At 73.6% G+C, this 461,373-nt stretch carries 352 protein-coding genes, 4 tRNA genes, 15 pseudogenes and 6 riboswitches (2 of these 377 running past the window's edge); of the genes and pseudogenes, 141 read left to right on the top strand and 230 right to left on the bottom strand.

Translation table 11 applies throughout. The features are described 5' to 3' along the window. Positions 1-273, bottom strand: partial view of a polysaccharide deacetylase family protein gene (locus tag R4Z62_RS30455; protein ID WP_064536550.1) — the 5' portion only. 570 nt of this gene lie to the left of the window's left edge; the window shows 273 of its 843 coding nt (coding positions 1-273); it begins with the start codon at positions 271-273; its stop codon lies off the left edge, out of view. 107 nt (positions 274-380) lie between these two features. Between R4Z62_RS30455 and R4Z62_RS30450 the strand changes: the two genes are divergently transcribed. Together R4Z62_RS30450 and R4Z62_RS30445 are read left to right on the top strand one after the other, a co-directional pair. Then, a complete protein-coding gene (locus tag R4Z62_RS30450) occupies positions 381-860 on the top strand; it encodes a universal stress protein (RefSeq protein WP_064536549.1) in 480 nt (159 codons plus the stop codon). Between the two features lie 118 nt (positions 861-978). Then, positions 979-2,406: an amino acid permease gene (locus R4Z62_RS30445; RefSeq protein WP_064536548.1), complete on the top strand. Its 1,428-nt coding sequence runs from the start codon at positions 979-981 to the stop codon at positions 2,404-2,406. Positions 2,407-2,474: 68 nt separating this feature from the next. Here R4Z62_RS30445 and R4Z62_RS30440 read toward each other — a convergent pair whose 3' ends face one another. Then, entirely contained in the window at positions 2,475-3,638 is a 1,164-nt protein-coding gene (locus tag R4Z62_RS30440; RefSeq protein ID WP_355478413.1) for a CapA family protein, read from the bottom strand. Positions 3,639-3,897: 259 nt separating this feature from the next. Here R4Z62_RS30440 and R4Z62_RS30435 point away from each other — a divergent pair, with 259 nt between their 5' ends. Next, on the top strand, positions 3,898-4,539 hold the full coding sequence (locus R4Z62_RS30435; RefSeq protein WP_491521949.1) for a sigma-70 family RNA polymerase sigma factor: 642 nt from the start codon (positions 3,898-3,900) through the stop codon (positions 4,537-4,539). Positions 4,540-4,686: 147 nt separating this feature from the next. Continuing rightward, complete coding sequence (locus R4Z62_RS30430; protein ID WP_491521478.1) at positions 4,687-5,202, top strand: hypothetical protein; 516 nt, start codon at positions 4,687-4,689, stop codon at positions 5,200-5,202. A 157-nt stretch (positions 5,203-5,359) separates the two neighbouring features. On the opposite strand, the gene R4Z62_RS30425 is transcribed toward R4Z62_RS30430, so the two are convergent. Together R4Z62_RS30425 and R4Z62_RS30420 are read right to left on the bottom strand one after the other, a co-directional pair. After that, a complete protein-coding gene (locus R4Z62_RS30425) occupies positions 5,360-6,223 on the bottom strand; it encodes an Fpg/Nei family DNA glycosylase (protein ID WP_491521477.1) in 864 nt (287 codons plus the stop codon). A gap of 73 nt (positions 6,224-6,296) precedes the next feature. Continuing rightward, complete coding sequence (locus R4Z62_RS30420; protein WP_491521476.1) at positions 6,297-8,384, bottom strand: SpoIIE family protein phosphatase; 2,088 nt, start codon at positions 8,382-8,384, stop codon at positions 6,297-6,299. Between the two features lie 146 nt (positions 8,385-8,530). On the opposite strand from R4Z62_RS30420, the gene R4Z62_RS30415 reads away from it, so the two are divergent. The 3 genes and pseudogenes from R4Z62_RS30415 to R4Z62_RS30405 all read left to right on the top strand — a co-directional run. After that, entirely contained in the window at positions 8,531-9,955 is a 1,425-nt protein-coding gene (locus tag R4Z62_RS30415; protein WP_491521475.1) for a lipase maturation factor family protein, read from the top strand. 104 nt (positions 9,956-10,059) lie between these two features. Next, positions 10,060-10,467, top strand: coding sequence for a DUF3224 domain-containing protein (locus R4Z62_RS30410; protein WP_355478402.1), 408 nt, complete (start codon positions 10,060-10,062; stop codon positions 10,465-10,467). A gap of 43 nt (positions 10,468-10,510) precedes the next feature. After that, positions 10,511-10,852 (top strand): annotated as a pseudogene (locus R4Z62_RS30405) (SDR family NAD(P)-dependent oxidoreductase); the annotation flags it as partial. Between the two features lie 140 nt (positions 10,853-10,992). Here the strand turns inward: R4Z62_RS30405 and R4Z62_RS30400 are convergent. The 6 genes from R4Z62_RS30400 to R4Z62_RS30375 form a co-directional block, all read right to left on the bottom strand. After that, complete coding sequence (locus tag R4Z62_RS30400) at positions 10,993-14,013, bottom strand: alpha-mannosidase (RefSeq protein ID WP_355478400.1); 3,021 nt, start codon at positions 14,011-14,013, stop codon at positions 10,993-10,995. 46 nt (positions 14,014-14,059) lie between these two features. After that, entirely contained in the window at positions 14,060-16,096 is a 2,037-nt protein-coding gene (locus tag R4Z62_RS30395) for an endo-beta-N-acetylglucosaminidase (RefSeq protein ID WP_491521474.1), read from the bottom strand. After that, positions 16,093-17,349, bottom strand: coding sequence for a glycoside hydrolase 5 family protein (locus R4Z62_RS30390; RefSeq protein ID WP_491521473.1), 1,257 nt, complete (start codon positions 17,347-17,349; stop codon positions 16,093-16,095). Before R4Z62_RS30390 ends, R4Z62_RS30395 begins: the two co-directional genes overlap by 4 nt. A 96-nt stretch (positions 17,350-17,445) precedes the next feature. Then, positions 17,446-18,363, bottom strand: coding sequence for a carbohydrate ABC transporter permease (locus tag R4Z62_RS30385; protein ID WP_491521472.1), 918 nt, complete (start codon positions 18,361-18,363; stop codon positions 17,446-17,448). After that, positions 18,360-19,316, bottom strand: coding sequence for a carbohydrate ABC transporter permease (locus R4Z62_RS30380; RefSeq protein WP_491521471.1), 957 nt, complete (start codon positions 19,314-19,316; stop codon positions 18,360-18,362). The genes R4Z62_RS30385 and R4Z62_RS30380 overlap by 4 nt, the downstream gene beginning before the upstream one ends. Positions 19,317-19,322: 6 nt before the next feature. After that, entirely contained in the window at positions 19,323-20,615 is a 1,293-nt protein-coding gene (locus R4Z62_RS30375; RefSeq protein WP_382848525.1) for an ABC transporter substrate-binding protein, read from the bottom strand. A 220-nt stretch (positions 20,616-20,835) separates the two neighbouring features. Here R4Z62_RS30375 and R4Z62_RS30370 point away from each other — a divergent pair, with 220 nt between their 5' ends. Continuing rightward, positions 20,836-21,924, top strand: a complete 1,089-nt coding sequence (locus tag R4Z62_RS30370; RefSeq protein WP_491521470.1) for a LacI family DNA-binding transcriptional regulator — start codon at positions 20,836-20,838, stop codon at positions 21,922-21,924. A gap of 428 nt (positions 21,925-22,352) precedes the next feature. On the opposite strand, the gene R4Z62_RS30365 is transcribed toward R4Z62_RS30370, so the two are convergent. From R4Z62_RS30365 to R4Z62_RS30355, 3 genes are all read right to left on the bottom strand, one after another. Continuing rightward, a complete protein-coding gene (locus R4Z62_RS30365; protein ID WP_491521469.1) occupies positions 22,353-23,591 on the bottom strand; it encodes an SPFH domain-containing protein in 1,239 nt (412 codons plus the stop codon). A gap of 12 nt (positions 23,592-23,603) precedes the next feature. Next, positions 23,604-23,855, bottom strand: a complete 252-nt coding sequence (locus tag R4Z62_RS30360; protein ID WP_064536527.1) for an NfeD C-terminal domain-containing protein — start codon at positions 23,853-23,855, stop codon at positions 23,604-23,606. A 241-nt stretch (positions 23,856-24,096) separates the two neighbouring features. Further along, positions 24,097-24,762, bottom strand: coding sequence for a nitroreductase (locus R4Z62_RS30355; protein ID WP_355478388.1), 666 nt, complete (start codon positions 24,760-24,762; stop codon positions 24,097-24,099). Positions 24,763-24,986: 224 nt separating this feature from the next. Between R4Z62_RS30355 and R4Z62_RS30350 the strand changes: the two genes are divergently transcribed. Next, positions 24,987-26,330: an amidase gene (locus R4Z62_RS30350; RefSeq protein WP_491521468.1), complete on the top strand. Its 1,344-nt coding sequence runs from the start codon at positions 24,987-24,989 to the stop codon at positions 26,328-26,330. Positions 26,331-26,441: 111 nt separating this feature from the next. On the opposite strand, the gene R4Z62_RS30345 is transcribed toward R4Z62_RS30350, so the two are convergent. Both R4Z62_RS30345 and R4Z62_RS30340 read right to left on the bottom strand, forming a co-directional pair. Further along, positions 26,442-26,924, bottom strand: a complete 483-nt coding sequence (locus tag R4Z62_RS30345) for a GNAT family N-acetyltransferase (protein WP_382848517.1) — start codon at positions 26,922-26,924, stop codon at positions 26,442-26,444. A gap of 50 nt (positions 26,925-26,974) precedes the next feature. Beyond that, entirely contained in the window at positions 26,975-27,148 is a 174-nt protein-coding gene (locus R4Z62_RS30340) for a hypothetical protein (protein WP_106967188.1), read from the bottom strand. 436 nt (positions 27,149-27,584) lie between these two features. Between R4Z62_RS30340 and R4Z62_RS30335 the strand changes: the two genes are divergently transcribed. Beyond that, on the top strand, positions 27,585-28,100 hold the full coding sequence (locus R4Z62_RS30335) for a hypothetical protein (protein ID WP_491521467.1): 516 nt from the start codon (positions 27,585-27,587) through the stop codon (positions 28,098-28,100). Between the two features lie 33 nt (positions 28,101-28,133). Here R4Z62_RS30335 and R4Z62_RS30330 read toward each other — a convergent pair whose 3' ends face one another. From R4Z62_RS30330 to R4Z62_RS30305, 6 genes are all read right to left on the bottom strand, one after another. Next, on the bottom strand, positions 28,134-29,633 hold the full coding sequence (locus R4Z62_RS30330; RefSeq protein ID WP_491521466.1) for an SDR family NAD(P)-dependent oxidoreductase: 1,500 nt from the start codon (positions 29,631-29,633) through the stop codon (positions 28,134-28,136). 144 nt (positions 29,634-29,777) lie between these two features. Further along, entirely contained in the window at positions 29,778-31,163 is a 1,386-nt protein-coding gene (locus R4Z62_RS30325) for a wax ester/triacylglycerol synthase family O-acyltransferase (RefSeq protein WP_064536521.1), read from the bottom strand. Positions 31,164-31,318: 155 nt separating this feature from the next. After that, entirely contained in the window at positions 31,319-33,640 is a 2,322-nt protein-coding gene (locus tag R4Z62_RS30320) for a GH92 family glycosyl hydrolase (protein ID WP_491521465.1), read from the bottom strand. 189 nt (positions 33,641-33,829) lie between these two features. Beyond that, the gene (glgC, locus tag R4Z62_RS30315) at positions 33,830-35,050 is read right to left on the bottom strand and encodes a glucose-1-phosphate adenylyltransferase (protein ID WP_037890029.1); all 1,221 of its coding nucleotides are present in this window, start codon (positions 35,048-35,050) and stop codon (positions 33,830-33,832) included. A gap of 51 nt (positions 35,051-35,101) precedes the next feature. Further along, on the bottom strand, positions 35,102-36,286 hold the full coding sequence (glgA, locus tag R4Z62_RS30310; protein ID WP_491521948.1) for a glycogen synthase: 1,185 nt from the start codon (positions 36,284-36,286) through the stop codon (positions 35,102-35,104). Between the two features lie 40 nt (positions 36,287-36,326). Beyond that, complete coding sequence (locus R4Z62_RS30305; protein ID WP_491521464.1) at positions 36,327-37,106, bottom strand: (2Fe-2S)-binding protein; 780 nt, start codon at positions 37,104-37,106, stop codon at positions 36,327-36,329. A 255-nt stretch (positions 37,107-37,361) separates the two neighbouring features. On the opposite strand from R4Z62_RS30305, the gene R4Z62_RS30300 reads away from it, so the two are divergent. Next, positions 37,362-38,552 carry a DMT family transporter gene (locus R4Z62_RS30300; RefSeq protein WP_491521463.1) on the top strand — a complete coding sequence of 397 codons (1,191 nt, stop codon included), beginning with the start codon at positions 37,362-37,364 and terminating at the stop codon, positions 38,550-38,552. Positions 38,553-38,589: 37 nt separating this feature from the next. Here R4Z62_RS30300 and R4Z62_RS30295 read toward each other — a convergent pair whose 3' ends face one another. Continuing rightward, positions 38,590-39,954 (bottom strand): transglycosylase family protein, encoded by a 1,365-nt coding sequence (locus R4Z62_RS30295; protein WP_491521462.1) that lies wholly within the window; start codon positions 39,952-39,954, stop codon positions 38,590-38,592. 365 nt (positions 39,955-40,319) lie between these two features. Between R4Z62_RS30295 and gnd (R4Z62_RS30290) the strand changes: the two genes are divergently transcribed. Beyond that, positions 40,320-41,759, top strand: coding sequence for an NADP-dependent phosphogluconate dehydrogenase (gene gnd / locus R4Z62_RS30290; protein ID WP_491521461.1), 1,440 nt, complete (start codon positions 40,320-40,322; stop codon positions 41,757-41,759). A 513-nt stretch (positions 41,760-42,272) separates the two neighbouring features. On the opposite strand, the gene R4Z62_RS30285 is transcribed toward gnd (R4Z62_RS30290), so the two are convergent. From R4Z62_RS30285 to R4Z62_RS30255, 7 genes are all read right to left on the bottom strand, one after another. Beyond that, the gene (locus R4Z62_RS30285; protein ID WP_491521947.1) at positions 42,273-43,001 is read right to left on the bottom strand and encodes an arylsulfatase; all 729 of its coding nucleotides are present in this window, start codon (positions 42,999-43,001) and stop codon (positions 42,273-42,275) included. A gap of 38 nt (positions 43,002-43,039) precedes the next feature. After that, the gene (locus R4Z62_RS30280; RefSeq protein WP_491521460.1) at positions 43,040-43,384 is read right to left on the bottom strand and encodes a GNAT family N-acetyltransferase; all 345 of its coding nucleotides are present in this window, start codon (positions 43,382-43,384) and stop codon (positions 43,040-43,042) included. A 76-nt stretch (positions 43,385-43,460) separates the two neighbouring features. After that, positions 43,461-43,880 (bottom strand): aspartate 1-decarboxylase, encoded by a 420-nt coding sequence (gene panD, locus R4Z62_RS30275; RefSeq protein WP_026252586.1) that lies wholly within the window; start codon positions 43,878-43,880, stop codon positions 43,461-43,463. Between the two features lie 86 nt (positions 43,881-43,966). Next, positions 43,967-45,046: an arylcarboxylate reductase gene (locus R4Z62_RS30270; protein ID WP_491521459.1), complete on the bottom strand. Its 1,080-nt coding sequence runs from the start codon at positions 45,044-45,046 to the stop codon at positions 43,967-43,969. Then, entirely contained in the window at positions 45,043-46,005 is a 963-nt protein-coding gene (locus R4Z62_RS30265) for an ACP S-malonyltransferase (RefSeq protein ID WP_491521458.1), read from the bottom strand. Before R4Z62_RS30265 ends, R4Z62_RS30270 begins: the two co-directional genes overlap by 4 nt. A 292-nt stretch (positions 46,006-46,297) precedes the next feature. Next, entirely contained in the window at positions 46,298-46,522 is a 225-nt protein-coding gene (locus tag R4Z62_RS30260; protein ID WP_237305477.1) for a LuxR family transcriptional regulator, read from the bottom strand. A 161-nt stretch (positions 46,523-46,683) separates the two neighbouring features. Then, on the bottom strand, positions 46,684-47,445 hold the full coding sequence (locus tag R4Z62_RS30255; RefSeq protein WP_491521457.1) for a thioesterase II family protein: 762 nt from the start codon (positions 47,443-47,445) through the stop codon (positions 46,684-46,686). A gap of 570 nt (positions 47,446-48,015) precedes the next feature. Here R4Z62_RS30255 and R4Z62_RS30250 point away from each other — a divergent pair. The 3 genes from R4Z62_RS30250 (at position 48,016) to R4Z62_RS30240 (ending at position 51,521) form a co-directional block, all read left to right on the top strand. Beyond that, a complete protein-coding gene (locus R4Z62_RS30250) occupies positions 48,016-48,744 on the top strand; it encodes a 4'-phosphopantetheinyl transferase family protein (RefSeq protein WP_355478358.1) in 729 nt (242 codons plus the stop codon). Positions 48,745-48,916: 172 nt separating this feature from the next. Continuing rightward, on the top strand, positions 48,917-50,749 hold the full coding sequence (locus R4Z62_RS30245) for an AfsR/SARP family transcriptional regulator (RefSeq protein ID WP_382844425.1): 1,833 nt from the start codon (positions 48,917-48,919) through the stop codon (positions 50,747-50,749). Between the two features lie 109 nt (positions 50,750-50,858). Beyond that, on the top strand, positions 50,859-51,521 hold the full coding sequence (locus R4Z62_RS30240; RefSeq protein ID WP_064536504.1) for a class I SAM-dependent methyltransferase: 663 nt from the start codon (positions 50,859-50,861) through the stop codon (positions 51,519-51,521). Positions 51,522-51,563: 42 nt separating this feature from the next. On the opposite strand, the gene R4Z62_RS30235 is transcribed toward R4Z62_RS30240, so the two are convergent. The 11 genes and pseudogenes from R4Z62_RS30235 to hemA all read right to left on the bottom strand — a co-directional run bounded on the left by R4Z62_RS30235 (position 51,564) and on the right by hemA (position 115,142). Further along, on the bottom strand, positions 51,564-52,664 hold the full coding sequence (locus tag R4Z62_RS30235) for an HAD-IIIC family phosphatase (RefSeq protein WP_491521456.1): 1,101 nt from the start codon (positions 52,662-52,664) through the stop codon (positions 51,564-51,566). A gap of 35 nt (positions 52,665-52,699) precedes the next feature. Continuing rightward, positions 52,700-53,818 (bottom strand): acyl-CoA dehydrogenase family protein, encoded by a 1,119-nt coding sequence (locus R4Z62_RS30230; RefSeq protein ID WP_064536502.1) that lies wholly within the window; start codon positions 53,816-53,818, stop codon positions 52,700-52,702. Then, positions 53,811-54,092, bottom strand: a complete 282-nt coding sequence (locus R4Z62_RS30225; RefSeq protein ID WP_355478353.1) for an acyl carrier protein — start codon at positions 54,090-54,092, stop codon at positions 53,811-53,813. The genes R4Z62_RS30230 and R4Z62_RS30225 overlap by 8 nt, the downstream gene beginning before the upstream one ends. A gap of 20 nt (positions 54,093-54,112) precedes the next feature. Then, a complete protein-coding gene (locus R4Z62_RS30220; protein WP_064536500.1) occupies positions 54,113-54,982 on the bottom strand; it encodes a 3-hydroxyacyl-CoA dehydrogenase family protein in 870 nt (289 codons plus the stop codon). A 17-nt stretch (positions 54,983-54,999) separates the two neighbouring features. Then, positions 55,000-61,332, bottom strand: a complete 6,333-nt coding sequence (locus R4Z62_RS30215; RefSeq protein ID WP_491521455.1) for a type I polyketide synthase — start codon at positions 61,330-61,332, stop codon at positions 55,000-55,002. A gap of 31 nt (positions 61,333-61,363) precedes the next feature. Then, positions 61,364-71,809, bottom strand: coding sequence for a type I polyketide synthase (locus R4Z62_RS30210; RefSeq protein WP_491521454.1), 10,446 nt, complete (start codon positions 71,807-71,809; stop codon positions 61,364-61,366). Positions 71,810-71,885: 76 nt separating this feature from the next. Then, a pseudogene (locus R4Z62_RS30205) lies at positions 71,886-83,831 on the bottom strand (SDR family NAD(P)-dependent oxidoreductase). A gap of 40 nt (positions 83,832-83,871) precedes the next feature. Continuing rightward, positions 83,872-99,072 (bottom strand): annotated as a pseudogene (locus R4Z62_RS30200) (type I polyketide synthase). Positions 99,073-99,085: 13 nt separating this feature from the next. Continuing rightward, positions 99,086-109,909 (bottom strand): SDR family NAD(P)-dependent oxidoreductase, encoded by a 10,824-nt coding sequence (locus R4Z62_RS30195; RefSeq protein ID WP_491521453.1) that lies wholly within the window; start codon positions 109,907-109,909, stop codon positions 99,086-99,088. Next, positions 109,797-113,645 carry an acyltransferase domain-containing protein gene (locus R4Z62_RS30190; RefSeq protein WP_491521452.1) on the bottom strand — a complete coding sequence of 1,283 codons (3,849 nt, stop codon included), beginning with the start codon at positions 113,643-113,645 and terminating at the stop codon, positions 109,797-109,799. The genes R4Z62_RS30195 and R4Z62_RS30190 overlap by 113 nt, the downstream gene beginning before the upstream one ends. A 252-nt stretch (positions 113,646-113,897) precedes the next feature. Further along, the gene (hemA, locus tag R4Z62_RS30185; protein ID WP_064536496.1) at positions 113,898-115,142 is read right to left on the bottom strand and encodes a 5-aminolevulinate synthase; all 1,245 of its coding nucleotides are present in this window, start codon (positions 115,140-115,142) and stop codon (positions 113,898-113,900) included. Between the two features lie 210 nt (positions 115,143-115,352). On the opposite strand from hemA, the gene R4Z62_RS30180 reads away from it, so the two are divergent. Together R4Z62_RS30180 and R4Z62_RS30175 are read left to right on the top strand one after the other, a co-directional pair. Continuing rightward, a complete protein-coding gene (locus tag R4Z62_RS30180) occupies positions 115,353-116,897 on the top strand; it encodes a class I adenylate-forming enzyme family protein (protein ID WP_355480936.1) in 1,545 nt (514 codons plus the stop codon). Beyond that, positions 116,894-117,187 (top strand): annotated as a pseudogene (locus R4Z62_RS30175) (hypothetical protein); the annotation flags it as partial. The gene R4Z62_RS30180 and the pseudogene R4Z62_RS30175, both read left to right, overlap by 4 nt. 132 nt (positions 117,188-117,319) lie before the next feature. On the opposite strand, the gene R4Z62_RS30170 reads toward R4Z62_RS30175, so the two are convergent. Beyond that, on the bottom strand, positions 117,320-117,562 hold the full coding sequence (locus tag R4Z62_RS30170; RefSeq protein ID WP_064536494.1) for a DUF5302 domain-containing protein: 243 nt from the start codon (positions 117,560-117,562) through the stop codon (positions 117,320-117,322). A gap of 83 nt (positions 117,563-117,645) precedes the next feature. After that, positions 117,646-119,091, bottom strand: a complete 1,446-nt coding sequence (locus R4Z62_RS30165) for a DEAD/DEAH box helicase (RefSeq protein ID WP_491521451.1) — start codon at positions 119,089-119,091, stop codon at positions 117,646-117,648. A 315-nt stretch (positions 119,092-119,406) separates the two neighbouring features. Here R4Z62_RS30165 and R4Z62_RS30160 point away from each other — a divergent pair, with 315 nt between their 5' ends. After that, positions 119,407-120,006 carry a TetR/AcrR family transcriptional regulator gene (locus R4Z62_RS30160; RefSeq protein WP_491521450.1) on the top strand — a complete coding sequence of 200 codons (600 nt, stop codon included), beginning with the start codon at positions 119,407-119,409 and terminating at the stop codon, positions 120,004-120,006. A 33-nt stretch (positions 120,007-120,039) separates the two neighbouring features. Here the strand turns inward: R4Z62_RS30160 and R4Z62_RS30155 are convergent, their stop codons facing one another. After that, positions 120,040-120,669: a chorismate mutase gene (locus tag R4Z62_RS30155; RefSeq protein WP_491521449.1), complete on the bottom strand. Its 630-nt coding sequence runs from the start codon at positions 120,667-120,669 to the stop codon at positions 120,040-120,042. 52 nt (positions 120,670-120,721) lie between these two features. Then, positions 120,722-121,282, bottom strand: coding sequence for a hypothetical protein (locus R4Z62_RS30150; protein WP_491521448.1), 561 nt, complete (start codon positions 121,280-121,282; stop codon positions 120,722-120,724). A gap of 255 nt (positions 121,283-121,537) precedes the next feature. Between R4Z62_RS30150 and R4Z62_RS30145 the strand changes: the two genes are divergently transcribed. After that, entirely contained in the window at positions 121,538-123,376 is a 1,839-nt protein-coding gene (locus tag R4Z62_RS30145) for an FUSC family protein (RefSeq protein WP_491521447.1), read from the top strand. Between the two features lie 22 nt (positions 123,377-123,398). Here R4Z62_RS30145 and R4Z62_RS30140 read toward each other — a convergent pair whose 3' ends face one another. Then, the gene (locus R4Z62_RS30140) at positions 123,399-125,735 is read right to left on the bottom strand and encodes an FdhF/YdeP family oxidoreductase (protein ID WP_491521446.1); all 2,337 of its coding nucleotides are present in this window, start codon (positions 125,733-125,735) and stop codon (positions 123,399-123,401) included. 134 nt (positions 125,736-125,869) lie between these two features. On the opposite strand from R4Z62_RS30140, the gene R4Z62_RS30135 reads away from it, so the two are divergent. The 3 genes from R4Z62_RS30135 to R4Z62_RS30125 all read left to right on the top strand — a co-directional run bounded on the left by R4Z62_RS30135 (position 125,870) and on the right by R4Z62_RS30125 (position 128,220). Continuing rightward, on the top strand, positions 125,870-126,235 hold the full coding sequence (locus tag R4Z62_RS30135; RefSeq protein WP_064536488.1) for a DUF488 domain-containing protein: 366 nt from the start codon (positions 125,870-125,872) through the stop codon (positions 126,233-126,235). 182 nt (positions 126,236-126,417) lie between these two features. Then, on the top strand, positions 126,418-127,401 hold the full coding sequence (locus tag R4Z62_RS30130) for a Dyp-type peroxidase (protein WP_064536487.1): 984 nt from the start codon (positions 126,418-126,420) through the stop codon (positions 127,399-127,401). Positions 127,402-127,404: 3 nt separating this feature from the next. Beyond that, on the top strand, positions 127,405-128,220 hold the full coding sequence (locus tag R4Z62_RS30125) for a family 1 encapsulin nanocompartment shell protein (protein WP_491521445.1): 816 nt from the start codon (positions 127,405-127,407) through the stop codon (positions 128,218-128,220). A 12-nt stretch (positions 128,221-128,232) separates the two neighbouring features. Here the strand turns inward: R4Z62_RS30125 and R4Z62_RS30120 are convergent, their stop codons facing one another. The 3 genes from R4Z62_RS30120 to R4Z62_RS30110 are packed head-to-tail and all read right to left on the bottom strand — an operon-like array spanning position 128,233 to position 130,856. After that, on the bottom strand, positions 128,233-129,273 hold the full coding sequence (locus tag R4Z62_RS30120) for an NAD(P)-dependent alcohol dehydrogenase (protein WP_491521444.1): 1,041 nt from the start codon (positions 129,271-129,273) through the stop codon (positions 128,233-128,235). A 40-nt stretch (positions 129,274-129,313) separates the two neighbouring features. Continuing rightward, the gene (locus R4Z62_RS30115; protein ID WP_064536485.1) at positions 129,314-130,102 is read right to left on the bottom strand and encodes an SDR family NAD(P)-dependent oxidoreductase; all 789 of its coding nucleotides are present in this window, start codon (positions 130,100-130,102) and stop codon (positions 129,314-129,316) included. 7 nt (positions 130,103-130,109) lie between these two features. After that, positions 130,110-130,856, bottom strand: a complete 747-nt coding sequence (locus R4Z62_RS30110; RefSeq protein ID WP_491521443.1) for a TetR/AcrR family transcriptional regulator — start codon at positions 130,854-130,856, stop codon at positions 130,110-130,112. Between the two features lie 170 nt (positions 130,857-131,026). On the opposite strand from R4Z62_RS30110, the gene R4Z62_RS30105 reads away from it, so the two are divergent. After that, the gene (locus R4Z62_RS30105; protein ID WP_064537763.1) at positions 131,027-131,650 is read left to right on the top strand and encodes an acetate uptake transporter; all 624 of its coding nucleotides are present in this window, start codon (positions 131,027-131,029) and stop codon (positions 131,648-131,650) included. A gap of 58 nt (positions 131,651-131,708) precedes the next feature. Here R4Z62_RS30105 and R4Z62_RS30100 read toward each other — a convergent pair whose 3' ends face one another. After that, positions 131,709-133,640, bottom strand: coding sequence for an ABC transporter ATP-binding protein (locus tag R4Z62_RS30100; protein ID WP_491521442.1), 1,932 nt, complete (start codon positions 133,638-133,640; stop codon positions 131,709-131,711). A gap of 305 nt (positions 133,641-133,945) precedes the next feature. Between R4Z62_RS30100 and R4Z62_RS30095 the strand changes: the two genes are divergently transcribed. Continuing rightward, entirely contained in the window at positions 133,946-135,025 is a 1,080-nt protein-coding gene (locus R4Z62_RS30095; RefSeq protein ID WP_355480914.1) for a mechanosensitive ion channel family protein, read from the top strand. Between the two features lie 91 nt (positions 135,026-135,116). Continuing rightward, a complete protein-coding gene (locus tag R4Z62_RS30090; protein ID WP_491521441.1) occupies positions 135,117-137,336 on the top strand; it encodes an NADP-dependent isocitrate dehydrogenase in 2,220 nt (739 codons plus the stop codon). Between the two features lie 84 nt (positions 137,337-137,420). Here the strand turns inward: R4Z62_RS30090 and R4Z62_RS30085 are convergent, their stop codons facing one another. Next, the gene (locus R4Z62_RS30085) at positions 137,421-137,762 is read right to left on the bottom strand and encodes a DUF5713 family protein (RefSeq protein ID WP_064536481.1); all 342 of its coding nucleotides are present in this window, start codon (positions 137,760-137,762) and stop codon (positions 137,421-137,423) included. Positions 137,763-137,993: 231 nt separating this feature from the next. Here R4Z62_RS30085 and R4Z62_RS30080 point away from each other — a divergent pair, with 231 nt between their 5' ends. Beyond that, the gene (locus R4Z62_RS30080) at positions 137,994-139,286 is read left to right on the top strand and encodes a cytochrome P450 (protein ID WP_237305471.1); all 1,293 of its coding nucleotides are present in this window, start codon (positions 137,994-137,996) and stop codon (positions 139,284-139,286) included. 18 nt (positions 139,287-139,304) lie between these two features. Here R4Z62_RS30080 and R4Z62_RS30075 read toward each other — a convergent pair whose 3' ends face one another. Genes R4Z62_RS30075 through R4Z62_RS30065 form a run of 3 tightly spaced genes read right to left on the bottom strand, consistent with a single transcriptional unit; the run spans position 139,305 to position 141,876 of the window. Further along, complete coding sequence (locus R4Z62_RS30075) at positions 139,305-139,811, bottom strand: hypothetical protein (RefSeq protein ID WP_064536480.1); 507 nt, start codon at positions 139,809-139,811, stop codon at positions 139,305-139,307. Further along, complete coding sequence (locus tag R4Z62_RS30070) at positions 139,808-140,446, bottom strand: RNA polymerase sigma factor (protein ID WP_382851569.1); 639 nt, start codon at positions 140,444-140,446, stop codon at positions 139,808-139,810. The genes R4Z62_RS30075 and R4Z62_RS30070 overlap by 4 nt, the downstream gene beginning before the upstream one ends. Further along, positions 140,443-141,876, bottom strand: coding sequence for a S8/S53 family peptidase (locus R4Z62_RS30065; protein WP_491521440.1), 1,434 nt, complete (start codon positions 141,874-141,876; stop codon positions 140,443-140,445). Before R4Z62_RS30065 ends, R4Z62_RS30070 begins: the two co-directional genes overlap by 4 nt. Before the next feature lie 133 nt (positions 141,877-142,009). Between R4Z62_RS30065 and R4Z62_RS30060 the strand changes: the two genes are divergently transcribed. Further along, positions 142,010-144,613 carry a CHAT domain-containing protein gene (locus R4Z62_RS30060; RefSeq protein ID WP_064536477.1) on the top strand — a complete coding sequence of 868 codons (2,604 nt, stop codon included), beginning with the start codon at positions 142,010-142,012 and terminating at the stop codon, positions 144,611-144,613. 42 nt (positions 144,614-144,655) lie between these two features. Here R4Z62_RS30060 and R4Z62_RS30055 read toward each other — a convergent pair whose 3' ends face one another. The 9 genes from R4Z62_RS30055 to R4Z62_RS30015 form a co-directional block, all read right to left on the bottom strand. After that, on the bottom strand, positions 144,656-145,792 hold the full coding sequence (locus R4Z62_RS30055; RefSeq protein ID WP_491521439.1) for an LLM class flavin-dependent oxidoreductase: 1,137 nt from the start codon (positions 145,790-145,792) through the stop codon (positions 144,656-144,658). A gap of 11 nt (positions 145,793-145,803) precedes the next feature. Further along, positions 145,804-146,895, bottom strand: a complete 1,092-nt coding sequence (locus tag R4Z62_RS30050; RefSeq protein WP_064536475.1) for an LLM class flavin-dependent oxidoreductase — start codon at positions 146,893-146,895, stop codon at positions 145,804-145,806. Continuing rightward, entirely contained in the window at positions 146,892-148,265 is a 1,374-nt protein-coding gene (locus R4Z62_RS30045) for an NtaA/DmoA family FMN-dependent monooxygenase (RefSeq protein ID WP_491521438.1), read from the bottom strand. Before R4Z62_RS30045 ends, R4Z62_RS30050 begins: the two co-directional genes overlap by 4 nt. A gap of 19 nt (positions 148,266-148,284) precedes the next feature. After that, positions 148,285-149,517, bottom strand: coding sequence for an LLM class flavin-dependent oxidoreductase (locus tag R4Z62_RS30040; protein WP_491521437.1), 1,233 nt, complete (start codon positions 149,515-149,517; stop codon positions 148,285-148,287). Positions 149,518-149,587: 70 nt separating this feature from the next. Further along, positions 149,588-150,616, bottom strand: a complete 1,029-nt coding sequence (locus tag R4Z62_RS30035) for an ABC transporter substrate-binding protein (protein ID WP_491521436.1) — start codon at positions 150,614-150,616, stop codon at positions 149,588-149,590. A 116-nt stretch (positions 150,617-150,732) separates the two neighbouring features. Then, positions 150,733-151,716 carry an amino acid ABC transporter permease gene (locus R4Z62_RS30030; protein ID WP_491521435.1) on the bottom strand — a complete coding sequence of 328 codons (984 nt, stop codon included), beginning with the start codon at positions 151,714-151,716 and terminating at the stop codon, positions 150,733-150,735. A gap of 702 nt (positions 151,717-152,418) precedes the next feature. After that, positions 152,419-153,315 (bottom strand): glutathione S-transferase C-terminal domain-containing protein, encoded by an 897-nt coding sequence (locus R4Z62_RS30025; RefSeq protein ID WP_491521434.1) that lies wholly within the window; start codon positions 153,313-153,315, stop codon positions 152,419-152,421. A gap of 260 nt (positions 153,316-153,575) precedes the next feature. Next, the gene (locus R4Z62_RS30020) at positions 153,576-153,728 is read right to left on the bottom strand and encodes a putative leader peptide (RefSeq protein WP_382848364.1); all 153 of its coding nucleotides are present in this window, start codon (positions 153,726-153,728) and stop codon (positions 153,576-153,578) included. A 189-nt stretch (positions 153,729-153,917) separates the two neighbouring features. Next, positions 153,918-154,433: an NADPH-dependent F420 reductase gene (locus R4Z62_RS30015; protein WP_491521946.1), complete on the bottom strand. Its 516-nt coding sequence runs from the start codon at positions 154,431-154,433 to the stop codon at positions 153,918-153,920. 20 nt (positions 154,434-154,453) lie between these two features. Here R4Z62_RS30015 and R4Z62_RS30010 point away from each other — a divergent pair. After that, positions 154,454-154,763, top strand: a pseudogene (locus R4Z62_RS30010) (winged helix-turn-helix transcriptional regulator); the annotation flags it as partial. Here R4Z62_RS30010 and R4Z62_RS30005 read toward each other — a convergent pair. Next, the gene (locus R4Z62_RS30005; protein ID WP_491521433.1) at positions 154,754-155,686 is read right to left on the bottom strand and encodes a LysR family transcriptional regulator; all 933 of its coding nucleotides are present in this window, start codon (positions 155,684-155,686) and stop codon (positions 154,754-154,756) included. The pseudogene R4Z62_RS30010 and the gene R4Z62_RS30005 sit on opposite strands and share 10 nt — an antisense overlap. A gap of 162 nt (positions 155,687-155,848) precedes the next feature. Between R4Z62_RS30005 and R4Z62_RS30000 the strand changes: the two genes are divergently transcribed. Together R4Z62_RS30000 and R4Z62_RS29995 are read left to right on the top strand one after the other, a co-directional pair. After that, complete coding sequence (locus R4Z62_RS30000; RefSeq protein WP_491521432.1) at positions 155,849-156,694, top strand: alpha/beta hydrolase; 846 nt, start codon at positions 155,849-155,851, stop codon at positions 156,692-156,694. Positions 156,695-156,708: 14 nt separating this feature from the next. Next, the gene (locus R4Z62_RS29995) at positions 156,709-158,160 is read left to right on the top strand and encodes an MFS transporter (RefSeq protein ID WP_491521431.1); all 1,452 of its coding nucleotides are present in this window, start codon (positions 156,709-156,711) and stop codon (positions 158,158-158,160) included. 206 nt (positions 158,161-158,366) lie between these two features. Here the strand turns inward: R4Z62_RS29995 and R4Z62_RS29990 are convergent, their stop codons facing one another. From R4Z62_RS29990 to R4Z62_RS29975, 4 genes are all read right to left on the bottom strand, one after another. Further along, positions 158,367-158,783 (bottom strand): ATP-binding protein, encoded by a 417-nt coding sequence (locus R4Z62_RS29990; RefSeq protein WP_491521430.1) that lies wholly within the window; start codon positions 158,781-158,783, stop codon positions 158,367-158,369. 125 nt (positions 158,784-158,908) lie between these two features. Beyond that, positions 158,909-160,123, bottom strand: coding sequence for a helix-turn-helix domain-containing protein (locus tag R4Z62_RS29985; RefSeq protein WP_491521429.1), 1,215 nt, complete (start codon positions 160,121-160,123; stop codon positions 158,909-158,911). Between the two features lie 108 nt (positions 160,124-160,231). After that, on the bottom strand, positions 160,232-161,095 hold the full coding sequence (locus R4Z62_RS29980) for a hypothetical protein (RefSeq protein WP_491521428.1): 864 nt from the start codon (positions 161,093-161,095) through the stop codon (positions 160,232-160,234). 5 nt (positions 161,096-161,100) lie between these two features. Continuing rightward, entirely contained in the window at positions 161,101-161,709 is a 609-nt protein-coding gene (locus tag R4Z62_RS29975; protein ID WP_491521427.1) for a papain-like cysteine protease family protein, read from the bottom strand. 753 nt (positions 161,710-162,462) lie between these two features. On the opposite strand from R4Z62_RS29975, the gene R4Z62_RS29970 reads away from it, so the two are divergent. Beyond that, on the top strand, positions 162,463-165,204 hold the full coding sequence (locus tag R4Z62_RS29970; protein WP_491521426.1) for a helix-turn-helix transcriptional regulator: 2,742 nt from the start codon (positions 162,463-162,465) through the stop codon (positions 165,202-165,204). Positions 165,205-165,219: 15 nt separating this feature from the next. On the opposite strand, the gene R4Z62_RS29965 is transcribed toward R4Z62_RS29970, so the two are convergent. Together R4Z62_RS29965 and R4Z62_RS29960 are read right to left on the bottom strand one after the other, a co-directional pair. Beyond that, entirely contained in the window at positions 165,220-165,498 is a 279-nt protein-coding gene (locus R4Z62_RS29965) for a hypothetical protein (RefSeq protein WP_064536459.1), read from the bottom strand. A gap of 412 nt (positions 165,499-165,910) precedes the next feature. Beyond that, entirely contained in the window at positions 165,911-166,498 is a 588-nt protein-coding gene (locus tag R4Z62_RS29960; RefSeq protein ID WP_491521425.1) for a DUF6000 family protein, read from the bottom strand. A gap of 263 nt (positions 166,499-166,761) precedes the next feature. Here R4Z62_RS29960 and R4Z62_RS29955 point away from each other — a divergent pair, with 263 nt between their 5' ends. The 5 genes and pseudogenes from R4Z62_RS29955 (at position 166,762) to R4Z62_RS29935 (ending at position 170,767) form a co-directional block, all read left to right on the top strand. Beyond that, the gene (locus tag R4Z62_RS29955; protein WP_079159163.1) at positions 166,762-167,469 is read left to right on the top strand and encodes an FtsK/SpoIIIE domain-containing protein; all 708 of its coding nucleotides are present in this window, start codon (positions 166,762-166,764) and stop codon (positions 167,467-167,469) included. Beyond that, positions 167,414-167,842 carry a hypothetical protein gene (locus R4Z62_RS29950; RefSeq protein ID WP_491521424.1) on the top strand — a complete coding sequence of 143 codons (429 nt, stop codon included), beginning with the start codon at positions 167,414-167,416 and terminating at the stop codon, positions 167,840-167,842. The genes R4Z62_RS29955 and R4Z62_RS29950 overlap by 56 nt, the downstream gene beginning before the upstream one ends. Before the next feature lie 133 nt (positions 167,843-167,975). Further along, positions 167,976-169,324 (top strand): annotated as a pseudogene (locus R4Z62_RS29945) (replication initiator). Further along, positions 169,317-169,496 (top strand): annotated as a pseudogene (locus R4Z62_RS29940) (helix-turn-helix domain-containing protein); the annotation flags it as partial. The pseudogenes R4Z62_RS29945 and R4Z62_RS29940, both read left to right, overlap by 8 nt. A gap of 2 nt (positions 169,497-169,498) precedes the next feature. Beyond that, a complete protein-coding gene (locus R4Z62_RS29935) occupies positions 169,499-170,767 on the top strand; it encodes a tyrosine-type recombinase/integrase (RefSeq protein WP_491521423.1) in 1,269 nt (422 codons plus the stop codon). A gap of 531 nt (positions 170,768-171,298) precedes the next feature. Here the strand turns inward: R4Z62_RS29935 and R4Z62_RS29930 are convergent. Next, complete coding sequence (locus R4Z62_RS29930; protein WP_491521945.1) at positions 171,299-179,008, bottom strand: ricin-type beta-trefoil lectin domain protein; 7,710 nt, start codon at positions 179,006-179,008, stop codon at positions 171,299-171,301. A gap of 540 nt (positions 179,009-179,548) precedes the next feature. Here R4Z62_RS29930 and R4Z62_RS29925 point away from each other — a divergent pair. Together R4Z62_RS29925 and R4Z62_RS29920 are read left to right on the top strand one after the other, a co-directional pair. Continuing rightward, positions 179,549-182,749 (top strand): FG-GAP-like repeat-containing protein, encoded by a 3,201-nt coding sequence (locus tag R4Z62_RS29925; RefSeq protein ID WP_491521422.1) that lies wholly within the window; start codon positions 179,549-179,551, stop codon positions 182,747-182,749. A 155-nt stretch (positions 182,750-182,904) separates the two neighbouring features. Continuing rightward, positions 182,905-184,485: an endonuclease/exonuclease/phosphatase family protein gene (locus R4Z62_RS29920; protein ID WP_491521421.1), complete on the top strand. Its 1,581-nt coding sequence runs from the start codon at positions 182,905-182,907 to the stop codon at positions 184,483-184,485. A 416-nt stretch (positions 184,486-184,901) separates the two neighbouring features. Here the strand turns inward: R4Z62_RS29920 and R4Z62_RS29915 are convergent. Together R4Z62_RS29915 and R4Z62_RS29910 are read right to left on the bottom strand one after the other, a co-directional pair. Further along, positions 184,902-184,975, bottom strand: a tRNA-Pro gene (locus tag R4Z62_RS29915). A 66-nt stretch (positions 184,976-185,041) separates the two neighbouring features. Next, positions 185,042-185,563, bottom strand: a complete 522-nt coding sequence (locus R4Z62_RS29910) for a MarR family winged helix-turn-helix transcriptional regulator (protein ID WP_064536452.1) — start codon at positions 185,561-185,563, stop codon at positions 185,042-185,044. Positions 185,564-185,823: 260 nt separating this feature from the next. Here R4Z62_RS29910 and R4Z62_RS29905 point away from each other — a divergent pair, with 260 nt between their 5' ends. The 3 genes and pseudogenes from R4Z62_RS29905 to R4Z62_RS29895 all read left to right on the top strand — a co-directional run bounded on the left by R4Z62_RS29905 (position 185,824) and on the right by R4Z62_RS29895 (position 187,395). Then, positions 185,824-186,258 (top strand): SH3 domain-containing protein, encoded by a 435-nt coding sequence (locus R4Z62_RS29905; protein ID WP_491521420.1) that lies wholly within the window; start codon positions 185,824-185,826, stop codon positions 186,256-186,258. A gap of 156 nt (positions 186,259-186,414) precedes the next feature. Beyond that, positions 186,415-186,663: pseudogene (locus R4Z62_RS29900) on the top strand (helix-turn-helix domain-containing protein); the annotation flags it as partial. Between the two features lie 267 nt (positions 186,664-186,930). Next, on the top strand, positions 186,931-187,395 hold the full coding sequence (locus tag R4Z62_RS29895) for a DUF2690 domain-containing protein (RefSeq protein WP_064536450.1): 465 nt from the start codon (positions 186,931-186,933) through the stop codon (positions 187,393-187,395). Between the two features lie 57 nt (positions 187,396-187,452). Here R4Z62_RS29895 and R4Z62_RS29890 read toward each other — a convergent pair whose 3' ends face one another. Beyond that, a complete protein-coding gene (locus R4Z62_RS29890) occupies positions 187,453-187,968 on the bottom strand; it encodes a hypothetical protein (RefSeq protein WP_064536449.1) in 516 nt (171 codons plus the stop codon). Positions 187,969-188,134: 166 nt separating this feature from the next. Here R4Z62_RS29890 and R4Z62_RS29885 point away from each other — a divergent pair, with 166 nt between their 5' ends. Next, positions 188,135-188,488, top strand: a complete 354-nt coding sequence (locus R4Z62_RS29885; RefSeq protein ID WP_064536448.1) for a cupin domain-containing protein — start codon at positions 188,135-188,137, stop codon at positions 188,486-188,488. A gap of 62 nt (positions 188,489-188,550) precedes the next feature. Here R4Z62_RS29885 and R4Z62_RS29880 read toward each other — a convergent pair whose 3' ends face one another. After that, positions 188,551-189,273, bottom strand: coding sequence for a GPP34 family phosphoprotein (locus R4Z62_RS29880; RefSeq protein WP_491521419.1), 723 nt, complete (start codon positions 189,271-189,273; stop codon positions 188,551-188,553). A 260-nt stretch (positions 189,274-189,533) separates the two neighbouring features. Beyond that, positions 189,534-190,442, bottom strand: a complete 909-nt coding sequence (locus R4Z62_RS29875; RefSeq protein ID WP_064536446.1) for a sugar phosphate isomerase/epimerase family protein — start codon at positions 190,440-190,442, stop codon at positions 189,534-189,536. Positions 190,443-190,642: 200 nt separating this feature from the next. Here R4Z62_RS29875 and iolB point away from each other — a divergent pair, with 200 nt between their 5' ends. Together iolB and iolD are read left to right on the top strand one after the other, a co-directional pair. Continuing rightward, entirely contained in the window at positions 190,643-191,593 is a 951-nt protein-coding gene (gene iolB / locus R4Z62_RS29870) for a 5-deoxy-glucuronate isomerase (protein ID WP_355480860.1), read from the top strand. Beyond that, positions 191,590-193,518 carry a 3D-(3,5/4)-trihydroxycyclohexane-1,2-dione acylhydrolase (decyclizing) gene (gene iolD, locus R4Z62_RS29865; protein WP_491521418.1) on the top strand — a complete coding sequence of 643 codons (1,929 nt, stop codon included), beginning with the start codon at positions 191,590-191,592 and terminating at the stop codon, positions 193,516-193,518. Before iolB ends, iolD begins: the two co-directional genes overlap by 4 nt. Positions 193,519-193,542: 24 nt before the next feature. On the opposite strand, the gene R4Z62_RS29860 is transcribed toward iolD, so the two are convergent. The 5 genes from R4Z62_RS29860 to R4Z62_RS29840 form a co-directional block, all read right to left on the bottom strand. Continuing rightward, positions 193,543-194,931, bottom strand: a complete 1,389-nt coding sequence (locus R4Z62_RS29860) for a PP2C family protein-serine/threonine phosphatase (protein WP_064537758.1) — start codon at positions 194,929-194,931, stop codon at positions 193,543-193,545. 343 nt (positions 194,932-195,274) lie between these two features. Further along, positions 195,275-197,026, bottom strand: a complete 1,752-nt coding sequence (cimA, locus tag R4Z62_RS29855; protein ID WP_491521417.1) for a citramalate synthase — start codon at positions 197,024-197,026, stop codon at positions 195,275-195,277. 43 nt (positions 197,027-197,069) lie between these two features. Further along, positions 197,070-198,047, bottom strand: coding sequence for an NAD(P)-dependent oxidoreductase (locus R4Z62_RS29850; RefSeq protein WP_491521416.1), 978 nt, complete (start codon positions 198,045-198,047; stop codon positions 197,070-197,072). Between the two features lie 273 nt (positions 198,048-198,320). Further along, a riboswitch (adenosylcobalamin (AdoCbl) riboswitch) is annotated at positions 198,321-198,465 on the bottom strand. Positions 198,466-198,566: 101 nt separating this feature from the next. Next, positions 198,567-199,187 carry a TOPRIM nucleotidyl transferase/hydrolase domain-containing protein gene (locus R4Z62_RS29845; RefSeq protein WP_491521415.1) on the bottom strand — a complete coding sequence of 207 codons (621 nt, stop codon included), beginning with the start codon at positions 199,185-199,187 and terminating at the stop codon, positions 198,567-198,569. A 130-nt stretch (positions 199,188-199,317) separates the two neighbouring features. Further along, complete coding sequence (locus R4Z62_RS29840) at positions 199,318-200,730, bottom strand: short-chain fatty acyl-CoA regulator family protein (RefSeq protein WP_398335780.1); 1,413 nt, start codon at positions 200,728-200,730, stop codon at positions 199,318-199,320. Positions 200,731-201,184: 454 nt separating this feature from the next. Here R4Z62_RS29840 and aceA point away from each other — a divergent pair, with 454 nt between their 5' ends. The 11 genes from aceA (at position 201,185) to R4Z62_RS29785 (ending at position 218,606) form a co-directional block, all read left to right on the top strand. Beyond that, the gene (gene aceA, locus R4Z62_RS29835; RefSeq protein WP_491521414.1) at positions 201,185-202,468 is read left to right on the top strand and encodes an isocitrate lyase; all 1,284 of its coding nucleotides are present in this window, start codon (positions 201,185-201,187) and stop codon (positions 202,466-202,468) included. A 67-nt stretch (positions 202,469-202,535) separates the two neighbouring features. Further along, the gene (locus R4Z62_RS29830) at positions 202,536-204,146 is read left to right on the top strand and encodes a malate synthase (protein ID WP_491521413.1); all 1,611 of its coding nucleotides are present in this window, start codon (positions 202,536-202,538) and stop codon (positions 204,144-204,146) included. A gap of 254 nt (positions 204,147-204,400) precedes the next feature. Then, positions 204,401-204,623: riboswitch (cobalamin riboswitch) on the top strand. A 172-nt stretch (positions 204,624-204,795) separates the two neighbouring features. Then, complete coding sequence (gene nrdI / locus R4Z62_RS29825; RefSeq protein ID WP_491521412.1) at positions 204,796-205,215, top strand: class Ib ribonucleoside-diphosphate reductase assembly flavoprotein NrdI; 420 nt, start codon at positions 204,796-204,798, stop codon at positions 205,213-205,215. Next, on the top strand, positions 205,185-207,353 hold the full coding sequence (gene nrdE / locus R4Z62_RS29820; protein ID WP_491521411.1) for a class 1b ribonucleoside-diphosphate reductase subunit alpha: 2,169 nt from the start codon (positions 205,185-205,187) through the stop codon (positions 207,351-207,353). The genes nrdI and nrdE overlap by 31 nt, the downstream gene beginning before the upstream one ends. 34 nt (positions 207,354-207,387) lie before the next feature. Further along, on the top strand, positions 207,388-208,410 hold the full coding sequence (nrdF, locus tag R4Z62_RS29815) for a class 1b ribonucleoside-diphosphate reductase subunit beta (protein WP_491521410.1): 1,023 nt from the start codon (positions 207,388-207,390) through the stop codon (positions 208,408-208,410). Between the two features lie 18 nt (positions 208,411-208,428). Further along, positions 208,429-209,715 (top strand): tRNA uracil 4-sulfurtransferase ThiI, encoded by a 1,287-nt coding sequence (gene thiI, locus R4Z62_RS29810; RefSeq protein WP_491521409.1) that lies wholly within the window; start codon positions 208,429-208,431, stop codon positions 209,713-209,715. A gap of 384 nt (positions 209,716-210,099) precedes the next feature. Further along, entirely contained in the window at positions 210,100-211,908 is a 1,809-nt protein-coding gene (locus R4Z62_RS29805; RefSeq protein ID WP_491521408.1) for a methylmalonyl-CoA mutase family protein, read from the top strand. Further along, the gene (gene scpA, locus R4Z62_RS29800) at positions 211,908-214,085 is read left to right on the top strand and encodes a methylmalonyl-CoA mutase (RefSeq protein WP_064536442.1); all 2,178 of its coding nucleotides are present in this window, start codon (positions 211,908-211,910) and stop codon (positions 214,083-214,085) included. Before R4Z62_RS29805 ends, scpA begins: the two co-directional genes overlap by 1 nt. A gap of 12 nt (positions 214,086-214,097) precedes the next feature. Beyond that, positions 214,098-215,126, top strand: coding sequence for a methylmalonyl Co-A mutase-associated GTPase MeaB (meaB, locus tag R4Z62_RS29795; RefSeq protein WP_389597109.1), 1,029 nt, complete (start codon positions 214,098-214,100; stop codon positions 215,124-215,126). A 63-nt stretch (positions 215,127-215,189) separates the two neighbouring features. Further along, entirely contained in the window at positions 215,190-215,897 is a 708-nt protein-coding gene (locus R4Z62_RS29790) for a GntR family transcriptional regulator (RefSeq protein WP_355484522.1), read from the top strand. Positions 215,898-216,227: 330 nt separating this feature from the next. Next, positions 216,228-218,606: a M9 family metallopeptidase gene (locus R4Z62_RS29785; RefSeq protein WP_491521407.1), complete on the top strand. Its 2,379-nt coding sequence runs from the start codon at positions 216,228-216,230 to the stop codon at positions 218,604-218,606. A 71-nt stretch (positions 218,607-218,677) separates the two neighbouring features. On the opposite strand, the gene R4Z62_RS29780 is transcribed toward R4Z62_RS29785, so the two are convergent. The 5 genes from R4Z62_RS29780 to R4Z62_RS29760 all read right to left on the bottom strand — a co-directional run bounded on the left by R4Z62_RS29780 (position 218,678) and on the right by R4Z62_RS29760 (position 222,532). Next, entirely contained in the window at positions 218,678-219,028 is a 351-nt protein-coding gene (locus R4Z62_RS29780; RefSeq protein WP_018566712.1) for an ArsR/SmtB family transcription factor, read from the bottom strand. A gap of 134 nt (positions 219,029-219,162) precedes the next feature. Further along, a complete protein-coding gene (locus R4Z62_RS29775; protein ID WP_173860917.1) occupies positions 219,163-219,594 on the bottom strand; it encodes an ATP-binding protein in 432 nt (143 codons plus the stop codon). 6 nt (positions 219,595-219,600) lie between these two features. Then, a complete protein-coding gene (locus R4Z62_RS29770) occupies positions 219,601-220,008 on the bottom strand; it encodes a pyridoxamine 5'-phosphate oxidase family protein (RefSeq protein WP_491521406.1) in 408 nt (135 codons plus the stop codon). After that, on the bottom strand, positions 220,005-221,768 hold the full coding sequence (locus R4Z62_RS29765; protein WP_491521405.1) for a SulP family inorganic anion transporter: 1,764 nt from the start codon (positions 221,766-221,768) through the stop codon (positions 220,005-220,007). Before R4Z62_RS29765 ends, R4Z62_RS29770 begins: the two co-directional genes overlap by 4 nt. Before the next feature lie 233 nt (positions 221,769-222,001). After that, positions 222,002-222,532, bottom strand: a complete 531-nt coding sequence (locus R4Z62_RS29760; RefSeq protein WP_491521404.1) for a CGNR zinc finger domain-containing protein — start codon at positions 222,530-222,532, stop codon at positions 222,002-222,004. Positions 222,533-222,557: 25 nt separating this feature from the next. Here R4Z62_RS29760 and R4Z62_RS29755 point away from each other — a divergent pair, with 25 nt between their 5' ends. After that, positions 222,558-224,093: an MFS transporter gene (locus R4Z62_RS29755; RefSeq protein ID WP_491521403.1), complete on the top strand. Its 1,536-nt coding sequence runs from the start codon at positions 222,558-222,560 to the stop codon at positions 224,091-224,093. Between the two features lie 101 nt (positions 224,094-224,194). On the opposite strand, the gene R4Z62_RS29750 is transcribed toward R4Z62_RS29755, so the two are convergent. Then, positions 224,195-224,268: transfer RNA gene (locus R4Z62_RS29750), tRNA-Pro, on the bottom strand. A gap of 127 nt (positions 224,269-224,395) precedes the next feature. Between R4Z62_RS29750 and R4Z62_RS29745 the strand changes: the two genes are divergently transcribed. Next, positions 224,396-224,920, top strand: a complete 525-nt coding sequence (locus tag R4Z62_RS29745; RefSeq protein ID WP_064536434.1) for a DUF309 domain-containing protein — start codon at positions 224,396-224,398, stop codon at positions 224,918-224,920. A 108-nt stretch (positions 224,921-225,028) separates the two neighbouring features. Next, positions 225,029-225,799, top strand: coding sequence for a precorrin-6A synthase (deacetylating) (gene cobF / locus R4Z62_RS29740; protein WP_491521402.1), 771 nt, complete (start codon positions 225,029-225,031; stop codon positions 225,797-225,799). Here the strand turns inward: cobF and R4Z62_RS29735 are convergent. Together R4Z62_RS29735 and R4Z62_RS29730 are read right to left on the bottom strand one after the other, a co-directional pair. Next, positions 225,759-226,568: a polysaccharide deacetylase family protein gene (locus R4Z62_RS29735; RefSeq protein ID WP_491521944.1), complete on the bottom strand. Its 810-nt coding sequence runs from the start codon at positions 226,566-226,568 to the stop codon at positions 225,759-225,761. The genes cobF and R4Z62_RS29735 overlap by 41 nt on opposite strands. A gap of 270 nt (positions 226,569-226,838) precedes the next feature. After that, a complete protein-coding gene (locus R4Z62_RS29730; protein ID WP_491521401.1) occupies positions 226,839-227,687 on the bottom strand; it encodes an SDR family NAD(P)-dependent oxidoreductase in 849 nt (282 codons plus the stop codon). Between the two features lie 326 nt (positions 227,688-228,013). Here R4Z62_RS29730 and R4Z62_RS29725 point away from each other — a divergent pair, with 326 nt between their 5' ends. Further along, positions 228,014-229,162, top strand: a complete 1,149-nt coding sequence (locus R4Z62_RS29725; protein ID WP_491521943.1) for an MGDG synthase family glycosyltransferase — start codon at positions 228,014-228,016, stop codon at positions 229,160-229,162. Positions 229,163-229,190: 28 nt separating this feature from the next. Here the strand turns inward: R4Z62_RS29725 and R4Z62_RS29720 are convergent, their stop codons facing one another. Further along, positions 229,191-229,649 carry an RpiB/LacA/LacB family sugar-phosphate isomerase gene (locus R4Z62_RS29720; protein ID WP_064536430.1) on the bottom strand — a complete coding sequence of 153 codons (459 nt, stop codon included), beginning with the start codon at positions 229,647-229,649 and terminating at the stop codon, positions 229,191-229,193. A 10-nt stretch (positions 229,650-229,659) separates the two neighbouring features. Next, positions 229,660-230,751: a serine/threonine-protein kinase gene (locus R4Z62_RS29715; RefSeq protein WP_237305467.1), complete on the bottom strand. Its 1,092-nt coding sequence runs from the start codon at positions 230,749-230,751 to the stop codon at positions 229,660-229,662. A 321-nt stretch (positions 230,752-231,072) separates the two neighbouring features. Between R4Z62_RS29715 and R4Z62_RS29710 the strand changes: the two genes are divergently transcribed. Beyond that, entirely contained in the window at positions 231,073-231,258 is a 186-nt protein-coding gene (locus R4Z62_RS29710; RefSeq protein ID WP_018566730.1) for a hypothetical protein, read from the top strand. Between the two features lie 27 nt (positions 231,259-231,285). Here the strand turns inward: R4Z62_RS29710 and R4Z62_RS29705 are convergent, their stop codons facing one another. The 3 genes from R4Z62_RS29705 to R4Z62_RS29695 form a co-directional block, all read right to left on the bottom strand. Beyond that, entirely contained in the window at positions 231,286-232,059 is a 774-nt protein-coding gene (locus R4Z62_RS29705; RefSeq protein WP_064536428.1) for a sulfite exporter TauE/SafE family protein, read from the bottom strand. 126 nt (positions 232,060-232,185) lie between these two features. Continuing rightward, a complete protein-coding gene (locus R4Z62_RS29700) occupies positions 232,186-233,691 on the bottom strand; it encodes a long-chain-fatty-acid--CoA ligase (RefSeq protein WP_491521400.1) in 1,506 nt (501 codons plus the stop codon). A 134-nt stretch (positions 233,692-233,825) separates the two neighbouring features. Then, the gene (locus tag R4Z62_RS29695; protein WP_491521399.1) at positions 233,826-235,013 is read right to left on the bottom strand and encodes a thiolase family protein; all 1,188 of its coding nucleotides are present in this window, start codon (positions 235,011-235,013) and stop codon (positions 233,826-233,828) included. A 203-nt stretch (positions 235,014-235,216) separates the two neighbouring features. On the opposite strand from R4Z62_RS29695, the gene R4Z62_RS29690 reads away from it, so the two are divergent. From R4Z62_RS29690 to R4Z62_RS29680, 3 genes are all read left to right on the top strand, one after another. After that, entirely contained in the window at positions 235,217-236,038 is an 822-nt protein-coding gene (locus tag R4Z62_RS29690) for an alpha/beta hydrolase (protein WP_491521398.1), read from the top strand. 110 nt (positions 236,039-236,148) lie between these two features. Then, complete coding sequence (locus tag R4Z62_RS29685) at positions 236,149-236,631, top strand: Dps family protein (protein WP_355484501.1); 483 nt, start codon at positions 236,149-236,151, stop codon at positions 236,629-236,631. Positions 236,632-236,746: 115 nt separating this feature from the next. Beyond that, positions 236,747-237,409, top strand: coding sequence for an HhH-GDP family DNA glycosylase (locus R4Z62_RS29680; protein ID WP_064536423.1), 663 nt, complete (start codon positions 236,747-236,749; stop codon positions 237,407-237,409). 26 nt (positions 237,410-237,435) lie between these two features. Here the strand turns inward: R4Z62_RS29680 and R4Z62_RS29675 are convergent, their stop codons facing one another. Further along, a complete protein-coding gene (locus tag R4Z62_RS29675) occupies positions 237,436-238,380 on the bottom strand; it encodes a Cof-type HAD-IIB family hydrolase (protein WP_491521397.1) in 945 nt (314 codons plus the stop codon). Positions 238,381-238,697: 317 nt separating this feature from the next. Between R4Z62_RS29675 and R4Z62_RS29670 the strand changes: the two genes are divergently transcribed. Both R4Z62_RS29670 and R4Z62_RS29665 read left to right on the top strand, forming a co-directional pair. Further along, a complete protein-coding gene (locus tag R4Z62_RS29670; protein WP_491521396.1) occupies positions 238,698-239,510 on the top strand; it encodes an SAM-dependent methyltransferase in 813 nt (270 codons plus the stop codon). Positions 239,511-239,578: 68 nt separating this feature from the next. Continuing rightward, positions 239,579-240,106 (top strand): NUDIX hydrolase family protein, encoded by a 528-nt coding sequence (locus tag R4Z62_RS29665; RefSeq protein WP_064536420.1) that lies wholly within the window; start codon positions 239,579-239,581, stop codon positions 240,104-240,106. A 30-nt stretch (positions 240,107-240,136) separates the two neighbouring features. Here the strand turns inward: R4Z62_RS29665 and R4Z62_RS29660 are convergent, their stop codons facing one another. The 7 genes from R4Z62_RS29660 to R4Z62_RS29630 form a co-directional block, all read right to left on the bottom strand. After that, entirely contained in the window at positions 240,137-241,609 is a 1,473-nt protein-coding gene (locus R4Z62_RS29660; protein ID WP_355482252.1) for an MFS transporter, read from the bottom strand. A 61-nt stretch (positions 241,610-241,670) separates the two neighbouring features. Next, positions 241,671-242,357, bottom strand: coding sequence for an N-acetylmannosamine-6-phosphate 2-epimerase (locus tag R4Z62_RS29655; RefSeq protein ID WP_491521395.1), 687 nt, complete (start codon positions 242,355-242,357; stop codon positions 241,671-241,673). Continuing rightward, entirely contained in the window at positions 242,354-243,397 is a 1,044-nt protein-coding gene (locus tag R4Z62_RS29650) for an ROK family protein (RefSeq protein WP_355482254.1), read from the bottom strand. The genes R4Z62_RS29655 and R4Z62_RS29650 overlap by 4 nt, the downstream gene beginning before the upstream one ends. Further along, positions 243,394-244,353 (bottom strand): dihydrodipicolinate synthase family protein, encoded by a 960-nt coding sequence (locus R4Z62_RS29645; protein WP_355482256.1) that lies wholly within the window; start codon positions 244,351-244,353, stop codon positions 243,394-243,396. The genes R4Z62_RS29650 and R4Z62_RS29645 overlap by 4 nt, the downstream gene beginning before the upstream one ends. A 311-nt stretch (positions 244,354-244,664) precedes the next feature. Beyond that, a complete protein-coding gene (locus R4Z62_RS29640; protein ID WP_355482258.1) occupies positions 244,665-245,432 on the bottom strand; it encodes a FadR/GntR family transcriptional regulator in 768 nt (255 codons plus the stop codon). A gap of 185 nt (positions 245,433-245,617) precedes the next feature. Beyond that, positions 245,618-247,252 (bottom strand): amidohydrolase, encoded by a 1,635-nt coding sequence (locus R4Z62_RS29635; protein ID WP_491521394.1) that lies wholly within the window; start codon positions 247,250-247,252, stop codon positions 245,618-245,620. 60 nt (positions 247,253-247,312) lie between these two features. Beyond that, the gene (locus R4Z62_RS29630; RefSeq protein ID WP_491521393.1) at positions 247,313-248,206 is read right to left on the bottom strand and encodes a TetR/AcrR family transcriptional regulator; all 894 of its coding nucleotides are present in this window, start codon (positions 248,204-248,206) and stop codon (positions 247,313-247,315) included. Between the two features lie 77 nt (positions 248,207-248,283). Between R4Z62_RS29630 and R4Z62_RS29625 the strand changes: the two genes are divergently transcribed. Further along, complete coding sequence (locus R4Z62_RS29625) at positions 248,284-249,753, top strand: purine-cytosine permease family protein (RefSeq protein WP_491521392.1); 1,470 nt, start codon at positions 248,284-248,286, stop codon at positions 249,751-249,753. Between the two features lie 38 nt (positions 249,754-249,791). Here R4Z62_RS29625 and R4Z62_RS29620 read toward each other — a convergent pair whose 3' ends face one another. Both R4Z62_RS29620 and R4Z62_RS29615 read right to left on the bottom strand, forming a co-directional pair. Next, positions 249,792-250,412 (bottom strand): response regulator, encoded by a 621-nt coding sequence (locus tag R4Z62_RS29620; protein WP_491521942.1) that lies wholly within the window; start codon positions 250,410-250,412, stop codon positions 249,792-249,794. Between the two features lie 137 nt (positions 250,413-250,549). Then, complete coding sequence (locus R4Z62_RS29615) at positions 250,550-251,896, bottom strand: sensor histidine kinase (RefSeq protein ID WP_491521391.1); 1,347 nt, start codon at positions 251,894-251,896, stop codon at positions 250,550-250,552. A 268-nt stretch (positions 251,897-252,164) separates the two neighbouring features. Here R4Z62_RS29615 and R4Z62_RS29610 point away from each other — a divergent pair, with 268 nt between their 5' ends. The 3 genes from R4Z62_RS29610 to R4Z62_RS29600 all read left to right on the top strand — a co-directional run bounded on the left by R4Z62_RS29610 (position 252,165) and on the right by R4Z62_RS29600 (position 254,661). Next, positions 252,165-252,737 (top strand): GlcG/HbpS family heme-binding protein, encoded by a 573-nt coding sequence (locus tag R4Z62_RS29610; protein ID WP_491521390.1) that lies wholly within the window; start codon positions 252,165-252,167, stop codon positions 252,735-252,737. Positions 252,738-252,808: 71 nt separating this feature from the next. Then, on the top strand, positions 252,809-253,456 hold the full coding sequence (locus R4Z62_RS29605) for an ankyrin repeat domain-containing protein (RefSeq protein WP_491521389.1): 648 nt from the start codon (positions 252,809-252,811) through the stop codon (positions 253,454-253,456). Then, a complete protein-coding gene (locus tag R4Z62_RS29600; RefSeq protein WP_491521388.1) occupies positions 253,453-254,661 on the top strand; it encodes a YncE family protein in 1,209 nt (402 codons plus the stop codon). The genes R4Z62_RS29605 and R4Z62_RS29600 overlap by 4 nt, the downstream gene beginning before the upstream one ends. Positions 254,662-254,682: 21 nt before the next feature. Here R4Z62_RS29600 and R4Z62_RS29595 read toward each other — a convergent pair whose 3' ends face one another. The 4 genes from R4Z62_RS29595 to R4Z62_RS29580 all read right to left on the bottom strand — a co-directional run bounded on the left by R4Z62_RS29595 (position 254,683) and on the right by R4Z62_RS29580 (position 257,138). Continuing rightward, on the bottom strand, positions 254,683-255,159 hold the full coding sequence (locus R4Z62_RS29595) for a nucleoside deaminase (protein WP_491521941.1): 477 nt from the start codon (positions 255,157-255,159) through the stop codon (positions 254,683-254,685). 129 nt (positions 255,160-255,288) lie between these two features. Continuing rightward, entirely contained in the window at positions 255,289-255,789 is a 501-nt protein-coding gene (locus tag R4Z62_RS29590) for a nucleoside deaminase (protein WP_355482272.1), read from the bottom strand. Between the two features lie 127 nt (positions 255,790-255,916). Beyond that, a complete protein-coding gene (gene cynS, locus R4Z62_RS29585) occupies positions 255,917-256,387 on the bottom strand; it encodes a cyanase (protein ID WP_064536408.1) in 471 nt (156 codons plus the stop codon). A gap of 127 nt (positions 256,388-256,514) precedes the next feature. After that, entirely contained in the window at positions 256,515-257,138 is a 624-nt protein-coding gene (locus R4Z62_RS29580; RefSeq protein WP_491521387.1) for a carbonic anhydrase, read from the bottom strand. 168 nt (positions 257,139-257,306) lie between these two features. Here R4Z62_RS29580 and cynR point away from each other — a divergent pair, with 168 nt between their 5' ends. Next, complete coding sequence (gene cynR / locus R4Z62_RS29575) at positions 257,307-258,245, top strand: transcriptional regulator CynR (protein ID WP_491521386.1); 939 nt, start codon at positions 257,307-257,309, stop codon at positions 258,243-258,245. 120 nt (positions 258,246-258,365) lie between these two features. Next, the gene (locus R4Z62_RS29570) at positions 258,366-258,923 is read left to right on the top strand and encodes a hypothetical protein (protein ID WP_491521385.1); all 558 of its coding nucleotides are present in this window, start codon (positions 258,366-258,368) and stop codon (positions 258,921-258,923) included. Positions 258,924-258,984: 61 nt separating this feature from the next. Here R4Z62_RS29570 and rpsR read toward each other — a convergent pair whose 3' ends face one another. From rpsR to rpmG, 4 genes and pseudogenes are all read right to left on the bottom strand, one after another. Beyond that, positions 258,985-259,230: a 30S ribosomal protein S18 gene (gene rpsR, locus R4Z62_RS29565; protein WP_064536399.1), complete on the bottom strand. Its 246-nt coding sequence runs from the start codon at positions 259,228-259,230 to the stop codon at positions 258,985-258,987. Between the two features lie 88 nt (positions 259,231-259,318). Beyond that, positions 259,319-260,494 carry a CobW family GTP-binding protein gene (locus R4Z62_RS29560; protein ID WP_491521384.1) on the bottom strand — a complete coding sequence of 392 codons (1,176 nt, stop codon included), beginning with the start codon at positions 260,492-260,494 and terminating at the stop codon, positions 259,319-259,321. A gap of 62 nt (positions 260,495-260,556) precedes the next feature. Beyond that, a pseudogene (locus R4Z62_RS29555) lies at positions 260,557-260,808 on the bottom strand (type B 50S ribosomal protein L31); the annotation flags it as partial. 5 nt (positions 260,809-260,813) lie between these two features. Further along, complete coding sequence (gene rpmG, locus R4Z62_RS29550; RefSeq protein WP_026252351.1) at positions 260,814-260,978, bottom strand: 50S ribosomal protein L33; 165 nt, start codon at positions 260,976-260,978, stop codon at positions 260,814-260,816. Positions 260,979-261,059: 81 nt separating this feature from the next. Between rpmG and rpmB the strand changes: the two genes are divergently transcribed. Beyond that, complete coding sequence (gene rpmB, locus R4Z62_RS29545; RefSeq protein ID WP_018566764.1) at positions 261,060-261,296, top strand: 50S ribosomal protein L28; 237 nt, start codon at positions 261,060-261,062, stop codon at positions 261,294-261,296. Further along, on the top strand, positions 261,296-261,601 hold the full coding sequence (rpsN, locus tag R4Z62_RS29540) for a 30S ribosomal protein S14 (protein ID WP_491521383.1): 306 nt from the start codon (positions 261,296-261,298) through the stop codon (positions 261,599-261,601). Before rpmB ends, rpsN begins: the two co-directional genes overlap by 1 nt. Before the next feature lie 139 nt (positions 261,602-261,740). Here rpsN and R4Z62_RS29535 read toward each other — a convergent pair whose 3' ends face one another. Further along, positions 261,741-262,235 carry a pyridoxamine 5'-phosphate oxidase family protein gene (locus R4Z62_RS29535; protein ID WP_064536394.1) on the bottom strand — a complete coding sequence of 165 codons (495 nt, stop codon included), beginning with the start codon at positions 262,233-262,235 and terminating at the stop codon, positions 261,741-261,743. 236 nt (positions 262,236-262,471) lie between these two features. Here R4Z62_RS29535 and R4Z62_RS29530 point away from each other — a divergent pair, with 236 nt between their 5' ends. Together R4Z62_RS29530 and R4Z62_RS29525 are read left to right on the top strand one after the other, a co-directional pair. Then, entirely contained in the window at positions 262,472-262,981 is a 510-nt protein-coding gene (locus R4Z62_RS29530; RefSeq protein ID WP_491521382.1) for a MauE/DoxX family redox-associated membrane protein, read from the top strand. Positions 262,982-263,033: 52 nt separating this feature from the next. Beyond that, on the top strand, positions 263,034-263,828 hold the full coding sequence (locus tag R4Z62_RS29525) for a DsbA family protein (protein ID WP_491521381.1): 795 nt from the start codon (positions 263,034-263,036) through the stop codon (positions 263,826-263,828). Between the two features lie 518 nt (positions 263,829-264,346). On the opposite strand, the gene R4Z62_RS29520 is transcribed toward R4Z62_RS29525, so the two are convergent. Beyond that, positions 264,347-264,682, bottom strand: a complete 336-nt coding sequence (locus R4Z62_RS29520) for an ArsR/SmtB family transcription factor (RefSeq protein WP_382848819.1) — start codon at positions 264,680-264,682, stop codon at positions 264,347-264,349. A gap of 170 nt (positions 264,683-264,852) precedes the next feature. On the opposite strand from R4Z62_RS29520, the gene R4Z62_RS29515 reads away from it, so the two are divergent. The 3 genes from R4Z62_RS29515 to R4Z62_RS29505 all read left to right on the top strand — a co-directional run bounded on the left by R4Z62_RS29515 (position 264,853) and on the right by R4Z62_RS29505 (position 267,101). Beyond that, the gene (locus R4Z62_RS29515; RefSeq protein WP_382848817.1) at positions 264,853-265,995 is read left to right on the top strand and encodes an FAD-dependent monooxygenase; all 1,143 of its coding nucleotides are present in this window, start codon (positions 264,853-264,855) and stop codon (positions 265,993-265,995) included. 72 nt (positions 265,996-266,067) lie between these two features. Then, positions 266,068-266,409: a hypothetical protein gene (locus tag R4Z62_RS29510; protein ID WP_491521380.1), complete on the top strand. Its 342-nt coding sequence runs from the start codon at positions 266,068-266,070 to the stop codon at positions 266,407-266,409. A 77-nt stretch (positions 266,410-266,486) separates the two neighbouring features. Continuing rightward, a complete protein-coding gene (locus tag R4Z62_RS29505; RefSeq protein ID WP_491521379.1) occupies positions 266,487-267,101 on the top strand; it encodes a GNAT family N-acetyltransferase in 615 nt (204 codons plus the stop codon). 56 nt (positions 267,102-267,157) lie between these two features. On the opposite strand, the gene R4Z62_RS29500 is transcribed toward R4Z62_RS29505, so the two are convergent. Then, positions 267,158-267,231: transfer RNA gene (locus R4Z62_RS29500), tRNA-Pro, on the bottom strand. Positions 267,232-267,383: 152 nt separating this feature from the next. On the opposite strand from R4Z62_RS29500, the gene R4Z62_RS29495 reads away from it, so the two are divergent. Next, on the top strand, positions 267,384-268,091 hold the full coding sequence (locus tag R4Z62_RS29495; protein WP_491521378.1) for a thiamine pyrophosphate-binding protein: 708 nt from the start codon (positions 267,384-267,386) through the stop codon (positions 268,089-268,091). Positions 268,092-268,211: 120 nt separating this feature from the next. Further along, complete coding sequence (locus R4Z62_RS29490; RefSeq protein ID WP_491521377.1) at positions 268,212-269,126, top strand: transketolase family protein; 915 nt, start codon at positions 268,212-268,214, stop codon at positions 269,124-269,126. A gap of 13 nt (positions 269,127-269,139) precedes the next feature. Here the strand turns inward: R4Z62_RS29490 and R4Z62_RS29485 are convergent, their stop codons facing one another. The 11 genes from R4Z62_RS29485 to R4Z62_RS29435 all read right to left on the bottom strand — a co-directional run bounded on the left by R4Z62_RS29485 (position 269,140) and on the right by R4Z62_RS29435 (position 280,031). After that, on the bottom strand, positions 269,140-270,588 hold the full coding sequence (locus R4Z62_RS29485; RefSeq protein ID WP_491521376.1) for an MFS transporter: 1,449 nt from the start codon (positions 270,586-270,588) through the stop codon (positions 269,140-269,142). Positions 270,589-270,854: 266 nt separating this feature from the next. After that, the gene (locus tag R4Z62_RS29480; protein WP_064536385.1) at positions 270,855-271,214 is read right to left on the bottom strand and encodes an MmcQ/YjbR family DNA-binding protein; all 360 of its coding nucleotides are present in this window, start codon (positions 271,212-271,214) and stop codon (positions 270,855-270,857) included. Between the two features lie 179 nt (positions 271,215-271,393). Continuing rightward, positions 271,394-272,296 carry a LysR family transcriptional regulator gene (locus R4Z62_RS29475; protein WP_355483263.1) on the bottom strand — a complete coding sequence of 301 codons (903 nt, stop codon included), beginning with the start codon at positions 272,294-272,296 and terminating at the stop codon, positions 271,394-271,396. A gap of 45 nt (positions 272,297-272,341) precedes the next feature. Then, positions 272,342-273,535, bottom strand: coding sequence for a glycine C-acetyltransferase (locus tag R4Z62_RS29470; protein WP_064536383.1), 1,194 nt, complete (start codon positions 273,533-273,535; stop codon positions 272,342-272,344). Positions 273,536-273,644: 109 nt separating this feature from the next. Beyond that, the gene (tdh, locus tag R4Z62_RS29465; protein WP_064536382.1) at positions 273,645-274,673 is read right to left on the bottom strand and encodes an L-threonine 3-dehydrogenase; all 1,029 of its coding nucleotides are present in this window, start codon (positions 274,671-274,673) and stop codon (positions 273,645-273,647) included. Positions 274,674-274,882: 209 nt separating this feature from the next. Then, on the bottom strand, positions 274,883-275,566 hold the full coding sequence (locus R4Z62_RS29460; protein WP_491521375.1) for a GAF domain-containing protein: 684 nt from the start codon (positions 275,564-275,566) through the stop codon (positions 274,883-274,885). A gap of 104 nt (positions 275,567-275,670) precedes the next feature. Next, on the bottom strand, positions 275,671-276,369 hold the full coding sequence (locus R4Z62_RS29455; protein ID WP_237305462.1) for a GTP-binding protein: 699 nt from the start codon (positions 276,367-276,369) through the stop codon (positions 275,671-275,673). Next, positions 276,347-276,724 (bottom strand): DUF742 domain-containing protein, encoded by a 378-nt coding sequence (locus R4Z62_RS29450; protein WP_064536380.1) that lies wholly within the window; start codon positions 276,722-276,724, stop codon positions 276,347-276,349. The genes R4Z62_RS29455 and R4Z62_RS29450 overlap by 23 nt, the downstream gene beginning before the upstream one ends. Continuing rightward, positions 276,721-277,155 (bottom strand): roadblock/LC7 domain-containing protein, encoded by a 435-nt coding sequence (locus R4Z62_RS29445; RefSeq protein ID WP_018566784.1) that lies wholly within the window; start codon positions 277,153-277,155, stop codon positions 276,721-276,723. Before R4Z62_RS29445 ends, R4Z62_RS29450 begins: the two co-directional genes overlap by 4 nt. Before the next feature lie 119 nt (positions 277,156-277,274). Then, the gene (locus tag R4Z62_RS29440) at positions 277,275-279,209 is read right to left on the bottom strand and encodes a sensor histidine kinase (RefSeq protein ID WP_491521374.1); all 1,935 of its coding nucleotides are present in this window, start codon (positions 279,207-279,209) and stop codon (positions 277,275-277,277) included. 288 nt (positions 279,210-279,497) lie between these two features. After that, positions 279,498-280,031 carry a MarR family winged helix-turn-helix transcriptional regulator gene (locus R4Z62_RS29435; RefSeq protein WP_382848797.1) on the bottom strand — a complete coding sequence of 178 codons (534 nt, stop codon included), beginning with the start codon at positions 280,029-280,031 and terminating at the stop codon, positions 279,498-279,500. A 47-nt stretch (positions 280,032-280,078) separates the two neighbouring features. Here R4Z62_RS29435 and R4Z62_RS29430 point away from each other — a divergent pair, with 47 nt between their 5' ends. The 4 genes from R4Z62_RS29430 (at position 280,079) to R4Z62_RS29415 (ending at position 285,750) form a co-directional block, all read left to right on the top strand. Next, positions 280,079-281,350: an ABC transporter substrate-binding protein gene (locus R4Z62_RS29430; protein ID WP_491521373.1), complete on the top strand. Its 1,272-nt coding sequence runs from the start codon at positions 280,079-280,081 to the stop codon at positions 281,348-281,350. A gap of 119 nt (positions 281,351-281,469) precedes the next feature. Continuing rightward, positions 281,470-282,897: an APC family permease gene (locus tag R4Z62_RS29425; protein WP_491521372.1), complete on the top strand. Its 1,428-nt coding sequence runs from the start codon at positions 281,470-281,472 to the stop codon at positions 282,895-282,897. A gap of 96 nt (positions 282,898-282,993) precedes the next feature. After that, a complete protein-coding gene (locus R4Z62_RS29420) occupies positions 282,994-284,016 on the top strand; it encodes an acetamidase/formamidase family protein (protein WP_385489424.1) in 1,023 nt (340 codons plus the stop codon). A gap of 210 nt (positions 284,017-284,226) precedes the next feature. After that, positions 284,227-285,750 (top strand): chitinase, encoded by a 1,524-nt coding sequence (locus tag R4Z62_RS29415; RefSeq protein ID WP_064536374.1) that lies wholly within the window; start codon positions 284,227-284,229, stop codon positions 285,748-285,750. 84 nt (positions 285,751-285,834) lie between these two features. On the opposite strand, the gene R4Z62_RS29410 is transcribed toward R4Z62_RS29415, so the two are convergent. The 6 genes from R4Z62_RS29410 to R4Z62_RS29385 form a co-directional block, all read right to left on the bottom strand. Next, the gene (locus R4Z62_RS29410; RefSeq protein WP_064536373.1) at positions 285,835-286,470 is read right to left on the bottom strand and encodes an FxLYD domain-containing protein; all 636 of its coding nucleotides are present in this window, start codon (positions 286,468-286,470) and stop codon (positions 285,835-285,837) included. A 113-nt stretch (positions 286,471-286,583) separates the two neighbouring features. Further along, a complete protein-coding gene (locus tag R4Z62_RS29405) occupies positions 286,584-287,630 on the bottom strand; it encodes a TRM11 family SAM-dependent methyltransferase (protein WP_064536372.1) in 1,047 nt (348 codons plus the stop codon). Positions 287,631-287,792: 162 nt separating this feature from the next. Beyond that, the gene (locus R4Z62_RS29400) at positions 287,793-289,421 is read right to left on the bottom strand and encodes an adenosine deaminase family protein (protein ID WP_385489688.1); all 1,629 of its coding nucleotides are present in this window, start codon (positions 289,419-289,421) and stop codon (positions 287,793-287,795) included. A gap of 172 nt (positions 289,422-289,593) precedes the next feature. Beyond that, the gene (gene eno / locus R4Z62_RS29395; protein ID WP_491521371.1) at positions 289,594-290,862 is read right to left on the bottom strand and encodes a phosphopyruvate hydratase; all 1,269 of its coding nucleotides are present in this window, start codon (positions 290,860-290,862) and stop codon (positions 289,594-289,596) included. A gap of 53 nt (positions 290,863-290,915) precedes the next feature. Next, positions 290,916-291,638 (bottom strand): 2,3-bisphosphoglycerate-dependent phosphoglycerate mutase, encoded by a 723-nt coding sequence (locus R4Z62_RS29390; protein WP_491521940.1) that lies wholly within the window; start codon positions 291,636-291,638, stop codon positions 290,916-290,918. 34 nt (positions 291,639-291,672) lie between these two features. Then, positions 291,673-292,173 (bottom strand): inorganic diphosphatase, encoded by a 501-nt coding sequence (locus R4Z62_RS29385; protein ID WP_491521370.1) that lies wholly within the window; start codon positions 292,171-292,173, stop codon positions 291,673-291,675. Between the two features lie 46 nt (positions 292,174-292,219). Further along, a riboswitch (Fluoride riboswitch) is annotated at positions 292,220-292,285 on the bottom strand. A 125-nt stretch (positions 292,286-292,410) separates the two neighbouring features. On the opposite strand from R4Z62_RS29385, the gene R4Z62_RS29380 reads away from it, so the two are divergent. Continuing rightward, the gene (locus R4Z62_RS29380; protein ID WP_381739239.1) at positions 292,411-292,740 is read left to right on the top strand and encodes a hypothetical protein; all 330 of its coding nucleotides are present in this window, start codon (positions 292,411-292,413) and stop codon (positions 292,738-292,740) included. Positions 292,741-292,762: 22 nt separating this feature from the next. Here the strand turns inward: R4Z62_RS29380 and R4Z62_RS29375 are convergent, their stop codons facing one another. The 3 genes from R4Z62_RS29375 to ettA are packed head-to-tail and all read right to left on the bottom strand — an operon-like array spanning position 292,763 to position 296,075. Then, on the bottom strand, positions 292,763-293,938 hold the full coding sequence (locus tag R4Z62_RS29375; protein WP_491521369.1) for an MFS transporter: 1,176 nt from the start codon (positions 293,936-293,938) through the stop codon (positions 292,763-292,765). Next, the gene (locus R4Z62_RS29370) at positions 293,935-294,384 is read right to left on the bottom strand and encodes a hypothetical protein (RefSeq protein ID WP_355483284.1); all 450 of its coding nucleotides are present in this window, start codon (positions 294,382-294,384) and stop codon (positions 293,935-293,937) included. Before R4Z62_RS29370 ends, R4Z62_RS29375 begins: the two co-directional genes overlap by 4 nt. Before the next feature lie 23 nt (positions 294,385-294,407). After that, positions 294,408-296,075, bottom strand: coding sequence for an energy-dependent translational throttle protein EttA (gene ettA / locus R4Z62_RS29365; RefSeq protein WP_491521368.1), 1,668 nt, complete (start codon positions 296,073-296,075; stop codon positions 294,408-294,410). A 41-nt stretch (positions 296,076-296,116) separates the two neighbouring features. Next, positions 296,117-296,181, bottom strand: a riboswitch (Fluoride riboswitch). A gap of 113 nt (positions 296,182-296,294) precedes the next feature. After that, positions 296,295-296,361, top strand: a riboswitch (Fluoride riboswitch). 25 nt (positions 296,362-296,386) lie between these two features. On the opposite strand from ettA, the gene R4Z62_RS29360 reads away from it, so the two are divergent. Next, positions 296,387-296,878 (top strand): inorganic diphosphatase, encoded by a 492-nt coding sequence (locus R4Z62_RS29360; protein ID WP_491521367.1) that lies wholly within the window; start codon positions 296,387-296,389, stop codon positions 296,876-296,878. A 68-nt stretch (positions 296,879-296,946) separates the two neighbouring features. After that, positions 296,947-297,027, top strand: a riboswitch (Fluoride riboswitch). A gap of 149 nt (positions 297,028-297,176) precedes the next feature. Then, entirely contained in the window at positions 297,177-297,383 is a 207-nt protein-coding gene (locus R4Z62_RS29355; protein WP_064536366.1) for a DUF2180 family protein, read from the top strand. A 154-nt stretch (positions 297,384-297,537) separates the two neighbouring features. Here the strand turns inward: R4Z62_RS29355 and R4Z62_RS29350 are convergent, their stop codons facing one another. Beyond that, entirely contained in the window at positions 297,538-298,317 is a 780-nt protein-coding gene (locus R4Z62_RS29350) for a TioE family transcriptional regulator (protein ID WP_491521366.1), read from the bottom strand. An 80-nt stretch (positions 298,318-298,397) separates the two neighbouring features. Between R4Z62_RS29350 and R4Z62_RS29345 the strand changes: the two genes are divergently transcribed. Then, a complete protein-coding gene (locus R4Z62_RS29345; protein WP_491521365.1) occupies positions 298,398-299,627 on the top strand; it encodes an erythromycin esterase family protein in 1,230 nt (409 codons plus the stop codon). A 51-nt stretch (positions 299,628-299,678) separates the two neighbouring features. On the opposite strand, the gene R4Z62_RS29340 is transcribed toward R4Z62_RS29345, so the two are convergent. After that, complete coding sequence (locus tag R4Z62_RS29340; RefSeq protein ID WP_382848120.1) at positions 299,679-300,905, bottom strand: MBL fold metallo-hydrolase; 1,227 nt, start codon at positions 300,903-300,905, stop codon at positions 299,679-299,681. 137 nt (positions 300,906-301,042) lie between these two features. Between R4Z62_RS29340 and R4Z62_RS29335 the strand changes: the two genes are divergently transcribed. Continuing rightward, positions 301,043-301,663 carry a TetR/AcrR family transcriptional regulator gene (locus tag R4Z62_RS29335; RefSeq protein ID WP_385489451.1) on the top strand — a complete coding sequence of 207 codons (621 nt, stop codon included), beginning with the start codon at positions 301,043-301,045 and terminating at the stop codon, positions 301,661-301,663. A gap of 85 nt (positions 301,664-301,748) precedes the next feature. On the opposite strand, the gene R4Z62_RS29330 is transcribed toward R4Z62_RS29335, so the two are convergent. Then, entirely contained in the window at positions 301,749-302,534 is a 786-nt protein-coding gene (locus R4Z62_RS29330) for an SGNH/GDSL hydrolase family protein (RefSeq protein WP_491521939.1), read from the bottom strand. A 249-nt stretch (positions 302,535-302,783) separates the two neighbouring features. Between R4Z62_RS29330 and R4Z62_RS29325 the strand changes: the two genes are divergently transcribed. After that, complete coding sequence (locus R4Z62_RS29325; RefSeq protein WP_491521364.1) at positions 302,784-303,581, top strand: tyrosine-protein phosphatase; 798 nt, start codon at positions 302,784-302,786, stop codon at positions 303,579-303,581. A gap of 30 nt (positions 303,582-303,611) precedes the next feature. Here the strand turns inward: R4Z62_RS29325 and R4Z62_RS29320 are convergent, their stop codons facing one another. The 19 genes from R4Z62_RS29320 to R4Z62_RS29230 all read right to left on the bottom strand — a co-directional run bounded on the left by R4Z62_RS29320 (position 303,612) and on the right by R4Z62_RS29230 (position 324,168). Continuing rightward, positions 303,612-303,731: a DUF6126 family protein gene (locus tag R4Z62_RS29320; RefSeq protein ID WP_018566809.1), complete on the bottom strand. Its 120-nt coding sequence runs from the start codon at positions 303,729-303,731 to the stop codon at positions 303,612-303,614. Next, a complete protein-coding gene (locus R4Z62_RS29315) occupies positions 303,728-304,351 on the bottom strand; it encodes a helix-turn-helix domain-containing protein (protein ID WP_398335594.1) in 624 nt (207 codons plus the stop codon). Before R4Z62_RS29315 ends, R4Z62_RS29320 begins: the two co-directional genes overlap by 4 nt. An 86-nt stretch (positions 304,352-304,437) precedes the next feature. Then, a complete protein-coding gene (locus R4Z62_RS29310; protein ID WP_491521363.1) occupies positions 304,438-305,820 on the bottom strand; it encodes an aspartate aminotransferase family protein in 1,383 nt (460 codons plus the stop codon). Further along, positions 305,817-307,796: a 1-deoxy-D-xylulose-5-phosphate synthase gene (gene dxs / locus R4Z62_RS29305; protein ID WP_064536357.1), complete on the bottom strand. Its 1,980-nt coding sequence runs from the start codon at positions 307,794-307,796 to the stop codon at positions 305,817-305,819. Before dxs ends, R4Z62_RS29310 begins: the two co-directional genes overlap by 4 nt. Positions 307,797-307,826: 30 nt before the next feature. Then, positions 307,827-309,002 (bottom strand): flavodoxin-dependent (E)-4-hydroxy-3-methylbut-2-enyl-diphosphate synthase, encoded by a 1,176-nt coding sequence (gene ispG, locus R4Z62_RS29300; RefSeq protein ID WP_491521362.1) that lies wholly within the window; start codon positions 309,000-309,002, stop codon positions 307,827-307,829. A gap of 4 nt (positions 309,003-309,006) precedes the next feature. Then, positions 309,007-310,029 (bottom strand): adenosyl-hopene transferase HpnH, encoded by a 1,023-nt coding sequence (hpnH, locus tag R4Z62_RS29295; protein ID WP_491521361.1) that lies wholly within the window; start codon positions 310,027-310,029, stop codon positions 309,007-309,009. A 5-nt stretch (positions 310,030-310,034) separates the two neighbouring features. Continuing rightward, positions 310,035-310,724, bottom strand: a complete 690-nt coding sequence (locus tag R4Z62_RS29290; protein ID WP_064536356.1) for a 5'-methylthioadenosine/S-adenosylhomocysteine nucleosidase family protein — start codon at positions 310,722-310,724, stop codon at positions 310,035-310,037. Beyond that, positions 310,724-312,748: a squalene--hopene cyclase gene (gene shc, locus R4Z62_RS29285; RefSeq protein ID WP_064536355.1), complete on the bottom strand. Its 2,025-nt coding sequence runs from the start codon at positions 312,746-312,748 to the stop codon at positions 310,724-310,726. The genes R4Z62_RS29290 and shc overlap by 1 nt, the downstream gene beginning before the upstream one ends. 113 nt (positions 312,749-312,861) lie before the next feature. Continuing rightward, positions 312,862-313,935 (bottom strand): polyprenyl synthetase family protein, encoded by a 1,074-nt coding sequence (locus R4Z62_RS29280; RefSeq protein WP_237305459.1) that lies wholly within the window; start codon positions 313,933-313,935, stop codon positions 312,862-312,864. Between the two features lie 74 nt (positions 313,936-314,009). After that, positions 314,010-315,515, bottom strand: a complete 1,506-nt coding sequence (gene hpnE / locus R4Z62_RS29275; RefSeq protein WP_382848110.1) for a hydroxysqualene dehydroxylase HpnE — start codon at positions 315,513-315,515, stop codon at positions 314,010-314,012. Beyond that, positions 315,512-315,652, bottom strand: a complete 141-nt coding sequence (locus tag R4Z62_RS29270; protein WP_389597245.1) for a DUF6380 family protein — start codon at positions 315,650-315,652, stop codon at positions 315,512-315,514. The genes hpnE and R4Z62_RS29270 overlap by 4 nt, the downstream gene beginning before the upstream one ends. Further along, positions 315,652-316,602, bottom strand: coding sequence for a presqualene diphosphate synthase HpnD (gene hpnD / locus R4Z62_RS29265; protein WP_064536353.1), 951 nt, complete (start codon positions 316,600-316,602; stop codon positions 315,652-315,654). Before hpnD ends, R4Z62_RS29270 begins: the two co-directional genes overlap by 1 nt. Continuing rightward, entirely contained in the window at positions 316,599-317,495 is an 897-nt protein-coding gene (gene hpnC, locus R4Z62_RS29260) for a squalene synthase HpnC (RefSeq protein WP_491521360.1), read from the bottom strand. Before hpnC ends, hpnD begins: the two co-directional genes overlap by 4 nt. A 373-nt stretch (positions 317,496-317,868) precedes the next feature. Further along, positions 317,869-318,798 carry an ABC transporter permease gene (locus R4Z62_RS29255; RefSeq protein WP_491521359.1) on the bottom strand — a complete coding sequence of 310 codons (930 nt, stop codon included), beginning with the start codon at positions 318,796-318,798 and terminating at the stop codon, positions 317,869-317,871. 98 nt (positions 318,799-318,896) lie between these two features. Beyond that, the gene (locus R4Z62_RS29250; protein WP_064537744.1) at positions 318,897-319,742 is read right to left on the bottom strand and encodes a glycosyltransferase family 2 protein; all 846 of its coding nucleotides are present in this window, start codon (positions 319,740-319,742) and stop codon (positions 318,897-318,899) included. A gap of 44 nt (positions 319,743-319,786) precedes the next feature. Then, the gene (locus tag R4Z62_RS29245) at positions 319,787-320,566 is read right to left on the bottom strand and encodes a CDP-alcohol phosphatidyltransferase family protein (protein WP_173860914.1); all 780 of its coding nucleotides are present in this window, start codon (positions 320,564-320,566) and stop codon (positions 319,787-319,789) included. Then, positions 320,544-321,605 carry an iron-containing alcohol dehydrogenase family protein gene (locus tag R4Z62_RS29240; protein WP_064536349.1) on the bottom strand — a complete coding sequence of 354 codons (1,062 nt, stop codon included), beginning with the start codon at positions 321,603-321,605 and terminating at the stop codon, positions 320,544-320,546. The genes R4Z62_RS29245 and R4Z62_RS29240 overlap by 23 nt, the downstream gene beginning before the upstream one ends. Next, positions 321,593-322,354 carry a phosphocholine cytidylyltransferase family protein gene (locus R4Z62_RS29235; protein WP_355480637.1) on the bottom strand — a complete coding sequence of 254 codons (762 nt, stop codon included), beginning with the start codon at positions 322,352-322,354 and terminating at the stop codon, positions 321,593-321,595. Before R4Z62_RS29235 ends, R4Z62_RS29240 begins: the two co-directional genes overlap by 13 nt. Continuing rightward, a complete protein-coding gene (locus R4Z62_RS29230) occupies positions 322,351-324,168 on the bottom strand; it encodes a DUF5941 domain-containing protein (protein ID WP_491521358.1) in 1,818 nt (605 codons plus the stop codon). The genes R4Z62_RS29235 and R4Z62_RS29230 overlap by 4 nt, the downstream gene beginning before the upstream one ends. Positions 324,169-324,609: 441 nt before the next feature. Here R4Z62_RS29230 and R4Z62_RS29225 point away from each other — a divergent pair, with 441 nt between their 5' ends. Both R4Z62_RS29225 and idi read left to right on the top strand, forming a co-directional pair. Further along, positions 324,610-325,542, top strand: a complete 933-nt coding sequence (locus R4Z62_RS29225) for a cation diffusion facilitator family transporter (RefSeq protein WP_064536346.1) — start codon at positions 324,610-324,612, stop codon at positions 325,540-325,542. Between the two features lie 212 nt (positions 325,543-325,754). Further along, a complete protein-coding gene (gene idi, locus R4Z62_RS29220; protein WP_018568719.1) occupies positions 325,755-326,345 on the top strand; it encodes an isopentenyl-diphosphate Delta-isomerase in 591 nt (196 codons plus the stop codon). Positions 326,346-326,415: 70 nt separating this feature from the next. Here the strand turns inward: idi and R4Z62_RS29215 are convergent, their stop codons facing one another. After that, positions 326,416-326,919 carry an ATP-binding protein gene (locus R4Z62_RS29215; protein ID WP_355480656.1) on the bottom strand — a complete coding sequence of 168 codons (504 nt, stop codon included), beginning with the start codon at positions 326,917-326,919 and terminating at the stop codon, positions 326,416-326,418. 271 nt (positions 326,920-327,190) lie between these two features. On the opposite strand from R4Z62_RS29215, the gene R4Z62_RS29210 reads away from it, so the two are divergent. Beyond that, positions 327,191-327,937 (top strand): enoyl-CoA hydratase/isomerase family protein, encoded by a 747-nt coding sequence (locus R4Z62_RS29210; RefSeq protein WP_382848107.1) that lies wholly within the window; start codon positions 327,191-327,193, stop codon positions 327,935-327,937. A 9-nt stretch (positions 327,938-327,946) separates the two neighbouring features. Here the strand turns inward: R4Z62_RS29210 and R4Z62_RS29205 are convergent, their stop codons facing one another. Next, complete coding sequence (locus tag R4Z62_RS29205) at positions 327,947-328,576, bottom strand: DJ-1/PfpI family protein (RefSeq protein WP_064536340.1); 630 nt, start codon at positions 328,574-328,576, stop codon at positions 327,947-327,949. A gap of 109 nt (positions 328,577-328,685) precedes the next feature. Further along, entirely contained in the window at positions 328,686-329,645 is a 960-nt protein-coding gene (locus R4Z62_RS29200) for a GlxA family transcriptional regulator (RefSeq protein WP_064536338.1), read from the bottom strand. Between the two features lie 216 nt (positions 329,646-329,861). Here R4Z62_RS29200 and R4Z62_RS29195 point away from each other — a divergent pair, with 216 nt between their 5' ends. Then, complete coding sequence (locus R4Z62_RS29195) at positions 329,862-332,252, top strand: Tex family protein (RefSeq protein ID WP_355480631.1); 2,391 nt, start codon at positions 329,862-329,864, stop codon at positions 332,250-332,252. Positions 332,253-332,435: 183 nt separating this feature from the next. Here R4Z62_RS29195 and R4Z62_RS29190 read toward each other — a convergent pair whose 3' ends face one another. Both R4Z62_RS29190 and R4Z62_RS29185 read right to left on the bottom strand, forming a co-directional pair. Continuing rightward, positions 332,436-332,648, bottom strand: a complete 213-nt coding sequence (locus tag R4Z62_RS29190; protein ID WP_064536334.1) for a hypothetical protein — start codon at positions 332,646-332,648, stop codon at positions 332,436-332,438. Positions 332,649-332,770: 122 nt separating this feature from the next. Then, positions 332,771-334,423, bottom strand: coding sequence for an ABC-F family ATP-binding cassette domain-containing protein (locus R4Z62_RS29185; protein WP_491521357.1), 1,653 nt, complete (start codon positions 334,421-334,423; stop codon positions 332,771-332,773). A 107-nt stretch (positions 334,424-334,530) separates the two neighbouring features. Here R4Z62_RS29185 and R4Z62_RS29180 point away from each other — a divergent pair, with 107 nt between their 5' ends. Beyond that, the gene (locus R4Z62_RS29180) at positions 334,531-335,496 is read left to right on the top strand and encodes an FAD-dependent oxidoreductase (protein WP_107440717.1); all 966 of its coding nucleotides are present in this window, start codon (positions 334,531-334,533) and stop codon (positions 335,494-335,496) included. A gap of 688 nt (positions 335,497-336,184) precedes the next feature. On the opposite strand, the gene R4Z62_RS29175 is transcribed toward R4Z62_RS29180, so the two are convergent. After that, positions 336,185-338,152, bottom strand: coding sequence for a Xaa-Pro dipeptidyl-peptidase (locus R4Z62_RS29175; RefSeq protein ID WP_491521356.1), 1,968 nt, complete (start codon positions 338,150-338,152; stop codon positions 336,185-336,187). A 216-nt stretch (positions 338,153-338,368) separates the two neighbouring features. Here R4Z62_RS29175 and R4Z62_RS29170 point away from each other — a divergent pair. Continuing rightward, positions 338,369-339,867 (top strand): annotated as a pseudogene (locus tag R4Z62_RS29170) (M1 family metallopeptidase). 42 nt (positions 339,868-339,909) lie between these two features. Here the strand turns inward: R4Z62_RS29170 and R4Z62_RS29165 are convergent. Both R4Z62_RS29165 and R4Z62_RS29160 read right to left on the bottom strand, forming a co-directional pair. Further along, a complete protein-coding gene (locus R4Z62_RS29165; protein ID WP_491521355.1) occupies positions 339,910-340,401 on the bottom strand; it encodes a hypothetical protein in 492 nt (163 codons plus the stop codon). Positions 340,402-340,411: 10 nt separating this feature from the next. After that, positions 340,412-341,866 carry an NsdA family TPR-like regulatory protein gene (locus R4Z62_RS29160; protein ID WP_491521354.1) on the bottom strand — a complete coding sequence of 485 codons (1,455 nt, stop codon included), beginning with the start codon at positions 341,864-341,866 and terminating at the stop codon, positions 340,412-340,414. A 203-nt stretch (positions 341,867-342,069) separates the two neighbouring features. On the opposite strand from R4Z62_RS29160, the gene R4Z62_RS29155 reads away from it, so the two are divergent. Next, positions 342,070-342,276, top strand: a complete 207-nt coding sequence (locus tag R4Z62_RS29155) for a hypothetical protein (RefSeq protein ID WP_398340059.1) — start codon at positions 342,070-342,072, stop codon at positions 342,274-342,276. 64 nt (positions 342,277-342,340) lie between these two features. After that, the gene (locus R4Z62_RS29150) at positions 342,341-342,670 is read left to right on the top strand and encodes a DUF6415 family natural product biosynthesis protein (protein WP_491521353.1); all 330 of its coding nucleotides are present in this window, start codon (positions 342,341-342,343) and stop codon (positions 342,668-342,670) included. Between the two features lie 104 nt (positions 342,671-342,774). Here R4Z62_RS29150 and R4Z62_RS29145 read toward each other — a convergent pair whose 3' ends face one another. Then, positions 342,775-344,232, bottom strand: a complete 1,458-nt coding sequence (locus tag R4Z62_RS29145) for an amino acid permease (protein ID WP_491521352.1) — start codon at positions 344,230-344,232, stop codon at positions 342,775-342,777. A 221-nt stretch (positions 344,233-344,453) separates the two neighbouring features. On the opposite strand from R4Z62_RS29145, the gene R4Z62_RS29140 reads away from it, so the two are divergent. Continuing rightward, a complete protein-coding gene (locus tag R4Z62_RS29140; RefSeq protein ID WP_381739294.1) occupies positions 344,454-345,218 on the top strand; it encodes a MerR family transcriptional regulator in 765 nt (254 codons plus the stop codon). Between the two features lie 8 nt (positions 345,219-345,226). Here the strand turns inward: R4Z62_RS29140 and R4Z62_RS29135 are convergent, their stop codons facing one another. The 3 genes from R4Z62_RS29135 to R4Z62_RS29125 form a co-directional block, all read right to left on the bottom strand. Continuing rightward, positions 345,227-347,404, bottom strand: a complete 2,178-nt coding sequence (locus R4Z62_RS29135; RefSeq protein WP_491521351.1) for a 3-hydroxyacyl-CoA dehydrogenase NAD-binding domain-containing protein — start codon at positions 347,402-347,404, stop codon at positions 345,227-345,229. Between the two features lie 62 nt (positions 347,405-347,466). Continuing rightward, positions 347,467-348,681, bottom strand: coding sequence for an acetyl-CoA C-acetyltransferase (locus R4Z62_RS29130; RefSeq protein WP_389464312.1), 1,215 nt, complete (start codon positions 348,679-348,681; stop codon positions 347,467-347,469). 11 nt (positions 348,682-348,692) lie between these two features. After that, positions 348,693-349,865: a CaiB/BaiF CoA transferase family protein gene (locus tag R4Z62_RS29125; RefSeq protein ID WP_491521350.1), complete on the bottom strand. Its 1,173-nt coding sequence runs from the start codon at positions 349,863-349,865 to the stop codon at positions 348,693-348,695. A 317-nt stretch (positions 349,866-350,182) separates the two neighbouring features. Between R4Z62_RS29125 and R4Z62_RS29120 the strand changes: the two genes are divergently transcribed. Then, positions 350,183-351,367 carry a saccharopine dehydrogenase family protein gene (locus R4Z62_RS29120; RefSeq protein WP_491521349.1) on the top strand — a complete coding sequence of 395 codons (1,185 nt, stop codon included), beginning with the start codon at positions 350,183-350,185 and terminating at the stop codon, positions 351,365-351,367. A 15-nt stretch (positions 351,368-351,382) separates the two neighbouring features. On the opposite strand, the gene R4Z62_RS29115 is transcribed toward R4Z62_RS29120, so the two are convergent. The 3 genes from R4Z62_RS29115 to R4Z62_RS29105 all read right to left on the bottom strand — a co-directional run bounded on the left by R4Z62_RS29115 (position 351,383) and on the right by R4Z62_RS29105 (position 353,824). Then, entirely contained in the window at positions 351,383-352,090 is a 708-nt protein-coding gene (locus tag R4Z62_RS29115) for an endonuclease V (RefSeq protein ID WP_491521348.1), read from the bottom strand. Positions 352,091-352,245: 155 nt separating this feature from the next. Continuing rightward, complete coding sequence (locus R4Z62_RS29110; protein ID WP_018568697.1) at positions 352,246-352,572, bottom strand: hypothetical protein; 327 nt, start codon at positions 352,570-352,572, stop codon at positions 352,246-352,248. A gap of 70 nt (positions 352,573-352,642) precedes the next feature. Next, a complete protein-coding gene (locus R4Z62_RS29105; RefSeq protein WP_491521347.1) occupies positions 352,643-353,824 on the bottom strand; it encodes a WD40/YVTN/BNR-like repeat-containing protein in 1,182 nt (393 codons plus the stop codon). A 277-nt stretch (positions 353,825-354,101) separates the two neighbouring features. Here R4Z62_RS29105 and ssgD point away from each other — a divergent pair, with 277 nt between their 5' ends. Then, on the top strand, positions 354,102-354,518 hold the full coding sequence (gene ssgD, locus R4Z62_RS29100; RefSeq protein ID WP_018568695.1) for a spore wall synthesis regulator SsgD: 417 nt from the start codon (positions 354,102-354,104) through the stop codon (positions 354,516-354,518). 37 nt (positions 354,519-354,555) lie between these two features. Here ssgD and R4Z62_RS29095 read toward each other — a convergent pair whose 3' ends face one another. Further along, entirely contained in the window at positions 354,556-355,428 is an 873-nt protein-coding gene (locus R4Z62_RS29095; protein WP_491521346.1) for an isocitrate lyase/PEP mutase family protein, read from the bottom strand. 517 nt (positions 355,429-355,945) lie between these two features. Beyond that, positions 355,946-356,638 (bottom strand): GOLPH3/VPS74 family protein, encoded by a 693-nt coding sequence (locus tag R4Z62_RS29090; protein WP_491521345.1) that lies wholly within the window; start codon positions 356,636-356,638, stop codon positions 355,946-355,948. Between the two features lie 320 nt (positions 356,639-356,958). Between R4Z62_RS29090 and R4Z62_RS29085 the strand changes: the two genes are divergently transcribed. Both R4Z62_RS29085 and R4Z62_RS29080 read left to right on the top strand, forming a co-directional pair. Further along, positions 356,959-358,584, top strand: coding sequence for an ABC-F family ATP-binding cassette domain-containing protein (locus R4Z62_RS29085; RefSeq protein WP_491521344.1), 1,626 nt, complete (start codon positions 356,959-356,961; stop codon positions 358,582-358,584). Between the two features lie 343 nt (positions 358,585-358,927). After that, positions 358,928-359,902, top strand: coding sequence for an acyl-ACP desaturase (locus tag R4Z62_RS29080; RefSeq protein ID WP_491521343.1), 975 nt, complete (start codon positions 358,928-358,930; stop codon positions 359,900-359,902). A 2-nt stretch (positions 359,903-359,904) separates the two neighbouring features. Here the strand turns inward: R4Z62_RS29080 and R4Z62_RS29075 are convergent, their stop codons facing one another. Further along, positions 359,905-360,150 carry a WhiB family transcriptional regulator gene (locus R4Z62_RS29075; RefSeq protein ID WP_018568690.1) on the bottom strand — a complete coding sequence of 82 codons (246 nt, stop codon included), beginning with the start codon at positions 360,148-360,150 and terminating at the stop codon, positions 359,905-359,907. A gap of 219 nt (positions 360,151-360,369) precedes the next feature. Between R4Z62_RS29075 and R4Z62_RS29070 the strand changes: the two genes are divergently transcribed. After that, positions 360,370-361,167, top strand: coding sequence for a VOC family protein (locus R4Z62_RS29070; RefSeq protein ID WP_064536300.1), 798 nt, complete (start codon positions 360,370-360,372; stop codon positions 361,165-361,167). 64 nt (positions 361,168-361,231) lie between these two features. Here the strand turns inward: R4Z62_RS29070 and R4Z62_RS29065 are convergent. From R4Z62_RS29065 to ligD, 4 genes and pseudogenes are all read right to left on the bottom strand, one after another. Continuing rightward, positions 361,232-361,396, bottom strand: a pseudogene (locus tag R4Z62_RS29065) (Lsr2 family DNA-binding protein); the annotation flags it as partial. A gap of 649 nt (positions 361,397-362,045) precedes the next feature. Continuing rightward, on the bottom strand, positions 362,046-363,134 hold the full coding sequence (locus R4Z62_RS29060) for a LacI family DNA-binding transcriptional regulator (RefSeq protein ID WP_389600636.1): 1,089 nt from the start codon (positions 363,132-363,134) through the stop codon (positions 362,046-362,048). Positions 363,135-363,233: 99 nt separating this feature from the next. Continuing rightward, on the bottom strand, positions 363,234-364,175 hold the full coding sequence (locus tag R4Z62_RS29055; RefSeq protein ID WP_491521342.1) for an ornithine cyclodeaminase family protein: 942 nt from the start codon (positions 364,173-364,175) through the stop codon (positions 363,234-363,236). A gap of 187 nt (positions 364,176-364,362) precedes the next feature. Further along, a complete protein-coding gene (gene ligD / locus R4Z62_RS29050; protein WP_355480597.1) occupies positions 364,363-365,394 on the bottom strand; it encodes a non-homologous end-joining DNA ligase in 1,032 nt (343 codons plus the stop codon). A 75-nt stretch (positions 365,395-365,469) separates the two neighbouring features. On the opposite strand from ligD, the gene R4Z62_RS29045 reads away from it, so the two are divergent. Further along, positions 365,470-366,534, top strand: coding sequence for an ATP-dependent DNA ligase (locus R4Z62_RS29045; RefSeq protein WP_491521341.1), 1,065 nt, complete (start codon positions 365,470-365,472; stop codon positions 366,532-366,534). 48 nt (positions 366,535-366,582) lie between these two features. Here the strand turns inward: R4Z62_RS29045 and R4Z62_RS29040 are convergent, their stop codons facing one another. Beyond that, on the bottom strand, positions 366,583-367,773 hold the full coding sequence (locus tag R4Z62_RS29040) for a zinc-dependent alcohol dehydrogenase (RefSeq protein ID WP_064536289.1): 1,191 nt from the start codon (positions 367,771-367,773) through the stop codon (positions 366,583-366,585). 134 nt (positions 367,774-367,907) lie between these two features. Then, positions 367,908-368,369 (bottom strand): MarR family winged helix-turn-helix transcriptional regulator, encoded by a 462-nt coding sequence (locus tag R4Z62_RS29035; RefSeq protein ID WP_355480593.1) that lies wholly within the window; start codon positions 368,367-368,369, stop codon positions 367,908-367,910. A gap of 287 nt (positions 368,370-368,656) precedes the next feature. Between R4Z62_RS29035 and R4Z62_RS29030 the strand changes: the two genes are divergently transcribed. From R4Z62_RS29030 to pcaDC, 7 genes are read left to right on the top strand one after another with little or no spacing between them, the layout of a single operon-like run. Then, entirely contained in the window at positions 368,657-369,412 is a 756-nt protein-coding gene (locus tag R4Z62_RS29030) for a CoA transferase subunit A (protein WP_355480591.1), read from the top strand. Further along, on the top strand, positions 369,412-370,056 hold the full coding sequence (locus R4Z62_RS29025; RefSeq protein WP_491521340.1) for a CoA transferase subunit B: 645 nt from the start codon (positions 369,412-369,414) through the stop codon (positions 370,054-370,056). Before R4Z62_RS29030 ends, R4Z62_RS29025 begins: the two co-directional genes overlap by 1 nt. Then, the gene (locus tag R4Z62_RS29020) at positions 370,053-371,258 is read left to right on the top strand and encodes an acetyl-CoA C-acyltransferase (protein ID WP_491521339.1); all 1,206 of its coding nucleotides are present in this window, start codon (positions 370,053-370,055) and stop codon (positions 371,256-371,258) included. Before R4Z62_RS29025 ends, R4Z62_RS29020 begins: the two co-directional genes overlap by 4 nt. 11 nt (positions 371,259-371,269) lie before the next feature. Continuing rightward, positions 371,270-372,043 carry a protocatechuate 3,4-dioxygenase subunit beta gene (pcaH, locus tag R4Z62_RS29015; protein WP_064536278.1) on the top strand — a complete coding sequence of 258 codons (774 nt, stop codon included), beginning with the start codon at positions 371,270-371,272 and terminating at the stop codon, positions 372,041-372,043. Positions 372,044-372,049: 6 nt separating this feature from the next. Beyond that, entirely contained in the window at positions 372,050-372,655 is a 606-nt protein-coding gene (gene pcaG / locus R4Z62_RS29010; RefSeq protein WP_355480585.1) for a protocatechuate 3,4-dioxygenase subunit alpha, read from the top strand. Next, on the top strand, positions 372,652-374,016 hold the full coding sequence (gene pcaB / locus R4Z62_RS29005; RefSeq protein ID WP_491521338.1) for a 3-carboxy-cis,cis-muconate cycloisomerase: 1,365 nt from the start codon (positions 372,652-372,654) through the stop codon (positions 374,014-374,016). The genes pcaG and pcaB overlap by 4 nt, the downstream gene beginning before the upstream one ends. After that, on the top strand, positions 374,013-375,197 hold the full coding sequence (gene pcaDC, locus R4Z62_RS29000) for a bifunctional 3-oxoadipate enol-lactonase/4-carboxymuconolactone decarboxylase PcaDC (protein ID WP_491521337.1): 1,185 nt from the start codon (positions 374,013-374,015) through the stop codon (positions 375,195-375,197). Before pcaB ends, pcaDC begins: the two co-directional genes overlap by 4 nt. An 89-nt stretch (positions 375,198-375,286) precedes the next feature. Here the strand turns inward: pcaDC and R4Z62_RS28995 are convergent, their stop codons facing one another. Then, positions 375,287-377,977 (bottom strand): ATP-binding protein, encoded by a 2,691-nt coding sequence (locus tag R4Z62_RS28995; RefSeq protein ID WP_355480579.1) that lies wholly within the window; start codon positions 377,975-377,977, stop codon positions 375,287-375,289. Positions 377,978-378,175: 198 nt separating this feature from the next. Here R4Z62_RS28995 and R4Z62_RS28990 point away from each other — a divergent pair, with 198 nt between their 5' ends. Next, positions 378,176-379,420 (top strand): DUF2510 domain-containing protein, encoded by a 1,245-nt coding sequence (locus tag R4Z62_RS28990; protein ID WP_491521336.1) that lies wholly within the window; start codon positions 378,176-378,178, stop codon positions 379,418-379,420. A gap of 141 nt (positions 379,421-379,561) precedes the next feature. Here R4Z62_RS28990 and R4Z62_RS28985 read toward each other — a convergent pair whose 3' ends face one another. Beyond that, complete coding sequence (locus R4Z62_RS28985) at positions 379,562-380,179, bottom strand: TetR/AcrR family transcriptional regulator (RefSeq protein ID WP_355480575.1); 618 nt, start codon at positions 380,177-380,179, stop codon at positions 379,562-379,564. Between the two features lie 242 nt (positions 380,180-380,421). Here R4Z62_RS28985 and R4Z62_RS28980 point away from each other — a divergent pair, with 242 nt between their 5' ends. Then, positions 380,422-381,210 (top strand): phosphatase PAP2 family protein, encoded by a 789-nt coding sequence (locus R4Z62_RS28980; protein WP_491521335.1) that lies wholly within the window; start codon positions 380,422-380,424, stop codon positions 381,208-381,210. Beyond that, complete coding sequence (locus tag R4Z62_RS28975) at positions 381,207-382,385, top strand: DMT family protein (RefSeq protein WP_491521334.1); 1,179 nt, start codon at positions 381,207-381,209, stop codon at positions 382,383-382,385. Before R4Z62_RS28980 ends, R4Z62_RS28975 begins: the two co-directional genes overlap by 4 nt. A 38-nt stretch (positions 382,386-382,423) precedes the next feature. On the opposite strand, the gene R4Z62_RS28970 is transcribed toward R4Z62_RS28975, so the two are convergent. The 8 genes from R4Z62_RS28970 to R4Z62_RS28935 all read right to left on the bottom strand — a co-directional run bounded on the left by R4Z62_RS28970 (position 382,424) and on the right by R4Z62_RS28935 (position 391,855). Continuing rightward, positions 382,424-383,269: an LURP-one-related family protein gene (locus R4Z62_RS28970; RefSeq protein ID WP_064536262.1), complete on the bottom strand. Its 846-nt coding sequence runs from the start codon at positions 383,267-383,269 to the stop codon at positions 382,424-382,426. Between the two features lie 52 nt (positions 383,270-383,321). Next, entirely contained in the window at positions 383,322-385,388 is a 2,067-nt protein-coding gene (locus R4Z62_RS28965) for a phosphocholine-specific phospholipase C (RefSeq protein WP_491521333.1), read from the bottom strand. A gap of 130 nt (positions 385,389-385,518) precedes the next feature. After that, entirely contained in the window at positions 385,519-386,376 is an 858-nt protein-coding gene (locus R4Z62_RS28960; RefSeq protein WP_064536258.1) for an STM4011 family radical SAM protein, read from the bottom strand. A gap of 8 nt (positions 386,377-386,384) precedes the next feature. Beyond that, positions 386,385-387,755, bottom strand: a complete 1,371-nt coding sequence (locus tag R4Z62_RS28955) for an STM4012 family radical SAM protein (RefSeq protein ID WP_355480567.1) — start codon at positions 387,753-387,755, stop codon at positions 386,385-386,387. Further along, positions 387,752-388,618, bottom strand: coding sequence for an STM4013/SEN3800 family hydrolase (locus R4Z62_RS28950; RefSeq protein ID WP_491521938.1), 867 nt, complete (start codon positions 388,616-388,618; stop codon positions 387,752-387,754). The genes R4Z62_RS28955 and R4Z62_RS28950 overlap by 4 nt, the downstream gene beginning before the upstream one ends. 82 nt (positions 388,619-388,700) lie before the next feature. After that, complete coding sequence (locus R4Z62_RS28945; RefSeq protein WP_491521332.1) at positions 388,701-389,954, bottom strand: STM4014 family protein; 1,254 nt, start codon at positions 389,952-389,954, stop codon at positions 388,701-388,703. Further along, the gene (locus R4Z62_RS28940) at positions 389,935-390,891 is read right to left on the bottom strand and encodes an STM4015 family protein (RefSeq protein WP_064536250.1); all 957 of its coding nucleotides are present in this window, start codon (positions 390,889-390,891) and stop codon (positions 389,935-389,937) included. Before R4Z62_RS28940 ends, R4Z62_RS28945 begins: the two co-directional genes overlap by 20 nt. 7 nt (positions 390,892-390,898) lie before the next feature. Then, positions 390,899-391,855: an STM4015 family protein gene (locus R4Z62_RS28935; RefSeq protein WP_491521331.1), complete on the bottom strand. Its 957-nt coding sequence runs from the start codon at positions 391,853-391,855 to the stop codon at positions 390,899-390,901. A gap of 223 nt (positions 391,856-392,078) precedes the next feature. Between R4Z62_RS28935 and R4Z62_RS28930 the strand changes: the two genes are divergently transcribed. Together R4Z62_RS28930 and R4Z62_RS28925 are read left to right on the top strand one after the other, a co-directional pair. Further along, complete coding sequence (locus R4Z62_RS28930; RefSeq protein ID WP_064537740.1) at positions 392,079-392,405, top strand: DUF8820 family protein; 327 nt, start codon at positions 392,079-392,081, stop codon at positions 392,403-392,405. Positions 392,406-392,499: 94 nt separating this feature from the next. Beyond that, positions 392,500-393,690 carry a DUF6745 domain-containing protein gene (locus R4Z62_RS28925; RefSeq protein WP_491521937.1) on the top strand — a complete coding sequence of 397 codons (1,191 nt, stop codon included), beginning with the start codon at positions 392,500-392,502 and terminating at the stop codon, positions 393,688-393,690. 43 nt (positions 393,691-393,733) lie between these two features. Here R4Z62_RS28925 and R4Z62_RS28920 read toward each other — a convergent pair whose 3' ends face one another. From R4Z62_RS28920 to R4Z62_RS28870, 11 genes are all read right to left on the bottom strand, one after another. After that, positions 393,734-395,917, bottom strand: coding sequence for a discoidin domain-containing protein (locus R4Z62_RS28920; protein ID WP_491521330.1), 2,184 nt, complete (start codon positions 395,915-395,917; stop codon positions 393,734-393,736). 116 nt (positions 395,918-396,033) lie between these two features. Then, positions 396,034-397,638, bottom strand: coding sequence for a glycoside hydrolase family 13 protein (locus tag R4Z62_RS28915; RefSeq protein ID WP_491521329.1), 1,605 nt, complete (start codon positions 397,636-397,638; stop codon positions 396,034-396,036). A 51-nt stretch (positions 397,639-397,689) separates the two neighbouring features. Further along, positions 397,690-398,568 (bottom strand): carbohydrate ABC transporter permease, encoded by an 879-nt coding sequence (locus tag R4Z62_RS28910; protein ID WP_064536242.1) that lies wholly within the window; start codon positions 398,566-398,568, stop codon positions 397,690-397,692. Next, the gene (locus tag R4Z62_RS28905; RefSeq protein ID WP_385489600.1) at positions 398,565-399,530 is read right to left on the bottom strand and encodes a carbohydrate ABC transporter permease; all 966 of its coding nucleotides are present in this window, start codon (positions 399,528-399,530) and stop codon (positions 398,565-398,567) included. Before R4Z62_RS28905 ends, R4Z62_RS28910 begins: the two co-directional genes overlap by 4 nt. Positions 399,531-399,536: 6 nt before the next feature. Beyond that, positions 399,537-400,886, bottom strand: a complete 1,350-nt coding sequence (locus tag R4Z62_RS28900; RefSeq protein WP_064536237.1) for an ABC transporter substrate-binding protein — start codon at positions 400,884-400,886, stop codon at positions 399,537-399,539. A gap of 150 nt (positions 400,887-401,036) precedes the next feature. Next, positions 401,037-402,035 carry a LacI family DNA-binding transcriptional regulator gene (locus R4Z62_RS28895; RefSeq protein WP_173860912.1) on the bottom strand — a complete coding sequence of 333 codons (999 nt, stop codon included), beginning with the start codon at positions 402,033-402,035 and terminating at the stop codon, positions 401,037-401,039. A 57-nt stretch (positions 402,036-402,092) separates the two neighbouring features. Beyond that, the gene (locus tag R4Z62_RS28890) at positions 402,093-402,908 is read right to left on the bottom strand and encodes an ABC transporter permease (protein WP_064537738.1); all 816 of its coding nucleotides are present in this window, start codon (positions 402,906-402,908) and stop codon (positions 402,093-402,095) included. Positions 402,909-402,946: 38 nt separating this feature from the next. Beyond that, on the bottom strand, positions 402,947-403,843 hold the full coding sequence (locus R4Z62_RS28885) for an ABC transporter permease (RefSeq protein ID WP_491521328.1): 897 nt from the start codon (positions 403,841-403,843) through the stop codon (positions 402,947-402,949). 3 nt (positions 403,844-403,846) lie between these two features. Then, a complete protein-coding gene (locus R4Z62_RS28880) occupies positions 403,847-405,040 on the bottom strand; it encodes an ABC transporter substrate-binding protein (RefSeq protein ID WP_355480550.1) in 1,194 nt (397 codons plus the stop codon). 42 nt (positions 405,041-405,082) lie between these two features. Beyond that, the gene (locus R4Z62_RS28875) at positions 405,083-406,120 is read right to left on the bottom strand and encodes an ABC transporter ATP-binding protein (protein ID WP_491521327.1); all 1,038 of its coding nucleotides are present in this window, start codon (positions 406,118-406,120) and stop codon (positions 405,083-405,085) included. A 175-nt stretch (positions 406,121-406,295) separates the two neighbouring features. After that, the gene (locus tag R4Z62_RS28870) at positions 406,296-406,967 is read right to left on the bottom strand and encodes an MmyB family transcriptional regulator (protein WP_064536229.1); all 672 of its coding nucleotides are present in this window, start codon (positions 406,965-406,967) and stop codon (positions 406,296-406,298) included. Positions 406,968-407,193: 226 nt separating this feature from the next. On the opposite strand from R4Z62_RS28870, the gene R4Z62_RS28865 reads away from it, so the two are divergent. After that, on the top strand, positions 407,194-407,850 hold the full coding sequence (locus tag R4Z62_RS28865; protein WP_064536227.1) for a helix-turn-helix domain-containing protein: 657 nt from the start codon (positions 407,194-407,196) through the stop codon (positions 407,848-407,850). A gap of 231 nt (positions 407,851-408,081) precedes the next feature. Continuing rightward, positions 408,082-408,312: a hypothetical protein gene (locus R4Z62_RS28860; RefSeq protein WP_491521326.1), complete on the top strand. Its 231-nt coding sequence runs from the start codon at positions 408,082-408,084 to the stop codon at positions 408,310-408,312. A gap of 61 nt (positions 408,313-408,373) precedes the next feature. Here R4Z62_RS28860 and R4Z62_RS28855 read toward each other — a convergent pair whose 3' ends face one another. The 3 genes from R4Z62_RS28855 to R4Z62_RS28845 all read right to left on the bottom strand — a co-directional run bounded on the left by R4Z62_RS28855 (position 408,374) and on the right by R4Z62_RS28845 (position 411,692). Next, positions 408,374-409,054, bottom strand: a complete 681-nt coding sequence (locus tag R4Z62_RS28855) for a 4'-phosphopantetheinyl transferase family protein (RefSeq protein ID WP_064536223.1) — start codon at positions 409,052-409,054, stop codon at positions 408,374-408,376. After that, the gene (locus tag R4Z62_RS28850; RefSeq protein ID WP_064536222.1) at positions 409,044-409,910 is read right to left on the bottom strand and encodes a metallophosphoesterase family protein; all 867 of its coding nucleotides are present in this window, start codon (positions 409,908-409,910) and stop codon (positions 409,044-409,046) included. Before R4Z62_RS28850 ends, R4Z62_RS28855 begins: the two co-directional genes overlap by 11 nt. A 444-nt stretch (positions 409,911-410,354) precedes the next feature. Next, positions 410,355-411,692 (bottom strand): 6-phospho-beta-glucosidase, encoded by a 1,338-nt coding sequence (locus R4Z62_RS28845; protein WP_385489617.1) that lies wholly within the window; start codon positions 411,690-411,692, stop codon positions 410,355-410,357. Positions 411,693-411,946: 254 nt separating this feature from the next. Between R4Z62_RS28845 and R4Z62_RS28840 the strand changes: the two genes are divergently transcribed. Then, positions 411,947-412,789 carry a hypothetical protein gene (locus R4Z62_RS28840; protein WP_491521325.1) on the top strand — a complete coding sequence of 281 codons (843 nt, stop codon included), beginning with the start codon at positions 411,947-411,949 and terminating at the stop codon, positions 412,787-412,789. A 335-nt stretch (positions 412,790-413,124) separates the two neighbouring features. Further along, entirely contained in the window at positions 413,125-414,558 is a 1,434-nt protein-coding gene (locus tag R4Z62_RS28835; RefSeq protein WP_491521324.1) for a glycoside hydrolase family 16 protein, read from the top strand. A 76-nt stretch (positions 414,559-414,634) separates the two neighbouring features. On the opposite strand, the gene R4Z62_RS28830 is transcribed toward R4Z62_RS28835, so the two are convergent. Then, entirely contained in the window at positions 414,635-415,570 is a 936-nt protein-coding gene (locus R4Z62_RS28830) for a helix-turn-helix domain-containing protein (protein ID WP_491521323.1), read from the bottom strand. Between the two features lie 164 nt (positions 415,571-415,734). Here R4Z62_RS28830 and tkt point away from each other — a divergent pair, with 164 nt between their 5' ends. From tkt to R4Z62_RS28795, 7 genes are all read left to right on the top strand, one after another. Next, the gene (gene tkt / locus R4Z62_RS28825) at positions 415,735-417,810 is read left to right on the top strand and encodes a transketolase (protein ID WP_491521322.1); all 2,076 of its coding nucleotides are present in this window, start codon (positions 415,735-415,737) and stop codon (positions 417,808-417,810) included. Positions 417,811-417,829: 19 nt separating this feature from the next. Beyond that, a complete protein-coding gene (gene tal / locus R4Z62_RS28820; protein WP_064536212.1) occupies positions 417,830-418,999 on the top strand; it encodes a transaldolase in 1,170 nt (389 codons plus the stop codon). 98 nt (positions 419,000-419,097) lie between these two features. Beyond that, positions 419,098-420,705 (top strand): glucose-6-phosphate dehydrogenase, encoded by a 1,608-nt coding sequence (zwf, locus tag R4Z62_RS28815; RefSeq protein WP_064537736.1) that lies wholly within the window; start codon positions 419,098-419,100, stop codon positions 420,703-420,705. Continuing rightward, positions 420,702-421,628, top strand: coding sequence for a glucose-6-phosphate dehydrogenase assembly protein OpcA (opcA, locus tag R4Z62_RS28810; protein ID WP_491521321.1), 927 nt, complete (start codon positions 420,702-420,704; stop codon positions 421,626-421,628). Before zwf ends, opcA begins: the two co-directional genes overlap by 4 nt. Before the next feature lies 1 nt (position 421,629). Continuing rightward, a complete protein-coding gene (pgi, locus tag R4Z62_RS28805) occupies positions 421,630-423,276 on the top strand; it encodes a glucose-6-phosphate isomerase (protein ID WP_491521320.1) in 1,647 nt (548 codons plus the stop codon). Position 423,277: 1 nt separating this feature from the next. After that, positions 423,278-424,168 (top strand): phosphogluconate dehydrogenase (NAD(+)-dependent, decarboxylating), encoded by an 891-nt coding sequence (gnd, locus tag R4Z62_RS28800; protein WP_381740248.1) that lies wholly within the window; start codon positions 423,278-423,280, stop codon positions 424,166-424,168. 6 nt (positions 424,169-424,174) lie between these two features. Continuing rightward, positions 424,175-424,765 (top strand): histidine phosphatase family protein, encoded by a 591-nt coding sequence (locus R4Z62_RS28795; RefSeq protein ID WP_491521319.1) that lies wholly within the window; start codon positions 424,175-424,177, stop codon positions 424,763-424,765. 75 nt (positions 424,766-424,840) lie between these two features. Here R4Z62_RS28795 and R4Z62_RS28790 read toward each other — a convergent pair whose 3' ends face one another. Further along, positions 424,841-425,482 (bottom strand): TetR/AcrR family transcriptional regulator, encoded by a 642-nt coding sequence (locus R4Z62_RS28790; protein ID WP_491521318.1) that lies wholly within the window; start codon positions 425,480-425,482, stop codon positions 424,841-424,843. An 83-nt stretch (positions 425,483-425,565) separates the two neighbouring features. On the opposite strand from R4Z62_RS28790, the gene R4Z62_RS28785 reads away from it, so the two are divergent. Continuing rightward, positions 425,566-426,438: an NAD(P)-dependent oxidoreductase gene (locus tag R4Z62_RS28785; RefSeq protein ID WP_491521317.1), complete on the top strand. Its 873-nt coding sequence runs from the start codon at positions 425,566-425,568 to the stop codon at positions 426,436-426,438. Positions 426,439-426,488: 50 nt separating this feature from the next. Here the strand turns inward: R4Z62_RS28785 and R4Z62_RS28780 are convergent, their stop codons facing one another. After that, positions 426,489-426,950, bottom strand: a complete 462-nt coding sequence (locus tag R4Z62_RS28780; RefSeq protein WP_064536199.1) for a TIGR03618 family F420-dependent PPOX class oxidoreductase — start codon at positions 426,948-426,950, stop codon at positions 426,489-426,491. Between the two features lie 100 nt (positions 426,951-427,050). On the opposite strand from R4Z62_RS28780, the gene R4Z62_RS28775 reads away from it, so the two are divergent. Continuing rightward, on the top strand, positions 427,051-427,647 hold the full coding sequence (locus R4Z62_RS28775; protein ID WP_064536197.1) for a TetR/AcrR family transcriptional regulator: 597 nt from the start codon (positions 427,051-427,053) through the stop codon (positions 427,645-427,647). After that, a complete protein-coding gene (locus R4Z62_RS28770) occupies positions 427,644-429,101 on the top strand; it encodes an MFS transporter (RefSeq protein ID WP_491521316.1) in 1,458 nt (485 codons plus the stop codon). Before R4Z62_RS28775 ends, R4Z62_RS28770 begins: the two co-directional genes overlap by 4 nt. An 860-nt stretch (positions 429,102-429,961) precedes the next feature. On the opposite strand, the gene R4Z62_RS28765 is transcribed toward R4Z62_RS28770, so the two are convergent. From R4Z62_RS28765 to R4Z62_RS28750, 4 genes are all read right to left on the bottom strand, one after another. Then, entirely contained in the window at positions 429,962-431,203 is a 1,242-nt protein-coding gene (locus tag R4Z62_RS28765) for an MDR family MFS transporter (protein WP_491521315.1), read from the bottom strand. Beyond that, complete coding sequence (locus tag R4Z62_RS28760) at positions 431,200-433,146, bottom strand: ABC transporter permease subunit (protein ID WP_491521314.1); 1,947 nt, start codon at positions 433,144-433,146, stop codon at positions 431,200-431,202. Before R4Z62_RS28760 ends, R4Z62_RS28765 begins: the two co-directional genes overlap by 4 nt. 3 nt (positions 433,147-433,149) lie before the next feature. Further along, the gene (locus R4Z62_RS28755) at positions 433,150-434,655 is read right to left on the bottom strand and encodes an ABC transporter substrate-binding protein (RefSeq protein ID WP_491521313.1); all 1,506 of its coding nucleotides are present in this window, start codon (positions 434,653-434,655) and stop codon (positions 433,150-433,152) included. 156 nt (positions 434,656-434,811) lie between these two features. Then, positions 434,812-435,345 carry a GNAT family N-acetyltransferase gene (locus R4Z62_RS28750; RefSeq protein WP_079159145.1) on the bottom strand — a complete coding sequence of 178 codons (534 nt, stop codon included), beginning with the start codon at positions 435,343-435,345 and terminating at the stop codon, positions 434,812-434,814. Positions 435,346-435,502: 157 nt separating this feature from the next. Here R4Z62_RS28750 and R4Z62_RS28745 point away from each other — a divergent pair, with 157 nt between their 5' ends. Further along, entirely contained in the window at positions 435,503-436,318 is an 816-nt protein-coding gene (locus R4Z62_RS28745) for an SAM-dependent methyltransferase (RefSeq protein WP_491521312.1), read from the top strand. 101 nt (positions 436,319-436,419) lie between these two features. On the opposite strand, the gene R4Z62_RS28740 is transcribed toward R4Z62_RS28745, so the two are convergent. The 7 genes and pseudogenes from R4Z62_RS28740 to R4Z62_RS28710 form a co-directional block, all read right to left on the bottom strand. Further along, positions 436,420-437,784 (bottom strand): GH1 family beta-glucosidase, encoded by a 1,365-nt coding sequence (locus R4Z62_RS28740; protein ID WP_491521311.1) that lies wholly within the window; start codon positions 437,782-437,784, stop codon positions 436,420-436,422. A gap of 29 nt (positions 437,785-437,813) precedes the next feature. Continuing rightward, complete coding sequence (locus R4Z62_RS28735; RefSeq protein ID WP_018571807.1) at positions 437,814-438,653, bottom strand: carbohydrate ABC transporter permease; 840 nt, start codon at positions 438,651-438,653, stop codon at positions 437,814-437,816. 16 nt (positions 438,654-438,669) lie between these two features. After that, complete coding sequence (locus tag R4Z62_RS28730) at positions 438,670-439,677, bottom strand: carbohydrate ABC transporter permease (protein ID WP_491521310.1); 1,008 nt, start codon at positions 439,675-439,677, stop codon at positions 438,670-438,672. Positions 439,678-439,682: 5 nt separating this feature from the next. Next, positions 439,683-440,999: an ABC transporter substrate-binding protein gene (locus R4Z62_RS28725; RefSeq protein WP_064536183.1), complete on the bottom strand. Its 1,317-nt coding sequence runs from the start codon at positions 440,997-440,999 to the stop codon at positions 439,683-439,685. Between the two features lie 535 nt (positions 441,000-441,534). After that, complete coding sequence (fusA, locus tag R4Z62_RS28720; protein ID WP_491521309.1) at positions 441,535-443,619, bottom strand: elongation factor G; 2,085 nt, start codon at positions 443,617-443,619, stop codon at positions 441,535-441,537. 412 nt (positions 443,620-444,031) lie between these two features. Further along, a pseudogene (locus R4Z62_RS28715) lies at positions 444,032-444,241 on the bottom strand (phosphodiester glycosidase family protein); the annotation flags it as partial. A gap of 167 nt (positions 444,242-444,408) precedes the next feature. Then, positions 444,409-445,572 (bottom strand): S1 family peptidase, encoded by a 1,164-nt coding sequence (locus tag R4Z62_RS28710; protein WP_491521308.1) that lies wholly within the window; start codon positions 445,570-445,572, stop codon positions 444,409-444,411. 356 nt (positions 445,573-445,928) lie between these two features. Here R4Z62_RS28710 and R4Z62_RS28705 point away from each other — a divergent pair, with 356 nt between their 5' ends. Further along, positions 445,929-446,852, top strand: coding sequence for an N-formylglutamate amidohydrolase (locus R4Z62_RS28705; RefSeq protein ID WP_491521307.1), 924 nt, complete (start codon positions 445,929-445,931; stop codon positions 446,850-446,852). Between the two features lie 18 nt (positions 446,853-446,870). Here R4Z62_RS28705 and R4Z62_RS28700 read toward each other — a convergent pair whose 3' ends face one another. Continuing rightward, on the bottom strand, positions 446,871-447,233 hold the full coding sequence (locus tag R4Z62_RS28700; RefSeq protein ID WP_018571800.1) for a hypothetical protein: 363 nt from the start codon (positions 447,231-447,233) through the stop codon (positions 446,871-446,873). Positions 447,234-447,335: 102 nt separating this feature from the next. Between R4Z62_RS28700 and sigJ the strand changes: the two genes are divergently transcribed. Next, entirely contained in the window at positions 447,336-448,271 is a 936-nt protein-coding gene (gene sigJ / locus R4Z62_RS28695; protein ID WP_491521306.1) for an RNA polymerase sigma factor SigJ, read from the top strand. A 51-nt stretch (positions 448,272-448,322) separates the two neighbouring features. Here the strand turns inward: sigJ and R4Z62_RS28690 are convergent, their stop codons facing one another. Then, positions 448,323-448,892 (bottom strand): TetR/AcrR family transcriptional regulator, encoded by a 570-nt coding sequence (locus tag R4Z62_RS28690; RefSeq protein ID WP_064536173.1) that lies wholly within the window; start codon positions 448,890-448,892, stop codon positions 448,323-448,325. A gap of 141 nt (positions 448,893-449,033) precedes the next feature. Here R4Z62_RS28690 and R4Z62_RS28685 point away from each other — a divergent pair. Continuing rightward, a pseudogene (locus R4Z62_RS28685) lies at positions 449,034-449,254 on the top strand (NADP-dependent oxidoreductase); the annotation flags it as partial. A gap of 196 nt (positions 449,255-449,450) precedes the next feature. On the opposite strand, the gene R4Z62_RS28680 reads toward R4Z62_RS28685, so the two are convergent. From R4Z62_RS28680 to R4Z62_RS28670, 3 genes are all read right to left on the bottom strand, one after another. Then, positions 449,451-449,981, bottom strand: a complete 531-nt coding sequence (locus tag R4Z62_RS28680; RefSeq protein WP_491521305.1) for a Scr1 family TA system antitoxin-like transcriptional regulator — start codon at positions 449,979-449,981, stop codon at positions 449,451-449,453. Positions 449,982-450,435: 454 nt separating this feature from the next. Further along, complete coding sequence (locus R4Z62_RS28675) at positions 450,436-450,645, bottom strand: DUF397 domain-containing protein (protein ID WP_064536171.1); 210 nt, start codon at positions 450,643-450,645, stop codon at positions 450,436-450,438. 103 nt (positions 450,646-450,748) lie between these two features. Continuing rightward, complete coding sequence (locus R4Z62_RS28670) at positions 450,749-451,048, bottom strand: hypothetical protein (RefSeq protein WP_491521304.1); 300 nt, start codon at positions 451,046-451,048, stop codon at positions 450,749-450,751. A 387-nt stretch (positions 451,049-451,435) separates the two neighbouring features. Between R4Z62_RS28670 and R4Z62_RS28665 the strand changes: the two genes are divergently transcribed. The 3 genes and pseudogenes from R4Z62_RS28665 to R4Z62_RS28655 all read left to right on the top strand — a co-directional run bounded on the left by R4Z62_RS28665 (position 451,436) and on the right by R4Z62_RS28655 (position 454,341). After that, complete coding sequence (locus tag R4Z62_RS28665) at positions 451,436-452,638, top strand: IS110 family RNA-guided transposase (protein ID WP_491521303.1); 1,203 nt, start codon at positions 451,436-451,438, stop codon at positions 452,636-452,638. A gap of 618 nt (positions 452,639-453,256) precedes the next feature. Further along, positions 453,257-453,867, top strand: a pseudogene (locus R4Z62_RS28660) (XRE family transcriptional regulator). A 3-nt stretch (positions 453,868-453,870) separates the two neighbouring features. Further along, positions 453,871-454,341: an NUDIX hydrolase gene (locus R4Z62_RS28655; protein ID WP_491521302.1), complete on the top strand. Its 471-nt coding sequence runs from the start codon at positions 453,871-453,873 to the stop codon at positions 454,339-454,341. Positions 454,342-454,557: 216 nt separating this feature from the next. Here the strand turns inward: R4Z62_RS28655 and R4Z62_RS28650 are convergent, their stop codons facing one another. From R4Z62_RS28650 to R4Z62_RS28640, 3 genes and pseudogenes are all read right to left on the bottom strand, one after another. Continuing rightward, positions 454,558-455,049 carry a hypothetical protein gene (locus R4Z62_RS28650; RefSeq protein ID WP_355484801.1) on the bottom strand — a complete coding sequence of 164 codons (492 nt, stop codon included), beginning with the start codon at positions 455,047-455,049 and terminating at the stop codon, positions 454,558-454,560. After that, complete coding sequence (locus tag R4Z62_RS28645; RefSeq protein ID WP_491521301.1) at positions 455,046-455,807, bottom strand: IS256 family transposase; 762 nt, start codon at positions 455,805-455,807, stop codon at positions 455,046-455,048. The genes R4Z62_RS28650 and R4Z62_RS28645 overlap by 4 nt, the downstream gene beginning before the upstream one ends. Positions 455,808-455,832: 25 nt before the next feature. Continuing rightward, positions 455,833-456,216: pseudogene (locus R4Z62_RS28640) on the bottom strand (IS256 family transposase); the annotation flags it as partial. Between R4Z62_RS28640 and R4Z62_RS28635 the strand changes: the two are divergent. After that, entirely contained in the window at positions 456,145-456,921 is a 777-nt protein-coding gene (locus tag R4Z62_RS28635) for a site-specific integrase (protein ID WP_491521300.1), read from the top strand. The pseudogene R4Z62_RS28640 and the gene R4Z62_RS28635 overlap by 72 nt on opposite strands. A gap of 88 nt (positions 456,922-457,009) precedes the next feature. On the opposite strand, the gene R4Z62_RS28630 is transcribed toward R4Z62_RS28635, so the two are convergent. Together R4Z62_RS28630 and R4Z62_RS28625 are read right to left on the bottom strand one after the other, a co-directional pair. Continuing rightward, a tRNA-Leu gene (locus R4Z62_RS28630) sits at positions 457,010-457,097 on the bottom strand. A 96-nt stretch (positions 457,098-457,193) separates the two neighbouring features. Continuing rightward, the gene (locus R4Z62_RS28625) at positions 457,194-458,141 is read right to left on the bottom strand and encodes a beta-ketoacyl-ACP synthase III (protein WP_064536162.1); all 948 of its coding nucleotides are present in this window, start codon (positions 458,139-458,141) and stop codon (positions 457,194-457,196) included. 397 nt (positions 458,142-458,538) lie between these two features. On the opposite strand from R4Z62_RS28625, the gene fdhD reads away from it, so the two are divergent. Then, positions 458,539-459,387: a formate dehydrogenase accessory sulfurtransferase FdhD gene (gene fdhD / locus R4Z62_RS28620; protein ID WP_382849742.1), complete on the top strand. Its 849-nt coding sequence runs from the start codon at positions 458,539-458,541 to the stop codon at positions 459,385-459,387. Positions 459,388-459,483: 96 nt separating this feature from the next. On the opposite strand, the gene R4Z62_RS28615 is transcribed toward fdhD, so the two are convergent. Beyond that, on the bottom strand, positions 459,484-459,927 hold the full coding sequence (locus R4Z62_RS28615; protein WP_491521299.1) for a MarR family winged helix-turn-helix transcriptional regulator: 444 nt from the start codon (positions 459,925-459,927) through the stop codon (positions 459,484-459,486). Between the two features lie 118 nt (positions 459,928-460,045). Between R4Z62_RS28615 and R4Z62_RS28610 the strand changes: the two genes are divergently transcribed. Further along, positions 460,046-460,963, top strand: coding sequence for a quinone oxidoreductase family protein (locus R4Z62_RS28610; protein ID WP_491521298.1), 918 nt, complete (start codon positions 460,046-460,048; stop codon positions 460,961-460,963). 81 nt (positions 460,964-461,044) lie between these two features. Here the strand turns inward: R4Z62_RS28610 and R4Z62_RS28605 are convergent, their stop codons facing one another. Continuing rightward, positions 461,045-461,373: the end of a bile acid:sodium symporter family protein gene (locus R4Z62_RS28605; protein ID WP_491521297.1), read on the bottom strand. The gene runs 751 nt beyond the window's last position; only the last 329 of its 1,080 coding nucleotides appear in the window; its start codon lies beyond the right edge, outside the window; its stop codon occupies positions 461,045-461,047.

The following is a 461,373-nucleotide window of genomic DNA, read 5'->3' as shown; positions in this document are numbered from 1 at the left end:
GCGGCCGGAGAAGCTCAGGATCGGGGCGGTGCGCACCTCGGTCGGCAGGGGCCTGATCCGCTGCGGGGCGTCGCCGGTCAGGGGCCGCAGCCGGTAGGCGGAGGGTCTGAGGGCGCTGTGTGCCTGCGGGCCCGCGGCGGGCGGCGCGGACGGCGGACCGCCGGAGGAACCGGAGAGCAGCAGTCCGGCCGTGCCGGCGGCGCCTGCCGCGCCGAGAGCGGCGGCCCCGGCGAGCAAGGCCCGGCGCCGCGTGAACAACTGATCCTTCTGCATGAGTCATCAGTGACCGGACAGTCTCCGCGGCACCGGTACGGCGGCACGAAAACACTCGCCCGGACCAGCCGGCGCCCGGCGGCGCCCCGTCCGATAAGCTACGCAGCGTGACGGAACAGCACGAGGAGCACGAGCAGCAGGCGCCCCGGTTCGAGCGGGGCACCGACGGGCCGAAGGTGATCGTGGCCGGGGTGGACGGCTCCGACTCCTCGATGCGGGCCGCCGCCTACGCCGCCGGTCTCGCCCGCCGGCAGGGCGCGCGGCTGGCCCTCGTGTACGTGCAGCCGGTGATGTCGGCGGGGGCGGCGCTGGGCGCTCCGGTGGCCGACACGACCGACGAGATCGCCGAGGACCTCGTCCAGCAGATCCGCGAGTCCGCCGAACGGCTCAAGGGGATATTCGAGGTGCGCTGGGAGTTCCACACCTTCCGCGGTGATCCGTACAACGGGCTGGTGACGGCCTCCGACGAGCTCAAGGCGGACGCGGTGGTCGTCGGCGCCTCCGAGCAGGCGGGTCATCGGATCATCGGTTCGGTGGCAGTGCGTCTGGTGAAAGCGGGAAGGTGGCCTGTGACGGTGGTGCCGTAGGGCGCCGCACCGCGTTCCCCGTGACCGGCGGGGCGTGCGTGGCGTCTTCCGTACCCGGCCGCGCTGGGCCATCATGATCCGCCGTCAGCCGATTGCCGTCTGCGAAGAGGTGAGGCGCATGGCCGGGCTCCGCATGGGTGAGGGCATTCTCCGCCGTAAACCCATCGAACACATCGAGGAGACGGAAGGCGGCGAAGGACCGAAACTCGAACGGTCGCTCGGGCTGTGGCAGCTCACGGCGATCGGTGTGGGCGGCATCATCGGGGCGGGCATCTTCACGCTGGCCGGCACGGTGGCCAACGGCACGGCCGGTCCTGCGGTGCTCGTCTCCTTCCTGATCGCGGGCGTGGCCAGCGCCGCGGCCGCGCTGTCTTATGCGGAGTTCGCCGGGATGATCCCGAAGGCGGGCTCGGCGTACACCTACGGCTACGCGGTGCTCGGCGAGTTCGCCGGCTGGTTCATCGGCTGGGACCTGCTGCTGGAGTACACGGCGATCGTGGCGGTGGTCGCCATCGGCATCTCCGGGTACTTCAGCTTCCTCGTCGAGGACATGGGCGCGCATCTGCCGGCCTGGATGCTGGGCGCGCCCGGCACCGGCTCCGGGCACCGGGTCGACCTGTTCGCGGCGATCCTGTGCCTGCTCATCGCCTGGCTGCTGAACCTCGGCATCCGCAGCGCGGCCCGTTTCGAGACGGTCGTGGTGGCGCTGAAGGTCGTCGTGGTGCTGGTGGTGATCCTGGTCGGTGTCTTCCACATCAACAGCGCCAACTACCACCCGTTCTTCCCCTTCGGGGTCGGCGGGGCGTTCACCGGCGCGGCGACCGTGTTCTTCGCGGTCTTCGGCTACGACGCCATGTCGACGGCGGCCGAGGAGTCCAAGGACGCGCAGCGGCACATGCCGAAGGCGATCATCTACTCGCTGGCCATCGCGATGGTGCTGTACGTGGCGGCCTGCCTGGTGCTCACCGGCATGCAGAACTACAAGGACATCGACAAGGAGAGCGGCTTCTCGACCGCGTTCAAGTCGGTGGGGCTGAGCAGCCTGGCGGACGTGATCGCGGTGGGCGCGATCATCGGCATCCTCACCGTGATGTTCACGTTCATGCTGGGGGTGACCCGGGTGTGGTTCTCGATGTCCCGGGACGGGCTGCTGCCGCGCTGGTTCGCCAAGACGCACCCCACCCGGCACGTGCCGACACGCGTGACGTGGATCGTCGGGATCGCGTCCGCCGTGATCGCCGGGTTCCTGCCGATCGCGGAGGCGGCCGAGCTGACCAACATCGGGATCCTGCTGGCGTTCGTGGTGGTCTGCACGGCGGTGATCGTGCTGCGCTACCGGCAGCCCGAGCTGCCGCGTTCCTTCCGCACCCCGTGGATGCCGTTCGTGCCCGCACTCGGGATCGTCTTCTCCATCTGGCTGATCACGTTCCTCCAGTGGCAGACGTGGGTGCGGTTCGTGGTGTGGTTCCTGATCGGCTGCGTCATCTACTTCGGCTACTCGTACAAGCGCTCCGCGCTGGCGCCGGGGCGCGGCCCGAAGAGTTGACGGACGGCGGCCCGGCCCGGCGGCGCGGCGGTCACGCGCCGCCGGGCCGGTCCCCCGCCGCCGGGCGGTCAGCGGCCCATCACCAGCCCGTCCTTCGCCGCGCCCCGGGCGAGCACCGCGTCCCGGATCCCGTCGCGTACGGCCTGGAGGTCGGCGCCCCGGCCGATGGCCTCGTCGACGTCCACCACCCGTCCGGCGTCGGGGTCGAACAGTTCGGGCACGAACTCGGCCCGGGTCACCTCCCAGCGCCCGCCGGCCCTGGCGGGCGGGGCGAAGGTGAAGCGGGCCAGGGTGCTCCGGCCGGTGCGCGGGTCGAGCGGGGCGGCGGCGCCGGGCTGCGGGCCCGCGATCTGGTCGCCGGTGCCGTAGACCACCCAGGTGCCGCCCACCTTCTCGTAGGGCTGGGGCGTCCGGGCGCCGGTCCCGAGGATCAGGTCGACGGCGGGGCGGGCGCCGGTGCGTGCGGCGGTGAGCCGGCGCGCCAGTTCCGTCTGCTCCGCGTCCGGGCCGTCCTGGTCCGGGTCGCCCCAGTCCAGGGACACCACGACGACGTCGGCACCCGCCTGCCGGGCGGCCCGCGCGTCGGCGAGGATCCGGTCGGTGTCGAGCAGGCGCAGCGACCAGGGCTGTCCGGCGGGCGACGGCCGGTCCGGGCCCCGGCTGTAGGCCAGATGGGCGACCAGCGCGGAACCGGCGCGCAGGAGGGCGCCGCGCGCCTCGTCCTCGGTGCGGGCCGATCCGGCGTGCCGGATCCCGGCGCGGTCCAGGGCGTCCAGGGTGCGGCGGACCCCGTCGGCGCCGTCGTCCAGGGTGTGCGCGGAGGCGGTGGCGCAGCCGTCGTAGCCGGTGGCGGCGAGCGCCGGGGCCAGTTCCGGCGGGAACATGCCGGGGGACGCGGCGGCGGGCACCTCCTCGGGGGCCTGTACGGCGTCCAGGTGGCACAGGGCCACGTCCGCGCCGGAGACGGCCGGGGCGACGCCCTCCAGCAGGGGCCGGAAGTCGTGGCCGGCGCCGCCCGCGTCGAAGGCGGCCCGCTCGACGACCGAGGCGTCCGGCCGGACGGCGCCGGAGGCCAGCAGGGTGAACGCGGTGGCGGCCGGGCGGGTGCCGGCCGCAGGCGCCGGGGGTGCGGCCGCCGCAGGCCGCTGCTCGTGGTGGCCGGCCTGGCAGGCCGCCGCCGCGGTGAGGACGGCCGTCACGGCCAGGGCCACCTGGTGTCGGCGTGCGAACATCGGTTCCCTTCAGAGCGGGCGTTCGATCATTCGGTCATATCGGCGGACAAGCGTTAGTCAGATGGGTACGAAGCGGGCCGTCGCCGCAAACAGCGGCGGTGCCCTGATTGGTCCGTCCGGTGCGCACCGGCCCCTGTCCGGCAGCCGCTCCGGACCCCGGGCGCCCGGGGTGCCGTACCCGTCACCGGCATCTGACGGACCGTTCGTCGCACCGCTCAACGACGCGATCGACCGTCCGCCGCACAGCGCCGCGCGCACCCTGTCCCCGGACGGCACCCTGCGGTGCCATACGGCCATGATGGCCGGAACCACCCTCCCGCCCGCGCCGCCGACCACCGGGGCGCCCGCCGACGTCACGGCCGCCCGGACGGCGGGCGCCGGGACGACGACCGCCGAACACGAACTCGCCGCGCTCCAGCGCGAGCACGCACGGCCGCTGTTCGCGCTGCTGCTGCGGCTGTGCGACGGCGACCGGCAGCGCGCCGAGGACCTGCTCCAGGAGACGCTGGTGCGGGCCTGGCAGCACCCCGAGGCGCTGCGCGCCGAGACCTTCGACTCCGTACGGCCCTGGCTGCTGACCGTCGCGCGGCGGCTGGCCATCGACGCGCGCCGGGCCCGGCAGGCCCGGCCGCCCGAGGTCGGCGACGCCGTCCTGGAGAACGCGCGGGTGATGGCCGACCACGCCGAACGGTCCGCCGCCACCCTCGATGTGCGGCGCGCTGTGAAGACACTCACTCCGCAGCACCGTGACGTCCTGGTGCTCGTGTACTTCCGCGGGGCCAGTGTGGCGGAGGCCGCCGAAACCCTGGGCATTCCGCCCGGTACCGTGAAGTCCCGTGCGTACTACGCGCTGCGCGCCCTGCGCAGGGTGCTTCCCGGTTACGCGGCCGACCTGCGGTGAAACGGACTCATGGGTCAAGCCTCCGTAAAGCGCCTTGCTGTGGACCCCTGTTGGGTAATCGGCTGTTCTCATCCGTGTTCCGTGGGGGCATGGTCCCGGGAGCCGGGGCTCGGGCGACGCGCACGCACCGGAGGAAGGCGGGAAGGGATGCTGCACAGAGGGCACGAGAACGCGGAGGGCGGCCACGGCGGTGATCAGGACGTCCCCATGGCCTGGTTCTACGCCGAGTACATCGCCGACGAACTGCTGCGCACGGGCGACCTGATGCCCCCGGCGTCGGTGGAGTTCCGCGCCGGACGGGACGCGCTGGCGCTGACCGTCTTCCTGTCCGACACCGGCGGCGAGCTGTCCGGCATCCGGGTGGTCTCGCAGCTGGAGACCTGGCTGTCGCTCACCGCGTACGACCAGCCGTGGCAGGAATGGGTGCGCGAGCGGGTGGCCTGCCTCGCCGCCGACGCGTACGCCCGGGGCGTCCCCTCCCCCGACCTCGCGCTGGCCGAGGCCGCCTGGCGCTGGCTGGAGGAGACCGAACTGCTCGCGCCCGACCTGGACGCGGTGCCGGACGGCGCGGGCGCGGTGGGCGAGGACGAGGGCCCCAAGGTGTGGACGCCCGCCTGGCAGCTCGGGCTGCCCCTGGGGCATCTGGCCATCCATCTGTTCTGATGTTCTGACCGGGTCCGGCTCCGCGGCACGGCGCTCCGGACGGCGGCGCCTCGCCGCACCAAGCGCGGGGTGCCCGGTCCGGATGCGCACGGCGGACGGGCGGCGCCCGCCGACGCTCGGCACGCCCCGGCGCGGCCGGGCCGCCGGGCGGGCCGGGCTACTTGAGCAGCCGGGAGAGTCTGCGGTCCGCGAGCGGCTTGCCGCCCGTCTGGCAGGTCGGGCAGTACTGGAGCGAGGAGTCGCTGAAGGAGACCTCGCGGATGGTGTCGCCGCACACCGGGCAGGGCTCGCCGGTGCGGCCGTGCACCCGCAGGCCGCTCTTCTTCTCCGCCTTCAGCCGGCCGGCCGCGATGCCCCTGGAGCGCTCGACGGCCTCGGTCAGGGTGGTACGCAGCGCCTCGTACAGCCGCCCGGTCTCCTGCGGGGTCAGGGAGGCGGCCAGCTTGAACGGGGACATCCGGGCCGCGTGCAGGATCTCGTCGCTGTAGGCGTTGCCCACGCCCGCGATCAGGCTCTGGTCGCGCAGGGCGCCCTTGAGCTGCCGCCGCTCCCCCGCGAGCAGCCCGGCCAAGCGCTCCTCGTCGAAGTCGTCGGCCAGCGGGTCCGGACCGAGGCGGGCGACGCCGGGCACCTCCTGCGGGTCCGGCACGACGTACACCGCGAGCCGCTTCTGGGTGCCGGCCTCGGTGAGGTCGAAGCCCGCGCCGGTCTCCAGGGCGACCCGCAGGGCGAGGGGGCCCTTGCCGGGCCGGGGCGGGCCGTCCGGGAGGCGGTCCCGCCACTGGAGCCACCCGGCCCGCGCCAGATGGGTGACCAGGTGCGGGCCGCCGTCGGTCGCCAGGTCGAGGAACTTGCCGTACCGGCCGACGGAGGTGACCTCGCGGCCCTCCAGGGCGGTGACCGGCGGGTCGTAGGTCTTCAGGACGCTGATGGCGACGGGCAGCACCCGGACCACTTCGTGACCGATCAGATTTTCGGTCAGGAAGTCCCTGAGCGCTTCCACCTCGGGCAGTTCCGGCATGGTTCCAGAGTGCCACCGCCCACTGACACCGCCACGCGGCACGGACCGCAGCCCGGACCGGTCCCCCGGACGCTCACTCCGGCTCGTCTATGACGAACTCGCTCCACAGGCACTTGCCGCCGCCGCGCGCCTCCACGCCCCACACGTCGGTGAGCCGGTCGACGAGGAGCAGCCCGCGCCCGGAGACGCCCTGCTCCCCCGGTTCGCGGCGGCGCGGCAGGGCGCTGGAGGAGTCCTCGACCTCCACCCGCAGCCGCCGGTCGGTGCCGCTGAGCACCCGCAGGGTGACCACGGCGGCGCCCTCGGTGTGCATCAGGGCGTTGGTGATGAGTTCGTCGGCCACGAGTTCGATCTCGTCGGAGCGCTCGCGGGCGCCCCAGGAGCGCACGGTGGCGCGGATCATGTGGCGGGCCCGGGTCAGCGCCTCGGGGTCGCCCGGTGCGACATGGTGCTGGAGGCGGCCCTCGGGCCGGCGCTCGGCGAGCGCGCGGCGGCGCAGCACCAGCAGGGCCACGTCGTCGTCCCCGCCGCGCTCCTCCGCCATGCCGATCAGCTGGTCGGCGAGGTCGCGTACGTCCTCGGGGCCCGCGCCGATCATGTCGACCAGGGCGCGCATGCCGTCGTCGAGGTCGGCGCCGGGCTGCTCGACGAGGCCGTCGGTGCACAGCACCAGGGACTGCCCGGGGTCGAGCTCCATGGCGCACACCGGATACTCCAGGTCGCCGAACTCGGCGGACAGGCCGAGCGGCAGGCCGCCGTCGACCTCGACCCGGCGGCAGCCGCCGTCGACGTGCCGCACCAGCGGGTCGATGTGCCCGGCGCGGACCACCTGGACCACGCCGGTGGACAGGTCGGCCTCCGCGTACAGGCAGGTCGCGAAGCGGTCGGTGTCCAGTTCGTGCAGGAAGACGGAGGCGCGGGCCATCACGGTGGCCGGGGTGTGGCCCTCGGCGGCGTAGGCGCGCAGCACGATGCGGAGCTGGCCCATGACGGCGGCGGCGTGCGTGTCGTGGCCCTGGACGTCGCCGATGACGGCGCCGACCCGGCCGCCGGGCAGCGGGATCAGGTCGTACCAGTCGCCGCCGATGTCGCGGCCCAGGGAGCCGCCCGCGTAGCCGGAGCGGTAGCGCACGGCGACGTCGGCGCCGGGGACGCTGGGGATGGTGCGCGGCAGCATCGCCTGCTGGAGGCCCTGGGCGAGGTCCTTCTCCTGCTCGTAGAGCATGGCGCGCTGGAGGCTCTGCGCGATGCTGCTGCCCAGGGCGACCAGCAGGTTGCGCTCCTCCTGGGTGAAGCCGTGCCGGCCGCTGTAGAGCAGGCCCATGCCGCCGATGGGGCGGCCCTGGGCGATCAGCGGGAGGTAGGCGGCCGAGGTGATGCGCAGTCCGGTGATGTGCGGCCACAGGATGGGGTAGCGCTCGGCGAAGTCCTCCGGGGACTCGATGAAGCACGGGCTGAGGGTCCGCACGGCCTCGCTCATCGGGTAGGGCTCGTCGATCCGGGTGACGCGGGTGCCGGGCACGGAGCTGCCCTCGGGGCCCTCGGCGACCAGCCGGAGGCGGCCGGCCTCGACCAGGCCGAGGACCAGGCTGGTGGAGCCGAGCAGGGCCAGTCCGTGGCTGTCCTTGACGACGTCGATGACGTCCTGGACGGAGTGCGCGTGGGCGAGGGCCGCCGTGGTGGCCTGGACGACGTTGGTCTGCTCGCGCCGGGCGGCGGCCCGAGTCACCCGCTCCTGGCGGCCGGCGATGTCGTCCAGTTCCTCGGTGGCGTCGCGGATGATCCCGATGATCCGGTGCGGGCGCCCGGCCGCGTCCCGGCGGATGTAGCCCTGGGTGTGGATCCAGCGCAGCGTGCCGTCGCGGCGGCGCAGCCGCATGTAGGTGCCGTAGTTCTCGCGGCCCTCCCGCAGGGCGCGGCTCACCATGGCGTCCAGGCGGCGGCCCTCGGCGGCGGGGACCCGGCGGCCCAGGCTCTCGGGGCGGCCGTCGTACTCCTCGGGGGTGAGGTCGAAGATCCTGTGCGTCTGCGCGTCCATGCTGAGCAGACCGGTGTCCAGATCCCAGTCGAAGCTGCCCATGCGGTTGAGTGCCAGGATCGGATCCGGGTGCGCGGGCCAGTCGTCCGGGAGTGCCAGGGCGTGCGCTCCCCGTTCAGCCATGGGCCCACCTTGCCAGGAATTGGCCGATTCTTCGAGTTCTTCGAGTTCTTCGAGTTCTTCGAGCGGACAGCGGGGGGAACCCGGTCCGCGGAGGCGGAGGCGGAGGCGGGGGCCGGGGCACCGGCAGAAAAGGAGCGTGCACGACCGTGGGATGGTTCACCGCACCCGACTACTGGCTCGGCCGGCTGGTGTTCCAGCGGGCGCTGGCCGCCGTCTACATCGTGGCGTTCCTGACGGCGGCCCTCCAGTTCCGGGCGCTGCTGGGCGAGCGCGGGATGCTGCCGATCCCCCGGTTCGTGGCGCGGGTGCCGTTCCGGCGGGCGCCGAGCCTGTTCCACCTGCGCTACTCGGACGGGCTCTTCGCGGCGGTCGCCTGGGGCGGGTGCGCGGTGTCGGCGGCGCTGCTGGCGGGGGCGGACGCGTGGCTTCCGCTGTGGGGCGCGCTGCTGCTGTGGCTGGTGCCGTGGGCGCTGTACCTGTCGATCGTGAACGTGGGGCAGACCTGGTACGGCTTCGGCTGGGAGTCGCTGCTGCTGGAGACCGGGTTCCTCGCGGTGTTCCTGGGCAACGACGAGGTGGCTCCGCCGGTCGTCGTGCTGTTCCTGCTGCGCTGGATCCTCTTCCGGGTGGAGTTCGGCGCGGGGCTGATCAAGCTGCGCGGCGACCCGTGCTGGCGGAACCTGACCTGCCTGTACTACCACCACGAGACCCAGCCGATGCCGGGCCCGCTGAGCTGGTTCTTCCACCGGCTGCCCGCGCCGCTGCACAAGGCGGAGACGGCCGCGAACCACCTCACGCAACTGGTGGTGCCGTTCCTGCTGTTCACCCCGCAGCCCGTCGCCACGGCCGCCGCGGCGCTGATGATCCTCACCCAGCTGTGGCTGGTGGCCTCGGGCAACTTCGCCTGGCTGAACTGGATCACCGTCGTGCTCGCCCTGTCCGCGGTCCGCTGGCCGGGCGGCCCGCCGCCCGCCGTGGCTGCGCCCCCGCTGTGGTACGAGGTGCTGGTCCTGGCCGTGGCCGCGCTGCTGGTCCTCCTCAGCCACCGCCCGGTGCTGAACATGATCTCCCGCCGCCAGGTCATGAACCGCTCGTTCGACCCGCTGCACCTGGTCAACACCTACGGCGCGTTCGGCACCGTCGGCCGGATCCGGCACGAGGTGGTGATCGAGGGCACCCTCGACGAGGTGCCGCGCGAGGACTCCGACTGGCGGGAGTACGAGTTCAGGGGCAAGCCCGGGGACGTACGGCACTGGCCCCGGCAGTTCGCCCCGTACCATCTGCGCCTGGACTGGATGATGTGGTTCGCCGCGCTGTCCCCGGCGTACGCCGGGCCGTGGTTCGGCGCGCTGGTGGAACGGCTCCTGGAGAACGACCGCGACACATTGCGGCTGCTGCGCCGCTCGCCGTTCCCGCGCGACCGGCCGCCGCGCTTCGTCCGCGCCCGGCTGTTCCGCTACCGCTACACGACCTGGCCGGAGCTGCGCGCCACCGGGGCCTGCTGGGACCGGACTTTCGTACGGGAGTTCCTTGCGCCGACCCGGCTGGCGGGACCGGCGCGGGACGACTGACGGGGCGCGGCGGGCTCCGGCGGGGGCGCCGTGCCAGGTGGGCCGGGCAGCCGGAACGGGCAGGCCGGAGGCCGTTGTCAGACCCTGCCGCTACGGTCTTTCGCATGAGAGCTACGGGCACCTTCACCGTGAAGTCCTTCGAGCCGGCCGACCTGAAGCCCGACCCCGTCGTGCCCACCGGCCTCCCGGTGGGCGTGGCCACCCTGGAGAAGCACTTCGAGGGCGAGATCACCGGCCGCGCGGCGACCCTGTTCACCGCCGCCTACGACCAGGAGACCGGGGTCGGCACCTATGTCGCCATGGAGTCCTTCGAGGGCACCCTGCACGGCCGCCGGGGCGCCTTCAACTTCGTCCACTCGGCCACCACCACGGGCAGCGACCGCAGCGCGGAGTTCTTCACCGTCGTCCCCTCCAGCGGCACCGGCGAGCTGACGGGGATACGCGGCACCGGCGGCCTGGCCGTCGACGCCGACGGCACCCACCGGATCCGCTTCGACTACGAGCTGGACTGAGCCAGCCCGTAGACGCGGTCGGCCGTCCGGGTGAAGACCGCGCGCCGACGCCCTCGGCGGAGTCGACATCCTCGTCAACAACGCCGGCATCGGCGCCCAGGGCACCGTCGAGGACAACGACGACGCCGAGTGGCACCGCGTCCTGGACGTCAACGTCCTCGGCATCGTCCGCACCACCCGCGCCGCCCTGCCGCACCTGCGCGCCTCCGACCACGCGGCCGTCGTCAACACCTGTTCGATAGCGGCTACCGCCGGCCTCCCGCAGCGCGCCCTCTACAGCGCCAGCAAGGGCGCCGTCCGGGGTGCGTTCGCCCGTACCCGCCGCGAACACGCCGCGATCTTCCGGGCGTTGGCGGCCCATGACCCGGAGGCGGCTCGCGCGGCGGCGGCGTCCCACGTCGGCGAGGTGGAGGAGTGGCTGCGCGCCCGGCTCGCGGGGTGACGGCGGACCACGGGTGAGGACACGGGCGGGAACGCCGCAGGGCGGCCCGGCGCGTGCGTGCCGGACCGCCCTCCCGTACTGACTCAGGCGCGCCGCAGCCGCAGCGTCACCAGCTCGAACGGACGCAGCCGCACCGCGATCCGCTCGCCGTCGCGCTCCACGGCCGGGGCGTCGGCCAGCGGGCGCTCCAGCAGGTCGGTCGCCACGGCGTCGGCGACCTCGAACCCGGCGGTCAGCGTGGCCCGCGCCCGGCCGCCGTGGGCCTCGTGGAAGCGGACGACCACGTCGCCGCTGCCGTCGTCGGCGAGCTTGAGAGCCGTCACGACCACCGCGTCGTCGTCGACGGCCAGCAGCGGGGTGACCGCGCCCGCGCCGGTCAGCCGCCGCTCGGGCACGTTGATCCGCCAGCCCTCGCGGACCGCGCCGCCGATGTCGGCGCCGGGCACCAGGGCGTGCCGGAAGCGGTGGACGCCCTGGTCGGTCTCCGGGTCGGGGAAGCGCGGCGCGCGCAGCAGCGACACCCGGACCGTGGTGGTCGTGCCCAGGTCGCCGTCGGTGCGGACGGCGCGGGTCACGTCGTGGCCGTACGTCGAGTCGTTGACCAGGGCGACGCCCCAGCCGGGCTCGGCCACGTGCACGAACCGGTGGTTGCACGCCTCGAACTTGGCGGCCTCCCACGAGGTGTTGGTGTGGGTGGGCCGGTGGAAGTGCCCGAACTGGGTCTCCGACGCGTACCGTTCGGCGTGCACGTCCAGCGGGAAGGCCAGCTTGAGGAACTTCTCCGTCTCGTGCCAGTCGACCTCGGTGTCCAGGAGCAGCCGCCGCTCGCCCGCGGCCAGCGACAGCACCTGCGTGACGCGGGAGTCGCCGAAGGAGCGCACGACGCGCACCGAGGCGCCGTCCTCGCCCGCCGTGACCTCGTCCGCGTCCGTCAGGTCGGTGACCGTGTTGCGGTAGAACTCGTCCACGTCCCAGGCGTCCCACATGTTCGGGAAGTCGGGGTGCAGCTGGAGCAGGTTGGCGGCCCGGCCGGGGGCGACGGTCTCGCGCTCGGCCTCGATGTCGTACGCCGAGACGACCAGGCCCCGCTCGTCGATCTCGACGCGCAGCACGCCGTTGTCCAGGACGTGTCCGCCGCCCTGGCGGGGCGTGAGCCGGGTGCCGCCCGCGACGGCCGGTGCGGCGGCGCCGCCCGCCGGGACACCGCAGCGGCCGTGCGGGGCCGCGTTGAAGACGAGCGGGGCGGTGCCCTCGCCGGCCAGCGCGCGCTGCGCGCCGTCGATGATCGCGTCCAGCTCGGCGGCGACCCGCTCGTAGGTGGCGCGGGCCTCGCGGTGCACCCAGGCGATGGACGAACCGGGCAGGATGTCGTGGAACTGGTGCAGCAGCACCGTCTTCCAGATCCGGTCCAGGTCCTCGTAGGGGTAGGGGAACCCGGCGCGCACGGCGGCGGTGGCCGCCCACAGCTCCGCCTCGCGCAGCAGGTGCTCGCTGCGCCGGTTGCCCTGCTTGGTCTTGGCCTGGCTGGTCAGGGTGGCGCGGTGCAGTTCGAGGTACAGCTCGCCGACCCAGACGGGCGGTTCGGGGTACTCGGCCTCGGCCTTGTCGAAGAACGCCTCGGGGGTCTCCCACACCACCTGTGCGGAGCCCTCCAGGTCGCGCAGCCGGGCGGCCTTGGCGACCATCTCGCGGGTGGTGCCGCCGCCGCCGTCGCCCCAGCCGGTGGGCGCCAGCGAGTGCCGGGCGACGCCCTTGTCCTTGAAGTTGCGGGCCGCGTGCGCGATCTCGCTGCCCTTCATGGAGCAGTTGTAGGTGTCGACGGGCGGGAAGTGCGTGAAGATCCGGGTGCCGTCGATGCCCTCCCACTGGAAGGTGTGGTGCGGGAACTTGTTCGTCTGCGACCAGGAGATCTTCTGCGTGAGCAGCCGCTTGGAGCCGGCCGCCTTGATGATCTGCGGCAGACCGGCGGCGAAGCCGAAGGTGTCGGGCAGCCACGCCTCGTCGTTCTCGACGCCGAACTCGTCGAGGAAGAACCGCTTGCCGTGTACGAACTGGCGGGCCATGGCCTCCGAGCCGGGCATGTTGGTGTCGGACTCCACCCACATGCCGCCGGCCGGCACGAACCGCCCGTCCGCGACGGCCTTCTTGACCCGCGCCCACACCTCGGGCCGGTGCTCCTTGATCCACGCCCACTGCTGCGCCTGGGACATGGCGAAGACGAAGTCGGGCTCGTCCTCCAGCAGGGCGGTCATGTTGGACGTCGTACGCGCCACCTTGCGCACCGTCTCGCGCAGCGGCCACAGCCAGGCGGAGTCGATGTGCGCGTGGCCGACCGCGCTGATGCGGTGCGCGGAGGGCACGGCGGGCGCGGAGAGCACGCCGGTGAGCTGGGCGCGGGCCCGCTCGGCGGTGCCGTTGACGTCCTGGAGGTCCACCAGGTCCAGCGCCCGGTCCACGGCGCGCAGGATCTCGTAGCGGCGCTGGGAGTCCTCGGGCAGCTCGGCCATCAGCTCGCCGAGCACCTCCAGGTCGATGACGAGCTGCCACACGGTCTCGTCGAAGACGGCGAGGTCCATCCGGGTCAGCGTGTACTGCGGGTCGCTGCCCGCGGTCTCCTTGTCGCCGAGCTGGGTGGGCAGGAAGGGGTGGTAGTCGAGGATGACGGGGTTGGAGGCCGCCTCGATGTGCAGGCGCACCTCCTCGCCGCCCTCGACGGGGGCGCCGATCCGGACCCACTGGTTGCGCGGGTTGAGGCCCTTCACCGGGGTGCCGTCGGGCCGGTAGACCAGGCCCTCGCACTGGAAGCCGGGCATGTTCTCGTCGAAGCCGAGGTCGAGCAGGGCCTCGACGGACCTGCCTGCCCATGCCTCGGGAACGGTGCCGGTCACCCGGAACCAGCTGGTGCCCCACGGAGCACCCCAGCGGGCGCCCACCGCGATCGGCTCGGGCTCGGCGGCCAGTCCCTCGGCGACCGGCACGGGCTCCCCGGGCGCGTGCCACACGGCCACGTCCAGGGGCACGGACTCGGGGTACACGGCGGGGCGGATGCGCTCGTCGAGTACGCGCTTGAGGCGGGCTTCGACCAGGCTGCGGTCGTCATGCATGCGGAATGCTCCGTAGGTCTGCGTCTGCGGGTGGATCAGTCGGTGGTTACCAGCGGTGGCCGAGGACGGCGGCGGCCGAGGAGGTGTACAGCTCCCCCACCGCCCGTACCTCGAACCGTACGGCCCGCTCGCCCGGTGCGGGAGTCAGGCCGGTGACGAAGTAGGCGCGCTGGCCGGTGCCGCCCAGGAAGCGGCGGGTGCCGTCGGGCAGCACGCGGTGCACGGTGTAGTGGCGGACCGTGCCGGGCGCCGGGTGGTCCCAGGCCAGGCGCAGGTCGCCGCCCGAGGCCGCGGTGACCCGGGGCCGGACGGGGGCGGCCGGGGTGGTGGTGCGCTCGCGCACGGCGAGGCCGCCGAGCCGCCAGCGGACCGGGCCGCCGCCGGTGGCGGTGAGCCGGATCCCGAGGGCGTGCACGGTCCCGGAGCGGCCGGGCAGCCGCACCGCGGTGGTCCGCCAGCCGTCGCCGCGCCCGGCCGGCAGCGGCAGGTACGTGTACGGCGGCGGGTTCCCGGCGCCGTCCGGTTCGGCGGTCGCCACGGCCAGCTCGACGCGTACGTTCCCGGCGTCGGCGCGGTGGGTCAGCTCGACGACGGTGTTGCGGCCGAGCGGCAGCCGGGTCGTGTAGAGGTCCAGGACGGCGGGCCGGTCGAGCGCGCCGGACACCAGGAGGCTGCTGCCGCCGTGCCAGGCGTCGGCGAAGTCGAAGGCGACGGCGGGCCGCTGCCCTTCGGTGCGCACGCTCCAGCGGCGGGCGGGCAGCCGGTCCTGGAGGCCGAGGTGGTTCCAGGGGGTGTCGGAGGTGACCTCGCCCCGCTCGTGCCAGCGCAGTCCGTGGCCGGTGTTGAAGACGGTCGCGAACGGCAGGGAGGTGACGGTGGACCGGTCGGCGGCGAAGACGGCCGGTGCCCGCCAGGGGTCGGCGGCATCGGGCCGGGACGGGTCGAGGGAGCGGCCGGTCCAGAACCGGTCGTCGGCGGCGTGGAACGCCTCCGGGGTGTGCCCGGCGGGCAGGTGGCCCCGGGTCCACTCCGGCCGGTAGAGGCCGACTGAGGTGGTGTGCGCGGTGCCGGCGGGCACGATCGCGTCCCAGTCCACGGGAGTGTCCGAGCCGCGGGACTCCACGTCGACACCGGCCCACAGCTCGTAGCGGCTGCGGCCCAGCGCGTCGGCCCTGCGGGCGGAGGAGGCCAGCGAGCCCGCGCTCCAGCGGAAGTCGACGAACAGGTCGTCGGCGGCCTCGTACAGTGCCTGGTTGCGGTCGTTCAGCGCGCCCTGCCAGCTCACCGTGCCGTCCACGGTCATGGCGTCGTACCAGGTGACGCGCTGTCCGCGGGCGGCGGCGAGCGTCTTCAGCTCGCGGACGAAGCCGAGCATGGCGGCGCCGAGCGCGCTGTCGCCGCCGCCGGTCTCGGCGTTGACGAACCAGCCGTCGAAGCCGTACGCCGCCGCGACCGCGACGAGCTGGGCGGCGAGCGGGTGGTGCCCGGCGGCGTCCCGCTGCACCAGGTCGCTGGTCCAGCGGAGCTGTCCGCCGTAGGCGGCGGGCGGCAGGAAGACGTTGCCGAGGACGGGGACGCCGTGCCGGTGCGCGGCGTCCACGATCGGCGCGTTCGGCGCGAGGATCAGCCCCTCGCCGGACGAGCCGCCCCAGAAGACCAGCTCGTCGATGTACGCCCAGTGGGTGAGGGCGTAGTAGTCGGCGGTGGCCGAGCCCTGGGAGGGGTTGCCCGCGGTGGGACCGAAGGAGACCAAGGACTGGATACGGGCCTGGTCCGCGCGGGCCGTGGTGTTGGCCGGGGCCGGGGTGAAGCGCCGGGCGAGCGGCACGGAGGCCCGGTTGAAGGGCAGGTCGGTGTCGGTGGCGGCGCGCCAGCTCTTCAGACTGCGCCAGGTGATGCCCTCGCCGGGGCTGCCGTCGGGCAGCGAGTCGGGGTACCAGTAGGAGGCGAGCGGCCGCAGGCCGGTGGCGGCGGCGCGGGACGCCGTCGGCTCGGCCGCGGCGGCGGGCAGGGACAGCGCGGGCAGGGCGGCGGTCGCGGCGCCCGCGAGCAGGACGGTGCGCCGGGCGGGGTGGTGACTCACGAGCGGGTGCCTCCTGGAGGGGTGGGGAGTACCTGATCGGGGGTGACGACGTCCGTGATGCCGCGGGCGGCCAGGTGGTCCCGGTCGGCCGCCCGGGTGTCGAGGACGGTGGTGGGGCGGGCGCCGTCGGCGGTGAGCCGGAAGAACGCCTCGAAGACGTCGCCGCCGGGCGCGCAGCGGGAGCGGGCGGCCGGGTCGGCGGGCACGGTCAGGGCGGTGGTGCGCGGGGCCGGGGCGTAGGTGTGCTCGCGGGCCGCGCGGGCGAGGCTGCGGGCGATGTCCTTGGGGCGGCGGTCGTTGGTGAGCAGGCCGAGGCTGTACTCGAGTTCGGGGAAGTCGGCCAGCTCGCGCGAGACGTCGTGGGAACACCACCAGGTGATGCCCCACAGGTCGGGGCAGTCCAGCGCGTTGGCGACGGTGGCCTCGGTGAAGGCGGCGGCGTGCTCGGCGGGGATCAGGGGGGCGGGCGCGCCGACCTCCTGGAGCCAGACGGGGCGGTGCGGGTCGCCGGCCCATGCCTTGCTCAGCTCGATGAGGTAGGCGGCGTGGTGCTCGGTGGGCACGGAGGTGCGGCCGTGGCGCTGGGCGGTGCCGTTGAAGACCCAGGAGTGCACGGCGGTCAGCGCGCCGTGCCGGGCGGCCTGGTCCGGGGTGAACGGCATGTCGTCCTGGTACCAGGTGGCGTCGTACTCGGCGTGCAGGTGCATCCTGCCGGGGGCGCCCTGCTCGCAGGCGGCGAGCATCCGCTCCAGCCAGGCGTCGATCTGGTCGGCGGTGGCCCGGTCCGGGTCGGGGTGGGGCCCGGCGGAGAACTGGTTGACCTCGTTGCCGAGGGTCATGCCGAGGAAGTTGGGGCGGCCGTCGAGGGCGGCGGCCAGGGTGCGCAGATAGGCGGCCTGGCCGTCCAGGACCTCGGGGTCGGTGAAGAGGTTGCGGCGGTGCCAGGTGCGGGTCCAGGCGGGCAGGAAGTCGAAGCTGGACAGGTGTCCCTGGAGGCCGTCCACGTTGACGTCGAGCCCGCGTTCCCCGGCCGCGTCGACGAGCTGCACCAGCTGCTCCACGGCGCGCGGCCGGATCAGGGCGCGGTCGGGCTGGAAGTAGGGCCACAGCGGGAAGACCCGGACGTGGTCGAGGCCGAGCGCGGCGATGGAGTCCAGGTCGGCGCGTACGGCGTCGAGGTCGAAGTCGAGCCAGTGGTGGAACCACCCCTGGCTCGGGGTGTAGTTGACGCCGAAGCGCACGGCAGAAGGCATGCGGGATCCTTGCGAGGTGGGGGTACGGGGGTCCGGCGCGCGAGAGCTACGGTGACGGCCGGCCGCGGGGCCGCTCCGGGGAGCGGCCCCGGGCGCTCAGCCCTTGACGGCGCCCTCGCCGACCCCGCGGAAGAAGTAGCGCTGGAGGCAGGCGAAGAGGGCGATCAGCGGGGCCACGGCGATGACGGTGCCGGCGGCGACCAGCCGTTCGTCGTTGGCGAAGGTGCCGTGCAGGTAGTTCAGGCCGATGGTCAGGGTGAACCGGGACGGGTCGCTGAGCACGATGAGCGGCCACAGGAAGTCGTCCCAGGCACCCATGAAGGCGAAGATCGCCACGACGGCGAGGGTGCCCTTGACCGACGGCAGCGCGATCCGCAGGAACCGCTGCCAGACGTTGGCGCCGTCGACGTAGGCGGCCTCCTCGATCTCGTAGGGCAGGTTCAGGAAGGCGTTGCGCATCAGCAGGACGTTCAGCGACGCGACGGCGCCGGGCAGCAGGACACCGACGAGGGTGTTGTTCAGGCCCAGCTCCCGCATGGTGGTGAACTGGGCGATGATGATGCCCTCGGCGGGCACGAGCATCGCCAGCACGAAGACCAGGGTGGCGACCCGGCGGCCCCGGTAGCGCAGCCGGGCCAGGGCGTAGCCGGCCAGGGCCGAGCCGACGCAGTTGGTGACGACGTTGGCGGCGGCGACCTTGAGGGAGTTGAAGGCGTAGTCCCAGACCGGGATGGTGTCGGCGACCCGCTCGTAGTTGTGCAGGGTGGGGTCGCCGGGCAGGAACTTGGGCGGGGAGCTGAAGATGTCCTCGGTGGGGCCCTTGAGCGAGGTGGACAGCTGCCACACGAACGGGCCGACGGTCAGGGCGAGCACGGCCAGCAGCAGGACGTAGCGCAGGACCAGTTCCCACACCCGGTAGCGGCGGCCGTTCTCGTCGGTGAAGCGGGGCTTGCGCGGGCGCGCCGGGGTCTTGCTGTCCGGGGTCTTGCGGGCCGGGGTCTCGACGGTGCTCACGCGTCCTCCTTCCGGTCCGCGCGCAGGACGAGCAGCATGAGGATCACGGTGATGACGAACACCACCAGGGAGATGGCGGAGGCGTAGCCGACGCGGCCGGACAGGCCGGTGCCGGTGCGCTGGATGAGCATGACCAGGGTGGTGTCCTCGCCCGCGGGGCCGCCGCTGGGGCCGGCCATCAGATAGACCTCGGAGAACACCTTGAAGGCGGCGACCGAGGAGAGCGCGGCGACCAGGACCATGGTGGAGCGGACGGCCGGGACGGTGACGGTGAAGAAGCGGCGCACCGCGCCCGCGCCGTCCACGGCGGCGGCCTCGTGCAGTTCGCGCGGCACGTTGGCGAGCGCCGCGAGGTAGACGATCATGTAGTAGCCGAGGCCCTTCCAGACCGTGACGGCCATGGCGCTGACCAGCAGCAGCCACTGGTCGCTGAGGAAGCCGACCTTGTCAAGACCGACCGTCTCCAGGAGCGAGTTCACCAGTCCGCGTTCGTCCAGCATCCAGACCCAGATCAGGCCGACCACGACGATCGAGGCGACGACCGGGGTGTAGAAGGCGGACCGGAAGAAGGTGATGCCCGGGATGTTCTTCTGCACCAGCATGGCCAGCAGCAGCGGCAGGATCACCAGCGCCGGGACGGTGCCGACCATGTACAGCGTGCTGTTGCGCAGGCCGATCCAGAAGGCGTCGTCGTGCAGCAGCTCGCGGAAGTTGGCGAGGCCGACGAAGTGGCCGGGGATCAGGGTGCGCCGGTCGGTGAAGGCGTTGATCACCGTGGAGACGAACGGGTACAGGATGAAGACGGCGGTGACCAGCAGTCCGGGCGCGGCGAACAGCCAGGGACTGGTGGGCAGTTGGCGCCGGATGCGGGTCGCCGGGCGGCTCCCGGCGCCCCGGCCGGGGCGCCGGGCCGGGCGCTTCGCGGGCGCCCGGGAGACGGTCGAGGTGGACATGGTGCGTTATCCCTGCTGCTTCAGAAGCTGGTCACATGCCTTGACAGCGTTGTCGAGCGCGTCCTTGGGGCTCTGCTTGCCCTGGAGCGCCTTGGCGACCTCGTTGCGCAGCGCCGTCTTCATCTGGTCGCTGAACTGCACGGGCGTGTAGTTGACCGCGGTCTTCAGGGACTTGGCGGCGGCGACGCGGACCCGGGTCTCGTCGGTGCCGTCCTCCTTCGTGAAGTACGGGTCGTTGAGCGAGCCGGCGGTGCTCGGGAAGATGGCGACCTTCTTGGCGAAGGACATCTGGTGCTCGGCGTCGGTGACGAAGTGCGCGAACGCGACGGCGGCGGGCGTGTTCTTGGTCTTCGCGTTCACCATCAGGCCCTGCACGTACATGTTGACGTGGCCGGTGCTGGTGATCTGGTCGGTGATGCCGATGTTCTTGTACAGGTTCGGCGCCTGCTTCTTGAAGTTGTCCAGGTCCAGGGCGCTGCCCGGGTTCATGGCCACGGCACCGGTGAGGAACTTCTTGCCGGTCGACTCCGGGGTGGCGGTGAGCGCCTGCGGGTCGAGCGCCTTGGCGTCGTACAACTGCTTGTACTTGGTGAGGAGTTCGACACCCTTCGCGTCGTTGAAGGCGAAGCCGGTGCCCTCCTTGTTCGTCAGCGTCGAGCCGTAGCGGCCGAAGTCCTCGATGGTGGGCACGTTGGCGAGGGTGGCGACCTTGCCGCCGGTCTTCTCGGCCAGCTGGAGGGCGTCCGTGAAGAGCTCGTCGTACGTCTTCGGCGGCTTCTCGGCGTCCAGGCCCGCCTGCTTGAAGAGGGTCTTGTTGTAGAACAGCGGGCCGGTGTTCAGGTACCAGGGGAAGGCGTACGTGCCGGGCAGGCCGGGGACCTGGTGGCTGGCCCAGGCGCCGGGCAGGTACTCGCCCTTGTACTTGGCGGCGGCCTTGTCCAGGTCCATCGCCAGGCCCGCCTTGGCGAGCGGCGCGACCAGGTCCGGGGCGACGTTGACGACGTCGGGCAGGGTGCCGCCGGCCGCGTCCGCGCTGATCTTGTCGGGGTAGCCCTCGGCGGGCTGGTCGACCCACTTGACGTGCGCGCCCGGGTACTTCTTCTCGAAGTCGCCGATGACGCCCTCGAAGTAGTCCTTGAAGTTGGCGCGCAGGTTCCAGGTCTGGAAGGTGATGTTGCCCTCGACCTTGCCCGACGCGTCCGTCGAACCGGCGTCGTCCCCGCCGGAGCCACAGGCGCTCAACGGCAGGACGAGGGCGGTGATGGCTGCGGCGGCGAGTGCTCTGCGGGATATGGGCACGGTGACACGGCTCCCTTGCGGCGTCGACGGCTGGTGTCGGCAGTGACGATGCATGCCGAGTTCATCAAAAGTCAATGGATTCGGGCCTGCTAAAGCTACCTCGGCCACATTAGTCCAGGTCACCGGGGTCCGAGTAGGGACTTGCCTGCGAGGACTAATGCGCTTTAGGCTGCCTCCACTCAAGCGCTTTAGTGATCACCGCTGTGAAAAGAGGGGGAACATGCCGGCCAAGCGGACCCCGGCGCGCCGTCCGACGATGAAGGACATCGCGCGCCGTGCCGGTGTCTCCGAGAGCGCCGTCTCGTTCGCGCTCAACGACCGGCCCGGTGTCTCCGAGGTCACCCGCGACCGGGTCCGCCGGGTCGCCGAACAGCTGGGCTGGCGGCCCAGTACGGCGGCCCGCGCGCTGTCCGGGGAGGGCGCGGCCACGATCGGCTTCGTGCTGGCCCGGCCCGCCGACACGCTCGGCGTCGACTCGTTCTTCCTGCAACTGGTCTCCGGCATCCAGGAAGTGCTCTCCGAGCGCCATCTCGGGCTGCTCTTCCAGGTGGTGGAGGACGTACCGGACGAGTGTGACGTATATCGCAGATGGTGGGCCGAGCACCGGGTGGACGGCGTGCTCGTCGTGGACCCGCGCACCGACGACCCGCGCCCCGGTCTGCTCGACGAACTCGGCCTGCCCGCCGTGGTGATCGGCGGCGCACCCGACGAACGGCACCCGGGCCTGTCCACCGTGTGGGCGGACGACGCGGGCGCCATGGCCTCGGTGGTGGACGGGCTCTACGGGCTCGGCCACCGGCGCATCATGCACATCGCGGGCCTGGCCGGACTCGCGCACACCGAGCGCCGGATCCGGACGCTGCGCACCGAGGCCGAGCGGCGCGGGCTGACCGGCGTCGAGTCGGTGACCACGGACTACTCGGACGCGGAGGGCGCCGCCGTCACCCGCCGGATACTGCGCTCGCCGTCCCCTCCGACGGCTCTGATCTACGACAACGACGTGATGGCCCTGGCGGGCGTGGCCGCCGCGACCGAACTGGGCTACTCCGTCCCGGCGGACGTGTCGGTGGTGGCCTGGGAGGACTCCGCGCTGTGCCGCATGGTCAAGCCGTGGCTGTCCGCCCTGTCGCGGGACAGCATGGAGTTCGGCCGTACGGCGGCCCGCGCGCTGACCGCCCTCCTGGACGGCGGCCCGGCCCGCACGGTCCGCGTCCCGGTCCCCCGCCTGATCGAACGCGACAGCACGGGGCCGGCGCGGGACGCGCCGGGGGCGGGCGCCGAGGCGGGGGTCGGCGACCGCGTCGGCTGAGCGCGCCTGACGGCGGGCGGGGCCGGTGGAGTACGGCGGGGCCGGTGGGGTCGGTGGCCGCGCCCGGAGCCGGGATGGTCCGGTGGTCCCCGATCAACGGATACGACCGGCATCCGGCGCGGGGCCGGTAGGCGCGTACCGGGAGCCGTAACGGCCCGGCGGCCGCCGGTGGGCGCGTGCGTGCCACCGGCGACCGGCGGTGCCGATGAGCGCGCCCAGGGCCGCAGGCGGCCGTCGGGGGTCGGCCGGTTCGGCGACACGGTCGGCGGCCGAGTGTCGGCGGCCAGCCGGACACCGTCGAACCCAAGAGCGGCCAGTGGACGGCAGGCGGCAGGCGGGGTGTCGGCAAGGCCGACGACACGGACTGCCGCCCGACGCCCGGTGGCGTCGCTGCGGTCCCGCCACGGGGCGGGACCGCTCGCGGGACCCTACTCGGCCGTCCCCTTGCCGCCCCGGCCCGGCGTCTGCGCGCCGTCGTCCGGGGTCGCGGGCCGCGGGCCCTGGAGTTCGCGGCGGCCGGTGTCCGCCGCGGCCGGGCCGGAGCCGTTGCGCTGGGCGCCGCCGCCCTGGCCGCCACCGCCACCGCCACCGCCGTTCAGGTTCTGCCGTACCGAGTCCAGGATGGTCAGGCCCTGGGCGACCAGTCCCGCCGCGATCTCGCCGAGGCCGTCCGCGCCGTTGAGAACGTTGACGTTGGCACCGGAGAGGCCGCCCGCGGCCTCCTTGACGATCTGCGGGAGCTGGTCGATCAGCATCCGGTCGAGCGCGACCCGGTCGTAGGACGCGGCGGCCTCGGCCTGGACCTTCATCCGCTGGGCCTCGGCCGCGGCGAGGATCCTGACCCGCTCGGCATCCGCCTCGGCGGGCTTGACGATCTCGGCCACCAGCTCCTGCTGGCGCAGTTCGGCCTGCCGCTGGGCCAGCTCCGTCCGGGCGGCGAGCACCTCCTGCTGGGCATGCGCCAGCGCCAGCGGCCCGGCCTGCGCGGCCTGCGCCTGGGCCCGGTCCACCTCGGCGGAGTACTCCGCCTTGACGACGGCGGTCTGGCGGGCGTACTCGGCCTGCCTGCGGGCCGCCTCCTGCTCCGCCTCGGCGGCGGCCTGGTTGGCCTGTGCCTGGGCGATCTGCGCCTGCCGCTGGATGGCCGCCTTGTGCGGCGCGGACATGGCGTCGATGTACCCGGTGTCGCCGTCGTCGATGGACTGGATCTGGAGCGAGTCCACGATCAGGCCGATCTTCGCCATCTCCGTCTTGGAGGTGTCGAGCACCTCGGCGGCGAGCTTCTGCCGCTCGGTGACGATCTCCTCCACGGTCATCGAACCGATGATGGCGCGCAGGTGACCGGCGAAGATCCGCCCGGTCAGGACGGACATCTGGTCCTGGTCGGAGAGGAAGCGCTGCCCGGCGTTGATGATGCTCTCCGGGTCGTTGCCGACCTTGAAGGCGATGACGGCGCGCACATGCAGCGCGATGCCCTGCCGGGTGACGCAGGTCTCGACGACCTCCGACTCACACATCGACAGGGTGAGGAAGCGGACCTTGCGGAAGACCGGGAGCACGAACTTGCCGTGCCCCGTCACCACCCTAAACGGCGCGCCCCCCAGTCCCCGCCTGCCGCCCGAGATCAGCATCGCCTCGTCGGGGGCGGGAACACGGTAACCGAACATGGTCTGTTCTCCTTAGCCTGCGTCGGCCGCATCGTCGCGCAACCGGTCCAGGGGGTCGGCCCACTCGATCACGTCGACCTCACGGCGTCCGCGGGAGTCCACCACGAGGACCGTCGCACCGATCGGCAACGGTTCCTGCGACCAGGCGAGGAAGGTCTCGGAGCCGCCTCTGACCCGCACCAGGATCTCGCCGGGACCGGCGGATCCGCGGGTGCCGATGAGAAGCTCCCCCGTGCAGCCGATCACGGCCTCGTCCTGCGCCATCGCCGACTACTTCCCCTCGTGCTCGCCCTGTGCTTCCGACCATAGACCCACCCGGGCGGGCCGCCTACGCGTCGCGCGCACCCGGGCGTCCCGGCACCGCGGCGGACCGGCGGGGACACCCCCTCCCCGTCCGGTCCCGCCGGATGCCGGACGTGTCCTCGCCCGGCATCCGGCGAGACGCGGCCAGGGCTCTGCCCGGTTCCGGTCCGGCGGCGCGGAGGGCCCGCGGCCGGGCGGAGGGTCACCGCCCGACGAAGGTCACCGTCTCCGCCATGTCCGCCCGCCCGGTGCGCGACTGCGGCGCGCCGTCCTGCTCGAACCCCACCGCGACCCCGCAGAACAGCACGCGCCCGTCCCCCGCTCCCACCACGTCGGCGACGGTCTTCCGGTACATCGTCCACATCACCTGGGGACAGCTGTGCAGCCCCTCCGCCCGGAGCAGCAGCATGACCGTCTGGAGGTACATCCCCGCGTCCCCCCACTGCCCCGGCCCCATCGTCCGGTCGAGGTAGCAGAACAGCACGGCCGGCGCCCCGAACGCCCCCGAGTTCAGCGCGGCGATCTTCATGGGCCGGGCGGGATCGTCGCGCTCGATCCCCAGGGCCGCGTACCGCTGGGCGGCAGCGGCGGCGAAGCGGTCCAGATAGGGCGGGGTCAGTTCGGCGGGGTACATCGGGTACTCCCGCTCGTCGCCCGGGTCGCCCGCCAGTGCCCTGGCCGTGGCCCGCTTCTTCAGCTCGGCCAGCGGCTCGCCGGTCACGACGTACAGGTGCCACGGCTGGAGGTTGCCGCTCGACGGTGCTCTCGTCGCAGCGGCCAGGACGCGTTCGAGCACGCCCTCGGGCACCGGCTCGTCGCCGAACGCCCGCACGGCCCGTCGACCGGCCACGGCCTCATACACGTCCACGCCTTCTCGTCCTCTCCCTCGTCCCCCGCTCTCGTCCCTCAACGGCCATGATCCCTCCACCTCTTGGGCGGGCCGCGGGCCGCCGGTGGGCGCGGCCGGGGACGGCCGGACGCGGCCTCTCGACGCGAGGGGCCCGCTCCGGGCAGAGTTCACCCCACGTACTCGCCAGTACGCCCTGTCCGCCCCCGCTTTCGGAGTTTCCGACCTTCCGCCGAGGAGTGCCCGTGACCGACTGGGCCGGCCGCAGTGCCGTCGAGATCGCCGCCGCCGTACGCGAGAGGCGGGTCACCGCCCGTGCGGTGGTGGCCGCGCATCTGGCCCGCATCGAGCGGCTCGACGGCCGGATCGGTGCCTTCCGCACCGTCCGCGCCCGCGCGGCGCTGGAGGAGGCCGACGCGGTCGGGGCCCGGCCGGATCTGGCCGGACTCCCCCTGGCGGGCGTGCCGGTGGCCGTCAAGGACAACCTCGCCGTACGCGGCGAGACCACCCGGAACGGCTCCGCGGCGACCTCCGAGCTGCCGCAGACCCGGGACCATGTCACCGTCGCCCGGCTGCGGGCGGCGGGCGCGGTCGTGGTGGGGCTGACCAACGTGCCCGAGCTGTGCGTCTTCGGCACCACCGAGGGCGTGCACGGCATCACGCGCAATCCGTGGGACACCTCGCGCACGGCGGGCGGTTCGTCGGGCGGCAGCGCGGCGGCGGTCGCCGCCGGGATGGTGCCGCTAGCGCTCGGCAACGACGGCATGGGCTCGCTGCGCATCCCGGCCGCCGCCTGCGGCCTGGTCACCGTCAAGCCGGGCCACCGGGTGGTGCCGGCCGGCATCGGCAACGGCGACTGGTTCGGCATGTCGGAGAACGGGCCGCTCGCCACGACGGTCGCCGACGCGCGGCTGATGCTCTCGGTGCTGGCGGACACCGAAGTGCCGTCCGCCGCCGGGCGGCCGGCGCCGTCGGTCGCCGCGTCGGTGCGCGCGCCGCTGCGCGGCACGACGGTCGGCCTCCCGTACGCCACCGCCGTACGGGAGGCGGCGCGGCTGCTGGCGCAGGAGGGCCACCGGGTGCGGCGCGCCGATCCGCCCTATCCGGCGTCGATCGGGTTCACCGCGCTGCGGCACTGGAGTGCCGGTACGGCCATGGACGCCGTGGGCCTGGATCCGCGGCGGCTGGCCCGGCGCACCCGGGTGCAGGCCGCCGTCGGGCGGCGGTTCGTCGAGGGGGTCCGCACGGGTGACGCGCGGGAGCGGCTGCGGGACCGGCTCGCGCCGTTCTTCGCCGAGCACGACGTGCTGCTCTGCCCGGCGCTGGCCCGCCGTCCGCCACGGGCCGTGTCCTGGGACGGGCGAGGCTGGCTGCGCAACGTGGCGGTCAACGGCGCCTGTTCGCCGATGACCGGGCCGTGGAACCTGACCGGCTGGCCCGCGGCGGTGGTGCCGTTCGGCACCCTGCCCTCCGGTGCGCCGTGCGCGGTGCAACTGGTGGGGCGCCCCGGCGCGGAGGCCGTCCTGCTGGCCCTGGCGGAGCGGATCGAGCGGCGGCGCCCGTGGCCGCGCACCGCCCCGCTGGACTGAACCCACGCACCGCCCGCCCGGCCCGGCCGCGTGCCGCTCGCACCCCGGGCCCGGTCGGCGGCGGCGCCGTACCGCTCAGAGCACCCGGCCCGCTCAGAGCTCCCGGCGCGTTCAGAGGTCCCGGTACATGATGTGCAGTCCCACCAGGCCGTGCCGCGGATGCCGGTACGCCCGCGGCACGGTGCCGAGGACGGTGAAGCCGAGCGAAGTCCACAGGCCCACGGCCGGGTTGGTCTCGACGACGGCGTTGAAGACCATCCCGCGGTAGCCGTCCTCCCGGGCCGCCGCGAGGACGTGCTCGGCGAGGGCGCGGCCCGTGCCACGGCCGGTGCGGTCCGGGTCGACCATGAAGCCCGCGTTGGCGATGTCCGCGGCGGGCCCGCCGTAGTTGGGCTTCACGTAGGCCGAGCCCAGGATCGTGCCGTCGTCGTCCTCCGCGACGAAGACCCGCTTGCCGGGGCCGGTCCACAGGGCGCGGGCGTCCTGTTCCGAGGTGTCCGGGTCCCAGGCGTAGGTCTCCCCGGCGGCGACGACACGGTGCCAGAACGGCCAGATGCGCGGCCAGTCGTGGTCCGTCGCTTCCCTGATCAGCATGGGCGCGAGTCTCGCACGCCCATGCCTGTGGGGCGGCCGGTCCGGGTGGTTCAGTCGACGCTGGGCAGGATGTGCGGCTCGGCGAGGTCGTCCTCGTAGCCGGCCAGGCGGATGGGGGCGGACCGCGCCCACACGTCGAGGCTGCCGAGGTCTCCGGGCCGTCGGCCCGCGCGCTCCGTGCGTTCCTCGGGGCGCTGCTCGCGATTGGTCTTCTCCGGTGTCACCGCGCACTCCTTATGTGTCGGTCACCCTCGGGGCGGTCAACCGGCAGTCTGCGCTGCGGCGCCTGACACCCGCTCGGGTCTGGGTCGAGACAGGTCGGACGCGGTGGCGCCGGCAACTGAGGTCCGAGCGGGCCGTTGGGCACCGGTTCACCCCGGGGCGGACCGTGGGTGTGGTGGGAACCCTTTGGTGCTGTCCGCCTACTCCAGATTAACCAAATGAGCGCCCCCCTGCTCGATGGGGCTGCAAAAACCAGGTAACTATCGGAAGTCAGGCATGTTCATTGAGCCATATAAGAGGCGATTTGTCGCTTTGTCGTGCGAGCCGGGATTCACCCGTTCGGCGGACGGCACGCAGTTCAGGTCCCGTTGGCCGCGCCGCAAGCTCGCCGTGCTCTGCTGACGTACCGCAACGGCCGTCCCGCGGGAGGACTGACGCATGGAGCTGCGCAGTGTCGAGGAACTGATGGACCTGCTGCACGCCGGGCGGGGTGCCGCCCGCGTGCCCGACCGCCCCGGGCGCCGCACCGATCCCTGCGCGCACGCCCTGCGGACCGCCGCGCTGCTGCGCCGCGGTCGTCCGGCCGACAAGGAGCTGCAGATCGCGGGGCTCGTCCTGGCCGTCGGCGGACTGCTCGGTCCGGGCGAAGGCAGCGACGAAGGCGGCAGCGAGGGCGGGGGCACGGGCGCGCTGAGCGGTGCCCTCCGGGCCGCCGACGCGGTGCGCGGACTGCTCGGGGAGCGCGTCTTCCGGCTGCTGCGGCAGCAGGCGTACGCCGCCGACGGCCGCCCCGTCCGGCCGGTGGACGAGGACGCCCTGGCCCTGCGCCTCGCGGCCGAGGAGGCCCGCACCCCGGGTCCGGGCGACGGCGCGGCCGCCGGGGTGCTGGAGGACTGGCGCACCGTCCTGGCACTGGTCGCGGCCCGCAACTCCCGGCTGGGCGCCATCGACTGACGGCGCCTCAGCGCACGCGTACGGGAGCGGACCTCACCACTTGCCCGGCGCGTAGTCCTTCAGGAAGACGCCGTACAGGTCCTCGCCCTCCTCGCCGCGCACGATCGGGTCGTAGACGCGGGCGGCGCCGTCGACCAGGTCCAGCGGGGCGTGGAAGCCGGCCTCGGCCAGGCGCACCTTGTCGGGGTGCGGGCGCTCGTCGGTGATCCAGCCGGTGTCGACGGCCGTCATCAGGATGCCGTCCTTCTCGAACATCTCCTGGGCGGCGGTGCGGGTGAGCATGTTCAGGGCGGCCTTGGCCATGTTGGTGTGCGGGTGTCCGGCGCCCTTGTAGCCGCGGTCGAAGACGCCCTCCATGGCGGAGACGTTGACGATGTACGTACGGCGGGCCGCCGCCGCGGCCATCGCCGGGCGCAGCCGGCTGATCAGCAGGAAGGGCGCGGTGGAGTTGCACAGCTGGACCTCCAGCAGCTCGACCGGCGTGACCTCCTCCACCGTCTGGATCCAGCTGTTGGTGTCGTGCAGGTCGGGCACCAGGCCGCCCGCGTCGATGGCCGTGCCGGCCGCGATCCGCTCCAGGGACGCCGAACCGGAGACGAGGGCCAGGTCGGTGACGTCCTGGGCGTCGAGCACTCCGGAGCCCGCCACCGGCAGCGCGGCGACCGCACCGGAGCCGAAGGTGCCGATCACCTCGGAGGCGGGCAGCTCACCGGCGGGCAGCGGGGCCGACTCGGCGGAGATCAGCTCGCTGTAGGCCTGCGGCGAGCGCCGCACCGTCTGGGCGGCGTTGTTGATCAGGATGTCCAGCGGGCCCTCGGCGGCGACCGAGTCGGCGAGCGAGACGACCTGGGCGGGGTCGCGCAGGTCGATGCCGACGATCTTCAGCCGGTGGATCCAGTCGGCGCTGTCGGGCTGGGCCTTGAAGCGCCGGATCGCGTCGCCCGGAAACCGGGTGGTGATGGTGGTGTGCGCGCCGTCGCGCAGCAGCCGGAGCGCGATGTACATGCCGATCTTGGCCCGGCCGCCGGTGAGCAGGGCGCGCCTGCCGGTCAGGTCGGCGCGCGCGTCGCGGCGGGCCCGGTTCTCGGCGGCGCACTTCTGGCACAGCTGGTGGTAGAAGTAGTCGACCTCGACGTAGCGCTGCTTGCAGACGTAGCAGGAGCGCGGGCGCTGGAGTATCCCCGCGATCTGTCCCTCTCCGGTGCGCGAGGAGGGCAGGATGCCCTCGGTCTCGTCGTCGATGCGCTGCGCGGAGCCGGTGGCGGTGGCCTCGGTGACCGTCTTGTCGTGGGCGGTCTTGGCGGCGCGGCGCTCCTGGCGGCGGCGCTGCTTGACCGTGCGGTAGATGTGGGAGGTGGCCCGGCGCACCGCGACGGCGTCGGGGTGGTCGACCTCGATCTCGTCCAGTTCGCGGAGCACGTCGAGGCAGACGGCCAGGCGCTCGGGGTCGATACCGGGCCCGTACGCGGGCTCGCCGCCCGGCGCGTACACCACCTCGTCCGTGGCCGTGGGGCCCTCGTCTGTCACCGTCATCGCGCCGCTTCCCTGCTGGTTCCCGTGGCGCTCCGAGTCGCGCCCGCCGTCGAACGGGGGATTTTACGGCAGCGGTGCGGCCGACCGCCAAACGCGTGGCGATCATGGCCGGACGGGCGGCGCGCGGGCCGGTGCGGCGCAGGTTCAGGGGGCGCAGACGGTGATGAGGGTCTCCACCTCCTCGGTCACCGCGCGGGCCAGCCGGTGCAGGTCGGGCACGGCCTCGGCGTCGGCGACGAGCCCGTAGTGCACCTGGCCGCGGTAGGTGGAGATCGCGACGGCCAGGGACTGGCCGCGGGCGAGCGGCGCGAAGGGGTAGACCTCGGTGAGCGGGTGGCCGGCCAGGCGCAGCCCGAAGCCGGGCAGCGGGACGCTGGTGACCAGGATGTCGAACCAGAGCCGGGCGGCCTGTCCGACCAGCGGGCCGCCGAGCCGGTGGCCGAGGGCGGGCACGTGGTCGGCGAGCAGGGCGACGGCCCCGGCGCCCCGGTCGGGTCCGGCGTCCTTGTTGCGGTCCATGGCGGCGCGGACGGCGGCGAGCCGGCGCAGCGGGTCGGCGACGCCGACGGGCAGGTGCGTCAGATAGCCGGAGAGCCGGTTGCCCGGCGGCTGGGCGGTGCGCGGGCGGCGGCGGGAGACGGGGATGAGGGCGCGGGGCGCGAGGCCCTCGACGGGCTCGCCGCGCTCCTCCAGCCAGCGGCGCAGGGCGCCCGCGACGACCGCGATCAGCACGTCGTTGACGGTGCCGCCGACGGCCTTGCGGACCAGGTGGACGTCGTCGATGTCGACGGCCACGCCCGCGGTGCGGCGGGTGCCGGTGGGAGCGGCGGTCAGGGCGGGGACGGGGCGGGTGGCGAGGGTGGAGCGGGCCACGCGGGCCCCGATGTCCAGGGCCCGGCCCAGGTCGCCGAGGGCGTCGCGGACCAGTCCGGGCAGCGCGCGCACGTCGGGCAGCGGGCCGCGCCGCGGTGCGGCGGGCCCGGGGCCGCGCCGGGGCAGGTCGACCGGGTCGAGGATCGCGGCGGCGAGGGTGAGGGCGCGCAGGCCGTCGGCGAGGGCGTGGTGGAACTTGAACAGCACCGCGAAGCCGGTCCCGGCCGCCGCGGGCAGCACATGGGCCTCCCACGGCGGCAGGCCGCGTTCCAGGGGGCGCTGCATGAGCCGTCCGGCCGCCGCGTGGAAGCCGGGAACGGGGGCGTGCAGGTGGATGTGGTTCAGCGGGTCGAAGCGGGGGTCGGGTTCGCGGGCGGCGCCGCCGAAGCCGAGCGGCTGCCGCAGGCCCTTCGCCAGGGCGCCGCGCAGCCCGTCGGGGCCGGGCCGGCGCAGCCCGAGCGGGTGCCACACGTCGCGGATGCGCATGCGCAGACCGGGCACCGCGGCGGCGCGGGCGGCGAGCAGGTCGGCGGCGTGGGCCGCGTCGCCGGGCGAGGGGGCCGCGAAGACGCCGAGCGCGCCGAGGTGCATCGGGTGCCCGGCGGACTCGATGTTCCAGAACGCCAGGTCGAGGGGAGCGAGCAGATCAGGAGTCACGGGCTTGCCTCGCGTCGGCGATGGGGTCTTTGCAGTGAACAACTCCTGTCGATCACGGTCAAGCGTGATCAAGTTACGCACAGTTAAAAACGGAGGGTGTCCCGCCCCGGCCGCCCGGGGCGGGACACGCGGCTGTCAGGGGGCGCCGGACGCGGTCAGCGCAGGACGGGCGGCGCCGCCTGCGCCGACGTGCCCCACGCCGAGGGCCGCGCGCCCACGGTGTAGCGCAGCGTCCGCAGCCGGCGCAGTTCGCCGGTGGTCAGATACGTCCGGTCGTGGGTCACCCCGTCGGCGCGGACCGTCCGGGTGTACCGCGCCTCGCGCGAGGTGCCGGGCGCCAGGACGGTGAGCGCGCCGCGCGGGTGGTAGCGGCGGTCCAGACGCAGGTCGACCCGGTCGAACACGGGGGTGGACAGGCCCCAGGTGCCGTAGCCGGGCTGCACCGGGTACAGGCCGATGGACGACAGCACGTCCCAGGCCGACATGGTGCCGAGGTCGTCGTTGCCGGTCAGCCCGGCCGGCTCGTCGGTGAACAGGGTCAGCGCGGCGTGCACCACATCGGTGGTCTTCCACGGCTGCCCCGTCGACAGATAGGTGTACGGGGCGAGCAGGTCGGGTTCGTTGAGCGGGTTGTAGCGGTCGGTGTCGTAGAAGTCGTACGGCCCCGAGACCCAGTTCTCGCGGGCGGTGCGGGCGGGGTCGGCGAGGAGCCGGTCGTAGGCGAAGAACTCGTCGAGCCGTTCGTTGGTGAGCCGCTCGCCGCCGAGCAGGCCGACCACGCCGGGCAGGTCCTGCGGGACGAGCCACTGGTAGTGCCAGGCGGTGCCCTCGTGGAAGCCCGTGCTGTGCGCCGGATCCGCCGGTCCGGTGAAGGCGCCGCCGGTGTCGCGGGCGCGGAAGAAGCGCGTCGCGGGGTCGAACAGGTTCCGGTAGCTGCGGGAGCGGGCCGCGTACCGGCCGGCGTCCGCGCGGTGGCCCAGGGCGCGGGCCATCTGGGCGAGCATGGCGTCCGACAGCGCGTACTCCAGGGTCGCCGAGGCGCCGAAGGCGTAGTCGGAGTGGCCGGCCTTGGGCGGCCGGTGGCCCTTGATGTACGGGACGTAGCCGCGGGACAGGTAGTCCGGGTTGCCGTTGCGGCCCAGTGCCGGGACGTCGGCGGGCGGCACCGAGTCGGCGTTGCGGCGCAGCGCGCGGTACGCCCGCTCCTCGTACCCCGTGAGCAGGCCCTGCTGGAAGGCGTCGGTGAGGAACGGGGTGACCGGGTCGCCGGTCATCACGTTCGTCTCGACCGTGCCGTAGCCCCACTTGGGCAGCCAGCCGCTCTCCTCGGCCACCCGGATCACGGAGACGGCCATGTCCCGGGCCTCGCGGGGCGCGAGCAGCGCGAGGAACCGGGCCTGGGTGCGGTAGGTGTCCCAGAGCGACCAGTTCTGGTAGTAGGTGATGCCGCCGGTGCGGTGGACGCGCCGGTCCCAGCCGGTGTAGCGGCCGTCGGCGTCGTTGCCGACGTTCGGCGCGAGGAAGGCCCGGTACAGGGACGAGTAGAAGGTCCGGCGGCGGGCCGCGTCGCCGCCGCTCACCCGTACGTCCCCCAGCCGCTCCTCCCATCTGCGCCCGGCCGCCCGGCGCACCGCGTCGAAGGCCCGGCCGCCCTCGGCACGCAGATTGCCGGCCGCCCCCGCGGCGTCGACGTAGGACAGCGCGGTGGTCGCCTCCACCGTGCGGTCGGTGGTGGTGTCGAAGCGCAGGTACGCGCCGCCGTGCCCGGTGCGCGCGCCGGGGGTGACGGTGGCGCCGTCCCAGGTGCCGTACGCGGTGAAGGGCCGGTCGAAGCGGGTGATCGTGTACACCGTGTACGGCAGGGTGTCCGCGCAGAAGCCGCGGCCGGTGATCTCGGTGCGCACGGTGCGGTCGTCCAGGATCTCTACTTCGGAGGCGACCATGCGGTGCAGCGCCTGGCCCGCGTCGAGCAGGACGTTGGCCTTGCCGGTGGCCGGGAAGGTGTAGCGCTGCACCCCGGTGCGGGCCGTCGCCGTCAGCTCGGCCTCGATGCCGGAGTCGAGCGCGACCCGGTAGTAGCCGGGGCTCGCCCGCTCGTCCTCGTGGCGGAAACCGGCCGCGTACGTCGCGTTGTCCGTCGCGGTGACGTCGCCGGTGGTGGGCAGGACCGGCAGGTCGCCGCCGATACGGCAGCCGACCCCGGAGAGATGGACCAGGGAGAAGCCGCGGATGCGGCTGTGGGCGTAGTCGTAGCCGGTGTTGTGACCGGTGTCCGGCGAGAACTGCACCATGCCGAAGGGCACGGCGGCGCCGGGGAAGGTGTTGCCTTCGTTCGCGGTGCCGATGAACGGGTTGACCAGGTCGGTCAGCCGGGCGGCTGCGCGGGTCTCGGCGGCCCGCGTGGCGGGGGCGGCGGTCAGCGCGGAGGCTGCCACCGCCCCCGCCACGCACAGGCCGAGGCGACGGGTCCGTCTCATGCGGGAAGACCTCCGGGGAAGACGTCGTTGCCCGCATGATCACGCCTGACGGGCCGTCACCCCGGTATCCGCGGGTGTCGCGGTCCCCGGGTGTCGCGCGCGACGGGTCACGGACCGGGCCCCGACGGACCGACGGACACCCGGACTCGGGAGCTCCCGGCTCCCGGCTCCCGGCTCCCGGCTGTGCGCCTACGGCACCCGCTGGCCCTTGCCCAGGGCGATCACCCCGCGCCCGGACACCGTGTACAGCTCCGCGTCCCGCTCCGGGTTGACGCCGATGGTCGCGCCGGGCGGCACCTCGACGTTCTTGTCCAGGACCGCGCCGCGCACCACCGCGCCCCGGCCGACCCGCACGTTGTCGTGCAGCACCGAACCCTGCACCACCGCGCCGGGGTCGACCCGTACGCCCGGGGAGAGCACGGACCGGGTGACCTGGCCGCGGATCAGGCAGCCCGCGCTGATGATGGACTCCCCCGCGATGCCGCCCGCGTTGAAGCGGGCGGGCGAGAGCTGGTTGGAGTGGGTGTAGACCGGCCAGTCCCGGTTGTACAGGTTGAACGCGGGCCGCTCGGCGATCAGGTCCATATGGGCGTCGTAGTACGCGTCGAGGGTGCCCACGTCCCGCCAGTAGCCCCGGTCGCGGCTGGTCTCGCCGGGCACGTGGTTGGCGCTGAAGTCGTACAGGGCCGCCTCGCCCCGCTCGGTGAGCCGCGGCAGGATCGAGCCGCCCATGTCGTGCACCGAGCCCTCGTCCTCGGCGTCCCGGTGCAGCGCCTCGACGAGCGCCTTGGTGGTGAAGACATAGTTGCCCATGGAGGCGAAGACGTGGTCGGGATCGCCCGCGAGCCCCGGCGGGTCGGCGGGCTTCTCCAGGAACCGCTCGACGCCCTGCCCGTCGGGCCCCGGGGTGATCACCCCGAACGAGGACGACTGGTCGCGCGGCACCCGGATCCCGGCGACGGTCACGCCTGCGCCGCTGTCGATGTGCTGCCGGAGCATCTGCCGCGGGTCCATGCGGTAGACGTGGTCGGCGCCGAACACCGCGACGTACTCGGGCTGTTCGTCGTGGACGAGGTTGAGCGACTGGAGGATCGCGTCGGCGCTGCCCAGGTACCAGCGCGGGCCGAGCCGCTGCTGCGCGGGCACCGGTGTGACGTAGTTGCCCAGCAGGCTGGACATGCGCCAGGTCGTGGTGATGTGCCGGTCCAGCGAGTGCGACTTGTACTGCGTGAGCACGCAGATGCGCAGGATGTCGCCGTTGACGAGGTTGGACAGGACGAAGTCGACCAGGCGGTAGGTCCCGCCGAAGGTGACCGCCGGTTTGGCGCGGTCCGCGGTCAGGGGCATCAGACGCTTGCCCTCTCCGCCCGCGAGGACGATTCCGAGGACCGAAGGTCCACCACGACGCATGGCCGCTCCCCTCACCCGGTTGCCCCCACTACTGCCCCGGGGCGCGGCGCCTCAAGCCTGGCCCAGAACCTCCTCGTAGAGGCGGACCGTGCGCCGGGCGACCGCGTCCCAGCCGAACTCGGTCACCGCGCGCACCCGCCCCGCCTCGCCCGTCCGGCGCGCGGCCGCCGGGTCGGCGAGCACCGCGTCCAGGGCGCGGGCCAGCCCCGCCTCGAAGGCGGCGCCGCCGTCCTCGCCCACCTCGCCCACGTCCACGAGGACGCCGGTACGGCCGTCCTCGACCACCTCGGGGATGCCTCCGACACGGGAGGCGACGACGGGGGTGCCGCAGGCCATCGCCTCCAGGTTGACGATGCCGAGCGGCTCGTAGACCGAGGGGCAGACGAAGACGGCGGCGTGCGTGAGCAACTGGATCACGTCCGGGCGCGGCAGCATCCGCGGGATCCAGTGGACCCCGTCGCGTACCCGGTCAAGCTCCCGGTGCAGATCGCGGAACTCCCGGTCGATCTCCGGTGTGTCGGGGGCGCCCGCGCACAGCACGACCTGGGCCGCCGGGTCGATGCCGCGCACGGCCCGCAGCAGGTGGGGTACGCCCTTCTGCCGGGTGATGCGGCCGACGAAGAGCACGTAGGGGCGGTCCGGGTCGAGGCCGAGGCGGGTGAGCGCGTCGGTGTCCGGATCCGGTCGGTACAGGGCGGTGTCGATGCCGTTGTGCACGACATGGACGCGGGCCGGGTCCAGGGCCGGGTAGCAGCCGAGGATGTCCTCGCGCATGGCCGAGGAGACGGCGACCACTGCGTCGGCGGACTCGATCGCGGTGCGTTCCGCCCAGCCGGACAGGGCGTAGCCCCCGCCGAGCTGCTCGGCCTTCCAGGGGCGCAGCGGCTCCAGGGAGTGCGCGGTCACCACGTGCGGCACGCCGTGCAGCAGCTTGCCGAGGTGTCCGGCGAGGTTGGCGTACCAGGTGTGCGAGTGCAGCAGGTCGCAGCCCTGGACGGCGGCGGCCGCCGCGAGGTCCACCGAGAAGGTGCGCAGGGCGTCGTTGGCGCCGTCCAGCGCGGGCCACGGGCGGTGCCGGTCCACCCCGGCCGCGCGCTCCGCCGCCGAGGACTCGCCCCAGCAGTGCACCCGCAGGTCCACGAGCGGCCGCAGCTCCCGGGCCAGGAACTCGACATGGACGCCCGCGCCGCCGTACACGTCCGGCGGATACTCCCGGGTCAGCAGTCCCACGCGCACCCGCAACCCCCATGAGTGTGGCGGCTCGTCACCTTCATGGTCACCCGGATCCGGCGCGCGGGGAAGGCCCCGGGGCTCGTGTGAAACAACAGTCCCCGCAGACACCGCCGCCGGGCACCCGGTAGTAGAGGCAGCAGCTGCGCCGCCGGAAGCCGGTGGCGCCGTAGGTGCCCGCCCCGGCGAGCAGCGGGTGCGCGAGCAGGCGTACGGCCAGATCGTGCGCGCGGGCGGCCTCCTCCGGGCGGCCCGCGCCCAGGGCCCAGCCGCCCAGCTGCCGTGCCGCCCCCGCCAGCGCGGAGGCCGCGTTGCCCCGCAGCAGGCCCGGCGCGAGCCGGTGGCGGGCCCGCAGGGCCGCGGCCAGCGGTTCCAGGTGGCCGAGCAGGACGGCGTCCGCGAGCGCGGCGGCGGATTCCGGGGTGGCGGCGCAGCCCTCCGGGGCGGCGGCGAGGTCCTCCGGGGCGGCGGCGGGCAGCGGGCGCACCTCGGTGAGCCACAGGTCGTCGGGGGCGCTGCCCTCCGGGTCCCAGCACAGCAGGGACGGCGCCAGGTCGGGGAGCCGCCCGGCGCGCACGGCGCAGCCCAGCGCCACCGACCACAGCCGGGCGGCGAGCCCCAGGTGGGCCACCGAGGCGGCGATCCTCGCCTCCGGGGCGCGGATCGCACCGGCCACCTTGCGCACCCGCGCGCCCAGCGGATCCGCCGCCGAGGCGGCGTACGCCTCCGCGAGGGTGGGGAGCGGCGCGTGCGGCGGCTCGCCGGTGCGCAGGACGAAGAAGCCGCCGAGCGGGCGGAGTACGGCGAGTCCGGAGTCACGGTGCACGAGGAGCAGTAGTACCAAGCGGGCCGGGGAGAGCGCCCCTTCGGGGGGTTCCCGGAGCTGTTCTCGGGGGTGTCGCGCGGGTGTCGCCCACCCAGGGGAGGACACCGCATGACGCGTACTCCATCGGCAGTATGACCCATTGAATGCTCAGGGACGACGACGGGAAGAGATCGGCACGGCAGTGTGTTGGACCATGGAAGCCGCCTGTTCGCCGCGCCGGGCCCGACGCCCCGGCCTCCCGCAGAGGACCAGCTCATGAGCGCCCTCGCGCTGTCCGTGCTGCTGTCGCTCGTCTCCGCCGTGGCGTACGCCGGCGGGGCGATCGTGCAGGAGCAGGTCGCGGTGTCCGCGCCCGGCGAGCGGTACGCGCCGCTGCGCCGCCCGGTCTGGTGGGCAGCCGTCGCCCTGAACGGCCTCGGCGGCCTCCTCCATGTGGTGGCGCTGGCGTACGGCCCGCTCAGCCTGGTCCAGCCGCTGGGCGCGCTCACGATCGTGTTCGCGCTGCCCATGGCCGCGCTCCTGGTCGGCCGCCGGGCCGGTGCCGCCGCCTGGCGCGGCGCGGTCCTGGCGACGGTGGGCCTGGCGGGTCTGCTGTCCCTGGTGGGCGCCTCGCACGCGCAGTCGCTGAACGGCGCCCAGCGGGTGGTCCTGGCCGTCCTCACCGCCGCGGCGGTGCTCGCGCTGACGGCCGCGGGGCGCGCCGCGCACCGGCATCCCGCGGTGCGCAGCGTGCTGCTCGCCGTCGGTTCCGGTGTCGCCTTCGGCATGTCCTCCGTGTTCACCAAGGCGGTCGCGGTGGACTGGACGGACGGCGTCACGGCGTCCGAACTGCCGTCGCTCGCGGTGATCGCGGTGCTGGCCACGGTCGGCATGCTGCTGTCCCAGGCGTCCTACCGGGGCGGCGGCCTCGCGGCGCCGCTGGCCACCCTGACCGTGGTGAACCCGATGGCGGCGGCGGCCGTGGGCATCACGATGTTCGGCGAGACCTTCCGGTACGGCACCACCGGCACGGTGCTGGCCCTGGGCTGCGGGGTCGCGGCGGCGGGCGGCCTGATCCTGCTGACCACGGAACGGATCGAGCGCGAGGCGCGGACGGCCGGAGCGGGACCGGGCGAACCGGCGGCACCGGAGGAGACGGCGGCACCGGGAGAGACGGTGACGGCAGCGGCGGTGCCGGCACAGCCGACGCCGGCCGCGGTCCCCGTGGCCCCTGTAGCCTCCACGGCCCCCGCAGTCCCCGTGGCCGAGGTCGACGGCGTCGGCGCGGGAGAGCCCGCCGGGGCCTTGCCCTCCGGGACGGCTCCGGTGAAGGCCCAGGTCAAGGCCCTGGTGCCCGCACCGTCCGCGTACGGCGGCTCGTTCTGCGCCGGGCTGGTCTACTGCGTCCCGTACGTCCCGATGCCCGCGCCCGTGACGGACCGGCACCGTCCCCGCGTCAGTTCCTGACGCCCCCGGCATCAGGAACTGACGCCGCCACTGCCTCTCAGATGCCGACGCCGCCCGCGCGGAGATAGCGCAGCGGGTCGATGTCGGAGCCGAAACCGGGCCCGGTCCGCACCTCGAAGTGCAGATGCGGGCCCGTGACGTTGCCGGTGGCGCCGGAGCGGCCGATGCGCTGCCCGGCGGTGACCGACTGACCGGCCCGTACGGAGATCGCCGACAGGTGCGCGTACTGGCTGTAGCGGCCGTCGGCGTGCCGGATCACCACCTGGTAGCCGTACGAGCCGCCCCAGCCGGCGGTGACCACGCGGCCCGCGCCGACGGCGTGCACGGAGGTGCCGGTGGGCACCAGGAAGTCGACGCCGGTGTGGTAGCCCTTCGACCAGTGCGAGCCGGAGGACCGGTAGGCGGTGCCGATCGAGGCGTGCACGGGCGCGACGAGGGCGTGCGAGGTGGTGTGCGGGTGCCCGCTGTGGCTGGAACTGCCGCCTCCGGGCCGGGTGGCGGGCTTCGGCTTCGTAGTGGCCTTGGGCTTCGCAGTGGCCTTGGGCTTCGCGGCGGCCTTCGGTTCGGCGGCGGGCTGCTGCTTCTGTCTCCGCTCGGGCTCCGGTTTCTGCTTCTGTTTCTGCTTCTGTCCGGAGTCGGCCTTGGTGGCCGGGGTGTGCTGCCGGTGCGGGGCGGGCGCCTGCCGCGACGGGTGCAGGGAGAGCCGCTGACCGGGCAGTATCAGATCCGGATCGGCCCCGACGGTCGTGCGGTTGTCCGCGTACAACTGGGGCCAGCCGCCCCGGACATCACGGTCGTCCGCGATACCGGAGAGGGTGTCGCCGCTGACCACCGTGTACATCTCGGCGGTGCCCGCGCGCGACTGGGGCGTGGTCTGCGGCCGGACGTCGCGCACGGCGCTCGCAACGCCCGTGGCACTCCGGTGCGTTGGGCGCGCCTGCACGGCCTGGGACTGCACGGCCTGGGACTGCGCGGTCTGGGACTGCGCGGTCCGCGTCTGCGCTGAGTGCGCCTGTGCCGGGTGTGCGTGGGTCAGTCCGGCGCGCGGTCCGCACACGGGCCAGGCGCCCGGCCCCTGCCCGCCGAGCACCCTCTCCGCTACGGCGATCTGCTGCTCCCGGCCGGCCAGGTCGGCGCGCGGTGCGTACCTGGTCCCGCCGTACGCCGCCCAGGTGGACCGGGTGAACTGGAGCCCGCCGTAATAGCCGTTGCCCGTGTCGGTGTTCCAGTCGCCGCTCGACTCGCAGGCGGCCACCTTGTTCCAGGTGGCCGCGTCGGCCGCGTACGCGGTGCCGGCGCCGATCAGCGGGATGGCCATGCCGGCGCCTCCCACCGTCACGGTCAGTGAGGCACGGTTGATCCTGTTCGGCTGGTACCGGCGGTGCCGACCGCGTGCGGCCATGTCCGAAGTCCCCTCGCCATGCGTCAGGAGCGGCAAAAGTAGACGCCGCGAACGAGCCATGACAAGACGGCAATCGGCCTCCTGCCGTCCCGCGTCGCCGCCGCCCCCCGCGCACCAGAACCAGAAGGGGCCGGAAGAGGAAGGAGCGGTCGATGAGACGGATGTGCGGCCCGCGTACCGTCACGCGAGGATGGTCACACGGCGCGGGCGCCCCGACGAGCACGGCTGCACCACGAGACCACCGCGCCGGGGCATCATCGCCCACCGGACGACCGCGCACGGAAGTCACCGCACCCCCGGCACCACGGCACCACCTACGGACGACAGGACCCAGTGATCCACCGGATCTTTGAGGAGCAGGCGGTATGAGCACTACAGCCCAGATCGGCGTCACCGGACTCGCGGTCATGGGCCGCAACCTCGCCCGGAACTTCGCGCGCAACGGCTACACGGTCGCCGTGCACAACCGCACGGCGGCACGGACGAGGTCGCTGGTGGAGGAGTTCGGGAAGGAGGGCGACTTCGTCCCGGCCGAGACCGCGGAGGAGTTCGTGGCGGCCCTGGAGCGCCCGCGCCGTCTGGTCGTCATGGTCAAGGCCGGGGAGCCGACCGACGCCGTGATCAAGGAGTTCGCGCCGCTGCTGGAGCCCGGCGACATGATCATCGACGGCGGCAACGCGCACTTCGCGGACACCCGGCGCCGCGAGCGGGAGCTGCGCGAGCAGGGCATCCACTTCGTCGGCACCGGCATCTCCGGCGGCGAGGAGGGTGCGCTGCACGGCCCGAGCATCATGCCGGGCGGCTCGGCCGAGTCGTACAAGTCGCTCGGCCCGATGCTGGAGAAGATCTCCGCCAAGGCGGCCGACGGCGCGCCGTGTGTCACGCACATCGGTCCGGACGGCGCGGGCCACTTCGTGAAGATGGTGCACAACGGCATCGAGTACGCCGACATGCAGCTGATCGGCGAGGCGTACCAGTTGCTGCGCGACGTCGCCGGGTACTCCCCCGCCCAGATCGCGGAGATCTTCCGCACCTGGAACACCGGCCGGCTGGACTCGTACCTGATCGAGATCACGGCGGAGGTGCTGGCCCACGTGGACGCGGCCACGGGCGAGCCGTTCGTGGACGTGGTGGTGGACCAGGCCGAGCAGAAGGGCACCGGCCGCTGGACGGTGCAGATCGCGCTCGACCTCGGGGTGCCGGTGTCGGGCATCGCCGAGGCGGTCTTCGCCCGGTCCCTGTCCGGACACGCGGCGCTGCGGGAGGCCTCGCGCCACCTGGCGGGCCCGAAGGCGTCCCCGCTGTCCGAGTCGGAGGCGGCGGCCTTCGCCGACCGGGTGGAACAGGCGCTGTACGCCTCCAAGATCGTGTCGTACACGCAGGGCTTCCACGAGATCGCGGCGGGCGGCGAGGAGTACGGCTGGGACATCGACCTCGGCGCGGTCTCCGCCATCTGGCGCGGCGGCTGCATCATCCGCGCGGCCTTCCTCGACCGCATCCGGGCCGCCTACGACGCCCGCCCCGACCTGCCGAGCCTGCTGTCCGACGACACCTTCGCCCAGGAGATCGCCGCCGCCCAGGACGACTGGCGCGAGGTCCTGGTCGCCGCGACCTGCCAGGGCGTGCCCACGCCGGGCTTCGCGGCGGCCCTGGCGTACTACGACGCCCTGCGCGCCCCGCGCCTGCCGGCCGCCCTCACCCAGGGGCAGCGCGACTTCTTCGGCGCGCACACCTACCGGCGGGTGGACCGCGACGGCACCTTCCACACGCTGTGGGGCGGGGACCGCTCGGAGGTCACGGCGTAGGACGTCCTCGCGGCGCCCGCCTCCGCGCGCCCCGCACACCGCGGAGGCGGGCGCCCCTCAGGACAGCGGTGGCCCCGGCTCGGGGTTCGGGACGGGTTCAGGGCCCGGCGGGATCGGCGACGGCGAGGGCTCCGGCGGCACCGGGCCCGGGGGCGGAGGTCCCGGCGGGGTCGGGCCCGGAGGTGTCGGGCCGGGACCGGGTGGCGGTCCCGGAACCGGCGGCGGCTCGGGCGCGGGCGCCGGGTCCGGGGGCTGCGGGTCGGGTCCGGGCGCGGGCGGCCCCGGAGCGGGATCCGGCCCGGGGGTGGGTCCGGGCGTGGGCGGCGGCGGTACGGGATCGGGGTACGGGTTCGTCATGACGTCCTCCGGCGTCGGCTGCTGGACTACTCCCCCGGCTACCCGACCCCCGCGCGGCCAGTCACCCGCGGCACGGCGACGACGCCCCGGACGGCCGCGCCCGCACCGCCTGCGCGCCCACGCCCGCACTCACGCCCGTGTCCGCTACCGCCACCCCTACCGAGCCGTACCGCCGTGGCCCGCCCGCCGCGTGTGCGGCGTGTGCGGCGCGGCGAGTGCCGCCGCGCGGGCCGCCGCGGCGAGTCCTGGCCGCGGGCCGGCCAGGACCGGCACGGATGCCGTCACCAGGTCCACGGCCGCGGCCATGGACGCCTGGGCGAGGACGACCGCGTCGGCGTCCGCCGCCGGGACCGAGCCGGCGGCCGTCGCGATCTCCCGCACGTATCCCTCGGCGTCCCCGGCCTCGAAGAGCGCCCACGCGCCGGGGACGAACAGCGGGCGGACGGTGACGCGCCGCCCGGCGCGCACGGCCTCCTCCGCCAGGAGCGCGGTGGTCGGGGCGAGGGTGCTCTCCAGGGCGGCCACGACCACCACCCGTGGACCGGCGGCCACGGCGGCCGCCGTCATCGGCCGGTCGACGCGCAGGACCGGCGGTCGCCCGTATCCGCCCGTCCTGACCGCCCCGGCCGCCCCGGCCGACGCGGCCCGCTCCGCCACGGCGCCGAGGGTGGAGCAGGTGCACAGCAGCGCGCCCGCGCCCTCGGCGGCGGCCCGGTCCAGCACCGCCGCCACGTCGTCCGCGACCGCGTCCGGGCCGTCCTCGCGCGCCCTGCGCAGCAGATCCTCGTCGACGAAGTGCCGCAGCCGCAGGCCAGGGTGGTCCGCGTCGCGCAGCGCCTCGAAGACCGGGACATGCACGGGCGAGGTGTGCAGCAGGGCGAGCAGCGGCGGGGCGCCCGGCGCGACGCGTGCCCCGCCCCCGCTCAGAACCGCTCCGGGTGCGCGGCGAGCCACTTCTCGGCGGCCCCGGTCAGCGCAGCACCGGGCGCCGGGGCCTCGTCCTGGTGGCGGGCGGCCCAGCCGGAGACGTAGGGGCACAACGGGACGACGGAGGCACCCTCGCGCCGGGCGACGGCGTACAGCTCGCGCGCCAGGGAACCGGCGATGCCCCGGCCCTCGTGGGCCGGTTCCACGATCGTGTGGACGGGGACGAGAGCACGGTCGGGCGAGTCGAGGACGAAGTACTCGACCCGCCCGACCACCTCGCCGCCCGAGACGGCCTCCAGCCGCCCGGCCGCCCGGCCGTCGCGGATCTCGATGTCGCTCACCGGCTCGCTCCTCGTCGTGTTCCTGCCGCCGTGCGGTCCGCCTCCGCCGCCCCGCCGTCCCTGCCGTGCCCGCGGATCAGGCCGGCACGGACCGGGGGCTGCGCTCCTGGTCCGAACCCGGCACCGGCGCGGACGGGTCGGCGCCCAGCTCCACGATGCGGTTGTCCGCGTCCACATGCACCACACGCGGCTCCAGGGCCCGCGCCTCGGCATCGGTGACCTGCGCGTAGCTGATGAGGATCACCAGGTCGCCGGGGTGCACCAGGTGCGCCGCGGCCCCGTTGATCCCGATGACACCCGACCCGCGCTCCCCCTCGATGACATACGTCTCCAGCCGGGCGCCGTTGGTGATGTCGACGATGTGCACCAGTTCCCCGGGCAGCAGGTCGGCGGCGTCCAGCAGATCCGCGTCGATGGTCACCGATCCCACGTAGTGCAGGTCGGCGTGGGTCACGGTGGCACGGTGAATCTTGGACTTGAACATGGTGCGCAACATCGGAGCACTCCCACTAGTAGGCTCCCTGCCTGCTTATACGCAGGTCAAGGGCTGCTTTCCCAGCCTACAACGAGTCGCACTTCAGTTCAGTAGAGGCCCTCGGGGGACGAGTTGGTGGTCTGGAGGGGGCGGACGTTGGCGACGCCGTCGGTGGGCCAGTGGTCGGTCGGGTGCCGCAGGGCCTGGTCGCGTTCCAGGATGTTGGGGAGGAAGAGGTCCTCGTGGAGGACGGTGAGCCGTACCTGGCCGACCGCACCCGGGGCGACCGGGGCCGAGAAGTCGCCCTTGTCGACCACCGCCATGGTGACCTGCGGATAGTTCGGCACGTAGCTGATCAACCCGCCGTCCTGCTCGATGTCCAGGCAGGCCGCGTTGCCGAAGGTGTTGCCGTAGGTCAGTCCGCAGATCCCGCCCCGCAGGGCGGTGGTGAAGGTCCGGTACGTGTCGGCGTTGATCTGGGTGCCGCTCAGGCGTACGCCGTCCAGGGCCGCGACCAGTTCGGGCCGGTGCCGGCAGAGGGCCTGGAAGAGGGCCGGTGTGGTGTTGAGGTAGTGGACCCGGCCCTGCCGGACGACGTCGGTGATCTGCTCCAGCAGGTGCAGGGTGTAGTCGTTGACCTCGGCCAGGCGTCCCGCCCGGATGAGGCGCTTGACCCACCGGGGGTCCATGTCCACGGCGTACACCTGGCCGGCGTGGAGTTCGGACACCTCCCGGACGCCGTTCCCGATCAGATGCGGTCCGGTGGGGGTGGCCTGCAGCCAGGTGCGGCCCGGTGCGAATCCTTCCCGCACGAAGGACCAGCGACGCCAGATCGCCCGGTGCAGCAGCATGTCAGGGGTGTAGAACACCCGGCAGGGGGTGCCGGTGGTACCTCCGCTGTCCCAGATCCGTCCGGCCAGCGGTCTGGGCACCGACAGCGGGACGAGGTCCGCGGGGTCCTCCTCGCGCAGCCGGTCGAGCGGGAACGGACCGAAGGCTTCGATCTGGTCGTAGCGGGTGATGTCGCGGGGGTCGAAGCCCAGCCGGGGGGCCTGCCCGAGCCAGTAGGGGCTGCCGGACACCGGGTCGAAGTGCCGTCGGACCACGGCGCGGGTCCACTCGTCGAGGTCGGTGTCCAGCCAACGCGCGATCTGGGCGTCCGGGTCGGCGCGGGTGGCGGCGGTCATGACCGGGCCGGGGCGCCGGAGAGGTCGATGCCGAGGTCGTAGGCGGTGGTCAGGGCCTGCTCGATGTGCTCGGGCTGCTCGATGTGGACCACCGGGAAGGGGAACGCGAGGATGCCCTCGGGTATGGAGGGGCCCATCACCAGCCCGAGCCGCACGCCCTGCTCCTTCATCCCGGCGTAGACGTCGACCAGGCTGATCGGGTTCGTGGAGTTGCGCTGGAAGAGGTCCCTGACGTCGGCCGCGGTGCGCAGGACCTTGGGCTCCAGGCAGGACAGCAGAGGGACCTCGGGGTCGGTGAAGGGGATCGCGTCGATGCGCGGGGCCATGAAGTCGCGGTAGGGCCGGCGCAGCGGAGTGTGGACGGCGATGGTGCGTCCGGGGAGCGGCACGACCGTTCCCGGCGGGGCCTCGGCGGCGAGCGCGCCGAGTGCCTCGGCGTGGCCGGCGAGCATCATGATGCGCTGGGTGCCGTCGGCCGTGGGGCCGAAGTCGCCCGCCAGGTAGATGCCGGGGACGTTCTCCCCGGGGTGGGCGGGGGCGCCGTCGGCGAGGGGGCCGAAGGCTATGGCCACCCCCTGCCCCGGGTCCCCGGCGGGCGGTTCCGGGGCGTCGCGGGCGCCGGCCAGCATCTCGAACAGTTCCCGTCGCCCCAGCGATCCGGCGAGACAACTGGCGGTCATCGCGCCGAGGCTGAGGCCGCCGATGGCCGCGGGGCGCAGGTTGAACGAGGCGAGCACGTCGTGTACGCCGATCGCGAGAGCGGCTTCGCGGACGGTGCCGACGCTCTGGCGCTCCTCCTGCGCGGTCGGGAGGTCTTCCTCCAGGATCTGTCCGACCGTCAGCCCGGTCCACGCGGAGACCTGTTCGTACCAGCTCTGCACGACCTCGTAGGTCCGGTGCAGTTCCAGTCCCCGCGGCTCGGTCCCGACGCCGCCTCCGAACAAATATCCCAGACTCATGACAGCTCCTGTGAATCGGCGTGAAAGACGTGGAAGAAGGGGGCGATGGTGCGGCCCAGGTGTAGCACAGCGGAGGTGTACCTGACAGCACAATGCCGCAGAATCCGGCGTTCTGCCGGACGTTCGACAACCTGTCGCGCCGCGCGATATCGATACGATGTCCAGGTCTGGGAAAATATCCGGCAGCATACCGGCGCAGTGCGTTTTCCGCTTTCGGAAGTGACTTTTTTTCAGCCTTTCCTCCGGAGGGATCTCACGGAGGGAGGCCGGAGAACGGTATCCCCTGCCTCTTCTAGGGCTCAAGGAATTCCGGGAGGACGCGGGGTGGCCATGCCCCGACGCTCAGCACACCGAGAGAGTGCGCCCGGGAGACCAGAGCGGACCGGTTCGCGGCCTGGAATTGGCGCATCAGCAGCCCGATGCGGTACTCGATGCCCTGCCGGCTCAGATAGAGCGATGCCGCCAGCCGGACGGTCGGGGTGCCGACCGCGACGCCTTCCAGGATGCGGGCGTCCACGGCGGTCAGCCGCCGGACGCCGGTACCGGCGGGCGGGCCCCCGCCCGGCGGACGGGCGTCGCCGGCGGGTCCGGACCTCGGCGGCCGCGGCGCGGGCTTGATCTCCTCAGAGGTCGCTGACGGTGTCACTCCCCGGTCCCCCTTCTCTTTCGTCCGTGGTCTCAGGCGCGCGGCGGGCCGGCGAGGTGGTCACGGAGCATGCCGGTCACCTCGTCCGCCCGGCTGCTGAGGTAGAAGTGGCCGCCGGGGAAGACCTTGAGGTCGAACGCGGCCGTCGTGCGGTCGCGCCAGCGGGCGGCCCCGGGGACCGGTGTCCAGGGGTCCTGGTCCCCCACCACGGCGGTGACCGGGCAGGTGACCACGGCGTCGCGGTCGGCCCGGTAGGCCCCCAGGGCCCGGTAGTCGGCGCGCAGCGCGGGCAGCACCATCCGCAGCAGTTCCTCGTCCTCCAGGAGCCGGGCGTCGGTGCCGCTCATGGCCCTGACCTCCGCCACGATGCCCTCGTCGTCGAGCGGGTGGGAGGGCTCGGGCCGGTCCGCGGACGGCCCCTTGCGGCCGGAGGCGAACAGGTGGTCGATCCGCCCGCCCGCGTGTTCGATGCGCCGGGCCACCTCGAAGGCGACGAGCGCGCCCATGCTGTGTCCGAAGAGGGTCAGGGGGAGATCGTCCCAGCGGCGCAGCGCTTCGGATACTTCGTCGGCCATGCGGTGCAGGTCCTGGACGCCCGGTTCCTCCCGGCGGTCCTGCCTGCCGGGGTACTGCACGGCGAGGAGGTCGACCGGTCCGCGCAGCGCGGCGGACACCGGGAAGTAGAAACTCGCCGAGCCCCCGGCGTGCGGAAAGCAGACCAGTCGGCGCGTGGCCGTCGGCGAGGGATGGAAGCGACGGCACCACAGGTCGCTGTCTAACGAGAGCGAGGTCATGTCGGCCTTTTATGCCTTTCTCGATTTACCCGCGCGGGGCCGGCGAGCTGTGCTCTGTGATCACGTGGGACATCCTCCGCATCGGCACGCCGGCCAGTACCCGCTAATGCCGGGAACACCGAGGGACGGCGATCGGCGGGTCACGGGCACCGCATATGACAGCCTGCCATGTCCCCCGGAATGTCAGCAAGTACCCATCTGGGCGTATCCGGCCATGCATGCCCGCGTTCAATTCCGGCTGTTTCTTCAGTGAATGGCGGGAACGTTGCGGTGCAGATCAATCCTGTGGGATTTACTTGGATCCGACTCCGCGGCAACGGTCCGGCCGGACCGCGCACCGCGGATCCGGCCGAGGAGGCGAGGGCACCTCATGGCAAGGCTGTACGCCGTCGGCGACCCCCATGTCGCCCGTCCGGAGAACGAGGGCGGCCATCGAAGGGCTGTTCCCACGGGACGAGCGGGAACGGCTGCCGCCGACCGCACACGTGGGCGAACCGGCGGCGGCCGTGGAGCGGATGCCGCGGCCGTCGGCCGACCGATTCTCGACCGTGGTGCGGGTGCCGGGCAGCCATGGCATACGGCCCTCTCCGTCCGGCCCGGCGCAGCGGTGACGGGCGCCGGCCGGTGATCGAGGACCTGCTGTCGGCGGTGGTCGAGGTGTCGGAGTCGCGGGGGGACCCGCCGGGCTCGGAGCTGTTCCCGGAGGAGGAGCTGCTGGTGGCGCACGTCGTGGAGCAGCGCCGGCGGGAGTTCACGACGGGCCGGCGGTGCGCCCGGCAGGCACTGGCCCGGCTGGGCCAGCCGCGGGTGCCGGTGCTGGCCGGGCCGCGCGGGGAGCCGCTGTGGCCGGCCGGGGTGGTCGGGGCGATCAGCCACTGCGCCGGGTACCGGGCCGCCGCGGTGGCGCGCCGCACCGATCTGCTCGCCCTCGGCATCGACGCGGAGCCTGAAGGGCCGCTGCCGGAGGGGGTGTTCGACGCGGTGACCGTGCCCTCGGAGCGGGCCCCGCTGGAGGACTGCCGGCGGGTGGCGCCGGGGGTGTGCTGGGACCGGGTGCTGTTCAGTGCCAAGGAGTCCGTGTACAAGGCGTGGTTCCCGCTGACGGGGCGGCCGTTGGACTTCCTCGACGCGCTCGTGCGGCTGGACCCCGTACGGGGGGTGTTCTCGGCCGCGCTGACGGTGCCGGGTCACCGGGTCGACGGCGGTGCGGTGGTGAGCGGCTTCACCGGCCGCTGGGCCGTGGTGGGCGGCCTGGTCCTGACCGCCGTGATGGTACCGCACAGCGTGAACCCGGCATGAGCGCAAGGCCCGCGCTCTAGGAATACATCTAGACACGACAGGACCGCGTTGACCCTTACACGGTCACCTATGACGCTGGAAGCAGTCTTGCCCACCGGTCGTGCGATGAAGAGGTCTCCCCTTGAACTTCCTGTTGCTGGGCCCGCTTTCCGTCCGGTTGAACGCGCGTGAGGTGCACGTGTCGGCGCCGAGACAGCGCGTGGTCATGGCAGCGCTCCTCCTCAACGCCAACCGGGTGATCTCGGTCGACCGGATCACCGAGTACATCTGGGACGGCGCCCCGCCGCCGAGTGCCGCCGCGACCGTCCGCACCTACGTGATGCGCCTGCGGCAGTCGCTGGGCGAGCACGCCTCCGCCCGCATCCTCACCCGGGCACCCGGCTACCTCCTCGAACTCGGCGAGCACGAGAGCGATCTCGGGCAGTTCACCGCCCACCGCCGGCGCGCGGCGGAGCTGGCCGGGCGCGGAGACCTGGAGGGCTCCTCCGCCGAGCTGGCCGAGGCACTCGCCCTGTGGCGCGAGGAGCCGCTGGCGGACATACCGTCGCGGACGCTGCGTGATGTGGAGGGCCGTTACCTCCAGGAGCTCCGCCTGCAGACCATGGAACTGCGGTTCGACACGGAGCTGGCGCTGCTGCGGCACGCCGAGATCGTGCCGGAGCTGGTGCGGCTGGTGCGCAAGCACCCCTTACGGGAGGCCCTGGTGGGCAAGCTGATGCTGGCGCTGTTCCGGTCGGGACGGCAGTCGGAGGCCCTGGAGCTCTACCGGCGCACCCGGGTGCTGCTCGTCGAACAGCTCGGGGCGGAGCCGAGCGCCGATCTGCGCGAGGTCCACCGGCACATCCTCGCGGCCCACGACCGGCCCCGTACGCCCGACCCGCTGGAGCAGCCCGCGGCGGTCCCGGAGGCAGCCGTCGCTGCGGCGCCGGCCGCTGCCCGGGAGAGGTCCTGCTGGCCCGATCCGGCGCAGCTTCCCTCGGTGCCGCTGCCGCTGTCGGCCCGCTCCGACGCGCTGGCGCGGCTGCGGCACTTCCTCACGACCGGCACGATGCCCGCGGGCATGGTGGCGACGGCGGTGGTGACCGGCCGGGGCGGTGTCGGCAAGAGCGCCCTGGCCCTGCACGCGGCGCACGCCATGCGCGATTCCTCGATACACGGTCAGCTCTACGCGGATCTCGGCGGAGCGGAGCGGCCGCTGACCGCCCGGGTGGTGCTGCCGAGGTTTCTGGCGGACCTCGGTGTGCCCCGGGACGAGATCCCCGGGGAGGAGTCGGAGCGGGAGAGCCTCTACCGCTCGCTCACCGCGGGCCGCCGGCTGCTGGTGGTGCTCGACAACGCCTCCAGCACCGCGCAGGTGCGGCCGCTGATACCGGGCAGCGGGGGCAGCAGGCTGCTGGTGACCAGCCGGCGTCGGCTGGCCGATCTGGAGGGTGCGCGCACCCTGCTGCTCGGCCCGTTGGACGAGGAAGGGTCGCTGGAGCTGCTGGGCAGCATCGTCGGCCCGGCCAGGGTCGGTGGCGAACCGCGGGCGGCCCGTACGGTGGTGACGGTCTGCGCGGGCCTGCCGCTGGCGATCCGGATCGCGGGGACCCGGTTGCTGGAGCGTCCCCACTGGAGCATCGGGCACCTGGCCCGGCGGCTCACGGAGGCCCCGCGACTGCTGGACGAGCTGTGCGCGGGCGACTTCGGGGTCCGGCCCTGCCTCGACGCCGAGGTCGCCGGGCTCCGGCGGACGGCACCGGCCGGGATCGACCCTGCCGCGGTGTTCGCCATGCTGGGGGCCGCCGGAGCGTGTTCGGTCTCCAGCAGCAAGGTCGCGGTGATGGTCGGCTGCTCCGAGGCACAGGCCGAGGAGGCCCTGGACTCCCTGGTCGAGGCGAATCTGCTGGGTGCGCCGGCGGGGGGCCGCTACCGGCTGGACGCGCTGCTGCGGGCGTACGCCTGCGAGCGGGCCCAGGCGGAGGCCGTACGGCAGCCCGATCACCCGTACATGCGCGCCGGGTGACCGTCCCGGCCGCCCGGCGACGGGCACCCGGCGGCCCCGTCCCGTCGCCCCGATCCCTTTCGCCCCCGGTCTCCTTCGCCCCGATCTCCTTCGAGAGGACCCCCGCGCCATGGCCGACCAGACAGCAGCCACCCACGACCTGCTCGCCTACGTCCGTGAGGTCTCCCTCCGTGACGACGATCTCCTCAGGGAGCTGCGGGAGACCACCGCGGACCTACCGGGCGGCTCCGCCCTCCAGGTGATGGCGGAGGAGGGCCAACTGCTGGCCCTGCTGGTCGGGTTGACGGGGGCGCGGGCGGTGCTGGAGATCGGCACCTTCACCGGCTACAGCACCTTGTGCATGGCCCGCGCGCTCCCGGCCGGCGGTCTGCTGGTGTCCTGCGACATCGACGACCGGTGGCCGGCCATCGGCGCCGACTTCTGGAAGCGGGACGGGGTCGACTCGCGGATCGACCTGCGGATCGGCGATGCCGCCGCGACGCTGGACGTGCTGCTGGCGGAGCGCGGGCCGGAGAGCTTCGACCTGGTGTTCATCGACGCGGACAAGGCCAACTACGTCCGCTACTACGAGGCGTCGCTGGCGCTGCTGCGCGCCGGGGGTCTGATCGTGGTCGACAACACCCTGTTCTTCGGCCGGGTCGCCGACCCGGCCGCCGTGGACCCGGAGACCGCCGGGGTCCGGGCGCTGAACCGGGTGCTGTACGAGGACCCCCGGGTGGAACTGTCGCTGCTGGTGATGGCCGACGGGATCACACTCGTCCGCAAGCGCTGAGGGCGGCGGGCCGGAGCCCGGGAGCACCGGCCGCCGCGGCGGTCACGACGTTCCCGGGTCCCCTTCCGGCATGCTCAGGCCGGGTGCGTCCACGCTCATGACGGTGGACACCACGCGCGGGCCGGGGACCAGGTGCAGGCGCTGGAGTCCGGTGTCCTCCGGAGCCGGCAGGAGGACGGCGGCGCACGGGCACGGGGCTTCGTCCAGGCCCTCGAAGCCCGCGAACCGGTAGGCGATCTCCATCATCCGGTTGCGTTCGGTCGCCCGGAAGTCCGCCACCAGGTGGACTCCGGACCGGGCGGCCGCGTCGGCCAGCCAGTTCAGCAGCGTCGCGCCGGCGCCGTAGGCGACGACCCGGCAGGAGGTGGCGAGCAGCTTGAGGTGCCACAGGCCCGGGTGCCGCTCCAGCAGCAGGACGCCGACCGCGCCGTGCGGGCCGAACCGGTCGGTGAGGGTGACCACCAGGACCTCGTGCCGGGGGTCGGTGATCAGGCCGCGCAGCACCGCGTCCGGGTAGTGGACCCCGGTCGCGTTCATCTGGCTGGTGCGCAGGGTGAGTTCCTCGACCCGGGACAGCTCCTCACCGGTGGCCCGGCCGATGCGCATCCGCAGGTCCAGGGAGCGCAGGAACTCCTCGTCGGAGCCGGGGGCGGCCGCACGCTCGGCCTCGCGGCGAAAGCCCGCCTGGTACATCCGGCGCCGCCGCCGGGAGTCGACGGTGCTGGTCGCGGGGGTGAACTCGGCGAGCCCGGGGAGGGCGAGGACCTGCTCGGCCGGGTAGCACCGTACGCCGGGCAGGTGGAAGGCGACTTCGGCCCGTTCGGCGGGCCGGTCGTCGACGAAGGCGATGGTCGTGAGCGCGAAGTTCAGCCGGTCGCCGATCCGGCGCACCGACTCGGACTTGGCGCCCCACCCGATCTCCGGCAGGACGAAGTACTCGGCCACGCCGAGCGCCTCCAGCCGGGCCCAGGCGTGCTCGTGGTCGTTGCGGCTGGCGATGGACTGGAGGATGCCGCGGGAGTCCAGTTCGATCACCACTTTGCGCACCTCGTCCGGCAGGTGCACCTCGCCGTCCTCCAGCAGGGTGCCCCGCCAGAGGGTGTCGTCCAGGTCCCAGACCAGGCACTTGACGGTCTCGGCCATGTCGTCCTTCCTCGTCTCGACGGCCGCGGGCCCGCTCACGGTGCCCCCGGAGCGGCGGAGAGGGCGTGCCGGGCCAGCATCAGCCGGCACAGCTCGTTGCTGCCCTCGATGATCTCCATCAGCTTGGCGTCCCGGTACGCCCGAGCCACCGTGTGCCCGTCCCGGGACCCGGCCGAGGCCAGTACCTGGACGGCCGTCGCCGCGCCCCGGGCGGCCTGGGTCGCACTGACGTGCTTGGCCAGTACGGTCGCCACCACCTGGTCCGGCGACCCTTCGTCCCAGCAGCGGCTGGCGTGCTCGCAGACCCGCGCGGCCACCTGCTCGGCCGTGTAGAGGTCGGCGAGGTGCCCGGCGACGAGCTGGTGCTCCGCGAGCGGTCTGCCGAACTGCTCCCGACCGGCGGCGTGCGCGGTGGCCGCCGCCAGACAGGCCCGCAGGATGCCCACGCACCCCCAGGCGACGGACATCCGCCCGTAGGCCAGCGCGGTCGTCACCAGCAGGGCGGTCGGCAGCTCGTGGCCGCCCAGGACGCTGTCGGCCGGCAGCCGCACCCCGTCGAGGTGCACGTCCGCGTGTCCGGCCGCGCGGCAGCCGAGCGGGGCGGTGATCCGCTCGATCCGGACGCCGGGTGTGCCGGTGGGCACCACGACGGCCACCGCGCCGTCCTCGTGGCGGCCGACGACGACCAGCAGGTCGGCGTAGTGGGCGGCGGTCACCCACTTCTTGTGCCCGTCGACGACGACCGCGCCGCCGTCGCGGCGTACGGTCGTCGTCATCGCCGCGAGGTCGCTGCCGGCGCCGGGCTCGCTGAAGCCGACCGCCGCCAGTCGGCCGCCGGTCAGCCGGGGAAGGTGGGCGGCCGACTGCTCGGCGGTGCCCAGGCGCTGGATGGTCCACGCCGCCATGCCCTGCGAGGTCATCACGCTGCGCAGCGAGCTGCACAGGCCGCCCACATGGGCGGTGTACGCGCCGCTGCGCATGCTGCTGAGCCCCCAGCCGCCGTACTGCTCCGGGACCTCGGCGCACAGCCGGCCCTCGGCGCCCAGGCCGCGCAGCAGATCCAGCGGGATGAGGCCGGTCCGGTCCCACTCCTGCGCCAGGTCGCCGACCCGCAGGGTGACGGAGGCCATGGCGCCGTTCAGGTCCTCACCCATGCCGGCCCCCGGCGGTCGGCACCCGGAGCCGGTCCACCAGTTCCGCCATCCGCCGTACGGTGCGGAAGTTGTCCAGCCGCAGGTCCGCGCCGCGGACGGCGATGGCGTAGGTCTTCTCCAGGTGCACCACCACCTGCATGGCGAACAGGGACGACAGGCCGCCGGCGTCGAACAGGTCGGTGTCGGCGTCCCAGGCGGTCCCGGTGCGTTCCTCCAGGAATTCCAGCAGTTCCTTCTCCAGGCCGTGGGGGCCGGGCGTGTTCGCTGTGGTCATGGCCGTCTCCTCGTCGTCGATCAGGTGTAGTCGTAGAAGCCGCTTCCGGACTTGCGGCCCAGCCGGCCCTCGCGGACCAGCCGGAGCAGCAGTCCGGTGGGGCGGCAGCCGTCGTCGCCGGTGCGTTCGTGGAGCACGGTGAGGGAGTCGACGAGGTTGTCGATGCCGATCAGGTCCGCGGTGCGCAGCGGGCCGGTGGGATGTCCCAGGCAGCCCTGCATCAGCGCGTCGACGTCCTCGGCACTCGCCGTGCCCTCCTCCACGACCCGGGCCGCGTCGTTGATCATCGGGTGCAGGATGCGGCTGGTCACGAAGCCGGGCGCGTCCCGGACGACCACCGCCCGCCGCCGCAGGGCCCTGAGCAGGTCCGCCACGGCGGCCATCGCCTGGTCCCCGGTTCTGGGGCCGCGGACCACTTCGGCGGTTCCGATCAGGTAGGGCGGGTTCATGAAGTGGGTGCCGACCAGTTCCTCCGGCCGCCCCAGCGCCCCGGCCAGTTCGTCGACGGGGATGGAGGAGGTGTTGGTGATCAGCGGGGTTCCGGGCCGGACCAGTCCGGAGACCTCGGACAGTACGGCGGCCTTGACCGCGGCGTTCTCGGTGACCGCCTCGATGACGGCGGTGGCTCCGCCGGCCTCCTTGAGCGAGGTGCCGGTGGTCAGGGTGCCGGGGGGCGTCCCGGCGGGCAGGGCGCCCATCAGCTCGGCCAGCCGGAGTTCGCCGTCGATCAGGCCGGCGGCTCGGTCGAGCCGTTCCCGGTCGATGTCGACCAGGTGGACCCGCAGGCCGTGTCCGAGGGCGAGAACGGTGATGCCGACACCCATCACCCCGGCTCCCAGCACGGTGAGGGCGGGTCGTGGGGGCGGGTCGTCGTACGGGTCCGCGGTCAATGGGTTCTCCTTCGTCTTCACAGGCCGTCGGGGGTGCGGAGGGTGGTGCCGAGCCAGTCGGCGACGGCGTCGCCGGTGGTCGCGACGTGCTGTTCCATGATCGAGAAGTGGTCTCCGGGAACGTCGACGACGGTGTCGGCACCGGCCCAGGAGGAGCGCCAGTCACCGGCTTCGGCGGACGGGCGGCCGAGCGGGGTGGAGGCGCGGACCAGCAGCAGCGGGGCGCGGACCGCCGGTGGACGCCAGTCGTCGAGCAGACGGAAGTAGCCGCCCATCGCGGTCAGCCGGGTCCCGTCCATCGGGGCCGCCCGGTCCTCGCGGGCGAACATGCCGCCCAGCAGGACGTCGTTGAACTGGGTGATGCCCTGGTTGTCGGAGAGGTAGGTGTCCAGCAGCACCACGGCCGCCGGGCCCTCGCCGCGCCGTTCCAGCTCGGCGGCGACCCCGTGGGCGAGCGTGCCGCCGGAGGAGGAGCCGGCCAGGACGAGCGTCCGTCCGGGCAGTTCCCGGAGCAGTGTCGTCGCCTGGAAGTCCAGCAGGGCCCGCATGTCGGCGGGCAGTTCCTCCTCGGGGGTGAATCCGGGGGCGTCCAGGGCGGCGACGGCGTAGCGGTCCCGGAAACGGGAGGCGAAGCGGGCGTACTGGTGGGCGCCGCCGAGGGCGACGACGGAGCCGAAGCAGACGAGCACGGGGGCGTCGGCGCGCTCGTTCAGGCGCAGCAGCCGCGGGCCGGTGCCGGCGGCCACGAGGTCGGCGCCGCTGTGGAAGGCCGGGCGGAGGGCGGAGGCGTTCTTGAGCAGGGCGATGCCCTCGTCGGTCCGGCCGAGTGCGCAGGCCCGGCGGAACAGCACGCTCACCGGGTCGGCGGCGCCGGTGTCAGGCCCGGTGCCGGTGCCGGACGCGGCGGCGCCGGTCGCGGGGGCCGCTTCGGGCCGGGGGGTGTCCTCCGTCCGGGCCTCGGCGGCGAGGCGCGCCGCGAGCGCGGCGGGGGTGCCGCTGTCGAAGACGGCGGAGGGCCGTAACCGCAGTCCGGTGACGGCGGCCAGCCGGTTGCGGAGCTCGACCGCTGTCAACGAGTCGAATCCGGCGGCGAGGAAGGGCACCGTCGCGGACAGCGCCCCGGAGTCGGTGTGACCGAGGACTTCGGCGGCCTGGGCGAGGACGAGTTCGCGCAGGACCAGCTCGTGTTCCTGTGCGTCGGCGGCGGCGTCGAGCCGGTGCCGCAGCGCCGCTGCGGCGGTCGGCGCCCCCTTCGCCCCGGCCGGCGCGGCCGGGCCGCGCCGGACCAGGGAGCGCAGCATGGGGTGCACCGGGCCGTCGCCGCGCACGGTGAGGTCGAGGTGGGCCAGGACGACGGGGCTCCCGTCTTCCGGCGGGGCGGCGTCCGCGGCGCACACCGCGTCCAGCAGGGCCATGGCCTCCTCGTCAAGGAGGCCGCGGGCGCCGCGCCGGTCGATGCGCCGCCGTTCGGCGCCGCCCAGCTCCGCCGTCATCCCGCTGACCCGCTCCCAGGGCCCCCAGGCCAGGGACAGGCCGGGGAGCCCGAGCCGTCGGCGTTCCGCGGTGAGGGCGTCGAGCGCGGCGTTGGCGGCCGAGTAGGACGCCTGGCCGGGGCTGCCCAGCACGCCTGCGGCGGAGGAGAAGACGACGAACGCCGAGAGGTCCGCCCCGCGCGTCAGCCGGTCGAGGTGGTGGGCGGCGTCGAGCTTGGGCCGCAGGACGGCGGTCGTCCGCTCCCCGGTCAGCCCGTCCAGCAGGCCGTCGTCGAGCACTCCGGCGGTGTGGACCACGGCGCACAGCGGATGGCGTTCGGGGACGGCCGCGAGCGCTGCGGCCAGTGCCTGGCGGTCGGACACGTCACAGCTGACGGCGGTCAGTTCGGCTCCGGCCCCGGCCAGCTCCGCCGTCAGCTCCGGCAGGCGCGGGGCGTCGGCGCCGCGGCGGCTCAGCACAAGGAGGTGGCGCACCCCGTGCGCGGCGACCAGATGACGCGCCAGGACGGCCGCGAGAGCGCCGCCGCCGCTCAGCAGTACCGTCCCCTCGGACGGCCCGAACGGACCGTCCGGCCCGGTCGCCGCCGCGGGGGCGGGGGCCTTGGTGACGGTGGCGGCCGACGGCCGCGTCAGTCGGGGCGCGTACAGGACGCCGCCGCGCAGGGCCGCCTGTGGTTCGCCCGTGGCGAGGAGCTCGGCGAGCGCGTCGCCGAGACCGTCCGGGTCCGGCTCTTCGGTGTCCAGCAGCACGAACCGGTCGGGGTGTTCGAGCTGAGCGGCCCTGACCAGGCCCCAGACGGCCGCCGCGCCGAGGTCCGCCGGCTGCGGCCGCGCGCGGCGCGGGCCGGTCGCGCCCCGGGTGAGCACCACCAGGGGCGTACGGGCGGTGCTGTCGTCGGCCAGGTGGGCCTGGAGACGGTCCAGGACCCCGGACACGACCCGGTGCACCGCCTCGGGGTCCGCGTCCCGGGCGGGGTCGTCCCCGGTCGCACCGGCCGCGGTCCCGGTGCCGGCGGACGGGGGGCAGATCAGCAGCATCGCGTCGGGTGTCGCGGACAGGGGTTCGGCGGCGAAGGCGGCCGGCAGCAGCCGCTCGTCCCGCGGGCCGAGGACACCCCAGCGGGTGACCGGGCGCGGGCCGGGCCCGGCGGTGACCGGCGTCCAGCCGACGTGGAAGACGGAGCCGGAGGACGCCCGCAGTGCGGCGGGGGACGCCGTGCGCAGGGTGAGCGAGCCCACGGTCGCCACGGTGTGCCCCGAGGGGTCGGTGATCCGCGCGGTGACGGTGTCGGGGCCGTCGGGGCGCAGCCGGACGCGCAGGACCGCCGCGTCGGAGGTCCCGATCGCGACGCGCTGCCAGGAGAAGGGCAGAGGGACGCCGTCGGCGGGCTCCGCGGTCCCGGCGCCCTCGCGCAGACCGGCCGTCTGGAGGGCCGCGTCCAGGAGGGCCGGGTGCACGGCGAAGCCGTCGGCTCCGGTGCCGGGGACGTCGTCGGGCAGGGCCACTTCGGCGTGGATCGCGTCCGGGGTGCGCCAGGCGGCGCGCAGGCCCCGGAACGCCGGGCCGTAGGCGACACCCTGGGCTTCGAGCAGCCCGTACAGTTCGTCCACGTCCAGGGGGACGGCGCCGGGCGGGGGCCACGCGCCGGCCGCTTCGGCCGTGTCGTTCCCGTCGGCCGAGCGGTCCTGGGGGCCGACCGTGCCGGTCGCGTGCCGGGTCCAGGGCGGGGCGGCGGCGCCGGGGGCTGCCTCGGGCCGGGAGTGGAACTCCACGGGGCGCCGTCCTGTGCCGTCCTCGGCACCCACCCGTACGCGCAGTTGTACGGCGTGGTCGTCGGCGGTGTCGCCGGGCAGCAGCAGCGGGGCCGCGAGGGTCAGTTCCTCCACCAGGGCGCAGCCGAGGCGGCGGCCCACGTGCGCGGCCAGCTCCACGAGGGCCGCGCCGGGCAGGATCACGGCTCCGGCCACGGAATGGTCGGCGAGCCAGGGGTGGGTGGCCGTAGAGAGCCGGCCGGTGAAGAGGGTGCCCGCGTCGTCGGGCAGTTCGACCGCGGCGCCGAGCAGCGGGTGGTCCACGGCGGACTGGCCGACGGCCGCCGGGTCCCGGTCGGCCGGCGGGGCGTCGAGCCAGTAGCGGCGTCGCTGGAAGGCGTAGGTGGGCAGGTCCACCCGCTGGGCGCCGGTTCCCGCGAACAGCCGCTCCCAGTCGACGCGCAGGCCCCGGACGTGTGCCTCGGCGAGGGCGGTCTGGAACCGGCGGAGCCCTCCGGCCCCGCGCCGCAGGGTGTCGAGCACCAGCGTCTGCGGAGCGCCCGCGTCGGCGGCCGTGTCCTCGATCCCGTACATCAGGGCGGGCTGGGGGCTGGACTCGATGAAGACGCGGTGTCCGGCCGCGAGGAGCGAGCGGGTCGCCCGCTCGAACTCGACCGTCTGCCGGAGGTTGCGGTACCAGTACTCGGCGTCCAGGGCCTTCGTGTCGAGCGGGCCGCCGGTCACGCTGGAGTAGTACGGCACCGCGCCCGAGAGCGGGGTGATGCCGTCCAGGTCGGACAGCAGGCGCTCGCGGATCTCCTCCACGTGCGAGGAGTGCGACGCGTAGTCGACGTCGATGAGGCTCGCCCACACCCCTTCCTGGAGGAGTTCCTCCACCAGTGCCGTGACCGCGTCCGCTGCGCCCGAAACCACCGTCGAGGACGGGCCGTTGACCGCGGCCACCGACAACCGGCCACCCCACGGGGCGGTACGCTCCCGCACCACGTCCACCGGCAACGGGACCGACGCCATGCCGCCGCGGCCCGCCAGCACGCCCACGGCACGGGAGCGCAACGCGACCACGCGCGCCCCGTCCTCCAGACTCAGCCCACCCGCCACACAGGCGGCCGCGATCTCCCCCTGCGAGTGACCGACCACGGCGTCCGGAACCACACCGAACGCACGCCACACCTCCGCCAGCGACACCATCACCGCCCACAGCACCGGCTGCACCACGTCGACCTGCTTCAGCAGCCGCTCCGAACCCAGCGCGTCAGCCAACGACCAGTCCGCATAAGGCGCCAGAGCCCGCCCGCACTCCGCCATCCGCCCCGCGAAGACCTCCGACTCATCCAGGAGCCCCGCAGCCATCCCCGCCCACTGCGAGCCGTGGCCCGGGAACACGAGCACCGAACGGCCCGGGAGCTGCCCGCCGCCGACCACCACGCCCGCAGAGCCCGCACCCCGTGACAGGGCGGCGACACCGGCCAGCAGTTCGCCCCGGTCCGCCCCCACCACCACGGCACGCTCCGCGAACCGTGACCGCCCCACCGCCAGCGAATGGCCCACGTCCACCACGCTCAGACCCGGGTCCGCCACCACCCGCTCATGCAGCGCCGCCGCCTGGGCGCGCAGCGCGTCGGGCGTACGCGCCGACAGGATCCAGGGGACGGCGGCGACCGGCGCGCCGGTCGGCGCGGTGGGGGCCGCCGGTGCGGCGGGGGCCTGTTCGAGGATGACGTGGGCGTTGGTCCCGCTGGCGCCGAAGGAGGACACCCCGGCCCGGCGCGGCCGTCCCGTCTCCGGCCAGGGGGTGGCCTCGGTGAGCAGGCGGACGGCTCCCTCGGTCCAGTCGACGCGGGGCGAGGGGCGGTCGACGTGCAGCGTGCGCGGCATCACGCCGTGCCGCATCGCCAGCACCGACTTGATCACCCCGCCGACGCCCGCGGCGGCCTGGGTGTGGGACAGGTTGGACTTCAGCGATCCCAGCCGCAGCGGCCGCCCGGCGGGCCGGTCCTGGCCGTACGTGGCCAGCAGCGCCTGGGCCTCGATGGGATCGCCGAGCACGGTGCCGGTGCCGTGCGCCTCCACCATGTCCACCTCCGACGGGGCGAGTCCGGCACGGGCGAGCGCCTGGCCGATCACACGCTGCTGCGCGGGCCCGTTCGGGGCGGTCAGCCCGTTGCTGGCGCCGTCCTGGTTGACGGCCGAGCCCCGGATGACGGCCAGGACGGGATGTCCCGCGCGCCGGGCGTCGGAGAGCCGTTCCAGCAGGAGCAGGCCCAGGCCCTCCCCGAACCCGGCTCCGTCGGCAGCGGCCGAGAAGGACTTGCTGCGTCCGTCGGGGGCCAGGCCGCGCTGGCGGCTGAATCCGGCGTACAGCCCGGGGGTGGACATCACGGTCACTCCGCCGGCCAGGGCAAGGGTGGTGTCGCCGGAGCGCAGCCCCTGGCAAGCGAGGTGGACGGCGACCAGGGAGGACGAGCAGGCGGTGTCCAGGGTGACCGCCGGGCCTTCCAGGCCCAGGGCGTAGGCGATCCGGCCCGAGGCGACGCTCGGGATGCTGCCGGTGCCGAGGAAGCCCTCCACCTCGTCGGGCACCCGGCCGAGCCGGGACGCGTACTCGCCGTGGATCACTCCGGTGTAGACGCCGGTGCGGCTGCCGCGCAGGGTCGTCGGGTCGATGCCCGCGCGTTCCACCGCTTCCCAGGACGCCTCCAGCAGCAGCCGCTGCTGCGGGTCCATGGCCAGGGCCTCGCGCGGGGAGATGCCGAAGAAGCCGGGGTCGAAGCCGGTCGCGTCGTGGAGGAAGCCGCCTTCACGGACGTAGAACGTGCCGGGGGCGTCGGGGTCCGCGTCGAAGCCGCCCTCTACGTCCCAGCCGCGGTCGGTGGGGAACGCCGAGACCGCGTCGCGTTCCTTGACCAGAAGCTCCCACAGGTCTTCCGGGGTACGCACACCGCCGGGGTAGCGGCAGCTCATCGCCACGATGGCCACGGGCTCGGCGAAGTCGTCGCGGAGCCGTCGGTTCTCCTGGCGCAGACGCTGGTTGTCCAGCAGCGCGGCGCGCAGGGCGGCGACCACCTGATCCGTGTCGGTGGGCATGGCAGTCGGCTTCTCCTTCTGCTGCTGTCGGTCAGTCACGTTCGCCGCCCAGGGCCATCCGGACGAGTTCGTCGACGGCCATGCCCTCGATGTCGTCGTCGGCGGCGGGAGCCGGTGCCTCCGGCCGGCCGGCGAGGTCCAGGAGCGCGTCGAGGAGGCCGGCCCGGCGCAGTGCGGCGGGTGGGATCGCGGCGAGCAGGGAGCTGATCTCGTGGTCCTCGCGGTCCGTCCCGGCCGCCGCCCCGGCGGCCTTCCCGGTGGCGGCGAGGCCGCCCGGCCCGTCGGGTACCAGGCGCCCGGCGAGGTAGGCGGCGACGGCGGCCGGGGTGGGGTGGTCGAAGACCAGGGTCGCGGGCAGCCTGCGACCGGTGGCGGCGCCGAGCCGGTTGCGGAGTTCGACGGAGGTGAGCGAGTCGAAGCCCAGATCCTTGAACGGCTGGTCCGGGTCGATGGTCCCGGCCGCGCCGTGACCGAGGATGTCGGCGCTCCGGCTCCGTACCAGGTCGAGCAGGGCGGCGACGCGTTCCTCCGGGGTGAGGCCGGTCAGTCGGCGGCGCAGCGAGTCCGCTCCGGCGGCGTCCGCCCCGGAGGCGGGGCGGCGTACGGTGCCGGGGACCAGGGCGGAGAGCAGGGCCGGTACGGGTGCGGTCCGGGCCGCCGTCCGGAGCCGGCCGAGGTCGATCTTGACCGGCACGAGCAGGGGTTCGTCCAGGGTGAGGGCCGCGTCGAACAGCGCCAGACCTTCTTCGCTGCCGATGGCCGCGGTGCCTGACCGGGACATGCGCCGCAGGTCGGCGGCGGTGAGCGTCCCGGTCATGGTGCTGCGGCGTGCCCACAGGCCCCAGGCGAGTGACTGGGCGGGCAGTCCCAGGGCCCGGCGGTGCTGGGCGAGCGCGTCGAGGAAGGCGTTGGCGGCCGCGTAGTTGCCCTGGCCGGCGTTGCCCACCGTGGCGGACGCGGAGGAGAACAGGACGAAGGCCGACAGCGGCAGATCACGGGTGAGGGCGTGCAGGTGGAGAGCCCCGTCGACCTTGGGCCGCAGTACGTGGCTCATCCGTGCGGGGGTGAGCGACTCGACCGTCCCGTCGTCCAGGACGCCGGCCGCGTGGACGACCGCGCTCAGCGGACGGTCCGCGGGGATGCCGGCGAGCAGGCCGGCGAGCGCGTCCCGGTCGGCGACGTCACATGCCGCCACGTCCACCCGGACGCCGAGCCCGCGCAGTTCGGCGGCGAGGCCGGCCAGACCCGGGGCGTCCGCGCCGCGCCTGCCGACGAGCAGCAGGTTCCGTACGCCGTGCGTGGTCACGAGGTGCTGTGCCACCAGAGCGCCGAGCGCGCCGCCGGCCCCGGTGACGAGGACGGTTCCCCCGGGCGCGGCGACACCGGACGGCGGGTCCGGGTCCGGGTCCGGGTCCGGGCCCGTGCCCGAGACCGCGAGCGCGTTCGTGCCCGGCTTCGGGTCCGTGGTGACGGTGGCCCTGGTGAGACGGGCGGCGAGGAGTTGTCCGTCGCGTATCGCCAGTTGGGGTTCCGTTCCGGCCAGTGCCCGGGGCAGCAGGCCGGTCACGGCGGCCGGGTCGTCGGTGTCGATCAGCAGGAAGCGGTCCGGGTGCTCGGACTGGGCGGAGCGGACGAGACCGCGGACCGCGGCGCCGGTGAGATCGGTGACCTCCTCACCGGCTGCCGTGGAGACCGCCCCCCGGGTGACGAGCACGAGCCGGGTGCCGTCGTCCCACCGCGGGTCGGCCAGCCAGTCCTGGACGAGCCGCAGGGCGTCCTCCAGCGCGGTGTGCACGGATGCGGCGTCGAGCGGGCCCGGCAGGTGCGGGGTGTGGTCGCACCAGGCCAGCACCGCGGCGGGCGGCGGCGCTCCCCCGTCCAGCGCGGCACCGAGCGCGGCCAGGTCCGGATGGCTGTCCGGGAAGAGCTGCCGGCCGCCGAGGACGGCCCAGCGGCCGGGGGGACCGGCGGGTGCGGTGGCGGGCGCCGCCGACCACCGCACCCGGTAGAGGGATTCCGGGCCGCCCGCCGGGCGGAGGGCGTCGAGGTCGATCGGGCGGACGGCGAGCGCCTCGACCGACGCGACCGGGAGGCCGTTCCGGTCGGTCGCGTCGACCGACACCGAGCCGTCCGGCCGGAAACCGAGCCGTACCCTGAGCGCGGTGGCCCCGAAGGCGTGCAGCCTGACTCCGTTCCAGGAGAACGGCAGTCCGGCGGACGGCCGTTCCTGATCCGGTCCGGTCTCCGGCTGAGCACGCAGGAACAGTCCGTGGAGGGCGCCGTCCAGGAGGGCGGGGTGCACGCCGAAGGCGGCGGCGGACCGGTGCTGGTCCTCGGGCAGGTGTACCTCGGTGAAGATCTCGTCACCTCGGCGCCAGGCACGGGTGAGCCCGCGGAAGGCGGTCCCGTAGCCGTAGCCGGAGGCGTGGAACCGCTCGTACAGGTCGTCGACGGGGACCGGGACGGCGCCGGGCGGCGGCCAGGAGCCGGCGTCGTCCGGCGCGGGTGCGGGCGACGGCTCGCGGGTCGTGGCGCCGGCGGTGAGTACGCCGGTGGCGTGCGCGGTCCACTGCGGGGTCGTCGCGTCCTCACGGCAGGAGAACAGGTCCAGGGAGCGGCTGCCGTGCGCGTCCGCGGCACCGATCCGTACTTGCAGGCGGACGGCGGCGTCGGCGGGTATCAACAGCGGTGCCTGGAGCGTCAGTTCCTCCACCGTGTGGCATCCGGCCTCGTCCGCGGCGCGTACGGCGAGTTCCGCGAAGGCCGCACCGGGCAGCAGGACCGTACCGGCCACGGCGTGGTCGGCGAGCCAGGGGTGGGTACGCAGCGACACCCGGCCGCTGAGCAGCAGTTCACCCGTGTCGGCCAGCTCGACGGCCGCTCCGAGGACGGGGTGATCGGCCGGATCGAGCCCGGCCGCGCCCACATCGGCCGCCGTGGCGGGCGCCGGCTCGGGCCAGTAGCGGCTGCGCTGGAAGGCGTACGTCGGCAACTCCACCCGCCGCGCCCCCGGGAACGCCCCCGACCAGTCCACCCCCAAACCCCGCTCCCACGCACGGCCCACCGCACGCAACACCTGCTCCAGGCCGCCCTCCCCGCGCCGCAACGTCCCCAGCACCGCCGCGTCCGCACCAGCCGCCTCCGCCGACTCCCCCACCGCCACACCCAGCACCGGATGCGGACTGGCCTCGACGAAGAACCGGAAACCCTCCCCCAACAGCGACTCCGTCGCCCTCCCGAACTCCACCGTCTCCCGCAGATTCCGGAACCAGTACCCGGCGTCCAAAGACCCCGTGTCCAGCCAGCCACCCGTCACCGTCGAGAAGAACGGCACCACACCCGAAACAGGAGCAACCCCTGCCAGATCGGCAAGCAACCGCTCCCGGATCTCCTCCACATGCGAGGAATGCGACGCGTAATCCACCTCGATCAACCGCGCACGCACACCCTCCCCGACCAACCCCTCCACCAACGCCGAGACCGCGTCCGCGTCACCCGAAACCACCGTCGAGGACGGGCCGTTGACCGCCGCCACCGACAACCGGCTCGCCCACGGGGCGATACGCTCCCGCACCACATCCACCGGCAACGGCACCGACGCCATACCGCCACGGCCCGCCAACGCCCCCACCGCACGAGAACGCAGAGCCACCACCCGCGCCCCGTCCTCCAGACTCAGCCCACCCGCCACACACGCAGCCGCAATCTCCCCCTGCGAGTGGCCCACCACCGCATCAGGAACCACACCGAACGAACCCCACACCTCCGCCAACGACACCATCACCGCCCACAACACCGGCTGCACCACATCAACCCGCGCCAGCAGCCGCTCCGAACCCAGCGCCTCCCCCAACGACCAATCCACATAAGGCGCCAGAGCCCGCCCGCACTCCGCCATCCGCCCCGCGAACACCCCCGACTCACCCAACAGCCCCGCAGCCATCCCCACCCACTGCGAACCCTGACCCGGAAACACCAACACCGAACGACCGTCGACCGGGCGACCGCCGTCCCACGCTTCCGAGTCCTCGTCGGCCATCTGTCCCAGCAGGGCGTGGAGTTGGTCCCGGTCTCCGATCAGTGCCTTCCGGTACTCGAAGGCGGTGCGTGCGTGCAGGGCCGCCCCGATGTCGCGCGGGTCGGGTGCGGGGCCGCCGTCCAGGTGGCGGCGTAGGCGGTCGGCCTGGGCGCGCAGTGCCCGCGGGCTCTTCGCCGACAGGAGCCAGGGCACCGCCGGCAGGGGGGTGCGCTCAGCCGTCGGGGCGTCGTCTTCGAGGGGGGTGTGTTCGAGGATGGTGTGGACGTTGGTGCCGCTCAGGCCGAAGGAGGACACTCCGGCCCGGAAGGCGCGACCGTGGGACGGCCAGGGCCGCTGCTCGGTCGCGAGGGCCAGCGCTCCGCGTGTCCAGTCGACGTGACCGGAGGGCCTGCCGACGTGCAGGGTGCGGGGCACCTGCGCGTGCCGCATGGACAGCACCGTCTTGATGACCCCTGCCACCCCCGAAGCCGCTTGGGCGTGGCCGAGGTTGGACTTGAGGGAGCCGACCAGCAGGGGCCGGTCGGCGGGCCGGTCCTGGCCGTACGTGGCCAGCAGTGCCTGGGCCTCGATGGGATCGCCGAGGGTGGTGCCGGTGCCGTGCGCCTCCACCACGTCCACCTCGGAGGGGGTCAGCCCCGCGTCCGCCAACGCCGCACGGATCACCCGCTGCTGCGACGGCCCGTTGGGGGCGGAGAGGCCGTTGCTCGCGCCGTCCTGGTTGACGGCCGAGCCGCGTACCACCGCCAGTACCGGATGTCCGTTGCGGCGGGCGTCCGACAGCCGCTCCAGCAGCAGGACGCCGACCCCTTCGCCCATGCCCATGCCGTCCGCGTCGTCCGAGAACGCCTTGCAGCGGCCGTCCTCGGCGAGTCCCCGCTGCCGGGAGAAGCTGATGAGGGCGCCGGGGGTCGCCATCACGGCGACGCCGCCGACCAGCGCGAGGGAGCAGTCGCCGCCGCGCAGCGCCCGGCCGGCGAGGTGCAGGGCGACGAGTGAGGAGGAGCAGGCCGTGTCGATGGTCACCGCGGGGCCTTCGAGGCCCAGGGTGTAGGCGACCCGGCCGGACACGACGCTGGGTGCGCTGCCGGTGAGCAGGTGGCCGTCCCCCTCCTCCGACCGGGCGACGACGGCCGCGTAGTCGGCGTAGTTGACGCCGGTGAACACTCCGGTGCGGCTGCCGCGCAGGGTGACCGGGTCGATGGCCGCGCGCTCGATCGCCTCCCAGGTGGTCTCCAGGAGCAGCCGCTGCTGCGGGTCCATGGCCAGGGCCTCGCGCGGCGAGATGCCGAAGAACTCCGCGTCGAAGTCGGCCGCGTCGTGGAGGAAGCCGCCCCGCCGGGTCGTCGAGGTGCCGGGGTGGTCGGGGTCGGGGTCGTAGAGGGCTTCGATGTCCCAGCCCCGGTCGGTGGGGAGGTCCGAGACGGCGTCGCCGCCGTCGGCGAGCAGGCGCCACAGGTCTTCGGGGGTGCCGATGCCGCCGGGGAAGCGGCAGGCCATGGACACGATCGCGATCGGCTCGTCGTCGGGCCCGGGTGGATGCGCGGCGGCGTCCTGGCCGGAGCGGTCCGGGTCGAGGGGGCGCTGCTCGGTGGTCTGCCGGCCGAACAGTGCGGTGCGGATCTCTTTGGCGAGCGCGGTGGAGGACGGGTGGTCGAAGATCAGGGTGGAGGGCAGCCGCAGTCCGGTGGCGGTGTTGAGCCGGTTGCGGAGTTCGACCGCGGTGAGGGAGGCGAAGCCCATGTCCTGGAAGGCCCTGCCGGGCCGGATCGCGTCCACCGTGGCATGGCCGAGGACGGCTGCGGCGTGGGTGCGGACCAGGTCGAGCAGCAGGCGGTGCTGTTCGGACTCGCCGAGGGCGGCGAGCCGCCCGCGCAGCAGTGCGGCGGCGGGTGCCTCCGGGTCTCCGGTCGCGGACTCCAGAGCGCGGCGGGCTTCGGGGATCCCGGTGAGCAGCGGGCTGGGGCGGGTGGAGGTGAAGACGGCGGCGAACCGCTCCCAGTCGACGTCGGCGACGGCGAGTTGGGTCTCGTCGTCGTCCAGTGCCTGGCGCAGGGCGTGGACGGCGAGGTCGGGGGCGATCCGGGGCAGACCGTGCTGCTCCAGTTTGAACAGGTCGGCGTCCTCTCCGGCGGTGCGGTCCTGCCAGGGGTTCTCGGCCTGCCAGATGCCCCAGTCGATGGTGGTGGCGCTGAGGCCGCGGGCCCGGCGGTGCTGGGCCAGGGCGCCGAGGTAGGCGTTGGCCGCGGCGTAGGCACCGTGGTCGCCGCTGCCCCAGACCCCGGCGATCGAGGAGAACAGGACGAAGGCGTCGAGTTCGCGGTCGAGCAGGGCGTCGAGGTGTTCGGCTCCGGCGGCCTTGGCGGCGACGATCTGCTCGAACGCGGACATCGGTGTGCCGTCCAGGGGGGCGAGCGCGACGAAGGCGGCCGCGTGGACGACCGCGGTGACCGGGTCGCCCGCCGTCTCCAGGCCGGTGAGCAGCGCCGCTACGGCCTGACGGTCCGCCAGATCGCAGACGGGCAGGGTCAGTCGTACGCCGAGGGCGGCCAGTTCCGCGGTGAGTTCGGCGGCGCCGGGCGCTTGGGGGCCGCGGCGGCCGGGCAGGACGAGGTGGGTGGCGCCGCCGCGGGCCAGCCAGCGGGCGAGGTGCGGGCCGACGGCTCCGGTGCCGCCGGTCAGCAGGACGGTGCCGCGGGGCTTCCAGTGCCGTACAGGGCTGTCGCTCCGGGGGGCGCGCCGGAGGCGGCGGGCCAGAATGCCGGTGGGGCGCAGGGCGAGCTGGTCCTCGCGGCCGGCGCCGTCCGTGCCGGGCCCGGAGGCCGTCAGTACGGCGGCGAGCCGGGCCCTGGCGCGGGCGTCGAGGTCCGGCGGCAGGTCGATGAGTCCACCCCAGCGGGCGGACAGCTCCAGCGCGGCCACCAGTCCGGTGCCCCAGACCAGTGCCTGACGGGGGTGGGTGACCGGGTCGTCCGGGCCCGTGGACACGGCCCCGTCGGTGGCGCACCACAGCGGTGCCGTGAGGGCGAGGTCGCCCAGGGCCTGCACCAGGGCGACGGTGAGTGCCGTCCCGGTGGGCAGGGCCGGGTGGTCGGGGTGGGGCCGGTCGGCGGCGGCCAGCAGCGACAGCACTCCCGTCGGGACGAGGTCGCCGAGCGCGGTGGTGAGCGTGTCCGCGAGGTCCGTGCGGCGGACGGCGTCGGAGGTGAGTTCCGCCGTGACGACGGTGGCGCCCGCTTCGGCGAGGGCGAGCAGCGGACCGCGCACCCGTGTCTCGTCGTGTCCGGCGGGCAGGACGACGAGCCAGGTGCCGGCGGCGGGGACGGCGGCCAGCGGGTCGGGCAGGGGCTGCCAGCCGATGCGGTAGCGCCAGGAGTCGATGACGCTCTCGTCGCGCCGCTGTGCGCGCCAGTCGCGCAGGGCCGGCAGCAGGGGGGTGAGGGCGTCCTCGTCGACGGCGAGGCGGGCGGCGATCTCGGCCGGGGCGTCGTGGTCGACCATGTGCCAGAAGGCCGTGTCGTGCGGGTCGGCGGCGGCCGGTCCGGTGCCGGGCGCCGCCTCCGGCTCCAGCCAGTAGCGCCGTAGCTGGAAGGGGTAGGCGGGCAGGGCGGTCGGGCGGGCGCCGGTGCCGGCGTACACCGCGGACCAGTCGACGGCCGCGCCCGCCACCCACAGTTCGGCGGCCGAGCGCAGGGCCCGGCGCGGTCCGCCGTCGTCGCGGCGCAGGGTGCCGACGACCACGGGCGGCTCCGCGGCGCCGGCGGCCTCGGCGGTGTCCTGGAGGGCCATGGTCAGCACCGGGTGCGGCGACACCTCGACGAAGACCTCGTGGCCCTGCCCGATCAGGGAGCGTACGGCCGCGTCGAAGCGGACGGTCCCGCGGAGGTTGCGGTACCAGTAGTCGGCGTCCATGGCCGTGGTGTCGAGCCGGTCGCCGGTGACGGTGGAGAACAGCGGTGTCCGGGCCGGGAGCGGGCGTATCCCGGCCAGCGCTGTCAGCACCTCGGACCTGATCCGTTCGACCTGGGCCGAGTGCGAGGCGTAGTCCACGGGCACGGACCGGGCCCGTACGCCCCGCGCCGCGCACTGGGCGAGCAGTTCGGCCAGGGCCCGGGTCTCCCCCGAGACCACCACGGCGGCGGGCCCGTTGACGGCGGCCACCGACAGCTTCTCGGCCCAGGGGGCGATCTCGGCGCGTACCTCGTCCTCGGGCAGGGACACCGCGACCATGCCGCCGAGTCCGGCCAGCGCCCGGATGGCCCGGCTGCGCAGGGCGACGACCTTCGCGCCGTCGTCCAGACTCAGCGCTCCCGCCACCACGGCGGCGGCGATCTCTCCCTGGCTGTGCCCGACCACGGCGTCGGGCCGGACGCCCCAGGACTCCCAGTGCGCGGCCAGGGACACCATCACCGCCCACAGCACCGGCTGCACCACGTCCACCCGTTCCAGGGAGGGTGCCCCGGGCGCGCCCTCCAGCACGGCGGGGAGCCGCCAGTCGACATGGGCGGAGAGGGCGGCGTCGCAGGCGGCGAGGCTGTTCCGGAAGGCGGGACTGGCGGCGAGCAGGTCCCGTGCCATTCCGGCCCACTGGGAGCCCTGGCCGGGGAACACCAGGGCCGTCCGGCCCTCGACGACCCGGCCGGTGCCCGTGACGACGTCAGCGGGCGTGGCCGGGGCGGAAGCCGGGTCCGGGGCGGGAGCCGAGTCCGAGCCGGGAGCCGGGACGGGAGCCGGGGCGGTGGGGAGGAGGCCCGTGCCGCCCGGTCCGGACAGGGCGGCGAGCCCGTTCAGCAGTGCCTGGTGCCCGTCGCCGATCACCACGGCCCGGTGTTCGAAGGCGGACCGGGTGGTCGCCAGCGAGAACCCGATGTCGGCCGGCCGTGCGGGCGCGTCCGCGGCGAGCCGGGCGCGCAGCCGGGCCGCTTGGTCCCCGAGCGCGGACGCGGTGCGGCCGGACAGCACCCAGGCCGACACGGCCTCGGGCGCGTCCGCGGGATCCGCCGACGGCCCGGCCGCGGGCACCGCACCGGTCCCCGCGCTCGGCCCGGCCGCGGTGTCCGGCCCGTCGGCCGGTTCCGGCTCCGGTGCCTGTTCGAGGACGACGTGCGCGTTGGTGCCGCTCATGCCGAACGAGGACACCCCCGCCCGGCGCGGCCGGTCGACGGCGGGCCAGTCGCGGGCCTCGGTGAGGAGCCGGACGGCGCCCGAGGACCAGTCGGCGTGCGGAGTGGGCGAGTCCACGTGCAGGGTGCGCGGCAGGGCACCGTGCCGCAGCGCGAGGACCGTCTTGATGACCCCGGCGACTCCGGCGGCGGCCTGGGTGTGCCCGATGTTCGACTTCAGCGACCCCAGCCACAACGGCCGGTCGGCGGGCCGGTCCTGACCGTACGTGGCCAGCAGCGCGTCGGCCTCGATGGGGTCGCCGAGGACGGTGCCGGTGCCGTGCGCCTCCACCGCGTCCACCTCGGACGCGGTCACGCCCGCGTCGGCGAGCGCCGCCTGGATCACGCGTTGCTGGGAGGGGCCGTTGGGAGCGGTCAGGCCGTTGCTGGCACCGTCCTGGTTGATCGCCGAGCCGCGCAGCACGGCCAGCACCGGGTGGCCGTTGCGACGCGCCTCCGACAGCCGCTCCAGCAGCAGCATCCCCACGCCCTCGCCCCAGCCGGTGCCGTCCGCGGCCGCCGCGAACGGCTTGCAGCGGCCGTCGGGAGACATCGCGCCCTGTCGGCTGAACTCGACGAACACCGCGGGCAGCGCCATCACGCTGACACCACCGGCGAGCGCGAGCGAGCACTCACCGGCCCGCAGGGCCCGCGCCGCGAGGTGCAGCGCCACCAGCGAGGCCGAACAGGCGGTGTCCACGGTGACGGCGGGGCCTTCGAGACCGAGCGCGTAGGACACCCGCCCGGACACCACGCTCATCGAGTTCCCCGTCATCAGGAACCCCTGGACGGCTTCGGCGGCTCCGGAGCCCAGCGTCGCGTACCCCTGGTCGATGGCCGCGGCGTACACCCCGGTGCGGCTGCCCCGCAGGGTGAGCGGGTCGATGCCGGCCTGCTCGACGGCCTCCCACGCGGTCATCAGCAGGAGCCGCTGCTGCGGGTCCATCGCGACCGCCTCGCGCGGCGAGATGCCGAAGAACTCCGGGTCGAAGTCCGCCGCGCCGTCCAGGAACGCCCCCTGTCCCGGAACCGTGCCGCCGGACGGCCAGACGGTCTCCCAGCCCCGGTCGCCGGGGACACCCGCTACGGTGTCGCGGCCTTCGGCGAGCAGTTCCCACAGGTCTTCCGGGGTGCGGACACCGCCGGGGAAGCGGCAGGCCATGGACACGATCGCGATGGGCTCGCTCGTGCGGGCCTCGGCCTCCCGCAGCCGCTGCCGGGTGTTCCGCAGATCGATGGTCACCCGGTTGAGGTAGTCACGCATCCTCTGGTCGCTCACTGGACACCGCTGCTTTCGTCTCGGGCTGCTCGGGTCTCGTCTCGGGATACGCGGGATACGCGGATCGGTGCCCTGGTCACGCGGACCCCAACTGCCGGTCGATGTAGTCGAACACCTCGTCGTCGCTGGCCGCCTCGATCAGCTCGGGGGCCAGGTCGTCCGCGTCGTCCACGCCGTCCGCGCCGTCCGTGGGGCGGACGGCGGTGTCCGGTGTCCCGCCGGGCAGCGAGCGGGCCAGCACCTCCCGTATCCGGGCGGCGAGTTCGTCGCTGACGCCGCCCGGCGGCAGGGCGTCGAGCAGGGTCTCCAGGGTGTCGAGCCCGGCCCGGACCGCCGCGTCGCCCGTCGGGCGGGCGGCGCTGGCCCGCTCGGCGAGGTGGCGCGCCAGCGCCTCAGGGGTGGGATGGTCGAAGACGAGCGCGGCCGGCAGCCGCAGCCCGGTCGACGAGGCCAGCCGGTTGCGCAGTTCGACCCCGGTGAGGGAGTCGAAGCCGACGTCCTTGAACGGGCGGGCCGGGCGGATCAGGTCGGGCGAACTGTGGCCGAGCACCGCCGCCGCGGTGCCGCGCACCAGGTCGAGCAGGGTCCGGTGCAGCTCGGCCTCGGGCAGCTCGGCGAGCTGCCGCGCCATCGAGCGGGCCGGTTCCGCGGCGGGGGCGGCGCCGGTGCGGGCGGGGCGGACCAGGCCGCGGAGCACGGCGGGCAGCCGGTCGTCCGCCCTCAGCACGGACGGGGCGATCCTGGCCGCGAGCCGGTAGGGGTACGGGGAGTCCAGCGCCGCGTCGAACAGGGCGAGGCCCTCCGCCGAGGTCAGCGCCCCCGCCCCCGCGCCCCGGCCCGCGGGGACCGCGGCGGTCATCTCGCTGCGCTCCTCCCACAGGCCCCAGCCGATGGACAGGCCGGGCAGCCCCTCGGCCCGGCGTTCGGCGGCGAGGGCGTCGAGGACCGCGTTGGCGGCGGCGTAGTTCGCCTGTCCGGCCGCGCCGAACTGGGCGGCGCCCGAGGAGAAGAGGACCAGCGCCGCGAGGTCGAGGTCCCGGGTGAGTTCGTGCAGGGCCAGCGCCGCGTCCGCCTTGGGCCGCAGGACGCGGTCGAGCCGGTCCGGGGTCAGCCCGGCGATCGTGGCGTCGTCCAGGACACCGGCCGCGTGGACGACGGCGGTGAGCGGGTGCGCGGCGGGCACCGACCCGAGCAGGGCGGCGAGCGCGACGCGGTCGGCGACGTCGCAGGCGGCGACGGTCACCGACGCCCCGAGCCCGGTCAGTTCCCGCACCAGCTCCGGCATTCCGTCGGCGGAGCCGCCCCGGCGGCCGGCCAGCAGCAGGTGCCGGGCGCCGTGCGCGACGACCAGGTGCCGGGCCAGGAGCCGGCCCAGGGTGCCGGTGCCCCCGGTGACCAGGACGGTCCCCTCGGGGTCCGGCGGAGCGGGCAGCAGCAGGACGTTCTTGCCGACGCCCCGGGCCTGGCCGAGCGAGCGCAGGGCGGCCGGGGCCTGCCGGACGTCCCAGCCGGTGACGGGCAGGGGACGCAGCGCTCCCTGCCCGAACAGGCGCAGGACGTCGGCGAGCATCTCGCCGATGCGCTCCGGACCGGCCTCCATCAGGTCGAACGCCCGGTAGCGCACCCCGGGGTGCTGCCGGGCGACCGTCCCGGGGTCGCGGACGTCGGTCTTGCCCAGCTCCACGAACCGGCCGCCGTTCGGCAGCAGCCGCAGACCGGCGTCGACGAACTCCCTTGCCAGGCTGTCGAGTACGACGTCCACGCCCCGCCCGCCGGTGGCCGTCAGGAACTTCTCGGCGAAGTCGGTGGTCCGGGTCGAGGCGATGTGCGCGTCGTCCAGTCCGCCGGCCCGCAGGACGTCCCACTTGGCGGGGGAGGCCGTCGCGAACACCCGCGCGCCGGCCTGCCGGGCAAGCTGCACCGCCGCCATGCCGACACCGCCGGCTCCGGCGTGGACCAGGACCGATTCCCCGCGCCGCAGTCCCCCGAGATCGAACAGGCCGTAGTAGGCGGTGAGGAACACCACCGGCACGGATGCGGCGCGGGCGAAGGACCAGCCCGCCGGTATCCGGGCGACGGTACGGCGGTCGGCGACGGCGGTCGGGCCGAACGCGCCTCCGAAGATCCCCATCACCCGGTCCCCGGGCGCCAGGTCGTCCACCCCCGGGCCCACCTCGACGACGGTCCCGGCGCCCTCGCTGCCCAGGCCCTGCTGCTCGGGGTCGGGGTCCAGGCCGAGCGCGGCGATGACGTCGTGGAAGTTCAGCCCGGCGGCGCGCACCGCGATCCGTACCTCGCCCTTGCCCAGCGGGGCGAGAACCTCGGGAGCGGGCTCCGCCGTGATGTCCTCCGGAGAGCCCCGGCCGTCGGTGGTGAGCCGCCAGGCGGCACCGTCCGGCAGGGACAGCGTGCCGTCCGCCCGTCCGCCGCGGACCAGCCGCGGCAGCAGCGGCGGGCCGGTCCGCAGCGCCAGCTCGGGCTCCCTGGCGGCGAGCGCCGCGGGCAGGGTGTCCGCCGGCTCGCCGGTCCCGGCCGCGTCGATGAGGACGAAGCGCCCGGGGTGCTCGGCCCGCGCGCTGCGCACCAGGCCCCACAGGGCGGCCTGGGCGGGATCGACGGGACGGTCGACCGGTCCGGTACGGACCGCGTCCCTGGTGAGCACGGCCAGCCTGGCCGCGGCGAACCGCTCGTCGGCCAGCCACTGCTGTACGAGGGCGAGGCCCTGGTGCGCGGTGGCGCGGACCCGGTCGGCGGAGTCGGGCAGGTCGGCGGTGGCGACGGCCGCCACGATCACCTCGGGAAGGGCGTCGCCCGCCCCGAGGGCGGCTCCCAGGGCGTCGAGGTCCTGCCATGACACCGCGCCGGGGACGGTACCGCCGAGGGCGCCCCAGGTGGGCGCGGCGCTGTCGGCCGGCTCGGTGACCGGGGTCCAGTCGAGGCGGTACAGCAGGTCGGCGTGGGCGGTCGCGGAGAGCGGCCCGCCCTCGGCCGGGGGCCGCAGCAGCAGGGACTCCACGGCGAGCACCCGCCGGCCGGACAGGTCGTGGGCGTGCAGGGTCACGGCGTCCGGCGCGTCGGCGGCGAGCCGTACGCGCAGCGTGGTGGCCCCGGTGATCCCGCTGGTGACACCGTTCCAGCTGAAGGGCAACCGGGCCCGGCCGTCCTGGTCGGGCAGCAGCGCGGCGCTCTGGAGGGCCGCGTCCAGCAGCGCGGGGTGCAGCACGCATCCGGCGGCGTCGGCGTGCTGCCGCTCCGGCAGCACCACCTCGGCGAACACCTCGCCGCCCCGGAGCCACGCGGCACGGATGCCCCGGAAGGCGGGTCCGTAGTGGTGGCCGGCCCCGGCGAAGCGCTCGTAGAGGTCGCCGGTGTCCACGGGTTCGGCACCGGACGGCGGCCAGCTCAGCAGACCGGGCGCGGCCCCGGCCGGGTCCCCGGCGGGCCGGGGTGCCAGGGTGCCGGTGGCGTGCTCGGTCCAGGGCGCGTCGGCGTCCCGTGCCGTACGGGCGAACACGCTGAGCCTCCGCCGACCGTCGCCGTCGGGCGCGGCGACCCGGAGCTGGAGGTGGACGGCGCCCTCGTCCGGGAGTACGAGCGCCGCTCCGAGGGTGAGCTCCTCGACCACCGGGCAGTCCGCCTCGGCCCCGGCGCGCAGCGCGAGTTCGAGGAAGGCCGTGCCGGGGAGGAGGACGGCGCCCGACACCGCGTGGTCGGCGAGCCAGGGGTGGGTACGCAGCGAGATCCGGCCGCTGAGCAGCAGCTCATCGGAGTCCGCGATCCGCGTCGCCGCACCGAGCAGCGGGTGCCCGGTGGTGGCGAGCCCCGCCGAGGCGACGTCCCAGCTCGTGGTCGGAACGTCGAGCCAGTAGCGGCTGCGCTGGAAGGCGTACGTCGGCAACTCCACCCGCCGCGCCCCCGGGAACACCCCCGACCAGTCCACCCCCAAACCCCGCTCCCACGCACGGCCCACCGCACGCAACACCTGAGCCGGACCACCTTCTCCGCGCCGCAACGTCCCCAGCACCGCCGCGTCCGCACCAGCCGCCTCCGCCGACTCCCCCACCGCCACACCCAGCACGGGGTGCGGGCTGGCCTCGACGAAGAACCGGAAACCCTCCCCCAACAGCGACTCCGTCGCCCGCCCGAACTCCACCGTCTCCCGCAGATTCCGGAACCAGTACCCGGCATCCAAAGACCCCGTGTCCAGCCAGCCACCCGTCACCGTCGAGAAGAACGGCACCACACCTGAAACAGGAGCAACCCCTGCCAGATCGGCAAGCAACCGCTCCCGGATCTCCTCCACATGCGAGGAGTGCGACGCGTAATCCACCTCGATCAACCGCGCCCGAACACCCTCCCCGAGCAGCCCCTCCACCAACGCCGAGACCGCGTCCGCGTCGCCCGACACCACCGTCGAAGAAGGCCCGTTGACCGCCGCCACCGACAACCGGCCACCCCACTTCTCCAGACGCCCACGCACCTCCCCCACCGGCAACGGCACCGACGCCATGCCCCCACGGCCCGCCAACGCCCCCACCGCACGAGAACGCAGAGCCACCACCCGCGCCCCGTCCTCCAAGCTCAGCCCACCCGCCACACAAGCGGCCGCGATCTCCCCCTGGCTGTGGCCCACCACCGCGTCCGGAACCACACCGAACGAACCCCACACCTCCGCCAACGACACCATCACCGCCCACAACACCGGCTGCACCACATCGACCCGCGCCAGCAGCCGCTCCGACCCCAGCGCCTCCCCCAACGACCAGTCGACGTAAGGCTCCAGAGCCCGCCCGCACTCCACCATCCGCCCCGCGAACACCCCCGACTCACCCAACAGCCCCGCAGCCATCCCCACCCACTGCGAACCCTGACCCGGAAACACCAACACCGAACGACCGGAGACCAACCCGCCACCGGACGCGGCAGCACCCTGTGACAGCGCGGTCAGGTGCTCGGCGAGGTTCTTCTCCGTGCCCACCAGCACCGCGCGGTGTCCCAGCGCGCTGCGGCCCGTGGCCAGGGAGAAGGCCACGTCCGCCGCGCGGACGCCCGATCCGTCTCCGAGCCGGGCCGACAGCGCCGCGGCCCTGGGCGCGCAGGGCCTCCGGAGTGCGCGCCGAGAGGAGCAGGGGGACGGCGGCGGGTACGGTCTGCGGTGTCCCGGGTTCGCCGACGGGCCGTTCTGCGGCGGCTGTCGGGGCGTCCGGGGCCTGTTCGAGGATGACGTGGGCGTTGGTGCCGCTGACGCCGAAGGCGGACACACCCGCCCGGCGCGGACGACCCGTGTCGTCCCAGGCGCGGGCCTCCGTCAGCAGCCGGCCGGCCCCCGCCGACCAGTCCACCTCCGGCGTCGGACCGTCCACATGCAGCGTCTTCGGCATCACCCCGTGCCGCATCGCCAGCACCGACTTGATGACACCGCCCACGCCCGCCGCGGCCTGGGTATGGCCGATGTTGGACTTCAGCGAGCCGATCCACACCGGACGGTCACCGGGCCGGTCCTGGCCGTACGTCGCCAGCAACGCCCGCGCCTCGATCGGATCACCCAGCCTGGTCCCCGTACCGTGCGCCTCCACCACATCCACATCCGACGCCGTCAGCCCCGCGTCCGCCAACGCCGCGCGGATCACCCGCCCCTGCGACGGACCACTGGGCGCCGTCAGGCCGTTGCTCGCACCGTCCTGGTTCGTCGCCGAACCACGGACGACGGCCAGCACCGGATGCCCGTGACGCCGGGCGTCCGACAACCGCTCGACCAACAGCATTCCCACGCCCTCCCCGAAGGCGGTGCCGTCGGCCGCCGCGGCGAAGGACTTGCAGCGGCCGTCCGGGGCCAGACCGCCCTGTCGGCTGAACTCCACGAACAGTTCGGGGCTGCACATCACGTTGACGCCGCCGGCCAGGGCCAGCGAGCATTCGCCGGATCGCAGCGCCCGTACCGCGAGGTGCAGGGCCACCAGCGAGGACGAGCACGCCGTGTCCACGGTGACCGCGGGGCCTTCCAGGCCGAAGAAGTAGGCCAGGCGTCCGGAGACGATGCTTCCCGAGTTGCCGGTGCCGAGGAATCCTTCGACGTCCTCGGGAATGTAGGGCAGCAGCCGGGCGGCGTAGTCCTGCTGCATCAGGCCGACGTACGTGCCGACCGGGGCGCCGCGCAGGGTGGACGGGTCGATGGCCGCGCGCTCGAAGAGTTCCCAGGTGGTCTCCAGGAGCAGCCGCTGCTGCGGGTCCATGGCCAGGGCCTCGCGCGGCGAGATGCCGAAGAACTCCGCGTCGAAGTCGGCCGCGTCGTGGAGGAAGCCGCCCTCACGGGTGATGGAGGTGCCGACGCGGTCGGGATCGGGGTCGTAGAGCGTGTCCAGGCTCCAGCCCCGGTCGGTGGGGAACCCGGAGATGCCGTCGCGGCCCTCGGCCAGCATCCGCCACAGCTCCTCGGGGGAGCGGACACCGCCGGGGAGGCGGCAGGCCGCGGAGACGATCGCGATCCGGTCGTCGTCCGCGTCCCCGTCCCGGCCGGCCGGCCTCGCGGGTACGGACGCGGGTGCGGAGGGGGTGGCGGCCGTTTCCGTGTCCGTGAGCCCGGCGCCCAGGAAGTCCGCGAGCGCCGCCGGGGTCGGGTGGTCGAACACCAGGCCGGTGGGCAGCCGCAGGCCGGTGGCGGTGTTCAGGCGGTTGCGCAGTTCCACCGAGGCCAGCGAGTCGAATCCCAGCTCGCGGAAGGCCCGTCCGGGGTCGAGGGTGTCCGGGGAGGTGTGGCCGAGGACGGCTGCCGCGTGGGTGCGGACGAGTTCGAGGAGCAGCCGGGTCCGTCCGCCGGCGTCGAGGGCGGCGAGGCGCCGGCGCAGTGCGTTGTCGTCGGCCTCCGCGGCCGTGGCCGCCCGGCGCGGCGGTGTCCGCACCAGGCCGCGCAGCAGCGGCGGCAGGGTGCCGTCCGCGGCGGCGGACCGCAGGGCCGCGGTGTCGAGGCGCATCGGGACCAGGGTGGCCCGGTCCACGGTGAGGGCGGTGTCGAAGAGCGCGAGTCCCCGCTCGGTGGAGAGCGGCGGCATCCCGGACCGGGCGAGGCGTCGTACGTCGTCCTCGGCCAGGCGTCCGGTGAGGGCGCTGGGCTGTTCCCACAGGGTCCAGGCCAGGGACTGGCCGGCCAGGCCCGCCGCCCGGCGCTGGACGGCGAGGGCGTCGAGGAAGGCGTTGGCGGCGGCGTAGTTGGCCTGTCCGGGGCCGCCGAAGGTGCCCGCGGCCGAGGAGAAGAGCACGAAGTGCGTGAGGTCGAGGTCGCGGGTCAGGTCGTGCAGGTGGAGGGCGGCATCGACCTTCGGGCGCAGTACGGCGTCCACGCGTTCGGGGGTGAGTGCGGTGACGACGCCGTCGTCGAGGGTGCCCGCGGTGTGGACCACGGCGGTCAGCGGGTGCGCGGACGGCAGGTCCGCGAGTACGGCGGCCAGGGCGGCCCGGTCGGCCGCGTCGCAAGCGACGACGGCGGTCTCGGCCCCCAGTGCGGCGAGTTCGGCCCGCAGTTCCCCGGCTCCGGCAGCGGCCGGGCCGCCGCGGGAGAGCAGCAGCAGGTGCCGGACGCCGTGTCCGGTGACCAGGCGGCGGGCGACGTGGGAGCCGAGCAGGCCGGTGCCGCCGGTGACGAGGACCGTGCCGTCCGGGTCGAAGGCCCGGAGGGGTCCGGCCGTCTGGTCCGGCTCGTCCGGCTCGTGCGCCTTGTCTGCGGGGGGCGGGTCGTCCCTGAGGACCCGGACCAGCCGGGGTACGCGGACGTCGCCGCCGCGGACCGCGGACTCCGGTTCCCCCGAGGCGAGGGCCGCGGCGACGCCCGTGGAGGTGCCGTGCTCGTCGTCGGCGTCGAGGTCGAGCAGGGCGAAGCGCCCGGGGTGTTCGGACCGGGCCGAGCGGACCAGCCCCCAGAGCGCGCTGTGCGCGGGGTTGCGTACGTCCTCCCCCTCCCCGGCGCTGACCGCGCCCCGGGTGGCGAACACCAGGCGCGAGCCGGCGAAGCGGTCGTCGGCGAGCCAGGTCCGGACGTCGGCGAGGGCCTGGTGGACGGCCGCGTGGACCGCAGCGGCCGGTCCGGCCGCCGACGCGGGCTCCGCGCGGGTGAGCAGGACCGTGTCGGGCACCGGGGCTCCGGCGTCGACGGCGGCCAGCAGCGTGGCCAGGTCCGCGGCGCGGTGGACGGGCGCGCCGCTGCCGCGCGGGGGTGCGGTGATCCACTCCGTCGTGTGCAGGTCCCGGTGGCGGCGGCCCCGAGGAGCGCGGTCGGCGCCGAGGGCGAGGGTGCCGGCGGGCCGCAGGACCAGCGCGTCCACGGTCGCCACGGGGGCACCGGTCGCGTCGGCGACGGCGAGCGTCACCGCGTCGGGTCCGGCCGGGGCGAGCCGGACGCGGATCGCGCCGGCGCCGGTGGCATGCAGGGTCACGCCGTTCCAGGAGAACGGCAGCCGCCCCTCGGGGTGGGCGTCCGCACCGGGAGAGCCGGGCACGCCGGTGGCGTGCAGGGCCGCGTCCAGCAGGGCCGGGTGCAGGCCGAAGCGGGCGGTGTCGGGGGCGGGTACGACGGCCTCCGCGAACAGCTCGTCGCCGCGCCGCCAGGCCGCGTGCAGGCCCTGGAAGGCGGGGCCGTAGGAGAATCCGGCCGCCGCGAAGCGGTCGTACAGTCCGTCGAGGGCGAGGGGTTCGGCGCCGGGCGGCGGCCAGGGCGTCGGCCCGTCGGCCTCGGCGTCCTCCGCGCCGCCCGGGGCCAGGACGCCTTCGGCGTGCCTGGTCCACTCGTCGTCGGGGTCGCCGTCGGCGGGTGTGTCCGGCCGGGAGTGCAGGCTGAGCGGGCGGTGCCCCGCAGGGTCGGGGGCGCCCACGGTGAGGCGCAGCACGGTGCCGCCGTGCTCGGGCAGCACCAGGGGGGCTTCGAGGGTGAACTCCTCGACGCGGGGGCAGCCGACGCAGGCCCCGGCCTGGAGCGCGAGTTCCAGGAAGGCGGTGCCCGGGAGCAGTACCCGGCCGCCGACGGCGTGGTCGGCGAGCCACGGGTGGGTGCGGGCCGACAGGCGGCCGGTGAGGAGCAGGCCGTCGCTGTCGGCGAGGACCACGACGGCGCCCAGCAGAGGATGGTCCGCGGGGGCCAGTCCGGCGGCGGTGACGTCGGCGGCGGGCGCGGCGCCGTCCTCCAGCCAGTACCGGGCGCGCTGGAAGGCGTAGGTGGGCAGTTCCACCCGGCCGGGGCGGCGGCCGGCGAAGACGGTGTCCCAGTCCGGGGACACTCCGCGCAGGAAGAGTTCGGCCAGGGACTCGGTGAACCGGCGCGGGCCGCCGTCGTCGCGACGCAGGGTGCCCACGGCGGTGGCGTCGGCGCCCGCGTCCTCGACGGTCTCCAGCATCCCGACGGTGAGGACCGGGTGCGGGCTGCTCTCCAGCAGGACCTGGTAGCCGTCGGCGAGCAGGGCGCGGGTGGCCTGTTCGAAGCGGACGGTCCGGCGCAGGTTCCGGTACCAGTAGTCGGCGTCCAGGACGGAGGTGTCCTCCAGCAGGGCGCCGCTGACCGTGGAGTAGAACGGGACTTCGGACGGGCGCGGGCTCACTCCGTCCAGCTGGGCGAGCAGTTCCGTCCGGATGTCCTCGACGTGGGCGCAGTGCGAGGCGTAGTCGACGGGGATGCGCCGGCTGCGGATGCCCAGGGCCGCCGTCCGGTCGAGGAACGCGTCGAGCGCGTCGGTGTCGCCGGAGACGACGGTGGAGGCGGGGCCGTTGACGGCGGCGACGGAGAGCCGGCCGTCCCAGGGGGCGAGGTGTCCGGCGACCTGCTCGGCGGGCAGGGCCACCGAGGCCATGCCGCCGCGGCCGGACAGGGCGCGGATCGCCCGGCTGCGCAGGGCGACGATGCGTGCGGCGTCCTCCAGGGAGAGGGCGCCGGCGACGCACGCCGCGGCGATCTCGCCCTGCGAGTGGCCGATGACGGCGCCGGGGGTGATGCCGTGGGAGCGCCACAGTGCGGCCAGGGAGACCATGACGGCCCACAGCACCGGCTGCACCACGTCGACGCGTTCGGCCGGCGGGGTGCCCGGGGCGCCGCGCAGCACGGCGTCCAGGGACCAGTCGACGAAGGGGGCCAGGGCGCGCTCGCAGTCCGCGACGCGGGCGGCGAAGGCCGGGGGCGGAGTCGAGGAGTTCGACGGCCATGCCGGGCCACTGGGACCCCTGTCCGGGGAACACCAGGGCGACCTGGCCGCCGGTTCCGGCGGTGCCGCGGACCAGGCCGGGGGCGGTGCGGCCGGCGGCCAGGGCGTCGAGGCCGGCCCGGAACTCGTCCGGGTGGGCGCCGATCAGGACCGCCCGGTGCTCGTGCGCGGCGCGGGTCGTCGCGAGGGCGTGGCCGACCTCGGCCGGGCCGGGCCCGGGGTGGGCGCCGAGGTGGTCGCGGAGCCGTGCGGCCTGGGCGCGCAGCGCTTCGGCGGTGCGTCCGGAGAGCACCCAGGGGAGGACGGGTGGCGGTGTGCCGTCCGGGTCCGGGGTGTGCCGGGCCGCGTCCCGGTCGGCGGGGGCGTCGGCGTCCTCGGGATCGGCCTGGGCTGCCTGGGCTGCCTGGGCTGCCGAAGCGGCCGGTTCCCCCTGCCCGGCGGGGGCTGCCGGGTCCCCGGGTTCGTCCGCCTGTTCCAGGACGACATGTCCGTTGGTGCCGCTGACGCCGAAGGAGGAGACCGCTGCCCGGCGCGGCCGTCCGGTCTCGGGCCAGGGGGTGTTCGCGGTGACCAGGCGTACCGCGCCCGCGGTCCAGTCGATCTGCGGGGACGGGTCCTGGGCGTGCAGGGTGGGCGGGACGGTGCCGTGCCGCAGGGCGAGGACGGTCTTGATGACGCCGCCGACACCGGCCGCCGCCTGGGTGTGCCCGATGTTGGACTTCAGCGAGCCGAGCAGCAGCGGCTGACCGTCCGCACGGTCCTGCCCGTAGGTGGCCAGCAGGGCCTGGGCCTCGATGGGGTCGCCCAGCGGGGTGCCGGTGCCGTGCGCCTCGACCACGTCCACGTCGGCGGGGGTGAGTCCGGCGTTGGCCAGGGCGTGTCGGATGACGCGCTGCTGGGCGGGGCCGTTGGGGGCGGTGAGCCTGCTGCTGGCGCCGTCCTGGTTGACGGCGGTGCCGCGGATCAGCGCCAGGACCGGGTGGCCGTCGCGCCGGGCGTCGGAGAGACGCTCCAGCAGGAGCATGCCGACGCCCTCGCCCCAGCCGGTGCCGTCGGCGGCGGCGGCGAAGGACTTGCAGCGGCCGTCCCCGGGCCAGGCCGCCCTGGCGGCTCATCTCCACGAACGGGACGGGTGTCGACATGACCATCGCGCCCCCGGCCAGGGCCAGGGTGCAGTCGCCGGCCCGCAGGGCCTGGGCGGCGAGGTGGATGGCGACCAGCGAGGAGGAGCAGGCGGTGTCGATGCTGACCGCCGGGCCCTGCAGTCCGAAGGTGTAGGCGACGCGGCCCGAGGCGACGCTGTCGGAGCTGCCGCTGCCGACGTAGCCGGCCACGTCGTCGGGGACCTGGCGCAGCCGTACCGCGTAGTCCTGGTACATCACTCCGGCGAAGACACCGGTCCTGCTGCCCCGCAGGGTCGTGGGGTCGATGCCGGCCCGTTCGAACGCCTCCCAGGTGGTTTCCAGCAGGAGCCGCTGCTGCGGGTCCATCGCGAGCGCCTCGCGCGGGGAGATTCCGAAGAACCCGGGGTCGAAGTGCCCGACGTCGTCGAGGAAGCCGCCCAGGGCGGTGTGGCTGGTGCCCTCGCGCAGTTGTTCCGGGTCGTCCAGGTGGTCGAGGTCCCAGCCGCGGTCGCGGGGGAAGCCGGTGATGGCGTCGGTGCCGTCGGTGACCAGGCGCCACAGGTCCTCGGGGGACCGTACGCCGCCGGGGTAGCGGCAGCTCATCGCGACGACCGCGATGGGTTCGCGGCGCGCCTCCTCCGCCTCGGTCAGGCGCCGGCGGGTGCGGTGCAGGTCCGCCGTCACGCGCTTGAGGTAGTCCCTCAGCCTGTCGTCGTTCACCATCGGGAGCCGCCGTCCTGGTTCGCGTGTCGGGTCGGTGTCATGACAGACCGAGCTCGTTGTCGATGAGGTCGAAGAGTTCGTCGTCGCTGGCGCCGTCCATGCGGTCCTCGAGGGAGCCGGCCGCCGTGCCGTCGCCGTCGGCCGCGGTGGCCGCCGCGTCGAGGCGCCCCAGGAGTTCCCGGAGCCGGCCGGCGAGCCGTTCGCGGTCCGCCGGGTCGTCGACACCGCCGTCGAGGGCGCCTTCGAGGCGGTCCAGTTCGGCGAGGCCGGGGATCGGGCCCGGCCCGGTCCCGGGGGCCAGTTCGGCGGCGAGGTGGGCGGCGATCGCGGCCGGGGTGGGGTGGTCGAAGAGCAGGGTGGCCGGCAGGGGGTGGCCGGTGGCGGCGCGCAGCCGGTTGCGCAGTTCCACCGCGGTCAGCGAGTCGAAACCGACCTCCAGCAGACCGCGGCCGGGCTCGATCGCGGCCGGGCCGCTGTGGCCGAGGACCAGGGCGGCGTGGGAGCGGACCAGGTCGAGGAGGACCCGGGCGCGCCGGGTGTCGTCGAGGGGGCCGAGGCGACGCTTCAGCGCTTCGGGCCCGTCGGAGCCGGTGCCGGCGGCGGGGCCCGCGGCGACGCGCCGGACGGCGGGGCGCACCAGGCCGCGCAGCACGGCGGGGACGCCGCCGGTGGCGGCCTGGGCGTGGACGGCCGCGGTGTCGAGCCGCAGCGGGAGGACGACCGGCTCGTCGAGGGTGCCGGCCGTGTCGAACAGCGCCAGTCCCCGGGCCGGTTCGAAGGCGACGATCCCGCCCCGGGCGATGCGTCGCAGGTCCGCCTCCGTGAGCCCGCCGGTCATCCCGGTGCTGTTGGCCCACAGGCCCCAGGCGAGGGAGCGGCCGGGCAGTCCGTCGGCGCGGCGCCGGTGGGCCAGTGCGTCCAGGAAGGCGTTGGCGGCGGCGTAGTTGCCCTGGCCCATGCCGCCGAAGACTCCGGCGATGGACGAGAACAGCACGAACTCGGACAGGTCCAGGCCGGCGGTGAGTTCGTGCAGGTTGATCGCGGCGTCCACCTTGGGGCGCAGGACGAGGTCCAGTTGCTCGGGCGTCATGGTGGCGACGACGCCGTCGGCCAGGACGCCCGCGGCGTGCACCACCCCGGTCAGGGGGTGAGCGGGAGGCAGGGCGGCCAGCAGGGCCGCCAGGGCGTCGCGGTCGGCGGCGTCGCAGGCGGTGATCTCGGCGTGCGCGCCCACGGCGGCGAGGTCGGCGAGGAGTTCCGCCGCGCCGTCGGCGGCGGGGCCGCTGCGGCTGGTCAGCAGCAGGTGCCGGACGCCGTGCTCGGCGGCCAGGTGGCGGGCGACGTGGGCGCCGATGGCGCCGGTGCCGCCGGTGATCAGGACGGTTCCGTCGCCGTCCCAGCCGGGGGTGCGGGCGGTGGCGGCCAGCGGTACGCGGGCCAGCCGGGCGATGTGGACGGCCCCGGCGCGGATCGCGAGCTGGGGTTCCCCGGACGCGAGGGCTTCGGCGAGTACGGCGGGCGGGATCTCGTGGGCGTCGTGGGCGTCGAGGTCCAGCAGGACGAAGCGGTCGGGGTTCTCGGTCTGCGCCGAGCGGCCCAGGCCCCCAGAGCGCGGCCTGGGCCGGGTCCGGGACGTCGTCGCCGGTCACCGGCACCGCGCCCGCGGTGACCAGGACCAGCCGGGAGCCGGTCAGGCGCTCGTCGGCCAGCCAGTCGCGCAGCAGGGCGAGGACGGTGCCGAGGCCGTCGTGGACCGCTTCGCGGAGGGCGCCGGGCGTGGTGTACGAGGCGGGGGCGGGCGGGCAGGGGGCCAGGACCAGCCGGGGCGGCGGGGCCCCCGCGTCGAGCAGCGCGGACAGCGCGGCGAGGTCGGTGACCGTACGGCCGGGGAGCGGCGCGGCGCCGGGCGGCAGGGGGTTCCCGGTGCCGAGCACGGTCCAGGAATCCGGTCCGGAGACGGTGCCCGCCGCCGTCCCGGCGCGCTCGGGCAGGGCCTGCCACTCGGGGCGGAAGAGTTCTTCGTGGTGTCCGGTGCGAGCGGCCCGGAAGCGGCCGGGCGAGACGGGCCGCAGGACGAGGGAGCGGGCCGAGAGCACCGGCCGTCCGGTGGCGTCGGTCGCCCGTACGGCGACGGCGTCGCGGCCGGTGGGGGTGAGCCGCAGCCGGAGCTCGGTGGCGCCGGAGGCGTGCAGGCGCACCCCGTTCCAGGAGAACGGCAGCCAGCCCTGCGCGGGTCCTTCCAGTACGTCGAACACCAGCGCGTGCAGGGCGGCGTCCAGCAGGGCCGGATGCAGGCCGAACGCGGCGGCGGCCTGCTGCTGCTCCTGGGGCAGGCTCGCGACCGCGTACACCTCGTCGCCGAGCCGCCAGGCCGCGCGCAGGCCCTGGAACGCGGGGCCGTAGGCGAATCCGCCGTCCGCGAAGCGGTCGTACACGCCTTCCGTGTCGAGGGGGACGGCACCGGGCGGCGGCCAGGCCGCGGGGTCCGCCGGTTCGGCCGGGTCCGCCGGGCCGGGGTCCTCGGCGGAGGTGAGCAGGCCGCTCGCGTGCCGGGTCCAGGGGGCGTCGGGGCCGTCGTCGGCGGCCCGCGCGTGGACGGTCAGCGGGCGGGTGCCGGAGGCGTCCGGGCTTCCGACGGTGAGCTGGAGTGCGACGGCTCCGCCCGCCGGGAGCACCAGCGGTGCCTCCAGGGTCAGTTCCTCGACCTGGTCGCAGCCGACCTGGTCGCCCGCGCGGACCGCGAGTTCCAGGAACGCGGTGGCGGGGAACAGCACGCCGTCGTAGACGCCGTGGTCGGCCAGCCAGGGGTGGCTGCGGACCGAGAACCTGCCGGTGAACAGGAAGCCGTCACAGTCCGCGAGTTCCGTTCCGGCGCCGAGCAGCGGGTGGTCGACCCTGCGGAGTCCGGCCGCGGGCAGGTCCGCGGTGGCCGGGCCGGCCTCCAGCCAGTAGCTGCCGCGCTGGAAGGCGTAGGTCGGCAGGTCGACGGTGGAGCGGGACGGGCCGCCGCGGTGGACGGCGTTCCAGTCCACGGGGACGCCCGCGATGTGCAGCCGGGCCAGGGCGGCCGTCGCCGTGGGCGCTTCGGGCCGGTCCTTGCGCAGCAGCGGCAGCAGCAGGGGGCTGTCGGCGTCGGTGCCGCTGCCTCCGGTGGCGCCGGGCAGGCAGTCCTGGCCCAGGGCGGTGAGCGCGCCGTCGGGTCCGAGTTCCAGGAACGCGGTGACGCCGTCGCGTTCGAGGTGGCGTACGGCGTCCTGGAAGCGGACGGTGCCGCGCACGTGCTCCACCCAGTGGTCCGGTGAGCCGAGCTGCCCGGCGGCGGCCGGCTCGCCCGTCAGGGCGGAGATGACGGGGACGGTGGCCTCCCCCCGGGACGATCCGCGCCGCGACCTCGCGGAACTCGGCGAGCATGGGCTCCATCAGCGGCGAGTGGAAGGCGTGGGAGACGCGCAGCCGACGGGTCTTGCGCCCGCGCGCGGCCAGTACGGCGGCGATCTCGTCCACCGCCGCCGCGTCGCCGGAGATCACGGTCGCGGCCGGGCCGTTGACCGCGGCGAGGCCGACGGCGCTCTCGCGGCCCGCGAGCAGCGGCAGCACCTCCTCCTCCCCGGCGGCGAGGGCGGCCATCGCGCCGCCCGCCGGGAGGGCCTGCATCAGCCGTCCGCGCGCGACGACCAGCTCCGCGGCGTCGGGCAGGGCGAACACGCCGGCGACATGGGCGGCGGCCAGCTCTCCCACGGAGTGGCCGAGCAGCCGGTCGGGACGCACACCCCCAGTGCTCGACGAGCCGGAACAGTGCGACGCCCAGGGCGAACAGGGCGGGCTGGGCGTATTCGGTGCGGTCCAGCAGGCCGTGGCCCCGGTCGCCGGGGCCCGCGTCGATCACCTCCCGCAGCGGGCGGTCGAGCAGCGGGTCGAGTTCCGCGCAGACCGCGTCGAAGGCGTCGGCGAAGACCGGGAACCGCGCGTACAGTCCGGCGCCCATGCCGGTGCGCTGGCTGCCCTGGCCGGGGAAGAGGAAGGCGGTCTTCGCGGCAGGGCCGGTGACACCGCTCACCACGTCCGGCGACGGCTCGCCCGCGGCGAGGGCGGTGAGCCCCTGGAGCAGGGTCTGCCGGTCCGTGCCGGTGAGGGCGGCCCGGTGCTCGAAGGCGCTGCGGTTCAGCGCCAGGGAGCGGCCCACGTCCGCGACGGTGAGGCCCGGGTCGTGCTCCACGTGCCGCAGCAGCCGGGCGGCCTGCTCGCGCAGCGCGTCCGCGCCGCGGGCGGAGAGCAGCCAGGGCAGGGCGGGCGCGGCGGGGGTGGTCGCCGGGGCCGGCGCGGGGCCGGCGGCCCGGACCGGTTCGGTGGGCTGTTCGAGGATGGTGTGGGCGTTGGTGCCGCTGACGCCGAACGACGACACGGCGGCCCGCCGGGGGCGCCCGGTCTCCGGCCACGGGGTGTCGTCGGTGAGCAGCCGGACCGCTCCGGCCGACCAGTCCACGTGGGGTGTCGGCGCATCTACGTGCAGGGTGCGCGGCAGCGCCCCGTGCCGCATGGCCTGCACCATCTTGATGATGCCCGCGACTCCGGCGGCCGCCTGGCTGTGCCCGATGTTCGACTTCAGCGACCCCAGCCACAGCGGCTGCCGTCCGTCGCGTTCCCGGCCGTAGGTGGCCAGGAGTGCCTGGGCCTCGATCGGGTCGCCCAGCCGGGTCCCGGTGCCGTGTCCCTCCACGGCGTCGACCTCGGCCCCCGTCAGTCCGGCGTCGGCGAGGGCCGCCCGGATGACCCGCTGCTGGGAGGGTCCGTTGGGGGCGGTCAGGCCGTTGCTCGCGCCGTCCTGGTTGACGGCGGAGCCGCGTACGAGGGCGAGCACCGGGTGGCCGTTGCGCCGGGCGTCCGAGAGGCGTTCCAGGACGAGCAGTCCGGCGCCCTCGGCCCAGGAGGTGCCGTCGGCGGCGGCGGCGAACGGTTTGCAGCGTCCGTCCTCGGCAAGCACCCGTTGCCGGCTGAACTCCACGAACGCGCCCGGTGTCGACATCACGGTCACCCCGCCGGCGAGCGCCAGCGAGCATTCGCCGGACCGCAGCGACCGGGCCGCGAGATGGACCGCGACCAGCGACGAGGAGCACGCCGTGTCGACGGTCACCGCGGGCCCTTCGAGACCGAGGGTGTAGGAGATCCGCCCGGACGCCACACTGCCCGCGCTGCCGACGCCGAGATAGCCCTCGAACTCCTCGGAGGGTTCGGTGACGCGCGACCCGTAGTCGTGGTGGCTGCATCCGACGAAGACGCCGCTCGCGCTGCCCTTGAGCGACAGCGGGTCGATGCCGGCCCGCTCGAACGCCTCCCAGGAGAGTTCCAGCAGCAGCCGCTGCTGGGGGTCGATGGTCAGCGCCTCACGCGGGGAGATCCCGAAGAAGGCCGGGTCGAAGCGGTCGGCGTCGTGGAGGAAGCCGCCTTCGCGCGCGTAGGTGCGGCCGGTCCGGTCCGGGTCCGGGTCGTAGAGGCCGTCCAGGTCCCAGCCCCGTCCGGTGGGGAAGCCGGTGATCGCGTCCCGTCCGCCCGCGACGAGTTCCCACAGCTCCTCGGGGGTGCTGACGCCGCCGGGGTAGCGGCAGCTCATGGCGACCACGGCGATCGCCTCGTCCTCGGGCACCGCGACGGCCGCTGACGCCCGCGCGGGAGCGTCGGACGTCCGCGTGGCGGGCGCCCCCGGCAGTTCGGTGCGCAGGTGTCCGGCGAGGTCCGTGGCCGTGGGGTAGTCGAAGGCCAGGGTCACCGACAGGCGCAGGCCGGTGGCCGCGGCGAGCCGGTTGCGCAGTTCGACGGCGGTCATCGAGTCGAAGCCGATGTCCTTGAACGCCTGGTCGGGTCCCACCGCCTCGGGCCCGGGGTGGCCGAGCACGGCGGCGACCTCGCGGCGGACCAGGTCCAGCAGCGCCCGGTCGCGTTCCGCCGGGGGCAGTGCGGCCAGCCGCAGGGCCGGCGGCTCGGCGCCGTCGGCCGTGCTCCGGGGGCCGCCCGGGGCGGCGAGTACGTCCCGCACCTCGGGCAGGTCCCCGAGGGCGGGGCTGGGCCGGAGCGCGGTGTACGCCCGGGTGAAGCGGTCCCAGGCGAAGTCGGCGACGAGGACGGCCGTGTCGTCGTGGTCGAGCGCCTGGCGCAGCGCGGCCGTGGCCGCGGCGGGGTCCATGGCGGGCAGGCCGTCGCGGATCAGCCGTTCGGCGACCGCTCCGGAGGCGAGGCTGTCGCCGCCCCACAGGCCCCAGGCCACGGACGTGCCGGGCAGTCCGAGGTCGCGGCGCTGCCGGGCGAGCGCGTCGAGGTAGGCGTTGGCGGCGGCGTAGCTGCCCTGGCCGGTGCCGCCGAGCGTGCCGGCGAGCGAGGAGAACAGCACGAAGGCGGTGAGGTCGAGTTCCCGGGTGAGCTCGTCCAGGTTGCGCGCGCCGTCGAGCTTGGGGCGCAGGACCCCGGCCGCGCGTTCGGGGGTGACCGAGTCGATCACCCCGTCGTCGAGAACGCCCGCGGTGTGCAGCACGGCGCGCAGCGGGCGCTCGGCCGGAATGCCGGCGAGCAGTTCCGCCAGTGCGTCGCGGTCGGCGACGTCGCAGGCCACCGCGGTGGCGGCGCCGAGCCCGCGCAGTTCGGCCAGCAGGGCGTCGGCTCCCGGGGCCTGTGCGCCGCGCCGGCTGGTGAGCAGCAGGTGCGCGGTGCCGGTGCGGGCGAGCCAGCGGGCGATCTGGGCGCCGAGGCCGCCGGTGCCGCCGGTGATCAGGACCGTGCCCTCGGGGGTCCAGTCGCGCACGGGGGGCGTGTCGCCGAGACCGGCGTGGACGATCCTGCGGCCGTAGAGGCCGGTGGCGCGTACCGCCAGCTGGTCCTCACCGCCGGGGCTCGTCAGCGCTTCGGCGAGCCGGGTCGCGGCCCGCTCGTCGAGCCGTCGCGGCAGGTCGATCAGACCCGCCCAGCGCTGCGGGTACTCCACGCCGGCGACCCCGCCGAGGCCCCAGACCAGGGCCTGGAGCGCGCTGTCGATCCGGTCGGAGCGGCCGACCGACACCGCGCCTCGGGTGGCGCACCAGAGCGGGGCGTCGGTGCCGAGGTCACCCAGGGCCTGGAGGAGTGCGACCGTCAGGGCGAGGCCGCGGGGAAGCGCCGATCCGCCGCCGTGGGGTTCTTCGGCCAGGGCGAGCAGCGACAGGAACCCGGCGGGCGCCCCGTCGGTGTGGCCGTGGGCGTCGCGGAGCAGTGCGGCGAACCGGGTCCGGTCGGTCGCGTCGGGGCCCGCCTCGACCAGGACGGGGGCGGCGCCGTGTCCCCGCAGGGAGTCCATGGCGAACGCGACGGCCGGGTCGGCGGCGGCGCCGGCCGGGGCGACGACGAGCCAGCCGCCGGTGAGCCGGGGCCGCTCGGGTGCCGGCAGGGGCTTCCAGGCGACCCGGTAGCGCCAGCTGTCGGCAATCCGGTCGTCGGCCCGGCCGCGCGCCCACGCGGCGAGGGTGGGCACCAGGGAGGCGAGGGAGGCTTTCAGTTCCCCGTCCTCGACCCGCAGGGTGGTGGCGAGGGCGTCCAGGTCCCCGTGGTCGACGGCTGCCCAGAAGCCGGAGTCGGCCGGGCCGGTGCCGTTGCCGGTCAGGGCGGTGGCGGGCCGGTCGGGTGCGGGGGTGGCGTCCAGCCAGTAGCGCTGCTGCTGGAAGGCGTACGTGGGCAGGGGCCGCTTGCGCGCGCCGGTGCCGGCGAACACCGTGTCCCAGTCCACCGGCAGTCCGTGTACCTGGAGTTCGGCGAGCGCGGCGAGGAAGCGGCCGGGGCCGCCCTCGGCGCGCCGCAGGGTGCCGACGACGGCTCCGTCCCCGGCCCCGGCCGCTTCGACGGCCTGCTGGAGCCAGACGGTCAGCGCGGGGTGGGTGCTGCACTCGACGAAGGTGTGGTGTCCGTCGGCGATGAGCGCGTCGACCGCCCGTGCGAACTCCACGGGCCGGCGCAGGTTCTCGTACCAGTAGGCGGCGTCCAGCCCCAGGGTGTCCAGGGGGCCGCCGCTGACCGTGGAGTAGAACGGGATGCGGGACGTCCGCGGCGCGGTGCCGCCGAGGAGGGTGAGCAGTTCCTCCCGCAACTCCTCCACCTGGGGCGAGTGGCCGGCGAAGTCCACGCCGGGGACCGGCCAGGTCAGGACGCCCGCTTCGGCGTACCGCTCGCGCAGCCGTTCCAGTGCCGCCGGGTCGCCGGAGACCGTCACCGATGCCGGGCCGTTGACCGCGGCGACGTCGAGTGCCCCGGCGTGGGCGGACAGGGCTTCGCGTACGGCTGCGGCCGGCTGCGGCACGAACAGCATGCCGCCGCGGCCGGTCAGGGCCAGCAGGGCCCGGCTGCGCAGGGCGACGATCCGGGCCGCGTCCTCCAGCGAGAGCGCGCCGGCCACGCAGGCGGCGGCGATCTCCCCCTGGGAGTGGCCGACCACCGCGTCGGGGACGATCCCGTGCGCCCGCCACAGCTCGGCCAGCGACACCATCACGGCGAACAGCACCGGCTGCACCACGTCCACCCGGTCCAGCGGGGGCGCGTCGGGCTCCTCCCGCAGGACCGCGAGCGGCGACCAGTCCAGGTGCGGGGCGAGGGCGCGTTCACAGGCCGCGATCCGGTCGGCGAAGGCCGGGGCGTGGTCGAGCAGTTCCCGGGCCATGCCGGCCCACTGGGATCCCTGGCCGGGGAAGACGAAGACGGTCCTGGCCGACCGGGCGACGGTGCCTTCGACGAGGCCGGGTGCGCGCTCTCCCGCGGCCAGCGCGGCCAGGCCGCCCAGCAGGGCCGCGCGGTCGTCACCGACGACGGCCGCGCGGTGCTCGAAGGCGGTCCTGGTGGTGGACAGGGAGTAGCCGACGTCGGCGCACGACAGCTCCGGATGCTCCGTCAGGTACGTGTGCAGCCGCTCCGCCTGGGCCCGCACCGCCTCGGCGGTCCGCCCGGACAGGACCCACGGCACGGCGGCCCGCGCGGCGCCCGCGTCCGGCGCACCGGACCCGGCGGACGAGCCGGCGGGGAGCGCGGGTCCGGCGGGCGCCTCGGACACGGCGGCGGGTTCGGCGGGCGCCTCGGACACGGCGGCGGGTTCGGCGGGCGCCTCGGACACGGCGGCGGGTCCGGGCCCGGCCGGCACGGCGGGCGGCGCGAGTGCGGGCTCGGCGGGCGGCTGCTCGATGACGACATGGGCGTTGGTGCCGCTCAGCCCGAACGAGGACACTCCGGCCCGGCGCGGCCGGCCGGTCTGCGGCCAGGGGGTGGCCTCGGTCAGCAGCGCGACGGCGCCCGCCGTCCAGTCGACGTTCGGGGACGGCCGGTCGATGTGCAGGGTCCGCGGCAGCTCGCCGTGCCCCATGGCCAGCACCATCTTGATGATGCCGCCCACTCCGGCGGCGGCCTGGGTGTGCCCGATGTTCGACTTCAGCGACCCCAGCCACAACGGCCGGTCGGCCGACCGGTCCTGGCCGTAGGTGGCCAGCAGCGCGTCGGCCTCGATCGGGTCGCCCAGCCGGGTGCCGGTGCCGTGCGCCTCGACGGCGTCCACGTCGGCGGCCGTCAGCCGGGCGTTCGCCAGCGCGTCGCGGATGACCCGGCGCTGGGCCAGGCCGCTGGGCGCGGTCAGGCCGTTGCTCGCGCCGTCCTGGTTGATCGCCGAGCCGCGCACCACCGCGAGCACCGGGTGGCCGTTGCGGCGGGCGTCCGAGAGGCGTTCCAGGACCAGCAGGCCCACGCCCTCGGCCATGCCGAAGCCGTCCGCCGAGGCGGCGAAGGACTTGCAGCGCCCGTCTTCGGCGAGCCCCCGCTGCCGGCTGAAGCCGGTGAACGACAGCGGGGTGCCCATCACCGTGGCGCCGCCCGCCAGTGCCAGCGCGCATTCGCCCGAACGCAGCGACTGCGCGGCGAGGTGGACCGCGACCAGTGACGAGGAGCAGGCCGTGTCCACGGTCACGGCGGGCCCCTGGAGGCCGAGTTGGTAGGCGATCCTCCCGGACAGGACGCTGGTGGAGATGCCCGCGATGAACAGGCCCTCCAGTTCTTCGGGGACATCGCGCAGGGTGCCGCCGTAGCCTTGGTAGGAGGCACCGGCGAAGACCCCGGTCGGGGTGCCGTGCAGGGACGCCGGGTCGATACCGGCGCGCTCGATCGCCTCCCAGGAGGTTTCGAGCAGCAGTCGCTGCTGCGGGTCCATGGCCAGGGCCTCGCGCGGTGAGATCCCGAAGAATCCGGGGTCGAACCGGTCCGCGTCCCGGATGAATCCCCCTGCGGCGGCGTAGCTCCTGCCCGGCCGGTCGGGGTCCGCGTCGTACAGCGCGTCGAGGTCCCAGCCCCGGTCGGACGGCAGCCCGGAGACGGCGTCGCGCCCGTCGGCGACCAGGCGCCACAGGTCCTCGGGGGTCCGTACGCCGCCGGGGTAGCGGCAGCTCATGGAGACGATCACGATGGGGTCGTCGTCCGCGGCGGGTGCCGCCGGGGGCCGCCGCACGGTGGCGGGTTCCTCGGCGGCGCCCAGCAGTCCGGTCTCCAGGTGCCGGGCGAGCGCGGTCGCCGACGCGTAGTCGAAGACGACGGTGACCGGGAGCCGCAGACCGGTGGCGGTGTTGAGCCGGTTGCGCATGTCCACGGCGGTCAGCGAGTCGAAGCCCAGGTCGCGGAAGGCACGGCCGGGGGCGACCGCGTCCGGCGAGCCGTGGCCGAGGACGGCGGCCGCGTGGGTCCGGACCAGGTCGACCAGCACCCGGGTCCGTTCGGCCGCGGGGAGCGGCCGCAGCCGGTCGCGCAGCGCCGAGGACGTCTCCTCGGCCCCGATCCCGGCGGTCGCCGGTTCGGCGGCCAGCGCGGCGCGCACCTCGGGGAGTTCACCGATCAGCGGACTCGGGCGCGCCGAGGTGAACACCGTCGCGAAGCTGTCCCAGTCGATGTCGGCGACCACGACCACCGTCTCGTCGTGGTCCAGGACCTGCTGGAGCCCGGTGAGCGCGACCGCGGGCGGCATGAAGAGCACGCCGTGGCCGCGCAGGTTCTCCTCCACCAGTTCGGCCGCCATCCCGGCTCCGCCCTCGGGGTCCCAGATCCCCCACACCACGGAGGTCGCGGCGAGGCCACGGCTCCTGCGGTCCTCGGCGAGGCCGTCGAGATAGGCGTTGGCGGCGGCGTAGGCGCCGTGGACGGCGCTGCCCCACACCCCGGAGATGGAGGAGAACAGCACGAACGCGTCGAGCGTGTCCCGGTCGAAGAGCAGGTCCAGGTTCCTGGCCCCGCCGGTCTTGGCGTGGAGGGTGCCGGCGAACTCGTCCACGTCGGTGGCGGGCAGCGGCACCAGCAGCCCGGCACCCGCGGCGTGGAAGACGGTACTGATCCGGTGGCCGTCCTGTTCGAGGCCGTCCTTCAGCGCGCGCAGGGCTTCCAGGTCGGCGACGTCGCACGAGGCCAGGGTGGTCCGGGTGCCGAGGGCGGCCAGTTCCGCGGAGAGCTCCGGCGCGCCCGGCGCGTCCGCCCCGCGCCGGCTGACCAGCACCAGGTGCCCGGCTCCCCGCCGGGCCAGCCAGCGCGCGATCTGCGCGCCGATCCCGCCGGTACCGCCGGTGATCAGCACGGTGCCCCCGGGCCGCCAGTTCCGTCCCGGCGCAGTGTCGCCCAGGGCGGCCCGGACCAGCCTCCGGCCGTGGCAGCCGGTGGCCCGTACGGCCACCTGGTCCTCGTCCGCGGCCTCGCCCGCCAGCACCCGGCACAGCCGGGCGGCGGTGTCCGTGTCCAGGACCTCCGGGAGGTCGATCAGACCGCCCCAGCGCTGCGGGAACTCCAGCGCGGCGACCCGGCCCAGCCCCCAGAGCAGATGCTGCGCGGCGCTGACCGCACTCCCGGTGTCCGTGTCCCCGGCCGACACCGCGCCCCGGGTGGCCCACCACAGGGGCGCGTCGGTCCCGGTGTCGCCGAGGGACTGCACCAGGGCCAGGTTGAGCGCGGTGCCCAGCGGGACGGAGGGGTGCGCGGAGTGCGGGCGCTCGTCGAGGCCCAGCAGCGACAGCACTCCCGTCACCGGGCCGGGCAGCGCGCCGAGGGTGGCGCGGATCCGGTCGGCCAGCACGGCGCGGTCGGCCTCCGCCTCGGTGAGCCGTACGTGGACCACCGAGGCCCCGGCCTGCTCCATGACGTGGACGGTCGCCTCCGACCGGCGCACCGCGTCCTCGGGCTGACCGTCCGACGACAGCAGGAGCCAGTTGCCGTCCAGTGCGACCGGGGGGCCTTCGGGCAGAGCCCGCCAGGTCACGCGGTAGCGCCAGGAGTCGACCACCGAACGCTCGGTGCGCTCGGTGCGCCAGGCGGCGAGCGCGGGGAGCACCACGTTCAGCGGGTCCTCGGGCGCCACCCCGAGGGTCGTGGTGAACCGGTCCAGGTCACCGCCGCCCAGGGCGTCCCAGAAGTCGTCGCCCTCCGAGGACGTCCCGGACGGGCCGCCCGCCGCCGGGCCCGTGTCCTCCAGCCAGTACGAACGGCGCTGGAAGGGGTAGGTGGGCAGGGAGACACCGTCCGACCGGTGTCCGGCGAACACCCGGTCCCAGTCGGGCGACAGACCGCCCGCGTGGGCCTCTCCCAGGGAGGTCAGGAAGCGGTCGAGGCCGCCCTCGCCGCGCCGCAGCGTGCCGACGGCCACGGCGGGGCCCTGCGCTGAGGCGGCGGTGTCGGCCTTGTCGGCGGTCTGCTGGACACCGAAGGTGAGCACGGGGTGCGGGCTGGCCTCGACGAAGAACCGGAAACCCTCCCCCAACAGCGACTCCGTCGCCCGCCCGAACTCCACCGTCTCCCGCAGATTCCGGAACCAGTACCCGGCGTCCAAAGACCCCGTGTCCAGCCAGCCACCCGTCACCGTCGAGAAGAACGGCACCACACCCGAAACAGGAGCAACCCCCGCCAGATCAGCAAGCAACCGCTCCCGGATCTCCTCCACATGCGAGGAATGCGACGCGTAATCCACCTCGATCAACCGCGCACGCACACCCTCCCCGACCAACCCCTCCACCAACGCCGAGACCGCGTCCGCGTCACCCGAAACCACCGTCGAGGAAGGCCCGTTGACCGCCGCCACCGACAACCGGCTCACCCACGGGGCGATGCGCTCCCGCACCAGATCCACCGGCAACGGCACCGACGCCATGCCCCCACGCCCCGCCAGCGCCCCCACCGCACGAGAACGCAACGCGACCACCCGCGCCCCGTCCTCCAGACTCAGCCCACCCGCCACACACGCAGCCGCAATCTCCCCTTGCGAGTGACCCACCACCGCGTCAGGAACCACACCGAACGAACGCCACACCTCCGCCAACGACACCATCACCGCCCACAGCACCGGCTGCACCACATCGACCCGCGCCAGCAGCCGCTCCGAACCCAGCGCGTCAGCCAACGACCAGTCGACGTAAGGCGCCAGAGCCCGCCCGCACTCCGCCATCCGCCCCGCGAACACCCCCGACTCACCCAACAGCCCCGCAGCCATCCCCACCCACTGCGAACCCTGACCCGGAAACACCAACACCGAACGACCCGACGACACCCCGCCGCCCCGCACCAGCCCCGGCACCGTCCGGCCCTCGGCCAGGGCTTTCACGCCGTCGATCAGCCGGTCCTGGTCGGTTCCCACGATCACGGCCCGCCGCTCGAAGGCGGTACGCGTGAGGGCGAGGGCGCGGCCGGTGTCGGCGGCCCGCAGGGGTCCGGGGCCGGCGTTCAGGTGTGCCAGCAGGCGGGCCGCCTGGTCGCGCAGCGCCTCGTCGGTACGCCCCGACAGCACCCAGGGCAGCGGATACGCATCGCCGTCGGCAGCGGGTTCGGCCGCCGGTTCGGCTTCCTCCGCCGGGGCCTGTTCCAGGATCAGATGGGCGTTGGTGCCGCTGACGCCGAAGGCGGACACACCCGCCCGGCGCGGACGACCCGTGTCGTCCCACGCACGGGCCTCGTCGAGGATCTCCACGGCCCCCGACGACCAGTCCACCATGGGCGTCGGCCGGTCCGCGTGCAGGGTCCTGGGCAGTTCGCCGTGCTCGATCGCCAGCACCATCTTGATGACGCCGCCCACTCCGGCCGCCGCCGAGGTGTGGCCGATGTTCGACTTCAACGAGCCCAGCCACAACGGCCGGTCGGCGGGCCGGTCCTGGCCGTACGTGGCCAGCAGCGCCTGCGCCTCGATGGGATCGCCGAGGGTGGTGCCGGTGCCGTGCGCCTCCACCACGTCCACATCCGACGCCGTCAGCCCCGCGTCCGCCAACGCCGCACGGATCACCCGCCGCTGCGACGGGCCGCTGGGCGCCGTCAGGCCATTGCTCGCACCGTCCTGGTTCGTGGCCGAACCGCGGACGACGGCCAGCACCGGGTGCCCGTTGCGCCGGGCGTCCGACAGCCGCTCCAGCAGCAGGACGCCGACGCCCTCGGACCAGCCGGTGCCGTCCGCGTCGGCCCCGAACGCCTTGCAGCGGCCGTCGGCCGACAGCGCGCGCTGGCGGCTGAACGCCACGAACGCGTCGGGGGTCGCCATCACCGACACCCCGCCGGCCAGGGCCAGCGTGCAGTCGCCCGCCCGCAGCGCCCTGATCGCCAGGTGCAGGGCGACCAGGGACGAGGAGCAGGCCGTGTCCACGGTCACCGCGGGCCCTTCCAGGCCCAGGGTGTAGGCGATCCGGCCGGAGACCACACTGCTCGCGGTCCCGGTGTCCAGCAGACCCTGGACGTCGGGGAGGTGGCGCGAGCCCGCGCCGTAGCCGTTGCCGATCGCCCCGAGGAAGACACCCGTGCCGGTGCGCCGCAAGGTGCGGGGGTCGATCGCGGCCCGCTCGACGGCTTCCCAGGCGGTCTCCAGTGCCAGCCGCTGCTGGGGGTCGGTCGCCAGGGCCTCGCGGGGCGAGATGCCGAAGAACTCCGCGTCGAAGTCGGCCGCGTCGTGGAGGAAGCCGCCGTGCCGGGTGTAGGAGGTGCCGGGCCGCTCGGGGTCCGGGTCGTAGAGGGCCTCCAGGTCCCAGCCGCGGTTGACCGGCCAGGCGGAGATCGCGTCGGTGCCCCGGGAGACCAGATCCCACAGCAGTTCGGGCGTGTGGGCGCCGCCGGGATAGCGGCAGGCCATGGAGACGATGGCGATCGGTTCGTGGCGGGCCCGCTCGGCCTCGCGCAGCTGCCTCCGGGCGTCACCGAGGTCCGCGGTGGCGCGCCTGAGGTAGTCGAGCAGCTTCTTGTCGTCGGACATCAGTGCCAGCTCTCTCTCAGGCGTTGCCGAAGTCGTTGTCGAGCAGGGCGAACAACTCGTCCGCTGTCGCCGTTTCCGTCGCCGTGGCGGTGTCGTCCACCGGTGCGGGCGGTGGTGCCTCGCCGTCCGGCGCGCCGGTGCGCCGATCCCAGCCGCGCAGCAGCTCGTTCAGCCGTTCGCCGACCCCGTCGGTGCCGGCCGCTCGGGGCGGGACGGCCGCGAGGAGCGCGGCCAGCCGGTCCAGCTCGGCCAGCAGCGGCGAGGGCGGTTCGGGCGCGGCGGACAGCTCCGCGTCCAGGTATCCGGCGAGCGCCTCGGGCGTCGGGTGGTCGAAGACGACCGTCGGCGGGACGGCCAGGCCGGTGGCCTCACACAGCGCGTTCCTGAACCGCACCGCGAGCATCGAGTCGAAGCCGACCTCGGAGAAGGAACGTTCGGGGCGCACCGGACCGGCTCCGCGATGACCGAGGACCGCGGCCGCGTGCCGGATGACCAGGTCGAGCAGCGCTTGACGGCGTGCCTGCCGGTCCAGCGGGGCCAGCCGGGCGGCCAGTCGCGCGGCGGGGGTGCCGTCGTCGTCGCCCGCGGCCTCCGCCGTCTCCTCGGCCGCCTCGGCCTCCTCGACCTGTTCGGCCTCCTCGACCGGCATGCCGGTGGCGGCCGCGGCGGCCGTCCGGCCCGGTGTGGGCAGCCAGTACCGGTCGCGCTGGAAGGGGTACGTCGGCAGCGGGAAGGGAGGCGGGCCGTCCGGCCCGGGGGCCCCCGTCCAGGGCGACCAGTCCACCGGGCCGCCGCCGGCCGCCCACGCCTCGGTCAGTGAGGCCAGCAGCCGGTCTCGGCCACCGTCGCCGCGCCGCAGCGTACCGACCGCCGACACCTCCCGCCCGGCCTCCGCGGCCACCGCCTCGATCCCGGCGAGCAGCACCGGGTGTGGGCTGACCTCGACGAACAGGGTGTGACCGGCGTCCAGCAGGGTGCGGGTCGCACCGGCGAAGTCGACCGGCTCGCGCAGGTTGCGGTACCAGTAGGCGGCGTCGAGCGATTCTCCGGCGACGGGTCCGCCGGTCACCGTCGAGTAGAGCGGGACGGCCGAGGCGCGGGGCCGTATCCCGGTGAGGGCTTGGCGCAGTTCGTCCTCGATCTCGGCGACCTGGGCCGAGTGGGCCGCGTAGTCGACCGGGATCGCCTTGGCCCGTACGCCTTCCCGGGCGCAGACCGCGAGCAGGGCGGTCAGTTCCTCGGGCTCCCCGGCGATGACCACGGCTCCGGGGCCGTTCACCGCGGCCACGCACACGCGTCCGCCGGGGGGCAGCAGACTCGTGGTCCGCTCGGTGGAGGCGGCGACCGACACCATGCCGCCGCGTCCCGCCAGCCTCAGCAGCGCCCGGCTGCGCAGCGCCACCACGAGGGCCGCGTCGTCGAGCGACAGTGCTCCGGCGACGCAGGCGGCGGCGATCTCGCCCTGGCTGTGCCCGACGACCGCGTCCGGGGTGACCCCGGTGTCGCGCCAGTGCGCGGCCAGCGCGACCAGCACGGCGAAGAGCACCGGCTGGACGACGTCCACGCGGTCGAGTGCCGGTGCGCCGGGCGTGCCGCGCAGGACCTCGGTCAGGGACCAGTCGGTGTGCGGGGCGAGCGCCCGTTCGCAGGCGGCGACGGCGGTGGCGAACGCCTCGGAGGTGTCGAGCGCCGCCACGGCCATGCCTGCCCACTGCGAGCCCTGGCCGGGGAAGACGAAGACCGTGCGGCCGCCGCGCGCCCGGTCCTGCACGGCGTCGGGCGCGGGTTCTCCCGCCGCGAGCGCGTCCAGCCAGCCGAGGAGCGCGTCGCGGTCGCGGCCGGTGGCGGCCGCCCGGAAGGGCAGGGCGGGGCGGGTGGTGGCGAGCGCGCGGGCCGGTCCGGCGGCGCCCCCGCCGGGATCGGCCCGCAGGTGCTCGCCCAGTCGGCGCGCCTGCCGGCGCAGGGCCGCGGGGGTCATGGCGGAGAGCAGCCAGGGAACCGTGGTCCCGGTGTCCTCGGACGGTTCGCCGCATGTGCCGTGGGCCGGCCGGGCTTCGGCGGCGGGTGCTTCCTCCAGGATGGCGTGGGCGTTGGTGCCGCTCATGCCGAACGCGGAGACGCCGGCGCGGCGCGGCCGGCCGCCGTCCGGGGCGTCCCAGGGGCGGGCGTCCGCGAGCAGCCGTACCGCGCCGGCCGACCAGTCCACCCGGCTGGACGCCTGCTGTGCGTGCAGGGTGGCGGGGAGCACGCCGTTGCGCAGTGCGAGGACCGTCTTGATGACCCCGGCGACCCCGGCGGCGGCCTGGGTGTGCCCGATGTTCGACTTCAACGACCCCAGCCACAACGGCCGGTCGGCCGGCCGGTCCTGACCGTACGTGGCCAGCAGCGCCTGCGCCTCGATCGGGTCGCCGAGGACGGTGCCGGTGCCGTGCGCCTCGACCAGGTCGATGTCGGCGCCGGACAGTCCCGCCGTGGCCAGCGCGGTCCTGATCACCCGCTGCTGCGCGGGGCCGCTCGGGGCGGTGAGGCCGTTGCTGGCACCGTCCTGGTTCACCGCGGTGCCCCGTACGAGGGCGAGGACCGGATGCCCGAGGCGGCGCGCGTCAAAGAGGCGTTCCACGAGCAGTACGCCCACCCCTTCGCCCCAGCCCGTACCGTTGGCCCCTTCGGCGAAGGAGCGGCAGCGGCCGTCGGGCGACAGGCCCTGCTGACGGCTGAACTCGACGAAGACGTCCGGGCTCGCCATCACCGCGGCGCCGCCGACCAGGGCGAACGAGCAGTCGCCGGCGCGCAGTGCCTGGCCGGCCAGGTGCAGTGCCACCAGCGAGGACGAGCAGGCCGTTTCCACGGTCACGGCGGGGCCGCCGAGTCCGAGGGTGTAGGCGACGCGGCCGGAGGCGACGCTGGTGACCGTGCCGCTGAGGAGGTGCCCCTCGATCTCGTCGGACGGGTCCTGCGGGCCGGTGCCGTAGCCCTGGGCGGCGACGCCGACGTAGACGCCGCCGTCGCTGCCGCGTACCGACGTGGGATCGAGTCCCGCCCGTTCCAGCGCCTCCCAGCTGGTTTCGAGCAGCAGGCGCTGCTGCGGGTCCATGGCCAGTGCTTCACGCGGGGAGATGCCGAAGAACTCCGCGTCGAACTCGGCCGCCCCGTCCAGGAATCCGCCGCCGGTGGTGTAGAAGGTGCCCGGGTGCAGGGGGTCCGGGTCGTAGAGGGTGTCCAGCGGCCAGCCGCGGTCGGCGGGCAGCGCGGTGACCGCGTCCACTCCGTCGGCCACCAGCCGCCACAGGTCATCGGGCGAGCGGACGCCGCCCGGGAATCGGCAGGCCATCGAGACGATCGCCAGGGGCTCCACGTCCGCCGCGGGGCCGGCCGCGCCGCCGACGGCGGCTGAGGCTGCGGCTGCGGCTGCGGCTGCGGCTGCGGCTGCGGAGTCCGCCGCGGCCGTGCCGGTCGTGTCGGTCGTGCCCGTCGTTCCGGTCGTGCCGGTCGTGCCCGTCGTGTCGGTCGCGCCGTCGGCGTTTCGCTCCGTGCCGTTCAGTTCGGCGAAGAGGTGCGCGGCGAGGGCCGCTGCCGTCGGGTGGTCGAAGACAGAGGTGAGCGCGAGCGGCAGAGCGGTGGCCGCGACCAGCCGGTTGCGGAGTTCGACGGCGGTGAGCGAGTCGAAGCCGACCTCGCGGAACGGGCGGTCGGCCGCGAATCCGGCGGCCGACTCGTGGCCCAGCACGGCGGCCGCTTCGCTCCGGACCAGTTCCGTCAGCAGTTTGCGGCCCTCGGGCTCGGACAGCCGGTGCAGCCGGTGCCGCCACGACGGTTCGCCGCCCGTACCGGGCCCGGACCCGGCGGCGGCCTCCGCCGCCCGGGACTCCGGGACGGCGGGCAGGCCGCGCAGCAGCGCGCTGTCCCGCACCGAACCGAAGGTGGGCACGAAGCGGCTCCGGTCCAGCTCGGCGACGACCGGTTCGCCCTCGTCCAGGGCCAGCGCCAGGCCGAGCGCGCAGAGCGCCGCCTCGGGAGCCATCGGCACCAGCCCATGGCGGCGCAGACCGTCGCCCACGGCGCCGGCGGCCATGCCCGCGCCGGCCCAGGGGCCCCAGGCCACCGAGGTCGCCGTCAGGCCCCGGCGGCGCCTCGCCGCGGCGAGGCCGTCCAGGTAGGCGTTGGCCGCCGCGTACGCGCCCTGGCCGCCGCTGCCCCAGGTGCCCGAGATCGAGGAGAACAGCACGAAGGCGTCCAGCGGGCAGTCTTCGAACAGGGCGTCGAGGTGGGCCGCGCCGCGTGTCTTGGCCGCCGTCCGCCGGGCCAGTTCCGCCGGTGTGCAGTCCATCAGCGCGGTGTCCGAGGTGAGTCCCGCGGTGTGCACCACGCCCCGTACGGTCTCGCCCGCGTCGCGCAGCCGCTCCAGGACCCGTTCCAGCGCGGCGCGATCGGCGACGTCGCAGGCCAGTAAGGTGCTCCGGGTGCCGAGCGCCGCCAGAGCGCCGGTCAGCTCGTCGGCTCCGGGGGCCTCGGGGCCCCGTCGGCCGAGGAGGACGAGGTGTTCCGCCCCGCGCTCCGCGAGCCAGCGCGCCACCTGGGCGCCGAGGCCGCCGGTGCCGCCGGTGACGAGGACCGTGCCGCGCGCCGCCCACGGTGCGGGCGCGGGTGCCGCGGGCTCCGGCGCGGGGACGAGGCGGCGGCCCAGCGGGACCGGCGCGCGTACGGCCACCTGGTCCTCGCCGTCCCGTCCGGCCAGTACCGCGCACAGCCCGTCCAGCGCGGGCCCGTCCAGCCGGTCCGGCAGGTCGACCAGGCCGCCCCAGCGCAACGGGTGCTCCAGTGCCGCCACCCGGCCAAGGCCCCACACCTGCGCCTGCTCGGGACGGATCTCTTCCGTGCCGTCAGCGGCCACCGCGCCGCGGGTGGCGCACCACAGGGGTGCGTCGATACCGCTGTCGCCCAGCGCCTGGAGCAGCAGCAAGGTCCCGGTCAGGCAGGCGTCGAGCGTCCGCAGGCCCGGGTGGGGGCCCTCGGCCAGGGACAGCAGGGACAGGACGCCCGCGAGTACGCCGAACTCCGGCAGCAGTGAGGCAAGTTCAGCGCGTTCGACGGCGTTTCCGACCCGGATCACGAGCACGTCGGCGCCGTGTCCGGCGAGGGCCTGTTCGCAGGCGAGCGCGGTGTCCTCGGCGCCGGGCCCGTCCGGGGTGACGAGCAGCCAGCGACCGGAGAGGCGGGGCTCCGCGGGCGCGGTGAGCGGCTCCCAGGCGATGCGGTAGCGCTGGGGACCGGCGGGCACCGCGGTCCCCCGGCGGCGCCAGGCGGCGGGGGCCGGGTCCGGGGCGGCTTCCGGCCAGAAGCGCCTGCGCTGGAAGGCGTAGGTGGGCAGGTCGACCCGCCGCACGTCGGTGCCGCTCCAGCCCGCCGACCAGTCCACCGGTACGCCGCGCAGGTGCAGCGAGGCGAGTGCGGTGCGGACCGCCTCCGGCTCGCCGCGGCCGTCGCGCAGCAGCGGCACCGTCCCGGCGCCGCCGGGGGCAGGAGCAGGGGCGGGGTCGGGGCCGGGGTCGGGATCGGGGCCGGGGTCGGAGAGACAGGCGTGGAGCATGCCGGACAGCACGCCGCCCGGTCCGATCTCGAGGTACGTCGTCGCGCCCTCGGCCCGCAGCCGGCGGGCCCCTTCCAGGAAGCGCACGGTGCCCCGGACGTGGCGTACCCAGTGGTCGGGTGAGCGGAGCTCCGCGGCCGTGGCCGTACGCCCGGTCAGGTTGGAGACGATCTCGATGCCGGGCGCGTGGTAGGTCAGCGACTCGGCCACGTCCCGGAACGCGTCGAGCATCCCGTCCGTCCGGGCGGAGTGGAACGCGTGGCTCACCTTCAGGCGCCGGGTCCGCCGTCCGCGGGAGCGGAACGTACCGGCCAGGCGCCGTACCGCGTCCGCGTCACCGGACAGGACCACCGAGGCGGGTCCGTTGACGGCGGCGATGTCCACCGCGTCCCGGCCCGGTTCCCGGCCCGCTTCCCGCTCCGGGACGGGGTGCCCGGCGCGGTCGTCCAGCAGGGCCTGCCGCACTTCCTCCTCGGTGGCCTCCACCGCCACCATCGCCCCGCCCTCGGGCAGTTCGTCCATCAGCCGGCCCCGGGCCGCGACCAGCGCGCAGGCGTCGGGCAGGTCCAGCACGCCCGCCGCATGGGCGGCGGCGAGTTCACCGATGGAGTGCCCCATCAGCAGGTCGGGCCGCACACCCCAGTGCCGTACGAGCCGGAACAGCGCCGTCTCCAGGGCGAACAGGGCGGGCTGGGTGTACCGGGTGCGGTCGAGCAGGTCCGCGCGGGGGGTTCCGGGCCCGGCGAACAGGATGTCGCGCAGGGGGAGGTCGAGGTGCGGGTCCAAGCCGGTCAGCACCTCGTCGAGGGCGTCGGCAAACACCGGGTCCTCACGGTAGAGCTCCGCACCCGCTCCGGCCCGCTGGCTGCCCTGTCCCGGGAAGAGGAAGGCGGTCCGGCCGGGGCGTACGGGACCGCCGGTGAGCAGCCGGCCCGCTGACCTGCCGTGCGCGAGTGCGGTGAGCGAGCGCCGGACGGCCGCCCGGCCTCGTCCCAGGACGACGGCCCGGTGTTCCAGCGGCGCACGTCCCGTGGCGAGCGAGTAGGCGACGTCCGGCAGTTCGAGGTCCGGGTCGGCATCGAGCCGGTTCACCAGCCGGCCGGCCTGTGCGCGCAGGGCCTCGGGTGTCCTGGCCGAGAGCAGCAACGGCACGGGCGGGCCGGTACGGCGGGCGGTGGGGGTGAGCGCTGGGGTGGCGGGGGTGGCGGCGGCGGTGGTGTCCGAGGCGGGCACGTCCGGGGTGCCGGTACGGTCCGGAGCGGGCACGGCCGCTACGGCAGGCGCCTGCTCGATGATCACGTGTGCGTTGGTGCCGCTGATGCCGAACGACGACACGCCCGCCCGACGCGGACTCCCGGTCTCCGGCCACGGGGTGCGCGCGGTGAGCAGGCGGATGCCACCGCCGGACCAGTCGACGTGCGGGTTCGGCGTCCCGGCGTGCAGGGTTCCCGGCAGTTCGCCGTGGCGGATGGCCAGCACCATCTTCATCACCCCGGCCACCCCGGCCGCCGCCTGGGTGTGCCCGATGTTCGACTTCACCGAGCCGAGCCACAGCGGGCGGTCCGCCGGGCGCGCCGGTCCGTGGACGGCTTGGAGCGCCTGCGCTTCGATGGGATCGCCGAGCCTCGTCCCGGTGCCGTGGGCCTCGATCGCGTCGATCTGCTCGGCGCGCAGCGCGGCGTCGGCCAGGGCGGCGCGGATGACCTGCTGCTGGGACGGGCCGTTGGGGGCGGTGAGCCCGTTGCTGGCGCCGTCCTGGTTCACGGCGGTACCGCTGATCAGCGCGAGTACGGGATGGCCGTGGCGCAGGGCGTCGCTGTGGCGCTCCAGCAGCAGCACTCCGGCGCCCTCGCCCCAGCCCGTGCCGTCCGCCTCCGCCGAGAACGCCTTGCACCGTCCGTCGGCGGCGAGCCCGCGCTGACGGCTGAACTCCACGAAGAGCCGCGGGGTGCTCATCACCGTCACCCCGCCCGCGAGGGCCTGCTCGCAATCGCCGCGCCGCAGCGCCTGTACGGCCAGGTGGAGCGCCACCAGCGACGAGGAACACGCGGTGTCGACGGTGAGCGAGGGCCCCCGGAGGCCGAGGACGTAGGACAGCCGCCCCGACAGCACGCTGGCCGTGTTGCCGGTCAGCAGATGGCCCTCGGACACTCCCTCGGCGCCCTCCAGCAGCGCCGAGTAGTCCTGGCCGTTGGTGCCGATGTAGACGCCGACCTGCCGGTCCTTCAGCGCGGTCGGGTCCTGTCCGGCGCCCTCGACCGCCTCCCAGGCGGTTTCCAGGAGCAGCCGCTGCTGCGGGTCCATGGCCAGGGCCTCGCGCGGCGAGATGCCGAAGAACTCCGCGTCGAACTCGGCGGCATCGTGCAGGAACCCGCCCTGCCTGGTGTACGTGGTGCCGGTGCGGTCGGGGTCCGGGTCGTACAGCCCCTCGGAGTCCCAGCCGCGGTTCGAGGGCCAGTCGCCGACGGCGTCGACGCCTTTCGAGACCAGGTGCCAGAAGTCCTCGGGCCGCGCGACCCCACCGGGGAAGCGGCAGCCCATGCCGACGACGGCGATCGGCTCGCTGCCGCCGGGCTCCGCCGCTCGGCTCGCCTCGGCGCCGGCGGAGCGGTCGGACCCGGCGGTGCCGCCCGCCGCGTCCGGCAGGTCCAGGTCCGCGAGCAGCCGCCCGGCCAGTGCCGACGGCGTGGGATGGTCGAACAGGACGGCGGCGGGCAGGGCAAGACCGGTCACGGCGGCGAGCCGGTTGCGCAGCTCGACCGCCGTCAGCGAGTCGAAGCCGAGCGCGGAGAACGCCTTTCCGGGCTGGACCGCGTCGACGTCGGGGTGGCGCAGGACCGTCGCCGCGTGGGTGCGTACCAGTTCGGTGAGCGCCCTGACCCGGTCCTCGTGGCCCGGCAGTACGGCGATCCGCTGCCGCAGGGCGTCGGCGGAGCCGCCGCCCTCCCGGGGCGCCGGCGGTGCGGTGGCGCCGGGGGCGGGCCGCGCGGCAGCCGGGTCCGGCATCCCGTCGAGCAGGGCGGCGGACCGCGGGCCCATGGCCGTGGTGAAGCGCCGCCAGTCGACATCGGCGACCACGACCAGCGCGTCGTCCTCCGCGAGTGCCCGGCCGATCGCGGTGACGGCCGTCTCGGGCTCCATCACCGGCATACCCGAGTCCCGCAGCCGCGCGGCGACGTCGTCCGCCAGCATGCCCGGTCCGGCCCAGGCTCCCCAGGCCACGGACGTGCCGGGCAGCCCGGCCGCCCGGCGGGCGGCGACGAGTGCGTCGACGGCGGCGTTGGCGGCCGCGTAGTTGCCCTGCCCGGCGTTGCCCACGACGCCCATCACCGACGAGAACACCACGAAGGCCGACAGGTCGAGACCCGCGGTGGCCTCGTGCAGGTTCCGTGCGGTGGTCAGTTTGGCGCGCAGCACCGCGGCGAGCCGTGCGGGGTCGAGCGCGTCGAGCACACCGTCGTCGAGGACGCCCGCCGCGTGGATGACGGCGGACAGCGGGTGTCGCGCCGGGATGTCGGCGACCAGCGCCGTCAGTGCGGCCGGGTCGGCGGCGTCGCAGGCCGCGAAGACCGCTTCGGCGCCCAGCGCCGCCAGTTCCGCCCGCAGCGCGTCCGCGCCGGGCGCGTCGGCGCCGCGACGGCTGACCAGCAGCAGCCGCTCCGCGCCCTGGCCCGCGAGCCAGCGGGCCGTGTGCGAGCCGACGCCACCGGTGCCGCCGGTGACGAGGACCGTCCCCCGCCAGCGCGGTCGCGTACGCGCCCGGACGGCCGCGCCGTCCTGGCCCCCCTCGCGGCCCTTCGGCGGCACGGACGGCGGGGCGGGCCGGAGGCGGCGTCCGTGGACCCCGGTGGAGCGCACCGCCACCTGTTCCTCATCGGCCGCGGCTCCCGCGAGCACCGCGCACAAGCGGCGGGCGGCCCGTGCGTCCAGCACCTCGGGCAGGTCGATCAGACCGCCCCGGCGATGCGGGTGCTCCAGCGCCAGCGTCCGGCCCAGGGCGGCGGACGCGGCCTGACCGACGTGTCCGGGCCGCTCCGCGCCGCCGAGGACCGCCGTTCCCTTCGTCAGCGTCCAGAGCCGGGCGTCGACGGCCGCGTCCTCCAGCGCCTGGGCCAGCGCGAGGGTCAGTGCCGTACCGCCGGGCAGGTCCGGGTGTTCGGGATGGGGGCGCTCCTCCCAGGACAGCAGGGACAGCACGCCGGCGATCGGCTGCTCCCCGGCGGTCTTCGTGAGCAGAGCGGCCAGTTGTTCGCGGGTCGCGCCCGGATCGGCGACGACGCACGGGACGAGGTCGGCTCCGGCCTCGGCGAGGGCGTCCAGGACGGCCGCCGCGTCGTCGCCCTCGGGACGCAGGGCCAGCCAGCGACCGGCGAGGCCGTCCGCCGGCGCGACCGACAGGGGTGCCCAGGCAACGCGGTAGCGCCAGGATTCCGCCCGCCGTTCCCGGCTTCTGACGGTCCGCCAGCTCACCAGGGCCGGCAGGACTTCGTCCAGGGCCGCGCGGCCGACCCCGAGGGTTTCGGCGAGCCGGGCGGGGTCCTGTGACTCCAGATCGTCCCAGCGGTCCTCGGCGGGGGCGGCCGGGACGGCGGCGGGGGCCGTCAGCCAGTAGCGGCTGCGCTGGAAGGCGTACGTCGGCAACTCCACCCGCCGCGCCCCCGGGAACACCCCGGACCAGTCCACCTCCAGACCCCGTTCCCACGCGCGGCCCACCGCACGCAACACCTGCTCCAGGCCACCCTCCCCGCGCCGCAACGTCCCCAGCACCGCCGCGTCCGCACCAGCCGCCTCCACCGACTCCCCCACCGCCACACCCAGCACGGGGTGCGGACCGGCCTCGACGAAGACGCGGTGCCCGGCCGCGAGGAGCGAGCGGGTCGCCCGCTCGAACTCGACGGTCTCCCGCAGATTCCGGTACCAGTACCCGGCGTCCAGAGCGCCTGTGTCCAGCAGGCCGCCCGTCACGCTCGAATAGAACGGCACCGCACCGGAAAGCGGCACGATGTCTGCCAGTTCAGCGAGCAACCGCTCCCGGATCTCCTCCACATGCGAGGAATGCGACGCGTAATCCACCTCGATCAACCGCGCACGCACACCCTCCCCGACCAACCCCTCCACCAACGCCGAGACCGCGTCCGCGTCACCCGAAACCACCGTCGAGGAAGGCCCGTTGACCGCCGCCACCGACAACCGGCCGCCCCACTTCTCCAGACGCCCACGCACCTCCCCCACCGGCAACGGCACCGACGCCATGCCCCCACGCCCCGCCAGCGCCCCCACCGCACGAGAACGCAACGCGACCACCCCGCGCCCCGTCCTCCAGACTCAGCCCACCCGCCACACACGCAGCCGCGATCTCCCCCTGCGAGTGGCCCACCACCGCATCAGGAACCACACCGAACGAACCCCACACCCCCGCCAACGACACCATCACCGCCCACAACACCGGCTGCACCACATCAACCCGCCCCAGCAGCCCCTCCGACCCCAGCGCCTCCCCCAACGACCAATCCACATAAGGCGCCAGAGCCCGCCCGCACTCCGCCATCCGCCCCGCAAAAACCCCCGACTCACCCAACAGCCCCGCAGCCATCCCCACCCACTGCGAACCCTGACCCGGAAACACCAACACCGAACGGCCGGAGACCAACCCGCCACCCGACACCAGCCCGGGTACCGGTGCCGAACGCCCTTCCGCCAGCGCCTTCACCCCACCGAGCAACTCACCGCGGTCCCCGCCCACCACCACGGCACGGTGCTCGAACGACGCACGCCCCGTCGCCAGCGAATAGCCCACGTCCGCCACATCAAGTCCGGGCTCCGCCGCCACCCGCGCCGCCAACGCCTCCGCCTGCGCCCGCAGTGCCTCCGCACTGCGCGCCGACACCGGCCACACGACCGTTCCAGGGCGCCGGGCATCCGCCGGTGTCCCGGCGGGGGCCTCGGCCAGGGCCTCGGTCGGAGCCTCGGACGGGGCAGCCTCCAAGATCACGTGAGCATTGGTCCCGCTGATACCGAAGGAGGACACACCCGTCCGGCGCGGACGGCCCGTGTCGTCCCAGGCGCGGGCCTCCGTCAGCAGCCGGCCGGCCCCCGCCGACCAGTCCACCTCCGGCGTCGGACCGTCCACATGCAGCGTCTTCGGCATCACCCCGTGCCGCATCGCCAGCACCGACTTGATGACACCGCCCACGCCCGCCGCGGCCTGGGTATGGCCGATGTTGGACTTCAGCGAGCCGATCCACACCGGACGGTCACCGGGCCGGTCCTGGCCGTACGTCGCCAGCAACGCCCGCGCCTCGATCGGGTCACCCAGCCTGGTCCCCGTACCGTGCGCCTCCACCACATCCACCTCGGACGCCGTCAGCCCCGCGTCCGCCAACGCCGCGCGGATCACCCGCCCCTGCGACGGGCCACTGGGCGCCGTCAGGCCGTTGCTCGCACCGTCCTGGTTCGTCGCCGAACCACGGACGACGGCCAGCACCGGATGCCCGTGACGCCGGGCGTCCGACAACCGCTCCAGCAGCAGCATCCCCACACCCTCGGCCAGGCCGAAGCCGTCGGCGGCTGCCGCGAAGGACTTGCAGCGGCCGTCCGGGGCCAGACCGCCCTGGCGGCTGAACTCCACGAGCATGCCGAGGGTGGACATCACGGTCGCGCCGCCCGCCAGCGCCAGCGAGCACTCCCCCGACCGCAGCGCCCGTACCGCGAGGTGCAGGGCCACCAGCGAGGACGAGCACGCCGTGTCCACGGTGACCGCCGCTCCCTCCAGACCGAGGGTGTAGGCCAGTCGGCCCGATGCGACGCTTCCGGTGTTGCCGGTCAGCAGGTGGCCGCCCTCGTCCGCGCCCTGTTCGAGAGGGGGGCCGTAGTCCATGGTCATCGCCCCGACGTAGACGCCCGTCGAGGTCCGCCGCAGGGTGGCGGGGCGGATACCGGCCCGTTCCAGCACTTCCCAGGCCGTCTCCAGCAGCAGCCGCTGCTGCGGGTCCATCGCCGCCGCCTCGCGCGGCGAGATGCCGAAGAACTCCGCGTCGAACTCGGCCGCACCGGCGAGCGAACCTGCCTCGCGCTGGTAGTACCGGCCCGGCGTGCCCGGTGCGGGGTCGTACCGTCCGGCGGTGTCCCAGCCGCGGTCCTCGGGCAGCGCGGACACGGCGTCGGCACCTGCCGAGACCAGCTCCCAGAGTTCGTCGGGGCTGCCGACGCCGCCGGGGTAGCGGCAGCCCATTCCGACGATCACCACGGGGTCGTCGTCCGCGGGCCGTCGCACCGGCTCGTCCGCGTCCGTGTTCCTCCTGTCGGGCCGGTCGCCGCCGATCTCGGCGCAGAGGTACGCGGTCAGGGCCTCCGGGGTCGGGCAGTCGAAGACGACCGTCGCCGGGATGCGCAGCGCCGTCGCCGCGCTCAGCCGGTTGCGCAGTTCCACGGCGGTGACGGAGTCGAATCCCAGGTCGAGGAAGGCCAGGCCGGCGGGGACAGGATCGGACCGTCCGGTCAGCGCGGCGATCTCCTCGCCCACCAGCCGGGCCAGCGCGGCACGCCGCTCCGGTACGTCCATCGCGGCCAGCTCCGCGCGGAACGCGGTGGCGGCCTCCCGGTCACCGCCCGCCCCGTCCGGCCCGTCCGGCCCGTCGGCGTTCGCCGGACCGTCCTGCGCGAGCGCCGCCAGGACAGCCGTCGGCAGTTCCCGCACCCGGGCGTGCTCCGCGGCGGACAGCGCTTCCCGTTCCGGGGTGACACCGCGCACGTACAGGTCACCGAGCGAGGTCAGGAACCGGCCCGGACCGTCCTGGTCCCGGCGCAGCGTTCCGAGGACGGCGGTCCGCGCGCGGTGTTCCTCCACGCAGTCCGTGAGGGCGGAGGTCAGCACGGTGTGCGGGCTGACCTCCAGCAGGACGTCGTGGCCGTCCCGCAGCAGGGCGCCGGTCGCCTGATGGAACCTGACCGTGTTGCGCAGGTTGCGGCACCAGTAGTCGGCGTCCAGTACCGGGACGTCCAGTCGTCCGCCGGTCAGTGCGGAGTAGTAGGGCAGCTGCGGTGTGCGGGGCCGGATCGGTGCGAGGTCGGCGCTCATCCGGGGGATGATCGCGTCGATGTGGGGGGAATGGGCGGCCAGGCCCACGGCGATCCGCCGTGCGTGCACCGCCTCCGCGGCCAGGTCGGCGAGGAGTTCGGCCGCGGCGTCGCGGTCGCCGGAGACGATCACGGACCGCGGGCCGTTGTGCGCGGCAACGACGAGGCGGCCCTCCCAGCGGCGCAGCCGTGGTTCGACCTCGTCGGCCGGGGCCATGACGGAGACCATGTCGCCCTGCCCGGCCAGGGTCGCCTGGGCCTGGCTCCACAGAGCCACCACCCGCGCGGAGTCGTCCAGGGACAGCGCGCCGGAGACCGCGGCGGCGGTGACCTCGCCGACGCTGTGTCCGAGCACGGCGGCCGGTTCCACGCCGTGGGAGCGCCACAGCGCGGCGAGCGACACCGTCACGGCGAACAGCAGGGGCTGCACCACGTCGGCCCGGTCCCCGGCGGGCGCGCCCGGCGCGTCCGGGTCGCGGAGCACGTCGACGGGCGACCAGTCGACGAACGGTTCCAGGGCCTGCGCGCACGCGTCCATCCGGTCGCGGAACACCGTGAAGGTGTCCAGCAGGTCCACCGCCATCCGGGGCCATTGGGCGCCCTGTCCGGGGAACACGAAGGCGACCCGGCGGCCGGTTCCGGCGGTGCCCTCCACCAGGCCGGGCATGCTCCTGCCGTCGGCGAGCGCGTCCAGCCGCCGCAGGAACCCGTCACGGCCGTCCGCCACCAGTGCCGCCCGCCGGCTCCCCTCGGAAGCGGTGCGCGCGAGGGTGGACGCGATGTCCCGGGGGCTCCAGTCGTCACGGCCGGCCAGGTACGCGTGCAGGCCGCGCGCGCCGGCCGCCAGCGACTCCCTGCCACTGCCGGCCAGTGTCCACAGCAGCGGTGTTTCCGTACCGTCGGGGTGCGCCATCGTGTCTTCGGACTCCTTCACGGCGAGCAGGAACACCGGTCACCGGACCGTGGCGGGGTGTCCGCTCCCACGGGTCGCGCGTCGGCCGGGCGGCCTTCGTCGTGCCCGGCGTGCAGCGCCGCCGGACCTACCAGGCCGATCTTGCCCACGTCGTATAGCGGCCCGATATCGCAGGCCGCGACACGACGCGGGTACGGGGGACGGGCGGGGCGCGGAGCGGCGGAAGTGCCGTGTGCGGCCCCTTGGGGCGGGTCAGCCGTCCGTTCCGGGCGGCCGGTGCGGGCCCGGAGCTCGTGTCACTCCCAGTTCCCGCCAGATCCCGTCCAGCGCGGCGACGAACTGCTCGACCTCCGCGGGCTCGTGCACGGCTCCGGGTGCGCTCCGGAGGATCTCCTGGCCCGCGCGCACGCTCGGCGCGTTGATCGCCTGGACGTAGATGCCGTGGCGTGCCAGCAGCAGGGCGGAGATCCGGCGGGCGAGTGCGTCGTCCCCGACGAAGATCGAGACGATGTGGGACTCGTCGGAGACGAAGGGGATGCCGTGTTCCGTGAGCAGCCGGTGCGTCAGTCGCGCGTTCTCGCGGAGCCGGTCGCGTTCCTCGTCGGAGGTGCGCAGGTGCCGGACCGCGGCGAGGGCGCCCGCCACGACCGCCGGTGGCAGGGCGGTGGTGAAGATGAAGGGGCGGGACAGGCCGCGCACCGCGTCGACCAGCTCGGCGGGACCGGCGATGTATCCGCCGGTGGTGCCGAACCCCTTGGCCAGGGTTCCCATGATGACGGTGAACTCGTCCGCGATGCCCAGGCTCGCGGCGATACCGGCTCCCTCCGGCCCGTACATCCCGACCGCGTGGACCTCGTCGAGGAAGGTCATCGCGCCGTGCTCGCGGGCGATCCGGGCTATCTCGGCGAGCGGGGCGACATCACCCGCCATCGAATAGACCGACTCCATGACGATCATCTTCGGCCGACCGGGGTCGGTGGCGGATATCAGCTCTTCCAGATGCGTCATGTCGTTGTGGCGGAAAATGTGTTTCTCGGCGCCGCTGTGGCGGAGTCCGTCGATGATCGAGGCGTGGTTCATCTCGTCGGAGAAGACGACGCAGTTCTCCGGCCGGCCGGCGAGGACCGTGAGTGCTCCGTCGTTCGCGGTGTACCCGGAGGTGAAGAGAAGGGCGTCCGCCTTGCCGTGCAGATCCGCCAGTTCCTTCTCCAGCAGCACGTGGTAGTGGTTGGTCCCGCCGATGTTCCGGGAGCCGCCCGAGCCCGCGCCGTACTCGTCGAGGGCTTCGCGGGTGGCCGCCAGGACCAGCGGGTGCTGCCCCATCCCCAGGTAGTCGTTGCTGCACCACACGCTGATCTCGGAGGTGACCCCGTCCCGCAGGCTCCGGGCCGCCGGGAATTTCCCGGCGAGCCGGCCGATCTCGAGAAACTCCCGTTTCGCCTCCGGTGACCCACCTTCCCCCGTATACCGCGAGAAGAGCTCCAGGTAATGGTTCATGACGACCCTTTTCTCCGAAGACCAAGCCGATGCGGGGGCCGAACCGGTAGAGGGCATTGTCTCAGAGCGGAATATCACTTCGATGGCGCGGCCTGCGACAATTCGGCACCTCCCGCGCATCCGTTTCTTCTTTTCACACTCCTGGTGTACTTGATTCGCCTGTTGTAGGCTCTGCGGAAATTCCTCGACACGGCACCGATGGAGCTTCCTATGCCGTCGAACGAAACGTATGTCAGCCAGATCCTTCAGGTGATATCCGCGGAACCGGAGAAAATCCTCCTGTCCTGGCGCGACAAGACGCTGACCGCGGCGGAGCTGACCACCCTGGTCCGGTCGGGCGCGCAGGCCCTGCACCAGCACGCCGGCGGGATCGACGGCGGAACCGTGGTCGCCGTTCTGACCGTCACCAACACCGCCCCGACCCTGGTTCTGCGGTACGCCGCGAATCTGGCCGGGGCCACGGTGGTCCATCTGCACACCACCAACGCGGTCGACCCGGCGGACCAGTTGGCCGCCGACGCCAAGCTCAAGATCCTCCGGGAGACCGGTGCGACGCACCTGGCCGTCGACGCGGAGAACCTCGCGGCCGCCCGTGAGCTGCGCGGACGGCTGGGCACTCCGCTCACCCTCGTCGCCCTCGGCGACCTCGGCCCCGACGTCCTGGACCTGACGGCCGGGGACCCGGACGCGCTGGACCCGGCCGCCGTCGACATCGGACTCGACCGGCCCGCCGTGGTGACCTACACGAGCGGGACGACCGGCGAGCCGAAGGGCATCGCCTTCGACTTCCGGACCCGCAACGGTTTCATCTCCGCCGGACTCCGGATGGGCTGGCGGTCGGTCTATCTGGCCTGCCTCCCGCTCAGCCACTCCAGCGGCGCCACGGCCGACGACTCACTGGCGTCCGGTGGCTCGGTGGTCCTGCGGGACGGCTTCGACGCGGGTGACGTGTTGCGCTGCATCGAGCGGTACAAGATCACCCGCATGCTGCTCTCCCCTCCCCAGCTGTATCTGCTCATGGACCATCCGGAGGTCGGCTCGACCGACCTGTCCCGCCTCCAGATGGTCACGTACGTGGGCTCCCCCGCGTCCCCCGAGCGACTGGGCGAGGCGGTCAGGGTCTTCGGCGACGTGCTGATCCAGGTGTACGCCACGAGCGAGGCGGGCTTCGTCAGCATGCTCTCGCCCGCCGAGCACCTCGACCCCCGACTGCGGGTCACGGTCGGCCGGCCGATGCCCGGCTGGGTCCGGATCACCGATCCGGACGACCACCACGACCTGCCGCCGGGCGAGACCGGCGAGGTCTGTGTGCGGTCGCCGTTCACGATGAGCGAGTACGTGGCCGAGCCCGAACTCACCGCCCGGACCGTACGGGACGGCTGGGTGCACACCGGTGATCTCGGCTTCGTCGACGGTGACGGCTACCTTCACCTGCGCGGCCGGATCGGCGAGGTGATCAAGACCAATGGCATCAAGATCCATCCGGTGACCGTGGAGAACGCCTTCCTGGCCCATCCCGATGTCGTGCAGGCGGCCGTCTTCTGCGTCCGGGACCGGGACCGGGTCGAGCACCTGCACGCCGCCGTGGTGCTGCGCGAGGCGGGCACGGCCGGCCCCGGCGAACTGGCGGATCACATCCGGGCCGCCATCTCGCCCAAGCACGTTCCCGCGCAGATCCACGTCCGCCGTGCGCTGCCCCTCACCGGCGTCGGCAAACCGGACAAGGCGCGGCTGGCCGCGGAAGCGAGCGGGTGAGACCCCATGCCCCTCTCCGTGGCGTCCGTCCCGGCCGGATCCGCGCTACGGCGACCGGAGCACCCGGCGGTCGTGTCCGGTACCCGGAAGATCACCTACCGCGAGCTGTGGGACGGGGCGCGGAGGTACGCGGCGGCGCTGCGCGCGGGGCATCGGCCCCGGCGACAAGGTGGCGCCGCTGCTGCCCAGCCCGGCTGGACGCGCTCGCGGCGCACAGCACCCCGATCGACCGTCAGGTGCCGCGTGCCCCCGAGGACATCGCAGTGATCCTCTGCACCTCCGGCACCACCGGCCGGCCCGAGGGCGCCCTGCTCACCCATCTCGACGTGGTGATGAAGGTGCTGCGGGAGACCGTGCCGGACGCGAGGACGCCCGGTGTCCCGTCCGCCGGTCGTGCGGTCGGGGCACCGGGCGTGATCGGCTCAGCCGCCGCTCTTGCGCCTGAACGACCGCTGGTTCGTGGCCGGGCCGTGTGCCGCGCGTACCTTCGACGCGTCCGGGTTGGCGGCGGCGTCGGCGGCTTCCGCCTGCGCACCGCGCTTGCGGGCGAGGGCTTCGCGGAACTTGCGCTTGAGGTCGTAGTTGCCGTCGGCGTCCGGCGTCAGAGGGGACGTCTCGGCGTCGGCCGGCTCCGAACCTTCCGTGGTGACGGGCTCTGCGGTCATGGTGACCTCCTGGGTTCGGGGATGGGCACGCACAGCTTGTCATGCCGGACGTGGTGCGCGACCGGGTGGCGGGGCAGCGGCCCTCAGCCGTTGCGGCGTACGAGGGCCGCCTTGCGGGCCTCGGCGAGCTTGCGGGCCTCGCCCGCCTTCCGGGACGTGCCGCCTCCGCGGCGGGCGGGGTCCTTGCTGGTGCCCAGGCCGCGGAAGGGGGCGTTGGTGTTCTTGGGCCGGGCGGGGGCGGCCCCGCCGTCGAGCGGGGTCCCGGACGGGGCCTTGGCTCCGGTGATCCGGCTCAGCTCCGCCTCGCCCGAGCGCACCTTGGTGACGGTCGCCTCGATACCGGCCTCGGCCATCATCCGGCGCGTCTCGTCACGGCGGCCCGCCGGTACGAGCGTGACCACGCGGCCGGACCCGCCGGCGCGGGCGGTACGGCCCGCCCGGTGCACATAGTCCTTGGGGTCGGTGGGCGGATCGACGTTGACCACGAGATCGAGGTCGTCGACGTGCAGACCGCGGGCCGCCACATTGGTCGCCACCAGAACGGTGATCTGGCCGTTCTTGAACTGCGCCAGCGTCCGTGTGCGCTGCGGCTGGGACCTGCCGCTGTGCAGCGCCCCCGCGTGCACACCGCTGGCCCGCAGATGCCGGGTGAGCTGGTCGACGGCGTGCTTGGTGTCCAGGAACAGCAGGACGCGGCCGTCGCGGGCGGCGATCTCCGTGACGACGGCGTAGCGGTCGGGGCCGTGGACGACCAGGACGTGGTGCTCCATCGTCGTGATCCGGCCCGCGTCCGGGTCGGCCGAGTGGGCCACGGGATCGCGGAGGTAGCGGCGGACGAGCTGATCGACGTCGCCGTCCAGCGTGGCCGAGAAGAGCATCCGCTGACCGTCCGGGTGCACCTGGTCGAGGGCCTCGACGACCTGCGGCAGGAACCCCAGGTCACACATCTGGTCGGCCTCGTCCAGCACGGTGATCCGCACCCGTCCCAGTCGGCAGGCGTTGCGCTCGATCAGGTCGTGCAGGCGTCCGGGGGTGGCGACGACCACCTCTGCTCCCTGGCGCAGCGCGGCGACCTGCCGTCCGGTCGACACCCCGCCGACGACCGTGGCCGTCCGCAGCCGCAGTGCCTCGGCGTACGGCGCCAGCGCCTCGGTCACCTGTTGGGCCAGTTCCCGGGTGGGCACGAGAACCAGCGCGAGGGGCTGCTTCGGTTCGGCTCGCCGCCCGGCCGTACGGGTCAGCAGCGGCAGGCCGAAGGCGAGCGTCTTGCCCGATCCGGTGCGCCCGCGCCCCAGGACGTCGCGGCCCTTCAGGGCGTCCGGCAGGGTGGCGGCCTGGATCGGGAAGGGCGCGCGCACCCCGGACGCGCTCAGTGTCCGCAGCACCTCCGCCGGCAGTCCCAGGTCGGCGAAGGAGCCTGCCGGGGGCGGCGCCGGGGTCGTGGCGCCGGGCCGGGCGGGACCGCCCTGAGCCGTGCCGGAGTCGGCGGTGCCGGAGTCGACGGTGCCGGGGTCATCGGGGTGCTTCACGAACAGCCTTCCGCAGGAGGAACGTACCGAGGAAGACCCGGCAGGACGGAACAGCCCGCCCACCGGCGGCACCGGCCGGGCTGGATCGCTCACCGCGACGACCACGCAAACGCACGAGGCTAACACGGACACACGGGATGGCGGCCGGGGGCTGCTACCCGACAGCCGACGCCGGTCGTCGTACGTACGCCCGGCTACGTACTCCCCGTTCTCCCCGTTCTCCCCGTTCTGCCCATTCTCCCTGTTCTGCCCGTTCTCTCCGTTCTCCCCGTTCGAGACCGATCGTTCGCCCTCGTACTTCGCTATCCTGGCTGAATGGGCCAGGGCACCAGGGGAAGCAGCACGTCGGCGGCGCGGGCGCGGCTGCTCGGTACGGCGACCAAGATCTTCTACGCGGAGGGGATCCACTCCGTCGGCGTCGACCGGATCATCGCGGAGGCGCAGGTCACGCGGGCCACGCTGTACCGCCACTTCACGGGCAAGGAAGAACTCGTCCTCGCCTACCTCGGCCTGGCCGACCGGGAACTCCGCTCGCAGGCCGAGGCCGCGCAGGCGGGTGAGGAGTCGGCGGCCGACAAGGTCCGGGCCGTCTGCCGGACCATCGCCGCGGGGATCCGGTCCCCGGGGTTCCGGGGCTGCGCCTTCCTCAACGCGGCGGTGGAGTACCCGGATCCGGACCATCCGGTGCACCGCGCCGTCCTGGCCCACCGGCAGTGGTTCCTGGACACCGTCACGGAGCTGCTGGCCCGGACCGGCGGTGACGCACCCGCCGAGGCCGCCGGCCGGCATCTCGTCATGCTCCGGGACGGCGCCATGGCCTCCGGGTGCCTGTCCGACCCCGAACTGGTGGCCGAGACCTTCCTCCAGGGCGTCGAGGGGATCCTCCGGGCGCGTTCCGCGCCGCTCGGCGACTGACGGGGCGCGTCCCGGTGACTGACGGAACGCATCTCAGCGGCACACGGAGCGCGTCGCCGTCCTGAGCGCGCGGCGGTGGAGTGCGTCCAGGCGTTCCAGAGCCGCGCCCGATGCGCCGGCCAGGGCGAGTCGCGCCGCGCAGCCGACGGGCTCGGCGCGCGACCGCTCCGTGTCCTTGAGCTCGTCGAGCAGGGCCCGGGTCAGCCGGTCGAGCCGCTCGCGGACCGGGCCGAGGTCGGGACGTGTCGCGGGAGCTTCCCCGGGGCGGGCGGTCCAGCGGGCGAACAGCCCCCGCTGCGTGATCTTGCTGGCCGCGATCTGGTCCCGGAAGAACGCCACTGCCGCGTCCGGGTCCAGCCCGGCGGCACCGGCCTGCGCACGGACCTGGTCCAGGACCTGCCCCTCGCGCACGGGGTCCTCGATGGGCGCGCCGGTGCCGAACTTGGCCGCCGCCACGTCGTCGCCCACCCGGATGCGCTCGATGACGAGGCCCGTCAGAGGGCCGAGCCTGCCGAGCGGGCCGCCCAGGGGCCCGGCGGTCGTACGGGCACTCGCAGCCGTCGCGGCCGCCACCTCCGTCGCCTGATGTGTCGTCGGCAGCGCCAGGGTCCCGCACAACGCGGTGACGACGGCGCAGCGAGCCGTGCTGTCTCGCAGGTTCACTTGTCCACCTCGGGTTCGGGTTCCGGTGCCTCCCGCTGCCCTGTCCGTGCTGTCAGTTCCCCTTGGCGGCGCGGCCCAGGCGCAGGGCGGAGAGGAGGAAGAAGACTCCGCCCGGAACGGCGTAGCCGATCGCACCGGTGAGCGCGGGATCGTCCGCCCCGGCCGACGCGACGAACGACGCCCCGGCCAAGACCGAGATGCCGCCGCTGAGGATCATCGGCCACTGGCCGCCCAGCGACCGGCGGGGGACGGCCACGATCAGCTGGACCAGGCCGGACACGACCGCCCAGGCTCCCCACACCCGCAGCACCGCCGGGATGCCGGACGCGCAGGCGACGGCCACGCCGACGGCCGCGACCGAGCTGATGGCCATGTTCAGGCGCAGCAGCGTCGGAGATCCGGCGGCGCGCGACGCCCTCGTGTCGACGACGGCCGCACCCACGTCGAACAGCGGATACAGCACGAGCAGCACGGCCGTGGCCGGGCTGATCCCGGACGCCGTCGCGAACATCACGAGCGCCCAGGTCAGGGCGAAGGCACAACGGACGAAGTACAGGCGGCGCAGGGCGGAGGCCGTCCCGGTGACACCGGACGGAGCGGCGAAGGTGCTCACGGTGATCCCTTTCGGTGGATTCATGAATTCGATGGATTCGGCGGATTCGGTGGATTCGGCGGATACGTGACGGAGACCGGAGTTCGCAGCGGGAACCGCGTCGGACCACGAGGGAGAACGAACGTTCTCCCTCTTCCCTTGAGCCTGGCAAGCGTGCTCCGCCTTGTCAAGACCGAACGTTCTCCCTCACCGGATCCGGTCGGTCCACCCCGGAAGGTTTTGACGTGCCCGGACATGCGACAGATGCTGAGGCCGATGGATCCCGGAGGTGGAGGTGAGGCAGGCCGCGCGGTCGCCGCAGTGGGGCGGGTGCTCTCGCCACGCGGGGCACTGGCCGTGCGCCGGGTGGACGGGGCCCTGGTGTTCGCCCTGCGGGCGGCCCTGGCCATGGCGCTGGTCGCCCTGCCGATCGTGCTCGCCGGACGCCCGGATCTCGCCGGGTACGCGATGCTCGGCTCCTTCACCACCACGTTCGGGCGCAATCTGCCCTATCCGCGCCGGGCCCGCGTGCTGGCGTGGGTCGCGCTCGCCATGACCGCATGTGTGGCCTCCGGCATGACACTGGCGGCCCTGGTCCGTCCGCGGGCGGGCGGGACGGGCGCCGTCCTGGTGGTGGCGGCCACGGCAGCGGTCGCCGGGGCGGCGAAGTTCACGTGCGACGCGGCGCGGCTGGGCGGGCTCGGCGCGGTGCTGCTGCTCTTCTCCTTCGCGGTGGCCGCCGAGAGCCCGGCCGCGTTCACCGACGTCCTGCCCCGGACCGGGCTGGCCGCGGCCGCCGCGGCGGTCGCCTGGGGGACGGCCGTCGCGGGCCGGTACGTCCATCCGGACCGGCCGCAGCGGCTCGCCGTGGCCGCCGCCTTGCGCGCGCTCGCCCGGCTGCTGACGGCGACGGCGACCGATACGGACGGGGCGGATCCACGGGGTGCGGCGGGACGGGAGCGGCACCGGGCGACGGTGGCCGTGCTGCACGCGTACCACTGCCTCGGTCTCGCGCCGCCCGCGCACCGGCCCCTCGGCCCCGGTCCGCCCGGAGCCGGGGCGCGCACCGGCCCGGACAGGATGGACGGGACCGATGTCTGCGTCCGGCTGGCCGACGTGTCCTGGTCGCTGCTGATCGGCTCCGCGAGCCGGCCGCCGCCGAAGGGGACCGAGTCGGCGGAGCTGCTGCGGCGTCAGGCACGACTGCTCGCGGACCGGCGCCGGGCCCGGCCGGAGCTGCTGCCCGGCTTGCCGACGCCGTACGCGGAGGCGGACGCGGACGCTGCCCCGCCCTCTTCCGCCGCGCGCACCGCGGGCGGGGACCCCGAGCCGGCCTCGCCCGACTCCACGCGCCGGGCCGGTGAGCTGTTCGCGGGGCCGCGGCTCGCCGGGCCCGTGCACCGCTCGGTGCGGATGGTGCCCGCGCTGCGCATGGTGCTGGGTACCGGGGTGGCGGGCGCCCTGGCGCTCGGGCTCGGCCTGGGGCACGGCTACTGGGCGGCGATCTCGGCCGCCGCCGTGTTGCACTCGGTCAACATCCGTACGACCGCGCAGCGTGCCGTCCAGCGGACCCTGGGGACGGTGCTGGGGCTGCTGCTCGCGCTCGGGGTGCTGGGCGCGCGCCCGGACCCGGTGGTCCTCGTGCTGGTGATCGTGGTCCTGGAGTTCCTGCTCGAATACGTGGTGGTCCTCAACTACGGCCTCGGCGTCGTCTTCCTGACGCCACTGGCGCTGCTGCTGAGCGAACTGGCGGCTCCCGCCCCCGCCGGCGCGCTCGTCCAGGACCGGGCCCTCGCCAGTCTCCTGGGCATCGCGGTGGGCCTGGCCTGCGCGGTGCTGGTGGTCGACGACCACGCCGCCGTACGCGTGGAGCACGCGCTGGCCGCGTGCGCCCGCGCCACGCGGCAGGCGGAAGAGGTGCTGGCCGGTGCCGCGGGGCCGCCGCCCGCGGCGCTGCCGGTGCGGCTGGCCGAGGCCGTGGTGGAGCTGCGCGAGGCGGACGACGCCGCGGCGGGCGAGCTGTGGCAGGCCGGGATCGACCCGGCCCTGCTCGCCGCCGCGGAGCGGCGCGGCTACCTGCTGCTGGAGCGGCTCCTCTCGCACCCGCCCGGGTGAGCCACGACCCTTTGCCGCCCGGTCACCCGGCCGTGCGGTCCCCCGTCCCCGACGGCCGCACGGTCACGTCCACGTTCTTCATCAGCGGCTGGTCGCTCTGGGTGCTGTGGTCGCCGATGGCGCACAGGACGTTCAGCTCCGGCATGTACCCGGCGGCGCAGCCGCGCGGGATGTCGTACGGGACGGCCTTGTAGCGGTGGACGCTGCGGGTCGAGCCGTCCCGCGCCGTGCTGGTGATGTCGACCTCGTCGAAGAGCGCGAGCCCGCGGTCGCGCATGTCCTGGGCGTTCATGAAGATCAGGGTGCGCAGGTTCTTGATCCCGCGGTAGCGGTCGTCGGCGGAGTAGATCGTGGTGTTCCACTGGTCGTGGGAGCGCATCGTGCCGAGCTTGAGCACGCCGTCGGCCGGTACGACGTCGGGGAGTCCGGCGGCGGAGAACTCCGCGCGGCCCGAGGCCGTACGGAAGACGAGTTCCCGGGCGGGCTGCTTGATGCGGAAGCCGAGCGGGAGACGGACGCGCCGGTTGAAGTCCTCGAACCCCTCCAGGGCCCGTGCCATGGTGTCGCGGATGCGGTCGTAGTCCTCGACGTACCACTCCCAGGGGGTGTCGCTGTCGGGCAGGGCGGCGCGCGCCATTCCGGCGATGACGGCCGGTTCGGAGAGCAGGTGGGGCGAGGCGGGCCGCTTCATTCCGAGGGAGAGGTGGACCATGCTCATGGAGTCCTCGACCGAGGTGGCCTGCTTGCCGGCCTTCTGGAGGTCCTTCTCGGTGCGGCCCAGGCAGGGCAGGATGAGCGCCCGGCGGCCGTGCACCAGATGGCTGCGGTTGAGCTTGGTGCTGACCTGCACGGTCAGTTCGCACCGCCGCAGCGCCTCGGCGGTGTACGCCGTGTCCGGGGCGGCCAGCGCAAAGTTGCCGCCCATGCCGACGAAGACCGTCACCTCGCCGCGGTGCATCGCCTCGATGCTGCTCACGGTGTCCAGGCCGTGTTCGCGGGGCGGTTCGATGGCGCACGCCTTCGCCAGACGGTCCAGGAACTCCGGGGGCGGGCGGTGGTCGATGCCGCAGGTGCGGTTGCCCTGTACGTTGCTGTGGCCGCGCACCGGCGACGGACCGGCGCCCTCGCGGCCCAGGTTGCCGCGGAGCAGCAGCAGGTTGACGATCTCCCGGACGGTGTCCACTCCGTGTTCGTGCTGGGTGATCCCCAGGCACCAGCTGAAGATGCTCCGGTCGGCCTCGCAGTAGACGCGGGCGGCCTTGGCGATGTCGGCGCGGGCGACACCGCTCTGCCGCTCGATCTCCTCCCACGGCGTGGCCTCCACGAGCGCCCGGTAGGCGTCGAAGCCCGTGGTGTACCGGTCGATGAACTCCCGGTCGAGCGCCTTCGGGTCGGTCTCCGCCTCGGCGAGCACGGCCTTGGCCATGCCGCGCAGCAGGGCCATGTCGCCGCCGATGCGCGGCTGGATGTTGAGCGAGCTGGTCGGGGTGGACCGGAACAGCGCCATGTCGACGAAGTCGTGCGGGATGATCGTGCGGGTCGCCGCGGCCTCCACGAGCGGATTGATGTGCACGATCTTCGCGCCGCGCTTGTGCGCCTCGGCGAGCGAAGTGAGCATCCGCGGGGCGTTGGAGGCGGCGTTGACCCCGAGGATGAACAGGGCGTCGGCGACCTCCCAGTCCTTGAGGTCGGCCGTGCCCTTGCCGGTGCCGAGCGCGGCCTGGAGGGCGCGGCCGCTGGCCTCGTGGCACATGTTGGAGCAGTCGGGCAGGTTGTTCGTGCCCAGCTCGCGTGCCATGAGCTGGTAGAGGAAGGTCGCCTCGTTCCCGAGCCGCCCCGAGGTGTAGTACGTGGCCCGGTGCGGGCTGTCCAGTTCGCGCAGGGTGCGTCCCACCAGGGCGAACGCGTCCTTCCAGGAGATCGGCACATAGGTGTCGGTGTCCGGGTCGTAGCTCATGGGGTGGGTCAGCCGGCCCTGGCGTTCCAGTTGCTCGTCGCTCCAGGAGGACAGCTCGGTGACGGTGTGCGCCGCGAAGAACTCCGGGCCGACCCGATGGTGGGTCATCTCCCAGGAGACGTGTTTGATGCCGTTCTCGCAGATGTCGAGCCGCAGCCCCTTGAGGTCGTCCGGCCAGGCGCATCCGGGGCAGTCGAAGCCCTCCCCCTCGTGGTTCATGCGCTGGACGGCACGCGGCCCGTCGACGAACTCGCGTTCGCGCAGCAGGAAGCGGGAGACGCTCTTGGCCGCGCCCCAGCCCGCCGCCGGGTGGTGGTAGGGGCGGAACTCCGGAGCCCGCTGGTCCGGGGCGTCCTCGGCAGGGGCGTCGGCGGACTGCGCCGGGGTCCTCTGGTCGGTCATGGGTACTCCCTGTTCTGCGGACGTTCTGCGGGACGTTCTGCGGGACGTTCTGCGGGATGCTCCGTGGTGTTCTACGTTCGACGGGACTCTCGGTTCGTTCTACGGGGCTCTCGGTTCGACGAGGAGGTACCGCCATGTCCGGACGGGTCAGCTGCCGCAGGATCTACGAGGACGCCTCGCCGCGGGACGGCACGCGGGTGCTGGTGGACCGCCTGTGGCCCCGGGGGGTGAGCAAGGAGGACGCCCGCTGGGACGAGTGGCTGCGGGACATCGCGCCCTCGACCGACCTGCGCCGCTGGTATCACCATGATCCGGACCGCTTCACCGAGTTCCGCCGCCGTTACGTCGCCGAGCTGGGCGACCCCGACCACCACTCCGCCGCCGAGCATCTGCACGACCTGGCGGCCCACGGCAGGCTCACGCTGCTGACGGCCACCAAGGACGTGGACCACAGTGAGGCCGCGGTCCTCGCCGACTGGCTGAACCACGCCGGACGCTAGGCCCTGGCCCAGGGCGCGCGGCGGGCTCAGGTGCCAGGTTATGCGCCCCGCTCCCGTCCGGCCCGTCCACAGCGGCCACCGGGCCCGGACAGTAGAGTCCGCAGGACAGCACAGAGTCCGCAGGACAGCACGCAGCACGAGAATCCGGCAGTACTCCCGCCATCAGCCTGGAGGCACGCTCCGTGGTCGAGCCGCAGTCCGTGATCGCCCCGCCCGCCAGATCCGCCCTGTTCCTCGTCTGCACCATCGTCTCCGGTGGTGAGGCGGTCGTCCGCGATCTGCTCCCGGATGTGGCCGGGCTGAAACGGTCGGTGGGGTTCCGCGCCCCGGACGACGACCTCACCTGCGTCGTCGGCATCGGCTCCACCGCCTGGGACCGCCTCTTCGACGGCCCCCGCCCCCGCGAGCTGCACCCCTTCGTGCCGCTCACCGGAGCCCGGCACCACGCGCCCTCCACGCCGGGCGACCTCCTCTTCCATCTGCGCTCCCGGCGCATGGACCTGTGCTTCGAGATGGCCCAGCTGATCGGTGAGCGCCTCAGCGGCGCCGTCACGGTCGTGGACGAGGTGCACGGCTTCAAGTCGTTCGACGAGCGCGACCTGCTCGGTTTCGTCGACGGCAGCGAGAACCCGGAGGGGCGCCTGGCCCTGGACGCCGTCCACATCGGCGAGGAGGACCCGGACTTCGCGGGCGGCAGCTACGTCGTCGTCCAGAAGTATCTGCACGACCTCGCCGCGTGGAAGGCGCTGCCGGTGGAGGAGCAGGAGAAGGTCATCGGCCGCTCCAAGCTGGACAACGTCGAGATGCCCGACGACGTCAAGCCCGTCGACTCCCATGTCGCGCTCAACACCGTCACCGACGAGGACGGCACCGAACGCAAGATCGTCCGGGACAACATGCCCTTCGGACGCGTCGGCGAGGGCGAGTTCGGCACCTACTTCATCGGCTACGCCCGTACGCCCGCGGTGACCGAGCAGATGCTGCGGAACATGTTCCTCGGCGACCGGCCCGGCGTGCACGACCGGATCCTCGACTTCTCCACCGCGGTCACCGGCTGCCTCTTCCACGTCCCCACCGCCGACTTCCTCGACGACCCGCCGCCCCCGCCCGCGGTCACCGCCGTGGCGGAGGGCTCCCTGGGGATTGGCAGTCTGAAAGGAGCCTGATCCATGTCCACGCCCACCGCCATGACCAACCTCCACCGCGAACTCGCCCCGATCACGCCCGAGGCGTGGGCCCAGATCGAGGACGAGGCCCGCCGCACCTTCCAGCGCAACGTCGGCGGCCGGCGCGCCGTGGACGTGACCGGGCCCGAGGGACCGACGCTGGCGGCGGTGGGCACCGGCCACCTCACCGCCATCGAGGCGCCCGCGCAGGGCGTGACCGCGCGGCTGCGCCAGGTGCAGCCCCTCGTCGAGCTGCGCGTCCCCTTCAAGGTCACCCGGGACGCGGTGGACGACGTGGAGCGCGGCGCGCAGGACTCCGACTGGCAGCCGGTGAAGGACGCGGCGCGCGCCATGGCGTTCGCGGAGGACCGTGCCGTCTTCGAGGGGTACGCGGCGGCGGGCATCGACGGGCTGCGCAGGCGCACCTCCAATCCGGTGGTGAGCCTGCCGGCGGAGCCGCGCGACTACCCGGACGCGGTCAGCCACGCCCTGACGACGCTGCGGCTGGCCGGGGTCGCCGGTCCGTACGCGCTGGTGCTGGGCGCCGACCCGTACACGGCGGTGAACGAGACGTCCGACCACGGCTACCCGATCGCCGCGCATCTGAGCCGGCTCCTGGACGGGCCGCCCATCTGGGCGCCCGCCGTGGACGGCGGCTTCCTGGTGTCCACCCGGGGCGGTGACTTCGAGCTGCGGCTCGGCCAGGATCTCGCGATCGGCTACACCACCCACGACGCGCAGGCGATCGAGCTGTACTTCCGGCAGACGCTGACGTTCCTCGTCTACACGGACGAGGCCGTGGTGGCGCTCACCTCCTGAGGGGCCCGCCGCTCAGCCGTTGGGCAGGACCACCGCGCGGCCGTCGATGCGGCCCGCGTGCAGCCGTTCGTAGGCGAGCGGTGCCTCGTCGAGTGTGAAGGTCTCCGTGTGCACCGACAGCGCGCCGGAGCGGGCCAGGGCCAGCACCTCGGCGAGTTCGCCGCGGCTGCCCCAGTACGGGGAGCTGACCGTGACCTCGTGCGGCAGCCGGCCGAAGCCGACGGGCAGCGCCCCGCCGCCGAGGCCGACGACGGAGATCTCGCCCTCGACGGCGGCCACGGCCCCTGCGGTGGCGACGGTCGGCGCGGCGCCGACGAAGTCGAACACGGCCTCGGCGCCCAGCCCGCCGGTCAGTTCGCGGACCGCGGCGGCGGCCCGCTCGTCGGACCTGACCGTCTCGTGCGCCCCGACCTCGCGGGCCAGCCGCAGCTTGTCCTCGCTGATGTCGAGGGCGACCACCCGGGCCGGGGACAGCGCCCGCAGCAGCTGCACGGCGACGTGTCCGAGGCCGCCGGCGCCGATCACCACGGCGGTGGAGCCCGGCACGAGGCGGGGCAGCGCCCGCTTGACCGCGTGGTACGGCGTGAGGCCCGCGTCGGTCAGCGGGACCGCGGCGACCGGGTCGAGGCCGTCCAGCGGGACCAGGTGCCTGGCGTCGTCGACGAGCAGGTACTCGGCCATCGCGCCGGGGGCGCCGAGGCCGGGCGGGCGGATGCCGAGCGCGCCGGCGCGCAGGCAGTAGTTCTCCTTGCCCTCGGCGCACTTGGCGCAGGCGCCGCAGCCCCAGGGCCCGTACACGGCGACCTGGTCGCCCTCGGCGAGTCCGGTCACCCCGGCGCCGAGCGCCGCGACCGTGCCCACGCCCTCGTGGCCGAGGGTGAGCGGCAGCGGGAAGGAGAGCGCCTCGGCCGGGCGGCTCATCACGGCGATGTCGGAGTGGCACACACCGGCGGCGGTGACCTTCAGCAGGATCTGGCCGGGGCCGGGCTCGGGATCGGGGACGGTGACGACCTCGGGCGGGGCGCCGACGGTGCGGTACTGGAGTGCCTTCATGGAAGTTCCTTCCTCCTGTGGTCTGCGTGGTCCGGCGGGCTCAGACGGCGGTGTAGGCGCCGTCGACCAGGTGGTAGCCGCCGTGGACGTAGGAGGCGCGGTCGCTGAGCAGGAAGGCGATGAGTTCGGCGACCTCCTCGGCCCGGCCGAGGCGCCCGGCGGGGTGCCGTCCGACGAGGGCGCGGCGGGCGGTCTCCTCCATGCCGTCGAGCAGCGGGGTCTCGATGAAGCCGGGGCCGACCGCGTTGACGCGGATGCCGCGGGCCGCGTACTCGGCGGCGGCCGTCTTCGTCAGGCCGACCACGCCGTGCTTGGCGGCGACGTAGGCGGGGGAACCGGCGAAGCCGACGGAGCCGAGGATGGAGGCCACGTTGACGATCGCGCCGCCGCCAGCCGCCTCCAGCGCGGGCAGTTCGTAGCGCAGCGAGTAGAAGACGCCGTCCAGGTTGGTGCGGACGACCCGCTGGTAGGCGTCGATGTCGTAGGCGCCGGTCGGGGCGCTGGGGCCGGAGATCCCGGCGTTGTTCACGGCCAGGTGCAGGGCGCCGAAGGTGTCCTGGGCGAAGGCGACCGCCGCCTCGACGGACTCGGGCCGGGTGACGTCGGTGCGCACGGCGGCGGCCTCGACGCCCTCGGCGGCCAGCTCGGCGGCGGCCCGCTCGGCGCCCTCGGCGTCGTGGTCCGCGATGACGAGGCGCGCGCCGCCGGCGCCGAGGCGGCGGGCGGTGGCCAGGCCGATGCCGGAGGCGGCGCCGGTGACGAGGGCGGTGCGGCCGGCGAACTCGGTGGCGTGGCCGGGGGCGGGGTGCGCGGGGGTGGTGGTGCTCATGGTGTGCTCACTTGCCGGTGGTGCGGTCGGCGGCCGCGGTCACGGCCGCCGTGGTCAGGGCGTCGTAGGCCCGCTCGACGAGAGCGGCGAGGTCGGCGGCTCCCGTGGCGTGGTCCCCCGCCGTGCGCGCCCACTGGCGCAGCGCGGCGGTGAGGACCCCGGCGGCGGCGCCGACGACGACGGACGGGCGTACGTCCTGGGTGTCGTCGGTGCCGAGCCGGGCGGCGATGATCCGGATGGACTCCTCCTGGGCGTCGACCCGGACGCGTTCGTAGGCGGCGAACAGGGCGGGCTCGCGGTCCAGCAGGGCCAGCAGCCGCCGCATGTCCGGCCGGTCGTGCCAGGCCGGGTCCGTCCGGTCGGCGAGCCAGCCGCGGACGGCCGCGCGGTAGGCGAGCAGCGGCGGCTCGGCGGCCGGACGGGCGCGCAGCAGGGCGTTGATGCGGTCGCCGTCGCCGCGGACGAAGTCCAGGGCCGCGTCCTCCTTGCCGGTGAAGTTCCGGCTGAAGGTGCGGCGGGTGACGTCGGCGCGTTCCGAGATCGCCTCCACGGTGGTGTCGGCGAGCCCGCGTTCGAGGATCAGTTCCAGGGCGGCGGTGGCCAGCGCGTTCCGGGTCTGCCGGGCCTTGCGCGCGCGGCGGTCCTCGGGGGTTCCGGGAGCGCCGGTGCCGCCGGGGGCACCGCCGGTGCCGGGGCTGCCGGGGCTGCCAGGGTTGCCGGCCGGGCTGCTGCTGGGGGGCTGCGTCGCCGTCATGCTCCTCACCGTACACCCGTCATGTCCCATGGGGACATGTGTCCCTGCGGGACATCTGCTGTCCCGGTCGTACGCCGTCCGAGACCGCCCGGCCCTACACCGTCTGAGACGGACGCGCCGTGGGTACTCGGCCGCCCGTCCTGCTGGCCCCGGTCGAAGGGATGGTGGCCATGGCCGACGACACGAGCCGCGGCGTCCGCGAGGAGGCCCGTCCGGCGGATCCGCAGGCCCGCGCCCACGCGGATCCGGCCCCGGTGGGCCTCGCGGGTTTCGCGCTCACCACACTGCTCCTGTCCGTCATCAACACCGGTCTCCTCAAGGAGGCCGGCGGCATCCTCCCCGTGCTGGCCCTCGCGGCGTTCTACGGCGGACTCGCGCAGTTCGTCGCGGGGCTCTTCGAGTTCCGCCGGGGCAACACCTTCGGCGCCACGGCGTTCATGTCGTACGGCGCCTTCTGGCTGACCTACTGGTGGCTGGTGCAGCATGTCGCCGGCGCCGGTGACGTGCACAACGCGCTCGGGCTCTATCTGCTCGGCTGGGGCATCTTCACCGCCTACATGGCGGTGGCCGCGCTGCGCGTCAGCGTCGCCGTGCTGGCCGTGCTCGTGCTGCTGACCGTGACCTTCGTCCTGCTGGCCGCCGGTGAGTTCCAGGGCGGTGCGGGGCCGTCCGCCCTGACCAAGGTCGGCGGCTGGTTCGGGATCGCCACGGGGCTGGTCGCCTGGTACGCGTCGGCGGCGGCCGTCGTCAACGCCACGCACCGGCGGACGGTGCTGCCGACCGGACCGCGCTGAGGGCCGGCCCTCTGCGGCGGCGGGCCGCGCCGGTCCGCCGCCGCGGGGGCCGCCCGGCCTACGCCACCGCCTCGCCGACCGGCTGTCCGGCGCCCCGCCCGGTGCCGTGCTCGGCGCCCCGCTCCGGGTGCTGCGGGGCGAACTGGGTGCGGTACAGCTCCGCGTAGCGGCCGTCCGCCGCCAGCAGCGCGTCATGGGTGCCGCGCTCGACGATCCTGCCCGCCTCCACGACCAGGATGAGGTCGGCGGTGCGGACGGTGGACAGCCGATGGGCGATCACCACGGCGGTGCGGTCCGCGAGGGCCTCGGTGAGCGCCTCCTGGACGGCCGCCTCCGAGGTGTTGTCGAGGTGGGCGGTGGCCTCGTCGAGGATCACGACCCGCTGGCGGGCCAGCAGCAGCCGGGCGATGGTCATGCGCTGGCGCTCCCCGCCCGAGAGCCGGTAGCCGCGCTCGCCCACGACGGTGTCCAGGCCGTCGGGCAGCGCGCGGACGAGGTCGTCGAGGCGGGCCCGGCCGAGCGCGTCCCACAGGTCCGCGTCGCTCGCGCCGGGGCGGGCCAGCAGCAGGTTGGCGCGGACCGAGTCGTGGAAGAGGTGGCCGTCCTGGGTGACCATGCCGAGCGTGGCGCGCAGCCCGGCGGCGCTCAGATCGCGCACGTCCACGCCGCCGACGCGGACGGTGCCCTCGTCGGCGTCGTACAGGCGCGGCAGGAGCTGCGCGATGGTCGACTTGCCCGCGCCGGAGGAGCCGACCAGGGCGACGGTCTGCCCGGGTTCGGCGCGGAAGGAGACGCCGTGCAGGACCTCGGCGCCGCCCCGGGTGTCGAGGCTCGCGACCTCCTCAAGGGAGGCCAGGGAGACCTTGTCGGCGGAGGGGTAGCCGAAGCGGACGCCGTCGAACTCCACCGCGACCGGCCCGTCCGGCACCTCGCGGGCGTCCGGCCGCTCCTCGATCAGCGGCTTCAGGTCGAGCACCTCGAAGACGCGCTCGAAGCTGACCAGGGCGCTCATCACCTCCACGCGCGCCCCGGCGAGCGCGGTCAGCGGGGCGTACATCCGGGTGAGCAGCAGGGCGAGCGCGACGACGGCGCCCGGCTCCAGGGTGCCGCGCAGGGCGAAGTACCCGCCCAGGCCGTAGACCAGGGCCAGGGCCAGGGAGGAGACGAGGGTCAGGGACGTGATGAAGACGGACTGCGCGGTGGCCGTGCGGACGCCGATGTCGCGGACCCGGCGGGCGCGGGCGGCGAACTCCGCCGACTCCTCCTCGGGGCGGCCGAAGAGCTTGACGAGGGTGGCGCCGGGGGCGGAGAACCGCTCGGTCATACGGGTGCCCATCGCGGCGTTCAGGGCAGCCGCCTCGCGCTGCATCCGGGCCATCCGGCTGCCCATCCGCCGGGCCGGGACCACGAACACCGGCAGCAGCGCCAGGGCGAGCAGGGTGATCTGCCAGGACAGGGTGAACATGACGGCGAGCGTGAGCACCAGCGTCACCAGGTTGCTCACCACGCCGGACAGGGTGTTGCTGAAGGCGCGCTGGGCGCCGATGACGTCGTTGTTGAGCCGGGAGACGAGCGCGCCGGTGCGGGTGCGGGTGAAGAAGGCGACCGGCATGCGCTGCACATGGTCGAACACGGCCGTGCGCAGATCGAGGATGAGCCCTTCGCCGAGGGCGGCCGACAGGCGCCGCCCGAGGATGCCGAGCGCGGCCTCGGCCACCGCGATCAGGGCGATGAGCAGGGCCAGGCGGACGACCTCGGACCGGTCGCCGCCGGAGACGATGGCGTCGACGACCCGTCCGGCGAGCACCGGGGTGGCGACGGCGAGCAGGGCCGTCGCCACCCCGAGGACGACGAACCGGACGATACGGCGGCGGTGGGGGCGGGCGAAGGCGCCGATGCGGCGCAGCGTCGCGCGGGCGAAGGGACGGCGTTCCTGCTCGGCGTTGAGCACGCTGTGCAGTTGCGTCCAGGCGGTGGTCTCCATGCTCATGGTGGAGAACCTAGGACCTCAAGTGTCGTTGAGGTCAACGCCCGGCCGGGGGAAGGGGGCGCGCGGCTCCGCACGGGCCGTGGGACGCGTGCTCCCCGGGCACCGGTCGTGTGCGCTCCGGGCCCCGGTCGCGTACGAACTACCCTGACGGATGGGGCAGGATGAGCGATCGCGCCGCCCTCGGACCGAGTGCCGCCCGGCGCGATCCCCGTAGCCCGGAAGCGAGCAGGTGACCACGTGACGCGACTTCACCCCAGGCCCTCGACGGCCCCCGTACCCGCGGACCGCCGCAGCGGAGGCGCCCGGTGAACCGCGACGTGAGCCTGGACGACGTGTTCCTCGCGGGAAGCTCCCTGGCCGCCGGTGTGGTGGTGGCCTTCCTCTCGCGGACCCTGCTGCTGTGGCTGGCCCGGCACGCCAAGCGGACCCGCTGGAGCGGTGACGACGTCATCGTGGACGCGCTGCGCACGGTGGTGCCCTGGGCGGCCATCGCGGGCGGCGCCGCGGGCGCGGCGACGGCGCTGCCGCTGGCCCGGGTGAGCCGCCACCATGTGAACCAGGCGCTGACGGTGTTCCTGATCCTCGTCGTCACCCTGTCGGCGGCGCGCGTGATCTCCGGGCTGGTGCGCACGCTCACGCAGTCCCGCTCCGGAGTGGCCGGATCGGCCACGATCTTCGTCAACATCACCCGGATCCTGGTGCTGGCGATCGGCTTCCTGGTGATGCTCCAGACCCTCGGCATCTCCATCGCGCCGCTGCTCACCGCGCTGGGCGTGGGCGGTCTCGCGGTCGCGCTGGCACTCCAGGACACCCTCGCCAACCTCTTCGCCGGGGTCCACATACTGGCCTCCAAGACCGTCCAGCCGGGCGACTACATCCGGCTGAGCACCGGCGAGGAGGGCTATGTGGAGGACATCAACTGGCGCCAGACGACCGTGCGCCAGCTCTCCAACAACCTGGTCGTCATACCCAACGGACAGCTCGCCCGCACGAACATGACCAACTTCAGCCGCCCCGAGCAGCGGCTGACGATCCTGGTGCAGGCCGGGGTGGGCTACGACAGCGACCTGGAACATGTCGAACGGGTGACGCTGGAGGTGGTCGCCGAGGTGATGCACGAGATCACCGGCGCCCTGCCGGAGCACGAGCCCGCGCTGCGCTTCCACACCTTCGGGGACTCCCGGATCGGTTTCACGGTGATCCTCGGCGTCGGCGAGTTCAGCGACCAGTACCGGATCAAGCACGAGTTCATCAAGCGGCTGCACCGGCGCTACCGCCGCGAGGGCATCAGCATCCCGGCCCCGGCCCGCACGGTGACGCTCCAGCCGGACCCGGTGGTCATCCCCCGCCCGCGCGGCTCCGAGGACGGCGCGGTCTCCGCCTGAGCCGGTTCTTGGCGCGGACCCCTGTCGAGCCGGGCCCGATCACGAGATATCTTGATGTCGAGCAATGTTGCAGACGTGGAGCGGAGCACCGGTGACTGACTCGACCATCATCTACACACACACTGACGAGGCCCCGGCCCTGGCGACGTATTCCTTCCTGCCGGTGGTCCGGGCGTACGCCTCGCAGGCGGGTGTGGCCGTGGAGACCCGTGACATCTCGCTGGCCGGGCGCATCATCGCGGTGTTCCCGGAGTACCTGAGCGAGGACCAGCGGATCCCCGACGCGCTGACCGAGCTGGGCGAGCTGGCCAAGACGCCCGAGGCCAACATCATCAAGCTGCCGAACATCTCGGCGTCCATCCCGCAGCTCAAGGCCGCGATCGCCGAGCTGCAGGGCCAGGGCTACGCGCTGCCGGACTACCCGGACGACCCGAAGAGCGACGAGGAGCGCGACATCCGCGCCCGCTACGACAAGATCAAGGGCTCCGCGGTCAACCCGGTCCTGCGCGAGGGCAACTCCGACCGCCGCGCCCCCGCCTCGGTGAAGAACTACGCCAAGACCCACCCGCACCGCATGGGCGCCTGGACCGGCGAGTCCAAGACGAACGTGGCGACCATGGGCGCCGACGACTTCCGCTCCACCGAGAAGTCCGTCGTCATCGCCGAGGACGGCGCGCTGCGCATCGAGCTGAAGGGCGACGACGGCTCCACCACCGTGCTGCGCGAGTCGGTGCCGGTCCTCGCGGGCGAGGTCGTCGACGCCTCCGTGATGCGGGTCGCCGCGCTGCGCGAGTTCCTGACCGAGCAGGTCGCCCGCGCCAAGGCGGAGGGCGTGCTGTTCTCCGTGCACCTGAAGGCCACCATGATGAAGGTCTCCGACCCGATCATCTTCGGCCACGTCGTCCGCGCCTTCTTCCCGAAGACGTTCGCGAAGTACGGCGAGACCTTCGCCGCCGCGGGCCTGACCCCGAACGACGGCCTGGGCGGCATCCACAAGGGCCTGGAGAGCCTGCCGGAGGGCGCCGAGATCAAGGCGTCCTTCGACGCCGAGCTGGCCGAGGGCCCGGAGCTGGCCATGGTCGACTCCGACAAGGGCATCACCAACCTGCATGTGCCCTCCGACGTGATCGTGGACGCCTCCATGCCGGCCATGATCCGCACCTCCGGCCACATGTGGGGCCCCGACGGCCAGGAGCACGACACCCTCGCGGTGCTGCCGGACTCCTCCTACGCGGGCGTCTACCAGGCCGTGATCGAGGACTGCCGCGCCCACGGCGCCTACGACCCCTCGACGATGGGCTCGGTGCCGAACGTCGGTCTGATGGCGCAGAAGGCCGAGGAGTACGGCAGCCACGACAAGACCTTCGAGATCCCGGTCACCGGCACGGTCCGCCTGGTCGACCAGGCCGGCAACGCGGTCCTGGAGCAGGCCGTCTCGGCCGGTGACATCTTCCGCGCCTGCCAGACCAAGGACGCGCCGGTCAAGGACTGGGTGAAGCTGGCCGTCACCCGCGCCCGCGCCACCGGCGACCCGGCCGTCTTCTGGCTGGACGAGACCCGCGCGCACGACGCCAACCTGATCGCCAAGGTGAAGCAGTACCTGCCGGAGCACGACACCGAGGGCCTGGACATCCGGATCCTGGCCCCGGAGGAGGCGACCAGGCTGTCGGTGGAGCGCATCCGCCGCGGCGAGAACACCATCTCCGTCACCGGCAACGTGCTGCGCGACTACCTGACCGACCTGTTCCCGATCCTGGAGCTGGGCACCAGCGCCAAGATGCTCTCGGTGGTCCCGCTGATGGCGGGCGGCGGCCTCTTCGAGACCGGCGCCGGCGGCTCCGCGCCCAAGCACGTGCAGCAGCTGGTCAAGGAGAACTACCTGCGCTGGGACTCCCTCGGCGAGTTCTTCGCCCTGGTGCCGTCCCTGGAGCAGTACGCCGAGGCCACCGGCAACACCCGTGCCAAGGTCCTCGCCGACACCCTCGACCGGGCCACGGCGACCTTCCTCAACGAGGACAAGTCCCCCACCCGTCGCGTCGGCGGCATCGACAACCGCGGCAGCCACTTCTACCTCTCCCTGTACTGGGCGCAGGAGCTGGCCCGGCAGACCGACGACGCCGACCTGGCCAAGGCGTTCGCGCAGCTCGCCGAGACCCTCGCGGGCAGCGAGCAGCAGATCGTCGACGAGCTGAACGCCGTCCAGGGCGAGCCGGCCGACATCGGCGGCTACTACCAGCCCGACCCGGCCAAGGCCGCCGCGGTGATGCGTCCTTCGGCCACCTGGAACGAGGCCCTGGCCGCCCTGAGCTGACCCGGACGGTGCCCCGGACCTGGTGGTCCGGGGCACCGGTACCCCGCCGCCCCGGCCGGTCCCGTACCGGCCGGGGCGGCGGCGTCACCAGTCGCGGGGCGCGATCAGCTCCTCCGCGTCGGCGTCCGTGAAGCCGTATGCCTGGGCGACGAACCAGAAGTCCTCCGCTATCTCCTCGCGGGCCACCGTCTCGATCTCGCTGCCCGCCGCCTCGAAGTCGTCCTGGAGACCGTTGAACTCCTCGGTCGCCGCGTGCGTCAGCGCGTACAGCGCGGCCAGGTCCGCGGGCCGCTCCGCCTCGATGCGCTCGCACAGCCGCACCAGCACCGCCCGGCCCAGGTCCACGACCGGGTCCGGGTAGTAGTCGCTGCGGTACAGGTTCTTCAGGAACGCGTGGTCGAGCACGCGCTGGTCGGTGACGGGCATGGCGCTCCCCTCCCCCGGCCCCCGGCCTTGTCGCGGGGGCCTCGGCGATGTGACGGCTCCGATCCTGCCGCACACCACTGACAACCCTGCCGCACGCCACCGACAGCGCCCCGGCACCGGCCCGCCGGCCTGGTCCGCCGACCCGGTCCGCCCCGGTGCGCGCCCGCCGGGCGCCGCACGGCTGGAGCACTCCCACGCGACAAGCGGCCCGGCCGCGGTGAGGGTGGATGTATGACGCAGGAGATCACCACGCCCTCACCCGACCGGGTGGCTCCGCGGCCTGCCGCCCGGGTCGTGCCGATCACCGTCGAACCGCCGGCCCCGGCTCCGGCCCCGCCGCCCCCGATACGCGAGTGGCCCGCCCTGGACCTGGACGGGCCGGAGTTCGACCCGATACTCGCCGGCCTGATGCGCGAGGGCCCGATCACCCGGATCCGGCTGCCCCACGGCGAGGGGTGGGCCTGGCTGGCCACCCGGCACGACGACGTGAAGCTGATCACCAACGACCCCCGGTTCAGCCGTACCGAGGTCACCCGGCGTCAGGTGACGCGGCTGGCCCCGCACTTCAAACCGCGCCCCGGCTCCCTCGCCTGGGCCGACCAGCCCGACCACAACCGGCTGCGCAGGCCGATCGCCGGCGCCTTCACCGTCGGTGCCATGAAGCGGCTGCGGCCCCGCGCCCAGGAACTGCTGGACCCCCTGGTGGACGCCGTGCTGCGCGACGGGCCGCCCGCCGACCTGGTGGAGCGGGTCCTCGAACCGTTCCCCATCGCGGTGGTCGCCGAGGTGATGGGGGTGAGCGAGTCCGACCGCGAGCAGGTCCACACCTGGACCCGGCAGATCATCTCGATGTGCGGGGGCGCGGAGGCCGCAGACCGCGCCAAGGAGGGCATGTACGGCTGGATCGCCGCGACCGTCCGGGCCCGCCGGGACAGCACCGGCGAGGACGTGCTGTCCCGGCTCGGCGCGGCCGTGGGCCGGGGCGACATCAGCGAGGAGGAGGCGGTGGGCCTGGCCGGGCCGCTCCAGATCGGCGGTGAGGCCGTCACCCACAACGTGGGGCAGATGCTCTACCTGCTGCTGACCCGGCCCGAGCTGATGGCCCGGATGCGGCAGCGGCCCGACGAGCGCGGCCCGGTCCTGGAGGAGCTGCTGCGCCACATCCCGCACCGCAGCACCGTGGGCCTGGCCAGGATCGCCCTGGAGGACGTCGAACTGCGCGGAGTGCGCATCGCGGCGGGCGACCCCGTCTACGTCTCCTACCTGGCCGCCAACCGCGACCCGGCCGTCTTCCCCGCCCCGGACACCATCGACCCGGACCGGGACCCCAATCCGCATCTGGCCTTCGGCAACGGGCCGCACTACTGCACCGGCGCCGTCCTCGCCCGGCTCCAGACCGGACTGCTCGTCGACACCCTGCTCGACCGGCTGCCCGGTCTGCGGCTCGCGGTGCCGGCCGACCAGGTCGCCTGGCGCCGCAGGACGATGATCCGCGGCCCGCAGAGCCTCCCCGTCACCTGGTGAGGAGCGCCCCGCGGGCGCTCAGGCCCGCAGCCACTCGGTGACCACCACGTCCCCGCCCGCGTGCAGCCGCAGCGCGAACGGCCCGGCCGGCGGGGCCTGGGCGGCGAAGCGGCCCAGTTCGTCGGCGGTGAGCCGGGCACCGGCCCGCGGGCCGCTCAGCACCTCGATACGGGCCGGCTGCGGCGGCATCACCTGCCCCAGCAGACCGTCGCCGCTGACCTCCACGTCGACGGTCAGGTCACCGGCCTGGAAGGTCAGCATCCGCGGCACGTCCGTGGCGCCCCGGACCGGGATGGCGTCGACCAGCGAGTCGAAGGTCAGCTCGGCGATCCGGGCGTCCAGGTCGTGCAGGGCGAACGCCTCCACGGCGAGCTGGCGCAGACTGTCCGGGACCGGGTCGAGGACCGCGGCGGCCTGCCGCAGCTCCTCCTCCAGCAGCTCCTGCTCGGCCTCGCCGAAGTCGCCGCCGGCGCGGCCGTCGTCGTGCCCACCGGTGGTGTCGTGGTTACCGGCGTTGTCGTTCACGAAGTCCCCCGTGCGTCGAGTCGTGCGCGCAGCCGCCGCAGGCAGCGCTGGCGCAGAGGTCCGATACTGCCCACGGCGACGCCGAGAGCGGCCGAGACCTCCTGGTAGCTGGGCGGCGGCGAGGCCATCAGGACCCGCAGCAACTGGCGGCAGCGGTCGCCGAGTTTCTCGAACTCCTGCCACAGCCGGCGGATCCGCTCGCTCTGCGCGGCGGCCTCCTCGGCGTCCAGCAGCGACTGCTCCGGCGCCCCTTCCTCGCTGACCCGGTCGAGCAGCTGCGGATCGTCGGTGACGGTGAGCCGGCTCAGGCTGCGGAGCGTCCTGAGGCACTCGTTGCGCGCAGTGCTCGCCAGCCAGGAACCGGCCTTCTCGGGCTCCCGGATCCGCCCCAGGTGCTGGGCGAAACGGAACCATACCGTCTGATACACCTCGTGCCCGTCGGCGTCGGAGAGCCGGTGCGCGCGCACCACCGACCAGACCAGCGGGCTCAGGCCCTCCACCAGCGCCTTCCAGGCGGCCGCGTCACCGTCGACCGCCGACTGGACGAGCGCCCCGACATCTGCACGGTCCACCGACTCACCCCTCGTGTACGGCCTGTCATCGTACGCCGTGGAGGGAAGGGTTCCGATGCTCATACCGGCGGCGCCAGCCGCTGGACGGGCACCGGACGCCAGGTGGGCGGGCGCAGCGCCGGTACGTGCGCCCCGCGCACCTCGGCGTACTGGGCGTGGGAGGCGAGGAGTTGACGGCGGGCGGCTCTGGGATCGCGCTCCTTGTGGGCCGTCATGTGGGCGGCGACCATACCGGCGGCCACGGGGGTGGCGAACGAGGTGCCGCTCCAGTGCGCGTACCCCTCGAACATCACCTGGTCCGGTTTGTCCGGGGAGTTGTCGCCGTCCACGCTCAACAGGCCCGCGTGCGGCGGTGACTGGCAGGTGCAGGCGTAGTGGAAGCCGAACCGGCAGGCGTCGTAGGTGGAGTGCTGGTAGACGTAGGGCACGGGCGTCTCGAAACCGGTGAGGACGCTGGTGAGCCGCTCGCCGGGGGCGTACGCCTTCACCCAGTGGCCGTGGTTGCTGAAGCAGGCGCCGTGCTCGCCGTCGCCGCGCAGCGCGCCGACCGACAGCACCGCGTCGGCGTAGCCGGGCAGGTCGGCGTAGGCGGCGGGCCAGAACGGCGTGGCGCTGGCGTTGTTGCCCGCGGCGGCGACCAGGAGCGTGCCCCGGGCGCGCAGTTCCCGCATGAAGGCGTCCACGCCGAGCAGGCCGTCGAGGCGGCCGTTGGAGGTGCCCGCGGAGAGGCTGATGATGTCGGGCCAGCCGCCCGCGTCGACGGCCTCGAACAGCCGGTGCCCGAAGTCGGACTCCAGTACCGCCCCGGCGTCGTCGAGGGTGCTGCGGACGGTGATGTCGGTGTTGGGCGCGACGGCGGCGAGGAGCCCGGCGATGAACGTGCCGTGGCCGACGTACTGCCGCAGGACGCCGTCGTGGGTCTCCTCGACCTGGCGGTCGCCGCGCACATGGCCGAGCAGCGGGGCGTCCGCGTGGTCGTGCATGAGCCCGGTGTCGACGACGAGGACGGCCACGGCGGTGTCCGGGTCGTGCGGGATGCTCTCGGGCGCGGGGTTCATGCGGGCGGTGCGCGGTGCGGGCACCGGCTCGTCGCCGGGACAGGCGTTGACCGCGATGGACACCACGTGGTTGCGGCTGACCAGGCGCCGGCCGGCGCGTCCCTCGTGTTCGCGCAGGGCGCGCAGGGCGTGCGCGACGGCGAGGTCGCCGCCGCCGTCGCCGTGCCCGGGGTCGCCGACCTGGATCCGGGTGACGCCGGTGCGGTTGGTCTCCGGACCCGCCCGGCGCACCCGGTCGGCGGTCAGCTCGGGCGCCGCCGTGAAGTGGGTGCGCACGGTGTCCTCGACGAGCCGGGCCTCCTCGCCGTCGCGGGCGAGGACCACCCCTTTCTCGTACAGGAACTCCGCTGAGTCGTCCGGGCCCAGGGCCAGCGGGACGCCGGGCATCGAGCGCTGGATCTGCGCGAACTGCTCGTGGAAACGCTGTGGTGCCATGGCGCGCGTGTCCTCCCGTCGGGACGGTGGTCGTCAGTCAGAGCCGCCGGACCCGCGTCTGATACAGCCGCGGCGGCGCCGCGGCCCGGGGACGCGGTTCCGGGGCCACTTCCGGACCACTACCATCCGGGGGGTGACTGCGGGAAGCGATACGGTGCTCGACCTGCTGCCTTTGGTGTTCGCCGACCCCGGCGAGGCACTGGCGCGGGCCCGCGCGCTGCTCGACGCCCGGCCCGCGCCGCTGCACGCGTCGGTGGCGCATCAGGTGATCGGGATCTGGCAGCGGGACTTCGGCGATCTGCGCCTGGCGCTGCGGCATCTGCGCCGGGCCCGGGACCTGGCGGCGCGGGCGGAGTCGGCCGAGCGGGAGGCCGATGTGCTGGCCACGCTCGGGGTCGCGCTGGTGCACGCGGGCCGCACCCGGCAGGGCCTGGCCGCGTTCGAGCGGGGTGTGGCGCGCGGCACCGGGCACACCCGGGCACGGGTCAGATACCGGCGGGCGTACGTGTGGTGGGTGCTGGGCCGGCACCGGGAGGCGCTGGAGGACGTGCGCCGGGCCGTGGGGGTGCTGCGCCAGGCCGGTGATGTGATCTGGACGGCGCGGGCGCTGACCCTGCGGGCCACCGTGCATCTGGCGCTGGGCGCGGTGGAGCGGGCCGACGCCGACTTCACGGCCGCCGAGGCGCTGTGGGACACCACCGACCAGGAGCACGACAAGGCGGACGCGGTGGAGAGCCGCGGCCTCGCCGCGTTCCGGCAGGGCGACGTGCCGGCGGCGCTGCGGCTGCTGGACGAGGCCGAGGAGCGGTACGCCAAGCTGGGCACGCCCACCTTCATGCTGGACATCCGGCGCTGCGAGGTGCTGATGGCGGCCGGTCTCGCGCCCGAGGCGCTGGCCGAGGCGGACACGGCGATCGCCGAACTGGACCGGCTCGGCGGGCAGTCGACCCGCAAGGCGGAGCTGCTGCTCGTCGCGGCGCGCGCGGCGCGGCTGGCCGGCGACCCGGACACGGCGATCGCGCGGGCGGCGGTGGCGGTGCGGCTGTTCGCCGCCCAGCGGCGCGCCTGGTGGGCCACGCACGCCCGGCTGGTGCTGATCGAGGCGCGGGCGGCGACCGGGCGCCGCTCGGGCCGGCTGGTCGCGGACGCGGCGGCGGTGGCCGAGCGGCTGGCCGCCTTCGGTTCCCCGGCCGCGCCGCAGGCGTCGCTGCTCGCCGGCCGGATCGCGCTGGCCCTGGGCCGGTCAGAGGAGGCGGAGCGGCATCTGGCGGTGGCCGCGCGCAGCAGGCGCGGCGGACCGCCGCTGGCGCGGATGAACGGCTGGGCGGCGCAGGCGCTCAGGGCACGGGCGGCCGGGTCGGACCGGGGTGTCCTGGAGGCGTGCCGGCGCGGCCTCGACGTGCTCGACGACCACCGGATGACGCTGGGCGCCTCCGAGCTGCGGGCCCGTGCCACCGCGCAGGGCGCCGAACTGGCCGCGCTGGCCCAGGAGGCGGCGCTCGCGTCGGGCGGTCCGAGGAGGCTGCTGGTGTGGAGCGAGCGCTGGCGGGCGACGGTGCTGACCGCGCCGCCCACCCGGCCGCCCGCCGATCCGGCGCTGCTCAGCTCGCTGACCGCGTTCCGGGAGATCGCGGCCCGTGCCGAGGAGGCCCGGCAGGACGGCCATCCGGTCCCGGCGCTGGAGCGCGAACAGCGGCGTCTGGAACGGGAGATCCGCTCCCGTACGCTGCATCTGCGCGGGGAGGCGCCAGGGGGCGGCGACCGCTTCCGGCCCGCCCGGCTGCTGGAGCGGCTGGACGAGGGCTGGCTGGTCGAGCTCGCGGTGCTGGACGGGCGGGTGCAGGTGCTGCTGTGCGGCCAGGGGCGGGTGCGCCGGTTCGAGGCCGGGCGGCTCGCGGACGCGGTGGCGGAGGCCGAGCACGTGCAGGCGGGGCTGCGGCGGCTGGCGCACCCCGGCGCGGCGGCCCGGCTGCCGCTGGTGGAGGCGGCGGGCCGCCGTCTGGAGGAGATCCTGCTCGGTCCGGCCGTACGGCAGCTCGGTCCCGGCCCGGTCGTGGTGGTGCCGCCGGGTTCGCTGCACCGGGTGCCGTGGGCGCTGCTGCCGTCGCTGCGCGAGCGGGTGCTGAGCGTGTCGCCGTCGGCGAGCAGCTGGCTGCGGGCCCGGGAGACCGCGCCGCCGCCGGTGGGCCGTCCGGTGCTGGTGCGCGGCCCCGGGCTGGCGTCCGGCGGCGCGGAGGTGCCGGAGCTGGCCGCTCGCTACGGCAGGGCGACCGTGCTGGAGGAGGGCGGCGCGCATGTGTCGCGGGTGCTGCGGGAGCTGGACGGCGCGGCGCTCGCGCACATCGCCGCGCACGGCACGTTCCGTGCCGACAGCCCGCTGTTCTCGTCGCTGACCATGGCGGACGGGCCGCTGATCGTGCACGACTTCGAGCGGCTGGACCGCAGCCCGTACCGGATCATCCTGTCGTGCTGCGACACGGCGCGTCTCGCATCGGTCGGCGCGGACGAACTGCTGGGCCTCGTGACGGCGTTGCTGCCGCTGGGCACGGCCGGGGTGGTGGCGTGCAGCGCGCCCGTCAACGACGAGGCGGTGGTGCCGCTGATGCTCGCGCTGCACAAGGGTCTGGGGGCCGGTCTGTCGCTGGCGGAGGCGCTGCGCGACGCGCGGGGGGCCGTCCCGGGCGACGCGACGCATCAGGCGACGGGGTGGGCGTTCTCGGCGTTCGGCGCGGCCTGAGCCGGGCCGGGCCCGCGCGGCCCGCCCCGGCGGCCGGGGGCCTCAGCCGGATCTGCGGCTCCACTCCCGGGCCAGCAGCTCGTAGGACCGTACGCGGGCGCCGTGGTCGTGGGTGATGGTCGTGACGAGGAGTTCGTCGGCGCCGGTGGCGTCGCGGAGCTGTTCGAGCCGGTCGGCGACGTGGGCCGGGGTGCCCACGAACCGGGTGTCGACGCGGTCGCGCACCAGGTCCTCGTCCTCCTCGGTCCAGGGCAGGGCGCGGGCCTCCTCGGGGGCGGGGTAGGCGATGGCGCCCTCGGCGGTGCGGATGCTGCGCACCCAGGGCCCGTAGCCGGCGGCGAGGTGGCGGGCGGTGGCGTCGTCCTCGGCGACGACGACGTCGGCGGAGACGCTGACGTAGGGCTTGTCGAGGACGTCGGAGGGCTGGAAGGCGGCCCGGTAGCCGTCCACGGCCTCCAGTACGGTGGCCGGGCTGACGTGGTAGTTCGCCGCGAAGCGCAGTCCGCGCGCGCCCGCCTCCCGGGCGCTCGGTCCGCCGCTGCTGCCCAGGATCCACACCTGGAGGTCGGCGCCCTCGCCGGGCACCGCGTGCGCCTCGACGCCGTCCGCCGAGCGGTAGGTCCCGGCCAGCAGGGCGAGGATGTCGTCGAGCTGGTCGGGGTACTCCTGGGGTTCGGCGCCGGGGAGCAGCAGCAGGTTGCGTTGCAGGGCGACGCGGGGCGAGCCGAGCAGCGCCTCGAAGGAGAAGCGGCGCGGGACGAGCAGGCCGCCCGGGGCGCGGCCGTCGACGACCGGGGTGGCTACCGGTGCCGGGGTGTCCGGTGCGGGCGCGGGGCGTCCGCCGGAGCGGCCGAGGCCCAGGTCGAGGCGGCCGGGGTGCAGGGCGTCGAGCAGCCCGAACTCCTCGACCGTGGACAGGGCGGTGCGGTGGCCGAGCTGGACGGCGCCGGAGCCGAGCCGGATGGTGGAGGTGGCGGCGGCGGTCAGCGCGAGCAGGACGGCGGGCGAGGTGCCCGCCACGCCGGGGTTGAGGTGGTGTTCGGCGAACCAGTAGCGGGTGTAGCCGAGGCGTTCGGTCTGCCGGACGAGGTCGAGGGAGTTGCGCAGGGCGTCGGACGCGGTGGCCCCGGAGGGTACGGGGACCAGGTCGAGGACGCCGAGGGGGGTGCCGAGGGACACGGGTGGGCTCCTCAGTGGTCGGCGGGTACGGGCCGGGACTTCTGCCGGGCACCGGACGGCGCCCAGGGGAAGGGCGGGTCGGGGATGCTCCGGCGCAGGACGGGCGCGACCTCGCTCTGGAACAGTTCGAGCGAGTCGCGGTGCTGGGTGTCGGTGAGTCCGCCCGCGTCGGCCTGGACGTGCTGCACGGTGTGCCCGAACCGCTCGTGGTAGCGGTGCACCTTGTCGATGACCTGCTGGGGGCTGCCGATGAGCGCCGAGGAGCGGGCGGCGAAGTCCTCCAGCGTCCCGAAGACGACGGGCAGGCCGGTGCGCTGCTGGAAGGCGAGGTTGCTCTCGAACACCGGCCGGTAGGCGGCCAGCGCCTCCTGGGTGGTGCGGGCGACGTACAGGCCCGCCGAGCCCGCGCCGACCGCGATGTCCGCCGGGTCGTGGCCGTGGTGCTCCCAGCGTTCGCGGTAGTGGCGGACGAGTTCGGCGTAGGGCTCGATGGGGTGGGTGACGTTGGCGGAGAACAGCGGGTCGCCGTAGCGGGCGGCCAGGTCGACGCTCTCCTTGCTGGTGGCGCTGCCGTGCCAGACGCGGACGGGCCGCTGGTAGGGGCGCGGCCACACCTCGGCGTCCTTGAGCGGGGGCCGGAAGCGGGTGTCGGCGGTGACCTTGTCCTGCCGCCACAGGGTGCGGAAGACCTCGTAGCTCTCGGCGTTGCGGTCCCACTGGTCCTCGGGCGTGACCTGGAACAGGTCGCGTTGGGCGGAGCCGTTGCCCTTGCCGATGATGAGGTCGAGCCGGCCCTCGGCCAGGTGGTCCAGGGTCGCGTAGTCCTCGTAGGCGCGGACCGGGTCGAGCAGGCTGAGGGTGGTGACGGCGGTGAAGAGCCGGATCCGCCGGGTGAGCGCGGCGAGGTGGCCGAGGACCACGGTGGGCGCGGAGGAGAGGAACGGCCGCTCGTGCCGCTCCCCCACGCCGAAGCCGTCGAAGCCGAGTTCCTCGGCGAGCACGGCGTTGTCCAGGACCTCGCGGAAGCGGTCGTGGGTGGACTTGAGGACGCCGGTGACCGGGTCCGGGCGGTGCACGATCAGGGTGATGGCGAGGAACTTCACGACGCCACCCGCTCTTCTCCCGCGTGGTCCGGGTGGGCGAGGCCGAGGTGGTCGCGCAGGGTGGTGCCCTCGTAGTCGGCGCGGAAGACGCCCTTCTCCTGGAGGAGCGGCACGACCTTGTCGGCGAACGGGTCGAGGCCGCCGGGGGTGATGTGCGGCACGAGGATGAAGCCGTCGCAGGCGTCGGTCTGGACGAACTCGTCGAGGGTGCGGGCGACGGTCGCGGGGGCGCCGACGAAGGTCTGCCGGTTGCCGGTGTTGATGACCAGGTCGCGGATGGACCAGCCGTTGGCGGCGGCCAGTTCGCGCCACTCACGGGCGGTGGCCAGCGGGTCCCGGTACATGCGCACCTGGGCCCGCCCGCGCGCGATGTGGTCCCCGCCGGTGTCGGGGTCGATGTCGGGCAGCGGGCCGTCCGGGTCGTACGCGGACAGATCGCGGTTCCAGACGAACTCCAGGTGCTTGAGGGCGGTGGCACCGCTGACCTGCTGCCTGCGGACCTCGCGGGCCAGTTCCTCGGCCTCGGCGTCGGTGTCGCCGAGCACGAAGGTGGCGGCGGGCAGGATGAGCAACTGGTCGCGGCGGCGGCCGTACTTGGCCAGGCGGCCCTTGACGTCCTGGTAGAAGGACCGTCCCTCGGCCAGGGTGGCGTACCGGCTGAAGATGGCGTCGGCGCCGGACGCGGCGAACTCGCGGCCCTCCTCGGAGTCACCGGCCTGGAAGATCACCGGTCGGCCCTGGGGTGAGCGGGGCACGTCGAACTGGCCGTGGATGTCGAAGTGCTGCCCCTGGTGGACGAAGGCACCGGCCCTGGCGTCCCGCAGGAAGGTGCCGGTGACCCGGTCGGCGACGATCTCGTCGCCGTGCCAGGAGTCGAAGAGCTCGTTCGCGGTGGCCAGGAACTCCTTGGCGCGTGAATAGCGTTCGTGCTGCGGGAGGAAGCCGCCGCGGCGGAAGTTCTCGCCGGTGAAGGCGTCCCAGGAGGTGACGACGTTCCAGGCGGAGCGGCCCCCGGAGAGGTGGTCGAGGCTGGCGAACTGGCGGGCCACCTCGTAGGGCTCGTTGAAGGTGGAGTTGATGGTGCCGGTCAGGCCGAGGCGGTCGGTGACGGCGGCCAGCGCGGCGAGGACCGTGAAGGTGTCGGGGCGGCCGACGACGTCCAGGTCGTAGATCTCGCCGCCCTGTTCGCGCAGGCGCAGTCCCTCGGCGAGGAACAGGAAGTCGAACTTGGCGCGTTCGGCGGTCCGCGCGAAGTGGGCGAAGGAGCTGAAGTCGATGTGGCTGCCGGCGGCCGGGTCGCTCCACACGGTGGTGTTGTTGACGCCGGGGAAGTGGGCGGCCAGGTGGATCTGCTTGTGCGGCTTGCTCATGGCGTGCGGTTCCTCCGGCTCAGACGGTGGCGGCGGTGGCGTAGCGGTTGGCGGGGCGGGCCAGGCCCAGGTGCCCGCGCAGGGTGCCGCCCTCGTAGGAGCGGCGGAAGCGGCCGCGGCGCTGGAGTTCGGGGACGAGGTCCCGGGTGATGCGGGGCAGGTCGTGCCCGAGGACGGCCGGGCGCAGCCGGAAGCCGGTGAGGCCGCCGGTGGCCAGCTCCTCCAGCAGATCGGCCAGTTGTGCGGCGGTGCCGGTGAAGATCCGGGCGTCGCTGGTGTACTCGGCGCCGTCGAGGGTGTCGAGGCGTTTCTTGCGGGCCGTTGCCCGGTCCGGGTCGTCGTCCAGGAGGACCACGAGGTCGCCGAAGACGTGCAGCGGCTGGTCCACGCGGCCCGCGGCGCGCTGTTCGGCGCGGATCTCGGTGACGATCGCGCGGGCGTCGGCGGCGTCGCGCGGGGTGACGTAGCCGATGTCGGCCTGGCGGGCGACGAGCCGGTACGGGACCGTCTGGTGGGCGAGGGCGCTGACGATCGGCTGGCCCTGCGGCGGGCGCGGGGTGATGGAGGGGCCCTTGACGCTGAAGAAGCGGCCCTCGAAGTCGATGTAGTGCAGTTTGCCGCGGTCGATGAAGCGGCCGGTGGCGACGTCGCGGATCTCGGCGTCGTCCTCCCAGCTGTCCCAGAGCCGGCGGACGACCTCGGTGTGGTCGGCGGCCTCGTCGAACAGCTCGGAGATCCGCTCCTGCCCGGCCGGGCTGCGCAGGCTCTCCAGGGTGATCGGCGGGAAGGTGCGGCGACCGAAGTGGGCGGCCTCGTGCGGGCGGGGCGTGATCTGCACGCGCAGCCCGGCCCTGCCGCCGCTCACATGGTCGAGCGTCGCGATCGCCTTGGATATATGGAACGGCTCCGTGTGGGTGGCCACTACGGTCGGGACCAGACCTATGTGCCGGGTGAGCGGCGCGACACGGGAGGCGACGAGTACGGCGTCCAGGCGTCCGCGGACCTGGTCGGTGCGGCCGTCCGGCTCACCGAAGCGCGAGGACTGCTGGCCCAGGCCGTCCTCGAAGGTCACGAGGTCGAGCAGGCCGTGCTCGGCCTCGGTGACGAGGTCGGCCCAGTAGCGGGCGGTGAACAGGTCCTGGGGCCGGGAGACCGGCTCCCGCCAGGAGGCGGGGTGCCAGCCGGTGCCGTCGAGGGCCACGGCGAGGTGGAGTTCGCCGGGGTGCGCGGGCGGAGGCGGTGTCGTGGGCATGCGGGGTGCCTTTCTGGAGGGTGGGGCGGCGGCTCCGGGCCGCGTGCGGTGCGCGACGCTCCGGCCGGGGTCAGGAGTTGTCGAGGGGCAGGCCGGGCGGGTTGGTCTCGGACTTCGCCACGGCCTCGTCGGAGAGGTTCCAGGCGGCCAGCCAGCGGGCGTACTGCCCGTTGTCGATCAGGTGGTTGACGGCGTCGGCCAGCGGCTTGGCGAGGCCGCTGTCCTTCTTCGCGGTCGCCGCGATCAGGCCCTGGAGGCGCGCCCCGGCACCGGAGAAGGTGCCCGCGCTGCGGGTGGCGTGGGGCGTCTTCGCGCTCTGCGTGACGTGGTAGGAGACCCCGGGGTTGGGGCCGAAGTAGGCGTCGATCCGGCCGCTCGCCAGGGCCAGGTAGGTGCTGTTGCTGTCCTGGTAGTGCTTGACGGTGAGCCGCTTGCCCTCTCCGGCGAGCCGGGCCTGCCACTCCAGCAGGATCTTCTCCTGGTTGGTGCCGGAACCCACGGCCACGGTCTTCCCGGCGAGGGCGCGGTAGTCGCCGCCGAACGTCCAGGTGCTCTTCTTCAGCACCTCGAAGGCGAGGTTGTCGCGCCGGTAGGAGGCGAACTCGTACTTCTTCTTGCGTTCCTCGGTGTCCGTGACGTTGGAGAAGGCCACGTCGGCCTTGCCGCTGTCGATGCCGACGAACATGTTCTCCCAGGTGAAGTTCTTCACCTCGGGCCGCAGGCCGAGCACCGCGGCCACCAGCCGGCCGAGGTCGGGTTCGGAGCCGGTGAGGGTCTTCTGGTCGCCGCCGACGTACTCCAGCGGCGGCGATCCCGCGGGCAGCGCGCCGACCGCGATGACGAGCGTGCCTCTCTTGCGTACGGCGGCGGGCAGTTCGGCGTTGAGGGACTTGACCTCGGGCACGTCGAGGACGGTCTGCCGAGCGGCGCCGTTGGACAGCCGCCCCACGGTGACCTTGCCCGCGGCGCCCTCCGTGGTGGTGGCGGCCTCACTGTCGCCGCCGCAGCCGGCGAGGGAGAGCGCGAGGGCGGCGGACGCGGTGCCGACGGCGAGCCCGCGCAGGGTCCGGACGGGGAGACGGTGACGGGAGGTGGTCATGGCGGCTGTCCTTGTCGGGGTGGAGGCGGCGGTGGAGGCGACGGCGGCGGCGGGAGGGTTCGGCTTCGGCTCCGGGGGCGGCTTTGACGGGCGCGGGGCCGCGGGGCCCTCGGCGGTCATACGGCGGCTTCGTTGCGGAGGCGTTCGCGCAGGCCGGTGGAGTGGGCGCGCAACCGCTGGAGCGGGGTCGGCGGCAGGGCGCGCAGGGCGCCGCGGGCGTAGTGGCGCTCCACGTAGAACTGGGCGGCGGAGACGACGCTGGTGAGGATCAGGTACCAGGCGGTGACCACGAGCAGCAGCGGCACGATGTCGCCGGGGTAGGTGGAGCCCATGGTCTGCGCGGAGCCGAACAGGTCGAGCAGGGACACGTAGAAGACCAGGGAGGTGCTCTTGACCAGGCCGATCAGCTGGTTGACGTAGTTCGGGACGATGGAGCGCAGGGCCTGCGGCAGGACGATCCGCCAAAACCGGCGGAGCCGGGGCAGACCGAGGGCGGCGGCGGCCTCGTGCTGGCCCTGGGCGACGGAGAGCACGCCGCCGCGGACCACCTCGGCCGCGTACGCCGCCTCGTTGAGGCTGAGTCCGAGGACGGCGACGGCCATGTCGGTGGCGAGCCGGGACTCGTCGAAGCGGAAGAAGGCCGGGCCGAAGGGGATGCCGACGCTGAGCGTCTGGTACAGGGCGGAGAAGTTGTAGAGGAAGATCAGCACCACGATCAGCGGCACGGACCGCAGCGCCCACACATAGGTCCAGCTCACCGCGCGCAGCACCGGGCTGCGGGAGAGCCGGGCGAGCGCCAGGACGATGCCGCCGAGCAGGCCCAGTACGGCGCTGAGCGCGGTGACCTCCAGGGTGACCAGGAGGCCGTCGAGGATGGTGGGCCGCAGGAACCAGTAGCCGAAGCGGTCCCACTGGTAGAACGGGTTGGTGGCCAGTCCGTGTGCGAACTGGGCGATCAGCACCAGGACGACGGCGGTGGCGATCCACCGGCCGGGGCGGCGCGAGGGGCGCACCCGCAGGGCGGTGGGGGGCGTGGGCGAGGGGGCGGCGGCCGGCGGTGCCTCGGCGAGGGACACGGCGGCGCCAGGGGGTTCACTCATGGTGGGCTCCGGCGAGGTCGGACGCCCCTGGCCACGACGGCATTCGCTCGGGGCCGCGGCGGCGCACCACGGTGTCTCGGGGACCGCGGTGCGGGCGGCGCGGCGCACGGCGGCGCACGGCTGGCGTCAGGGCGGGGGCAACGGATCACCGCGGCAGCGGTGTTCGGCACGGGGCGAAGAAGCGGGCCGGGGGCCGTGGGCCGGAGACCGGAGAGGGTCGTCAGGCCCGGCGGCGGGCACGGCCCGGCGCGGTACACGCGGTACACAGTGCGCTGCTGACGCGCAGCAGATCGACGGCGCGGTCGGTCACCAGACGCTGGGCGGAGACCGGCGGGGAGGACGGCGCGGAGGCCGGTACGCAGCCTCGGACGCGGCCTGTGGCCGTCCGGGGAGCTGCGTGCATGTCCGTCACCTGTCGCTTGTCGCCTGTGCCTGTTGCCTGTTGCTTGTCGCTGGGCCTCGCGTCCGGGGCGTCCGGTCCGGGGCGCGGGTGGGCGCGTGTGCCGCATCCGTGACCATTCCGGGCCGTAAGTAAGTCAGTTGTCCGTCCGAAAGTCAACGCCGGTCCGTCACGTGGAACGGCCGGTGGAACGGTCGGTGGAACAGCCGGTGGGACGGCCGACCGGCAGCCTGTGGGGCCGCCGGCATGATGCCATGCGGGAACGCCGATGTGACGGCCGGTGGGACGGCCGGTGGGACGGCTCAGGGCCGGTGGACCCGGTGGGTGCCGTCCGCGTGGGCGGCCCAGTCCAGGATCTGGACGGCCGCGCCCGCGGCCTCCAGGCCCCGGCAGTGGGCACGGTGGCGGCGGGCGATGCCTGCCGGGTCGAGGGCGGCGCGGAAGGCCGGGAGCGCGGTGAGGCGGCGGGCGTGGTCCCACAGGGCCGGGTGGTCGGCGATGCGGTGCACCGCGCGGGCGTCGAGGTGGTGGCGGTGCACGAGGTCGAGCTGGACGAGGGTGACCCACAGCGTCACGTCGGCGCCGGTGAGCCCGTGGCCCGCCACATGGTCCCGGTCGGTCAGCCGGCGCTCCAGCACGTCCAGCGCGCCGAGCAGCACACCGAGCGCCTCGGCCCGGTGGGCGGGGGCGGCGTCCGCCTCCCCGGCGCGCTGGGCGGCCTCCTCCACCTCCTGGGCGCACAGCCGCTCCACGGCCTCGACCGCGGCCTCCTCCGCGCACGGGTACAGGGCCGCCCGGCCGTCGCCGAAGTGCCGGTCCAGGTCACGGGCGATGTCGGGGGCGTGGGTGCTGACGATCCGTCCCGACCAGTCGTCGCTGAGCACCGGAGCGAGCGCCGGTCCCGGGTGGCGGTGCGCGCTCGCCTCGTACAGCGGGCGCAGGACCGCGTGACCGCCGTCCGGGCCGTCCGGCACCGCGGGCAGGACCGTCACCGGACAGCTCTCCCCGATGCCCAGCAGGCCGTGCACGACGGCGACACCCAGCCCTTGCGGACAGGCGGTGGACAGATGGAGCCGGTAGCGGCCGGGCACGGCGTAGTGGCCGCTGCGCGCGTCGCGCCCGATCCGGCCCCGGAAGGCGGGGACGGAGGCGCCGTGGGGGCCGGTGAGGTGGGCGGCGGTCTGCGGTGTGACGGACATGGGTCTCCCCGGGTACGGGCACGCGCGGACGCACGCGCAGCGGTGGCGGAGGCGGTGGGTGGCGGAGCGGCTGACGGCAGGGGGCGGGCGGCCGGGCGGCGGGCGGTCTGGGCCCGGCCCCCGCCCTGGACGTGGCGGGGGCCGGGCCGGGCCGAGCCGGGACCGCGTCCGGCCGGTCGCGGGAGATCGCCGGACGGCACGAAGCCGTAGGACGGTACGAGCGCGGGGTGCCCGGTCGGCTCGGTCGGCTCGGGCGCGGTTCAGCCGGACAGCGACGACGGGCTCGTGGCGCGGCGCATGAGGCTCATGGCGCTGCACACGCGCAGCAGGTCGATGTGGCGGCGCGAGGTGAGCAGGGGCGAGGGCCGGGGCGTACGGCTCGCACGGCCGGTCACCGGCTCAAGGCGCCTCATGATTCCCTACCTGTTCACTAGGGTTCCTCACTGGAGTGTCGGCCCACCCGGGGGCGCAGTCAAGGGGTCGTCCACCACCGGACGAGCGGAGCGTGCGCGGGCCGGTCCCGGAGGGGGCGGTGCGCCGCCCCGGCTCCGCCCGGCACAGCCCCTCGACGCTCGGGCCGGTTCCGCGCGAATGGCGCGCGTTCAGGCCGTACGGACGCCCGCCGCCGCCCCGGCCGCGTGGGCCAGCGGAGGCGCGATGGCCTGTGCGTCCGCCCCTTCCCCGACCCACAGGGAGATGAACAGCGCGGCGGTCGCCTCCAGCAGCCCCGCCCGTTCGAGGCCGCCGCCCGCCAGGGGTTCGCAGCCCGCGTCCCGCACCAGCTCCCGTACCCGTGTGAGGGCCGTCTCGGCGTCCCCGCAGAGGGGCACGGCCCGTGGCCGTCCGCCGAAGACGGGCGGCCGCATACGCCACATGTCCTCGTGGCAGAGGTTGAACGCCTTGACCACACGGGCTCCGGGCGCCGCCGCCGCAAGGCGCTCCGCCGCCGACGGCCCTCCCCCGGTGAGCAGCCGGAACCCCTCCCCGATGGGGTTGGAGCAGTCCAGCAGCACCGTGCCCGCCAGAACCGAGCGCAGCTCCCGCACCACCTCTTCCCCCGCACCGAAGGGCAGCGCGGCCAGCACCACGTCCTGCCCGGAACCGGCCGCCGTACGCAGCCCCGCGGGCCTCGCGCCGCCCCCGACGCCCCGTCGAACTCCGCGAGCGCATCGGAGGCATCAGCTCCAAGGTCCTCACCGAGACGCTGCGGCGGCTGCGGTACAACGGCCTGGTGACCCGCCGTACGCCCCCCGGACACCCCCTCCGCGGTCGAGTACGGCCTCACGCCCCTCGGCCGGACCCTGCTCACTCCCATCGGCGCCTTCGGCGCCTGGGCCTTCGAACACGGCGACGAGGTCATGGCCGCCCAGGAGGCGGCATGCCGTCCGACCGCCACGGAACACCACTCGCCGTCACGCTCACCGGCGACCGGCCCGCATCACGTGTGAGGCCGGAGCCGGTCGTCGAGCGCGGCGCCGACGTCGGGGCAGTTCTTCCGGATGGTGTCGAGGAAGGCGTGCAGCACCGGGGAGTGATCGCGGGCCGCGAAGGACAGGACGAGATCGGGCAGCGGCGTGCGCGGGGTCACTTCACAGAACCGCACTCCCGGACGCGGGACCGCCCTCATGCGGGACGGCCCCAGGCCGACGCCCATGCCCGAGGCGGCGAGGCCGATGATGGTGTGCACGTCCCTCGCGACGGTCGCGCCGCCGAGAGCCGATGAGTCCGTGCCCAGCAGGGCGCGCAGTCCGGCGACCACGGCGGGCTCGTCCTCACCGGCCGACACGATCAGCGGCTGGCGCCGCAACTGGTCGGCGCTCACCGAGCGTTGACCCGCATACGGGTGCGCCGTACTCACCACGGCGGTCACATGGTCGTGTCCGACCGGGACGGACACGAGATGCTCGGCTCCGGCACCCCGTGGCGGGCCGAGGGTGAAGGCCGCGTCGAGCTCTCCGGCGACGAGAGCCGAGCTGCTGCGGCTGGTCGCCATCTCGTGCAGTTCCAGTCTCACGTCGGGCCGTTCACGGCCGAACCGGCTCAGGACGCCCGGCAGCGGGTCGAGCAGTGCCGAGGCGACGAAGCCGAGTCGCAGCCGTCCCGTCTCGCCGCGCGCGGCCCGGCCCGCGTCGACCGTGGCCGCCGCGATCTCGTCGAGCGCCCGGCGCGCCCGCGCGAGGAACGCCTCACCGGCGGCGGTCGGGAACACCCCCTGCCGTGTGCGGTCGAACAGCCGGGCCCCGGCCTCGCGTTCCAGGTCGGCGATCTGCTTGGAGAGCGGCGGCTGCGCGATGCCCAGCGCACCGGCCGCCCGCCCGAAGTGTTCGTGCTCGGCGAGAGCGACCGCGTACCGCAGGTGTCGCGCTTCCATGACCCGCCCTCCGTCCGCTCGGCCCCGTCGATCCAATAAGTCCGATTGGCTTGATTGGACCGATTAGCCCGATCGAGTGCCGACAAGACCTCAAAGATATCGCCATGTCACTTACCAGATCTATCAATGGATGGCGCGGTGGCTGCCGTCTGGAATGGAGCCATGAAGAACGTATCCCTCACCGACACCGTCTTCGTCTTCGTGCACGGCGCCTGGCACAGCTCCGGGCAGTGGGCGGCGACGCAGCTTGCGCTGGCAGGACTGGGCGCCGCGAGCCTGGCCGTCGACATGCCGGGGCACGGCTTCGACGCGCCCCTGCCCAGCGGATACCTGCGGCCCGGTCAGCCGGGCCTGCTGACCGAGAGGTCACTGCTCGCCTCCCTGACGATGGACGACTGCGCCGAGGCGGTACTGAGTGTGCTGCGCCAGGCGCGTCACCGTCGCACTGTCGTGCTCGTCGCGCACAGCGCGGGCGGTGGTCCCGCGTCCCTGGCCGCGGAGCGGGCGCCCGAGCTGGTGGACCGGATCGTCTACCTGTCTGCGTTCGTCCCGGGCGGGCGGCCGCGGTTCCTCGACTACCTGGGCTCACCCGAGAACGCCACCGCGCTGGGCCGGAACCTGAACATCGGCGACCCTGAGGCCCTGGGCGCCGTACGGATCAATCCGCTCTCACCGGATCCCGCCTATCTGGCCGAACTGCGGGAGACCCACTACCACGACACCCCGCTGGACCGCTTCGACCGGTGGCGGTCCGCGCTGAGCCCTGATCTGCCCCTGGCCATCCCGACGGCGCCGGTCACCCTGACCGCGGCACGGTGGGGACGCATTCCACGGACTTTCCTGCGCTGTGCCGAGGACCGGGCGCTGGCACCGGCCGCGCAGGACCTGATGATCGCGGAGGCCGACCGCGCCTTCCCCGCCAGCCCGTTCACTGTGCGCACCCTGCCCGGCAGCCACAGCCCGTTCGCAGCCCGGCCGGGCGAGCTCGCCGCGGTCCTCGCCTCGTGAGCCGGTATCGGCCCGTGAAGGGGGCCCCGTTCCCGAGCGCGGGCCGGCTCGCGGCCGGTGACGGCGGGCGGCTCGTCCTGCCGGTCGTGCTGTGCGCGACATTCGTGCAGTTGCTCAACGTCACCGTCGCGCAGATCGCCGCCCCCGCGATCCAGGCCGACCTGGGGGCCGGCTCAGGTGCCGTGCAGCTGATCCTGGCCGGGTACACCCTGACCTACGCCTGCTTGCTCATCACGGCCGCGCGCCTCGGTGACCGGTACGGCTACCGTCGGCTGTTCATGCTGGGCACCGTGGTCTTCACGGCCGGTTCGGCAGCCGCCGCGTGTGCTCCCGACGCCGCGTTCCTCATCGCGGCCCGGCTGGTCCAGGGCGCGGGCAGCGGCCTGGTCGCCCCGCAGGTCCTGTCGATCATCCAGGTCGCCGTGCCCGCTGCCCGGCGCCCGCGGGCCCTCGGCCTGTTCGGTTCCACGATGGGCGTGGCGTCGCTGGCCGGGCCGCTGATCGGTGGACTCCTCGTCGGCGCCGACCTCTTCGGCCTCGGCTGGCGCTCGGTGTTCCTGGTCACGGCGGCGGTGGCACTCGTCCCTCTCGCGGGCGCGACGGTCCTGCCTCGCACGCGAGGCGCGGCCGGACAGCGCGTGGACGGGGTGGGCGTGTCGCTGACCACCGTGGGCTTCGGTGCGCTGGTGCTGCCGCTCGCGCTGGGAGGGGAGGCCGGCTGGCCCTGGTGGACATGGGCCGCTCCGGCCGTGTCCGCGGCCGTGCTCGGCTGCTTCGCCCTGACCCTCCCGCACCGGCCCGATCCCCTGGTGGATCCCTCGCTGTTCCGCGACCGGAGGGCGCGTGCGGGCGTTCTCCTGGTGTTCGTGTTCAACACCGGGGTGCCGTCCTTCACATATCTGCTCTTCCTCCATCTGCAATCGGCCCTCGGGTATCCCGCCCTCACGGCAGCGCTGACGTCGGCTCCCTTCGCGGCCGCGGCCGTGCTCGGCAGCCGTGGCGCACCCGCCCTGGCCCGCCGGCACGGGCCGGCCGTGCTCACGGCCTCGGCGCTGATCCTGGCGGGCACGGCCCTGGCTCTCGGGCCGCTCATCGGCACGGCGGCCGGACGCTGGGCGGCGTTGCCGGTCCTGGCTCTCGGCGGCGCCGCGTTCGGCTCCTTCACCGCCTCGGTGTTCGCTCCGGTGCTGGCGAGGGTGGACGGCTCCGCGGCCGGTTCCGTGTCCGGGCTGTTGCCCACGGCTCAGCAACTGGGCGGGTCGATCGGGGTGGCCGCGGCGGGACTCGTCTACTTCGCTCCCGCCGCCGACCCGGGGGCCGCCTTCCGGCACGCCATGCTCTACGAGGCCGCCGTCTTCACCGCCACCGCGCTGATCAGCCTCCGCCTGCGCGACCGGAACCGGCCGACCACGCCACGGGCGGACGCGGCGCGTGCTGCGGAGACGCTGGAAACACCTGGAACATGAGCCCGGCGAAGCACCGGGATGCGCGGCGGCGGGCTCGCAGCCCCGACGCCGACTCCGACTCCGAGACGACCCGCGGCCTCGTTCGCCTTCGCCGCCGTCGGGCGCGGACGCCGTGTGGATCCGCAGGCACCCGTCGGTGCCGAACATCTCGATCAGCTGCGACAGGTGGGCTCGGGCCGTACTGCGTACGGGGCTCTCGTCGCCGGTCACCGGCGTCCCTCCAGGTCGGCCCACACGATCTTTCCCCAGCGGCGCTCGTCCGTGCCCCAGTCCGCAGCCAACGCCGACACCAGGAGCAGGCCACGGCCGCCCTCCGCCTCGTCCCCCGGTGGGCAAAGCGCGGGAAGATCGCGAGAGAAGTCCACGACGGCCACCCGGACCGTCCGCACAGCTGTGCGCTCCACCATGACGCGAATGGATTTCCGCCGGGCGTGCCGGACCGCGTTGGCGACCAGTTCCGTCACGACCAGCGCTCCGTCCTCGACCAACTCGTCCAGGCCCCAGCAGGAGAGGGCGGTGTGCAGGAGACGTCGCGCGGTGCTGGCGCTCTCGGGCTCACGCGGCAAAGTTTCGCTGTAGCCAGGGTGTCCAGTCGGGCGGGCCTGCGTCGCAAGTCGGGGCATGTCGTTCTGCTTCCTCGGGTCAGGCGAGCCCCGGGGCCGGGCGAGCGGCCGCCGGAGCGCTGTCCGTTCATGGAACCGACACGCAGGGGACGCCGACAGGGGCGGAACGTCCCACTTTCGCCACGCTAGGCACTGACCCCCAGGAACTCCGCCAACGGCCGCAGCCCCGGCGGGTGGTCGGGCAGAGCCCAGAGGTCCCGCACGATGGCCACGGCCAGGGTGTGGTGCCGCATCCACGTCGGTGCCACCCGGCGCAGGGACTCCAGGGTCTTGACCGCTCCGGCCGCGTCCCCGATGTCCGTGTGCGCTCGTGCCACGTCCAGCAGGAGCCAGGTCCGCCAGGACGGCGGTGTGTCCTTGCTGAGCCGCATCCCCTTGGCCAGGGCCAGGGCGTCCTGCGGATGCCCGTACTGCACGGCGAGCCGGACACGTTCGATACGGACCGACGACGGGCTGAAGACACTGACCATGCGGTTGTCCCCGCCGTCGGGGAGCTCGGCGACCCGTACGGCCTCCTTCTCCGCCGTCTCCATCATCATCGCCGCACGCTCGTAGTCGCCGCTGCGCGCGGCCGACGTGGCGGCGCTCATGGTCAGCCCGCCCCACACCTTCAGGCCGTCGGCCGAGTCGGTACGGCCCGCGCCCGCCAGGTCATCGGCCGCGCGCAGCGCAACGCTCAGCGCGTCCTCGAGGCGCCCCTGCCGCTGGTAGGTCCACGCCATGGAGTTGGCGATCATCGCCGGAAGCAGTGGATCGGAGGACTGCCCGGCGGCGTCCGTCGCGCGTTCCAGACCGATGAGGGCCAGATCTGTCTTCCCCATCCGTACGGCGACATGTCCGGCGAGCTGAAGCGCCTTGCCCAGCGCCGCGAAACCGGCCCCGCGCTCCCCCTCGTCGCCCGAGGCCGCGGCGGAGCGCGCGTCCGCGATCAGGTCGGGCAGCGCCTCCATCACCGTGTCGAACTCGGCGGAGTGGTACCGCGTCCAGCCCTCCGCGATCCGCTCGCGCAGGCGGGCCGCGGAGAAGCCGGGCCCCGGCGGCTCGGGGGCCGGGCCCCCGAGCACCGGCATGACGGCGCGACGCACCGCCACGAAGCGCGGTCCGTCGTTCTCCCCGGTCGAGGAGACGGCAGGAGGATCGCCCACAAGCGTGGTCAGCTCCACGCCGAGCCCGTTCGCCAGCGCGTGCAGCGTGGGCAGGCGAGCCGAGTGCTTCCGTCCCTGTTCCAACTGGCGGATCACCTCGACGGACACGCCGGAGCGCTCGGCCAGCTCTTCTTGCGTCAGGGAGGCCAGGCGGCGCAGGCGGGGCAGAAGCCGCCGCAGGTCTCCGTTCGCCACGCGGCCACCGTACGCGGGATTCCCGCCCGGTGGCGAGCCCGTCGAGCCACTGCCGGTGCCCCGTGCCCCCGTGCCCGGGAAGCGGCACGGGGCACCGGCAGCCGCGGGTCAGGCCGTCGTGTCCCGGCGGCGCGTGACCAGGGTGATCAGGAGGGCGCCGGCGCCCGCGGCGACCGCACCGCCGCCGCCCGCCAGCAGAGCGCGCGGGGTGGTGTCGGCGAGGGAGACGGTTCCCGTGGCGGGGGTGACGCCGCCGTACTTGTGGGACTTCTGGTAGGCGGAGCCGGGGAGCTTGTCGGCGTAGCGCTGGTGCACGAGGTGCTGGTAGGCGGTGAGGGTGGTGCCGTGTTCGCCGACCGACTGGCGGGCGGACTCGTTGAGCGGCAGGACCTGCTGGCCGCTGACCCGGTACCAGGCGTTGAGCTGCGGTTCGGTGAAGGCGTAGCCGTCCTTGGCCTTGGCGGCGTAGCCGATCTCGTCGGTGCCCTGGGCCATGCCGACGACGGCGTAGCCGTGCTGCTGCGGCTCGATGCGGGCGGTGGCCTGACGGCCGTCGGCGGAGACGGACTTCACGGCCAGGTAGGCGACCTGGGCCGGTGCGCTGCCCGCCTTGCCGGTGACGAAGTCGGCGCTCAGCGAGTAGACCGGGACCGCGTCGCCCGCCGCCTCGGGCGACTTGGCCGCGGCCTGCGCGGTGATGTCGGCGCGGGCGGCCTGGTCCACGGGCAGGTGGCGGGCGCGCTGGTCGAGGTGGACGAAGAAGCGGCCGGCCATCTCCCGTGCCTGCGCGGTGTCCGCCGCGTGCGCGGCCTGGGCGAGGTCGGTGGCGGCGGGCGCCTTCGGGGCCGGTACGGACAGGTCGGCGGCGTGCGCGGAGCCGGTGCCGGTGCCGAGGAACAGTCCGAGGCTCACGCCCGCGCCGGCGGCGAGCGAGGTGGTGGCCGTCAGTGCACGGCGGGTGTTCTTCCTCATGCTGATCACGCCCCGACCCGGTAGACGGAACCGCCCCAGTAGAACTGGGAGTTGCTGATGTAGGAGTTGTAGTACATCTCCTGGTAGCGCTGGTTGCTGGGCCAGGGGTCGCTGAAGAGGATGGTGCCGGCCGACGCGTCGTAGCCGTAGATCACGCGCGCGTGGCCGCCGCCGGCGGTCCAGTACACGCCGGTCTCGATGGGCCGGTCGGCGTTTATCTCGCTCTGTACGGTGGCGAAGCTGACACGGCCGTTCACCTCCGTGCCCGCGCTCAGGCCGAGGGCGCGCCAGCCGCGCTGGACGGTGTACAGTTCGGCGGCCTGGTTGGGGCAGTAGCCGCTGGAGTAGCCGCGGGAGGCGAGGCAGAAGCTGTTCTGGCTGACGTTGCGCCCGTAGCCCTTGTACTGGGCGATGCTCAGGCCGGTGGCGGCCCAGCACCACTGGTCCTGCTCCTGCACCAGCTCGTTGAAGTTCAGGTTGGTGTACTGCGCGACGGCGGGGGCCGCCTCGGCCCGCGCGGCCGGGGTGGCGGCCTGGGCCATGCCGCTCGCGCCGACGAGCAGGGAGGTCGCGGCGACGGCCGCGGCCAGGGCGGCCCGGCGGCGGCTTCTCACCGCTGTCCCGGGGGTGGGGGGGCTGGGGATCGCTGGCCCTCATGGGCACACACGTCCTTTCGGGTGTGGTGGGGGGGTGGGGCCCGGACGGGCCCCCGGACCTGGGGTCCACCGCCGCCGCGTCGGCCTCCCGGGGACGTACGTCTTCGTGGTACGTCTTCGGGGTACGTCCTCGGCGTACGTCTTCCGGGTACGGCAGCGGGCCGGGCGCCCCCGCGCACCGCTGACGGCGCGGGGTTCGCCCGCATGGTGGCTCCGAAGCTCCGCAGGGATGTGGGGAGTTGCGGTCCCGCCACGGACCCAGACAGGCGCCGAGAGCCGGAGGCGGGGTTCGTGCTCGGCCGGAACCCTAGGGCGCGGAGCGATTTGCCTTCCATCCGGGCGCGGGATTTACGGATACGCGGGAAATGAAGCGCACATGACAGCCGAGTGGACGGTGCGCCACCGCCGGTCTCCCCCATCTCCGGGCAGACGCGCGGGCGACCGCTCCGCGCGAACTTCCTTATCTTCTGCCGGGTTTGAAGGTGTCTGCGGTACGCACGCGCCGCGCACCGCCCGCCCTCGGCGGTGGCCGGACCGCCACCACGAGGTGTTTCTTGCGTATCCGTAGCGCCCCGGACCCGTCTGTACGCATGCTGACCGGGGTCCGTACGCTGGGGCCGGATCCCGGCAGGAGCCGCCGGAACTCCTCTTGCCACGGGGCGGGCCTCCGAGCCCCGCCGGCCGGGCCGATCGAAAGCGATGGTCGATGACATGACCGCTGCCCAACGGTCCCCCTGGCTCACCCCGTTGCGTCTGGCGCTCGCGGGCAGCGGCTCGGTCCTCGTCCTCGTGGAAGGCCCCGCGGGCATGGGCAAGAGCCATGTCCTGCACGAGCTGGACGCTCTCCCGGAGGCCGCTGGGGCCCGTCGGATCCGGTGGCGGTGCGGCGCGGCGGAGGAACCTCCGGACACCGCCGACGGACCCGCCCTGCTCCTGGTGGACGACGTGCACCGGGCGACACCGGACGAGCGGCAGTGGCTGCGCCGCGCCGCGGAGCGGCCCCGCGAGGGCCTGGCGACCGTACTGGCCTACCGGCCCGAGGAGTTGGGCGGCACCGGCCTGCCGCTGGGCACCCCGGCCGTCTCCTACCCTCCCGGCCTCGCGGCCTTCCGGCACCGGCTGCGCCCCTGGGACGTGGAACGGGTGCGGCTGGCGGCCTCGGAGACCCTGGGCGAGCGCGCGACCCAAGAGGCCGTGGTCCGGCTGCACCTGGTCTCCGGCGGGGTGCCGCAGGTCGTGACCGATCTGCTCGCCGTTCTCCGCGCGGGCACGGGCTCCCGGTGCACGGCCGCCGACGTCGACGCGGCCGGCGTCCCCGTGCGGCTGGCCGAGCTGGTACTGAGCCGTACCGGCGCCCTGGCCGCCGCGGACCGGCCCGTCGTCTGGGCCGCAGGAGTGCTGGACGAACCGGCCGGCCGCGACGAACTGCTCGCCGTTGCCGGGCTGGACGAGGCCCGCGGCCGGGACGCGCTGCTCGCGGCCCTGTCCGGCGCGGCGCTGTCGGAGGTGGCCGAGGGGCGCTACGGATTCGCCGTACCCCTCGCCGCCCCGGCCGTGCGCGAGCACGTACCCGGACCGGTCCGCCAGGAACTGCACCAGCGGGCGTCCCGGGTGCTCTCCCGCCGACGGCCCGCGCCCTGGGCCGAGGTGGCCCGGCACCGCAGGGCCGCCGGACGGCGCAAGAGCTGGCTCAGGGCGGTGGAGAAGGCCGCCCGGACGGCGGTGGAGTCGGGCCGCCACCAGGAGGCGATCGGCCTCCTGGAACGGACGCTCGCGGTGCCGGAGGTCTCACCGGTGGACCGCGCCCGGCTGGCGCCGCTGCTGGCCCGCAGCGCGGTCGTCGGGCTCCGGTCGGACCAGACCGTGGACGTGCTCACCCAGGTCGTCCGGGACCCCGGCCTGCCCGTGGACGTACGGGGCGAACTCCGGCTCGACCTGGGCCTGATGCTGTACAACCAGATCGGCGACCTCGCCGCCGGAGTACGCGAACTGGAAGCGGCGGCCGAGGAGTTGAGCGAGGTGCGGCCCACGCTCGCCGCACGGGCGATGGTGGCGCTGGCCATGCCGGAGTGGCCGACGGGGGCGCTGCCGGGTCACCGCGAGTGGCTGCGCCGGGCCGCCGGCCTCGCCCGCGGCAGCGGGAACGACGTCGCACGGGCCGCCGTCGCCGCCAGCCGTGCGTCGCTGGCCGTCGTCTGCGGCGACCCGCAGGCCCGGCAGCTCGTGGCGGCGCTGCCCGTCGACAGCCCGTCGGCCGGATGCAGGGAGCAGGCCGTACGCGGGCTGTGCAACGCCGCCGACGCCGCGGTCTGGCGGGGCTCCTACCCGTGGGGGCGGGAACTGCTGGCCGCCAGTCTCGACCTCTCGGCCCGCACCGGTGCCCTGTACGCCGAGCGGACGGCGCAGGGCACGCGGCTGCTGCTGGACTGGTGGACCGGCCAGTGGGCCGAACTGGGCGGGCGGTGCGAACAGTTCATCGCGACGGCGGCCGACATGCCCGTGGTGGCGGCGGACGGGCACATGGTGCGGGGCATGCTCGCCTACGCCCAGGGCGACTGGGCGGAGGCACTGCGCTGGCTGACCGCCCTGGGGGCGCCCTCGCCCCAGTGCACCCGCATGCCGCTGGCCGCGGCCACGGCGGGCGCGCTGGTCCGTCTCGCGCTGGCCCGTGACGATCTTCCGGCCGCCGCGGACCAGGCGCGGTCGGCCTGGGCGGCCGTGGCCGACAAGGGCATCTGGACCTGGGCGGCGGAACTGGCCCCCTGGGCGGTGGAGGCGCTGGCACGCACGGGCGACACGGCGGCCGCCCGCCACATGGTCGTCGAGTTCGAACAGGGGCTGGAGGGAAACGACGCCTCGGCCGCGCACGCCGCCGCCGCGTGGAGCCGGGCCGCGCTGGCGGAGTGCGAGGGCCGCCGCCGGGAGGCGGTCAGGTCGTACCGGAAGGCCGCTGCCGCCTACCGGGCCCTGCCCCGCCCGTACGCCTGGGCCCTGACCACCGAGGGCGCGGCGCGCTGCGCCCTCGCCCAGGACGCGGAGCGCGCCGGCGCGGACGGCGGACCGGCCCAGGACCGCGCGGGCGAGCCGGACGGCGCGGACGGCGCCGCCGGTGACGGCCGGAGCCGCGCACACGCCGTCGCGTCCCTGCGGCACTGCGTCGACGAGTACACCGCACTCGGCGCGGTGTACGACACCGCCAGGGCCCGCGCCCTGCTTCGGGCCCACCAGCCCGCGGAGGCCCGGCGGCCGGGCCGTCCCGCCCTGGACGACCGGCTCTCCCCGCGCGAGCGCGAGGTGGCCGAACTCGCGGCCAGCGGCCTGATGAACCGCGAGATCGCGGTGGTCCTGCACCTGTCCCCCCGGACGGTGGAACAACATGTCGCCCGAGCCATCCGCAAGACGGGCGCCCTCTCCCGACGCGACCTCCTCCGCACGTCCGCAGAGACCCCGTAGCGCCCGTACCCCCTGTCAGAGAAGGCTGTTGTGCCGCCAGGGCACGACGGTGGCGGCCGTCCAGTCCAGCTCCCAGCCGGGCCGCACCCCGCGCGCACCCCACCCGTCCGGGCTCCTGCGCGGCAGGGGCTCCCCGGCCGCCCGCGCCGCGAGAGTCGCCTCACACACCCTCCGCGCCAACCGCACGGCCTGCCGCCCGTCGTCCGCACTCCCGGTGAAGATGTGCCTCCCCTGCCGCTCCGGCTGCGCCGCACTCCACGTGGGGACATCGACCTGGAAGTAGTGCTTGGCCACGACACCGCCTCCTCGTCCTTCTGTGGTGCCTTTGAGTGACGGTGACGCTATGCGGGTCTCCGCGCACCGGGTATCCGTGTCCGGGGCATCACGTATACGGAATCAAAGTGCCGGAGGCAGGATCGGCCCTGGAGTGCGGCGTACGAACAGACCCGCAAGGGCCGCCTCCGTCTCCAGCGCGACGCCGTCGACACCCTCAGCCGCTTTCGGCCGGCCCGCGATCACCAAGGCCGACAGTGGCGGCGATGAGCCACCGCCCTGCGCCACCGTCCGCTGGCGTTGCCGTCATCCACTCTCGTCCCCCACGCAGAAGCCCCGCCGGGACGCGCCCGGCGGGGCTTCGTTCTGCTATCGCGGACAGCTTCGGCGAAGGAAGCCCCCAGAACCGGGAGGAGCTATGACCTACCGATGATCAGTCCAAACTCTCAGCAAGAGCGATCCAGTCCACCACTTCCCTCTCCCAGTGAGAAGGATCAGCACTCCCAAGGAAGCCTGCCGCCGACCAACGGTCCCACAACCCGTCGGGCGCAAGTAGATCCTGCGAATTCACTGCGCCCAAGCGCCTCTCGATATGCAGCAGCACACCGAGGAACCACGGCCGATTTGCCCGGTTCTGTAGCTCGCCCAAACTGCGTCCGAGATACTGGTGCAATGCACTCGCGTCAGAGGGGCGACAGAACCGAGCCAGCGCGAACGCAATACCTTTTCCTGTGCGTCTGACATTCCCTTCCCTGAGAAAGCTGTGCAGCTCATCCCGAAATTCATATTTCTGGGCGAACCCGATGAACCAGCACGCCGTGAGCGCCTCCCGCCAGTCACCGCCCAATAGCTGCTCCAACTCGACCGACGAAGCCTTGCGACTGTCGTCCAGCATGGCCGTAGCGAACTCAAGGGCTTCCTCACGATCAGCCCTCATAAAGCTAGCAGAGAGGAGTCTTTTATATCTGTTCCCCGGCAAGCAATAGCGCACAAACAAGTCGCCTGCATTGGTTCCAGACATCCAAAACACCTCTCGCCAGCACGGTCATTCAGCGTCCGTCATCTGGAAGGACCGAATTCACAGCTCACCTGACAGCCTGTGACGCGGCCTTCGATCAGCACTTCCAGCTCTTCGAGTCCCCGGTCACCGGCAATCCGCATACGACTTGGATCGATCGCACTGCGTGGAATTCTCACCACCAGAGATCCGCTGTCGCCGAACTCTCGCGCCGTATCCAAATCCGGTGACCACGACGTGAATACGCTCTCCGTGTCATCACCTGAGTGCGCAACAGGGTCGCTGTGTCCACCGCGGGGCTCGGCGATTCCTGCTTTCGCCTCATCGAGCTTCCAGTGATTATTGGTGACTCCCCGGTAAAGGTAGTCTCCATCGGTTTCCCCAAGCTCCGTAGCTCGGGCGAAAACATCCGGATCAGCCAGCCCAAGCCCGGAGTGATCGTCGCCCGGGGGTTCCGGTGTGAGCCACTGGAGGCGGTGATCCGCTCACCGCTCCTCGTGCCGGACGGCTTCCCGGTGTGCCGACCGGGGCAGTTCGTCTCCACCGATGACGTGCTGCTCCGCTGGGACGAAGACGACACCCCCGTCGTGCTCAACCTCGCCTACTCCGCTCACGCCCTCGTCGCCGGCCTCACCCGCTCCGGCAAGTCGATCACCGTCAACACCCTGCTCGCCTACGCCTCCCTGATGCGGGACGTGCGCCTGATCGTGATCGACCCCAACCCCGTTGCCGTCGCGCCCTGGTGGCGCACCGCCTACAAGGTCTCCGACGCGATCCACCCCGACGAGCCGACCGAGATCCTGCGCTGGGTCCGCGAGGAGATGCAGCGCCGCGAGCGGTTGTTCTGGTCCGGACGCACCGACCGCATCACCGACTTCAGCCCCCGAGCTGCCGCTGCTGCTCGTGGTGATCGATGGGGTGGCGAACTACGCCCGCCACCCCGACCGCAAAGCCCGCGAATGCTTCGAGGTTGAACTGCTCGCCATCGCCAGCCAGGGCGCCAAGCTCGGCATCCGGCTGTGGCTGCTCACCCAGAAACCCTCCGCCGACGTCCTCACCACCGCCGTACGAACCAACCTGTCCGCCCGGATCTGCCACCGCGTCGACACCATCGAAGACTTCCTGCACCTCTTCCCCGACGGCCGGGACCTGGACATCACCGCCGCCGACCGCACCCTGCCCAAAGGCGTCTCCATCGCCTCCGGCGGCGACATGCGCACCCCCGTCCGACTGCGCTCGGTCTACCTGCCCACCGAAGCCTGCTGGCAGATCAACGACCTCATGTGCGCCGAAGGGCTCAACGTCCGCGACCTGCCCGACCGCGTCAACCTGGACAAGGCCGCGTGACCGCCGCCTCCCGGTCCCGCTTCGCAATGATCCCCGGCAAGGGCGTGTAGTCGCCAAACCCCCGCCCCTGCCGGGGCCTCCCTCCTGTCCATCCACGGCACACGTGTGCCGCAGCGCAGAGAGAGTCGCCAGGATGCCACCGCCCACCCCGACCACCGCAATCCCCCGCCGCGAACCGGCCGCACCCACGCTGCCCACGTTCACCGGGTACCGCGACCTGCTCGGCCTGGTACGGCAGCTGTCCTCGCTCGGCGGCTGCGCCCAGCCGATCCGGCTCGAAGGCCAGCGCACCGAGATCGACGCCTTCACCGGCGAGATCCTGCGCGAATTGAAGTCCAAGGAACTGCCCGCCGGGCACCTCCTGGTCCGCTGCGGCAACCGCCGCACCACCCGCTGCCCCTCCTGCGCCGAGCTCTACCGACAGGACACCTACCACCTCATCGCCGCCGGCCTGCACGGCGGCAAGAACATCCCCGAACAAGTCGCCACCCACCCCCGCGTCTTCGCCACCCTCGCCGCACCCTCGTACGGACCAGTCCACGAGGGACGCGTGGGTGGCTCCGCCCGCTGCCGCTGCGGACGCACCCACACCAAGAGTGACCCGCTCCTCGGCGCCCCACTCGACCCCGAGCGGTATGACTACACCGGCGCGGTGCTGTGCAACGCCCACGCCCCGACCCTGTGGGCCCGCTTCATGCTCCACCTGCGCCGCACCATCGCCGCCGCAGAGCCGGACTTCCGCAGCGCCTGCTGCACAAGGTCGTCCGGGTCTCGTACGCCAAGGTCGCCGAGTACCAGCAGCGCGGACTGATCCACTTCCACGCCGTCATCCGCCTCGACGGCCCTGCAGGCTCCTACACCCCGCCACCCGCCTGGGCCGCGCCCGAACTCCTCGCCAACGCCATCCGGCTCGCGGCCACCCGCACCCACATCGACGGGCCGAAGATCAACGCCCGCACCCACTCCTTCGCCTTCGGCAAGCAAATCGACACAAGGATCATCCAGTCCACCGCCTTCCAGGCCGGAGCCACGATCACCGAGGGCAAGGTCGCCGGATACGTCGCCCAGTACGCCACCAAAGGCACCGAAGCCGCGACCGGCACCCTCGACCACCGGCTCAAGAGGATCACGGAACTCTGGTTCCAGTCCGTACCCGAGCACGCCGCCCGCATGATCCGCACCGCCTGGACCCTCGGCGCCCGCGACGACCTCAGGCACCTGGACCTGCGCAAGTGGGCCCACATGCTCGGTTTCCGCGGCCACTTCTCCACCAAAACCCGCGCCTACTCCACCACCCTCAGCGCGCTCCGGGCCGCCCGCGCCGCCTGGCACTGCCGCCACACCCCTCCGCCCTCACCAACCACCCTCGTCCTCGCCCACTGGGCCTACGACGGCACCGGCCTCACCCACGACCTCGAACGCCTCGCCGCACTCATCCACGCCGGCCCGACACCCGAACAGGGAGTAACAGCCGGTGCGTGACGACGAACTCCTCACCGTCCCCGAGGCCATGGCCCGCCTCAAGATCGGCCGCTCCGCCCTCTACGACCTCCTGCGCACCCGCCGCCTCGCCTCCCTGACCATCGGCCGCGCCCGTCGCATCCCCGCCCGCGCCCTCGCTGACTACGTCCAGCGCCACCTGGAAGAAGCCGCCCGATGGCCGCCCCCAAGCGCAAGAAGGCCCGCGCCAACGGCGAAGGCACCATCTACCAGCGCAAGGACGGCCGCTGGGAAGCCGCCGGCTACGTCCTCGCCTCCAACGGCACCCGCAAACGTGTCCGCGTCTACGGCACCACCCGCAAGAATGCGGCCGATAAGCTCGCAGAGAAGATCGCCGACAGCAACCGCGGCTTCCCCGTCGCCACCGCCGACAGCACCCTCGGCGACTACCTCACCTACTGGCTCGGCAGCGTCGCCGTCCACCGGCTCCGCGAGAACACCCACACCCGATACGCCACCTGCGTCCGCCTCCACCTCATCCCCGGCCTCGGCACCAAGAAGATCGCGCGCCTCACGGCCAAGGACGTACGCACCTTCCTCGACCGGCTCCGCACCACCTGCCAGTGCTGCACCCAGGGGCTGGACACCGAACGGAAGCAGTGCTGTGCGGTCGGCGAGTGCTGCCGGAAGCGGCTGTCCGCTTTGACCGTGGCCTACGTGCACTCGGTGCTCAAGTCGGCACTGGAACACGCCGTCCGCGAAGACGAGCTGCCCCGCAACGTCGCCCGCAACGTCAAGACCACCACGTACCAGCCCACGCGCTTCCGTCCACTCACCGCGGCAGAGGCCCGTCAGTTCCTCAACGCGGCCCGCGCCGACCGGCTCCACGCGCTGTATGAACTCGCACTACGAACCGGACTCCGCAAAGGCGAACTCCTCGGCCTCCGTTGGGAAGACCTCGACCTCACCACCGGAACAGCCAGCATCCGGCGCTCACTCCAGCGCACACGCACCGGCGGCCTCACCCATCTCCCCACCAAGACCCGGGCGTCCGAACGCCGTATCGCGCTCCCGACCGAATGCCTTCACTCCCTCAAGGAACACAAGGAACGGCAGGACACAGAGCGCGAGACCGCAGGGCCAGACTGGAGAGACAACGGCCTCGTCTTCACCACGCCCACAGGGCGGCCTCTCGACCCGGCCAACCTCACCCGCCGCTTCCGCACCTTCCTCGACCGGGCCGGACTCCGCCCCATCCGCTTCCACGACCTCCGACACTCGACCGCCACCCTGCTCCTGGAACAGGGAGTCGACCTCATCGTGATCAAAGAACTCCTCGGCCACGCCCACATCGGCGTCACCGCCGGCGTCTACGCCCACGTCCGACTCCGCCTCCAGCGCCAAGCCATCGACACCCTCGGCAACGCCCTCGGGTCGACTGACGACGGACCTGAAGACCCACCCACCACAGCCGTCGTCCGCTGACGTTGCCGTCAGCGTTGCCGTCAAGCCCCCTCCCAGACCACTGCTGCCCCCACCGGATTCTCCGGTGGGGGCAGCAGTGTAATTCCTCGGACATCCCTACGGGGAATCATCCCAGCAAGGCATCTCAAACCTCGACCAGCACACCTCCGCGCGAGAAGTCGAGAGATTTAATGCCGATTTCTTCGATCCCTCTCGGATTGGATTCCCACGGCCGGAACCCAACAATCGGACGCGGAGATCCACCTCCCCAAGAATCCCAAGAATTGAAGTAGATCGAGGCTCTGACTATTGGCCCATAAGGACCAACAGCCACGGGCTCCCCAATCGATTGCTGGATGGCACCCAGCACTTGTCCCACCTGGCCAGCATCGACCCTCTCCTGAGTGCTCCAACAGCCGAGCCAGGACACCGGCGGCAGTGATTCAGGGGACCGCAGGCATACCCAGGTCCTTTCGGGAAGCTCACTATCCCCACGCAGCACGTACGCCGTGAAGTGTACGGACGACTCCAGTCGGACAGCCCATGCCTCCACTAGTTCCCCCCAATCATCATTTCGATGAGCGTATCCGGGTGCATCCGCCCGTCCAGAACGCGGTTCCTTATCTCCTCGGTTCTGTTATTCCCGTCAGCGATATGCAGCCGAGATCCGGGAAGATTTATATCATCCCCAGGAGCGAAATCCCTGAACCCGGTAATAGGTTCGCTTCCATTCGGCCCGCCGAATCGGATCAGGTCGTCATTACTCAGCGACGTCACACCGCCATGCCCTGCATCGACGCTGCCATACATCTGCTCGCGAGTCGCGGGGTTCCCCTGAATGCGGTCCAACATCTCACTCGCCTTTGCATAAAAGCGCGTCGGCCTCTCATGGATCGGCAGGTCCGAGAGAGCGGAATTGCAGTTGTGAACCAGGACCGACGCGGCCCCCGCCAGCACATAGTACGTGTGCAGGTCCGACACCGTCATGTTGTGGACGGTGGTCTGCGCGACCGTCCAGCGGGTGACGGCCGTGATCTGGACGTGCGTGCCCGAGCTGGTGCGGAGCCATTCGCCCGGCTGGAGGTCGGTGGCCTTGACCCAGGTGTTCAGGGCGGGGACCCAGAAGGGGTGGCCGTCGGTCGCGGTGACCTGGGCCGTCTTCGTGCCCTTCGGGCCGTCGGTGTCGATCGTGACCTTGACCAGGTGCTTGAGGCCCTGGCCACGGATCTCGGCCGTGACCGTCTCGACGCGGGTCTCGCCCGTCTTCGGGTCGGTCGCGACGACCTTGTCGCCGGCCTTGACCTTCTCGATCGGCTTGGTGGAGCCGTCGGCCATCAGGACCCTGGTGCCAGGGGCGAAGCTGTTGCACGTCGCGCCCTCACCGCTGCCGCCCTCGCCGGCCTTGCCCGAGCCGCCGCTGCCGCTGCTTCCGCCCTTGCTCTTGGCGGATCCGCCGGAGTGGCCACCGGGTTTGGAGCCGCCTCCCCCGGACTTGCCGCCACCACGGGTGTGGGACGACACCTTCGGGGCCGCCTTGGCCTGGGCCGCCTTGTGCCGGGGGTTGCCCGTCTTCTTGGCGGCTTCCAGTGCCTTGTCGGCGGTTCTCTTGGCTGCCTCGGCCGCTCTCTTCTTGGCTCGTTGCGCCGCCAGCTTCTTGGCTCGCTCGATGGCGAGTTTCTTCGCTCTCAGCGCCGCGGCCTCGGCGGCCTTCGCCGCCTTCAGCACCAGCTCGGCCGCCTTCTTGGCCGCCTTGAAGGACTCGACCGCCTTGATGGTGCGCTTGACGGCCTTGATGACGGACGGGATCTTGCCCAGCTTGGTCCACGGGATGGCGTCGACCGCGATGCTGATGCAGGACCACATGCTGCCGCCGAAGCAGGCGATGGCGTCGTTGATGCCGATGAAGTCCTTCAGCGTCTCCCACGCCACGGCCAGGATCACCGAGGTCAGGGACTTGCCCTGCATGGCCTGGGCCTGGGCGACCTGGGCCGCGGACAGACCCGCGCCCGCGAGGGCGGCGGCCCGCTCCGACGCGGTCAGCGAGATCGCCATACCCGTCGGGTCGGAGAACGTGACCGGGTTGTTGTGCGCGTAGGCGTAGCCGTTGGACTGCTGGACGTCGTTGAGGTCCACCACCGGGTCGGCGGACAGGAAGCGTCCGACCACCGGGTCGTACAGACGGGCGCCCAGCGGCTGGTAGCCGGAGGGATCGTCACGGGGCGCGCCCAGGAAGCCGCTGTGGCTCTGGAAGTTCACGCCGGCCGTGTCCGCGCCGCGCTGGTTGCCGAACGGGTCCTGCTTGCGGAAGCGCACCGGCATCCCGCTGCCGAGGTAGACCTCGGCGTACGAGCTGCCCTGGTGGTCGCTGGTGAGCGCGACCATGCGCTCGCCCGCGCCGCCGTTGGCGTACCGCATGACCGCGCCGCCGGGGGCGTCGTAGGTGCGCTGGGTCTGCACCATGACACCGCCCTGCTGGACGGTGACCTCGGACTCACCGAGGGTGAGGGTGGCCTGCTTGCCCCGGATGGTCAGCAGGCGTTCCCCGCTGGGCCCGTAGATGTAGCGGGTGTCGTTCTGCGGCAGCCACACCTGGGCCGCCTTGGTGCTGTCGCAGGTGGCCAGCACGATCGGGGTGGAGTCCGCCGAGTTCGCGTCCTGGACCGCCAGGCACAGGCCCGAGGCGATGTGCGTGAGCTGCCCGGAGGCGTTCCGCTTCAGCTCCTGCCCGGCCGAGCCGTCGCACTTCTGCAACTGGAGCGCCGACCCCGCCGTGCTGCCGGCCGGCTGCAGGCACCACTTGTCGTAGATGGTCAGCGTGCCCCGGTCACCGTCGGTCTGGGCCGCGCCCGGAGAGGGCACGAAGCGCCAGCTCTGGGCCGGTGAGGCGTTGCAGGTGTAGAGCTCGATCTTCCGGCCGGCCTCCGTGAGGCCGCCGTTCAGGTCCAGGCACTTGTCAGCGAGGCCCACGTACGGGGTCTTGCCGCCGCTGCCCGCGCCCTTGATCCGCTCGACCTTGCCGTCGTACGTCCAGGACAGCTCCTGCTTGTCGCCGTTCTCGACGGACGTGACGGACTTGGTCTCGCCGGTCAGCTCGTACAGGCGTTCCGCCTCGGCCTTGACCTGCGCGCCCTGGGGCGTGGTGTAGGTCTTGGACACCTTGGTCAGCGTGTGCGGCTGGGTGCCGTCGGCCTTGCCGTAGGCGTAGGTGGTCGTGGCGTCCTTGGCGGTGGCGCCGGTGAGGTCCTTCTCGGTCAGCTTGGTGCGGTTGCCGAGCAGGTCGTACTCGTACTCCTGCCAGTAGCCGGAGCCGTCCTTGCCCGCGGCGACGTTGAGCGTGCCGTCGCTGTTCTTCGGACCGGTGCAGGAGCTCTGGTCCTTGGAGGTCCAGGCTGTCTTCAGCTCGCCCAGCGGGTCGTAGACGAAGCACTGGCGCTCGTCGACGCCGGTGGCCGCCTCCTGGATGGAGGTGACGTTGCCCGACGGGTCGTAGGTGTACGACCGCTTGGAGACGAGGTTTCCGGAGACGAGGGTCTTGTCGTCGCTCTTCTCGCGGAAGACCTGCTGGTCCTTCAGCTCACCGCTGGACTCGTCGAAGGTGTTCTGCGTCCAGACCCGGTAGGGCTGGGCGCCGAGCGTGGAGCGCAGCACCTGGCCGTAGGGGTCGTAGACCGTCTCGGAGCCGTACCAGTCCTTGCCGGAGACGGAGAGGGGCTTGCCGTCCTTGTTGTAGCGGACGACGATCCTCTCCTGGTCCAGCTTGCCCACCTTCGGCAGCGTGGACTCCTCCAGCACACCGTTGTCGGCGTACTTGTAGGAGTACGTGTAGGACTCGTCCAGGCCCCAGGTGGCGGCCAGGGTGCTCGGCAGGCTCAGCGTGGTCGAGGTCGGCTGGTAGTCCTTGGTGTAGCCGTTGACCTGCTGGGTGTACGCCTGGCCGTCGGTGTAGCGGGTGGCGGTGTAGGGCATGCCCTTGCCGCCCGGCGCCAGGTCGTAGGTGAGGCTGGAGAGCAGGGTGCCGGACGCGCTGTCCAGGCGCTGCTCGGTCGGCCGCGACAGCTGGTCGTAGCCGTTCCACACGACGGTGCCGCGCGCGTTCTTCGTGGTGAGGACGCGGTCGTGGTTGTCGTACGTGGTCTTGGTGGCCCCGGCGTCCGGGTCGGTGGCCGTGTCGAGCCGGCCCCGGTGGTCGTAGGTCCACGTCCACGGGTGGGCGGCGTCGGCGGAGTTGGCCGCCTTCACCAGCTGCCCGCGGGGGTCGTACTGGTAGCGCATCGACGTGAAGCCGCCGGGCGCGTCGGCGTTGAAGGTGTCGACGCGCGAGGTGCGTCCGAGCGCGTCGGTGAAGACGCGGTAGTCGGAGGTGCCCTGCGGGTTGTCGACCTTCGACCAGTCCAGGCCGTACTCGTAGCGGGTGGCCCGCTCGGGGACCTCCTTGGACTGGGTCTCGCCGGTCAGCGGGTCCGCGACCTTGAGGACCGGGGTCTCCTGGAGCACCCGGCCCGAACCGTCGTAGGTGTAGCGGGTGATGTTCGGGACGGCGGTGTCGGCGAGCGGTGTGAACAGCTCGCCGGGCTTGGCGTCGTAGGTCAGATAGGCGTTGTTGGTCTGCCAGACCTCACCGGAGCTGTTGTACAGCGTGTCGGTGATCAGCCAGCCGCCGCCGTCGGCCTCCTCCTGCGTCTGCCGTTCGCGGCCGAGGCCGTCGTAGAGGGTGACGGAGGTCTCGACACGGTCGTTGTAGCCGCGCGAGTAGGTGGTGACGTAGGACGGCTTGCGGTCCTCGCCCTCCTTGTACTGCGGGACCGTGTAGACGGCGTGGAAGTCGGGCACGGCGCCGTCGGCGGGCGGCCGGTCCGCGGCCCAGGCGTTCTCGAGGCGGCCCAGCGGGTCGAACTCGGCCTGGGTGACGTGGTTGTTGGCGTCGATCGTCTTCGTCGTGGTGCCACGACCGGGCTCGATCTCACGGATCTCGGACTGGCCGAGGGCGTTGGTCTCGGTGACCTTGAAGACCTGGCCGCGGGCGGGCTCGTAGGTGATGAGACCGGCGGTCTTGTGGTCCTGGTCGGTGGTGCGGGTGACCCGGCCGATGTCGTCGAACTCGGACGTGCCGTCGGACTGCCAGCCCGTGCCCTCGCCGTTGACCGACCAGGTCTCGGACGCCTCGCCCTCGGTGGCGTCGGCGAGCGCGGCGCCGTACGCCTGCCCGTCGTACGCGGTGCGGGTGCCGCCGGACAGCGTCGACAGGTTCGTGAAGTCGGCCGCGGCGCAGGTCGTCGGGGAGATCAGGACCTGCTTGGTCAGGCCGATCAGGTTCTTCTTGGTGTTGTGGACGTACTCCGACTTCGTGCAGGACTCGTCGCCGGTCCTGCCGGTGTCGCCGAGGGACTCGACCTGGACGGGCAGGCCGTAGGCCGTCTCGTACGTCGTGTGGGTCTTGACGGTCCGCTCGGTGCGGGTGTCGTCACTGTTGGTGCCGGAGGACTTGGTGTAGGCGATCTCGTCCGGCTCGGTGACGCGCCAGGCGCGCAGCGGGTCCAGGCCGTCGTCGCGGTCGCGGTGGGCCAGTTCGGTGGCCTCCGGGACGGTGACGGAGCGGGAGACCCAGTCCGTGTCGGCGTCGGTGGCCTTGTCGTAGTCCAGTTCCTCCGCGATGCGGCCGGCGAACGCCTCGCGGTCCTTGGCGATCTCGGTGCCGGCGATGTCCTTCATGGACACGCTGTCGCCCATGCCGCGGAAGAAGCGGGTCACCGACTTGGACTGCTTGGAGCCGATCGAGGGATCCTCGGAGCCGGTGATCACCGTGGTCTGCTCGACGCCCGCGAACTGCGAGTACGTGCGGGTCGACTTCTTGGTGAACTCCTGCTCGGCGAGCTTCCAGCCCGGGTTCTTGTACGTGTACGACGTCTTGGTCGCGAACGCCCCGTCGACGTTGGGGAGTTCCTCGATGGAGTCGACGACGTACTTCTGGAACCAGTCGATGTCCTCGACCTCGGGGTCCGGGGACCAGAACGAGGGGTAGCACAGCCGGGTGTTCGTCTTGAGGGCGGCGGAGCCCTTGCCCGGCAGGCCGGTTCCGGTGGCGCAGTCGCCGGTGGGCTGCTTGTAGGTGACGACGGTCTCGCCGCCGTACTCGTTGATGACGCGTCCGATGCGCGGCCGGGAGAAGCCGGGCCGCGGATCGTTCTGCCCGCGCATCACCCGGTTCGGCATGTCGTCGACGGTGGGCTCGAAGCGCACCGCGTTCATCGCGACGCTCTTGTCGGTGCTGCCGCCCCGCGCGAAGCCGGTGCGCTGCACCGACTCCAGCCACAGCGCCGTGTTCGGGCCCGAGGTGAGGACGGGGAAGTTCTGGGTGAGCGTGAAGCGGTCCACGACCTGACGGGCCGTGGTGTCGGTACGGCGCTGCGCGGAGGTCTGGATCTGCGTCAGGCGCTTGCGGCTCCAGAAGGAGGGGCCGGCGTTCCAGCACTTCGTCTTGTAGGTCGAGGTGACCTTCCTGCAGTTCAGGTCGGCCGGGGTGTCGTACCAGATGCGGTACTTGCCCGGGTCCTTGTCCTCGAAGTTGGCGTCGGAGCAGGTCAGTCCGCCCTCGGGCAGGCAGCGCTCCTCGACGGTGAAGTTCACCCGGGCCGGCGCGGTGGCGGTGAAGAGGGTGTCCTTGCGCTGGCCGTAGTCGATGTGGTCGAGCCAGCCGTCGCGGTCGTAGACGACCGGCGCCTTGAAGTCGAAGTTGCGGGCGTAGTAGTTCTGGTCCTTCTTCCACCACAGGGACATGGCGTTGCCGTGGATGTCCTCGACGTAGTCGAGGTTCCAGCGCCAGCCCTGCGTGCAGGCGGAGTGGACCCAGTCGCCGGCCTTGTAGCAGTCCTCGCCCTCGTGGTTGCCGTAGACCGGCACGGTGAGCACCGAGTCGGTGGTCGGCTGGCCCGAGGTCCAGTTGGGCAGCTTGTTGAGACCGAAGTGGTAGCGGGTGCCGTCACGGGTGGTGACGACCCAGTACTCGCCCTTGTAGGCGCCGTTGCCGTTGCCCGCGTCGGTGAGGCGCTCGATCTTCGAGCCGTCGCCGTTGGCGGTGAACCACTCGTGCTTGTCCTTGTCCCAGACCAGCTCGGTGGTCATCCCGCCCAGCGACAGGGTCGCGTTGTCCGAGCCCCAGCACAGGTCGGCGGTGCGGTGCGTCTTGTTGTTGGACCCGGTCTTCTTCGAGTCCTCACGGCAGTTGGCGTACGTCCGGGTGATGGAGCCGGGGTTGTAGTCCCAGCCGTCACCGATCCAGGAGGCCTGGTTGTTCGTGGCCGAGGTGCGGCCGTCCACCGACTGGGAGGAGTAGCCCAGGGAGATCTTCGGCATCGGGCCGCCGGCGGTCTGCGGCACCTGCACGTCGTAGGAGTACGTGAACGCGCCCGAGGAGGAGCCGGCCGCCCAGGCGCCCGACGACAGCAGCGGGGACGCGGTGAAGTCGCCGCCCGCGGAGGCTCCCGTGTCCATCGCGCCGATGACCTGCGGACCCGAGGCGTCCACCGCCGGCAGCACATCGCCGTCGCGGTACGACGCGGTCCGGACCGAGGCGCCCGAGGCGCTCGTGCCGGTGGTGTCGTGCGCGAGCAGGGCCCCGACCGGCACGGAGCCGGTGAGGATCTGGTGCCGGGTGGCCTTCTTCGAGGCCTTGTACTTCGTCGGTGCCTTGGCGGCGGCGACGACCTTCACCGAGCTGCGCAGCCGCTCGGGCCGCTTCTCGGTCTTGCCCGACATGGTGGTCGTACCGCCGTCGGCGGCGCAGTCTCCGCTGTCGGGGCTGTCCATGACGCAGTTCGGCAGCAGGACCATGCCGAAGCGTGAGGCGGCCTGCGTGCCGTACAGGTCGGCGAAGCCGGCGGTGTCGACCGCGATCGAGACCTGCGCGGCCGGATCGGCGTCGGCCGGCGGCGTGACCTTCATGATCATGCCGGAGACGCCGGCGTCCTGCGAGGCGGACGGCGCGGCCAGGTCGACCTTCCAGTCGCCGTCGATGGCGGCCGGGTCGGCGCCCTCGGGCACGCCCACCGCGATCGGCAGGTCGTCGACCGGGACCGTGGTGCCCGGTGCGGTGTCGGCCGTCAGGGTGGCGACACCGCTGTCCTGGGACCACGGGGTGACCGCGCTCGGGGTGTAGGGCGTGACGGGGACCTCGGGCGCGGTGGTGAGGTTCTTCTCCGCTTCCTCGTCCGCGTCCAGCGCGGTGGGGACGGGCAGATCGGGGAGCTTGACCTCCTCCCGGCTCATGCCGGGGCCGGGTATCGCCCACGCCTCCGGGCCGAGACTGGTCACCAGCAAGGTCGTGGACAACAGAAGGACGGTCGCCGCGCGGCTTTGCCGGCGGCGCCGTCGTTGTGACTCCGTCGTCGCCGGGCGGAACCGCCTCAGCCACGACGGTGGACTTTGAGCGCGCATACGCGTCGACCCCACCAAGGCATACGAAGAAAAACGACAGATGACTCCGCACCCTCTGTCATGAGCGCCACACAATTCAAGATCGATCCTCGGAGGTTCCATCGATGTAAGTGATCCGCGTCACGGGACAGGTGTCAGCGGATCGGCACCTACGGGCAACAAGTCGACAAGGCCATGAATATCCGCCGCAAAGGCCGCACTCCGGGCGGCCAAAAGCCGCACATGACGCATCGTCAAGCGGCGGCCAACTCCGGCCCATGCGTTCGTCACGGATTCATAAATTCTTCACACGTGGACCAGCTGTGCAGATCGTGTGATCGTGTGCGCGCCCATGCCCATCCGCCCAGGTCCCCACGGGAGTAGACCGCCGCCGTGTCCGCGCCGCATCGTTTTCTCAGCCCCTTCGTGCGCACGCGCACCAGGCTGGCCCTCACCCTCGGCCTTGTGCTGGCCGCCCTGACCGCTGCTCTGTTGCCCTGGTGGCAAACTGACGGAGCCCCACCCCCGCAAGCGCGCAAGGCCACCGGCGCGCACCCCGCGTCGACGCCTCCGCGTGACGAGAGCGCCGCGCAGGCCGAGGCCCGGCGCACCCGCAAGCAGGTCCTCGTGGAGACCGCCACCACGGCGACCTCCCAGACCTGGGCGCAGCCGGACGGCCGGCTGCGCACCGTCATCACGGCCACGCCGACCAGGGCGAAGACCGCGACGGGCGCCTGGGCGCCGATCGACAACCGGCTGCGCCGGGTGCCGAACGCCCCGCGCAACCTGGGCGTCCAGCCCGTCAACGCCGCCCACCCGATCCGCTTCTCCAGCGGTACCAAGGGCACCCACGCCGATCGCTCCTTCACGCGCCGGCCACTCGTCGACAGCGACGACAGCCCGAAGGTCCACGACACGCTGCTGGCCGAGGTCGACATCGACGGGGACACCGTCGCCTACACCTGGCCCGGCGCCCTGCCCGAACCCGTCCTCGACGGACCGCGCGCCCTGTACCCCGAGGTACTGCCGGGCGTCGACCTGCTGCTGGTCGCCCGCGAGGAGGGTGGCTTCGCACAGCTGCTGATCGTCAAGAACAAGGAGGCCGCCCGCTCCGAGGCCCTCGCCACGGTGACCTACGGGCTGCGCTCGGCGACGGCCCGCTTCCGCCAGGACAAGAGCGGCAGCCATGTGGTCGTCCAGGACACGTCCGGCAAGGAGATCGGGTCCATCCCGACCCCGTTCGCCTGGGACTCCGCGGGCCGCGACCCCGAGCTGGCCGAGGCCGGGAAGGACAGCACCCCGCGCACCTCCGTCGCCACCTCCGCCGATGTGCTGAAGCTGTCCGGCCTGACGGGCATCGAACCCGGGGCCCACAGCGCTCCCGTGCCCGTGCGGCTCGACGGCGACGGCACCGGCAGCGCGCGGCTCGGCCTGCAGGCCGCGAAGACCGGCCTGTTCACCGCCGCCGACACGAAGTACCCGGTCTTCGTCGACCCGCCCCTCAACACCGGCTGGGCCGCCTGGACCGTGGCCTACAAGCCCTACCCGAACACCAGCTTCTGGGACGGCACGAACTTCTCCTCCGGCACGTCCGACGCCCGCGTCGGCCACGAGAGCGAGACCAACGGCACCGCCCGGTCGTTCTGGCGGATGAAGTACAGCACCGGCATCAAGGGTGCGACGATCTCCTCGGCCCACTTCAAGGTCCTGAACAACCACTCCTGGTCCTGCACGAAGCGCTCCTTCGAGGTCGTCCTGACCGGGGCGATCTCCTCGGGCACGACGTGGAACAAGCAGCCCAGCTGGTCCACCGTCCAGGAGAAGAGGTCCTTCGCGCACGGCTGGTCCTCCAGCTCCTGCCCCGACGAGTACGAGAGCTTCAACGTCAAGGACGCCGCCCAGAAGGGCGCGACCAGCGGCTGGGACAACATCACTCTCGGCATGCGGGCTGCCCCCAACACCGAGGGAGACAAGGAGACCTGGCGCAAGTTCAAGGCGACCAGCGCCACCCTGGAGGTCGTCTACAACCGGAAGCCCTACGAGCCCACCGGCGGCAAGTCCTCCCCCGGCGGCACCTGTTCCGCAGGCGGCTCGGGCGTGACCGTCGGCAAGACCAACATCGTCCTGACGGCCACCGGCAAGGACCCCGACAGCAACCTCCAGAAGCTGCAGTTCCGCTTCTGGAAGACCGGCGGCACGGTCCCGAACCCCACCGACGTCACGCCGAACGCGAGCGGCACGGCGTCTGTGACCATCCCGGCCACGTTCCCGCTGGAGGACAAGACCACCTACTCGTGGGACGTGCGCTCCAAGGACTCCGAGGGCCTGACCTCCTCGTTCTTCCCGCCGGGCGACGAACCCTGCCGGATCAACATCGACGCGAGCGCCCCGCCCCAGCCGGCCGTCGACAGCACGGACTTCCCCGAGGCCACGAGCGAGCAGGACAACTGGTCGGGCATCAAGTTCGGTGACAAGGGCTCGGTGACCTTCAGCGCCACCGGCGCGACCAAGTTCCGCTGGTCCATCGAGGGCAACAACCCCGTCGACGTCACCGCGAAGAACGGCGAGGCCACCGTCAGCGCGCTGGCTCCCGCGCACGCCGGCCCCAACACCCTTCAGGTGTACGCCTACGACAATGTCGGCAACGCCAGCAAGCGCACCGACTACACCTTCTACGTGCCGCCGCGCGACAAGACCGACGGTCCCATGGACGCCACCGGCGACGGCAAGCCGGACCTGATGATCGTCGACGCCAACGGCAACCTGCGCAACTGCGTGGGCGGCGACGACGGCGACCTGTACAACTGCCTGACCGCCTCCTACGACAGCACCAAGAAGGAGGGCGAACAGCGCGACCCTAAGGGGTACTGGTACGACGCGGCCACCGGCAAGGCCGCATTGATCGCGCACTACCAGGACACCTACCCCGGTGACGGTGTCACCGACCTGTTCGCGGTCTCCCCGGACGGCCGGTTCTGGCTCTACCCGGGCGACGGCTACGGCAGCTTCGACGTCACCAAGCGCCTGGAGGTCCGCCTGCCGTCCGGCACCCCGGCACCGTCGACGTGGACCCAGATCACGGCCGTCGGCGACATCACCGGCGACAAGCTGCCCGACCTGGTCCTGCGGTCCGGTGCGCAGCTGTGGGCGCTGTCGGGCTACACCGGCGCGACGTTCCAGACCGCCACGCTGATGAACGACGACGCCTGGGGCCGCCGCGACGTGGTCAACGTCGCCGACATCAACGGTGACAAGACGCCCGACCTGCTGTGGCGCAACCTGGACACCGGCGCGATGTACGACCGCCAGGGCAAGCCCGGTTCTGTCGCCGGCAGCGTCGACCTCACGTCGCTCAAGCTGGCCGCCAACTCGCTCACCGGCAAGGACGAGTCGTACGGCACCAGTTGGACCGACGCCAAGGTGCCCACGGCCATCGGTATCCCGGACGTCAACGGGGACGGCATCCCGGACATCTGGGCCCGCTTCTCCTCCGACGGCGCCACGCGGATCTACCATCCGTCGCGGACCAACACCAACGCCGCGGTGCGGATCGTGCTGTCGGTGAACTGGAACACGGTCAAGGCATTCGGCTGACGCTCCTCACGTCCCTGGCCCCGGCCCGCCCCCGTAGGGTGGGCCGGGGCCAGGTGCGTTGCCCGGGGTCAGGTCCTGGCCTTCCGGCGACCCGACCCTGCACGTTTCCTACAGTTCTTACTATTTCCTACTGTTTCCTACGAGGGGATGACGGCGTGCGACGCCTTGTGAACACACTCGCGGCTTTCTGTGTCCTGATATCAGGTCTGCTGCTGTTCTCGGCCGGCCCGGCCAGTGCGACGGCTGTGTCGGCGGACGCCGATGCCGTCGCCAAGTCGGCCGGGCAGAAATGGGCGTTGAGGTCGCTCGCGAACCGGAAGTACGTGTCGGTGCGGCTTCATGACGCCGACTCCAAGGAATGGCGGCTGCGGGCCTCGGCGGACCAGCCGGGGACCTGGGAGCGGTTCACCTTGCACACGAACCACGCGGGCAGGACGATCGGGTTCCGCTCCGAGATCACGGGCTTCTTCGCCTCGGCCGAGTTCGCCGACGGCGGTGACCAGAAGGGAATGCTCAGGGCGAGGGGCGTCCGCCTCGGCCAGTGGCAGCAGTTCATCCCCCACTATCTGGACGACGCCGTCCTGCCCGACTCGCCCCGCGGTTCGGTCGTCGTGACGCTGCAGGCGAGCGAGAAGGCCCAGAACGACGGGACGGCGACCGACGCCCAGAAGGAACTGAAGTACGTCTCGGCGGAGTTGGGGGACGACAACGACGGAGAGCTGCGGGCTCGGGCCGCCTCCGCCGGGTCGTGGGAGAAGTTCGTGCTGGAACCCGTCGCCGGCACCCTCGCCAGTGACACGCACGACATGCCCGCGGCCGGTTCCGCGCCGGCCTCGGACCTGAACGTCATGACCTGGAACCTGTGCGCGAACAACCGCAGTTGCGCCTGGAGCGGCGGTCTGGCGGGCTACGCGGAGCTGAACTCCGACATCAGCGCTCACCTGCGCAGCGGGTCCGGTGCGCTGCCGGACGTCATCTTCTTCCAGGAGTTCTGCGAGAAGCACGCCAAGCGTGTCGAGGAGATGCTGGAGAAGCCGGTGGGCGAGGGCGGTACCGGCAGGCAGTGGGACGTCCGGTTCGCTCCCATCCACAACGAGGGTGACGCGAACGGTCCACTGATCCAGAAGCAGTGCGCGATCAAGGACAAGAACGACAACGTCGTGGCAGACCGCGGTGCGTACGGCGTCGCCATCGCGGTCCCCGACGAGAACGTCTGGTACAAGCGCTACGACCTGGTCTCGCCGACCTACAACCTCAAGTACGAGCAGCGCACCGCCGTGTGCGCCGTCCTCCCCTCGCGCGCCGTCGCCGCCTGCACGGCTCACCTGAGCGCGGGCTACCTCTACGAGGACCCCGACGGCACCTGGCGCAAGCGCCAGGCCCAGCAACTGCTGGACATCACCAGGACGTACGAGGCCAAGGGGTACCGGGTCGTGTTCGGCGGAGACTTCAATCTGGTGCCGCCGTATCCGCAGGCCGGCCCGAAGGAGGGCGGACCGAGCGAGGCGCTGGACCCCGTCTACGACAAGTACCTCGAATGCGGCCAGCAGGGTGACCCGGACGCGAAGCGCACCGGGGCGCCCACCGCCAACGCCTCGGGCGGCAAGCCGACCCGGAAGATCGACTACATCTTCGCCCCGAAGAACGCCCCCGTCAGGAACTGCTCCGTCTCCTCGGGCTCCGGGCACTCCGACCACTGGACGCTCTACGGCACGGTGTCACTGCCGGCCACGTGAGGCGCGGCACCGGCCACCACCAGGCCGGTGAGACGTGGCCCCGGCCTGGCCCGGCCCGACGCCGGGGCCACGTCGGGGCGGTCAGGAGGCGGCCGGGGCAGGAGCCGGGCCGGTGACCGGGCGCCGTCCTTGTCGGTCATGAAGCCGCGGTGGTCCGGTTGCTCTTCCCTCGGCGCGGGCAGGTCCGCCCACCGGTAGGTCGATCCAGATCAAGAGCCTGTGTCGTCTGTCCACATCGAGATATCTGCGGCACCCTGGCGAACAGCTTCTTCCGGGTTCCGGACGAGCTTCTCGCAGGCCGCTGCGACGCACGGCAGACCGTCCGGTCCCGCGAGCGCGTCATGCTCGCCCCGAAAATGATCGAGGGCCGACTTCGGATTTCTCCGAAACCGGCCCTGACCTGCGACTCTCACGAGTCGGGACGACAGGATTTGAACCTGCGACCCCTTGACCCCCAGTCAAGTGCGCTACCAAGCTGCGCCACGTCCCGATGCGCTCACGTGCGGTGAACCGCGTGAACGCGCAGGTAAACATTACCGCACGCGCGCGGGTGCTCTCAGCCGGTGTGCGAGGCGGCGGGCTCGTGGTCGGGGTCCACGTCCTTGGCGTAGGCGAGGAAGTCGTCGACCATGCGGTGGAACAGGGTGGCGAGCTGCCCGAGTTCGTCGGCGGACCAGTTGGACAGGGCGGCCTCCATGCCCCGGGCGCCGACCTCGCGGACGCGGGCTATGGCGTCGCGGCCCGTCTCGGTGAGCCGGATGCGCTGGGCCCGCCGGTCGTCGGGGTCGGGGACGCGGGTGACGTGCCCGGTCTTCTCCAGTTGCTGCACGGTGCGGGTGACGTGCGAGGCCTCCACGCCGAGGCGGTGCGCCAGTTCGCCGGGGCGCAGCGGTTCGGAGTCGGCGATCTGGCGCAGCAGCGCGACCGCGGCGCGGTCCAGCGGTACTCCGGCCAGCCCCATCATCTTCTCGTGCTGCCGGGCCCGCGTGCTCAGATAGGTGATCCTGGTGAGCGCGCGCTCGATCTCGGCCACTTCGGGCGAGACGGGTCCGGGTGACGGGGATGATGCAGAGGCCATGGCTCCAGTTTACCATATCGTTGCGTTACTCAAGTAGTTCGCGAGTGCACAGTGGGTGAGGGCGGCTTCCAGCTCGGCTTCGGCCGGATCCGGATTCCCCGGAGCGATCGTTGCGGTGTGCCCGCCGCGCGGTCCCGGGGACGTCCCCGCCGTCCCCGGGACGCGGGGACGGCATCAGGGGCGGCCGGCACGGAAACGCTGGGCGACGTGTGATCACGTCAGGTGGTCACCGTCACCGGAACGACAGCCCGGAGGTTTCCATGATCCGACGGACCCTCACCGGCGGCCTGCTGGCCACGGTCGCGATCCTCGCGCTCGTGCCCACGGCGGCCGAGGCCGCCCCCGCCACCCACGCCGTCCCGCGCGCCGCGGTGTCCGCGGCCGCCTCGAACACATCGTCCGCGCCGGCCGCACGGCCCGCGCACCACGTCAACCACCCGGCCACGCACGGCCGTTCGACGCACGCCTACGGACGGGTGGTCACCCACCGCTATCCGCTGCTGGTCCGCTCCGGCCCGGGTACCGGCTACCGGGTGGCCGGGCGGCTGCGCGCGGGCAGTGTGGTGGCGCTCCGGTGCCGGACGAACGGTTCCTCGGTGCGCGGCACGCACCAGTGGTACCGGCTCGCCCAGAGCCGCGGCTATGTCTCGGCGCACTACGTGCGGGTGGTGCGCGGCACACTGCCGTGGTGCTGACGCCCCTCCCCCTTCCGTGACCGGCGCCCGTCACGGCCGGTGACGGAAGGCTGCCCGCCGCCGCCCGGTGGTTCACGTGCGCGGCGGCGGGCCCGTGTCCGGCTCACCCTCCTCATACCCGCCGGATGTGTGGCGGTGTCCCCGTCCCGGGAAGCCATGGGGGCATCCGGGGTGAAATCACCCGAAGCGGAACGGAGTCGGGAGCAGCACATGCGCCAGCCCCAGGAAGCGGCACCCTCGTCCGGGCCGCTGGCGGCGAACCTGCGCGAGCTGAGGGAGCGCACCGGTCTGAGTCTGGCGGCCCTGGCCGCGCGTACCCCGTACAGCAAGTCCGCCTGGCACCGCTATCTCAGCGGCGCCAAGCACCCGCCCCGCTCGGCCGTGGAGGCGCTGGCCCGGCTCGCGGGCGCCGACCCGGGCCCGGCACTGGCCCTCTGGGCGGCACCGGTGGCGACCGGGCCCCGGGCGGACGCCGCTACCGGCCTCCCCGCCCAACGCGCGCAGACCCCACCGACCGCACCCGTCCCACTGACCTCATCCGCCCTACTGACCGCTCCTGTCCCACCGACCTCATCCTCATCTGTCCCATCGACCGCCCCCGTCCCAGGCGGCGGGCCCGGAGCGTCCGGCCGTCCGGGTCCCGCCCGGCCACGGCGGCGCGGCCGGGGGCTGGTGCTGCCCGCGCTCACCCTGCTCACCGCGCTCGCCGCGGTGGTCACGGCCCTGGCCACCTCCTCGCGCGGTGCCTCCCCGGGCGCGCGGGCCGCCGTGCTGGCCGCCCTGCGCTGCCACGGCCGGTCCTGCCAGGGCGCGCTGCCCGGCGCCTCGGCCTGCGCCCGGGACGCCCGCACCGAGAGTTCCGTCGCCGACACGACGTACACGGTGCGGCTGCGCTGGTCGCCGTCCTGCCGTGCCGCCTGGTCGCAGGTGGCGGTGCGCGGCGCGGTGGCGCGGGAGGTCTCCGTGCGGAGCGAGGAGGACACCCTGTCCGCCGCCTACTCCGCCGCGGACACCGCAGGCGACGCCAGTCCGATGCTGGCCGTCCCCTCGCCGCGCGGGGTGGAGGCGTGCGCCGTGGTGCGCGGGAGGGTGGCGTGCACCGGTCTGGACGACGCCGTGGCCGGACGGGTGCTCTGAGTCCGAGGCGGCCGGAGCGGCCCCGTCTTTCCCGCCCCCCACCGGGCGGGCGCCGGGTCACTTGATGACCGCGTTGGCCACCACGACGAGCAGTCCGAACAGGGCGTCCACGAACCCGGTGGCCAGTGCGGCCGTCCAGCGCCGCCCGGCCCGCCGGGCCGAGGCCAGGCCGAGGGTGAACAGCAGGGCGATGTTGAGGACGAACGCCGGGTACTCCACGCCGTCCGCGGGCCACCAGCCCCAGCCGGCCCCGGCGAGGATCAGCACCGTGGGCAGCATGGCCGCGACCAGCGGCCACTCGGCGGCGAGCGCGCGCAGTGCCTCGCCGCGCCGGTGCGGTCCGCGTTCGGCGATGTAGTGGGAATAGCCGTGGGCGAGGGCCGAGGCGAAGGCGGTGACCAGCAGCCAGGCGGCGTCGTAGCGGCGGGCGGCCGGTGAGGTGTGCCCGTACTCGGTGAGCGCGGCGACCATGGCGCAGGCCACCACGGCGCCGTAGACCCCACCGAAGAGCAGCATGGCCCGGGGGTCGTCGTGGGCGGGCCGCGCGGGCACGGCCGGCGTGGGGTCCGCCATGGACTGCTCGCTTCCCGGGCGTACGGAGTCGGACCCCCCCCCAACGATCACCCGGGGCGCCCGCCCGCGCCACTGCACGGCGCGCGACGAAGTGTCCGTGCCCGCGCGCCGATCCCGCACACTCTGTCCACGCCGCGCGGCCGCGTCGCCCCGTTAGGGTCCCCGCATGACCCACAGTTTCGCGCTCCACGTACCGGCCGTCCCCGACAGCGAGCTGGTCCCCGAACCGCTCGACCCGGCACAGATCGTCTCCGGCAGCCCGGAGGTCACCGGGAAGGTCCTCCGGGAGTCGGCCGACGGCCGGCAGGCGCGCGGGATCTGGCAGATCACCCCGGGCGTCGTCACCGACACCGAGGCGGACGAGCTGTTCTACGTGGTCAGCGGCTCGGCGACGATCGAGGTGGAGGGCGGCCCGACCCTGCGCGTCGGCCCCGGCGACGTGGCGGTGCTGCGGGAGGGCGACCGTACGACGTGGACGGTGCACGAGACGCTGCGCAAGGTGTACGCGGTCGGTCTCTGAGCGTTCGGCGGGTGGCGGGCCGAGACGGGGGGCCGGGGCGGGCCCCGGCGCCGGCGCCGCGCTCAGGCGCCCCGCCAGACGTTGGCGAAGGCGGCGTCCTCGATGGCGCGGCGGCGGCGCACCGCCTCCAGTTCCATCACCGCGTCGTGTACGGCGGCGAGCACGGTGAGGACCGTGTCGTCGGTGGCCGTCGGCTCGTCCGGGGCGATCTCGTCGCGGATCCCGGCCGCCGCGGCGAGGGCGAGCAGTACGGGCTCGTCGGCGGCCCAGCGGTACGCCGCCCGCCGCCGTGCCGCGGTGTCACCGAGGACGGTGCGTCCGCCGCGGAACGGCAGCCAGCGGCTGCGCTCCCAGGACACGTGCCCCTCCTCCGCGAGCGCGGCCAGCCGGACCGAGGCCAGGCCGCGTCCGCGCCGCCAGAGCCAGTCCGGCAGCGATTCGTAGGGCGCCTCGCGCCGAAGCGCGGCGGCGGCCTCCTCCAGGAGCCGGTCGGCGGGCCCGGGACTGGGTCCGGGGCTGGGTCCGGGGCTGGGTCCGTGGCCGGGTCCGTGGCCGGGACTGGGTCCGAGGCTGGGCCCGTGGCCGGGGCCGGGTTCCGGACCCGGTCCGTGGCCGGTGCGGGGTACCGGCAGGATGCGTCCGCCGCCGTCCAGCACGATCGTCCCGGCCCGGAGCAGGTCGTACGCCTCCGCACCGGCCAGCGCGAGCGAGAGGTCGCCGCGTTCCAGGCGCCGGGCGGGTGCCGTGTCCAGGGCGACGATCATCAGGTCACGCGCTGTGCTCATGAGGCTCCCCGTCGAAGGGCGTGTCCGGCACCGGCACCGATACCGCGCCACCGGCCGGCCGTCGCGGCCGCCGGTGATGCCGTACCAGGGGCGACTCTAGCGCGGGCGGTGCGCCCGGGGACGGGACGCGGGTCCGGCCGGGCCGCCGGCGGACGCCCGCGCGGCACCGGGCCGGCGGACGCCGCGCCGGGGTGGACGTCCGCCCGCCCGGTGCGTCAGACACCGGCGCCGAGGTGGACGGTCCGCCCTCCCCCGCCGCGTCAGGCGCCGCAGGACCGCAGAAAGCGGCGGGTGCGTACGGCGATGGGCAGGGGCGCGTCCGGCGCGCAGGGGTACATGTCCTGTTCGACGATCGCGAACAGGTCGACGCCCAGCTTCTGCGCGGCGGCCAGGACGGGCTCCAGGTCCGGGACCCCCAAGGGCGGTTCGCACATCACACCGCGCCGCACGGCGGGCCCGAACGGCACCCCGTCGGCCACCACCCGGGCCAGGACCTCCGGGTCGACCTGCTTGAGGTGCAGATAGCCGATCCGCTCGCCGTAGGTCTCGATCAGCCGCACGCTGTCCCCGCCGCAGTAGGCGTAGTGCCCGGTGTCCAGGCACAGGCGGACCAGGTCGGGGTCGGTGGCGTCGAGGAAGCGGGCGACGTGCGCCTCGGTGTCGATGTGGGTGTCGGCGTGCGGGTGGACGACGATGTCGAGGCCGTAGGTCTCCTTGACCTCGCGGCCGAGGCGTTCCGTGCCCCGGGCCAGGTGCCCCCACTGCTCGCTCGTCAGCTCGGGCGGCTCCAGGATCTCGGCCGTCCTGTCGTCCCGCCAGAAGGAGGGGATGACGACGAGGTGCCGTGCGCCCATGGCGCGGGTGAGCGCGGCGACGCGGCCGACGTGCTCCCAGGTGTCCTGCCACACGGACGGGCCGCGGTGCAGGCCGGTGAAGACGGTGCCCGCGGATACCTTCAGGCCGCGCCGGCCGAGTTCGTCGCTGAGCCGGGCCGGGTCGGTCGGCAGATAGCCGTACGGGCCGAGTTCGATCCAGGGGTAGCCGGCCTCGGCCACCTCGTCCAGGAAGCGGTGCCAGGGGGTCTGGCGCGGGTCGTCGGGGAACCAGACGCCCCAGGAGTCGGGGGCCGAGCCGACCCGGATCCGGTCGAGCGCGGGGGCCGTGGCCATGGCAGCCGTTCCCTTCGGGGGTCGTCGGTGCGGGCCCGGCGGGGTCCCGCGTCGTCCTCCTCCGCGAGTCCACCCCGTGGCGCGCCCGCTGTCAATCCGCCGCCGCCGATCCGCGGTCAGGACATGGGCTCCGCACGGCGGTCTGGCGGAAACGGGTGTGTTCGGGTGTGATCGGGGGAGACGAGGAGGGAGATCATCCGATGACGTCCACGCCCGCCGCCGCGCCCGGACCCGGCGGCCCCGCCGCCCCCGGCCCCCGCCGTCTCCACCTCCCCGCGGGCCGGGCCGCCGACGGCCCCTACGCCGTGCGGGTCACGCCCGAGTCCGCGGGCTGGGGCCACTCCTCGCTCCGGATCCTGGAGCTGGCGCCGGGCGGCTCGCACACCTTCGACACCGGTGACAGCGAGTGGATCGTCCTTCCGCTCGGCGGGGGCTGCGAGGTCGGCTGCGCCGACGACTTCGGGCACGGCACGTTCGCGCTCACCGGACGGGAGAGCGTGTTCGCCGGGGTGAGCGACTTCGCGTACGTGCCCCGGGACGCGCGGGTGACCGTCTCGTCCGGCGGGGGCGGGCGCTTCGCGCTCACCGGCGCCCGCTGCACCCGCCGCCTGCCCGCCCGCCACGGACCGGCGGCCGGGGTGCCGGTGGAGCTGCGGGGCAGCGGGTCCTGCTCGCGCCAGGTCAACAACTTCGCGGCGGCGGGCGTGTTCGGCTGCGACCGGCTGATCGCCGTGGAGGTGCTCACCCCGGGCGGCAACTGGTCGTCGTTCCCGCCGCACAAGCACGACGAGGACCGGCCCGGCGAGGAGTCGGTCCTGGAGGAGATCTACTACTTCGAGTTCAGCGGCCACGACGGCACGCCGGGGCTCGGCTACCAGCGGGTGTCGCCGTCCGGGCCGGGCCGGGACACGGACGTGCTCGCGGAGGTCCGCGACGGCGACGTGGTGCTGATCCCGGACGGCTGGCACGGACCGTCGATGGCGGTACCCGGCCACCACATGTACTACCTCAACGTCATGGCGGGCCCGGGGGCCGACCGCGCATGGCTGATCCGCGACCACCCGGACCACGCCTGGATCCGCGGCACCTGGCCCGAGCAGCCCGTCGACCCCCGCCTCCCCTTCTACCGCGCCCCGGAGCCGTCCCGATGAGCACCCGCACCCCCGCGACCGGTCCCGGCCCCGGTACCGGATCCGGCCCCTCCCCCGGCACCCGCCGGATGACCGTCGCCCAGGCCCTGATCCGGTTCCTGGCCGCCCAGTACACCGAACGCGACGGTGTGCGGCGGCGGTTGATCGCCGGGACCTGGGGCATCTTCGGCCACGGCAACGTGGCGGGCGTCGGCCAGGCGCTCGTCGAGCACGCGGACGTGATGCCGTACCACCAGGGCCGCAACGAGCAGGCGATGGTGCACGCGGCGGTCGGCTTCGCCCGCCGCAGCGGTCGGCTGTCCACGATGGCGGTCACCACGTCCATCGGGCCGGGCGCCACCAACCTGGTCACCGGCGCGGCCCTGGCGACCGTCAACCGGCTGCCCGTGCTGCTGCTGCCCGGCGACTACTTCGCCACGCACCGGGCCGATCCGCTGCTCCAGCAGCTGGAGCATCCCTCGGCAGCCGACGTGTCCGTCAACGACACGCTGCGGCCGGTCTCCCGCTTCTTCGACCGGATCACCCGCCCCGAGGCGCTGGTCCCGTCCGCGCTGAACGCCGTACGGGTCCTCACCGACCCGGCGGAGACCGGCGCGGTCACCCTCGCGCTGCCGCAGGACGTGCAGGCGGAGGCGTACGACTGGCCCGAGGCGTTCCTGGCGGAGCGGGTGTGGCGCATCCGGCGGCCCGCCCCCGATCCGGCCGAACTCGCCGCCGCGGCAGAGGCGGTCAGGTCGGCGGCCCGTCCGCTGATCGTCGCGGGCGGCGGGGTCCGGCACAGCGCGGCCGAGGACGCGCTGCGGGCGCTGGCCGACGCCACCGGCATCCCGGTCGCCTCCACCCAGGCGGGCAAGGGGTCGCTGCGGTACGACCATCCGGCGGACGTCGGCGGCGTCGGGCACACCGGCACCGAGGTCGCCGACGGCCTGGCGCGCGGCGCCGACCTGGTCCTCGGCGTCGGCACCCGCTACACCGACTTCACCACGGCCTCCGGGACGCTCTTCCGGCATCCCGGGGTCCGTTTCGTCAACCTCAACATCAGCGCGTCCGACGCGCACAAGATGGCGGGCACCACCGTGGTGTGCGACGCGCGGGCCGGGCTCACCGCGCTCACCGCCGCGCTGGCCGGGCACCGCGTCGACGCCGCCCACGAGGCCGCGTACCGGGAGGGGAAGCGGCGCTGGGAGCGGGTGGTCGAGGCCGCCTTCCGCGCCGACGACGACGCCGTCCCGACGCAGACACAGGTGCTGGGCGCCCTGGACGCGGTGGTCGGCGACGAGGACGTGGTGGTCAACGCGGCCGGTTCGCTCCCCGGCGACCTGCACAAGCTGTGGCGGGCGCGCTCGCCGCACCAGTACCACGTGGAGTACGGCTACTCCTGCATGGGCTACGAGATCCCGGCCGCGATCGGCGTGCAGCAGGCGGCGCCCGGTGTGCCGGTGTGGGCGCTGGTCGGCGACGGCACCTATCTGATGATGCCCACGGAGATCGTCACCGCCGTCCAGGAGGGCCTGCCGGTCAAGCTGCTGCTGGTGCAGAACCACGGGTACGCCTCCATCGGCGGTCTGTCGGAGGCGGTGGGCGCCGAACGCTTCGGCACCGCCTACCGCCACCGCGACGCCGACGGCGCCTTCACCGGGGCCCCGCTCCCGGTCGACCTCGCCGCCAACGCCGCCAGCCTCGGCATGGACGTGCTGCGCGCCCGGACCGCGGGCGAGCTGCGCGCGGCGCTTTGCACGGCCCGCGCCGCCGACCGTCCCACGTGCGTGTACGTCGAGCCGGACACCTCGGACGGGGGCACGGCGGCGGCGCCCGCCGCGGCCTGGTGGGACGTGCCGGTGGCCGAGGTCTCCGGCCGCGAGGCCGCCGTCCGGGCCCGTACCGCCTACGACCGCGAGGCCGCCGCCCGCCGCCGCGCGCTGTGAGGCGGGGCCGCGCCCGGCGGCGGCCTACGTACGGGCGTAGCCGGTGAGGGGCGGGGTGCGCAGGGCGAGGACCGCCATGTCGTCGTGGCCGTCGCTGGGATGGTGCTCGGCCAGTGCCCGGCACAGTTCCTCGGGTGGCCGTCCGGCGTGGCGCGACGCGGTGGCGGCGAGCTCGGCGAGGCCCTCGTCGATGGACCGGCCGGGGACCTCCACCAGGCCGTCCGTGTACAGGACGACGGTGCTGTCCACGGGGACGGACTCGCGGTGATCGGGCCGGGCGAGGTCGGGCGCCACGCCGAGGGGCAGTCCGGGGTCGGTGTCCAGGTAGCGGACGCGGCCGTCGGGCAGCAGCAGGAGCGGCGGCGGGTGCCCGGCGCTGGACCAGTGCAACTGCCAGGCCCCTTCGACAGGTTCGAGGCGGGCCAGCAGCGCGGTGGCGACAGGCGCCTCGTCCAGGGAGTGGATGATGCGGTCGAGACGGGTGAGGGAGGTGCTGGGCGGGGTGCCCCGGTCGTAGTAGAGCGCCCGCAGCATGTTGCGGATCTGCGCCATGTCGGCGGCGGCCCGCAGATCGTGGCCGACCACGTCGCCGATGACGGCCACGCATGCGCCGTCGGGCAGCCGCATCGCGTCGTACCAGTCGCCGCCCACCGCGGCGGGTGCGCTGGCCGGGCGGTAGGCCGCGCCGGCGGCGAAGGGCCTCAGGTCGGGCAGCCGGGGCAGCAGGAGCCGCTGGAACTGCTCGGCGCTGTTGCGGGCCTGGTGGTAGAGGCGGGCGTTCTCGATGGCCACCCCGGCGGTGCCGGCGAGCGCCCGGATGACGCCCTCGTCGTGCCGGTCGAAGGGCTGGCCGTCCTTGCGCTCGGAGAGGTAGAGGTTGCCGTAGACGCGTCCGCGCACGCTGATGGCCACGCCGAGCAGGGTGTTCATCGGCGGGTGGCCGGGCGGGAACCCGGCGGACTCCGGATGCCGGGAGATGTCGCGCACCCGCAGCGGCTCGGGGTGGTGGATCAGGTGGCCCAGCAGCCCCCGGCCCCTGGGCAGCTCCACGCCCTTCAGGTCCGCGAGTTCCTGCGCGCTCAGGCCGAGCGGGATGAACTCGTCCAGCAGCCGCCCCTCCTCGTCGAGGACGCCCATGGCGCCGTAGCGCGCGCCGACCAGGTCCATGGCGGTGCGCACGATACGGCGCAGCACCCTGGGCAGGTCCAGGTCCCCGGTGATGTCGACGACCGCCTGGAGGAGTTCCTGAAGGGTGCTCTGGGCACGGGCCAGGGCGCGCAGTTGCTCGCCGATGCGGTTCAGGTCGGAGCTGAGCGGCAGGTCGAGCAGTGAGGCGTACGGGTCCTCCCCCGCCGCGTCGCCTGTCCGCGGCTCCTCGTGCCCGTCCCGTGGCCCGTTCCGGTCGTCCGCCATCACCGCTGTCCCGCCTCCGCCGTCCGCCGCCCGCAGTCCGCTCCGGGCGCCGCTCGCGCCCGGCCGTGGTCCGGCCCGTCGCGCGGGCCGACTCCGACATCTGAACCGCGGACCTGCTCGCACCGCCCGGCGACGGGCCCGCACGCCGCGCGGGGACACCCTATCGGCCCCCTCTTCGGGGTGCGGCGCGGGCGGTCGGGCGCCGGGGCGCCGTCCGGCGCCCCGGCCGCCGTGTCCGCGCGCGGGGACACGGCGGGGCCGGGAGGGGGCCGGAGCAGGGGCGGTGACGGGGTCCGGAGGAGTAGCGGTGACCGCGTGGGGAGGTGCGCAGGCGCGTCGGCGGTCAGGAGGCCGGGACGCTCGCCCGGGGCCGTCCGGCGGCCCGCAGTGCCTTGTGGGCGAGGGCGTCGGTCAGGGCCCGCATGGCGGCGACGACGACACTGGCGTGTACGCCGGTCGTGGTCCACTCCCGTTGGGCGTCGCGGGAGACGACGAGGACGCGGGTCAGCGCGGTGCCGTCCGCGGAACCGTCCGCGGAGCGCTCGGCCACCGCGTCCAGGACGCGGACGCTGTGGTCGGCGAGGCGGACCTCGTCGAGCCACGGCAGGTGCGGGGCGAGGGCCCGGCGCAGGGCCGCGTCGAGCGCTTCGAGGGGGCCGTTGCCCTCGGCGGTGGCGGTGGCCTCCCGGGTGCTCCGGCCGGTCGCCGGGGCGGTGCTGGGGGTGTCGGGGGTGTCGGGGGTGCCGTCCGGGTCCGGGAGGCTCAGCCGGACCGTCGCCTCGGAGACGACCGCGCCGTCCGGGGCGCGGCGCTCCACGACCTGGTACGACAGGGGGGTGAAGGGCGGGAACGGGCGTCCCGGCCCGCCCTGGCCGCCGGGCTCACCGGCCGTCAGTTCGTCGTGCAGGAGCAGTTCCAGGGAGGCGTCCGCCGCCTCGAAGGACCAGCCGCCCGCCTCCAGGCGCTTGATCCGGGCGACCGCCCGGGAGAGGGCTTCCAGGTCGTCGAGTCCGAAGCCGAGTTCCAGGCACTTGAGTTCCAGGCTGGTGCGCCCGGCCATCTCGCTCACCAGGATGCGGGTGCCGTTGCCCACGACGTCCGGGTCGATGTGGTGGTAGAGCGCGGGGTCCACCTTGATCGCGCTGGCGTGCAGGCCCGCCTTGTGGGCGAAGGCCGCCGCGCCGACGTAGGGCTGGTGCCGGTCGGGGCTGATGTGCGCGGTCTCGGCGAGGGCGTGGGCGGTGCGGGTCAGGTCGCCGAGCCGGGTGCGCGGCACCACCGGCATGCCGAGCTTGGTGGTGAGGTTGCCGATGACCGCGAACAGGTCGGCGTTGCCCGCCCGTTCGCCGTAGCCGTTGGCGGTGCACTGGACGTGGGTGGCGCCCGCCTCCACGGCGGCGATGGTGTTGGCCACGGCGCACCCGGTGTCGTCCTGGCAGTGGATGCCGATACGGAACCCGGTGCGGGCGGCGACCTCGCCGACGGTCTCGGCGAGCCGGCCGGGGAGCTGGCCGCCGTTGGTGTCGCACAGGACGGCGACGTCGGCGCCCGCGCCCATGGCGGCGTCCAGCACTCGCAGCGCGGTGGCGGGGTCGGCGGCGTAGCCGTCGAAGAAGTGCTCGGCGTCGAGGAAGACCCGGCGGCCCTCGGCCACCAGGAGGCGCACGGTGTCCCGTACCATCGCGCAGTTCTCCGCCACGTCCGTGCGCAGCGCCCGTTCGATGTGGCGCCGGTCGGACTTGGCGACCAGGGTGATCACCGGGGCCCGGGAGTGGAGCAGGGCCTGTACCTGCGGATCCCGCTCCGCGCTGCGGCCGGGTTTGCGGGTGCTGCCGAAGGCGACCAACGCGGCGTGTTCCAGGTGCAGTTCGTCCGCCGCGCGGGCGAAGAACGCGGTGTCCTTGGGCAGCGCGCCCGGCCAGCCGCCCTCGATGAAGCCGACGCCCAGGGCGTCCAGGGTGCGGGCGGTGGTGAGCTTCTCCGCGACGGAGTAGGAGATCCCCTCGCGCTGCGCGCCGTCGCGGAGGGTGGTGTCGTACAGGTGGAAACCGTCGCCGAGGGGGGTGTCTGCCGGTGTGGTGCGTGTGTGAGCCACTGGGCGTCCTTCCTGGGGAGTTCCTGGGTCCGTGCGCGGCGGTCTACGGGAGCACGGTCCTGCGGCGCGACCGGTCGCCGTCCCAGGCGGCGCGGTTGACCGGGGCGGCGGGGAGGTCGCCGCGCAGCGCCGTCCCGAGCTGGGTGACCGCGGAGTCGGTCATCCGCACGATGGTCTCGGCGGTCAGTCCGGCGGTGTGCGGGGTGAGGATGACGCGCGGGTGGCTGAGCAGCGGGTGCCCGGCGGGCAGCGGCTCCGGTTCGACGACGTCGAGTCCGGCCGCCGCGATGTGGCCGCTCTCCAGCGCGGCGACCAGCGCCTCGGTGTCGAGGACGCCGCCGCGGGAGCAGTTGACGACGAAGGAGCCGCGCGGCAGCCGGGCGAGCTGGTCGGCGCCGATCATCTGCCGCGAGGTCGCGGTCAGGGCGGGCGCGAGCGCGAGGATCGTGGACCGGGACAGCAACTCGTCGAGGGAGGTGACGAGTTCGGCGCCGACCAGATGGGCGATGCGGGGATCGGCGTACGGGTCGTAGGCGAGTACGTCCGCGCCGAAACCGGCGGTCAGCTTTCGGGCGGTCTCGGCGCCGACGTAGCCGAGTCCGACGACGCCCACCGTCTTGCCGTGCAGTTCGTGGAGGCTGAGGTCGCTGCGCTGCCGCCAGGCGGAGCCGTCGCGGGTGGCCGGGTCGGCCCAGTGGAGCTGTTTGAGTGTGGCCAGGATCAGCATGACGATGTGTTCGCTGACCGGGATCCGGCCGAAACCGAGCTGGTTGACGACGAGGATCCCGAATTCGGTGGCCGCCTCGATGTCGACGTTGTCGGTGCCGAATCCGGAGGTGGAGACGACGGTGAGCCGGGGTGCCGCCGCGAGTATCCGGCGGCTGACTTTCTCGGGATAGCGCACCCAGAGCGCATCGGCGTCGGCCACCGCCGCCATCACCTCGGATTCCTCGGAGGAATCCACGACGACGACTTCGGCACCGAGGCCGCGCAGTCTGTCGGCGCCCGAGGAATCGTACATCGGACGCCAGAGAACGATCTTTGTCACTTCTTCTCTTCCCATCCCCGGATGCTCACGCACGCGGAATCGGCGGTGTCGAAGGGGCGGTGCGCGGGCCACGCGGCACAGGACGGCCGCGGAATCGGCCGCCGGGGCGGTCGGTTCGCGTGCGGTCACCGTGGAACGCGTGCGCGCGGGCACGCCGGAACATGCCCCCGACGGAGCTAGGCGAGGATGGAGAAAACCGGCGCCGAAAGCGTGCGGCGCCCTGTCTCGGCATGCGGGAGATTCCCGTAACGCATCAGCACCATCCTCGTGGGCCTCGTCGTGACACCTGCGGGCGGCAATCTGACTTCCGGGGATTTCTCCCCGGTCACAGTGGCGGGACCGTGCCGGATTCTCACCGGCTTCCCCGCTTCGCAGGCACTGGTGATTCATGTATAGCAGCGGGCCCCGTTCCCCGGACCCCCCTATGGCCGCCGCGAACCCCCTATTCGGTACGGGGATTCACGAGGGGTCGGACGGAGCGCCGCCCGGCGCTCACACTCGGGCGAGCAGGGCGGCGAGCGGCGCCGGTACGTGTCCCGGGTCGAGGGCCTCCACGAGGACCCGGCCGTAGTGGATCTTGCGGCCCTTCTTGGTGCCGAGGAAGCGCCGCATCCGCTGGTGCGCGGTGCGCTCGCGCTGCGCGGGCTGGTTCTCGAAGGTCCGCAGGGCGCGCAGGTCGCCCTCGTCCCGGATCAGTTCCTCGACGCGGGCGACGCCCAGGGCGCGGACGAGTTCGTCCTCCAGGTCCGCCGCGCACACGAAGTACGCGCCCGGTGCCGTGCCTGCCGCGGCGAGGGCGCGGGCGTAGTAGCGGCGCTCCCCCTCGTCGCACAGTCCGGTGAGGCGCAGGCCGAGGCCGGCGGGGCCGAGGAGGCGGGTGAAGCGCCCGACGTTGGTGACACCGCCCATCGGCAGCACGCAGACGCCCTCGGCCGCCAGGTCCCGGCCGTGCCGGGCGGCCAGCGCGTCGACCGCCGCCGCGTCGCTCGGCCCTTCGAGCAGGACGGCGGTCCGTACGGGCAGCAGTGCGGCCAGTTCGCGCACGGGACCGCCGGGGCCGCCCGACGTCCCGTGCGCGAGGACCGCCTCCCGGAACGCGCCCATGTCAGCCATGGGAGGAGTCTCCGCCCCGGTCGCACCACCGTGCCAGGGTTTTTCCGCTCCCGGCCCAGGGTCTTTCGTTCGGATCAGGCCGGATGAGGCACCAGGGCACGCGAGCCCGGCATGATCCGGACGAGAGGCCCTAGGTGAGCGGCCCGGCGCCCGTGACCGGGTAGGGCACGAAGGTGCTGCTGTGGTGGTCGATGAGCAGCGGGCGGCCGAGCGGTGGCGCGGCCCGCTGCGAGCAGTCGAGGCGTTCGCAGACGCGGCAGCCCATGCCGATGGGGGTGGCCGCCGCGGCGTTGTCGAGGTCCAGGCCCTCCGAGTAGACGAGGCGGTGGGCGTGGCGGATCTCGCAGCCCAGGCCGATGGCGTAGACCCGGCCGGGCTCGCCCCAGCCGCCGCGGTGCCGGGTGACGGCGCGGGCGGTCCACAGGTAGCGGCGCCCGTCGGGCATGGCGGCGATCTGCACATGGATGCGGCCGGGCACGGCGAACGCCTCGTACACGTTCCACAGCGGGCAGGTGCCGCCGGCCCGGGAGAAGTGGAAGTCGGTGGCCGACTGGCGCTTGGACATGTTGCCGGCCCGGTCGACGCGGACGAAGGAGAAGGGGACGCCGAGCAGCCGGGGGCGCTGGAGGGTGCTCAGCCGGTGGCAGACGGTCTCGTAGCCCACTCCGTAGTGGTCGGTGAGGCGTTCGATGTCGTAGCGGGCCTCCTCCGCCGCCGCGTGGAACGAGGTGTACGGGAGGATCAGCGCGGCGGCGAAGTAGTGGGCGATGCCGATGCGGGTCAGGCCGTGGGCCGGGGTGCCGGGTGCGAAGTCCTCGGCGGCCAGCCGCCCGAAGTCGTCGCCGTGTTCCAGCAGGGCGAGCTGGGTGGCCATGCGGAAGGCGCGGCGGCCGGGGCGCAGCCGCGGGGACAGGTGCAGGGTGCGGGTGGTCTCGTCGTAGTGGTGCAGCCGGTCGCCGGTCTCGGCGGCCAGGTGGACGCCGTGGGAGGCGGCGAGCCGGGTGGTGAGGGCGGCGGTCGTCTCGCCCGGCCGGACCCCGATCCGCGCGGCCAGGTCCTCGGCGGCGAGGTCGGTGCCGTGCAGGTAGTTGCGTCGCCGGTAGAAGAAGTCCCGTACCTCCTCGTGCGGTGAGGAGGCGGGGGTGCGCGCGCCGTCCCGGCCGTCGGTGGCACCGGCCAGCCGCTCGGACAGCTCCTGGTTGCGGCGGCCGAGGTCCAGCAGCACCCGGGCCACGGCGGGCGTCCGGGAGGCCAGGTCGGCGAGATCGGCCGCGGTGACCCGGGACTCGGCGATCTCCCCGGCCAGCGCCTCGCGCAGGTCGGCCACCAGCCGGGTGGTGTCGCGCTCGGAGAAGAAGCCCGGGTCGATGCCGAAGGTCTCGGTCAGCCGGAGCAGCACGGGCACGGTGAGCGGGCGGGAGTCGTGCTCCATCTGGTTCAGATAGCTGGGCGAGATGCACAGCACCCGGGCCAGTTCGGCCTGGCTCATCCGGCGGTCCTCGCGCAGCCGCCGCAGCCGGGCACCCGCGTACGTCCTGCTCACCGCTCACTCCTCCGGGCCGACGGCGCGTCCCGCTCAGCCTAGGCGGACCGGCGCCGTGCGCGGCCTTCGCAACCTTGGCAAAAAGCGAGGGAAAGATACGCAGAACTTGGCAGCCGTCCACGGTTGATGGCACTCAGTGCCAGTGCCAGAGTCGTAGTGCGGCTCGCCGGAACGGGCCGGCACCACCGGGGAGCGGGGTCCGATTCACCGCCCTGACGTCGGAGATCCTGACACCGGTGGCGCCCTGGACCGGCAACGTTGCTCACGTGCGCCCACCACCGGTGGCGGCGGGCCGCACCCCGTTGAACGGGTGTGAACGCGCTTTTCAAGACACGCAGTGCCATGACAGCCAGAGCGGCCGGTGGATTCGCAGCCGTGGCAGACGGCGGACGGATCGACCGCCGGCCGGCGCCCGCGACGACGACCGCGGCCAACCGAGGAGACGGTGACAGACATGACCGAGCCGAACACACAGGCGGCCGCGGAACTCGCGCGGCGCTGGGCCACCGACCCGCGCTGGCAGGGCGTCGAGCGCACCTACGGCGCCGAGGACGTGGTCCGCCTCTCCGGCAGCGTCCGCGAGGAGCACACCCTGGCCCGGCGCGGCGCCGAGCGGCTCTGGCGGCAGCTGCACGAACTCGACTACGTGCACGCGCTCGGCGCGCTCACCGGCGGCCAGGCCGTCCAGCAGGTCAAGGCGGGCCTCCAGGCGGTCTACCTGTCCGGCTGGCAGGTCGCCGCCGACGCCAACCAGGCCGGTCACACCTACCCGGACCAGAGTCTGTACCCGGCCAACTCCGTGCCCCAGGTGGTGCGCCGGATCAACAACGCGCTGCTGCGCGCCGACCAGATCGCCACCGCCGAGGACGCGGGCGACACCACCGACTGGCTGGCGCCGGTGGTCGCCGACGCGGAGGCCGGCTTCGGCGGCCCGCTGAACGCCTTCGAACTGACCAAGGCGATGATCGCGGCGGGCGCGGCGGGCATCCACTACGAGGACCAGCTCGCCTCCGAGAAGAAGTGCGGCCACCTCGGCGGCAAGGTCCTGGTGCCCACCTCGCAGCACATCCGCACCCTCAACGCGGCCCGGCTGGCCGCCGACATCGCCGATGTGCCCACGGTGATCGTGGCCCGCACCGACGCGCTCGCCGCCACCCTGCTGACCAGCGATGTCGACGAACAGGACGCGGAGTTCACCACCGGCGAGCGCACCGCCGAGGGCTTCTACCGGGTCCGCGGCGGCATGGACCCGGTGATCGCCCGCGGGCTGGCCTACGCCCCCTACGCCGACCTGCTGTGGATGGAGACCGGCACGCCCGACCTGGAGCAGGCGCGCACGTTCGCCGAGGCGATCCACTCCCGGTACCCGGACCGGATGCTGGCGTACAACTGCTCGCCGTCCTTCAACTGGAAGGCGGCCCTGGACGACGACCGGATCGCCAAGTTCCAGCGTGAACTGGGCGCGATGGGCTACCGGTTCCAGTTCATCACGCTGGCCGGTTTCCACTCGCTCAACCACGGCATGTTCGACCTGGCCCGCGGCTACGCCGAGCACGGCATGACCGCCTATGTCGACCTCCAGGAGCGCGAGTTCGCCGCGCAGGCCGACGGGTTCACCGCGGTCAGGCACCAGCGCGAGGTCGGCACCGGCTACTTCGACCTGGTCTCCACGGCCGTCAACCCCGCCTCCTCCACCACCGCCCTGGCCGGCTCCACCGAGGCGGAGCAGTTCCACTAGCCGCTCTCCGGCGCGGCCCCCTCGCCGGGGCCGCCCGTGGGTCCTGTCGCGTCCGAAGGAGAACCCGATGACCACCCTCGCACCGCCCCGGCCCGTCCGTGTCCTCGCCGCTCCCGGCCCCCGGCACGAGGAGATCCTGACCCCCGGGGCCCTGGACTTCGTCGGCCGGCTGGCCGCCGCGTTCGCGGAGCGCCGGCGCGACCTGCTGAAGGAGCGGCGGCGCCAGGCGATGCGGCTGGCGTCGGGCTCCCCGCTCGGCTTCCCCATGGTGACCGCCGCCGTGCGCGCCGACCCGTTCTGGCGGGTCGCGCCGCCCGCGCCCGGTCTGGCCGACCGGCGGGTGGAGATCACCGGGCCGCCGGACCGCCGGACGGCCGTCGAGGCGCTGGCCTCCGGCGCCCAGGTGTGGACGGCCGACTTCGAGGACGCCACCGCACCGCTGTGGGACAACATCGTGGGCGGGCAGCTGACCCTGCTCGACACCGTCGAGGGCCGGATCGGCCCGCCCGCGCCCGGCGGCGGGGAGCACCGGCCGGGCGGGGGCGGCCGGATCCCCACCGTCATGGTCCGCCCGCGCGGCTGGCACCTGGACGAGGCGCACCTGGAGCACGACGGCGCGCCGGTGCCCGCCGCCCTGGCCGACTTCGGCCTGTACTTCTTCCACTGCGCCCGGCGGCGGACCGAGGACGGGAGCGGCCCGTACTTCTCGCTGCCCAAGCTGGAGAACCGGTACGAGGCGCGGCTGTGGAACGACGTGTTCCTGCTCGCCCAGGAGCTGCTGGGCATTCCCCGGGGCACCGTCCGGGCCACCGTGCTGATCGAGACGGTCACCGCCGCCTTCGAGATGGAGGAGATCCTCTACGAGCTGCGCGAGCACGGCGCCGGCCTGACCGCGGGCCGCCGGGACTACCTCTTCAGCCTCGTGCGCACCTTCGGCCACCGCACCGACTTCCTGCTGCCGGACCGGGCGGGGGTGCCGATGACGGCGCCGTTCCTGCGGGCGTACACCGAGCTGCTGGTGCGCACCTGCCACCGGCGCGGCGCGCATGCCGTCGGCGGCCGGGCGGCCCAGGTGCCGGGCGCGGACGCGGCGGCGCGCGAGGCGGCCGTCGCCGCGGTCCGGCTGGACAAGGAGCGGGAGGCGGAGGACGGCTTCGACGGGTCCCAGGTGGCCCGTCCCGAGCTGGTCCCGGTCTGCCGGGAGGCGTTCGACGGGGTCCTCGGCGAGCGGCCGCACCAGCTCGACCGCACCCGCGAGGACGTCGAGGCGGGCGCCGCCGAGCTGCTGTCGGTGCGGCGGATCAGCGCCCCGCCGACCCCGGAGGGGGTGCGCACGGGCGTCGCCGTCGCGCTGCGCTGCTTCGCCGCCTGGCTCGGCGGCCGGGGCACGGTCGTCGTGGACGGGGTGCTGGAGGACACGGCCACCGCCGAGGTCGCCCGGACGCAGATCTGGCAGTGGCTGCGGCACCGGGTGGTCGACCGGGAGACGGTGGGCCGGGTGCTCGACGACGAGCTGGCCGCGCTGGGCGCCGCCTACCCGTGGGCGCCGCTGGAGGAGGTGCGCGCGCTGTTCGAGCGCACCGCGCTCGCCGGTGAGCTGCCGCTGTTCTTCACCCCGGACGCGTACGCGCGCCATCTGGTGCGCCGGACGGGAGCCGGGGGGTGCGAGCGGGGATAGCGGGGATGAGCCTGCGGCCGGACTGAGGGGTCCGGACGCGGCGCGTACCGAGGGGTGCGCGCGGCACCGGCGCGGTGAGGGCCGCGGCGGTGCCCGGGAGACGGGCGGGAAGCGCGGGTACGGCGCTTCCCGCCCGTGCCGTGTCCGGGTCCGCGCGCCGTGCGCCACCGCCGCCGCGACAGGGCTTAGGTATACCTAAGTTTTCCCGAAGACACAACATCTGGGGCTGTGCACCACGGCAGCGTTCTAGATGTAGTGTTGGCCGTGCTGGTGGTTCGCCAGGCACTCCGGTGCCCGGCGAGGCAAGAGGGAACCCGGTGGGAATCCGGGACTGCCCCGCAGCGGTGAGCGGGAACGACCGCCGTCATACGCACTGGACCCGGTGGACCGGGCCTGGGAAGCGACGGCCAGTAGACGTCTCGTACGACACGAGACACGCCCGCGAGTCCGAAGACCTGCCACCGGTGCGTACGCCGACGAGCGGCGTGCGTGCTCCGAGGCCCCGAGGGAGGGCCGCGTGGCAGCAGCACGGACCCGGGTCCGGCGTGCCCTTCTTCCGCCGCCGCCCGGCCCCGCCGTACGCGCCGCGACGCTCCTCCTCCCCCGGTCCTCGGACAGGGACGGGAACGAGCGAGAGGAGCGGCGGTCGATGAGCGGCCTCGTGTATTTCTCCAGCGTCTCGGAGAACACCAAGCGCTTCGTGGAGAAGCTGGGTCTGCCCGCCACGCGCATCCCCCTGCATCCGCACCGCGCCGGGCTGCCACGGGTGGCCGGGCCGTATGTGCTGATCACGCCGACCTACGGCGGCGGCGAACGCGCCGGGGCGGTCCCCAGGCAGGTGATCCGCTTTCTGAACGTCGAGGCCAACCGCGCGCTGCTGCGCGGGGTCATCGCGTCCGGCAACACCAACTTCGGCGTGGACTACTGCCTGGCCGGACGGGTGATCGCGGCGAAGTGCGGGGTTCCGGAGCTGTACCGATTCGAACTGCTGGGCACGGAGCGCGACGTCCGTGCCGTGAGGGAAGGACTGAGGACGTTTTGGACACGACACTCATCGGCGGCGGCGTGATCACCGCCCAGCGCGAGTCGGTCGGTACGCGCAAGGACTACCACGCGCTCAACGCCCTGCTGAACATGTACGACTGCGACGGCCGCATCCAGTTCGACAAGGACCGCGAGGCCGTACGCCAGTACTTCCTCCAGCACGTCAACCCGAACACGGTGGTCTTCCCCACCCTCAAGGAGAAGATCGACCACCTGATCGAGAACGACTACTACGAGGAAGCCCCGATCCGGCGCTACGACTGGGAGTTCGTCAAGGGCCTGTACCGGCGGGCGTATGCCCACGAGCACCGCTTCCGCACCTTCCTCGGCGCGTTCAAGTACTACACGTCGTACACGCTCAAGACCTTCGACGGCTCCCGCTACCTGGAGCGCTACGAGGACCGGGTGGCCGCGACCGCGCTCTTCCTCGGCGCCGGGGACGAGGCGCTGGCGTCCCGGCTGGTGGACGAGATGATGACCGGCCGCTTCCAGCCGGCCACACCGACCTTCCTCAACGCGGGCAAGGCGCAGCGCGGCGAGCTGGTCTCCTGCTTCCTGCTGCGCGTCGAGGACAACCTGGAGTCCATCGGCCGGGGCGTCAACTCGGCGCTCCAGCTGTCCAAGCGCGGCGGCGGGGTGGCGCTGCTGCTGACCAACCTGCGCGAACAGGGCGCCCCGATCAAGAAGATCGAGAACCAGTCCTCCGGGGTGGTCCCGGTGATGAAGCTGCTGGAGGACTCCTTCTCCTACGCCAACCAGCTCGGCGCGCGCCAGGGCGCGGGCGCGGTCTACCTGCACGCCCACCACCCGGACATCATGCGGTTCCTGGACACCAAGCGGGAGAACGCGGACGAGAAGATCCGCATCAAGACGCTGTCGCTGGGCGTGGTCGTCCCGGACATCACCTTCGAACTGGCCAAGCGCAACGAGGACATGCACCTGTTCTCGCCCTACGACGTGGAGCGCGAGTACGGCAGGCCGCTGGCCGATCTCTCCGTCAGCGAGCACTACGACGACCTGGTCGCCAACCCGCGCATCCGCAAGACCACGCTCAGCGCCCGCGAGTTCTTCAAGACGATCGCGGAGCTGCAGTTCGAGTCGGGCTACCCGTACCTGCTGTTCGAGGACACCGTGAACCGGGCCAACCCGATCCCGGGCTGGATCAACATGTCCAACCTGTGCTCGGAGATCCTCCAGGTGAACACGCCGAGCACGTACGACGCCTCGCTCGGCTACGAGACCGTCGGCCGGGACATCTCCTGCAACCTGGGCTCGCTGAACATCGCCGCCGCCATGGCCTCCCCCGACCTCGGCGCGAGCGTGGAGACCGCGGTGCGCGGCCTGACGTCCGTCTCCGACCAGTCGCACATCGACGCGGTGCCGTCCGTGGCGCACGGCAACGACCTGTCGCACTCCATCGGCCTGGGCCAGATGAACCTGCACGGCTACCTCGCCTCGCAGCGCATCCACTACGGCAGCGAGGAGGGCATCGACTTCACCGACCTGTACTTCTACACGATCGCCTACCACGCGCTGCGCGCCTCGAACCGGATCGCGATCGAACGCGGCACCGCCTTCGACGGGTTCGAGAAGTCCGCGTACGCCGACGGCTCGTACTTCGACAAGTACACCGAGCGGGCCTGGGAGCCGGCCACCGCGCGGGTGCGGGAGCTGTTCGCCGACGCGGGGATCGCGCTGCCCACCCAGGACGACTGGCGCGAGCTGAAGCGCTCGGTGCGGGAGCACGGCATCTACAACCAGTACCTCCAGGCCGTCCCGCCGACCGGGTCCATCAGCTACATCAACGACTCGACCGCCTCCATCCACCCGATCGCCTCCAAGGTGGAGATCCGCAAGGAGGGCAAGCTCGGCCGCGTCTACTACCCGGCGCCGCACATGGACAACGACAACCTGGAGTACTTCCAGGACGCGTACGAGATCGGCTACGAGAAGATCATCGCCACCTACGCGGCGGCCACCCGCCATGTCGACCAGGGGCTCAGCTGCACCTTGTTCTTCCGGGACACGGCCACCACCCGCGACCTCAACAAGGCGCAGATCCTCGCCTGGCGCCAGGGCATCAAGACGCTCTACTACATCCGGCTGCGCCAGGAGGCCCTGGAGGGCACCGAGATCGAGAACTGCCTGTCCTGCACCCTGTGACCCCCTCGCACGCCCCGTTCACGAAAGCACCCCGATGACCACCACCCCCGCCCCGCTGACCGAGATCTCGGTCACCCCGCCGGCCTTCCGCCAGGACCCGGCCGCCCGGCTGCGCCCGGTCAACTGGAACCGCGTCACCGACGAGAAGGACCTGGAGGTGTGGAACCGGCTCACCGCCAACTTCTGGCTGCCCGAGAAGGTGCCGCTCTCCAACGACGTGGGCGCCTGGCAGCAGCGGCTCACCGCGGACGAACGCACCCTGACCATGCGGGTGTTCACCGGTCTGACCATGCTCGACACCGTGCAGGCCACGGTCGGTGAGATCGTGCAGATCCAGGACGCGCGCACCGAGCACGAGCAGGCCGTCTACACCAACATCGCCTTCATGCAGGCCGTGCACGCCCGCAGCTACTCCTCGGTGTTCTCCACCCTCTCCAGCACCCCGGAGATCGACGACGCCTACCGCTGGGCGGTGGCCAACGACGTCCTCCAGCAGCGCTGCAAGACGGTGCTCGCGCACTACTACGGTGACGACCCGCTCAAGCGGAAGGTCGCCTCCACGCTGCTGTCGTCGCTGCTGCTGTACGCGGGCTTCTATCTGCCGCTGCACTTCTCCACGCACGCGCTGCTCACCAACACCGCCGACATGATCCGGCTGATCCTGCGCGACAAGGCGGTGCACGGCTACTACTCCGGCTACAAGTTCCAGCGCGGCCTTGAGCGGCTGACGGCGGCGGGCCAGGAGGAGATGCGCGCCTTCACCCATGCGCTGCTGGAGGAGCTGTACGAGCTGGAGCTGTGCTACTCGGGCGAGCTGTACGAGCCGCTGGGCCTGATGGACGACGTGGCCGTCTTCGTCCGCTACAACGCGAACAAGGCGCTGATGAACCTCGGTTACCCGGCCCGCTTCGGCGCGGACGAGACCGAGGTCAACCCGGAGATCCTGGCGGCGCTCTCGCCCGGCGCGGACGAGAACCACGACTTCTTCTCCGGTTCCGGCTCCTCGTACGTCATGGGCAAGGCGGAGAACACCTCCGACGACGACTGGGACTTCTGAGAGGCTCACATGTCCGCCATGTCCGGCAACCCCCAGGTGCCCGCTCCCCGGGCGGGTACCGCGCCGCACGGCGCCTGCGTCCTGCTCAAGCACGGCGAGATCTTCCTCAAGGGCCGCAACCGGCACCGGTTCACCGAGCGGCTGCACGACAACCTGCGGATCGCGCTGCGCGGGATCGGCGGCTCGACCTGGATCAAGACCGCGCAGAACGTCACCGTGGTCGGCGGGCAGGTCCCGCAGGACGCGCTGGTGGAGCGGGCGCGCCGGGTGATCGGCTTCAACTCCGTCGAACCGGCCCTGCGGGTGCCCAGCACCCTGGAGGAGATCACCCGGACGGCCGTCGCCGAGCTGAGCGCGGCCGGTGCCGAGCGGCCCGGACTCGGCTTCGCGGTCCGGGCCCGGCGCCGGGACAAGCAGTTCCCGCTGACGTCGTCGCAGGTGGCGGGGCATCTGGGGGCGGAGGTCCTGCGCGCTGTCCCCGGGCTGCGCGTCGACCTCACCCGGCCCGAGGTGACGCTGTCCGTGGAGATCGACCGCAAGGAGACGTACCTGTCCTGGCGGCGGCACCGGGGGCTGACCGGGCTGCCGGTCGGCTCCAGCGGGCGGGCCCTCGCGCTGCTGTCCGGGGGCTACGACTCTCCGGTGGCCGCGCACCGGGCCATGCGGCGCGGGCTGCACTGCGACTTCGTGCACTTCAGCGGCGCCCCGTACACGAACCCGGCGTCGGTGTACAAGGCATACGCCCTGGCCCGGGAGCTGAACCGGTACCAGCCGCCCGGACGGCTGCACGTCATCGCGCTGGGCAAGGCGCAGAAGCAGCTCGCCGTGGCGGGCGCCGGGCGGCTCCAGGTCGTCGCCCAGCGCCGCCTGATGATCCGCACCGCCTCGGCACTCGCCGCCCGTACCGGCGCCGAGGCGCTGGTGACCGGCGACAGCCTGGGGCAGGTGGCCAGCCAGACGCTGGCCAACCTCGCGGCGGTGGACGAGGCGGCGGCGCTGCCGGTGCTGCGTCCGCTGATCGGCTGGGAGAAGCAGGAGATCATCGACGAGGCCGTGCGCGTCGGCACCGCGGAGATCTCGGTGCTGCCCGACGAGGACTGCTGCCAGCTCCTCGCCCCGCCGCGCGCCAGCACCCGGGCGGGCCTGCCCCGGCTGCGCGCCGTGGAACGCCGCCTCGACCTCGACGAGGTGACGGCGGCACTGCTGGCGAGCGCCCGGGTGATGCTGCCCGGCGCGGACACCGGCCCCCTCCCCGAGACCCCGGCGCCCACCTGCCCGGCCCCCGCACCGGCCTCACCACCGTGAGGCCGTACCCGTCACCGCTGAAGGGGGCACACCGTGCCGGCGAGCCGCTCGCCGGCACCGGACGCGGCCTCGACGACCGGGCGGGGCCACCGGCCGGCCGCGCCGGAAGCACCGCCGCGGGGGCGCCAAGCGGTCCTCCCGGCACGGCCCGGCCCCCGGCAGCGCGCCGCCTCCGCCCGCGCGACCCGCCCCCGCCTCGCCCCGCCCCGCCCGCGGCCCCGTTTCCGGGCTCGGGCGCGGAAGGACCCGTACGGCCACCCGCCCCACGCGGGCGGCAGCGCGCCGTCGCTTTCACCCGAGCGGCCTACGCCACACTCCGGGAGAGAACAAGGTCACAACCTCGGCCTCTGCCTGCGCTCCACCGGACTGCCCTAGCATCCGACCATGACGGTCCTGCCTGACGACGGGCTCTCCCTGGCGGCCGACTTCCCTGACGCGACGCATGAGCAGTGGCGCCACCTGGTGGCGGGTGTGCTGCGCAAGTCGGGCCGGGAAGTACCGGACGACGAGGCGGAGGGCGCTCTGTCCACCGCGCTGGAGGACGGGTTGCGCGCCCGTCCCCTGTACACCGCGCGCGACCACGCGCCCGACCCCGGCCTGCCCGGCTTCCCGCCGTTCGTGCGCGGCGGGAAGGCCGAGGGGAGCACGGTCGGCGGCTGGGACGTGCGCCAGCGGCACACGGTGGCCGAGGCGGCGCCCGTCCTGAACGACCTGGAGAACGGCGTCACCTCGCTGTGGCTGGCCGTCGGCGAAGGCGGCATCCCCGTTTCCGCGCTCGGCACCGTCCTCGACGGCGTCTACCTCGACCTGGCCCCGGTCGTCCTGGACGCGGGCGAGGCGGCGGAACCGGCCGCGCGCGAGCTGCTGCGGCTGTTCGCCGAGCGCGAGGTGGCCGCCGACGCGGCCCGCGGCAACCTGGGCGCCGACCCGCTGGGCCTGGAGGCCCGCACCGGCCGGCCCCGCGACACGGCGTCCGCGGCGGAGGCGGCCCGGCTGTGCGCGGCACGGTACCCGGGGCTGCGCGCGCTGACCGTGGACGCGCTGCCGTACCACGAGGCCGGCGGCTCGGCCGCGCAGGAGCTGGGCTGCTCGCTGGCGACCGGCGTCGCCTATCTGCGTGAACTGACCGGGGCCGGTCTTGACACCGCCCAGGCGCTGGCGCAGCTGGAGTTCCGCTACGCCGCGACCGCCGACCAGTTCCTGACCATCGCCAAGCTGCGCGCCGCCCGGCGGCTGTGGGCGCGGGTGGCCGAGGTGTGCGGGGCACCCCGCGCGGGCGGTCAGCTCCAGCACGCGGTGACCTCCTCGGTGATGATGACGCGCCGCGACCCGTGGGTGAACATCCTGCGCACCACGGTGGCCGCGCTGGCCGCCGGGGTGGGCGGCGCCGACGCGGTGACCGTGCTGCCCTTCGACCACGCGCTCGGCCTGCCCGACGCGTTCGCCCGGCGGATCGCCCGCAACACCTCCGTCATCCTCGTCGAGGAGTCGCAGCTGTCCCGGGTGGTCGACCCGGCGGGCGGCTCCTGGTACGTGGAGCGGCTGACCGACGAACTCGCCCACGCGGGCTGGGAGTTCTTCCAGGAGATCGAGCGCGCCGGAGGCCAGGGGCCCGCGCTGCGCTCCGGGCTGGTCGGCGAGCGGCTGGCGGCGACCTGGGCCGCGCGCAGCGCGAAACTCGCCAAGCGCCGCGAACCGGTCACCGGCGTCAGCGAGTTCCCGCACCTGGCGGAGAAGCCGGTGGTGCGCGAACCGGCGCCCGAGCCGCCGTCCGGCGGGCTGCCCCGGGTGCGCCGGGACGAGGCGTTCGAGGAGCTGCGGGCCCGCTCCGACGCCCACCTCGCCGCGACCGGGGCCCGGCCCCGCGTGTATCTGGCGGCGCTCGGCCCGGCCGCCGCGCACACCGCCCGGCTCACCTTCGCCGCCAACCTGTTCCAGGCGGGCGGCATCGAACCGGTCACCGAGGGCACCTTCGAGGAGAGCGGCGCGCGCGAGGCGTGCCTGTGCTCCAGCGACGCGCTGTACGAGGAGCAGGCCGACGTGGTCGTCCGGGGCTTGCGGGAGGCGGGCGCCGGGCATGTGTTCCTCGCCGGCCGCCCCGGACCGTACGAGGGCGTGGACACCTACGTCTTCGCCGGCTGCGACGCCGTCGCCGTGCTCTCCGCCGCACTCGACCGCATGGGAGTGTCCTGATGTCCGTCCCCGACTTCTCGGCGATCGAGCTCGGAGAGCCGCGCCCCGACGGCGGCGCCGACGAGTGGCGCACCGCGGTGCAGAAGGCCGCCGACGGCGACGACCTGCTCTGGGAGACGCCCGAGGGCATCACCGTCAAGCCGCTGTACACCGGGCAGGACCTGGAGGGCCTGGACTTCCTGGACACCTTCCCGGGCGTCGCCCCGTATCTGCGCGGCCCGTACCCGACGATGTACGTCAACCAGCCCTGGACGATCCGCCAGTACGCGGGCTTCTCCACGGCGGAGGAGTCCAACGCGTTCTACCGGCGCAATCTGGCGGCCGGTCAGAAGGGCCTGTCGGTCGCCTTCGACCTGCCCACGCACCGCGGCTACGACAGCGACCACCCGCGGGTGACCGGTGACGTCGGCATGGCGGGCGTGGCGATCGACTCGATCTACGACATGCGGCAGCTCTTCGACGGCATCCCGCTGGACCGGATGACGGTGTCGATGACGATGAACGGCGCGGTGCTGCCGGTGCTGGCGCTGTACATCGTGGCCGCGGAGGAGCAGGGCGTCCCCGCGGAGAAGCTGGCCGGGACCATCCAGAACGACATCCTCAAGGAGTTCATGGTCCGCAACACCTACATCTATCCGCCGAAGCCGTCGATGCGGATCATCTCCGACATCTTCGCCTTCACCTCGCAGCGGATGCCCCGCTACAACTCCATCTCGATCTCCGGGTACCACATCCAGGAGGCGGGCGCGACGGCCGACCTGGAGCTGGCGTACACGCTGGCGGACGGCGTGGAGTACATCCGGGCGGGCCGGGACGCGGGCCTGGACGTGGACGCCTTCGCGCCCCGGCTGTCGTTCTTCTGGGCGATCGGCATGAACTTCTTCATGGAGATCGCCAAGTTGCGCGCGGCCCGGCTGCTGTGGGCCAAGCTGGTCAGGCAGTTCGACCCGAAGAACGCCAAGTCGCTGTCCCTGCGCACCCATTCGCAGACCTCCGGCTGGTCGCTGACCGCGCAGGACGTGTTCAACAACGTCACGCGCACCTGTGTGGAGGCGATGGCGGCCACCCAGGGGCACACCCAGTCGCTGCACACCAACGCCCTGGACGAGGCGCTGGCGCTGCCCACCGACTTCTCCGCGCGCATCGCCCGCAACACCCAGCTGCTGATCCAGCAGGAGTCCGGCACCACCCGGGTGATCGACCCGTGGGGCGGCAGCGCGTACGTGGAGCGGCTGACGTACGACCTGGCCCGCCGCGCGTGGCAGCACATCCAGGAGGTGGAGCAGGCGGGCGGCATGGCGCAGGCCATCGACGCGGGCATCCCCAAGCTGCGCGTGGAGGAGGCGGCGGCCCGCACCCAGGCGCGCATCGACTCCGGGCGGCAGCCGGTGATCGGGGTGAACAAGTACCGGGTGGACAGCGACGAGCAGATCGAGGTGCTCAAGGTCGACAACTCCTCGGTGCGCACCCAGCAGATCGCCAAGCTGCGGCGGCTGCGCGAGGAGCGGGACGAGACGGCGTGCCGGGACGCGCTGGACGCCCTGACCCGGGCGGCCGGCGGCGAGGGCAACCTGCTGGAGCTGGCGGTGCGGGCGGCCCGTGCCAAGGCGACCGTCGGGGAGATCAGCGACGCCCTGGAGAAGGTGTACGGGCGGCACGCGGGCCAGATCCGTACCATCTCCGGTGTGTACCGCAACGAGGCAGGCCAGTCGCCGGACGTGGACCGCACCCGCGCGGTGGTGGACGACTTCGCGGAGGCCGAGGGCCGCCGACCGCGCATCCTGGTCGCCAAGATGGGCCAGGACGGCCACGACCGCGGCCAGAAGGTGATCGCCACGGCCTTCGCCGACCTGGGCTTCGACGTGGACGTCGGCCCGCTGTTCCAGACCCCGGCGGAGGTCGCCCGGCAGGCCGTCGAGGCGGACGTGCACATCGTCGGGGTGTCGTCGCTGGCCGCCGGGCATCTGACGCTGGTGCCCGCGCTGCGCGAGGCGCTCGCCGAGGAGGGCCGCGGCGACATCATGATCGTGGTGGGCGGGGTGATCCCGCCGCAGGACGTACCGACGCTCCTGGAGATGGGCGCGACGGCCGTCTTCCCGCCCGGCACGGTGATCCCCGACGCGGCCCGCGACCTGGTGACGCGGCTGGCGGCGGATCTCGGCCACGACGAGCTGTGAGCCGGTGAGCTGATGGCCATCGATCTGGACACGTACGTCAAGGGCGTCCTGGACGGCAAGCGGGCGCTGGTGGCCCGCGCGATCACACTGGTGGAGTCGGTGCGGCCGCAGCACCGGGCGCTGGCCCAGGAGTTGCTGACCCAGCTGATGCCGCACAGCGGCCGGGCCCGGCGGATCGGGGTGAGCGGGGTGCCGGGCGTCGGCAAGTCGACGTTCATCGACGCCTTCGGCACCATGCTGACCGGGCAGGGGCACCGGGTGGCGGTGCTCGCCGTCGACCCGTCCTCCACCCGGACCGGCGGTTCCATCCTCGGCGACAAGACCCGTATGGAGCGGCTGGCCGTCGACCCGGCGGCGTTCGTCCGGCCCTCCCCCAGCGCGGGCACCCTCGGCGGGGTGGCCAAGGCGACCCGCGAGTCGATCGTGGTCATGGAGGCCGCGGGCTACGACGTGGTGCTGGTGGAGACGGTCGGGGTGGGCCAGTCCGAGACGGCCGTCGCGGGCATGGTCGACTCCTTCCTGCTGCTCACCCTGGCCCGCACCGGCGACCAGTTGCAGGGCATCAAGAAGGGCGTGCTGGAGCTGGCCGACGTGATCGCGGTGAACAAGGCGGACGGGCCGCACGAGCGCGACGCCCGCGCGGCGGGCCGCGAACTGGCCGGTGCGCTGCGGCTGATGCACGGGAAGGACGCCTTCTGGACGCCGCCGGTGCTCAGTTGCAGCGCCCGCGAGTCGACCGGTCTGGACACCGTCTGGGAACGTCTGGAGCAGCACCGCGCCCTGCTGGACTCGGCGGGCCGCCTCACCGCCAAGCGCCGTGCGCAGCAGGTCGACTGGACCTGGAGCATGGTCCACGACGAGCTGCTGGGCCGGCTGCACGCCGACCCGGCCGTCCGCTCTCTGGCGCCCGAGCTCGAACAGCAGGTCAGGCAGGGCCGTCTGACGGCCACTCTCGCCGCCGAACGGATCCTGAGCGCCTTCGCCGGGGGCGGCGCTGCATCCGGCTCCGGTGGTCCCGGAGAAGGCCGTGGAGCAACGTGACATTGTATAGTGGGAGGTCATCGGGCTGAGCACCGCAGACCGGTCACACGGAGGAGCGCACGGATGGCCCATCTCGAACCGCGGGCGATCTCCGTCCAGACCCATCTGCGCGACCAGGTCGCCGACGCGCTGCGGGCGGCGCTCATCGCCGGTGAGCTGCGCCCTGGTGTGATCTACTCGGCCCCCGCCCTCGCGGGCGAGCTCGGCGTCTCCGCCACCCCGGTGCGCGAGGCCATGCTGGACCTGGCCCGGGAGGGCCTGGTCGAGGCGGTGCGCAACAAGGGCTTCCGGGTCACGGAGATGACCGAGCGGGACCTCGACGAGTTCACCGACATCCGCGCCCTGATCGAGGTCCCCACCGTGGGCCGCGTCGCCGCCTCGGCGAGCACCGAGCAGTTGGAGGCGCTGCGTCCGCTGGCGCAGCAGATCGTCACGGCGGCGCGGGAGCACGACGTCCTGAAGTACCTGGAGGCCGACCACCGGTTCCATCTGGAGCTGCTGTCCCTGGCGGGCAACCACCATCTGGTGGCCGTGGTGGCCGATCTGCGCAAGCGCTCCCGGCTGTTCGGGCTCGGGAGTCTGAACGAGACCGGCCGTCTGGTCGCCTCCGCCGAGGAGCACGTCGAGCTCCTCGATCTGCTGGTGGCCGGCCGGGGCCGGGAGGCGGAGGAGTGCATGCGCCGCCACCTCTCGCATGTGCGCACCCTGTGGGCGGACGGCCGGCCCGAGCCCGAACAGCCCGGACCGGCCCTGCGGCTCCACAACCGCTGACCCTCCGCCGCCCCTTCCCTCTCCCCGCTCCCTCCCCCTTCCGATCCCGCCGCGCCGACCGAGTCCGGCGCGGCGGCTTTCGTATGCCCCGCCGCCGCACGGCCCCCTGCCGCCGCACGCCTGCCCGCCGTCCCCTGTCCACCTGCGGGAAGCCCTCAATTCCTCCGGACGCCTTCCCTGAGACATGTGACCTGTGCAATGGTACATGGCGCAGGTCGTGGCCATGTCAATCGTGGCGCGGCCGTGCGATCCGACCCGTCGGCGGCACGGCCCTCCCCTGAACACGACCTCCCCATCCCATCGGCCACGCACCGCGTGGCCCGGCCCCTCATGGGAGGCGCAGTGAGAAAGTCACCGGTCCGGCGATTCCGGCGAAGTCTGGGCGCGGCAGTGCCGCTGGCCCTGGCCCTCGCCCTGGCCGTCGGTCTGCCGGCACAGCAGGCCGGCGCGCGGACGGCGACCACCGCATCCGCCGCATCGCCCGCGTCCGCCGCACCCGCACCCTCGGCGCACGGCGCGCGGCACACCGGAGCCCCACCCGCGGCGCAGTCCGCCACGACCGCGACCGGACACACGGGCCGGGGACGCCTGAAAGCGTCCGAACTGCCCCCGCTGGCCGCGAGCGACGACAACCTCAAGAAGCCCTACGGCGAGACGGCGAAGCCGCCGGTGCGGCCCTCCAAGTCGATGGAGACGGCGGCCGGCGGCGCCCCCGGGAAGAAGCGCGCCGCCGCCACCTGCGACGTCTCCGCCTTCACCACCCGCACCGGCAGTGCTCTGGTGCGGCAGATCCAGGCGTCCACCACCGACTGCGTCAACACCCTGTTCAACCTGACCGGGGACGACGCGCGCGGCGCCTTCCGCGAAGCCCAGATGGCCACCGTCGCCGACGCGCTGCGCGACGGCTCGGCCGCCTACCCCGGCGACGCGAGCACCGGCATGCCGCAGACCGTCCTCTACCTGCGCGCCGGTTACTACGTGCAGTACTACAACGCGGACGCGGTGGGCCCCTACGGCAGCACCCTGCGCACGGCGATCCGCGGCGGTCTCGACGCCTTCTTCGCGAGCGCGCACTCCCACGACGTCACCGACGCCAACGGCGAGACCCTCGCCGAGGCCGTCACCCTCATCGACAGCGCCGAGGAGAACGCCCGCTACCTCTACGTCCTCAAGCGGCTGCTGGCGGACTACGACACGTCGTGGAACGCGTCCTGGTGGATGCTCAACGCGGTCAACAACGTGTACACGGTGACCTTCCGGGGCCACCAGGTGCCCGAGTTCGTCACGGCCGTCGAGGCCGACCCGAGCCTGATCGACTCCCTGTACCGCTTCGCCTCCGGCCACCTCGCCCTGCTCGGCACGGACCAGTCGTACCTGACGTCCAACGCGGGCCGGGAACTCGGCCGGTTCCTCCAGCACGCCTCGCTGCGGTCCAAGGTCCAGCCGCTCGCCGTCGCCCTGCTGCACGCCGGTTCCCTCACCGGCGCCACCGCGCCGCTGTGGGTCGGTGTCGCCGAGATGACGGACTACTACGACCGGGCGAACTGCTCCGTGTACGGCACCTGCGACCTCGCGGCGCAGCTGACCAGGGCCGTCCTCACCACGACCTACCCGTGCAGCGCCGGCATCACGATCAAGGCGCAGCAGATGACCTCGGCGGAGTTGGCCGCCACCTGCTCCAGCCTGCGCGGCCAGGACGCCTACTTCCACGGTGTGGTCAAGGACAAGGGCCCGGTCTCCGACGACCGCAACAGCACCATCGAGGTCGTCGTCTACGACTCCAGCGCCGACTACCAGACGTACGCCGGTGCCATGTACGGCATCGACACCAACAACGGCGGCATGTATCTGGAGGGCGACCCGGCGGCGGCCGGAAACCAGCCGCGCTTCGTCGCCTACGAGGCCGAATGGCTGCGCCCGGACTTCCAGATCTGGAACCTCAACCACGAGTACACGCACTACCTCGACGGCCGCTTCGACATGTACGGCGACTTCGACGCGGGCGTCACCACACCGACCGTCTGGTGGATCGAGGGCTTCGCGGAGTACGTCTCCTACTCCTACCGCGGTGTCCCCTACCCCGAGGCCATGGACGAGGCGGGCCGCGGCACGTACGCCCTGAGCACGCTGTTCGACACCACCTACGACAACGACACCACGCGCGTCTACCGCTGGGGCTATCTCGCCGTCCGGTACATGCTGGAGCACCATCCCTCCGACATGGCCACCGTGCTCGGCGACTACCGCGCCGGTGACTGGAACGCCGCCCGCAGCTATCTCACCGGCACCGTCGGCACCCGCTACGACAGCGACTGGCGCACCTGGCTGGCGTCCTGCGCGGCCGGCAGTTGCAGCGGCGGCACCACCACCCCGCCCGCCACCCAGTGCACCGGCACCGACGCGCGGGAGCTGGGCCAGAACTGCGCGCGCGCCGGCCAGTCCGCCACCACCGGGAACTACGCCTACCTCTATCTGCGCGTCCCGGCCGGCACCTCCCGGCTGACCATCACCACCTCCGGCGGCACGGGCGACGCGGACCTGTACTACAGCGCCGACGGCTGGGCGGGCACCGGCAGTTACACCCAGCGCGCCACCGGCCCCGGCAACAGCCACACCCTGACGGTCGACAACCCGCCGGCCGGCACCCACTACATCAGCCTGTACGCGGTGGACGGCTTCAGCGGAGTGAGCGTCGCCACCGCCTACTGAGCGGGACGGCCGCCCGGCGCCGGCGGAGCGCTGACCATCACGGGCGCGGGGCGGCCGCCGTCCGATGCCGCCTACGCCTGCGGGCCGCCCTCACCCTGGGCGGCCCGCAGGTCGGCGAGCAGTTCGGCCTGGCCCGCCAGGACCCCGGACAGGATGGTGCGGGCCACCCTGAGCAGCTCCGCCACATGCGGGCTGGTCAGGGAGTAGTACACGGTCGAGCCCTCCTTGCGGGTCACGACCAGGTTGGCCCGGCGCAGCACGGCCAGTTGCTGGGAGAGGTGCGCGGGCTCGATACCGATCTCGGGCAGCATCTCGGCGACCGCGTGCTCGCGCTCGCTCAGCAGCTCCAGGACGCGGATGCGCGCCGGGTGGCCGAGCGTCTTGAAGAACTCGGCCTTCAGCTGGTAAAGCGGCGTGCTCATGCTGCTGCCGTCGCCTCTCCCGCCCGCCGGCACGGCCGACCGGGCCGGACCTCGGCGCATCGCATCCACCCACTTGTCGTGCCGAACTCGGTAATTGCCGAGGTCGGCAATTCTATACGCCGTGTCTTCCGTGTTCAGAGGGGCAGGGTGATCCAGATCGTCTTGCCCCGCCCGTCGGCGTCGCCGCGCACGACCGCGGTGCCGCCCAGGCCGAGGGTGAGTTCCATGACGGTGGCCAGTCCCCCGGCGGCCGTACCTCCGACCATCCCGGTCAGCCGCGGGCGGTAGGGGTGGCGGTCGTGGACGCCGAAGGCCAGGCAGTCCGCGCCCGCCGCGTAGAGGACCGTGGTCTGCGGGGAGAGCGCGGCCGCGTGCCGTACGGCGTTGGTGACCAGCTCGCTGACGATCAGCAGCGCCTGGCCGACGGCGGGATGCAACAGGCTGACGCCCCACTCCGTCAGTGCCTGCTCGGCCGTCTCCCGCGCCAGGCGCACGGCGGACGGCAGTGTCGGCACGGTCAGGACGTGGCGGTGGGGCAGGGCTTCGAGCCGCGTGGTCACGGTCATGGCCGCTCAGCCCCGTACCCGGGCGAACCGGAAGCCGGTGACGGTCCGCGGGCGCAGCCGCACGATCGTGTCGTGCGGGCCGTGCGTCCAGCCGCACAGGACGCGCCGGTAGTGGGCGGCCTCGTCGGGATCGGCGACCACCTCGGCGGGGCCGTCGGCGGTGACGCTCCAGCCGGTGCCGGTGTCCCGGTCCACCTCGTCCACGTGGTACGCCGCCGAGGCGGGCACCGCGGCGGCCGGCACCGGCGTGCGCACGACGAGGCGGCCCACGTGCCACACGTGCCGTCCCGGACGCACGACGGCCTGCTCGCGGCGGACGTACACCAGCCGGCCCAGGCGGCTGCCCTCCAGGAGCCACAGGGCCTCGGGGCCGGAGACCTCGGTCATGCGCAGCGCTGTGCGGACGGTGCTCATCGGACGGGTTCCTCACTGCCGCGCTGCGGCCCGGCGGGTACGGCGGCGGGTTCGGCTGCGGGTTCGGCGGACAGCGGCCCGGTCAGGTCGACATGGTCGCGCGCGCCGCGCAGCGCCTCCGCTGTGGTCGCGTACTCGCGGCCCTCTCGGCGCAGCAGCTCCAACGCGCCGACCGAGTCGAGGACCCGGCGCTGTCCCGGCCGTATCCCCGAGGTCATCACGGCGATGCCGCGCCTGTTCAGCTTCTCCACCACGTCCTTGAGGACCAGTGCGCCGGTGGCGTCCACCGTCGTCACCCGCGACATGCGCAGGACGACCACCCGGACCCCGGTGACCTCGCCCAGTTCCCGCAGGAAGCGGTGGGCGGCGGCGAAGAACAGCGGGCCGTCGATGCGGTAGGCGACGATGTGCCCGGCCGACAGGGCGTCAGCCGCGGCCGTGCGCTCGCCCTCGCCCGGCCCGTCCGTCCCGTCCAGCGGCATCCGGTCGAGGCGGACCTGCCGGGCGACCGCGCGCAGGGCGAGGGCGCCCGCGACGGCGAGGCCGATGATCACGGCGTAGACCAGGTCGAGGGCGAGGGTCGCGGCGGCCGTGAGGACGAGGGTCAGCGCGTCCGAGCGGGTGGCGCGCGCCATCGCCTTCAGCGAGGCGACCTCGACCATACGGACCGCGGTGGCCAGCAGCACGCCCGCGAGCGCGGCGAGCGGGATCCTCGACACGAGCGGCGCGGCGGCGAAGACGATCACCGCGAGGACGGCGGCGTGGGTCAGTGCGGCGAGCCGGGAGCGCGCGCCGGTGCGGACGTTGACCGCGGTGCGCGCGATGGCGCCGGTGGCGGGCACCCCGCCGAACAGCGGGGCCGCGATGTTGGCGAGGCCCTGCCCGAACAGCTCCCGGTCGGGGTCGTGCTTCCGCCCCGTCGTCATCCCGTCGGCCACCGAGGCGGACAGCAGCGACTCCAGCGCGGCCAGGGCGGCCACCGCGACCGCGGGTGCGAGCAGCGAGCCGAGCGCCCCCGCGTCGAGGAAGGCCTGCGACGGCGCGGGCAGTCCGGCCGGCAGGTCGCCGATCGGCGCGGCCGCGTCCAGACCGGCGAGCTGCGCCACCGCGGTGGCGGCCACGACGGCGACGACGGAGAACGGGACGGCGGGCCAGCGGTGGGCGCCGGCCAGCATGAGCGCCGCCACGGCGACGGCGAGGCCGGCCGCCGTCCAGTTCGGTGTCCTCGCGAACTCCTCGACGGCCCGCCAGGTCACCACCAGCACGCGGTCGCCCTCGGGTTCGGCCACGCCCAGCGCGTTCGGCACCTGCTGCAACCCGATCACACAGGCGATGCCGAGGGTGAAGCCCTCCACCACGGGGGCGGGCACGTACTGCATGTACTTCCCCGCCCGCAGCACGGCGAGGGCGACCAGCAGGAAGCCCGCGATCAGGCCGACGGTCAGCACCCCGCCCGCCCCGTACCGGCCGAAGATCGGCACCAGGACGACGGTCATGGCGCCGGTGGGCCCGGACACCTGGAGGTTCGAGCCGCCGAAGACGGCCGCGACCGCCCCGGCCACCACGGCGGTCGCGAGGCCCGCCTCCGCGCCGAGTCCGGAGGACACCCCGAAGCCCAGCGCGAGCGGCAGCGCCACGATCGCCACGGTGAGACCGGCGAGCAGGTCGCGGCGCGGATCCCGGCGGGCGTCCGCCAGGTCGGACCGCGCGGGCAGCAGCGAGCGCACCGAGCGGGCGGCCCGTGTCAGCGGGGTGCTCATCGCGTGGCGACCTCGGCTTCCCGCAGCACGTTCCGTACCGGCACCGGCCCGACCCCTCGACTGTCGACTCTCACGGCGTCCGCCCCAGGCCGGGCGCGCGCACAAGGCTGTGCCCGCGCTTCCTGCGGGCACAGCCAGCACAGCATCTAACCAATTGCGAACTTTTGCAATTCGGCAGGCGACTGCCGTAGCGCTCTCGGCCGCCACGCGGCGGCCGCGCGGGTCCGCGGCCGCTACGAGCCGGCCTCCCGCGCGGCCCGGCGGTGGCGCCGTACGGCGTCGCGGTTGGCGCAGGTGTGGGAGCAGTACCGCTGGCGTCCCGGCCGGCTGTGGTCGACATAGGCGTCGCCGCACTCGGGCAGGGCGCAGCGGCCGAGGCGCCGCATGCCGTGCGCGGTGAGGTGCTGGGCCGCCGCGACGGTGGTGGAGGCGGCGAGGACCGCGCCCAGACCCGCGCCGTCGGGCCGGTAGTGCAGGTGCCAGCCGCTGCCGTCGTGGTCGGTGACGGTGGGCGGTCCCGCGTAGCGGGTCAGCAGCGCGTTGAGGACCGCGACGCGGGCCGGTTCGTCCTCGGCGTCGACCAGGCGCCGCCAGCCGCGGAGATAGTCGCGCACCAGCGCGGCGTCACCCTCGCGCGCCTCGTTCTCCAGCGGCATGCCGACGGCGACCCAGCGCGCGGCGATGTCCTCGATGCCGGTGGGCGGCCGGTTGAGCAGGTCGATCACGTTGTCCAGCAGGGGGCGCCCGTAAGGGTTTACATGCACAAGAGCATTACATCACTGTCGGGTCATGACCGCCCGCGACCGCATCCGCGCCCTGCCCCCGACGGCGCCCGACGCCCCTCGCACCCCTTCGCGCGCCGCCCCGGCGGAAACCGGGAGCGGACCGGGCTGGCTGCCGCTGGCCGCCTGCTGCCTCGGTACGTTTCTGCTGCTGCTGTACACGTCGATCGTGACCGTCGCCCTGCCCGGCATCGGCGCCGGTCTCGGCGCGGACCACGGCGCCCAGCAGTGGGTGATCGACGTCTACACCCTCGCGCTGGCCGGACTGCTGCTCGGCGCCGGCGCGATCGGCGACGCGCTCGGGAGCCGTCGGGTGTACCTCGCGGGGCTGGCCGGATTCACCCTGGCCACCCTGGCGTGCGGCCTCGCCACCTCGCCGGGCCTGCTGATCGCGGCACGGGCCGGCCAGGGCGTGGCCGGGGCCGCGATGCTCGCCACCATCGTCCCGCTGATCGGACTGACCTACGCACGCCCCGGGCAGCGGGCGACCGCGTTCGCGGTCTGGGGCGCGGTGGCGGGGGCCGCCTCGGCGGTCGGCACCGTCTGCGGCGGCGTACTGACGGAGTACGCGGGCTGGCGCTGGCTGTTCCTCGGCTCGCTCCCCCTGTGCGCCGGGGCGCTGGCGCTGGCCGCCCGCTCGTTGCCGCACGCGACGGTACCTCCGCCGCCGGACCCGGCTCCGGACCGGGCTCCGGACCGGGCTCCGGACCGGGCGCGGGAGCCGGGCCATGCACCGGGCCCGGACCGGGCGGCCCGGGGCCTGTTCCGCACCGGGGTGGACTGGCCGGGCATCGTGCTGGTCAGCGTCGCGGTGACAGGTCTCGCCTACGCGGTGATCGCCGGCGGCGAATCGGGGTGGGGCGCGCCGAACTCGCTCGCGGGCTGGCTCGCGGCCCTCGGCGCGGGGGGCGGGTTCGTGCTCGCCGAACGCCGTTGCCCGCGGCCCATCCTGCCGCCCGCGCTCGTCACGGCACCGAGGTTCGCCGCGGTCCTGCTGGCGGCCTTCGGGTACTACTTCGCCGCGTTCGGGGCGCTGCCCGCCCTGGCGACATGGATGCAGACCGGTCTCGGCCTGGCATCGTCGGCGGTCTCCCTCGTCCTCGTCGTCCAGCTCGTGGTCTTCGTCGCGGTCTCCGGCCTGGTCAGCAGGCACCTCCACGCGCTCCACCCGGCCTGGACCCTCGGCGCGGGCACGATCCTGGTCGGCGTCGGCGCGCTCATCGCCACCGCGGTGGCCGGCCGGCCGGACTGGCCCGTGCTGCTGCCGTTCCTGGTGCTCAGCGGAGTCGGCGCGGGCGTGGTCTCGCCCGTGCTGCCCGCCGTCGCCATCGCCACGGCCCCGCCCCACCACGCGGGCGCGGCCGGCGGCGCGGCCAACGCCGTCCGGCAGCTCGGCCTCACCCTCGGCGTGGCGGTCTGCGGAACCCTCACCCGCACCTCGACCGCCCCCCGCATGTCCCTCGCCTGCGCCGCCTGCGCGCTCGTCGCCGTCACCACGGGAGCACTCGCCGTCCGACTGCTGCTGCGCTCCGGCACCAGATGAGCGGAACGACCCGGACCGACCGCACGCCCCCGGAACCGGAAAGCGGTCAGGGGCGGCCTCGGATTCCTCCGAAACCGCCCCTGACCTACGACTCTCATGAGTCGGGACGACAGGATTTGAACCTGCGACCCCTTGACCCCCAGTCAAGTGCGCTACCAAGCTGCGCCACGTCCCGATGCGCTCTCGTGCGGTGGACCCGCGTGATCGCGCGAAGGTCACTTTACCGCACGCCCGGGGCGGTGCCGAAGGGGGCACTCGGGAGGGCGCTCGGGACGACGCGGCGACGGGGGAGAATCGTGGGTATGAGCAGCACATCATCCGACCGGGCGGTCGGCGCGCGGGACCGGGACAGTGAGGGGCGGGCGCGCAACGCCCGGCCACGCGACGGCCTGGGGCGCCCGCTGCCCTACGGCGCGGACGGAGTGGCGCGGCAGCCCGAGGGGGTGGTGCGCACCCCGGACCGGACGGTCGCCGAGGCGCAGACGCTGCTGGACGCGGGACGGCCCTTCCACGCGCACGAGGTCTTCGAGGACGCCTGGAAGTCCGGGCCCGAGACCGAGCGCGGGCTGTGGCGCGCGCTGGCCCAGCTCGCGGTGGGCCTCACGCACTCCGCCCGCGGCAATGTGACCGGCGGCGCCCGCCTGCTGCGGCGCGGTGCGCAGGGCGTACGGGACTGGGCGGCGGACTCCGGGGTGCGGGAGCCGTACGGCATGGACGTGGCCGGGCTCGTGGGCTGGGCGCGGGCACTGGCCGACGCCGTGGAGGACGGGACGGCCGGGGCGGTGGACGCGGCACGGAGCGCGCCCCGGCTGCGCGCCGGGGCGTAGGCACCCTGGCGGAGGCACCCGGGCGGAGCCGTCCCGCCGAAGCGCCGCCGGTGACCGGGCGCAGCACCTGGTGCACGCGGTGTCAGTGCCCTGCGGCACACTCGGGGGGTGCGAGAGATTCATGTCATCGGTATCGGCGCGGGCGACCCCGACCAGCTCACGTTGCAGGCGGTCAGGGCGCTGCGCGACACGGACGTGTTCTTCGTCCTGGACAAGGGCGAGGTGAAGTCGGACCTCGTGCGGCTGCGCCGGGACATCCTGGATACCCATCTGCCCGAGGGCGGGTACCGGGTGGTGGAGGCGCGCGACCCGGAGCGGGACCGCCGGGCGGGTGGCCGCGGCTACTCCCCCGCCGTCGGCCAGTGGCGCAGCGCCCGCGCGGACATCTACGAGCGGCTGATCACCGACGAGCTGGACGAGGACGGGACCGGCGCCTTCCTCGTCTGGGGCGATCCCGCGCTGTACGACAGCACCCTGGGCATCCTGGAGGAGGTGCTGGCGCGCGGTGCCGTGGAGTTCTCGTACGACGTGGTGCCCGGCATCAGCAGTGTCTCCGCGCTGGTGGCCCGGCACCGCACCGGGCTCAACCGGGTCGCCCGGCCGGTGCAGATCACCACGGGACGGCGGCTGGCCGAGGGGTTCCCCGAGGGGGTGGACGACGTGGTGGTGATGCTCGACGCGCAGCAGGCGTTCCGGCAGTACGCCGACCAGGACATCGACATCTACTGGGGCGCCTACATAGGCACCCCGGACGAGATCCTCGTCTCCGGTCCGATCGCCGAGGCCGGGCCGCGCATCGAGCGGCTGCGCGCCGAGGCCCGGGAGCGCAAGGGCTGGATCATGGACACGTATCTGCTGCGTCGCAGGCCGCAGGGGTAGGCGGGGCGCCGGGGGGCGGCGCGGCCGGGGGGTGTGCGCCGGGGCGCCGGCGGCTCCCGGCCCGGCCCGCCACCTCGTGCTCGGCCAGGGTGCCCACGTCCCAGCCGGACTCCCGGCAGGCGGCGACCAGGCCGGGCAGGGCGCCGAGGGCGGCGTGCCAGCAGCCGGGGGCCGAGGCGCGGTCCGTGTCGTGCAGCAGGACCGTGCCGCCGCCGCGCAGATCGGCCATGACGTCCGCGTGCACGGAGGCGGCGGTCGCGTCCGCCGTCCAGTCCCGGCCCCACGCGCTCCACAGCACCGGCCGCAGCCCCAGGCGCCGGGCGGCGGCCCAGCGGCCGCCGGTGAGGATGCCGTAGGGCGGCCGGTACCAGAGCGGGCGGCGGCCCGTGAGGGTGTGCACGGCCCGGACCGCGCGTGCCGTCTCCCGCAGGTCCCGGCCCGGGTCGGGCAGCCAGGGGCGGCTGTGGGTCCAGCCGTGCACGGCGACCTCGTGTCCGCGTCCGGCCATGTCGCGGACGAGTCCGGGATGGCGCACCGCGCTCTCGCCGAGCACGAAGAAGGTGACGCGGACGTCGAGCCGGTCCAGCGCGTCCAGGAAGTGCGGGGTGCTCGCGGGGTCGGGGCCGTCGTCGAAGGTGAGCGCCACATGGCCGGTCCGGCCGTGTCCGGCCAGGTGCGGCAGACAGCGGGAGCGGAAGCGCGGCAGCCAGGACGCCGCCGGGACGATGTGCACGACGGCCGCAGCGGTCACGGCGGCGAGGGACGCCACGGCCGCGAGCGCCCCCGCCGAGGCAAGGGGGCCGACGGGGGTGACGGCGGCGACGGGACCGGCGGAGGTGGCGGGTTCCGCGGTGGTGAGGGGCACGCGGGGCACCGGCGTGGACCGCCGTTCCGCGCCCTCGGCCCACCGGCCCGCACCGTTCGCCGATCCCCCGTCGCCCCTGAGCCCCCGGCCGGTCAGGGGTCCTCCGCCGCCCCTGAGCCCCCGGCCGGTCAGGCGTCCCCCGTCGCTCATGGACCTGCTCCCGCGCATCGGCCGTCACCCGAAGCGTGAGGCGAGGCGCCGGTACAGGGCGGGGGCGGCGCCGCGGATCCGGCCGGGCAGCCGGGTCCAGCCGGGCACGTAGACCTCGTCCCGGCCGCGGGCGACCGCCTCCCACACGGCGTCGGCGACCCGGCCCGCCGGAACGGGCCGGGGCCGCGCGCGCCGGTAGGGCACACCACGGCGGTCGAAGAAGGGGGTGTCCACCACGCCCGGCACCACATGGCTGATGCCGACGCCGGTGCCGCGCAGTTCGTAGCGGACGGCGTCGGCGAAGGTGGCCAGCGCGGCCTTGGCGGCCGAGTAGACCGCCTCGTCGCGTACGCCGACCGTGCCCGCGAGGGAGCCGATGATGACCACGCGGCCGGTGCCCCGCCCCACCATGTGCGGCAGCAGCAGCCGGACCAGGTGCACCGTGGCGAGCACGTTGACGTCGAAGACCTCGTCGATGGCGGGCTGGGGCATGGTGCTGAAGGGACCGGCCCAGCCGATGCCCGCGCCCGCCACCAGCAGGTCCACCCGGCCGAGGCTGTCGAGGGCGAACTCGGAGAGCCGGCGCCCGACCCCCGGCCCCGACAGGTCCGCGGCGTAGGCCAGTGCCGAGGTGCCCCGGGCGACCTCCTCCAGGCGGGTGCGGTCGCGGCCGTTGAGCACCATCTGCCAGCCGCCCTCAGCGGCGAGCCGCCGGGCGACGGCCGCGCCGATCCCGGAGGAGGCGCCGGTGACCAGCGCACCCCCGCCGACCGGCCTGCCGCCGTCGCCTCCGCGGCGCTCGGTGCCCGGCGCGGCCGGCGCCCCGGGACGGGTCCCGGAGCCGGACCGTGCGCGGGAAGGGGCTTGGGTCATCGGGGCACCTCTGGATCGACGGGCCCGGGGCCGGCGGTGCGGCCCCGGCGGTCCGGTACGGCGTGCCGGGCGTGGAGCGTCCCGGGGCCGGGTCGGAAACGCGGGACGGGCTGGGGGTGTCCGTTCGGGTGACGGCGGTTCGTTTGGCTGCGGTGGGTGAGGGTTACTCACTTCCAGTGTCGTCCGAAACGCCCGTACCGCCACCGGTGCCCGCCGCTCGGGGCCCCCTGACCGGCCCGGCCGCCGCCGCTCCCGCCGTGTTCGAGGGCCCCGCCGCCGAGGGGTCCGCCGCCGGGGCCGGGCGGCTGCTCGTCGTCAGCGCGTCCATGGGCTCGGGGCACGACACGGTCGCCGCCGAGCTGGTGCGCCGGGCCCGCGCCGCCGGGAAGGAGGCGCAGATCGTCGACGTACTGGAACTGCTGCCCTGGGGGCTGGGGACGGGGCTGCGCGGCGGCTATCAGGCCGCCGTACGGCACTGCCCCTGGGTCTACGCCGGTGTCTACGACCTCTTCCTGCGGCCCGGCCCCCGGCCCCGGCCGAGCGGGACTCCGCTGGCGCGGCTGGCCGGTGACCGGCTGCTGGAGCTGGTGCGCCGCTCGCGTGCCGACCTGGTGGTGCCGGTGTTCCATCTGGCGGCCCAGCTCACCGGCCATCTGCGGGCGCACGGGACGCTGCGGGTGCCCAGCGCGGTGGTCGTGGTGGACTTCGCGGTGCACCGCCAGTGGCTGCACCCCGGCAACGATCTGCACCTGTGCCTCACGGACCGGGCCGCCGACGAGGTGCGCGCGGCCCTGGGGCGGCCCGCCCGGGTGACCGGCCCGGTCGTGGACCCCGCGTTCTTCGCCGGACCGGCGCCCGGCACACCGGAGCCGACGCAGCCCTCGGAGTCGTCAGGGGCCCCGGAGCCGTCGGAGTCATCGAATTCGGATTCGGATCCGCATTCGCATTCGGATTCGTCGGAGTGGCGGCGCCGCTTCGAGCCGTACGGACCCGGTCGTCCGGCGGTCCTGGTCTCGGCGGGCGCCTGGGGGGCCGGGGCGCGGCTGCACCGCACCGCGCGGCTGCTCGCCGCGCACGGATACCTGCCCGTCGTGCTCTGCGGGCGCAACGACCGGCTGCGCCGCGCCCTGTCCACGGTTCCCGGGGTGCTCACGCCCGGGTGGGTGACGGACATGCCCGCCCTGCTGCGCGCCTGCGCCGCCCTGGTGGACAACGCGGCCGGGCAGACCGCCGTCCAGGCGCTCGCCGCGGGGCTGCCGGTCGTGGGCTACCGGCCGCTGCCGGGGCACGGGGCGGAGGGGGTCCGCCGGATGGCGGCGGCCGGAGTGTCCGACCACGTACCGGACGAGGCCGGGCTGCTGGCCTCCCTCGCCCGGCTGACGGCGCGCGGCCCGGAGCGCGAGCGGCGCGTTGCCGCCGGGCGCGCGCTGTTCCGCGCGGACGCGCTGGCGGAGGCCGTACGGCCGCCCGGCTGACCGCCCGCCTTCCGGTGGCCCCGGCCCGTCACGCCTCCTGCGCCCTCGCCTCGTCCAGGCGTCCGACGAGGGCGATGTTCTCGCGGTCCTCGGCGTCCTCGCTGGGCGCGGCGGTGAACCAGGCGTCGAGGATCTCGTCGAGCAGCGGCTGGGAGGTCAGCCGCAGGCCGAGGGCGAGGACGTTGGCGTCGTTCCAGCGGCGGGCGCCGTCCGCCGTGGCGGCGTCGGTGCACAGGGCGGCGCGGACGCCGGGCACCTTGTTGGCGGCGATGGACGCGCCGGTGCCGGTCCAGCAGCACACGACCGCCTGGTCGCAGCGGCCCTCGGCGACGTCCCGCGCCGCCGCCTGCGAGCACACCGCCCAGCGCGGGTCGCCGCCGGGGCGCAGCGCGCCGTGGGCGGTGACGTCGTGGCCGCGCTCGCGGAGCGCGGCGACCAGCGCGCGGGCCACGGGCGCGTCCAGATCGGAGGAGACGGAGATCCGCATGCCCGGCAGGCTACGCCTGGAACAGGCTCATGCCGAGCAGCAGTGCGCAGACGAACAGGGCCGCACCGCCGAGCACGGCGATCAGGCGGGAGTGGCGGCGCAGCGAGGTGCGCAGGCCGGGGCGGCGCGCGGGCACGCGGTGGACGGTGGTGTTCCAGCCGGTGTCCACGGCGGACGCCTGCGGGTGTGCGGCGTGGCCGGGAGCGCCCTGGGGCGCGGCCCGGTGCCGGGCGGGCGAGGCGGGCGCGTAGGGCTCGACGGCGTGGCCGGGCAGCTCCGGCGGCAGTGGTTCGGGGGCGCCCCGCCAGGCGCCGCTGCGGAACCAGTCCGCCGTCTGCCGGGCCGTGGGCCGCTCCTCGGGCCGCTTGGCGAGCATGCTCAGCAGGTACGCCTCGAAGGCGGGCGGCAGCACGGCGCCGCGCTGGTGCGGGGGTACGGGCGGGGAGTCGACGTGCTGGTAGAGCAGTCCGGTGGCGGTGTCCGACTCGAAGGGCGGGCGGCCGACGGCCAGTTGGTAGAGCACGCAGCCCAGTGAGTACAGGTCGGAGGCCGGGGAGGCGGGGGTGCCGATGGCGCGCTCGGGGGCCAGGTAGAGGCCGGTGCCGACGATCTGACCGGTGGTGGTGAGTCCGGCGGACGGGTCGTCGAGGAAGCGCGCGATGCCGAAGTCGCCGATGCGGACCGTGCCGTCGCGGTCGCTGAGCAGGTTGCCCGGCTTGATGTCGCGGTGCACGATGCCCTGGGTGTGGGCGGCGGCCAGGCCCTCGGCGGCCTGTTCGGCGACCTGGGCCAGCCGGTCGGGGGTGAGCGGGCCGCCCGCGTTCAGTTCGCCCGAGAGGCTGCCGCCGTCGACCAGTTCCATGACGAGGAAGCAGCGGTGCTCCCAGGTGCCGAAGTCGAGCGTGCCCACCACATGCGGGTGGTGCAGCCGGGCGGAGGTCTGCGCCTCCAGCCGGAAACGGGCCTCGGCCGAGGCGTCGGCGACGTCGCTCAACAGCAGTTTGACCGCGACCGGCCGGCCGAGGACCTCGTCCTGGGCCTGCCAGACCTCCCCCATCCCGCCCCGCCCGATGACCGCGTGGAGCCGGTACCGATCCGCCACCAGCACCTGTAGACCGCCCTCTGTCCCCGAAGTCGACACTGTCCCTGACCCCCCTGCGCCCGCCCCGTCCCGATGGTGGGCACGGCGGCAGCCGAGCCACCGCCTCCGGGTCGCGGCAACCGGCCCATCTTAACGATCACTTGGCCTGTCGCCGACCGGATCATTGCCCTGGCGGCCTCCGGGTGGACCGCGGGCCGACCGCCGTACTGGATCCTTCCGGGTGAAAAGCGGAACGTCGCTCTTCGTACCAGTATGTAGAACTGATCATGTATGTCATGGTCGCCCTGACCCGCTGATCCACTGGGAAGGGAGAGGACGACCTTGGACCCACTGACCTGGCTGCTCATCCCGCTGGCGACCGTGATCATGGCCGCTCTGTGGGGCCTCTGCGCGGGGCGCCCGCGGCGTGCCGACGACTGGACGAACGTGCAGCGCTACGACCGGCTGCGGGCGGCCCTGGCCCGCGCCACCGCGTCCGCCTCGGCCCCGGCGTCCACGGCCTCGTAGGGCGTAGGGCGCACCCCGGGCCGGGCCTCAGGTGAGCAGCAGCTGCACGCCCCCCACGACCGTCGCCGCGATCACCAGCCGTTCGAAGAGCCGCTGGTCGATCCGGTCGACGGCCCACCGGCCGAGCAGCGCCCCGGGCACCACGAACACCGCGAGGGACGCGTCGAGCAGCAGCGAGCGGCCGTCGATCAGGCCGAGGCCCGCGCTGAACGGCACCTTGGCGACGTTGACGATCAGGAAGAAGAAGGCCGACGTCCCGAGGAACCCGAGCTTGCGGAAGCCCGCGGAGAGCAGATAGAGCGACATCACCGGGCCGCCCGCGTTGGCGACCATGGTGGTGAAGCCGCCGAGGACGCCGTAGGAACGGGCCTTGAGGCGGCCGGAGCGGGTGGTGACCGCCTCGGGTTCGCCGGGGCGGTCGGCCGCCCGGCGCCGCAGGACCGTGACGGCCGCCATCAGCAGCAGGATGGCGCCGATCGAGACGCGTACGACCCCGTCGTCGGCCCACAGCAGGAACAGGGTGCCGACGACCACCCCGGCGGCGACGGCCGGGAACAGCCGCCACAGCGTGGGCCAGTGGGCGTGCCGCCGGTAGGTGAGCACGGCGAGGACGTCCCCCGCGATCAGCAGCGGCAGCAGCACCCCGGTCGAGGCGCGGGCGGGCAGCAGGGCCGCGAAGATCGCGAGGCTGACCGTGTTGGCCCCGCTGACGGCGGTCTTGGAGAAGCCGACGAGCAGGGCCGCGAAGGCGAGCGCCGCGAAGCCCCAGCCGGTGAGGTGCCACAGATTCATCGTGTCCATGCGGACACCGATGCTATGTCCGCACGCGCGGTGCGGGCTCCGGCGGGGTGTGCGTCAGATGTTCCGCCGGGTGTTCCGGCAGGTGTTCCGGCGTGTGGTCCGACGTGTGTTCCGGCGGGAGTCCCGTCAGGCGTACCGCGCCCGCAGCTCGCGCTTGAGCACCTTCATGCTGGGGCCGAGCGGCAGCGCGTCGGTGAACTCCACGCGGCGCGGGTACTTGTGGCGGCCCAGGTGCTCCTTGGCCCAGGCGGTGACGGCGGCGGCGTCCGGCCCGGCGCCGGGGGCCGGGACGACGACCGCGCACACCTCCTCGCCGTGCAGTTCGTCGGGCAGGCCGATGACGGCCGCCTGGGCGACACCGGGGTGGCGCAGCAGCACCTCCTCGACCTCGCGCGGGTAGACGTTGTAGCCGCCGCGGATGATGACGTCCTTCTTGCGGTCGACGATGCGCAGGAAGCCCTCGTCGTCCTTGGTGCCGAGGTCGCCGGTACGGAACCAGCCGTCGACCAGCGCCTCGGCGGTGGCCTCGGGGCGGCCGAGGTAGCCGGAGAAGACGTTGTGGCCGCGCACCACGACCTCGCCGACCTCGCCCGGCGGCAGCAGTTCGACGCGGTCCTCGGTCTCGGCGCGGGCGATCTCGACGTCCACGCCCCACAGCGGGTGGCCGATGGAGCCGGGCCGCGTGCCGAACACCGGCTGGTTGACAGCCGCCGCCGGGGAGGTCTCCGACAGCCCGTAGCCCTCGTGGATCCTCGCGCCGAACGCCGCCTCGAACCGCTCCAGCACGGCGACCGGCAGGGAGGCCCCGCCGGAGACGCACAGGCGCAGGTCCGGCAGGACGTCGGCGCCGGCTGCCGCGGCGGCCAGGGAGACGAACATGGTCGGCACGCCGTGGAAGGTGTTGACGCCCTCCTTCACCATCAGTTCGATCGCCCGGGACGCGTCGAAGCGCGGCAGCAGGACGAGGGTGGCCCCGGCCCGCCAGGTGGAGTTCATGGACACCGTCTGGCCGAAGGCGTGGAACAGCGGGAGCGCGCCGAGGGCGATGTCGTCGGGGCGGATGTCGTTGGCGTCGAAGGCGTTGACGGTCGCGTTCATCACCAGATTGAAGTGGCTGAGCACGGCGCCCTTGGGGACGCCGGTGGTGCCGCTGGTGTAGAAGACGACGGCCGGGTCGTCGGCGGCCCGGGTGACGTAGGAGGGCAGCGGTTCGGCACCGGCCGCCAGCGCCTCCAGTTCGGCGCCCAGGGTGACGACACGCACCCCGGTGGCGCGGGCGGCGGCGGTGCCCGTGTCCGCCTGCGCCGGGTGGCACAGCAGCAGTGTGGCACCGCTGTCCCGCAGGACGTGCTCGACCTCGGCGGCGGACAGCAGCAGGTGCACGGGGACGACGACCGCCCCGGCGGCGGCGATGGCGTAGTACGCCTGCGGGAACTCGGCGGTGTTGGGCGCCATCAGGGCGACGCGGTCCCCCGGCCGGATCCCGAGCCCGATGAGCGCCCCGGCCTGCGCGCGGGCCCGCTGCCACACCTGGGCGAAGCTGAGCCGCAGGTCGCCTTCGACGAGGGCGGTCCGGTGGGGGCGGCGGCGGGCGTTCTCGGCGAGGATCGCGGCGACGGAGAGGGTGGCCATGGGGGTGCTCCCTTGGTGGTGCTGTGGTGCGGCGATGGTGCTGATGGTGCTGGGGTGGGGCTCGGGTGGGATCGGTGGCGTGGGGGGTGCGTGCGGCCGGAGAGCCGGGGGCGGGGCGGCGCAGGGCGGGGCGGTCAGGGGCGTTCGACCAGGACGGCGCTGCCCTGGCCGACGCCCACGCACATCGTGGCGAGGCCGCGGGCCGCGCCGGTGCGGTTCATGCGGTGCAGCAGCGTGGTGAGGATGCGGGCGCCGGAGCAGCCGAGCGGGTGGCCCAGCGCGATGGCGCCGCCGCTCGGGTTGACCAGGTCCTCGTCGATGCCGAGCTGGTCGACGCAGGCGAGGGCCTGAGCCGCGAACGCCTCGTTGAACTCGGCCTCCTCGATGCCGCCGATCTCCCATCCGGCGCGGGCCAGCACCTTGCGGGTGGCGGGGACGGGGCCGATGCCCATCACGTCCGGGTGCACGCCCGCCGAGGCCCCGGCGACATAGCGGCCCAGGGACGTCAGACCGAGGTCGTCCAGGGCATCCTCGCTCACCAGGAGCAGTCCGGCGGCGCCGTCGTTCATCGGGGAGGCGTTGCCCGCGGTGACCGTGCCGTCCGTGCGGAAGACGGGCCGCAGCCGGGCCAGCTTCTCGTACGAGGTGTCCTCGCGGACGCACTCGTCGGTGTCGACCAGGACGCCGTCGGGGCGCTCGACGGGCAGGAGTTCCCGGTCGAAGTGGCCCTCGGCGCGGGCGCGGGCGGCGCGCCGGTGGCTGCGCAGCGCGAAGTCGTCCTGCCGCTCGCGGGTGATGCCGTACCGGACGGCGACCTCCTCGGCGGTCTCCCCCATGGACAGCAGCCCGTGCAGGTCCTTCATCGCCGGGTTGACCAGGCGCCAGCCGAGCCGGGTGTCGTACGTCTCCATACGGTGCGGCAGCGCCTCGTCCGGGCGGGGCAGCACGAAGGGGGCGCGGCTCATCGACTCGGAGCCGCCCGCGAGCACGATGTCGGCCTCTCCGGCGGCCACGGCGCGCGCGGCGGTGGTGACCGCCTCCAGGCCGGAGGCGCACAGCCGGTTGACGGTGGCGCCGGGCACGGACTCGGGGAGTCCGGCGAGCAGGGCGGCCATCCGGGCGACGTTGCGGTTGTCCTCGCCCGCCTGGTTGGCGGCGCCCCAGTAGATGTCGTCCACGCGGGCCGGGTCGAGCGCGGGCGCGTCGGCGAGCAGGGCGCGCAGCACCGCGGCGGCCAGGTCGTCGGGGCGCACGGAGGACAGGCTGCCGCGCACCTTGCCGATCGGGGTGCGGCGGGCGGCCGCGAAGTGGACGGGGCGCACGGCAGGTCTCCCAGGAGGCTCGCACGGTGGCGTACGGACCGGCGGCGGCCGCGCGGGCCCGGACGGGCACTCGGCCGGCTCGGCCGCGTACGGCCAACAACCATTAATTAGCACTGCTAGTTTTATACTGTTCTGGACTATAGCCCGCGGACCGGCCCGCTGGGAAGATCCCCGCAGGGTCCGCCGACGCCGCTGGAGGAGACATGAGCGACACCCGCGAGCACGTCCTCACCGGGTCCCGGGGCGCCGTCCGCGTCCGCGTGTGGCCGCACCCGCGCCCGCGCTTCCTCGCCCTGCTGGTCCACGGCTACGGCGAGCACGCCGGGCGGTACGTGGAGGTGGCCGGTGTGCTCGCCGGGCTCGGCGCGGCGGTGTACGCCCCCGATCACCGGGGTCACGGCGGGTCGGCGGGCGAGCGGGCGGTGATCGAGGACTTCGAGGACGTGGTCGCCGACGTGCACGCCGTGGCGGACCTCGCCCGCGCCGCGCACCCGGGGCTGCCGCTGGTCCTGCTCGGCCACTCCATGGGCGGTCTGATCGCGGCCCGCTACGCCCAGCGGTACGGCGCCGAGCTGACCGCGCTCGTGCTGTCGGGGCCGGTCATCGGCGCCTGGGAACTGCCGGGCCGGCTGCTCGCCCTGGACGAGATCCCCGACACGCCGATCAGCCCGGCGGCGCTCTCCCGGGACCCGGCGGTCGGCGCCGCGTACCGGGCGGACCCGCTGGTGTGGCACGGCCCGATGAAGCGGCCCACGCTGGAGGCGTTCGCGCGGACCCTGCGGACGGTGGCCGAGGGCGGGGACGTGGGGCGGCTCCCGGTGCTGTGGCTGCACGGCGACGACGACCGGCTGGTGCCGCTCGCCGGGAGCCGGGTCGGCGTGGAGCGGCTCACCGGCGGCCGGGGCGGCGGCGACCTGGCCGAGCGGATCTATCCGGGCGCCCGGCACGAGGTGTTCCTGGAGACCGACCGGGCCCAGGTGTTCGCGGACGTGACGGCCTTCCTCCAGCGGGTCCTGCCCCGCTGACCCGCACCGCCTCCGCGTGCGGTCCGGCCGGGGCGGGGCCGGTTTGCGACGGTGTCCGGCGGGCACCCGCCCGGTACGCCAGAGACGACCCCACGAGGGAGAACCACCGCATGACTGTCGTGAAGAGCACGATTCCCGAGTCGGCACGCCAGGTCACCGGGGAGGCGCTGCAGAGCACCCTGGTGGACCTCCTCGGCCTGTCGCTGATCGGGAAGCAGGCGCACTGGAACATCGTCGGCCCGCGCTTCCGCTCCATCCACCTGCAACTGGACGAGGTGGTGGCCTCGGCCCGCGAGTTCGCCGACACCGTCGCCGAGCGCTCCTCGGCGCTCGGTCTGCCGCCGGACGGCCGCCCGGAGACGATCGCCTCCGCGTTCACGCTGCCCGGCCCGAAGGACGGCTGGATCCGCGACGACGACGTCGTCCAGGTGATCGTCGAGGCCCTGGAGGCGGCCATCGCGCGGCTGCGCGAGCGTATCGAAGCGACCGAGAAGCCGGACCCGGTCACCCAGGACCTGCTGATCACGATCACCGCGGAGCTGGAGAAGCAGCGCTGGATGTTCGCGGCCGAGAACGTCTCCCGCGACGACTGACCGCACGACCGCCGAGAGGTGTCGGCGGCCCCCGACGGGTGCCGCGGGACGACCGGCGAAAGGGGCGCGTGATGGACGAGGCCGTCGAGATCGCCGAGGCCGTCGGAGCCGTCCGGTGAGCGCGGGGACACGGAGCCGCGAGGCCGAGATCGTGCGCGACCTGGTCGCCGAGCACGGCGAGACCTTCGCCCACGAGGCCGGTATCCCGCTGAAGGACACCCCGCAGCCGCTCTACCGGCTGCTGGTCCTCGCGGTGCTGCTCAGCGCCCGTATCCGCGGCTCGGTCGCCGTCGCGGCGGCCCGGGAGCTGTCCGAGGCCGGGCTGCGCGATCCGCGCAGCATGGCCGCGGCCGACTGGCAGCGGCGCGTGGACGCGCTGGGCCGCGGCGGCTACCGGCGCTACGACGAACGCACCGCCACCCAGCTCGGCGAGGGTGCCGAACTGGTCCAGGAGCGCTGGGGCGGCGACCTGCGGCGGCTGCACCGGGAGGCGGGCGGCGACGTGGCGGCGCTGCGCGATCTGCTCCAGGAGGTCCCGGGCCTCGGCCCGGCGGGCGCCGACATCTTCCTGCGCGAGGCGCAGGCCGTGTGGACCGACATCGCTCCGTACCTGGACGCCAAGGCGCTGTCCGGTGCGGAGCGACTCGGGCTGCCCGAGGACCCGGAGCGGCTGGCCTCGGTGGCGGGCGACACGGATCCGGCCGCCCTCGCGGCGGCGCTCGTGCGCGCGGCGCTCGACAAGAAGGTGGCGGAGAAGGTGGCGGAGTCCGTCGGGTGAGCCCGGCGCCCGCACCGTACGCCGCGTCAGTCCCGTACGCCGGTGCCCGTACCCGCCGCGCGCGGCTCGGCCGACAGCAGCTCCGCCGGCAGGTCCAGCAGGCGGGCGATGGTGCGCAGGACGCCGTTGTCGTTGTTGGAGGGGGCCAGGTGGCGGGCCCGCCGGACGACCTCGGGGTGCGCGTTCTCCATGGCGAACGACCACTCGGCGGCGTCCAGCATCTCCAGGTCGTTGAGGTAGTCGCCGAACACCAGGGTCTGCGCGGGCGTGATGCCCAGGTCCCGCTGGAGGCGGCGCAGCGCGGCGCCCTTGTCGGCGGTGCGGTTCATGACGTCGACCCAGTGCTCGCCCGAGACGACCACCTGGTGGGTCGCGGTGAACGGCGCCAGGGCCGGGGCGACGGTCCGCTCGGCGGATCCGAAGTCGAAGAGCGCGACCTTGATGATGTCGTCGTCGACCGCGGTGGCGTCCGCCACGACACGGTGCCGTACGTAGTACTTGCGGACCTCGGCGAGGAACGGCTCGTCGCTGCGCTCGACGTAGGCGGACCGCTTGCCGCAGACCACGGCGCCGACGTCGGCGCCGCGCCCGGCCAGTTCCCGCACGGTGGCGACCAGCCGGGCGGCCACGGCCGCGTCCAGCGGGTCGGAGCTGAGCTCGACGCCGTCACGGACGACGTAGGTGCCGTTCTCCGCGATGAACACCATGCCCTCGTCGGCACCGGCGAACTGCTCGGCCAGCGTGGCGTACTGGCGTCCGCTCGCCGGGCTGAAGAGCACTCCGCGGCGGCGCAGCTCGGCCAGGACCGGCCACAGCCCCGGCGGGATCCGCTTGCCGTCGTCGAGGAGCGTGCCGTCCATGTCCGTGACGATCAGACGTATGTCGGCAGGGGCGCCGGACCCGGCGGATCCGGCGGGGCCGGGGGCGCCGTCGTCGGCGGTGGTGAGCGCGGGCGAGGGGGTGCTGGACATGTACCGGTTCCTGTGGGAGAGCGGAGCGGGCGGGCGGTGCGGCGGCGGGCCGGGGGCGGGGTCGCACGGCCGGGCCCCGGCCCGCCGGTCTCCGAGACAAACACGGCGCGCGCCCCGCGGGCAAACGCCGTCCGCGGGGCGCGCGTCCGGGCCGGTCCGCCGATTCCCGGGACACCGTGATCACCGCGCGGCACAATGGCTGGGACCGGCGGGTCGACGACGCCGCCGTGATACACGCGTAGACGGGACCGGGACGTACGACCGGGCACTGACGACCGGGACGTACGACGGACACAGACGAACCAGGGAGCACGGACGTGAGCGAGAGCAACACCCCGTCGGGCGGGTCGCCGAGGCTGAACACCGGGGTGGCGCACAACGCGCGGGTCTGGAACTACTGGGTGGGCGGCAAGGACAACTACGAGGTCGACCAGCAGGTCGGCGAGCACGTCGCCGGGATGTTCCCGGTGATCCGCGAGGTCGCGCGCGCGGACCGCGAGTTCCTGGGCCGGGCGGTGCGCTTCCTGACCGCCGAGCGCGGGATACGGCAGTTCCTCGACATCGGCACCGGACTGCCCACGGTCGACAACACGCACGAGATCGCCCAGCGGCTCGCCCCCGACGCGCGGATCGTGTACGTCGACAACGACCCGATCGTCCTCGCCCACGCCCGCACCCTGCTGACCAGCACCGCCGCCGGGGCCACCGACTACATCGACGCCGATGTGCACGACCCGGACGCCATCGTCGAGCGGGCCTCCGAGACCCTGGACCTCGGCCGCCCGGTCGCGGTGATGATGCTCGGCATCCTGAACTTCGTCCTGGACACCGACAAGGCCCGCGAGATCGTCCGCCGGGTCGTGGCGGCCGTCCCGCCGGGCAGCTTCCTGGTCCTCACCCACCCGACCCTCGACGCCGACCTGGGCGGCGAGGGCAACGTGGGTGCCATGGCGTTCTGGAACGAGAACGCCACTCCCCCCATCACCGCCCGGCCGCGCGCCGAGGTCGCCGCCTTCTTCGAGGGCCTGGACCTGGTCGAGCCGGGCCTGGTGCCCTGCTCGCGGTGGCGGCCCGGGGCCGGGCCGTCCGCCGTGGTGCCGCAGTTCGGCGCGGTGGCCGTGAAGCCGTGACGCGAGGCGGCGCCCCGCCGCCCTCCCCCTTCGGGAATGACTGAAAGTATGATCAAGCAATGTCTGACATGACCGAGATCACGCCCGGTTGGCTGAGCACCGACGAACTGGAGTCGGCGCGCGCCCGCATGCCGATCCTGTACGTCGAGGCGGTGCCGGTGCGCGTGGACGACAGCGGCGAAGTGACCAGCATCGGACTGCTGCTGCGCATCGGACCGGACGGCACGGTCAGCCGGACGCTGGTCTCCGGCCGGGTGCTGCACCACGAGCGGGTGCGCGACGCCCTGCTGCGCCACCTGGAGAAGGATCTCGGACCGGTGGCGCTGCCCCGGGTGCCCGCCTCCCTCCAGCCGTTCACGGTGGCGGAGTACTTCCCGACGGCGGGCGTCACGCCGTACCACGACCCGCGTCAGCACGCCGTCTCGCTCGCGTACGTCGTCCCGGTGGCCGGTGACTGCCGGCCCCGGCAGGACGCCCTGGACCTGGTCTGGTTCACGCCGCAGGAGGCGGTCTCCGCCGCCCTCCAGGGCGAGATGCCGGGCGGGCACGGCGTCCTGCTGAAGCAGGCGCTGGCGCACGTCGGGTACGTGGCCTGACGCTGGGCCGCGCGGTGCACGGCCCGGCCCTCAGGGGCGCGTGCGCTGCGGTGTGCCCCGCGGCGCCCCGCCGACGCCCTCGTCCACGAGGTGGTCGGCCGGGCCCTCCGGGTCGAGCAGCCGGCCCAGCCTGCCCGGCACGTCGAGACCGACCAGCAGCACCACGATCATCGTCCCGGCGAAGGTGAGGACGGCCAGCGCCTGCCCCAGGTCCATGCCCGAGGCGAGGTGCGCGCCGAGCACGGGGGCCACGGCGCCGCCCAGCGCGCCCACGTTGTAGGTGAAGCCCAGGGCGGCGGCCCTGGAGTGGGTCGGGAAGTGCCCGCCGATGTAGCGCGGCAGCAGCCCGGAGATGCCGAAGCTGGTGGCCTGGAGCACGAACAGCAGCACGCCGAGCAGCGGCAGGCTGTCCTTGACCGCGAACACCGGGAAGACGAAGGCCAGCGAGGCGAGCAGGGTGAAGGCGTACGCCTTCTTGGTGCCGATCCAGTCGCCGACGAAGCCCGCCAGCCAGCAGCCGGCCATCGTGCCGAAGCCCGCGTAGAACAGCACGTCGGTGACCTGGCCCGGGTCGTAGCCGAGGTCGGACTTCAGATAGGTGGGCAGCAGCGCCTGGATGGGCCAGGAGTACAGGAACGCGAAGAAGATCGTCACGATCATCGACACGTGGAGCAGCCAGCCGCGCCGCCCGCCGAGCTGCACGGCGAAGGCGATCAGGCAGATTCCGGCCACCACCGACAGCAGCGGCACCAGGCCCCCGCCGAGCGGGGTGAAGACCGCGAAGAGCGAGACGGTGGCCGCGACCGCGAGTACGACGTTCGTGGTGGCCCTCGCGGGGGTGGCGAAGAGCGGGCGGAACGGGTTGGGCCGCTGTCCGCGCTCGGCGACGGACGCCTTCCAGTCGGCGGCCTCGGGCAGGGCGCGGCGCATCCACAGCGCGATCAGGACGGGGATCAGGCCCAGATAGAACATCCAGCGCCAGCCGAGGTTCGGCACCACCCACTTGTACACCTCGGCGGCCAGGACCGTGCCCACCGAGTAGCCGGAGATCAGGAAGCCGCTGGCCCGGTTGCGCATGTGCACCGGCCAGCTCTCCATCACATAGGTGGCGCTGGACGAGTACTCGCCGGCCATGCCCATGCCGATGGCGAGCCGGGCGACGAACAGGCTGGTGTAGTCCCAGGCGAACCCGCAGGCGAAGCTGCCCAGCGAGTACAGCAGGATGCTGACCACCATCGACAGCTTCCGGCCGAAGCGGTCGCCGAGGGCGCCGAGCACCGCCCCGCCGAGCCAGCGGGTGATGAAGGCGGCGGAGACCAGGCTGGCGGCCTGGACCGTGTCCAGGTGGAAGTCGTCGCTGATCTCGGTGAGCACCAGGGTGATCAGGACGAAGTCGAAGCCGTCGAGCAGATAGCCGATCCAGGCGGCGAAGAACGACTTCCACTGGCTGCGGCCCACCTGGCGGTACCAGGGGGCCGAGGGCGGCGCGGTGGTGTGGTGCACGGTGACTCCAGGATGCCGGACGGACTCGTCGTCGAGTGCGGTCGGGAACGAGGGAGAACGCTCAGGGACGGGTGAGACGGGTCACGAACCGCCGGGTGAGGGCGGTCGGGGCGGTGATGGCGGTGCCGACGACGACGCTGTGGGCGCCCCTCTCCAGCGCGGCGGCGGCCTCCTCGGGGGTGCCGATACGGCCTTCGGCGACGACCGGGGCGGCGGTCGCGGCGGCGAGGGCGGCGACCAGGTCCAGGTCGGGGCCGGACCGCCGCGGGGACCCGGGCACGTATCCGGACAGGGTGGTGGAGACGAAGTCCGCGCCCTGCCCGGCGGCGCGCACGCCTTCCTCCAGAGTGGCGACGTCGGCCATGACCAGGGCGCCCGCCGCGTGCACGGCGGCCACCAGACCGGCGAACGAGCCGCCGTCCGGGCGGGGCCGTGCGGTGGCGTCGGCGGCGACCACGTGCGCGCCGGCCTCGGCGACGGCGAGCGCGTGGTGCACGGTCGGGGTGATGTAGACGCCGGTGTCGCCGTCCTTCCACAGGCCGATCACGGGCAGGTCCACGGCGGCCCTGACGGCGGCCACCACCTCGGGTTCGTTGACGCGGATGCCCGCGGCGCCCCCGGCCGCGGCGGCGCGGGCCAGCGCGACCAGGGTCGGCGTCTCGCGCATCGGGTCGCCGGGCGGTGCCTGGCAGGAGACGATCAGCCGGCCGCGGACGGCGGCGGCGACGGTTGCCGCGGACAGGGTCATCGGGTTCCTCCGGGTACGGGCTGGGGCACGGCCGGACCGGTCGCGGGGGGCGCGGGGCCGTGCAGCGGGGTGGTGCGGGTGAGCAGGGCGGCGCCCCGGACGGCCGCGTCGGCGCCCAGGCGCGGGGGCACGGGGCGCAGCGCGCGCAGCGGGGCCATCAGTTCCGCGCGGAAGGCTTCGGTGAGCGCGGTCCAGTACAGCGCGCCGATGCGCGGTACGCCGCCGCCGACGACGACCCGGTCCGGGCCCAGCGCGTTGGCCAGGCCGCCCAGGACCCGTCCGGCGGCGCGGGCCCCGGTGGTGATCGCCCGCCGGGCGGCGGCGTCGCCCCGCGCGGCGCGCCCGGCCACGTCCTGGAGCCGGCCGACGGGCTCTCCTGCGAGCCGTCCGTACAGGGCGGTGATGGCGGGCCCGGCGGCCACGGCCTCCAGATGGCCGCTGCCGCCGCAGGTGCAGGGCAGCCCCTCGGCCTCCGGGCTGGGCACATGGCCGAGGTGACCGGCGATGCCCGCGCTGCCGTGCAGCATCCTGCCGTCGACCGCGACGGCGCCGCCGACCCCGGTGCCCACGGCCGCCAGCAGGAGCGAGCGGCGCGACCCGTCGAGCGCGGCCAGTTCCGTGGCGGCGGTGGCGCGTACGTCGTTGTCGCAGGCGACCGGCAGGCCGGTGCGCGCGGACAGGCCCGCGGCCAGCGCGGTGCCGGCCCAGCCGGTGAGGGAGTCGGTGGCGCTGGTGACGGTCCCGGTGACCGGGTCGATGACACCGGCGGCGGCGACGCCGATCGCTCCGGCGCCGCCGTCCACCTCGCGGGCGGCGGCGGCCAGCGCGTCCAGGACCGCCGCCGCGCCCGCGCGGGCGGGGGTGGGCCGGGTGTACCGGCGCAGCACCGTGCCGTCGACGGCGACCAGGGCGGCGTCGATCTTGGTCCCGCCGAGGTCGAGGCCGATGACGGGACCGGCCGACGTGCCCGTCTCGGGACCGGCCGCCCTGTCCGTCTCGAGACCGGGTCCGGCCGTACCGGACGGCTGGGCGGCGGTCATCGGGCCGGGGTGAGTCCGGCGGCGCGCAGCCGGGCGTCGACGGCGGCGACGGACGAGGCGCTCAGCCCGATCTGCGGGAACGCGGTGTCGGCGTGGTCGATGACGCCCAGCAGCCGCAGCGCGGCCTTGAACGCGCCGAGCGCGGAGGAACTGCGGCCCATCTCGTCCTCGGGGCCCGCGTCGACCATGGCGAACAGGGCGGCCAGCCGCTCCTGCTCCGCGGCCGCGCGCGACCAGTCACCGGCTCGGGCCGCGTCGTGGAGGCGTACGTATCCGGCGGGGTCGATGTTGCCCAGACCGGGGACGACGCCGTCGGCGCCCGCGAGCAGCGCCGCGTCCACGGTCAGCTCGGACCCGGTCAGGACCGAGAAGGCGGGGGCCGGTCCGGCGTCACGTCCTTCCCGGCCGCCGAGGGCGACGAGCAGGCGGCGCAGCGAGCCCTCGTCGCCGCTGCTGTCCTTGACGCCCGCGAGGGTGCCGTCGGCGGCCAGGTCGAGCACCAGGGCGGGCGAGAGCTTGCTGTGCACGGAGACCGGGAGGTCGTAGGCGAACAGCGGCAGATCCACCCGGTCCCGGACACGGCGGAAGTGCCGGGCGGTCTCCCGGGGGTGGGTGCGGGTGTAGAAGGGCGCGGTGGCCACCAGCGCGTCGGCCCCGAGCCGGGCCGCGGCGCGGGCGTGGTCGAGGACGCGGGGCGTGGTGGTGTCGATGACCCCGGCGAGCACCGGCACCCGGCCGTCGACCACGTTCACCACGGTCTCCAGTACGGCACCGCGCTGCTCGTCGGTGAGGTAGGCGACCTCACTGGTGGAGCCGAGGGCGAACAGGCCGTGGACCCCGCCGGCGAGCAGGTGCTCGACCAGCCGGGCCAGGGAGCCCGTGTCGACGTCTCCCTGGGCGTCGAGCGGGGTGCAGACGGGCGGGACGACTCCGCGCAGGGGTGCGGTCAAGGGCATAAGTACTTCTCCGTGGATGGTGCCGGACAGGGACGTAGGACGTCTGACGTCCGAACTTTAAGCATCCTCCGGGCGGGCGGGTCAAGAGGGGGACAGGTCACAGGTGGGGAGGCGAACGGGGCGGAGCGGGGGCGATATAAGTCATGCGCATGACAAACACTTGAATGCTTGAGCATGACAAGTGGTACGGACACGCCGGGCACCCCGGGGCTTCGGGGCCCCGGGAGCCGGAGGCACGACCGGAGGGCGGCGGAGGACGCCGGGCCGGGCGGGTCTCAGGAGGCGGGCGCGGCCCCGGTGGTCGGACGGTCTCAGGAGGCAGTCGCGGCCCCGGTCGTCGGGCCGTCCTGAGCGGCGCGGGCCTGGGCCAGCCGGGTGCGTACGGGCGCGTAGTGACCGGCGAGGGCGCGCGAGAAGGCGTCCGCGTCGCGGCCCCTGGCCGCGCGGACCAGGGCGCGGTGATCGGCGACCGTGCCGGCCTGGTCCGTTTCGGAGCCGCCCCTGAGATGCGGCGCCACGAGGGCGTACACGTCCCAGAACGCCTGGGAGAGCTGGCTGACCAGTTGGTTTCCGATCGGTTCCATCAGCCGTTCGTGGAAGGCGCGGTCGCAGGTCGCGAGGTCCTCGCCCGCGGCGCCGAGGGCGTCCATCTCGTCCACCAGCGCGTCCAGCGCATCCAGATCGCCGGGGGCGAGCGCCGCGAGGATGCGCTCGGCCATGCCGCGCTCGATCAGCTCGCGCACCTCGATCAGCTCGGACAGGATCCGGAAGTCGTCCTGAGGACTGAGCAGACCGCGGAAGACCAGGCCCTCCACCAGCGCGGAGAGGCTGAGCCGGCCCACGTACGTCCCGTGGCCGCGCCGCACCTCCACGATGTCGAGCACGGCCAGGGCCTTGACCGCCTCGCGGATGCTGGACCGGCTGGCGCCGAGCGCGGCGCACAGCTCGGCCTCGGACGGCAGCGGGTCGCCCGGCTTGAGGCGGTTGTCGAGGATGTAACTCTTGATCGCCTCCGAGACCTCCTGCCGCAGCGACGGCCGGGCCGTCGTCCGGAACTCCTTCGGACGCGACGGGTTCACACCTGCCCCTTCCTCGATGGCTGCGCCTGCCCCTTGCGCAGGCCGCACCCCCAGCGTATCAAGGTAGGACATCAGACATCTGACGACCCGTTCCACCAGCGCTCCGGCCGCCCGTCCGCCCGCCGCGCCGCCCGTCGCCGGCCGCTCCGCCCGCCGCGCCGCCCGCCGCCTCGCCCAGTGGGCGTTCAGATCCCGGCGGCGCGGTGGGTGGGGCGCCCGGCCACCACCGTGAGCAGGACCGGCAGCCCGGCCAGGTCCGCGTCGGCCACGTCGAGGGGGTTGTCGGCGAGCACCGTGAGATCCGCACGGTACCCGACGGCGAGACGGCCGGCCATGTGCTCCTCCCCCGCGGCCCAGGCCGGGTTGAGGGTGATGCCGCGCAGCGCCCGGAGCGGGGTCAGCGCCTGCTCGGGGCCGTGCGGCGGCCGGGAGAGGTCGCCGGGGCGCCGGTGCCGGGCGCCCGCCATGACACCGAGGGGCGGATAGGGCGCGATGGGCCAGTCGGAGCCGAGGACGACCCGGGCGCCCGCGTCCCACAGGTCGCGGCAGCGGAACGCCCGGGACGCCCGCTCCTCGCCGAGGCGGCGCGACCAGTTGTCGGTGTGGTCGGCGCGCGTGTACTCGCAGCAGTGGGTGGGCTGCATCGAGGCCGCCACCCCGAGCCGGGCGAAGCGCGGCACGGTGTCGTCCGGGACGGTCTCGATGTGCTCCACCCGGTGCCGTACCGGTGCGCCGTCCGCCGCCGGGGTCTCCGCCTGCGCCCGTTCCACCGAGTCCAGGACGTGACGGACGGCGGCGTCCCCGATGGCGTGGGTGGCCGTGGGCACCCCGGCCCGGTGCAGCGCGCCGACCACCCGGCGGTACTGGTCGGGGTCGGGCCAGAAGGCGTCCCGGGACTCCCCGTGGCAGTCGGGGCTCTCCAGCCAGGCGGTGCCGTTGTCGATGGTGCCGTCCATGAACATCTTCACCCCGGCGACCTGCCACAGCCTGCCGCCGGTGCCCTGCTGCCGGACGAGTCCGTCGACCGCCTCCGCGTCGGCGCCGGGCTGGCACCAGGGCGCCACCCGCAGCCGCAGCGGCAGGTCGCCGTCGCCCTCCAGCGCGCCGAGGATGTCGAGGGTCGCGCCGTTCGCGTCCATGGCATGCCCGCCGGTCAGCCCGGTCGCGGCCATCTCCCGCAGCACCTCGGCGGTCCGTGCCCGCAGCCCGTCCCCGGTCGGCCGGGGCGCGACGGCCTCGACGAGTTCGCAGGCCGCGTCCTCCAGCAGCAGCCCGGTGAGGCGGCCCGCCTCGTCGCAGACGATCTCGGCGGCCTGCTCGAACCGGCGGGGCCCGTCGACACCAGCCTGTTCGAGCGCACGGGCGCTGGCCAGCATGGAGTGCCCGTCGAACAGGTCGATCAGGGCCGGTACGCCGTCGAGGACCGGGCCGAGGGACGCGGCGGCCACGGGCGCGTCGCCGAAGGTGTTCGGGTCCAGGCCCCAGCCGCGCAGCCAGGCGCCGGGCGCGAGCGCCGCGGCCGGACCGGCGAGCGCCGCGCGCACGTCCGCCAGATCGCGGCAGGCGGAGAGGTCCACGCCCATGGTGCGTTCGGCGCCGGAGACCGGGTGCAGATGGCCGTCCGTGAAGCCCGCGGTGACCACCGCGCCCTTCAGGTCGAGCACGGTGGTCGCCGGTCCGGCCAGCGCCCGGATCTCGCGATCGTCCCCGAGGTGGGTGATACGGCCGTCGCCACCGGCGGCCAGCGCGGTGTGCGGCAGGAGCGAGCCCGTGCCCGGGTCGAGCAGCCGGGCGGAGAGCAGGACGAGATCGGGGGACACGGGTCGCTCCTTGCGAACTGGTGGTGCGGGGTGTGCGGGGCGCGGCGGGCGGTGGCGCCTCTACGGGGCCAAGGGCTCCGAGGACTCCGAGGACTCCGTGCGGGAGACCGGGGCCGGTTCGGAACCGGACCGAAACCCGGAACCGGAACCGGATCCAGGGCCGGAACCGGAACCGGAGCCGGAACCGGAGCCGGATCCAGGGCCGGAGCCGGATGCAGAGCCGGAGGTGACTGCAGGGGCGGCGGTGGCGATGGCCGTGGTCCGTGCCGACGCGGGGGCGCTCTTCCCGTCGGCGGCGCTCCGCACGGCGGGAACCGCTCCCTCGGCGGGTGCGGCGAGCGTGCCCGCGGGCAGCCCGAGCGCGTTCTCCGCCGTGGCGGCGGCCATGCCGCTCACCGCCGCCGGGTGCTCGGCCGTACCGGTGTTCGCGTGCGCGCCCAGGCCATCGAGGACGACGAGGATCTGGACGACGGCCACGGACACGTCGGCCGGGTGGAACTCGCCCGCGTCCACGCCCTCCTGGACGAGCGCGCCGAGGCGACCGCGCCAGGCGACCTCCTGCCCGACGACCCGCTCGCGCAGTTCGGGCCGGTAGCGGCTCAGGTGCCGGGCGTTGATCCACAGCCTGCTCATCGTGTCGTAGGCGTCGCCCGTCGTGCGGGCGAGGAACCGGACCAGGCGCAGGGTGGGCGTCTCGCCGGGCCGCCCGGCCGGGACCAGGGCGTCGAGCTCGCCGGTGGCGGCGCTGCCGAACGCCTCCGCCACGAGATCGTCCGCGGCGGGGAAGTAGTGGCTGATCAGCCCCGGGCGCACCGCCAGTTCCTCGGCGATCCGGCGCAGGGTGATGCACTCCAGCCCCTCGGCCAGCGCGATCGCCGCGGCGGTGCCGACGATCTCCGCACGCCGGGTGGCCGGGTCTTTGCGAACTCGTTTGCGGCTGACGCTTGACGACATGTGCCGGATGCTATTGAGTGACCGACCAATAAGCAAGCTCCGACCGGTGAGCAGGCTCCGAACGCCCCGGAGGGACAATGGCGTCCACGATTCCCGACCCGCACCCGGACGTCGACGACCGTCCCGGCGCACCGCCGCCCCCCGAGCGCGCGGCGCGCGTCGAGGCCCACGGCATCGACCACATCCCGGACGGCGAACGCCGCGGCCGGCCACGTGAGTTGTTCTCCGTGTGGGCCGCCGCGAACGTCAACTACCTCAGCCTGGTGGTCGGCGGCGCGCTCGTCCTGATGGGCCTCGGTCTGTGGCAGGCGCTCGCGGTCATCGTGGTGGGCAACGCGTTCTGGCTGCTGACCGGGGTGCTGGCCGTCTCCGGTCCGGCCGCGGGCACACCGAGCGAGGTGATCACCCGCGCCATGTACGGGATCCGCGGCAACCGCGTGAACAACGCCGTCGTCGGCTGGCTGATCTCCGTCTGCTACTTCGCGCTCAACCTCGCCGCCGCCGCGACGGCGGCCTTCTCCCTGGCCGGCGAGGCGGGCCTGCCGGTGAACACCGGGGTGAAGATCGTCGTCGTGGTGGCCGTCGCGGCCCTGACCCTCACCATCAGCGTCTACGGCCACGCACTGATCATGAAGCTGTATCTCCCGATCACCCTGGCCCTCACCGTCGCCTTCGCGGGGGTCGCGGTCGCCGTCGTCCGGCACGCGGACTTCTCCTACACGCCCGAGCAGCCGCTGACCGGCACCGCACTGTGGGCGGCCGTCCTCGGCGGGATCGCCCTCGTCGCCTCGGGCCCGCTGTCGTACACGACCAGCGCGGACTTCTCCCGCTATCTGCCCCGTACGACGTCGGCGCGGGCGATCGTCGGCTGGACGGCGCTCGGCGGCTTCCTGCCGGGCACGCTGGTCTGCGCGCTGGGCGCGTTCGCCGCGACCGCCGTCGACATGACCGACCCGCAGAGCGCGCTGCGCGGGATCCTGCCCGGCTGGTTCGACCCGGTCTTCCTGCTGGCGCTGATCCTCGGCACCGTCGCCATCAACGCCCTGACCGCCTACAGCGCGGGCCTGGCCCTCCAGGCGGTGGGCGTGCGCATCCGCCGCTCGCTCAGCGTCCTCGTCGACGGCACGGTCTCGGTCGCGCTCACCCTGTACGCGCTGCTCGTGTCCAACTTCCTCGACACGGTGAACAACGTCCTCCAGCTCACCGTCGCGCTCCTCGGTCCCAGCATGGCCGTCTACGCCACCGACATCCTGCTGCGCCGCAACCAGTACGACGGGCGCGCCCTGACGGACGAGACGCCGGGCAGCCCCTTCTGGTACTCCGGCGGCGTGAACCGGGCCGGCGCGGCCGCCGTCCTCGCGGGCACCGCCGCCGCGTCCCTGTGCGTCGACACCCTCTCCTGCACCGGGCCGATCGCGTCCGCCCTCGGCGGCGTGGACCTCGCCCTGCCGGTGGGCCTGGTGGTCGCGTCGGTGCTGTACGCCGCGCTGCTGCCGAGTACGGGGCCGGGGCTCCGGCTCGATCCGCCTCCCGCCGACCGGCCGTAGGCGGGCCGGGGAGCCGGGGGGCCGGTCCCGGCGGTGGTTCAGGGCAGCAGGCGCTGTTCCTTGGCCACCGCCACGGCGCCCGCGCGGGTGTCGACGCCCAGCTTGTCGTAGACGCGCCCCAGGTGGGTCTTGACCGTGGCCTCGCTCAGGAACAGGGCCTTGGCGATGTCCCGGTTGGTGAGCCCGCGGGCGAGCTGGCCGAGGATGTCGCGCTCGCGGTCGGTGAGGCCGGGGCGCGGGCTGCGCATCCTGGCCATGACCCGGTGGGCGACCGGCGCCGACAGCGCGGTACGGCCGGCGGCGGCGCTGTGGATCGCCGTGAACAGCTCGTCGGGGCGCTCGGCCTTCAGCAGGTACCCGGTGGCGCCCGCCTCGATGGCACGGGTGATGTCGGCGTCGGTGTCGTACGTGGTCAGGACCAGGATGTGGACGGCGCCGCCGGAAGCGGCGGTGATCCGGCGGGTGGCCTCCACGCCGTCCATCCCCTCCCCCAGTTGCAGGTCCATGAGGACCACGTCGGGGGCGAGCTTCGCGGCGAGCGCGACCGCCTCCGCCCCGCCGTCCGCCTCACCCACCACCTCGATGCCCGCCGCGCTGCCCAGCAGGGCGCGCAGACCGGCGCGGACCACGGCGTGGTCGTCGCACAGCACCAGCCGCACGGACGGCGCCGCAGCAGGCGTGGCGGGCGCGGCCGGCTGCTGTGCTCCGGCCGGTCCGTACGGTTCATCAGCTCCGTACGGGCCGGTCGGGTCGTCAGCTCCGGTCGGGCCGGTCGGGCCGGTCGGTCGGGGGTGGTTCACGGTGCGGAGACCTCCGTGGGGCTGGGGCTGGGGCCGGGGCCGGGGCCGGGAGCGGCGGGGAGCGGTACGGCGGCCGAGACGACCGTGCCGTCGCCGGGCGCGGACTCGACGGTCAGGGTCCCGCCGAGCTGGCGGACCCGGGCGCGGATCGCGGGCAGCCCGTGCCCGCGCACCCCGGCGGGCCCGTCGGCGCGCACCGCCCGCACGCCGGTGTCCAGGCCGCGCCCGTCGTCCGCGATGTCGAGACGGACCTGGTCGCCCAGATAGGTGAGGGTGAGGGCGGCCCGGGTCGCGCCGGAGTGCTCACGGACGTTGGCGAGGGCGCCCTGCGCGATGCGCAGCAGCGCGGACTGCACCCGGTCGGGGAGCGCGGCCGGCCCCGGGGTGCCGTCGATGTGGCAGGTGACGGTGCGCTCGGGTGTGCTCTCGCGGGAGGCGAGGCCGCGCAGCGCCGCTTCCAGGCCGTCGCCCTCGGCGAGGTCGGCCGGTGCCAGGTCGTGCACGAACCGGCGGGCCTCGGTGAGACTGCGCTCGGCGATCGTGCCGGCGGTGCGCACATGGGCGCGCGCCCGCTCCGGATCGGTGGCCCACAGCCGGTCGGCGGCCTGGAGCAGCATCCGCTGGCTGGACAGGCTCTGGGCGAGGGTGTCGTGGATCTCCATGGCGAGCCGCTGGCGCTCGGCGAGGGTGCCTTCGCGGCGTTCGGTGGCGGCCAGTTCGCGGCGGGTGCGGACCAGGTCGCGGATGAGCGCGGCCTGCCGGGCCGCCTGCCGGTCCATGCGGGTGAAGACCGCGGTCGCCAGGAGGGCCACGGCCGGCGGGCCGACCACCAGGTCGACGTCGATCCGGTCGGCCAGCCGCAGTTGCGCCACCATCACGAAGACGGTGAAGAACGCCACCAGCGTGTACGCGGCGCGTTCGGGCAGGGTGCGCAGCGCGGTATAGAAGAGCGGCACCGCGCACCAGGCGAAACTGGGTGCCAGCGCGACCAGCACCGCCCAGACCGCGACCAGCGCGCCCAGCCGTAGCAGCCCGCCGGGCGACGGCCGCCGCCGTCCGGGGCTCGCGCCCGCGCCGCCCGCGCCGCCCGTGTCCCCGGCGGCGAGTCCGTCGCCGGGCGGCCCGTCGGCCGTGCGCCGGCCGATGACGTACAGCACGGCCAGGGCCCCGGCCAGCGCCAGGACGGCGGGCACCTGCGGCTGGGCTCCGTGCCGCTGCACATAGCGGGCCAGGGCGGAGCCCAGCAGCAGGAAGAACGCCAGATGGACGGCGAACGCGAGCCCGCGCGCCCCGCCGTCGCCGGCCTTCGGCCCGCTCGACGGGGGACGGCTACTGGACTGCATGGGCTGTTCCGCTCCTCCCCCGACGGGGCTACTGGCACCTTCGTGCACCGGGACGTACGGCGGCGCCGACGGCATCGGCGTACGGCGGCACTGACATTGTCGCCCCGGCCGCGCCCGGCGGGGTCAACCGTTCGGTTGACCCCGCCGTCAGCCGTCCCGCGCGCCGGAGCGAGCCGGTACGCCGACGGCGGCGCGGGGTGAGGGGCCCGAGGCTGGAGGCACGGCGCGGACAGCACCGCGCCACGACACCACCGGGGAGTTGCCCGTCATGCAGCACAAGGCCAAGAAGTTCTCCACCCGCGCCAGGACCGTCACCGCCGTGGCGGCCGTGGCGGCGGTCGGTGCCGGGGTGGCCGGCGCGGTGCCCGCCTCCGCCGGCACCCCGGCCGCCGCCCCCGTCGCGGCGACCGCCGCGGTGAAGGGCAGGGCCACGACCACCAGCACCCATCTGACGGTCGAGGCCGCCACCGACGCCGCGCGGGCGGCCCTCAAGGCGGCGCAGAAGGAGGGCCAGCGGGTGACCGTCGCGGTGGTGGACCGCAACGGCAACACGGTCGTCACGCTGCGCGGGGACGGCGCCGGTCCGCAGTCCTACGACTCCGCGATCAAGAAGGCGTACACCGCCGTGTCCTGGAACGCCCCCACCTCCCAGCTGGTCAAGCGCCTGGACGGGGCGCCCACCCTCAAGGACATCCCGGGCACACTGTTCCTCGCGGGCGGCGCCCCGGTCGCCCACGACAACGCGCCGATCGCGGCCGTCGGCGTGGCGGGCGCGCCCTCCGGCGACCTGGACGAGAAGTTCGCCCAGGCCGGCGTGGCGGCCATCGGCAACGGCCGCTGATCCCGGCACCCGTCCGCGCCCCACCGCACTCGTTCCTGTCCGCTGCCGCCTTCTTGTGGAGGAGTTCCGTCGTGGCCAAGAAGTCCCTCTCCCCGGCCGACCGCGCCCTGCTGGACGCCGCGCGGCGCGGTGACACCGTCGCCGTACGCGCCGCGCTGGACGCGGGCGCCCGGCTGGAGGCACGCGACGAGGACGGCCGTACACCGCTCCTGCGGGCAGCCCTCGCCGACCGGGTCGCCGCCGCCGAGGCGCTGGTCGGCGCGGGCGCGGACGTGAACGCGCAGGACGCACGGCAGGACAGCGCCTGGCTGGTGACCGGCGTGACCGGCAGCGTGGCGATGATGCGCGTGCTGCTGCCCGGCGGGCCGGATCCGGCGCTGACCAACCGGTTCGGCGGGGTGCCGGTGATCCCGGCGAGCGAGCGCGGCCATGTGGCGTACGTACGGGCGGTCCTGGCCGAGACGGACATCGACGTGGACCACGTCAACCGGCTCGGCTGGACCGCCCTGTTGGAGGCGGTGATCCTCGGCGACGGCGGGCGCACCCACCAGGAGGTCGTGGAGGTGCTGCTCGCGGCGGGCGCCGACCCGCTGCTGCCGGACGGCGACGGCACGACGGCGCTCGCCCACGCCGAACGCCGGGGTTTCGACGGCATCGCCGCCGTCCTGCGGGAGGCCGAGGGGCGGGCGGGTACACGCGGCCGGGAGGCCGGGCGATGACGCGGCCGGGGCTGAGGGCCGGGGGTCCGAGGGCCGGGGCATCGCGGGCCGGGGCATCGCGGGTGTCGGCGGTGCTGGCCGCGCTGACGGTCTGCGTGGTGCTCGCCGGATGCGCGGCGGACACCGGGCGCGGCGACGGCGCGGGTGCTCCCGCCCGTACGCCCGCGGCGGCGGCCGGTCCCACGGACCCGTCCTCGGCGGGCACGCTGTCCGAAGGCGCCCTGCTGGTGACCGACTTCGGCGCCGACACGGTGACCTTCGTGGACCCGGCGCGCCGCGGCCGGGCGGCCGCCCTGGGCTCGGTGACCGTGGGCACGGCTCCGTACGGCGTCGCACTCGGCGCCGACGGCATGGCGTGGGTGGCGACGGCCGAGGGTGTGGCGGTCGTGGACACCGGCGCCCGGCGCCGCGTCGCGCTGATCCCGTACGCCACGGCCACGGCCACGGCCACGGGCCCGGTGACCACCGGTGAGTACCGGGGCGGCGGCATGGGCATCGCCCTGTCCCCGGACGGCACGCGGGTGTACGTCGGGGTGAACGTCCCCGATGGCGGCGGCACCCTGGAGGTGATCGACACGCGCCGTCGCGCGGTGGTGCGGACCGTGCCGGTGGGACGCCGCCCCTTCGACGTCGACGTCTCGCGCGACGGCCGCCAGGTCCATGCCACCGGGCACGACTCGTTCGACGTCACGGTCGTCGACACCGGCACCTGGTCCGCGCGCCGTATCGAGGTAGCCCCGTACGGCACCGAGGGCGGCCTCGGCTCATGGCTGAAGCCGCACTACGCGGCCGTACGGCCGTCCGACGGGGCGCTGCTGCTGCCGTTCGAGGGCGAGCGGCTCGCGGTGGTGGACCCCCGCTCCGGCCGGGTCCGGGTCGAGCCGATGACCGCCGACACCCATCAGCACGGGGTCACGATCGGCGCGGACGGCACGCTGTACGTGGTCGGCACCGGGCCGATCGATCCGTCCCGGGACGAGGGGCCGTCGCTGACGGTGCGCTCCCCCGGCGGCCAGGAGCGGGTCGTCCCGCTCGGCGGGCCGCACGAGGACGTCGCCGTGTCGGCGGACGGCCGCACGGCCTATGTGTCGGGCGGCTTCACCCGGGACGGACACTGGGACGGCATCAGCGTCGTCGACCTCGGCACGGGCCGCGTCACCCGCCTGACGGTCGGTCACCGGCCGCTGGACATCGCGGTGTTGTAGCCGCGCGCGGCCGTCGGCCGGTCACGGTCCTTCCGCGCACCGCCGGTGGAACTCGTGGTGCAGCGCGCGCAGCCGGGAGGTGAGCGCCGGGGCGGGCCCGCGCACATCGAGGCCGGGCACCACGTCCCGCAGCGGCAGACAGCGCACCGGGGGCGGCGGCGCGTCCAGGGCGGTCAGCCACGCGGTCAGCTCGGCGGCCGAGTGGGCGTAGACGACGGTCCCGAGCCCGGCCCAGCCGTGGGCGGCGGCGCACATGGTGCAGTGCTCACCCGAGGTGAAGACGGTCGCCGCCGCCCGCTCGCGGCCATCGAGGTGCTCGATGGCCCAGCGCGCCAGGGCGAACTCGGGGTGACGGGTGCGGTCGCCCAGGGTGTGCACCCGGTTGCGGTCCTCCGCCAGGATCCGCCCGTCGCCGCCGACCAGCAGCGATCCGAACGGCTCGTCCCCGACGCGCAGCGCCTCGGCCGCCAGGCCGACGGCACGTTCCAGGTACGGCAGGTCGGCGGCGGTCGCCTCGGCGGGGCGGCGGGCGGAGCGTCCGGAGGGCTCTCCGGTGGGGGCTCCGGCGGACGCTTGGGTGGGGTCTCTGTCGGACGCTTCGGTGGGGTTCACGGTCGCGTCGCCTCCTCAGGCCGCCGTGGGGGCACCGGCGACACGGCGCTCACCGCCGTTGCGCTCCTGCCACAGCCGGTAGACGTCGACGGCGTCCTCGCGCGGCTCGTGCCGCATGGGCAGTCGGCGCTCGCGCCAGTCCTTGGCGAACTCGCCGTAGAAAGTGTCGAGTTCGAAGTACTTGCGGTCGTCGACGTAGTGGGGTTCGTAGGCGTCGCGGGTGGTGAGGAAGACGACCTCGTCCGGCGAGCAGTAGTAGAGCGAACCCAGGCACATCGGGCAGGGGTGGGCGAGGACGTAGACGGTGGCGCCGACGAGGTGTTCCGTGCCGAGCCGGGTGCACGCCTCGCGTACGGCGAGGATCTCGGCGTGGGCGGTGGGGTCGCTGGTCTGGGCTACCTGGTTGGCGCTCTCGGCCAGGATCTTGCCGTCCTTGACGATGACGGTGGCGAACGGGCGCCCGCCCTCGGCGACATTGCGGCGGGCGAGGTCGATGGTGCGCTGTGCGAAGTCCATGGGGAGTGGCTTTCGGTGAGTTCTGCGGAGTCTTTCGGCGAGTCCTGCGGAATGAGGTCTTGGGCGGGGCGGGCCGGGGAGTCGTGGTGCGCCCCCGGCCCAGCCCCGCACACCGGTCGCCCGGCGGTCAGAAGGGCTTGGTCGGCAGGTACTTGCCGTCCAGGGTGATCACGGCGCGCTCGCCGCCCTCGGGGTCGGCGACCTTCTTGACGTCCAACTTGAAGTTGATCGCGGAGATGATGCCGTCGCCGAACTGCTCGTGCACGAGTGCCTTGAGCGTGGTGCCGTACACCTGGAGCATCTCGTAGAAGCGGTAGATGGTCGGGTCGGTGGGGACGGCACCGGCCAGGGAGCCGCGGGTCGGGATCGTCCGGAGCAGCGTCACGGCGTCGTCGTCCAGGCCGAGCAGCTCGGCAACGGCCGCGGCGGACTCCTCGGGCAGGGCGTGCTGGCCGAGCACGGCAGCGGTGGTGAAGGCCACGGAGAGGCCGGCCGCGTCCGCGATCTGCTGCCAGCTGAGGTCCTTGCGGATCTTGGCCTCGACGGCGGTGACGGCGAGGGCCTGCCGGGCGGAGGGGTCGAACTGGGCGTGCGTCATCAGGGAATGTCCTTCCTGGTTACCAGGGTGGGGGAACACCCGGTCCGCCGCGACACGGCGACGGCCGGGAGGTAGGGATGCCCGGGGCCCAGAGAGGGCGGAAGGGCGACGGGGCCGGGCCCGGCCGTCAGGCCGCCGGAGCCGGGGTGGCCGGGGCGTCCGCAGCAGCCGGGGTGGGGGCAGCGGCGGAGGTGAGGACCTCCACCCCGCCGGTGGCGATGTCGTAGACCCACCCGTGCGCGGTGAGGGCGCCCTCGGCCAGGGCGCGGGCCACGGAGGGATGGGTGGCCAGGGTCGCCAACTGGGCGAGCACGTTCTGCCGGACCAGGGCGGTGACGTCCCCGCGTGCGGCGGTACGGGCACGGGAGGCGTCCGCGTGCCGCAGCCAGCCGGCGACCGCCGGGACACCGCTGAGGTCGTGCGTCTCGGCCAGCGCCGTCATCGCGCCGCAGCCCGAGTGCCCGCAGATCACGACGTCACGGACGCCGAGGACGGCGACGGCGTACTCGATACCGGCCGCCACCGCGTCCGGGCTCGGTGTGTACGCGGGGACGAGGTTGCCCGCGGTGCGGACGACGAACAGCTCGCCCGGTTCGCTGGCGGTGATCAGTTCGGGGACCACGCGCGCGTCGGAGCAGCCGATGAACAGCGTGTGCGGCGCGTGGTGCCCGGCGAGACGGGCGAACAGGTCCGCCTTGGCGGGATGGACGTGCCGCTGGAATCGCGAGACGCCCTCGGCGAGGTCACGCATGGGTCACTCCCTTCGGTGGGTCTTCGATGGGTCCGGCCGGTCGGCCGCGATGCATCCACCCTGCATGACCTGTATCTATAGTGTCCAAGACGCAATACTCATGCCTGCCATTGCTGACATCTATACATGGCGCCGACCTGGCTCCCACCTGGCTCTACAGTGGCGTCCATGGCCCTGGAACTGCGTCATCTGCGCTATCTGCTCGCCGTGGCCGAGCACGGCAGCTTCACCCGCGCCGCCGAGGAGCTGCGCATCTCGCAGCCGACCCTCTCCCAGCAGGTCAGACAGCTGGAGCGGACCGTGGGCGCACAGCTGCTCGACCGGACCGGCCGCAGCGTGCGGCTCACCGACGCCGGCGAGACCTACGCGCTGCACGCCCGCCGGGCCCTGAGGGACCTGGCCACCGCCGAGCGCGCCGTCCAGGACGTCCGCGACCTCACGCGGGGCCACCTCCGCCTGGCCGTGACGCCGACCTTCACCGCGTATCTGGTCGGCCCCCTGGTCGCCGGACTGCACACCCGGCACCCGGGCATCACCCTGGACCTGAAGGAGATGACCCAGGACCGCATCGAGTCGGCACTGCTCGCCGACGACATCGACCTCGGCATCGCCTTCGCGGGCGCCCATCTGCCCGGGATCACCGCGACGACCCTGTTCACCGAGACCCTGAGCCTGGTCACCGGCGCCCGCGCCCCGGAGGGAGGCCCGCCCCGCCCGCTACCGATCCGCGACCTGACGAGCCATCATCTCGGCCTGCTCAGCGGCGACTTCGCCACCCGGGGCCACATCGACGCCCACTTCGCGGCCCACGGGGTGTGCCCACGCATCGCGGTCGAGGCCAACTCCATCCAGGCCCTCGTCGAGATCGTGCGCCGTACGACGATCACCACCGTGCTCCCCGACGCCATCACCCACGACCACCCCCACCTCACCCCCGTCCCCCTCACCCCCGCCCTCCCCGCCCGCACCGTCACCCTCCTGCGCCGCGGCAACGCCTACGAGACGGCCGCCGCCCAGGCGTTCACCCACCTCACCCACGACATCGTCCGCAACCGGGGCTACGCCGACGCGACAGACCGAGCCGCCCCTCCCCCACCCCTACCCTGAGTCCTTTTATGGGCAGAACTGTCCGGATCATGCACATTCCCGCTAACGTGCCTGCCGACCGGCGGGGCATGACGCTCCGTCAACCGGCGAGGGGGCTACCGGTACTGTGAGAATCAAGCAGTGACAGCCAGGGGAATCGCGGTGCTCGCCGCCGCTCTCGCCGCAGCGACCACCGGGCTGACCGGCCCGGCGGCGGCCGCCGAGCAGTTCCCGTCCGGGGACTCGGGAGGGTTCCGGGTGGACTGGAGCGGTCAGTGGGTCAATGCGCGGCGGCTGGACGACATCACGCTCCAGTTGTGCGACGCGAGCCCGGCCGACAAGAACAGGGCGACGGCCCGGCTCCAGGGATATGTGTTCGCGGGCGGGACCTCCAAGGTCAGGGTGGCGCCGACGGTCTTCCAGGTGCCCATCGGCGACAAGAAGTACTACGCCTGGCGGCATGTCCTCCTGACCTACTTCCAGGACGGGGAACGGCTGGACTACGCGCGCGTCGCCTTCGGCGGCTCCGAGGAGCCGTCGAGGATGACGGTCGGCGACGGCCGGGCCGCCACCATGCGCAACTGGGAGATCCGGCCCAGCACACAGCGACGCGTGTACGCCGTGACGGCGACGAACCACGTCTACTACTCGTACTTCGGGACCAGCGGCTGGAGCGACTGGTACCCCTACGTGCCGTAGCCGGAGCATGAGTTCGGGAGCTTCGTGCGGACAGGGTGTCCGTACGAAGCTCCCACGGCATCTATCGGGAGCCGTACGGCAGCAGGGCCATCTCGCGGGCGTTCTTGACGGCCCGCGCCAGCCGGCGCTGCTGCTGCCGCGTCACCCGGGTCACCCGGCGGCTGCGGATCTTTCCCCGGTCGGAGATGAACTTCCGCAGCAGTTCGGTGTCCTTGTAGTCGATGAAGGTGATGCCGGCGGCGTCCAGCGGGTTGGCGCGGCGGCGCTCGGGGTGCTTCCGGCCGGTGGTGGCGGGGCGGCGGGACATGGCGTGCTGCGGTCCTTTCCTCAGGTGGTGGGGCGGGGACGATCGGGCGGGCTGAGGTGCCCAGGCCGGGCCGGGGCGGGGCAGCCCGTCAGATCACCGGGTCGAGCAAATCGTCGAAGGCGTGCGGGAGTTGCTGCCAGCGTTCCCGGCCCGCCGCGTACTCGTCGTCGGTGAGCAGGCAGGCGTCGAGCACGGCCGCCAGGCCGTCCCGGTCCAGGCCGGGCGAGGTGAAGCTGAGGTACTGGCAGCGGTCGCCGTGCGCGGGATGCCAGTCCACGGCGGCGGCGAGACGACGCTCGGCGGGCACCATGTCCCAGGCCGCGTCGGGCAGGGCGGCCAGCCAGGGGCCCGCCGATTCCACGCACAGCGCGCCGCCCGCCGCGTCCCAGGTGAGCAGGGTGTCGGGGCGGTCCGCCAGCCAGAACCGCCCGCGGCTGCGGGCGGCGGCGCAGGTCAGATCCTCCAGTGCCGCGTAGAGGCGCTGCGGGTGGAAGGGGCGTTCGCGCCGCCAGACGAAGGTGCCGACCCCGTGCTCGTCGCACTCCTGCGGCAGCAGCGCGCAGGCCGGATGCACCCGGGCCGCCGCCGCTGTCACATCGAAGCCCGCCAGCAGCGCGGTCGCGAGGGCTCCACCGCCCGCCCGCATCTTGCGGGCGCCCGGGGTGAGTTGGGCGAGCAGGGCGTGGTCGGTGTCGTCGGCGGCCTCGGCGTCCGGTCCGGCCTCCGTGCCCTCGACGAGGGCGATCACGGTGGGGTACTCCAGTTGCCGGGCGAAGGTGTCGGCGACCGTGCGCTGGTCGGTGGGGGCGGCGGCGAGCCCGATGTCGGCGAGGTCGTCGCCGTTGGCGAGGTACGGCAGGACGAGGGCCGGGTCGACCGCGGTGGCGGTTCCCGTGAGGACCAGCGGTCCGTCCGCGGCGGCGATGACCGGGGCCATGGCCTGGGGCTCCACGGAGTCCCACAGTTCCACGACGGCCAGGCGGTGCCGGCCTTCCTCGGCCAGCCGCAGCAGTTCGGGGAGCAGGTCCTCGCGGAGCGCGCAGCAGGCGCAGTCGTTCACCAGGGGTGCTTCGCCGCTGCTCAAAGTGGCGCCCGCGTCCCGTACGGTACGGCGCACCGCGCGGTCGGCGGCGGCCGTCAGGTCGTGGTGGAGCGCGACCGAGCCGGGGACCGTGCGCAGGATCCGTTCGACGGCGGTCCGGCGGGCGTCGGCGTGCAGTCCGGCGACGATCGCGACGGGCAGGCGTCCGTCATGGCCGTTCACCGTCCGCCCCCGGTACGGCCGTTGTCCCGCGCGTCCTCATGTCCGCCGTCACGTGCGTCGTCACGTCCGCCGTCTCGGCCGTAGCGCCGCTGGAAGCGCTCCACGCGTCCGGCGGTGTCCAGGACCCGCTGGGTGCCGGTGTAGAAGGGGTGGCTCGCCGAGGAGATCTCGACGTCGATCACCGGGTAGGTGTGACCGTCCTCCCAGTCGACGGTCCTGTCGCTCGTCGCCGTCGACCTGGTCAGGAAGGCGAAGCCGGCCGCGCGGTCGCGGAAGACGACCGGGCGGTACTCGGGGTGGATTCCGGGCTTCATCGTGCTCAGCGCTCCTCTCGGAAGTCGACGTGGCGGCCGACGACCGGGTCGTACTTGCGCAGGGTGAGCCGGTCGGGATCGTTCCGGCGGTTCTTGCGGGTCACGTAGGTGTAGCCGGTACCGGCGGTGGACCTCAGTTTGATGATCGGGCGCAGTTCGTTACGGGCCATGGACGGTACCATACACGTATTGGTTTTCATTTTCATTAAGCTGCTAGAGTGCCGCCCCAGCACCAAGGAGGAACGAGGAACATGTCAGCACACTGCCAACTCACCGGCCGCCGACCCGGCTTCGGGCACCAGATCTCGCACTCGCACCGGCGTACCAAGCGCCGCTTCGACCCCAACATCCAGCACAAGCGCTACTGGCTGCCCAGCGAGGGCCGCCATGTCCGGCTCACCCTCTCCGCCAAGGGACTCAAGACGGTCGACGCGATCGGCATCGAGGCGGCGGTGGCCCGGATCCGCGCCCGGGGAGGGAAGGTCTGATGGCGAAGAAGAGCAAGATCGCCAAGAACGAGCAGCGGCGCCGCACCGTGGCCCGCTACGCCGCGCGCCGCGCGGAGCTGAAGGCGGTCCTCGCCTCCCCGGACACCTCCGCCGAGGACCGGGCCGCCGCCCAGCGGGAACTGCGCCGCCAGCCCCGCGACGCCTCCGCCACCCGCGTCCGCAACCGCGACGCCGTGGACGGCCGCCCGCGCGGCCACCTCCGCACCTTCGGCCTGTCCCGCATCCGGGTCCGCGAACTCGCCCACGCCGGACAGCTTCCCGGGGTGACCAAGAGCAGTTGGTGATCCGCGTGTGAACGACGCGGGGCGGCTGCGGGCCGCCGGGCCACCGCCTCGCGCAGCGGCCGGGGCCGGTTCCGGGCATCTCCGACCGGAACCGGCCTTGGCGGTGTGACCCGCGGCGGCTGCGCCGAACCGGGCGCTCTCAGGTGACAGGCACGCCGGCGGTGGACGGTGGCCGGTCCAGCCACACCCCGTCCCGCATGACGACTCTCCCCCGCAGCTCCGGCTCGCCGCGCCACGCGCGCACTGTCCTCAGGACCACACGCACGTACACGAAGGACCCCTCCTCCGCGCGAGGATCCCACCCGAACTTGCCGGCGTACGCCTGCGCCGCCTCCGCGGGCACCTCCCGGTCCGGAAAGCACTCCGCCTCGCCCTGGAGGAGCACCACGTCGAAGGCGTCCGGCAGCGACAGCCGCACACGCGGCTCTGCGCGGAGGTTCCGCACGGTCGCGGATGCGGCGCCGGTGCACATCCACACCGCCCGCCCGTCCCACAGGAACCACAGCGGCACCTGGTGCGGTCCGTGATCAGGGTGAGCCGTCGCCACCCACACGTCCCGCTCGGTGCCGAGCCGCTCCAGCACGTCGCGCGTGCGCTCCGCCGTCCTGCGACGGACGGTTCCCGTGGTCTCCATGGGGCCCGACCCTAGCCAGGCGGACACGACGTGCGCCTCAGGCGCTGGACCTACTCCCGACGACCGATGAACTCCTCGGCTGATTCCTCGGCCGACCTCCTCGGCGTCCACCGCACCCATAGGCCGGCCTTATGAGGCCATCGAAAAGCCGCCGCTACCGGCCCGCGGCGGTCCGGGCGAGGTTGAGAGGGCGGACCGGCAAGGCGCCGGTCGCAGCCGAGCGAACAGGATCCCAGGTGACGACGCGCCTTTCGACCCGTACTCCGGCGCCCGCGCGAGGAGACCGGACCCGGCGGGCGTTGCCGGTCGCCGGCACGGCCGTACGCCTCGTCCTCGCGCTCGTCTGGGGCTGGGCCGGATGGACGAAGATCCAGGACCCGGCCGCATCCGTCCAGGCGGTGCGCGCCTACCGGATCCTGCCCGAAGCGCTGGTCACTCCGGTCGGCCACGGCCTCCCCGCGCTGGAACTCGCCCTCGCCGTACTGCTGTTGGCGGGGCTGCGGGTCCGGCTCGCCGCGGTGCTGTCCGCCCTGCTGCTCACCGGGTTCCTGGCCGGGATCGTCCAGGCGTGGGCCCGCGGCCTGAGCATCGACTGCGGCTGCTTCGGCGGCGGCGGAGAGATCGGCTCCGCGGACACCCACTATCTCCGGGAAGTCCTCAGGGACGCAGGGCTGCTCCTCCTGAGCGCCTGGGCGGCCCGGTGGCCCGCGAGCCGCTTCTCGCTCGACGCCGCGCTCGTACCGTGACGGCACCCCGCATCTCACCCCCTCGTCCCCTTCTCTCCCGAACAGGTTCCGCATGAGCAAGTCCACCGCCCGTACCCGGACCCGCCAGGCACGCGAACGCCTGCGGGCCGAACGCGAACGAGCCGCCCGGCGCTCCCGCCGTAAGCGGCAGGCCGCGGTGAGCGCCGGGGTCGTGGCGACCCTGGTCACGGTCGTCGCGGGCGCCGTCGTGGTGCAGTCCGGCCGGACGGCGGACAACCGGCCGGTCATCGCGCCCGCGGGCGCCACGGGCGACGGGAAACTGGTCATCCCCAGCGGCCGGGCGGACGCCCCCGCGACCCTGACGGTCTACGAGGATCCCCGCTGCCCGGGATGCGCCAAGTTCGAGCACGAACTGCACGCGACGATCAACAAGCTCCAGGACGAGGGCAAGCTGCGCGTCGACTACCACATCCTGTCCTTCGTCGACCGCATCGTCTCCGGCAAGGGATCGAAGTACGCCGCCAACGCCCTGGCGGCAGCCCAGAACGCGGGGAAGTTCCGCGAATACCACGACGCCCTCTACGCCTCCCCGCCGCCCTCCGAGAAGGAGGACACCTTCGGAGACAAACAAGCCCTGCTCGACCTCGGGAAGAAGGTCGACGGGCTGGACATGGCGAAGTTCACCACCGCGGTCAGCGAGGGCACGCACGACACCTGGGTGAAGAAGGTGCAGCAGAACTTCGACCGGCAGACCGCCGTCCAGGCCACACCGGCCGTGTTCCTCAAGGGCGAGAACCTGCTCAAGGACCCGGAACACCCCCTCACCCCCGAGCGGTTGACCCAGTTGGTGGAGGCGGAGTCCTCCCACCGGACACCGGGCCGGTGAGCCGTCGGCGCCCGGCCGCTCACTCCGCCGGCATTGAGCCTTTTTCAGCCTCGGTCTGAGCATCTGGCCAGGGGAGAGTCTCCCAGCGCCCCCAGTAGGGAACTCGCACGGTGCCGCCGGCGCCCCGGTAGCCCTTGTCGGTGCGGTCAACTCACGAGCGAGGAAGCGCACAGCGGAGGTCGACAGATCAGCCCCGGCTGGGCAGACGAGCATGCGGAGGCTCCTGGCAGGACGGCTTGGGCTCGACACGCACTCCTCTACCAGGAGCTTGTCTGTGCCCGGACTCCGTTTTCACCTCAGTGGCCCCGTTCCGCACGCGGGTTGCGGAAACCTCAGTGGGTGCTGGCGTGAGGGAGCGCGCGGGGAAGTGCTCGGCGCCGATCACGAGCGCGGGGCGGTGGTCGAAGCGACACCGATCCCATTCGTGCCCGCGTCGTGCTCGGCTACCTGCGAGCGGCGCGAGCTGGATTCGGTAGAGCTCGCGGCTCAGGGCCGACTCGGACTCCCCTCCGGCGTGCTCAGAGAGGAGCGGTGTCGGCCGGGGGCTCTGCTCCCAGGAGCGCGAGCAGCCCGGGGAATCTCTTCTCGATGTCCGCGCGTCGTAGTCGGATGCCCTTGCGGTTGCCGTAGTCGATCTCGTCAATGAGACCTGCCTCGCGCAGGACCCGGAAGTGGTGGGTCTGGGTCTGCTTCGAGACCGAAAGACCGAACGAGTTGCAGCCCCGCTCGCTGTCGCTGCGGTCGGCGGCCAACTCCGTCATCACCGAACGACGGTGCTTGTCGGCGAGGGCGCGAAACACCGCACCCAGATCGAGCGCATCGACCTCCGGGCCAACCAGCTTCGTCCCAGCCACACGGCACCTCCTTCAGGTAAGACTTGCATCGTACCTGAAGGGCATGATTCCCTGAGGTACGAAATTTCTCGTACCTTGGTCCGGTGGCACCGTCCCGTGCCGCCGCTCCCTCAGACCCGGCCCGGCACTCGCCGGGGACCTGGTCATCGTCACTCCGAGAGGTCATCGTCATGAAGAAGCCCGAGGTGCTGATAGTCGGTGCCGGAATCGCAGGGCCCGCACTCGCGTACTGGCTCTCCCGGAATGGATACCGGCCGACGGTCGTCGAACATGCCCGGCAGCTGCGCTCCGGTGGTAGCGCGATCGTCGTGAAGGGGCCCGCGATCCCGGTCGCCGAGCGCATGGGCATCCTCCCGCAGCTCCGCGAGCTCGCCACCCGCAATCGGTCGCTGACCCTGCTCGACCCCGACGGCAGGCGAATCCTGCAGCTCCCGCTCACCTCGGACAAGGCGCCGACGGTCGAGGTGACCCGAGCCGACCTGTCCGAGGTGCTCCACCGGTCGGCGCAGACCGAGACCGAGTTCTTGTTCGACGACACGGTCACCGCTCTCGACCAGGATGAAGGCGGGGTGGACGTCACCTTCCGGCGGTCCGCGCCACGGCGCTTCGACTTGGTAGTCGGTGCCGACGGGATGCACTCCACCGTACGGCGCCTGGTATTCGGACCCGAGCGGCAGTTCGCGGGCGGCCTGGGCCTGTACGGCGCGACCGTCCCGCTGGAACCCGACGCCATCGAGGACCCGACCGAGATGACGATGCTGACCGTGCCGAACCGGATGCTGGTCCTCCACCCCTCGCGGACCACCCCGCTCGCGATCTTCACCTTCCGGGCCGCGCAGTCGGCGCCCCACGACCGCAAGAACATCGCCCTTCACAAGCAGACCGTGGCCGACGCCTACGCCGACGTGCGGTGGAGGGCACCGGAACTCGTGGCGGCGTTCCTCGACCACCCGGCTCCGTTCTTCGACCCCCTGACCACCGTCCGGGTGCCCTCGTGGTCCCGCGGACGGGTCGTACTGCTCGGGGACGCGGCGGCGGCGACAGCCCTGCTGGGTGACGGGTCCAGCATGGCGATGGCGGGCGCGTACGCCCTCGCAGAAGAGCTCGCCGCCCATCCCGGTGACCACACCCGCGCCTTCGCCGCCTATGAGTCGCGGCTCCGCCGCGAGGTAGGCCCGCGGCAACGCCGTGTCGGTCTGCTCTCCAGGCTCATGGTGCCCCGCACCCGGCCAGGCCTCGCGGTGCGCAACGCGGTGGGCCGCGCGGTCGGTTGCACGAGCCGGATCGCCTCTCGCGAAGCCGCGAACCGTTAGACCGGTTCCGCACCGACCGCTCACCGGTCGGTGCGCAGCTCCGCGGTGCCTCTCAGCCGGCTCGGCGCCGCCATGTCCGACGAGCCCGGCTCGGCGTGGCAGGTCATCGCCGATGCGGCAGATCGACTGCTGTCGCCCCACCCACCGTTCCCGGCGCTCGCCACGACATGGGTGCTGCCGGTGACTGAGCCCGGCGACGTGCAGGTGAAGTACTGGGCGGACAAGGCGTATCAAGGCGCCGACGGCATCATCCGGCTGCCCTTCCGCAGCCTGCGTCTCAAGCTGCGGCAACGTCGGCACGACAGCACCCACACCAGGATCCGTTGCCTCGACGAACAAGTGGCCGCCCTGAAGGGCTGGCGTCTCCCGCGGAAACTCCGCTGTAGCACCAACCGGGTCACAGCCCTCGTGTAGACCATCCCCGACCGTCGTCACGCCTCAACCTGAGGTGGGAAAATGCTCGTCGTCCGGCGGATCTGACAAGATGGTTCATGCCCAACGCCGCGACATCCCGCTCCGGTTCACCGGGACCGGTCGAGTTCACAGCACTCGGTCACGCCGATCTCCCCCTTCTGCACCGGTGGTTGAGCGCACCTAATGTCCGTACCTGGTGGCGTGACACCCTCAGCCTGGAAGAGGTGGAACGGAAGTACGGACCCCGGATCGACGGGACCGGACCGATCCGTTGCTTCGTCATCGAGGTCGAGGGCGATCCCATCGGGATGATCCAGGGATACCGCCACGCCGATCTTCCCGACGGGGAGCGTGTCGGCGGCATCGGCGTTCCGGCCGCCGCGGGCATCGACTACCTCATCGGCGACGCGGCCCGCTGCGGCCGCGGTATCGGTTCAGGGGTGATCTCCGCGTTCTCAGCCCTGCTCTTCCGCCTCCACCCGGACGTCTCCGCGATCGTCACCACTCCCCAGAAGGACAACACCGCTTCCTGCCGCGCGTTGGAGAAGGCGGGCTTCACCCTGTCCCACGACGCGGTGCTCGACTCCGGTGATCCGTCGGACAGCGGAGTGAGCGCGGTCTACGTACTTCCGCGGTCGACATCAGCCCGGCCTGGCATCTCCGGAAGTTCCCGGAGCACTGGTCGGCAATGATCGAGGGCCGGTATCGGATGTCTCCGATACCGGCCCTGAACTGCGACTCTTTCGAGTCGGGACGACAGGATTTGAACCTGCGACCCCTTGACCCCCAGTCAAGTGCGCTACCAAGCTGCGCCACGTCCCGATGCCCGTCTGACCTGGGGTTTCCCCTGGCGTGACGTGCAGGAAAACCATACCGCACTCGGGTCGGTGGTCGCGCACACCTTTGCCGGGGCGGGCGAGTGGCCGGATGCGGTGCTTGACCTCAAGTTTGGTCGAGGTTGCACGATCGTCGGCATGACGACCACCGACGAACTCGGGCGCACCCACGGGTACGCCGACCTGCCCCGGCTGATGGGGCTCATGACGGGCGACGAGAAGCACGGGCCGGCGGCCACGTCGACGCTCGATGTGCTGTGGGTCCTGTACGACCGGGTCCTGCGGGTGGGACCGGAGCGGCGGGACGACCCGGAGCGCGACCGGTTCCTGCTCTCCAAGGGGCACGGGCCGATGGCGTACTACGCCGTCCTCGCCGCCAAGGGCTTCCTGCCCATGGACTGGCTGCCGGGCTTCGGCGCCTACGACTCCCCGCTCGGGCACCATCCGGACCGCACGCTGGTGCCGGGCGTGGAGATCGGCAGCGGGTCGCTGGGGCACGGGCTGCCCCTCGCGGTCGGCACGGCGCTCGGGCTGCGCGCCCAGGGGCTGCGCGAACCCCGGGTGTGGGTGCTGATCGGGGACGCCGAACTGGACGAGGGGAGCAACCACGAGGCGATCGCCTTCGCCGGTCCCGCGGGGCTGGACCGGCTGCACACCGTCGTCGTCGACAACTCCTCCGCCAGCCATGCCCGCCCCGGCGGGATCGCGGCCCGCTTCGAGGCGGCCGGCTGGTCGGCGGCGACCGTCGACGGCCGCGATCACGAGGCGCTGTACGACGCGTTCACCGCGCCGCACCCGGGCCGCCCGCACGTGGTGGTGGCGCGGGTGGAGCCGAAGGACTCCTGAGGGGGCGGCCGGTGCCCGGGGCCGCCTCCTCAGCCCGTCCACCGGCCCGCCATCACCATCACCACCGCCGACCGACCCTGAACATCCCGAACGTCCCGTACGCAGAAGGGCTCGACCTCCATGGACACCATGCGTGACCGTTTCGCTCCCGTCGTCACACGCCTCCTCGACGAGGACCCGCGGGTGGCGGTCGTCCTCGCCGAGATCGGCAAGGACGGCTTCACCGAGGCGCTGCGGCGGCATCCCGACCGGGTGATCAACGTGGGCATCCGCGAGCAGTTGCTCGTCGGCGCCGGTGCCGGCCTCGCGCTGACCGGTATGCGGCCGGTGGTGCACACCTTCGCCAGTTTTCTCGTGGAGCGGCCCTTCGAACAGGTGAAACTGGATCTGGGCCACCAAGGTGTGGGCGCGGTGCTGGTGAGCGCCGCGGCCTCGTTCGACTGGCCGGCCGGCGGGTTCACCCATATGGCGCCCGGTGATGTCGCCCTGCTCGACACCCTCGACGGCTGGACCGTCCAGGTGCCCGGCCATCCGGACGAGGCCGAGACGCTGCTGCGGCACGCGGTCGCCGCCGGGGACGACAAGGTCTACGTGCGGCTGTCCGTGCAGTCGAACGCCCGCGGTCGGGCGGTCGACGGCGAGCACTTCCTGACGGTGCGCGAGGGCCGCCGCGGCGTCGTGGTCGCGGTCGGGCCGCTGCTGGACGCGGTGCTCGACGCGACGGAGGGCCTGGACGTCACCGTGCTGTACGCGACGACCGTACGGCCGTTCGACGCGGACGCCCTGCGCCGTGCCGTCCGGGGCGCCGGGCCGGACGTGGTGCTCGTCGAGCCGTATCTCGCGGACACGTCGACCGCGGCGGCGAACGACGCGCTCTGCGCCGTCCCCCACCGGATCCTGGGCCTCGGGGTGGGCCGGGCCGAGCTGCGGCGTTACGGCACGCTGGAGGAGCACACCGCCGCGCACGGCCTCGACGCGCCGTCCCTGCGGGCGCGGATCTCCGCGTTCCTCGGGGCGAGCACACCGAGCGGGTGAGCGGGGGCGGCGGTCAGTGCTTCGCCGGTCGCGCCCGGCGTATGTGGGGGCCGGGCGGGTCGGCGCGTACGAGGCCGCTGATCGCGGGGACGGCGAGCAGCACGACCGGTACGACGACGCTCGTCGCCGCGGACACCAGCAGCACATGGCCCGCGCCGAGGGCGGAGGCGGCGGGTCCGGCGAGGGCCTGGCCCACGGGCATCATGGCGAGGGAGCCCGCCACGTCGTAGGCGTGGATGCGGTTGAGGACCTCCGAGGGGACCTGGGTCTGGACGCTGGTCGCCCACATCACGCCCCAGAACGCCTGTCCCGCACCGGCGACCGCGGCCCCCGCGGCCATGGCCTCCACGCCGAGGCCCGCGCCGACCGCCGCCGGGAAGCAGCAGAAGGCGAAGAGGGCCACCGCCCCGGCGCGCAGCATCCGGCGCGGGCGCAGTCGCAGCGCGAGGAAGCCGCCGACGACGGTGCCCACGCCCAAGGCGGAGTTGATCAGACCGTAGGCGCGCGGGCCGTGCTGCTGGACCACCTCGGTGGCCACCAGCGGCACGGTCGGACCCCACACGGCGATCATGTAGAGACACCAGACCGCGATGACTCCCCACAGCCAGGCGCGCGAGCGGAACTCCCGCCAGCCCTCGACCAGGTCGGCCCGGAAGGTGCCCCAGCCGGATCCCTGTGCGGCCGCCGCCGGGCGGCTGCCGGGCGGGAGCGGAGGCAGCCTGAGCAGGAGCAGACACAGCGCGCTGACCGCGTAGGTGGCGGCGTGGGCGGCGAAGACCCCGCCGGGCGAGGCGAAGCCCACGAGGACACCGGCGACGGCCGGGCCCGCGAGCTGGGCGGCGGACTCGGCGATCCGTATCGCGCCGTTGGCGCCCTGGATGTCGGCGGCGAGCCGGGGCACCGTACTGGCGACGCCCGGCTGGAAGACGGCTCCCGCCACGCCGTTGGCGAGCCCGATGACACAGATCTCCCAGAGCACCACGTGCCCCGAGTAGAAGAGGACCGCGGCGAGGGACTGGGTGCCGAGCCGCACCAGATCCGCGCCGATCATCAGCTTGCGGGTGCTGAAGCGGTCGGCGATGACGCCGCCGAAGACCACGAGTCCGGCGAAGGCGGCGGCCGTCGAGGCCATGGCGAGACCCACCGCGCCCGCGCCGTAGCCGTGTTGCAGCAGTCCGGCGGCGAGCGCCACGGGCAGCATGGTGTCGCCCAGCCGGGCGACGGCCCGCGCGACGAAGAACAGCGCGAAGTCCCGTGACCAGACCGGCCGCGCCCCGCGCCCGTCCGACGCGGCGGCGTTCAGCGCACCGCCGTCCGGCACGGCACCGGCCGGCACACCGGCCGCACCGACACCCCCGGACCCGGCCCCGGGGCCGGGTCCGGCCCCAGGTCCGGCTCCGGCCTCGCTCCCGGCACCCGCGACGCTGTCCTGCGGTGACGGCTGTGATGACGTCCCGGTCATCCGTTCGACGCTCCCCTCCCTGGCATGTCCCGTCCCCGTGCCCCCGTGCCCCGATCCCCCGGCCCCCGGGCCCTCAGGCCCGTACGGTCCGCCCGCCGGTCCGGTCCTCCGCCCTCGCCCCGGCCGAAAACCCGCTTGCGCCCCGCACCTCCGGATCATGCCATGGCCCACCGACAACGCCCTCGGGATTTTCCGGGAGGCGATCCACAAGAACTGGCCCCTCAGGAACTGGGCCTTCGGGAACTGGGCCTTCGGGAAAGGCAACTTCAGGGAGCAGCGGGCAGGCCCAGCTCCGGATGGGCCTCCAGCAGGCGGCCCGGGGCGGCCTGGCGCCAGGAGTCGGCGAGGATGTCGCGCAGCTCGGCCTCGTCCTCCAGCGCTGCCAGCCGCACCCTCACCCAGGCGAACTGCGCCTCGTGACCGGCGATCCAGAACTTCCCCGGCTCGGCCAGGACCAGTTCGGCGCGCTCCTCCTTGGGACAGCGCACGGCGACGGAGGTCTCCTCCTCCGGCAGCGTGGCGAACATCTTGCCCGCGACCCGGAACGTGGGCATGCTCCAAGCCGTCTTCTCCGTCGTGTCCGGCAGGGACAGGGCGATACGGCGTACGTCTTCTGCATCCGGCATGTCCCGCACGCTAGCCGCACCCACTGACAGCCGCCCGCCGCCCCCGGCGCGTCACCCCGCACGGCCCGGCACCGCACGGCACCGCACCGCACCGCACGCCCCACGCCTCTTCACACCGCCCTCGCCCCGCCCCCGGGCGCGGTCGGCCCGCTCAGCCCTCGCCCCGCCCGGTCCCGCCCTCAGGAACGCGCCGCCGCGTCCAGCGCGTCCAGCACCGGCCGGATCAGCGGGTGCTCCTCCGCCCCACGGCGTACCGCGGCGAAGACGCGCCGGGTGGGCGCGACCCCGTCGACCGGGCGCACGACCACGCCCGTGAGGTCCATGCCGCGCAGCGCGGAGCGCGGGACGAGGGCCACGCCCGCGTCGGCGGCGGCGAGGGCCACGACCGCGCGAAAGTCATCGGACGAGTGTTCGATACGCGGCGCGAACCCGGCGTTCTCGCAGGCCAGCACGGACACGTCATGGCAGGGGTTGCCCGGGTACGGGCTGATCCACGCGTCCTTGGCCAGCTCGGCGAGCGGGACCTCGGAGGCGTCCGCCACCCGGTGGGCGACCGGGACCACCACGTCGAAGGGCTCGGCGTAGAGCGGGACGTGGGTCAGGCGCGGATCGTCGGCGGACGGCGCGCCCCGGTACTCGACGGCGACGGCGACGTCCACCTGCCGGTCCAGCACCATCGGCAGGCTGGCGTCGCCCTCGGCGTCGTGGACGCGGATGCGGATGCCGGGCGCCGACGCGGCCAGCCGGGCGAGTGCCGGGGCGACCACCTCGGCGATGCCGGTGGCGAAGGCGGCCACGGTGACCGTGCCGGCCTCCCCCGAACCGTAGGCCGCCAGCTCCGCCTCCGCGCGCTCCAGCTGGGCGAGGACCGCGTTGGTGTGGCTGAGCAGGATCTCACCGGCCGGGGTCAGCCGTACGCCCTTGGCGCCGCGTTCCACGAGCCGGTGGCCCGTCTCCTGCTCCAGCGCGGTGAGCTGCTGGGAGACCGCCGAGGGGGTGAGGTAGAGCGCGGCGGCCGCGGCCGTCACCGTACGGTGGTCGGCCACTGCCCGGAGGATGTGCAGCCGCCGCGCTTCGATCATGGAACCGATTATCTCAGGAGTGCGGGACGGGTGTGTCCCCGCAGGTCAGCCGTCCAGCTCGGTACGGGCGGCGACGAAGGCGTCGACCGCGCGGTTGACGTCGGCGGTCGAGTGCGCGGCGGACAGCTGCACGCGGATGCGCGCCTGCCCCTGCGGCACCACCGGGTAGGAGAAGCCGATCACGTACACACCGCGCTCCAGCAGCAGTTCCGCCATCCGGGCCGCCTTCGCGGCGTCGCCGATCATCACCGGGGCGATGGCGTGGTCGCCGGGCAGCACGTCGAAGCCCGCCTCGGTCATCCGGGAGCGGAACAGCTTGGTGTTCTCGGCCAGCCGGACGCGCAGGTCGTCGGCCGACTCCAGCAGGTCGAGGACCTTCAGGGAGGCCGCCGCGATCACCGGGGCGAGGGTGTTGGAGAACAGGTAGGGCCGGGAGCGCTGGCGCAGCAGGGCGACGATCTCGGCGCGGGCGGCGACATAGCCGCCGGAGGCGCCGCCGAGCGCCTTGCCGAGGGTGCCGGTGATGATGTCGACGCGGTCCATGACGCCGTGCAGCTCGGGGGTGCCGCGCCCGCCGGGGCCGACGAAGCCGACGGCGTGCGAGTCGTCCACCATGACCATGGCGTCGTAGCGGTCGGCGAGGTCGCAGATCTCCGCCAGGGGTGCCACGTAGCCGTCCATGGAGAAGACGCCGTCGGTGACGATCAGCCTGCGGCGGGCGTCGCCTGCGGCCTTGAGCTGCGCCTCCAGGTCGGCCATGTCGCGGTTGGCGTAGCGCAGGCGGCGGGCCTTGGACAGGCGGATGCCGTCGATGATGGAGGCGTGGTTGAGGGCGTCGGAGATCACCGCGTCCTCGGCGCCGAGCAGGGTCTCGAAGACACCGCCGTTGGCGTCGAAGCAGGAGGAGTACAGGATCGTGTCCTCCTGGCCGAGGAAGCCCGACAGCCGGGCCTCCAGCTCCTTGTGCACCTCCTGGGTGCCGCAGATGAAGCGCACGGACGCCATGCCGTAGCCCCAGCGGTCCAGTGCCTGGTGGGCGGCGGCCACGACCTCGGGGTGGTCGGCGAGGCCCAGGTAGTTGTTGGCGCAGAAGTTGAGCACCTCGCCGGGCCGGCCGCCCGCGGTGACCTCGACGGTCGCGGACTGCGGGGTGCCGATGACCCGCTCGGGCTTGTGCAGACCGGCGGCACGGATCTCGTCGAGGGTGGCGCGCAGGTCGTCACGCACGGAGTCGAACATGGAAAAGCTCCTCGGATGCTTGCCTGAAGGCGAAGGACTGCCCGCTCCGAAGGCGCAGGACCGGCAGGACGGCCTGCGCCGACGCGAAGGGCGCGGTGGCGGGTGCGGGTTACGCGGTCCAGTCCAGGATGACCTTGCCGCCCCGGCCGCCGGCCGCCTCGTCGAAGGCGGCCTCGAAGTCGGTGCAGGCGTACCGGCCGGTGATCACCGGGGCGAGGTCGAGGCCGCCCTCCAGCAGCACCGACATGGCGTACCAGGTCTCGAACATCTCGCGGCCGTAGATGCCCTTGACGGTGATCATCGAGGTGACGATCCGGGCCCAGTCGACCGGGAACTCCTGGGCGGGCAGGCCGAGCATGGCGATCCGGCCGCCGTGCGTCATGTTGGCGATCATGTCGCGCATCGCCTCGGGCCGCCCGGACATCTCCAGGCCGATGTCGAAGCCCTCGCGCAGGCCGAGCACGCGCTGCCCCTCGGCGATGGTGGCGCCGCCGACGTTGAGGGCGAGACTGACCCCTATCTTGCGGGCGAGTTCGAGGCGCTCCTCGCTGACGTCGGTGATGACGACGTTGCGGGCGCCCGCGTGCTTGGCGACGGCCGCCGCCATCAGGCCGATCGGCCCGGCGCCGGTGATCAGCACGTCCTCGCCGACCAGCGGGAAGGACAGCGCGGTGTGCACGGCGTTGCCGAACGGGTCGAAGATCGCGGCGATGTCGAGGTCGACGGGGACGCGGTGCACCCACACGTTCCCGGCGGGCAGGGCGACGTACTCGGCGAACGCGCCGTCGCGGCCCACCCCCAGGCCGACCGTGGCGCGGCACAGATGGCGGCGCCCGGCCAGGCAGTTGCGGCACTTGCCGCACACGAGGTGGCCCTCGCCGCTGACCCGGTCGCCGGTCTTGATCTCGGTGACGTCGCGGCCGGTGGCGACGACCTCGCCGACGAACTCGTGGCCGATCGTGAGCGGGGTGCGGATCGCCTGCTGCGCCCAGCCGTCCCACGCCCGGATGTGCAGATCGGTCCCGCAGATGCCGGTCCGCAGGACCTTGATCAGTACGTCACCGGGTCCGACGGCGGGCTCGGGCACGTCCGTGAGCCAGAGCCCCGGCTCCGCCTTCTGCTTGACCAGCGCCTTCACGCTACGGCTCCTGTGGGTCGAGCCCGGTCCGGGTCCGGCGCACGCCGGAGGGACCCGCATCCGGGACGAGGGGGTGGAATCACCTGGCAATCTGCCGTACGCGGGGTGCGCCGGTCCATCGAGGATTTCTTAACCACGGCCACAGCTTTCCTTCACGCCGTCCGGAAGACGGCCCGCGACACGGCCGTGCCCCCGGGTCCCGGGCCGGTTCAGCCCGGCGGCGGACCGTCCGGGCCACCCGGGCGCCCCGGGGCGTCCGGGTCGTCCGGGGCGTCCGGGCTCCGCTCGGCCTCGCGGCGCCGCAGCCGCCCGCTCAGTTCGGCCGCCGCCGCCTTGATGGTGTCCAGCCCCTCCCGGCCCCACGGCCGCGGCTCGACGTCGACGACGCACACCGTGCCCAGCACCATGCCCGCGCTGTCCACCAGCGGCGCGCCGAGGTAGGAGCGGATGCCGAACTCGTCGACCACCGCGTTGCCCGCGAACCGCGGGTAGTCGCGGACGTCCTCCAGCACCAGCGCCTTGCCGCGCACCAGCACGTGCGGGCAGAAGCCCTGGTCGCGCGTCAGGCGGCGGCCCAGTTCCCGGTACGCTCCCGCTCCGGCCGCCGGGTCGCCGGGGCGCGGCGGGCCGTGCGGTGCCGGGGCGTCCACGTCCAGCACGTCCCGGGACGGCCGGTGCAGTCCGGCGAAGAACTGCCAGTGCTCACCGGGGAAGTTGACCATGGCGTACGGCGCCCGGGTGCGCCCGGCGAGCCGGTCGGCGAAGGCGTCGAGGGCCGGTTCGGCGCGCTCGCCCAGGCCCAGTCGGCGCAGCCGCCGGGCACGGGCCGGTGCCTCCCTGTCCTCCGGGGTGAGCAGCAGCCGACCGGCCGGGCGCGGCGGGTCGTAGGTCATCGCCGGGCTCCGGCGTCGTGGGCGTGTGTCATGGACGGGCTCCGTGGCGGGTTCGGGACAGCGGCGAGGTCGGGCCCGGGGCGTGGCCGCGGCCGGGCGGGTGGTCACAGGTGGGCGCCGTGGCTGGGCTCCGGTGCGGACGCGTGGGCGATGAGGTGCCGTACGAGGGTCAGCAGGGTCTGGACGCCCGAGCTGGAGATACGGGCGTCGCAGCGCACCACGGGGATCTCCTCGGCGAGGTCGAGCGCGGAGCGGATGTCGTCCAGGCGGTAGCGGTGGGCGCCGTCGAACTCGTTGACGGCGACGATGAAGGCGAGGCCGCGCTGCTCGAAGAAGTCGACGGCGGCGAAGCACTCCCCCAGGCGGCGGGTGTCGGCGAGGATGACCGCGCCGAGGGCGCCCTCCGACAGCTCGTCCCACATGAACCAGAACCGCTCCTGTCCGGGGGTGCCGAACAGGTACAGGACGTGCTCCGCGTCCAGGGTGATCCGGCCGAAGTCCATCGCGACGGTCGTCTCGACCTTGTTCTCGATGCCGTCGAGGCTGTCGGTGTCGGCGCCGGCCGTGGTGAGCAGTTCCTCCGTGCTGAGCGGCGCGATCTCGCTCACCGCGCCGACGAAGGTCGTCTTGCCCACGCCGAACCCGCCCGCCACCAGGATCTTCAGCGCGGTGGGGAAGGGGTCGGCTGGGCCGTCGTCGCAGGCGGGAGGCGTCGGGGGGCCCGTGTACGGGTGGTGGGTCGCCGTGCCGCCGTCGTGGCCCGCGGGGCCGTCGCCGTGGTCAGAGCTGTCGTCGTAGTCCATCGAGCACTGCCTCCAGTAGGGCCCGGTCGGTGGGAAGGTGGGGGGTGACGGGCGGTTTGGTGGTCAGGGCGCCGCAGTCGACGAGATCGGCCAGCAGCACCTTGGCCACCGCCGCGGGCAGCCTCAGGTGGGCGGCCACCTCGGCCACCGAGACCGGGGCGAGGCACAGGTCGAGTGCCTCGCCGTGCTCGGGTCCGAGGTACCCGAGCGGCGTCACCCCGGTCGCCATCACCTGGGACATCAGGTCGAAGGCGATGGTGGGCCGGGTGCGGCCGTTGCTGACCGTGAAAGGGCGCACCAGCCGCCCGGCCGCGTCGTCGAGCCAGGGCCCGTCGCCGGTCACCGCCGCGCTCAAGGCCGCAGCGCCGGGGGTTCGGCGGTGTGCTGCCGGGGCGCGGTCACGAGGTACGGGCGGACGCTCTTGACCAGCATCGCCATCTCGTAGCCGAGCACCGCCGCGTCGGCCTCGCGGCCCGCGAGCACGGCGAGACAGGTGCCGGAACCCGCGGTGCTGACGAACAGCAGGGTCGAGTCGAGTTCGACGACGACCTGCCGCACGTCTCCGCCGTCGCCGAAGCGGATACCGGCGCTGCGGCCGAGGGAGTACAGGCCGGAGGCCAGCGCGGCCATGTGGTCGGCGCTGTCGGGGTCGAGGCCGTGCACGGACTTCACCAGTCCGTCGCAGGACAGCAGGACCGCGCTGGTCGTGTGCGGTACGCGCTGCACGAGGCCGCTCATCAGCCAGTCGAGGTCGGAAACATGGCCGGTCGGCGCATCGCTCGCCATGGTGGATCGACTCCTTGGGGTACGAAGGTCCGGGGGCGCGCCGCAGGTGGGGGCGCAGGCGGGGGGACGAGTGGGGGTCGGGACGGAGGTGTGCGGGTGGGCGGGGGCGGTCGTGCGGGTCATCCGGCGGGCGCGCTCCCGTCGTGGTGCGCGGCCTCGGCCGGCTCCGGGGACGCGTCCTGGCGCTGGCGGGCCTCGGCGAGCCCGATCCCGCGCTGGAAGGCGGCCATCAGACCGGGATCGTGGCCCACGGTGTCGTCGCTGTCCTGGCGGGGCGCGGGGCCGCCGCGCAGCTGGGGCGCGATGTGCTGCTGGGCGCGGCGCCGGGGCAGGCTGGGCGGCTCCATGACGCCGCGCACCACGTCGACGCGCGGTACGGGCAGGACACCGGCGTTCGCCGCCACGGCGGCCCGGTCGTGCGGCCGGATGCCGGGGGCGGCCTCCGCCGGGTTCGCCCGGCCGTGCCGGTCACCGCGTCGCGGCAGGGGCGCGGGCTCCTGGTGGTGGGAGGGCACGGCCGGTTCGGCGTACGGCCCGGCGGCAGCGTGGGCGCCGTCCCCGGCCGGTCCGGGACCCCCGCCCGCGGCGGGCTCGGCGGCCACGGCAGGCAGAGCGGGTACGCCACCGTCGCGCGCCGGTGCCTGCGGGTGGGCGCCGGGGGTGCCGGGGGCGCCGGGGCCACCGGGGGTTCCGCAGCCGACAGAGGTGGCGGGGGCGGCAGGGACGCCGTCCCTCGCCGAGTCCTGGGTACCGGCGCAGGGGGCGGTACCGACCGCACCGGCTCCCCCGGCCCGCGCTCCCGCCCCCGCTCCCGACCGGGCCCCGGTGCCGGACCCGATGCCCGGCTCGGGTCCGAGCAGGGCCTGCGGCACCACGAGCACCGCCTGCACGCCGCCGTAGATGTTGGTCTGCAACCGGACGTCGATGCCGTGCCGCTTGGCCAGTTGGGAGACGACGAACAGCCCGATGCGACCATCCGCGAGCAGTCCGGCCACGTCGGCCTGGTCCGGGTCGGCGAGCAGGGTGTTCATCCGGACCTGTTCGCCGACCGGCATGCCGAGGCCCCGGTCCTCCACCTCCACGGCCAGTCCCGAGGTCACCAGGCCCGCGCGCAGCAGCACTTGGGTGTTCGGGGCGGAGAACACCGTGGCGTTCTCGACGAGTTCGGCCAGCAGATGGATGACGTCGGCGACGGCGTGGCCGCGCAGCCGTCCGTCGACGGGCGGGACGAGCTTCACCCGCGAGTACTGCTCGACCTCCGCGATGGCCGAGCGCAGCACCTCGGTCATGGAGACGGGGTGGCTCCACTGGCGCCGGGAGACGGCGCCGCCAAGGACGGCGAGGTTCTCGGCGTGGCGGCGGATGCGGGTGGCGAGGTGGTCGACGTGGAAGAGGCCCTTGAGCAGGTCGGGGTCCTCGATCTCGTTCTCCAGCTCGTCGAGGATGGAGATCTCGCGGTGCACCAGGGACTGGAGGCGCCGGGCGAGGTTGAGGAAGACCTCCAGCTTCTGCTCGCTGCCGTCGCGGCCGGAGAGCCGGGCGGCCCGCACGACGGCGTCGACCGCCCCCTCGTGGGCGCGGGCCAGGTCGGCGGCGAGCAGCTCGAACCCGTCGGCGTCACCGGGGGCGCCGCCGGGCAGAGTGCGCGGGGGCAGGGTCTCGCTGTGCCGCAACGCCTCGACGAGCGCGCTCAGTTCGGCCTCGCGGTGCGCGGTGCCGCGGCGCAGCGCGTCCAGCCGCTCGTGCACGGAGGCGGCCGCGCGCCCGGCGGCGACGGCGCCGGTCGCGATGCCCGCGGCCGTGACCGCCAGCGCGCCCGCGAGCACCGCCCACAGGGCGAGGCCGGGGCGGGCGCCGGTGGAGCGCACCGTGAAGAGCACGGCCGCGCCCGCGCCGAGCGCCACCGCGAGGGGCGGCAGCACGGCCAGCCGCAGCAGTTGGGGCCGTATGCGGGTCTCGGGCAGCGAGGGGACGGTGCGGGCCACCGGCCGCCCGTGCCGTCCGCCGCCCTCGCGGTGATCTGCGCGGGCGGCCGGTGCGCGGAGGTGAGACATCTGTTCCTCGTACTGGGTCCGGGCCTGTGCGCTCGCGCGGGAGACGCGAGCGGGCATACGCCATCGCTGTGCCGGACGGCCGGGCCCTGGAGAGCGCCGCTACGTCGTCCGGTGGACACTCACAGTAGTCACCGAGGCATCATGTGCGATGAGCAGTCGCCAAAATCCCCCGCCGAGCGTCCCGCTCTGGTATGAGGCGTCGTACGGCCGACCGAAAAAACGTCCGCGCAGAAAGAACGTCCGCGCCGGAAACGTCCGCGTCGGGACCGACGGCACGGGCGGCCGGTGTCAGGCGCGGGCGCCGGGGTCCGCCGCGAGATGGGCCACCAGGGCGCCGAGGCCGTCCGCGCCACCGGTGCCCGCCGCGGCGCGCAGCGCCGACTCGTGGGCGGCGGCGAGTGCGTCGAGCCGGGTGAGCCGGTCCCGGCCGCGCCGGGAGAGGTGGACGCGGATGCTGCGCCGGTCGGTGTCGGACTGCCTGCGGTAGACCCAGCCGTCGTCGGCGAGCGCGTCCACCAGGCGGGTCAGGGAGGCGTGCGGGATGAGCAGTCCGTGCGACAGCTCGCCCATGGGGCGGCCCGCGTCGTCGGCGAGGGCGCGCAGGACGCGCCACTGGTCGACGGTGCAGTGCTCCTCGTCGAGCACGGCGGCCAGCCCCTGCACGAGCCGCCGCTGGGCGAGGGTGAGGATCTCCACGAGCGGGGGCCCGCCGGTGCGGGCGGCCAGGAGGCCGTGCGGCGCCGGGAGGCCCGGCGCGGTCGCCGCCGCGGGGGCCGGGGGCGGTGCGGTGTCTGCGACGGGGTCCGGCCGTACGCTCCCCACGCGCACTCACCTCCTCCGTCCGCCGCTTCCTGGAGCATACTCGCGGCGTGGACTACGGCGTGAACCTCCAGGCGCGGCTGATCGAGCCGCTCGACGCGCTGTACGCGCCGGGTGACGCGGCGGCGTTCCGGCTCTGCCTGGTGGTGCCGCAGTCCGGGGCGCTGGGCCTGATCGGGCCGTCCGCGCTGGACGCGGCCGTGCTGGCGGCGCACGAGATCAACGCGGCGGGCGGGATCGCGGCCGGGCCCGGGGGCCTTGGGACGGCGGCGCGGGCGCGGCGGGCCGAGGGGCCGGCGGATACCCGGCCCGCCGGGTCAGGACGGGGCGCCCGCCGGGGGCGGGGCCGTGCCGATCCGTGTGCAGAACACCGGATGGACCTGGTGCTGGTGGACGGCGGCCGGGCCCCGGCCGCAGTCGCCGCGCAGGTGGCGGGACTGGTCGGCGCGGGGGCGGTGGACGCGGTGGCCGGCTTCCACTCCAGCGATGTCCATCGCGCCGTCGAGGCGGTGGTGAGCGGCCGGGTGCCGTATGTCTTCACCCCGCCGCACGAGGGAGGCGCCAGGCGGCCGGGCGTGGCCTGCACCGGCGTCGGACCCGGGGAGCAACTGACCGAAGCTATAAGGTTTCTGACCGAACGTCACCAGGTGCTCCGCTGGGCGCTGGTGGGCAACGACTACATCTGGCCGCGGGCCGTGCACCGGGCCGCCCGCGACGCCGCGGCCGGGTGCCACGCGCGGGTGGTGCTGGAGCGCCGGGTGCCGCTGGGGCAGGTGGACCGGGCGCTGGGGCGCCTGGTGGAGGAGCTGCGCGCGCACCGGGTCCAGGCGGTGCTGGTGAGTCTGATCGGGCGGGATCTGGTGGCGTTCAACCGGGGGCTGCGGCACAGCGGTCTCGACCGCCGGCTGGTGCGGCTGTCCGGGGCACTGGAGGAGAACGGCCTGCTGGCCTGCGGCGGCGACGACACCGGCGGCCTGTACTCCTGCATGGACTCCTTCGCCTCGCTGGCCGACGACCGCGCGCTCGCCCTGACCGAGCGGCACCGCGCCCTGCTCGGCCCGACTGCCCCGGTGCTGGACTCCTACGCGCGCGGCCTCTACGACGGCGTGCACCTGGTCGCCGCGCTCGCCGCGGGCCGCGCCCTGCGGGCGGACGCCGCTCTACCCGCGGCCGTACGGCGTCTGCTGGCCGCGCGGGGGCCGGGCCCGCGCGAGGCGTGGCGCGCGGCGCCGCAGGGACCGCCACGGGCCGCCCTGCATCTGGCCCGCGCGGACGGCCCCGACCTGCGCGTGGTGACCTCGTTCCGCCCCGGGGGCCCCTGACCCGTCTCCCGCGGTGCCGGGGTTCCATCACCTGACTCCGTCGAGATACTTCCATCTGGAAATAACTGGCCGTACGCTCTCCCCGCGACGCGCGGGCACCCCGCAGTGAGGAGAACCTGATGTCCGAACCACCGGCTTCCGGCACGCTGGAGAGCTACGGCTACCGGCAGGAACTGCACCGCTCGCTGGGCTTCAAGGACCTGCTCGTCTACGGCCTGGTCTTCATGGTGCCCATCGCACCCTTCGGGATCTTCGGCAGCGTCTTCCAGAGCTCGGGCGGCATGGTCGCCCTGACCTACGCGGTCGGCATGGTGGCGATGATGTTCACGGCCCTGTCGTACGCGCAGATGGCGAAGGCGTTCCCGATGTCCGGCTCGGTCTACGCCTACGCGGGCCGCGGGATCGCCGCCCCGGTCGGCTTCCTCTCCGGCTGGATGATCCTCCTCGACTACGTCCTGGCGCCCGGCCTGCTGTACCTGATCGCCGGGATCGCCATGAACTCGCTGGTCCCGGCCGTCCCCGTGTGGCTGTGGCTGACAGGCTTCGTGCTGCTCAACACCGCGGTCAACTACACCGGCATCCGGATGACCGCGCGGGTCAACAAGCTGATGCTGCTCGCCGAACTCGTGGTGCTGGCCGTCTTCCTGGTGATCGGTGTGATCGCCCTGGCCCAGGGCAAGGGCCGGGGCTTCGACTTCACGGCGGTCTACAACGGGCACACCTTCTCCTGGTCGCTGGTCTTCGGGGCCGTCTCCGTTGCCGTGCTGAGCTTCCTCGGCTTCGACGGCATCTCGACGCTCGCCGAGGAGAACAAGGACTCGGCCCGCGCCATCGGCCGTTCGATGGTGGCGGCGCTGGTGCTGGCGGGCGCCCTGTTCATCGTCCAGACCTGGCTGGCGTCGCTGCTGGTGCCCGCGCCGGACCGGCTGCTCACCGAGGGCGATCCCGGCGGCACCGCCTTCTACGACGCGGCCCGGGTCGCCTCCGGCGAGTGGCTGGCCACGCTGACCGCCGCCGCCACCGCGGTGGCCTGGGGCTTCGCCAACTCGCTGGTGGCGCAGGCCGCGACCTCGCGCCTGCTGTACGCGATGGCCCGGGACCGCCAACTGCCCGCGTTCCTGGCCAAGGTGCACCCGCGCCACCGGGTGCCGGTGAACGCGACCCTGCTCACGGCCGCCGTCTCGCTGGCGCTGGGCCTCTACATGAACTCCCGCGACGACGGGGTGACCCTGCTCAGCAGCCTGGTCAACTTCGGTGCCCTGACGACGTTCCTGGTGCTGCACGTGTCCGTGGTCGTGCACTATCTGATCCGGCGGCGCAGCCGCGACTTCTGGCGGCATCTGATCGCACCCGCGATCGGCTTCGCGATCCTGGCGTACGTGGTGGTGAACGCCGACATCGCGGCGCAGCGGCTGGGGTTCGTGTGGCTCGGCATCGGCGTCGTGGTCCTGGCCGGGCTGCTGCTGACCGGCCGGCGGCCCGACCTGGCGGCCGTGCAGCACGCGGAGAGCACGGACGATCCGGTGGCCCCGCCGCCCGGCGGGTAGTCCTCCCCCCGGGTGCCGCCGCACGCGGCACCCTGTCCCTCGCCCGCCCCACCCGCGTTCGCATCCGCGATCCGGCACTCAGGAGGAACCTCCCGCATGAACACTTCCGCCCCGGTGATCAACGTCCCCTCGGACCCCGCCCGTTACGCCTACGCCTTCGGCGGCGGGTCGCCCGTGGTGACGGTGGAGCCCGGCAGCATCGTGGAGCTGACCACCGAGGACTGCTTCGGCGGCCGGGTGCGCGGACCGGCCGATCTGCCCAGCCGGGTCTGCTCGTTCCCGTACCTGAACCCGGTCACCGGTCCGATCGCGGTGGCCGGAGCCGAGCCCGGCGACACGCTCGCCGTGCACTTCGTGGACATCGCACCGGCCCGCGACTGGGGCGTGTCCAGTACGTTCCCGCACTTCGGCGCGCTGACGGCGACACACGCCACGGCCATGCTGCACCCCGCGCTGGAGGAGCGGGTGTGGGTCTACGCCATCGACACGAAGGCCGGCACCTGCCGGTTCGAGGCGACCCGCGGCGACTTCGCGGTGGAGCTGCCGCTCGACCCGATGCACGGCACGGTGGGGGTGGCCCCGGCGGCGGGCGAACGGCTGATGTCGATCTCCCCGGGGGTGCACGGCGGCAACATGGACACGCCCGAGCTGCGGGCCGGGACCACCGTCTACTTCGGCGTCAACGTCGAGGGCGCGATGCTGGCCGTCGGCGACGGCCATGCCCGGCAGGGCGAGGGCGAGGTGTGCGGTACGGCGGTGGAGACGGCGATGAACACGGTGGTGGCCGTGGATCTCGTCAAGGGCGGCGCGCCCGCCGTGCCGCGGCTGGAGAACGACGGGTTCCTGCTGAGCACCGGGCACGCCCGGCCGCTGGAGGACGCCTTCCGCATCAGCCAGCACGACCTGGTGCAGTGGACGTCCGAGCTGCTCGGGCTCGATCAACTCGACGCGTACCAACTGGTGAGCCAGGCGGGTCTGGCGCCCGCGGCGAACGTCTGCGACACCCTGTACACGATGGTCGCCAAGCTGCCCAAGCGGGTGCTGGGCGCGGCCCGCGCCTATGAGGGCGTCCACGGCCGGCTGCGGGATCTCGGCGCGGCCTACCTGAGCGGTCGCTGAGCCCAGAGGGGCGAAAGAGGCCCGCGGGTGGTCCAGTCGGCCGCCGCGGGCCCTGTGCAGGCGAATGAGTTTCCGGACCGGCGAATTGGTCTAGTCCCTTTTTGGTCCAGACCATTGACCCACCTGGTCGGCGGGCGCTATCCCATACGCATCAACTTCTCTACCCCGTACGGGATCCGGCGAACTCCCCCTCCTCACACCGGGACTGACATGAGACTCAGGCGTTCCTTCCGCGCGGTCCTCACCGCGGCCGTCACCACGGCGGCCTCGGTGGGCCTCGCCCTGGCGGGCACCGGCACGGCGCAGGCGGCCACACCGCTGCCCGCGCACGTCTTCGCGCCCTACTTCGAGGCCTGGACCGGCGAGAGCCCCGCCGCGCTGGCCGCCCAGTCGGGTGCCAAGCACCTGACGATGGCGTTCCTCCAGACCGCGTCCAAGGGCTCGTGCACGCCGTACTGGAACGGCGACACCGGCATGCCGATCTCCCAGTCGACCTTCGGCAGCGACATCAAGACCATCCAGAACAACGGCGGGGACGTCATCCCCTCGTTCGGCGGCTACACGGCCGACACCACGGGCACCGAGATCGCCGACAGCTGCACCGACGTCCAGCAGATCGCCGCCGCGTACGAGAAGGTCATCACGACCTACGACATCTCGCGGCTCGACATGGACATCGAGGCCGACTCGATCGACAACTCGGCCGGCATCGACCGCCGCAACAAGGCGATCAAGCTGGTCCAGGACTGGGCGGCGGCCAACGGCCGCACGGTGGAGTTCTCCTACACCCTGCCGACCACCACGCACGGCCTCGCCGACAACGGCGTCCAGCTGCTGCAGAACGCGGTCAGCAACGGCACCCGGATCGACGTCGTCAACCTGATGACGTTCGACTACTACGACAACCAGTCCCACGACATGGCGAAGGACACCCAGACCGCCGCCCAGGGCCTGGTCAACACGCTCGGCCAGCTCTACCCGAACAAGACCTCCGCACAGCTGTGGGGCATGGTCGGCGTCACCGAGATGCCCGGCGTCGACGACTTCGGACCGGCCGAGACCTTCACCCTGGCCAACGCCACCTCGGTCTACAACTGGGCCGTCTCCAAGGGCATCAACACGCTGTCCTTCTGGGCGCTCCAGCGCGACAACGGCGGTTGTGCGGGCGGTGGCGCCGCCGACAACTGCTCCGGCATCCAGCAGAACACCTGGGACTTCTCCCACATCTTCGAGCCGTTCACCAGCGGCAGCACCGCTCCGTCCAACGACTTCTCCCTGGCACTCGGCGCGGCCTCCGGCACCGTGACGGCGGGCCAGTCCGCCACCACCACGGTGAAGACGGCCGTGACCAAGGGCGACGCGCAGACGGTGAACCTCAGCGTCAGCGGTGCCCCGGCGGGCGTCACCGCCTCGGTCAGCCCCACCTCGGTCACCGCGGGCGGCTCCGCGACGCTCTCCCTCGCCACCACCTCGGCGGCGGTCTCGGGCACCTACAACATCACCGTCACCGGTTCGAGCGCCTCCGGCAGCCACTCGGCGACGTACGCCCTGACCATCACCGGCGGCAACGGCAACCAGTGCACCGCCGCCCCGTGGGCCAAGGGCACCGTCTACACCGGCGGCCAGCAGGTCTCCTACAAGGGCCACAACTGGAAGGCCAAGTGGTGGACGACGGGCGAGGAGCCCGGCACCACCGGTGAGTGGGGCGTCTGGCAGGACCTCGGCGCCTGCTGACCCGCCCCCGCACGGCTGAACGGCCCGGAGTCCGCCCCCCGTGGGCGCGGACTCCGGGCCGCTCGTCCGTGTCCGGCGGCCGGCTCAGTACCGCTGGGCCTTCGCCAGCCGGGCCGTCAGCTTCTTGTCGGCCGACTGCCGGCTGAACGCGATCGGCTGCGCCTTCTTCCCCGGTTCGAGGTCCTGCGCTCCGACGTACCGGGTCTCGGCCACCTTGCCGTCGGCGTCGGCGAAGTCGACCTGGACGGCGTACGACGCCTTGCGGTCGGTCTTGTTGGTGATGGTCACCAGGACGGCGAGCACCCCGCCGGTCCGGTCCCGGGGCACCCCGGTCATCCCGACCTCACCCACGGCGTTGCCCCTGCCCCGCACGCCCTTCAGCGCCTTCTCGGCCGCCGCGGCGGAGCGGGCGGTGTCCGCCGACACCGACGCCTCGAACTCGGAGGCGCGCGCCTGGAGGGAGGACGCCGCCGCCGAGGCCGACGCCCGCGCGGAGGACACGGCCGCCGAGGCCGACGAGGCCAGCGCGGACGGCAGGGTCCCGGCGGAGAAGGAGCCCGTCTCGGGTGCGCTCGGCGTCCGGGTGGCGGATCCGCCGCCCCGGTCGTTGCCGCCGCCGCATCCGGTCAGCGTGCCGGCCGCCAGGGCGCAGAGGAGTGCGGCCGCCGCGAGGGCGGTGGGGCGCGGCCCGGAAGGGCCCGCGCGACGCGGGAGAGGCATCGGCCCGTCCTTAGGGGTGGGGAACCTTGACCTCATCGTCGGCGCGGTCCGCGCGGCGCGCGACCCGGCCGCCGCCGCCCCGGTGACGCGCCCCTCCCCCGGCCGGGGAGGCGCTAGTTCTTGCGGGCCACGATGATGTCCCGGTTGATCGCCTGGTCCACGCGGTGCTCGAAGCCCCGGTACGCCGCGGAGTCGCGGACGGTGAAGCCGTGGGCCTCCAGGATCTCGGCCAGCTGCTCCCGGCCCGCCACATGGGTGTTCCAGGAGATGCCGAGGGCGCCGCCGGGCCGCAGCAGCGGCTGCCAGACCGGGACGGCGGCGGCCAGCAGGTCCACCGGGCTGCGGGAGAGCCGTCCGGCGTTCCCGCCGCCGTGCGGGCGGCTGCCGTGCTGCACGCCGTACGGCGCGTCGGTGACGATCAGGTCGAACTCGCCGCGCCGGAAGAAGTCGCCGCCGCGGAGGGTGTCCGCGTTGACGACGGTCACGTCGATGGTGCTGCCCTCGCGGTACAGCTCCTTGGAGGCGCCGAGGGCGACCTGGAGCCGGCGCCCCAGGGTCGCCTTCTGCCGGCGTACGGTGCCGGTCTCCGCGCGGTGCTTGAGGCGGCTGTTCTTCAGCCAGGTGCGGAAGAACGCGGAGTACGCGTCGAAGTCCTTGGGGTCGATCTCGATCCCCGAGGCGTCCATGCCGTACATGACGGCCTGGTTGAGGGTGGTGCCCCGGCCGCACATCGGGTCGAGCAGGCGCAGGTCGCCCGTCAGCAGCCGGGCGGGCTCGTCGGAGGCCAGCGCGGTCACGTTCAGCAGGAGCCGGGTGAAGTCCTCGTTGGTCTTGCCCGCGTACTTCTGGATGGTGAGCAGGTCGCTCTCGAACAGGTCGAGGGGCTGCCTGGCGACCGGCCGCAGCAGGTCGCTCTCGACGGCGAAGAGGGCGTACAGCGACGACAGGTTCGACAGCAGCCTGATCTCGGTGCCGGACAGCTCCGCGGCGCTGAACGTGACGTAGGGGACCCCGCCGATCTCGGTGATCCCGGCGTCCTGGACACCGCCGTCGATCACGGTCTCGCCGAACGCCTCCAGTTCCGCCAGCGCCAGCGCGGGCGCCGACCGGGCGTACACGCGGTTGTGCGAGGGCGAGACGAGAAACCCGTACCTGCTCATGTGTTGCGGATCCTGCTTTCCAGGGGCTTCCGGCGGCGGCCGCGGTGGTGCTGGTGCCCGGGGCGCGGCCCCGCTCGGGGCCGGTTGAATGACACACCGACCTTACCCGAGCCGCCCGCGGCGCCCGGCCCGGTGCGGGGGTACCGGGCCGGGCGCGCACGGTCAGCGGGTCCGGCCCGCCGACGCCTCGAAGCGGTGGAAGGCGGTCTCCTGGCGCCACTCCAGCCGCGCCTTGAGGCTGGAGTCCAGCAGCCGGGCGCACGCGCCGCCCGGCCGGTCGACGCCGGGGCGCACCCCGCGGCAGGCGGCCACGGGCGTGTAGCCGGAGCGGGTCGGGTTGCCCTGCCACAGGCTGGCGCCGGGCGCGAACGCGTACTCCAGGGAGGCCCGCGCCAGGTCCTTCAGCTCGGGGTAGGCCAGCGCGTACGTCCGGGAGGCGTACTGGTACTCGTGGGTGATGTCGGTCCGGCTCACCCCGGGGTCGTCGGTGGCGAGCACGACCGGCACGCCGTAGCGGCGGTAGGTCTCGAAGGGGTGCTCGGCGCCCTTGACGCCGAGGATCTGCGCGTTGCTGGTGAACGGCACCTCGACGGCCGTCTCCCGGGCGGCCATGGTGCGGGCGGTGCGCTGCCAGTCGTCCTCGTGGACGAGGTCGACGCCGTGGCCGATGCGCTCGGCACCGGCGACGTCCACCGCCTCCTTGATGTGGAACTTCAGGTCGGCGGGCTTGACCAGGCCCGGCCACAGCTCACCGGCGTGCAGGGTGAGGTGGGCGTGCGGGTAGACGGTGCGCAGGTACTTGAGCATGCGCATCTGGAGGCTGTAGTCGCGCAGGGCGGTCTCGCCGTCCTCCGGCTGGACCAGGTTGACCGCGACGAAGCGGTGGTCGCGCTCGGACAGGCGCATGCCGAGGGCCATCTGTGTGAAGACGCGCTGCGGTGAACTGCCGCGCGAGACCTGGGAGATCCAGCGCACGGTGACGGTGCAGCCGGGCCGGGCGGAGCTGGTCCCGCAGTGCTCGGCGGCGCGGAACTCGGCGTCGCCGTCGTCGGCTTCCGTACGGGCCTGCGCGACCAGTTGGTCGAGTCCGCCGCCGGCCGTCAACTTGCGGTGCAGGGCGGCCGGGTCGGGGTCCCAGCCGACCTGGTCGGCGAGCTTCTTCGCGCCGTCGGAGGCGGGCGTGACCAGCGTCTCCAGATAGGACTGGTTCTGGACGGCGAGGTGGTCGGCGACGTCGGCGAGCAGCTTGCCCCGGTGGCGCCAGGTCACCTCGCCGAACTTGCCGAAGGTGTCGAAGAAGTGGTCGTGGCCGTTGCCGCCGGGCGGGAAGTCCTGCATGGACCAGGCGCGCACGATCGCGTCGCGGAACGCCTTGTCGGTGCGGGCGTCGGCGGCGGGCCGGGTGCCGGCGCCGCAGGGCGGGGGCACGGCCGTCATCGTCGCGGTCCGGATGCACAGGCCGTCCTCGGCGGCCAGTTCGACGAGGTACTCGGTGGTGACCGCGCCGGAGAGGTGGTTGTGCAGGTCGCCGCCCTTGGGCAGGTGCTGGAAGAAGCGGCGCAGGGCCGCGGGGTCGCGCCGGATCGAGCGCAGGTAGGCGTCGGTCGCGGCTTCCGCCCGGGTGGCGGGCGGCCGTGCGGCGGCGGGGCGGCTCGTGGGCCGGGCGGCCGTGGCGGAGGCGGCGGCCGGCGCGGCCGGTACGGCGGCCAGCGTCGAGAGCGCGGTGAACAGGACGAGACCTGAGGTGGTCAGAGCCCTGCGACGGGGCCCGGACCGTGTGGATTCGGTAATCACGCCTGCATCATCACGATGCCGGGCGGCCCGGGTCAGGCGAGCGGGCGGAGATCCACTCGACAGGGTGACAGCCGCCCGCGGCCGTACGGGGAGGTCACCCCGGACCGCCGCGCGCGAACGCCCCGCCGGGCGCCGTGGGTCCGGCGCCCGGCGGGGCGGGTGTGCCGCGTCAGCCGGCCAGTCCGAACGGCAGCTCGGGGTGGGCCTCGGCGATCTCGATCAGCCGGTTGTACTTGGCGACGCGCTCCCCGCGGGCCGGGGCACCGGACTTGAGCTGGCCGCAGCCGGTGCCGACGGCCAGGTCGGCGATGAAGGCGTCCTCGGTCTCGCCCGAGCGGTGGGAGACCATCTGCGTGTACCCCGCCTCCCGGCAGATCCGCGTCGCCTCCAGGGTCTCGGTGACGGTGCCGATCTGATTCACCTTGATGAGCGCGGAGTTGGCGACCTTCCGGCCGATCGCCTCGGTGAGGACGGCGGGGTCGGTGACGAAGATGTCGTCGCCCATGATCTGCGTCCCGTGGCCCAGGCGCGCGGTCAGCCGGACCCAGCCGTCCCAGTCGTCCTCGGCCAGGCCGTCCTCGATCGACCAGACCGGGAAGCGGTCGACGATCTCCTCGTAGCGGTCGATGAGGCGGTCCGCGCTCAGGTGCTCCCCCGCGACCCGGTAGCCGTCGCCGTCGCGGAACTCGCTGGCCGCCGGGTCGAGGGCGAGGGCCACGCCGTCCCGGCCGGGGGTGTGGCCCGCGTCGCCGATCGCCTCGGTGAGCAGCCGCAGGACGTCCTCGGGACGGTCGACGGCGGGGGCGAAGCCGCCCTCGTCGCCCAGCCCGGTGGTGTGCCCCTCGGCGGACAGCCGGGCCTTGAGCCGTCCGTAGATCTCCGCTCCGGCCCGCACCGCCTCGGGCAGGCTCGGCGCGCCGAGCGGGGCGAGCATGAACTCCTGGAAGTCGAGCGCGTTCGCGGCGTGGGCGCCGCCGTTGACGACGTTGAAGTGCGGCACCGGCAGCCGCGGGGTGGTGCCCGCGACCCGGGCGAGGTGCTGCCACAGCTCCCGCCCGGCGAGGGCGGCCTCGGCGCGCCAGGCGGCGAGGGAGACCCCGACGACGGCGTTGGCGCCGAGCCGGGACTTGGTGCCGGTGCCGTCCAGTTCGACCAGTGCCCGGTCGAGGTCGGCGGCCGAGTCGAAGGCGCGGCCGGTCAGGGCGCGGGCGATCTCGCCGTTGACGTGCCCGACCGCGGCCAGGACGCCCTGGCCCCGGTAGCGGGCCTCGTCCCCGTCGCGCAGTTCGACGGCCTCCCGGGTGCCGGTGGAGGCCCCGGAGGGCACACCGGCCCGGGTCCGGGTGCCGTCGTCGGTGGTGAGGGTGACGGCGAGGGTGGGGCGGGCGCGGGAGTCGAGGATCTCGACGGCGTGCAGCTCGGCGGGGCGCAGAGTCATGGGGGTCTTCCTCCGGGGTGCGGGGGTGGTGGATCGAGGGCGGGGCGCCGGGGTCAGTGGCCCTCGGCGGCCACCAGGTCGGCGCGGACGGCGCTGCCGGGGTCCAGGTAGGTGCCGTGGCGTACGAGGGGACGCAGGTCGCCGTCGAAGTCGTGGCGCAGGGGTGCGCCGGTGGGGATGTCGAGCCGTTCCGCCTCGTCGCCGGTGAGGCGGTCCAGCACGGCCGCCAGCGCGCGCAGGGAGTTGCCGTGCGCGACGACCAGCACGGTGGCTCCGGTGCGCAGTTGGGGTACGAGGACGTCGGTCCAGTAGGGGACGACCCGGGTGATCATGTCGGCCAGGCTCTCCACGGAGGGCACCGCGTCGGGGCGCAGGGCCGCGTAGCGCGGGTCGGCGCGCAGCCGGGCCAGCGCGTCGGCGGGCAGCGGGGCGGGGCGGCCGTGCAGCGAGCGGCGCCAGTGCCGGTAGCGGCCGGGGCCCGCCTCCTGCCGGACCTCGTGCTTGAGGCGGCCGGTCAGGGCCCCGTACTGGCGCTCGTTCAGCCGCCAGCTGCGGCGTACGGGGATCCACAGCCGGTCCAGCGTGCCGAGGGCGAGGTCGGCGCTGTGCACGGAGCGGCGCAGCAGGGAGGTGTGGACGACGTCCGGCAGGAGCCCTTCGCGGGCGATCGACCGGGCCGCCCGGACGGTCTCGTCCTCGCCCCGGGGGGTGAGGGGCACGTCGGTCCAGCCGGTGAAGCGGCCCTCCGCGTTGGTGGTGCTCTGGCCGTGCCGCATGAGGACCAGGGTGCCCACGGGCCGGGCGCGCGGCTCAGTCACCGGTCGTCCCCGGGGTGGCCGCGGCCCGCTCCCGGGCGGCGCCGATCTCCGCGTACGCCTGCTCGCGGCCCTCCCAGTGGGAGCCCTCGACGGACTTGCCGGGTTCCAGGTCCTTGTAGACCTCGAAGAAGTGGGTGATCTCCAGGCGGTCGAACTCGGGGATGTCGTCGATGTCCCGCAGGGGCGCGTGGCGCGGGTCGTGGGCGGGGACGCAGAGGATCTTCTCGTCCGGGCCGTGCTCGTCCTTCATGACGAACATGCCCACCGCCCGGCATTCGACGGCGCAGCCGGGGAAGGTCGGCTCGCCGGTGAGCACCAGCGCGTCCAGCGGGTCGCCGTCGCGGCCCAGGGTGCCCTCGATGTAGCCGTAGTCGGCCGGGTACCTGGTGGAGGTGAACAGCAGCCGGTCCAGCCGGATGCGGTGCAGTTCGTGGTCCATCTCGTACTTGTTGCGGGACCCCTGCGGGATCTCCACGGTCACATCGAACTCCACGGGAGCCTCCTGGCGACGGGAGCCGTCCTCATGGCACGGCTCGGCTGTTCTGCCAGGGACCGTCAGCGGCATGATGCCGCGGTTCGCGGTGAGCCCCATCACCGACGCGCTGGGCGCCTCCACAGTGTGCCCCATGGATCACCCGCGCGGGTATCCAGGGTACGCCGGACGGAGCAGCTCCGTGGGCGGAGCCCCGCGACGTACGCTGGACGTGCGGGAAGACCCGGGGAGGATGCCATGTCCGGCGCCGTCTCCAGCTCCCACGGGAGCGCGCACCTCACTGTCTCGGCGGGACTCTTCGCGCCCGCGTGGCTGCCGCCCGGGGGCCGGGGCAACGGTCTGCGGGCGGTGTCCTGGGCGCCAGTCGCCGACATCCCCGCGCGCCGGGTCGACGAGGTGCTCGACGCGCTGCGCGAGGCGGGGGTGCCCGCGCACGCGGCGCCCGCGCCCCGGCCGGTCCGGGTCGTGACGCCGGGCGAAGGCGCGCCGGGGACCGTGTGGCGGCTGCGGGTGGGCTCGCAGGCCTACGGGAGGGCCGAGGACGTGCTGATGCGGCTGCTGCGGTGAGCCGCCCGGTCCCGCGCGGCGCTCAGGCGATGTGGCGCACCTTGAGCAGCAGCGGGACCGCGGCCAGTTGCAGGGCGACGGAGAAGACCACCAGGCCGGTGACGGAGTGGTCGTAGAGGGCCCCGAGGGCGAGGCTGCCCGCGCACCAGCACAGGCCGAAGCCGGTGTCGAAGAGGCCGAAGGCGGAGGCCCGGCGGCCGGGGGCGGTCATGCCGGTGAGGGCGGCCCGGACCACGGACTCCTGGGCGGCCGTGCCCAGCCCCCACAGCACCACGCCGCACACGGCGGCCACCGGGCCGCCGAGGAAGACCAGCGGCGGGAAGCACGCCGTCAGCAGGGTCGCGCCCACCACCGTCCGCAGCCCCCACCGGTCGAACAGGCGGCCGAGCGTGAGCGCGGCGAGGGCCTCGGTGGCCATGGCGACGGAGTACAGGACGGGGATCCAGGGGGCGGAGACGACGTGCGCCCGGCCGAAGTGGTAGGCGATGAGCGGGTAGTCGGCGTAGGCGGCGGCGATCAGCCCCATGGCCGCCAGATAGGTCCAAAAGGCCCGGGGGGTGCCGTGCCTTCCGGGGACGTCCCCGCCGGTGTCCAGGCCGGACGGGTCGGGGTACTGCCGCCACGCGGCGGCCAGGACGAGCAGGGTGAGCGCGGCCGGTACGGCGAGCACGGCGAAGCCGGTGCGGTAGCCGCCGTGCAGCGCGAGGACACCGGCCACGACGAGCGGGCCGGTCATCGCACCGGCCGCGTCCAGGGCCTCCCGTACGCCGAAGACCCGGCCGCGGCCCAGCTCGGCGGTGGCGTGGGCGAGCATCGCGTCCCGGGCGGGGGTGCGCAGGGCGCGTCCGGCGCGCTCGGCGGCGATCAGCACGGCGGCCACCGGCCACTGCCCGGCCAGGGCGAGCAGCGGCACCGCGACCATCTGCACCAGGTAGCCGGCGGCGGTGATCGGCCAGTACCGTCCGGTGCGGTCGGCGGCGTGGCCGGACACGAACCGCAATGCGTAGCCGAGGAGTTCGCCGGTGCCCGCGATCACGGAGACGGCGAGGGCACCGGCGCCGAGCGAGCCGAGGAACGGTCCGGTGACGCCGCGCGCGCCCTCGTGGGCCATGTCGGAGAACAGGCTCACCACGCCGATGAGCAGCACGAAGCGCAGCGCGGTGCCGCCCGCCGGGCCCTGGCGACCGGTGCGGCTCACCGCTTCGGGTCCGCCGGTGGCTCCGGGGAGCCGTGCGCGAGCCCGCGGCCCGTGCTCCGGCCGGAGCCGTCCGCGCCGCCGTCCGGCGGAAGGCCGCAGGGGACGTCGGTGACGCGGCGGCGGCGCAGGCCCGCGTGGCGGGCCAGGGCGCGGGCGGCGCCGTGCAGGGTGCGGTAGGCGCCGATCTCGTGCGCGGTGCCCGCGGGGACGGCGACCCAGCGGGCGCGGCGGCCGTCGCGGTGGTGGCGGGCGCGGCCGAGCGGCCGTCCGCCGATCGCGACGACCTGGATGACGAAGTGGCCGGGGAAGAGCGGGGTGCAGGCCAGGCCGCCGGTCCGGGCGAGCCGGCCGAGGGCCTGTTCCTCGCGCAGGTGCCACTCGGCGTTGACGACGGTGACGCGGGCCGTGCGCAGGGCCGCCACCGCCGCCCGGTCGAGTTCTGTCATGGCGCGGTGCTCCTGTCGGGCGGTCAGCCGCGGACCAGCCGCCGGTGCGTGACCGGGTGCGGGCGGGCGGCCTCCTCGCCGAGCCGCTGCCGCTTGCCGGCCTCGTAGTCGGCGAAGTTGCCCTCGAACCAGAACCAGTGGGCGCCGCCCTCCCAGGCGAGCACATGGGTGGCGACGCGGTCCAGGAACCACCGGTCGTGCGCGCTGATCACGGCGCAGCCGGGGAAGGCGAGCAGCGCGTGTTCCAGCGAGGCCAGGGTCTCCACGTCGAGGTCGTTGGTCGGCTCGTCCAGCAGCAGCAGGTTGCCGCCCTGCTGGAGGGTGAGCGCCAGGTTGAGCCGGTTGCGCTCGCCGCCGGACATCAGGCCGACGGGCTTCTGCTGGTCGGCGCCCTTGAAGCCGAAGGTGGCGACATAGGCGCGCGAGGGCAGTTCCACACCGCCGACGCGCAGGTGCTCCCGGCCGCCGGAGACCGCCTCCCACACGCTGGCGGCCGGGTCGAGCCCGGCGCGGTCCTGGTCGGCGTAGGAGACGCGGACCGTGCCGCCCAGGCGCAGGGTCCCGCTGTCGGGCCGCTCCTCGCCGACGATCATCCTGAAGAGCGTCGTCTTGCCCACGCCGTTGGGGCCGATCACGCCGACGAGGCCGCCGCGCGGCAGCGAGAAGGACAGGTCCTCCATCAGCAGCCGGCCGCCGTGGCCCTTGGTGAGGTGGTCGGCCTCCAGGACGAGGCTGCCCAGACGCGGGCCCGGCGGGATCCGGATCTCCTCGAAGTCCGGTTCGCGGCGGCGCGCGGCCTCGCTCGCCAGTTCCTCGTAGCGCTGCACGCGTGCCTTGGAGGCGGCCTGCCGGCCCTTGGCGCCCGCGCGCACCCAGGCCAGTTCCTCGGCGAGCCGCTTCTGCCGCTTGGCGTCCTTGCGGCCCTCCACCTGGAGGCGGGCGGCCTTGGTCTCCAGGTAGGTGGAGTAGTTCCCCTCGTAGGGGTGGACGCGGCCGCGGTCGATCTCCAGGATCCGGCGGGCGACGTTGTCCAGGAAGTACCGGTCGTGGGTGACCGCGACGACCGTGCCGGGATAGTCGGCCAGGTGCTGTTCCAGCCAGGCCACGGACTCGGCGTCCAGGTGGTTGGTCGGCTCGTCCAGGAGCAGCAGGTCCGGCTGGGACAGCAGCAGCCGGCACAGCGCGACCCGGCGGCGCTCGCCGCCCGACAGTCCGCGGACCGGGGTGCCGGGCGGCGGGCAGCGCAGGGCGTCCATGGCCTGCTCCAGCCGGGAGTCGAGGTCCCAGGCGCCCGCGTGGTCCAGGGCCTCCTGGAGCGCGCCGAGTTCGTCCAGGAGGTCCTGTGCCTCCGGTTCTCCGGCCCGGCCGAGGCGCGCGGTGACCTCCTCGTAGCGGCGCAGCATGTCCCGGACGTCCGCGACGCCCTCCTCGACGTTGTCCCGGACGGTGGCCGCGTCGTCGAGCCGGGGTTCCTGCTCCAGGATGCCGACGCGGGTGTCCGGGGCCGGGGCCGCCTGCCCGCGCGCGGGCCGTTCGAGTCCCGCCATGATCCGCAGGAGGGTGGACTTGCCCATGCCGTTGGGGCCGACCACGCCGATCTTGGCGCCGGGCCGGAAGGAGAGGGTGACGTCGTCCAGGACGGCCTTGTCGCCGTGGACCATCCGCACGTTGCGCATCGTGTACGCGTACATCCGCGATGCCTCCGTAACCGGGCCGCCGGGGCGGGCGGCCGTCGTTCACAGAGGCCATCAGCACGGGAATGTGCGGTCAAGGGCGAGCCTCATCGCCCGTCTCCGTCCATGGTGCCCACAGCGGGCGCCCGCGCGCCAGCCCGAGCCAGCCCGCCCCGGCGGCCTGGGGCATCAGGTGGACATGGCAGGCATATCCGGCATTCGGGCCGGGGAGAATGAACGTGCCGGGGCGATGGGGCTCGCCCTTGACCGCACGCACCGCCGTGCTGATGGCCTCTACGCGGACCGCCGTACCACGGGAGGAGCCTGCGATGGAGATCATGGTCATGGTGGCGGCGACGGTCGGATCGCCGTTCGCACCGCACGACGGATCGGACGGACACGATCTGGCCGCCGCGGGCTCGACCCGCGTGACCGGCTACCCGGTCGGCGCCGGACGGATCGACGGCACCCTCACCGAGGACGGCGAGCCGACCGCCGTCCTGCTGCTGATGGAGGAACCGGCGCTGCCGGGCCGGACCGTGCGGGCCCGGCCGGTCGCGCTGGTGCACGCGCTCAGGGACGGCCGTCCGTGCCCGGAGCTGATGTGCGTACCGGCGCACGACGCCAACTTCGCCGCCCTCACCGGCGTACGGGCGCTGCGTGCCTGGCACGCGGACGAGGGCACCCTCGCCACCGTGCTGCACCGGCTCGACCCGGCGCACCACTGGCGGGTCGAGGAGTGCGAAGACCCCCCGGCCGCCGAGGAGTTCCTGACCCAGGCCCGGCAGGCGTACGCGCGTCTCACGGGCTGTCTGGAATAGGCCCGCGCCGCGGGACCGGGACACCGATGGCGGCGGCGGCCTTGACCGGCGCCGCCCGGACCGGTTCACTCGGACTCGGCGATGGATCCCGCCTGGGCCGTTCCCCGGTCCGAACCGCCCTCCTCCGGGCTGATGGTTCCTGACCGACGTCAGGACGCATGCCCTCGGGAGGTACGCACGTGGACGCCTCGCCGTCGTCCGTGGCCGCTCACGGACCCACTCCCCCGCACCGCCCCCGCCCGGCCTGCCCGCCGTGTGCGCGGCCCCCGTCCGGCCCCGGCCGGGACGGAGCGGCGCGATGATCTGCTTCGACTGCCAGGAACTCGACGTCACGACGGTCGCCGTCGCCGTCTGCCGTACGTGCGGCGCGGGCATCTGCCGCAGCCACGGGCGGCCCACCCCGCAGACGCTGCACGACCTGACCGGGGCCGGTCTGGCCACCAAGCCGCGTGCCGCGCGGCGGATGGTGTGCCGCACCTGCCTCGCCGCGGAACGCAGCGGGTGACCGGTCTCCCCGGCACCCGTCCCGACCGCCCTTCAGCGCGGGTCCCTCCGAGGCGCACACCCGCGCGCCCCGGTCGCGAGAAGGGCACCGGTGAGGGGTGCGCCGTGTCCCGGCCAGCGCACCCCTCACCCCAGCCGCGCGACAGCGGCGCCCTTCAGCCGCGCTCGCGCAGATACGCGTCCAGTTCGGCGGCCCCGGCCAGCAGCGCGCGCCCGCGGGCGCTGAGGCGGTCCCGCCAGTCGCGCAGGGTGGCCTCCAGCGGCTCGGGGCCGCCCGCCGTGCGGACCCGTTCGATCAACGGGCCGATCCGCTCCAGCGGATGGCCGCCGCGCCTGAGCTGGTGCACCAGCCGGGCGTCGCGCACGGCGGCCTCGTCGTACACCCGGTAGCCGGTGCGCGGATCGCGGCGCGGGCGGACCAGCCCGGCGCGCTCCCACTTGCGCAGGGTCGCGGGGCGGATGCCGAGCTGCCCGGCCAGCGGTCCGATGAAGCCGCCCGAGGACCCGCCCGAGGACCGGGCCGGCGGACCGGGGGCGGGCGTCCGGCCGGGCCGGGGCACCGCGCCGGAACCGCGCGCTGCGGGCGATTGGAGGCCCTGGAGGGCCAGTTCGACCGACTCAAGGGTCCGCCGGTCCTCCAGGAGCTGGGCGTGGCTCTCGTCGATCAGGCGCAGTGCCTCCTCCACCGCGCCCTCGCCGACCGCCCGCATCACCGCGACCGCCGTGCGGTGGCCGTGGCCGGGCACCAGGGCGAGGAACGCGCGCAGGGCGCGCGCGTGCAGCGGGGTGTAGGCGCGGTAGCCGTGCTCGGTACGGGCGGCGGCCGGGAGGATGCCGGCCTCCTCGTAGTTCCTGACCGCCTGGGTGGACACCCCGTGCGCGCGGGCCACGTCGACCGGCCTGAGCCGTCGGGTGCTTTGAGGGTCGGACTCCATGATCCTGCCGTTTTCCGGGGCTTTCGAAGGGAGAGGTCGAAAAAAGTGTCCACCGAGGGTTCAACGATAGCGTTGAAGGCATGGCTACCGGTATCAGGAACACCGCCCATGCCGTGGACGCCGCCGCCGTGCTGCGGCTGCTCCCGTCCCGGCCCCGGATCCTCGCCCTGGGCGAGCCCACTCACGGCGAGGACGCGCTCCTCGCACCGCGCGACGCGCTGTTCCGGCAACTCGTCGAGGAAGAGGGGTACCGCACCATCGCGATCGAGAGCGACTGCCTGCGGGGCCTGGCCGTGGACGACTACGTCACCTGGGGCAGGGGCTCCCTGGACGAGGTGATGGAGCGCGGCTTCAGTCACGAGTGGTTCAACGTGTCGGCGCCCAACCGTGAACTGATGCGCTGGATGCGGGAGTTCAACGAGGGGCGACCGCTGTCCGAGCGGGTGCGCTTCGCCGGGATCGACGGCCCGCTGGAGATGACCGGCGCCGAGAGCCCCCGGCACGCCCTGACCGCGCTGCACGCCTTTCTCGCCGCCCGGGTGGACGCCGGTCTGCTTCCGTGCGCCGCGCCGGAGCTGGACCGGCTGCTCGGCGCCGACGGCCGCTGGAGCGAACCGGCCGCGATGCGGGACCCGGCCCGGTCGGTGGGGCGCTCGGCCGAGGCCGCGCGGCTCCGGCTGATCGCCGACGACCTGGTGACGCTGCTCGACACCCAGACACCGCAGCTCATGGAGGCGGCCGCGCCACCGGAGCTGGAACGGGCGCGCCTGTACGGGCGTACCGCCGCCGGGCTGCTGCGCTACCACTCCCGGACGGCCGACACCTCACCGGCCCGGATGACCTGGCTGGTGGCCCTGCGGGACCGGATGATGGCGGCCAACCTGCTGGCCCTCGCCGAACGCGGCCCGGTCCTGGTCCACGCCCACAACGGCCATCTCCAGCGGGCGCAGAGCACCATCCGCATGGACGGCACTCCTGTGCGGTGGTGGAGCGCGGGCGCGCTGGTGGGCGCCCGCCTGGGCGAGCGGTACGCGTTCCTGGCCACCGCCCTCGGCACGCTCCGCCACCGGGGCGTGGACGTCCCGCCGCCGGACACCCTCGAAGGGATCCTGTACGCCCTCCCGGGAGCCGACGGTCCCCGTGTCGTCGACGCGCGCGGCCTGGCGGCCGCCCTCGCGGGCGGCACCCCGCCCGTCCCCCGGCAGTCGCCGTACCACGGCTACGCCCCGCTCGACCCGGCGCACCTGGCCCGGACCGACGGGATCGTGTTCGTGAAGGACGTCCCGGAGGCCGGGCGGGCACACACCTGACAGCAGGGCGCGGCGGAGGCCGCGAGGGTGCGGCGGGTGGCCGGCCCTCGTTCAGTCCTCGGCCAGCAGGTCGAGGCCGCGGGCGGTCCTCAGGCCCAGTTCGGGCGCCGGCCACCTGCGGGCGCGAGCGGACTGGGACACGTCGCGCCACCACGGGAGCGCGGGCAGCTCACCGGCCGGTTCGAAGGGGCGGCCCGGGATGGGCAGGGCCAGTGCCTGGCCGACCGCGTCCGCCGCGGCCAGCGCCCACTCCGCCGGTTCCGACCAGGGGTGCAGGGCGAGGTTGAACGTCCCCCAGTGGATGGGCAGCATGACGCCCTCGGCCCGGCCCTGTTGCAGATCGAGGTGGCTCTGCACGCCCTGGGTGGGGTTCATGTGGATGTCCGGCCAGGCGCCCGGCAGCGGCCCGGCGTCCGGCTGGCCCTCGGGCCAGAAGTCGGAGTACGCGCCGAGCTGGATCATCGTGGCGTCGAAGGGACCGTGGTCGGCGCCGATGTCCCGGAAGCCGTCGAAGTAGCCGGTGTCGCCGCTGTGGTAGACGCGGTGCTCGTCACCGGCGACGACCCAGGAGGCCCACAGGGTGTGCTGGGTGTTGCGCAGGCCGCGGCCGCAGAAGTGCCGGGCGGGGGTGGCGGTCAGGGTCAGTCCGCCGACCTTGGTCGCCTCGTGCCAGTCCAGTTCGCGCAGCCGGTCGGCGGCGACGCCCCAGTGTTCGAGGTGGGCGCCGACGCCGAGCGGCACCGCGAAGAGGGTGTCCGTGGCGGCCAGCGCCTTGATGGTGGGCAGGTCCAGGTGGTCGTAGTGGTCGTGGGAGATGACGACCACGTCGACCGGGCCGAGCGCGGCCAGCGGCAGGGGCACGGGGTGCAGCCTGCGGGGGCCCGCGAAGGGGAACGGCGAACAGCGCTCGCCCCACACCGGGTCGAAGAGCACCCGGTGCCCGTCGATCTCCACGAGCACGCTGGAGTGCCCCAGCCAGGTCAGGCGCAGACCGCTGGCCGCGGGGCGGGCCAGGTCCGCGAAGGTGGTGGCGTGCACCGGGATGTTGCCCCGGGGCGAGCGCCGGACCCGCTCGTCCTTGTCGAAGTAGTGCTTGGCGAAGTCCAGCATCGAGCCCGAGGGCCGGATGCTCGCCGGGCCTCCCGGGTTCTGGAAGACGCCGTCCTTGAAATGCGGGGAGCGGCGGATCCGCGCCATGCGCGCACCGCCGGGGTCCACGCCGAAGGCCTCGGGCCGCAGGGCGTTCAGCCCGGGAATCGAGGGACGGAAGCCGGCCACGTTACCTCCAGGTGGGGTCGCTCAGGTGGTCCATTATGAAGGGGCCGCCGCGCCGTTCCCGGGCCGCCCCGCGCCGCCCCCGACGGGCGCCTGGCACAGATCTTGTCTGAGAGGCAAGACCCATTAGGGTGACTCGCGTGGCGAGAGTGCGGTTGAGCGTGGCGGAGCGGCGCGAGGAGTTGCTGCGGGCCGCCATCGGGCAGATCGAGGCGCGTGGTGTGGCGGCGGTGCGGATCGCCGACGTGGCCGCGGTCCTCGGGGTGAGCAACGCGCTGGTGCTCTACCACTTCTCGACCAAGGAGAACCTGCTGGCCGCCGCGTTCGCGCGCGCCGCCGAGGACGACCTGGCGCGGCTGCGCGCGCTGCTCGGACGGCGTACGACGGCGGTGCGCAGGCTGCGGGCGGCGGTGCGCTGGTACGCGCCGACGGGCAGCGCCAAGGGCTGGCGGCTGTGGATCGAGGGCTGGGCCGCCGCGGTGCGCGAGCCCGCGCTGCGGGAGGTCACCCGGGACCTGGACCGGCGCTGGAAGGCGGCGCTCACGGCGGTCGTGGCCGAGGGGGTGGCGGCGGGCGAGTTCCGCTGCCCCGACCCGGCCGGTACCGCCCTGCGGCTGACGGCCTATCTGGACGGTCTCGCCGTACAGCTGACCTGCTACGGGGGCACGCTGTCCCGGACCCGGGCGCTGGAATGGGTCGACGAGGCCCTGGCCCGCGAACTGGGCCTGGACCGGGAGGCGTTGACCATCGCGGCCCGGTGAGCGCGCCCGATGCCCTGCCGGACTCCGGCGGGTGCGCGGGGCCGGTGGCCGGGGCCCGCGCGCGGCGGGTCCCGGTCAGCGCGCCTCAGGCCACCGACGCGATCCGCGTCCTGATGTCGTCCGGGGACAGCGTGCCCTTGGCCGTCACCGCGTCCCCCGAGGACTCGCCCCGCAGACGGCGGCCGATCCACGGGACCAGGTACTCGCGGGCCCAGTGGACGTCGTCGCGGCGGACCTCCAGCGTGCCGCGCGGCGGCAGCGGAGGCCAGGGCTGGTCCGGGTCGGCCGGTACGTCGACGCCGAGGACCTGCCCGGCGCGCAGCGCGACGCGGGTGTGCCCCTCGGGCGAGAGGTGCAGCCGGTCGTGGTCCCAGGCCCGCCGGTCCTGGACGGTCCTGAGCGACCACAGGTCGAGCACGGGGCAGCCGTAGCGGTCGGCGACGGCGCGCACATGCCCGTTGTATGTGGCGATCTTGCCGCGCAGGTGTTTGAGCAGGGGTACGCCGCGGGTGTCGAAGCCGGTGGTGACCAGGACGGTGCCGGCCGCCCCGGTGAGCCGGGCGACCGCCTTCTCGAACCGTTCGGCCACGTCGTCCGGGTCGGTGCCGGGCCGGATGATGTCGTTGCCGCCCGCGCAGAAGGAGATCAGGTCGGGGGCGAGTGAGGCCGCCCGCGGCACCTGGTCCGCCACGATCTGGTCGAGCAGTTTCCCGCGCACGGCGAGGTTGGTGTACCGGAAGTCGCCCTCGGGTCGCCGGTCGGCGAGCAGCACGGCGAGCCGGTCGGCCCAGCCGACGAACGCTCCGTCGGGTCCAAGGTCTCCGACGCCCTCGGTGAAGCTGTCCCCCACCGCCACGTACGACCCGATCACTGATCTGCTGTCACTCTTCGAATCGTCTGCCACGTCGGCCCATGATTCACCTTCCGATGTGACTTACGCGACCGTAGGCAGGGGTTGACGGTCGGTGAGAAAGGCCACTTCGACATCATCGCCGAGCCGGGAATACGCCCGCCGTACGAGGCGGTACGACGGCGCTGCCGCCCCGGGCGGGCATGTCGTATCGTCGGGACCGCGCCCGCCGACGAGCCGCGAAGGCGGGCCGGACAGGGAGGAGCCCCCGTGACGCAGCAGGTGCCGTCGACCGAGCCGGAGCTGACCGGAGTCCGCAACTTCCGCGACGTGGGCGGGCTGCCGACCGTGGACGGGCGGCGGGTGCGGCACGGGGTGCTGTTCCGCAGCGGCCACCTGGCGCACGCCACCGAGCAGGACACCGCCTTCCTCGCCTCGCTGGGCCTGCACACCGTCTTCGACTTCCGCAACGCGGCCGACCAGAAGCTCGAAGGGCCGGACGTCGCGCTGCCCGGGGTGCGCAATGTGAACCTGCCGCTGAGCGACCCCGCCGACGGCGCCGAGTTCTGGAAGATGGTCCGCGACGGCGACCTCGACCAGCTGCGGGCGATCCTGGACGGCGGCAAGGGCGCGGACCGGATGATCGCCTCGTACCGCACGATGGTCACGGAGCGCACCGCCGAGCACTCCCAGGTGCTGCACGCGCTCGCCGAGGACAGCGTCCCGGCCCTGATGCACTGCGCGGCGGGCAAGGACCGCGCCGGTCTTTCGATAGCCGTGACGCTGCTGGCGCTGGGCGTGGAGCGGGACGCGATCGTCGCGGACTACCTGGAGTCCAACGCCCTGCACCGCCGCTACAAGGTGCGCCGCAGCGGCACCTCGCCCGCGGCCCGCTCCCCCGAGGTGATGGAGCTGCTGAGCCCGCTGTTCGACGCGCGGGCGGAGTATCTGACCGCGGCCCTGGAGACCGCCGAGGAGACCTGGGGCGGGGTCGACGCCTATCTGGAGCGGGGGCTCAGGCTCGCGCCGCCGGTCAGGGAGCGGCTGCGCGAGCGTCTGCTGGACTGAGCCCCGGGCCCGCCGCGTGCGGCGCCCGCCTCACTTGGCGCCGATCTCGAACAACAGCCAGATGAACGCGGCGAAGAGGTGTCCGACGGCGATGTAGATGATCAGCCGGACCCACAGGGCGCGCGGGAACTTCTCCTCCATGTCGCTCATGGCATCTCTCCGGTGTGGGGGCCCAGGCACAGCGCGGCCGTGGGACTCTGCAGCAGGGTGTGGACGAAGAGCAGGTCGAGCCCGTCGGGGTCCTCGGCCGCGATGCGGTGCGGGGTCAGCGAGTCGAAGTGCGCGCTGTCGCCGGGCGCGAGCAGGTGGGTGCTGTCGCCCAGGCGCAGCCGCAGCCGGCCCTTGAGGACGTACAGCCACTCCTCGCCGGGGTGCACGCGTACGATGTCGCCCTGGGAGCCGTGCGGCACACGGACCCGCAGGGCCTGCATGCCGCGCCCGGGTGAGCCCGCCTGCCAGTAGGTCCAGCCGCCGGCGGGGGTGGGCTCCATGTCGCCGGAGCGGACGATGGCGTCCCGGTCCGCGGCGCTCTCGCCGAGCAGTTCGGAGACGGTCGTACCGTAGACGCGGGCGAGCGACAGGAGCATCGGCAGCGAGGGCTGGCGCTGCCCGGTCTCCAGCCGGGAGAGATGGGCGGGCGACAGCCCGGCGGCGCGGGCCGCAACCTCCAGGGTGAGGGAGGCCCGGCGGCGCAGCGCGCGCAGTTGGGGCGCCACGGCGGGCAAGGTCTCGGCCTGCCCCTCCGGTGGCCCGGACTCGGGGGTGCTCATGCCTCCATTCAGCCGCAGGATTGCCCCTGGGGCAAATTTCTTGCCTCAGGGGCAAAACCGGCGCGCGGGCAGGGCCCCGGCCGCGGCTACCGGTTGGCCACCGCCTGCTTGACCAGCGTCTTCCCGAAGTCCCACATCAGTCCGCCGCCGTGCGCGTCGTCCATCACCGCGGTGAAGGCGTCCACGAACCGGTCCACGTCCGCCTCGTCGATCACCAGCGGCGGGATCAGCTTGATCACCTCCAGGTGGTCGCCGGAGACCTGGGTGAGGATCCGGTGGCGCTGGAGCAGCGGGACGACCACCATCTGCGCGAACAGGCCCTTGCGGGCCGCCTGGAGCATGGTCCAGCGCCCGCGCAGCTTCAGCGACTTCGGCCGGCCGAACTCGATGCCGATCATCAGGCCCCGGCCGCGTACGTCGGCGAGCAGCTCGTACTTGTCGGTGAGCGCCGCCAGCCGGGACTTCAGCAGGTCGCCCACGGTCCGCACATGGGCGACGGTCTGCTCGTTCTCCATGACCGACAGCACCGCGAGGCCCGCCGCCATGGCCTGCGCGTTGGAGCCGAAGCTCGCCGAGTGCACCAGCACCCGGTCGATCGAGGAGTAGACCTTCTTGAAGATCCAGTCCCTGCCGAGGGTCGCGCTCACCGGCACATAGCCGCCGGAGAGGGCCTTGGCCACGCAGACCAGGTCCGGTTCAACGCCGGCCTCGTGCTGGTAGGCGTAGAAGTCGCCGGTGCGGCCGAGGCCGGTCTGCACCTCGTCGGCGATGAGCAGGGCCTTGTGCCGGTGCAGCAGCTCCTGCGCCGCCCGCAGATAGCCGGACGGGGTCTCGTGCACGCCCTTGCCCTGGACGGGTTCCACGATCAGGGCGGCCACGTCGCCCTTCTTCAGTTCCCGGGCGAGCGCGTCGAGGTCGCCGAGCGGGACGGCGGTGTCGGGCAGCAGCGGGGCGAAGCCGTCACGGAAGCCCTCCTCGCCGTTCACGGAGAGCGAGCCGGTGGTCAGGCCGTGGAAGGAGTGCTCGCAGTAGAGGATCCGCTGTCTGCCGGTGGCGCGGCGGGCGAACTTGAGCGCGGTCTCGACCGCCTCGGTGCCGCTGTTGCCGAAGAACACCCGGTCCAGGTGCGGACTGTGGGCGAGCAGCCGCTCCGCCAGCAGTCCGGGCAGCGGCTGGCAGTCGAAGCGGGTGAGGTCGGCGAGGCCGGCGTCCAGCACGTCGTGCAGGGCCTTGCGGACGACCGGGTGGTGCCGGCCCAGGCCCATCACGCCGAACCCGGCGAGCATGTCCAGGTAGTCGTTGCCGTCGGCGTCCCAGAAGTGGGCGCCCTCGGCCCGTTCGTAGACCTTGTCGAAACCGATGGTGTGCAGCATGCGCGGCAGCTGGTGGTTCAGGTGCTTGCTGTGCAGCTCGTAGCGCTCGGCGCCGCGCTCGGCCAGGAGGGCGCCGAGGTCGAACTCCGTGGTCATTCAGTTTTCTCCTTGACTGCCATGACGGCCCCGGCCGGACCGGCGGCCTCGCCGGCCGCGGCGGGTTGCTGCGCGGGAACGGTCCGCTCCGGCCGGGTCCCGCCGCCGTCCCGGACGGCCGGGCTCGCGCCGATCCGGCCGGCGATCTCCACCGGGGTCAGCCCGATGTCGGCCAGCACCTCACCGCGTTTGGCGTGTGCGAGGAACTGCTCCGGGACACCGAACCGCCGCACCGGTACGTCCACATCGGCGTCGCCCAGGGCCAGGGCCACCGCGGAGCCGACCCCGGCGGCGCGGCTGTTGTCCTCGACCACGGCGACCAGCCGGTGCGCGGCGGCCAGCTCCGGCAGCGCCGGGTCGACGGGTTTGACCCAGCGGGGGTCGACGACCGTGCAGCCGATGCCGCGCGCCTGGAGCAGCCCGGCGGCCTGGAGGCACACCGGCGCCATCACGCCGACGGCCACCAGCAGCACGTCGGGCCGCTCCGCCCGGTGCAGGACGTCCATGCCGCCCACCCGGTCGACGGCCGGGATGTCCGGACCCACGGACTCCTTGGGGAAGCGCACCAGCGTCGGCGCGTCGTCCACCGCGACGGCCTCGCGCAACTGGGCGCGCAACTGCCCGGCGTCGCGCGGCGCGGCGATCCTGAGACCGGGCACGACCTGGAGGATCGACATGTCCCACATGCCGTTGTGGGAGGCGCCGTCCACACCGGTGACCCCGGCCCGGTCCAGGACGAAGGTGACCCCGCACCGGTGCAGCGCCACGTCCATCAGCACCTGGTCGAAGGCACGGTTGAGGAAGGTGGCGTAGACGGCGACGACCGGGTGCAGTCCGCCGGTGGCCAGGCCCGCCGCGGAGACCGCCGCGTGCTGCTCGGCGATGCCGACGTCCCAGACCCGGTCCGGGAACCGCTCGGCGAACGCGCCGAGGCCCACCGGATGCAGCATGGCCGCCGTGATGGCCACGACGTCCTCGCGCTCCTCGCCGATCCGGACGATCTCCTCGCCGAACACCGAGGTCCAGGACGGACCGCCGGACGGGGCGAGGGGCGCGCAGGTGAGCGGGTCCATCGCACCGACCGTGTGGAAGTGGTCCGCCTCGTCGGCCAGGGCGGGTTCGTAGCCGCGGCCCTTCTCGGTGAGGCAGTGCACGAGCACCGGGCCGCCGAAGCGCTTGGCGCGGCGCAGCGCCGACTCCAGGGCGCGCACGTCGTGGCCGTCGATCGGGCCGAGGTACTTCAGGCCCAGGTCCTCGAACATGCCCTGCGGTGCGAAGGCGTCCTTGAAGCCCTTCTTCGCGCCGTGCAGCGACTCGTAGAGGGTGCCGCCGACGACGGGGGTGCGCTGGAGCAGCTCCTTGCCCCAGGCGAGGAACTTCTCGTAGCCGTCGGTGGTGCGCAGGGTGGCCAGGTGGTTGGCGAGGCCGCCGATGGTGGGCGCGTAGGAGCGCTCGTTGTCGTTGACGACGATGATCAGCGGCCGGTCGCGGGCGGCGGCGATGTTGTTCAGCGCCTCCCAGGCCATGCCGCCGGTGAGCGCGCCGTCCCCGATGACGGCGACGACATGCCCCTTCTCCCCTTGCACGTCACGCGCCTTGGCGAGGCCGTCGGCCCAGCCGAGCGCGGTCGAGGCGTGGCTGTTCTCGATGATGTCGTGCTCGGACTCCTCGCGGGAAGGGTAGCCGGACAGGCCGCCCTTGCCGCGCAGCTTGGAGAAGTCCTGACGTCCCGTCAGCAGCTTGTGCACATAGCTCTGGTGGCCGGTGTCCCACAGGATCCGGTCGGCCGGCGACTCGAAGACCCGGTGCAGTGCGACGGTGAGTTCCACCACGCCCAGGTTGGGCCCGAGGTGACCGCCGGTCCTGGCGACCGCGTGCACCAGGAAGTCGCGTATCTCACCGGACAGTTCGCCGAGTTCCGCCTCGGACAGCGCCTTCAGGTCGCGTGGTCCCCGGATCGTCTCCAGAATGGTCACGCTGGGCCCCCTCTCGGTCCGTGCCGTACGTCAACTCACCGTCACCGTGGGTGTTCCGGTGGCGGCGGGGGCGTCTGCCGCGACGCCGTCTGCCTCCATCTGCTCGGCCAGCTTCATGGCCTCCTCGATCAGGGTCTCCACGATCTTCGACTCGGGCACCGTCTTGATGACCTCGCCCTTCACGAAGATCTGCCCCTTCCCATTGCCCGACGCCACACCCAGATCCGCCTCACGCGCCTCACCAGGACCGTTCACCACACAGCCCATCACCGCGACCCGCAACGGCACCTCCATGCCCGTCAGACCCGCCGTGACCTCCTCCGCCAGCTTGTACACATCCACCTGCGCCCGCCCGCACGACGGACACGACACGATCTCCAGACCCCGCTGCCTCAGATTCAGCGACTCCAGGATCTGGATACCGACCTTCACCTCCTCGGCCGGCGGCGCCGACAGCGACACCCGGATCGTGTCCCCGATCCCCTGCGACAGCAGCGCACCGAACGCCACCGCCGACTTGACCGTCCCCTGGAACGCCGGACCCGCCTCCGTCACCCCCAGATGCAGCGGATAGTCGCACTGCTGCGCCAACTGCCGGTACGCCTCGATCATCACGACCGGATCGTTGTGCTTCACCGAGATCTTGATGTCCCGGAAACCATGCTCCTCGAACAGCGACGCCTCCCACAGCGCCGACTCCACCAGCGCCTCCGGCGTCGCCTTCCCGTACTTCTGCAGCAACCGCCGGTCCAAAGACCCCGCGTTCACCCCGATCCGCACCGGCGTGCCATGATCCTTCGCCGCCCGCGCGATCTCCCGCACCTGATCGTCGAACTTCTTGATGTTCCCCGGATTCACCCGCACCGCCGCACACCCCGCCTCGATCGCGGCGAACACATACTTCGGCTGGAAATGAATGTCCGCGATCACCGGGATCTGCGACTTCCGCGCGATCACCGCCAACGCATCCGCATCATCCTGCGTCGGACACGCCACCCGCACGATCTGGCACCCCGACGCCGTCAACTCCGCGATCTGCTGCAACGTCGCACCGATGTCCGACGTACGCGTCGTCGTCATCGACTGCACCGACACCGGGGCCCCGCCCCCGACGGCCACCGGCCCGACCTGGATCTGCCGCGACACACGCCGCGCGGCGACCGGCCGGGCCGGTACCTCGGGAACGCCCAAGGAAACGGCCGTCACGGCGTCAGTTCCGGTTTCCCGAGACGGTCTCGCGCATGGCGCGCAGGGACTCCTTGAGGGAACCCATGGTGGCGAGGACGGCGGTGGGCTCGTAGCCGCAGTGCGCCATGCAGTTGGCGCAGCGCGGGTCCTTGCCGCGGCCGTACTTGTCCCAGTCGGTCTTCTCGACGAGTTCGCGGTACGTCGGGACGTAGCCGTCGCTCATCAGATAGCAGGGACGCTGCCAGCCGAAGAGCGAGTAGTTCGGGATCGCCCAGGCGGTGCACGGGAAGTCGACCTTGCCCTCCAGGAAGTCCAGGAAGAGCGGGGAGTGGTTGAGCCGCCAGCGCAGCCGGTTGCCGCCCGAGAACGCCTTCTTGAACAGCTCGCGGGTCTGCTCGACGCCGAGGAAGTGCTCCTGGTCGGGGGCCTTCTCGTAGGCGTAGGCGGGCGAGATCATCATCTCGTCGACCTTGAGGTCGTCGTTGAGGAAGTTGAGCACCTCGATGATGGTCTGCGGGGTGTCGGTGTTGAAGAAGGTGGAGTTGGTGGTCACCCGGAAGCCGCACCGCTTGGCCTCCTTGATGGCGGCCACGGCCTCGTCGAACACCCCCTCCTTCGCCACCGACTCGTCGTGCCGTTCGCGCAGGCCGTCGATGTGCACGGCGAACGCGAAGTAGGGCGACGGGGTGAACTTGTCCATCTTCTTGCGCAGCAGCATGGCGTTGGTGCACAGGAAGACGTACTTGCGCTTGGCCACCAACTGGCGGACGATCTCGTCGATCTGAGGGTGCATCAGCGGCTCACCGCCGGCGATGGACACCATCGGCGCACCGGACTCCAGCACCGCGCCCACGGCCTGGGCCACGGGCATGCGCTGCTTGAGCACCCCGGCGGGGTGCTGGATCTTGCCGCAGCCCTCGCACTTCAGGTTGCAGGCGAAGAGCGGTTCCAGCTCCACGATCAGCGGGAACTTGTCCCGCTTGCGGAGCTTCTGTTCGGCCAGATATGTAGCGACCTTGATGGACTGGCGCAGCGGCATGGCCATCTGGCTCACCTCCTGGGGAGCAGCACATTACGGTGCCATTCGAAGAAAGTAGGGAGGACGGCACGGAGAACGCGGAAGGCTGATATTCCACCGCGCACCGTGCCGATGCGTACGAGTTCGTGTTCCGGAGCGTCCACGACCACCCGGACGGCCGCAACCGGGCGCTCGCCCGTGCGGACGGCGCCGAGCAGCGTGGCCGCCGACTCCATGTCGACCGCGATGGCACCGGTGGCGAGCAGATCGGACCGCTCGGGACCGCGGACGACGTGGTCGGACCCGGTGACGGGCCCGGTGTGCACCCTGCGGCCGGGCAGGGTGCGGGCGAGTTCCTTGACGAGCAGTTCGGTACCGACGCAGGCGACGGTGCCGCGCGGGTCCCGGGTCTCCTCGGCGACGACCAGGTCGCCGGGGTGCATCCCCGGGGCGAGGCCGGCGCAGAAGCCGGTGGCCAGCACGGCGGACCGGTCCCACGCCGGGTCGGCCAGGGCCCGGGTGACGGAGCGTTCCGCCGCCCGGGGTCCCATGCCGGTGCGCAGGACGGTGACCGGCCCGGCGCCGGAGCGCCGGTCCGTACCGTCCGCGGTGCGCCGCCGGCCCGCCCGCCGGGCGCCGCGGTCACCGCTGCGCAGGGCGAGGTGCTCGATGCCGAGCGCACAGGCGATCAGCAGCGGGTCCGGGGCGGGCCGGGTGCTCATCAGCTCCCCTGCGCCTCGGCGCGGGGCCGGTCGGCCCGTGCCCGGTCGGCGAAGGGTTCACCGTGCACGTACCGGCCGAGCGCGGTGAGCGGGAAGACCTGCCGGTAGAGGTGGTAGTTGATGGAGAAGTCCCAGGGGAAGCCGGTCCCGGTGAAGTACGGCTCGTCCCAGGAGCCGTCCTCCCGCTGGGTGTCGGCGAGCCAGCGCACGCCGCGTTCCACCGCCTTGGAGTCCCGCTCGCCGGCCGCGAGCAGCGCCATCAGCGCCCACGCGGTCTGCGAGGCGGTCGAGGCGCCCTTGCCGCTCCACTCCGTGGAGTCGTGGTAGGAGCGCAGGTCCTCGCCCCAGCCGCCGTCGTCGTTCTGCACCCGCTCCAGCCAGGCCACCGCGCGGCGGATCGCCGGGTGGGAGCCGGGCAGACCGGCCGCGGTCAGGGCGGGCACCACGGAGCCGGTGCCGTAGACGTAGTTGACGCCCCAGCGGCCGAACCAGGAGCCGTCCGGCTCCTGTTCGTCCAGCAGCCAGCGGATGCCGCGCCGGGTGCGCGGGTCGTGGGCCAGGCCCTCGACGGCCAGCATCTCCACGACGTGCGCGGTGACGTCGGCCGACGGCGGGTCGATGACCTCGCCGAAGTCGCAGAACGGCAGCCGGTTGGGGAAGGGGCTGGTGTTGTCGACGTCGAACGCGCCCCAGGCGCCGTTCTTCGACTGCATGCCGAGGTTCCAGCGCACCCCGCGGCCGATGGCCTTGTCGACGCGCTCCGGGTCGTGGTGGCGGACCCGGCGCAGGGCCAGGACCACCTCGGCGGTGTCGTCGATGTCGGGGTAGTTGTCGTTGTGGAACTCGAACGCCCAGCCGCCCGGGGGCAGTCCGGGCCGGCGCACCGACCAGTCGCCGGGGCGCACGATCTGTTCGCCGAGCATCCAGTCGGCGGCCTTGACCAGTTGCGGATGGTCGGCGGGCAGCCCGGCGTCGGCGAGCGCGATGGTGGCCAGACAGGTGTCCCAGACCGGGGACTGGCACGCCTCGATCATCCGGGCGCCGTCCTCGCGCCAGACCGTGAAGCGGTCCAGCGACTCCAGACCGGCGCGCATCACGGGGTGGTTGAGGTCGTAGCCCATCAGATGCAGGGCGATGACCGAGTACACGGCGGGCGGCTGGATGCCGCCCCAGCAGCCGTCGTTCTCCTGCCGTTCGATGATCCAGCGCACGGCGGAGTTCATCGCGGCCCGGCGCAGCCGCTTCGGCGCCACCTTGCGGAACATCTGCAGGCCCAGGTCCAGGCGCTGGAAGACGCCGTCCCAGCTCGCCGCGGGGGCGAGCGGCCGGGGCGGGTTGGGCCGCAGCGGATCGGTGTGCAGCTCGTCCAGCGGGAACGGCGCGGGACGCACCGGGCGCTTGGCCGAGACGATGGTGAGCGGCACGATGGTCTGCCGGGCCCAGCAGCCGAAGTCGTAGATGTTGAGCGGCATCCAGTCGGGGAAGTAGATCAGCTCCGGAGGCATCTCCGGCAGGTCCTCCCACTTCCACCAGCCGAACAGGGCGAGCCAGATCCGGGTGAACACCCGGGCGGCGGCGATGCCGCCCCGCTCGCGGATCCAGGCGGACGCCCTCGCCATGTGCGGGGCGTCGGGCGCGTCGCCGGCCAGCCGGAGGGCGACATATGCCTCGATGGTGGTGGACAGCTCCCCCGGGCCGCCGTGGAAGGTGGCCCAGGTGCCGTCCGCGCGCTGCTCGCCGCGGATGAAGAGCGCGGCGGCGCGGGTGGTCGCCTCGTCGGCGATCCCCAGGAACTGGCGCAGGAGCAGGTCCTCGGCGTCCATCGTGACGTTGGTCTCGAGGTCGCCCTTCCACCAGCCCTCGGCGTCCTGCTGCGCGAGCAGGAAGTCGGTGGCACGCCGGGTGGCGTGTGCGGCGGCTTCTTGTACCCCGGCCGTCACGGGGGTGGTGAGTACGGTTTCGCTGGCCGCGGCAGCGCGGGACGGCAGTGTGGCCCCGGTGCTTCCGTCGGTCGTCGCTGTCATGGCTTCCCCTTCGTGCAGTCGTGCAAGTCGTGCTGCTGTGGGTCCGCCGTCGACCGGTGCCTGAAACCTTTCGGCACCGGCCGGCGACTACGCGAGGGTGGGTGCGATAGTGATCATCTCTTTCGTACGACGACGAAGTCGGCGAGCGCCGCGAACGCGGACCTGACCTGGTCGGGCATGTTCACGGAGTCGAGGGCTTCGATGGCGATGGTGTGCTGACGGCGTGCCTCCTGGGCGGTCCACTCGCGGCCGCCCGCCTCCTCGATCAGGGCGGCGCGGGCCGCGAACTCCTCCTCGGAGAAGTTCTCGAAGTCGCTGCTCTTGGCGTCGGCGGCGAGGATCTCGCCGAGCCGCTCGGAGGCTTCTCCGCCCGCCGCGAGGGCGGCCACCACCGGCAGGGACTTCTTGCGCTGGCGCAGATCGCTCCAGGTCTGCTTGCCGGTGGACTCCGGGTCGCCCCAGATGCCGAGGAGGTCGTCGACGGCCTGGAACGCCAGGCCGAGGTGGTAGCCGTACTTCTCCAGGGTGTCGGCGGTCGCGTCGTCCGCGCCGCCGAGCACCGCGCCGATGGAGCTGGCGCAGGCGAGCAGGGCGCCGGTCTTGTTGCCCTCCATCTCCAGGCACTCCTCGACGCTGACCCGGTCGCGGTGCTCGTAGGAGATGTCTTGGGCCTGGCCGTCGATCAGGGCGCGGGTGGCCGCGGTGAGGCGGCGGGCGGCGCGGCCCGCCTCGACGGTGCCCAGCTCCAGCAGCACCTCGTTGGCGAGCGCGAACAGGGCGTCGCCGACCAGGATGGCCTGGGCGGGGCCGTGCACCTTCCAGACGGTGTCGCGGTGGCGGCGCTGCTCGTCGCCGTCCATGAGGTCGTCGTGCAGCAGGGAGAAGTTGTGGACGAGCTCGACGGCGACCGCGCCGGGCACCCCGGCCTCGGGGGCGGCGCCGGTGACCTCGGCGGAGAGCACCGCGAGGGCGGGGCGCACGGCCTTGCCGCCGTCGCCGTGGGCCGGGTTGCCGGCGGCGTCGATCCAGCCGAAGTGGTAGGCGGCGACGGTGTCCATGGGAGGGGCCAGGCGGTCGACGGCCTCCCGCAGGACCGGGGTCGCCAGGGTCCGGCCGCGCTCCAGGAGCGCGGTCACGTCCACCGCGGTCTGCCGAGCGGCCGGCGAGGCCGGGGGCACAGTGGGCACAGTCTCTCCTATTGTCGCGGTGCCGGCGGTGCCGGCGGCGCCGGCAGTACCGGCTGCGGGCTGCTGGTCGACCTTCACCGGATCCCCCCTCGCTGGGCGGCGCCGGTCTCTCCCGGTTGTCGGCCGGGGCCCCGGGGGGTGTCCCCGGTGGCAGTGCGGTGGGCCGTCTCCTTCAGGGCGAACAGACGGCTGGGGCGGGGCCGGCCCAGGGCGCGCAGCGCGGCGTCCGCCGCGCCGACGCCGCTGCGGACCGCGCTCTCCATGGTCGCGGGCCAGCCGGTGGCGGTCCACGCGCCGGCCAGGTACAGGCCGGGCGCCTTGGTGCGGGCGCCGGGACGCAGCCGTCCGACGCCCGGGGTGGGAGCGAACGTGGCCGTGCGCTCGCGGGTGACGAAGAAGTCCTTCACCTCGGCGCCGCGCGAGCGCGGCAGCAGCCGGCGCAGCTCGGGCAGGTAGCGCTCGCGCAGCTCGGCCACCGGGGCGTCGATCTCGTCCTGCGCCACCGACTGGGACAGCGCCAGGTACTGGCCCTGCTTCAGGCCGGAGGCGTCGGTGCGGTCGAAGACCCACTGCACGGGGGTGCCGAGGGCGGCGACGAAGGGCCGGCCGAGGACCTTGCGGTCGTAGACGACGTGGACGTTGAGGATGGGCGCGGTGCCGATGTCCAGGAGCCGTTCCGGGGCGTCCAGGGCGCCCGGCGGCAGCAGTTCGTACGCCTCGCGCTGGGGTACGGCGAGGACGACCGTGTCGGCTTCCAGGGTCTCGCCGGGAACCTGGACGCTCCAGCGGCCGTTCTCGTGGGGGGAGACGGAGGTGACGCGTGTACGGACCTCGGTACGGACGCCCGCGGAGTCGAGCGCCCTGCGGGCCAGGCGGTCGTGCAGTTCGCCCAGCGGGACGCGGGCCCAGCCGATGTCGGCCGCGCCCGGGTCGGACAGCAGACCGGTCTTGAACACCATCGCGGCCAGCCCCAGTGAGGCGTCGGAGGCGACCGCGTTGAGGGTGGCGACCCCCACGAGGTCCCACAGTGCCTCGACGGCGCGGGGCGACTGGCCGTGCGCGGCCAGCCAGCTGCCGAAGTCCTGGGTGTCCAGCGCGGGATCGGTGGGGTCCAGCGCCTTGAGGGCGAGCGCGGCGCGGCCGACCCTGGCGCGCTCGGCGAGCGAGAGATGCGGATAGGTGGCCAGGCTGCGCCCGAGGTGCAGGGGTACGGGCAGCGGGTCGCGGCGCAGCCTGCCGAGCCGGCGTCCCTCGGGTCTGGCGGCGTCCAGGACGGGCACGTCGAGCCGGTCCTGGAGCGGGGCCAGCGCGGCGCCCTCGATCCGGTCGAGGAACCAGCGGTAGGCGGTGCAGCAGCGCAGGTAGACGTGCTGGCCGTTGTCGACGGTGAGGTCACCGCGCCGGAAGGAGAAGGCGAGGCCGCCCAGACGCGGTCTGCTCTCCAGCAGCGTCACGCGCACCCCGGCGTCGGCGAGGGCGAGCGCGGAGGTCAGGCCGGCGAGGCCGCCGCCGACGACGACGGCGTGCCGTCCGGGCGCCGCCGCCGTCCGGTCGCCGTCCGGTCGCGTCCCGTCGGTCATCGTGCGCCCTCCCCTGTACGTCCGCCGCGGTGGGCGCGTGCTCCCCGGCCGGCCGTCGCCGTCAGTGACGCCGTCGGGCACCCGAAGGTTGCCCGCCGGGGCGGGCCCGCGTGCCGCCCTGTGGTCGAGGTGCCCATCAGGCACGCCTCCTGACGGTCTGCCGGGTGACGTGCCGGGTGTCCAGGCCGGACAGTCCGCGCACGGCGACGTACGCCTTCTCGCGGCCGGGCAGGGAGACCCGGCCGCGCAGCACGGCCTCGGGTTCGCGGGCGATGCGGTCGAGGAGCCGGCGGTAGATCCCGGCCATGGCGGCGACACAGGCGCCGCTGCGCCGGTCCAGCATGGGCAGCAGCTGGTAGCCCTCGGCGAACAGGGCGCGGGCGCGCCGCACTTCGAAGTGGACCAGGCCGGCGAAGTCGGAGCCCTCCGGCGGGGTGGAGCCGCGGAAACCGGCCGAGCAGCCGAACTTGGCCAGGTCGTCGGCGGGCAGGTAGGTGCGGCCGCCCTCGGCGTCCTCGCGGACGTCGCGCAGGATGTTGGTCAGTTGCAGCGCCAGACCCAGCGTGTCGGCGTACTCGGGGGCGCGCTCGGCGCCGCGCGCGCCGGGCTCGGTGCCGAACACGCCGAGCGAGAGCCGTCCGATGGCCCCGGCCACGCACCGGCAGTAGACCTTCAGGTCGTCCCAGGTCTCGTACGTCTCGCCGCGCACGTCGGCGAGGACTCCGTCGATGAGTTCGTCCAGGCCGCCCAGCGGGATCGGGAAGGTGCGGGCGGCGTGGGCGAGCGCCACGGCGACGGGGTCGGTGTCGTCGTCCTCGACGCCGCCCTCGCGGATCCGGTCGAGCAGGGCCCGGGTGTCCTGCAGCCGGACGGCCTTGACGTCGTCCGCCAGCGCCCCGTCGCCGATGTCGTCGACCCGCCGCGAGAACGCGTACAGCGCCGACATCGCGCGGCGCTTGGGCGCCGGCAGGAGTCTGATGCCATAGGCGAAGTTACGGGCCTGCTGTCCGGTGACGGCCTCGCAGTAGCTGTAGGCGGCGAGTACCGGTGCGGACGCGTGCTGTTCCGACTCCACGGACCGGATCACCCCTCTCCTCGCAGAGTCACGCCCACCTCGCGCAGCAACTGGACCTTGCCGGGCTTGGGCGGGCCGGGAAGTACGTCGTATTCGGCGGCGGCGATCGCGCGGACCGCCGCCCTCCCTCCCGCCACGAACCCCGCGAGCAGCAGCTTGAGTCTGCCGTGGACGCTACCCACCAGGGGGGCGCCTTCATTCAGGAGTTCACGGGCGCGTTCGGCTTCGTACGCGACCAGCGCGCGCACCGATGCGCCCGCGGTGGGTGTGGCGAGGTCCGCCTCCTGGACGTGGAAGCGCTTCATGTCCGAGGCGGGCAGGTAGATGCGGTCGCGGGCGAGGTCCTCGGCGACGTCCTGGAGGTGCTCGACGATCTGGAGGGCGGTGCAGATCGCGTCGGAGCGGCGGATCCGCTCGGGGGTGGAGGTGCCGGTGACGGCGAGGACGAGGCGGCCGACGGGGTTGGCGGACAGCTCGCAGTAGGCGAGCAGGTCGTCGTAGGTCTCGTAGCCGGCGACGAGCTGGTCCTGCCGGTTGGCGGCGATCAGGCCGAGGAAGGGCTCGGGGGTCAGCGCACAGCGGCGGACCGTGTGCTGGAGGCGGCGCAGCAGGGGGTGGCGCGGGGTGCCGTCGAAGACCCGGCGCAGGTCGGCCTCGAAGGCGTCGAGGAGGGCGAGGCGGTCCTCGGCCTGCTCGGGCGTCACGCCGAGCAGCCGGGCGTCGGCGCCGCCGGGGGCGAGGTCGCCGTCGCCGATGTCGTCGACCAGACGGGCGAAGCCGTAGACGGCCATGAGGTCGGTGCGCCAGGCGCGGGGCAGGAAGAACGGGGCCACGGGGAAGTTCTCGCCCGCGGCCTTGTCGAGGGTGGCGCGTTCCGGATCGGGCGCCTCATTCCTCCGCGTCATCGTCCGCTGCCCGGCACGGGGACGGCACATGCTCCGTTGAGCAGGGGAGTTTCCGTAGCCATTGCCGTCACATCTCCCGTTCTACACTGCCGACCCAAGACACACTATTTCGGACACGCCGCCCGGCCCTTCGCGGGAGCGGCCCGGCGGAGGGTGTCGCGCATTATCTCCCCACTTGCCGCTTTCCGGGACCGGTACAGCTTACGTTGTACAACGCCGGGGGTCGCAGGGGGGGTGTCCCGCAGATCACAACAACACACCGATCGCGTTCAAGATTCCTAAGAACCGCGCGAGTTGACGTTTCCTTTACGGACGCGCAGCCCACCGCGACTTTCCGCCGAGGCCCTCTTCGGACAGTTCACCAGCGAGGTTTTCAGCCACGGCCGTACCTTTCCTCCGCCTTCCAGAAGTAGACGAATCCACCGGAGAAGAAGATCACGGCCCACACCAGGGCAAGCGTCCAGACGTGCGGCGGAAGGTGCGAGGCGCCGTAGCCGTCGATCAGCGCGAAGCGCATCAGGTCCATGTAGACGGCGGCCGGATTGCTCTGCATCAGCCGGATGAACCACTCCGGCCGGCCCTTGAGCATGCCGTCGATGGAGAACATCACGCCCGAGGCGTACATCCAGGTGCGCAGGAGGAACGGCATCAGCTGGGCCAGGTCCGGGGTCCCGGCGCCCATCCGGGCCACGATCAGCGACAGGCCCGTGTTGAACAGGAACTGGAGCAGCAGGACCGGGACGACCAGCAGCCACGAGAGCGCCGGCAGGCTGCCGGCGGCCATCACCACGGCGAACAGCACGATCATCGAGTACAGCAGCTGCTGGAGCTGCTGGAGCGCGAACGAGACCGGCAGCGCGGCCCGCGGGAAGTGCAGGGCGCGCACCAGGCCGAGGTTGCCGGAGATGGCCCGCACCCCCGCGGTGACGGAGCTCTGCGTGAAGGTGAAGACGAAGACACCGGTGACCAGGAAGGGCAGATACGTGCCGTTCGGCAGCCCCCGGTCGGTGCGCAGGAGCATCCCGAAGACGAAGTAGTACACGGCCGCGTTCAGCAGCGGGGTGGCCACCTGCCAGAGCTGGCCGAGCCCGGCCTGGCTGTACTGGGCGGTCAGCTTCGCCCGGGAGAAGGCCAGGACGAAGTGGCGCCTGCTCCACAGCCGGCGCGCGTACTCCAGGAGCGGGGGCCGGGCACCGCTGACGGTCAGCCCGTACTCGGCGGCGAGCCGTGCCGCCGGAAGGTTCTCCCGGGCCGGCGGCACCGCGCCGGTGCCGGTGCCGTCGTCCCGCGCGGTCTCACTCACCGGACTCGTCCTTCGTCCTCGGATGCCGGCCCGCGCGGAGTGCCGCGAGGGCACACCGCACCGGCCGGCACGGCCGACGCTCCCGAAGAACGAGCTTGTCAGATGACGGGCGGCCGCCCCAGCCGGGTGAGCCGCCAGACGGTACGCCAGCGCATGGGCCGGCGCGGACCGCAGGGGGTGGTCCAGCCCTCCTTGAAGCCGGTGAACCAGGACTTCAGGGCCGGGCGCGAGGGGCGGCGGGCCAGCGTGAGGACCATCCAGACGCCCAGGTAGACCGGGATCAGCGGGGCCGGGAGGTTGCGGCGGGCCAGCCAGACCCGGTTGCGGGCGACCATGCGGTGGTAGACCGCGTGCCGCGAGGGCGCGGTCGTGGGGTGGAACAGCACCATGTCGGACCGGTAGTCGATCATCCAGCCCGCGTCCAGGGCCCGCCAGGCCAGGTCGGTCTCCTCATGGGCGTAGAAGAACTCGTCCGGCAGGCCGCCGACCTCGGCGAGGACCTTGGTGCGGACCGCGTTGGCGCCACCGAGGAAGGTGGTGACCCGGGAGGAGCGCATCGGGTCGGAGGCCCGCAGCCGGGGCACGTGGCGGCGCTGGGTGACCCCGGTGTCGGGGTCGGCGATGCGGAAGCTGATGATGCCCAGCTTCCCGTCGTCCGCGAAGGCGCGGCGGCACAGCTCGGCGGTGTCCTGGCGGGCGAGCAGGCCGTCGTCGTCGAGGAAGAGCAGGATGTCGACGTCGGTGCCGCCGGGGCCGAATGCCTCGATGCCCACGTTGCGTCCGCCGGGGATGCCGAGGTTCTCGGGCAGCTCGACGGTGCGTACGCCCTCGGGGACGTCCGGGACGGGCGAGCCGTTGCCGACGACGACGACCTCGACCGGGTCGCCGTCCTGCTTGGCCACGGAGTCGAGCAGCGCGCGCAGCTCGTCGGGGCGGTTGCCCATGGTGATGACGACGGCCCCGACCTTCGCCGGTGTGGCCGCGCCGGTCACCGCAGCCTGCTGGAGACGAGGACCGACACCAGGTGCAGCAGGGTCTGCAGGACCGCGATGCCGGCCAGGACGGCGGTGCCGAGGCGGGTGAAGAACAGGTCGCCCCGTATCTGGTCGACGACGGCGAGGACCAGGATCAGCAGCGAGGCCTCGATGCCGAGGATCAGCCGGTGGAACTTGAGCGCGGCGGCGGCGCGGCGGGCCAGCGCCATCCCGGAGGAGCGCGGTTCGGCGGCGCTCTCCTTGACCGGGGGCAGCCCGCCCTGGTGCCGGGCCACGCCGACCAGGTCGGTCTCGGCCTTGATCAGGATCGCGCCGAGCGCGGCCAGGGTGCCCAGGAAGGCCCACAGCCAGTCGATGCGCCCGCTGCCGAACAGGTCGGCGGCGCGCAGGCCGAGGCCGACCAGGACGGCGGCGTCGGTCAGATAGGCGCCGACCCGGTCCAGGTAGACCCCGCCGAGCGAGAACTGCTGCTTCCAGCGGGCGACCTCGCCGTCGACGCAGTCCAGCAGCAGATAGAGCTGGACCGCGACGACACCGAGCACGGCGCCCCAGATCCCCGGCACCAGCAGGGCCGGGGCGGCGAGCACTCCGCACACCGTCATCAGGTACGTGAGCTGGTTGGGCGTGACCTTGGTGTTCACCAGGTAGCGGTCGACCCGCAGGGACACCTCGCGCATGTAGAGGCGTCCCATCCAGTGCTCACCGCTGCGCCGGTCCTTGACCCCCGCGGGGTGCACGACCGGCCTGAGTTCAGCTACCGATGGCCTTGACATAGTCGGCGTAGGCGTCCTTGATCTGTTCGGTCTTGAGGTCGAGGTGTTCGAGGATCGTGTAGCGGCCGGGCCGGGTCTCCGGGGCGAACTCCACGGCGCGGACGAACTCGTCCACCGTGAAGCCGATGTCCTGCGGCAGCACCGGCAGGCCGTGCCGACGCAGCACCTGCGCCATCAGGACCGCCTCCTCCCGCGCGCCGCGCAGGTGCATCGCGAAGGCCGCGCCCAGTCCGCACTGCTCGCCGTGGCTGGCGGCGCGGCGGGGGTAGAGCAGGTCGAAGGCGTGGTTGATCTCGTGGCAGGAGCCGGAGGCGGGGCGCGAGTCGCCCGAGACGGCCATGGCGATGCCGGTGAGGACCAGGGCCTCGGCCAGCACCTGGAGGAAGCCGCTGTCCTCGATGCCGCCCGGGTGCCGCAGCACCGCCTCGCCCGCCTGCCGGGCCATGGCGGCGGCCAGGCCGTCGATCTTCTCGCCGTTCACGCGGTGGGCGAGCTCCCAGTCCGCGATCGCGTTGATGTTCGAGACGGCGTCGCCGATGCCCGAGCGGACGAAGCGGGCCGGGGCCGCGCGGATGACGTCCAGGTCGATGACGACGGCGATCGGGTTGGGCACGCCGTAGGAGCCGCGGCCCGCGTCGTTGTCCAGGGTGGCGACCGGGGAGCACAGGCCGTCGTGCGCGAGGTTGGTCGGCACGGCGACCAGCGGAAGGCCGACGCGCGCGGCGGCGAACTTGGCGCAGTCGATGATCTTGCCGCCGCCCAGGCCCACCACGGCGTCGTAGTGGCCGCTCTTCATCTCGCCGGCCAGCCGGATCGCGTCGTCCAGGCTGCCGCCGCCGACCTCGTACCAGGTGGCACCGGGCAGGGTCGGGGCGATCCGCTCGCGCAGTCGGGCGCCGGAGCCGCCGCTGACGGCGACGGCGAGCCGCCCGGAGTGCGAGATGCGTTCGTCGGCGAGGACACCGGCCAGGTCGTCGAGGGCGCCGGGCCGGATGTCCACCGCGACCGGCGAGGGGATCAGCCGGGTCAGTAGCGGCACGCGATCTCCCGTCCCCGGGCGAGGTCGTCGTGGTTGTCGATCTCGACCCAGTCGACCTCGCCGATGGGCGCCACGTCGATCCGGAAGCCGCGGTCGACCAGCTCCTGGTAGCCGTCCTCGTAGTACAGCTGCGGGTCGCGCTCGAAGGTGGTCCTCAGCGCGTCGGCCAGGTCGGCGGCGGCCTCGCCCTCGATGAGGGTGACGCCGATGTACTCGCCGGTGGCCTCGGCCGGGTCCATCAGCTTGGTGATCCGGCGCACCCCGGTGGCCGGGTCGGCGACGACCTTCATCTCCTCGTCGGCCAGCGTCTTGACGGTGTCCAGGGCGAGGATGATCCGCTTGCCGTCGCCGCGGGCCGCGAGCAGGGTCTTCTCGACGGAGACGGGGTGGACGGTGTCGCCGTTGGCGAGGATCACGCCGTCCCTGAGGGCGTCACGGCCGCACCACAGGGAGTAGGCGTTGTTCCACTCCTCGGCCTTGTCGTTGTCGATGAGGGTGAGCTTCAGGCCGTACTTCCGCTCCAGGGCCGCCTTGCGCTCGTGGACGGCCTCCTTGCGGTAGCCGACGATGATCCCGGCCTCGGTCAGACCGATCTCGGCGAAGTTGGCGAGGGTGAGGTCGAGGACGGTGAGCCCGTCGGAGCCGTCCTCTATGCCCGCGGGCCCGACCGGCACCAGCGCCTTGGGCAGGGTGTCGGTGTAGGGGCGCAGACGCCGTCCGGCGCCGGCCGCCAGCACGAGGCCGATCATGCGGGTTCTCCTTCATCGTGTACGGCGGGCGCACCGTCCTTGTGGGCGGTGACCCAGAAGCGGATGCTCTCGGCGAGCACCACCACGGCGACGAGCACGGCGACGGCCGTGAGCGCGGCCTTGAACTGCGCGGCGGTGAGCAGCGCCGCCAGTACGGCGACGAGCAGGGTCCGCCCCTCCTGTCCCCCGACGGCGCGCACCAGGCGGCGCGGCGGCGCTCCGGCGTCGCCGCGGATGCGGTACACCGTGTCGTAGTGATGGTAGGCGACGGCCGCCACCAGCCCGAACGCCGCCGGAAGGGCTCCGCGCGCATCGGCGCGGGCGGCCAGGGCCAGCACGGTGCCGTACTCGGCGGCGCGGAAGAACGGCGGGACCAGCCAGTCGAGGGCGCCCTTGAGGGGGCGGGCGACGGCGAGCGCCGAGGTGAGGACGTAGCAGAGCGCGCCGGCGACCGGCCAGGGGCCGCCGAAGTCGGTGAGGGCCGCGGTGGCGACGACGGCGAGGCCGCCGACGAGGGCCACGGCGGGCGCGGCGATGCCGGGCAGCCGGCGGGCGGGCCGGGCGAAGAGGCGGGCCAGGCCCTCGGTGAGCGGGCCGCTGTCGGCGAGGTCGGCCAGCGCCTGCGCGGCACGGTCGGTGCGGGTGGCCCGGCGGGTCACCGAGCGCAGCAGACGGCCGGCGGTGGTGTACGCGGCGGCGAAGGCGCAGCCGACGAGCAGCGCGTACAGGGTGATGCGGGGGGTGGTCGCGGCGGTGAGCACCGCGATCATGGCCCAGCGTTCGCCGATGGGCAGCACGATCATCCGGCGCAGCCACACCGTCCAGCCGACGCTGTCGAGCCGGTCGGAGAGGGCGGCGGTGGGGCTGGTGTTGGCGGTGGCGTCGTGGTTCGCCTCGTTGAAGGAGAAGTCGACGACGTGCCGGCAGGTCTGGAGCACCATCGCGCCCAGGGCGAGCGCCCACACGTCGTCGCCGCCGCGGGCCGCGCCGAGGGCGAGCCCGGCGTAGTAGGCGTACTCCTTGGCCCGGTCGAAGGTGGCGTCGAGCCAGGCGCCGAGGGTGGAGTACTGGAGCGAGTAGCGGGCGAGCTGGCCGTCGGTGCAGTCCAGGACGAACGAGGCGATCAGGAGCACGCCGGCGGCGACGAAGCCGCCGCGGGTGCCGGTGGCGGCGCAGCCGGCCGCTATGAGCGCGGTGAGCAGCGAGGCGGTGGTGACCTGGTTGGGCGTCAGGCCGCGGCGGGCGCACCAGCGGGCGAGGTAGCGCGAGTACGGGCTGATGAAGAACGTGGTGAAGAAGCCGTCGCGGGCCTTGACGGCCGACTTCAGACGGACGGCCTCGTCGTCGACGGCGGCGACGGCCTGCCGTGCCTCGTTGCGGGCCTGCGGGTCGGCGGGGACGACGGCGACGAGGCGGCCGAGCTCGGGGTGGTGCACGGCGGCGCCGTCGGCGTGCAGGGCGGTGACGGCACGGTCGGCGACGCTGTCCACGGCGAGCGCGGTGCCGCCGCCGGGGGTGACCTCCCGGGCCAGCGCGCGGGTCAGGGCCGGCCGGGCGGCGGGCTGGGCGGTGACGGCGCCGGGGACGGCGGCCAGCGGGAAGCGGGGGTCGGTCAGTCCCAGGCGCAGGGCGTGGGTGTGGCCGACGAAGCGGGCGTCCACGACGGCGACGCGTTCCCCGCCGGGCACCCGGGCGAGGAGGGCCTCGGCGTCACCGGCGTCGGCGGCGTGCCGCACGTCGAAGCCGAGGGACCGCAGATCGGCCTCGATCAACGATCCGGGGACCGGCTGACCGGTGAGGATGGCGGTCGACAACCGAACTCACTCCCTGGTGCCGGCGCGCGCCGGTCATGTGCATGGTGGAGGGGTGCCGCTCGCCGCAGGGCGGCCGGGCGGCATGTCGGCAGAGGCTATCGGATGCCGGGAAGCCCGCGTCCACCGCCCGCTCGGGGGCCGATCGACGTCATCTGCCGCAGCCTGCGCCGCGATCATCATGGGTGATCCGGGGGCCGGGTCACAAACTCCGCGCCGGATCCGGGCGTTCGCCCCGTCGGCGCGGGGCGCGGCGCGGACGGCGGCGCGCGGGCCGCGCGCCGGGGCGCCGCCCCGCCGAAACGTTCTGACCTGCGGATCGTTTACGCAGGTCAGGGCACATGACAACGGTGTTCAGTGCCGCGTTGCCCCATACCCCCCGCCCGTAGTTCACTGTGGTTCCTGGCGGATATCCGGGACGGAACTCAGGAGGGTGGAGAGGCTATGGGGGCCGGTCACGACCACGGGCACACGCACGGCGCCGCCGGTACGGCGGCGGCCGCCCACCGCGGCACGCTGCGCGTCGCGCTGTCGATCACGCTCGCCGTCATGGTGGTGGAGATCGTCGGCGGGGTGCTCGCGGACTCGCTCGCGCTGGTCGCGGACGCCGCGCACATGGCGACGGACGCCCTGGGCCTGGGCATGGCGCTGCTCGCCATCCACTTCGCGAACCGGCCGGCGGGCGGCAACCGCACCTTCGGCTACGCCCGCGCCGAGATCCTCGCCGCGCTGGCCAACTGCCTGCTGCTGCTCGGCGTCGGCGGCTACGTCCTGTACGAGGCGGTGCAGCGGTTCATGACGCCCGCCGAGACGCACGGCGGGCTGATGATCGTGTTCGGTCTGATCGGCCTGGTGGCGAACTCGGTGTCGCTGACGCTGCTGATGCGGGGCCAGCAGGAGAGCCTGAACGTGCGGGGCGCCTTCCTGGAGGTGGCCGCGGACGCGCTCGGCTCGCTGGCCGTCATGATCTCGGCCGCGGTCATCCTGCTCACCGGCTGGCAGGCCGCCGACCCGGTCGCCTCGCTCGCCATCGGCCTGCTGATCGTGCCGCGCACGGTCAAGCTGCTGCGCGAGACCCTGGACGTCCTGCTGGAGGCCGCCCCGAAGAACGTGGACATGGACGAGGTGCGCGCGCACATCCTGGCCCTGGACGGCGTCGAGGACGTCCATGATCTGCACGCCTGGACGATCACCTCCGGCCTTCCGGTACTGTCCGCGCACGTGGTGGTCAGTTCCGAGGTGCTGAGCGCCATCGGTCACGAAAAGCTGTTGCACGAGCTGCAGGGCTGCCTCGGCCACCACTTCGACGTGGAGCACTGCACCTTCCAGCTGGAGCCCGGCGGGCACGCCGAGCACGAGGCGCGGCTGTGCCACTGAGCGCCGTCCCGGGCGCCGGTCCGCCGGGGGACCCCGACGGTTCCGCCGGTGTCCGGCAGGGCACGATCAGTAACCGGGCCCTCGTGCGCTGAGCGTCCGTGTCCGGTCGTGTCCACACCCGGGCGCGGGACATGCGGGTACGCCGGGAAGTGCCGGGAGTGCCGGTTTCGTGCGGCAGACTTGGGGCTCGAGGACCGATGCGAAGGATGGGTATGCCGATCACACCTGCCACCGCGACGCACAGCTCGTCGAACGGCACCGCGGACGCGATCTTGCTGGAACTCGTCGACGAGGACGGCGTGACGATCGGCACCGCGGAGAAGCTCGCCGCGCACCAGCCGCCGGGGCAGTTGCACCGCGCCTTCTCCGTGTTCCTCTTCGACGAGCAGGGCCGGCTGCTGCTCCAGCAGCGGGCGCTGGGCAAGTACCACTCCCCCGGCGTGTGGTCCAACACCTGCTGCGGTCATCCGTACCCCGGCGAGTCGCCGTTCGCGGCGGCGGCCCGGCGGACCTACGAGGAGCTGGGGGTCTCGCCGACGCTGCTCGCGGAGGCGGGCACCGTCCGCTACAACCACCCGGACCCGGCGTCGGGCCTGGTGGAGCAGGAGTTCAACCACCTGTTCGTCGGCCTGGTGCAGTCGGCGCTGCGGCCCGATCCGGAGGAGGTCGGCGCGACCGCGTTCGTCTCCCCGGCGGAGCTGGCCGAGCGGCACGCGCGCGACCCGTTCTCCGCGTGGTTCATGACGGTGCTGGACGCGGCCCGTCCGGCGGTCCGGGAGCTGACCGGCCCCGCGGGCTGGTGAGGCCGTAGGGCCCGGCCCGCCGGGGCCACGGCGGCTACGACGGCTACGGGGCCCACGGCGGTCACGACGGCTACGACGCGGGGGTGAGCGGCAGGGCGGCCCAGATCACCTTGCCGCCGCTCGCCGTGTGCTGGACGTCGCAGACCCCGCCGGCCTCCCGGGCGATCTCGCGCACCAGCAGCAGTCCGCGCCCGCCGGTGCGGCCGTGGTCGGTCTCCAGCGCGGTCGGCCGGTAGGGGTGGCCGTCCTCCACGGAGACCCGCAGCCACTCGGCGCCGACGGCCACCTCCACGGCGAGCACCGGCGACACCACCGCCGCGTGCCGCACCGCGTTCGTGACCAGCTCGGACACGATCAGCAGCAGTCCGTGCACCAGGTCGTCGGAGACCGGCACCCGCTGGCGCAGCAGCAGGTCGCGCACGGCGTGCCGGGCCTGCGGGACGGAGGCGTCGACGGCGGGCGCGGTGAAGCGCCAGACTCCCTCGTACGGCAGCGGGTGCGGCGGTGCTCCGGTCGGCGGGGCCCCCGTGCCGCCTGCCGGGCGCGGTCCGTTCCCGCGCCCCTGGTCGTCCATCGTCCGGTCGCCGCCCTCGCGCTCGATTGTCACCACACGTCGAGTGTTGGTAACGCGGCGCTCATCCCCAAGGACTGACGCAAGTCGGCCGGTATCCGGCGCGTCCCGATCGTTCCTGGCTGTTCCGGCCCCCCAGAGAAACGGTTCTGCTCAGTCGGTGCCGCGTTTGCGAACTCTTCGGTTTGTACGGATCGCGCGGGCGGCACCGCCCCGGGAGCGCGGTCGCACCCGTCCCGTTCGCACACCCGCTCGCACCGATAGCATCCGGGCCATGGAGCCGCAGCTGCTGCACGACGTCACCGACGCGATCGCCACCGTCGTCGTCCACCACCCGGCCAAGCGCAACGCCATGACCGCCGCGATGTGGCGCGCGCTGCCACCGCTCCTGGACCGCCTGGCCGCCGATCCGGGCGTACGGGTCCTGGTGCTGACCGGCGCGGACGGGACGTTCTGCGCCGGGGCGGACATCTCCACGCTCCGGCGCTCGCCCGAGGAGGCGCAAACGCTGGCGGTGGCGGCCGAGGAGGCGCTCGCCGCCTTCCCCAAGCCGACCCTGGCGGCGGTGCGCGGGCACTGCGTCGGCGGCGGCGCCCAGCTCGCGGCCGCCTGCGATCTGCGGTTCGCCGAGGAGGGCGCGCTGTTCGGGGTGACCCCGGCGAAGCTCGGCATCGTCTACCCCGCCTCCGCGACCCGGCGGCTGGTGTCCCTGGTGGGCCCGGCCACCACCAAGTACCTGCTCTTCTCCGGCGAGTTGATCGACGCGCAGCGGGCGCTGCGCACCGGTCTCGTCGACGAGGTGCTGCCCGGGGGCGGACTCGGCAAGCGGGTCGCGGAGTTCACCGGGGTGCTGGCCGCGCGCTCGCAGCTGACGCAGGCGGCGGCCAAGGAGTTCGCGGACGGCCGCACCGGCCGGGACGCCCACTGGAGCGCCGAGGCACGCGGCAGCGGCGACACCGCCGAGGGGGTCGCCGCCTTCCTGGAGCGCAGGACACCGCGCTTCACCTGGAGCGCCGGGTAGGGCTCCGGATCAGCGCGCGCGTCCGGCGCCGCGGAACTCCTCCACCAGATGGGCGGGCGCCTTCTGCGGGGACCCGGCGTCGTAGGGCGGCTGCGGGTCGTACTCGATCAGGAGCTGGACGGCCTGCGCCCGCTCGTCGCCCGCGATCCGGCCGAACAGGGTCAGGCCCATGTCGATGCCGGCCGAGACACCGGCGGCGGTGACGTACTTGCCGTCGGTCACCACCCGCTCGCCGGTGGGCTCGGCGCCGAAGGTCCCCAGGTGGTCGAGAGCCAGCCAGTGCGAGGTGGCGCGCCGGCCGCGCAGCAGTCCGGCGGCGCCCAGCAGCAGGGAGCCGGTGCACACCGAGGTGGTCCAGGTGGTGGTCGCGTCGGCGGCGCGCAGCCAGTCGAGGAGCACCGGATTGTCCATCTGGGTCCGCTGCCCGGGGCCGCCCGGCACGACCACGATGTCGGGGGACGGTACGTCGGCCAGGGTGCGGTCGGCGCTCAGGGCGAGGTTGTCGGTGTCGGCACGCACGGGCCCGGTCCGCTCGGCGACGAAGACGGTGTCCGCCCCGGGCAGCCGGCCCAGCGTCTCGTAGGGGCCCACGGCGTCCAGGGCGGTGAAGTGGTCGTAGAGGACGATGGCGATCTGCATGGTGTTCCCTCCGGTGGGGGCGTGTGATGGGCGCGGGGCGCGTGCTGCGTGGTGCGCGGTGCGCAGGTGGTACGCGGGTCGCGGCGGTCAGGCGGTGCGCGCGCGGCGGTCAGGCGGTCGGGGCGGGGCGGAAGCGGCGGCGGTACTCCGCCGGGGCGGCGCCCAGAGTGCGGACGAAGGCGCGCCGCATGGCCTCGGGGGTGCCGTAACCGCTGGCCCGGGAGATCTCCTCGACGCCGTCGGCGGTGTCCTCCAGCAGCCGCCGGGCGTGTTCCAGGCGGACCCGGTCGACGTACCGGCCGGGTGTCATGCCCGTCTCGGCGCGGAAGGCGCGGGCGAAGTGGCGCGGCGAGAGGGCGGCGCGGGCGGCCAGCGCGTCCACGCCCAGGTCGCCGGCCGGGTGCTCGGTGATCCACTGCTGGAGGTCCCGGAGCGGGTCGCGGTGCGCCGTCTGGGCGGTGAGCTGGGCGCTGAACTGGGCCTGGTTGCCCGGTCTGCGCAGGAACACCACCAGATGGCGGGCGACGCGGAGCGCGGTGTCCCGGCCCAGGTCCTCCTCGACGAGCGCGAGCGCCAGGTCGATCCCCGCGGTGACCCCGGCCGAGGTCGACACCGTGCCGTCCCGTACGAAGATCGGGTCGGCCTCGACCCGCACCGCCGGGTGGTCGCGGGCCAGGGTGGCGCAGTACGCCCAGTGGGTGGTGCACCGGCGGCCGTCCAGCAGCCCCGCTCGGGCCAGCAGGATCGCGCCGGTGCACACCGAGACCAGCCGGGCCGCGCGCGGCCCCTGTCCGCGCACCCAGTCGACCAGGCGCGGATCGGGCCTGCGGGTGCCCTCGCCGCCGGGCAGGACCAGGGTGTGCGGCACGGACGCCTCGTCGAGCGAGGAGTCCGGTACGACGTTCAGACCGCTGGAGGTGCGTACGGGTGCGCCGTCCAGGGAGGCCGTGCGCACCCGGTAGCTGCCGGGTGTCTGCTTCTCGGCACCGGCGAAGACCTCCAGGGGGCCGGTGACGTCCAGGCTCTGCACGCCGTCGAAGAGGACGAAGAGAACGGTTCGCTGCGCCATGGTCCCGATTCTCGGCGGCCCCGCCGACGGCCGCAACGACGGATTCCCCACCTTTTCTGCCATGCGTCCGGTGGACGCCCGTCGGGGCGCGCGCAGCGCGTGCGGCGCGGTCCGGGCGCGCGACGCGCCCCGCCGGACACCGCCCTGTCCCCCGCTTGTCGGTGCCGCCTGCCACAATTGCCGCGCAACCCGAAGTGGAGAAGGCGGTACGGGAACGTGACGACACCCCTCACAGGGTCCATCGAAGGCAGGATCGCCGAGGAGCTCGGCGTACGGGAGCGGCAGGTCAAGGCCGCCGTGGAGCTGCTCGACGGCGGTTCGACGGTGCCCTTCATCGCCCGCTACCGCAAGGAGGCCACCGAGACGCTCGACGACGCGCAGCTGCGCACGATCGAGGAGCGGCTGCGCTATCTGCGGGAGCTGGAGGACCGGCGGGCCGCGATCCTGGAGTCGGTGCGCGAGCAGGGCAGGCTCACCGACGAGCTGGAGGCGCGGATCCGCGGCGCCGAGACCAAGGCGCGGCTGGAGGACATCTACCTGCCGTTCAAGCCGAAGCGGCGCACCAAGGCGCAGATCGCGCGCGAGGCGGGCCTCGAACCGCTGGCGGACGGCCTGCTCGGCGACCCGGGTGTCGAGCCGTCGGCCGCGGCGGCGGCGTTCGTGGACGCGGACAAGGGCGTCGCCGATCCGCAGGCCGCCCTGGACGGGGCCCGCGCGATCCTCGCCGAGCGGTTCTCCGAGGACGCCGACCTGATCGGCGAGCTGCGCGAGCGCATGTGGACACGCGGGCGGCTGGCCGCGAAGGTGCGCGAGGGCAAGGAGGAGGCGGGCGCGAAGTTCGCCGACTACTTCGACTTCGCCGAGCCGTTCACCGACCTGCCCTCGCACCGGATCCTGGCGATGCTGCGCGGCGAGAAGGAGGAGGTCCTCGACCTCGTCCTGGAGCCCGAGGAGGCCACCGAGGGACCGTCCTCGTACGAGGGGATCGTGGCGCACCGCTTCGGCATCGCCGACCGCGGCCGGCCCGCCGACAAGTGGCTGAAGGACACCGTCCGCTGGGCCTGGCGCACCCGGATCCTCGTCCATCTCGGCATCGACCTGCGGCTGCGGCTGCGCACGGCCGCCGAGGACGAGGCGGTGGACGTGTTCGCGGCCAACCTGCGCGACCTGCTGCTGGCCGCCCCGGCCGGCACCCGCGCCACGCTCGGCCTGGACCCGGGCTTCCGTACGGGCGTGAAGGTCGCCGTGGTCGACGCGACCGGCAAGGCCGTCGCCACGGACGTGATCCACCCGCACGTCCCGGCCAACAAGTGGGACCAGTCCATCGCCACGCTGGCGCGGCTGGCCGAGGAGCACGCGGTCGAACTGATCGCCATCGGCAACGGCACGGCCTCGCGGGAGACCGACAAGCTCGCCGCCGACCTGATCAGCAGGCACCCGGAGCTGAACCTCACCAAGGTGATGGTGTCGGAGGCGGGCGCCTCGGTGTACTCGGCCTCCGCCTACGCCTCGCAGGAGCTGCCCGGCATGGACGTGTCGCTGCGCGGCGCGGTGTCCATCGCGCGCCGGCTCCAGGACCCGCTGGCCGAGCTGGTGAAGATCGACCCGAAGTCGATCGGCGTCGGCCAGTACCAGCACGACCTCTCCGAGGTGAAGCTCTCCCGCTCCCTGGACGCGGTGGTCGAGGACTGTGTGAACGGCGTGGGCGTGGACGTCAACACGGCGTCCGTGCCGCTGCTCGCGCGGGTCTCCGGCATCACCTCGGGCCTCGCCGAGAACATCGTGTCGCACCGCGACGCCAACGGCCCCTTCACCTCGCGCGCCCAGCTGAAGAAGGTCTCCCGGCTCGGCCCGAAGGCGTACGAGCAGTGCGCGGGCTTCCTGCGGATCCGTGGCGGCGACGATCCGCTGGACGCCTCCAGCGTCCACCCGGAGGCGTATCCGGTGGTGCGCCGCATGGTGAAGACGACGGGCCAGGAGGTGGCCTCCCTCGTGGGCAACACGGGCGTGCTGCGTTCGCTGCGCCCGGCCGACTTCGTCGACGACACCTTCGGTCTGCCCACGGTCTCCGACATCCTCAAGGAGCTGGAGAAGCCGGGGCGCGACCCGCGGCCCGCCTTCCGGACGGCCACCTTCAAGGAGGGCGTGGAGAAGATCTCCGACCTGTCCTCCGGGATGGTCCTGGAGGGCGTGGTGACGAACGTGGCGGCCTTCGGGGCGTTCGTGGACGTCGGCGTCCACCAGGACGGTCTGGTGCATGTCTCCGCGATGTCGAGGACGTTCGTGAAGGACCCGCGGGACGTGGTCAAGCCCGGTGACATCGTCAAGGTGAAGGTCCTGGACGTCGACATCCCGCGCAAGCGGATCTCGCTGACCCTGCGCCTGGACGACACGGCGGCTCCGCAGGAGCGGCAGGGCCAGGGCGGCGGCGGTGAGGCGCGCAGGCAGCGCGGCGGCCGGCCGCCGCAGCAGCGGCAGGGCCAGGGGCGCGGCGGCGGTGGGGGCGGCGGCGGTGCGCGTCAGGCGCCGGCGCCGGCCAACAGCGCCATGGCGGACGCGCTGCGCCGCGCGGGACTGCTGAACGGCGGGGACAAGGGCCGCCGCTGACACACCGCGGGCCCGGTCGGCGCCGCCGTGCGGCGGCGCGGACCGGGCCCGGTGGTCCTCAGGCCCTCGAAAAGGCCCCGGCGCGGCCGGCCGTCCACCGTCCGGTGCGTGTCACTGCCTGGGACACGCGGGCGGGGCGGGCCGGGTGCGACGGGGCCGGGGGCCCGGCGGCGCTGCGGGACGTCAGCGCGGGCTCTGGCCGGGGGGCAGCGCGGAGTGCGCGCGGGGACCGGCGCCGCGTCCGGCGGGGCCGGGCTCGAAGGCGCCCGACGGCCGGCCCGTCCGCATCACCTGGTCGAGCTCCCGCCGTATGCTCGTCGCCGCGTCACGGACCCGTGCGGGCACGTCCCCGCGTTCGGCGACGAGTTGGTGGTAGATGGGCGCGTCCTGGAACATGGACAACCATGCCTTTCGGTCTGCGGTGCGGTCTCTGTGCGCTGGACAACGGTTGCCGAGTGTAAAGCCCCGTGGGTGCGGCCCCGGTGGGCGCCTCCCGGGGCCGCCGCCGCGACCGGCCCTCAGAACGCGCCCGGGTACTCGCTCACCTTGCCGTCCACGACCTCCAGGCGGCGGGTGGTGCGGACGGCCCGCAGCATGCGCCGGTCGTGGGTCACCAGCAGGAGAGTGCCCTCGTAGGCGTCCAGGGCGGACTCCAGCTGCTCGATGGCGGGCAGGTCCAGGTGGTTGGTCGGCTCGTCCAGGACGAGCAGGTTGACGCCCCTGCCCTGGAGCAGGGCGAGCGCGGCCCTGGTGCGCTCGCCCGGCGAGAGCGTCGCGGCGGGGCGCAGCACGTGGTCCGCCTTCAGGCCGAACTTGGCGAGCAGGGTGCGTACGTCGGCGGGCTCGGTGTCCGGGACGGCCGCGCGGAAGGCGTCCAGCAGCGCTTCGGAACCGTGGAACAGGTGCCGGGCCTGGTCGACCTCGCCGACCAGGACGCCGGAGCCGAGGGTGGCGTGCCCCGCGTCCAGGGGGAGGCGGCCCAGCAGCGCGGCGAGCAGGGTGGACTTGCCCGCGCCGTTGGCTCCGGTGACCGCCACCCGGTCCGCCCAGTCGATCTGGAGGGAGACGGGACCGAGCGCGAAGGAGCCGCGCCGCACCTCCGCGTCGCGCAGCGTGGCGACGACCGCGCCCGAGCGGGGGGCCGCCGCGATCTCCAGGTGCAGCTCCCACTCCTTGCGGGGCTCCTCCACGGTCTCCAGGCGCTCGATCATGCGCTGGGTCTGGCGGGCCTTGGCGGCCTGCTTCTCGCTGGCCTCGCTGCGGAACTTGCGGCCGATCTTGTCGTTGTCGCTTCCCGCCTTGCGCCGGGCGTTCTTCACCCCCTTGTCCATCCAGGCCCGCTGCGTCTGCGCGCGCTCTTGGAGGGCCGCCTTCTTGTCGGCGTACTCCTCGTAGTCGTCGCGGGCGTGCCGGCGGGCGACCTCGCGCTCCTCCAGATAGGCCGCGTAGCCGCCGCCGTAGAGATTGATCTGCCGCTGGGCGAGGTCGAGTTCGAGGACCTTGGTGACGGTGCGGGTGAGGAACTCGCGGTCGTGGCTGACGACGACCGTGCCCGCGCGCAGACCGGTGACGAAGCGTTCGAGCCGGTCCAGGCCGTCCAGGTCCAGGTCGTTGGTCGGTTCGTCGAGCAGGAAGACGTCGTAGCGGGAGAGCAGCAGGGAGGCGAGCCCGGCGCGGGCCGCCTGGCCGCCCGACAGGGACGTCATGGCCTGGTCCAGGTCGACGGCGAGACCGAGCGAGCCGGTGGTCTCCTCGGCGCGTTCGTCGAGGTCGGCGCCGCCGAGGCCGAGCCAGCGCTCCAGGGCGGCGGCGTAGGCGTCGTCCGCGCCCGGGGCGCCGTCGACGAGCCCCTGGGTGGCCTCGTCCATGGCGCGCTGGGCGGCGGCGACCCCGGTGCGGCGGGCCAGGAACTCCCGTACGGTCTCGCCGGGACGGCGCTCGGGTTCCTGGGGCAGGTGGCCGACGGTCGCGGTCGGCGGGGAGAGCGCGAGGTCGCCCTGCTCGGGCACGGCCAGTCCGGCGAGGATCCGCAGCAGGGTGGACTTGCCCGCGCCGTTGGCGCCGACGAGACCGATCACGTCCGAGGGGGCGACGACGAGGTCGAGCCCGGTGAACAGCGCGCGGTCGCCGTGTCCGGCGGCGAGGTTCTTGGCGACGAGGGTGGCAGTCATCAGAGGGCCGATCCTAGAGCCTGGCGGTGCCCGGCCCGCAGCCCGGTGCGGGCCGGGCACGGGGATCCGGCCGGGCGCGCCCAGGCGCCTTCGGCTACGGTCCCGGGATGAACGGTGAACTGAGCGGCGATGTGGTGGTGGTCGGCGGCGGGGTCATAGGACTGACCACCGCCGTGGTGCTGGCCGAGGGCGGCCGGCGGGTGCGGGTGTGGGCGCGCGAGCCCGCCGAGCGGACGACCTCGGCGGTGGCCGGCGGCCTGTGGTGGCCGTACCGGATCGAGCCGGAGGCGCTCGTCGGGGAGTGGGCGCTGCACACGCTGGACGTGTACACGGAGCTGGCCGCGCGCCCCGAGGAGACCGGCGTGCGGATGGTCGAGGGCGTGCACGGCGGCACCCGGCTGGACGGGCTCGGTGCGTGGGCGGCGCGGGTGCCGGGGCTGCGCCCGGCGCGCGCCGGGGAGTACGCGGGTACGGCGCTGTGGGCGCGGCTGCCGGTGGTCGACATGTCGGTTCATCTGCCGTGGCTGCGGGAGCGGCTGCGCGCCGCGGGCGGGGTCATCGAGGAGCGGACGGTGCCGGAGCTGGCCGCCGTGGACGCCCCGGTGGTGGTGAACTGCGCCGGGCTCGGCGCGCGCGATCTCGTTCCTGATCCGGAGGTGCATCCGGTGCGCGGGCAGCTGGTGGTCGTGGCGAACCCGGGGGTCACCACCTGGCTGACCGCCGTCGACGACGTCTCCGCGGAGTCCGTCTACTACATCCCGCAGCCGGGCGGTCTCCTGCTCGGCGGGACGGCCGAGGAGGACGACTGGTCGACGGAGCCGGATCCGGCGGTGGCCGAGCGGATCGTCGCCCGGTGCGCGGCCCTGCGGCCGGAGATCGCCGGTGCGCGGGTGCTGGCGCACCGGGTGGGACTGCGCCCGGCACGGCGCACCGGCGTACGCCTGGAGCGCGAGACCCTGCCGGACGGCCGGACCCTGGTCCACAACTACGGCCACGGCGGCGCCGGAGTGACCGTGGCCTGGGGCTGCGCGCGGCAGGCCGCCGGCCTCGCGGTCCCGGCCCCCTCGAACTGACCGCGCCTCGCGACCGTGCCCGCGTGACGGCAGCCCGGAACCGGCCGGGCGGCGGACGCGGGAGGGCGCCCGCCTGGGGCGCGCGGAAGCGGTACGCGCGGTGCGCGGCGCCGTGTCACCCGCTCGACCCGGTGGGCCGGCGGCGCGCGGGGGGCAGGTGCGCCGGTTGGATGCGGGCGGACGCGTGCGGCCCGGCGCCGGAGCGCGCGACGGCGCGGGCGCGGGCTCGGACCGGCGGCGCGCGCCGGTCCGGCGGACGCGAGGGCGCGCGCGGGGCGAGCGGGCAGGGCGCGCGGGGACGCGGCCCGGACGTGGCGGAGAGAGCGGGGGTCTCAGGGCGGCTGCCGGTCGGTGCCGCGTGCCGGACCGGGTGGTGTGCGCGGTGGACGGTGGACAGGGAGATCGCCGGGCCCGCCTCCGGCGCGCTCGCGGCGCCGCTCGGTGCCGGGGCCGTCACCGGCCGGGCGACGGATGAGCCATGCGGGGGGCCGAGCGCGGGGCGAGCCGGCCGGTCGGGGTGCGGGAACACGGTCCGGCCGTGCCGGGGGGAGGCGGGCCCCCGGCAGGGCTGTCGGCCGGTGCCGCGTGCCGGACCGGTGGGCCCGGCGGACGGGAGGGGCGGCCGGCCCGTCGGCCCGGCCGCCCCCGTTCCTTCGGCGCGCTCGCGGCGCCTGTCAGTGCCGGGCCGTCACCGGCCGGGCAGCGGGTGGGCGGTGTGCGGGGCGCGCAGGCCGGTCAGGGCGTGCGGGGACGCGGTCCGGCCGGTCGTGGCGGAGGCGGTGGCGCGGGCGAACGCCGGTGCGCCGCCGACCAGCGGGAGGGCGGCCGAGGTGCGCGACAGGTCCAGGGTGAGGGTCGGGGTGGTGGACGGCGGGTCGATGAGGTCCTTGTCCGTGCCCGCGACGATCAGCGCCAGGCGGTGGCCCCGGGGCACGACGTGGTCGGTCGCGGCCAGGTCGAGCGTCAGCGTGTACGCCTTGCCCGGGACGAGCGGGCCGCCCTTGCCCTGCGGGGTGCGGTGGCCGAGGTCGGCCCAGCCGCGGCTGACGACGGTGAAGTCGACCGCGGTCGTCTTCGCGGCCGTCTCCAGGTAGCAGGCGCTGTCCCCGGCGGTGCTCGCGCCCCAGCAGGTGCGGGCGGCGAGCGTGGTGATGCCCTCGCCGGCGTCGGTGTAGTCGCGGATGGTGTCGGGGCCGACGTCGACGAGGACGGCGGACAGATGGGCGCTCGCGGTGGTGGACGCGGCGGTCACGGTGACCCGGGAGGAACCGGACAGCCGCAGATCGCGGGTGAGCGGGCCGGTGACGAACCCGGCCTTGTCCGGGGACGGGCTGTCGATCCGCGCGGCCCAGTCGGTCTCGCTGCGCTTCGGGTCGTCGGTGAAGGTCTCGGTGCCCCGGGCGGGCCGCAGGCCGAGGGTGCCGACGCCCGCGGTGGTGCCGGGCGCGGGACGCAGGGTGGTCGTGGCGGTGCCGCGCGGCGGCCAGAGCGGGGTGGTCTCCCACTGGTCGGGGTGGCGTTCGACGTCGGCCATGGGTTCGCGGTCGATACCGTTGTCGTAGCCGAGGAGTTCGTGGTCGAACCAGCGGTGCAGGGTGTCGACCCAGGCGCCGCGGCGGTAGTCGAACGGGTCGACGTGGCCGGTCTGGGAGAGCCAGATCTTGCGCTCCACGCCGTGGGCGGCGAGGGCGTCCCACCACTGGCCGAAGTTCTTGGTGCGGACGTTGAGGTCCTGCATGCCGTGGACGACGAAGACGCTGGCGCGGACCTTGCCCGCGTCCTTGACGTAGTCGCGCTCGGACCACAAGGGGGTCCAGTCGCCGTTGCGCGGGGCCCCGTCGACGAGTTTCTGCTGCACGGCGGCGCAGTGGGCGTGCGCGGCGTCGCTCTCGACCGCGTCGGAGAGCCATTCGGGGCCCGAGCCGTAGAGCGGGGCGCCCTGGGAGAAGTAGTAGTCGTACCAGGAGGAGATGGCGCTGATGGGCACGATGGTCTTCAGGCCCTTGACGCCGGTGGCGGCCACGCCGTTGGCGATGGTGCCGTCCCAGCTCTTGCCGATCATGCCGGTCTTCCCGTCGGTCCAGGTGGCCTTGACGGGGGTGGTGCCGGTGCGGGTGCTGTAGGCCCTGGCACGGCCGTTGAGCCAGTCGACGACGGCCTTGGCCGACTGGATGTCGGAGCGGCCGCCGACGTCGACGCAGCCGTCCGAGCGGTTGGTGCCGGTCAGGTCGACGCCGACGAAGGCGTAGCCGCGCGGCACGAAGTAGTTGTCGTAGTTCAGGGGCATCTGCACGACGTGGCCGTCCGCGTCGTACGTCTTCAGCTGGCTCTCGTTGCCGCGTCCGCAGCAGGAGTAGTAGGGGCTGGCGTCCATGATCACGGGCACCTTGCGGCCCTGCTGGGCTGCTTCCCGGGGCCGGACGATGTCGGCGGCGACGCGGTCGGACTTCCCGTCGCCGTCCCCGTCGAGTCCGGTGTCGACCCAGACGGACTCGCGGACGGCGTCGGCGTAGGAGTAGACGGGCCGGCTCTCGCGGGGGCCGCGGGCGTCCTGGTGGGCGGCGTGCGCCGCCGGGCTGAGGAGGACGGCCGCCAGGACGGCGACGGCCGCCACGGCGAGCGTTCTCCAGGTGGTCATGCGCATGCTGTTCGGCATGAGCGGGACGGTACAGGGGGCAACTGCCGTGCAGAAGAGGGAAGCTGACGTGTCGCCGGGACAGGGGTGACGAAAGGGACCACAGGAGCACGAGAGTGTTTCGCTCATGACGGCCGAATGGCGATCTTGTGACAGCGGTGGCCATGGACATGGCTGGGGTCACAGGGACTCAATAGGCTCCGAACAGACCTCGTCCCCCTACGACTTGGAGCTGACGTGCACCGCAGAATCATCGTGCCGGGCACTCTGGCGGCGGCCTCCCTCCTGCTGGCGATCCCGGCGTCGGCCGCGAGCCACTCCCCCGGCGCGCCGGGCTTCGGCGACCCCTACTACCCCGACTACGGCAACGGCGGCTACGACGTCTCCCACTACGACCTCCGGCTGACGTACCAGCCCGCGACGGACGAGCTGGAGGGCACCGCGACGATCTCGGCGCGGACCACGCAGGACCTGTCCAGCTTCGACCTGGACTTCCTGCTGGACGTGAGCGAGGTGCGGGTCAACGGGACCAAGGCCGCCTTCACCACGGCCCGGCAGCACGAGCTGGTGGTCACGCCGAAGAGCCCGCTGGCCAAGGGCACACCGGTCACGGTGGTCGTGCGCTACCGCGGTGTGCCCTCCACCAAGAGCGCGTACGGCTTCTCCACCTGGCACCGCACCCCGGACGGCGCCGTCGCGGCGGACGAGCCCGAGGCCGCCTGGTGGTGGTTCCCGAGCAACGACCACCCCGGCGACAAGGCCACCTACGACGTGTCGGTGGCGGTGCCGGACGGCACGCAGGCGATCTCCAACGGCACCCTCCAGTCGGTCTCCTCCAAGCTGGGCTGGACCCGCTACAACTGGCGGCAGAACAAGCCGCAGGCGACCTATCTGTCCACGCTCGCGCTCGGGAAGTTCGACATCACCACCGGCACCTCCGAGGGCGGTGTCCCCGATCGTCAACGCCTACAGCAAGGACCTCGGCGACAACGATGGCGCGGCGCGGGCGAGCGTGGAGCGCACCGGGGAGATCGTCGACTGGCTGAGCGGCTATTTCGGGCCGTATCCGTTCAGCTCGGCGGGCGGCTACGTGCCGAACACGACCACCGGGTACGCGCTGGAGACGCAGACCCGCGTCTACTACAGCCCCGCGCAGTTCGCGGGCGGCTCCAACACCTCCGTGGTGGTGCACGAGCTGGCCCACCCAGTGGTACGGGGACAGCGTGTCGCTCAAGGGCTGGAAGGACATCTGGATCAACGAGGGCTTCGCGCGGTACGCGCAGTGGCTGTGGTCCGAGCACGAGGGCGAGGGCACGGCGCAGGAGCTGGCGGACTACGTGTACGCCTCGCACCCGGCGGACGACGCCTTCTGGACGGTGAAGCCGGGCGACCCGGGCCCCGACCACCAGTTCGACGCGCCGGTCTACGACCGGGGTGCCGTCGCCATCCAGGCGCTGCGCAACGCGATCGGTGACAAGGCGTTCTTCGCCCTGCTGAAGGGCTGGCCGCAGCAGCACGCCTACGGCAACGCCTCCGTGGCCGACTTCCAGAAGTACGCCGAGCAGGTGTCCGGCAAGCCGCTGGCCGCACTCTTCGACACCTGGCTCTTCCAGCCGGTCAAGCCGGCCGCTCCCGCCGCACGGGCGGCGTCCTTCGCCGCGCCGGCCGGGGCCGTCCCGGCGCAGCCCCGCTCGTGGAAGAAGATCGAGGCGACGAACGACGTCCACGCCAGGTGACCCCACGGCCGGACCGCCCCTCCCCCGGGGCGGCCCGGCTGTTCAGGACGCCGACCGGCGAGCGGCCCTCTCCGGCCACACCACGTCGACCGGCAGTCCGGCGGCGCGTGCGGCGAGGACGGTGTCCGCGGTACCTCCCCCCTTGCCGGACGGCGGCCGGCCGTCCCACACGGCGACGAGCCGGTCCGCACGCCGGAGAAGCACTGCGTTGGCATCCTCGTACGCTGCCCGGTTCGCGCTCTCATGGTCCAGCACTGTCGCCTCGGCCGCGGCCCGGACGAGGCGGTCGAAGGTGTCGGCGTGGTCGGGCTTCACCTTGGCCGCCCGGTAGTCCTTGGAGGGGACGACGGCGACAAGGCGGCCGCCCAACTCCAGCACGACATCGGCGAAGATGCAGTCGGCCCCGGCAGCGAGACAGGAGAGCCCGGCCAGGTCCATGGCGTAAGGCTCCAGCGCCCCGCGCAGCGCCTTCCGCACGAGGGGCACGCTCGCCTCGGTCAGGTCCATGTGGCCGGTGACGGCAATCGTGGTCACGTCGATCCTCTTACGTGGACAGCAGGTCGCGGATCATTGTCCTGGCTTCGGCCACCGGCTGCGATGCGGTCTTGCCGACGGTGTATGGGTACAGCTGGGCCAGTTGGGCACGCACACGAGAGGACTGAGTGCGGGCTGCAGCCTCCACAGCCTGCCGAGTGTGATCCACGGCGCCGGTCACGTCTCCTAGGAGAAAGTGGCACTCGGCCAAGCCGATGGCATCGAGTGCGTGACTTCGACCGGCTTCGGGACCGCGCTGGGAAACAGCCTGGCGGATGGAATCAGCCGCATGCTCGGCGTGCTGACGCGGCTCTCGACGAGCCATCTCCAACAGGCGGCCTCCGGTGACTCCCGCCAGCTCCGCGCGGTCGAAGTAGCCGATCCAGTAGGGCTCTTCGCTGCTCGCGGCTTCGGACAGAGCATCGACCGCTTCGAAGGTGGCACGCTGAAAGGCCACGGGCCGCCCCATCGCCGCGTAGCACCACGCCTCCCTCGAGTACAGCATGGCCCGCAGTCGCGGTGCGGTGGTTCTGCCGATGCCCTTCTGCGCAAGGTGCACGAGTTCCAGGGCATCCTGAGGACGGCCTTGATACAGCATCTGTCGCGCCATCCCGGCAAGGACGTTGGCACCGAACGCGGTGTCGGTTCCTGCATGGGCAGCGCGCAGTGCGAGCAGGTAGTAGTCCTGCGCCCGCTTTTGCAGCCCGGAGTCCCAGGCGATCGTCGCAGCCGTGCCGGCGAGATGGGCCATCACACGGAACAGCCCGCGTTCGACTTCCCCCGTCTGGTGGTCTTCCAGGTGACCTGCCACCTCGTTGAGCTGGCCCACGACAGCCTTGCGGCGTAAACCCCCGCCGAAGCGATGGTCCCACGCTCGGAAGGCGCGGGCGGTGCCTTCGAGTTCTGCGACCTCTCCCATGCCGAGGCGCCCTCGCCGGGGCTTCTGGTCGGGAGCCTTGACGGACTGCAGCCAGCCCTCGAGGGAATCAAGCAAAGCGGCGCCGGACAGGGCTGAGCCGGCCAGCGCGCGCGTTGCTGTGCGGCGATCCATCACTAGGTCACTCCTGGTCAGATCTCCGACCAGATGCACGGTTGTGGCGGAATTCCAAGACGTCCTGTCGGCTGACCGTGCAGTCGGGGTGGGGTACGGAACGGGTTGCTCTTGGGCGTCGGGCTGCCTTTCCCACGGACGGTCAGCCAGACCCACCATGTGGCCGGGGATGCGCAGCCCGTCGGCAATGCGGCAGATCACCTCGAAGGAAGTGACCTGTTGCTGACCACCGATGATCGTCGAGACCTTGCCCGGCGTGAGTCGGCAAGCCGCCGCGATGCGGTTCTGCGACACGCCGCCCCACTTCTTGATGAGCGAGAAGGCCGCGCCGAAGTCGTGCTCCGCGAGTGCTCGCTGCAGATCGTCCCGTTCAAGGACTTCGGGTGCGAGCAGGCCAGGGGTGATGGCGTTCATGGGCCGACTTCCCGGGTGATCGTATGCGCTTCATCGCGCCGTACCGAATCAGCAACGAGTGTATGACCGCCTCGGTAACCCCCGCCGGTCATTCCGCGACCCAACGCCAGGCACGAGCCTCGTTACAGCAACGCATGGACCCCGGCGACCGATGCGACGGTCTCGGGCCATGGCCAACGCTCAACCCGCGAGGGAGCGTCGACATGACGAACCGTAATGCCCCCGATCCGCAGCGCCCAGAAGGCGCCAAGATGACCGTCCGGGTCTACACCGTCCGCGGCGACGGCTCACGTACCGAGCCTCGCGCTGCCGTGACCGTGCCGTACAGCGACGGACCTCTGCCGCTGCCGCTGAGCCGGGCGCTGCCCTGTGCCTGTCCGGTCCACCGCGCGGCGGAGTCCGGCCGGTGAGCGGGGTCGGCACGAAGCCGGACGGTGCCGCGCTCGCCTCCGTGACGGTGCGCGCCGCCGCAGCATGGTTCCTGGATCAGAGGACGCTGCCCCGCGCCACGGCACCGTAAGAGCCTTCGAGGACGGATTCCGCAGAACCCTCGGTGAGCTGATTCCGCGCGTCGAGCGGTTCGCTGCCGCTCTACCGGCCGACGACGTCTGCGCGAAGGTCGCCCAGGACGCACTCGCGGAAGCCCACCGGCGACTCGACGAGGAGGAGACAGCGGGCCTGCGGGGCGAGGTCGTGCGAGTGCGTCGGATCGCCAAGTCGGTCCTCGCCCTGTGCGCACACCACGACGTCCTGGCCGGGCTGCGGACACACGAAGCGAGCACCGCGGAAGCGGACGCATCATGACGGTGCCCGAGCGGGGAACCTTCCCGCTCGGGCACCGACAGTGGAGTGGGTACGTGCGGGGGCCCGGCGGCTTTCCGACGGCGCCCGTCGGCCCCTGCCCCCCGCTACTTCGTCAGCGAGGCCGAGGACTCCTCCGTGACCCGGCGGCGCACCCCGAACCAGCCGGCGACCAGCAGCACGGCGATCAGCGGGATCATGAGCAGGGTCCTGCGGCCGACGTCGGGGTCGTTCCACATCAGGCCGAGGCAGGCCAGCAGGAAGACGATGGTGGCGATCTCGGTGACCGGGCTGCCCGGGAGGCGGAAGTGCGGCCGGTCGAGCAGGCCCGCCCTGGCCCGGCGGACGAAGACCAGGTGGCAGATCATGATGATCACCCAGGTGCTGACGATGCCGAGCGAGGCGACGTTCAGCACGATCTCGAAGGCCTGGCTGGGCACCAGGTAGTTCAGCACCACGCCGAGCACGCAGACCGCGCAGGTCAGCAGGATGCCGCCGTAGGGGACCTGGCTGCGGCTCATCACGCGGGTGAACTTCGGGGCCGAGCCGGACATCGCCATGGAGCGCAGGATGCGGCCGGTGGAGTACAGACCGGAGTTCAGGGAGGACATGGCCGCGGTGAGCACCACGAGGTTCATCACGTCACCGGCGGCGGGCACGCCGATCTTGGACAGCACCGTGACGAAGGGGCTCTCCCCGGCCGAGTAGACCGAGCCGGGCAGCAGCAGGGCGAGCAGGACGACCGAGCCGACGTAGAACAGGGCGACGCGCCACATGATCGAGTTCACCGCGCGCGGGACGACCTTCTCCGGCTCCGCGGTCTCGCCCGCGGCGACACCGACCAGTTCCAGCGCGGCGTAGGCGAAGATCACGCCCTGCATGACCAGCACGACCGGCATCGCGCCGTGCGGCAGCAGGCCGCCGTGGTCGCTGATCACGCTCCAGCCGGGCGTCGTGCCGTCCACCTGGTGCTGCGTGGTCAGCAGGAAGATGCCGATCAGCATGAAGCCGACCAGGGTGGCCACCTTGACGATCGCGAACCAGAACTCCATCTCGCCGAAGATCTTCACCGAGATCAGGTTCACGGTGAGGACGACGGCGAGCGCGATCAGCGCCAGCACCCACTGCGGGACGGGCGTGAACAGGCTCCAGTAGTGCGTGTAGAGGGCGATCGCGGTGATGTCGGCGATGCCGGTCGTCGACCAGTTCAGGAAGTACATCCACCCGGCGACGTAGGCGCCCTTCTCACCGAGGAACTCGCGCGCGTACGACACGAAGGATCCGGAGGAGGGCCGGTACAGGACCAGCTCGCCGAGGGCGCGTACGACGAAGAACGCGAAGACGCCGCAGACCAGGTAGGCGACCGCCAGCGCCGGTCCGGCGGTGTGCAGCCGGCCGCCGGCGCCCAGGAAGAGGCCGGTGCCGATCGCGCCGCCGATGGCGATCATGTTGACGTGGCGGTGCTTGAGGTCCTTGCTGTACCCGGCGTCACCTGCGTCGGCGGGTGCGGCGGTCGCCCGGGGATGGCCGGTGACCTGTGCCGTGCGCACGGAATCCTTGCTCACGCGGTGGTTTCCACTCTCTGGGGGCCGGGCAGGGGTGCGCCCGGGTGTCCGTACAATTCCGGCTCGGACCACTGGGGACGCGGTACAGGCCAGACAAGCACTTTCCCCGAGAGATCACTTCTCATGCGATGACAGATGTCACAGAGCGGGGCTTCTCACACTTTCCACGCAGATCGGTCACCGGCTTTCACACCATTGGTGCGACAGCGATACTGCTGCACATGACGACCACCGACACCGGCGAGCCGGCCCTCACCATCGACGAGCTGGCCGCGCGTGCCGGGGTCACGGTGCGCACGGTCCGGTTCTACGGCAGCCGGGGCCTGCTGCCGCCGCCCGTGATCGGCCCGCGCCGGGTGGGGCGCTACGGCCGCGACCATCTCGCGCGCCTGGAGCTGATCGAGGAGATGCAGCACCAGGGCATGACCCTGGCGGCGATCGAACGCCATCTGCGGCAGCTCCCGCCCGGTCTGAGCCCGCACGACCTGGCCGTGCACCGCGCGGTGGTCGCCTCCTGGGCGCCGGAGGGCGTGGAGACGCTGTCCCGGCCCGAGCTGGCGCGGCGGGCCGGGCGGCGGCTGAGCGACGAGGACGTGGAGCGGCTGGCCGCGATGAGCGTGCTGACCCGGCAGGACGGCGCGTTCCGGGTCGACACCGGGCTGCTGCGGCTCGGGGTGGAGCTGCTCGACGTGCCGCTGTCCGAGGAGACCGTGCTCGCCGCCCGTACGGCGCTGATCGAGCACGCGCGCGCGGCGGCCCGGGAGCTGTCGGGGCTGCTGCGCGACGCGGTGGCCGAGCGGGACACCGAGGACGTGAGGTCCCTGTCCGCGCACATGCACCCGCTGGTGGTGCAGGCGCTGCTGACCACCTTCCAGCGCTCGCTGAAGGAGGAGCTACGGGAGTGGGTCGGCTCCCCCGAGGGCGCGCCCGAGAGCGCGCCCGGGACCCCGGGCAACCCCGGGGCCGAGGACGCGCCCTCCGGCTGAGCCGTGCCTCAGCGGGCGTCGGTGAAGGTCTCTCCGCGCTCCGCCTTGGCGACCAGCAGGGCGGGCGGGGTGAACCGCTCGCCGTAGCGCCCGGCCAGCTCCCGGGCGCGGGCCACGAAGCCGGGCAGCCCGCCCTCGTAGCCGTTGATGTACTGGAGCACGCCGCCGGTCCAGCCGGGGAAGCCGATGCCGAACACGGAGCCGATGTTGGCGTCGGCGACCGAGGTCAGGACGCCCTCCTCCAGCAGCTTGACGGTGTCGAGCGCCTCGGCGAAGAGCATCCGCTCCTGCATGTCGCGGAAGGGGATCTCGTACCCGGGCTTGGTGAAGTGCTCGCGCAGTCCCGGCCACAGCCCGGCGCGCCGGCCGTCCTCGCCGTACGCGTAGAAGCCCGCGCCGCCGCTGCGTCCGGTGCGGCCGAACTCGTCGACCATGCGGTCGATGACCGCCTCGGCGGGGTGCGTGGGCCAGGTGCCGCCCGCCTCCTCGACGGCCCGCTTCGACTCGGTGCGGATCTTGCGGGGCAGGGTGAGGGTCAGCTCGTCCATCAGGGAGAGCACCTTGGCCGGGTAGCCGGCCTGGGCGGCGGCCTGCTCGACGGAGGCGGGCTCGATGCCCTCGCCGACCATCGCCACGCCCTCGTTGATGAAGTGGCCGATGACCCGGGAGGTGAAGAAGCCGCGCGAGTCGTTGACCACGATCGGGGTCTTCTTGATCTGCCGGACCAGGTCGAAGGCGCGGGCCAGCGCCTCGTCACCGGTGCGCTCGCCCCGGATGATCTCGACCAGGGGCATCTTGTCGACCGGGGAGAAGAAGTGCAGCCCGATGAAGTCGCCCTGGCGCTCCACGCCCTCGGCGAGCGCGGTGATGGGCAGTGTGGAGGTGTTGGAGCACAGCAGCGCGTCCGGGGCGACGACGTGCTCGATCTCCTGGAACACCTTGTGCTTGAGGGCCGGGTCCTCGAAGACGGCCTCGATCACCGCGTCGCAGCCCGCGAGGTCGGCCGCCTCGGCGGTGGGGGTGATCCGGGCGAGCAGCGCGTCCGCCTTCTCCTGGCTGGTACGGCCCCGGGAGACGGCCTTGGCGCACAGCTTCTCGGAGTAGCCCTTGCCCTTCACGGCGGACTCCAGGGAGACGTCCTTGAGGACGACCTCGATGCCCGCGCGGGCGCACGAGTAGGCGATGCCCGCGCCCATCATCCCGGCACCGAGCACGGCGACCCTGCGTACCGGGCGGGGCTCGATGCCCTGGGGGCGGTTGGCGCCGGAGTTGACGGCCTGGAGGTCGAAGAAGAACGCCTGGATCATGTTCTTCGCGGTCTGCCCGGCGGCCAGCTCCACGAAGTAGCGGGCCTCGATGACCTGGGCGGTCTCGAAGTCGACCTGGGCGCCCTCGACGGCGGCGGCCATGATGTTGCGCGGCGCCGGGTAGGGCGCGCCGGCCGTCTGCTTGCGCAGGTTGGCCGGGAAGGCGGGCAGGTTGGCGGCGAACTTCGGGTGCGCGGGGGTGCCGCCCGGGATGCGGTAGCCGGGCCGGTCCCAGGGCTGCTGCGACTCGGGGTGCGCGTCGATGAAGGCGCGGGCCTTGGCCAGCAGTTCCCCGGGGGTCTCGGCCACCTCGTCGACCAGGCCGTTCTCCTGGGCGCGGCGAGCGTTGTACTGGGTGCCCTGGAGCAGCACCTTGAGCAGGGCGTCGGTGATGCCGAGCAGCCGGACGGTGCGGACGACCCCGCCGCCGCCGGGAAGGAGGCCGAGGGTGACCTCGGGGCAGCCGATCCGGGTGCCGGGCGTGTCGAGGGCGACGCGGTGGTGGCAGGCGAGGGCCAGTTCGTAGCCGCCGCCGAGCGCAGCGCCGCCCAGGGCGGCGACGACAGGCTTGCCCAGCGTCTCGATGCGGCGCAGGTTCCGCTTGATGGCGAGGCCGCCGTCGAAGAGGTCCTGCGCGGTGTCCGGGGTGACCCGGATCAGGTCGCGCAGGTCGCCGCCGGCGAAGAAGGTCTTCTTGGCGGAGGTGAGGATGACGCCGCGCACGGAGTCCTTCTCGGCCTCCAGGCGGTCGGTGATCGCGGCGAGCGAGTCGCGGAACGCCTGGTTCATGGTGTTCGCGGACTGGTTCGGGTCGTCGAGGACGAGGGTGACGACACCGGTGTCGTCCTGTTCCCAGCGGATGGTCGTGCTCTCGGTCATGTCAGGGTCTCCGTAGAAGTCCGGGGGTCCTGGGCGCTGCCGGCCCGGGGTGCCGCTGGGGGTCAGACGCGCTCGACGACGGTGGCGATGCCCATGCCGCCGCCGACGCACAGGGTGGCCAGGCCGTAGCGCTTGTCCTGGCGCTCCAGTTCGTCGACGAGGGTGCCGAGGATCATCGCGCCGGTGGCGCCGAGCGGGTGGCCGAGCGCGATGGCGCCGCCGTTGACGTTGATCTTGTCCAGCGACAGGCCCATGTCCTTCGCGAAGCGCAGCACGACCGCGGCGAACGCCTCGTTGATCTCGACGAGGTCGATGTCGTCGATGGTCAGTCCGGCCTTGGCGAGGGCCTTGCGGGTGGCGGGGGCGGGCCCGGTGAGCATGATGGTGGGCTCGGAGCCGGAGACGGCGGCGGAGACGATCCGCGCGCGCGGGGTGAGGCCGTGGCGCTCGCCGGTCTCGCGCGAGCCGATGGCGACGAGCGAGGCGCCGTCCACGATGCCGGACGAGTTGCCCGCGTGGTGGACGTGGTCGATCTTCTCCACCCAGTGGTACTTCTGGAGGGCGACGGCGTCGAAGCCGCCCAGCTCGCCGATGTCGGCGAAGGACGGCTTGAGCCCCGCGAGGGAGTCGGCGGTGGTGCCGGGGCGCGGGTGCTCGTCGTGGTCGAGGACGACGAGGCCGTTGCGGTCCTTCACCGGGACCAGGGAGCGGGCGAAGCGGCCCTCCTTGACGGCGGTGGCGGCGCGTTCCTGCGAGAGGGCCGCGTACTCGTCGACGTCGCGCCGGGTGAAGCCCTCGACGGTGGCGATCAGGTCGGCGCCGATTCCCTGGGGCACGAAGCCGGTGGCCAGGTTGGTCATCGGGTCGTTGAACCAGGCACCGCCGTCCGAGGCCATCGGCACCCGGGACATCGACTCGACGCCGCCCGCCAGGACCAGGTCCTCCCAGCCGGAGCGCACCTTGGCGGCGGCCAGGTTGACGGCTTCGAGGCCCGAGGCGCAGAAGCGGTTCTCCTGGACCCCGGCCACGGTGTCCGGGAGTCCGGCGGCGACGGCGGCGATCCGGGCGATGTCGGAGCCCTGGTCGCCGACCGGGCCGACGACGCCGAGCACGATGTCGTCCACCGCGGCCGGGTCGAGGTCCGGGAAGCGGGCGCGGATCTCGTGAATGAGTCCGACGACCAGGTCGACGGGCTTCGTGCCGTGCAGGGCGCCGTTCGCCTTGCCGCGTCCGCGCGGGGTGCGGATCGCGTCGTACACGTACGCTTCGGTGGTCACGGGCAGACCTTTCACTGAGGGTTTTCCGGGAGCGGGGTCGCGGGCGGGACGGGCAGGGCGGGCAGGGCGGGCAGGTGCCAGTCGGCGGCCACGGTGTCGGCGCCGTGGCCGGGCCCGGCGGGCGCGGTGCGCACGGTGGCGGGGGTCGCGGAGAAGCGGGGCGCGGGGGCCGGCTGGGTGAGGCCGGCGTGTTCGGTGAAGGTGCCGCGCGCGGCGAGGTGCGGGTGGTGCGGCGCCTCGCGCAGCGACAGGACGGGCGCCACGCAGGCGTCGGAGTCCTCGAACACGGCCGTCCACTCGTCCCGGGTACGGGTGCGGAAGCGGGCGGCGATCGCCTCGCGCAACGCGCCCCAGCGGGTCATGTCGTCGCGGGCGGGCGCCTGCCCGGGGATGCCGAGGCGGGTCATGAACTCGTCGTAGAACCGCTGTTCCAGCGCGCCGACCGCCATGTACCGGCCGTCGGCGGTCTCGTAGGTGCCGTAGAAGGGGCAGCCGCCGTCCAGGAGGTTGGCGTGGCGGCGGTCCTGCCAGGCGCCGGCGGCGAGCATGCCGTGCAGCATCGCCGACAGATGGGCGGTGCCGTCGACCACGGCGGCGTCCACGACCTGTCCCTCACCGGTGGCGCGGGCGTGGTGCAGGGCGGCGAGGACGCCGACGACGAGGTAGAGGGAGCCGCCCGCGTAGTCGCCGAGCAGGTTGGCGGGGACAGCCGGGGGCCGGTCCGGCTCGCCGATCAAACCGAGGGCGCCGGTGACGGCGATGTAGGAGATGTCGTGCCCCGCGCGCGGGGCGAGCGGTCCGTCCTGTCCCCAGCCGGTCATCCGGCCGTAGACCAGGCGGGGGTTGCGGGCACGGCACTCCTCGGGGCCGACGCCCAGGCGTTCGGCGACGCCGGGCCGGTAGCCCTCGATCAGGATGTCGGCGCGGGCGGCGAGGTCGAGGACGCGGGCGGATCCTTGCGGTGACTTCAGGTCGACGACCACCGCGCGCTTGTTGCGGTGGGTGACGTCGGCGGCCGGGTCGATGCCGAGGCCGGCGCCGCCGGGGCGGTCCACCCGCACCACGTCCGCGCCGAGGTCGCCGAGCAGCATCGCGGCGAAGGGCCCGGGGCCGATCCCGGCCAGCTCCACCACGCGCACCCCGGTCAGCGGGCCGTCCCGTCCGGGTGTCCGTCCTGTCGCCATCCGGGGCCCCCTCGCTGTGACACAACCGATGTGACACCGACGATGCTATGAACGCGCCGCACCCGGCACAAGCCCTGAACGAGCAAGCGCTTAGCCAAACCCGGCCGGACGCGCCGCGCGTGCGCCCGCCGTGCGCGCCGGACCACTGCACCCGCGCCCGCGCCCGGCCGGTCTCGCCCGGTTCCGCCGGTCCCGGCCGCCGTCGGCCGTTCCCGCGTGCGCCGGACGCCACCCGCGTCGCCCGGTCCGGCCCTCTCACGCTAGCCTCGGCCACCGGCAGTGGCGCGGGGACGCCGTCCGGCGGAGCGAGGGGTGTCATGAGCAGGATGAACAAGGCGGAACGTCCGTACGACATCGTGCTCTTCGGAGCCACCGGGTTCGTGGGGACGCTCACCGCGCGGTATCTGGCCGAGCACGCCCCCGAGGGGCTGCGGTGGGCGGTCGCGGGCCGCAGCGAGCGGCGGCTGAAGGAGCTGCGCGAGGAGCTGCCCGGCGGCGCGGACGTCGCCGTGCTGCGCGCGGACGCCACCGACCCGGCCTCCGTACGGGAACTGGCCCGGCGGACCCGCGTGCTGGCCACCACCGTGGGTCCCTACGTGGCCCACGGCGAGGAACTGGTCGCCGCCTGCGCGGACAGCGGCACCGACTATCTGGACCTCACGGGCGAGCCCGAGTTCGTCGATCTGATGTACGTACGGCACGACGCACGCGCGCGGGAGACCGGGGCGCGGCTGGTGCACGCCTGCGGGTTCGACTCGGTGCCGCACGACCTGGGCGTGTACGTCACCGTGCGGCAGCTCCCCGAGGGCGTGCCGCTGGCCGTGGACGGGTTCGTCCGGGCGCACGCCGGCTTCTCGGGCGGGACGCTGGCCTCCGCGCTCAACCAGTTCGCGCGGCCGCTGCGGATGCGCGCGGCGGCGCGGGAGCGCGCGCGGCACGAGCCGCGGCTGCCGGGGCGCCGGGTCTCGGTGCCGCCGGTGTGCGCGCCGCGCTTCGCGCCGGAGGTGGGCGCCTGGGCGCTGCCGCTGCCGACCCTCGATCCGCAGATCGTGCTGCGCTCCGCGCGGGCGCTGGAGCGCTACGGCCCCGACTTCCGCTACCGCCACTACGCGGCCGTACGGCACCTTCCCGTCGCCCTCGGCGGGGTGGCCGCCGTCACCACGCTCACGGCGGCCGTCCAACTCCCCCCGGCCCGGCGCTGGCTGTCCGGCCGGATCAGCCCCGGGCAGGGACCGAGCCCCGAGCGGCGGGCCAGGAGCTGGTTCTCGGTGCGCTTCGTGGGCGAGGGCGGCGGACGGCGGGTGCGCACCGAGGTGGCGGGCGGCGACCCCGGGTACGACGAGACGGCGAAGATGTTCGCCGAGTCGGCCCTCAGCCTCGCCCTGGACGACCTGCCCGACACGGCGGGCCAGGTCACGACGGCCGTCGCGATGGGCGACGCGCTGGTCGAGCGGCTGCGCGCGGCGGGCATCGCCTTCCGCACGACGACGTCGGACCGTTAGGGTCTTTCGTCCGGATCAGGCCGGACGGGCGTCCGCCGTCGCCTCCTTGAGCGCCCTGCGGCACAGGGCGTCCGCCCGGCGGGTGGTCTCCGGGAGCCGGTAGGAGGGGGTGAGCGCGAGGGTGTGGGCGCAGGCGTTGTCCAGGCTCACCCGATGGCCCACGGAGACGAAGACGGGTTTGACGCCGTCGCGGGTGCGCAGGGCGCGGCCCACCTCGTCCGGACCGGCCAGCAGCGGCGCCGCGCTGCCGCGCGCGCTGCCCGGGTCGTCGTGGGTGAAGGTGAACGGGTTCTTGGCGACGCCGATCGTCGGCAGCCCGGTGAGCACACCGAGGTGGCAGGCGAGGCCGAAGCGGCGGGGATGGGCGAGGCCGTAGCCGTCGCAGACGACCAGGCCGGGCTCCCGGTCCAGGGCGCCGAGGGCGGCGAGCACCGTGGGGATCTCCCGGAAGGCCAGCAGGCCGGGGACGTACGGGAAGGAGATCCGGCCGACGGCGGTGGCCTCGGCGACCACCCGCAGCGTGGCGGCGTCCAGCACGACGGCCGCCGCGGCGACGACGTCCGACTCGTCGTCGTAGGCGACGTCGACCCCTGTCACGTGCCCCGTCCCCGGCGGCGGTCCCGGCTCGTCCAGCACCAGGCGGGCGCGCAACTCGTCCTGGAGGGCGCGGGCCTGCTCCTCGGTCGTGGGCCAGCCCTCGGGAATGCCTGCGGTCGTCGTCATGGTGCGAGGAGCCTACGGCGTGGCACGGCCGGGCCGGGGCGGCGGGGTGGGGCCTTGCCGTGCGGGGTGGGGAGGACGTCCGCTCCCGGTGCTCCGGGACGGGCTCGCGGTCCGGCCGCGTGTGCCGGTGGCGGGCCCGTCCCGCGCGGGCCCGGTCAGTTCTTGCCCAGGGCCCGCTGGAGCTGCTGCTTGTTCATGTCCGAACGGCCGTGGATGTTGCGCCGCTTGGCCTCTTCGTAGAGCTGGTCGTAGGTGGGACCCTGGGAGCCGTGGCCCGAGCGCTGTCCGCCGCGCCGGCCGGAGGACATGTCCTGCGTGGAGACGCGGCTCGCGGTCTTGGACTCGCCCGAGCGGGCGCGTTCCTTGTTCACCGTGCGCGCGGCGATCTCCTCGGCCCGGCCGGTGCTCCGGCCCTGCTCCAGCTCGCTCTCCTTGATGTGTTCGTACTGGCGCTCGCGTTTGGGACTGGACCCGCGTGGCATGTCGTTCACTTCCTCTCTGTCAAGGAACGGATACCCGCATCCTGGAACAATTCGTCACATCAGACGATGTTCAGTCCGCCAGTCGAGCGATCCGCCCCTTCTCCCCGGATGCCCAGCATCCGCCGTCCCAGGCACAGTCGACGGTGTCGTACGAACCGGTGTCGACCGTGCGCCAGCTCCGGCCGCCGTCGGTGGTGAGGTCGGTCCCGGTGGGGCCGACCGCGAGGGCGGACGTCCGGGTGTACGGGAGCCAGGCGGCGCCGGAGCGGTAGGCCGGCGGCGGCACGGCGGACGGCCGCCAGGTGCGCCCGCCGTCGGAACTCGTGGCGGACGCGCGCGGCGACGCCTGGTCGGCGCGGTAGTCACCGCCGACCGCCAGCGCGTGCGTACGGTCCCGGACGGCCAGCGCGAAGACGCCCTTGGCCGGGTCGCCCGCCGGGACCGGCACATCGGTGGCCCGCCAGGTCAGCCCGCGGTCAGAAGAGTGCAGCACGCGCGCGCGTGCGCCGCCGCCGGTGGCCAGCCACACGTCCCGCGGCCCGGAGGCGACCAGGCACTGGCCGCTCGCGGCGAACCCCGCCTCGCCGGGCTGGGCGGCCGGCATGCCCCGGTCGGGCAGCACCTTCCAGGAGCGGCCGCCGTCGGCGGTGGACAGGATGCGGAACCTGCCGTCGACCGGGTCGCTCATCGCCAGGCCGTGCCGGGAGTCGAAGAAGGCGAGGCAGTCGTAGAAGGCGGCGGTGTCGGTGTTGCGGAAGGACTCCGTCCAGGTCGCCCCGCCGTCCTCGGTGCGGTACACCCGGGACGCCTCGCCCTCGCCGATGGCCAGCGCCACGGCCCGCCGCGCGTCGAACGCCTCGATGTCCCGGAACTCCAGGTCCGCGCCGCCGGCCGGTGAGACGTTCCGCCAGGAGGTGCCGCCGTCGGTGGTGCGCAGCACGGTGCCGCCGGTGCCGGCCACCCAGGCGGTGCGGCGGCTGACGGCGGACAGCCCGCGGAAGCGGACGTCCGGGGCGCCGCCGTCCGTCAGCCGCCAGTGCGGCGCGTGCGGCCGCCGCGCCCCCGCCGCGTCCCGGTCCCCGCCGCCCGCCTGGGCGGGCACGGCCGCCGACACGGCCAGCACCGCCACTCCCAGGGCCACGGCCGCCGTCCGCCCGGTCCGGGCCGCCGGTCCGCTCCCCCGGCTCGTGCTGCCCACGCCGCTCGTACGGCTCGTGCTGCTCGTACGGCTCATGCTGCTCGTACGGCTCATCCGTCGCATCGTTCCCCAGCGCCTCATGGCGGGCGAAGCTAGCCCACCGGCCGGACGGCGTCCAGACGTCCTCCGCCAACTCCCGCCGCACGCACGGCGGAACACCGGAGGACCGGCCCGGCCGAGACTCATGTCACTCGCATGCATGAACGCGGTGACCGAGGTCACTCGCTCCCCGTGTGCACTCAACGGCTGATTCAGTCGTCTCTTCCAGTGCCCGAGCTTCATCCACCCGGACGTGTCCCCCGGCCGTCAGACGTCACAAGGGAGCAAGGCGTTGTCCACCGTCATCGAGCAGACCGTCGAGGCACGCCTGGTCGCGGCAGCCCCGCGGATGCCCAGCATCCCCGCCACACTGCACTACGACCGGAGCGACCCGTTCGCCGTCCGCATGACCTTCCCGGCGCCCGCCACCCTCGAAGGTGTCGAGGTCTGCTGGACGTTCGCCCGCGATCTGCTGGCGGCCGGTCTGCGCGAGCCCGAGGGGCACGGGGACGTCCGTGTGCGCCCCTACGGGTACGACCGCACCGTCCTGGAGTTCCACGCCCCGGAGGGCACCGCCGTGGTGCACGTCCTCAGCGGTGAGATACGGCGTTTCCTCCAGGCGACGGGCGAGCTGGTGCCCATGGGTCTGGAGTACCGGCAGCTCGACCTCGACCACGACCTCGCCGAGCTGATGCGGGACGTGCTCTGACCCCGCTCCGGGCCGGGAACGACCCCAGGACCGGCTGCTAGCTGTAGTGACCCGCAGCGTTCCGGTCGGCGCGGGCCGGAAGCGCGTTCAGGGCGGCGTAGCCGAAGCCGTCCGCCGGGGCGCCGAGGGTGCCCTGCGCCAGCAGCTCCCGCACGGCACGGCGGGCGGCGGCGTAGGCGGTCTCGGCGAGGGCGGATCCGGCGCTCACCCGTGCGACGCCGAGGGCGGCCAGCTCGGCGACCGGCGGGGCACCGGGGACGGCCAGCACGTTGAGCGGACCGTCGACGCCGTCGGCGAGCGCCTTCACCACGCCCGGATCGACGGCCCCGGGCACGAAGACGCCGTCGGCGCCCGCCGCGCGGTAGGCGGCGGCCCGCTCCAGCGTGGCGTCCACACCTCCGGCGCCGCGCAGGAAGGTGTCGACGCGGGCGTTGACGAACAGCGGCACCCCTGCCGCGTCCGCCGCCTCGCGCGCCGCCGCCAGCCGCTCCGCCTGCTCGGCCACCGACCGCAGCGCGCCCCCGCCCGCCTCGTGCGCGGCGTCCTCGATGTTGACGCCCACCGCTCCGGCGGCGAGCACCGCGCGGACGGTGGCGGCCACTCCGGCGGCGTCCTTCGCATAGCCGCTCTCGATGTCCGCGCTGACCGGCAGGCCGGTGACGGCGGTGACGCGGGCGAGGGCGGCCAGCGCCCGGTCCCGGTCCAGCCGGTCGCCGTCCGCCTCGCCCAGCGCCCAGGCGAGCCCCGCGCTGGTGGTCGCCACGGCCGCAGCGCCCGCCTCCTCGGCGAGCCGTGCGCTCATCGCGTCCCAGGCGTTGGGCAGCACCAGCGGGCGGCCCGGGACATGCAGGGCGCGGAAGGCGAGGGCGCGCCCGCGCAGGGTGTTCGTATCGGCGTTCGACTTCGTCATGCCCGGAACTCAACCAGGCGGACGCGGGACACGGCTGGCAGAAATCCGCCGTGTACGCGACGCGCGGGGCGGGCTGGAGGCAGCCGGTTCGGGCCGGGGGCCGAGGCGGGTCAGGCCCGGTGGAAGGGTCCGGGGCGGGTCAGGGTCGGCGGAAAGGTCCGGGGCAGGTCAGGCCCGGCAGAAAGACCCGGGGCGGGTCAGGCCCGGCAGGCAGGTTCAGGACGAGACAGGCCCGGCGGGCGGGTCCGGGGCGGACAGGCCGAGTGGCCGGTACGGTGCGGGCCAGAGCAGGTAGGCCCGGGACGGGCCGGGCCGCGTAGGCCGGTACGGGGCGGGCCGGACCAGGCGGTTCGGTACGGAACGGACCGGGCCAAGCAGGCAGGTCCGGGGCGGCGGGGCAGGCCGAGTGGGGCCGTGTGGGGTGGTTCGAGTCGGGCGGGCGTCCTGGGCCGACGCGGCTCAGCCGCGCGCAGGTGCCGCCGTCGCGGCCTCCCAGGGCGCGGGCGAGACGGAAGGCTCAACCGCGCGCGGGCGCCGCAGCCGTGACCGTCGCGGACAATGCCGCGCGCAGCTCGTCGAGGACCCGGCCGAGGGCCGGATCCGCCGCCGCGGCGCGCCCGGCCAGTTCGTCGGCGCGCCGCTCCCGGGCGGCCCGGTCGGCGCCGGGCGGGGCGGGGAGCAGCCCCGCGGCCACCGCGAGGACGGCGACGAGCGCGTCGCGCGCGTCGGCCGCCGCGGCGGGCCGGGTGCCGTCCAGCAGCCGTCGCGCCCGCTCGCGCAGGGCGGCCGGGACCCCGGCGCGCGCCGGGGTGTACCGCGCGGGCGGCAGGAGGCCGAGCGCGCGCCGCGGCCCCGCGCGCAGCCATCCCCCGGCGGTCAGCTGCTCCCGTACGGCCGTGAAGGTGTACCCGGCCCACGCGCTCACCCAGCCCCGCCAGGGGCGCGGCCCGGACTCCCGGACGAGTTCGAGCAGGCCGTCCAGGACCGGGTCGCCGGTCGAGGAGTCGAGGTCGGCGGGGGTGGCGACGCCGTGGTCGTCGACGAGCAGTCCGCGCTGGGCCAGTTCGGCCAGGGCACCGGCCCGGACCAGGCGGGGCAGGACGTCGGCGCCGTGCAGCGGCCGGGCGCTGTCCCAGGCCAGCAGGGACAGCCGGGCGGGCAGGGAGAGCGGGGGCCGCCGGGGTGCGGCGGAGCGCGCGCCGTCGGTCATGGCCGGCCTCCTTCCCTGGGCGGGGGGGGTCCGCCCGTAATCGCGTTGACAGCCCTGGGGGCCGCTCCTACGGTGTACAGCGGTTCTGTTGCCGTCGATCGGAGAAGGACGTTGTCCGTCTGAGGTCCTGAGACACCGCGTCACACCGCACAGGTGTGTGCGTCGCGTGCGACCTCGGCGTCGAGCCGTCCTGACGGAGTCCGGCCCAGGGCATTTCTTCTGCCCCGTGGCGTCCCTCCCACACGGTGTCCGTGGCCCCGCGGTGTCCAGGTGCATGTCCGCTTCCCGTACCCACCGCATCCAGCACCCGCGAGGCGCCCATGTCAGCATCCCTCACCTGTTCGTCCCTGTCCTTCGCCTGGCCGGACGGGACCTCCGTCCTCTCCGGCCTCGACGCCGCCTTCGGCCCCGGCCGCACCGGGCTCGTCGGCGTCAACGGCTCGGGAAAGTCCACCCTGTTGAGACTGCTCGCCGGTGAGCTGACCCCGTCCGGCGGCACGGTCCGCGCGGTCGGCGAGGTCGGACACCTGCCGCAGAACGTCACGCTCGACACCGCGCTCCGCGTCGACGAGGCGCTCGGCATCGCCGCGCGGCGGGCCGCGCTGCACGCCATCGAGGCGGGCGACGCGTCCGAGGAGCACTTCGAGACCGTCGGCGACGACTGGGACGTGGAGGAACGCGCCCTGGCCGCCCTCGGCGAACTCGGGCTCGGCCACCTCGGGCTCGACCGCACCGTCGCGGAGGTGTCCGGCGGCGAGTCGGTCCTGCTGCGGCTGGCCGCGCTGCTGCTGCGCCGGCCCGAGGTGCTGCTCCTGGACGAGCCGACCAACAACCTCGACCTGTACGCGCGGAGACGGCTGTACGCGGCCGTCTCCGCCTGGCCGGGCGTGCTGGTCGTGGTCAGTCACGACCGCGGTCTGCTGGAGCTGGCCGACCGGATCGCCGATCTGCGCTCCGGGGAGATCACCTGGTACGGCGGCAGCTTCTCGGCGTACGAGCAGGCGCTGGCCGTCGAGCGGGAGGCCGCCGAGCGGATGGTCCGGGTCGCCGGGACCGATCTGCGCCGCCAGCGCCGTGAACTGGCCGACGCGCACGTGAAACTGGCCCGCCGCAAGCGCTACGGCCAGAAGATGTACGACACCAGACGCGAGCCCAGGGCGGTGATGAACCAGCGCAAGCGCTCCGCGCAGGAGTCGGCGGGCAAGCACCGCCTGATGCACGAGGAGAAGCTGGCCGAGGCCAGGGAGCGGCTCGACGAGGCGGTGGAGGCGGTGCGCGACGACGACGAGATCCGGATCGAGCTGCCGTACACGGCCGTACCGCCGGGCCGTGCCGTCCTCACCCTGCGGGACCTGGAGACGGCCCACGGCGCGTGTGCGCGCGGCGGCCTGGACCTGTACGGACCGGAACGGATCGCGCTGGTCGGGCGCAACGGCGCGGGCAAGACGACGCTGCTGCGCACGGTCGCCGGGGAGCTGGCGCCGGTGGCGGGCGAGGCGGTGGCGCACGTGCCGCTGCGGTTCCTGCCGCAGCGCCTCGACGTCCTCGACGATCGGCTGAGCGTCGCCGAGAACGTGGCCCGGTTCGCGTCGGACGCCACGGACAACCGGGTCCGGGCCCGGCTCGCCCGCTTCCTGTTCCGGGGCGCCCGCGCCGACCAGCCGGCCGCTACGCTGTCCGGCGGCGAGCGCTTCCGGGCGGCACTGGCCGCGCTGATGCTGGCCGAGCCAGCGCCGCAGCTCCTGCTGCTGGACGAACCGACGAACAATCTGGACCTGGCGAGCGTGCGCCGGCTGACCACCGCTCTGGAGTCCTACGAGGGCGCCCTGTTGGTGGCGAGCCACGATCTGCCGTTCCTGGAGTCGATCGGCATCACCCGGTGGCTGCTCCTGGAGGAGGGAAGACTGACGGAGACCACCCGGGAGGCGGTCGGGGATCCCACGTAGCGGCGGGCTCCCGGCGGTGTGACTTGCCTCTCTCCCGGCGGGGCGCACAGCGCCCTCGTCCGGGTGAACGGGTCGCCCGCCCGGCTCCGGGACCTGCGGGTCCCGGAGCCGTCCCGCGCCCGCCGCTTCTCCCGGCCGTGCGGTCTGATCAGTGATCTTTACGACGCCCTTAACCTACGGCTTCGTAACCTACGGTCTCGTAGCCTACGATCCCGTAGGTTGACGGATCCGGCACCGCTCGCCGGTTCCCGCGTACATCGAGCTGTCCCCCCGCACGTCGTCGTGCGCTCTGTTCCCGCATGTACCCGCCGGCCCCGCCCGCGCGCGTCCCCTTGGAGTTCTCTTGACGATCACTTCCTCGCACCTCGGCAGTTCGTCCGCCTGGACCGACGCGCGGCTGCTCTACGCGCTGGAAGAGGTGGTCGAGAAGGAACTCGACCGGCATCTGCGGGTCGCCAAGGACTGGATGCCGCACGAGTACGTCCCCTGGAGCGACGGCCGGAACTTCCCCGGGCTCTTCGAGGACGGCGAGGCGTGGGAGAAGGAGCAGTCGAAGGTCACGGAGATCGGCCGGATCGCCCTCGTCGTCAATCTGCTGACCGAGGACAACCTGCCCAGCTACCACCACGAGATCGCCACGCTCTTCGGCCGTGACGGCGCCTGGGGGACCTGGGTGCACCGCTGGACCGCGGAGGAGGGCAGGCACGGCATCGTGATGCGCGACTACCTGCTGGCCTCGCGCGCGGTCGACCCGGACCAGCTGGAGCGGTTCCGGATGTCGCACATGAGCGAGGGCTTCGAGTCCGACAACAGCCACTCGATGCTGCACTCGGTGGCCTATGTCGCCTTCCAGGAGCTGGCCACGCGGATCTCGCACCGCAACACCGGCCACCAGTCGGGCGACCCGGTCTGCGACCGCATGCTCGCGCGCATCGCGGCCGACGAGAACCTGCACATGATCTTCTACCGCAATCTGCTCAAGGCGGCCTTCGAGATCGCCCCCGACCTCACGATGCGGGCGGTGCGGGACGTCGTGGTCGGCTTCCGCATGCCGGGTCACGGCATTCCGGGCTTCGAGCGGGCGGCGGCCCAGATGGCCATCGGCGAGGTCTACAACCTGCGCATCCACCACGACGACGTGCTCCAGCCCGTGCTGCGCTATCTGAAGATCATGGAGATCGGCGGTCTCGGCCCCGAGGGGCTGCGCGCGCAGGAGGAGCTGGGCCTGTTCATGGGCGGCCTGAACACGGAGGCCGCCAAGTTCGACGAGAAGCTGGCGGCGCGCAAGGCGCGGCTGGCGGCGCGGGCCGGCGGCTGACCCTACTGCGCCCTGCGGCGCAGGTTCTGCCGTTCCTTCTCGGACAGCCCGCCCCAGACGCCGAAGCGCTCGTCGTTGGCGAGCGCGTACTCCAGGCAGGCCGGGCGCATCTCGCACAGCGCGCAGATGCGCTTGGCCTCGCGCACGGAGCTGCCCGGTTCCGGGAAGAAGAACTCCGCCCCGGTCTGCGCGCACAGGGCCTGGGCCTGCCAGGCGGGGTCGGCCGGTGTGATCGTTTCGATGTGCATGGGCGAGATCGTGCCGGACGGCGAAAAACGTTCGATTAACGCGCGGTCAACGCCGGCGGCAGGCGCCTTCCGCCGCCCTCCGGTGCGTTCCGATGATGGCCTCCCGGACAGCCGCCGCGCACGGCGGCGCGCGGAGCGGCGGCGCTTCGGCGGCGGTCGTCCGGGGGCGGTGCGAGACTCGGTGGAGCGGACCACGCGTCCCTTCGAAGGAGGGCGACGATGCTCACCACCCGTTTCGCCGACGGCGCTCCGAACTGGACCGACGTCACCGTTCCCGATCCCGGCGCCGCCCGTTCCTTCTACGGCGGGCTCTTCGGCTGGGAGTTCCGGTCGGCCGGACCCGACGCCGGCGGCTACGGCTTCTTCCTGCTCGACGGCCGGATCACGGCCGGTGCGATGCCCGCCCCTGCGGACGGGGGCCCGTCCGCCTGGACCGTGTACTTCCGGTGTGCCGACGCGCGGGCGACCGCACAGGCCGCCGAGGAGGCACACGGCAGGGTGCTGGTCGCGCCGGTGGACGTGCTGGGCCAAGGGCACACGGCCCTCCTCGCCGACCGGGCCGGGGCGCCGTTCGGCCTCTGGCAGCCGGGGCGGCGCCAGGGACTCGACGCGGCCGGGGAGCCCGGCTCGCTGTGCTGGGTGGAGCTGTACACGCCCGACCTGGCGGCGGCCGCCGCCTTCTACCACCGGGTGCTCGGCCTGGAGACGTCGGCGGTCCCCCTCCCCGACGGCACCTACACCTGCGTCCACCCCGCCGACGGCGGCCAGGACGCCATGTTCGGCGGTGTCGTCCCGCTCGGCGACGATCCGGTGGCGGCCCGGACGGGGCCGTACTGGCTGCCGTACTTCGCCGTCGCGGACGCCGACACCACCGAGGCCCGTGCCGTGGAGCTGGGCGGCGGGATCCTCCTGCCGGTCACCGAGGTCCCGGACGTCGGCCGCGTCGCCCGGCTCACCGACCCGTCCGGCGCCCGCTTCGCGGTCCTCGAACCGGCACCGCGGCGGCAGCCGGGGTAGCCGGGCGGTCCGGACGTGCGGTGGGCGGCTTCGGAGTCAGGGTGCCGAAGGAAAGGCGGGCCGCTCACCGCGATGCTTCGTATGCCTCGCGGACGGCTGCGGGAACGCGCCCGCGATCGTTGACGAGGTAGCCGTTCGCGCGCGCCCAAAGGCGTATCGCCTCGGCCTGCGGACCGCCATCAGGCATACGGCGCCCTGCCGTACCTGCTGCGTCACCCCCTTCCAGCCGGTCGGCCACGGCCTGGAAGAAGGCGGCCAACGAGGCGTGTTCGGCGTCGCGGGGGAAAGCACCTTCGGTCCAGGAACCGACCTTCCCTGTGCGTATGTCCAGGAATCTCCCGTAGAAGCCGTCGCTCTCCGCGGAGACCGGCACCCACTCCCGGCGCCAGGACGGGCGGTCGGGGTCCGCGGACGGCTCCCTCTCCGCCATGGCCACTTTGTGGAGGTGGACACGCTCGATGTCCGTGAGGCCGAGGAGCAGTCCGCCGCTGGGAAGGACTCCCCCGCATCCCAGCGCCACCAGAGGCGATCGGGAATCGGGCCGCCTGCCGGCATCGAGGTCGTTCGCCAGCAGCCACTGCCGCATCTCCGTCGGGAGCACCAGACCCATGCGCGTCTCGGTGGCCCTGACGGCCGTCGCGCTTCCCGGGCCGCCGAGGGCGGCGAAGACAGCCGGGGCGTGCTGCTCCAGCCATCCGGTCACCCGGCCCCACGCCTGTCGTACGTCTCCGACGTCGTGCGTCGGCATGCCGCTCATGGGTGAACCGTACGCGGAGCCACTGACATCGAGCTCGACGGCGGCGGCCGGCCGGAGCCGGGGCGGTGCGCCCGGAAAGGGAGACGGGTACGGGTGCAGGTGCGGGTACGGCCGGGGTGCGCTACGCGGACGCCCGGCGGATCAGTTCGGTCGGCAGGACGAGGCTGCGTCCGGTGTCCCCGGCGGGACCGGCGGGCCTGGCAGGTCCGGTGGGGCCGGCGGGCCTGGCAGGTCCGGTGGGGCCGGGCGGGGCGGTGTCGCGGCCCCGCAGCAGCAGGCGGGCCATCAGGCGGCCCATCCCCTCGATGTCCTGGCGGACCGTCGTCAGGGGCGGATCGGTCTGTTCGGCCAGCGGCAGCATGTCGTCGAAGCCGACGACGGCGACGTCCTCGGGCACCCGCAGCCCGCGGGCGCGCAGCACGCGCAGCGCGCCCGAGGCGGTGAGGTCGTTCGCGGCGAAGACCGCGTCGAGATCGGGCACCCGGTCCAGGAGTTCACCGAGGGCGCGCTCGCCCCCGGCGGGCGTGAAGTCGCTCTCCGCGATCAGCCGGGGATCGCCCCCGTCCATGACGTCCCGGTAGCCTTCGAGCCGGTCCGCCGCCGAGGTCTGGTCCAGCGGCCCGCAGATGTGGGCGATCCGCCGCCGGCCGAGCCCGGCCAGGTGCCGTACGGCCGTCCGGGCGCCGCCCCGGTTGTCGCTGTCGACGTAGGCCGCCTCCCGCATGCCGTCGCTCCAGCCGGGCCGCCCGCCGAACACGGTCGGCACCCCGGCGCGCTGGATCAGCGCGGGCAGCGGATCGTCGAGGTGGAGGGAGAAGACCAGCGCGCCGTCGACGTGGCCGCCCGCCAGATAGCGCCCGACCCGGGCGTGGTCCTCGCGGCCCTCGGTGAGCAGCAGCACGAGCTGGATGTCGTGGGCCGTCAGCTCCTTGCTGATGCCGCGCAGTTGGCGGGCGAAGAAGGGGTCGGCGAAGACCCGGGTCTCCGGTTCGGCGATGACGACGGCGACGGCGTCGTGCCGCTTGGTCACCAGGCTGCGGGCGGCCTGGTTGGGCACATAGCCGAGTTCGTCCACGGCCCGGCGGACCCGTGCGGCGAGGGGTTCGCGCACGCCGTCCCCGCCGTTGACCACCCGGGACACGGTGGCCCGGGACACCCCCGCCCGCGCGGCCACCGCCTCCAGTGTGGGACGCGGCGCGGTCTCGCTCACTTCGGGACTCCTCACGGGCGGCTGCGGATCAGGATAGCCCGGTGATCCGCCCGTGGTGAGAGCGCTTTCCCGGCCGGTGCCGGCCGCCGGAGGCCGCCCTCAGCCGAGGAGGTCGACATGCCGTCCGACACCCAGTTCCCCGGCGCGCCGGTAGGCGGTCCAGGCGACCGCCAGGTCCTGCCAGGGCAGGCCGACCGGCGCGTAGACGGTACGGGCCGAGGCGTCGGGCCGCCCGGGACGCGTGCCGTCCAGTACCTCGCCGAGCGTGGCGTCGGCGGCCGAGACGGGCAGCCCCGCCGCGGCCAGCACGCCCATGGCGGCGGCCGGTTCGCGGTCGTCGACCACGAGCACGGCGGCGCGCAGCAGGTCCGCCGCCAGTTCCCGCTTGCCCGGCTCGTCGCTGCCCAGGCTGGTGAGGTGGGTGCCCTCCCGGACGTCGGCGAGGCCCAGCAGCGGCTGCCGGGACCAGGTGGCCAGGACGACGGTCTCCGCGCGGGCGGCGACCTCGGCGGCGGAGCCCAGTACCCGGCCGCCGTACCGGGCGGCGAACTCGGCCGCGCGGCCGGGGTCCAGATCGTGGATGACCAGGTCCCGGCGGGGGCGCAGGGTGTCCAGGGCGCGCACGGTCGCCTCGGCCTGGGCGCCCGCGCCCACCACGCCGAGGACCGTGTCGTCCCCGGCCGCGGCCAGCAGGTGGGTGCCCAGGGCGGCGGCCGTGCCGGTGCGCCGGGCGGTGACGGTGGCGGAGTCCAGCAGGGCGAGCAGTTCGCCGTCCCGGCCGCTGTGCAGGCAGATCACGCCGCGCAGGGCGGGGCGCGCGCCGGGGAACTTGGCGTTGACCTTGACGGTGTAGGCGTCGATGCCCGGCAGCAGGCCGGGGATCAGGGCGGTGGCCGTGCCGGGGAAGGGCAGGTCGGTGCGGATCCGCTGTCCGGGGACCGTGGTGTGCGGGGCTCGGCGGAAGCCCTCGCGCAGGGCGTCTACGCAGTCGGCGGGGTCCAGGACGGCTTCGAGGTCGCGACGGGTGAGCAGTAGGGTCACCCGGCCATGATCCGCCGGTGCGGGCGCGGCGGGTCTCCCGGGTCCCGGTTCCGTCTCCCGTCTCCCGTCGTACGCCGTGCTGCACTGCGGGCGGTGCCCGCCTCCTGTCCCGGCCCGGCTCAGGAGGCGTTCCCGGTCCGGCTCAGATGCGCTCCCGGCCCGGCTCAGAAGGTGCTCCCGGTCCGGCTCAGGAGGCGGCGGGGTTCTGCCCGGCGGCCCTGGCCCGGCTCGGCTGCACCCGCTTCGGCTCCCCCGGCATCTTCGGGTACTCGGGCGGATACGGCAGATCGCCCAGCCCGTGGTCGCGTTCGTCGCGCGCGGCCAGATCGAGCAGGGCGTCCAGCGCGTAGGCGTGGTCGTCCATGTCGGCGTGCACGTCACCGGCCTCGGCGAAGCGGGCGGGCATCGTGGTGATGTCGAAGTCGCGCGGGCGGGCGGTGGGCACCTCCTCCCAGCGCAGCGGCGCGGAGACCGGGGCGTGCGGGCGCGGGCGTACGGAGTAGGCGGAGGCGATGGTGCGGTCGCGGGCGGTCTGGTTGTAGTCGACGAAGATGCGCGCGCCGCGCTCCTCCTTCCACCACTTGGTGGTGACCTGCTCCGGCATGCGGCGCTCCAGCTCCCGGCCCACGGCGATGGCGGCCCGCCGCACCTGGGTGAAGGTCCAGCGCGGCTCGATGGGCACGAAGACGTGCAGTCCGCGTCCGCCGGAGGTCTTGGGCCAGCCGCGCAGGCCGCCGAACTCGTCGAGGACGGCGCGCAGTTCAGCGGCGGCGCGGACGGCGTCGGTGTAGTCGGTGCCGGGCTGCGGGTCGAGGTCGATGCGCAGTTCGTCGGGGTGCTCGACGTCGTCGCGCCGGACCGGCCAGGGGTGGAAGGTGAGGGTGCCGTACTGGGCCGCCCAGACCACCGCCGCCTGCTCGGTGGGGCACATCTCGTCGGCGCTGCGTCCGCTGGGGAAGGTGATGTGGGCGGTCGGGATCCAGTCGGGCATGCCCCGGGGCGCGCGCTTCTGGTAGAACCACTCGCCGTCGATGCCGTCCGGGTAGCGCTCCAGGGTGGTGGGCCGTTCGCGCAGGGCACGCAGGATGCCGGGCGCGACCGCCTGGTAGTACCGGGCGACGTCCAGCTTGGTGTATCCGTGCTCCGGGAAGAACACCTTGTCCGGGCTGGACAGCCGTACGGTCCGGCCGGCCACGTCGAGTTCCACCGCTTCGCCCATGCGAGCCACGGTAGGCGTACCCCGCACACCTCGCACACCGGGCGAAAGGCGCGTACCGCGCGCACAATCGCAGCCATGGAGCTGCCCGTGATGCCGCCCGTGAAGCCCATGCTCGCCAAGCCGGTGGCGCGCATCCCGCCGGGGATGCACTACGAGGCGAAGTGGGACGGGTTCCGGGCGATCGTGTTCCGCGACGGGGCCGAGGTCGAGCTGGGCAGCCGGACGGGCAAGCCGCTGACCAGGTACTTCCCGGAGCTGGTCGCGGCGTTCCGGGAGCGGCTGCCCGAGCGGTGCGTGCTGGACGGGGAGATCGTGATCGCGCGTGAGGGGCGGCTCGACTTCGACGCGCTGACCGAGCGGATCCATCCGGCCGACTCGCGGGTGCGCACGCTGGCGGAGCGGACCCCGGCCTCCTTCGTGGCGTTCGACCTGCTGGCGCTGGACGCCGAGACCCTGCTCGACGTAGCGCTGGCGGACCGGCGGGCGCTGCTGGAGCGGGCGCTCGCGGGGGCGGGGGCGCCGGTGCACGTGGCGCCGGCGACGACGGACATCAACGTGGCCCGGCAGTGGTTCGAGCAGTACGAGGGGGCCGGGCTCGACGGGGTGATCGCCAAGCCGCCGGGGCTGCCCTACCTCCAGGACCAGCGGGCCATGTTCAAGATCAAGCACGAGCGGACGGCGGACGTGGTGGTGGCCGGCTACCGCCTGCACAAGAGCGGCCCGGTCGTGGGCTCGCTGCTGCTCGGGCTCTACGACGGCCGGGGCGTCCTCCAGCACGTGGGGGTGGCGGCGGCGTTCCCGATGAAGCGGCGCGCCGAACTGATCGAGGAGCTGGCGCCGTTGCGCATGGACGATCCGGCCGGGCATCCGTGGGCCGCGTGGTCCGAGGAGGCGGCGCACGAGTCGGCCCGGCTGCCGGGCGCGCCGAGCCGCTGGTCGGGCCGCAAGGACCTGTCGTGGGTGCCGCTGCGGCCGGAGCGGGTGGCCGAGGTGGCGTACGACCACATGGAGAACGGGGCCCGGTTCCGGCACACGGCGCGCTTTCGCCGCTGGCGCCCGGACCGGGCCCCGGAGAGCTGCACGTACGCCCAGCTGGAGGAGCCCGTCCGCTACGACCTGGCGCGGATCCTCGGCCCCTGACGCGGCCGGCCTCCCGCTCCGCCAGGCCATGGCGTCATGTCCGCCGGGTCAGGGCGTCATCAGGATCTTCACCGCGCCGTCCTGCTTGTGCTGGAACATCTCGTAGGCGTGCGCGGCCTCGGACAGCGGGACCCGGTGGGTGGCGAAGTCGTCGACGCCGAGCGGGTCCTCGTCGGTGAGGTAGGGCAGGATGTCGTCGGTCCAGTGGCGGACGTTGGCCTGGCCCATCCGGATCTGGAGCTGCTTGTCGAACATGGTGAGCAGCGGCAGCGGGTCGGCCTGGCCGCCGTAGACACCGGACAGGGAGATGGTGCCGCCGCGGCGCACCAGGTCGATGGCGGTGTACAGGGCGGTGAGCCGGTCGACGCTGAAGCGTTCGGAGAGCGGGCCGCTCAGGGCGCGCGGCATCATCGCGGCGGCCTGCTGCACGAACCGGGCCACATGGCTGCCGTGCGCCTCGGTGCCGACGGCGTCGATCACCGCGTCCGGGCCGCGCCCGTCGGTCTGGTCGTGCACCGCGGCGACCAGGTCCTTCTCGTGGTCGAAGTCGCGCAGGTCGTACGTCTCCACGCCGCGCCGCCGGGCCCGGTCCAGCCGTTCGGTGACCAGGTCGACGCCGAAGACCCGGCCGGCGCCGCGCGCCAGGGCGATCCGGCAGGCCATGTCGCCGATCGGACCGAGGCCGAGCACGGCGACGGTGCCGCCGCGCGGGACGTCGGCGTAGGCGACGGCCTGCCAGGCGGTGGGCAGCACGTCGGAGAGGTAGACGAAGCGGTCGTCTGACGGACCCTGCGGCACCTTGATCGGGCCGTACTGGGCCTGCGGGACGCGCAGGTACTCGGCCTGGGCGCCCGGGACGGCGCCGTAGAGCCGGGTGTAGCCGAACAGGGCGGCGCCCATGTGCTCGCTGGTGACCTGGGTGGTCTCGCACTGCGTCTGGAGGCCCGCGGAGCACATGTGGCAGTGGCCGCAGGAGATCTGGAACGGTACGACGACCCGGTCACCGGGTCGGAGGCCGCTCACCTCGGAGCCGACCTCCTCGACGATGCCCATCGGTTCGTGGCCGAGGATGTCGCCGGGGGTCATGAACGGGGTCAGCACCTCGTACAGGTGCAGGTCGGAGCCGCACAGGCCGGTCGAGGTGATGCGGATGACCGCGTCGGTGGGTTCCTTGATCGTGGGGTCGGGGACGTCCTCCACCCGGACGTCGCGCTTGCCCTGCCAGGTCACTGCCTTCATCGTGTCGCGCTCCTTCCGCACGCCGGGCCCCTCGGCCGACGGCCGGGTACCCGGGCCCGGACGGGCCAACCGGTGCGCGAGGCGGGCCCGTCCGGGGCGGGCGGAGGCCGGTCCAGATGGGCGCGGCCCCCGGTTCAGGCGCGGGCGGCGGGTTCCGCCGGGTTACGCAGGCCCTCGGCGGCGTCCGCGACGCGCCGGATCAGGTCGAAGAACTGGGTCTGCTCGGCGGGGCTGAGCGGGCCCAGGAAAACCTGGTTCATCCGGGCGGTGCGCACGGTGAGCCTGCGGTGGGTGCGCTCGCCCTCCGCGGTCGGCCGGAGCAGGAAGCGGCGGCCGTCCCCGGGGTCACGGACCTTGCCGAGCAGACCGCGGCGTTCGAGGCGGCTGACGACCTCGGCGATGGTGGAGCGGTCGAGCCCGACCCGCTCCCCCACGGTGCGCTGGTCGAGTCCGGGCTCGGCGACCAGCGCGTTGAGCACGGCGAACTGCGGTGAGGTGATCTCCTCGGAGACCATCGTGTTCCACAGCAGGTAGTGGGCCTGCTGGAGGCGCCGGGCCAGGTGCCCGGGGTGGGTCGTCAGGTCCACCGCGGCCATGAGCGCTCCTCGTTCTCGCAGGCGCATACTGCGCCCCATTCTGTAGGTGCACTTCTGTAGGTGCACTGAACAATATCTCCATGGGGCCGTCCCCCGGTCCCGTGACACGCGGATGATGTGAACCACTGGTCAGAACCCTTGACGGCCTCCGGCGACGGTGGCAGCGTGAGGCTCGCTCGCGGAAATACTCAGTGCCCTGACTATCCACGGCGACTGTCCACGGCGCCGGACCGACGGTGCCGTCCGGTGCCGTCCGGCAGGGCCCCGGCAGAGACGAGGCGTGTTCGATGGACAAGGTGGTCCCCACTGCCGCCCAGGCGGTGGCCGACGTGGGCGACGGCGCGTCGCTGGCGGTGGGCGGATTCGGGCTCAGCGGCGTGCCGAACGTGCTGATCCAGGCGCTGTACGAGCGCGGGAGCGGCGCCCTGTCGGTCGTCTCGAACAACTGCGGCGCGCTGGAGTCCGGCCTCGCCGTGCTCCTCGCGGCCGGCCGGATCGCCCGGGTGACCGGCTCCTACATCGGCGCCAACAAGGAGTTCGCCCGCCAGTACCTGGCCGGCGAGCTGGAGGTGGAGCTGATCCCGCAGGGCACGCTGGCCGAGCGGCTGCGGGCCGGCGGCGCCGGGATCCCCGCCTTCTACACCCCCGCCGGTGTCGGCACCCAGGTCGCCGACGGCGGACTGCCCTGGCGCTACGACGGACAGGGCGGCGTCGCCCTCGCCTCGCCGCCGAAGGAGGTCCGCGACTTCGACGGCGCCTCCTACGTCCTGGAGCGCGGCATCCGCACCGACTTCGCGCTGGTCCGCGCCGCCCGCGGCGACCGGCACGGGAACCTGGTGTTCGCCAAGTCCGCCCGCAACTTCAACCCGCTGGCCGCCATGGCGGGCAGGGTGACCGTCGCGGAGGTCGAGGAACTGGTCGAGCCGGGCGAGCTGGACCCGGACGCGGTGCACCTGCCCGGCGTCTTCGTGCAGCGCGTGGTCGCGCTCACCGCCGAACAGGCCGCCGACAAGCGGATCGAGAAGCGGACGGTGAGCGCGTGATGGCCTGGACCCGTGAGGAGATGGCCGCCCGTGCGGCGCGCGAGCTGCGCGACGGCCAGTACGTCAACCTCGGCATCGGTCTGCCGACGCTCATCCCGAACCACCTGCCGCCGGGCGTCGAGGTGGTGCTGGAGTCGGAGAACGGCATCCTGGGCACCGGCCCCTACCCGGCCGAGGACGCCGTCGACCCGGACCTGATCAACGCCGGCAAGGAGACCGTCACGGTGCTGCCGGGCGCCTCCTTCTTCGACTCGGCGCTGTCCTTCGCGATGATCCGCGGCGGGCACATCGACGTGGCCGTGCTCGGCGCGATGCAGGTGTCCGCGGGCGGCGACCTGGCCAACTGGGCGGTCCCGGGCAAGATGATCACCGGGATCGGCGGGGCGATGGACCTGGTGCACGGTGCCCGCACGGTCGTCGTCGTGATGACCCACACCGCCAAGGACGGCTCCCCGAAGATCGTCCAGCGGTGCACGCTGCCGCTGACCGGCGCGGCCTGCGTCGACCGGATCGTCACCGACCTCGGCGTCCTGGACGTCACCGGCGACGGACTCGTCCTCGTCGAGACCGCGCCCGGGGTCACCACCGAGGAGATCACCGCCAGGACCGACGCCGAGGTCCGTGTCCCCGGAGAGCCGCGATGACCAGGACCGTCTATGTCGTCGACGCCGTCCGCACCCCCTTCGGCCGCTACGGCGGTGCCCTGGCGCAGGTGCGCCCGGACGACCTGGCCGCGCACGCCCTGCGCGCGCTCCTCGCCCGCACCCCCGGCCTGGACCCGGCGCGGATCGAGGACGTGTACCTCGGCAACGCCAACGGCGCGGGCGAGGAGAACCGCAACGTCGGCCGCATGGCCGCCCTGCTCGCCGGGCTGCCCACCTCCGTGCCCGGCGTGACCGTCAACCGGCTGTGCGCCTCCGGCCTGGAGGCGGTGGTCCAGGCGGCCCGCGCCGTCGCCGTCGGGGACGCCTCCGTCGTCGTGGCGGGCGGGGTCGAGTCCATGACCCGCGCCCCCTACGTACTGCCCAAGGCGGAGGGCCCCTTCCCGGCCGGGCACACCGAGCTGTACTCGACCACGCTGGGCTGGCGGATGGTCAACCCGCGGATGGAGCCGCAGTGGACGGTCCCGCTGGGCGAGTCCGCCGAACTGATCGCCGGCAAGCACGCGATCAGCCGCGCGCAGCAGGACGAGTTCGCCCTGCACAGCCACCGCAAGGCCGCCGCCGCGCAGCGGGCCGGGCTGTTCGACGCCGAGCTGGCGCCGCTCACGCTGCCCCGGCGCAAGGGCGAGCCGGTGGTGTTCGCCGCCGACGAGTCCGTACGGCCGGACACCTCCCCGGCGGCGCTGGCCGCCCTGAAACCGGCGTTCCGCACGGAAGGCGGCACGGTCACCGCGGGCAACGCCTCCCCGCTGAACGACGGCGCCGCCGCCCTGCTGCTGACCGACGAGGAGGGTCTGCGGGCCACCGGCCGCGAGCCACTGGCCCGGATCTCGGCCACCGGTGTCAGCGCCACCGACCCGCACTACTTCGGGCTCGCCCCCGTCGAGGCCGTCCGGCGCGCCCTGGCCAGGGCCGGGAGGAGCTTCGCCGACCTGGACGTCCTCGAACTCAACGAGGCGTTCGCCGCGCAGGTGCTCGGCTGCCTCGCCGAGTGGCCCGCGCTCGACCCGGCCGTCCTCAATCCGCAGGGCGGCGCCATCGCCCTCGGCCACCCGCTCGGCGCCTCGGGCGCCCGGCTCGCCGGCACCGTCGCCCACCAGCTCGCCCGCAAGGGCTCGGGCACCGGCATAGCCACCCTCTGCATCGGCGTCGGACAGGGCCTCGCCCTCGTCCTGGAGCGCTAGGAGACCGCCCCATGACCCTCACCCAGCAGGACATCGACCAGGAGATCGCGGCCGAGCACGCCGCGTACGAGAAGCGGCTCGCCCAGGGCGCCCCCGTCGAGCACCACCCGCGCCGCGACTACGCGCCCTACCGCTCCTCGGTGCTGCGCCACCCGAAGCAGCCGCTGGTGGCCATCGACACCGCCCGGGACCCGGAACTGGTCGAGCTGACCTCGCCCGCCTTCGGCGAGCGGGACCTCACCGAGACCGACAACGACCTCACCCGGCAGCACACCGGGGAACCGGTCGGCGAACGCATCACCGTCTCGGGCCGGCTCCTGGACCGCGCCGGACGTCCGGTGCGCGGCCAGCTCGTCGAGATCTGGCAGGCCAACTCCGCGGGCCGCTACGCCCATCGGCGCGAGCAGCACGACGCCCCGCTCGACCCGAACTTCACCGGCGTCGGCCGCACCCTGACCGACGCCGACGGCCGCTACCGCTTCACCACCATCCAGCCCGGCCCCTACCCGTGGCGCAACCACCTCAACGCCTGGCGGCCCGCGCACATCCACTTCTCCGTCTTCGGCGCGGCGTTCACCCAGCGTCTGGTGACGCAGATGTACTTCCCGAACGACCCGCTCTTCCCCTACGACCCGATCCTCCGGTCCGTGACGGACGACGCCGCCCGGCAGCGGCTGGTCGCCGCCTACGACCACAGCCTGTCCGTACCGGAGTTCTCCCTCGGCTACCGCTGGGACATCGTGCTCGACGGCCCCGCCGCCACCTGGCTCGAAGAAGGGCGCTGAACTGCCATGACGACGACCGGCACCGGCCGCCCCGAGGGCGCGGCACCCACCCCCTCGCACACCGTGGGCCCCTTCTACGGCTACGCGCTGCCCTTCCCCGGCGGCGAGGACGTCGCGCCCCACGGCCATCCGGACACCGTCACCGTGCACGGGTACGTGACCGACGGCGAGGGCCGTCCGCTGCCCGACGCGCTGATCGAGACATGGGGCCCGGACCCGCAGGGGCGCATACCCGCCGTGGACGGCTCGATGCGGCGCGACCCGGCCTCCGGCGGCTTCCTCGGCCGCAACGGCGTGGAGTTCACCGGCTTCGGCCGGATCCAGACCGACGCGGACGGCCACTGGTACGTGCGCACCCTGCGGCCCGGCGCCCGCGGGGGCAACGCCCCGTACCTGAGCGTCTGCGTCTTCGCGCGCGGCCTGCTCGTGCACCTGTTCACCCGCATCTACCTGCCCGGCGACGACGCCGCCCTGGCCGCCGATCCGCTGCTCTCCCGGCTGGACGCGCAACGGCGCGCCACGCTGATCGCGGCGCGCGAGGACAGCGGGGCATACCGTTTCGACATCCGCCTTCAGGGCGAGGGCGAGACGGTCTTCCTGGAGTTCCGGTGACACCACCCGCACCACGACCCGACAGCACCCGCGCCGAGGCCGGGCTGCTCGCGCCCGGCTGGACCGGTTCCGCCGCGGCGGCGGCGACCGGCGACGCCGCCTTCCTGAGCGCGCTGCTGGAGGCGGAGGCCGCGCTCACCCGGGCGCAGTCCGCGCTCGGCCTCGTCCCCGAGGGCGCGGCCGAGGCGGTGACCCGGGCCGCCGACCCGGGCCGCTTCGACCTGCCCGCACTGGCCGAACGCGCCCGCGGCGGCGGCAATCCCGTGATCCCGCTGGCCGCCGACCTGACCACGGCGGTGACCGAGGCGGCGGGCGAGGAGTACGGCGCCTGCGTGCACCGGGGCGCGACCAGCCAGGACATCATGGACACGGCCGCGATGCTGGTCGCCGCGCGCACCCTGGACCTGGTCCTCGCCGACCTGGCCCGCACCGAGGCCGCCCTCGCCCGCACGGCCGCCGCGCACCGCGACACCGTGCTGCCCGGCCGGACGCTGACCCAGCACGCCGTGCCGATCACGTTCGGGCTGAAGGCGGCCGGCTGGCGCTCGCTCGTCCTGGACGCCCGGGACCGCGTCGCGCGCGTACGGGACGCGCTGCCGGTGCAACTGGGCGGCGCGGCGGGCACCTTGGCGGCGTTCGCGGCCTACGGCGCCGAGGACCCGGCCGCGCTGGTGACGGCGTACGCCCGCGAACTCGGGCTGCGCGCCCCGCTGCTGCCCTGGCACACCCTGCGCACCCCGGTCGCCGACCTGGCCGGCTGCCTCGCCTTTACGGCGGGCGCCCTGGGCAAGACGGCGGCCGATGTGCTGACGCTGTGCCGCACCGAGATCGCCGAGCTGGCCGAGGGCAGCGGCGGCGGCTCCTCGGCCATGCCGCACAAGGCGAACCCGGTGCGCTCCACCCTGATCGCCGCCGCCGCCCGGCGCGCCCCTCAGCTCGCGGCCACGCTGTACGCGTCCATGGCCGCCGAGGACGAGCGCCCCGCGGGCGCCTGGCACGCCGAATGGGAGCCGCTGCGCGATCTGCTGCGGCTGGTGGGCGGCGCGGCCCGCGACGCGGCGGAGCTGGCCGAGGGGCTGCGGGTGGACGCCGGTGCGATGCGCGCGCACCTCGGCCTCACCCACGGACTGATCGTCTCGGAGCGGCTGTCGGCCGAACTGTCCGGGGTGCTCGGCCGCGCCCGCGCCCGGGAACTCCTCACCGAACTGGCCCGCCGAGCCTACGCCGAGGACCGACCGCTCGCCGGACTCCTCGCCGAGGTACCGGACTTGCGGGACACCGACCTGGCGGGCCCGACCGACCCCACCCGTTACACCGGCTGCGCCGGAACCCTCACCGACCGTGCTCTGGAGCGACGTTGACCGTGCACCACCGTGCCGAAGGCCCCGCCACGGCACCCGCCCTGCTGCTCGGCCCCTCCCTGGGCACCTCCTCGGCACTGTGGGACCGGGTCGCCCCGGAACTGGCCGCCTCCCACCGGGTGGTCCGCTGGGACCTGCCCGGACACGGCGGTTCGGCGGCCGGCCTGATCGGTCCGGGCGCGACCGTGGCCGACCTCGCCGCGCTGGTCCTGGAGCTGGCGGACGCGCTCGGCCTGGAGCGGTTCGCGTACGCCGGGGTGTCCCTGGGCGGTGCCGTGGGGCTGCATCTCGCCGTGCACCACCCCGAGCGCCTGACGTCCCTGGCGGTGATCTGCTCCTCGGCCCACTTCGGCGGGGCGCGGCCCTGGCGGGAGCGGGCCGCGCTGGTGCGCCGGGAGGGGCTCGCAGCGCTGGCCGCGAGCGCCGGATCCCGCTGGTTCGCCGGTGACTTCACCGTGCCCGAGCTGATCCGCGACCACCGGGAGGCCGACCCGGAGGCGTACGCCGCCTGCTGCGACGCGCTGGCCGCCTTCGACCTCACCGGCAGGCTCTCCGAGATCCGCACGCCCACGCTGCTGATCGCGGGCCGCCAGGACCCGGCGACACCGCCCGCGCATCTGCGGGAGATCGCCGACGCGGTGCCCGGCGCGGCCCTCACCGAGATCCCGGGCGCCTCGCACCTGGCGCCCGCGCAGTGCCCCGAGGCCGTGCTGACCGCGCTGCGCACTCAGCTGGACGGCCCCGCCCGGCAGGGCATGCGGGTCCGGCGCGAGGTGCTGGGTGACGCGCACGTGGACCGCGCCCAGGCCCGGCAGACCCCGTTCACGGCCCGCTTCCAGGACTTCATCTCCCGCTACGCGTGGGGCGAGATCTGGACCGACCCCACGCTCACCCGGCGCGAACGCAGCATGATCACCATGACCGCGCTGGTCGCCCACGGCCACCACGACGAGCTGGCGATGCACGTCCGCGCGGCGCGGCGCAACGGGCTGACCCCCGAGGAGATCGGCGCGGTGCTCCTGCAGAGCGCGGTGTACTGCGGGGTGCCCGCGGCCAACTCGGCGTTCGCGGTGGCCCAGCGGGTGCTGGCGGAGGAGCCGGACGCGGGCGGGCCGGGCGGGCCGGGCGAGCCGGGCGAGCCGGGCGAGCCGGGCGGGCCGGGCGAGCCGAAAGCGGGCTGAGGCCGTCGCCGGGTCCGGGTCCGTCGCCGGGTCCGGAGTGGGTCCGGCACCGGGTCCGGGTGAGCGGGTCCGCGCGGGTGCGGGGCCGCTCAGTCCTCCTCTTCCAGCGGGAATCCGTTCGACTCCAGTGCCGCGCGGGCACGGTCCGCCAGGCCGTCCGCACCGCAGGACCGGGCCAGTGCCAGACCGCGCCGCAGCTCGGCCGCCGACCCGGCGGCGATGCCGTGCTCGACGCGGGCGGCGGCGTGTTCGTACTGGCAGGGTGACGCCTCCAGGTAGGTGACGGCCTGCGCGGCGAGAGCGACCGCTCGCGGGCCGGTCTCCAGCGCGGCGGCGCAGCGCAGGGCCTCCCCTATGGCGGTGTCGGTGCCGAACCGCTCGGCCTGGCGGCGCACGTCGGAGGCGAGCCGCGCGGCACGGTCCGGGTCCTCGACGGCGAGGGCGCGGGCCAGATCCGCCGCCCAGGGCACCATGACCGGATTGTGGTGGCCGCGCACGGCGGCGGCCTGCTCGGCGGCCTCCAGTTCGGCCACGCCCTCTTTGGTGCGGCCGGCGGCGAGCAGCAGCCGGCCGCGGACGCTGCGCGGGTCCGGGATGACGATGGTGGCCGGGTAGGGCGGCGCGAAGCCGTACCGCTCCGCGATCTCCCAGGCCTCCTCGACATGGCCGCGGGCGAGCAGGGTGTCCACCAGGTTGCAGGTGGCGGTCCAGTACAACGGCAGGCCGCGGCCGACGCGTTCGGCGATGGCCAGCGACTCGCGCAGGGCCTGCTCCGCCTCGCGCAGCCGGCCGCGCCTGCGGTGGCCGAGGCCCACGTAGGCGTACGCGAGGGCGAGGTGGCCGCCGTTCCAGTGGGCGTTCTCGTAGGCGCGCAGCGCTTCGTTGTAGAGGGCTTCGGCGCGGTCGAGGCGGTCGCTGTAGGCATAGGCGCTGGCGAGCATCAGCAGCAGTTCGATGCCCCACTCGGTGTCGGTCCAGCCGAGTCCGGGGGCGAGGCGGCCGTTGACGAGGGCGCGGTCGCACAGCTCCGCGACCTCCTCGGCGTTCTCGCCCCGCGCCATGGCGTCGAAGCCGCGCAGGATCAGCAGGGCGCGCTCGGAGTTGTCGCGTCCGGTGCAGCCGGCGGCGAGTTCGGCCAGCCGTTCGGAGCGGTCCGGGGTGATGGTCTCACCGGTGTGCAGGCCCTCCCACATGAACTGGACGGCCTGGAGGCGCAGCCGGACGGGGCCCGGCGGGTGCCGGGCGGCCTCGGCCTCGACCGTGTGGACGGCGTCCTCCAGCTGGTTGTTGTGCAGCAGCGCCTGGGACAGCCGCCAGACGGCGTCCACGCGGGTGGCGCCGTCCAGGCCGGGCATGCTCAGCGCCAGCTGGAGGTGGTCGATGGTGGTGGCCGGAGCGGTGAGCAGGGTGGCGCAGCCCAGTTCGTACAGCACGCGTGCGTGCACCTCGGGAGTGGGCGGTTCCAGCAGGGCCCGCTCCAGGCAGCGGCGGGCGGCTTCCGGGGCGCCGACGGCGAGGTGTTCGCGGGCGGCCTGCCGCAACTGCTCGACGAGTTCCTCGTCGTCGTCCGGGTGGACCTGGAGCAGATGCCGGGAGGCGGCAGCGGCGCCGAGACCGGAGTCGGTGACCACTTGGGCGGCGATGCCGTGCATGGCGGTGCGCAGCGCGTCCGGGATGGAGCTGTAGACGGCGGTGGCGATGAGCGGGTGCACGAACTCCAGGTCGCCTTCGTCGGCGCCCGCGGTGGCCGGATCGGGCTCGGTGAGGATGCGGGCCTCGCGCAGCAGTTCGGCGCAGCGCGCGGCGTCGTCGCGGTTCATGGTCGCGAGCCGGGCGACCAGCTGGACGGAGATGTCGGTGCCCAGGATGGCGGCGGCCCACGCGAACCGGGTGGCGTCGATGCCGAGTTCCTCCAGGCGGGCGACGAGGCCGCCGCCGCGGGCGGAGCGGTTCAGGTCGCGCAGTTCGCCCGCGTGCGCCTCGACCGGGTCCATCTCGCTGTCGCGGACCTTGGCGAGGAGTTCGACGGTGTCGTAGGGGTTGCCGTCGGTGACCGCCCACACCTCGCGGCAGAACGGGCCGTCGGCGTGGTCGCCGAGCGTGGTGCGGGTGAGCGCGGCGGTGGCCTCCGGGGAGAGGCAGCTGAGGGTGCGGACCCCCGCGGCGGCGGCGACCGTCTCCAGCAACTGGGCGCTGTCGCCGCTCACTTCGCCGGGGCGGCGGGTCACGACGAGGAGCACGGACAGCTCGGTGAGGCGTCCGGCGAAGGCGGCGAGCCAGCGCAGGCTCTCCTCGTCGGCCCAGTGGACGTCGTCGATCATCAGTACGAGCGGCCAGTCCCGCCCGGCCAGCCGGCTCACCGCGGCGACCAGGCCCTCGCACACGCTCCGCGGGTCGGCCTGCCCGCCGCCGGGTTCCGCTATGCCGAGGGCGGGCCCGGCGATGCCGTACCACTCGCCCAGGTACTCGCGGGCCTCCTCGGGCATCAGCGACAGCAGTGCGGGCTGGAGGAGTTGGCGCACCACGTTGAAGGGGACCGAGCGCAGGATCTCGCCGCCGCGCGCCGACCACACGGTGCAGCCGCGTGCCTCGGCGATGCGGCGGGTGCGGGCGAGCAGGGTGGTCTTGCCGAGCCCGGCCTCGCCCTGGAGGACCAGCAGTTCTCCGTGGGACGCGCGGTCGGAGCACAGGGCCTCCACCGCACGGAGGATGGCGGTGACTTCCTCGTCGCGCTCCCACAGGGAGTCCGAGGCGGCCGGTCCCGGCCGTACCTCCGTCATCCCGCTACCTCCCAAGTCGCCCGAACGACGTACGAATGCCGAGCCTAGCGGCCGGGCCGCCCGAGCGGAGCCCGGTCGGGCCACCTCTTGCCGTGACGGGTGACGGGTGCCGTGCGCGGCCCCGGCCGCCGTGGCGGAACCGGGCCGCAGCGGGGTCCCTCTCATACCGCTTTCACGGACGCCTCATACGGTGGGGGCATGACGCAGGTGACTCCTCCCGGGTGGTACCCCGACCCGGGCCAGACGAATGACGGTCCCGCCACCGAGCGCTGGTGGGACGGCAAGGCGTGGACGGACCAGGTCCGCCCGGCCGGTCCGGCCGCCGCGTGGGGTCCGCCGGCGCACCCGGCCGCCGGTCCGGTGCCCCCGGAGCAGCCGGCGCGGCCGTCGTCCCCGGAGCCCGGGGACGACGCGGGCGGGCCGCCGTACACCGGACAGCCGGGGCAGCCCGGCCCGCAGGGACCGCCGCAGGGACTGTACGGACAGCCGGGGGATCCGGGAGCTCCGGGGGCTCCGGGGGCGCCGGTGCAGCCCGGGTATCCGGTGCATCCGGGATACCCCGGCTATCCGGCGCAGCCGCCGGCCCGTTCGCGGCGCGGGCTGCGGACCGGGATAGCCGTCGCGGTGACCGCAGCGGTGCTGGCGAGCATCGGGGTCGGCGTGTACGCGCTGAGCAAGGACGACGGCGGCGGCACCCGCGCCGGGTCCCAGCAGGGTCCCGGCGGGCAGCGCGGTCCCGGGGACCGGGAGGGTTCCGGCGGCCGGGGCGGCCCGTTCGGCGACGGTCCCGGCGGGTCGGACGGCTCCGGGGGCCTCGGCGGCTCGGGCGGGTCCGACGGGCCGGGCGGCTCGGGCGGTTCCGGTGGATCCGGTGACCCGGACGGGTCCGGGGGCGGTGCCGAGGCGCCGAAGATCCGCAGCGGTTCGGTCGCCGACCCGGTCAACGGCATCAGCCTACCCGTCCCGGACGGCTGGTACGGCCAGCAGATCGGCGTGGGCGCCCAGCTCACCTCCGACAGCGGCTACAAGTGCCCCGGTGACACCTCGAAGTCCTGCACCAAGGGCGGCGCCTACTCGGTGCCCGCCGCGGCGCTGCGCACCGCGGGCAGTACGCCCGAGGAGGTCGCCAAGGCCGACATCGAGGCCAATGTGAAGGAGTCGTACGGCGGGACGACCTACGGCGCGGTGACCTCGCACCAGGTGCTCGCCTCGAAGGCGGTGACCGTGGCCGGCCAGAAGGGCTACCTGGTGCGCTGGAAGGCGGTCACGAGCAAGGGCGCGGACGGGATCGTCGAGTCCCTGGTCTTCCCGTCCCCGGCGCGGCCCGGCCAGCTGGTCGTGGTGCGCTTCGGGGTGGACGCCGACCAGCCGCAGTCGCTGCTGGACGACATCACCAAGGGGATCAAGGTGTCCTCGGGCGGCGGCAGCGGCCAGAGCGCCTGACGCCGCGCGTCCCGCTTTGCCGGCCGGGCGGGCTCCCTCTCCGCTCAAGAGGGGCCGCCCGGCCGGGAGCGCGCCGCCCCCGTCCCCACGGTGCGGCGCGTGCAGGCCGTCGTCCGGTCATCCCGTGGACGGCGGCCTGGGTCAGGGTTCGAGGCCGAGTGCGGGCAGCACGGCGGCCTCGACGAACCGGACGAGGTAGTCCGGGTCGGCGTAGGTCCCGTCGATGACGGGCCGGATGCGTACGACGCCGAACATCTGCGCGGGCACATAGGCCAGCGCCGGGTTGTCCGGGGCCACCTCGCCGCGTTCGACGCCGCGGCGCAGGATCTCCCGCAGCGCGGCGATCTCCGGCTCCACGACGGCCTCGCGCAGCGCCTGCTTCAGCTCCGGGTCCTGCATGATGGCGTGCCCGAGCGCCTGGAGCAACCGGGTGTCCTTGCCCGACCACTCCCCCGCCGCCCGCGCGGCCCGGCGCAGGTCCTCGGCCAGCGAGCCGGTGTCGATCCCGCCGAAGCGGCTGCGCCGGTTGGCGCGCAGGGCGGCCACCACGAACCGCGGCTTGTTCTTCCACTGCCGGTAGAGCGTGGACTTGCTGCACCGGGTGGTGGCGGCGACGCCCTCCATGGTCACGGCGTCGTACCCGCACTCGCGGACCTGTTCGAGGACGGCGTCGAAGAACTCCTGCTCACGCTCGGGCGTGATCTTGGAGCGGCGCGAGGCGACAACCGTGTCCGGTCCGTCCGCGGCCTGCGACGTCATCGCTCTTCTCCTCGCTCGTGGCTCCAGCGCGGCTCCAGCCGCTCTCCAGTGTGGTTCATGTCCGGCGTGAGAGACCTCAGCCGTGTGTGAGAAGCCTCAATCGATACGCCAGTGTACCGGTACACCATCGTATCGGTACACTGGCGTATCGGTACGATGTCGTATCGATGCTTCGGGTACGGGCGGCTCGCCCCTGCCGGGACGCACCCACTCACCACACACGGACGCGAAGGGGCCGGGGCATGACATCCCGAACCGAGGGCGCCGCCGCGGCACCCGCGCGGCCCGCGCTCGTGCGCGAGCTGCTGCTCGTCGCGGGGCTGTTCCTCGTCTACAAGCTCGGCCGCCGACTTGCCGCCGACCACACCGGCGAGGCCTTCCGCAACGCGGACCACGTGTGGCACCTGGAACGTGCGCTGCACCTGCCCGGCGAGGGCGCCGTCCAGTCGCTGCTGCTGCACGGCGACACCCTGGTGCGCGTGGCGAACACCTACTACGCGACCGTGCACTTCCCGGCCACCGTCGGGCTGCTGGTCTGGCTCTATCTGCGCCGCCCGGCGCACTACGTCTGGACCCGCCGCGTCCTCGCCGCGCTGACCGCCGCCGCCCTGGCGCTGCACCTGGCGTTCCCGCTCGCCCCGCCGCGCATGCTCGCCGCCACCGGCCTGATCGACACCGCGCACGTGTACGGGCCCTCGGTGTACGGGCCGCCCAGGACGGACCATCTGTCGAACCAGTTCGCGGCCATGCCCTCGCTGCACTTCGGCTGGGCGCTGATGGTGGCCCTCGCCCTGGTCGCCGCCACCCGGTCCCGCCTGCGCTGGCTGTGGCTGCTGCACCCGCTGCTGACCCTGCTGGTGATCGTGGGCACCGCCAACCACTACTGGCTCGACGCGATCGTCGCCACGGCGCTGCTCGCCCTGGCCCTCGTCGCCCTGCCGCGGCCGAGCGGCCGGACGCTCGTCGTGGCACGCGGCCCCGGACGGCCCGTACCGGCCGAGGACGGCACGCTCGTGGGGGCCGTCCGATGAGCGCCGCCCTGCTCGCCCTGGTCCTCTCGCTCTTCTCGGCCGTCGCCTACGCCGCCGCCGCGGTCGCCCAGGAGCGGCTCGCCGCGCGGGCCGCCGCCACCGGCGCGCTCGCGCTGCTGCGCCGCGGCGCCTGGTGGGGAGCGGTGGCGCTGAACGGATCGGCGGCGCTGCTGCACGTGGTGGCCCTGAAGTACGGGCCGCTGACCGTGGTCCAGCCGCTCGGCGCGCTCACCCTCGTGGCCGCCGTGCCGATGGGCGCGCGGCTGGCCGGGCGGAAGGTCGCCGCCGCCGAGTGGCGCGGCACGGCCTGCACGCTGCTCGGTCTCGCCGCACTGCTGGTCGCCGCGTCCGGGCCCGCGCCCGAGCAGGTGCTGAGCCCGGCCGAGGCCCTGGCGGTGGCGGGCACCACGGCCGTCCTCATCGGTGTGCTGTCCCGGCCCGGCGCCCGGCCGGGCCTGCGGCACGCGACCGCCTCCGGCCTCGCCTCGGGAGTCGCCTCGGCGCTCACCCAGACGGTGACCGTGGCCGCCACGGACCACACCGGACCGCTGCTCAGCGCGCGGGTGATCGTGGTGGCGCTGCTGGTCGCGGCGTTCGCGACGGGCGGGCTGCTGCTCTCGCAGACCGCCTACCGAGGCGGTCTGGGCGCACCGCTGGCCGTGGTGACGCTGGCCAATCCGGTGGCCGCCGCCGTGATCGGTCTCACCCTGCTCGGACAGGGGCTCCAGGGAGGGGTGCGCGGGGTGCTGCTCGCCCTGGCCGGTGCGGCGCTCGCCGCCTGGGGCGTCGTCGAGCTGACCCGGGCGACCCCGTCGCGTACGGAACCGGCCGCGGCGGACGGGGTTCGGGTGCCCGCGACGGCGGCCGACACCGGGATCGAGACCGGGGCCGGTGCCGGGCTCGCGTCGGAGTCCGGGCCGGGGGCATCGCCCGCGCTCGCCGCCGTACCGGCGCCCGCACCCGGAACGCCGCCGGTACGGGAGAGCGTCCCCGCGCACCCGCGCACGCCCGCGCCCGCGCCCGCGCCCGCACAAGGCAGCGGCCACGAGGAGCACCCCGTGGCCGCTGTGCTGGCCCTGGAAGCCGGGTCGGCCGCCCGGGAACCGGCGCTGCGCGTGCGGCGCCGGACGCGCCGCTCCCGCCGGTCCGGGCCGGAACGCCTCAGCAAGCTCTGAGAGCTCCGAGCGCGCTCCGGGCCCGCGGCCGGGGCGTGTCAGCCCAGGCCGCGCGCGTCCTGCTTGAGTGCCGTGTCCACGGTCAGCGCCGTCGCCACCACGAGGCTCAGCAGCGGCTCGGGCAGCTGGTAGTGGATCTGGAGGACGTAGTTGTCGGCCGTCGTGAACATCGTCTTGGCCAGGCCCTCCCAGGTCTTGGTGATCCGGGCGACCTCGTTGTCGGCGTGGTCGACGATCGCGAAGTTCCAGGCCCGCCAGTTCTCCGCCTTGATGGCGCCGACCTGCTGCCCGTTCGCGTTCATCGCGAAGTTGATCTTTCCGAAGACGTTCTGCTGGACGATCTCGCCGACCTGCGAACCGTCCGGGCGGGAGACGATCACCCGCGACTTGAGGAACTTCGCGGGCCGGGTCAGCACCAGCTGCGGCTGCCCGTAGGCGTCCCGGATCTCCAGCCGGTGCGTCAGGAACTGGTCGATGCTGGAGACGAACCGCACGACCTTGCGCAGGGCGCTCTGGCCGATCTCGGTGACGACGCCGAGCCGGTTGCCGTTCTGGTCGAAGACCTCGTACTCGTTGGTCAGCTCGATCAGCTTGGCCTTCTGGTTCACCACGAGGACCGGCTCGCTGAACAGGGTGCCGCCGCCCACGTTGCCGGAGGCGACACCGGCCTCCTCCCGCACCTGCTGCTGCACGCGCGGGTCGAACCCGGCCTGCGGGGCCGCCGCGGGCGTCTGGGCCTGCGGCGGCACCTGCTGGGCGGCGGGAGCCTGCTGGTCGGCGTGGGTGTGCTCGGTCCACTGCGCGCCGTCCCAGTAGCGCAGCGTCTGCGCCGCCCCGTGGGGGTCCGGGTACCAGCCTGCAGGTGTGTTCGAATGCGTGGTCACCGGGGCACACTACCGCGAGCCGGCCGGAAAGCAACCGCCGCGCGGACGCCGGTCAGCCGGCCGCGATCGCGGGGTCGCTCACTCCGGGAAGGCCGTTCTCGACATGCCCGGCGAACCTCCGCACGAACGACGGATCGCCCGCGGAGGTGACCGTCAGGTCGTACCAGCGCCGGCTCGCGGCGAGGGCGAACCGGCGGCGCACCGTGGCCCCCGCCTTGACCGCGACCTCCACCGGCCGGCCGCCGTAGCCGACGGTCACCCTGAGCCGTGCCGTACCCGTCCCCCGGTGGGTGAAGGTGAGCTCCACGTCGTCGCCCGCGTAGCGCGCGGTGACCTCCGGGCCCGCCGTGCGGCCGGGGCCGCGGAAGGTGCGCAGGAAGCCGTTGGGGCCGTGCACGGTCAGGTCGTACGAGCCCCCGGAGTAGGCCGAGTTCCAGGTGTCCGAGACGGTCCGGCCGGCCTCGGTGGTGTAGGTCCAGGGGCCGTCGGTGCGGTTGCCCGAGGTGATCAGGAAGGCGGCCCCGGCCTGCGCTCCGGAGGCGAAGGACAGGGTGAACCTCCCGGCCGCCGGGTCCGCCGAACCGTCCACCACGGGCGCGTACTTGAGCGGACGGGCGGGCCGGCTGCCGGGTTCCTGGCGGGGCAGGGAGCCCTGGGCGGGCGGGACCGGGACGTAGTCGGGGTGGCGGTCGCGGTCCGGCGGCGCGTAGCCGGAGGTGTCCGGCAGGGAGACCGGGCGGCTGTCCGCGCGGGAGAAGTCGAACGCGGCCGTCAGATCGCCGCAGACCGCCCGCCGCCAGGGCGAGATGTTCGGCTCGCGCACCCCGAAGCGGCGCTCCATGAACCGGATGATCGAGGTGTGGTCGAAGGTCTCGGAGCAGACGAACCCGCCCTTGCTCCACGGCGAGACGACCAGCATCGGCACCCGCTGGCCCAGCCCGTAGGGACCGGCGACCTGACCGCCGCCGCCCTTGAACAGGTCCGGGCCCGGGTCGACGGTGGACAGCCCCTGGTCGGCCGAGTCCGGCGGGAAGGGCGGCACGAGGTGGTCGAAGAAGCCGTCGTTCTCGTCGTAGGTGACGAACAGGGCGGTTCTCGCCCACACCTGCGGATCACCGGTGAGCGCGTCCAGGACCTGGGAGATGTACCAGGCACCGTAGTTGGCGGGCCAGTTGGGGTGCTCGGTGAACGCCTCGGGAGCGACGACCCACGATATCCGGGGCAGCCTGCCGCCCTTGACGTCGGCCCGCAGTTGGTCGAAGAAGCCCTCGCCCCGGCTCGCGTCGGTGCCGGTGCGGGCCTTGTCGTGGAGCGGGTCGCCGGGCCGGGCGTTGCGGTACTGGTCGAAGTACAGCAGCGAGTTGTCGCCGTAGTTGCCCCGGTAGGCGTCCTGGATCCAGCCCCAGCCGCCGGCGGCGTCGAGTCCGTCGCCGATGTCCTGGTAGATCTTCCAGGAGACCCCGGCCCGCTCCAGCCGCTCGGGGTAGGTCGTCCAGCTGTAGCCCGCCTCGTCGTTGCCGATGACCGGGCCGCCGCCCTTGCCGTCGTTGCCGGTGTACCCCGTCCACATGTAGTAGCGGTTGGGGTCGGTGGAGCCGATCAGCGAGCAGTGGTAGGCGTCGCAGACGGTGAAGGCGTCGGCGAGCGCGTGGTGGAAGGGGATGTCCTGGCGGGTCAGGTACGCCATCGTCGTACTGCCCTTGGTGGGCACCCAGCGGTCGTAGCGGCCCCGGGCGTGGGCGGCGTGCCCGTCGTTCCAGCCGTGCGGGAGGTCCTGCACGAAGGCCAGGCCGAGGTCGTCGGCGTCGGGGCGGAAGGGCAGGATCTCCCGGCCCGCGGTGCCCTTCTGGTACCAGACCGGCTTGCCGTCGGGCAGGGTGACCGGGCGCGGGTCGCCGAAGCCGCGCACACCCCGCAGGGTGCCGAAGTAGTGGTCGAAGGAGCGGTTCTCCTGCATGAGGACGACGATGTGCTCGACGTCCTCGACCGACCCGGTGCGGTGGTGGGCGGGCAGTGCGGCGGCGCGCTGGATGCTGCCGCTGAGCGCGGTGAACGCCGTGGTGGCGCCCGCGATCTGAAGGAAGCGGCGCCGGTTGACCTCGGGGGTGGGTGACGGCATGGGGGGTCCTCTCCTCCTGGTGTGCGGATGGCCGGAACAGTCGGAGTGCTGCGCGCCGAGTGTTCCAAGAGCACCGGACGGGAGGGAAGGGTGCGGTGTCACCTGTGGGAAAGCCGTCGGTACAACGGGGCTACGGGACCACCACGGGCGCGGCCGGTATCCGTTCCAGCACGCCGCCCGCGAACACGTCGTACAGCGGCAGGGTCTCCAGGTGGACGTAGCCGATGTGGCAGTCGCACACGGCGAGCGGGCAGGGGCGCGGGCGCAGCGCGGCCCGATAGGAGCCGTCGTAGAGGTTGCCGAGTGCGGCGCGGACGAAGTGGCAGCGGCGCACGGTGCCCTCGCCGTCGACGGAGACGACGGACTCGCCGGTGCGGCAGGGCAGTCCGGCGCTGGTGTGCGGGTGGCGGCTGTAGGGGAAGAGCGGGTCGATCGCGGTCCAGCGGCCGGCCTCGGCGTCGTCGTAGACGTGCCCCTCGGCGGCATTGATCCACAGATAGACGTGCGCGGGCAGGTCTGCGCGCAGGCGGCGGGCCTCGGGCAGGTGCTCGGGCAGGCCGACCACGCCGACGCTGAACCGGATCGAACGGTCCGCCAGGTCACGGCACTTGGCGAGGAAGCGGTCGTACGGCGTCTGGCCCGGGTGGTAGGTGCACCACAGGGCCAGCGTGTCCGGGTCGGCGTCGGCGAGCCAGTCGGTGCGGCAGCTCAGGTTGGTCTGGATCGCCACCCGCCGGATGTGCGGCAGGCGGGACAGCTCGACGAGTGTGCGCCGGTACCAGGAGCGCACCAGGCCCTCGCCCCAGGGGGTGAACAGCACGGAGAGCCGGTCGCCGCGCTGCCCGGCGGCCCAGTCGGCGAACCGCTCCAGGCTCGCGCGGTCGGCGCGCAGTTGCTCGCGGCTGTCGCGCCGCTTGGCGAACGGGCAGTAGGGACAGTCGTAGTCGCAGGAGGCGAGGGGGCCGCGGTAGAGGAGGGTGAGGTCCATGGCGCGGCTCACTTGCGGGCGTAGGCGGTCATGGCGGCGCGGACCGCGGGCGAGAACAGCTCGGGTCCGAGGGCGTCGGAGTGGGCCAGGCCCTCCGGGGTGAGCCGCAGGGCGGTGCGCGGGTCGGTGGCGGCGAGCCAGCCCCGCTCGGCGAACCGGGCGAGTTCGGCCGGGAAGTCCTCCTCGGGCGCGGTGCCGAAGCGGGTCCGGTACTCGGCCGTGTCGAGGCCGTCGGCCTGGAGCAGCGACTGGAGCAGATGGCGGCGGCGGGCCTCGCCGGCGTCGACGCGGCGGCCGTACTCGGCGTGCGCGAAGTCGGCGGCGGGGCGGGCGACGTAGTCGTCGACGATGGCGCGTATCTCGTGGGTGCCGACCGCGTAGTCGAAGGAGTAGTGCAGGTCGGCGGTGTAGGAGCGGGCGCCGCAGCCCAGGCCGATCATGCCGTCGCTCTGGCAGGCGTAGTCGTCGGCGCCCTGCGGCGGGGCGTCGGTGCGGCGGAACATGCGCATGGACTGCTGGGTGTAGCCGTGGGCCAGGAGGTGGTCGCGGCCCGTCCGGTACAGCCGCAGCCGCTGTTCGTCCCAGGATGGGTCGGGTCCGGTGGCGCGGCGGCCGAGTCCGGTCAGCGGGCGGATGTAGAGCGGGTAGAGGTAGAGCTCTTCGGGCCGCCAGGCCAGGGCCGCGTCCAGGGAGCGCAGCCAACTGGCCTCCGTCTGCCCGTCGATGCCGTAGATCAGGTCGATGTTGAGCACCGGGACGCGCGCGTCGCGGATCCGGGCGAGGGCCGCCTCGACGTCCGCGCGGCGCTGCGGGCGCACCGCCGCCCGTGCCTCGGTGTCGTCGAAGCTCTGCACGCCGAGGCTGAGCCGGGTGGCGCCGCGGTCGGCCAGGACCTCCAGCCGGTCGGCGGTGGCGGTGGCGGGCGAGGCCTCCACCGACAGCGGGACGGCCCGCAGGTCGGCGCCCATGCGGTGTTCGGCGATGTCGCAGAGCCGGGTCAGCTCGGCGGCGGTGAGGAAGGTGGGGGTGCCGCCGCCGAAGGCCGCGGTGGCGAACCGGACCGGCGCGCCGTCCCCGAGCGCGTCGCGGACGGCGCCCGCCTGGCGCTCCAGGGCGTCCAGATAGGCACCGGTCAGCCCGTCCGGGGCGCCGATGCGGGTGAAGAGGTTGCAGAAGCCGCAGCGCACCTCGCAGAACGGGATGTGCAGATAGAGCGAGAGCGCGTCCTTGGGTTCGGCGGCCCACAGGGAGGCGAGCCGGGGGCGGTCGGGCAGCCGCCGGTAGGCCGTCTTGTGCGGGTAGGCGTAGACGTAGTGCTGGTACGGGCTCGGCGGTGCGGGTGCCTTCCCGGCGGGCCGCAGGCTGGTCACGGTGGTCATCGGGGGGCTCCGGAGGGGGCTCGGGCTGCGGTGGGGCTGGGGGGTCCGGGCTCGGCACCGGGTCCGGGCTCCAGGAAGAAGTGGGCGTAGGGCACCGTCCACACGGACTCGTGCCCGAGGCGGTGGCCGGTGTAGCCGTCGTCGCCGTAGGCCGTGCCGTGGTCGGAGCAGACGACGGCGAAGCAGCGGCGGCGGCTGCTCGCGGCGGCGAACAGGCGGCCGATGTGCCGGTCGACGTACTCCAGGGCGGCGGCGTGCGTCTCCCGGCTGTCGCCCGCCTCGCGGGTGGCGCCGGGCAGATGGAACCAGTTCGGCTGGTGCAGGGCCGACACGTTGACGAAGAGGAACAGCCGCTGCTCGCGGGGCAGTCGCCGCACCGCCTGCTCGGCGCACGCCACCTGCGCCTCGAAGGATGTCGGCGAGGCCACGCCGAAGCCGGGCTCCCAGTGGGACTCGTGGAAGAGTCCCGGCAGCACGGAGCCCAGCGCGCCCTGCTTGTTGAAGAAGCCCACACCGCCGACGCACACCGTGTGGTAACCGGCCTGGGCGAGGCCGGAGATGAGGTCGGGGGTGTCGAAGACCCAGGTGCCGTCCTTGGTCGTCTCGCTGCCCGCGAAGCTCGCCGCGAACAGGCGCGGGTGCGGCCCCGGCGCGGCCGGGGTGGGCAGGAAGCCGGCGAAGATCGCCTGGTGGGAGGCGTAGGTGAAGGAGCCGGGCGCGTGCCGTCGCTCCCAGTGGCCGCCGGGCAGATGGCGGGCGAGGTGCGGGATGCGGCCGGCCGCGGCGAGTTCGGCGGCGACGTCGTGGCGCAGGGTGTCCAGGGTGACCAGGAGCAGGTCGTGGCTGCCGACCACCTCGTGCATGTCCGGGCTCGTCCCGGCGGGTGCGGCCGGGGGTGCGGGGCTGACGCGGCGCCGGGGCGGGTCGTGGGGCGGGGGCGTCGGGTCAGGCGACGGCATGGCCGGGTCCTGTTCTGTGCTGGGGTGCGGGCCGGGAAGACAGAGAAGACGGAGTAGGCAGAGAAGGCGGAGAAGGCAGAGAAGGCGGGGAAGGCCGAGAGGAGCGGGCCGGGGCCTCGGTCCGGTGGTGCGGGCGGGCGGGGGCGCCGAGGACGGCGGCGACCTGCGCCGCGTAGGTGTCGAGCCTCTCGGCGCCGCTGCCCGGCAGGCCGGTGAGCCGGGGCAGCAGATCGCCGAAGGCGTTGACCTCGCCGACCGCGAAGCGGCGCCAGCCGACGGCCGGCAGCAGGTCGACGCCGACGCACAGGGTGCGCGGGAAGCAGGCCGCGGCCCGCTCGCACACACCGAGCACGTCGGACCAGCGGCCCCCGGCGGCCTCCACCGCGCGCCGCGCCGCGTCGAGGTCGCCGCGGGCGCCGCCCAGGTGGAGGTTGGTCAGGGGCGCGGTGCTCGTGCGCACCACGGCGTGGGTGGCGCGTCCGGCGACGACGAGCACCCGCAGGTCGGCGGCGCGGCCCTGCTGGGACGCCTTGGGCACCCAGCGCTCCAGGTGCAGCCCGTCGGGCGCCAGGGTGTCGACGACGGCGGCGATGTCGCGCTCGTCCTCGTAGCGGCGGATCCGCAGCGAGTTGTACAGCCGTCCGTCCTCGGCGCGTTCGACGGAGGTCGTGGCCCGTACGCGGCCCCTGCCGCCGGACTCCACGGCGAGGACGCCGGATGCCGAGGAGCCGTGCGCGAGCTTGACGAACAGCCGGGGCATGCGGTGCTCCCGCATCAGCCGCCGTACGTCGTCCCAGCCGCCGACCGCCGCGGCGGCGGGCCCGGACGTCGGGGAGGACGGCACGGGCACACCGGCCGCTTCCAGGACGGCGTGGCAGCGGCGCTTGTCGAAGAGCACCGCCAGGTCGCCGGGATCGTCGAGGCGTACGCCGCCGCGCAGGCCGCCCACGGCGGTCAGGAACCGCGTGTACCAGCGGGCCGAGCCCTCGACGCGGGTGGGGTCGTCCACGCCGCGCAGCAGCAGGTCGGCCTCCGCGTTCTCCCCGGGCGAGTCCAGGCGTACGGTCTCGCCGGGCGCGAAGTCGGCACCGCCCGCCCGCAGCACCCCGGTCCACGGCACGACGCGGGGCGCGGGCAGTCCGGCGGCACGCACGGCCGCGGTGAACAGCGCCACCCGGCGGTTCTCCGGGTTGCCGACCACCGCGAACCGCGGCGCGCTCTCACTCTCCGACGGCGACATAGCGTTCCCGTGCCCGGCCCGCGCTGTGGGCTGGGGTGAGCCCCAGGTCCACGCCGTGCGGCGCGAGGGTGGCGCGCAGCCGCTCGGTGAGCGCCTCGCTCATGAAGTGGTGGCGGAGGTCCAACGACTTCAGGTGGGTGAGCGGCTGTCCGGCCAGCAGGGCGCCGCCGCCGTCCTCGCCGAGGGTGCCCATGGACAGGTCGAGCGAGTCGAGTCCGGCGACGACGGGCGCGGCGGCCACGGCCGCGGCGATGTCGTCCTGGATGTCGCTGTTCTTCAGGCCCAGGTGGCGCAGGCGGGGCCGGTCGCCGAGCGAGGCCAGCAGCGCGTCGGCGTCCGCGCGGGTGCAGTCGCCGCCGTACCAGGAGGTGCCCAGCCACAGATCGAGGTGTTCGAGGGCGGGCAGGTCGCAGGCGCTCACCGCGTGCACCACCGGGCGGGGCAGGCCGCCGGACTCGATGCGCAGCGTGCGCAGCCCCTCGTGCCGCAGCGGTTCGAGCACCAGGTCCTCGGCGCCGCGGACGCCCAGTTCCGCCAGGTGCGGCCAGGCGCGCAGGACGGTGGTCACATCGCCCTGCTTGATCCAGGAGATCTCGGACTCCTCGGACTCCACGTCGGCGAGGAACAGCGCGCGCAGCCGCGGGAAGCGGTGGGCCTCGGCGGTCAGCGCCTCCAGGACGGGGCCGATGCCGTGCTCGTCCCACTCGTCCCACCAGGCGCCCAGGACGAGGGCGGTGACCTGCTCGGTGGGCACCTCGTCGAGGAACCGGGGCCACAGTGTCGCGAAGGGGATCTCCTCCCACAGGCAGGACAGCCGCCAGGCCACCGCGCCGGGCTCCGGCGGTGCGGCGGGGACCTTGCGGCGGGGCTCGGGCGCCGCGAAGTCGTGCACCGGCAGGCCGTGGAAGCTCGTCAGGTGCGAGGGGTAGTAGCGCATCGGAGTCTCACTCCCCCGCCGCGACATAGCGGACGACGGTGCCGTCGCTGTCCTCGTACTCGTCGGTGTCGCTCGCGTCGAGGTCGATCTCGACGCCCGCCGGTTCCAGCGTGGCGCGTATGCGCTGCTGGAGGGGTTCGGTGACGTAGTGGTGGTGCAGATCGAGCTTCTTGAGGTGGGTCAGCGGCTGGCCGCCCAGCAGGGCGGTGGCGCCGTCGTCGGTCAGGACGCCCATCGAAAGGTCGAGCACGTCGAGGCGGGCGACGACGGGGGCGGCGGCCACGGCCGCGGCCACCGCGTCCTGGATCTCGCTGTTGCGCAGCGCCAGGTGGCGCAGTCGGGGCAGGCGGGCGCCGCCGAGGATCGGTTCGAGGTCGGCGGGTTCGGAGTCGGCGCCGTACCAGGACGTGCCCAGCCACAGGTCGAGGTGTTCCAGGGCGGGCAGGTCGCTGGCGCCGATGCCGCGCACCACCGCGACGGGCAGCCCGCCGGTCTGCACCGTCAGGGAGCGCAGGTGCTCATGGCGCAGGGCCGGGAAGGCGAGGCCGGTGCCGCCGCGCACCCCGAACTCCTCCAGTTCCGGGAAGCCGCGCAGCACCGTGGTCACATCGGTCTGTGTGATCCAGGACAGCTCGCACTCCTCGGAGACCATGTCCCCCAGGAACAGGGCTCGCAGCGCGGGCAGCCGGTCGCGGGCGGCGAGCAGGGCCTCGATCTCGGCGTCGGGGCCGTTGTCGAAGGGCTCGTCCCAGGGGCCGACGATCAGCGCGCGCACCCGGGTGGTGTCCACCGCGGCGCAGAACCGCTCGAACTGCTTGCGCCAGCCGTCCTCTTCCTCCTCGATCTCGACGGCGATGCGCCAGGCGACGGTGTCCGGGGCGGGCAGGTCCACCGCCGTCGGGTCCTCGGGGCAGGTGAAGGCCGGCAGGCCGTACAACTCGGAAAGGTGCTCGTAGAGGGCCATGCGGGCGGCTCCTGACAGGCGGCGGCGGACGGGATCTCGACTGTGCGAGCAGTTCTACCAACCGGCACTGACAACGCCGGGCGGCGGGGCGGGGCCGCGCGCCACCGCCCGGCGTCCGGCGGGCCGTTGCCGGTGGCCGGCCGCCGGGCCGTTGTCAGTGGTGGCTCGTACTGTCGTCGTCATGGCCCGGGGCGCGGTGCGCCGGGCGGAGAGGGGGCTGCCCGTGTACCGGCAGGGAGATGTGCTGATCGTGCCCGTCGCCGAGGAGGCGGTGCCGCCGCACGCGCGGCGGGCGCCGAAGGAGCCGCGGGACGCGCGCGGCCGGATGGTCCTGGCCCTGGGCGAGGTCACCGGTCACGCCCACGCGGTGGTGGGTCCGGGGGAACTGGTCAGGGAGCCCGGCCCGTTCGGGCCGATGCTGCTGCGGCTGCCCGAGGGCGGCCGGGTGGTGCACGAGGAGCACGCGGCGATCACCCTGTCCAAGGGGTGGTACCGGGTGATCCGGCAGCGGGAGTACGTGCCCGGTTCGGTGCGGATCGTCGCGGACTGACGGGGCGGGCACGGTGCGGCACATGACGACGGCGGAACAGACGGACCAGACAGAGCAGACGGAACAGAAGGAACAGAAGGAGCGGGGGGACACGATGACGGTGGCGACGGAGCGGGCGCCGGACGGTGCCGCGCAGGCCGGTTCCACGCGGGCCGGTGCCGACGAAGCCGGTGGCACGGGGGCCGCCGACGCGGTGGCGCGGTGGCGGTCCTGGGCGACGGCGGCACGGCCCGCCGACCGGGCCGCGGCCGAGGAGGGCGTACGGCTGGCCTACCGGCGGGCAGGGCTCGCCGAGCCGGAACGCATCGTGTGGGGCCCGTCCCCGCGGGCGGGTGTGCGGCTGGTGCAGGACCTTCAGGACGCCGGTCCCAGCGTCCGGGACGCGGTCCGCACCGGCCCGTGGGCGGCCGAGCGGCGCCGGACGCAGGCGGAGCTGGGCGCGGCCGGCTGGTCGGCGCGCTGGGCGGCGACCGGCGGTGCGCTCTGGGAGCCGACGCAGGCCCTGGTGGACCGGATCCGCCGAGGCGTGCTGGACGATCTCACCGGGACGGCCGACGGCGGCGGGACGCACGCCGGTGCGGGCGCCGGCGGCAGCACCGGGACCGACAGCGGGACCGGGAACGAGGCCGGGAGCGAGGACGAGGCCGGGAGCGAGGACGAGGCCGAGCTTCGGCTGATCCTGCTGGACGCGGTGCTGGGCCAGCACGACGCGCCGTGGCTGGCCGCGTTCGACACCGGCTGGCCGCCGCTCGACGGGCTGGCGCTGGTGTGCCGCAGCGCCGGCTGGTGGTGGCCGTTCGAGAAGGCGGCGGTGATCTGCGAGCGGCCCGTCGCCCTGCACCGCGACGAGGCGGGGCGCCTGGACCGCGGGGACGGCCCCGCGCTCGCCTACCCGGACGGCTTCGCGCTGTACGCGTGGCGGGGCATGCCGGTCCCGGCCGCCTTCCTGGCGGAGCTGAGCACCCTCACCCCGGAGCGCATCCGCACCGAGGAGAACGCGGAGCTGCGCCGTGTGATGCTGGAGCACTACGGCTACGACCGGTATCTCGCGGACTCCGGTGCCGTCCCGGTGCACCGCGACGAGACGGGCACACTCTGGCGGATCGACCTGGAGGGGGACGAGCCGGTGGTGATGGTGGAGGTGCTCAACTCCACGCCGGAGCCGGACGGCACCCGCCGCACCTACTGGCTGCGGGTGCCGCCGTCGACCCGGGAGGCCAGAGAGGGCGTCGCCTGGACGTTCGGTCTCGGCGCCGAGGCGTACGCACCGCTGAAGGAGACCTGAGCGGCGGCGGGCGCGGTGCGGCCCGCCGCCGCCCGGCGCGGGGTCAGGGCGCCGTGTACGCCTCCACCTCGCTGAACTGCCCGGCCGGCCAGCCGGTGTTGCCGGTGACGGTCAGCCGCAGCCAGCGCAGGCCGGTGCCGTTCGGCAGGGCGACGGTGGCGCTGTTGCCGCTCGCCGGGTCGAAGCGGTAGCCCTGCGCGCCCGCCACGGTGGTGTAGTGCGTGCCGTCGGTGCTGCCCAGGACCGCGACGGTCTGGGTGCGGGCGCCCCAGGCGGCGGACGGCGGGAGCTTCAGCACCAGCCGGCGTACGGTCTGGCTCGATCCGAGGTCGACCGTGAGGGACTGCGGGAAGGCGTTGTTGGCGGACTCCCAGTAGCTGTTCGCGTCGCCGTCGACCGCCTTGCCGGGTGTGTACACGTCCTGGGAGCCGGTGGCGGTGGCCGGGCGGCCCTTGGCGAGGTTGCGGTTCGGGTCGGGGTCGGGGTTGCCCTGTCCCGGCTGCGGCCAGGTGGAGCAGTCCGACCAGGTGCTCGTCCAGCCGGAGTTGCCGCCGCCGTCGGTGATCGCGAAGCTGCCTGAGCCGTTCGGGTAGGGGCAGTTGTAGACACCGGCCGCGCCCACCCCGGTCGCGGTGACGTTCCGGAACGTGGCGGCGCCCTGCGCTTCGGCCTGGACGACGACCGTGCCGGTGTTCTTCACGGTCGCCCCGGTGATGTCGACGTTCTTGACCGGGTAGCCCTGGCCGCCGCCGGAGACGAACTCGAAGGCGCTGTAGGGGCTGTCGGTGACGGTGGTGTCGGTGATGTGGACGGTGGCGTTGATGGCGCTGTCGTAGGAGTCGACGCGCAGGGCGCCCATCGGGTGGTTCCAGTTGGGGTTGAGCGCGCCCGCCCGCACCAGGGTGTTGCCGTCGACCGTGATGGTCCCGGCCAGCGGGGAGAAGGGGTCCATGAACTTCTGGTTGGAGATGGCGATGCCGCTGCCGAGGGCGTTGGTGTCGGAGACCAGGTTGCCGCGGACGGTGATGTCGGTGCCGCCGTAGACGGCGATGCCGTTGGCGAGGTTGGGCTGCGAGATGGTGTTGTTCTCGAAGCTGCTGTCGGTGTCGGGCGCGTACAGGGACCACATGGCCAGGGAGTCGTCGCCCTGGTTGCGCAGGAAGTTGTTGCGCACCCGTACGCCCTTGGCGTTGCCGTTGAGGTTGAGGCCGTCGGCGGTGGTGTCGAGGATGCGGTTGTTCTCCACGACGAGGTTGTCGTTGTCGCCGGTGAGCCACAGACCGCACTTGAGGTGCTGGATCCACATGCCGGAGACGGACGAGCCCGGTCCGAGGGAGCCGTTGACGAAGTTGTCGGGGCTGCCGTCGTTGCGTTCGGTGACCTCGCCGATGACCGCGAAGTCCTTGAGGTGGACGTTGCCCGCGGAGCTGCCCTGGTTGACGAAGCTGGAGCTGTGCACGACGGAGTACCAGCTGCCCGCGCCCTGGAGGGTGACGTTCTGTACGCCGCCGAGCGCGGAGGTCAGCCGGTAGTCGCCCGGCGGGATCCACACCACCCCGCCCTGTGCGGCGTTGATGGCGTCGCGGAATGCCTGCGTGGAGTCGCCCTGACCGGTGGGGTCGGCGCCCTTGCCGGTGACGGAGACCGATCCGGCGGGCTGGGCGGCGGCCGGTGCGACCTGTTCGAAGTCGGCGACGTCCACGGTGACCTGGACGTTCGTGGCCACCAGGGCGATCTTGTCGCCGGCCTGGACGTTCTGTCCGAGCAGCAGCCGGGCGTTGTCGTAGAAGTGGTGGGTCTTGGCCCCGGCGATCCAGCCGGTGTCCACGTAGGAGTACTTGGAGGTGACGGTGAGCGTCCTGGCGAGCCGGGTGCCGTTGACGTAGACGTCGAGGGTGCCGGACTGGCCGTCGGGGACGGTGTAGGCGACGTTCAGGGCGTTGGCGGCGCGCGGCGCGGTGAACTCCACGCGCTGTCCGGAGGCGAGGCGGACGGCCTGGCGGCCCGACGCCTCGGAGGCGAGGGTGCCCTGGGTGAAATCGGGGCCGATCTTCGTGCCGGTGGTGGTGGCGGACTCGGCCTCCACCGAGGTGAAGGGGAGGTTCGCGCCCGCCGCCGCGTGCGCGGCGGGCGCGGTGAGGGTGACGAGCATGCCGGCGCCGAGGGCGACGGTGGCCGCGAGAGCCGGCAGGCGACGGGCGGATCTGGGCGTGCTGGTGCCGTACATGTGCTGATCCCTTCGTGGTGGGGTGCGGGGATAGCGCTGTGCGGGTCGGCGGCCGGGGGCCCCTGCGGTCGTGGGGAGGAAGCCGGCCGGTGGCGGGCCCCCGGTGCTGCGCGGGCTCAGTCGCGCAGCCAGACCGCCGTGTCCTGCGGGATGCGGCCCGAGTCGTCCAGGGGTCCGCTGGCCAGCAGGAGTCGGGTGTGAGCGGGTGGTGCCACGGGGTCGGCGCCGAGGTTGACCACGCAGGCCGTGCCCTCGGCGCGGCGGAAGGAGAGGACCCCGTCGGGGGCGTCGTGCCAGGTGAGGGGGGCGTCGCCGAAGTGCGGGCGGAGCCGGATCGCCTCCCGGTACAGGGCCAGCATGGAGCCGGGGTCCCGCTGTTGCCGGTCGACGGCGTGGGCGGCCCAGCCCGCGGGCTGCGGCAGCCACGGTTCCCGGTCCGCGCCGGTGCCGAAGCCGGCGTGGGGGGCGTCGGCCGTCCAGGGCAGCGGGACCCGGCAGCCGTCACGGCCCGGGTCGGTGCCGCCGGAGCGTACGTGCATCGGGTCCTCGATGCGCGCCGGCGGGATGTCCGCCTCGGGCAGGCCCAGCTCCTCCCCCTGGTAGACGTAGACGGCGCCGGGCAGGGCCAGGGACAGCAGGGCCGCCGCGCGGGCCCGGCGGGTGCCGAGGACCGGGTCGGTGGGGGTGCCGAACGCCTTGGCGGCGAAGTCGAAGCCGGTGTCGGCGCGGCCGTAACGGGTGACGGTCCGGGTGACGTCGTGGTTGCACAGCACCCAGGTGGCGGGGGCGCCCACGGGCGCGTGCTCGGCCAGGGTCTCGTCGATGGAGCGGCGCAGCCGGGCCGCCCCCCAGGGGCAGGCCATGAAGGCGAAGTTGAAGGCGCTGTGCAGTTCGTCGGGGCGCAGATAGCGGGCGAAGCGCTCGCTGTCGGGGAGCCACACCTCGCCGACGAAGACGCCGCCGTAGTCGTCGGCGATCCGGCGCCAGGAGCGGTAGACGTCGTGGAGTTCGTCGCGGTCGACGTAGGGGTGCGGGTCGCGGCCCGGGGTGAAGTCGGGCAGGCGGGGGTCCTTGGCGAGCAGGGCCGCGGAGTCGATGCGGACCCCGGCGACGCCCCGCTCGAACCAGAACCGCAGGATGTCCTCGTGCTCCTGGCGGACGGCCGGGTGCGCCCAGTTGAGGTCGGGCTGTTCGGGGGCGAACAGGTGCAGGTACCAGGCGCCGTCGGGCAGCCGGGTCCAGGCCGGGCCGCCGAACTCGGACGTCCAGTCGTTGGGCGGGAGTTCGCCGTGGGCGCCGCGGCCGGGCCGGAAGTGGAACAGCTCGCGCTCGCCGCCGCCGGCCAGCGCGGCCCGGAACCAGGGGTGCTGGTCGGAGACGTGGTTGGGCACGATGTCGACGATGGTGCGGATGCCCAGCTCGCGGGCCTCGGCGATGAGTTTCTCGGCCTCGGCGAGGGTGCCGAAGGCGGGGTCGACCGTTCGGTAGTCGGCGACGTCGTAGCCGCCGTCCTTCATCGGGGACAGGTACCAGGGGTTGAACCACAGGGCGTCCACGCCGAGTGCGGCGAGGTACGGCAGCCGGGAGCGGACGCCGGCGAGGTCTCCGGTGCCGTCGCCGTCGCCGTCGGCGAAGCTGCGGACGTACACCTGGTAGATGACGGCGGAGCGCCACCAGGCGTCGTCGGCGCGGCTGCTCCGGGCAGGGGTGGGCTGTCCCACGGTGCGTGCCTTTCTGTCTCGGTCTGTCTCGGTGCGAGGGGCCGGGTCAGGTCAGCCCTTGGTGCTGCCCGCGCTGATCCCGGCGATGATGTGCCGCTGGAAGACGAGGAAGAGCGCGACCATCGGGATGCTGGCGATCACCATGGCGGCGATGAGCACGGTCAGCTGGATGTTCTGCGACAGCTGGACGAGGGCCACGCCGATGGGCTGCTTGTCGGTGTCGGAGAAGACCATCAGCGGCCACAGGAAGTCCTGCCAGACGGCGACCAGCGCGAAGATGGACACCACGCCGAGCACGGGCCGCGACATCGGCAGCACGATCGACCACAGGGTGCGCAGTTTTCCGGCGCCGTCGATCTCGGCGGCCTCCAGGACGTCCCGCGGTATCTGGTCGAAGAACCGCTTGAGCAGGTAGAGGTTGAAGGCGTTGGCGACGGCCGGCAGCCAGATGGCGAGGGGGTCGTTGAGCAGGCTGGTGTGGAGGAGCGGCAGATCGGCGACGGTCAGGTACTTCGGTACGACCAGCGCCTGGGCCGGGACCATCAGGGTGGCGAGGATGCCGCCGAGGATCACCTTGCCGAAGGCCGGTCTCAGCTTGGACAGGGCGTAGGCGGCGGCGGTGCACAGGACGAGCTGGAAGGCCCAGGCGCCGGCCGCCTGGACGAGGGTGTTCCACAGGTGCCGGGGCAGTTGCATCAGGTCCCAGGCGTCGGTGTAGGCACTCAGGTGCCACTGCTCGGGCACCAGGGTGGGCGGGGTCTGCGCCACCTCGTCCGGCGACTTCAGGGCGCCGGTGACCATCCAGTAGACGGGGAAGAGGAAGGCGAGCGCGAACAGCAGCACCACACCGGTGAAGACGGTCCAGTAGAGGACCTTGCCGCGCGGGCGGGCCAGGGCCGCCGGGGAGACGAGGGTACGGGTGCTGCTCATGCGTCCTCCTGGCCGGAGCCGGAGCGGGTCAGCCGCAGGTACAGGGCGGAGAACAGGCCGAGCAGCACGAGCAGCATCACGCTGAGCGCGCAGGCGCCGCCGAAGTCGTTGTAGAGGAAGGCGTACTTGTAGATGAGGTAGAGCACGGTGACGGTGGCGTTCTCGGGGCCGCCGCCGGTGATGACGAACGGCTCGGTGAAGACCTGCATGGTCGCGATGATCTGGAGGAGCATCAGCATCAGGATCACGAACCGCGTCTGCGGGACGGTGACGTGGCGGACGCGCTGGAGGAGGCTCGCGCCGTCCAGTTCGGCGGCCTCGTACAGCTCGCCGGGGATGGACTGGAGGGCGGCCAGGTAGATGAGGACGGTGCCGCCGAGGTTGGCCCAGGTGGCGACCAGGACCAGGGAGACCAGGGCGGTGTCGGCGCCGTTGGTCCAGTTCGAGGTGGGCAGGTGCAGGGTGCGCAGCGCCTCGTTGGCGAGGCCGGCGCCCGGGTCGTAGAACCACTTCCACAGCAGGGCGCTGACCACCGGCGGGATCATCACCGGCAGATAGACGGCGACCCGGAAGAAGGCGCGGGCGTGCCGCAGTTCGTTGAGGACGAGGGCCAGCACGAACGGGACGGCGAAGCCGATCAGCAGGGCGAGTCCGGTGAAGACGAGGGTGTTGCGCCAGGCGTCGGCGAACTCCGGGTCGTGCAGGACGTGGGTGAAGTTGGCGGTGCCCACCCACTGGGGCGACTGGCCGGGCGTGTACTTCTGGAAGGCGATCACGACGGCGCGGATCGCCGGATACCAGGAGAACAGGGCGAAGCAGATCAGGCCGCCGAGCAGGAAGGCGTAGGCGCGGGCCTGTTCGGCCAGGCGGCGCCGCCGCTGCCCGGCGGGGCGGGGCGGCTGTGGCGGCGGGGGGACGGCGGCCCGCTCCCGCAGGGGCCGCCGCTCGGCCGTCTTGGTCATGGCGGCTCAGCTCCGCTCCAGGATGCCGTCGATCTTGCCCGAGGCGTCCTTCAGGAGCTGGTCGATGTCGGCGTCCTTCTTGGTGAGCACGGCGGAGACCACGCCGTCCAGCACGGAGTAGATCTGCTGGGCGCTCGGCGGTTCCACCTTCAGCGTGAGGCTCTGGTTGCCGTCCAGGAAGGAGCGGTAGTTCTCCACCGGCACATTGGCGTTGGCCTTCTTGACCTGCTGGTCGGTGGCGTCGGCGGCGCCGGTGAACAGGCGGGGCTCGGGCAGGCCGACCGGGGCGTCGTGCTTCTTGGCGCGGGCGTAGTCGCCGAGGAAGCCCTTGCCGGGGGTGAGGAACATGTGGTCGAGCCACTTCAGGCCGGCCCGGATCTGGGCGGGTGTGTCCTTCTTGCTGAACATGTAACCGTCGCCGCCGACGAGGGTGCCCTGCCCGCCGGGCATCGGGGCGAGGGCGAGGTCCTTGTAGTTGCCGCCCTTCTCCTTGACCAGGATCGGGATGTTGTCGGGGGCGGAGAGGTACATGCCGAGCTTGCCCGAACCCATCATCTGCTGGGCGTCGTTGATGACGAGGAGCTGCTTGCTGCCCATGGAGTCGTCGGTCCAGCGCATGTCGTGCAGGTTCTGGAGGACGGCATGGCCCGCGGGGGTGTCGACACTGGCCTTCTTGCCGTCGGCGCTGACGACGTCGCCGCCCTGGGAGTACAGCTCGGCGGTGAAGTGCCAGCCGCCCTGGTTCTGGGCGCTGTAGTCGGCGTAGCCGACGGTGCCGCCGCCGAGCGCGGCGATCCGCTTGGCGTCGGCGCGGACCTCCGCCCAGGTCGTGGGCGGCTTGTCGGGGTCGAGTCCGGCCTTCTCGAAGAGCTTCCTGTTGTAGATCAGGCCCATCGAGTAGCCGGTGCGCGGGATGCCGTAGACCTTGCCGTCGACGGTGTAGATGTCGCGCAGCTGCTTGCTGAGGGTGGGGTAGCTCTTGAGCTCCTTGACGTACGGGGTGAGGTCGGCGGCCTGGCCGGTGGCGACCACATGGCGGACGTCGGTGAAGTAGGTGTAGAAGACGTCCTCCATCTGGCCGCCGGCCAGTTTCGCGTCGAACGTCTTGGGGTCCTCGCAGGGGAACGCGTCGTGCGCGACGACGTCGATGTCCGGGTTCTGCTTCTCGAAGGACGCCACGTCCTCGTCGAAGAACGTCCGGTCGGTCCTGGCGCTCTTGGGCGGCTGGCAGTTGACCGTGATGCGGGTCTTGCCGTTCGCGGACGCGTCGTCGTCGGAGCCGCACGCCGTCGCGGCGAGGGCGAGGGAGCAGACGCCGATCGCGGCGACGGCATGGCGGAACCCGGTGCTTCTCATCGGTGGACCCCTCTGGACAGGAGCGGTGGGCGCCGCACACTCAAGCACCGGCGACAGGTCTTCGCAAGATGTCGCGCAGAATCTGCAATTATTTGACAGGGCGATGGATCTCCGGGACGCTACCCGGCATCGTCAAACCCGGAGATGGCCTCAGGGGCGGGGTGCCTGGGCGGTCGAGCCGCGGACCACCAGCTCCGGTTCGAACAGCAGCTCGTCCGCCGGTACGGCGCTGCCCCCGATCCGGGCGTGCAGCAGCTCCACGACCGCCTTGCCCATCGACTCGATGGGCTGGCGGACCGTGGTCAGCGGCGGTGCGGTGCAGTTCATCAGGGCGGAGTCGTCGTACCCCACGACCGAGATCCGCGCGGGGACGTCGAGTCCGCGGCGGCGCGCGGCCCGTACGACACCCAGGGCGAGCGGGTCGCTGGCGCAGATGAACCCGGTGACCCCGCGGTCGATGAGCTTGGCCGCCGCCGCGTGGCCGCCCTCGATGGAGAAGATGGCGCGGGCGACGAACTCCTCGGGCAGATCGGGGCGGATCGCGCGGGCCGCCGCGAGCTTGCGCGCGGACGGCACATGGTCCCCTGGGCCGAGGACGAGGCCGATCCGCTCGTGCCCCAGGGAGGCCAGATGGCGCCACGCCTGCTCCACCGCCACCGCGTCGTCGCAGGACACGCCCGGGAACCCGAGGTGTTCGATGCGGGCGTTGACCAGCACGACCGGGATGTTGCGGTCGGCCAGCAGCCGGTAGTGGTCGTGCGGCGCGTCCGACTGGGCGTACAGACCGCCGGCGAAGACGACGCCGGAGACCTGCTGCTGGAGCAGCAGTTCCACGTAGTCGGCCTCCGACACCCCGCCCTTGGTCTGGGTGCACAGCACGGGCGTGAGCCCCAGCTGGGCCAGGGCGCCGCCGATGACCTCGGCGAAGGCCGGGAAGATGGGGTTCTGCAGCTCGGGCAGGACCAGCCCGACCAGACGCGCGCGCTCGCCGCGCAGCTGGGTGGGCCGCTCGTAGCCGAGCACGTCCAGCGCGGACAGCACCGCCTGCCGGGTGGCCGCGGAGACTCCCGGTTTGCCGTTGAGCACCCGGCTGACCGTGGCCTCGCTGACCCCGACCTTCTTCGCCACTTCCGCAAGTCGTCGCGTCATGGCCGCAAGAATAGCGCAATTCATGCAAGCCGCTTGCGTTACCGAAGTGTGTGCCCGCTACACGCGGCTCGTGGTCGCCGTGTCGGACGACAGCCGCTGGGCGAGGTGGATCGGGACGACGGAGAGCAGCACCAGAACGGCCGCCACGACGTTCACCACGGGCGCCTGGCGCGGTCTGGTCATGTTGCCGTAGATCCAGACGGGCAGGGTCTCGACCCCGGGTCCGGCGGTGAAGGTGGTCACCACGATCTCGTCGAAGGACAGCGCGAAGGACAGCAGCGCGCCCGCCAGCAGCGCGGAGCGGATCAGCGGGAAGGTGACGTCGGCGAAGGCGCGCAGGGGGTGGGCGCCCAGGTCCGCCGCCGCCTCCTCGCAGGAGCCCGAGGTGCGCCGCAGCCGGGCCACCACGTTGTTGAAGACCACGACGACGCAGAAGGTGGCGTGCCCGACGACCACGGTGAACAGGCCGAGGCCGATCCCGAGCGGCGCGAGGACCGTGGAGAACGCGGAGTTGAGGGCGATGCCGGTGACGATGCCGGGCAGCGCGATGGGCAGCACGACGGCGAAGGACAGGGCGCCGCTGCCGAAGAAGCGGTGGCGGGCCACGGCGAAGGCGATGAGCGTGCCGAGGACCAGGGCGATCGCGGTGGCCCCCAGCCCGGCCCGCACCGACACCCACAGCGCGTGGCGGGCCCCCGAGCTGTGCCAGGCCGCCGCCCACCAGCGGGTGGTCAGCCCCGGCGGCGGCCAGCTCGCACTGCGGTCGGGGTTGAGGGAGTTGACGAGGACCAGCAGCAGCGGGACGTACAGCAGCGCGAAGCCCGCGCAGGCGGCGGCGCGCAGCGCGATGCGCGCCCGGCGGGAGAGGTACAACATGGCGGGAACCCCCTGTGACGTGCCGGGACGGGCGGTCAGAGCCCGCTGAGCGCGCCCGTGCGGCGCAGCGCCAGCAGATAGAGGACGATGACGGCGACGGGCACGGTGGCGAGGGCGGCGGCCAGCGGCGGGTCGAGTTCGATCTCGGAGTGGACGAGGTTGCCGATCAGCTGGGTCTTGCCGCCGACGATCTCCACGGTGATGTAGTCGCCGAGGCTGAGCGAGAAGGTGAAGACCGACCCGGCGGCGACCGACGGCAGCACGAGCGGCAGCACCACCGAGCGGACGGTGCGCCAGGGCCGGGCCCCGAGGTCGGCCGAGGCGTCCAGCAGCCCCGCGGGCAGCCGCGCCAGGGCGGTGTGCACCGGCAGGATCATGTACGGCAGCCACAGGTACGTCAGGGTCAGCACCGCCGCCGGCAGCCCGAACCCGGGGCCGCTCAGACCCAGCGGCCGCAGCAGCCAGTCGGCGAGGCCGCCCCGGGACAGGATGAGCCGCCAGGCGTACACCTTGACCAGGTAGCTCGCCCACAGCGGGGTGAGGACCGCCACCACGAGCAGCGGGCGCAGCCGGGGCCTCGCGACACACGCGGTGCAGAAGGCCAGCGGCAGGGCGATCACCGTGCACAGGGCGGTGACGGCGAGCGCCACACCGATGCTGCGGACCGTCACCTGGCGGTAGACCGGTGTCGTCAGCAGGGTGTGGAAGTTGTCCGCCGACCAGACCTTGACGACCGCCGAGGTGAAGGAGTCCGTCGTCCAGAAGGCGGAGACGAACAGCATGGCCAGCGAGCCGAGATAGAGCACGCCGAGCCAGAGCAGCGGGGCGGTGAGCAGCAGCCCGAGCCCGAGCCGGGGGCGCCGGTGCAGGGCTCCGGCGAGCCGCGTGAGGGGGCTGCGGGCCGGTGCGGCGGCCCGCTCGGTGGCGGCCACGGTTCAGCCCTTGATCTCGGTCCAGGCCCGCACCCACGCGGCGTAGGGCACGCACTTCACGTCGGTGCGGCCGTCCAGGCACTGTTCGATGGGCGTGTTCCAGAAGGCGATCCGCTTCCAGTACGCCGCGTCGGCCGCGTGGTAGGTGGCGCAGAAGTTCCGGTCGGCGGTGTGCGCGCAGGCCCCGGCGTTGGCGGGCGCCTCGCCGAAGTACTCGGCGACCTGGGCGTTGACCTTCGGCGAGACGATCCAGTCCAGCCACTTGTAGGCGCAGGTGGGGTGCTTCGCCCTGGCGGAGACCATCCAGGTGTCGGACCAGCCGGTCGAGCCCTCCTGGGGGACGAACGCCCTGACCTTCGCGCCTTCGGAGGCGGCGAGGTTGGCGATGACCTGCCAGGTGGTGCCGATCACGGAGTCGCCGCTCTTGAAGGCGGAGACCTCCTTGAGGTAGTCGCCCCAGTACTCGCCGATGTCCGCGTTCTGCTTCTTCAGCAGGGCCACGGCCGCGTCGAACTGCTTCTGGTCCAGCGCGTAGGGGTCCTCGATCCTCAGCTCGGGCCGGGACGCCTTGAGGTAGAGCGCCGCGTCGGCGATGTAGATCGGCGAGTCGTAGGCCGTGACATGCCCCTTGTACGGCGCCGCGCCGTCGAAGACGGCCGACCAGGAGGTGGGCGCGGGCTTCACCCTCCGCGTGTCGTACATGAGGAGGTTGGCGCCCCGGCCGTGCGGGATGCCGTAGGCGCGGCCCTTGACGGAGTTCCACGGCTGCATCCGCAGGTCGGGGTAGACACCGCGGTAGTTCGGTACGAGGTCGGTGTTGACGGGGGCCGCGTCGCCGGACGCGATGAGCCGCAGGGAGGCGTCCCCGGAGGCCGACACGGCGTCGTAGTCCCCGGTCTTCATCAGCTTGACCATCTCGTCGGAGTCGGCCGCCACCTTGGCGCGGACCCGGCAGCCGGTCTGCTTCTCGAAGCCGCTGACCCAGTCGGCCTTCGGGTCGTCCGAGCCGTCCTCTACGTAGCCCGCCCAGGCGATCAGGTTCACCTGCCCCTCCGCCCGGCCCAGGTGGGCGGGGGCCTTGAGGTCGGGTGGTCGGAGACCGCCGGACGAGGAGGAGCCGCCGGAGGAGCCGCAGGCGGTGGCGGCGAGCAGCAGTGCGGCGGCGGTCGCGCGGGTGAGGATGCGGGTGGGGCGCATGCGGTGACTCCCAGTGGGGTGGGACGGGGTTCAGCGGGTGTTTCAGCGGGTGTCGGGGACCGGGACCGCGTGCCGGCGGTGCCAGGTCAGGCCGACGCGGGTGCCGCGGTAGGCGGCGACGTCCGCGGCGGAGTTCTCCAGGTTCTGCTGGAGCGCGGTGAGCCGGCCGCCCGCGTCGAGGTCGACCAGGAAGCGGGTGGAGTCGCCGAGGTAGACGACCTCGGCGACGGTGCCGGTGGCCGTGACGTACCCGGGGCCGTCCGCCCCGGTGGCCTCGGCGCGGACACGGATCTTCTCCGGGCGGACGGTGTGGAGGCCGCCGGTGCCCAGGATCCGCCGGGCGGCCGCGTCCCGGAGCAGGTTGGAGGCGCCGACGAAGCCCGCGACGAAGGCGGTCGCGGGCCGTTCGTAGATCTCGGCGGGGGTGCCGGCCTGTTCCACGCGGCCCTCGCGGAGGACGGCGACCCGGTCGCTGAGGGCCAGTGCCTCGGTCTGGTCGTGGGTGACGAGGACGAAGGTGATGCCCACCTCGCGCTGGAGCGCCTTGAGTTCGCTCTGCATCCGCTCCCGCAGCTCCCGGTCGAGGGCGCCGAGCGGTTCGTCCAGGAGCAGCACCCGGGGGCGGCCCACCAGGGCGCGGGCGAGGGCGACGCGCTGGCGCTGGCCGCCGGAGAGCGCCCCCGGGCGCCGGGCGCCGTAGCCGTCCAGGCCGACCTGGGCCAGTGCCTCGCGCGCCTGGGCCAGGCGCCGCGCCTTGGGCACCTTGCGGATCCTGAGGGCGTAGGCGACGTTCTGTTCGACCGTCATGTGCGGGAAGAGGGCGTAGTCCTGGAAGACGGTGTGCACGTCCCGCTCGAACGGGGCGAGGGCCGTGACGTCCCGGCCGCCGAGGGCGACGGTTCCGGCGGTGGGGCGCTCGAAACCGGCGATCAGGCGCAGCACCGTGGTCTTGCCCGAGCCCGAGGGTCCGAGCAGGGAGAAGAACGCGCCGTCCGCGATCTCCAGGTCGACCCCGGCCACCGCGGTGGTCCGCCCGAACGCCTTGCGCAGGCCCCGCAACCGGATCGCGCTTCCCTGCATGCGGACCCCTTCCGGCCCTCATGGACAGTGCAACGTTGCACGCAAGATAGGGAGTCGTGGTGCAAAGCTCAAGACCGCCTCGGGGCGTACTCCTGCCCGACGGGTGAGATGGGGGCGGGAGCGGGGGCCGGGGCCGCCCGGCGCCGTCGGCGACCTGAACGCCGACGGTGCCGGGTCAGACCTCGGAGTCCGGTACCACGCTGAGGTGGCCGGACGGGCGGCGGACGCGACGGGCCCGGCGGGGCGCCGGGGCGGGCCGGCGTGCCTCGCGCAGGACCAGGGTCAGCCGGGAGTAGCCGAGGTCGCGCAGGGTCGCCGGGGTCTCCTCGACCACGCGGCAGTCGGTGGCACCCCAGCGGGGGTCGGGGTGCAGCAGCGGACGGACGGCGCCGTCCGAGCGGGTGGCCGAGGCGCCGACCGCGCGGATCCAGTGCGGCAGGCCGTGCCGGTAGGCGGCCTCCATGATCGGGTCCTGGGCGATGTCCCGGCGGATGGCCTGAAGTCCGTGGTCGGGGCCGGTGCTCTCCACGGCGGCCGCGAACTGCGCCAGCATCGGCAGGCACCACCGGGACTCGTGCTCGCCGAGGACCGCTCCGGCGTCCGGGTGGAAGAGCACGAAGCGCAGGAAGTTGTCGCCCGGCATGGCCGACGGGTGCTGCCCTATGCCCCGGAAGAGCGCGGTGTAGGCGTTGTTGGCCAGGATCACGTCCCAGCGGTGGTCGACGACGAAGGAGGGAAAGGAGACGGCCTCCAGCAGCACGGCGTAGTCCTGAAGATAGGCCTGCGCCTCGGGTCGGACGGGAACGGGCTGCGGCGCCGGCCGCTGCCCTCCTGCCTGAAATGCCATCGGGAGGTCACCCCTCTTGCCTCTGCGGCCTTCACGCGGCGCCTTGATCCTGCTGCTCAGCGGCATGCCATGTCAACTATCGTGGCATTTCATGCCGGTTGACGGCTGAAATTGGCCACAGTTGTGGCGAGACCTGGATGCGAGTTCGAACGAGGGGCTACTCTCCGGGAAGTTCACGGCGACCCCGCCCCGTGAGAAGCCTGTGAGAGACGTAGGAGATCTGTCGGTGACGGACGGCATCGAGGATCCGGGCACCACGGCGTCGGTCGTGCTGACGGCGGCGGTCACGCGTGTCACCGCGCTCGCCGGGCGGCTCGGCGTGCCCCAGGCGGAGGTTTTCGACACCGGCCGCCTCTCCGTGGCCTGCGGAGTGCCGGAGCCGGTGGTCAAGGCCCTGCTGAGCGGCCGGAGCGCGGGCGAGCCGGATGTGCAGGCGCGCTTCCTGCAACGGCTCGGCCTGCTGCGCCGCACCCGGCTGAAACCGAACGGCCGCCGCTACACGCAGCAGGAGATCGCGGACGGCGCGGGCATGTCGCGCCAGCAGGCGGGCGCCCTCATCAACGGCGACCGGCGCCCCACCATGGAGCACTGCGACGCCCTCCAGCGGTTCTTCCGCGTGCACGCCGGGTTCCTCACCGCCGAGGACCCGGAGGCGCTCGCGAGCGCGCTCCAGCGCACCGAGCAGGATCTGCTCCAGCGGCTCGCCGACCGCGAGCGGGAGGCCGCCGCTGCCGCCGGTGACCCGCTGGAACGCCTGCTCCAGAACCACGGCGTCCGCTCCATCGCCTGGCGGGCCGCCCAACTCCCCACCGACCAGCACCGCGACAAGGTCGCCGAATGGCTGGACATGCTCCTGGAGAGCGTCAAGCGCCCCGAGGAATGAGGGCCACCGCCGGGCGCCACCGGCCGCCACCGGCCCCGGGCCGCTCGCGGGGCGTGCGCCGGCCGGGCACCCGCTGGGCCGAGCGGGCGAAGCGGGACACCGCGCGGGGGCATTGTCAGTGGGGGGCGGCAAGCTGGAGGGGTGCCACCGCCACGCGGGGGGCACGGCGCGCCGTCCGGGCGACCGGACGCGTGCGCGACCGTGTGCTGCCGAAACCGGGGAGAGCGAGCCATGCCCACCGCCGTACCGACCGACCACGAGCGCACCGCAGTTCAGGCGTATCTGCGGCTGCTGCACACCGTGCGCGCCGCCTTCGACGCCCCGTCGGCCGTCCGACGGCCCGTCCCCGTCCCGCCGTCCGTGCTCGCCGAGGCGGAGGCGGCCCTGGCGGGCGCCGGACTCGCGGGCAACGAGGAGGAGTTCTTCCGGCTGCTGCGCGACTGGTCCGCGCCCGGGGGCTGACGGCCGCGCCGCGGCCCCGCGCGGACGGGGGGCGGCCGTGACGGTCAGGGGGGCCAGGGGGTCAGGGGTGGTGCACCGTCACCGCGGTGACCAGCAGCCCCGCCCCCGCGGCCCAGCGGCCGTCGAAGTGCGTGAGGTGACGGCCGTCCAGCACGGGCCCCGGGACGAGGAGCCGCGCCCGGAAGCCGCCGGTGTGCGGGGTGCCGGGGTCGGTGCCGATCTCGACGTCGGCCTCCGTGAAGTCCAGCCACTGACCGGTCAGCGGGTACCACGCCTTGTAGACGGACTCCTTCGCGCTGAACAGCAGCCGCTGCCAGTGCACGTCGGGCCGCCGCTCGGCCAGTTCGTCCAGCCGGCGGCGCTCGTCGGGCAGCGTGACGGCGGGCAGGACCTCCTCCGGGAGCGGTTCGTCGGGTTCCGCGTCGATGCCGACGGAGGCCACGTCGGCGGCCCGGCCCAGCGCGGCGGCGCAGTAGCCGTCGCAGTGGGTCATGCTGCCGACCAGCCCCGAGGGCCAGCGCGGGGCGCCCCCGGCGCCGGGCAGGACCGGCCGCGGCGGCACGCCGAGCTTCTCCATGGCGCGGCGCGCGCAGTCCCGCACACCGGCGAACTCCCGGCGGCGCTTGGCGACCGCCCGTACCATCACGGCCTGTTCCTCGGGGTACAGCGCGGCGTGGCCCGGCCCGTCCGTGCCGTACGCCTCCACCGCCACCACCGGGTCCGGCAGCAGTTCACCGAGCACCGGTTCCGTCCTCCATCGGCAGTACGCGGCGCAGCCGGCCCGGCGGTTCGGGGCGCTTGCGCCACTCGCGGGGGTATCCCACCGACACCTCCTCGAAGCGGACGCCCTCGTGCCAGGTGGTCCGCGGTATATGAAGGTGACCGTAGACCATGGCGGCCACCCGGAACCTGCGGTGCCAGTCCGCGGTGAGCCGCGTGCCGCACCACATGGCGAACTCGGGGTACCAGAGCACGTCCATGGGGTGCCGGTCGAGCGGGTAGTGGTTGACGAGCACGGTGGGCAGGTCCTCGGGCAGTTCCGCGAGCCTGCGTTCGGTCTCGCTCACCCGGGCCCGGCACCACGCCTCCCGGCTCGGGTAGGGGTCCGGGTGCAGCAGGTACTCGTCGTTGCAGACGATGCCGGTGCCGTGCGCGTAGGCCAGACCCTCCTCCTTGGTGGCGCAGCCCTCGGGCAGGAACGAGTAGTCGTAGAGCAGGAACAGCGGGGCCACGGCGACCGGGCCGCCGGGTCCGGACCAGACCGGGTAGGGGTCCTCGGGGGTCGTCACGCCCAGGTCCCGGCAGAGTTCGACCAGGTACTCGTAGCGGGCGACGCCGCGCAGGGTGACGGTGTCCCGGGGATGGGTCCACAGTTCGTGGTTGCCGGGGGTCCAGACGACCTTGCGGAACCGGCTCGCCAGCGTCTTCAGGGCCCAGCGGATGTCCGCGACGGTCTCGGCGACATCGCCCGCGACGATCAGCCAGTCGTCGTCCGAGCCGGGTACCGTCCGCTCGACCAGGGCCCGGTTCTCGCTGTAGCCGATGTGCAGGTCGCTGATGGCCAGCAGTCGCCCGCTGCCACCGACCGTCCCCGTCACCGCTCACCCCTCTGTCACCCGCCCGTGGGAACCACAACAACACACCCGGCCACCTGCGGACAAGGTCCGGCCCGGCAACCGGCCACCGCCGTGGCCGGATCCGGCGTACGCGCCGACCGGCCGGCGGCCGCGGTGCCCGCCGCCACGGGCCGCGCTCCCCCCTTTCGCGCCCTTCGCAGGCCCCTTCTCCCCCGCTTCTCCCCCGCCGGGGAATTTTTTCCGCGGCTTTTTTCGCCGCGGGGTGTATCAGGGCCCGTACCAGCGACTCTCAAGGGTGGGGGACGCGGGGAGCACGGGGGAACCGCGGGGGAATCACGGGGGATACGGGGGAAACAGGGGAAAAGGGGACGGGGGAACGGGGAGTCGGGGCGGTCGGTCGCCGTACGGGGGAGCGACCGACCGCCCCGGCGCGTGCGCCGCCCGCCACGGGACCCGCCGCCCCCGCTACCCGAGGTAGGAGAGGCCGGGATGGACCCGCATGTACTCCTCGACCAGCCTGCGGGCCACGGTCACGGAGTCCACCAGCGGGTGCAGGGCGAACGCCTTCACCGCGACCGCCCGGGAGCCCGACGCCGCCGCGGCCAGCACCTCGCGCTCGACCGCCTTGACCGAGCGGACGAGACCGGCCGCGTGCCCCGGCAGCGGGCCGGTGGAGACCGGGTGCGCGCCGTTGGCGTCGACCAGGCAGGGCACCTCGACGACGGCGTCGGAGTCCAGTTCCGGCAGGGTGCCGCGGTTGCGGACGTTGAGGATGAGGGTGGTGCGTTCGTCGCGGGCGACGGCCCGCATCAGGGCGAGCGCCACCTTCTCGTAGCCGCCGGAGAGGTCGTCCTCCTCGCGCTCGCCCGCCCCGGCCGCCTCGCGGTTCTCCGCCATGTACGTGGCCTCGCGCTCGGCGCGGGTGCGGTTCCAGGCGTCCAGCGCCGGGGCCTGCGGGTCGCCCAGCTCCTCGTAGAAGCGGGCCTGCTGGTCGCGCAGGAAGGCGCCGCGGGTCTGCCCGGCCCGCTGGTAGGCGTCGACGGCCTCGCGGTTGAAGTAGTAGTAGTGCAGATACTCGTTGGGGATCGCGCCCAGCGTGCGCAGCCACTCGGCGCCGAAGAGGCGGCCCTCCTCGAAGGAGCCCAGCAGCGCGGGATCGGCGAGCAGGCGCGGCAGTTCGTCCCGGCCGCCGACCCGCAGACCGCGCACCCAGCCGAGGTGGTTGAGGCCGACGTAGTCGATCCACGCCTCGCGCGGGTCGGCGCCGAGCACCCGGGCGATACGGCGGCCCAGGCCGACCGGTGAGTCGCAGATGCCGATGACGCGGTCGCCGAGGTGGCGGGACATGGCCTCGGTCACCAGCCCCGCCGGGTTGGTGAAGTTGATGACCCAGGCACCGGGTGCGAGCCGGGCCACCCGCCGGGCGATGTCGACGGCGACGGGGACGGTGCGCAGGCCGTAGGCGATGCCGCCCGCTCCGACGGTCTCCTGGCCCAGGACGTCCTGGGCGAGCGCCACCCGCTCGTCCGCCGCCCTGCCCTCCAGACCGCCCACCCGGATCGCCGAGAACACGAAGTCGGCGCCGCGCAGGGCCTCGTCCAGGTCGGTGACGGCCCGCACCGCCGGGGCGTTCGGCACCCCGGCGGCCTGCTCGGCCAGCACCCGGGTGATCGCCGAGAGCCGGCCCGCGTCGAGATCGTGCAGGACGACCTCCGTGACGCGGCCCGCGCCGCGGTCCGCGAGCAGCGCCCCGTACACGAGCGGCACCCGGAACCCGCCGCCGCCCAGAATCGTCAGCCTCACCCTCGCACCTCTCCGCCACGGCCCCGCGCCGGCCACCGGATCCGCGATCCGGCCGGCGCCCGCACATCCGGAACGAAACCCTACTCGGCGCCGCGCTCCGGGCCCGTGAGCCGCCCGCCGCCACGGGAAGCCGCCCGCCGTCCCCGCCCGCCGTCCCCGCACGCGGCCGACCGGGTGATCGGGAATCGACCGCCCCGGCAGGCGATACGTGATTCCATTCGAATCCCCACCCCCTAGTCCACGGCAGGGAACTGATGAGACGTCAACTCTTCGCCCTGGCCGCCCTGTCGGCGGCCGTCACGCTCGGTGCGGCGACCTCCTCGGCGGCGGCCGGGCCGGTCTGGCAGGAGACCGGCACCGCGCACGTCGACTCACTGAGCGGCAGCCAGGGCCTCGCCAGCCGCGCGGACGGTTCACTGGTGTACCGGGGGCTCGCCTCGGTCCCGCTGGACCTGCGCGTCAAGGGCTGGAACCACGTCGGCGACCCGGATGTGGCCCAGGGCCATGTCTTCGACGCCTACCAGGGCGCGGACTCGGCGACCTCCAAGATGTTCGCGGTCACCACCCCGGGCGGCCGGCGCTATGAGTACGTCCATCCGCTGGACGCGGGCGAGAAGGTGAACAACTCCTTCGCCGCCGTCTCCCCCGACGCCCAGTGGCTGGTGTCCGGGGAGTGGGGCGACCAGAACCGGCTCCAGGTCTTCCCCGCCCCGCTGCTCAACCCGTCCACCCCGCGCACCGGCGGTACGCTGCCGCAGGCCCCGCAGATCACCCTCGACAAGCCGGTCCGCGACATCCAGGGCTGCGACTTCGTCAATGACACCCGGCTGCTGTGCGCCTCGGACGACGGCTCCAAGGAGCTGTTCCCCGAGGATAGGCCGCTGCTCCAGGTGGACCTGGACCACAAGCTGGACGGCGGCGCCGTGACCGGGCACGTCACCAGCCTGTTAGCGCTGCCCCAGCGCAGCGTGTGCAGCGGGGGGTTCGAGGCGGAGGGCGTGGACTACGAGACGTCCACCGGCACCCTGCGCGCCGAGGTCGTCCCGCCGAGCGTCTGCAAGGTCGCCACGACCGTGTACAGCTTCCGCCTGGGATAGCGGCGGACAGGAGCGGTCACCGGACGGCGGCGGGCCCGGCCCGCCGCCGTCCGCGTTCCGCGGCCGGGTCCCCCGCACCACCCTCTCCCCCGCGCCCTTCCCCCTTCGCCCTCTTCACCCCCGCCGCCCCCTCCACCCCTTCACCCCTTCACCCCTTCACCCCTTCACCCCTTCACCCCCTGAACTCCCCCGCTCCCACCGGACTTTCCCTGCTTCAACTCTTGACGGCCGGGGCGGTGGGGAGCACATTGGCGGGCGCACCTCCTGAGAGCGCTCTCAGAACGTTCCCCCCGCTCCCCACCCACTCGCTCCCCACCCCCACCCGGGAGGCCCCCGTGAGTGAACCCTCAGGCATACCCGCCCATCCGCCCGTCGCGCGCAGCGCACCCCGCCGGCGGCGCTCCGCGCGCCGCGCGCTCGTCGCCGTGCTCGGCACCCTCGGCCTCGCGGCGGCCCTGGCCACCGCCGCGACGCTTCCGGCCGACGCCTCGGCCCCCGCCCCGCCCGCGGGCTGGACCCAGGTCTTCCTGGACGACTTCGACGGGGCCGCGGGCTCCGGTGTCGACACCTCGGCCTGGCAGTACGACACGGGCACCTCGTACCCGGGCGGCGCGGCCGGCTGGGGCACCGGCGAGGTGGAGACGATGACCTCGTCCACCGCCAACGTCGCCCTGGACGGCAAGGGCGATCTGCTGATCACCCCGCGCCGGGACGCCTCCGGGCACTGGACCTCGGGCCGGATCGAGACCACCCGCACGGACTTCGAGCCGCCGGCCGGCGGCAGACTGCGCGTCCAGGCCCGCATCCAGCTGCCGGACGTCACCGGCGCCGCCGCCAAGGGCTACTGGCCCGCCTTCTGGGCGCTCGGCTCGCCCTTCCGCGGCAACTACTGGAACTGGCCCGGCGTCGGCGAGCTGGACATCATGGAGAACGTCCAGGGCCTCAACACCGACTGGGCGACGATGCACTGCGGCACCAGTCCGGGCGGCCCCTGCAACGAGACCACGGGCATCGGCGGTTCGACCCCCTGCCCCGGCGCCACCTGCCAGGCCGGCTTCCACACGTACGCCATGGAGTGGGACCGCTCCGCCGGTCCCGAGCAGATCCGTTTCTCGGTGGACGGCACCGTCTTCCACACCGTGCGGGCGGACCAGGTCGACGCGACCACCTGGGCGAACGCCACCCGGCACGGCTACTTCGTGATCCTGGACGTGGCCATGGGCGGCGGCTTCCCGGGCGCCTTCGGCGGCGGCCCGGACGGCGGCACCGAGCCCGGCCACCCCATGACGGTGGACTATGTGCAGGTGCTGACCTCGGGTGGCGGTGGCGGCGGCACCACGCCCCCGCCCACCGGCCACCGCGACGCCTACAGCCCCGTACAGGCCGAGTCGTACGACAGCCAGAGCGGCGTGAGCACGGAGGCGGCCACCGACAGCGGCGGCGGCCAGGACATCGGGTCGCTCGCGAACGGGGACTGGGCGCTCTACCAGGGCGTCGACTTCGGCTCCGCGGGCGCGCGGCAGTTCTACGCCCGGGTCGCGAGCGGCGCGGCGAACGGGGTGAGCGGGCTGGTCGAAGTGCGCCTGGACAGCCGGGGCAACGCGCCGGTGGGGAGCTTGGCGGTGGGCAGCACCGGCGGCTGGCAGTCCTGGCGCACGGTACCGGCGAACATCGGCGCGGTGACCGGCACCCACGACGTCTATCTCACCTTCACCAGCGGCCAGCCGGCCGACTTCGTGAACGTCAACTGGTTCGACTTCGGCCACTGAGCGCCGTGCCGGACCGGCACGCGCGGCCGGACCGGCACGCGCAGGGGCCCCGCGACCGTGCGGGGCCCCTGTCCGTTCAGCGCAGTTCCGCCCGGAAGGCCACCGGGGTCTGCCCGGTGTGCAGATGGAAGAACTTCGAGAAGTTGGCCGCGTCCGGGAAGCCCACCGCCACGCCGACGCGTCCGATGGGGAGTTCGGTGTGGGCGAGCAGGCGTTTGGCCTCCAGGACGACGCGCCGGTCGATGAACCCCTTGGGTGTCTGGCCGGTGGCGGCGCGGACCGCGCGCACCAGGGTGCGGCGTGAGTAACCGAGGGCGTCGGCGTAGGCGCTGACGCTGTGGTTGGTGGTGAAGCCCTGTTCGACCGCGTCGCGGAACAGGGTGAAGGTGGTGTCGGCCTGTTGCCGGTCGGCCTCCGCCGAACTGGCCGCGAGATGGGCGAGGCGGAGCAGGAACGCGGTCAGCGAGTGCCGCAGCACCGCCGTGTGCAGGCTCAACGGCAGGGTATCCGTGTCCTCGTACTCGCGGCGGAGTTGGGCGAGCGCGGCCTCCAGCGCGACGCGCCGGGCCGTGTCGGGGTGCAGCAGCGGCGGCAGGTCGTAGCGGTACAGGCCGGTGGCCTCGACGGTGGCGCGGGGCAGGAAGCCGGGCTGCATGGTCAGCACCGTTCCGCGGTACTCGTGCGCGCGGGAGAAGCGGTGGACCTGTCCGGGGCGGATCCACAGCACGTCGCCGGCGGCCGCCTCGTACTCGGTGAAGTCGACCATGTGCCGGACGGGGCCCGCGGCGAAGAGCATGACCACATGGAAGTCGATGCGGTGGACGCGATGGAGAGGAGCCTCGGCGTGCCAGGTCCGGCCGGTGCCCAAGGGACCTATCTGGAGTCCGACGCCGCCGAGGCTCAGGTCGACCGGGAAGGGGAAGGTCCTGATCGCGTGGCCGCCGCCGCTCCCCTCACCGTCCTCGTCGCCGCCGTCGCCGCCGTCGCCAATCTGGGTTATTTCGTCCGCCATGTCCTTCTCGTACCGGCTCGGCCGCCCGCCGACGGGCCGCGTGATCCAACTGTGTCCCACTTTCACCACAGGCTGACACACGGAGACCTTCCGGCAAAAAAGTCTGACTTTTAAGTTCGAACACGTCCGGCAGCAATCCAGCTTCTTCCGAGGACTTCTTGAAGATGAGCGAGCAGACGACCGTCCCCTTCGAGTGGACCGACCTCGACCGGCGCGCCGTGGACACCGCGCGCCTGCTGGCGGCCGACGCCGTGCAGAAGGTCGGCAACGGCCACCCCGGCACCGCGATGGCCCTGGCCCCGGCCGCGTACACGATCTTCCAGAAGCTGATGCGGCACGACCCGGCCGATCCCGAGTGGACCGGCCGCGACCGCTTCGTCCTCTCCCCCGGCCACACCTCGCTGACCCTCTACACCCAGCTGTACCTGGCCGGCTACGAGCTGGAGCTGGACGATCTGAAGGCGTTCCGCACCTACGGCTCCAAGACCCCGGGTCACCCCGAGTACGGCCACACCGCCGGGGTGGAGACCACCACGGGCCCGCTCGGGCAGGGCGCCGCGATGGCGGTCGGCATGGCGATGGCCGCCCGCTACGAGCGCGGCCTGTTCGACCCGGACGCCCCCGAGGGCACCTCGCCCTTCGACCACACCATCTGGGCGATCGTCTCCGACGGCGACCTGGAGGAGGGTGTCTCCGCCGAGGCGTCCTCGCTGGCCGGCCACCAGAGGCTCGGCAACCTGGTCTTCCTCTACGACGACAACCACATCTCCATCGAGGGCGACACCGCCACCGCCTTCTCCGAGGACGTGCTGGCGCGCTACGAGGCGTACGGCTGGCACACCCAGCGCGTCGAGCCCGCCGCGAACGGCGACGTCGACGTGCACGCCCTGCACGCGGCGCTCTCGGCGGCCCGCGCCGAGACCTCCCGCCCCTCGATCGTCGCGATGCGCACGGTCATCGCCTGGCCCGCCCCGCACGCGCAGAACACCGAGGCCGCGCACGGCTCGGCGCTGGGCGAGGAGGAGATCGCCGCGACCAAGCGCGTCCTCGGCTTCGACCCGGAGCGGACCTTCCAGGTGGACGAGGATGTCCTCGCGCACACCCGGCGGGCCCTGGACCGGGGCGCCGAGGCGCACGCCGCCTGGGAGAAGCAGCTCACCGAGTGGCGCGGCGTGCGGCCGGAGCGGGCCGTGCTGCTCGACCGGATCGTGGCCGGGAAGCTGCCCGAGGGCTGGCAGGACGCGCTGCCGGTCTTCGAGGAGGGGAGGTCCGTCGCCACCCGGGCGGCCTCCGGCAAGGTGCTCCAGGCGCTCGGCGAGGTGCTGCCCGAGCTGTGGGGCGGCTCCGCCGACCTGGCCGGCTCCAACAACACCACCATCGACAAGACCTCGTCCTTCCTCCCCGCGGGCAACCCGCTCCCGGAGGCGGACCCCTACGGCCGCACCATCCACTTCGGCATCCGCGAGTTCTCCATGGCCGCGGAGCTGAACGGCATCGCCCTGCACGGCAACACGCGCGTGTACGGCGGCACCTTCCTGGTCTTCTCCGACTACATGCGCAACGCCGTGCGCCTGTCCGCCCTGATGCAGCTCCCGGTGACCTACGTCTGGACCCACGACTCCATCGGCCTCGGCGAGGACGGCCCCACCCACCAGCCCGTCGAACACCTCGCCTCGCTGCGCGCCATCCCCGGCCTGAACATCGTCCGCCCGGCCGACGCCAACGAGACCGCCCTCGCCTGGGCCGAGATCCTGAAGCGGCACGCCACCCACCCGGCGCCGCACGGCCTCGCGCTCACCCGCCAGGGCGTGCCGACGTACGTGCCGGACCCGGACACCGCCAAGGGCGGCTACATCCGCGTGGAGGCGTCCACCGGCACCCCGGACGTGATCCTCATCGGCACCGGCTCCGAGCTCCAGCTCGCCGTGGCCGCCCGGGAGGCGCTGGAGGCCGAGGGGATCGCCACCCGGGTGGTGTCGATGCCGTCCGTGGAGTGGTTCGAGGAGCAGCCCCTCGCCTACCGCGAGCGCGTCCTGCCGCCGTCGGTGCGGGCCCGGGTCGCCGTCGAGGCGGGCATCAATCTGACGTGGTACCGCTTCACAGGTGACGCAGGACGGATCGTCTCCCTCGATCACTTCGGTGCCTCCGCCGCTGCCGGGACCCTGTTCGCCGAGTACGGCTTCACCCCCGAGAACGTCGCCGCCGCGGCCCGCGCCTCGCTGGCCGCCGCGCGCGCATGATCCGAACGCAACAAGGAAGATGATCACTGTGACCGAACAAACCGCGGCCTCGGAAGCGCTGGGGCGCCTGTCCGACCAGGGCGTGTCGATCTGGCTGGACGATCTGTCGCGCCGCCGGATCACCTCGGGCAACCTGGCCGAGCTGGTGGCCGGGCGGCATGTCGTGGGCGTCACCACGAACCCGTCGATCTTCCAGGCCGCCATCGGTTCCGGCGCGGGCTACGAGGAGCAGCTCGCCGACCTGGCGGTGCGCGGCGTCACGGTCGACGAGGCCGTACGCATGATGACCACCGCCGACGTACGGGACGCGGCCGACGTGCTGCGCGGGGTGTACGACACGACCGGCGGGCGGGACGGGCGGGTCTCCATTGAGGTGGACCCGCGCCTCGCCCACGACACGACGGCGACCGTCGCCGAGGCCCGGCAGCTGGCCTGGCTGGTGGACCGGCCCAACGTCATGATCAAGATCCCCGCCACCCGTGCGGGCCTGCCGGCCATCACGGAGGTCGTCGGAGCGGGTATCAGTGTCAATGTGACGCTGATCTTCTCCCTGGAACGCTACCGCGAGGTGATGGACGCCTACCTCGCCGGTCTGGAGAAGGCGCACGCCGCCGGGCACGACCTGGCGTCGATCCACTCCGTGGCCTCCTTCTTCGTCTCCCGCGTCGACTCCGAGATCGACAAGCGGCTGACGGCGCTGGGCACCGGCGAGGCCCTGGCGCTCAAGGGCCGGGCGGCCCTGGCGAACGCCCGGCTGGCCTACGCGGAGTACGAGCAGGTGTTCGGTTCAGCGGACGGTACGACCCGGCCGGGCGAGCGGTTCGCCGCGCTGGTGGGCGCGGGCGCGCACGCCCAGCGTCCCCTGTGGGCGTCGACCGGGGTGAAGGATCCGGCGTACAAGGACACCCTGTACGTGGACGAGCTGGTCGCGCCCGGCACGGTGAACACCATGCCGGAGGGCACGCTGAACGCCACCGCCGACCACGGCGGGATCACCGGTGACACGGTGACCGGCGGCTACGAGCGGGCCCGCGCGGACCTGGCGGCCGTCGGGCGGCTGGGCATCTCCTACGACGAGGTCGTCCAGCAGTTGGAGGACGAGGGCGTCGCCAAGTTCGAGACGGCCTGGCAGGACCTGCTGGACGCGGTCACGAAGTCCTTGAACAGCAAGGGAGTTGACGCGGAATGAGCAAGAAGCCCGCCGAGCCGGCGGCTGAGGAGGCCGGGTCGGCGAGTCCGTCGCCCGTCGCCGTACGGCCCGAGGACCAGGAACCGGATCCCAAGGCCATGCAGCAGGCGCAGGCGTCCGGGGCCACGGGCTCCGCCGCGGCGCGCGAGGCGGCGGACGTGCGCGTCCCGGTCGTCCCGGCCGCCGACTGGGTGAATCCGCTGCGCGACCCCCGGGACCGCCGGCTGCCCAGGATCGCGGGCCCCTCCGGGCTCGTCATCTTCGGTGTCACCGGCGACCTGTCCCGCAAGAAGCTCATGCCGGCCGTCTACGACCTGGCCAACCGCGGTCTGCTGCCGCCGGGCTTCTCGCTGGTCGGCTTCGCCCGCCGGGACTGGGAGGACCAGGACTTCGCGCAGGTCGTGCACGACGCCGTCAAGGAGCACGCGCGCACCCCGTTCCGCGAGGAGGTGTGGCAGCAGCTCGCCGAGGGCATGCGCTTCGTCCCCGGTGACTTCGACGACGACACCGCGTTCAAACAGCTGCGCGACGCGGTGCAGGAGCTGGACTCCTCCCGGGGCACCGGCGGCAACTTCGCCTTCTACCTCTCGGTGCCGCCGAAGTTCTTCCCCAAGGTCGTGCAGCAGCTGAAGAAGCACGGCCTGGCGGAGGGCCCCGAGGGCTCCTGGCGGCGCGCGGTCATCGAGAAGCCGTTCGGCCACGACCTGGCCAGCGCCCGCGAGCTGAACCGGATCGTGCACGAGGTGTTCGACCCGGACCAGGTGTTCCGCATCGACCACTACCTGGGCAAGGAGACCGTCCAGAACATCCTGGCGCTCCGCTTCGCCAACCAGATGTACGAGCCGATCTGGAACCGCTCCTATGTCGACCACGTGCAGATCACCATGGCCGAGGACATCGGCATCGGCGGCCGGGCCGGCTACTACGACGGCATCGGCGCCGCCCGCGACGTCATCCAGAACCACCTGCTCCAGCTGATGGCGCTCACCGCGATGGAGGAGCCGATCGCCTTCGACGCGGAGGCGCTGCTCACCGAGAAGCTGAAGGTGCTCAAGTCGGTGCGGCTGCCCGAGGAGCTGGGCCGGCACACCGTGCGCGCCCAGTACGCCGAGGGCTGGCAGGGCGGCGAGAAGGTCATCGGGTACCTCGAAGAGGACGGCATCGACCCGAAGTCCAAGACCGACACCTACGCGGCGGTCAAGCTGGAGATCGACAACCGCCGCTGGGCGGGCGTCCCCTTCTATCTGCGCACCGGCAAGCGGCTGGGCCGCCGGGTCACCGAGATCGCGGTGGTCTTCCAGCGGGCCCCGCACTCCCCCTTCGACACCACGGCGACCGAGGAGCTGGGCGAGAACGCCATCGTGATCCGCGTGCAGCCGGACGAGGGCATGACGGTCCGGTTCGGTTCCAAGGTGCCGGGCACCTCGATGGAGATCCGGGACGTGACGATGGACTTCGCCTACGGCGAGTCCTTCACCGAGTCCAGCCCGGAGGCGTACGAACGCCTCATCCTGGACGTGCTGCTCGGTGACGCGAACCTGTTCCCCCGTCACCAGGAAGTGGAAGAGTCCTGGAAGATCCTCGACCCGATCGAGGGCTACTGGGACGAGCACGGCAGGCCCGCCCAGTACCCCTCGGGCACCTGGGGACCGCGGGAAGCCGACGAGATGCTCGCACGAGACGGACGGAGCTGGCGCAGGCCATGAAGATCGACCTGACCGACACCACGGCAAGCAAGATCAACAAGGCGCTGGTGGAAGGCCGCCGCGCCATCGGCACGCCCGCCGTGGGCATGGTCCTGACGATGGTGATCGTCGCCGACGAGGAGAACGCCTACGACTCGATCAAGGCGGCCGAGGACGCCTCGCGCGAGCACCCCTCGCGCACCCTGGTCGTGATCAAGCGGCACGCGCGCACCCTGCGCGACCGCACCCACTCCCGGCTGGACGCGGAGATCCGGGTCGGCTCGGAGGCCGGCACCGGCGAGACGGTGGTGCTGCGCACCTACGGAGACGTCTCCGACCACGCCGACTCGGTGGTGCTGCCGCTGCTGCTGCCGGACGCGCCGGTCGTCGTGTGGTGGCCGGTGGAGGCGCCCGGCAACCTCGCGGCGGACCCGCTGGGCGCGCTGGCCCAGCGCCGCATCACCGATCTGTACGCCTTCGAGAACCCGCTGGAGGTCCTTCGGACCCGGGCGCGCCACTACGCGCCCGGCGACACCGACCTGGCCTGGACCCGGCTCACCCTGTGGCGCTCGATGCTCGCCGCGGCGCTGGACCAGGCCCGGGTCCGGGTGACCTCGGCGGCCGTGGAGGCGGAGGCCGACAACCCGAGCGCGGAGCTGCTGGCCCGCTGGCTGGAGGCCCGGCTGGGCGTCCCGGTCGACCGGGTGGGCAGCGAGGGACCGTTCGTGACGGCCGTCCGCCTGGGCACCGCCGACGGCGAGATCGTCATCGACCGGCCCGAGGGCCCGCTGGCCACGCTAAGCCTGCCCGGCCAGCCGTCCCGCACCCTCGCCCTCAAGGTCCGTCCCACCTCCGAACTCATCGCCGAGGAGCTGCGCCGCCTCGACGCCGACGAGATGTACGCCGTGGCCCTGCGGGGCGACGGGATCAAGGAGACCGTCTGACATGTCCGACACCACCAAGCTCACCCGGCGTCCGCAGTGGACCGCGCTGGAGGACCACCGCGCCCGGTGGCAGTCGCATCTGCGGGAGCTGTTCGCCGAGGATCCCGCGCGCGCCGAGCGCTACACGGTGCGCGTCGGTGATCTGCGCATCGACTACTCCAAGCACCTGGTCACCGACGAGACGCTCCAGCTGCTGCGGGAGCTGGCCGAGGCGACCGGCGTGGCCGGGCTGCGTGACGCCATGTTCGCCGGGGAGAAGATCAACGTCACCGAGCGGCGGGCCGTGCTGCACACCGCGCTGCGCGCGCCCCGGGACGCGGTGATCGAGGTCGACGGCAAGAACGTGGTGCCCCAGGTGCACGCCGTCCTCGACAAGATGGCCGCCTTCGCCGAGCGGATCCGCTCCGGCGAGTGGACCGGGCACACCGGCAGGCGGATCCGCAATGTGGTCAACATCGGCATCGGCGGCTCCGACCTGGGCCCGGCGATGGCGTACGAGGTGCTGCGCGCCTACACCGACCGTGCTCTGACGGTCCGGTTCGTCTCCAATGTCGACGGCGCCGACCTGCACGAGGCGACCCGCGACCTGGACCCGGCCGAGACGCTGTTCATCGTCGCCTCCAAGACCTTCACCACGATCGAGACGATCACCAACGCCACCTCGGCCCGGGACTGGCTGCTCAAGGGGCTGGACGGGGACCAGAAGGCGGTCGCCAAGCACTTCGTGGCGCTGTCGACGAACACGGAGAAGGTCACCGCGTTCGGTATCGACGTCGACAACATGTTCGAGTTCTGGGACTGGGTCGGCGGCCGGTACTCGTACGACTCGGCGATCGGCCTCTCGCTGATGATCGCGATCGGCCCGGACCGCTTCCGCGAGATGCTGGACGGCTTCCGCATCGTCGACGAGCACTTCCGCAACGCGCCCGCCGAGGCCAACGCGCCGCTGAACCTGGGCCTGCTGGGCATCTGGTACGGCAACTTCTTCGGCGCGCAGACGCACGCGGTGCTGCCGTACTCGCACTATCTGTCGAAGTTCACCGCCTACCTCCAGCAGCTCGACATGGAGTCCAACGGCAAGTCGGTGCAGCGCGACGGCGAGCCGGTGGAGTGGCAGACCGGGCCGGTGGTCTGGGGCACGCCCGGCACCAACGGCCAGCACGCCTACTACCAGCTCATCCACCAGGGCACCGAGCTGATCCCGGCCGACTTCATCGGCTTCGCCAACCCGGTCGCGGAGCTGAGCGACGAGCTGAAGGCCCAGCACGACCTGCTGATGGCCAACCTGTTCGCGCAGGGCCAGGCGCTGGCCTTCGGCAAGACCGCCGACGAGGTGCGCGCCGAGGGGGTGCCCGAGGAGCAAATCGCCCCCCGCACCTTCCACGGCAACCACCCCACCACCACGATCCTGGCGGCCGAGCTGACCCCGTCGGTCCTCGGGCAGCTGATCGCCCTCTACGAGCACAAGGTGTTCGTGCAGGGCGCCGTGTGGAACATCGACTCCTTCGACCAGTGGGGCGTCGAACTCGGCAAGGTGCTGGCCAAGCGCGTCGAGCCCGCGCTGACCGAGGGCGCCGAGGTGCCCGGTCTCGACCCGTCCACCGCCGCCCTCGTGGCCGCCTACCGCGAACTCAAGAAAGCGAACTGACATGGCATCGACGCAGATCGGTCTCGTGGGCCTCGGCAAGATGGGCGGCAACATGCGGGAACGCCTCCGCAACGCCGGCCTCACGGTCGTCGGCTACGACCGCAACCCCGAGGTCTCCGACGTGCCCAGCCTGGTCGACCTGGTCGACCGGCTCGACGGTCCGCGCGCCGTCTGGGTGATGGTCCCGGCCGGCGGCGCCACCCAGCACGTCATCGACCAGCTCGCCACCCTCCTCAAGCCCGGTGACCTGGTGATCGACGGCGGCAACTCGCGCTGGACGGACGACGAGAAGCACGCCAAGCAGTTGCACGCGCGCGGCATCGGCTTCGTCGACGCGGGCGTCTCGGGCGGGGTGTGGGGCCTGAAGAACGGCTACGCGCTCATGGTCGGCGGCGACAAGGAGCACGTCGACCGGCTCAAGCCGGTCTTCGACGCCCTCAAGCCCGAGGGCCCCTACGGCTACGTCCACGCGGGCAAGGTGGGCGCGGGCCACTTCGCGAAGATGGTCCACAACGGCATCGAGTACGCGATGATGCAGGCGTACGCCGAGGGCTGGGAGCTGCTGGAGAAGGTCGACTCCGTGGACAACGTCCGCGAGGTCTTCCGGTCCTGGCAGGAGGGCACCGTCATCCGCTCCTGGCTGCTCGACCTGGCCGTCAACGCGCTGGACGACGACGAGCACCTGGAGAAGCTGCGCGGCTTCGCGGAGGACTCCGGCGAAGGGCGCTGGACGGTGGAGGCGGCCATCGACAACGCCGTGCCGCTGCCCGCGATCACGGCCTCGCTGTTCGCCCGGTTCGCCTCGCGCCAGGACGACTCGCCGCAGATGAAGATGGTCGCGGCGCTGCGCAATCAGTTCGGCGGCCACGCCGTCGAGTCGAAGAAGGGCTGACGCGCCGTGGGGGACCTTCTCCTGGTCCGCCACGGCGAGACGGAGTGGAGCCTGTCGGGACAGCACACCAGCCGTACCGACCTGCCCCTGACCCAGCGCGGCGAGGAGCAGGCCAAGCTGCTCGCTCCGCTCCTGACCGGCCGGACCTACGCACAGGTGCTCACCAGCCCGCTCGGCCGGGCCGTGCGCACCGCCGAACTCGCGGGTCTGACCGGCGCCGAGGCGGATCCCGATCTGCGCGAATGGGACTACGGCGGCTACGAGGGCGTCACCACCGCCGAGATACACCGCTCCCGCCCGCACTGGGACCTGTGGACCGACGGGGTGCCGCCCGGCGACTCCCCCGGTGAGTCACCGGAGGAGGTCGGCCGGCGTGCCGACCGGGTGCTGGAGCGGGTCGCTCCGGCGCTCGCCCGGGACGGCGGCGACGTGGTCCTGGTCGCGCACGGCCACTTCCTGCGGGTCCTGACGGCCCGCAGGCTGGGCCTGCCGCCCGCCGAGGGCCGCCTGTTCCAGCTCGCGACGGGCACGGTGAGCCGGCTCTCGACCGAGCACGACCGGCCGGTCGTCGCGGAGTGGAACACCAGGGCGGCGTAGCGGCGGACACGCCACCCGCGCACCGAGGGGCCCCGGCACCGAGCCGGGGCCCCTGCGCGTGCTCCGGGTGTGCCGTCAGGCGGCGGGCGGGCGGTGGTCCGGGGCCACGGCCGCGTCCAGGAGCGGGCCCAGTTCCCGGGCCACGGTCGTCAGCGGGGCCACGCCGCCCTCGGCGCGGGCCATGACGATCGCGCCCTCCAGAGCGCTGATCATGAGCGTGGCCAGGGCCGGTGCCCGCCCGGACGGCACGCCCAGCTCCGTGAGGGCGGCGGCCAGCGGCTCGCACCAGGTGGCGAACGCCGCGGCGACCGTCCGCCGTACGGTGCCGTCCGCGGCGCACTCGACGGTGGCGGCGGCGACCGGGCAGCCGCGCAGCTCGCCGGTCGCCTCGTACTCGTCCGTCCACTGCGCCACCATCGCGGCGAACAGCGCGCTCGGCGCGGGGTCGGCAAGACCCGCCAGGAAGCGGGCGATCCGCCGCCCGGCGTACCGCCCGGCCCAGGCCACCGCCTCCTCGACCAGTTGCTCCTTGCCGCCCGGGAAGTAGTGCTGGAGCGAGCCCCTGGGCGCCTCGGCATGGGCGGCCACGTCCCGCATACCGGTCGCGGCGATGCCGTCGCGCCGGATGAGCTGGGCGGCGCTGAAGACCATCCGCTCGCGCGGTCCGTACCGGGACCCCGTCCCCGTCCTGGCCGGCCGCTCCGTTGGGTTGCTCATCCCGAGACTCTATGACTTGCGTCATAAACCCCGCTACTATGACCGCCGTCATAGAAACAGTCCCGACCCCAGGGCGGCATCGCGTGAACGTCGGCTTCCTCGGTCTCGGAGTCATGGGCCGGCCCATGGCGCTCCGGCTCGTCCGCTCCGGCACCCCGTTGACCGTGTGGAACCGCACGGCGGCCCGCACGGAGCCGCTGCGCGCCGCCGGAGCCCGGGTGGCGGCGGACCCCGCGGAGGTGTTCGCCCGTACGGACACGGTGGTCCTGATGCTGGCCGACGAGCGCGCCATGGACGAGACCCTGGGCCGGGGCACCCCGGGCTTCGCCGCCCGGGTGAGCGGCCGGACGCTCGTGCACATGGGTACGACCTCGCCCGCGTACTCGCGCGGCCTGGAGGCCGACGTCCGCGCGGCGGGCGGGCGCTACGTCGAGGCGCCGGTCTCCGGCTCCCGGGTCCCGGCCGAGCGGGGCGAGCTGGTGGCCATGACCGCCGGGGACGAGGACGCGGTACGGTCCGTGGGCCCGCTGCTCGCCCGGCTGAGCCGCCGGACCTTCGCGTGCGGCCCGGTCCCCGGCGCGCTGCTCATGAAGCTGTCGGTGAACCTGTTCCTGATCACCCAGGTCACCGGGCTCACCGAGGCGTTCCACTTCGCCGGCCGGCAGGGGCTCGACCGGCGGCTGTTCCTCGAGGTGCTGGGCGCGGGCCCGATGGCCAGCCCCGTCTCGCTGATGAAGGCGCCCAAGCTGCTGGACGGGGACTTCGCGGTGCAGGCGGCGGCCCTGGACGTACTCAAGAACAACCGGCTGATCGCCGGGGCCGCGCGGGAGGCGGGCATCGCCTCCCCGCTGCTCGACGCCTGCCACGCCCTGTTCGAGGAGACGGTCGCCCTCGGGCACGGCGGCGAGGACATGGTGGCCGTGCTGCGGGCACTGGAGGCGCGTACGGGGGCCTGATCCGGGCGAAGGGCGAAGGGCGAAGGGCGAAGGGCGAAGGGCGAAAGATCCTAGCCGGCTTTCGGGATGCCGTACGCCCGCTCCACCCGCAGGCGCAGCACGAGGCGGCGGTCGCGGACCATGGTGGCGCGGAAGTCGTCCCAGTCGGGGTGTTCGCCGACGACGTCGCGGTAGAGGCGGACCAGTTCCCCGACGGTCGCGTCGTACGGGTCCGCGGCGACCGGCGACAGGTCGGCGGTGCCCTCGGCGACCGTGTAGGCGCGGCGGTCCGGGGCGGTCACGTGGTAGGAGGCGCGCGGGTCCCGGCGCAGATTGCGGGTCTTGGCCCGGTCGTCGGTGACCGAGACGCGCAGGACGCGCTCTCCGGGGTCGTAGGCGTGGCTGACGTTCGACAGCTGCGGGCGGCCGTCGCGCTTGAGGGTGACCAGCACGCCCCCGTGGACCTCGGCGAGGAGGGCGAGCAGCGCGTCCGGCGCGGGGCCGGGCGCCGCACTGTGTGTGTCCTGAGTCATACCCCGGTCAACTGCCGCGACCACGCGGCGCATTCCCGGCACGAAGGAGACCTCCGAGCGTGAGTAGACAGTGTCTACTCACGCCTGGTAGACACTGTCTATGCATGAGGACGAGCCGGAGAAGAGTCCCGGCGGCCTGCGTGAGCGCCTGGTGGACGTCGGGGTGGACCTGGTCGCCGAGCAGGGCGCGCAGGCGCTCACCCTGCGGGAGATCGCGCGCCGCGCGGGCGTCTCGCACGGCGCGCCGCGCCGCCACTTCCCCACCCATCTGGAGCTGCTGTCCGCCATCGCGCGCCGCGGCTTCGAGGAGCTGGCCGCGCGGGCGCGGACGGCGACCGCGGACCCCGCGGCGCACCCCCGCGACCAGCTCGCGGCGCTGGGCCGGGTCTATCTGGACTTCGCGCTCGGCCACCGCGGCATGTACGACCTGATGTTCCGCCACGATCTGCTGGAGAGCGGCCACCTGGGTCTGCGGGACACCAGCCTGCCGCTCTTCGCCACCCTGGTGGACCTGGTCGGCCGGGTCCGTCCCGGCGCCGACGCCCGGACCGTCGCCGCGTCCCTGTGGGCCGCCCTGCACGGCATCGCCCAGCTGTGGCGCTGGGGCAGTCTCCAGCTCGCCACCGGCACCGACGACATCGCCCCGCTGCTGCGTACGGCGCTCGACGCGCACCTCGGCCCGGAGCGGCACGGATGAACCGCGCTCAGGCACTGACCCTGATCAGCAGTGTGGCCGGGGCGGTGATCGTCGCGCTGGACGGCACCGTCCTCACCGTCGCGCAGCCCGCGCTGCGCCGCGACCTGGACGCCTCGTACGCGCAGGTCCAGTGGACCAGCACCGGGTATCTCGTGGCGGTGGCGAGCCTGCTGGTGTTCGCCGGGCGGCTCGGCGACCTGCCGCGCGGGCTCACACGCCGGTCGGCGCCGCTCGGCCACCGGCGGATGTTCGCCGCCGGGATGCTCGGCTTCGGCGCCACGTCGGCGGGCATCGCCGTCGCACCCGGCATCGGCTGGGTGATCGCCCTGCGGGTCGCCCAGGGCGTGTGCGGGGCCATGCTGCAACCGGCCACGCTGGGCATGCTCCGGTCGGCCTTCCCGCCCGACCGGCTCGGGATGCCGCTCGCGGTGCGCACCAGCGCCATCGGCGTGGCGGCGGCGGCCGGACCGGTACTGGGCGGGGCGCTGGTGGCCGGGCCGGGCTGGCGGGCGGTGTTCCTCCTGAACGTCGTCCCGACGCTGGTCTTCGCCCTGCTCGCGCTCACCCTGCCCGGCCGGGAGCCGGACCCCCGGCCTCCCGCCGGGCACCGGCCGTCCGGCTCGACCTGCCCGGCGCGCTGCTCCTCGCCCTCGCCCTGGGCTGCGCCGTGCGCGCCCTGGTCGCGGTGGCGGAGCCCGGCGGAGCGGGCGCGGACACGGTCCCCGTCGTGCTCGTGGGCGCCGCCGCCGCGGTCCTCCTCGTACGGCACGAGCGCCGCGCCGCCGATCCGCTGCTGCCGCCGGACGTCATCGGCTCGGCCGTCGTCGGTTCGGCCGTCGCCGTGCTGGTGGGCGGCCTCGGCGGCCTTCTCCGGCACGCTGTTCGTCCTCACGTACGTCCTCCAGGACACCCTGGGGCTCGACCCGTTCCAGAGCGCTCTGCGCAGCCTGCCGCTGGCGATGCTGATGGTGCTCGCCGCACCGCTCGCCCCGGCGCTGCTGCGCCGGCTGGGCGCGCGCGGGACGACCATGGCGGCCATGGCCGCGCTCGCGCTGGGTGTCCTGCTGCTCGCCCGCGCCTCGGGCACGGTCGCGCTGTGCGGCGGCTTCGCGGTGCTCGGGGCCGGGTTCGGCACGGTACTGGTCGCGGCGACCCACGTCGTCGTACGGGAGTCGGCCGTGGCCTCGGCCGGAGTGGCCGGCGGCCTCCAGCAGACCGCCATGAACATCGGCCCCGCCCTCGGCGTGGCCACCGCGACCGCCCTGCGCGGCTCCGACGGCGGCCCGGGGCTGCCCCTCGCCGTCCTCGCGTCGGTGGCCGCGGCGGGCGCGCTGACGGCCCGCGCCCTGCCGGGACGCGTCCACGCCCGGCCCACGGACGGCGAGGCCGCAGGCCGGGCAGAGGATGAGGATGAGGATGAGAAGGGGGCAGGGGCGGGGGCACGGGCCGCCTGAGTCCGGGCGGACGGCGGGGGCCTGGGCAGTTGGTCACCGCGTCGGGGGTGCGGGGCGACCGGGAGCGGGTGGCGGCACGCGCGGTGGTGTCCGGGAGGAGGCCCGAGGCGGCGGTGCGGGAGCGGTCTCGGAGCGACGGACGGGCCGCGTCGGCGCGGGACAGTGACCGGGCTGCCGCACCGGCGGACCGGCGGGCGGCGGCGCCCCACCGTCTCCGGTGGGGCGGACCGGGGCGCCGACGCACAGCCGCGTTCGCGAAGCATCGGCTGGCCGCCGGGCGCCATCACCCGATGACCGGGGGCGTCGGCCTGGCGGACGGCGGCATCGAACAGCCCCCGAGGCGCCGGACCGGCGGTCGGCGGTCGGCGGTCGGCGGTCGGCGGTCGGCGGTCGGCGGTCGGCGGTCGGCGGTCGGCGGTCGGCGGTCGGCGGTCGGCGGTCGGCGGTCGGCGGTCGGCGGTCGGCGGTCGGCGGTCGGCGGTCGGCGGTCGGCGGCGCGCAACGGTCCGCGGCGGCCGGGGGTACGCAACGGCAGCGCCCTGCCCCACCGCGGCGCCTCGATCCGTCGAGGGCGGTGCGGCAGCCGGGCCCGCCCTCGGGCAGAGGGCCGCCCAGGGACGGTCATCGCCTCCCCCGGCCCTGGTCACCGGCCTCGTACGCACCGCGCCCCGTCCCGGGTGCCGCCCCGCCCCCGGCCGCCCGGCCGTAGGGCCGACGCTCAGCGGCACGCAGAAGTCCCGGGATCCCGAACCGGCGGGCGGGGCGGCACCCGGCAACGTCCAGGGTGCCGGACCGGTGGTCGTCGGCCGGCGTGCCGCGGGCTCCGGGGGCGGCGCCGGATCGCGCCGCCCCCGTGGCGCTCAGTCCCGTCGGGGCAGGAGACCGATCGCCGCGACGGGTACGGCGGCCAGGGCCAGCCAGGGGACGGCCGGTGGCAGCGGGGAGTCGAGGAGGCGGCCGCTCGTGGCGCTGCCGAGGAGCACGATCAGGCCGGAGACCGAGGACAGGGCGCCGGTGTAGAGGCCGAGCCGGCCCTCTTCGGCCAGGTCGGGCACCCAGGCGCGGGCGACCGGCGCGACGGTCAGCTGGCCCAGGGTGAGCAGGACGACGAAACCGACGGCGGGCAGCAGTCCGGCCGGGCCGCTGCCCGTGGCGGCGGCCGGGCGGCCCACCGCGACCAGCGCGAAGGCGGCACCGGTCAGCAGCAGCCCCGCCGCCATGGTGCGGCGCGGGCCGAGCCGTTCCCCCGTCCAGCGGGTGAGGGGCAGTTGCACGGTCACGGCGAGCAGGGAGGACAGCGCGAACAGCCAGGCCAGCGCCGTCTGGGAGCCGGTCACCCGCTGCACCTCGGCGGGCAGGGCCAGATAGAGCTGGTTGTAGGCGAGCAGGCAGGTGCCGTACGCACAGCACAGGGCCAGGAAGCGGCGGTTGCGTAGCAGGACGGTGAGACCGCCGCGCGCCCGGGTGCGGGTGCGGCCGGGGAGGTGCTGGGGCAGCAGCCGGGCGTGCCCGGCGAGGACGAGGACGAAGACGCCCGCACCGGCCAGGCAGGCAGTGCGGAAGTCCACCGCGAGCAGCAGCGCGCCCAGCAGCGGTCCGGCGAACGCCCCGGCCTGCCCGGACGCCGCGAACAACGCCAGGACGCGGGTGCGGGGGCCGCCGCCCGCCGCCTCCCAGGCCACGGCCTGCCGTACGACCTCCGACTCGACGGCGGGCGAGAACAGCGCGGCGGCGAAGCCGATGAGCAGGACCGCGCCGATGACCGGCCAGGTGCCCTGCGCGTAGGCGAGCCAGGCGAACCCGGCGATGCGCAGCACACAGCCGCCGAGGACGACGGGCCGGACGCCGAAGCGGTCGGTGAGGATGCCGCCGACGACGAACAGCCCCTGCTGGCTGAAGGTCCGCAGCCCCAGCACCAGTCCGACCAGCCAGCCCGCCATGCCGACGCCCTGCCCCAGATGTTCGGCGAGGAAGGGCAGCACGGCGAAGAAACCGATGTTGAAGGCGAGCTGCGTCCAGATCAGCAGGCGCAGCAGCGGCGGGAGCGGAGCCCGTTGCGCTGCGGGGGACGCGGTCGTCGTGGTGGGCGGCTGCGCGGTCACCGGCGCGCCGCCTCCGTGGCCGCCGTGGCCGCCGTATCCGCCGTATCCGCCGTATCCACCGCGTCCGCCGGGACCGGTGACCGCGAGAAGCGCGTCCGCAGCCGTCCGGCGCCGGTGCCGGGCGAGCCCCCGATCCCCCCGGCCGCCGTCACCGCGAGGGCGCCCAGCAGGGCGAGGACGGCGGCGGGGGCGAGCACGGCCCAGGGGGCGCGTTCGGCGTAGGGCTGGTTCTCGGCGAGCAGCAGGCCCCATTCGGGGGACGGCGGCTGGGCGCCGAGGCCGAGGAAGCCCAGCGCGGCGAGGGCGAGGGCGACGCCGGGCAGCCGGAGCAGGGCGTGCCGGGTGACGGAGGGCAGTACGGCGGGCAGGAGGTGGCGGCGCAGCAGGTGGCGGCGGTTCGCGCCGAGTCCCCGGGGCGCGGCGAGGTGCTGGGCGGCGCGTTCCTGGCGCAGCAGCGCGGAGGTGTGGGCGGCCAGCGGTGCCCAGGCGACGGCGGTCACGGCGAGCGCGGGGGTGGCCGGTCCGCTGCCCCAGACGGCGGTGGTGAGCAGCGCGGCGAGGACGGGCGGTACGGCGTTGACGGTGTCGACGAGCGGTCCGGACAGCCGGGGCAGCAGGCCGAGCAGCACACCGGCGAGCAGGCAGGCCGCGCTGATCGCGAGAGCGAGGAGCACGGTGTGCAGGGCGCCGTGCGCGACGCGGGCGAGCAGGTCGCGGCCGAGCGCGTCGGTGCCGAAGGGGTGTCCGGGCGAGGGGGCGCGCAGCCGGGCGGTGGTGTCGAGGGCGAGCGGGTCGCGGGGCAGCCCGGCGAGGACGACGGCGAGGAGCAGCGCGCCGTGCAGGAGCGGCAGGGCCCGGCGGGCGGGCGGCCGGGGCGGGTGCAGGGTGGGCAGGGCGCCGTCGCGCAGGGCGGGGCCGGTGAGCGGGCGGGCGGCGAGGCGGGCGGCCAGGGAGGCGGCGGCTCCGAGCAGGACGAGGACGAGGGTGCCCGCCTGGAGCACGGGCAGGTCCTGGGCGAGGGCCGCCTGGAGCGTGGTGCGGCCGAGTCCGGGGATGTCGAAGATCTGCTCGACGGCGACGGCGCCGCCGGTCAGTCCGACGGCGAACAGCCCGAGGTTGGGCAGCAGCGCGGGCAGGCAGCGGTGCACGGCGTGCCGGGCGATCCGGCGGCCGGGGACTCCGCGGGCGGCGGCGGCCCGCGCCCAGGGTTCGGCGAACGCGCCGGGCAGCAGGTCGCCCAGCAGCCGTCCGAGCACGGCCCCGGCGGGCAGACCGAGGGCGAGCGCGGGCAGCACGGTCCAGCGGGGCCCGTACCAGCCGAGCGCGGGCAGCCAGCCGAGCTGGACGCCGACGACGGTGGCGAGCACGGAGGCGGTGAGGAACTCGGGCAGCGCGGCGAGCATCGCGGAGGGGGTGCCGCCGGTCCGGCCGGCCGGGCGGCCGCGGGCGCCCCGGCGCAGGACGGGGGCGCACACCAGCGCGGCGGTGGCGGCGGCGACGGCGAGCGCCACCGCCATCAGGAGCAGGGAGGCGCCCAGAGCCTGGAGCACGGCGGGCGTGACCGCCTGCCCGGACAGCCAGGACCGTCCGGCGTCCCCGCGCGGCAGCCCGCCGAGCCAGTGGGCGAGCAGCCGCAGCGGGCCGTCGTCCAGGCCGAGCCCGGCCCGGATGTCGGCCAGTACCTCGGGGGTGGGGTCGCGGTCCGCCGAGCGGGCCTTGAGCACGGTGAGCGCCGGATCGGTGCGGGTCAGCCAGGGCAGCAGGCCGATGCCGCACAGCAGGGCGGCGGCGACGGCGAACCGCCACAGCACGGCGCCCGCGGCGGCCGCACGTCCGCCCCGGCGCCCGCGCGGCCGGGCCGCCGCGCGCTCCCCCGGGCGCCGGGCGGAACGGTCCTGCGGAGGGCTGCCCGCGCGGCCGTCCGGGGTGGTCGTCGCTGCCATGGTTCAGCGGCGGGTGCCGGTGCCGACGAGGACGCGCTCGTACGGGTCGAGGAGGACGCCCTTGACCGAGGTGCCGACGCCGGTGATGACGCGCTGGTGGACCAGCGGGACCACGGCGTCGGTGCCGAGGATGCGCGCCTCGGCGGCCATCGCGGCGTCCTGGCGCTTGCCGTCCTCACCGACGCCCTCGGCGTCGGCCACGGCCTCGTCCACGGCCCGGTCGCACAGCCGCGCCAGGTTGTAGCCGCCCTTGCAGGTGTAGTCGCTGGCGAGCACGGCGACGGGGTCGCCGGTGTCGACGAGGGTGTTGCGGGCGAGGACGACCCCGTCGAACCTGCCCGCGAGCGCGTCGGTCTCCAGCCGTGAGTACTCCCGTACGACCAGTTCGACCTTGAACCCGGCCTTCTCCAGCTGCTGCTTGAGCACCTGGGCGACCTCGGGCAGCTCGGGGCGGTTGTCGTAGGTGGCGAGGGTGACGGCGGTGCCGTGCGGTGCGCCGGCCGCCGCCCTGCCCACCGGCTGTGTGCGCTTGCCCGCGGCCCAGGTGACGGCGGGGCCGTAGATCCCGGCGCCGGCGTCGGCGTGGTTCTCGTAGACGCCGTGTGCCAGGGCGGCGGGGTCCACGGCGGCGCGGGCGGCGGCGCGCAGCTTCGGGTCCTTGAAGGGTCCGGCCGCGCTGTTGAGGAGCAGGCTGGTGGTGCGGGTGGTGGCGGTCTCGCGGCGGGTGGCCGCCTCCAGGGTGGCGGCCTGGGCGACGGGGACGGCCTCGGCGATGTCGACCTGGCCGGTGCGCAGCGCGTTGGCGCGCGCGGTGCCGTCGGCGATGAAGCGGGCGTCGATCCCGGCGGACTGGGCGCGGCCGCCCCAGTAGTCGTCGAACCGGTCGAGCCGGGCGGAGGTGCTGCCCTCGGCCTTGGCGAGCGTGAAGGGCCCGGTGCCGGTGCCGACCGGGTTCACCCGGCCGTCCTTGGCGGCGTACGCCTTGGCGGAGAGCACGGCGAGGCTGGGGCTGGACAGCCGCAGCGGCAGCACGGGGTCGGAGGAGCCGGTCGTGACGCGCAGGGTGCGGGCGCCCTCCGCCTTGGCGCCGACGGTGACGCCGGACAGGGCGGCGGGAGCGGGCTTGGCCCGGATGGCGTGGGTCAGGGAGGCGGCGACAGCGGCGGCGGTGACGTCGGTCCCGTCCTGGAAGGTGGCCTCGCGCAGGGTGAACAGCCAGGTGTGCTCGTCCTGGCGGCGCCAGGACTGGGCGAGCGCGGGGGCGGCGGCGCCGTTGGCGTCGAGCCCGGTCAGGCCCTCGGTGACACCGAGCCTGCTGAGGATGGTGGCGTCCGCGCCGTAGGGCGAGAGGTTCTCGGCGGGCGGGAAGGCGAGGGCGACCCGCAGGCGGGACCCGGCCGCGGTGTCGGCGGATCCGCCCTGCGCTTCGCCGCCGCCGGAGGCGAAGCAGGCGGTCAGGAGCGGGGCCAGCAGGAGAGCGGCGAGCAGCCGGGGGCGACGGTGGGGCATGGTCCTCGTTCTGGATCTTGTCTGGGCGCTGAGCCGACAGGCTACATGAAAATGGTTTCCATCAATCCCCCGCCCCCAGCCCGCCCGCCACGGGTCTTCCGCCCCGCACACCCTCCGCCCCCGGCCGCCCGGCCGCGGACCGCCCGGCCGCGGGCGTCACACCAGCGGGACCTCGAAGTGCACGATGCCCTGGCCGCCGCCCGGGTCCTGGCGCTCGTCGTGCACGGCCTTGCCGAGCGAACGCCAGAACGGCTCGGCGCCGGGCACGGCGGGGTCGGTGTGCAGATAGACGGAGCGGTAGCCGCCGTCGGCGGCGGCGAAGGCGAGCAGCTCCCCGACGAGCCGCCGGGCCAGGCCGCGCCTGCGGTGCCCGGGGCGGACGTAGACGCGGCGCAGCTGCGCGGTCTCGCCGGAGGGATAGCGTTCGGCGAGGTGGCGCGGGTTGGGCGGGTGCGCGGGCCCGCGCGCGTCGAGCGCGGCGGTGGCGACGACCTCGCCGGCGGCCTCGTCGACCGCGACCAGCAGGGTGTGCCGGGCGGGGGCGAGGTAGGCGGCGGCCGGGTCGATGATGTCGCCGTGCCAGCGGGGCACGTAGCCGGTGCCGAAGTCGCGGTACACGGTGTCGAGCATCACCGCTCGGGCGCCCTCGACGTCGTCGGGGGTCGCGGGCCGGATGAGGTAGTCACGCACCTGCACATCATATGCATTAAGGGACGAGCGGAACGCAGGGGGGCAGGGGCGGACAGGCACGGACACCGGCCACGGCGTGCCAAGATGATGTTCTGACAGTCACTCACCACGGTGCAGGTGGTGGCGGGACGCGAGTCCAGGACGGAGCCAGGCAGCGATGACCTCCCCGAGCAGCGGCGGCGGCGCCCCCGCGTACGAGATAGACACCAGCAAGCCGCATCCCGCACGGATGTACGACTACTTCCTCGGCGGGAAGGACAACTACCCGGTCGACCAGGAGGCCGCCGAGCAGTTCATGAAGGCGGCCCCCGAGGTGCGGGCCGGTGTCCTCGCCAACCGGCACTTCATGCACCGCGCCGTCCGGTACGTCGTCGCCGAGGGCGGGGTGCGGCAGATCCTCGACGTGGGCACCGGCCTGCCCACCGAGCCCAATGTGCACCAGATCGCGCACGCCGTCGCCCCGGGCACACGGATCGCGTACGTCGACAACGACCCGATCGTCAGCACCCACTCGATGGCCCTGCTGGACGGCACCGGCACCTCGGTGGTCCTGGCCGACCTGCGCGAGCCGCAGGCCCTGCTGGACCACCCCGAGGTGCGCCGGGTGATCGACTTCGGCGAACCGGTGGCGCTGCTGCTGGTGGCCGTCGTGCACTTCCTCGCGGACGCCGACGACCCCGACGCCGTCCTCGCCACCCTGCGCGACGCGCTGCCCGTCGGCTCCTACCTGGTCCTCTCGCACGCCACCGGCGACATCCACGAGGACCGGCGGGAGGACGCGGCGGCCGTCTACCGGCGCGCCACCGCCTCCCTGAACCTGCGTTCGCACGCCCGCGTGCTGGACTTCTTCGGCGACTTCACACTGGTCGAACCGGGCCTGGTCAAGGTCACGGACTGGCGCCCCGACGAGGCACCGGAGGCCGGCGCCCCGCCGATCGGCATCTACGGGGCGGTGGCCCGCAAGGACCGCTGAACGGCCCGGCGGACCGCGGCGCACGCACCGGCGGACACGGCCCCCCGCGCCGCGTCCGCCGGTGCGCCCCGCTCCCGCCCCCCTCCTGCACTGGCGTGCCGCTACGCCGCCCTGCGGCCCCCTTCCCGGTGCGCCCGGACGATCTCCGCGTACCGGTGGCCGCTGCCCTTGACCGTGCGGACCTGGGTCCGGTAGTCGACGTGGACGAGGCCGAAGCGCTTGTCGTAGCCGTACGCCCACTCGAAGTTGTCCAGCAGCGACCAGGCGAAGTAGCCCGCCAGCGGGGCGCCCTTGCGGGCGGCGGAGGCGCAGGCGGCCAGATGCCGCACCAGGTAGTCCTGGCGTCCGGTGTCGTCGACGGTGCCGTCCGGGCCGACCGTGTCCGGGAACGACGAGCCGTTCTCGGTGACATGGATCTTGCGGGCACCGTACTCGTCGGTGAGGCGCAGCAGCAGCGTCTCGATGCCGCTCGCGTCGATCTCCCAGTCCATGCCGGTGCGCGGCACGTCGGGCAGGCGCACGGCGCGGGCGTACGGCACCGGCCCGTCCGGGTCGTCGGCGAGCGTCGCCGGGAAGTAGTAGTTCAGCCCGACCCAGTCCAGCGGGGCGGCGATGGTCCCCGCGTCGCCGGGGCGCTCGGGCAGCTCGACGCCGTAGACCTCGCGCATGTCGGCGGGGAAGCCGCGGCCGTGCACCGGGTCGAGCCACCAGCGGTTGACGTGCCCGTCGTGGCGGCGGGCGGCGGCCAGGTCCTCGGTCCGGTCGCTGGCGGGGAAGACGGTGGAGAGGTTGTTGACGATGCCGATCCGGGCGTCCGGTGCGGCGGCGCGGACCGCCTGCGCGGCCAGGCCGTGCCCGAGGAGCAGGTGGTAGGAGGCGCGGACGGCCGCCGTCAGATCGGTCAGACCGGGCGCCATCCTGCCCTCCAGATGACCGATCCAGGCGGAGCAGGAGGGCTCGTTCAGCGTGGTCCAGTGTGTGACGCGGTCACCGAGGCGGTCGGCGACCACCCCCGCGTACGCCGCGAAGTGCTCGGCGGTGGCGCGCTCGGGCCAACCGCCGCGGTCCTGGAGCACCTGCGGCAGGTCCCAGTGGTAGAGGGTGACGGAGGGCGTGATGCCCGCCTCCAGCAGGGCGTCGACCAGCTCGTCGTAGAAGGCGAGCCCCTTGGCGTTGACCGGGCCGTCGCCGCCGGGCACGACGCGCGGCCAGGCGACGGAGAGCCGGTAGGCGTTCGTGCCCAGGCGGCGCATCAGGTCGATGTCCTCGCGCCAGCGGTGGTAGTGGTCGCAGGCGACATCGCCGTGGTCGTCGTTGTCGACCTTCCCGGGGGTGTGCGAGAAGGTGTCCCAGATGGACGGCGAGCGGCCGTCCTCGGCGACGGCGCCCTCGATCTGGTAGGCCGAGGTGGCCGTGCCCCACAGGAAGTCGTGCGGGAGCGCGGCGAGGTCGATGGCGTCGGACACGGAAGCCCTTTCGGTAGGACGGTGGCCGGTCACTTGACGGCTCCCGCCGTCAGTCCGGCGACGAGATAGCGCTGGAGGAGCAGGAATCCGGCGACCACCGGGACGCTCACGACGAGCGAGGCGGCCATGATCTGGTTCCAGTAGACGTTGTTCTGCGTGGAGTAGCCCTGGAGGCCCACGGCGAGCGTGCGGGTGGTGTCGTTGGTCATGACGGAGGCGAACAGCACCTCGCCCCAGGCGGTCATGAAGGCGTAGACGGCGACCGCGACGATGCCGGGGATCGCGGCCGGGACGACGACGCGGAAGAGTGCGCCGAGCGGGCCGCAGCCGTCCACCAGGGCCGCCTCGTCCAGGTCGCGCGGCACCGAGTCGAAGTACCCGATGAGCATCCAGATCGAGAACGGCAGCGAGAAGGTGAGATAGGTGAGGATCAGGCCGCCGCGCGAGCCGAACAGGGCGATGCCGGTGGCGTTGCCGATGTTGACGTACAGCAGGAACAGCGGCAGCAGGAAGAGGATGCCCGGGAACATCTGCGTGGACAGCACGGTGACCGTGAAGACGCGCTTGCCGTGGAAGGCGTAGCGGCTGACGGCGTACGCGGCGAAGACCGCGATCACCACCGAGCAGACCGTCGCGGCACCGGCCACGACCAGCGAGTTCACGAAGTACTTCGCGAGCGGCACGGTCGACCAGATGTCGATGTACGGGCGGAAGGTCAGCCCGCTGGGCAGCCAGCGGAACTTCCCGGTGACGTCCGCCAGCGGTTTGAGCGAGCTGGAGACCATCACGTAGACCGGCACCAGGACGAAGCCGGTCAGCAGGGTGAGGAAGACGCGCCGCGACCAGGTGAAGGAGCGGGGCGGCGCCATCGGGGACCGGGGGATGTCAGACATCGGCCGCCTTCCGTCCGCGTGAGGTGATCGCCAGATAGGTGCCGGTGACGACCAGCAGGAAGAGCAGCAGCAGTACGGACATGGCCGAGCCGGTGCCGAAGTCCCAGCTGACGAAGGACGCCTGGTAGATGTGGACCGAGATGAGGTCGGCCGCCTCGGGCGCGGCCCGCCCGAACAGCACGTACGGCGTGTTGAAGTCGTTGAACGTCCACAGGAACAGCACCAGCACCAGCACCTGGTTGACCGGGCGCAGCGAGGGCAGGGTGATCCGGCGCAGTTGCTGCCACTGGCCCGCGCCGTCCAGCGCCGCCGCCTCGTACAGCTCCTTGGGGATGTTCTGGAGTCCGGCCATGACGATGAGGAAGGCGAACGGCCAGCCCTTCCACACCGACACGACCAGCAGGGCGACGAAGCTGTTGTCGCCGATGAGCCAGAAGGACGGCTTGTCGGTCAGGTGCAGCTGGTCGTGCAGGACATGGTTCACCAGGCCGTTGTCGTGCTGGAACATGAACACCCAGGTGATGACGGCCGCGTAGACCGGCAGCGCGTACGGCACCAGGAACAGCGCGCGCAGCAGGCCGCGGCCGCGGAAGGTGTCCTGCATGCAGATCGCGGCGGCGGTGCCGATCAGCCAGCACAGGCCGACCGAGAGCAGGGTGAAGCCGACGGTGACGGCGAAGGAGTGGAGCAGCGCCTCGCCGATGGGGGCGTCGAAGTCCACCGACACCTTGTAGTTGTCGAAGCCGGACCAGGGGGCGGTGCCCCAGTCGCGGATGTAGAACTGGGTGAGCTGTTTGAAGCTCATGACGATGCCGATGACCATCGGCACCAGGTGGACCAGGAGTTCGAGGACGAGCGCGGGCAGCAGGAGCAGATAGGGCAGGGAGACCCGGCGGATCCACCCGGCGCGGCGGCGCGGGCCGGGCGCCGCCGCGCCGGGGGACTTCCCGGGCGCGGCGGTGGGCGCGCCCGGGTCGCCGGAGACGGTGGTCGTGGTCATCGTGCTCACTTCGCCGGCATCTGCTGCTGGGCCTTCCGGAGCTTGGCCTTCACCGAGTCGGTGGTCACCGCGCGGCCGGCCGCCGCGTCGGCGAACAGCTCCTTGACGGCCGTGCCGACCGTCGTCTCGAACTGGGACTCGGCGGCCACCTGGGGCAGCGCGGCGGCGCTGGTGGCGAGGGTGTTCTTCAGCACCGCGTTGGCCGTGGTGCTGAACGCCGGGTCCGACTGGGCCGACTTGACCGGCGGGATGGAGCTGTACGCCTTGTTGAGGATCTTCTGCTCCTCGTCGCCGGTCAGGAACTTCACGAACTGCGCGGCGCCGTCGAGGTTGTGGGTGTTCTTGAAGACGGCGACGTTGATGCCGGCGACCATCGAGTTGACCTGGGTGCCGGTGCCCGGGGTGCCGGACCGCACGGGCACGGGCGCCACCCCGTAGGCGTCCTCGCTCATCCCCTGGGACTTGAGGTTGGCGGAGGCCGTCTGCCACAGCAGCATCGCGGTCCGGCCCTTGGCGAAGTCGCTGACCGACTGGTTCTGCGCGTACTCGGCGTCGCCGGGCGGGATGGCCTTGTCCTTCGCCATCAGGTCGACGTACTGCTTGACGGCCGCGACGACTCCGTCGCTGGTGAAGTCGGGCTTGCCGTCGGCGGTGAAGAAGTCGGCGCCGTGCTGCTTGGCGAGGACGAAGACGTGGTGGATGTTCTCCGACACGTTGGAGCCCTCGGCGCCGAGCACCTGCTTGCCCCTGGCCTGGATCTTCTGTCCGTCGGCGACCAGTTCGTCCCAGGTGGCGGGCGGCTTGGCGATACCGGCGTCGGCGAAGATCTGCTTGTTGTAGTAGAGGGCGTAGGCCAGCGAGTACAGCGGTACGGCCGCCGGGTCCTTGCCCTGGACGCCGGTCGAGCCGAGCGCGGAGTCGACGAAGCGGTCCTTGCCGCCGATCTTGGCGAAGTTCGTGTCGTCCCACGGCAGCAGCGCGCCGGTCGCCTGGAGGGAGGCGCTCCAGGTGTTGCCGATGTTGAGGACGTCGGGCCCCTGCCCGGAGGTGGTCGCGGTCAGGATCCGGTTCAGCAGGTCCGACCAGGGCACGACCTCCAGTTTCACCTTGATGCCCGTCTGCTTCTCGAACTTGTCGAGTTCGGGCTGGAGGACCTTCTTGTCGACCTCGATGCTTGCGCCCTGGTTGGAGGCCCAGTACGTCAGCGTCTTGGGCGAGTCGTTGGACCCGCCGCCCGTCGACGAACCGCCTCCGCAGGCCGAGGCGGCAAGGGCGAGAGACAGGGTGACGGCGCCTACGGCCGCGGCTCGGATGCTGCGCATGGCTCCTGGGTGTCCCTTTCCGGGAGTCGAGGCCCGAGGGCGTCCTCCGTTCGACTTCCGAACGACTACCTCAGGGCTTAATTTAGGACGTGAGTTAAACCCTCCCGGAAAGGTTCGTCAAGGGATCCGGCAGCACTGGATCGGCAGGCGGGGCCGGTGCGGACCGGCGCACCCGGGGGCAGGAGCCCGGCCCACCCGGCTGACCTGCGGCGCGAGGGCGTACAGGGTCAGTACAACGGTTGGATATCGGCGGCCTCTCGAAAGGCGGACGTACGGCGTGCGGCGCGGGTGCGGTCAACTCCCGCCGGGAAGTGGGGAGAAGGGGCGTTCGCGGCGGGTGTTCACTTCCTGAAGCGGGGGCGGGGCGGGGCGGGGCCGCGGGTCTGGTGGCGCGCGCCCCTCTGTCCCCTTCCGCCCGGCCGGGTGGGCCGGGTGGAAGGGGGTGGTGACGGTGAGGGCCGGCTCACCGGCCGCCGTAAGGCGCCCGGTGAGCCGGCCCTCAACCCTTAGCTCTCAGCCCTCAACCCCTCAGCCCTCACACAGTCGCGGAGGCGGGCGTGGCGGTGCCCGGGGCGGGGGCGTACCCGGCGGGCCGGGTGGTGAAGGTCCCCCGGCCCCGGGTGCGGCCGCGCAGCCGGGTCGCGTACCCGAACAGCTCGGCCAGCGGCACGACGGCGGTGACCACCGCCGTCCCCGCGCGCACGGTCTGCCCGGACACCCGTCCGCGCCGTGCGGCCAGATCGCCCAGCACCCCGCCCACGGCCTCCTCCGGAACGGTCACCGTCACCGCGGCGACCGGCTCCAGCAGCCGCATCCCGCACGCCCGCAGCGCCTCCCGCAGACCGAGCCGCCCCGCCGTGCGGAAGGCCGCCTCCGAGGAGTCCTTCACATGTGTGGCGCCGTCGGTCAGCGTGACCCGCAGCCCGGTCACCGGGTGTCCGCCCAGGGGCCCTTGGGCCAGGGCGTCACGGCATCCGGCCTCGACCGCGCGGACGTACTCCTGCGGTACGCGCCCCCCGATCACGGCGGACCGGAAGGCGAAGTCCCCGGCACCCGGGCCGCTCTCGCCGCCCTCGCCGCCGGCCGGCTCGACGTCCAGCACCACGTGCGCGAACTGCCCGGCGCCGCCGTCCTGTTTGACGTGCCGGAACACCGCTCCCGTCACGCCCCGCACCACGGTCTCCCGCAGCGCCACCCGCGGCCGTCCGGTGCGGACCTCGACGCCGTACGTCCGGCGCAGCCGCTCCGCCGCCACCTCCAGGTGGAGTTCGCCCCGGCCCGACAGCACTCGCTGGCCGGTCTCGGGGTCACCGCGCACGACCAGCGAGGGATCCTCCTCGGTGAGCCGGGCGAGCGCCGCGGCCAGCCGGTCGGTGTCGGTGCTCCGGCACGCCTCGACGGCCACCGAGACCACGGGCTCGGCGGTGCCGGGCGGTTCGAGCAGGAGCGGCGCGTCCGGACGGCACAGGGTGGTACCGGCGCGGGCGCCCTTCAGCCCGGTCACGGCGACGATGTCGCCCGCGGACGCCCGGTCGAGCGGCGTCTGCCGGTCGGCCCGCATCCGCAGGATCCGTCCGACGCGTTCGGTGCGGCGCGCGGTGGCGTCCCACACGGCGGTTCCCTTCTCCAGAGTGCCCGAATAGACCCGCAGCCAGGTCAGCCGGCCGCTCGGGGTGGCGGTCACCTTGAAGGCGAGCGCGGCGAACGGAGCTTCCGGGTCGGCCGACCGCTCCTGCTCCGCGCCGTCGTACGCGCCCCGTACGGCGGGGACGTCGAGCGGCGAGGGCAGACAGGCGGCGACGGCGTCGAGCAGGGGCTCGATCCCCCGGTTGCGGTAGGCGGAGCCGCACAGCACGACGACGCCGTCGCCGGTACGGGTCAGCTCGCGCAGCGCGGCCGTGAGGGTGGACACGCTCAGCGTGTCCCGGGCGCAGAACTCCTCCAGCGCGGCGGGATGGAGCTCGGCCACCGCCTCCTCCAGGATCCGGCGCCGGGCCTCGGCCGCCGCGCGCAGCGGCTCCGGGACGGGTACGGCGTCGAGCGGGACACCGTCGTCGTCCCAGACGAGGGCGCGCATGCGCACCAGGTCCACGACACCGCGGAACCCGCCCTCCGAGCCGATGGGCGACTGCACGACCAGCGGGGCCGGGTGCAGCCGCTCGCGCAGGGAGGCCACGGCCGCGTCGAGGTCGGCGCCGGCCCGGTCCATCTTGTTCACGAACGCGATCCGCGGCACCCCGTGCCGGTCCGCCTGCCGCCACACGGACTCGCTCTGCGGCTCCACCCCGGCGACGGCGTCGAACACCGCGACCGCCCCGTCCAGCACCCGCAGCGAGCGCTCCACCTCGTCGGCGAAGTCGACGTGCCCGGGGGTGTCGATCAGATTGATCCGGTGCCCCCGCCACGCGCAGCTCACCGCGGCCGAGGAGATGGTGATGCCCCGCTCGCGCTCCTGCGGGTCGAAGTCGGTGACGGTGGTGCCGTCGTGCACCTCGCCCCGCCTGTGGGTGGCGCCGGCGGCGTACAGGATCCGCTCGGTGACGGTGGTCTTGCCCGCGTCGACGTGGGCGAGGATGCCGATGTTGCGGACGGTCGTGAGAGGGTTCTCGGTGCTGCGCACGGCCCATGGCCTTTCGGGATGATCCGGAGAAGGGCGGCGCGATTCCCGCACGAGGACACTCCCGGCGGCCACCCCGCACCGGCGGACGGCCGGGACGGGGGGCGCTGGAGCGGGAGCGGTCAGATCCTGGTGACGGGCATCCGGTACCGGCCGCGCAGCGGGTACCGGAGCCCCCGGGACACCAGGATCACCTGGGACCGGGACGGGGGAACGACGACGACAGCGGTACGGTCACGCATCATCGGCTCCCCTCGGTGTGGCGCGGTGCGCAGTGTGTCGCGCGGTGCGCTGTGTGCGGTGCGCCGCGTTGTGCGGTGCGGTGCGCCGCGTTGTGCGGCGTGACGGAGTCTAGGCAAGGCCGGGACACGGGGCATGGCATTTTCCGCGTCCGGCCGACCGGATCCGGGCGGGGTCAGTCCCGGCGCGGCAGGATCAACAGGGCGTCATCCACCGGGCGTTCGCCGACGGCGTCGGACGGATCGTCGAGCACGGCGCCGCCGACGGCCGTCGTGGTCGAGCCGCCGCCGTCGAGGCCGACCGCGTCGCGCAGCCCGAGCACCCTGGCGACCGCGGCGCTCTCGGTGATACTGAGTCCGAGCGCGGCGGTGCTGCGTCCGTCCGCGCAGCAGGTCCTCGGAAAGGCCCTTTCTGGCCCCCCGCCCAGGTCGCGGCCGTGCGCGACCGCACCCGGCACAGTGCCGTACCGGCCGGAGTACGGCCGGTACGGCACCACACGTCATGTCATGTCCCGCGGCGCGCGGGCGCCCGGCCGGACGGGGTGGCAGCGCCTCACGCCGTGTGCAGCGTCAGCCCGTACCGCCCGAGGATCTCGTTGACCGGCTGGTACCAGGTCTCGCCGCCCGAGCTGCAGTTGCCCCAGCCGCCGGAGGTGACACCCTGGGCCTGGTCGCCGCTGATGAACGAGCCGCCGGAGTCGCCCGGTTCGGCGCAGACGTTGGTCTTGGTCATCTGATGGACGGCGCCCTCGCTGTAGTTGACGGTCTCGTTCTTGGCGAGGACGGTGCCGCAGTGCCAGTGCGACGTGGAGCCGGAGCGGCAGATCGACGCGCCGATGGGTGCCTCGGCCGAGCCGCGGACCAGCTGGTCGGAGACGGTGCCCCAGCCGAGGACGACCGGCACGGTCCACCAGCCGCTGCCCACGCTGACCCAGGCGTAGTCGTTGTCGGGGAACGAGGAGCCCTGGAAGGTGCCGATGTACGAGCCGTCCCAGCCGTTGACGCCCATGCTGGGATGCCCGCAGTGCCCGGCGGTGACGAAGCCGCCGTACACCGAGAAGCCGATGGAGCAGCGGACGTTGCCCGTGTAGTACGGGTCGCCGCCCACGGTTCCGGCGGCCAGGGTGCGCGGGGCCTGCGCGGTCTCGCTCACGGTCACGGGACCGGCGGCGCGGGCCCGGTCGAGGAACGCCTTGACATCGTTGTCGCCCCGGTGTGAGGAGACCACGGTGACGGCGACCGAGCTGGAGCGCGGATCGACGTGCCAGCTGCTCACGCCCTCGGGTGCCTTGAGCTTGTCCAACTTCGCCTTTGTGGCGTCCAGTTGATGTTCGGTGTGGCGTACACGGGTGACCTGGGCGCCGGTCGCCTCGACGGCGGCGCGGTGGGTGTCGTCGGCGAGGGCGACCACGAGCGTGTCGCGCCGCGCGTCGAACCACGAGCCGCCGTACGCCGGTCCGGCGGCCTTGCGTGCCGCCTGCTCGACGGTGCGCGCCGTGGCCTCGGCGGCGAGCCGTGCGGTGGCCTGGGACTTCGTCAGATGCAGGTCGTGCTGGAGGGCGGTGACGAGGGCCGCGGAAGCGGGAGCGTCGGCCGCCGCGCCCGAGCCGGCCGACGACGGGGTGGCGGCGGTCGCCTGACCGCCGGCCAGACCCGCGCCGACCGTCAGGAGGAGCGCCGCGGACAGGGCGGCGCGCAGAACTGTCGTGCGTCTCATGTGACTTGCTGCCTTTCGTCGTTCCGGTCACGACGGGGCACCCGCCCCGGTGACGGTGGGGGTGGAGCGGAAGGGCATGCGGGGAGTGAGAGCGCTCTCAAAGGTGGTGCACGGGAGAGGGTAGCGGCGCGGATAGATCAGGTCCATGCCAAGTACGGATGCGGATGCGGATTGCGGCGGGGAGGTGTCTCGAGGAGAGGGGTTCAGGACGGTGCGCGGGGTCCAGGCTCCGCAGTGCGGCACCGGCTCGGTCCGTACGGCGTACGATCCTTACGGCGTACGATCCTTGACGGCGGGAGGCGGGAACGGCCGGTCACACGGACGTACGGGAGAGCGAACACGCGAAGGCGGCGGCAGTGCACAGCAGCGAGACGTCGGCGCGGCCCTCCTTCGCGTACCTTCCCGGCGCGCCCGACTCCCCCGTCATCCTCCACGTCCCGCACTCCTCACGGGTCGTCCCGGCGGACGTACGGCGCGGCATCACGCTGGACGACGCGGCCCTCGCCCGCGAGCTGGACCACATCACCGACGCCCACACCGAGGAGATCGCGGCGGCCGCGGCGGCGCGCTGCGCCGTGCGCCCCTGGCGGTTCGTGAACCGGCTCTCGCGCCTGGTGACCGACCCCGAGCGGTTCCCCGACGAACGCGAGGAGATGCTGTCGGTCGGCATGGGCGCGGTGTACACGCGGACCACGCACGGGGCGCCGCTGCGCCCGGACGCGTACGACGGACGCCCGCTCGTCGAGCGGTACTTCCGGCCGTACGCCGCCGCCATGACCGACGCGGTCGCCGAGCGGCTGGCGGCCGTGGGCCGGGCAGTGATCATCGACGTGCACTCGTACCCGACCGCACGGCTCCCCTACGAACTGCACGGCGACGGTCCGCGGCCCGCGATCTGCCTGGGCAGCGACGGTTTCCACACGTCCGCCGAACTGCTGGGCCGGGCCGGGCGCGCCTTCGCGGAATTCGCGGAGCCGGGAGACGCCCCGGGAGCGGCGGACGGGAACGGCGGCGATCGCGGTGGCCTCGACGGTCGGGACGGCCTCGACGCTCGGGGCGCCCTCGGCGGTCGGGGCGGCGGGATCGGGATCGACAGCCCCTTCCGGGGCACGTACGTACCGCTGAGGTACTACGGGACCGATCGGCGGGTCGCCGCGCTGATGATCGAGATCCGGCGGGACGTGTACATGAGCGAACCGGGCGGCCCGGCCGACGCCTCCGGCGTGGAGGCGCTCGGCGCGGCCCTGGCCCGGCTCGTCGACGCGGCGGGCGCGCTCTGAGAGCGGCTCGGCGCCTGCTCAGCGCTTGCTCAGCGCCAGGACGCTCAGCCCGAACATCGCGACGCCGAGGGGCAGATGGACCGACGGCACGTGCGCGATCCCGAGGACGACCTGGACGGAGGCCAGGACGAGGAACCCGGTCGCCTGCCAGATGGGCCGCGTCGAGCCGCCGCCCGGCTTCCAGGCCAGTATCGCCGCGAGCACGTACAGCATCGACGCCCCGTACATGACCCGGGCGCCGACGCTGTGCAGCGTCTCGCCGTAGGACGCGGTCAGCAGCAGTCCGGCGGAGACCGCTTGCAGAAAGATGGTCAGGGTCTGCACGGCGATCGCGAACCGCAGGAACGAGATGCCGTGTCGTGCCGTCGCCTGGGTGGCCATGTGACGGTCCCCCCTTTTCCGCCCCGGGGGCAGTAGATCGATAGGGTCTCACCAACCCGACGACGCGGGCCCGCGAAAGGTAAGGCGAGGAGGCGGCGGGGCATGGGGAGAGCCGGTACGGGCATCGGCGGGGCGGCCGGTGAGCGGCCCCAACTGATCAATGTGGCCTACCGGTTGCTCGGTTCGCTGACCGAGGCCGAGGACGCCGTGCAGGAGGCGTACACACGCTGGTACGCGCTGCCGCGGAGCAGGCAGGAGGAGATCGTCTCCCCCGGCGCCTGGCTGACGACGGTGACCGGCCGCGTCTGCCTGGACGTGCTCGGCTCGGCGCGGGCCCGGCGCGAACGCTACGTCGGCGCGTGGCTGCCCGATCCCCTGCCCGACCGCACCGAGTGGGCCGGTCGCGGCACCGGCCCCGCCGACCCCGCCGATCAGCTGGTCCTGGACGAGTCGGTGACCATGGCCTTCCTGGTCGTCCTGGAGTCGATGACGCCGGCCGAGCGGGTGGCGTTCGTCCTGCACGACGTCTTCCGCTACCCCTTCGCCGAGATCGCCCGCATCGTCGGCCGCACGCCCGCGGCGTGCAAGCAGCTGGCGGCCTCGGGGCGCCGCCGGGTGCGCGCCGCCCGGCCGCCGGCGACGGCCGCCGACCGGGCCGAGGCGGTACGGGCCGAGGCGGTACGGGCCGAGGCGGTACGGCAGGTCAAGGAGGCATGGCAGGCCAAGGACATCACGGCTCTCGTGGGCCTGCTCGACCCGGCCGCCGTGATGACCGCCGACGGCGGCGGCGTGGCCGGTGCCGCCCTGCACCCGGTCGAGGGCGGCGCCCGCATCGCCCAGTACATGATCGCCATCGCCGACCGGGCCCCGGGACTCGAACTCCTGGAACGCTCCGTCAACGGCACGCCCGGCCTGGTGGCCCGGCGGGCGGGCGTCGTCCTGACCGTCGCCGCGTTCGACGTCCACGACGGACACGTCACCCGCATCTGGGCCGTCCGCAACCCGGAGAAGCTGCGGCCGTGGGCCGAGGCCGACTGAGCGGCTCCCCCCAGCAGGGACCGACCGCGCCCCCGCACCGCCCTCAGGCGGTCAGGCGGCTTCCCACGCGGCCTCGATCATCCGGAAGATCTCGTCCAGGGCGGCCTGCGGGTCGGCCGCCTCGCGGGCCAGCGCATAGGCGTCGATCACGAACCTCGCGATCGTCCGGCAGGCCATCGCGGACCGGTTCAGGCCGGGGTCGGCGGCGATGGCCGCCGCCAGCGCGTCCGCGTGCCGCAGCCGCATCGACTCCTCGTACTCCCGCAGCGCACGCGACTCGTCGATCATGCGGTAGATCGGGGCGGACCCCTCCGCCGTGCAGTGCCGGACCATGGCGTGGACCTCGCGGCGCAGCGCCGGGATCAGCGGTTCGTCCGGTGCGCGGTCGGTGACGGCCTGCTGGAGGCGCTGCTCGAAGTCGGCGTCCTGCTCGAACACCAGGGCCTCTTTGGAGGCGAAGTGGGAGAAGAGCGTGGTGACGGCCACGTCGGCCTCGGCGGCCACATCGCGGATGCCCACCGCGTCGTACCCGCGTTCCAGGAAGAGCCGCAGGGCGGTGTCGGCGATCTTCTGGCGGGTGGCGGCCTTCTTGCGTTCGCGGCGTCCGGTCGGCACGGTCATGGCGCTGACACTACCAAATCCGAAGGAGCAACGGCTTCTAAAAGCTAACGGTTAGCACTATGGTCACCGCACAGGGAGCGGGAGCGCCACCTGTCCACCGGATCCAGCGGGTCATCGGTCATCGGGATCGGGAGATCGCCCATGTCTGCTGTGCACTACCACCGCTACGGCAGCTCCGACGTCCTCCGCGTCGAGGACGTCGCGGAGCCGCACGCCGGACCCGGCCAGGCCCGTATCGCCGCGCACGCCACCGGCGTCACCCCCGCCGGCTGGTACCTGCGTTCCGGCATGCTGCGGGACGCCGTCCCCCTGGGCCTCCCCCATGTCCCGGCATGGACGCCGCCGGGACGGTCAACGAGGTGCACATCACCGGGCTGGGTCGGACTGCCCGTCGCCGCCGGCCTCGCCGACCAGGACCGCCTCACCGTTCCCCTCACGGACACCGCCGCCGCCCAGGACGCCAGCGCCACGGACCATACACGCGGCAAGATCGTCATCAGGGTGCGGTGACGAGCGGGGGCCGACCGGGAACGCCTGCCCGTTCACAAGCACGCCCACTCAGCCCAGGGAGGCCGGCGCATCAGCTATCAGCGACCGCGCCGCAGCTCCCCGTGCGACCCCCTGTGAAAGCCGCTCGAAGGCTCGGGCGTTTAGCTCAACCTGGCTGGGCTGCGTGAGGGTGGAAGCGGCATCCAGCGTGTCCGCGTGCACCCTGGTGTCGTCGAAGACAGTAAAGGTCGGCATGGGCCACACGGTGCGTCGCTCCGAGAACGGCACGATGCCCACGGCGACGTTCTGAAGATCCTTGGCCCCGAGCAGGTGGCCGAACCGTGCCGTCGGGCAGGGTCGTTCCTTGGTTTGTCCGATCAGCCGGAGCAGTGAGAGGAACGGATCCCTCTGCCGCCCGATCCAGGCTCGGGCTCGGTCGGCAACGGTTCCACGACTGTTTCTGTCGATGCGGTCTCCGCCGGCGTCCGGCACCACTCGCCGGGCTCCCTGTCGTCCCGCCAGGTCTGACCTGGAACTCCCTTCGCTGTGCGTCACGCCGCCGGTCGCGCCGTAGCCGGAAAACAGAAAACCCCAGATCAACTGGGGTTTCTACTGGTGTCCGAGGGGGGACTTGAACTCTCCACTCGGGCACCAGCCCTTCAGTTCGCTGACCTGGGGAAACACACCCTCTGAGCCCTCTTCTAGGCTGCGAGGGTTGATCACCCTCACCTGCTGTTTCTGCCCGTTCGTGGCCGCTGTTGGTCATGCGTTGGTCACGTGTCCACCCCGCTCTGAGTAGCGGGAAGCCCCCGCCGTGCACCACGGGGGAGGCACACTACGGGGGGGCGGAGCGTGGGGCGGATCAGCGACGTAGGTCCCGGTACTCGTCCAGCCTGCGAAGTGCAGTGATCAGCGCGGGCCGGTAACCGGGACAGGATCGTTCACGGGGCGGCGTCCAGACGTGCCAGCACGACAGGCACCACAGCACCCCGGAGTGCTCCGGGTCGGGCTCTGCACTGCCACCGCACTGCGGACACTGCCCCATGAGGACTCCCTACGCCGTGACGTCGAACTCGCCCACCTTGGCACCGGTGAGGAAGTCAGTCCACTCGACGGCCGTGAACTCGACCGTCTCACCGGTCACGGAGTTGCGGACAGCGACCTTGCCGGGAACGTTGGTCGCCACCTCGACACAGCGCGGGTCGCTGTTGTTGTAGGTGCACGCCGTAGACGTGCGGAACTCGAACGCGGGGACTGCGGTCATGTGCCCATCCCTTCGCCATGCTGCTTCGGGGATACGGTCCCCGCACCGTCATACAACCCGCTCCAGGCGTGACAGCGGACCGGTAGCGGAAGTTCAGGGGTTGTCACTCACGAGACCTGAACAAGCGCGACAGGCCCCATTCCTTGATTAGTCGGTCAGCCATCGCTTGAGCGGCCACCTGTGCCGGATCGATGTACTGCCACTCGCAGCGGCCGGGGTGGTCCTCGAAGATGGTGCAGCCGGTTCCCAGGGGATTCGGCCTGTTCATGCGGCACTCGATGTCTTCGAGCCACTGCTTGGACACGCCGTCTCGCCAGCACACGTAGACGTCCGTGTCCGGGTCGGTCCTCGCTCCCGTACGGAGAAACGCCGCATGGTGCTCGTGCGGCACGTCCTCGACCATGCACTGAAGCGTGTCGAACGACGTCCATTCGATGTCCGTATGCGGGGTAGGGATCTGTGCTGCGAAGGCTCGAACGTCACCGTCCAACTCGATCTCGACAGTGCATCGGTAGGTCATCGAAAGCCCCGTTATCTTCTTCGCGGTCCTGTAAGAGGGCCGCTGGCCTCCGGGCCCGGCATGACTGTTGCCCCCTGTCGATCGGATGACCTGGGGGGTGGTGTTCACCGGGCCCGAGGGGTGCCGTCGGAGACGCTGATCAGAGGTCCGGCCGCCGCCCGGTCCGGCGCAATGCCGGGCCACTTGCGGGCGGCAGGTCTGTATAACGTGGATGCGCGCGAACGGCCCCGCCGCCAAGGCCGGCTCGGCATCGACGCATGTGGGGGCACGGTGATCGACATCGATGAGACGGGCGTCTTCCTCGGCCTGGACGTCGGCAAGAGCAACCATCACGGCCACGGACTCACCCCGGCCGGAAAGAAAGTCTTCGACAAAGCCCTGCCGAACGGCGAACCCCAGCTGCGGGCCGTCTTCAACAAGCTCAAAGCCAAGTTCGGCACCGTCCTGGTGGTCGTGGACCAGCCCGCCTCCATCGGCGCCCTGCCGCTGACCGTCGCCCGCGACGCCGGCTGCAAGGTCGCCTACCTGCCCGGACTCGCGATGCGCCGGATCGCCGACCTCTACCCAGGTGAGGCCAAGACCGACGCCCGCGACGCCGCCGTCATCGCAGACGCCGCCCGCACCATGCCCCACACCCTGCGCTCCCTGGAACTCGCCGACGAGATCACCGCCGAGCTGACCATGCTGGTCGGCTTCGACCAGGACCTGGCCGGCGAGGCCAACCGCACCACCAACCGCATCCGCGGCCTGCTCACCCAGTTCCACCCCTCGCTGGAACGCGTCCTGGGGCCCCGCCTGGACCACCCCGCCGTCACCTGGCTCCTGGAGCGCTACGGATCCCCGGCCGCTCTGCGCAAAGCCGGCCGCCGCAAGCTCGTCGAGGTCATCCGGCCCAAGGCCCCGCGCATGGCCACCCGGCTCATCGACGACATCTTCGCCGCCCTCGACGAACAGACCGTCGTCGTCCCGGGCACAGGCACCCTGGACATCATCGTGCCGTCGCTGGCCAAGTCGCTGGCCGCCGTCCACGAACAACGCCGGGCACTGGAAGCCCGGATCGAGGCCCTGCTGGAGGCCCACCCTCTTTCCCAGGTCCTGACCTCGATGCCCGGCATCGGCGTCAGGACCGCCGCAATCCTCCTGACCACCGTCGGCGACGGCACCTCGTTCCCAAGCGCCGCCCACCTGGCCTCCTACGCCGGCCTCGCCCCCGCCACCAGGCAGTCGGGATCCTCGATCCACGGCGAACATGCTCCGAGAGGCGGGAACCGGCAGCTCAAACGCGCGATGTTCCTCTCCGCGTTCGCCGCCCTCCACGACCCCGCCTCCCGCACCTACTACGACCGCTGCCGAGCCCGCGGCAAAACCCACACCCAGGCCCTCCTCCGACTCGCCCGCCACCGCATCAGCGTCCTGTTCGCCATGCTCCGCGACGGAACCTTCTACGAACCCCGCAGCCCTCGCCTCGCTTGACGAAGGACATAGAGGCACCCCCCACTCACCGGGCTCAACTGGGAGGGCGGTGCAAGCCACTCACGCCCTCCAGCGGACGGGCGGACGAATGCAACCGTCTGCCTGAGGCGTTCACCAGGGGCAGTCGCCGGGTCCTCCCAATCCTTGATGATCTCCTGGAGAACACCGGTGCTGATCCCGTTCGTGACCAGCCGACCAATGTGGTCTCGGGTGACCGCCATCACTCGCCCCCGTCTCGACACATCCGACATGCACGTAGGGACGGTTGGCGGACTTACCAGCCGACTGAACACGCCGCACCATCTCAAGACTGGCGAACGGCTGGTGGCACTTGCGGCACTTCTCGCCCTTGGGCGCGTAGGTCGAGTACTCGCCCTGAAGCGCGTTGGCGTCTCCCCCGTCCGCTGGCGCCTCTCAGGCGGTTGGGCTGTAGCGTTGGGCACTGTCGTCAACCCCTTGATGGTTGGTGACCACGCCCCCGGACGTTCGCGCGTCGCGGGGGTTCGTCTCATCTCGTAAGGATCGACGGCTACCAAGGGACGCTGGAACCACGGGGCTAGAACGCCCCAAGGGTGTTCCAGGAGGGGTCGAGTGCAGAACGAGCGACTACGAACCGCTATGGCAGCGGGGGGCTGGACTCACGAGAGGCTCGCGGACAAGGTTGAAGTCGATCCGAAGTCAGCAGAGCGTTGGGTCAAGCGGTGAGCCCAGAGCTGGTGGCGCTGTATGACAATCGGGCAAGTCTTCCCGTTTCCACGTTCATTGACCTGTTCACGCAAGCGCGGGAACGTATTGATGTCCTGGTCTACGCTGCCGTATTTCTGCATGAGGCATATCCGCGTCTAAATGATCTACTACACGAACGAGCCTCCGAGGGTTGCGCAGTTCGGATTACAGTAGGAGATGCAGACAGCGAGAACGTACAACGGCGTGGACAGGAAGAGAAGTTCGGCCACTGCATCGAATCGCGCTGTCGACTCGCCCTCATGCACTACCGAACGCTGCTCGGAATCCCTGGGGTTGAGGTACGAACGCATGGCACCACCCTGTACAACAGCCTTTACCGCGCCGGTGATCAGCTACTGGCCAACGCTCATGTATTCGGCGTGAACGCGTACGGAGCGCCAGTGTGGCACCTGCGACGCAATGGCGACGGCGGCATGTTCGACACCTACGCGGACAGCTTCAACTGCGTGTGGAACGAAGCGTCGCCGGTCCAGGAAGGTTAAGAATTGGCCCGTACCGAATACTACAACGACCCCGAGGCGCCCAAGCCAAATAGTCTGGTCGTGGCGGCTTCTGCTGTGGTTACTGACCATAAGGGGAGAATCCTCCTGCAACGCCGAAGGGATAATAGTCTTTGGGCACTGCCGGGAGGTGGAATGGATATAAGTGATTCGCTCTCCGGTGCGGCAGTACGAGAGGTGAAAGAAGAAACCGGGTATGACGTCGAGATCACCGGGCTTGTCGGCACGTACACGGACCCTCGCCACATCTTCGCGTACAGCGACGGCGAAGTGAGACGTCAGTTCAATGTATGCTTCACTGCGCGAATCGTCGGTGGACACTTGGAAATCTCTGACGAGTCAACAGAAATTCGCTTTGTTGACCCTGAAGAAATTAATACGCTACCGATGCATCACACGCAGAAACTAAGGATTCGACACTTCCTGGAGAATCGTCCGAGTCCGTATCTGGGGTAGCATATGGATAATCAAGCCCCATCCACGGAGGTGGGTGGGGCTTAGCTTTCTAGAGACTTATTAATGCAGTGCGCGGAACGGGTTCCCTTCGAGCGATACGGGCCGCTTCGGTTCCGATGCAGGCTCCGGTACCCGTCTCGGCTCCGGGCGGTAGGCGTCCAGGCGGACGACCGTTCCTCGGTTCTGCTCACGCTCTCCGCTTCCGCGGAGCAATAGTCAAGAGTTGTGGGTGAGCTGGTTCCAGCTCTCGCTGCGGTGGTTGAGGCTGGTCCTGGCGGTGTTCCGGATCCGCTTGGTGCGGCCGGCTTCGGCGAGGATCTCGATGGCCTCGGTGTTCGTCCCGGCGGCTGTCTTGAGCTGGAGCCAGTTGGATGACGCGAGCAGGTCGTCCGGCTGCCAGGGCAGCTTGAGCGTGACGGCGCGGAAGAGTGACCACTCCCGCAGGCGCTGAGCCAGGAAGGAGTGGTCGATCGTGGCCTGGGTCATCGCCTGCGCCCACTCCTCGTAAGCGGGACCGGCGTAGAGGCCGGCGGCTCGACGGTCCAGGTGCCGCAGCACGGCGGACTTGGCCATCGTCCGGTCCGGATCGGTGAGCACGCGGCGGACCAAGTCGACCTCGTCCACCTCGGCGACCTGCTGCAGCTTGTCGAGGTAGGCCGCGAAGCGGACGTGCTCGTCAGGGTTCTGCAGGATGTCGTGGACGTTCATGCGACCTGCTCCTCGCGCTCGACCAGGACACCGTTCTCGAAGCTGGCACCGGCGCGGACCAGGGACACCAGGCGGGCACCGGTGACCGCGCGCCATCGCGTCCGGGTGGACTCAACCAGCTTGAACACCATAGCGAGGGCCGCCGCAGGGCTGCCAGCGCCGCGGGTGACCTTGGTGCGGAGCTTGACCGTGGAGAACGTTGACTCGATCGGGTTCGTGGTCCGCAGGTGGATCCAGTGCTCGGCGGGAAATTCGTAGAAAGCGAGCAGTTCGTCCCGGTCCTCGGTGATCTTCGCGACGGCCTTGGGGAACTTCGCGCCGTAAGTTCTCGCGAAAGCCTCGATCGCCTTCTCGGCGTGGCCGCGGTCTTCGGCGTTGTGGATCTCTTGCATCGCCTTCAGGGCGCCGGGCTGCGCTGACTTGGGCAGACAGTTGGTGACGTTGCGGGATTTGTGAACCCAGCACCTGTGCGGCCGTGCGGCCGGGAACACCTCGGCGAGCGCCCGCCAAAGGCCCATTGCACCGTCCCCGACCACCAGCTCGGGGTCGCGCATGCCGCGCCGGCGGCAGTCTCGTAACAGGTCGGCCCACGACTCGGTGGACTCCCGCAGGCCCTCGGCCAGGGCGATCAGCTCCTTGGTGCCGTCCAGGCGGACGCCGAGCAGGACCAGGACGCACGAGTGCGCCTGCCCGAGCCGGACTTTCGGGTGGACGCCGTCGGGCCCAGACGTAGACAAAGTCGCGGTCGGACAGGTCACGCTCCTGGAAGGCGGCGTGGTCGTCGCTCCACTGCTTCGTCAGCCTGGTCACGGTCGCCGGTGAAAGCCCGGCGGTGCCGCCGAGGAACTGCTCCAGCGCGGGCACGAAGTCGCCGGAGGGCAGTCCGTGCACGTAGAGCAGCGGCAGGACCTCGGTGATCTTCGACGGCTTGCGGCACCATGGGGCCAGGATCTTCGCGGAGAACCGTTTGCGTTCGCCGGTGGCCTCATCAACCCGACGGTCGTTGATGCGGGGCGCGGTGACCTCGACTGGGCCCGGCCGCAGTGACCACGGTGCGAGATCGGTGATGGCCGTTTCGAACAAGAGACGTCGGCCTTGCTCGTCGGTCTCGGCGACCAACTCGGCTATGTACTGGCTGACTTCCGCCTTCAGTGCGGCGGCCAGCATCCGGCGGGCGCTCTCTCGGACGATCTCGTCGATCAGGGAGCCGGACTGGGTGGAGCCGGCGTCGGTGACTACGCTGAGCACGGGCGTGCCTTCCCGACCCGCGCTGCAACGCGGGCCTGCTCGGAGACCTTACGGATCATTCGGGAAGGTACGTCCTCCGCGTGCCCTCCCGAAACCGATCCACAAGTCCTGAGCATTGCTCCCATCGAACTGGGCTGGGTCGTGGTCGAGGAAGGCAACACCTACCGGCTGCGGAAGCTGACCAAGGACGGCGACGACAACGCGGTGATCCATGTGGATCAGTCCGTGATCAATGTCCTGGAGGGGCAGAAGCAGCGCCAAGACGCCGAACGGGCGCGTCTCGGCTCCGCGTGGGTGGATCACGACCTGGTGTTCGCTCGGGACGGCTTCAAGCTCTACCGGGGCGAGGCAGGGGGCCCGCAGGCCCCCGAAAAGATGTCGGCTCGGTGGCGCACCCTCCGGACACGCCTGCACCTGCTGGAGGACTTCCGTATCCACGACTGGAGGCACAGCAAGGTCACGAACGATCTGGAGGCCGGGGAGAATCCTGTAGAGGTCTCCGCGAACGTCCGGCACCACTCGCCGGGCTACACGATGGCCCGGTACGGCCACTCTCGTAAGGACGGAGCGCGCCGACTGGCCGCCTCCGGTGCGGGCCGACTCGGCCTGTCATCCCTGGTCTGACCTGGGAAGTCTCCAGGCTGTTGGTCACGTGGTTGGTCACGCCACAGCCCTGGAAAGCAAGAAACCCCTGATGAACAGGGGTCTCAGCTGGTGTCCGAGGGGGGACTTGAACCCCCACGCCCGATAAAGGGCACTAGCACCTCAAGCTAGCGCGTCTGCCATTCCGCCACCCGGACCAGGTGTCTGTCGCTCGGTGGGGTGTTCCCCGCGGCGACATGGACAACCATACCAAGGTTTCGGAGTGCGTTTCACCTGCGTATTCGGTGCGCGGATCAGGGGCAGCGGACGACCTGGCCCGCGTAGGAGAGGTTGCCGCCGAAGCCGAAGAGGAGTACGGGGTCGCCCGTGCCCACCTCGCCCCGTTCGACCAGTCTGGACAGGGCCAGGGGGATGCTCGCGGCCGAGGTGTTCCCGGACTCGGAGACATCGCGGGCGATCACCGCGTTGACCGCGCCGAGCCTGGCGGCGAGGGGTTCGATGATGCGCAGGTTGGCCTGGTGCAGGACGACCGCCGCCAGGTCCTCGGGGGCGACGCCCGCGCGTTCGCAGGTGCGCCGGGCCAGCGGCGGCAGCTGGGTGGTGGCCCACCGGTAGACGCTCTGCCCCTCCTGCGCGAACCGCGGGGGCGTGCCCTCGATCCGTACCGCGTGCCCCATCTCGGGCACCGAGCCCCACAGCACCGGTCCGATGCCCGCGCTCTCACCCGGGGCGCACGCCTCGACCACGGCGGCGCCGGCCCCGTCGCCGACCAGGACACAGGTCGTGCGGTCGGTCCAGTCGGTCACCGCGGACATCTTGTCGGCGCCGATGACCAGGGCGCGGTGCGCGGCCCCGGCGCGCACGGTGTGGTCCGCGGTGGCCAGGGCGTGGGTGAACCCGGCGCAGACCACGTTGACGTCGATCACCGCCGGGCCCGGGATGCCGAGGCGGGCCGCGACGCGGGCCGCGGTGTTGGGCGAGCGGTCCACGGCCGTGGAGGTGGCGACCAGGACCAGGTCGATGTCGTCGGGCGTGCGGCCCGCCGCCGCCAGCGCCTTGGCCGCGGCGTGCGCCGCCAGTTCGTCGACCGGTTCGTCGGGTCCCGCGATGTGCCGGGTGCGGATGCCGACACGGCTGGTGATCCACTCGTCACTGGTGTCCACCATGGCCGCCAGATCGTCGTTGGTGAGCACCTGGGCGGGCCGGCAGTGGCCTACGGCGGTGATGCGTGAGCCGTTCATGGGTGGGCGGTCCCCTCGTTGCCGTGCGTGGTGGTCCTGCCGTGGCCGCACCCCGGGGACGCCCCCTGGATGCGTCCGGCGGTTCCCCACGGATCGCGGTCGAGGCACCAGTCTGTTCGGTGACTCACGGGTACGGCGGAGGGCGAAGGCACAGGAATCCCGGGCCCCGCTTGTGGGCTTCCGTCAGAGGTCGCCGGGTTCCGCCGCCCGTCCCGGGGGCCGGGCCCGGGTGCCCGCCGTGCCGGACATGCCGTGCAGGACGAAGAGACACGACCGTGCAGGACAATGAGACGGTCGGGGTCGCCCGCGCCGCCCGTCGGCCCGGTGGTCCGCGGCGAGCTGGGCAGCAAGGGCCGGTACGGCCACCCGCACGGACAGAACCGGGACTGATCAGGACATGGGACGAGTCACGGAACGACGCAAGGTGATCCGCATCCGGGACGGCGTGGTCTCGTCGCGGCCGGACACGCTGGTGGCCGAGGAGCCCCTGGAGATCCGGCTCGACGGCCGGCCGCTCGCCATCACTATGCGCACCCCCGGCGACGACTTCGCGCTGGCCGCGGGCTTCCTGGTCAGCGAGGGCGTGCTGGCCGCCGCTGCGGACCTGCGGAACATCGTGTACTGCGCGGGGGCGACGTCGGACGGCGGCAACACGTACAACGTGGTGGACGTGCGCACCGCGCCCGGTGTGGTCCTGCCCGACATCACCCTGGAACGCAACGTCTACACCACCTCCTCCTGCGGGCTGTGCGGCAAGGCAAGCCTGGACGCGGTCCGCACGACGGCCCGCTGGCCGATCGCCGACGAGCCCGCGGTGCGCCTCACGCCCGGCCTCCTGGCGAGCCTGCCCGACCGGCTGCGCGCGGCCCAGCGGGTCTTCGACCGGACCGGCGGACTGCACGCGGCGGCCCTGTTCAGCGAGGACGGCGAACTGCTGGACATACGGGAGGACGTGGGCCGGCACAACGCGGTGGACAAACTGGTCGGCCGGGCCCTCCAGAACGGCGCCCTGCCCCTGTCCCGGACGATCCTGCTGGTGTCCGGCCGGGCCTCCTTCGAGCTGGCGCAGAAGGCCGTGATGGCGGGCATCCCGGTGCTGGCGGCGGTCTCGGCGCCGTCCTCGCTCGCCGTGGACCTGGCCGCGGAGACCGGGCTGACGCTGGTGGGCTTCCTGCGGGGCGGTTCCATGAACGTGTACGCGGGTGCGGACCGTATCGCCCTGGGCGCCGACTCGGCCCAGGGCTAGGGCCTCCGCGTACGCCTGGACTTACCCGGTACCCGACCGTCGCGGCCGCCTGGCTCCGGCCGCCGTCAGTCGTGCGTCTCCCGGCTCCGGCCGCCGTCAGTCACGCGTCCCCGACACCCGGACCAGCAGCTCCATGAACCGTTCGCGGTCGGCCGGGGACAGCGGGGCCAGCAGGGTGTCGTTGGCCGCGCGGGCCGCCTGCTCGCAGCGGGACAGCAGGCGGGTGCCCTCGGCGGTGAGGGAGACCGCGTTCTTGCGCCGGTCGGCGGGGTCGGGCTCGCGCAGGACGAGTCCGGCGGCCTGGAGGTCGTTGAGGACGCCGACCAGGTCTTTCGGGTCGAGCCCCACACCGCGGCCGAGGTCGGCCTGGGCGACCGGGGCGAGGTCGCGGACGGCGGACAGCACCACGTGGTGCCACATCTTCAGCCCCTCGGCGGCCAGCGCCTCGGCGACCAGGGCCCTGCCCCGGGCGGCGGCCCGGCCGAGGAGCCAGCTGGGCAGAGAACGGATCTCGGCGAGGGGGGCTTCGGCTTCGGTCATGCCACGCAGCTTAGCGAAAAGTCGTTGGACTCCCCCATGAAATCGGGATACCGTTGGGGCTACCAATGATTATTTGAGTTTCCCCGGATTCCGAACTGTTGTTCACCCTGGAGGTGCGATGCGACGCGTGCGCTACGAGTCGGCCGGTGGCCCCCTGCTCCTGGAGGAAGCCCCTGTTCCCGAACCGGGCCGCGGCGAGGTCCTGGTGCGCTGCGAAGCAGTCGGCGTCACCCTGCCCGTCGTCCGCAAGGTCACCGAGGCCGCCGAGCCGGTCCCGCTGGGCGGGGAGATCGCCGGGGAGGTGGCGGCGGTCGGCGCGGACGTCACGCGCTTCCGCCCCGGCGACCGGGTGACCGGGCTCTGCTTCGGCCACGGGTACGCCGACTTCGCGGTGCTGCACGAGGCCATGGCCTCCCCCGTGCCCGAGGGCGCCGGGGCCGTCGACGCGGTCGCCCTGGTCCGCAGTGGCCTGGTCGCCCTCGGAGCCCTGGCGGCGGCACGTCCCGAGCCGGGCGAGTCGGTGCTCGTGACGGCGGCCGCCGGCGGAGTCGGACATCTCGCGGTGCAGCTCGCCCGGGTGCGGGGCGCGGGCCGGGTCGTAGGTGCCGTCTCCGGCCCGGCCAAGGCGGACTTCGTGCGCTCCCTCGGCGCCGACGAGGTGGTCCTCTACGCCGACGGAAGCTGGGGCGAGCCCGTCGACTACGCGCTCGACGCGGTGGGCGGCGACCTGCTCACCCCGGCGCTCGCCGCGCTCGCCCCGGGCGGACGGCTGGTGGCCTACAGCTCGGGCGGCGGGACCGTCCAGGCGTACGACCTGCTCGTGGGCGCCAAATCGGTGATCGGCTTCCAGATGGCCCGGATCGCCCGGGGCGAGCCCGAGCTGTACGAGCGGTGGCGGCAGGAGCTGTGGCGGCTGTTCGAGGAGGGGCGGATACGGCCGGCCGTGCACGCCGAGTTCGCGCTGCCCGACGCGGCGAAGGCCCATGAGGCGATCATGTCGCGCGGCAACCTCGGCAAGGCGGTGCTGCGCCCCTGACCCGGCGGACCTGAGGATCAGCGGCTGCCGCGGCGGACCCGAGGCCCCCCGGCGAGCCGGAGGGATCAGCGCCCCGGCGCTTCACCGGGGCCGGGGCGCCGCCGTACCGACCCGGGCCGAGGGCTCCGCGGGCTCCCCCGCCGGGCCGCTGCTCCCCTCCCGTGCCTCCCGGCCGCTGCTCCCCTCCCGTGCCTCCGGATCGCGCGCCCTGCGCTTGGCGATCACCGCGCACACCATCAGCTGCATCTGGTGGAAGAGCATCAGCGGCAGCACCGCGAGCGAGGCGTGCGCGCCGAACAGGACGCTCGCCATGGGCAGTCCGGCGGCCAGGGACTTCTTCGAACCGGCGAACTGGATCGCGATCCGGTCCCCCCGGCCGAACCGCAGCGCCCTGGCCCCGTACCAGGTCA

The sequence above is a fragment of the Streptomyces sp. PL-25 genome, from assembly GCF_058344915.1.
This window is presented reverse-complemented; position numbering and strand designations above follow the sequence as displayed.

What these genes read in the sequence shown, in the direction of transcription:
- R4Z62_RS30445 (WP_064536548.1), top strand. Translation starts at nt 979, where the DNA reads ATGGCCGGGCTCCGCATGGGTGAGGGCATTCTCCGCCGTAAACCCATC.
- R4Z62_RS30440 (WP_355478413.1), bottom strand. Translation starts at nt 3,638, where the DNA reads ATGTTCGCACGCCGACACCAGGTGGCCCTGGCCGTGACGGCCGTCCTC.
- R4Z62_RS30430 (WP_491521478.1), top strand. Translation starts at nt 4,687, where the DNA reads ATGCTGCACAGAGGGCACGAGAACGCGGAGGGCGGCCACGGCGGTGAT.
- R4Z62_RS30425 (WP_491521477.1), bottom strand. Translation starts at nt 6,223, where the DNA reads ATGCCGGAACTGCCCGAGGTGGAAGCGCTCAGGGACTTCCTGACCGAA.
- R4Z62_RS30420 (WP_491521476.1), bottom strand. Translation starts at nt 8,384, where the DNA reads ATGGCTGAACGGGGAGCGCACGCCCTGGCACTCCCGGACGACTGGCCC.
- R4Z62_RS30410 (WP_355478402.1), top strand. Translation starts at nt 10,060, where the DNA reads ATGAGAGCTACGGGCACCTTCACCGTGAAGTCCTTCGAGCCGGCCGAC.
- R4Z62_RS30400 (WP_355478400.1), bottom strand. Translation starts at nt 14,013, where the DNA reads ATGCATGACGACCGCAGCCTGGTCGAAGCCCGCCTCAAGCGCGTACTC.
- R4Z62_RS30390 (WP_491521473.1), bottom strand. Translation starts at nt 17,349, where the DNA reads ATGCCTTCTGCCGTGCGCTTCGGCGTCAACTACACCCCGAGCCAGGGG.
- R4Z62_RS30380 (WP_491521471.1), bottom strand. Translation starts at nt 19,316, where the DNA reads ATGTCCACCTCGACCGTCTCCCGGGCGCCCGCGAAGCGCCCGGCCCGG.
- R4Z62_RS30370 (WP_491521470.1), top strand. Translation starts at nt 20,836, where the DNA reads ATGCCGGCCAAGCGGACCCCGGCGCGCCGTCCGACGATGAAGGACATC.
- R4Z62_RS30365 (WP_491521469.1), bottom strand. Translation starts at nt 23,591, where the DNA reads ATGTTCGGTTACCGTGTTCCCGCCCCCGACGAGGCGATGCTGATCTCG.
- R4Z62_RS30360 (WP_064536527.1), bottom strand. Translation starts at nt 23,855, where the DNA reads ATGGCGCAGGACGAGGCCGTGATCGGCTGCACGGGGGAGCTTCTCATC.
- R4Z62_RS30345 (WP_382848517.1), bottom strand. Translation starts at nt 26,924, where the DNA reads ATGCTGATCAGGGAAGCGACGGACCACGACTGGCCGCGCATCTGGCCG.
- R4Z62_RS30335 (WP_491521467.1), top strand. Translation starts at nt 27,585, where the DNA reads ATGGAGCTGCGCAGTGTCGAGGAACTGATGGACCTGCTGCACGCCGGG.
- R4Z62_RS30330 (WP_491521466.1), bottom strand. Translation starts at nt 29,633, where the DNA reads ATGACGGTGACAGACGAGGGCCCCACGGCCACGGACGAGGTGGTGTAC.
- R4Z62_RS30320 (WP_491521465.1), bottom strand. Translation starts at nt 33,640, where the DNA reads ATGAGACGGACCCGTCGCCTCGGCCTGTGCGTGGCGGGGGCGGTGGCA.
- glgC (WP_037890029.1), bottom strand. Translation starts at nt 35,050, where the DNA reads ATGCGTCGTGGTGGACCTTCGGTCCTCGGAATCGTCCTCGCGGGCGGA.
- R4Z62_RS30300 (WP_491521463.1), top strand. Translation starts at nt 37,362, where the DNA reads ATGAGCGCCCTCGCGCTGTCCGTGCTGCTGTCGCTCGTCTCCGCCGTG.
- R4Z62_RS30295 (WP_491521462.1), bottom strand. Translation starts at nt 39,954, where the DNA reads ATGGCCGCACGCGGTCGGCACCGCCGGTACCAGCCGAACAGGATCAAC.
- gnd (WP_491521461.1), top strand. Translation starts at nt 40,320, where the DNA reads ATGAGCACTACAGCCCAGATCGGCGTCACCGGACTCGCGGTCATGGGC.
- panD (WP_026252586.1), bottom strand. Translation starts at nt 43,880, where the DNA reads ATGTTGCGCACCATGTTCAAGTCCAAGATTCACCGTGCCACCGTGACC.
- R4Z62_RS30270 (WP_491521459.1), bottom strand. Translation starts at nt 45,046, where the DNA reads ATGACCGCCGCCACCCGCGCCGACCCGGACGCCCAGATCGCGCGTTGG.
- R4Z62_RS30265 (WP_491521458.1), bottom strand. Translation starts at nt 46,005, where the DNA reads ATGAGTCTGGGATATTTGTTCGGAGGCGGCGTCGGGACCGAGCCGCGG.
- R4Z62_RS30255 (WP_491521457.1), bottom strand. Translation starts at nt 47,445, where the DNA reads ATGACCTCGCTCTCGTTAGACAGCGACCTGTGGTGCCGTCGCTTCCAT.
- R4Z62_RS30250 (WP_355478358.1), top strand. Translation starts at nt 48,016, where the DNA reads ATGGCATACGGCCCTCTCCGTCCGGCCCGGCGCAGCGGTGACGGGCGC.
- R4Z62_RS30240 (WP_064536504.1), top strand. Translation starts at nt 50,859, where the DNA reads ATGGCCGACCAGACAGCAGCCACCCACGACCTGCTCGCCTACGTCCGT.
- R4Z62_RS30235 (WP_491521456.1), bottom strand. Translation starts at nt 52,664, where the DNA reads ATGGCCGAGACCGTCAAGTGCCTGGTCTGGGACCTGGACGACACCCTC.
- R4Z62_RS30230 (WP_064536502.1), bottom strand. Translation starts at nt 53,818, where the DNA reads ATGGGTGAGGACCTGAACGGCGCCATGGCCTCCGTCACCCTGCGGGTC.
- R4Z62_RS30225 (WP_355478353.1), bottom strand. Translation starts at nt 54,092, where the DNA reads ATGACCACAGCGAACACGCCCGGCCCCCACGGCCTGGAGAAGGAACTG.
- R4Z62_RS30215 (WP_491521455.1), bottom strand. Translation starts at nt 61,332, where the DNA reads ATGCCCACCGACACGGATCAGGTGGTCGCCGCCCTGCGCGCCGCGCTG.
- R4Z62_RS30195 (WP_491521453.1), bottom strand. Translation starts at nt 109,909, where the DNA reads ATGGCGTCGGTGCCGTTGCCGGTGGGGGAGGTGCGTGGGCGTCTGGAG.
- R4Z62_RS30190 (WP_491521452.1), bottom strand. Translation starts at nt 113,645, where the DNA reads ATGGCGCACCCCGACGGTACGGAAACACCGCTGCTGTGGACACTGGCC.
- hemA (WP_064536496.1), bottom strand. Translation starts at nt 115,142, where the DNA reads ATGAACCATTACCTGGAGCTCTTCTCGCGGTATACGGGGGAAGGTGGG.
- R4Z62_RS30180 (WP_355480936.1), top strand. Translation starts at nt 115,353, where the DNA reads ATGCCGTCGAACGAAACGTATGTCAGCCAGATCCTTCAGGTGATATCC.
- R4Z62_RS30170 (WP_064536494.1), bottom strand. Translation starts at nt 117,562, where the DNA reads ATGACCGCAGAGCCCGTCACCACGGAAGGTTCGGAGCCGGCCGACGCC.
- R4Z62_RS30160 (WP_491521450.1), top strand. Translation starts at nt 119,407, where the DNA reads ATGGGCCAGGGCACCAGGGGAAGCAGCACGTCGGCGGCGCGGGCGCGG.
- R4Z62_RS30145 (WP_491521447.1), top strand. Translation starts at nt 121,538, where the DNA reads ATGGATCCCGGAGGTGGAGGTGAGGCAGGCCGCGCGGTCGCCGCAGTG.
- R4Z62_RS30140 (WP_491521446.1), bottom strand. Translation starts at nt 125,735, where the DNA reads ATGACCGACCAGAGGACCCCGGCGCAGTCCGCCGACGCCCCTGCCGAG.
- R4Z62_RS30135 (WP_064536488.1), top strand. Translation starts at nt 125,870, where the DNA reads ATGTCCGGACGGGTCAGCTGCCGCAGGATCTACGAGGACGCCTCGCCG.
- R4Z62_RS30125 (WP_491521445.1), top strand. Translation starts at nt 127,405, where the DNA reads ATGTCCACGCCCACCGCCATGACCAACCTCCACCGCGAACTCGCCCCG.
- R4Z62_RS30120 (WP_491521444.1), bottom strand. Translation starts at nt 129,273, where the DNA reads ATGAAGGCACTCCAGTACCGCACCGTCGGCGCCCCGCCCGAGGTCGTC.
- R4Z62_RS30115 (WP_064536485.1), bottom strand. Translation starts at nt 130,102, where the DNA reads ATGAGCACCACCACCCCCGCGCACCCCGCCCCCGGCCACGCCACCGAG.
- R4Z62_RS30110 (WP_491521443.1), bottom strand. Translation starts at nt 130,856, where the DNA reads ATGACGGCGACGCAGCCCCCCAGCAGCAGCCCGGCCGGCAACCCTGGC.
- R4Z62_RS30105 (WP_064537763.1), top strand. Translation starts at nt 131,027, where the DNA reads ATGGCCGACGACACGAGCCGCGGCGTCCGCGAGGAGGCCCGTCCGGCG.
- R4Z62_RS30100 (WP_491521442.1), bottom strand. Translation starts at nt 133,640, where the DNA reads ATGAGCATGGAGACCACCGCCTGGACGCAACTGCACAGCGTGCTCAAC.
- R4Z62_RS30085 (WP_064536481.1), bottom strand. Translation starts at nt 137,762, where the DNA reads ATGCCCGTCACCGACCAGCGCGTGCTCGACCACGCGTTCCTGAAGAAC.
- R4Z62_RS30080 (WP_237305471.1), top strand. Translation starts at nt 137,994, where the DNA reads ATGACGCAGGAGATCACCACGCCCTCACCCGACCGGGTGGCTCCGCGG.
- R4Z62_RS30070 (WP_382851569.1), bottom strand. Translation starts at nt 140,446, where the DNA reads ATGAGCATCGGAACCCTTCCCTCCACGGCGTACGATGACAGGCCGTAC.
- R4Z62_RS30065 (WP_491521440.1), bottom strand. Translation starts at nt 141,876, where the DNA reads ATGGCACCACAGCGTTTCCACGAGCAGTTCGCGCAGATCCAGCGCTCG.
- R4Z62_RS30045 (WP_491521438.1), bottom strand. Translation starts at nt 148,265, where the DNA reads ATGAGCAAGCCGCACAAGCAGATCCACCTGGCCGCCCACTTCCCCGGC.
- R4Z62_RS30040 (WP_491521437.1), bottom strand. Translation starts at nt 149,517, where the DNA reads ATGCCCACGACACCGCCTCCGCCCGCGCACCCCGGCGAACTCCACCTC.
- R4Z62_RS30035 (WP_491521436.1), bottom strand. Translation starts at nt 150,616, where the DNA reads ATGACCACCTCCCGTCACCGTCTCCCCGTCCGGACCCTGCGCGGGCTC.
- R4Z62_RS30030 (WP_491521435.1), bottom strand. Translation starts at nt 151,716, where the DNA reads ATGAGTGAACCCCCTGGCGCCGCCGTGTCCCTCGCCGAGGCACCGCCG.
- R4Z62_RS30025 (WP_491521434.1), bottom strand. Translation starts at nt 153,315, where the DNA reads ATGTCCGTCACACCGCAGACCGCCGCCCACCTCACCGGCCCCCACGGC.
- R4Z62_RS30020 (WP_382848364.1), bottom strand. Translation starts at nt 153,728, where the DNA reads ATGAGGCGCCTTGAGCCGGTGACCGGCCGTGCGAGCCGTACGCCCCGG.
- R4Z62_RS30005 (WP_491521433.1), bottom strand. Translation starts at nt 155,686, where the DNA reads ATGGAAGCGCGACACCTGCGGTACGCGGTCGCTCTCGCCGAGCACGAA.
- R4Z62_RS30000 (WP_491521432.1), top strand. Translation starts at nt 155,849, where the DNA reads ATGAAGAACGTATCCCTCACCGACACCGTCTTCGTCTTCGTGCACGGC.
- R4Z62_RS29990 (WP_491521430.1), bottom strand. Translation starts at nt 158,783, where the DNA reads ATGCCCCGACTTGCGACGCAGGCCCGCCCGACTGGACACCCTGGCTAC.
- R4Z62_RS29980 (WP_491521428.1), bottom strand. Translation starts at nt 161,095, where the DNA reads ATGAGGAAGAACACCCGCCGTGCACTGACGGCCACCACCTCGCTCGCC.
- R4Z62_RS29970 (WP_491521426.1), top strand. Translation starts at nt 162,463, where the DNA reads ATGACCGCTGCCCAACGGTCCCCCTGGCTCACCCCGTTGCGTCTGGCG.
- R4Z62_RS29960 (WP_491521425.1), bottom strand. Translation starts at nt 166,498, where the DNA reads ATGTCTGGAACCAATGCAGGCGACTTGTTTGTGCGCTATTGCTTGCCG.
- R4Z62_RS29935 (WP_491521423.1), top strand. Translation starts at nt 169,499, where the DNA reads ATGGCCGCCCCCAAGCGCAAGAAGGCCCGCGCCAACGGCGAAGGCACC.
- R4Z62_RS29930 (WP_491521945.1), bottom strand. Translation starts at nt 179,008, where the DNA reads ATGAGCCGGGAGGAGGTCAAGCTCCCCGATCTGCCCGTCCCCACCGCG.
- R4Z62_RS29910 (WP_064536452.1), bottom strand. Translation starts at nt 185,563, where the DNA reads ATGGCCTCTGCATCATCCCCGTCACCCGGACCCGTCTCGCCCGAAGTG.
- R4Z62_RS29905 (WP_491521420.1), top strand. Translation starts at nt 185,824, where the DNA reads ATGATCCGACGGACCCTCACCGGCGGCCTGCTGGCCACGGTCGCGATC.
- R4Z62_RS29890 (WP_064536449.1), bottom strand. Translation starts at nt 187,968, where the DNA reads ATGGCGGACCCCACGCCGGCCGTGCCCGCGCGGCCCGCCCACGACGAC.
- R4Z62_RS29885 (WP_064536448.1), top strand. Translation starts at nt 188,135, where the DNA reads ATGACCCACAGTTTCGCGCTCCACGTACCGGCCGTCCCCGACAGCGAG.
- R4Z62_RS29880 (WP_491521419.1), bottom strand. Translation starts at nt 189,273, where the DNA reads ATGAGCACAGCGCGTGACCTGATGATCGTCGCCCTGGACACGGCACCC.
- R4Z62_RS29875 (WP_064536446.1), bottom strand. Translation starts at nt 190,442, where the DNA reads ATGGCCACGGCCCCCGCGCTCGACCGGATCCGGGTCGGCTCGGCCCCC.
- iolB (WP_355480860.1), top strand. Translation starts at nt 190,643, where the DNA reads ATGACGTCCACGCCCGCCGCCGCGCCCGGACCCGGCGGCCCCGCCGCC.
- iolD (WP_491521418.1), top strand. Translation starts at nt 191,590, where the DNA reads ATGAGCACCCGCACCCCCGCGACCGGTCCCGGCCCCGGTACCGGATCC.
- R4Z62_RS29860 (WP_064537758.1), bottom strand. Translation starts at nt 194,931, where the DNA reads ATGGCGGACGACCGGAACGGGCCACGGGACGGGCACGAGGAGCCGCGG.
- R4Z62_RS29850 (WP_491521416.1), bottom strand. Translation starts at nt 198,047, where the DNA reads ATGTACGATTCCTCGGGCGCCGACAGACTGCGCGGCCTCGGTGCCGAA.
- R4Z62_RS29845 (WP_491521415.1), bottom strand. Translation starts at nt 199,187, where the DNA reads ATGGCTGACATGGGCGCGTTCCGGGAGGCGGTCCTCGCGCACGGGACG.
- aceA (WP_491521414.1), top strand. Translation starts at nt 201,185, where the DNA reads ATGACCGAGCCGAACACACAGGCGGCCGCGGAACTCGCGCGGCGCTGG.
- R4Z62_RS29830 (WP_491521413.1), top strand. Translation starts at nt 202,536, where the DNA reads ATGACCACCCTCGCACCGCCCCGGCCCGTCCGTGTCCTCGCCGCTCCC.
- nrdI (WP_491521412.1), top strand. Translation starts at nt 204,796, where the DNA reads ATGAGCGGCCTCGTGTATTTCTCCAGCGTCTCGGAGAACACCAAGCGC.
- nrdF (WP_491521410.1), top strand. Translation starts at nt 207,388, where the DNA reads ATGACCACCACCCCCGCCCCGCTGACCGAGATCTCGGTCACCCCGCCG.
- thiI (WP_491521409.1), top strand. Translation starts at nt 208,429, where the DNA reads ATGTCCGGCAACCCCCAGGTGCCCGCTCCCCGGGCGGGTACCGCGCCG.
- R4Z62_RS29805 (WP_491521408.1), top strand. Translation starts at nt 210,100, where the DNA reads ATGACGGTCCTGCCTGACGACGGGCTCTCCCTGGCGGCCGACTTCCCT.
- scpA (WP_064536442.1), top strand. Translation starts at nt 211,908, where the DNA reads ATGTCCGTCCCCGACTTCTCGGCGATCGAGCTCGGAGAGCCGCGCCCC.
- meaB (WP_389597109.1), top strand. Translation starts at nt 214,098, where the DNA reads ATGGCCATCGATCTGGACACGTACGTCAAGGGCGTCCTGGACGGCAAG.
- R4Z62_RS29790 (WP_355484522.1), top strand. Translation starts at nt 215,190, where the DNA reads ATGGCCCATCTCGAACCGCGGGCGATCTCCGTCCAGACCCATCTGCGC.
- R4Z62_RS29785 (WP_491521407.1), top strand. Translation starts at nt 216,228, where the DNA reads ATGGGAGGCGCAGTGAGAAAGTCACCGGTCCGGCGATTCCGGCGAAGT.
- R4Z62_RS29780 (WP_018566712.1), bottom strand. Translation starts at nt 219,028, where the DNA reads ATGAGCACGCCGCTTTACCAGCTGAAGGCCGAGTTCTTCAAGACGCTC.
- R4Z62_RS29775 (WP_173860917.1), bottom strand. Translation starts at nt 219,594, where the DNA reads ATGACCGTGACCACGCGGCTCGAAGCCCTGCCCCACCGCCACGTCCTG.
- R4Z62_RS29770 (WP_491521406.1), bottom strand. Translation starts at nt 220,008, where the DNA reads ATGAGCACCGTCCGCACAGCGCTGCGCATGACCGAGGTCTCCGGCCCC.
- R4Z62_RS29765 (WP_491521405.1), bottom strand. Translation starts at nt 221,768, where the DNA reads ATGAGCACCCCGCTGACACGGGCCGCCCGCTCGGTGCGCTCGCTGCTG.
- R4Z62_RS29755 (WP_491521403.1), top strand. Translation starts at nt 222,558, where the DNA reads ATGACCGCCCGCGACCGCATCCGCGCCCTGCCCCCGACGGCGCCCGAC.
- R4Z62_RS29745 (WP_064536434.1), top strand. Translation starts at nt 224,396, where the DNA reads ATGAGCAGCACATCATCCGACCGGGCGGTCGGCGCGCGGGACCGGGAC.
- R4Z62_RS29730 (WP_491521401.1), bottom strand. Translation starts at nt 227,687, where the DNA reads ATGACCCAAGCCCCTTCCCGCGCACGGTCCGGCTCCGGGACCCGTCCC.
- R4Z62_RS29725 (WP_491521943.1), top strand. Translation starts at nt 228,014, where the DNA reads ATGGGCTCGGGGCACGACACGGTCGCCGCCGAGCTGGTGCGCCGGGCC.
- R4Z62_RS29720 (WP_064536430.1), bottom strand. Translation starts at nt 229,649, where the DNA reads ATGCGGATCTCCGTCTCCTCCGATCTGGACGCGCCCGTGGCCCGCGCG.
- R4Z62_RS29705 (WP_064536428.1), bottom strand. Translation starts at nt 232,059, where the DNA reads ATGGACACGATGAATCTGTGGCACCTCACCGGCTGGGGCTTCGCGGCG.
- R4Z62_RS29700 (WP_491521400.1), bottom strand. Translation starts at nt 233,691, where the DNA reads ATGGCCACCCTCTCCGTCGCCGCGATCCTCGCCGAGAACGCCCGCCGC.
- R4Z62_RS29690 (WP_491521398.1), top strand. Translation starts at nt 235,217, where the DNA reads ATGAGCGACACCCGCGAGCACGTCCTCACCGGGTCCCGGGGCGCCGTC.
- R4Z62_RS29685 (WP_355484501.1), top strand. Translation starts at nt 236,149, where the DNA reads ATGACTGTCGTGAAGAGCACGATTCCCGAGTCGGCACGCCAGGTCACC.
- R4Z62_RS29675 (WP_491521397.1), bottom strand. Translation starts at nt 238,380, where the DNA reads ATGTCCAGCACCCCCTCGCCCGCGCTCACCACCGCCGACGACGGCGCC.
- R4Z62_RS29665 (WP_064536420.1), top strand. Translation starts at nt 239,579, where the DNA reads ATGACCGAGATCACGCCCGGTTGGCTGAGCACCGACGAACTGGAGTCG.
- R4Z62_RS29655 (WP_491521395.1), bottom strand. Translation starts at nt 242,357, where the DNA reads ATGACCCTGTCCGCGGCAACCGTCGCCGCCGCCGTCCGCGGCCGGCTG.
- R4Z62_RS29650 (WP_355482254.1), bottom strand. Translation starts at nt 243,397, where the DNA reads ATGACCGCCGCCCAGCCGTCCGGTACGGCCGGACCCGGTCTCGAGACG.
- R4Z62_RS29645 (WP_355482256.1), bottom strand. Translation starts at nt 244,353, where the DNA reads ATGCCCTTGACCGCACCCCTGCGCGGAGTCGTCCCGCCCGTCTGCACC.
- R4Z62_RS29630 (WP_491521393.1), bottom strand. Translation starts at nt 248,206, where the DNA reads ATGTCGTCAAGCGTCAGCCGCAAACGAGTTCGCAAAGACCCGGCCACC.
- R4Z62_RS29625 (WP_491521392.1), top strand. Translation starts at nt 248,284, where the DNA reads ATGGCGTCCACGATTCCCGACCCGCACCCGGACGTCGACGACCGTCCC.
- R4Z62_RS29615 (WP_491521391.1), bottom strand. Translation starts at nt 251,896, where the DNA reads ATGCAGTCCAGTAGCCGTCCCCCGTCGAGCGGGCCGAAGGCCGGCGAC.
- R4Z62_RS29610 (WP_491521390.1), top strand. Translation starts at nt 252,165, where the DNA reads ATGCAGCACAAGGCCAAGAAGTTCTCCACCCGCGCCAGGACCGTCACC.
- R4Z62_RS29600 (WP_491521388.1), top strand. Translation starts at nt 253,453, where the DNA reads ATGACGCGGCCGGGGCTGAGGGCCGGGGGTCCGAGGGCCGGGGCATCG.
- R4Z62_RS29590 (WP_355482272.1), bottom strand. Translation starts at nt 255,789, where the DNA reads ATGGACTTCGCACAGCGCACCATCGACCTCGCCCGCCGCAATGTCGCC.
- cynS (WP_064536408.1), bottom strand. Translation starts at nt 256,387, where the DNA reads ATGACGCACGCCCAGTTCGACCCCTCCGCCCGGCAGGCCCTCGCCGTC.
- R4Z62_RS29580 (WP_491521387.1), bottom strand. Translation starts at nt 257,138, where the DNA reads ATGCGTGACCTCGCCGAGGGCGTCTCGCGATTCCAGCGGCACGTCCAT.
- cynR (WP_491521386.1), top strand. Translation starts at nt 257,307, where the DNA reads ATGGCCCTGGAACTGCGTCATCTGCGCTATCTGCTCGCCGTGGCCGAG.
- rpsR (WP_064536399.1), bottom strand. Translation starts at nt 259,230, where the DNA reads ATGTCCCGCCGCCCCGCCACCACCGGCCGGAAGCACCCCGAGCGCCGC.
- rpmG (WP_026252351.1), bottom strand. Translation starts at nt 260,978, where the DNA reads ATGGCCCGTAACGAACTGCGCCCGATCATCAAACTGAGGTCCACCGCC.
- rpmB (WP_018566764.1), top strand. Translation starts at nt 261,060, where the DNA reads ATGTCAGCACACTGCCAACTCACCGGCCGCCGACCCGGCTTCGGGCAC.
- rpsN (WP_491521383.1), top strand. Translation starts at nt 261,296, where the DNA reads ATGGCGAAGAAGAGCAAGATCGCCAAGAACGAGCAGCGGCGCCGCACC.
- R4Z62_RS29535 (WP_064536394.1), bottom strand. Translation starts at nt 262,235, where the DNA reads ATGGAGACCACGGGAACCGTCCGTCGCAGGACGGCGGAGCGCACGCGC.
- R4Z62_RS29525 (WP_491521381.1), top strand. Translation starts at nt 263,034, where the DNA reads ATGAGCAAGTCCACCGCCCGTACCCGGACCCGCCAGGCACGCGAACGC.
- R4Z62_RS29515 (WP_382848817.1), top strand. Translation starts at nt 264,853, where the DNA reads ATGAAGAAGCCCGAGGTGCTGATAGTCGGTGCCGGAATCGCAGGGCCC.
- R4Z62_RS29510 (WP_491521380.1), top strand. Translation starts at nt 266,068, where the DNA reads ATGTCCGACGAGCCCGGCTCGGCGTGGCAGGTCATCGCCGATGCGGCA.
- R4Z62_RS29505 (WP_491521379.1), top strand. Translation starts at nt 266,487, where the DNA reads ATGCCCAACGCCGCGACATCCCGCTCCGGTTCACCGGGACCGGTCGAG.
- R4Z62_RS29495 (WP_491521378.1), top strand. Translation starts at nt 267,384, where the DNA reads ATGACGACCACCGACGAACTCGGGCGCACCCACGGGTACGCCGACCTG.
- R4Z62_RS29490 (WP_491521377.1), top strand. Translation starts at nt 268,212, where the DNA reads ATGGACACCATGCGTGACCGTTTCGCTCCCGTCGTCACACGCCTCCTC.
- R4Z62_RS29485 (WP_491521376.1), bottom strand. Translation starts at nt 270,588, where the DNA reads ATGACCGGGACGTCATCACAGCCGTCACCGCAGGACAGCGTCGCGGGT.
- R4Z62_RS29480 (WP_064536385.1), bottom strand. Translation starts at nt 271,214, where the DNA reads ATGCCGGATGCAGAAGACGTACGCCGTATCGCCCTGTCCCTGCCGGAC.
- R4Z62_RS29475 (WP_355483263.1), bottom strand. Translation starts at nt 272,296, where the DNA reads ATGATCGAAGCGCGGCGGCTGCACATCCTCCGGGCAGTGGCCGACCAC.
- R4Z62_RS29470 (WP_064536383.1), bottom strand. Translation starts at nt 273,535, where the DNA reads ATGTTCGACTCCGTGCGTGACGACCTGCGCGCCACCCTCGACGAGATC.
- R4Z62_RS29460 (WP_491521375.1), bottom strand. Translation starts at nt 275,566, where the DNA reads ATGACCTACGACCCGCCGCGCCCGGCCGGTCGGCTGCTGCTCACCCCG.
- R4Z62_RS29455 (WP_237305462.1), bottom strand. Translation starts at nt 276,369, where the DNA reads ATGGACTACGACGACAGCTCTGACCACGGCGACGGCCCCGCGGGCCAC.
- R4Z62_RS29445 (WP_018566784.1), bottom strand. Translation starts at nt 277,155, where the DNA reads ATGGCGAGCGATGCGCCGACCGGCCATGTTTCCGACCTCGACTGGCTG.
- R4Z62_RS29440 (WP_491521374.1), bottom strand. Translation starts at nt 279,209, where the DNA reads ATGTCTCACCTCCGCGCACCGGCCGCCCGCGCAGATCACCGCGAGGGC.
- R4Z62_RS29425 (WP_491521372.1), top strand. Translation starts at nt 281,470, where the DNA reads ATGTCCGAACCACCGGCTTCCGGCACGCTGGAGAGCTACGGCTACCGG.
- R4Z62_RS29420 (WP_385489424.1), top strand. Translation starts at nt 282,994, where the DNA reads ATGAACACTTCCGCCCCGGTGATCAACGTCCCCTCGGACCCCGCCCGT.
- R4Z62_RS29415 (WP_064536374.1), top strand. Translation starts at nt 284,227, where the DNA reads ATGAGACTCAGGCGTTCCTTCCGCGCGGTCCTCACCGCGGCCGTCACC.
- R4Z62_RS29410 (WP_064536373.1), bottom strand. Translation starts at nt 286,470, where the DNA reads ATGCCTCTCCCGCGTCGCGCGGGCCCTTCCGGGCCGCGCCCCACCGCC.
- R4Z62_RS29405 (WP_064536372.1), bottom strand. Translation starts at nt 287,630, where the DNA reads ATGAGCAGGTACGGGTTTCTCGTCTCGCCCTCGCACAACCGCGTGTAC.
- eno (WP_491521371.1), bottom strand. Translation starts at nt 290,862, where the DNA reads ATGACTCTGCGCCCCGCCGAGCTGCACGCCGTCGAGATCCTCGACTCC.
- R4Z62_RS29390 (WP_491521940.1), bottom strand. Translation starts at nt 291,638, where the DNA reads ATGCGGCACGGCCAGAGCACCACCAACGCGGAGGGCCGCTTCACCGGC.
- R4Z62_RS29380 (WP_381739239.1), top strand. Translation starts at nt 292,411, where the DNA reads ATGTCCGGCGCCGTCTCCAGCTCCCACGGGAGCGCGCACCTCACTGTC.
- R4Z62_RS29370 (WP_355483284.1), bottom strand. Translation starts at nt 294,384, where the DNA reads ATGACAGAACTCGACCGGGCGGCGGTGGCGGCCCTGCGCACGGCCCGC.
- ettA (WP_491521368.1), bottom strand. Translation starts at nt 296,075, where the DNA reads ATGTACGCGTACACGATGCGCAACGTGCGGATGGTCCACGGCGACAAG.
- R4Z62_RS29360 (WP_491521367.1), top strand. Translation starts at nt 296,387, where the DNA reads ATGGAGATCATGGTCATGGTGGCGGCGACGGTCGGATCGCCGTTCGCA.
- R4Z62_RS29355 (WP_064536366.1), top strand. Translation starts at nt 297,177, where the DNA reads ATGATCTGCTTCGACTGCCAGGAACTCGACGTCACGACGGTCGCCGTC.
- R4Z62_RS29350 (WP_491521366.1), bottom strand. Translation starts at nt 298,317, where the DNA reads ATGGAGTCCGACCCTCAAAGCACCCGACGGCTCAGGCCGGTCGACGTG.
- R4Z62_RS29345 (WP_491521365.1), top strand. Translation starts at nt 298,398, where the DNA reads ATGGCTACCGGTATCAGGAACACCGCCCATGCCGTGGACGCCGCCGCC.
- R4Z62_RS29320 (WP_018566809.1), bottom strand. Translation starts at nt 303,731, where the DNA reads ATGAGCGACATGGAGGAGAAGTTCCCGCGCGCCCTGTGGGTCCGGCTG.
- R4Z62_RS29315 (WP_398335594.1), bottom strand. Translation starts at nt 304,351, where the DNA reads ATGAGCACCCCCGAGTCCGGGCCACCGGAGGGGCAGGCCGAGACCTTG.
- R4Z62_RS29310 (WP_491521363.1), bottom strand. Translation starts at nt 305,820, where the DNA reads ATGACCACGGAGTTCGACCTCGGCGCCCTCCTGGCCGAGCGCGGCGCC.
- hpnH (WP_491521361.1), bottom strand. Translation starts at nt 310,029, where the DNA reads ATGGCCATGCCGCTGCGCCAGTCCATCAAGGTCGCTACATATCTGGCC.
- R4Z62_RS29290 (WP_064536356.1), bottom strand. Translation starts at nt 310,724, where the DNA reads ATGAGCACCCGGCCCGCCCCGGACCCGCTGCTGATCGCCTGTGCGCTC.
- shc (WP_064536355.1), bottom strand. Translation starts at nt 312,748, where the DNA reads ATGACAGCGACGACCGACGGAAGCACCGGGGCCACACTGCCGTCCCGC.
- hpnE (WP_382848110.1), bottom strand. Translation starts at nt 315,515, where the DNA reads ATGACCGACGGGACGCGACCGGACGGCGACCGGACGGCGGCGGCGCCC.
- R4Z62_RS29270 (WP_389597245.1), bottom strand. Translation starts at nt 315,652, where the DNA reads ATGGGCACCTCGACCACAGGGCGGCACGCGGGCCCGCCCCGGCGGGCA.
- hpnC (WP_491521360.1), bottom strand. Translation starts at nt 317,495, where the DNA reads ATGACGCGGAGGAATGAGGCGCCCGATCCGGAACGCGCCACCCTCGAC.
- R4Z62_RS29250 (WP_064537744.1), bottom strand. Translation starts at nt 319,742, where the DNA reads ATGGGCAACCGCCCCGACGAGCTGCGCGCGCTGCTCGACTCCGTGGCC.
- R4Z62_RS29245 (WP_173860914.1), bottom strand. Translation starts at nt 320,566, where the DNA reads ATGTCAAGGCCATCGGTAGCTGAACTCAGGCCGGTCGTGCACCCCGCG.
- R4Z62_RS29235 (WP_355480637.1), bottom strand. Translation starts at nt 322,354, where the DNA reads ATGATCGGCCTCGTGCTGGCGGCCGGCGCCGGACGGCGTCTGCGCCCC.
- R4Z62_RS29225 (WP_064536346.1), top strand. Translation starts at nt 324,610, where the DNA reads ATGGGGGCCGGTCACGACCACGGGCACACGCACGGCGCCGCCGGTACG.
- idi (WP_018568719.1), top strand. Translation starts at nt 325,755, where the DNA reads ATGCCGATCACACCTGCCACCGCGACGCACAGCTCGTCGAACGGCACC.
- R4Z62_RS29215 (WP_355480656.1), bottom strand. Translation starts at nt 326,919, where the DNA reads ATGGACGACCAGGGGCGCGGGAACGGACCGCGCCCGGCAGGCGGCACG.
- R4Z62_RS29210 (WP_382848107.1), top strand. Translation starts at nt 327,191, where the DNA reads ATGGAGCCGCAGCTGCTGCACGACGTCACCGACGCGATCGCCACCGTC.
- R4Z62_RS29205 (WP_064536340.1), bottom strand. Translation starts at nt 328,576, where the DNA reads ATGCAGATCGCCATCGTCCTCTACGACCACTTCACCGCCCTGGACGCC.
- R4Z62_RS29200 (WP_064536338.1), bottom strand. Translation starts at nt 329,645, where the DNA reads ATGGCGCAGCGAACCGTTCTCTTCGTCCTCTTCGACGGCGTGCAGAGC.
- R4Z62_RS29190 (WP_064536334.1), bottom strand. Translation starts at nt 332,648, where the DNA reads ATGTTCCAGGACGCGCCCATCTACCACCAACTCGTCGCCGAACGCGGG.
- R4Z62_RS29185 (WP_491521357.1), bottom strand. Translation starts at nt 334,423, where the DNA reads ATGACTGCCACCCTCGTCGCCAAGAACCTCGCCGCCGGACACGGCGAC.
- R4Z62_RS29180 (WP_107440717.1), top strand. Translation starts at nt 334,531, where the DNA reads ATGAACGGTGAACTGAGCGGCGATGTGGTGGTGGTCGGCGGCGGGGTC.
- R4Z62_RS29175 (WP_491521356.1), bottom strand. Translation starts at nt 338,152, where the DNA reads ATGCCGAACAGCATGCGCATGACCACCTGGAGAACGCTCGCCGTGGCG.
- R4Z62_RS29160 (WP_491521354.1), bottom strand. Translation starts at nt 341,866, where the DNA reads ATGAACGCCATCACCCCTGGCCTGCTCGCACCCGAAGTCCTTGAACGG.
- R4Z62_RS29155 (WP_398340059.1), top strand. Translation starts at nt 342,070, where the DNA reads ATGACGAACCGTAATGCCCCCGATCCGCAGCGCCCAGAAGGCGCCAAG.
- R4Z62_RS29150 (WP_491521353.1), top strand. Translation starts at nt 342,341, where the DNA reads ATGGTTCCTGGATCAGAGGACGCTGCCCCGCGCCACGGCACCGTAAGA.
- R4Z62_RS29140 (WP_381739294.1), top strand. Translation starts at nt 344,454, where the DNA reads ATGACGACCACCGACACCGGCGAGCCGGCCCTCACCATCGACGAGCTG.
- R4Z62_RS29135 (WP_491521351.1), bottom strand. Translation starts at nt 347,404, where the DNA reads ATGACCGAGAGCACGACCATCCGCTGGGAACAGGACGACACCGGTGTC.
- R4Z62_RS29125 (WP_491521350.1), bottom strand. Translation starts at nt 349,865, where the DNA reads ATGGCGACAGGACGGACACCCGGACGGGACGGCCCGCTGACCGGGGTG.
- R4Z62_RS29120 (WP_491521349.1), top strand. Translation starts at nt 350,183, where the DNA reads ATGAGCAGGATGAACAAGGCGGAACGTCCGTACGACATCGTGCTCTTC.
- R4Z62_RS29115 (WP_491521348.1), bottom strand. Translation starts at nt 352,090, where the DNA reads ATGACGACGACCGCAGGCATTCCCGAGGGCTGGCCCACGACCGAGGAG.
- R4Z62_RS29110 (WP_018568697.1), bottom strand. Translation starts at nt 352,572, where the DNA reads ATGCCACGCGGGTCCAGTCCCAAACGCGAGCGCCAGTACGAACACATC.
- R4Z62_RS29105 (WP_491521347.1), bottom strand. Translation starts at nt 353,824, where the DNA reads ATGAGCCGTACGAGCAGCATGAGCCGTACGAGCAGCACGAGCCGTACG.
- R4Z62_RS29095 (WP_491521346.1), bottom strand. Translation starts at nt 355,428, where the DNA reads ATGACGAAGTCGAACGCCGATACGAACACCCTGCGCGGGCGCGCCCTC.
- R4Z62_RS29090 (WP_491521345.1), bottom strand. Translation starts at nt 356,638, where the DNA reads ATGACCGACGGCGCGCGCTCCGCCGCACCCCGGCGGCCCCCGCTCTCC.
- R4Z62_RS29085 (WP_491521344.1), top strand. Translation starts at nt 356,959, where the DNA reads ATGTCAGCATCCCTCACCTGTTCGTCCCTGTCCTTCGCCTGGCCGGAC.
- R4Z62_RS29075 (WP_018568690.1), bottom strand. Translation starts at nt 360,150, where the DNA reads ATGCACATCGAAACGATCACACCGGCCGACCCCGCCTGGCAGGCCCAG.
- R4Z62_RS29070 (WP_064536300.1), top strand. Translation starts at nt 360,370, where the DNA reads ATGCTCACCACCCGTTTCGCCGACGGCGCTCCGAACTGGACCGACGTC.
- ligD (WP_355480597.1), bottom strand. Translation starts at nt 365,394, where the DNA reads ATGGGCGAAGCGGTGGAACTCGACGTGGCCGGCCGGACCGTACGGCTG.
- R4Z62_RS29045 (WP_491521341.1), top strand. Translation starts at nt 365,470, where the DNA reads ATGGAGCTGCCCGTGATGCCGCCCGTGAAGCCCATGCTCGCCAAGCCG.
- R4Z62_RS29040 (WP_064536289.1), bottom strand. Translation starts at nt 367,773, where the DNA reads ATGAAGGCAGTGACCTGGCAGGGCAAGCGCGACGTCCGGGTGGAGGAC.
- R4Z62_RS29035 (WP_355480593.1), bottom strand. Translation starts at nt 368,369, where the DNA reads ATGGCCGCGGTGGACCTGACGACCCACCCCGGGCACCTGGCCCGGCGC.
- R4Z62_RS29030 (WP_355480591.1), top strand. Translation starts at nt 368,657, where the DNA reads ATGGACAAGGTGGTCCCCACTGCCGCCCAGGCGGTGGCCGACGTGGGC.
- R4Z62_RS29025 (WP_491521340.1), top strand. Translation starts at nt 369,412, where the DNA reads ATGGCCTGGACCCGTGAGGAGATGGCCGCCCGTGCGGCGCGCGAGCTG.
- R4Z62_RS29020 (WP_491521339.1), top strand. Translation starts at nt 370,053, where the DNA reads ATGACCAGGACCGTCTATGTCGTCGACGCCGTCCGCACCCCCTTCGGC.
- pcaH (WP_064536278.1), top strand. Translation starts at nt 371,270, where the DNA reads ATGACCCTCACCCAGCAGGACATCGACCAGGAGATCGCGGCCGAGCAC.
- pcaG (WP_355480585.1), top strand. Translation starts at nt 372,050, where the DNA reads ATGACGACGACCGGCACCGGCCGCCCCGAGGGCGCGGCACCCACCCCC.
- R4Z62_RS28995 (WP_355480579.1), bottom strand. Translation starts at nt 377,977, where the DNA reads ATGACGGAGGTACGGCCGGGACCGGCCGCCTCGGACTCCCTGTGGGAG.
- R4Z62_RS28990 (WP_491521336.1), top strand. Translation starts at nt 378,176, where the DNA reads ATGACGCAGGTGACTCCTCCCGGGTGGTACCCCGACCCGGGCCAGACG.
- R4Z62_RS28985 (WP_355480575.1), bottom strand. Translation starts at nt 380,179, where the DNA reads ATGACGTCGCAGGCCGCGGACGGACCGGACACGGTTGTCGCCTCGCGC.
- R4Z62_RS28980 (WP_491521335.1), top strand. Translation starts at nt 380,422, where the DNA reads ATGACATCCCGAACCGAGGGCGCCGCCGCGGCACCCGCGCGGCCCGCG.
- R4Z62_RS28975 (WP_491521334.1), top strand. Translation starts at nt 381,207, where the DNA reads ATGAGCGCCGCCCTGCTCGCCCTGGTCCTCTCGCTCTTCTCGGCCGTC.
- R4Z62_RS28965 (WP_491521333.1), bottom strand. Translation starts at nt 385,388, where the DNA reads ATGCCGTCACCCACCCCCGAGGTCAACCGGCGCCGCTTCCTTCAGATC.
- R4Z62_RS28960 (WP_064536258.1), bottom strand. Translation starts at nt 386,376, where the DNA reads ATGGACCTCACCCTCCTCTACCGCGGCCCCCTCGCCTCCTGCGACTAC.
- R4Z62_RS28955 (WP_355480567.1), bottom strand. Translation starts at nt 387,755, where the DNA reads ATGACCACCGTGACCAGCCTGCGGCCCGCCGGGAAGGCACCCGCACCG.
- R4Z62_RS28950 (WP_491521938.1), bottom strand. Translation starts at nt 388,618, where the DNA reads ATGCACGAGGTGGTCGGCAGCCACGACCTGCTCCTGGTCACCCTGGAC.
- R4Z62_RS28945 (WP_491521332.1), bottom strand. Translation starts at nt 389,954, where the DNA reads ATGTCGCCGTCGGAGAGTGAGAGCGCGCCGCGGTTCGCGGTGGTCGGC.
- R4Z62_RS28940 (WP_064536250.1), bottom strand. Translation starts at nt 390,891, where the DNA reads ATGCGCTACTACCCCTCGCACCTGACGAGCTTCCACGGCCTGCCGGTG.
- R4Z62_RS28935 (WP_491521331.1), bottom strand. Translation starts at nt 391,855, where the DNA reads ATGGCCCTCTACGAGCACCTTTCCGAGTTGTACGGCCTGCCGGCCTTC.
- R4Z62_RS28925 (WP_491521937.1), top strand. Translation starts at nt 392,500, where the DNA reads ATGACGGTGGCGACGGAGCGGGCGCCGGACGGTGCCGCGCAGGCCGGT.
- R4Z62_RS28920 (WP_491521330.1), bottom strand. Translation starts at nt 395,917, where the DNA reads ATGTACGGCACCAGCACGCCCAGATCCGCCCGTCGCCTGCCGGCTCTC.
- R4Z62_RS28910 (WP_064536242.1), bottom strand. Translation starts at nt 398,568, where the DNA reads ATGAGCAGCACCCGTACCCTCGTCTCCCCGGCGGCCCTGGCCCGCCCG.
- R4Z62_RS28905 (WP_385489600.1), bottom strand. Translation starts at nt 399,530, where the DNA reads ATGACCAAGACGGCCGAGCGGCGGCCCCTGCGGGAGCGGGCCGCCGTC.
- R4Z62_RS28900 (WP_064536237.1), bottom strand. Translation starts at nt 400,886, where the DNA reads ATGAGAAGCACCGGGTTCCGCCATGCCGTCGCCGCGATCGGCGTCTGC.
- R4Z62_RS28895 (WP_173860912.1), bottom strand. Translation starts at nt 402,035, where the DNA reads ATGACGCGACGACTTGCGGAAGTGGCGAAGAAGGTCGGGGTCAGCGAG.
- R4Z62_RS28880 (WP_355480550.1), bottom strand. Translation starts at nt 405,040, where the DNA reads ATGCGCCCCACCCGCATCCTCACCCGCGCGACCGCCGCCGCACTGCTG.
- R4Z62_RS28875 (WP_491521327.1), bottom strand. Translation starts at nt 406,120, where the DNA reads ATGCAGGGAAGCGCGATCCGGTTGCGGGGCCTGCGCAAGGCGTTCGGG.
- R4Z62_RS28870 (WP_064536229.1), bottom strand. Translation starts at nt 406,967, where the DNA reads ATGGCATTTCAGGCAGGAGGGCAGCGGCCGGCGCCGCAGCCCGTTCCC.
- R4Z62_RS28860 (WP_491521326.1), top strand. Translation starts at nt 408,082, where the DNA reads ATGCCCACCGCCGTACCGACCGACCACGAGCGCACCGCAGTTCAGGCG.
- R4Z62_RS28840 (WP_491521325.1), top strand. Translation starts at nt 411,947, where the DNA reads ATGAGACGTCAACTCTTCGCCCTGGCCGCCCTGTCGGCGGCCGTCACG.
- R4Z62_RS28830 (WP_491521323.1), bottom strand. Translation starts at nt 415,570, where the DNA reads ATGGCGGACGAAATAACCCAGATTGGCGACGGCGGCGACGGCGGCGAC.
- tkt (WP_491521322.1), top strand. Translation starts at nt 415,735, where the DNA reads ATGAGCGAGCAGACGACCGTCCCCTTCGAGTGGACCGACCTCGACCGG.
- tal (WP_064536212.1), top strand. Translation starts at nt 417,830, where the DNA reads ATGATCACTGTGACCGAACAAACCGCGGCCTCGGAAGCGCTGGGGCGC.
- zwf (WP_064537736.1), top strand. Translation starts at nt 419,098, where the DNA reads ATGCAGCAGGCGCAGGCGTCCGGGGCCACGGGCTCCGCCGCGGCGCGC.
- opcA (WP_491521321.1), top strand. Translation starts at nt 420,702, where the DNA reads ATGAAGATCGACCTGACCGACACCACGGCAAGCAAGATCAACAAGGCG.
- pgi (WP_491521320.1), top strand. Translation starts at nt 421,630, where the DNA reads ATGTCCGACACCACCAAGCTCACCCGGCGTCCGCAGTGGACCGCGCTG.
- gnd (WP_381740248.1), top strand. Translation starts at nt 423,278, where the DNA reads ATGGCATCGACGCAGATCGGTCTCGTGGGCCTCGGCAAGATGGGCGGC.
- R4Z62_RS28790 (WP_491521318.1), bottom strand. Translation starts at nt 425,482, where the DNA reads ATGAGCAACCCAACGGAGCGGCCGGCCAGGACGGGGACGGGGTCCCGG.
- R4Z62_RS28780 (WP_064536199.1), bottom strand. Translation starts at nt 426,950, where the DNA reads ATGACTCAGGACACACACAGTGCGGCGCCCGGCCCCGCGCCGGACGCG.
- R4Z62_RS28775 (WP_064536197.1), top strand. Translation starts at nt 427,051, where the DNA reads ATGCATGAGGACGAGCCGGAGAAGAGTCCCGGCGGCCTGCGTGAGCGC.
- R4Z62_RS28770 (WP_491521316.1), top strand. Translation starts at nt 427,644, where the DNA reads ATGAACCGCGCTCAGGCACTGACCCTGATCAGCAGTGTGGCCGGGGCG.
- R4Z62_RS28760 (WP_491521314.1), bottom strand. Translation starts at nt 433,146, where the DNA reads ATGGCAGCGACGACCACCCCGGACGGCCGCGCGGGCAGCCCTCCGCAG.
- R4Z62_RS28755 (WP_491521313.1), bottom strand. Translation starts at nt 434,655, where the DNA reads ATGCCCCACCGTCGCCCCCGGCTGCTCGCCGCTCTCCTGCTGGCCCCG.
- R4Z62_RS28745 (WP_491521312.1), top strand. Translation starts at nt 435,503, where the DNA reads ATGACCTCCCCGAGCAGCGGCGGCGGCGCCCCCGCGTACGAGATAGAC.
- R4Z62_RS28735 (WP_018571807.1), bottom strand. Translation starts at nt 438,653, where the DNA reads ATGGCGCCGCCCCGCTCCTTCACCTGGTCGCGGCGCGTCTTCCTCACC.
- R4Z62_RS28730 (WP_491521310.1), bottom strand. Translation starts at nt 439,677, where the DNA reads ATGACCACGACCACCGTCTCCGGCGACCCGGGCGCGCCCACCGCCGCG.
- R4Z62_RS28725 (WP_064536183.1), bottom strand. Translation starts at nt 440,999, where the DNA reads ATGCGCAGCATCCGAGCCGCGGCCGTAGGCGCCGTCACCCTGTCTCTC.
- R4Z62_RS28710 (WP_491521308.1), bottom strand. Translation starts at nt 445,572, where the DNA reads ATGAGACGCACGACAGTTCTGCGCGCCGCCCTGTCCGCGGCGCTCCTC.
- R4Z62_RS28700 (WP_018571800.1), bottom strand. Translation starts at nt 447,233, where the DNA reads ATGGCCACCCAGGCGACGGCACGACACGGCATCTCGTTCCTGCGGTTC.
- sigJ (WP_491521306.1), top strand. Translation starts at nt 447,336, where the DNA reads ATGGGGAGAGCCGGTACGGGCATCGGCGGGGCGGCCGGTGAGCGGCCC.
- R4Z62_RS28690 (WP_064536173.1), bottom strand. Translation starts at nt 448,892, where the DNA reads ATGACCGTGCCGACCGGACGCCGCGAACGCAAGAAGGCCGCCACCCGC.
- R4Z62_RS28675 (WP_064536171.1), bottom strand. Translation starts at nt 450,645, where the DNA reads ATGACCGCAGTCCCCGCGTTCGAGTTCCGCACGTCTACGGCGTGCACC.
- R4Z62_RS28670 (WP_491521304.1), bottom strand. Translation starts at nt 451,048, where the DNA reads ATGGTCGAGGACGTGCCGCACGAGCACCATGCGGCGTTTCTCCGTACG.
- R4Z62_RS28650 (WP_355484801.1), bottom strand. Translation starts at nt 455,049, where the DNA reads ATGAACGTCCACGACATCCTGCAGAACCCTGACGAGCACGTCCGCTTC.
- R4Z62_RS28625 (WP_064536162.1), bottom strand. Translation starts at nt 458,141, where the DNA reads ATGAACGGCTCACGCATCACCGCCGTAGGCCACTGCCGGCCCGCCCAG.
- fdhD (WP_382849742.1), top strand. Translation starts at nt 458,539, where the DNA reads ATGGGACGAGTCACGGAACGACGCAAGGTGATCCGCATCCGGGACGGC.
- R4Z62_RS28615 (WP_491521299.1), bottom strand. Translation starts at nt 459,927, where the DNA reads ATGACCGAAGCCGAAGCCCCCCTCGCCGAGATCCGTTCTCTGCCCAGC.
- R4Z62_RS28610 (WP_491521298.1), top strand. Translation starts at nt 460,046, where the DNA reads ATGCGACGCGTGCGCTACGAGTCGGCCGGTGGCCCCCTGCTCCTGGAG.